This window comes from Antarctobacter heliothermus, assembly GCF_002237555.1.
GTDB classification, from domain to species: Bacteria; Pseudomonadota; Alphaproteobacteria; order Rhodobacterales; family Rhodobacteraceae; genus Antarctobacter; species Antarctobacter heliothermus_B.
The window spans coordinates 393,688-849,131 of record NZ_CP022540.1; the positions used below are offsets into that span (position 1 = coordinate 393,688).

The 455,444-nt window shown below is 61.6% G+C and carries 423 protein-coding genes, 3 tRNA genes and 3 pseudogenes (2 of these 429 only partly in view); 186 read left to right on the plus strand and 243 right to left on the minus strand.

What is annotated here, in order from left to right:
- On the plus strand, positions 1-109 hold the final stretch of the coding sequence (gene metG, locus ANTHELSMS3_RS01985) for a methionine--tRNA ligase (protein ID WP_094036870.1). The gene continues 1,604 nt to the left of window position 1, outside the view; only the last 109 of its 1,713 coding nucleotides appear in the window; the start codon falls outside the window, past its left edge; it ends in the stop codon at positions 107-109.
- A gap of 159 nt (positions 110-268) precedes the next feature.
- Entirely contained in the window at positions 269-1,180 is a 912-nt protein-coding gene (gene truB / locus ANTHELSMS3_RS01990) for a tRNA pseudouridine(55) synthase TruB (RefSeq protein ID WP_094033409.1), read from the plus strand.
- A 76-nt stretch (positions 1,181-1,256) separates the two neighbouring features.
- Here truB and ANTHELSMS3_RS01995 read toward each other — a convergent pair whose 3' ends face one another.
- Positions 1,257-2,078 (minus strand): alpha/beta fold hydrolase, encoded by an 822-nt coding sequence (locus ANTHELSMS3_RS01995; RefSeq protein ID WP_094033410.1) that lies wholly within the window; start codon positions 2,076-2,078, stop codon positions 1,257-1,259.
- Positions 2,078-2,755, minus strand: a complete 678-nt coding sequence (locus tag ANTHELSMS3_RS02000; protein WP_094033411.1) for a haloacid dehalogenase type II — start codon at positions 2,753-2,755, stop codon at positions 2,078-2,080. Before ANTHELSMS3_RS02000 ends, ANTHELSMS3_RS01995 begins: the two co-directional genes overlap by 1 nt.
- Before the next feature lie 190 nt (positions 2,756-2,945).
- Between ANTHELSMS3_RS02000 and ANTHELSMS3_RS02005 the strand changes: the two genes are divergently transcribed.
- The 10 genes from ANTHELSMS3_RS02005 to ANTHELSMS3_RS02050 all read left to right on the plus strand — a co-directional run bounded on the left by ANTHELSMS3_RS02005 (position 2,946) and on the right by ANTHELSMS3_RS02050 (position 12,976).
- Positions 2,946-3,374, plus strand: coding sequence for an FKBP-type peptidyl-prolyl cis-trans isomerase (locus tag ANTHELSMS3_RS02005; protein ID WP_094033412.1), 429 nt, complete (start codon positions 2,946-2,948; stop codon positions 3,372-3,374).
- Positions 3,375-3,532: 158 nt separating this feature from the next.
- On the plus strand, positions 3,533-4,570 hold the full coding sequence (locus ANTHELSMS3_RS02010) for a hypothetical protein (protein WP_094033413.1): 1,038 nt from the start codon (positions 3,533-3,535) through the stop codon (positions 4,568-4,570).
- Between the two features lie 70 nt (positions 4,571-4,640).
- Positions 4,641-5,429, plus strand: coding sequence for a 3-oxoadipate enol-lactonase (pcaD, locus tag ANTHELSMS3_RS02015; RefSeq protein WP_094033414.1), 789 nt, complete (start codon positions 4,641-4,643; stop codon positions 5,427-5,429).
- A gap of 4 nt (positions 5,430-5,433) precedes the next feature.
- Positions 5,434-6,144 (plus strand): alpha/beta fold hydrolase, encoded by a 711-nt coding sequence (locus ANTHELSMS3_RS02020; protein WP_094033415.1) that lies wholly within the window; start codon positions 5,434-5,436, stop codon positions 6,142-6,144.
- Positions 6,145-6,150: 6 nt separating this feature from the next.
- Positions 6,151-7,482: a lyase family protein gene (locus ANTHELSMS3_RS02025; protein WP_094033416.1), complete on the plus strand. Its 1,332-nt coding sequence runs from the start codon at positions 6,151-6,153 to the stop codon at positions 7,480-7,482.
- Positions 7,483-7,489: 7 nt separating this feature from the next.
- The gene (locus ANTHELSMS3_RS02030; protein WP_094033417.1) at positions 7,490-8,695 is read left to right on the plus strand and encodes a TCR/Tet family MFS transporter; all 1,206 of its coding nucleotides are present in this window, start codon (positions 7,490-7,492) and stop codon (positions 8,693-8,695) included.
- A 93-nt stretch (positions 8,696-8,788) separates the two neighbouring features.
- Positions 8,789-9,877 (plus strand): alcohol dehydrogenase catalytic domain-containing protein, encoded by a 1,089-nt coding sequence (locus ANTHELSMS3_RS02035; protein ID WP_094033418.1) that lies wholly within the window; start codon positions 8,789-8,791, stop codon positions 9,875-9,877.
- Between the two features lie 61 nt (positions 9,878-9,938).
- Positions 9,939-11,171 carry a mandelate racemase/muconate lactonizing enzyme family protein gene (locus tag ANTHELSMS3_RS02040; protein ID WP_094033419.1) on the plus strand — a complete coding sequence of 411 codons (1,233 nt, stop codon included), beginning with the start codon at positions 9,939-9,941 and terminating at the stop codon, positions 11,169-11,171.
- A 58-nt stretch (positions 11,172-11,229) separates the two neighbouring features.
- Positions 11,230-11,565, plus strand: a complete 336-nt coding sequence (locus tag ANTHELSMS3_RS02045) for an ArsR/SmtB family transcription factor (RefSeq protein WP_254694824.1) — start codon at positions 11,230-11,232, stop codon at positions 11,563-11,565.
- Positions 11,552-12,976, plus strand: coding sequence for an amidase (locus tag ANTHELSMS3_RS02050; RefSeq protein WP_094033420.1), 1,425 nt, complete (start codon positions 11,552-11,554; stop codon positions 12,974-12,976). The genes ANTHELSMS3_RS02045 and ANTHELSMS3_RS02050 overlap by 14 nt, the downstream gene beginning before the upstream one ends.
- A gap of 7 nt (positions 12,977-12,983) precedes the next feature.
- On the opposite strand, the gene ANTHELSMS3_RS02055 is transcribed toward ANTHELSMS3_RS02050, so the two are convergent.
- Positions 12,984-14,879 carry an acyl-CoA synthetase gene (locus ANTHELSMS3_RS02055; protein ID WP_094033421.1) on the minus strand — a complete coding sequence of 632 codons (1,896 nt, stop codon included), beginning with the start codon at positions 14,877-14,879 and terminating at the stop codon, positions 12,984-12,986.
- Between the two features lie 206 nt (positions 14,880-15,085).
- On the opposite strand from ANTHELSMS3_RS02055, the gene ANTHELSMS3_RS02060 reads away from it, so the two are divergent.
- From ANTHELSMS3_RS02060 to ANTHELSMS3_RS02070, 3 genes are all read left to right on the plus strand, one after another.
- The gene (locus tag ANTHELSMS3_RS02060) at positions 15,086-15,385 is read left to right on the plus strand and encodes a DUF1992 domain-containing protein (RefSeq protein WP_094036872.1); all 300 of its coding nucleotides are present in this window, start codon (positions 15,086-15,088) and stop codon (positions 15,383-15,385) included.
- A 79-nt stretch (positions 15,386-15,464) separates the two neighbouring features.
- Positions 15,465-16,658 carry a class I SAM-dependent methyltransferase gene (locus tag ANTHELSMS3_RS02065; protein ID WP_094033422.1) on the plus strand — a complete coding sequence of 398 codons (1,194 nt, stop codon included), beginning with the start codon at positions 15,465-15,467 and terminating at the stop codon, positions 16,656-16,658.
- Between the two features lie 3 nt (positions 16,659-16,661).
- Positions 16,662-17,318 (plus strand): SOS response-associated peptidase, encoded by a 657-nt coding sequence (locus ANTHELSMS3_RS02070; RefSeq protein WP_094033423.1) that lies wholly within the window; start codon positions 16,662-16,664, stop codon positions 17,316-17,318.
- A 249-nt stretch (positions 17,319-17,567) separates the two neighbouring features.
- Here ANTHELSMS3_RS02070 and ANTHELSMS3_RS02075 read toward each other — a convergent pair whose 3' ends face one another.
- The 3 genes from ANTHELSMS3_RS02075 to ANTHELSMS3_RS02085 all read right to left on the minus strand — a co-directional run bounded on the left by ANTHELSMS3_RS02075 (position 17,568) and on the right by ANTHELSMS3_RS02085 (position 21,742).
- Positions 17,568-19,781 (minus strand): hypothetical protein, encoded by a 2,214-nt coding sequence (locus ANTHELSMS3_RS02075; protein WP_094033424.1) that lies wholly within the window; start codon positions 19,779-19,781, stop codon positions 17,568-17,570.
- 98 nt (positions 19,782-19,879) lie between these two features.
- Positions 19,880-20,938, minus strand: a complete 1,059-nt coding sequence (locus ANTHELSMS3_RS02080) for a methylglyoxal synthase (RefSeq protein WP_094033425.1) — start codon at positions 20,936-20,938, stop codon at positions 19,880-19,882.
- Positions 20,939-20,941: 3 nt separating this feature from the next.
- A complete protein-coding gene (locus tag ANTHELSMS3_RS02085) occupies positions 20,942-21,742 on the minus strand; it encodes a PfkB family carbohydrate kinase (RefSeq protein WP_094033426.1) in 801 nt (266 codons plus the stop codon).
- 159 nt (positions 21,743-21,901) lie between these two features.
- Between ANTHELSMS3_RS02085 and ANTHELSMS3_RS02090 the strand changes: the two genes are divergently transcribed.
- Together ANTHELSMS3_RS02090 and ANTHELSMS3_RS02095 are read left to right on the plus strand one after the other, a co-directional pair.
- Positions 21,902-21,975 (plus strand) — tRNA-Gly (locus tag ANTHELSMS3_RS02090).
- A gap of 99 nt (positions 21,976-22,074) precedes the next feature.
- Positions 22,075-23,874: an ABC transporter transmembrane domain-containing protein gene (locus ANTHELSMS3_RS02095; RefSeq protein WP_094033427.1), complete on the plus strand. Its 1,800-nt coding sequence runs from the start codon at positions 22,075-22,077 to the stop codon at positions 23,872-23,874.
- 122 nt (positions 23,875-23,996) lie between these two features.
- On the opposite strand, the gene ANTHELSMS3_RS02100 is transcribed toward ANTHELSMS3_RS02095, so the two are convergent.
- Positions 23,997-25,550, minus strand: coding sequence for a bifunctional metallophosphatase/5'-nucleotidase (locus tag ANTHELSMS3_RS02100; protein ID WP_094033428.1), 1,554 nt, complete (start codon positions 25,548-25,550; stop codon positions 23,997-23,999).
- Between the two features lie 182 nt (positions 25,551-25,732).
- On the opposite strand from ANTHELSMS3_RS02100, the gene ANTHELSMS3_RS02105 reads away from it, so the two are divergent.
- Genes ANTHELSMS3_RS02105 through ANTHELSMS3_RS02115 form a run of 3 tightly spaced genes read left to right on the plus strand, consistent with a single transcriptional unit; the run spans position 25,733 to position 27,557 of the window.
- A complete protein-coding gene (locus tag ANTHELSMS3_RS02105; RefSeq protein WP_094033429.1) occupies positions 25,733-26,074 on the plus strand; it encodes a DUF952 domain-containing protein in 342 nt (113 codons plus the stop codon).
- Positions 26,071-26,502 carry a DUF1330 domain-containing protein gene (locus ANTHELSMS3_RS02110; RefSeq protein ID WP_094033430.1) on the plus strand — a complete coding sequence of 144 codons (432 nt, stop codon included), beginning with the start codon at positions 26,071-26,073 and terminating at the stop codon, positions 26,500-26,502. The genes ANTHELSMS3_RS02105 and ANTHELSMS3_RS02110 overlap by 4 nt, the downstream gene beginning before the upstream one ends.
- Positions 26,499-27,557, plus strand: a complete 1,059-nt coding sequence (locus ANTHELSMS3_RS02115) for a quinone-dependent dihydroorotate dehydrogenase (RefSeq protein ID WP_094033431.1) — start codon at positions 26,499-26,501, stop codon at positions 27,555-27,557. Before ANTHELSMS3_RS02110 ends, ANTHELSMS3_RS02115 begins: the two co-directional genes overlap by 4 nt.
- Before the next feature lie 25 nt (positions 27,558-27,582).
- Here ANTHELSMS3_RS02115 and ANTHELSMS3_RS02120 read toward each other — a convergent pair whose 3' ends face one another.
- From ANTHELSMS3_RS02120 to ihfB, 3 genes are all read right to left on the minus strand, one after another.
- Positions 27,583-28,245 (minus strand): phosphoribosylanthranilate isomerase, encoded by a 663-nt coding sequence (locus ANTHELSMS3_RS02120; RefSeq protein ID WP_094033432.1) that lies wholly within the window; start codon positions 28,243-28,245, stop codon positions 27,583-27,585.
- A 92-nt stretch (positions 28,246-28,337) separates the two neighbouring features.
- Complete coding sequence (locus ANTHELSMS3_RS02125) at positions 28,338-28,697, minus strand: LapA family protein (RefSeq protein WP_094033433.1); 360 nt, start codon at positions 28,695-28,697, stop codon at positions 28,338-28,340.
- A 3-nt stretch (positions 28,698-28,700) separates the two neighbouring features.
- Positions 28,701-28,982 carry an integration host factor subunit beta gene (gene ihfB / locus ANTHELSMS3_RS02130; RefSeq protein WP_094033434.1) on the minus strand — a complete coding sequence of 94 codons (282 nt, stop codon included), beginning with the start codon at positions 28,980-28,982 and terminating at the stop codon, positions 28,701-28,703.
- 555 nt (positions 28,983-29,537) lie between these two features.
- Between ihfB and ANTHELSMS3_RS02135 the strand changes: the two genes are divergently transcribed.
- Together ANTHELSMS3_RS02135 and ANTHELSMS3_RS02140 are read left to right on the plus strand one after the other, a co-directional pair.
- On the plus strand, positions 29,538-30,221 hold the full coding sequence (locus ANTHELSMS3_RS02135; RefSeq protein WP_094033435.1) for a hypothetical protein: 684 nt from the start codon (positions 29,538-29,540) through the stop codon (positions 30,219-30,221).
- A 113-nt stretch (positions 30,222-30,334) separates the two neighbouring features.
- Positions 30,335-30,526, plus strand: a complete 192-nt coding sequence (locus ANTHELSMS3_RS02140; protein ID WP_094033436.1) for a hypothetical protein — start codon at positions 30,335-30,337, stop codon at positions 30,524-30,526.
- Between the two features lie 223 nt (positions 30,527-30,749).
- Here the strand turns inward: ANTHELSMS3_RS02140 and ANTHELSMS3_RS02145 are convergent, their stop codons facing one another.
- Both ANTHELSMS3_RS02145 and rpsA read right to left on the minus strand, forming a co-directional pair.
- Positions 30,750-31,067 carry a hypothetical protein gene (locus ANTHELSMS3_RS02145; RefSeq protein WP_094033437.1) on the minus strand — a complete coding sequence of 106 codons (318 nt, stop codon included), beginning with the start codon at positions 31,065-31,067 and terminating at the stop codon, positions 30,750-30,752.
- A 98-nt stretch (positions 31,068-31,165) separates the two neighbouring features.
- Positions 31,166-32,842, minus strand: coding sequence for a 30S ribosomal protein S1 (rpsA, locus tag ANTHELSMS3_RS02150; RefSeq protein ID WP_094033438.1), 1,677 nt, complete (start codon positions 32,840-32,842; stop codon positions 31,166-31,168).
- 492 nt (positions 32,843-33,334) lie between these two features.
- On the opposite strand from rpsA, the gene ANTHELSMS3_RS02160 reads away from it, so the two are divergent.
- Positions 33,335-35,242 carry a calcium-binding protein gene (locus tag ANTHELSMS3_RS02160; protein ID WP_094033440.1) on the plus strand — a complete coding sequence of 636 codons (1,908 nt, stop codon included), beginning with the start codon at positions 33,335-33,337 and terminating at the stop codon, positions 35,240-35,242.
- A 75-nt stretch (positions 35,243-35,317) separates the two neighbouring features.
- Here the strand turns inward: ANTHELSMS3_RS02160 and ANTHELSMS3_RS02165 are convergent, their stop codons facing one another.
- Positions 35,318-35,602, minus strand: coding sequence for a hypothetical protein (locus ANTHELSMS3_RS02165; RefSeq protein WP_094033441.1), 285 nt, complete (start codon positions 35,600-35,602; stop codon positions 35,318-35,320).
- Between the two features lie 204 nt (positions 35,603-35,806).
- On the opposite strand from ANTHELSMS3_RS02165, the gene ANTHELSMS3_RS02170 reads away from it, so the two are divergent.
- A complete protein-coding gene (locus ANTHELSMS3_RS02170) occupies positions 35,807-36,025 on the plus strand; it encodes a hypothetical protein (protein WP_094033442.1) in 219 nt (72 codons plus the stop codon).
- A 123-nt stretch (positions 36,026-36,148) separates the two neighbouring features.
- Here ANTHELSMS3_RS02170 and ANTHELSMS3_RS02175 read toward each other — a convergent pair whose 3' ends face one another.
- On the minus strand, positions 36,149-37,315 hold the full coding sequence (locus tag ANTHELSMS3_RS02175) for an alpha-D-ribose 1-methylphosphonate 5-triphosphate diphosphatase (RefSeq protein ID WP_094033443.1): 1,167 nt from the start codon (positions 37,313-37,315) through the stop codon (positions 36,149-36,151).
- Positions 37,316-37,340: 25 nt separating this feature from the next.
- On the opposite strand from ANTHELSMS3_RS02175, the gene ANTHELSMS3_RS02180 reads away from it, so the two are divergent.
- Positions 37,341-38,027, plus strand: a complete 687-nt coding sequence (locus ANTHELSMS3_RS02180) for a DUF1045 domain-containing protein (protein WP_094033444.1) — start codon at positions 37,341-37,343, stop codon at positions 38,025-38,027.
- Here the strand turns inward: ANTHELSMS3_RS02180 and phnN are convergent.
- From phnN to phnG, 9 genes are read right to left on the minus strand one after another with little or no spacing between them, the layout of a single operon-like run.
- Complete coding sequence (gene phnN, locus ANTHELSMS3_RS02185) at positions 38,009-38,554, minus strand: phosphonate metabolism protein/1,5-bisphosphokinase (PRPP-forming) PhnN (RefSeq protein WP_094033445.1); 546 nt, start codon at positions 38,552-38,554, stop codon at positions 38,009-38,011. The two genes, ANTHELSMS3_RS02180 and phnN, sit on opposite strands and share 19 nt — an antisense overlap.
- Positions 38,551-39,234: a phosphonate C-P lyase system protein PhnL gene (gene phnL / locus ANTHELSMS3_RS02190; RefSeq protein WP_094036873.1), complete on the minus strand. Its 684-nt coding sequence runs from the start codon at positions 39,232-39,234 to the stop codon at positions 38,551-38,553. Before phnL ends, phnN begins: the two co-directional genes overlap by 4 nt.
- Before the next feature lie 5 nt (positions 39,235-39,239).
- On the minus strand, positions 39,240-40,190 hold the full coding sequence (locus ANTHELSMS3_RS02195; RefSeq protein ID WP_094033446.1) for a magnesium transporter CorA family protein: 951 nt from the start codon (positions 40,188-40,190) through the stop codon (positions 39,240-39,242).
- Positions 40,190-40,960, minus strand: a complete 771-nt coding sequence (gene phnK, locus ANTHELSMS3_RS02200) for a phosphonate C-P lyase system protein PhnK (RefSeq protein WP_094033447.1) — start codon at positions 40,958-40,960, stop codon at positions 40,190-40,192. Before phnK ends, ANTHELSMS3_RS02195 begins: the two co-directional genes overlap by 1 nt.
- Complete coding sequence (locus tag ANTHELSMS3_RS02205) at positions 40,957-41,823, minus strand: alpha-D-ribose 1-methylphosphonate 5-phosphate C-P-lyase PhnJ (RefSeq protein ID WP_094036874.1); 867 nt, start codon at positions 41,821-41,823, stop codon at positions 40,957-40,959. Before ANTHELSMS3_RS02205 ends, phnK begins: the two co-directional genes overlap by 4 nt.
- Positions 41,824-41,861: 38 nt before the next feature.
- Positions 41,862-42,020, minus strand: coding sequence for a hypothetical protein (locus ANTHELSMS3_RS25400; protein ID WP_157733382.1), 159 nt, complete (start codon positions 42,018-42,020; stop codon positions 41,862-41,864).
- Entirely contained in the window at positions 42,017-43,099 is a 1,083-nt protein-coding gene (locus ANTHELSMS3_RS02210) for a carbon-phosphorus lyase complex subunit PhnI (protein ID WP_094033448.1), read from the minus strand. Before ANTHELSMS3_RS02210 ends, ANTHELSMS3_RS25400 begins: the two co-directional genes overlap by 4 nt.
- Positions 43,100-43,102: 3 nt before the next feature.
- Entirely contained in the window at positions 43,103-43,669 is a 567-nt protein-coding gene (phnH, locus tag ANTHELSMS3_RS02215; RefSeq protein ID WP_094033449.1) for a phosphonate C-P lyase system protein PhnH, read from the minus strand.
- Positions 43,669-44,109, minus strand: coding sequence for a phosphonate C-P lyase system protein PhnG (phnG, locus tag ANTHELSMS3_RS02220; RefSeq protein WP_094033450.1), 441 nt, complete (start codon positions 44,107-44,109; stop codon positions 43,669-43,671). The genes phnH and phnG overlap by 1 nt, the downstream gene beginning before the upstream one ends.
- 102 nt (positions 44,110-44,211) lie before the next feature.
- Here phnG and phnF point away from each other — a divergent pair, with 102 nt between their 5' ends.
- On the plus strand, positions 44,212-44,919 hold the full coding sequence (gene phnF / locus ANTHELSMS3_RS02225) for a phosphonate metabolism transcriptional regulator PhnF (protein ID WP_094033451.1): 708 nt from the start codon (positions 44,212-44,214) through the stop codon (positions 44,917-44,919).
- Between the two features lie 100 nt (positions 44,920-45,019).
- Positions 45,020-46,201, plus strand: coding sequence for an alpha-D-ribose 1-methylphosphonate 5-triphosphate diphosphatase (locus ANTHELSMS3_RS02230; protein ID WP_094033452.1), 1,182 nt, complete (start codon positions 45,020-45,022; stop codon positions 46,199-46,201).
- A 314-nt stretch (positions 46,202-46,515) separates the two neighbouring features.
- Here ANTHELSMS3_RS02230 and phnE (ANTHELSMS3_RS02235) read toward each other — a convergent pair whose 3' ends face one another.
- The 4 genes from phnE (ANTHELSMS3_RS02235) to phnC (ANTHELSMS3_RS02250) form a co-directional block, all read right to left on the minus strand.
- The gene (gene phnE, locus ANTHELSMS3_RS02235; RefSeq protein ID WP_198319867.1) at positions 46,516-47,868 is read right to left on the minus strand and encodes a phosphonate ABC transporter, permease protein PhnE; all 1,353 of its coding nucleotides are present in this window, start codon (positions 47,866-47,868) and stop codon (positions 46,516-46,518) included.
- A 1-nt stretch (position 47,869) separates the two neighbouring features.
- On the minus strand, positions 47,870-48,745 hold the full coding sequence (gene phnE / locus ANTHELSMS3_RS02240) for a phosphonate ABC transporter, permease protein PhnE (protein WP_094033453.1): 876 nt from the start codon (positions 48,743-48,745) through the stop codon (positions 47,870-47,872).
- An 80-nt stretch (positions 48,746-48,825) separates the two neighbouring features.
- A complete protein-coding gene (phnD, locus tag ANTHELSMS3_RS02245; RefSeq protein WP_094033454.1) occupies positions 48,826-49,725 on the minus strand; it encodes a phosphonate ABC transporter substrate-binding protein in 900 nt (299 codons plus the stop codon).
- A gap of 67 nt (positions 49,726-49,792) precedes the next feature.
- Positions 49,793-50,599, minus strand: a complete 807-nt coding sequence (gene phnC / locus ANTHELSMS3_RS02250; protein ID WP_094033455.1) for a phosphonate ABC transporter ATP-binding protein — start codon at positions 50,597-50,599, stop codon at positions 49,793-49,795.
- A 247-nt stretch (positions 50,600-50,846) separates the two neighbouring features.
- On the opposite strand from phnC (ANTHELSMS3_RS02250), the gene ANTHELSMS3_RS02255 reads away from it, so the two are divergent.
- Positions 50,847-51,062 (plus strand): DUF1127 domain-containing protein, encoded by a 216-nt coding sequence (locus ANTHELSMS3_RS02255; RefSeq protein WP_094033456.1) that lies wholly within the window; start codon positions 50,847-50,849, stop codon positions 51,060-51,062.
- A gap of 662 nt (positions 51,063-51,724) precedes the next feature.
- Here ANTHELSMS3_RS02255 and rpsD read toward each other — a convergent pair.
- On the minus strand, positions 51,725-52,345 hold the full coding sequence (gene rpsD / locus ANTHELSMS3_RS02265) for a 30S ribosomal protein S4 (protein WP_094033458.1): 621 nt from the start codon (positions 52,343-52,345) through the stop codon (positions 51,725-51,727).
- Positions 52,346-52,553: 208 nt separating this feature from the next.
- On the opposite strand from rpsD, the gene ANTHELSMS3_RS02270 reads away from it, so the two are divergent.
- The 4 genes from ANTHELSMS3_RS02270 to gcvA all read left to right on the plus strand — a co-directional run bounded on the left by ANTHELSMS3_RS02270 (position 52,554) and on the right by gcvA (position 57,125).
- Entirely contained in the window at positions 52,554-53,411 is an 858-nt protein-coding gene (locus ANTHELSMS3_RS02270; protein ID WP_094036876.1) for an EAL domain-containing protein, read from the plus strand.
- Positions 53,412-53,619: 208 nt separating this feature from the next.
- Entirely contained in the window at positions 53,620-54,795 is a 1,176-nt protein-coding gene (locus ANTHELSMS3_RS02275; protein WP_094033459.1) for an acetyl-CoA C-acetyltransferase, read from the plus strand.
- Positions 54,796-54,979: 184 nt separating this feature from the next.
- Complete coding sequence (gene phbB / locus ANTHELSMS3_RS02280; protein ID WP_094033460.1) at positions 54,980-55,702, plus strand: acetoacetyl-CoA reductase; 723 nt, start codon at positions 54,980-54,982, stop codon at positions 55,700-55,702.
- A 481-nt stretch (positions 55,703-56,183) separates the two neighbouring features.
- Positions 56,184-57,125 (plus strand): transcriptional regulator GcvA, encoded by a 942-nt coding sequence (gene gcvA / locus ANTHELSMS3_RS02285; RefSeq protein WP_094033461.1) that lies wholly within the window; start codon positions 56,184-56,186, stop codon positions 57,123-57,125.
- A gap of 60 nt (positions 57,126-57,185) precedes the next feature.
- Here the strand turns inward: gcvA and ANTHELSMS3_RS02290 are convergent, their stop codons facing one another.
- The 3 genes from ANTHELSMS3_RS02290 to ANTHELSMS3_RS02300 all read right to left on the minus strand — a co-directional run bounded on the left by ANTHELSMS3_RS02290 (position 57,186) and on the right by ANTHELSMS3_RS02300 (position 58,455).
- Positions 57,186-57,362 carry a YdcH family protein gene (locus tag ANTHELSMS3_RS02290; protein WP_094033462.1) on the minus strand — a complete coding sequence of 59 codons (177 nt, stop codon included), beginning with the start codon at positions 57,360-57,362 and terminating at the stop codon, positions 57,186-57,188.
- A 105-nt stretch (positions 57,363-57,467) separates the two neighbouring features.
- Complete coding sequence (locus ANTHELSMS3_RS02295) at positions 57,468-58,250, minus strand: tRNA1(Val) (adenine(37)-N6)-methyltransferase (protein ID WP_254694825.1); 783 nt, start codon at positions 58,248-58,250, stop codon at positions 57,468-57,470.
- Complete coding sequence (locus ANTHELSMS3_RS02300) at positions 58,240-58,455, minus strand: putative signal transducing protein (RefSeq protein WP_094033464.1); 216 nt, start codon at positions 58,453-58,455, stop codon at positions 58,240-58,242. Before ANTHELSMS3_RS02300 ends, ANTHELSMS3_RS02295 begins: the two co-directional genes overlap by 11 nt.
- 54 nt (positions 58,456-58,509) lie before the next feature.
- Here ANTHELSMS3_RS02300 and ANTHELSMS3_RS02305 point away from each other — a divergent pair, with 54 nt between their 5' ends.
- Positions 58,510-59,511 (plus strand): polyprenyl synthetase family protein, encoded by a 1,002-nt coding sequence (locus ANTHELSMS3_RS02305; RefSeq protein ID WP_094033465.1) that lies wholly within the window; start codon positions 58,510-58,512, stop codon positions 59,509-59,511.
- A gap of 146 nt (positions 59,512-59,657) precedes the next feature.
- Here the strand turns inward: ANTHELSMS3_RS02305 and ANTHELSMS3_RS02310 are convergent, their stop codons facing one another.
- The 4 genes from ANTHELSMS3_RS02310 to ANTHELSMS3_RS02325 form a co-directional block, all read right to left on the minus strand.
- Positions 59,658-60,485 carry a 4-(cytidine 5'-diphospho)-2-C-methyl-D-erythritol kinase gene (locus tag ANTHELSMS3_RS02310; protein WP_094033466.1) on the minus strand — a complete coding sequence of 276 codons (828 nt, stop codon included), beginning with the start codon at positions 60,483-60,485 and terminating at the stop codon, positions 59,658-59,660.
- Positions 60,466-62,190, minus strand: coding sequence for a tetratricopeptide repeat protein (locus tag ANTHELSMS3_RS02315; RefSeq protein ID WP_094036877.1), 1,725 nt, complete (start codon positions 62,188-62,190; stop codon positions 60,466-60,468). The genes ANTHELSMS3_RS02310 and ANTHELSMS3_RS02315 overlap by 20 nt, the downstream gene beginning before the upstream one ends.
- A 140-nt stretch (positions 62,191-62,330) precedes the next feature.
- Positions 62,331-63,980: an electron transfer flavoprotein-ubiquinone oxidoreductase gene (locus ANTHELSMS3_RS02320; protein WP_094033467.1), complete on the minus strand. Its 1,650-nt coding sequence runs from the start codon at positions 63,978-63,980 to the stop codon at positions 62,331-62,333.
- Positions 63,981-64,157: 177 nt separating this feature from the next.
- The gene (locus ANTHELSMS3_RS02325; protein ID WP_094033468.1) at positions 64,158-65,195 is read right to left on the minus strand and encodes a WD40 repeat domain-containing protein; all 1,038 of its coding nucleotides are present in this window, start codon (positions 65,193-65,195) and stop codon (positions 64,158-64,160) included.
- Between the two features lie 175 nt (positions 65,196-65,370).
- Here ANTHELSMS3_RS02325 and greA point away from each other — a divergent pair, with 175 nt between their 5' ends.
- Together greA and ANTHELSMS3_RS02335 are read left to right on the plus strand one after the other, a co-directional pair.
- Positions 65,371-65,841, plus strand: coding sequence for a transcription elongation factor GreA (gene greA / locus ANTHELSMS3_RS02330; protein WP_094033469.1), 471 nt, complete (start codon positions 65,371-65,373; stop codon positions 65,839-65,841).
- Between the two features lie 10 nt (positions 65,842-65,851).
- Positions 65,852-66,856 carry a hypothetical protein gene (locus ANTHELSMS3_RS02335; protein WP_094033470.1) on the plus strand — a complete coding sequence of 335 codons (1,005 nt, stop codon included), beginning with the start codon at positions 65,852-65,854 and terminating at the stop codon, positions 66,854-66,856.
- 207 nt (positions 66,857-67,063) lie between these two features.
- On the opposite strand, the gene ANTHELSMS3_RS02340 is transcribed toward ANTHELSMS3_RS02335, so the two are convergent.
- Genes ANTHELSMS3_RS02340 through ANTHELSMS3_RS02355 form a run of 4 tightly spaced genes read right to left on the minus strand, consistent with a single transcriptional unit; the run spans position 67,064 to position 71,191 of the window.
- Positions 67,064-69,172: a molybdopterin-binding protein gene (locus ANTHELSMS3_RS02340; protein WP_094033471.1), complete on the minus strand. Its 2,109-nt coding sequence runs from the start codon at positions 69,170-69,172 to the stop codon at positions 67,064-67,066.
- Positions 69,169-69,675 (minus strand): molybdopterin-guanine dinucleotide biosynthesis protein B, encoded by a 507-nt coding sequence (mobB, locus tag ANTHELSMS3_RS02345; RefSeq protein ID WP_094033472.1) that lies wholly within the window; start codon positions 69,673-69,675, stop codon positions 69,169-69,171. The genes ANTHELSMS3_RS02340 and mobB overlap by 4 nt, the downstream gene beginning before the upstream one ends.
- Positions 69,672-70,301: a molybdenum cofactor guanylyltransferase MobA gene (gene mobA / locus ANTHELSMS3_RS02350; protein ID WP_094033473.1), complete on the minus strand. Its 630-nt coding sequence runs from the start codon at positions 70,299-70,301 to the stop codon at positions 69,672-69,674. The genes mobB and mobA overlap by 4 nt, the downstream gene beginning before the upstream one ends.
- Entirely contained in the window at positions 70,298-71,191 is an 894-nt protein-coding gene (locus ANTHELSMS3_RS02355) for a formate dehydrogenase accessory sulfurtransferase FdhD (RefSeq protein WP_094033474.1), read from the minus strand. The genes mobA and ANTHELSMS3_RS02355 overlap by 4 nt, the downstream gene beginning before the upstream one ends.
- Before the next feature lie 47 nt (positions 71,192-71,238).
- On the opposite strand from ANTHELSMS3_RS02355, the gene ANTHELSMS3_RS02360 reads away from it, so the two are divergent.
- Both ANTHELSMS3_RS02360 and ANTHELSMS3_RS02365 read left to right on the plus strand, forming a co-directional pair.
- Positions 71,239-71,964, plus strand: a complete 726-nt coding sequence (locus ANTHELSMS3_RS02360; protein ID WP_094033475.1) for an AzlC family ABC transporter permease — start codon at positions 71,239-71,241, stop codon at positions 71,962-71,964.
- A complete protein-coding gene (locus ANTHELSMS3_RS02365) occupies positions 71,961-72,278 on the plus strand; it encodes an AzlD domain-containing protein (RefSeq protein ID WP_094033476.1) in 318 nt (105 codons plus the stop codon). Before ANTHELSMS3_RS02360 ends, ANTHELSMS3_RS02365 begins: the two co-directional genes overlap by 4 nt.
- 25 nt (positions 72,279-72,303) lie before the next feature.
- Here ANTHELSMS3_RS02365 and ANTHELSMS3_RS02370 read toward each other — a convergent pair whose 3' ends face one another.
- From ANTHELSMS3_RS02370 to ANTHELSMS3_RS02385, 4 genes are all read right to left on the minus strand, one after another.
- Complete coding sequence (locus ANTHELSMS3_RS02370; RefSeq protein WP_254694826.1) at positions 72,304-72,921, minus strand: hypothetical protein; 618 nt, start codon at positions 72,919-72,921, stop codon at positions 72,304-72,306.
- 36 nt (positions 72,922-72,957) lie between these two features.
- Positions 72,958-73,092 (minus strand): aa3-type cytochrome c oxidase subunit IV, encoded by a 135-nt coding sequence (locus ANTHELSMS3_RS02375; RefSeq protein ID WP_094033477.1) that lies wholly within the window; start codon positions 73,090-73,092, stop codon positions 72,958-72,960.
- 158 nt (positions 73,093-73,250) lie between these two features.
- A complete protein-coding gene (locus ANTHELSMS3_RS02380) occupies positions 73,251-74,291 on the minus strand; it encodes an MBL fold metallo-hydrolase (protein ID WP_094033478.1) in 1,041 nt (346 codons plus the stop codon).
- On the minus strand, positions 74,291-75,991 hold the full coding sequence (locus tag ANTHELSMS3_RS02385) for an acyl-CoA dehydrogenase (RefSeq protein ID WP_094036879.1): 1,701 nt from the start codon (positions 75,989-75,991) through the stop codon (positions 74,291-74,293). Before ANTHELSMS3_RS02385 ends, ANTHELSMS3_RS02380 begins: the two co-directional genes overlap by 1 nt.
- 124 nt (positions 75,992-76,115) lie before the next feature.
- Between ANTHELSMS3_RS02385 and ANTHELSMS3_RS02390 the strand changes: the two genes are divergently transcribed.
- Positions 76,116-77,057 (plus strand): L-threonylcarbamoyladenylate synthase, encoded by a 942-nt coding sequence (locus ANTHELSMS3_RS02390; protein ID WP_094033479.1) that lies wholly within the window; start codon positions 76,116-76,118, stop codon positions 77,055-77,057.
- Positions 77,058-77,073: 16 nt separating this feature from the next.
- Here ANTHELSMS3_RS02390 and ANTHELSMS3_RS02395 read toward each other — a convergent pair whose 3' ends face one another.
- On the minus strand, positions 77,074-77,655 hold the full coding sequence (locus ANTHELSMS3_RS02395; RefSeq protein ID WP_094033480.1) for a YqgE/AlgH family protein: 582 nt from the start codon (positions 77,653-77,655) through the stop codon (positions 77,074-77,076).
- A gap of 141 nt (positions 77,656-77,796) precedes the next feature.
- On the opposite strand from ANTHELSMS3_RS02395, the gene ANTHELSMS3_RS02400 reads away from it, so the two are divergent.
- Entirely contained in the window at positions 77,797-78,606 is an 810-nt protein-coding gene (locus tag ANTHELSMS3_RS02400; RefSeq protein ID WP_094033481.1) for a protein-disulfide reductase DsbD domain-containing protein, read from the plus strand.
- A 114-nt stretch (positions 78,607-78,720) separates the two neighbouring features.
- On the opposite strand, the gene ANTHELSMS3_RS02405 is transcribed toward ANTHELSMS3_RS02400, so the two are convergent.
- The 5 genes from ANTHELSMS3_RS02405 to ANTHELSMS3_RS02425 all read right to left on the minus strand — a co-directional run bounded on the left by ANTHELSMS3_RS02405 (position 78,721) and on the right by ANTHELSMS3_RS02425 (position 85,996).
- The gene (locus ANTHELSMS3_RS02405; RefSeq protein WP_094033482.1) at positions 78,721-82,440 is read right to left on the minus strand and encodes an efflux RND transporter permease subunit; all 3,720 of its coding nucleotides are present in this window, start codon (positions 82,438-82,440) and stop codon (positions 78,721-78,723) included.
- A gap of 3 nt (positions 82,441-82,443) precedes the next feature.
- On the minus strand, positions 82,444-83,895 hold the full coding sequence (locus ANTHELSMS3_RS02410; protein WP_094033483.1) for an efflux RND transporter periplasmic adaptor subunit: 1,452 nt from the start codon (positions 83,893-83,895) through the stop codon (positions 82,444-82,446).
- 82 nt (positions 83,896-83,977) lie between these two features.
- The gene (gene moaB, locus ANTHELSMS3_RS02415) at positions 83,978-84,520 is read right to left on the minus strand and encodes a molybdenum cofactor biosynthesis protein B (protein WP_094033484.1); all 543 of its coding nucleotides are present in this window, start codon (positions 84,518-84,520) and stop codon (positions 83,978-83,980) included.
- Between the two features lie 88 nt (positions 84,521-84,608).
- On the minus strand, positions 84,609-85,217 hold the full coding sequence (locus ANTHELSMS3_RS02420; RefSeq protein ID WP_094033485.1) for a LysE family translocator: 609 nt from the start codon (positions 85,215-85,217) through the stop codon (positions 84,609-84,611).
- A complete protein-coding gene (locus ANTHELSMS3_RS02425) occupies positions 85,214-85,996 on the minus strand; it encodes a uracil-DNA glycosylase (RefSeq protein WP_094036880.1) in 783 nt (260 codons plus the stop codon). Before ANTHELSMS3_RS02425 ends, ANTHELSMS3_RS02420 begins: the two co-directional genes overlap by 4 nt.
- A gap of 167 nt (positions 85,997-86,163) precedes the next feature.
- On the opposite strand from ANTHELSMS3_RS02425, the gene ANTHELSMS3_RS02430 reads away from it, so the two are divergent.
- The 6 genes from ANTHELSMS3_RS02430 to plsY are packed head-to-tail and all read left to right on the plus strand — an operon-like array spanning position 86,164 to position 90,482.
- Positions 86,164-87,114, plus strand: coding sequence for an aspartate carbamoyltransferase catalytic subunit (locus tag ANTHELSMS3_RS02430; protein ID WP_094033486.1), 951 nt, complete (start codon positions 86,164-86,166; stop codon positions 87,112-87,114).
- Positions 87,111-87,653: an aspartate carbamoyltransferase catalytic subunit gene (locus ANTHELSMS3_RS02435; RefSeq protein WP_094033487.1), complete on the plus strand. Its 543-nt coding sequence runs from the start codon at positions 87,111-87,113 to the stop codon at positions 87,651-87,653. The genes ANTHELSMS3_RS02430 and ANTHELSMS3_RS02435 overlap by 4 nt, the downstream gene beginning before the upstream one ends.
- Positions 87,654-87,668: 15 nt before the next feature.
- Entirely contained in the window at positions 87,669-88,214 is a 546-nt protein-coding gene (locus ANTHELSMS3_RS02440; protein WP_094033488.1) for a hypothetical protein, read from the plus strand.
- A complete protein-coding gene (locus ANTHELSMS3_RS02445; RefSeq protein ID WP_094033489.1) occupies positions 88,211-88,597 on the plus strand; it encodes a hypothetical protein in 387 nt (128 codons plus the stop codon). The genes ANTHELSMS3_RS02440 and ANTHELSMS3_RS02445 overlap by 4 nt, the downstream gene beginning before the upstream one ends.
- Entirely contained in the window at positions 88,594-89,895 is a 1,302-nt protein-coding gene (gene pyrC, locus ANTHELSMS3_RS02450) for a dihydroorotase (protein ID WP_094033490.1), read from the plus strand. Before ANTHELSMS3_RS02445 ends, pyrC begins: the two co-directional genes overlap by 4 nt.
- 5 nt (positions 89,896-89,900) lie before the next feature.
- Positions 89,901-90,482: a glycerol-3-phosphate 1-O-acyltransferase PlsY gene (gene plsY / locus ANTHELSMS3_RS02455; protein WP_254694827.1), complete on the plus strand. Its 582-nt coding sequence runs from the start codon at positions 89,901-89,903 to the stop codon at positions 90,480-90,482.
- An 87-nt stretch (positions 90,483-90,569) separates the two neighbouring features.
- Here plsY and ANTHELSMS3_RS02460 read toward each other — a convergent pair whose 3' ends face one another.
- Both ANTHELSMS3_RS02460 and ANTHELSMS3_RS02465 read right to left on the minus strand, forming a co-directional pair.
- Complete coding sequence (locus ANTHELSMS3_RS02460; RefSeq protein WP_094033492.1) at positions 90,570-91,382, minus strand: alpha/beta fold hydrolase; 813 nt, start codon at positions 91,380-91,382, stop codon at positions 90,570-90,572.
- Positions 91,382-91,981 (minus strand): 2-hydroxychromene-2-carboxylate isomerase, encoded by a 600-nt coding sequence (locus ANTHELSMS3_RS02465; protein WP_094036881.1) that lies wholly within the window; start codon positions 91,979-91,981, stop codon positions 91,382-91,384. Before ANTHELSMS3_RS02465 ends, ANTHELSMS3_RS02460 begins: the two co-directional genes overlap by 1 nt.
- A 97-nt stretch (positions 91,982-92,078) precedes the next feature.
- On the opposite strand from ANTHELSMS3_RS02465, the gene ANTHELSMS3_RS02470 reads away from it, so the two are divergent.
- On the plus strand, positions 92,079-93,086 hold the full coding sequence (locus ANTHELSMS3_RS02470) for a ribose-phosphate pyrophosphokinase (protein WP_094033493.1): 1,008 nt from the start codon (positions 92,079-92,081) through the stop codon (positions 93,084-93,086).
- 425 nt (positions 93,087-93,511) lie between these two features.
- Here the strand turns inward: ANTHELSMS3_RS02470 and ANTHELSMS3_RS02475 are convergent, their stop codons facing one another.
- The 9 genes from ANTHELSMS3_RS02475 to ANTHELSMS3_RS02515 all read right to left on the minus strand — a co-directional run bounded on the left by ANTHELSMS3_RS02475 (position 93,512) and on the right by ANTHELSMS3_RS02515 (position 102,053).
- Entirely contained in the window at positions 93,512-93,862 is a 351-nt protein-coding gene (locus ANTHELSMS3_RS02475; RefSeq protein WP_094036882.1) for an H-type lectin domain-containing protein, read from the minus strand.
- Positions 93,863-93,937: 75 nt separating this feature from the next.
- Entirely contained in the window at positions 93,938-94,588 is a 651-nt protein-coding gene (locus tag ANTHELSMS3_RS02480; RefSeq protein WP_094033494.1) for a MarC family protein, read from the minus strand.
- A 70-nt stretch (positions 94,589-94,658) separates the two neighbouring features.
- Entirely contained in the window at positions 94,659-95,876 is a 1,218-nt protein-coding gene (locus tag ANTHELSMS3_RS02485) for an MFS transporter (protein WP_094033495.1), read from the minus strand.
- Positions 95,877-95,974: 98 nt separating this feature from the next.
- On the minus strand, positions 95,975-96,406 hold the full coding sequence (locus tag ANTHELSMS3_RS02490) for a F0F1 ATP synthase subunit epsilon (protein ID WP_094036883.1): 432 nt from the start codon (positions 96,404-96,406) through the stop codon (positions 95,975-95,977).
- A gap of 91 nt (positions 96,407-96,497) precedes the next feature.
- Positions 96,498-97,922 carry a F0F1 ATP synthase subunit beta gene (gene atpD / locus ANTHELSMS3_RS02495; protein WP_094033496.1) on the minus strand — a complete coding sequence of 475 codons (1,425 nt, stop codon included), beginning with the start codon at positions 97,920-97,922 and terminating at the stop codon, positions 96,498-96,500.
- A 19-nt stretch (positions 97,923-97,941) separates the two neighbouring features.
- Positions 97,942-98,823, minus strand: coding sequence for a F0F1 ATP synthase subunit gamma (locus tag ANTHELSMS3_RS02500; RefSeq protein ID WP_094033497.1), 882 nt, complete (start codon positions 98,821-98,823; stop codon positions 97,942-97,944).
- Positions 98,824-98,835: 12 nt separating this feature from the next.
- Positions 98,836-100,377, minus strand: coding sequence for a F0F1 ATP synthase subunit alpha (atpA, locus tag ANTHELSMS3_RS02505; protein WP_094033498.1), 1,542 nt, complete (start codon positions 100,375-100,377; stop codon positions 98,836-98,838).
- Entirely contained in the window at positions 100,378-100,944 is a 567-nt protein-coding gene (locus ANTHELSMS3_RS02510; protein ID WP_094033499.1) for a F0F1 ATP synthase subunit delta, read from the minus strand.
- A 368-nt stretch (positions 100,945-101,312) separates the two neighbouring features.
- Complete coding sequence (locus ANTHELSMS3_RS02515; RefSeq protein WP_094033500.1) at positions 101,313-102,053, minus strand: class I SAM-dependent methyltransferase; 741 nt, start codon at positions 102,051-102,053, stop codon at positions 101,313-101,315.
- Between the two features lie 67 nt (positions 102,054-102,120).
- On the opposite strand from ANTHELSMS3_RS02515, the gene gloB reads away from it, so the two are divergent.
- The 3 genes from gloB (at position 102,121) to ANTHELSMS3_RS02530 (ending at position 106,337) form a co-directional block, all read left to right on the plus strand.
- Positions 102,121-102,882 (plus strand): hydroxyacylglutathione hydrolase, encoded by a 762-nt coding sequence (gene gloB, locus ANTHELSMS3_RS02520; RefSeq protein ID WP_094033501.1) that lies wholly within the window; start codon positions 102,121-102,123, stop codon positions 102,880-102,882.
- Positions 102,883-103,035: 153 nt separating this feature from the next.
- Positions 103,036-105,366: an ATP-dependent Clp protease ATP-binding subunit ClpA gene (clpA, locus tag ANTHELSMS3_RS02525; RefSeq protein WP_094033502.1), complete on the plus strand. Its 2,331-nt coding sequence runs from the start codon at positions 103,036-103,038 to the stop codon at positions 105,364-105,366.
- On the plus strand, positions 105,363-106,337 hold the full coding sequence (locus tag ANTHELSMS3_RS02530; protein WP_094033503.1) for a M23 family metallopeptidase: 975 nt from the start codon (positions 105,363-105,365) through the stop codon (positions 106,335-106,337). The genes clpA and ANTHELSMS3_RS02530 overlap by 4 nt, the downstream gene beginning before the upstream one ends.
- A gap of 5 nt (positions 106,338-106,342) precedes the next feature.
- Here ANTHELSMS3_RS02530 and ANTHELSMS3_RS26590 read toward each other — a convergent pair whose 3' ends face one another.
- The 4 genes and pseudogenes from ANTHELSMS3_RS26590 to ANTHELSMS3_RS02545 all read right to left on the minus strand — a co-directional run bounded on the left by ANTHELSMS3_RS26590 (position 106,343) and on the right by ANTHELSMS3_RS02545 (position 111,598).
- Positions 106,343-108,487 carry a peptidoglycan -binding protein gene (locus tag ANTHELSMS3_RS26590; RefSeq protein WP_439098670.1) on the minus strand — a complete coding sequence of 715 codons (2,145 nt, stop codon included), beginning with the start codon at positions 108,485-108,487 and terminating at the stop codon, positions 106,343-106,345.
- A gap of 279 nt (positions 108,488-108,766) precedes the next feature.
- A pseudogene (locus ANTHELSMS3_RS26595) lies at positions 108,767-109,678 on the minus strand (peptidoglycan -binding protein); the annotation flags it as partial.
- A 3-nt stretch (positions 109,679-109,681) separates the two neighbouring features.
- A complete protein-coding gene (locus ANTHELSMS3_RS02540; protein WP_094033505.1) occupies positions 109,682-110,854 on the minus strand; it encodes a biopolymer transporter ExbB in 1,173 nt (390 codons plus the stop codon).
- 114 nt (positions 110,855-110,968) lie between these two features.
- Positions 110,969-111,598 (minus strand): TetR/AcrR family transcriptional regulator, encoded by a 630-nt coding sequence (locus ANTHELSMS3_RS02545; protein ID WP_094033506.1) that lies wholly within the window; start codon positions 111,596-111,598, stop codon positions 110,969-110,971.
- Between the two features lie 129 nt (positions 111,599-111,727).
- Here ANTHELSMS3_RS02545 and ANTHELSMS3_RS02550 point away from each other — a divergent pair, with 129 nt between their 5' ends.
- Positions 111,728-112,684: a homocysteine S-methyltransferase family protein gene (locus tag ANTHELSMS3_RS02550; RefSeq protein ID WP_094036884.1), complete on the plus strand. Its 957-nt coding sequence runs from the start codon at positions 111,728-111,730 to the stop codon at positions 112,682-112,684.
- A gap of 97 nt (positions 112,685-112,781) precedes the next feature.
- Here the strand turns inward: ANTHELSMS3_RS02550 and ANTHELSMS3_RS02555 are convergent, their stop codons facing one another.
- On the minus strand, positions 112,782-113,315 hold the full coding sequence (locus ANTHELSMS3_RS02555) for a gamma-glutamylcyclotransferase (RefSeq protein ID WP_094033507.1): 534 nt from the start codon (positions 113,313-113,315) through the stop codon (positions 112,782-112,784).
- A gap of 67 nt (positions 113,316-113,382) precedes the next feature.
- On the opposite strand from ANTHELSMS3_RS02555, the gene ANTHELSMS3_RS02560 reads away from it, so the two are divergent.
- Both ANTHELSMS3_RS02560 and ANTHELSMS3_RS02565 read left to right on the plus strand, forming a co-directional pair.
- Positions 113,383-114,360 (plus strand): DUF2125 domain-containing protein, encoded by a 978-nt coding sequence (locus ANTHELSMS3_RS02560; RefSeq protein ID WP_094033508.1) that lies wholly within the window; start codon positions 113,383-113,385, stop codon positions 114,358-114,360.
- Between the two features lie 48 nt (positions 114,361-114,408).
- On the plus strand, positions 114,409-115,686 hold the full coding sequence (locus ANTHELSMS3_RS02565; RefSeq protein WP_094033509.1) for an acetylornithine deacetylase/succinyl-diaminopimelate desuccinylase family protein: 1,278 nt from the start codon (positions 114,409-114,411) through the stop codon (positions 115,684-115,686).
- Between the two features lie 59 nt (positions 115,687-115,745).
- Here ANTHELSMS3_RS02565 and panC read toward each other — a convergent pair whose 3' ends face one another.
- Together panC and panB are read right to left on the minus strand one after the other, a co-directional pair.
- Positions 115,746-116,588 carry a pantoate--beta-alanine ligase gene (panC, locus tag ANTHELSMS3_RS02570; RefSeq protein ID WP_094033510.1) on the minus strand — a complete coding sequence of 281 codons (843 nt, stop codon included), beginning with the start codon at positions 116,586-116,588 and terminating at the stop codon, positions 115,746-115,748.
- The gene (gene panB / locus ANTHELSMS3_RS02575) at positions 116,585-117,418 is read right to left on the minus strand and encodes a 3-methyl-2-oxobutanoate hydroxymethyltransferase (protein ID WP_094036885.1); all 834 of its coding nucleotides are present in this window, start codon (positions 117,416-117,418) and stop codon (positions 116,585-116,587) included. Before panB ends, panC begins: the two co-directional genes overlap by 4 nt.
- Positions 117,419-117,603: 185 nt before the next feature.
- Here panB and ANTHELSMS3_RS02580 point away from each other — a divergent pair, with 185 nt between their 5' ends.
- The 9 genes and pseudogenes from ANTHELSMS3_RS02580 to ANTHELSMS3_RS02615 all read left to right on the plus strand — a co-directional run bounded on the left by ANTHELSMS3_RS02580 (position 117,604) and on the right by ANTHELSMS3_RS02615 (position 126,546).
- Positions 117,604-119,073 carry an ABC transporter substrate-binding protein gene (locus ANTHELSMS3_RS02580; protein ID WP_094033511.1) on the plus strand — a complete coding sequence of 490 codons (1,470 nt, stop codon included), beginning with the start codon at positions 117,604-117,606 and terminating at the stop codon, positions 119,071-119,073.
- Positions 119,074-119,164: 91 nt separating this feature from the next.
- Complete coding sequence (locus ANTHELSMS3_RS02585; protein WP_094033512.1) at positions 119,165-120,727, plus strand: hypothetical protein; 1,563 nt, start codon at positions 119,165-119,167, stop codon at positions 120,725-120,727.
- Between the two features lie 133 nt (positions 120,728-120,860).
- Positions 120,861-121,205: pseudogene (locus ANTHELSMS3_RS26445) on the plus strand (alpha/beta fold hydrolase); the annotation flags it as partial.
- A 262-nt stretch (positions 121,206-121,467) separates the two neighbouring features.
- Complete coding sequence (locus ANTHELSMS3_RS26450; protein ID WP_368074443.1) at positions 121,468-121,611, plus strand: hypothetical protein; 144 nt, start codon at positions 121,468-121,470, stop codon at positions 121,609-121,611.
- A gap of 40 nt (positions 121,612-121,651) precedes the next feature.
- The gene (locus ANTHELSMS3_RS02595) at positions 121,652-122,593 is read left to right on the plus strand and encodes an ABC transporter permease (RefSeq protein WP_094033513.1); all 942 of its coding nucleotides are present in this window, start codon (positions 121,652-121,654) and stop codon (positions 122,591-122,593) included.
- Positions 122,590-123,405, plus strand: a complete 816-nt coding sequence (locus ANTHELSMS3_RS02600; RefSeq protein WP_094033514.1) for an ABC transporter permease — start codon at positions 122,590-122,592, stop codon at positions 123,403-123,405. Before ANTHELSMS3_RS02595 ends, ANTHELSMS3_RS02600 begins: the two co-directional genes overlap by 4 nt.
- A complete protein-coding gene (locus tag ANTHELSMS3_RS02605; RefSeq protein WP_094033515.1) occupies positions 123,402-124,991 on the plus strand; it encodes an ABC transporter ATP-binding protein in 1,590 nt (529 codons plus the stop codon). Before ANTHELSMS3_RS02600 ends, ANTHELSMS3_RS02605 begins: the two co-directional genes overlap by 4 nt.
- A 72-nt stretch (positions 124,992-125,063) precedes the next feature.
- The gene (locus ANTHELSMS3_RS02610) at positions 125,064-125,795 is read left to right on the plus strand and encodes an SDR family NAD(P)-dependent oxidoreductase (RefSeq protein ID WP_094033516.1); all 732 of its coding nucleotides are present in this window, start codon (positions 125,064-125,066) and stop codon (positions 125,793-125,795) included.
- A gap of 10 nt (positions 125,796-125,805) precedes the next feature.
- Positions 125,806-126,546 carry a glucose 1-dehydrogenase gene (locus tag ANTHELSMS3_RS02615; protein ID WP_094033517.1) on the plus strand — a complete coding sequence of 247 codons (741 nt, stop codon included), beginning with the start codon at positions 125,806-125,808 and terminating at the stop codon, positions 126,544-126,546.
- Between the two features lie 443 nt (positions 126,547-126,989).
- Here ANTHELSMS3_RS02615 and ANTHELSMS3_RS02620 read toward each other — a convergent pair whose 3' ends face one another.
- Together ANTHELSMS3_RS02620 and ANTHELSMS3_RS02625 are read right to left on the minus strand one after the other, a co-directional pair.
- Positions 126,990-128,240, minus strand: a complete 1,251-nt coding sequence (locus tag ANTHELSMS3_RS02620) for an IS256 family transposase (protein ID WP_094033518.1) — start codon at positions 128,238-128,240, stop codon at positions 126,990-126,992.
- Between the two features lie 64 nt (positions 128,241-128,304).
- Positions 128,305-130,191: a methyl-accepting chemotaxis protein gene (locus ANTHELSMS3_RS02625; RefSeq protein ID WP_198319869.1), complete on the minus strand. Its 1,887-nt coding sequence runs from the start codon at positions 130,189-130,191 to the stop codon at positions 128,305-128,307.
- A 225-nt stretch (positions 130,192-130,416) separates the two neighbouring features.
- Between ANTHELSMS3_RS02625 and ANTHELSMS3_RS02630 the strand changes: the two genes are divergently transcribed.
- Entirely contained in the window at positions 130,417-131,427 is a 1,011-nt protein-coding gene (locus ANTHELSMS3_RS02630; RefSeq protein WP_094033520.1) for a P1 family peptidase, read from the plus strand.
- Positions 131,428-131,455: 28 nt separating this feature from the next.
- Here ANTHELSMS3_RS02630 and ANTHELSMS3_RS02635 read toward each other — a convergent pair whose 3' ends face one another.
- Positions 131,456-132,250 carry an SseB family protein gene (locus ANTHELSMS3_RS02635; RefSeq protein WP_094033521.1) on the minus strand — a complete coding sequence of 265 codons (795 nt, stop codon included), beginning with the start codon at positions 132,248-132,250 and terminating at the stop codon, positions 131,456-131,458.
- Positions 132,247-132,828 (minus strand): uracil-DNA glycosylase family protein, encoded by a 582-nt coding sequence (locus tag ANTHELSMS3_RS02640; RefSeq protein ID WP_094036886.1) that lies wholly within the window; start codon positions 132,826-132,828, stop codon positions 132,247-132,249. Before ANTHELSMS3_RS02640 ends, ANTHELSMS3_RS02635 begins: the two co-directional genes overlap by 4 nt.
- 112 nt (positions 132,829-132,940) lie before the next feature.
- Here ANTHELSMS3_RS02640 and ANTHELSMS3_RS02645 point away from each other — a divergent pair, with 112 nt between their 5' ends.
- The 5 genes from ANTHELSMS3_RS02645 (at position 132,941) to ANTHELSMS3_RS02665 (ending at position 140,338) form a co-directional block, all read left to right on the plus strand.
- Positions 132,941-133,285, plus strand: coding sequence for an ArsR/SmtB family transcription factor (locus tag ANTHELSMS3_RS02645; protein ID WP_094033522.1), 345 nt, complete (start codon positions 132,941-132,943; stop codon positions 133,283-133,285).
- On the plus strand, positions 133,278-134,303 hold the full coding sequence (locus ANTHELSMS3_RS02650) for a permease (RefSeq protein WP_094036887.1): 1,026 nt from the start codon (positions 133,278-133,280) through the stop codon (positions 134,301-134,303). The genes ANTHELSMS3_RS02645 and ANTHELSMS3_RS02650 overlap by 8 nt, the downstream gene beginning before the upstream one ends.
- A gap of 167 nt (positions 134,304-134,470) precedes the next feature.
- Complete coding sequence (locus tag ANTHELSMS3_RS02655) at positions 134,471-135,130, plus strand: ABC transporter ATP-binding protein (RefSeq protein ID WP_089276261.1); 660 nt, start codon at positions 134,471-134,473, stop codon at positions 135,128-135,130.
- On the plus strand, positions 135,108-136,814 hold the full coding sequence (locus ANTHELSMS3_RS02660) for a capsule biosynthesis protein (RefSeq protein ID WP_094033523.1): 1,707 nt from the start codon (positions 135,108-135,110) through the stop codon (positions 136,812-136,814). Before ANTHELSMS3_RS02655 ends, ANTHELSMS3_RS02660 begins: the two co-directional genes overlap by 23 nt.
- Positions 136,815-137,221: 407 nt before the next feature.
- Positions 137,222-140,338, plus strand: coding sequence for a PAS domain S-box protein (locus tag ANTHELSMS3_RS02665; protein ID WP_198319870.1), 3,117 nt, complete (start codon positions 137,222-137,224; stop codon positions 140,336-140,338).
- A 113-nt stretch (positions 140,339-140,451) separates the two neighbouring features.
- Here ANTHELSMS3_RS02665 and ANTHELSMS3_RS02670 read toward each other — a convergent pair whose 3' ends face one another.
- The 3 genes from ANTHELSMS3_RS02670 to ANTHELSMS3_RS02680 form a co-directional block, all read right to left on the minus strand.
- Positions 140,452-142,530, minus strand: coding sequence for an ATP-binding protein (locus tag ANTHELSMS3_RS02670; protein WP_094033525.1), 2,079 nt, complete (start codon positions 142,528-142,530; stop codon positions 140,452-140,454).
- Between the two features lie 9 nt (positions 142,531-142,539).
- Positions 142,540-143,013 (minus strand): methanogen output domain 1-containing protein, encoded by a 474-nt coding sequence (locus tag ANTHELSMS3_RS02675; protein ID WP_198319871.1) that lies wholly within the window; start codon positions 143,011-143,013, stop codon positions 142,540-142,542.
- 341 nt (positions 143,014-143,354) lie between these two features.
- Positions 143,355-143,609 carry a hypothetical protein gene (locus ANTHELSMS3_RS02680; protein ID WP_094033526.1) on the minus strand — a complete coding sequence of 85 codons (255 nt, stop codon included), beginning with the start codon at positions 143,607-143,609 and terminating at the stop codon, positions 143,355-143,357.
- Between the two features lie 1,117 nt (positions 143,610-144,726).
- Between ANTHELSMS3_RS02680 and ANTHELSMS3_RS02685 the strand changes: the two genes are divergently transcribed.
- Positions 144,727-145,512, plus strand: coding sequence for an inositol monophosphatase family protein (locus ANTHELSMS3_RS02685; RefSeq protein ID WP_094033527.1), 786 nt, complete (start codon positions 144,727-144,729; stop codon positions 145,510-145,512).
- Positions 145,513-145,609: 97 nt separating this feature from the next.
- Here the strand turns inward: ANTHELSMS3_RS02685 and ANTHELSMS3_RS02690 are convergent, their stop codons facing one another.
- From ANTHELSMS3_RS02690 to ANTHELSMS3_RS02710, 5 genes are read right to left on the minus strand one after another with little or no spacing between them, the layout of a single operon-like run.
- The gene (locus ANTHELSMS3_RS02690) at positions 145,610-146,683 is read right to left on the minus strand and encodes an ABC transporter ATP-binding protein (protein WP_094033528.1); all 1,074 of its coding nucleotides are present in this window, start codon (positions 146,681-146,683) and stop codon (positions 145,610-145,612) included.
- The gene (locus tag ANTHELSMS3_RS02695; RefSeq protein ID WP_094033529.1) at positions 146,680-148,899 is read right to left on the minus strand and encodes an ABC transporter permease; all 2,220 of its coding nucleotides are present in this window, start codon (positions 148,897-148,899) and stop codon (positions 146,680-146,682) included. Before ANTHELSMS3_RS02695 ends, ANTHELSMS3_RS02690 begins: the two co-directional genes overlap by 4 nt.
- A 3-nt stretch (positions 148,900-148,902) precedes the next feature.
- On the minus strand, positions 148,903-149,928 hold the full coding sequence (locus ANTHELSMS3_RS02700; RefSeq protein ID WP_094033530.1) for an ABC transporter substrate-binding protein: 1,026 nt from the start codon (positions 149,926-149,928) through the stop codon (positions 148,903-148,905).
- A gap of 58 nt (positions 149,929-149,986) precedes the next feature.
- On the minus strand, positions 149,987-150,466 hold the full coding sequence (locus ANTHELSMS3_RS02705; RefSeq protein ID WP_254694828.1) for an NUDIX hydrolase: 480 nt from the start codon (positions 150,464-150,466) through the stop codon (positions 149,987-149,989).
- Positions 150,463-152,064, minus strand: a complete 1,602-nt coding sequence (locus ANTHELSMS3_RS02710; RefSeq protein WP_254694829.1) for a Na/Pi cotransporter family protein — start codon at positions 152,062-152,064, stop codon at positions 150,463-150,465. The genes ANTHELSMS3_RS02705 and ANTHELSMS3_RS02710 overlap by 4 nt, the downstream gene beginning before the upstream one ends.
- Before the next feature lie 231 nt (positions 152,065-152,295).
- Here ANTHELSMS3_RS02710 and ANTHELSMS3_RS02715 point away from each other — a divergent pair, with 231 nt between their 5' ends.
- The 6 genes from ANTHELSMS3_RS02715 to ANTHELSMS3_RS02740 all read left to right on the plus strand — a co-directional run bounded on the left by ANTHELSMS3_RS02715 (position 152,296) and on the right by ANTHELSMS3_RS02740 (position 157,526).
- Positions 152,296-153,111: a DeoR/GlpR family DNA-binding transcription regulator gene (locus ANTHELSMS3_RS02715; protein ID WP_094033532.1), complete on the plus strand. Its 816-nt coding sequence runs from the start codon at positions 152,296-152,298 to the stop codon at positions 153,109-153,111.
- Positions 153,112-153,163: 52 nt separating this feature from the next.
- Entirely contained in the window at positions 153,164-154,138 is a 975-nt protein-coding gene (phnD, locus tag ANTHELSMS3_RS02720; protein ID WP_094033533.1) for a phosphate/phosphite/phosphonate ABC transporter substrate-binding protein, read from the plus strand.
- A 64-nt stretch (positions 154,139-154,202) separates the two neighbouring features.
- Complete coding sequence (gene phnC, locus ANTHELSMS3_RS02725; RefSeq protein WP_094033534.1) at positions 154,203-154,997, plus strand: phosphonate ABC transporter ATP-binding protein; 795 nt, start codon at positions 154,203-154,205, stop codon at positions 154,995-154,997.
- Positions 154,994-155,809: a phosphonate ABC transporter, permease protein PhnE gene (gene phnE / locus ANTHELSMS3_RS02730; RefSeq protein WP_094033535.1), complete on the plus strand. Its 816-nt coding sequence runs from the start codon at positions 154,994-154,996 to the stop codon at positions 155,807-155,809. Before phnC (ANTHELSMS3_RS02725) ends, phnE (ANTHELSMS3_RS02730) begins: the two co-directional genes overlap by 4 nt.
- The gene (phnE, locus tag ANTHELSMS3_RS02735) at positions 155,809-156,624 is read left to right on the plus strand and encodes a phosphonate ABC transporter, permease protein PhnE (protein WP_094033536.1); all 816 of its coding nucleotides are present in this window, start codon (positions 155,809-155,811) and stop codon (positions 156,622-156,624) included. The genes phnE (ANTHELSMS3_RS02730) and phnE (ANTHELSMS3_RS02735) overlap by 1 nt, the downstream gene beginning before the upstream one ends.
- Positions 156,621-157,526, plus strand: coding sequence for an HAD-IIA family hydrolase (locus ANTHELSMS3_RS02740; protein WP_094033537.1), 906 nt, complete (start codon positions 156,621-156,623; stop codon positions 157,524-157,526). Before phnE (ANTHELSMS3_RS02735) ends, ANTHELSMS3_RS02740 begins: the two co-directional genes overlap by 4 nt.
- Positions 157,527-157,594: 68 nt before the next feature.
- Here the strand turns inward: ANTHELSMS3_RS02740 and ANTHELSMS3_RS02745 are convergent, their stop codons facing one another.
- From ANTHELSMS3_RS02745 to ANTHELSMS3_RS02755, 3 genes are all read right to left on the minus strand, one after another.
- Complete coding sequence (locus tag ANTHELSMS3_RS02745; protein ID WP_094033538.1) at positions 157,595-158,200, minus strand: ferric reductase-like transmembrane domain-containing protein; 606 nt, start codon at positions 158,198-158,200, stop codon at positions 157,595-157,597.
- Positions 158,201-158,205: 5 nt separating this feature from the next.
- Entirely contained in the window at positions 158,206-158,694 is a 489-nt protein-coding gene (locus ANTHELSMS3_RS02750) for a twin-arginine translocation pathway signal (RefSeq protein ID WP_094033539.1), read from the minus strand.
- Between the two features lie 247 nt (positions 158,695-158,941).
- Positions 158,942-160,669 carry a calcium-binding protein gene (locus tag ANTHELSMS3_RS02755; protein WP_198319872.1) on the minus strand — a complete coding sequence of 576 codons (1,728 nt, stop codon included), beginning with the start codon at positions 160,667-160,669 and terminating at the stop codon, positions 158,942-158,944.
- Positions 160,670-161,176: 507 nt separating this feature from the next.
- On the opposite strand from ANTHELSMS3_RS02755, the gene ANTHELSMS3_RS02760 reads away from it, so the two are divergent.
- The 7 genes from ANTHELSMS3_RS02760 to ANTHELSMS3_RS02790 are packed head-to-tail and all read left to right on the plus strand — an operon-like array spanning position 161,177 to position 170,374.
- A complete protein-coding gene (locus ANTHELSMS3_RS02760; protein ID WP_094033541.1) occupies positions 161,177-162,553 on the plus strand; it encodes a nucleotide sugar dehydrogenase in 1,377 nt (458 codons plus the stop codon).
- Between the two features lie 26 nt (positions 162,554-162,579).
- Positions 162,580-164,607, plus strand: coding sequence for a hypothetical protein (locus ANTHELSMS3_RS02765; protein WP_094033542.1), 2,028 nt, complete (start codon positions 162,580-162,582; stop codon positions 164,605-164,607).
- A 3-nt stretch (positions 164,608-164,610) separates the two neighbouring features.
- Positions 164,611-166,563 carry a glycosyltransferase gene (locus tag ANTHELSMS3_RS02770; RefSeq protein WP_094033543.1) on the plus strand — a complete coding sequence of 651 codons (1,953 nt, stop codon included), beginning with the start codon at positions 164,611-164,613 and terminating at the stop codon, positions 166,561-166,563.
- Positions 166,564-167,577 carry an SDR family NAD(P)-dependent oxidoreductase gene (locus tag ANTHELSMS3_RS02775; protein ID WP_094033544.1) on the plus strand — a complete coding sequence of 338 codons (1,014 nt, stop codon included), beginning with the start codon at positions 166,564-166,566 and terminating at the stop codon, positions 167,575-167,577.
- On the plus strand, positions 167,577-168,374 hold the full coding sequence (locus ANTHELSMS3_RS02780; RefSeq protein ID WP_094033545.1) for an ABC transporter permease: 798 nt from the start codon (positions 167,577-167,579) through the stop codon (positions 168,372-168,374). The genes ANTHELSMS3_RS02775 and ANTHELSMS3_RS02780 overlap by 1 nt, the downstream gene beginning before the upstream one ends.
- The gene (locus ANTHELSMS3_RS02785) at positions 168,371-169,045 is read left to right on the plus strand and encodes an ATP-binding cassette domain-containing protein (protein WP_094033546.1); all 675 of its coding nucleotides are present in this window, start codon (positions 168,371-168,373) and stop codon (positions 169,043-169,045) included. The genes ANTHELSMS3_RS02780 and ANTHELSMS3_RS02785 overlap by 4 nt, the downstream gene beginning before the upstream one ends.
- A gap of 9 nt (positions 169,046-169,054) precedes the next feature.
- A complete protein-coding gene (locus ANTHELSMS3_RS02790; RefSeq protein ID WP_094033547.1) occupies positions 169,055-170,374 on the plus strand; it encodes a hypothetical protein in 1,320 nt (439 codons plus the stop codon).
- A gap of 143 nt (positions 170,375-170,517) precedes the next feature.
- Here ANTHELSMS3_RS02790 and ANTHELSMS3_RS02795 read toward each other — a convergent pair whose 3' ends face one another.
- Positions 170,518-171,288, minus strand: coding sequence for a carbon-nitrogen hydrolase family protein (locus ANTHELSMS3_RS02795; RefSeq protein WP_094033548.1), 771 nt, complete (start codon positions 171,286-171,288; stop codon positions 170,518-170,520).
- 6 nt (positions 171,289-171,294) lie between these two features.
- Entirely contained in the window at positions 171,295-172,560 is a 1,266-nt protein-coding gene (locus tag ANTHELSMS3_RS02800; protein WP_094036890.1) for a flavin-containing monooxygenase, read from the minus strand.
- Positions 172,561-172,768: 208 nt separating this feature from the next.
- On the opposite strand from ANTHELSMS3_RS02800, the gene ANTHELSMS3_RS02805 reads away from it, so the two are divergent.
- The 11 genes from ANTHELSMS3_RS02805 to ANTHELSMS3_RS02855 all read left to right on the plus strand — a co-directional run bounded on the left by ANTHELSMS3_RS02805 (position 172,769) and on the right by ANTHELSMS3_RS02855 (position 184,772).
- A complete protein-coding gene (locus ANTHELSMS3_RS02805) occupies positions 172,769-173,932 on the plus strand; it encodes an aromatic ring-hydroxylating oxygenase subunit alpha (RefSeq protein ID WP_094033549.1) in 1,164 nt (387 codons plus the stop codon).
- Between the two features lies 1 nt (position 173,933).
- Complete coding sequence (locus ANTHELSMS3_RS02810; RefSeq protein ID WP_094033550.1) at positions 173,934-174,350, plus strand: RidA family protein; 417 nt, start codon at positions 173,934-173,936, stop codon at positions 174,348-174,350.
- 48 nt (positions 174,351-174,398) lie between these two features.
- A complete protein-coding gene (locus ANTHELSMS3_RS02815; protein WP_094033551.1) occupies positions 174,399-175,073 on the plus strand; it encodes a DUF1028 domain-containing protein in 675 nt (224 codons plus the stop codon).
- 69 nt (positions 175,074-175,142) lie between these two features.
- The gene (locus ANTHELSMS3_RS02820; protein WP_094033552.1) at positions 175,143-176,078 is read left to right on the plus strand and encodes a LysR family transcriptional regulator; all 936 of its coding nucleotides are present in this window, start codon (positions 175,143-175,145) and stop codon (positions 176,076-176,078) included.
- Positions 176,079-176,170: 92 nt separating this feature from the next.
- A complete protein-coding gene (locus ANTHELSMS3_RS02825) occupies positions 176,171-178,240 on the plus strand; it encodes an oxidoreductase (protein WP_094036891.1) in 2,070 nt (689 codons plus the stop codon).
- A complete protein-coding gene (locus tag ANTHELSMS3_RS02830) occupies positions 178,237-179,571 on the plus strand; it encodes a pyridoxal phosphate-dependent decarboxylase family protein (RefSeq protein WP_094033553.1) in 1,335 nt (444 codons plus the stop codon). The genes ANTHELSMS3_RS02825 and ANTHELSMS3_RS02830 overlap by 4 nt, the downstream gene beginning before the upstream one ends.
- Positions 179,568-180,698 (plus strand): acetylornithine deacetylase, encoded by a 1,131-nt coding sequence (gene argE, locus ANTHELSMS3_RS02835; protein ID WP_094033554.1) that lies wholly within the window; start codon positions 179,568-179,570, stop codon positions 180,696-180,698. Before ANTHELSMS3_RS02830 ends, argE begins: the two co-directional genes overlap by 4 nt.
- Before the next feature lie 199 nt (positions 180,699-180,897).
- Positions 180,898-181,989, plus strand: coding sequence for an ABC transporter ATP-binding protein (locus ANTHELSMS3_RS02840; protein WP_094036892.1), 1,092 nt, complete (start codon positions 180,898-180,900; stop codon positions 181,987-181,989).
- Complete coding sequence (locus tag ANTHELSMS3_RS02845; RefSeq protein ID WP_094033555.1) at positions 181,989-182,909, plus strand: ABC transporter permease; 921 nt, start codon at positions 181,989-181,991, stop codon at positions 182,907-182,909. The genes ANTHELSMS3_RS02840 and ANTHELSMS3_RS02845 overlap by 1 nt, the downstream gene beginning before the upstream one ends.
- Before the next feature lies 1 nt (position 182,910).
- Positions 182,911-183,720, plus strand: a complete 810-nt coding sequence (locus ANTHELSMS3_RS02850; RefSeq protein ID WP_094033556.1) for an ABC transporter permease — start codon at positions 182,911-182,913, stop codon at positions 183,718-183,720.
- Between the two features lie 20 nt (positions 183,721-183,740).
- Positions 183,741-184,772 (plus strand): extracellular solute-binding protein, encoded by a 1,032-nt coding sequence (locus ANTHELSMS3_RS02855; RefSeq protein ID WP_094033557.1) that lies wholly within the window; start codon positions 183,741-183,743, stop codon positions 184,770-184,772.
- A gap of 79 nt (positions 184,773-184,851) precedes the next feature.
- On the opposite strand, the gene cysG is transcribed toward ANTHELSMS3_RS02855, so the two are convergent.
- The 19 genes from cysG to ANTHELSMS3_RS02950 all read right to left on the minus strand — a co-directional run bounded on the left by cysG (position 184,852) and on the right by ANTHELSMS3_RS02950 (position 209,292).
- Entirely contained in the window at positions 184,852-186,240 is a 1,389-nt protein-coding gene (cysG, locus tag ANTHELSMS3_RS02860) for a siroheme synthase CysG (protein WP_094033558.1), read from the minus strand.
- A gap of 9 nt (positions 186,241-186,249) precedes the next feature.
- On the minus strand, positions 186,250-187,194 hold the full coding sequence (locus ANTHELSMS3_RS02865) for a glycosyl transferase family protein (protein ID WP_094033559.1): 945 nt from the start codon (positions 187,192-187,194) through the stop codon (positions 186,250-186,252).
- A complete protein-coding gene (locus ANTHELSMS3_RS02870; protein ID WP_094033560.1) occupies positions 187,191-189,821 on the minus strand; it encodes a nitrate reductase in 2,631 nt (876 codons plus the stop codon). Before ANTHELSMS3_RS02870 ends, ANTHELSMS3_RS02865 begins: the two co-directional genes overlap by 4 nt.
- Complete coding sequence (gene nirD / locus ANTHELSMS3_RS02875; RefSeq protein WP_094033561.1) at positions 189,821-190,153, minus strand: nitrite reductase small subunit NirD; 333 nt, start codon at positions 190,151-190,153, stop codon at positions 189,821-189,823. Before nirD ends, ANTHELSMS3_RS02870 begins: the two co-directional genes overlap by 1 nt.
- On the minus strand, positions 190,150-192,582 hold the full coding sequence (gene nirB, locus ANTHELSMS3_RS02880; RefSeq protein ID WP_094033562.1) for a nitrite reductase large subunit NirB: 2,433 nt from the start codon (positions 192,580-192,582) through the stop codon (positions 190,150-190,152). Before nirB ends, nirD begins: the two co-directional genes overlap by 4 nt.
- A gap of 13 nt (positions 192,583-192,595) precedes the next feature.
- Positions 192,596-193,537 carry a GAF domain-containing protein gene (locus tag ANTHELSMS3_RS02885; protein ID WP_254694830.1) on the minus strand — a complete coding sequence of 314 codons (942 nt, stop codon included), beginning with the start codon at positions 193,535-193,537 and terminating at the stop codon, positions 192,596-192,598.
- Positions 193,534-195,225, minus strand: a complete 1,692-nt coding sequence (locus ANTHELSMS3_RS02890; RefSeq protein WP_094033563.1) for an ABC transporter ATP-binding protein — start codon at positions 195,223-195,225, stop codon at positions 193,534-193,536. Before ANTHELSMS3_RS02890 ends, ANTHELSMS3_RS02885 begins: the two co-directional genes overlap by 4 nt.
- A gap of 5 nt (positions 195,226-195,230) precedes the next feature.
- Positions 195,231-196,313: an ABC transporter permease gene (locus tag ANTHELSMS3_RS02895; protein ID WP_094033564.1), complete on the minus strand. Its 1,083-nt coding sequence runs from the start codon at positions 196,311-196,313 to the stop codon at positions 195,231-195,233.
- A gap of 113 nt (positions 196,314-196,426) precedes the next feature.
- Positions 196,427-197,791 (minus strand): CmpA/NrtA family ABC transporter substrate-binding protein, encoded by a 1,365-nt coding sequence (locus tag ANTHELSMS3_RS02900; protein ID WP_094033565.1) that lies wholly within the window; start codon positions 197,789-197,791, stop codon positions 196,427-196,429.
- Between the two features lie 277 nt (positions 197,792-198,068).
- Entirely contained in the window at positions 198,069-199,241 is a 1,173-nt protein-coding gene (locus ANTHELSMS3_RS02905) for an ABC transporter substrate-binding protein (protein ID WP_094033566.1), read from the minus strand.
- The gene (locus ANTHELSMS3_RS02910; protein ID WP_094033567.1) at positions 199,238-199,822 is read right to left on the minus strand and encodes an ANTAR domain-containing response regulator; all 585 of its coding nucleotides are present in this window, start codon (positions 199,820-199,822) and stop codon (positions 199,238-199,240) included. The genes ANTHELSMS3_RS02905 and ANTHELSMS3_RS02910 overlap by 4 nt, the downstream gene beginning before the upstream one ends.
- Before the next feature lie 207 nt (positions 199,823-200,029).
- Positions 200,030-201,361, minus strand: a complete 1,332-nt coding sequence (locus ANTHELSMS3_RS02915) for a flagellin N-terminal helical domain-containing protein (RefSeq protein WP_094036894.1) — start codon at positions 201,359-201,361, stop codon at positions 200,030-200,032.
- A gap of 391 nt (positions 201,362-201,752) precedes the next feature.
- Positions 201,753-203,231 carry a mannitol dehydrogenase family protein gene (locus ANTHELSMS3_RS02920; RefSeq protein ID WP_198319873.1) on the minus strand — a complete coding sequence of 493 codons (1,479 nt, stop codon included), beginning with the start codon at positions 203,229-203,231 and terminating at the stop codon, positions 201,753-201,755.
- Positions 203,231-204,001 (minus strand): L-iditol 2-dehydrogenase, encoded by a 771-nt coding sequence (locus tag ANTHELSMS3_RS02925; protein WP_094033569.1) that lies wholly within the window; start codon positions 203,999-204,001, stop codon positions 203,231-203,233. Before ANTHELSMS3_RS02925 ends, ANTHELSMS3_RS02920 begins: the two co-directional genes overlap by 1 nt.
- On the minus strand, positions 203,998-205,002 hold the full coding sequence (locus ANTHELSMS3_RS02930; RefSeq protein WP_094033570.1) for an ABC transporter ATP-binding protein: 1,005 nt from the start codon (positions 205,000-205,002) through the stop codon (positions 203,998-204,000). The genes ANTHELSMS3_RS02925 and ANTHELSMS3_RS02930 overlap by 4 nt, the downstream gene beginning before the upstream one ends.
- Positions 205,003-205,015: 13 nt before the next feature.
- Positions 205,016-205,846 carry a carbohydrate ABC transporter permease gene (locus ANTHELSMS3_RS02935; protein WP_094033571.1) on the minus strand — a complete coding sequence of 277 codons (831 nt, stop codon included), beginning with the start codon at positions 205,844-205,846 and terminating at the stop codon, positions 205,016-205,018.
- Positions 205,847-205,856: 10 nt separating this feature from the next.
- A complete protein-coding gene (locus ANTHELSMS3_RS02940) occupies positions 205,857-206,723 on the minus strand; it encodes a carbohydrate ABC transporter permease (RefSeq protein ID WP_094033572.1) in 867 nt (288 codons plus the stop codon).
- Positions 206,724-206,844: 121 nt separating this feature from the next.
- Positions 206,845-208,146: an ABC transporter substrate-binding protein gene (locus ANTHELSMS3_RS02945; protein WP_094033573.1), complete on the minus strand. Its 1,302-nt coding sequence runs from the start codon at positions 208,144-208,146 to the stop codon at positions 206,845-206,847.
- 114 nt (positions 208,147-208,260) lie between these two features.
- A complete protein-coding gene (locus tag ANTHELSMS3_RS02950) occupies positions 208,261-209,292 on the minus strand; it encodes a LacI family DNA-binding transcriptional regulator (RefSeq protein ID WP_094033574.1) in 1,032 nt (343 codons plus the stop codon).
- Between the two features lie 296 nt (positions 209,293-209,588).
- Between ANTHELSMS3_RS02950 and ANTHELSMS3_RS02955 the strand changes: the two are divergent.
- Positions 209,589-210,613, plus strand: a pseudogene (locus ANTHELSMS3_RS02955) (IS110 family transposase).
- Positions 210,614-210,880: 267 nt separating this feature from the next.
- On the opposite strand, the gene ANTHELSMS3_RS02960 reads toward ANTHELSMS3_RS02955, so the two are convergent.
- Both ANTHELSMS3_RS02960 and ANTHELSMS3_RS02965 read right to left on the minus strand, forming a co-directional pair.
- Positions 210,881-211,969: a Gfo/Idh/MocA family protein gene (locus tag ANTHELSMS3_RS02960; RefSeq protein WP_094033575.1), complete on the minus strand. Its 1,089-nt coding sequence runs from the start codon at positions 211,967-211,969 to the stop codon at positions 210,881-210,883.
- Complete coding sequence (locus tag ANTHELSMS3_RS02965) at positions 211,966-212,628, minus strand: GntR family transcriptional regulator (RefSeq protein ID WP_094036895.1); 663 nt, start codon at positions 212,626-212,628, stop codon at positions 211,966-211,968. The genes ANTHELSMS3_RS02960 and ANTHELSMS3_RS02965 overlap by 4 nt, the downstream gene beginning before the upstream one ends.
- A gap of 181 nt (positions 212,629-212,809) precedes the next feature.
- Here ANTHELSMS3_RS02965 and ANTHELSMS3_RS02970 point away from each other — a divergent pair, with 181 nt between their 5' ends.
- The 7 genes from ANTHELSMS3_RS02970 (at position 212,810) to ANTHELSMS3_RS03000 (ending at position 219,659) form a co-directional block, all read left to right on the plus strand.
- Positions 212,810-213,964, plus strand: coding sequence for an LLM class flavin-dependent oxidoreductase (locus ANTHELSMS3_RS02970; protein WP_094033576.1), 1,155 nt, complete (start codon positions 212,810-212,812; stop codon positions 213,962-213,964).
- Entirely contained in the window at positions 213,964-214,848 is an 885-nt protein-coding gene (locus ANTHELSMS3_RS02975) for an aldo/keto reductase (RefSeq protein WP_094033577.1), read from the plus strand. The genes ANTHELSMS3_RS02970 and ANTHELSMS3_RS02975 overlap by 1 nt, the downstream gene beginning before the upstream one ends.
- A 2-nt stretch (positions 214,849-214,850) precedes the next feature.
- A complete protein-coding gene (locus ANTHELSMS3_RS02980; RefSeq protein WP_094036896.1) occupies positions 214,851-215,360 on the plus strand; it encodes a flavin reductase family protein in 510 nt (169 codons plus the stop codon).
- An 80-nt stretch (positions 215,361-215,440) separates the two neighbouring features.
- Positions 215,441-216,037: a TRAP transporter small permease gene (locus tag ANTHELSMS3_RS02985; protein WP_094033578.1), complete on the plus strand. Its 597-nt coding sequence runs from the start codon at positions 215,441-215,443 to the stop codon at positions 216,035-216,037.
- 1 nt (position 216,038) lies between these two features.
- Positions 216,039-217,607 (plus strand): TRAP transporter large permease, encoded by a 1,569-nt coding sequence (locus ANTHELSMS3_RS02990; protein WP_094033579.1) that lies wholly within the window; start codon positions 216,039-216,041, stop codon positions 217,605-217,607.
- A 32-nt stretch (positions 217,608-217,639) separates the two neighbouring features.
- Complete coding sequence (locus ANTHELSMS3_RS02995; protein ID WP_094033580.1) at positions 217,640-218,698, plus strand: TRAP transporter substrate-binding protein; 1,059 nt, start codon at positions 217,640-217,642, stop codon at positions 218,696-218,698.
- Between the two features lie 217 nt (positions 218,699-218,915).
- The gene (locus ANTHELSMS3_RS03000; protein WP_094033581.1) at positions 218,916-219,659 is read left to right on the plus strand and encodes a hypothetical protein; all 744 of its coding nucleotides are present in this window, start codon (positions 218,916-218,918) and stop codon (positions 219,657-219,659) included.
- A 219-nt stretch (positions 219,660-219,878) separates the two neighbouring features.
- On the opposite strand, the gene ANTHELSMS3_RS03005 is transcribed toward ANTHELSMS3_RS03000, so the two are convergent.
- Positions 219,879-220,373: a tetratricopeptide repeat protein gene (locus tag ANTHELSMS3_RS03005; protein ID WP_439098666.1), complete on the minus strand. Its 495-nt coding sequence runs from the start codon at positions 220,371-220,373 to the stop codon at positions 219,879-219,881.
- Between ANTHELSMS3_RS03005 and ANTHELSMS3_RS03010 the strand changes: the two genes are divergently transcribed.
- Positions 220,350-221,660, plus strand: a complete 1,311-nt coding sequence (locus tag ANTHELSMS3_RS03010) for a cytochrome-c peroxidase (protein ID WP_094033583.1) — start codon at positions 220,350-220,352, stop codon at positions 221,658-221,660. The two genes, ANTHELSMS3_RS03005 and ANTHELSMS3_RS03010, sit on opposite strands and share 24 nt — an antisense overlap.
- A 60-nt stretch (positions 221,661-221,720) precedes the next feature.
- Here the strand turns inward: ANTHELSMS3_RS03010 and fcl are convergent, their stop codons facing one another.
- From fcl to ANTHELSMS3_RS03035, 5 genes are all read right to left on the minus strand, one after another.
- Positions 221,721-222,692 carry a GDP-L-fucose synthase gene (gene fcl / locus ANTHELSMS3_RS03015; RefSeq protein ID WP_094033584.1) on the minus strand — a complete coding sequence of 324 codons (972 nt, stop codon included), beginning with the start codon at positions 222,690-222,692 and terminating at the stop codon, positions 221,721-221,723.
- A 43-nt stretch (positions 222,693-222,735) separates the two neighbouring features.
- Complete coding sequence (gmd, locus tag ANTHELSMS3_RS03020) at positions 222,736-223,857, minus strand: GDP-mannose 4,6-dehydratase (protein WP_094033585.1); 1,122 nt, start codon at positions 223,855-223,857, stop codon at positions 222,736-222,738.
- A gap of 472 nt (positions 223,858-224,329) precedes the next feature.
- Entirely contained in the window at positions 224,330-225,796 is a 1,467-nt protein-coding gene (locus ANTHELSMS3_RS03025; protein WP_254694831.1) for a polysaccharide biosynthesis/export family protein, read from the minus strand.
- Positions 225,797-226,027: 231 nt separating this feature from the next.
- Positions 226,028-226,927: a sugar transferase gene (locus ANTHELSMS3_RS03030; RefSeq protein ID WP_254694832.1), complete on the minus strand. Its 900-nt coding sequence runs from the start codon at positions 226,925-226,927 to the stop codon at positions 226,028-226,030.
- Between the two features lie 237 nt (positions 226,928-227,164).
- Positions 227,165-227,923, minus strand: coding sequence for a metallophosphoesterase family protein (locus ANTHELSMS3_RS03035; RefSeq protein WP_094033586.1), 759 nt, complete (start codon positions 227,921-227,923; stop codon positions 227,165-227,167).
- A gap of 179 nt (positions 227,924-228,102) precedes the next feature.
- Between ANTHELSMS3_RS03035 and ANTHELSMS3_RS03040 the strand changes: the two genes are divergently transcribed.
- From ANTHELSMS3_RS03040 to ANTHELSMS3_RS03050, 3 genes are all read left to right on the plus strand, one after another.
- Positions 228,103-229,134, plus strand: a complete 1,032-nt coding sequence (locus tag ANTHELSMS3_RS03040) for a calcium-binding protein (RefSeq protein ID WP_094033587.1) — start codon at positions 228,103-228,105, stop codon at positions 229,132-229,134.
- Positions 229,135-229,269: 135 nt separating this feature from the next.
- Positions 229,270-232,590, plus strand: coding sequence for a DUF4214 domain-containing protein (locus ANTHELSMS3_RS03045; protein WP_094033588.1), 3,321 nt, complete (start codon positions 229,270-229,272; stop codon positions 232,588-232,590).
- Between the two features lie 139 nt (positions 232,591-232,729).
- Positions 232,730-234,367, plus strand: coding sequence for an ABC transporter permease (locus tag ANTHELSMS3_RS03050; protein ID WP_094033589.1), 1,638 nt, complete (start codon positions 232,730-232,732; stop codon positions 234,365-234,367).
- Positions 234,368-234,553: 186 nt separating this feature from the next.
- On the opposite strand, the gene ANTHELSMS3_RS03055 is transcribed toward ANTHELSMS3_RS03050, so the two are convergent.
- From ANTHELSMS3_RS03055 to ANTHELSMS3_RS03065, 3 genes are all read right to left on the minus strand, one after another.
- On the minus strand, positions 234,554-235,579 hold the full coding sequence (locus tag ANTHELSMS3_RS03055) for a Fe(3+) ABC transporter substrate-binding protein (RefSeq protein ID WP_094033590.1): 1,026 nt from the start codon (positions 235,577-235,579) through the stop codon (positions 234,554-234,556).
- A gap of 140 nt (positions 235,580-235,719) precedes the next feature.
- Positions 235,720-237,765, minus strand: coding sequence for an FAD-dependent oxidoreductase (locus ANTHELSMS3_RS03060; RefSeq protein WP_094033591.1), 2,046 nt, complete (start codon positions 237,763-237,765; stop codon positions 235,720-235,722).
- 78 nt (positions 237,766-237,843) lie between these two features.
- On the minus strand, positions 237,844-241,275 hold the full coding sequence (locus ANTHELSMS3_RS03065) for an indolepyruvate ferredoxin oxidoreductase family protein (protein ID WP_094033592.1): 3,432 nt from the start codon (positions 241,273-241,275) through the stop codon (positions 237,844-237,846).
- A 188-nt stretch (positions 241,276-241,463) separates the two neighbouring features.
- Between ANTHELSMS3_RS03065 and ANTHELSMS3_RS03070 the strand changes: the two genes are divergently transcribed.
- On the plus strand, positions 241,464-241,865 hold the full coding sequence (locus ANTHELSMS3_RS03070) for an Lrp/AsnC family transcriptional regulator (RefSeq protein ID WP_254694833.1): 402 nt from the start codon (positions 241,464-241,466) through the stop codon (positions 241,863-241,865).
- Between the two features lie 176 nt (positions 241,866-242,041).
- Here the strand turns inward: ANTHELSMS3_RS03070 and ANTHELSMS3_RS03075 are convergent, their stop codons facing one another.
- The 7 genes from ANTHELSMS3_RS03075 to ANTHELSMS3_RS03105 all read right to left on the minus strand — a co-directional run bounded on the left by ANTHELSMS3_RS03075 (position 242,042) and on the right by ANTHELSMS3_RS03105 (position 251,751).
- Positions 242,042-244,672 (minus strand): cation-translocating P-type ATPase, encoded by a 2,631-nt coding sequence (locus ANTHELSMS3_RS03075; protein ID WP_094033594.1) that lies wholly within the window; start codon positions 244,670-244,672, stop codon positions 242,042-242,044.
- Positions 244,673-244,965: 293 nt separating this feature from the next.
- On the minus strand, positions 244,966-245,823 hold the full coding sequence (locus ANTHELSMS3_RS03080; protein ID WP_094033595.1) for a fumarylacetoacetate hydrolase family protein: 858 nt from the start codon (positions 245,821-245,823) through the stop codon (positions 244,966-244,968).
- Positions 245,824-245,893: 70 nt separating this feature from the next.
- Positions 245,894-246,841 (minus strand): ABC transporter substrate-binding protein, encoded by a 948-nt coding sequence (locus ANTHELSMS3_RS03085; protein WP_094033596.1) that lies wholly within the window; start codon positions 246,839-246,841, stop codon positions 245,894-245,896.
- 63 nt (positions 246,842-246,904) lie between these two features.
- Positions 246,905-247,912: an ABC transporter permease gene (locus ANTHELSMS3_RS03090; RefSeq protein WP_094033597.1), complete on the minus strand. Its 1,008-nt coding sequence runs from the start codon at positions 247,910-247,912 to the stop codon at positions 246,905-246,907.
- A complete protein-coding gene (locus tag ANTHELSMS3_RS03095; protein ID WP_094033598.1) occupies positions 247,909-249,435 on the minus strand; it encodes a sugar ABC transporter ATP-binding protein in 1,527 nt (508 codons plus the stop codon). Before ANTHELSMS3_RS03095 ends, ANTHELSMS3_RS03090 begins: the two co-directional genes overlap by 4 nt.
- A 31-nt stretch (positions 249,436-249,466) precedes the next feature.
- Entirely contained in the window at positions 249,467-250,213 is a 747-nt protein-coding gene (locus ANTHELSMS3_RS03100; protein ID WP_094036899.1) for an SDR family oxidoreductase, read from the minus strand.
- Between the two features lie 14 nt (positions 250,214-250,227).
- The gene (locus tag ANTHELSMS3_RS03105; protein WP_094033599.1) at positions 250,228-251,751 is read right to left on the minus strand and encodes a UxaA family hydrolase; all 1,524 of its coding nucleotides are present in this window, start codon (positions 251,749-251,751) and stop codon (positions 250,228-250,230) included.
- Between the two features lie 102 nt (positions 251,752-251,853).
- Here ANTHELSMS3_RS03105 and ANTHELSMS3_RS03110 point away from each other — a divergent pair, with 102 nt between their 5' ends.
- On the plus strand, positions 251,854-252,552 hold the full coding sequence (locus tag ANTHELSMS3_RS03110; RefSeq protein WP_094033600.1) for a GntR family transcriptional regulator: 699 nt from the start codon (positions 251,854-251,856) through the stop codon (positions 252,550-252,552).
- 11 nt (positions 252,553-252,563) lie between these two features.
- Entirely contained in the window at positions 252,564-253,613 is a 1,050-nt protein-coding gene (locus ANTHELSMS3_RS03115) for an aldo/keto reductase (RefSeq protein ID WP_094033601.1), read from the plus strand.
- A gap of 126 nt (positions 253,614-253,739) precedes the next feature.
- On the opposite strand, the gene ANTHELSMS3_RS03120 is transcribed toward ANTHELSMS3_RS03115, so the two are convergent.
- Positions 253,740-253,815, minus strand: a tRNA-Lys gene (locus ANTHELSMS3_RS03120).
- Positions 253,816-253,943: 128 nt separating this feature from the next.
- Here ANTHELSMS3_RS03120 and dapF point away from each other — a divergent pair.
- From dapF to ANTHELSMS3_RS03135, 3 genes are read left to right on the plus strand one after another with little or no spacing between them, the layout of a single operon-like run.
- Positions 253,944-254,774: a diaminopimelate epimerase gene (gene dapF / locus ANTHELSMS3_RS03125; RefSeq protein ID WP_094033602.1), complete on the plus strand. Its 831-nt coding sequence runs from the start codon at positions 253,944-253,946 to the stop codon at positions 254,772-254,774.
- A complete protein-coding gene (gene mtaB / locus ANTHELSMS3_RS03130) occupies positions 254,771-256,024 on the plus strand; it encodes a tRNA (N(6)-L-threonylcarbamoyladenosine(37)-C(2))-methylthiotransferase MtaB (RefSeq protein ID WP_094033603.1) in 1,254 nt (417 codons plus the stop codon). Before dapF ends, mtaB begins: the two co-directional genes overlap by 4 nt.
- A gap of 4 nt (positions 256,025-256,028) precedes the next feature.
- On the plus strand, positions 256,029-256,652 hold the full coding sequence (locus ANTHELSMS3_RS03135; protein WP_094033604.1) for an FMN-binding negative transcriptional regulator: 624 nt from the start codon (positions 256,029-256,031) through the stop codon (positions 256,650-256,652).
- Positions 256,653-256,754: 102 nt separating this feature from the next.
- On the opposite strand, the gene rplQ is transcribed toward ANTHELSMS3_RS03135, so the two are convergent.
- The 10 genes from rplQ to ANTHELSMS3_RS03185 form a co-directional block, all read right to left on the minus strand.
- A complete protein-coding gene (rplQ, locus tag ANTHELSMS3_RS03140; RefSeq protein ID WP_089279499.1) occupies positions 256,755-257,165 on the minus strand; it encodes a 50S ribosomal protein L17 in 411 nt (136 codons plus the stop codon).
- Positions 257,166-257,335: 170 nt separating this feature from the next.
- Positions 257,336-258,352, minus strand: coding sequence for a DNA-directed RNA polymerase subunit alpha (locus tag ANTHELSMS3_RS03145; protein ID WP_089279500.1), 1,017 nt, complete (start codon positions 258,350-258,352; stop codon positions 257,336-257,338).
- A gap of 119 nt (positions 258,353-258,471) precedes the next feature.
- On the minus strand, positions 258,472-258,867 hold the full coding sequence (gene rpsK, locus ANTHELSMS3_RS03150; RefSeq protein ID WP_089279501.1) for a 30S ribosomal protein S11: 396 nt from the start codon (positions 258,865-258,867) through the stop codon (positions 258,472-258,474).
- Positions 258,868-258,882: 15 nt separating this feature from the next.
- Positions 258,883-259,251: a 30S ribosomal protein S13 gene (rpsM, locus tag ANTHELSMS3_RS03155; protein ID WP_094033605.1), complete on the minus strand. Its 369-nt coding sequence runs from the start codon at positions 259,249-259,251 to the stop codon at positions 258,883-258,885.
- Positions 259,252-259,510: 259 nt separating this feature from the next.
- Positions 259,511-260,158 carry an adenylate kinase gene (locus ANTHELSMS3_RS03160; protein ID WP_094033606.1) on the minus strand — a complete coding sequence of 216 codons (648 nt, stop codon included), beginning with the start codon at positions 260,156-260,158 and terminating at the stop codon, positions 259,511-259,513.
- A complete protein-coding gene (gene secY, locus ANTHELSMS3_RS03165) occupies positions 260,155-261,522 on the minus strand; it encodes a preprotein translocase subunit SecY (protein ID WP_094033607.1) in 1,368 nt (455 codons plus the stop codon). The genes ANTHELSMS3_RS03160 and secY overlap by 4 nt, the downstream gene beginning before the upstream one ends.
- A 136-nt stretch (positions 261,523-261,658) precedes the next feature.
- Positions 261,659-262,129, minus strand: coding sequence for a 50S ribosomal protein L15 (gene rplO / locus ANTHELSMS3_RS03170; RefSeq protein ID WP_094033608.1), 471 nt, complete (start codon positions 262,127-262,129; stop codon positions 261,659-261,661).
- A gap of 121 nt (positions 262,130-262,250) precedes the next feature.
- Positions 262,251-262,703 (minus strand): hypothetical protein, encoded by a 453-nt coding sequence (locus tag ANTHELSMS3_RS03175; protein ID WP_094033609.1) that lies wholly within the window; start codon positions 262,701-262,703, stop codon positions 262,251-262,253.
- A 9-nt stretch (positions 262,704-262,712) separates the two neighbouring features.
- On the minus strand, positions 262,713-263,921 hold the full coding sequence (locus tag ANTHELSMS3_RS03180) for a cytochrome P450 (RefSeq protein ID WP_094033610.1): 1,209 nt from the start codon (positions 263,919-263,921) through the stop codon (positions 262,713-262,715).
- Positions 263,922-263,987: 66 nt separating this feature from the next.
- Positions 263,988-264,773: an MBL fold metallo-hydrolase gene (locus tag ANTHELSMS3_RS03185; protein WP_094033611.1), complete on the minus strand. Its 786-nt coding sequence runs from the start codon at positions 264,771-264,773 to the stop codon at positions 263,988-263,990.
- A 334-nt stretch (positions 264,774-265,107) separates the two neighbouring features.
- Between ANTHELSMS3_RS03185 and ANTHELSMS3_RS03190 the strand changes: the two genes are divergently transcribed.
- Positions 265,108-266,355: a DEAD/DEAH box helicase gene (locus tag ANTHELSMS3_RS03190; RefSeq protein WP_094036900.1), complete on the plus strand. Its 1,248-nt coding sequence runs from the start codon at positions 265,108-265,110 to the stop codon at positions 266,353-266,355.
- A gap of 122 nt (positions 266,356-266,477) precedes the next feature.
- On the opposite strand, the gene rpmD is transcribed toward ANTHELSMS3_RS03190, so the two are convergent.
- From rpmD to rpmC, 11 genes are all read right to left on the minus strand, one after another.
- Positions 266,478-266,666, minus strand: a complete 189-nt coding sequence (rpmD, locus tag ANTHELSMS3_RS03195) for a 50S ribosomal protein L30 (RefSeq protein ID WP_094033612.1) — start codon at positions 266,664-266,666, stop codon at positions 266,478-266,480.
- 3 nt (positions 266,667-266,669) lie between these two features.
- Positions 266,670-267,251: a 30S ribosomal protein S5 gene (gene rpsE / locus ANTHELSMS3_RS03200; RefSeq protein WP_094033613.1), complete on the minus strand. Its 582-nt coding sequence runs from the start codon at positions 267,249-267,251 to the stop codon at positions 266,670-266,672.
- A 181-nt stretch (positions 267,252-267,432) separates the two neighbouring features.
- Complete coding sequence (gene rplR / locus ANTHELSMS3_RS03205; RefSeq protein WP_094033614.1) at positions 267,433-267,792, minus strand: 50S ribosomal protein L18; 360 nt, start codon at positions 267,790-267,792, stop codon at positions 267,433-267,435.
- A gap of 11 nt (positions 267,793-267,803) precedes the next feature.
- Positions 267,804-268,337, minus strand: coding sequence for a 50S ribosomal protein L6 (rplF, locus tag ANTHELSMS3_RS03210; protein WP_094033615.1), 534 nt, complete (start codon positions 268,335-268,337; stop codon positions 267,804-267,806).
- Between the two features lie 12 nt (positions 268,338-268,349).
- The gene (gene rpsH, locus ANTHELSMS3_RS03215) at positions 268,350-268,742 is read right to left on the minus strand and encodes a 30S ribosomal protein S8 (protein ID WP_094033616.1); all 393 of its coding nucleotides are present in this window, start codon (positions 268,740-268,742) and stop codon (positions 268,350-268,352) included.
- 14 nt (positions 268,743-268,756) lie between these two features.
- On the minus strand, positions 268,757-269,062 hold the full coding sequence (gene rpsN / locus ANTHELSMS3_RS03220) for a 30S ribosomal protein S14 (RefSeq protein WP_089280193.1): 306 nt from the start codon (positions 269,060-269,062) through the stop codon (positions 268,757-268,759).
- A 12-nt stretch (positions 269,063-269,074) separates the two neighbouring features.
- Positions 269,075-269,656, minus strand: coding sequence for a 50S ribosomal protein L5 (rplE, locus tag ANTHELSMS3_RS03225; RefSeq protein WP_094033617.1), 582 nt, complete (start codon positions 269,654-269,656; stop codon positions 269,075-269,077).
- Positions 269,649-269,960 (minus strand): 50S ribosomal protein L24, encoded by a 312-nt coding sequence (gene rplX / locus ANTHELSMS3_RS03230; protein ID WP_094033618.1) that lies wholly within the window; start codon positions 269,958-269,960, stop codon positions 269,649-269,651. The genes rplE and rplX overlap by 8 nt, the downstream gene beginning before the upstream one ends.
- A 1-nt stretch (position 269,961) precedes the next feature.
- Positions 269,962-270,330, minus strand: coding sequence for a 50S ribosomal protein L14 (rplN, locus tag ANTHELSMS3_RS03235; RefSeq protein WP_089280190.1), 369 nt, complete (start codon positions 270,328-270,330; stop codon positions 269,962-269,964).
- Positions 270,331-270,425: 95 nt separating this feature from the next.
- Complete coding sequence (rpsQ, locus tag ANTHELSMS3_RS03240; RefSeq protein WP_094033619.1) at positions 270,426-270,734, minus strand: 30S ribosomal protein S17; 309 nt, start codon at positions 270,732-270,734, stop codon at positions 270,426-270,428.
- A gap of 3 nt (positions 270,735-270,737) precedes the next feature.
- Positions 270,738-270,950, minus strand: coding sequence for a 50S ribosomal protein L29 (gene rpmC, locus ANTHELSMS3_RS03245; protein WP_094033620.1), 213 nt, complete (start codon positions 270,948-270,950; stop codon positions 270,738-270,740).
- Positions 270,951-271,252: 302 nt separating this feature from the next.
- Here rpmC and ANTHELSMS3_RS03250 point away from each other — a divergent pair, with 302 nt between their 5' ends.
- Entirely contained in the window at positions 271,253-272,848 is a 1,596-nt protein-coding gene (locus ANTHELSMS3_RS03250) for a PAS domain-containing hybrid sensor histidine kinase/response regulator (RefSeq protein ID WP_094033621.1), read from the plus strand.
- 50 nt (positions 272,849-272,898) lie between these two features.
- On the opposite strand, the gene ANTHELSMS3_RS03255 is transcribed toward ANTHELSMS3_RS03250, so the two are convergent.
- On the minus strand, positions 272,899-273,516 hold the full coding sequence (locus ANTHELSMS3_RS03255; RefSeq protein ID WP_094033622.1) for a 2OG-Fe(II) oxygenase family protein: 618 nt from the start codon (positions 273,514-273,516) through the stop codon (positions 272,899-272,901).
- Between the two features lie 91 nt (positions 273,517-273,607).
- On the opposite strand from ANTHELSMS3_RS03255, the gene ANTHELSMS3_RS03260 reads away from it, so the two are divergent.
- Complete coding sequence (locus ANTHELSMS3_RS03260; RefSeq protein WP_094033623.1) at positions 273,608-274,348, plus strand: hypothetical protein; 741 nt, start codon at positions 273,608-273,610, stop codon at positions 274,346-274,348.
- Between the two features lie 156 nt (positions 274,349-274,504).
- A complete protein-coding gene (locus tag ANTHELSMS3_RS03265; RefSeq protein ID WP_094033624.1) occupies positions 274,505-274,975 on the plus strand; it encodes a hypothetical protein in 471 nt (156 codons plus the stop codon).
- An 86-nt stretch (positions 274,976-275,061) separates the two neighbouring features.
- On the opposite strand, the gene rplP is transcribed toward ANTHELSMS3_RS03265, so the two are convergent.
- The 14 genes from rplP to rpsL form a co-directional block, all read right to left on the minus strand.
- Complete coding sequence (gene rplP / locus ANTHELSMS3_RS03270) at positions 275,062-275,475, minus strand: 50S ribosomal protein L16 (protein ID WP_094033625.1); 414 nt, start codon at positions 275,473-275,475, stop codon at positions 275,062-275,064.
- A gap of 2 nt (positions 275,476-275,477) precedes the next feature.
- Complete coding sequence (gene rpsC / locus ANTHELSMS3_RS03275) at positions 275,478-276,212, minus strand: 30S ribosomal protein S3 (protein WP_094033626.1); 735 nt, start codon at positions 276,210-276,212, stop codon at positions 275,478-275,480.
- On the minus strand, positions 276,212-276,592 hold the full coding sequence (rplV, locus tag ANTHELSMS3_RS03280; RefSeq protein WP_089280181.1) for a 50S ribosomal protein L22: 381 nt from the start codon (positions 276,590-276,592) through the stop codon (positions 276,212-276,214). The genes rpsC and rplV overlap by 1 nt, the downstream gene beginning before the upstream one ends.
- Positions 276,593-276,595: 3 nt before the next feature.
- Positions 276,596-276,874: a 30S ribosomal protein S19 gene (gene rpsS / locus ANTHELSMS3_RS03285; protein WP_089280180.1), complete on the minus strand. Its 279-nt coding sequence runs from the start codon at positions 276,872-276,874 to the stop codon at positions 276,596-276,598.
- Positions 276,875-276,877: 3 nt separating this feature from the next.
- On the minus strand, positions 276,878-277,720 hold the full coding sequence (gene rplB / locus ANTHELSMS3_RS03290; protein ID WP_089280179.1) for a 50S ribosomal protein L2: 843 nt from the start codon (positions 277,718-277,720) through the stop codon (positions 276,878-276,880).
- A 294-nt stretch (positions 277,721-278,014) separates the two neighbouring features.
- The gene (locus tag ANTHELSMS3_RS03295) at positions 278,015-278,746 is read right to left on the minus strand and encodes a hypothetical protein (RefSeq protein ID WP_157733383.1); all 732 of its coding nucleotides are present in this window, start codon (positions 278,744-278,746) and stop codon (positions 278,015-278,017) included.
- 348 nt (positions 278,747-279,094) lie between these two features.
- Positions 279,095-279,391 (minus strand): 50S ribosomal protein L23, encoded by a 297-nt coding sequence (locus tag ANTHELSMS3_RS03300; RefSeq protein WP_089279941.1) that lies wholly within the window; start codon positions 279,389-279,391, stop codon positions 279,095-279,097.
- Positions 279,388-280,005, minus strand: coding sequence for a 50S ribosomal protein L4 (gene rplD / locus ANTHELSMS3_RS03305; RefSeq protein WP_094033628.1), 618 nt, complete (start codon positions 280,003-280,005; stop codon positions 279,388-279,390). Before rplD ends, ANTHELSMS3_RS03300 begins: the two co-directional genes overlap by 4 nt.
- Positions 280,002-280,844 (minus strand): 50S ribosomal protein L3, encoded by an 843-nt coding sequence (rplC, locus tag ANTHELSMS3_RS03310; protein ID WP_094033629.1) that lies wholly within the window; start codon positions 280,842-280,844, stop codon positions 280,002-280,004. The genes rplD and rplC overlap by 4 nt, the downstream gene beginning before the upstream one ends.
- A gap of 13 nt (positions 280,845-280,857) precedes the next feature.
- Positions 280,858-281,163, minus strand: a complete 306-nt coding sequence (gene rpsJ / locus ANTHELSMS3_RS03315) for a 30S ribosomal protein S10 (protein WP_089279938.1) — start codon at positions 281,161-281,163, stop codon at positions 280,858-280,860.
- A gap of 170 nt (positions 281,164-281,333) precedes the next feature.
- Positions 281,334-282,509, minus strand: coding sequence for an elongation factor Tu (gene tuf / locus ANTHELSMS3_RS03320; protein WP_094033630.1), 1,176 nt, complete (start codon positions 282,507-282,509; stop codon positions 281,334-281,336).
- 106 nt (positions 282,510-282,615) lie between these two features.
- Positions 282,616-284,733: an elongation factor G gene (gene fusA / locus ANTHELSMS3_RS03325; RefSeq protein ID WP_094033631.1), complete on the minus strand. Its 2,118-nt coding sequence runs from the start codon at positions 284,731-284,733 to the stop codon at positions 282,616-282,618.
- A gap of 26 nt (positions 284,734-284,759) precedes the next feature.
- A complete protein-coding gene (rpsG, locus tag ANTHELSMS3_RS03330; RefSeq protein WP_094033632.1) occupies positions 284,760-285,230 on the minus strand; it encodes a 30S ribosomal protein S7 in 471 nt (156 codons plus the stop codon).
- A 12-nt stretch (positions 285,231-285,242) separates the two neighbouring features.
- Positions 285,243-285,614 carry a 30S ribosomal protein S12 gene (gene rpsL / locus ANTHELSMS3_RS03335; protein ID WP_005862801.1) on the minus strand — a complete coding sequence of 124 codons (372 nt, stop codon included), beginning with the start codon at positions 285,612-285,614 and terminating at the stop codon, positions 285,243-285,245.
- Between the two features lie 366 nt (positions 285,615-285,980).
- Between rpsL and ANTHELSMS3_RS03340 the strand changes: the two genes are divergently transcribed.
- The gene (locus tag ANTHELSMS3_RS03340; protein WP_094036901.1) at positions 285,981-286,787 is read left to right on the plus strand and encodes a putative rhamnosyl transferase; all 807 of its coding nucleotides are present in this window, start codon (positions 285,981-285,983) and stop codon (positions 286,785-286,787) included.
- A 374-nt stretch (positions 286,788-287,161) separates the two neighbouring features.
- On the opposite strand, the gene rpoC is transcribed toward ANTHELSMS3_RS03340, so the two are convergent.
- The 11 genes from rpoC to secE form a co-directional block, all read right to left on the minus strand.
- The gene (rpoC, locus tag ANTHELSMS3_RS03345; protein WP_094033633.1) at positions 287,162-291,412 is read right to left on the minus strand and encodes a DNA-directed RNA polymerase subunit beta'; all 4,251 of its coding nucleotides are present in this window, start codon (positions 291,410-291,412) and stop codon (positions 287,162-287,164) included.
- A gap of 73 nt (positions 291,413-291,485) precedes the next feature.
- Positions 291,486-295,622, minus strand: a complete 4,137-nt coding sequence (gene rpoB / locus ANTHELSMS3_RS03350) for a DNA-directed RNA polymerase subunit beta (protein WP_094033634.1) — start codon at positions 295,620-295,622, stop codon at positions 291,486-291,488.
- A gap of 595 nt (positions 295,623-296,217) precedes the next feature.
- A complete protein-coding gene (gene rplL, locus ANTHELSMS3_RS03355; protein WP_094033635.1) occupies positions 296,218-296,598 on the minus strand; it encodes a 50S ribosomal protein L7/L12 in 381 nt (126 codons plus the stop codon).
- A 74-nt stretch (positions 296,599-296,672) separates the two neighbouring features.
- On the minus strand, positions 296,673-297,191 hold the full coding sequence (rplJ, locus tag ANTHELSMS3_RS03360) for a 50S ribosomal protein L10 (RefSeq protein WP_094033636.1): 519 nt from the start codon (positions 297,189-297,191) through the stop codon (positions 296,673-296,675).
- A gap of 307 nt (positions 297,192-297,498) precedes the next feature.
- Positions 297,499-298,338, minus strand: a complete 840-nt coding sequence (locus ANTHELSMS3_RS03365; RefSeq protein ID WP_094033637.1) for a lipoprotein N-acyltransferase Lnb domain-containing protein — start codon at positions 298,336-298,338, stop codon at positions 297,499-297,501.
- A gap of 28 nt (positions 298,339-298,366) precedes the next feature.
- Positions 298,367-300,190, minus strand: a complete 1,824-nt coding sequence (locus tag ANTHELSMS3_RS03370; protein ID WP_157733384.1) for an ATP-binding protein — start codon at positions 300,188-300,190, stop codon at positions 298,367-298,369.
- A 12-nt stretch (positions 300,191-300,202) separates the two neighbouring features.
- Positions 300,203-300,694: a hypothetical protein gene (locus tag ANTHELSMS3_RS03375; protein WP_157733385.1), complete on the minus strand. Its 492-nt coding sequence runs from the start codon at positions 300,692-300,694 to the stop codon at positions 300,203-300,205.
- Between the two features lie 136 nt (positions 300,695-300,830).
- Positions 300,831-301,529 (minus strand): 50S ribosomal protein L1, encoded by a 699-nt coding sequence (gene rplA / locus ANTHELSMS3_RS03380; RefSeq protein WP_094033640.1) that lies wholly within the window; start codon positions 301,527-301,529, stop codon positions 300,831-300,833.
- A gap of 4 nt (positions 301,530-301,533) precedes the next feature.
- Entirely contained in the window at positions 301,534-301,986 is a 453-nt protein-coding gene (gene rplK / locus ANTHELSMS3_RS03385; RefSeq protein ID WP_094033641.1) for a 50S ribosomal protein L11, read from the minus strand.
- Between the two features lie 250 nt (positions 301,987-302,236).
- The gene (gene nusG / locus ANTHELSMS3_RS03390; RefSeq protein WP_089280515.1) at positions 302,237-302,770 is read right to left on the minus strand and encodes a transcription termination/antitermination protein NusG; all 534 of its coding nucleotides are present in this window, start codon (positions 302,768-302,770) and stop codon (positions 302,237-302,239) included.
- A 152-nt stretch (positions 302,771-302,922) separates the two neighbouring features.
- The gene (gene secE, locus ANTHELSMS3_RS03395; RefSeq protein ID WP_089280516.1) at positions 302,923-303,126 is read right to left on the minus strand and encodes a preprotein translocase subunit SecE; all 204 of its coding nucleotides are present in this window, start codon (positions 303,124-303,126) and stop codon (positions 302,923-302,925) included.
- Positions 303,127-303,445: 319 nt separating this feature from the next.
- On the opposite strand from secE, the gene ANTHELSMS3_RS03400 reads away from it, so the two are divergent.
- The gene (locus ANTHELSMS3_RS03400) at positions 303,446-303,865 is read left to right on the plus strand and encodes a hypothetical protein (RefSeq protein WP_094033642.1); all 420 of its coding nucleotides are present in this window, start codon (positions 303,446-303,448) and stop codon (positions 303,863-303,865) included.
- Between the two features lie 116 nt (positions 303,866-303,981).
- Here ANTHELSMS3_RS03400 and ANTHELSMS3_RS03405 read toward each other — a convergent pair.
- A tRNA-Trp gene (locus ANTHELSMS3_RS03405) sits at positions 303,982-304,057 on the minus strand.
- A gap of 498 nt (positions 304,058-304,555) precedes the next feature.
- On the opposite strand from ANTHELSMS3_RS03405, the gene ANTHELSMS3_RS03410 reads away from it, so the two are divergent.
- The 4 genes from ANTHELSMS3_RS03410 (at position 304,556) to ANTHELSMS3_RS03425 (ending at position 305,756) form a co-directional block, all read left to right on the plus strand.
- Positions 304,556-304,777 carry a hypothetical protein gene (locus ANTHELSMS3_RS03410; RefSeq protein WP_094033644.1) on the plus strand — a complete coding sequence of 74 codons (222 nt, stop codon included), beginning with the start codon at positions 304,556-304,558 and terminating at the stop codon, positions 304,775-304,777.
- 104 nt (positions 304,778-304,881) lie between these two features.
- A complete protein-coding gene (locus ANTHELSMS3_RS03415) occupies positions 304,882-305,103 on the plus strand; it encodes a hypothetical protein (RefSeq protein ID WP_094033644.1) in 222 nt (73 codons plus the stop codon).
- A gap of 104 nt (positions 305,104-305,207) precedes the next feature.
- Positions 305,208-305,429, plus strand: coding sequence for a hypothetical protein (locus ANTHELSMS3_RS03420; protein WP_094033645.1), 222 nt, complete (start codon positions 305,208-305,210; stop codon positions 305,427-305,429).
- Between the two features lie 117 nt (positions 305,430-305,546).
- On the plus strand, positions 305,547-305,756 hold the full coding sequence (locus ANTHELSMS3_RS03425) for a hypothetical protein (protein WP_157733386.1): 210 nt from the start codon (positions 305,547-305,549) through the stop codon (positions 305,754-305,756).
- A 134-nt stretch (positions 305,757-305,890) separates the two neighbouring features.
- Here the strand turns inward: ANTHELSMS3_RS03425 and tuf (ANTHELSMS3_RS03430) are convergent, their stop codons facing one another.
- The 6 genes from tuf (ANTHELSMS3_RS03430) to ANTHELSMS3_RS03455 all read right to left on the minus strand — a co-directional run bounded on the left by tuf (ANTHELSMS3_RS03430) (position 305,891) and on the right by ANTHELSMS3_RS03455 (position 310,555).
- Positions 305,891-307,066, minus strand: a complete 1,176-nt coding sequence (gene tuf, locus ANTHELSMS3_RS03430; RefSeq protein ID WP_094033630.1) for an elongation factor Tu — start codon at positions 307,064-307,066, stop codon at positions 305,891-305,893.
- 123 nt (positions 307,067-307,189) lie between these two features.
- Positions 307,190-307,753, minus strand: coding sequence for a hypothetical protein (locus ANTHELSMS3_RS03435; RefSeq protein WP_157733387.1), 564 nt, complete (start codon positions 307,751-307,753; stop codon positions 307,190-307,192).
- A 318-nt stretch (positions 307,754-308,071) separates the two neighbouring features.
- Entirely contained in the window at positions 308,072-308,647 is a 576-nt protein-coding gene (locus ANTHELSMS3_RS03440) for a cob(I)yrinic acid a,c-diamide adenosyltransferase (protein ID WP_094033648.1), read from the minus strand.
- Between the two features lie 2 nt (positions 308,648-308,649).
- Positions 308,650-308,850, minus strand: coding sequence for a twin transmembrane helix small protein (locus ANTHELSMS3_RS03445; protein ID WP_094033649.1), 201 nt, complete (start codon positions 308,848-308,850; stop codon positions 308,650-308,652).
- A gap of 64 nt (positions 308,851-308,914) precedes the next feature.
- On the minus strand, positions 308,915-309,748 hold the full coding sequence (locus ANTHELSMS3_RS03450; RefSeq protein WP_094033650.1) for an SDR family NAD(P)-dependent oxidoreductase: 834 nt from the start codon (positions 309,746-309,748) through the stop codon (positions 308,915-308,917).
- 78 nt (positions 309,749-309,826) lie between these two features.
- On the minus strand, positions 309,827-310,555 hold the full coding sequence (locus ANTHELSMS3_RS03455) for an SH3 domain-containing protein (RefSeq protein ID WP_094033651.1): 729 nt from the start codon (positions 310,553-310,555) through the stop codon (positions 309,827-309,829).
- A 158-nt stretch (positions 310,556-310,713) separates the two neighbouring features.
- Here ANTHELSMS3_RS03455 and ANTHELSMS3_RS03460 point away from each other — a divergent pair, with 158 nt between their 5' ends.
- From ANTHELSMS3_RS03460 to ANTHELSMS3_RS03490, 7 genes are all read left to right on the plus strand, one after another.
- Positions 310,714-313,143 carry a DNA topoisomerase IV subunit A gene (locus ANTHELSMS3_RS03460; protein ID WP_094033652.1) on the plus strand — a complete coding sequence of 810 codons (2,430 nt, stop codon included), beginning with the start codon at positions 310,714-310,716 and terminating at the stop codon, positions 313,141-313,143.
- A gap of 237 nt (positions 313,144-313,380) precedes the next feature.
- Positions 313,381-314,631 (plus strand): DUF898 family protein, encoded by a 1,251-nt coding sequence (locus ANTHELSMS3_RS03465; protein ID WP_254694834.1) that lies wholly within the window; start codon positions 313,381-313,383, stop codon positions 314,629-314,631.
- Positions 314,632-314,654: 23 nt separating this feature from the next.
- On the plus strand, positions 314,655-315,752 hold the full coding sequence (locus ANTHELSMS3_RS03470; protein WP_094036903.1) for a M48 family metallopeptidase: 1,098 nt from the start codon (positions 314,655-314,657) through the stop codon (positions 315,750-315,752).
- A 129-nt stretch (positions 315,753-315,881) separates the two neighbouring features.
- The gene (locus ANTHELSMS3_RS03475) at positions 315,882-317,096 is read left to right on the plus strand and encodes a DUF898 family protein (protein ID WP_094033653.1); all 1,215 of its coding nucleotides are present in this window, start codon (positions 315,882-315,884) and stop codon (positions 317,094-317,096) included.
- Complete coding sequence (locus tag ANTHELSMS3_RS03480) at positions 317,096-318,214, plus strand: M48 family metallopeptidase (RefSeq protein WP_094033654.1); 1,119 nt, start codon at positions 317,096-317,098, stop codon at positions 318,212-318,214. Before ANTHELSMS3_RS03475 ends, ANTHELSMS3_RS03480 begins: the two co-directional genes overlap by 1 nt.
- A gap of 251 nt (positions 318,215-318,465) precedes the next feature.
- On the plus strand, positions 318,466-319,224 hold the full coding sequence (locus ANTHELSMS3_RS03485; protein WP_094033655.1) for an electron transfer flavoprotein subunit beta/FixA family protein: 759 nt from the start codon (positions 318,466-318,468) through the stop codon (positions 319,222-319,224).
- On the plus strand, positions 319,224-320,150 hold the full coding sequence (locus ANTHELSMS3_RS03490) for an electron transfer flavoprotein subunit alpha/FixB family protein (protein ID WP_094033656.1): 927 nt from the start codon (positions 319,224-319,226) through the stop codon (positions 320,148-320,150). The genes ANTHELSMS3_RS03485 and ANTHELSMS3_RS03490 overlap by 1 nt, the downstream gene beginning before the upstream one ends.
- A 72-nt stretch (positions 320,151-320,222) precedes the next feature.
- On the opposite strand, the gene ANTHELSMS3_RS03495 is transcribed toward ANTHELSMS3_RS03490, so the two are convergent.
- A complete protein-coding gene (locus ANTHELSMS3_RS03495) occupies positions 320,223-321,053 on the minus strand; it encodes a DUF6473 family protein (protein WP_198319874.1) in 831 nt (276 codons plus the stop codon).
- 147 nt (positions 321,054-321,200) lie between these two features.
- Here ANTHELSMS3_RS03495 and ANTHELSMS3_RS03500 point away from each other — a divergent pair, with 147 nt between their 5' ends.
- Positions 321,201-322,076, plus strand: coding sequence for a 3-hydroxybutyryl-CoA dehydrogenase (locus ANTHELSMS3_RS03500; RefSeq protein ID WP_094036905.1), 876 nt, complete (start codon positions 321,201-321,203; stop codon positions 322,074-322,076).
- 27 nt (positions 322,077-322,103) lie between these two features.
- Here ANTHELSMS3_RS03500 and ANTHELSMS3_RS03505 read toward each other — a convergent pair whose 3' ends face one another.
- The 7 genes from ANTHELSMS3_RS03505 to ANTHELSMS3_RS03535 are packed head-to-tail and all read right to left on the minus strand — an operon-like array spanning position 322,104 to position 327,518.
- The gene (locus ANTHELSMS3_RS03505; protein WP_094033657.1) at positions 322,104-322,982 is read right to left on the minus strand and encodes a lysophospholipid acyltransferase family protein; all 879 of its coding nucleotides are present in this window, start codon (positions 322,980-322,982) and stop codon (positions 322,104-322,106) included.
- A 45-nt stretch (positions 322,983-323,027) separates the two neighbouring features.
- The gene (locus tag ANTHELSMS3_RS03510) at positions 323,028-323,306 is read right to left on the minus strand and encodes an HPr family phosphocarrier protein (RefSeq protein ID WP_094033658.1); all 279 of its coding nucleotides are present in this window, start codon (positions 323,304-323,306) and stop codon (positions 323,028-323,030) included.
- Positions 323,307-323,341: 35 nt separating this feature from the next.
- Entirely contained in the window at positions 323,342-323,740 is a 399-nt protein-coding gene (locus tag ANTHELSMS3_RS03515) for a PTS sugar transporter subunit IIA (RefSeq protein WP_094033659.1), read from the minus strand.
- Positions 323,737-324,666, minus strand: a complete 930-nt coding sequence (rapZ, locus tag ANTHELSMS3_RS03520; protein WP_094033660.1) for an RNase adapter RapZ — start codon at positions 324,664-324,666, stop codon at positions 323,737-323,739. The genes ANTHELSMS3_RS03515 and rapZ overlap by 4 nt, the downstream gene beginning before the upstream one ends.
- Before the next feature lie 2 nt (positions 324,667-324,668).
- Positions 324,669-325,085, minus strand: coding sequence for an HPr kinase/phosphorylase (locus ANTHELSMS3_RS03525; RefSeq protein ID WP_094033661.1), 417 nt, complete (start codon positions 325,083-325,085; stop codon positions 324,669-324,671).
- A 9-nt stretch (positions 325,086-325,094) separates the two neighbouring features.
- On the minus strand, positions 325,095-326,813 hold the full coding sequence (locus ANTHELSMS3_RS03530; RefSeq protein WP_094033662.1) for a sensor histidine kinase: 1,719 nt from the start codon (positions 326,811-326,813) through the stop codon (positions 325,095-325,097).
- Between the two features lie 3 nt (positions 326,814-326,816).
- Positions 326,817-327,518: a response regulator transcription factor gene (locus ANTHELSMS3_RS03535; protein ID WP_094033663.1), complete on the minus strand. Its 702-nt coding sequence runs from the start codon at positions 327,516-327,518 to the stop codon at positions 326,817-326,819.
- A 338-nt stretch (positions 327,519-327,856) separates the two neighbouring features.
- On the opposite strand from ANTHELSMS3_RS03535, the gene ANTHELSMS3_RS03540 reads away from it, so the two are divergent.
- Positions 327,857-329,455 (plus strand): phosphoenolpyruvate carboxykinase, encoded by a 1,599-nt coding sequence (locus tag ANTHELSMS3_RS03540; RefSeq protein ID WP_094033664.1) that lies wholly within the window; start codon positions 327,857-327,859, stop codon positions 329,453-329,455.
- A 145-nt stretch (positions 329,456-329,600) separates the two neighbouring features.
- On the plus strand, positions 329,601-330,146 hold the full coding sequence (locus ANTHELSMS3_RS03545) for a DUF3859 domain-containing protein (RefSeq protein ID WP_157733388.1): 546 nt from the start codon (positions 329,601-329,603) through the stop codon (positions 330,144-330,146).
- A gap of 58 nt (positions 330,147-330,204) precedes the next feature.
- Here the strand turns inward: ANTHELSMS3_RS03545 and ANTHELSMS3_RS03550 are convergent, their stop codons facing one another.
- The 5 genes from ANTHELSMS3_RS03550 to pobA all read right to left on the minus strand — a co-directional run bounded on the left by ANTHELSMS3_RS03550 (position 330,205) and on the right by pobA (position 334,163).
- A complete protein-coding gene (locus tag ANTHELSMS3_RS03550) occupies positions 330,205-331,035 on the minus strand; it encodes a 3-keto-5-aminohexanoate cleavage protein (RefSeq protein ID WP_094033666.1) in 831 nt (276 codons plus the stop codon).
- 111 nt (positions 331,036-331,146) lie between these two features.
- Positions 331,147-331,767 carry a protocatechuate 3,4-dioxygenase subunit alpha gene (gene pcaG, locus ANTHELSMS3_RS03555; RefSeq protein WP_094033667.1) on the minus strand — a complete coding sequence of 207 codons (621 nt, stop codon included), beginning with the start codon at positions 331,765-331,767 and terminating at the stop codon, positions 331,147-331,149.
- A 3-nt stretch (positions 331,768-331,770) separates the two neighbouring features.
- Positions 331,771-332,499, minus strand: a complete 729-nt coding sequence (pcaH, locus tag ANTHELSMS3_RS03560; RefSeq protein ID WP_094033668.1) for a protocatechuate 3,4-dioxygenase subunit beta — start codon at positions 332,497-332,499, stop codon at positions 331,771-331,773.
- A gap of 12 nt (positions 332,500-332,511) precedes the next feature.
- A complete protein-coding gene (gene pcaC / locus ANTHELSMS3_RS03565; RefSeq protein ID WP_094033669.1) occupies positions 332,512-332,925 on the minus strand; it encodes a 4-carboxymuconolactone decarboxylase in 414 nt (137 codons plus the stop codon).
- Between the two features lie 68 nt (positions 332,926-332,993).
- Positions 332,994-334,163 (minus strand): 4-hydroxybenzoate 3-monooxygenase, encoded by a 1,170-nt coding sequence (pobA, locus tag ANTHELSMS3_RS03570; protein ID WP_094033670.1) that lies wholly within the window; start codon positions 334,161-334,163, stop codon positions 332,994-332,996.
- 51 nt (positions 334,164-334,214) lie between these two features.
- Between pobA and pcaQ the strand changes: the two genes are divergently transcribed.
- Positions 334,215-335,180 (plus strand): pca operon transcription factor PcaQ, encoded by a 966-nt coding sequence (gene pcaQ / locus ANTHELSMS3_RS03575; RefSeq protein ID WP_254694835.1) that lies wholly within the window; start codon positions 334,215-334,217, stop codon positions 335,178-335,180.
- A gap of 181 nt (positions 335,181-335,361) precedes the next feature.
- On the plus strand, positions 335,362-335,862 hold the full coding sequence (locus ANTHELSMS3_RS03580) for a YbjN domain-containing protein (protein WP_094033672.1): 501 nt from the start codon (positions 335,362-335,364) through the stop codon (positions 335,860-335,862).
- A 77-nt stretch (positions 335,863-335,939) separates the two neighbouring features.
- On the opposite strand, the gene ANTHELSMS3_RS03585 is transcribed toward ANTHELSMS3_RS03580, so the two are convergent.
- Positions 335,940-336,515: a TetR/AcrR family transcriptional regulator gene (locus tag ANTHELSMS3_RS03585; protein ID WP_094036906.1), complete on the minus strand. Its 576-nt coding sequence runs from the start codon at positions 336,513-336,515 to the stop codon at positions 335,940-335,942.
- Positions 336,516-336,653: 138 nt separating this feature from the next.
- Here ANTHELSMS3_RS03585 and ANTHELSMS3_RS03590 point away from each other — a divergent pair, with 138 nt between their 5' ends.
- From ANTHELSMS3_RS03590 to ANTHELSMS3_RS03605, 4 genes are all read left to right on the plus strand, one after another.
- A complete protein-coding gene (locus ANTHELSMS3_RS03590; RefSeq protein ID WP_094033673.1) occupies positions 336,654-337,865 on the plus strand; it encodes a multidrug effflux MFS transporter in 1,212 nt (403 codons plus the stop codon).
- Positions 337,866-337,989: 124 nt separating this feature from the next.
- Positions 337,990-339,387, plus strand: a complete 1,398-nt coding sequence (locus ANTHELSMS3_RS03595) for a tannase/feruloyl esterase family alpha/beta hydrolase (protein WP_094033674.1) — start codon at positions 337,990-337,992, stop codon at positions 339,385-339,387.
- A gap of 72 nt (positions 339,388-339,459) precedes the next feature.
- Positions 339,460-340,272 (plus strand): pyrroline-5-carboxylate reductase, encoded by an 813-nt coding sequence (gene proC / locus ANTHELSMS3_RS03600; protein WP_094033675.1) that lies wholly within the window; start codon positions 339,460-339,462, stop codon positions 340,270-340,272.
- Positions 340,265-340,603: a tRNA-binding protein gene (locus ANTHELSMS3_RS03605; RefSeq protein WP_094033676.1), complete on the plus strand. Its 339-nt coding sequence runs from the start codon at positions 340,265-340,267 to the stop codon at positions 340,601-340,603. Before proC ends, ANTHELSMS3_RS03605 begins: the two co-directional genes overlap by 8 nt.
- A gap of 60 nt (positions 340,604-340,663) precedes the next feature.
- Here ANTHELSMS3_RS03605 and ANTHELSMS3_RS03610 read toward each other — a convergent pair whose 3' ends face one another.
- A complete protein-coding gene (locus tag ANTHELSMS3_RS03610) occupies positions 340,664-340,912 on the minus strand; it encodes a hypothetical protein (RefSeq protein ID WP_094033677.1) in 249 nt (82 codons plus the stop codon).
- Between the two features lie 99 nt (positions 340,913-341,011).
- Here ANTHELSMS3_RS03610 and ANTHELSMS3_RS03615 point away from each other — a divergent pair, with 99 nt between their 5' ends.
- A complete protein-coding gene (locus ANTHELSMS3_RS03615) occupies positions 341,012-342,130 on the plus strand; it encodes a beta-ketoacyl-ACP synthase III (protein WP_094033678.1) in 1,119 nt (372 codons plus the stop codon).
- On the opposite strand, the gene ANTHELSMS3_RS03620 is transcribed toward ANTHELSMS3_RS03615, so the two are convergent.
- The gene (locus ANTHELSMS3_RS03620) at positions 342,094-343,416 is read right to left on the minus strand and encodes an MFS transporter (protein ID WP_094033679.1); all 1,323 of its coding nucleotides are present in this window, start codon (positions 343,414-343,416) and stop codon (positions 342,094-342,096) included. The genes ANTHELSMS3_RS03615 and ANTHELSMS3_RS03620 overlap by 37 nt on opposite strands.
- Before the next feature lie 54 nt (positions 343,417-343,470).
- Positions 343,471-344,100, minus strand: coding sequence for an MSMEG_1061 family FMN-dependent PPOX-type flavoprotein (locus tag ANTHELSMS3_RS03625; protein WP_094033680.1), 630 nt, complete (start codon positions 344,098-344,100; stop codon positions 343,471-343,473).
- Between the two features lie 146 nt (positions 344,101-344,246).
- On the opposite strand from ANTHELSMS3_RS03625, the gene ANTHELSMS3_RS03630 reads away from it, so the two are divergent.
- On the plus strand, positions 344,247-345,155 hold the full coding sequence (locus ANTHELSMS3_RS03630) for an MBL fold metallo-hydrolase (protein ID WP_094033681.1): 909 nt from the start codon (positions 344,247-344,249) through the stop codon (positions 345,153-345,155).
- 1 nt (position 345,156) lies between these two features.
- On the opposite strand, the gene ANTHELSMS3_RS03635 is transcribed toward ANTHELSMS3_RS03630, so the two are convergent.
- Entirely contained in the window at positions 345,157-345,744 is a 588-nt protein-coding gene (locus ANTHELSMS3_RS03635; protein ID WP_094036907.1) for a thymidine kinase, read from the minus strand.
- A gap of 207 nt (positions 345,745-345,951) precedes the next feature.
- Here ANTHELSMS3_RS03635 and ANTHELSMS3_RS03640 point away from each other — a divergent pair, with 207 nt between their 5' ends.
- The 3 genes from ANTHELSMS3_RS03640 (at position 345,952) to ANTHELSMS3_RS03650 (ending at position 348,379) form a co-directional block, all read left to right on the plus strand.
- Positions 345,952-346,413, plus strand: a complete 462-nt coding sequence (locus ANTHELSMS3_RS03640; RefSeq protein WP_094033682.1) for a hypothetical protein — start codon at positions 345,952-345,954, stop codon at positions 346,411-346,413.
- 67 nt (positions 346,414-346,480) lie between these two features.
- Positions 346,481-347,389 carry a hypothetical protein gene (locus ANTHELSMS3_RS03645; RefSeq protein ID WP_094033683.1) on the plus strand — a complete coding sequence of 303 codons (909 nt, stop codon included), beginning with the start codon at positions 346,481-346,483 and terminating at the stop codon, positions 347,387-347,389.
- A 96-nt stretch (positions 347,390-347,485) separates the two neighbouring features.
- Positions 347,486-348,379, plus strand: a complete 894-nt coding sequence (locus ANTHELSMS3_RS03650) for a capsular polysaccharide synthesis protein (RefSeq protein ID WP_094033684.1) — start codon at positions 347,486-347,488, stop codon at positions 348,377-348,379.
- 16 nt (positions 348,380-348,395) lie between these two features.
- Here ANTHELSMS3_RS03650 and rimO read toward each other — a convergent pair whose 3' ends face one another.
- Complete coding sequence (rimO, locus tag ANTHELSMS3_RS03655) at positions 348,396-349,757, minus strand: 30S ribosomal protein S12 methylthiotransferase RimO (protein ID WP_094033685.1); 1,362 nt, start codon at positions 349,755-349,757, stop codon at positions 348,396-348,398.
- Between the two features lie 45 nt (positions 349,758-349,802).
- Here rimO and ANTHELSMS3_RS03660 point away from each other — a divergent pair, with 45 nt between their 5' ends.
- Positions 349,803-350,027, plus strand: a complete 225-nt coding sequence (locus ANTHELSMS3_RS03660) for a hypothetical protein (RefSeq protein WP_157733389.1) — start codon at positions 349,803-349,805, stop codon at positions 350,025-350,027.
- A 75-nt stretch (positions 350,028-350,102) separates the two neighbouring features.
- Here the strand turns inward: ANTHELSMS3_RS03660 and ANTHELSMS3_RS03665 are convergent, their stop codons facing one another.
- Complete coding sequence (locus tag ANTHELSMS3_RS03665) at positions 350,103-350,696, minus strand: GcrA family cell cycle regulator (protein WP_094033687.1); 594 nt, start codon at positions 350,694-350,696, stop codon at positions 350,103-350,105.
- 117 nt (positions 350,697-350,813) lie between these two features.
- Between ANTHELSMS3_RS03665 and ANTHELSMS3_RS03670 the strand changes: the two genes are divergently transcribed.
- The 3 genes from ANTHELSMS3_RS03670 (at position 350,814) to ANTHELSMS3_RS03680 (ending at position 355,768) form a co-directional block, all read left to right on the plus strand.
- Positions 350,814-351,623, plus strand: a complete 810-nt coding sequence (locus ANTHELSMS3_RS03670; protein ID WP_094033688.1) for an ABC transporter permease — start codon at positions 350,814-350,816, stop codon at positions 351,621-351,623.
- 95 nt (positions 351,624-351,718) lie between these two features.
- The gene (locus ANTHELSMS3_RS03675) at positions 351,719-352,378 is read left to right on the plus strand and encodes an OmpA family protein (RefSeq protein ID WP_157733390.1); all 660 of its coding nucleotides are present in this window, start codon (positions 351,719-351,721) and stop codon (positions 352,376-352,378) included.
- A 12-nt stretch (positions 352,379-352,390) separates the two neighbouring features.
- Positions 352,391-355,768, plus strand: a complete 3,378-nt coding sequence (locus ANTHELSMS3_RS03680) for a caspase family protein (RefSeq protein WP_094033690.1) — start codon at positions 352,391-352,393, stop codon at positions 355,766-355,768.
- 9 nt (positions 355,769-355,777) lie between these two features.
- On the opposite strand, the gene ANTHELSMS3_RS03685 is transcribed toward ANTHELSMS3_RS03680, so the two are convergent.
- From ANTHELSMS3_RS03685 to ANTHELSMS3_RS03695, 3 genes are all read right to left on the minus strand, one after another.
- Positions 355,778-356,887 carry an isocitrate/isopropylmalate dehydrogenase family protein gene (locus ANTHELSMS3_RS03685; protein WP_094036908.1) on the minus strand — a complete coding sequence of 370 codons (1,110 nt, stop codon included), beginning with the start codon at positions 356,885-356,887 and terminating at the stop codon, positions 355,778-355,780.
- Positions 356,888-356,901: 14 nt separating this feature from the next.
- On the minus strand, positions 356,902-357,567 hold the full coding sequence (locus ANTHELSMS3_RS03690) for a GntR family transcriptional regulator (RefSeq protein WP_094033691.1): 666 nt from the start codon (positions 357,565-357,567) through the stop codon (positions 356,902-356,904).
- Between the two features lie 785 nt (positions 357,568-358,352).
- Positions 358,353-359,330 carry a LysR substrate-binding domain-containing protein gene (locus tag ANTHELSMS3_RS03695; RefSeq protein WP_094033692.1) on the minus strand — a complete coding sequence of 326 codons (978 nt, stop codon included), beginning with the start codon at positions 359,328-359,330 and terminating at the stop codon, positions 358,353-358,355.
- Positions 359,331-359,472: 142 nt separating this feature from the next.
- Here ANTHELSMS3_RS03695 and ANTHELSMS3_RS03700 point away from each other — a divergent pair, with 142 nt between their 5' ends.
- The 5 genes from ANTHELSMS3_RS03700 (at position 359,473) to ANTHELSMS3_RS03720 (ending at position 365,560) form a co-directional block, all read left to right on the plus strand.
- Entirely contained in the window at positions 359,473-360,753 is a 1,281-nt protein-coding gene (locus tag ANTHELSMS3_RS03700) for an ABC transporter substrate-binding protein (RefSeq protein ID WP_094033693.1), read from the plus strand.
- Between the two features lie 61 nt (positions 360,754-360,814).
- Positions 360,815-361,693, plus strand: coding sequence for a branched-chain amino acid ABC transporter permease (locus ANTHELSMS3_RS03705; protein ID WP_094033694.1), 879 nt, complete (start codon positions 360,815-360,817; stop codon positions 361,691-361,693).
- A 1-nt stretch (position 361,694) separates the two neighbouring features.
- Positions 361,695-364,220, plus strand: coding sequence for a branched-chain amino acid ABC transporter ATP-binding protein/permease (locus ANTHELSMS3_RS03710; protein ID WP_094033695.1), 2,526 nt, complete (start codon positions 361,695-361,697; stop codon positions 364,218-364,220).
- A 17-nt stretch (positions 364,221-364,237) separates the two neighbouring features.
- A complete protein-coding gene (locus ANTHELSMS3_RS03715) occupies positions 364,238-364,807 on the plus strand; it encodes an aldehyde dehydrogenase family protein (protein ID WP_198319875.1) in 570 nt (189 codons plus the stop codon).
- Positions 364,808-364,849: 42 nt separating this feature from the next.
- Positions 364,850-365,560 (plus strand): SDR family oxidoreductase, encoded by a 711-nt coding sequence (locus tag ANTHELSMS3_RS03720; protein WP_094033697.1) that lies wholly within the window; start codon positions 364,850-364,852, stop codon positions 365,558-365,560.
- A 44-nt stretch (positions 365,561-365,604) separates the two neighbouring features.
- Here ANTHELSMS3_RS03720 and ANTHELSMS3_RS03725 read toward each other — a convergent pair whose 3' ends face one another.
- From ANTHELSMS3_RS03725 to ANTHELSMS3_RS03790, 14 genes are all read right to left on the minus strand, one after another.
- A complete protein-coding gene (locus tag ANTHELSMS3_RS03725) occupies positions 365,605-366,996 on the minus strand; it encodes a hypothetical protein (RefSeq protein WP_094033698.1) in 1,392 nt (463 codons plus the stop codon).
- Positions 366,997-366,998: 2 nt separating this feature from the next.
- The gene (locus ANTHELSMS3_RS03730; protein ID WP_094033699.1) at positions 366,999-369,086 is read right to left on the minus strand and encodes a TRAP transporter permease; all 2,088 of its coding nucleotides are present in this window, start codon (positions 369,084-369,086) and stop codon (positions 366,999-367,001) included.
- 55 nt (positions 369,087-369,141) lie between these two features.
- On the minus strand, positions 369,142-370,152 hold the full coding sequence (locus ANTHELSMS3_RS03735; RefSeq protein ID WP_094033700.1) for a TAXI family TRAP transporter solute-binding subunit: 1,011 nt from the start codon (positions 370,150-370,152) through the stop codon (positions 369,142-369,144).
- Between the two features lie 28 nt (positions 370,153-370,180).
- Positions 370,181-371,083 (minus strand): sugar ABC transporter substrate-binding protein, encoded by a 903-nt coding sequence (locus ANTHELSMS3_RS03740; protein WP_094033701.1) that lies wholly within the window; start codon positions 371,081-371,083, stop codon positions 370,181-370,183.
- 481 nt (positions 371,084-371,564) lie between these two features.
- The gene (locus ANTHELSMS3_RS03745; RefSeq protein ID WP_094033702.1) at positions 371,565-372,356 is read right to left on the minus strand and encodes an ABC transporter permease; all 792 of its coding nucleotides are present in this window, start codon (positions 372,354-372,356) and stop codon (positions 371,565-371,567) included.
- Positions 372,353-373,072, minus strand: a complete 720-nt coding sequence (locus tag ANTHELSMS3_RS03750) for an ABC transporter ATP-binding protein (RefSeq protein ID WP_094033703.1) — start codon at positions 373,070-373,072, stop codon at positions 372,353-372,355. The genes ANTHELSMS3_RS03745 and ANTHELSMS3_RS03750 overlap by 4 nt, the downstream gene beginning before the upstream one ends.
- A 30-nt stretch (positions 373,073-373,102) precedes the next feature.
- Positions 373,103-373,717, minus strand: a complete 615-nt coding sequence (locus ANTHELSMS3_RS03755; RefSeq protein WP_254694836.1) for an ABC transporter ATP-binding protein — start codon at positions 373,715-373,717, stop codon at positions 373,103-373,105.
- Positions 373,714-374,466 carry an ABC transporter permease gene (locus tag ANTHELSMS3_RS03760; RefSeq protein ID WP_094033705.1) on the minus strand — a complete coding sequence of 251 codons (753 nt, stop codon included), beginning with the start codon at positions 374,464-374,466 and terminating at the stop codon, positions 373,714-373,716. The genes ANTHELSMS3_RS03755 and ANTHELSMS3_RS03760 overlap by 4 nt, the downstream gene beginning before the upstream one ends.
- A 13-nt stretch (positions 374,467-374,479) precedes the next feature.
- Positions 374,480-375,457: an ABC transporter substrate-binding protein gene (locus tag ANTHELSMS3_RS03765; RefSeq protein WP_094033706.1), complete on the minus strand. Its 978-nt coding sequence runs from the start codon at positions 375,455-375,457 to the stop codon at positions 374,480-374,482.
- Positions 375,458-375,558: 101 nt separating this feature from the next.
- Positions 375,559-375,813, minus strand: a complete 255-nt coding sequence (locus ANTHELSMS3_RS03770; RefSeq protein WP_094033707.1) for a PepSY domain-containing protein — start codon at positions 375,811-375,813, stop codon at positions 375,559-375,561.
- A gap of 19 nt (positions 375,814-375,832) precedes the next feature.
- Complete coding sequence (locus ANTHELSMS3_RS03775; RefSeq protein ID WP_094033708.1) at positions 375,833-376,270, minus strand: hypothetical protein; 438 nt, start codon at positions 376,268-376,270, stop codon at positions 375,833-375,835.
- 521 nt (positions 376,271-376,791) lie between these two features.
- Complete coding sequence (locus ANTHELSMS3_RS03780; RefSeq protein WP_094033709.1) at positions 376,792-377,559, minus strand: SDR family oxidoreductase; 768 nt, start codon at positions 377,557-377,559, stop codon at positions 376,792-376,794.
- 58 nt (positions 377,560-377,617) lie between these two features.
- Positions 377,618-378,736 carry a mandelate racemase/muconate lactonizing enzyme family protein gene (locus ANTHELSMS3_RS03785; protein ID WP_094033710.1) on the minus strand — a complete coding sequence of 373 codons (1,119 nt, stop codon included), beginning with the start codon at positions 378,734-378,736 and terminating at the stop codon, positions 377,618-377,620.
- Positions 378,737-379,020: 284 nt separating this feature from the next.
- Entirely contained in the window at positions 379,021-380,241 is a 1,221-nt protein-coding gene (locus ANTHELSMS3_RS03790) for an ROK family transcriptional regulator (protein ID WP_094033711.1), read from the minus strand.
- A gap of 213 nt (positions 380,242-380,454) precedes the next feature.
- Between ANTHELSMS3_RS03790 and ANTHELSMS3_RS03795 the strand changes: the two genes are divergently transcribed.
- The 14 genes from ANTHELSMS3_RS03795 to infB all read left to right on the plus strand — a co-directional run bounded on the left by ANTHELSMS3_RS03795 (position 380,455) and on the right by infB (position 402,277).
- The gene (locus ANTHELSMS3_RS03795) at positions 380,455-381,480 is read left to right on the plus strand and encodes a sugar ABC transporter substrate-binding protein (RefSeq protein WP_094033712.1); all 1,026 of its coding nucleotides are present in this window, start codon (positions 380,455-380,457) and stop codon (positions 381,478-381,480) included.
- A 133-nt stretch (positions 381,481-381,613) separates the two neighbouring features.
- Positions 381,614-382,684, plus strand: a complete 1,071-nt coding sequence (locus ANTHELSMS3_RS03800; protein ID WP_094033713.1) for an ABC transporter permease — start codon at positions 381,614-381,616, stop codon at positions 382,682-382,684.
- Positions 382,660-383,487, plus strand: coding sequence for an ATP-binding cassette domain-containing protein (locus ANTHELSMS3_RS03805; protein ID WP_094033714.1), 828 nt, complete (start codon positions 382,660-382,662; stop codon positions 383,485-383,487). Before ANTHELSMS3_RS03800 ends, ANTHELSMS3_RS03805 begins: the two co-directional genes overlap by 25 nt.
- Before the next feature lie 206 nt (positions 383,488-383,693).
- Positions 383,694-386,072 (plus strand): glycogen/starch/alpha-glucan phosphorylase, encoded by a 2,379-nt coding sequence (locus ANTHELSMS3_RS03810; RefSeq protein WP_094033715.1) that lies wholly within the window; start codon positions 383,694-383,696, stop codon positions 386,070-386,072.
- Complete coding sequence (gene glgB, locus ANTHELSMS3_RS03815) at positions 386,069-388,279, plus strand: 1,4-alpha-glucan branching protein GlgB (protein ID WP_094033716.1); 2,211 nt, start codon at positions 386,069-386,071, stop codon at positions 388,277-388,279. Before ANTHELSMS3_RS03810 ends, glgB begins: the two co-directional genes overlap by 4 nt.
- A 29-nt stretch (positions 388,280-388,308) precedes the next feature.
- The gene (glgC, locus tag ANTHELSMS3_RS03820; RefSeq protein ID WP_094033717.1) at positions 388,309-389,568 is read left to right on the plus strand and encodes a glucose-1-phosphate adenylyltransferase; all 1,260 of its coding nucleotides are present in this window, start codon (positions 388,309-388,311) and stop codon (positions 389,566-389,568) included.
- Position 389,569: 1 nt separating this feature from the next.
- Complete coding sequence (glgA, locus tag ANTHELSMS3_RS03825; RefSeq protein ID WP_094033718.1) at positions 389,570-391,006, plus strand: glycogen synthase GlgA; 1,437 nt, start codon at positions 389,570-389,572, stop codon at positions 391,004-391,006.
- A complete protein-coding gene (gene glgX / locus ANTHELSMS3_RS03830; protein ID WP_094033719.1) occupies positions 391,003-393,108 on the plus strand; it encodes a glycogen debranching protein GlgX in 2,106 nt (701 codons plus the stop codon). The genes glgA and glgX overlap by 4 nt, the downstream gene beginning before the upstream one ends.
- Positions 393,105-395,093, plus strand: a complete 1,989-nt coding sequence (gene malQ, locus ANTHELSMS3_RS03835; RefSeq protein ID WP_094033720.1) for a 4-alpha-glucanotransferase — start codon at positions 393,105-393,107, stop codon at positions 395,091-395,093. The genes glgX and malQ overlap by 4 nt, the downstream gene beginning before the upstream one ends.
- Entirely contained in the window at positions 395,090-396,727 is a 1,638-nt protein-coding gene (locus tag ANTHELSMS3_RS03840) for an alpha-D-glucose phosphate-specific phosphoglucomutase (protein WP_094033721.1), read from the plus strand. Before malQ ends, ANTHELSMS3_RS03840 begins: the two co-directional genes overlap by 4 nt.
- 195 nt (positions 396,728-396,922) lie before the next feature.
- Positions 396,923-397,501: a ribosome maturation factor RimP gene (rimP, locus tag ANTHELSMS3_RS03845; RefSeq protein ID WP_094033722.1), complete on the plus strand. Its 579-nt coding sequence runs from the start codon at positions 396,923-396,925 to the stop codon at positions 397,499-397,501.
- A 5-nt stretch (positions 397,502-397,506) separates the two neighbouring features.
- The gene (nusA, locus tag ANTHELSMS3_RS03850; protein WP_094033723.1) at positions 397,507-399,135 is read left to right on the plus strand and encodes a transcription termination factor NusA; all 1,629 of its coding nucleotides are present in this window, start codon (positions 397,507-397,509) and stop codon (positions 399,133-399,135) included.
- Between the two features lie 7 nt (positions 399,136-399,142).
- The gene (locus tag ANTHELSMS3_RS03855) at positions 399,143-399,775 is read left to right on the plus strand and encodes an RNA-binding protein (RefSeq protein ID WP_094033724.1); all 633 of its coding nucleotides are present in this window, start codon (positions 399,143-399,145) and stop codon (positions 399,773-399,775) included.
- A 9-nt stretch (positions 399,776-399,784) separates the two neighbouring features.
- Positions 399,785-402,277, plus strand: a complete 2,493-nt coding sequence (gene infB / locus ANTHELSMS3_RS03860) for a translation initiation factor IF-2 (protein WP_094033725.1) — start codon at positions 399,785-399,787, stop codon at positions 402,275-402,277.
- Positions 402,278-402,438: 161 nt separating this feature from the next.
- Here the strand turns inward: infB and ANTHELSMS3_RS26310 are convergent, their stop codons facing one another.
- The 4 genes from ANTHELSMS3_RS26310 to ANTHELSMS3_RS03880 all read right to left on the minus strand — a co-directional run bounded on the left by ANTHELSMS3_RS26310 (position 402,439) and on the right by ANTHELSMS3_RS03880 (position 405,282).
- On the minus strand, positions 402,439-402,561 hold the full coding sequence (locus ANTHELSMS3_RS26310; protein WP_094033726.1) for a hypothetical protein: 123 nt from the start codon (positions 402,559-402,561) through the stop codon (positions 402,439-402,441).
- Between the two features lie 177 nt (positions 402,562-402,738).
- Positions 402,739-403,137, minus strand: a complete 399-nt coding sequence (mutT, locus tag ANTHELSMS3_RS03870; RefSeq protein ID WP_094033727.1) for an 8-oxo-dGTP diphosphatase MutT — start codon at positions 403,135-403,137, stop codon at positions 402,739-402,741.
- Positions 403,138-403,199: 62 nt separating this feature from the next.
- Positions 403,200-404,417 carry a bifunctional glutamate N-acetyltransferase/amino-acid acetyltransferase ArgJ gene (argJ, locus tag ANTHELSMS3_RS03875; RefSeq protein WP_094033728.1) on the minus strand — a complete coding sequence of 406 codons (1,218 nt, stop codon included), beginning with the start codon at positions 404,415-404,417 and terminating at the stop codon, positions 403,200-403,202.
- A gap of 4 nt (positions 404,418-404,421) precedes the next feature.
- Positions 404,422-405,282: a peptidylprolyl isomerase gene (locus tag ANTHELSMS3_RS03880; protein ID WP_094033729.1), complete on the minus strand. Its 861-nt coding sequence runs from the start codon at positions 405,280-405,282 to the stop codon at positions 404,422-404,424.
- Between the two features lie 174 nt (positions 405,283-405,456).
- Here ANTHELSMS3_RS03880 and secA point away from each other — a divergent pair, with 174 nt between their 5' ends.
- From secA to ANTHELSMS3_RS03895, 3 genes are all read left to right on the plus strand, one after another.
- Positions 405,457-408,171: a preprotein translocase subunit SecA gene (secA, locus tag ANTHELSMS3_RS03885; protein ID WP_094033730.1), complete on the plus strand. Its 2,715-nt coding sequence runs from the start codon at positions 405,457-405,459 to the stop codon at positions 408,169-408,171.
- A 682-nt stretch (positions 408,172-408,853) separates the two neighbouring features.
- Positions 408,854-409,318 (plus strand): hypothetical protein, encoded by a 465-nt coding sequence (locus ANTHELSMS3_RS25920; protein ID WP_254694837.1) that lies wholly within the window; start codon positions 408,854-408,856, stop codon positions 409,316-409,318.
- 20 nt (positions 409,319-409,338) lie between these two features.
- On the plus strand, positions 409,339-410,898 hold the full coding sequence (locus tag ANTHELSMS3_RS03895; protein ID WP_094033731.1) for a phosphate ABC transporter substrate-binding/OmpA family protein: 1,560 nt from the start codon (positions 409,339-409,341) through the stop codon (positions 410,896-410,898).
- 10 nt (positions 410,899-410,908) lie between these two features.
- Here the strand turns inward: ANTHELSMS3_RS03895 and radC are convergent, their stop codons facing one another.
- From radC to dnaK, 3 genes are all read right to left on the minus strand, one after another.
- On the minus strand, positions 410,909-411,670 hold the full coding sequence (radC, locus tag ANTHELSMS3_RS03900; RefSeq protein ID WP_094036909.1) for a RadC family protein: 762 nt from the start codon (positions 411,668-411,670) through the stop codon (positions 410,909-410,911).
- A 74-nt stretch (positions 411,671-411,744) separates the two neighbouring features.
- Complete coding sequence (dnaJ, locus tag ANTHELSMS3_RS03905) at positions 411,745-412,896, minus strand: molecular chaperone DnaJ (RefSeq protein WP_094033732.1); 1,152 nt, start codon at positions 412,894-412,896, stop codon at positions 411,745-411,747.
- A gap of 80 nt (positions 412,897-412,976) precedes the next feature.
- Positions 412,977-414,899 carry a molecular chaperone DnaK gene (dnaK, locus tag ANTHELSMS3_RS03910; protein WP_094033733.1) on the minus strand — a complete coding sequence of 641 codons (1,923 nt, stop codon included), beginning with the start codon at positions 414,897-414,899 and terminating at the stop codon, positions 412,977-412,979.
- A 225-nt stretch (positions 414,900-415,124) separates the two neighbouring features.
- Between dnaK and ANTHELSMS3_RS03915 the strand changes: the two genes are divergently transcribed.
- Positions 415,125-415,727 (plus strand): alpha-ketoglutarate-dependent dioxygenase AlkB family protein, encoded by a 603-nt coding sequence (locus ANTHELSMS3_RS03915; protein ID WP_094033734.1) that lies wholly within the window; start codon positions 415,125-415,127, stop codon positions 415,725-415,727.
- A 47-nt stretch (positions 415,728-415,774) separates the two neighbouring features.
- Here the strand turns inward: ANTHELSMS3_RS03915 and ANTHELSMS3_RS03920 are convergent, their stop codons facing one another.
- From ANTHELSMS3_RS03920 to ANTHELSMS3_RS03930, 3 genes are read right to left on the minus strand one after another with little or no spacing between them, the layout of a single operon-like run.
- Positions 415,775-416,386, minus strand: coding sequence for an SH3 domain-containing protein (locus ANTHELSMS3_RS03920; protein ID WP_157733391.1), 612 nt, complete (start codon positions 416,384-416,386; stop codon positions 415,775-415,777).
- A 5-nt stretch (positions 416,387-416,391) separates the two neighbouring features.
- Positions 416,392-416,985 (minus strand): COG3650 family protein, encoded by a 594-nt coding sequence (locus ANTHELSMS3_RS03925; protein ID WP_094033736.1) that lies wholly within the window; start codon positions 416,983-416,985, stop codon positions 416,392-416,394.
- Positions 416,986-417,033: 48 nt separating this feature from the next.
- A complete protein-coding gene (locus tag ANTHELSMS3_RS03930; RefSeq protein ID WP_094036910.1) occupies positions 417,034-417,864 on the minus strand; it encodes an ABC transporter permease in 831 nt (276 codons plus the stop codon).
- Positions 417,865-417,990: 126 nt separating this feature from the next.
- On the opposite strand from ANTHELSMS3_RS03930, the gene cysQ reads away from it, so the two are divergent.
- The 8 genes from cysQ to ANTHELSMS3_RS03970 all read left to right on the plus strand — a co-directional run bounded on the left by cysQ (position 417,991) and on the right by ANTHELSMS3_RS03970 (position 427,406).
- Positions 417,991-418,788, plus strand: a complete 798-nt coding sequence (gene cysQ, locus ANTHELSMS3_RS03935; RefSeq protein WP_094033737.1) for a 3'(2'),5'-bisphosphate nucleotidase CysQ — start codon at positions 417,991-417,993, stop codon at positions 418,786-418,788.
- An 8-nt stretch (positions 418,789-418,796) separates the two neighbouring features.
- Entirely contained in the window at positions 418,797-420,020 is a 1,224-nt protein-coding gene (locus ANTHELSMS3_RS03940) for a glycosyltransferase family 2 protein (RefSeq protein ID WP_094033738.1), read from the plus strand.
- Between the two features lie 140 nt (positions 420,021-420,160).
- Positions 420,161-421,051, plus strand: coding sequence for a UTP--glucose-1-phosphate uridylyltransferase GalU (gene galU, locus ANTHELSMS3_RS03945; RefSeq protein WP_094036911.1), 891 nt, complete (start codon positions 420,161-420,163; stop codon positions 421,049-421,051).
- Between the two features lie 5 nt (positions 421,052-421,056).
- A complete protein-coding gene (galE, locus tag ANTHELSMS3_RS03950) occupies positions 421,057-422,040 on the plus strand; it encodes a UDP-glucose 4-epimerase GalE (RefSeq protein WP_094033739.1) in 984 nt (327 codons plus the stop codon).
- The gene (locus tag ANTHELSMS3_RS03955; protein ID WP_094033740.1) at positions 422,021-423,208 is read left to right on the plus strand and encodes a glycosyltransferase family 4 protein; all 1,188 of its coding nucleotides are present in this window, start codon (positions 422,021-422,023) and stop codon (positions 423,206-423,208) included. The genes galE and ANTHELSMS3_RS03955 overlap by 20 nt, the downstream gene beginning before the upstream one ends.
- 53 nt (positions 423,209-423,261) lie before the next feature.
- Positions 423,262-424,272 (plus strand): glycosyltransferase family 2 protein, encoded by a 1,011-nt coding sequence (locus tag ANTHELSMS3_RS03960; protein ID WP_094033741.1) that lies wholly within the window; start codon positions 423,262-423,264, stop codon positions 424,270-424,272.
- A complete protein-coding gene (locus ANTHELSMS3_RS03965) occupies positions 424,269-425,969 on the plus strand; it encodes a DUF5927 domain-containing protein (RefSeq protein ID WP_094033742.1) in 1,701 nt (566 codons plus the stop codon). The genes ANTHELSMS3_RS03960 and ANTHELSMS3_RS03965 overlap by 4 nt, the downstream gene beginning before the upstream one ends.
- A gap of 6 nt (positions 425,970-425,975) precedes the next feature.
- Positions 425,976-427,406, plus strand: coding sequence for a sulfotransferase family 2 domain-containing protein (locus ANTHELSMS3_RS03970; RefSeq protein ID WP_094033743.1), 1,431 nt, complete (start codon positions 425,976-425,978; stop codon positions 427,404-427,406).
- A gap of 106 nt (positions 427,407-427,512) precedes the next feature.
- On the opposite strand, the gene ANTHELSMS3_RS03975 is transcribed toward ANTHELSMS3_RS03970, so the two are convergent.
- The 8 genes from ANTHELSMS3_RS03975 to ANTHELSMS3_RS04010 form a co-directional block, all read right to left on the minus strand.
- Positions 427,513-428,130, minus strand: a complete 618-nt coding sequence (locus ANTHELSMS3_RS03975) for a peptide chain release factor-like protein (RefSeq protein WP_094033744.1) — start codon at positions 428,128-428,130, stop codon at positions 427,513-427,515.
- A complete protein-coding gene (locus tag ANTHELSMS3_RS03980) occupies positions 428,127-429,254 on the minus strand; it encodes an RNA ligase RtcB family protein (RefSeq protein ID WP_094033745.1) in 1,128 nt (375 codons plus the stop codon). Before ANTHELSMS3_RS03980 ends, ANTHELSMS3_RS03975 begins: the two co-directional genes overlap by 4 nt.
- Positions 429,255-429,510: 256 nt before the next feature.
- Positions 429,511-429,975: a PTS sugar transporter subunit IIA gene (locus ANTHELSMS3_RS03985; RefSeq protein WP_094033746.1), complete on the minus strand. Its 465-nt coding sequence runs from the start codon at positions 429,973-429,975 to the stop codon at positions 429,511-429,513.
- Positions 429,976-430,037: 62 nt separating this feature from the next.
- The gene (gene hpf / locus ANTHELSMS3_RS03990; RefSeq protein ID WP_094033747.1) at positions 430,038-430,601 is read right to left on the minus strand and encodes a ribosome hibernation-promoting factor, HPF/YfiA family; all 564 of its coding nucleotides are present in this window, start codon (positions 430,599-430,601) and stop codon (positions 430,038-430,040) included.
- Positions 430,602-430,868: 267 nt separating this feature from the next.
- The gene (lptB, locus tag ANTHELSMS3_RS03995; protein WP_094033748.1) at positions 430,869-431,630 is read right to left on the minus strand and encodes an LPS export ABC transporter ATP-binding protein; all 762 of its coding nucleotides are present in this window, start codon (positions 431,628-431,630) and stop codon (positions 430,869-430,871) included.
- Complete coding sequence (locus ANTHELSMS3_RS04000; RefSeq protein WP_094033749.1) at positions 431,627-432,121, minus strand: LptA/OstA family protein; 495 nt, start codon at positions 432,119-432,121, stop codon at positions 431,627-431,629. The genes lptB and ANTHELSMS3_RS04000 overlap by 4 nt, the downstream gene beginning before the upstream one ends.
- Positions 432,118-432,732: a hypothetical protein gene (locus ANTHELSMS3_RS04005; RefSeq protein ID WP_094033750.1), complete on the minus strand. Its 615-nt coding sequence runs from the start codon at positions 432,730-432,732 to the stop codon at positions 432,118-432,120. The genes ANTHELSMS3_RS04000 and ANTHELSMS3_RS04005 overlap by 4 nt, the downstream gene beginning before the upstream one ends.
- 13 nt (positions 432,733-432,745) lie before the next feature.
- Positions 432,746-433,360, minus strand: a complete 615-nt coding sequence (locus ANTHELSMS3_RS04010; protein WP_094036912.1) for a ribonuclease D — start codon at positions 433,358-433,360, stop codon at positions 432,746-432,748.
- Between the two features lie 982 nt (positions 433,361-434,342).
- On the opposite strand from ANTHELSMS3_RS04010, the gene ANTHELSMS3_RS04015 reads away from it, so the two are divergent.
- Complete coding sequence (locus ANTHELSMS3_RS04015; protein ID WP_094033751.1) at positions 434,343-435,032, plus strand: sugar transferase; 690 nt, start codon at positions 434,343-434,345, stop codon at positions 435,030-435,032.
- Between the two features lie 54 nt (positions 435,033-435,086).
- Here ANTHELSMS3_RS04015 and ANTHELSMS3_RS04020 read toward each other — a convergent pair whose 3' ends face one another.
- Positions 435,087-435,899, minus strand: a complete 813-nt coding sequence (locus tag ANTHELSMS3_RS04020) for an FAS1-like dehydratase domain-containing protein (protein ID WP_094033752.1) — start codon at positions 435,897-435,899, stop codon at positions 435,087-435,089.
- 37 nt (positions 435,900-435,936) lie between these two features.
- On the opposite strand from ANTHELSMS3_RS04020, the gene ANTHELSMS3_RS04025 reads away from it, so the two are divergent.
- The gene (locus tag ANTHELSMS3_RS04025; RefSeq protein ID WP_094033753.1) at positions 435,937-436,335 is read left to right on the plus strand and encodes a VOC family protein; all 399 of its coding nucleotides are present in this window, start codon (positions 435,937-435,939) and stop codon (positions 436,333-436,335) included.
- Between the two features lie 2 nt (positions 436,336-436,337).
- On the opposite strand, the gene ANTHELSMS3_RS04030 is transcribed toward ANTHELSMS3_RS04025, so the two are convergent.
- The 3 genes from ANTHELSMS3_RS04030 to ANTHELSMS3_RS04040 all read right to left on the minus strand — a co-directional run bounded on the left by ANTHELSMS3_RS04030 (position 436,338) and on the right by ANTHELSMS3_RS04040 (position 438,682).
- On the minus strand, positions 436,338-436,889 hold the full coding sequence (locus tag ANTHELSMS3_RS04030; RefSeq protein WP_094033754.1) for an NADPH-dependent FMN reductase: 552 nt from the start codon (positions 436,887-436,889) through the stop codon (positions 436,338-436,340).
- A 104-nt stretch (positions 436,890-436,993) separates the two neighbouring features.
- A complete protein-coding gene (locus ANTHELSMS3_RS04035; protein WP_094033755.1) occupies positions 436,994-437,662 on the minus strand; it encodes an OmpA family protein in 669 nt (222 codons plus the stop codon).
- Positions 437,663-437,839: 177 nt separating this feature from the next.
- Positions 437,840-438,682, minus strand: a complete 843-nt coding sequence (locus tag ANTHELSMS3_RS04040) for a methylated-DNA--[protein]-cysteine S-methyltransferase (RefSeq protein WP_094033756.1) — start codon at positions 438,680-438,682, stop codon at positions 437,840-437,842.
- Positions 438,683-438,875: 193 nt separating this feature from the next.
- Between ANTHELSMS3_RS04040 and nth the strand changes: the two genes are divergently transcribed.
- The 3 genes from nth to ANTHELSMS3_RS04055 all read left to right on the plus strand — a co-directional run bounded on the left by nth (position 438,876) and on the right by ANTHELSMS3_RS04055 (position 441,862).
- Positions 438,876-439,520: an endonuclease III gene (gene nth / locus ANTHELSMS3_RS04045; protein ID WP_094036913.1), complete on the plus strand. Its 645-nt coding sequence runs from the start codon at positions 438,876-438,878 to the stop codon at positions 439,518-439,520.
- Entirely contained in the window at positions 439,517-440,506 is a 990-nt protein-coding gene (locus ANTHELSMS3_RS04050) for an adenosine kinase (RefSeq protein ID WP_094033757.1), read from the plus strand. The genes nth and ANTHELSMS3_RS04050 overlap by 4 nt, the downstream gene beginning before the upstream one ends.
- Positions 440,507-440,674: 168 nt before the next feature.
- Positions 440,675-441,862, plus strand: a complete 1,188-nt coding sequence (locus ANTHELSMS3_RS04055) for a S8 family serine peptidase (protein WP_094033758.1) — start codon at positions 440,675-440,677, stop codon at positions 441,860-441,862.
- Positions 441,863-441,865: 3 nt separating this feature from the next.
- On the opposite strand, the gene polA is transcribed toward ANTHELSMS3_RS04055, so the two are convergent.
- The 4 genes from polA to ANTHELSMS3_RS04075 all read right to left on the minus strand — a co-directional run bounded on the left by polA (position 441,866) and on the right by ANTHELSMS3_RS04075 (position 446,894).
- Positions 441,866-444,673, minus strand: a complete 2,808-nt coding sequence (gene polA / locus ANTHELSMS3_RS04060; RefSeq protein WP_094033759.1) for a DNA polymerase I — start codon at positions 444,671-444,673, stop codon at positions 441,866-441,868.
- Between the two features lie 138 nt (positions 444,674-444,811).
- Positions 444,812-445,513: a PAQR family membrane homeostasis protein TrhA gene (trhA, locus tag ANTHELSMS3_RS04065; RefSeq protein ID WP_094033760.1), complete on the minus strand. Its 702-nt coding sequence runs from the start codon at positions 445,511-445,513 to the stop codon at positions 444,812-444,814.
- Positions 445,514-445,691: 178 nt separating this feature from the next.
- A complete protein-coding gene (locus tag ANTHELSMS3_RS04070; protein ID WP_094033761.1) occupies positions 445,692-446,603 on the minus strand; it encodes a pirin family protein in 912 nt (303 codons plus the stop codon).
- A gap of 111 nt (positions 446,604-446,714) precedes the next feature.
- Complete coding sequence (locus ANTHELSMS3_RS04075) at positions 446,715-446,894, minus strand: zinc-finger domain-containing protein (RefSeq protein ID WP_094033762.1); 180 nt, start codon at positions 446,892-446,894, stop codon at positions 446,715-446,717.
- A 67-nt stretch (positions 446,895-446,961) separates the two neighbouring features.
- On the opposite strand from ANTHELSMS3_RS04075, the gene ANTHELSMS3_RS04080 reads away from it, so the two are divergent.
- Complete coding sequence (locus ANTHELSMS3_RS04080) at positions 446,962-447,897, plus strand: ABC transporter ATP-binding protein (RefSeq protein WP_254694838.1); 936 nt, start codon at positions 446,962-446,964, stop codon at positions 447,895-447,897.
- Between the two features lie 169 nt (positions 447,898-448,066).
- On the opposite strand, the gene ANTHELSMS3_RS04085 is transcribed toward ANTHELSMS3_RS04080, so the two are convergent.
- Both ANTHELSMS3_RS04085 and ANTHELSMS3_RS04090 read right to left on the minus strand, forming a co-directional pair.
- Complete coding sequence (locus ANTHELSMS3_RS04085; protein ID WP_094033764.1) at positions 448,067-448,435, minus strand: histidine triad nucleotide-binding protein; 369 nt, start codon at positions 448,433-448,435, stop codon at positions 448,067-448,069.
- 118 nt (positions 448,436-448,553) lie between these two features.
- Positions 448,554-450,128, minus strand: a complete 1,575-nt coding sequence (locus ANTHELSMS3_RS04090) for a DUF5928 domain-containing protein (RefSeq protein WP_094036914.1) — start codon at positions 450,126-450,128, stop codon at positions 448,554-448,556.
- Between the two features lie 130 nt (positions 450,129-450,258).
- Here ANTHELSMS3_RS04090 and ANTHELSMS3_RS04095 point away from each other — a divergent pair, with 130 nt between their 5' ends.
- Entirely contained in the window at positions 450,259-451,074 is an 816-nt protein-coding gene (locus ANTHELSMS3_RS04095) for a sulfotransferase family protein (protein WP_094033765.1), read from the plus strand.
- A gap of 30 nt (positions 451,075-451,104) precedes the next feature.
- Here ANTHELSMS3_RS04095 and rpiB read toward each other — a convergent pair whose 3' ends face one another.
- Both rpiB and ANTHELSMS3_RS04105 read right to left on the minus strand, forming a co-directional pair.
- Positions 451,105-451,554, minus strand: a complete 450-nt coding sequence (gene rpiB, locus ANTHELSMS3_RS04100) for a ribose 5-phosphate isomerase B (RefSeq protein WP_094036915.1) — start codon at positions 451,552-451,554, stop codon at positions 451,105-451,107.
- A gap of 94 nt (positions 451,555-451,648) precedes the next feature.
- Entirely contained in the window at positions 451,649-452,227 is a 579-nt protein-coding gene (locus ANTHELSMS3_RS04105; RefSeq protein WP_094033766.1) for a DUF1285 domain-containing protein, read from the minus strand.
- A gap of 69 nt (positions 452,228-452,296) precedes the next feature.
- On the opposite strand from ANTHELSMS3_RS04105, the gene ANTHELSMS3_RS04110 reads away from it, so the two are divergent.
- The 3 genes in view from ANTHELSMS3_RS04110 to ANTHELSMS3_RS04120 are tightly spaced (each overlapping or abutting the next) and all read left to right on the plus strand, a layout consistent with a single transcriptional unit that may run on beyond the window.
- A complete protein-coding gene (locus tag ANTHELSMS3_RS04110) occupies positions 452,297-453,316 on the plus strand; it encodes an AAA family ATPase (protein WP_094033767.1) in 1,020 nt (339 codons plus the stop codon).
- Positions 453,313-454,191, plus strand: coding sequence for a DUF58 domain-containing protein (locus tag ANTHELSMS3_RS04115; protein WP_094033768.1), 879 nt, complete (start codon positions 453,313-453,315; stop codon positions 454,189-454,191). Before ANTHELSMS3_RS04110 ends, ANTHELSMS3_RS04115 begins: the two co-directional genes overlap by 4 nt.
- Positions 454,188-455,444, plus strand: partial view of a DUF4159 domain-containing protein gene (locus tag ANTHELSMS3_RS04120; RefSeq protein ID WP_094033769.1) — the start only. 1,506 nt of this gene lie beyond the right edge of the window; the window shows 1,257 of its 2,763 coding nt (coding positions 1-1,257); the start codon lies at positions 454,188-454,190; its stop codon lies beyond the right edge, outside the window. The genes ANTHELSMS3_RS04115 and ANTHELSMS3_RS04120 overlap by 4 nt, the downstream gene beginning before the upstream one ends.

The following is a 455,444-nucleotide window of genomic DNA, read 5'->3' on the forward strand; positions in this document are numbered from 1 at the left end:
CGCCCTGCCCGCTGGCCACGCCTTTGACGTGCCAGAGGTGACCTTCCGCAAGATCACCGACACAGAGCGCGAAGAGTGGCAGGAACGGTTTGCCGGCGTGCGGACCTGAACAGGGCGCACGCTGCTTTGGCAGCGCGCCCATACGCCCATGCCACGCTGACCGCCATGGCCTGCCACAGGGAGCTGGCTGATCCGCCTGCAGCCCGCGATTGACAGGCCCCCGCCCGCTTGATACCTCGCCGCCTTCCAATTCATGCAGGGGCATCACATGGCACGCAGGCGCAAGGGACGCGACATTTCGGGTTGGCTGGTTGTCGACAAACCCGCAGGCCTGACCTCGACCGCTGTGGTCAATAAGGTCCGCTGGGCGCTGGACGCGAAAAAGGCGGGCCATGCGGGCACGCTGGACCCCGAGGCAACCGGCGTTCTGGCCGTGGCGCTGGGAGAGGCGACCAAAACGGTTCCCTACATCACCGACGCACTCAAGGCGTACCGATTTACCGTGCGCTTCGGACAGGCCACCAACACCGACGACGCCGAGGGGGAGGTGATCGCCACATCCGACCTGCGCCCCAGTGATGAGGACATCAAGGAGGCGCTGCACGGTTTTGTCGGCGACATCATGCAGGTGCCGCCGCAATTCTCTGCCGTCAAAATCGACGGTGAACGCGCCTACAAACGCGCCCGCGATGGCGAGGAAATGGACATCGCCGCCCGCCCTCTGTGGGTCGAGGAACTGGTGCTGACCGACCGCCCCGACGCCGACACTGCCGAACTGGAAATGATCTGCGGCAAGGGCGGTTATGTCCGCTCTATCGCGCGCGATTTGGGCAAACTGCTGGGCTGTCACGGCCATGTGCTGCGGTTGCGCAGGGTCTGGTCCGGTCCGTTTGAGGCAAGCAATGGCCTGACGTTGGAGGCGATCGAACAGATGGCGCGCACGCCCGAACTGGACGAGCACATCCTCCCGCTGGAACTGGGTTTGGCCGACCTGCCGGAACTGCATTGCACCGCGCAGGGCGCTGCGCGACTGCGAAATGGCAACCCCGGCATGGTGATCCCCGGCAACGTCGAATACGGCGATGAGGCTTGGGCGTCTTTCGAAGGCCGCCCTCTGGCCGTGGGCCGCTACAAGGCGGGTGAATTGCACCCCTCAAGGGTCTTCAACCTAACCGACTAGGCGTCCTGCGGCCGGGGACGGTGGGCGGGGCGACTTGGCCCCGCAGGGGGCAAGAGCGCCGCTCCCGTCCCGCCGGCTACTTTAACATCCCCAGCCACTTGCGCAGCGCCTCCAGCGCCTCGGGCTCATCCAGAAACGGGATGTGTCCCCTGCCCTTGACCTCGACCGCGATCATGTCCGGGCGTCGCTTTTGCATCTCGGCAAAACAGGCAGGCGTCAGCAGGTCTGAATTCTCACCCCTGAGCGCACACAGAGGCAGCCCCGCCAAGGCATCGAAATACGGCCACAAATCCGGGGCGGGTTGCACATTGCCGCCCAGCACCGCCTCGCGCAGCTTGGCATCATAAGGCAGGTCCAGACCGTCCTCGCCCTGCACAAACAGCCGCTCGGCCTCTTCCAGCCAACGGCTTTCGGGCACGCCAACAAATCCGGTCATCACCTCCGCTCGCCGTTTGGCGGCCTCGGCCAGCGTCTTTTGCGGCGGTGTGCGTCCCAGATAGCCCTTGATAACCTCCAGTCCGGTCCCCGCAATCTCTGGCCCGATGTCGTTCAGCGCCACCCCCAGCAGCCGGTCCTTGACCGTCGCGGCCAGAACCATGGCGATCAGCCCGCCACGCGAGGTGCCCAGCACCGCCACCTTGTCCAGCCCCAGATAGTCCAGAAGCTCCATCGCGTCGCGCCCTTCGACAGGGATCTGATAAGTCTCATGCGGCCCACGGTCCGATTGCCCACGCCCCCGGTAATCCAACCGGATCAACCGCACGCCGGTCAGATGTGGCGCGACGAAATCAAAGTCACGACTGTCACGCGTCAGCCCCGCAAGGCACAGCAACGGCAGCCCCTCGCCTTCATCGCGATAAAACAGCGACAACCCGTCAGAGGTCGTGAAATGTGGCATCAGACAAGCTCCGGTATGGTGGTCAGATCGCTCAGGACATGGGCCGGCTGCGCCATAAGGCGATCCATCGGCAGGCCCATACGGTTCACCCAGACCGTGTCAAAGCCATAGGCCGCCGCCCCCGCCGCGTCCCAGCCGTTGGAGGACACAAACAGCACCTCATCCGGCGCACAGCCAAATTCCTGCCCGACCAGATCATAGACCGCGCGCGCGGGTTTGAAGATGCCAACCTGTTCGACGGACAACAACGCCTGCAGGAATTCGCCAATCCCGGCACTGTCGACCGCGCCCTCCAGCATGTCCTTGTTACCGTTCGACAGGATCGCCGCCGCAACGCCCTTGGCGCGCAGTTGCGCCAGCATCATCGGCACCTCGCGGTAGGCAGGCAGTTCCCAGTACAGCGCCAGTAGACGTTCGCGCAGTTCCAGATCGTCCAGCCCGGCGCGTTCCATCGCCCAGTCCAGACCGTCCTTGGTAACCTGCCAAAACGGGACATAGTCCCCCGTGACTGCCCGCAGCCAACTGTACTCCAGTTGCTTGGTGCGCCAGTCGGCAGCCAGTTGCGGCCAGACATCTGCCAGCGCCGCGCGCCCCGGTTCCTCGGACGCCACGCGCGCGGCCCCCGCCACATCAAACAGCGTGCCATAGGCATCGAAAACGCAAACCTTGATCGCCATGATCGCTCTCCTCTCGGGATTTTGCGGCACCCTGACACGGGTCGCGACCGCCGAAAACCCCGATCCGGGCGACCCCGCACAGACAACCGTTTGCAATACAGTCGCCGGAAGCATAGTTTATTGCCAATCTTGAGCACCCGGGACGCCCCCGGCCTCTCCCAATCACCCCCCCAAACATCGAGGTTCCCCCATGACGCAGGTCAAATCCGGCGACACCGTGCGCATTCACTACACCGGCACTCTGACAGACGGCACCAAGTTCGATTCCAGCGAAGGCCGTGACCCGCTGGAATTCACCGTTGGTGAGGGTCAGATCATCCCCGGCCTAGAAAAGGCGATCCCCGGCATGGTCGCCGGCGACAAGAAAACCGTCGCCGTTCCCGCGGACGAGGCATATGGGCCGACAAACCCCGACGCGCGTCAGGACGTCCCCCGCACGGAAATCCCCGCCGACATCCCGCTGGACCTTGGCACCCAGTTGCAGGTTCAGGCCCCCGACGGTCAGGTGCTGCCCGTGACCGTTGTCGCGGTGACCGAAGAGGTGGTGACGTTGGATGCCAATCACCCGCTGGCGGGCAAGGATCTGACATTCGACATCGAACTGGTCGAGATCGCCTGACTTTTCTCCATACTCTTGCATCTCCCGAATCGAGGGCAGATTGATGGGCCTGTTGTTGCAAATGACAGGCCCGTTTCATGTCTACGATTTACCGCCTCCTCACGTCTCTGACCCTCTTGGTTCTCGCTGGCCCGGCGCTTGCCGGAACGTGGAGCAAGATGACCCCGTCCGGATACGGCGACTGTTCCCTACTGTTCGAGGGCCCCATCGCCAAAGGGGACCTGACCCGCGCCATTGACGAGGGCCTACTGGACCACTACGCGCCCCGCATCTGCCTCAACAGTCCCGGCGGATCGCTGCCCGAGGTGCTGGCCTTTCTCGAAGCGTCGGACCGTTCCGAAAACGGTTTCTACTTTGGCACGCGCGTGCGCACGGACAACGAATGCCTGTCCTCTTGCGCGATCCTTTTCATGTTCGGCATGACCTTCGGCGCCAACAGCCCATACCCCAGCCGTCAATTGGAGCCCGGCGCAAGGTTGGGTTTTCACTCGCCCTTCATTCGGGACGACGCAGCCCCGGCAACGTCGGACGCAGAGGTCTTCTCTGTCGCGTTGCAGGTGGCCAAACTGTTGGCAGACCGTTCCTACAAGGCGACGTCAACAGTAGGACCGGCATTGCCGCAGGAACTTTTGGCGCTCGTGCTAGGCACGCCATCGGCAGAGATGCGCTATATCGACACCTTCGCCGAAGCGCGGCTGTTGGGCATCGAAATGACGGAAAACATCGAAGCCAACACCATTTTCGTCGACACACCGGAAAACATGGACCGGCTGGCTCGACAGATCTGCCAGTCGAGTCACACCCTGACATTTCGGCGATCGTTTGTGAAAGAGGGGTACAATTTTGACGACCTCATAACCCGCGCCTCGGACCCGACCACGGCAGACATCGTTTTTCCCGGGGACCACCAAGTCCATTACAGGGGCCGCGTTCCACCGCAGGCCAACCAACCCGAAAAGTACATCTCTGTCCTGACGGGTCCGGGCTATTTTCAACCTCACTGGAACAGCGCAGGGTCATCCATGTACTGCCGTGTCGAGCTCCAGATTAAACGCGGCGGCGGCGGCGTCCAAATCCCCTACTACACTGCTGACTTTAGTTTTCTCGGCCTTGTGGACCTGAATAGGGACCCCGGACAAACATCGACGTTTTTTGAAATGAGCATTGGCCTTCTGCCGCTCGACACGAAGTACTGACCTGCGGCAAAGCCCTTTCTCCTCACCCGGCGTTCGGGGTAGACCCCCCCAAACGGAGGGACAACACACCATGCACATGGCTCAATTCGGCGATCTGCGCCTGCACTATGACGTCACCGGCCCCGAAGACGGCATGCCCGTCGTCTTTGCCAACTCGCTGGGGACGGATTACCGGCTCTGGGACAAGATCCTGCCGATGCTGCCCGCAGACCTGCGCATCCTGCGCTTTGACAAACGCGGGCACGGGCTGTCGGATGTGCCGGACGGGCCCTACAGCATGGGCGCGCTGATCTCGGACACCGAAAAACTGATGGACCATACCGGCTTCAAGGACGCCATCTTTGTTGGCTTGTCCATTGGCGGGATGATCGCACAAGGGCTTGCGGCCAAGCGGCTGGATCTGGTCCGCGCGATGGTGCTGTCCAATACCGGGGCCAAGATCGGCACCCGCGACATGTGGGCCGACCGGGTCGCCGCGGTGAATGAGGGCGGGCTGGCCTCGGTCGTGGACCCGACGATGGATCGCTGGTTTTCCAAACCCTTCCATGCGGACCCTGAATTTCCGGCATGGCGCAACATGTTCCTGCGCACGCCTTCGATGGGCTGGACCGGCTGCGCGGCTGCCATTGCAGGCACCGATTTCATTTCCTCCACCAGTGGGTTGCGCCTGCCGACGCTGGCCATTGCCGGGTCAGAGGACGGGTCGACCCCGCCCGATCTGGTGTTTGAGACCGCCGATCTGATCCCCGGCGCGCAAAAGGAACTGATCCGGGGCGCGGGCCACCTGCCCTGCGTGGAAAAACCAGTGGAGTATGCCGCCATACTCTCTGCCTTCCTGAAGGCACAGGGCGCAGGTTAACGGCATGGCGCGTATCCTGCTGGTCCACGGCGCATCGCATGGGGCATGGTGCTGGCGCGCCATGCTGCCCGCGCTGACCTCCCTTGGCCACGATGTCCACGCCATCGACCTGCCGTCACACGGCGACGACCCGACTCCGGTCAACGACGTCACCTTACAGCGCTACGGGCAGGCCATCCTTGACGCGCTGGACCGGCAGACGGTGTTGGTGGGGCATTCCATGGCCGGTTTCGCGATCACCCAGGCGGCCGAGATGGACCCGACGCAAATCGCAGGTCTGGTCTATCTCTGCGCCTATGATCCCTGGCCGGATCTCAGCCTGACTCAGATGCGGCTGGAGGCCGACGAACAGCCGCTTTTGCCCGCCATCCGCATGGCAGAGGACCGGCGCAGCTTTACCTTCGATGCCGCCATGGCGCCCGATCTGTTTTATCAGGACTGTTCGCCGGAGGACGTCGCCTACGCGCTGGACCGCATCTGTCCGCAATCGGCTGCCGCATCTGCCACGCCTATCCCCCTGACGGACAACTCGCGCAATTTGCCCCGCAGCTATATCGTCTGCACCAAGGACGGTGCCATTCCTCCTGCCTTTCAGCGCGTGATGGCATCGCGGTTTGACCCGGCCCGCGTGGCCGAGTTGCCCAGCGGCCATTCGCCGTTCTTTTCCATGCCTGATGCGCTTGCCCGCACCATCGACACCTTAGTGAAAGTCTGATCGTCCATGCCCGCCACACCCTTTGACAGCGCCCACCTGACCCGCCTCTTTGCCACTGGCGACACCGCCCGCCTATTCTCGGACAGCGCCGAAATTCGCGCCATGATGCTGGTCGAGGCGGCATTGGCCAAGGCGCAGGCCGCTCAGGGCATGATCCCCGAAACCGCCGCCGCCGCAATCCAGCGCGCCAGCGTCGAATGCCAGATCGACCCGGCACAACTGGCCGAGGCGACGGGCCAGAACGGCGTTGTCACACCTGCCTTTGTCAGTGCCTTTCGCGCCGCGATGAATGCGCCAGAACACGCGCAGTTCCTGCATTGGGGCGCAACCTCGCAGGACGTTCAGGACACCGGGCTGATGTTGCGCCTGCGTCAGGCACTGGCCCAGCAGGAGGACCGCTTGCGCGCCACCCTGACCGCGCTGGCACGGCTGGCGACCGACCACGCGACAACCCCGATGGCCGCGCGCACCTATGGCCAGCACGCCACGCCAACCAGCTTTGGCGCGCAGGTCGCCGCATGGGGCTGGCCGTTGATTGAGGCGCTGAACGCCCTGCCCGCTTTGCGTGAAACTGCGCTTCGGGTTTCGCTGTCCGGCGCGGCGGGCACCGCGTCCGCGCTGGGGACGGACCCGGCGGGCCTGCGTGCCCACATGGCAGAGGCGCTGGGGCTGGGCGATCCGGGGCATAGCTGGCACAGCGACCGCACGCCGCTCCTATCCATCGCCTCATGGTTCACGCGCACAGCGCTGATCGCTGGCAAGATGGGGGAAGATTTGACCCTTGCCACCCAAAGCGGCATTTCCGAGGTACGGTTGGGCGGCTCTGGTGCGTCGTCAACCATGCCGCAGAAACAGAACCCGGTAGCCCCCTCCGCACTGGTGGCGCTGGCCCGCCATGCGCAGGGGTTGGACGCGACCCTGCAAGGCACCAGCCTGCACCGCCAGCAGCGCGACGGCGCGGCATGGTTCACCGAATGGCTTTGCCTGCCGCAACTGGTGCTGACCTCAGCCGCCGCGATGACCCATGCGCAGGAACTGGCAGAAACGCTGACCCCCGACGCCGACGCCATGGCGGCCACGCTGGACGCCACCGGCGGGCTGCTCATGGCAGAGGCGCTGTCCTTTGCGTTGGCGGACTCCATGCCCCGGCCAGAGGCGCAGGCCCTGTCAAAGAACCTGTGCAAAGAGGCCATCGCCAGCGGCCGCCCTCTGTCAGAGGTCGCCCGCGCGGCCCATCCCGATCTGCCGCAAACCCTGTTTGATCCGGCAACCCAGATGGGCACCGCCCCGGCAGAGGCGCAGGCATTTGCCAAGGCCGTCACCTCGCTGACGGCCTGAACAGGCGATGCGCCCGCGCGTTGTCTTTCTGCTGGCCACCGTGACACTGAACGCCATGGGCATCGGCCTGATCCTGCCGGTCGTCCCGGACCTGATTCAGGAAGTGACCGGCCAGCCCCTGTCAGAGGCGGCGCTGATCGGCGGCGTTCTCAGCACGATCTTTGCGGTGATGCAGTTCCTCTTTGCCCCCTTCATGGGCCGCCTGTCTGACGCCTATGGCAGGCGGCCCGTGCTGTTGGGCACCCTGGCGATCATGGTCTTGGACTATATCGTTCTGGCGCTGGCCAACACGCTCTGGATGCTGGTGCTGGCACGGATGATCGGCGGCATTGCCTCGTCCACGCAATCCACCGCCAGCGCCGCCATTGCCGACCTGTCAGAACCGGGCAAACGCGCACGCGGCTTTGGCCTGATCAGCGCAGCCTTTGGGCTGGGTTTTGTTCTTGGCCCGGTGCTGGGCGGCCTGCTGGCAGAGCTGGGCACACACGCGCCATTCTGGGCGGCAGGAGGGCTGTGCGGCGCGGGCGTTTTGCTTGGCCTTATGAGCTTTCCCGAAACGCATGCCGCCGCACATCGCCGCCCTGTCACTTGGCGCGGCGTCAACCCGTTTGGGGCCTTTCGCGCCCTGAACCGCCTGCCCGGTTTGACCCGCGCGCTGGTCGTCTATTTCCTGTACAACGTGGCCTTTGGCACCTATCCGGCGATCTGGTCGTTCTTTGCGCAGGCGCAATTCGCATGGTCGCCCGCCATGATCGGCCTATCACTGGGAGTCTTCGGCGTGTCCTTTGCCGTCGTGCAGGGCGGATTGATGGGCGTGCTCCTGCGCGTCTTCGGAGAACGCGGCACCGCAACGCTCGGCCTTGCCGTCTCGGCTATGGGCTTTGCCGCGCTGGGACTGGTGACCAATGGCATGCTGGTGCTTTTCTTCGCCCCGATTGCGGCCATTGGCGCGACCTACGCCCCCGCACAACAAGCCATTCTCAGTCAACGCCTTGGCCCCGACGAACAAGGAGCGTTGCAGGGCGTGCTGACCTCCACTGTGGCGGTTGCCATGATGGTGGCCCCCGCGCTGATGTCTCAGGTTTTTGCACTCTTCACCGCGCCTGAAAGGCAAAATCCCCTGCCCGGCGCGCCTTTTTTGGTCGCTATGACATTGGTCTTGGCGGCGCTGCTGCTCTTTGTCTGGCCGAGGCGCCTCCCTGCCGTAACGTAACGGTCCGCAAGCGACAGGCATCATGTCGGTTTCTGACGGGCGACGGCCCAAACCCATCCTCAGGGTCAGCCAAAACACGGGGAGTCTTCCACCATGCCACGCATTCGCGCTGCGGTCTGTACCGCCTTCGACGCGCCCCTCCAGATCGAAGAGCTTGACCTCCGCGCGCCCGGCGCCGGAGAGATCGAGGTCACGCTGGAGGCGGTCGCCATCTGCCATTCCGACATTTCTTATGCCGAAGGGGCTTGGGGCGGCGATCTGCCCGCCGTGTACGGCCATGAGGCGGCAGGCCATGTCACCGCTATCGGGGGCGGCGTCACCGACTTGAAAGAAGGGGACCGCGTTGTCGTCACCCTGATCCGCGCATGCGGCACCTGTCCCAATTGTGCGGGCGGCCAGCCCACCATCTGCATCGGCGACCGACGCAGCGACCCGGTGCTGATGCGCCCCGATGGCACGCCGGTGATCCCCGCCATGTTCTGCGGCGCCTTTGCAGAAAAGGTGGTCGTCGATCAAAGTCAGGTTGTCGTCATGCCGCAGGACATGCCGGCAGAGGCGGTCTGCCTGCTGGCCTGCGGCGTGATCACCGGCATCGGTGCCGTGATCAATGCGGGCAAGATGCGTCCGGGCGATGACGTGGTGGTGATCGGTGCCGGGGGCGTGGGCCTCAACGCCATTCAGGGGGCGCGAATTGGCGGCGCACGCCGGATCATCGCCGTCGACATGAGCGAGGAAAAGCTGGAAACCGCCCGCGCCTTTGGCGCAACCGACGGCGTGCTGGCCAGCGAAGCGGCCCCTTGGAAAACCGCCACCGACATCATGGGCCGTGGCGCGGATGTGGTGGCGGTGACCGTGGGCGCGATCCCCGCCTATGATCAGGCATTGCGCTACCTCGGTTGGGGCGGGCGCATGGTGATGATCGGTATGCCCCATTCCGGTGCCATGGCCAGCTATGAGCCGGTTGTGCAGGCGTTCATGGGGCAGCAGATGGTCGGGTCCAAGATGGGCGATGTCGTGATCCAGCGCGACATCCCGTGGATGGCCGACCTTTACCGTCAGGGTCGCCTGAAACTGGATGAACTGGTTTCAGGCCGCTGGGCACTGGAGCAGATCAATGAGGCGATTGCCGACACCAAGGGTGGCGGCGCGCGTCGCAATGTGATCGTGTTCGACAAATCGTAACTCGGATTTTCGCTGGAAATCCGTCTCTGCGTCCAACATCGCTCCCGCAGGAGGGCCCGCCTTGAAACTCCGCGATCTCGATATCATCGTCACCGCGCCCCCGGCCCCCGGCTGGGGCGGGCGTTACTGGATTCTTGTCAAACTGACGACTGAGAACGGCATCATCGGTTGGGGCGAATGTTATGCCTCGTCGATTGGGCCAGAGGCGATGCGCGCCGTAATTGAGGATGTCTTTGCCCGCTACTTTGAGGGCGAAAACCCCGAAAACATCGAACGCATGTTCCGCCGCACCTATTCCTCCGGCTTTACCCAACGCCCCGACCTGACGGTTATGGGGGCGTTTTCGGGACTGGAAATCGCCTGTTGGGACATTCTGGGCAAGGCACGCAATCGCCCTGTCTGGGCGCTGCTGGGCGGCATGATCAACGACCGCGTGCGCGCCTATACCTATCTGTATCCTTTGCCCAAACACGGCATGGACGATTTCTGGACCTCCCCCAAAATGGCCGCAGAATCCGCACTGGACTGCGTTGATCGCGGCTATACGGCGGTCAAGTTCGATCCCGCAGGCCCCTATACCATGCGCGGCGGCCATCAGCCGGGCATGCGCGACATTTCCATGTCGGTCGCCTTTTGCAAAGCGATCCGGGAGGCGGTGGGCGACCGGGCCGACCTGCTGTTCGGCACCCATGGTCAGTTCAACACCGCAGGTGCGATCCGTCTGGGGCAGGCGTTGGAACCCTACCTGCCGCTGTGGTTCGAGGAACCGATCCCACCCGACAATCCGTTGGAATTTGCCGAGGTGGCGCGCGCCGTCCGCATCCCCATCGCCACTGGCGAACGGCTGACCACCCGCGCCGAATTTGCCACCCTGTTGCGCACCGGCGGGGCCAGCATCCTGCAACCGGCATTGGGCCGCGCGGGCGGCATCTGGGAAATGCGCAAACTCGCCGCTATGGCCGAAAGTTTCAACGCGCAGATGGCCCCCCACCTGTATGCCGGTCCCATCGAATGGGCCGCGAATATCCAGCTTGCCGTCTCCATCCCCAACCTGTTGATCGCCGAATGTATCGAGACCCCGTTCCACGATGCGCTGATCAAGGGCACCATCAAGGTCGAGGACGGCTTTATCCCCGCGCCACAGGGCCCCGGTCTGGGCATAGAAGTTGATGAGGAACTGGCCCGCGCGCATCCCTTCACCGGCGATGGTTTGCACTTGCAGATGCAGGATGCGCCTTGTGATTATGCAAACGGCAACGCGTTTCAGGGCGGAGCGCCAGCAACCGAATCATGATCTCGCATTTCCGGAACGAGGCGTTTATATTGCTCTGAAAGAGCAAACCGCGAGTCCCATGGAAGATCTGACCAAACTGCCGCCTCCCCCGGAGGAAATGCAAGCCAATGCCCAGCACGCTGCCGCCTTTCTCAAGACGTTGGCGCATGAAGGCAGATTGATGATCCTGTGTCATCTGGGGTCAGGCGAAAAATCCGTGGGCGAACTCGAAGAATTGCTCAGCATCCGACAGGCGGCCGTCAGCCAGATGCTGGCGCGCTTGCGCGAGGAGGGGCTGGTGCAAACCCGGCGCGACGGCAAGACGATCTACTACAGTCTGGCAGACGACAACACCAACCGGGTGATCGGTCTATTGTACGACATATTCTGCGCCCAATCCGATGAGTCCTGCTGACCCCCCTTATTCCGGCCCTGACCTGTGTCGTCTGACCGCCTGCGCCGTGGTGGACCTGCTCAAGCGCGGCGAGGTCAGCCCGCGCGACCTGACAGAGGCTAGCCTGTCGCGCATTGCCGAGACCAGTCCTGCCATCAACGCCATGGTCACGCCCTGCCCTGATCGCGCACGGCGGGCCGCCGATGCGGCGAACCCGGCCAGCCTGCTGGCGGGTCTGCCCATCGGCATCAAGGATCTGACCCCGGTCGCCGGGATCCGCAGTACCTGTGGCACGCCCGCGCTTGCCGACCATGTGTCCAACACCTCGGACCCGATGGTCCTGCGGCTAGAGACCAATGGCGCGGTGATCGTTGGCAAGACAAACACGCCCGAAATGGGCGCAGGGGCCAATACCTTCAACCCGGTCTTTGGCATGACCCGAAACCCGTGGAACACCACAATGAACGCCGGTGGCTCATCCGGTGGCGCGGCGGCTGGGTTGGCCACAGGTGAGGTCTGGCTTAGCCAGGGGTCGGATGTGGGCGGATCGTTGCGTACTCCGGCCAGCTTTTGCGGCATTGTCGGGCTGCGCCCCTCCCCCGGAGTGGTCGCCAGCCCCGGCGGCGACGGCTTCAACCCGTTTGGTGTCGAGGGGCCAATGGCCCGCACGGTCGAGGATTGCGCCCTGATGCTGGACGCCATGGCGGGCTGGGATGCGGTGTCGCCGCTGTCATACCCGGCCCCGGCGCAAAGCTATCTGGCCACCTGCCGCGCCGACGCAGGCAAAATCCGCATCGCCTATGCCCCTGATCTTGGTGGGTTGACCCCGGTAGAGCCGGACATGGCCGCGCTGCTGTCGGACGCGCTGACCCGACTGCAGGCGCCAGATGTGACGGTGGTCGAGGCCGCGCCGGATACCACCGGCACCGACGCCGCCTTTCGCACGTTGCGCGGGCTGGGAATGTGGACCGGTTTCCGCGCCACGCCCAGCGCCGTGTCGGACCGTTACAAGGCCACGCTGCGCCAGAACATCGCCGAGGGCGGGGCGCTCACTGTCGACGACATCGCCGAGGCCCACCTGACCCGCGCACGCCTTTACGACACCATGCGCCAGTTCTTTGGCACCTTTGATGTGCTGGCCGGTCCGGTCACCGGCATCGGCCCGCTGCCGGTCGAGATTGAATATCCGCCCGAGGTCGCAGGCCACCCCAGCCGCGATTACATCGACTGGCTCCGCTTTGCCTTTCTTGCGACGCTGTGCGGACTTCCGGCGCTATCGCTGCCCGTGGGCCGCGACGCGCGCGGCCTGCCGGCGGGCCTGCAACTGATCGGCCCGCCAAGGGGTGAGGCGCGCCTGTTGCAGATCGCCCGGCGGCTGGAACAGGCGACGGGGTTCCCCCCGACGCCCATTGATCCGGTGGTGACACACTAGCAGAGCGTTAGGCGGCCGCCTTTACCTCTGCCCAATCCCAGGGCCGGACAAAATCGCCCAGCACCTTGCCGACTTCGTCCTGTGTTGCGCCGTTCGCCTGCACCTGTGCCACCAGACCCCGGCTCTTGTCGTCGACCACCGCCACGACGCGCGCAGCACAGCCCGCCTTTTCCAGTGCGTCGTTGTAGACGCGTGTGATGGCATGTTTGCGCAGATCCGGCTTGAACACCTTGCCGACCGCTGTCTTGGGCAGTTCCGGCAGGATGGTCATGTGTTTGGGATGTGCGGCGCGTTCATGCACATGAATGCGGGCGTGCTCCAGCAACTCTGCCTCTGTCACCTCGGCACCGGCCACCAGTTCGACGAAAGCACAGGGCAACTCGCCCGAGTGTGCATCGGGCTGGCCGATGGCCCCGGCAAAGGCAACCGCCGGATGCGCCAGCAGCGCCTCTTCGATTTCCGCCGGGTCGATGTTGTGACCACCACGGATGATCAGATCCTTGGCCCGCCCGGTGATCCAGATATAGCCATCTGCATCGATGCGTCCCAGATCACCGGTCCGCAGATGGGTGCCATAGTGGAACAGATCCGCATTCTTGGCCGCCTCGGTATAAGTCTTGCCCGCATAGACACCGGGGTTGGACACGCAGATCTCTCCGATCTCGTCGACACCACATTCCACCGGCTCCCCCTCGACCATCCGGATGATCCGGACGTCCGTATAGGGCAAGGCGATTCCGACAGAGCCGACTTTCTTTTCGCCATCGACCGGATTGACCGAGACAAGGCAGGTCGCCTCGGTCAGGCCATACCCTTCGCATACGGTGACACCGCAGGCCGCCTCAAACCGCTTGAACAGCTCTAACGGCATGGGCGAGGAACCGGAAAAAGCCGTCTTGATGGATGAGATGTCGGCGTCCACCTTGCGCTGCATCAGCGCCGATACCGCCGTGGGCACGGTGATGACAAAGGTCGTCTTCCAGCGTTCGCACAACTTCCAGAAATTGTCGAACACACCCTCACCCCGATAGCCCGCAGGGGTCGGGAAGACCACATGTGCACCCGAAAACACCATGGCCATCAGGATCACATGGCACGCAAAAACGTGGAACAGCGGCAAGGGGCACATGACGCTGTCGTCTTCGCTGAACAACAGCGTATCGCCCAGCCAGCCATTGTAGAGCATCCCGGAATATGTGTGCTGCGCAACCTTGGGCATGCCGGTCGTGCCGCCGGTGTGGAAATAGGCCGCCACACGGTCCGCCGTGCCATCCGCAAAGGCCAGCGTCTTGGGCTGCTTGGCCATTTCCTTGCGGAAATCCTTGATGTCGGCGTGATGGTTGCCCGGGTTCTTGGGCCGCACAAACGGCACGATCCAGCTTTTGGGCGGGGTCAGATAGCGGTTGAGATCGACCTCCAGCACCGTGTGCACGTGGGGCGCATTGCGCACCGCCTCGGCCATCTTCTGCGCGATGTCAGACTTGGGAAACGCCTTGAGCGTGACCACAACCTTGGCGTCCGTCTCGCGCAGGATCGACGCGATCTGTTCCGGCTCCAGCAGCGGGTTGATCGGGTTCACGATCCCCGCCACCATTCCGCCCAGCAGCACGGCGATGGTCTCATTGCAGTTGGGCAGCACATAGGCCACCACGTCGTTTTCCCCCACACCCAGACTGCGGAACAGGTTCGCCGCCTGTGCGGTCTGCGCCTGTACATCGGCCCATGTCAGGGTTTCAGCCTTGTCGGTCGGACCGGACAGCAGCTGATAGCTGACTGCAGGTCGGTCCGGAAACCGCATCGCCGTGCGCGTCAACTGCCCCCACAGCGTCGGCGGAATATCCCGCTCTGCCCAAGGGCCTTCGGCCACGATTGCATTGCGATCGTCCACTCCCGCATAGGTCATGGGCGTCTCTCCTCCCGTTTTTTCGTTGCCGCCAGTGTGTGAGCCTTTGCCATTTCACGCAAGTGCGCGCAACGCGGCGGCAATCATGTGGTGACGCAGCGTTTTGCCTGACATTAAGCCAGCAGCTTGCTGTTTACGGGCGCTCTGGCCGGGCTTTACGCGTCATGTCTTTCACAGAGATCGAATTTGTGGCAATGAAACGCCTTATGGACCACCCGTTGCTCGAACTCATCAACGCCCGCATCGAGGCGGCAGAACGCTCTGGCGCTTTCGACAATCTCAAGGGCGCGGGCCGCCCGCTGCCCGCCTGCGACGACCCGCAAAACGCGGTCATGACCCGCATCCTGAAAGAGAACGGCGCCGTCCCCGAAGAGGTCGCCCTCCTCCGCGAACTGGCCACCCTGCGCGAACGTCTGCGCGACACGCACGACCGCAGCGCCCGCGCGGCTCTGATCCGCGACATCGCGCTCGCTGATACCCGGCTGGAAATCGCCAAACGTCGCTGACAGCGCGCGCCACGATCAAGGCTTGTCCCCCGCCGTGCTTCTGGGGCAAACCGGGGCGCAGCATTAGGGAGACGCGCGCATGGTATCGGTCAAGGAACAGTACGAAAGCTATCCCTACCCGGAACGTGACCCGGCAGATGAGAAAAAGCGCCTGATCACCGGCTCTCCTTCACATCCGCTGGAAATCGACCACTACCTGTTTCAGGGTCAGCGCGATTGGTCGCAAACGCTGCGGGTTCTGGTCGCGGGCGGCGGCACCGGTGATGCACTGATCCAGATCGCCCAGATGATGACCAGCGCGGGCGCCCCCTATGAGATCACCTATCTGGACCTCTCCAAAGCCTCGCGCGCAGTTGCCGAGGCGCGGGCCAAGGCGCGCGGCCTGACGGGCATCACCTTCGTCACCGGCAGCCTGCTGGATGCGCCGGATCATGGCCCTTTTGACTATATCGACTGCTGCGGCGTGCTGCACCATCTCCCCGACCCGGACGCGGGCTTTGCCGCCCTGCGCGCCGCCGTCGCCCCCGGCGGCGGCATGGGCTTCATGGTCTACGCGCCCTACGGCCGCTCCGGCATCTACCAGCTACAAGAGGCTTTTGGCACGTTGTACGACGGAATGGCCCCACAGGTACGGCTGTCCAAGGCGAAAAAGCTCGTCGGCACCCTGCACAAGGGCCACCCCTTTGCCGCCAACGGCAATGTCACCGATCACAAACAAAGCGACGCGGGCTTTTATGACCTGCTGTTGCACGGACAGGACACGCCCTTTGACATCCCACGCCTGCTGGCCACGTTGGAGCGGACGGGCTGGAAACTGCAGTCGTTGCTGCCCCCCGGCCTCTATGATCTGGCGCGGATCACCGACCGGCCCAAGGATATGGACGACGCCACCGCCATGGCGCTGGCCGAAAAACTGCGCGGCACGATGAAAAAGCACCTCGGCTATCTTGTGCCCGCCGATGAGGACCGCCCGATCGCACGCGGATCAAAACAAAGCCTGATCCCGCGTTCGCCCACCAGCGATATGCGCAAACCGGCGCAGGCCGTGGCGCAGGGCCGCCCGCTGCCGATCACCCTGAAAGAGGCCGATGTGCAGATGCGTATCCCGCGCGACTGCGCGCCGCTGATGGCCGCCATCAACAACCGTCGCAGCCTTGCTGAAATCCGCGAGGTCACAAAGATGGACCCGCTGCGCTTTGCCGATCTCTGGGGCCGTCTGGAACGCGAACTGACGGCTTGGGGCCTGCTGCATTACTCCCGCTTCGGGCTCTGATCCATGTGCGGGCGGTTTGCGGTCACCCTGCCCCCCGACGCCATGGCGCAACTGTTCAAGGCGGTGCCCTCGAACGACCTGCCAGAGGTGCCCAACTACAACGTCTGCCCGACAACGCAGATCCACGCGGTGATGGCGGACGAAACCCGTCGCCTTGTCTCTATGCGCTGGGGGTTCCTGCCGCACTGGTACAAGACCCCCAACGGCGGCCCGCTGCTGATCAATGCCCGGGCAGAGACCATCGCCGAAAAACCCGCCTTCAAGGCCGCGTGCCGCGAACGGCGCTGCCTGATCCCCTGCACCGGCTTTTACGAATGGACCAAGGACAGCGAGGACAACCGCCTGCCCTGGTACATCCATGCGACCGATGACGCCCCACTGGTTTTTGCCGGGGCCTGGCAAGACTGGGAACGGGATGGACAGGCCTTCCGCACCTGCGCCATCGTCACCTGCGCTGCCAATGACACCCTGTCGGAAATCCATCACCGCATGCCGGTGATCCTGTCCCCCGACACCTGGGGCAAATGGCTGGGCGAAGACGGTCCCGGCGCGGCCACCTTGATGACCGCCGCGCCAGAAGACGCGCTCCGCTTTCACCGGGTCGACCCTGCGGTGAACTCGAATCGCGCCAAAGGCCCCGACCTGATCGCGCCAATTTAACCGCCAGTTCCCCCGTCCACGTCCGCCCGCGATGTGAAACCCCACCTGCACCGCCCCCGATCCGGCTTCTACTGTCCTGAAACACCCCGGGGTGAGGCCGTAGGCCGACGGGGTCATGCTGGATGCATGCCACTGGCATGACGCCCCTTCCACCTTTTGAACTTTGGCAACGTCAGGTCAAATACTCGAAAGCCCGGCCTATCTCAGCGTTTTACGGCGGGGCATGCATTGGACGGCAAAGCTGGGGGCCTAGCCCAACCCCGCCATGGCAAACAACGGCAGTACAGCCATCGCCCAGCTCAGACCCAGATCATCAAACCCCGCCCCCGGCGAGTTACTGTCTTCCTGCGCGTCTTCGTCCGGCAGTCTGTCATACAGACCTTCATCCGCCTCTGCCCATGCCTCCTGTCCCGGCGCAAATCCCAACAACCGCAAAAGCTCCTGCGCAGCCTCAGCGGGATCGGCAGCGGTTGTGGGCGCCGGCACCGGGGCCTCGCGCGGCAACAACTCATGTATCTCAGCCCACAAGTCCCCCGCAGGGCCATCTTCCGGCACAGGGCCGTTTGCGCCTTGCATCGGTCGCGCGCCCGCGGTCCCTGACGGCTCCGACTCGCCAAACGACATCAATTCCGCCCAGTCTTGCAGCGCCGCCCCCGGCCCGTTGTCCTGCACCTCTGTAATCCTATCGCCCGCCTCCAGATCAGGGTCGAAGAAATTTGACCTGACCTCGGTTTCCGCGTCATGGAGGCCGGTGTCCGGGGTCTGACCACTCTCGGTGAACCCCATTACCATGGCCCCATCCGGTGCGGCGATCACGGGCGGCTGTTCAGGTGCGGCGGCGGGCATGCCGGGCAGCGCATCAACCTCGGCGCTATCGGACAGATCGACCTCTGTCAGATCATCCGACACCGCCGCAGGGTCAAACTGTCCCGCCCCCGGCGCGGTGCTGTCAAACACCGGCGCAAACTCCGCCGTCGGGATCACGTCGATCAGCCGCAGTTGCAGGATCTCACCCTCGGCCAGCACCACGTCCACCATCCCGTCGTCATAAACCTCGTCCGGCTCCAACCGCTCCAGCACCGCGTCCGAGGAGGTATCGCCCGGCGCCTGCCCCGGAGCGACGCCCAGCACCACTGCCTCGACCCCGCCGACATCCGCCACCAGCGGGCGCAGATCGACACCGCTTTGGACCACGCCACCCCCCTGCGACGCGGTGATATACAGCAGCATGTCATCGCCATCGGCAAAGCCATGTACCTCGATCCCCGCGCCCTCATACTCTGTCTCGCGGGCATCCTTCGGCGCGAAATCCAGCATCGTCATGCCGGGCAGGTTTTCCGACATCAGGGCAAACATCTCACCGGGGGGCGTGTTGCCGGAATAGCTCATCCCTTCGCTCAGCGCCGACGGCGTGTTCTGGATCAGCGGCCAGACCTGCGCCGCATCTACGCCTTCGGCCATAAACGCCTCGACCTGTTCCAGCATCTCCTGCGCCTGAAACAGACCGTAATCCTGCGCCTCGTCCAGCGTGGATGAATTCGACCGCAGGTTCCATTCGGTCACATGGATCTCAAGATCCGGATTTTCCTCAAACCATGTGTCTTGAATTTGATCGAGGTGGAAATACCGCGTGTGCGGCGCATCGGGACCGCGCGAATAGACATGCGCGATGATGCCGTCCACGGCATCCAGTTCCGCCGCGTCGAACTGTTCGATCACTAGCAGGTTGTTGACCTCGGTCCAGTCGATCCGCGCGTTTGGCGACAGGTTCAGCCCGTAGGTGGCGTTCAGATCGGCGGCAATCTCGGCGTCGGTAAAGCCGTCATAGACCTCATCCAGCGAGGATTCGCCAAAGTTGGTGCCCATCTGTACCAGAATGTCGACCTCTGCCGCCTCGGGGTACAGCGGGGCCAGCGCCTGCAATTCGCTGTCGATGATGCGCGTCATCTCGGACGCGACGCGGCCATATTCGACCGCGTTCATCCGCCCCGATCCCCAGTATTCATTGCCAATCTCGAACCCCGCGACCGGCGCATCGCCGTAGTCCCCGGTGATCACCTCACGCACGAAACCGCGCAGTTCCGCCTCATCCACCGCTGCGAACCGGTCACCATTGTCGTCAAACCGCGTGGCAGAAATCTGTTCGCGCGTCGGCAGCACAATCGTCACCGCGCGGCCCGTACCCTCGGCGAAATCCATCGCGTCCGACAGCGGCATGAAATCCACCACCTCACCGGTCTCATTGTCAGTGGCGGTGACAGCATCCGGGTTCGACAGGTCAAAAAAGCTCTCTGTCAGCGACCCGCCGGGATAGCGCAGTGTGGTGACGCCCAGCGCCTCGACCGCCTCGGCATGGCTGCCGGGGCCGGTCATCGGCGCGCGCGGCGCAAGAAGGTTACCGCCGAACAGCCAAGCGGTGGCAGCCTCGCCAGCACTGGCAAGGGGTATGGATAGAATGGGCATGATCGCCTCTGCCTGAGGGAAACTCAGGGAGAGATTGGCGAAGAAATGGAAACGAAGCGTCTACACGAGCCGGACAATGCCTAAAACTGAAACGATCTCTAGCGCCCGCCCGCCAGCAGCGCCGCCGCCAGCATATCCGCCGCCGAGGTGCTCAGCGCCAGCGGCGTGTCGTGCAACATCGACAGCCGCATCAGCGCCTGCAAATCCACATCCCCGCCATGCGGCACCGTCGGGTCGGCGAAAAAGATCACCGCGTCCAGCTCGCCGGTCGCCACCAGCGCGCCCAATTGCTGATCGCCGCCCCGGTCGCCGCGTTGCAACCGGCGAATAGACAGTTCCGGGGCCAGTTCGGACAACATCCGCCCGGTGCTTCCGGTGCAGATCAAACGGTGCCCCGCCAGCGCCGCGCGGTGCCGCAGCACCCATGCGCGCAGCTGCGCCTTGCGCGTGTCATGTGCCACCAGCGCCAGCCGCCGGGGGGCCGTGGACACCGCCCGCGCCCGCGTTGTGATCGCCAGTATCGCGCGCACCTGCGCCGCGAACCCGCTGCCCTCTGCCGGAAAGACTCCAGACAGCGCCGCCGTGCCCACGGTGAACCCCGCCGCCCCCGCCTGCGCGCAGGCGGCAACCCGGTCTTCGCTGTCGATGCTGCCCGCCATGATCACCGGTTTGCCCACCGCGCCGCAGACCGCCTTCATCAGCGCGGGCACCGCGCCATCAAACCGGTAAGCCAACAGGTCCAGCCCGTGCACATGCTCAAAATCCGCCAACTCGCGGGCGGAGGCGGCGATATCCTCAACCGGCCCCTCAAGTACGCTGGGATGGCCAGTGATCTTCCCCGGAAACGGATAATACCGCACCGGATGGTGTCGGGTGACCTCTGTCACCTCACGCGCCCGCGTCCCGCCCAGCAGGCAATCCACGTCGATCTCGACCGCCGCGCGGGCCGAGGCCAGCTCACTGTCCGCGTCCAGATACGACCGGCCCCCGGAGCTGCGGATCGCCGCCGCCAGCCCCTTCAATTCGGACAATGGCAGGCCCACGTCCTTGAACCCGATGTGGCGCACGCCACCCTCCAACGCCTCTTCCAGACGCGCGCGGGCGTCGGGGATGGTGCGGTCATTGGCGGTCAGCATGAGGATAAAATCAAAGGCCATGGCTCAGATCTCCGGTGCGGTCAGGGGCATGGCGCGGGTCCATGTGGTGGCCGTTTCTGCGATGCGCAGGTGCGGCGCATACAGGCTGCTGTCGATCAGCGATGAGAGATGCCCCAGCGCCGCCGCCGGGGCCAAACCGCCAGCAATCAACGCCGAGAAAACGTCGCCCACCCCATGCGGCACACCGTTGCGCAGCGGCACTGGACAGACCTGCGCGCCCTCCGCAGTCACCCGCAGCACCCCGGTTGTGCCCGGTCCGAAGGGGGCAGAGGTGACCAGCACCTCTTGGGCAGGGTCCAACAGGGTTTCGGCGGCGGCGCGGGCCGCCTGCATATCGCCAGCGGGTGTGCCCGTCAGCCAGCCCAGTTCAAACAGGTTCGGCGTGAGGACGTCTGCCAGCGGCACCAATCGGTCCCGCAGCGCTTCTGCCGTCTCTTCGGCCAGATACAGCCCCTTGGGTGCATCACCCAACACCGGGTCAATCACGACCCGCGCCCCCACGGCACGCACCCTTTCCACCAGTTCGACGGCCAAGGCCACATGCTCGGGTGTCGGCAGATACCCCACCAGCAGCGCGTCCTGCTCCGCAAGCCAGCCGTTCGCCTCTACCGCGTCGATCATCGCGCCGATCCGTTCCGGCGGGATCGGCACGCCGGCAACCTGCGGCCAGCCCGGATGATTGGACAACATCACCGTCGGCAGTTGCGTGACCGTATGACCCAGCGCCTGCAATGCCGGGGCCCCGGCCGATGCGCCGACGTGACCATAGGCCACCCAACTGGACAGGATCAGGATGCGGGCCATGTGCCGTGCCTTTGACCCCAAGTCGACATCACACCGTTTTTCCCTGCAAAGACACCCGCATCCGAATTGATCATCCAGATTTCCTTCCGGCTTTCGCCATTGAACCCTCGACACGACCTTGACCCCGATTTGAGTCTATCATAGGACATAACCCGCTGAGCGGGCGTTGTGTAATGGTAAGACCTCAGCCTTCCAAGCTGATGATACGGGTTCGATTCCCGTCGCCCGCTCCATGATCCTTCCCTTTCCGCCCCTCCCCCGCGTCAAGACGGCGCTTGACCCTCTCGCCCCGCGTGGCAAAACGCGCTGTGCGTGACAAGGAAGGAGCCCCCATGGCCGCCAAGAGCATCCCCGCCACCGGCGAACAGGAGCGTGAGAAGTCACGCAGGCTGAAATCCCTGCGCGCACTCTGGCCCTTCTTGGCACCCTACCGGCTTTTGATGCTGGCCGCCCTTGCCGCATTGACTGCGACCGCCACGGTGTCGCTGATCCTGCCGCTGGCCGTGCGCCGGGTCGTGGACAATTTCAACACCGAAGACGGCGCGCTGCTGGACCAGTATTTCGGGGCCGCGCTGCTGATCGCGGCGCTTTTGGCCGTCGGCACGGCGCTGCGCTATGCGCTGGTGACACGGCTGGGCGAACGCGTTGTGGCCGACATCCGCAAGGCGGTCTTTGACAAGGTCATCGGCCTGTCGCCGTCGTTCTTTGAGAAGATCATGACCGGCGAGGTGCTCAGCCGGATCACCACCGACACCACGCTGATCCTGTCGGTCATCGGGTCGTCGATCTCTATCGCGCTGCGCAACGTGCTGCTGTTCCTTGGCGGCATTGTCCTGATGCTGTTCACCTCGGCCAAGCTGACCGGACTTGTACTGCTGATCGTGCCCGCCGTCGTGATCCCGATCCTTGTGCTGGGTCGTCGCGTCCGCAAGCTCAGCCGCGAGAATCAGGACTGGATCGCGGCCTCCTCGGGCAATGCCTCCGAGGCGCTGACCAGCGTGCAGACCGTGCAGGCCTACACCCATGAAACCCAGTCGCGCGGCACCTTCGCCGATGTGACAGAGAAAAGCTTTGACGCCGCGCGCAAGCGGATCTGGACCCGTGCGGTCATGACGATGATCGTTATCTTCCTTGTCTTCACCGGCATCGTGGGCGTGCTCTGGATCGGTGCATGGGACGTGCGCGCAGGCGGCATGAGCGCGGGCACCCTGATCCAGTTCGTGATCTATTCCGTCATGGTCGCCGGTGCCGTGGGCGCCCTGTCCGAGGTGTTCGGCGAGTTGCAACGCGCCGCAGGCGCGACCGAACGCCTGGTCGAACTGCTGCAGGCAGAGGATACGGTCAGTGACCCGGCCACGCCGGTGCCCGCCCCCACGCCTGTCCGGGGTGAGATCACCTTTGACCACGTCAGCTTCTCCTACCCCTCGCGGCCCGGGATCTCGGCCCTCGCAGAGGTCAACCTGACCATCGCGCCGGGCGAAACCGTGGCCCTCGTCGGCCCCTCGGGCGCGGGCAAAACCACCATCATCCAGTTGATCCAGCGGTTCTACGATCCCGCAGAGGGTCGTATCCTGCTGGACGGCGCGGCGCTGGACGCGATGGCGCGGCACGACTTCCGCCGCCACATGGCGCTGGTGCCGCAGGACCCGGTGATCTTTGCCGCCTCCGCGCGCGACAACATCCGCTTTGGCCGCCCCGATGCCTCGGACGCCGACGTTGAGGCCGCCGCCCGCGCCGCCGCCGCGCATGATTTCCTCACCGCCCTGCCGGACGGCTACGACAGCTATCTGGGCGAACGCGGCGTGATGCTGTCAGGTGGCCAGAAACAGCGCGTCGCCATCGCCCGCGCCATCCTGCGCGACGCCCCCGTCCTGCTGCTGGACGAAGCAACCAGCGCGCTGGACGCCGAAAGCGAACGCGCCGTGCAACAGGCCGTCGATACTCTGGCCGAAGGGCGCACAACGATCATCGTCGCCCACCGCCTTGCCACCGTGAAAAAGGCCGACCGCATCGTGGTCATGGAGGACGGCCGCATCGTCGCAACCGGCACCCATGACGCGCTGGTCGCCGAAGGCGGGCTATATGCACGCCTCGCCCGCCTCCAGTTCACCGAAGGTATGGCGGCAGAATAACGCCGTAGGGCGGGCTTCAGCCCGCCACCCCTCCCCACGCGCAACACAGCAAAAAGGGCCGCACCCGAAAGGGAGCGGCCCACTGTCTTTGCCGGGACGGGACACCCCGTCCACAAAGCCTGTTACTTCATGGTGATCCGGCCATCGGTGTAAGGCTGATACGCGCCGTCTTTGGCCAGATACTCTGCCGTCACATCCGCCAGATCGGGGCCAAAGTCATAGGCGTTGTCGGCATCCTTGAACATCGCATAGCCGTCGCCGCCGTTGCGCACATAGTTGTTCGACACAGCGCCATAGACCTTATCCATCTCGACCGGCGCGCCGCCCACCATGAGCTCGGAAATCCGGCTGCCCGGCTCGGCGCTGGCATCCACGGTGAATGTCATGCCCGCCACCTGCGGGAAACGGCCCGCGCCTTCCTCGATCTGGCTGACGCCGTTTTCCAGCGCCTCGACCAGCGTCGCGCCCGTGATCTGGAAGGTCGACAGCGTGTTCTGGAACGGCAGCACGGTCAGCACCTCGCCCATGGTCACCTCACCCGCGTCGATCGACGACCGCAAGCCGCCGCTGTTGGCAATGGCCACGTCGATGCCCTGATCCTTGACCCGGTCCAGCATGGCGTCAGCGACAAGGTTGCCCATCGAACATTCCATCGCGCGACAAACGTCGCGGTTGCCGTCGATGGCTTCGGCGGTTTCGGCCACCACTTTGTTGCGGATCTCTTCCAGCGGCACGGCGGCCTCAGCGATGCGCGCCTTGACGGCGTCATCCTCAGTCACCGATGCGTCGATCAGGATCGGCGCACCCTCGGCAGAGATCACCTCACCTGCGTCGTCAAAGGTCACATTCAACTCACCCAGGAACTTGCCATAGGCATAGGCCTGAACGATCTGAACGCCGTTCACAACCGTCGGATAAGCGCCCGCAGCCCCGTCCATGTCACCCAGCAGGGTGTTGGAGTGGCCGCCCACGATCACGTCAACGCCGGTGGTGTTCTCGGCCACGCGCTGATCGACGACATAGCCAGAGTGCGACAGAACGATGATCTTGTTCACGCCCATTTCTGTCAGCTTGTCGACCTCACCCTGCACCGCATCCGACGGATCGGTAAAGATGATGTTGTCGCCCGGGCTGGCCAGCTCATGGGTGTCCTGCGGTGTCAGACCAATCAGGCCCAGCTTTTCGCCGCCGCGCTCGATTACGGTGGATTTCATCAGCGCATCCGCCAGCAGCGGTTCCCCTGACACATCGGCGTTCGACATCAGGATCGGAAATTCCACCGCATCCATAAAGCCGCGCAATACTTCGGGGCCATCGTCGAATTCATGGTTGCCGACGGTCATGCCGTCATAGCCCATGAGGTTCATCATCTCGGCGGCCAGCATGCCCTTGTAATAGGTATAGAACAGCGTGCCCTGAAACTGGTCGCCGCCATCAACAAGGATGTAGTTGTTGGTGCGCGCCTTGGCGGCATTGATCGCAGTGATCATCCGCGCGGAACCGCCAAAGCATTCACCAGCGGTGTTGTCCTCTGCGCTGCATCCCGAATCATACTTGCTGATCGGCTCAAAGCGGGCGTGAAAATCGTTGGTGTGCAGGATCGTCAGCGAATAATCCGCCTGTGCGGCCCCGGCGATCAGCGCCAGCGTGGCAGCGCCCGTCATCATGCGAAACATGAGGTTTCCTCTCTGTCGGTTGTGTTTATGCCGATAGCAGACCCCGGCGCGTGCCAAGAGTCAAAGCCTGACTTTGCGTCTCGCTCACGGCTGTAACAGCGGGATGACCCCCGGCCCCCGCTTTGCCCAATCAGCAACCGCCGCGCTTGACCCCGGTCACGCGGCGCGGCATCACTCGGCCCATGGAAATCTACAAGATCCTCCGCGCCGACGAATGGTCGGCCCTGCGCAGCCAAAAGGAAACCAGCGGCGCGCCAATCGATGTATCCGACGGGTTCATCCACTTTTCCACCGCCGCGCAGGCGCGCGAAACCGCCGCCAAGCATTTCGCCGGGGCCGACGGACTGTACCTCGCCGCGCTGGACACCGACGCGCTGGGGGACACCCTGAAGTGGGAGGTGTCGCGCGGCGATGCGCTATTCCCGCACCTCTATGGCCCGCTGCGCCTGTCGGACATCCTGTGGTGCCAACCGCTGCCTTTGGGCGCGGACGGCACCCACACCTTTCCCATCGGGTTTTCATGACCGGCCACATCGACCCCACGCGCGCCCAGTTCGACGCCTTCAAGGCGCTCGACCGGGATGAACCCTGCGAAATGCTGAACCTCGTTCGCTTGCGCGACATCGCGCAGTACCCACAGGGGCACGAACAGGCCGGATCACCCCTCACCGGGGCTGAGGCCTATCGCCTGTATGGCCAACACAGCGGCCCGGTCCTTGCCCGCGTCGGGGGGGCGATTGTTTGGCGCGGCGAGTATCGCACCACACTCGCGGGGCCAGAGGGCGATCATTGGGACCACGTCTTTGTTGCCCGCTACCCCACCGCGCACGCCTTTCTGGCCATGGTCACGGACCCGGACTATCAGCGCGCCGTCGTCCACCGGCAGGCCGCCGTGCAGGATTCGCGCCTGATCCGCTGCGCCCCCGCCGCCACCGGCGAGGTTTTCGGATGACCCCACTGGAACGCCTTGGCCTGACGGTCATGCACCGTCTGGACCCGGAAACCGCCCATGGCCTCGCGCTCACGGCGCTGCGGGCCGGCGTGGCGCACAGCCCCGGCCTTGTCACCTCGGACCGGCTGCGCACCACGCTGGCGGGCCTGCCCCTGCCCAACCCTGTCGGCCTCGCCGCCGGGTTCGACAAGAACGCCACAGCGCTTCAGGGCCTGTCCCGCGCCGGGTTTGGCTTTGTCGAGGTCGGTGCCGCCACGCCCCGGCCACAACCGGGCAACCCGCGCCCGCGCCTGTTCCGCCTGACCGAGGACCGCGCCGCGATCAACCGCTTCGGCTTCAACAACGACGGGATGGAGGCCATCGGCACGCGGCTGACCACCCGCCCTCGTGATCTGATCCTTGGCCTGAACCTGGGGGCGAACAAGGACAGCGACGACCGTGCCGGGGATTTCGCCCGCGTGCTGGCGCACTGCGGCGCAAATGTCGATTTCGCCACCGTCAACGTCAGCTCCCCCAACACCGAAAAACTGCGTGACCTGCAAGGCAAGGCCGCACTCGCCGCGCTACTCGCGGGTGTCATGCAGGCGCGCGACACACTGGCCACACCCATCCCGGTCTTCCTGAAAATCGCGCCGGATCTGGATGATAGCGAATTGGCCGACGTGGCAGAGGTCGCCCTGTCCTCCGGCGTGGCAGGCATCATCGCCACCAACACCACCCTGTCCCGCGCCGGTCTGGCCTCGCGCCATGCGACAGAGGCGGGCGGGCTGTCTGGCGCACCGCTGTTTGACCGCTCGACCCGTGTGCTGGCCCGGCTGTCGCAACTGACCGATGGCGCGCTGCCCCTGATCGGCGTCGGCGGTATCGGCTCTGCCGAACAGGCCTATGAAAAAATCCGTGCCGGGGCGAGCACCGTGCAACTCTACACCGCACTGGTTTACAGCGGCCTCAGTCTGGTTGAGGACATCGCCAAGGGGTTGGATACGTTGCTGGCGCGCGACGGATTTGACTCGGTCGCACAGGCCGTGGGCAGTGGGCGCGGCGCATGGCTCTGATCCCCGCCTGACCGCGTGCCGCCCCTTACAGGCGCGGCACAGCCTCCGCGACCTTCGCCGCACTTACAAACCCACGGATCAGGGCCGCCTCCTTGACCCCCGGCGCGCGCTCCACGCCCGAGGACACATCCACCTGCGCCACACCTGTCATCGCCACGGCCCGCGCCACGTTCTGCGGTGTCAGCCCCCCTGCCAACATCCACGGCCGCGACCAGCGCCGCCCGGCAATCAACCGCCAGTCAAAGGCCAACCCATTGCCCCCCGGCAGATCGGCCCCCTTGGGCGGCTTGGCATCCACCAGAATCTGATCCGCAACCCGCTGATACACATCCAGCTTGTCCAGATCCGCCGCCTCGGCAACACCAACCGCCTTCATCACCGGCAACCCATAGCGCGCGCGCACCTCGGCCACCCGCTCCGGCGGCTCTGTCCCGTGCAATTGGATCATGTCCAACGGCACCTGCGCGATGATCTCGTCCAGCAAGGCGTCCGAGGGGTTCACCACCAACCCAACCTTGGCCAGCCCGACAGGTGCGCGCAACGCCAGATCACGCGCCGCAGCGACAGTGACATGGCGCGGACTCTTGGGGAAAAACACCAACCCGGCATAAGAGGCCCCTGCCTCGGCAACAGCATCCACATCCTCAGGCCGCGTCAGGCCACAGATCTTAACGCGCACGTCCGCCATGCAGGCCCCTGCTTCTTCTTTGTAAAAATACCCCGGGGTGAATGCGCCCTATGGCGCAGAGGGGCAGCGCCCCTCCTCTCCCGTCGACGGAATCAGCTGGCCTGATCCAAGATCGCCAGCACCTCGTCCTTGTCCTTGTCGCGCTCGGCCTGCGTCTTCTTCAACTGACGCTCCAGCTTGCGCACCTCGGTCTTCTTGGCAGAGGCTTCGGCGCGGTATTTGTACTCGCGCAGCCACTCATAGACCTCGCCCAGAACCCAGCCCAACACGAGAAATCCAAGCGCGACGGCAAACAGTGGCACCTCGACCGAGAACGCCAGCCTATCCATTTGCGGGATACGCGCCAGCCCTTCGGGCAGCGTGTTCAGCGTCACCCACTGCAGGTTCGCGACACAGACGACCGTCAGAACAATAAGCAGGATCGCGTAAAAGGCGTAAAGAGCGTAGCGCATGGATTACTTTCCGTTCAGGCGGTCCCGCAAGAGCTTGCCGGTCTTGAAAAACGGAACGTGCTTTTCATCGACCTCGACCGACTCCCCGGTGCGGGGGTTCCGCCCGACGCGCGCGTCCCGCTTCTTGACCGAAAAGGCCCCGAAGCCCCGCAGCTCGACCCGGTCGCCCCGAGCCATGGCGTTGGTGATCTCTTCGAAGATCGTGTTCACGATCCTCTCTACGTCACGCTGATACAGATGTGGATTCTCATCCGCAATCTTCTGGATCAATTCAGATCTGATCATACACCACATCCCCCGTGGACTCGGCATTTGCCTTGGTCTTTTCCGCAACTATACGCGCCGAAGATTGAAACGGAAACCGCCTAAGATCGAGAAAAAATCAGGATTCGCAGCAGTTTGCGCGTCGAATCCCGGGTACAGGCGGAAATCCCCGCTGTCTTGCCAGCCATGGCGCGGTTCAACACCACGGCATCGCGGCCTGCGATTCGCCCCGCGCGACCCGTCCTCCGGGGCAAATTCTGTCGCATTGTATCCGTTAGTGGTTGCTCAAGACATCGCTCGCATAGTCACCGCAACGATTGACCAACGGGACGTTCCCATGACGTGCCATCCGTTGCATGGACTGGAGAGATTTTGACACCCTTCCCTTTCTCGGGCGCATTTCGCCGGGCCCATTTGCGCGCCTTGCGCAAACCTGTCGCCTCCCTTGTCAGGACTGCCCTCTTGCTGACCAGCTGTGTTCTCGGTGCAGGCAGCGCACGGGCTGACGACCACATTCTTGCCATCGGTGCCTGTCCCGCCTAGGCCGGTGTCCCGCCTGCCGTCTGTGAGACCGCCGTGACAGAGGTGACAGCCGCTTTGTCAGCGCGCTACGCCGTTCCTGATACACAGGTCCACACACTCCTGAATGCGCAGGCCACGGTTACAGGCTTTGGGGATTTTCTGAATGCCCTGCCGCCCACCGCAGCCGATGACCGGGTGTTTCTCTATATCGTCATGCACAACGGCGGCGGTCATCAGGATCGCGCCGCCTCCGCCAAGGATGACATCCTGGTGTTCTGGTCCGATACCGATCCCAGCGTGATCGAATTTGCCGTGGCCGAAGGCAAATGGCTCCGCGCCAGTGATTTTGGGGAGGAAATCGGCCAACTCGGGATGGGCACGCTAATCGCATTTCTGGAAGCATGCCAATCTGGTGCACTGGGTCTTGAGATCCTGCATGAAGCGACCCCAAAAACCGCGCATGTCACCACCATTGCCTCCGCGCAGGCCGGCCAATACGCCAACCTGACGCTGGACTACAAACAGCCGCTGTTCAGCAGCCTGCTGGTCGCCGCACTAAACGGCCCAAAACAACCGCTGTCAGTTCTGCTGACCACTGTTTCGGGTCAGGTCACCGACACTTCGGGGCCGATCTGCGCGGCGCACAAAGTCAAACCATCGGCCCCGGGCGGCTTTACCCCCGACTGTCGACAAACCCCCGTCATCCGGGATCCGCAGGCTGTCTTATCCGGCCTTTGATCCCGCCCCAGATGTGGTCACGCACCCGCGCGGCCCATACCCGGCCATTCCGGCCTTTTTAGAGCGTCCGTCGCTCATCCCCCCTCAAGTGGAGAATGACTAAGAAATATGCAATGGCAGCCGCAATTCTCGCAGCATCGACCCTGTCCGATCACGCATTCCACATCAGCATCGGTTTTGCGGAAGAAGGCAAAAACGCCGTACTCTGCGTCATCAAGGACGTGACAGTTCTGGCCGAAAAAGCCGGTGATTGCGATGCCATCGGAGGCATGACCAGCCATGAGGTGACTCCGGTCGCCAAATAAGCGCGCCACCTTCGCAGCTCTGCAAGACCCCGTGTCACGGCGGGGTCTTGTCTCCTCCGCAGGCATAGCCTGCCCCGGTTTCAGCGCGCTTCGCGTCATGTACGGACAAAAACCGCACGAATTCCGGTCGCCTGAATGGCCCCAAACCGGAAATGGGTGCCGACGCGGGCACCAGACGGGCGCCGTCGCCCCTCAAAATCGTCTGAATTCCTGCCGGGTCGTGCTACTGGCAGACCGCGGCAAACTCGGTCCAGTCGCCAGCCGCTTTTTCCGCAGGCTTGAAATAGATCAGCCGCAGTCCACCCTCTGCACAGGTCTTGGCGGCCTGTTCCTTGACGTCCTGCGCCGTCCAGGCAGAGCCATAGCGCCCGCGCAGCTGCTTTTGCCCCTGAACCTCGACCCGACGCATGGTCATCCCGGTGCCGCCTGAGGGCCGGCTCTGCATGACCTCTGTCCCGTCATCAGGGAGCACAATCTGGTCTTGCGCGGCCCCCGGCCCCGCCAAGATCAGCCCAAAGATCAACAGCACTACATGCTTCATTCGGATCCCCTGTCCCAAACGCCCCCTCGGCGTCCATAGCACAAAAGCAAAAAGGCCCCGCAAATGCGAGGCCTTTTCGGTGTCTTCACGGAACGAGATTACTCGTCGCGCTTGAGCGCCGCGCCAAGGATGTCGCCCAGCGACGCACCCGAGTCGGAGGAACCGAACTGTTCCACGGCTTCTTTTTCTTCGGCGATCTCGCGTGCCTTGATCGACAGACCCAGACGGCGGGTCTTGGTGTCGATGTTGGTGACGCGCACGTCGACCTTGTCACCGGTCGAGAAACGCTCGGGGCGCTGCTCGGCACGATCACGCGACAGGTCAGAGCGGCGGATGAAGGATTTCATGCCTTCGTATTCCACCTCGATGCCACCATCTTCGATCGCGGTGACCTCGACGGTCACGATCGAACCGCGGCGCACGCCATCAGCCGCTTCGGCGAACTTGTCGCCGCCCAGCGCCTTGATCGAGAGCGAGATACGCTCTTTCTCGACGTCCACTTCGGAGACAACCGCCTGAACGATGTCGCCCTTGCGGTATTCCTGAATGGCTTCTTCGCCACGCTGGTCCCAGCTGAGGTCCGAAAGGTGGACCATGCCGTCGATCTCGCCTTCGAGGCCAATGAACAGACCGAATTCGGTGATGTTCTTGACTTCGCCTTCGACCTGCGTGTTCTCGGGGTGTGTTTCTGCAAACACTTCCCACGGGTTGCGCATGGTCTGCTTGAGACCCAGAGAAACGCGACGCTTGGCGCCGTCGATTTCCAGCACCATGACGTCCACTTCCTGCGAGGTGGAGACGATCTTGCCGGGGTGCACGTTCTTCTTGGTCCAGGACATCTCAGAGACGTGGACCAGACCTTCGACACCGGGCTCCAGCTCAACAAATGCGCCGTAATCGGTGATGTTGGTCACGCGGCCTTTGTGGACCGAGGCCAGCGGATACTTGACGCCAACCAGATCCCACGGATCTTCCTGCAGCTGCTTCATGCCGAGGCTGATACGGTGGGTTTCCTTGTTGATCTTGATGACCTGGACCTTGACGGTCTCGCCGATCGACAGGATCTCCGAGGGGTGGTTCACACGGCGCCATGCCATGTCGGTGACGTGCAGCAGGCCGTCAACGCCACCCAGATCGACGAATGCGCCGTACTCGGTGATGTTCTTGACCACGCCGTCAATCGAATCGCCCTCTTGCAGCTTGCCGATAACTTCGGCGCGCTGCTCGGCACGCGATTCTTCAAGGATCGCACGGCGCGAGACAACGATGTTGCCACGGCGACGGTCCATTTTCAGGATCTGGAACGGCTGCTTGAGACCCATCAGCGGGCCGGCGTCACGCACAGGGCGCACGTCAACCTGGCTACCGGGCAGGAACGCAACAGCGCCACCAAGGTCGACAGTAAAGCCGCCTTTGACCCGACCAAAGATCGCACCTTCGACGCGGGCGTCGTCGGCGTAAGCTTTTTCCAGACGATCCCAGGCTTCTTCGCGGCGCGCCATCTCGCGTGAGATGACAGCTTCGCCACGGGCGTTTTCGGCGGAGCGGAGGTAAACCTCGACTTCGGCACCAACCTGAACGTCGGGATTTTCGCCTGGTTCAGCGAATTCTTTCAGATCGACGCGGCCTTCCATCTTGTAACCGACGTCGATGATGGCTTGTCCCGCTTCAATCGCGATGACTTTGCCTTTGACAACCGAACCTTCGTCCGGGGTGTCCATTTCGAGGCTTTCATTAAGGAGGGCCTCGAATTCCTCCATCGATGCGCTAGGCATATGTACTTACGGTCCTTTACAACAGTTTTCTGGCCACGCGGTTGTCTCCGCCGGTCTTGGATGATGTCCGCACTTGCGGCGAAACGGGTTGGTCAATGGGCATGCCGCAAAACAAAGAGGGCCGGATAGTGTCCGACCCTGCTCGATCTCTTTGCCGCGGCGATTTTGCCTTGTCGACGCGCGCGGTATAGAGCAGCCCGCGCGCAGGATCAAGTGCGACGTGCACCGCCGCCGCCTCATGCAGGTCTCCGCCATAGTTCGGACTTAGTTCTCGCAGGCGCACAGAACATGTTTACGGGTGAGGTTCGAATTGTTAACGATCCGCCACACGAAAACATGACTAATGTGCGGCTTAGCTTGCCCGAACTTTTTTTTGTTGCCGGTTTTCAATTAACGGAGACAGCCCAAAGCCACCCGCATTAATCCTTCGGGCGGAACACACTCAACTCCGTCCGATCCAACATTGACCCAAACTTTGTAGAAAGCGAAATCATGGCCGCCATCAACCAAACCAGCACGACCGCCACCGTCAACATCGTTTCGGGGGACGAGTTGTTCGTCAATTCGGACGTCGACGTTGTCACCTCATCCGGCCCAGCGGTCAGCGCGACCGGCGCGGGCACAGCTGACCTTTTTAACTTTGGCACACTCTTTGCTCTCACGAGTGAAGCGATCGATTGGGGTGTGCCGTTCGGCAACATCTACAACGCCGGAATGATCGGCAGCAGCAGCATCTCAAAGCGCGCGATCGATCTGAACAAGGATTATCTCACCGGCCTGCTAACGATCACCAATACCTCTACCGGCCTGATCGCTGGCGAAATCCACGTGCGTGAGAGTGGCGTAACGGCCTCCAGCCCGGGGATCGGCCAAGTGCGGGTCATCAACGACGGTGAGATCAGTGTCCCCGGAAACACTTCTTCCATCAGTACGGTTTACGGCGTCAATCTGGTAGGTGCGTTCAGTGCCTATGTGATCAACACGGGCCTCATCACAGCGGACGAGGGCATTTTTGTCGATACCAGAGGGGATGACGACAACATTCCGATCATCCGGAACAGTGGCATCATCAATGCCAAAATTTTTGACGGAATAGACTACGACAACGGCAGCACAACGACAGCGGGCCTGATTGAGAACAGCGGCACTGTTTCGTCGGTAGAGGACAACGCAATCGAGACCACGGGTTTTGTCGTTGTGCGCAATACCGAAACGGGCCTGATTCAGGGCGAAGTAGACATGACGGCGTTTTACGACGGCATCAACCGGCTATGGAACGCGGGCGTGATCCTTGGCGACGTCTATACCGGCAACAGTGACAATGCAGTCACCAACACTGGCGTGATCGAGGGCGACCTCAACCTCGAATCGGGCGCTGACTTCTACAACGGCCTGCACGGCGGAATAGTGACCGGGCTGCTCGACGCTGGCTACGGCGATGACACGCTCTATGTGGAACAGGACGACCTGCGGATCAACGGTGGCGCCGACATCGATGTGGTCTTTGCCCGCTCTGACGTGCTGGACGTGATCAACGTTGAGGAGATTCGCCTGCTTGGGACGGGTGATTTCACCGTGCTGGCCTCAGACGGCGCAGAGGCAATCTATGGCAACGGTGGCGACAACCTGCTGCAGGGCGAAGGCGGCAACGACACGATTACCGGCGGCGCGGGCGACGATGAAATTCAAGGCGGCGCTGGAGAGGATCAAATCACCGGCGACACCGGCAACGACATTATCAATGCGGGCGCGGACAATGACACTGTGTCTGGCGGCGCGGGGTCGGACACCATTCTGGGTGCCGCTGGTGAGGACCAGTTGAATGGCGGTGCTGGCAATGATTCACTGGATGGCGGCGATAACAACGACACGCTCAGCGGGTTTTCCGGTGACGATACCCTGCTGGGCGGTGGCGGCTCGGACCTGCTGGTGGGGCATGACGGCAACGACAGCCTTGACGGGGGGATCGCGTCGGATGTTCTGGACGGCGGCCTTGGCAATGACATCCTCCAAGGCGGTGACGGGTCGGACGTTCTGCGCGGACGCAGCGGCAATGACAGCCTTGACGGCGGCACCGGGCTGGACTTTCTCACCGGCGGGCCGGGGGCCGACAGTTTCATCTTCGATGAGATCACCGATGCGGGCGTTGGCGCCAACCGCGATCAGATCATCGACTTTGAACAGGGCGTTGACGTCATTGATCTCGCCAGCCTGATCGACGGCCAATTGGATTTTGTCGGCGCTGGTCCCTTTACCGCCGCAAATCAGGTTCGGGTGTTCGAAACCGGCACTGGCACAACCATCGTGCAGATCAACCTTGATGCCAACCTTGCCACGAATGAGGGTGAAATCCGGGTCGCGGATGTGGTTGGCCTGACGGCGGACGACTTCGCGCTCTAGGTCTTCGCCCCTACTCTCGGATCAAAGGTGTAGGCCGGGCTTCAGCCCGGCCCTCGCCTGCCATCAGCCCGCCTGTCAGCCCGCCGCAAACACCTCGCCGGACATTGCGGCGGTCATCTTCATCGGCATTTCTTCTGCCGCTTGCGCCCGGATTTCGACGATCTTTGCCTGCGCCGCTTCTGCCGTCGCGGCATCCGCGTATTCCGTCACCACCATGAAACTGCGGTCCGCAACGCGGACCATCGACACGCGCTGTGCCCCGACCGATTTGATCAGCGGCACATATTTATCGCGCGCGATGTCCTCCATCTCGTCGGTCCAATCGTCTGTTTCCCAATGTGAAATTGCAAAGTGGGCCATGGAAAATGTCTCCCTTTCACTCCCGCACCGGGACGGCACGGTGGTGCCATACTGCGCCTTTTTGCCCGAATCAGGAAGCAAGGCCGCCCGCCGTGCCCGATGGACCGCTCCGCCGGGCGCGGCGGGGACGGGCCTTCACATTGGCGGCGCAGGCCCTATCTTAATCGTATTAACATTGAAACATCGCCGCAACCGGAGACCGCAATGAACTATGTGCTCGCTCTCTTTCTGCCGCCGCTGTCGATCCTGCTGACCGGGCGGCCCATCCTGTCGATCATCGTCTTTCTGATCTGGATTCCCGCGATTGTCTTTTCCGGCGGGCTGACGCATCCGATGTTCATCGCGCTGGCGTGGATCTTGATCTATCAATCAGGAGAAGAGAGCCGAACCCGCCGGTTAGAGCGCAACGGCCGGAGCCATTGAGCGCCCGCTTTGCCGCTTGCGCATCCCCCTGCCAAGGGACCAAGACGTTAACCAAAGGTAAAACCGTCTCTGTAACCCATTGATATTTATAAGGGGCAAGGCTGTCCACGCGTGGACACCCCTTTAGGCCACCTGTCTGCCTTGGCTCCAGACGCCCCTCAGCAGGGGCACATGGCCCGACACCCGAAAGCGCATCAGATCGGCGCGCTTGCCCATGGCCAGCACCCCCCGATCATCCAGCCCCACCGCGTTGGCGGGGGCCTTGGTGACGGTCGCGATGCCCCGTGGCAGATCCCCCCAGATTTCCCCCAGTTTCACCGCCGCCAACAGCAGCGCCGCCGGAACATAATCGGATGAGACAATATCCAGCAGATCCAGCCGCGCCAGTTCCTCTGCCGCCACGTTGCCCGAATGCGAGCCACCCCGGATCAGGTTGGGCGCGCCCATCATCACCGCGATGCCATGATCCCGGCAGGCCTGCGCCGCCTCGGCCGTGGTCGGAAACTCGGCCAGCCGAATGCCATAGCCGGCTGAGGTCTCGACCTGCTCGTGCGTGGTATCGTCATGGCTGGCCAGCACCGCACCAAAGCGCGCGGCCGCTGCCACGGTCGCCGCCTCATGCGCCGCCCCGAACCGCTCGCGCAGAGCCTTCAGCTCGGCGATATGCTCGATGAACTCGGCCTCCGACATGCCCAGCTTCCCCTTTTTGTAGGCCGCAAGCTTCGAGATATCGCGGAACTGCCTCTGCCCCGGTGTGTGATCCATCAGGCTGACCAGCCCGACCCGATCCTCGCGCCCGAACTCCGAAAACTCCTCAGCCAGCGTTTCAGAGCAGACCTCGGCCCGCAGGTGCAGGAAATGGCTGATCTTGAGCATGTCGGCGGCGCGCAGGTCCAGCATCTCGCGCGACAGAGATCGGGCGTATTTGACGTAACGCCCGCGCCCGGTCGGAATGGACCCGATCCGCATGGCATCAAACACCGTGGTGATCCCGGTCGACGCCAGTTCCGCATCATGCGCCACGATGGCCGCCGCATGGGGCCAATCGACCCCCGGACGCGGCTGGATGTGACGCTCCAGATTGTCGGTGTGCAGTTCGATCATCCCCGGCGCAAGAAAATCACCGCCGCAATCCTGCGCCCCGGACGGCACCTCTGCCCCCTCACCCATCCCGGCAATGACGCCGTTTTCAACACGCACCCAACCGCGCGCAACCCGCTTGGGCAGCACCAGTGTCGCATTGGCAAACGTGGCCGCCTCTGTCACGTCCGCGTCACGCACATCGGGCATAGGCCCGGAGAGAGTGGAGGTCGTCATGCATTTCTCCCGATACGCTGTCTATGTGACCCTTCCAAAGGGTCCGTTGTCCGAATTCGGTGCTCAATGGTTGGGTTGGAACGCGGCAACCGGCGAACGCCCCGATGCCCCAATGATCCATGGCCTGCCGATGCCGGTTCATGACATCACGGCCACGCCGCGCAAATACGGTCTGCACGGCACGATCAAGCCACCTTTCCGTCTTGCCGAAGGGCAAAGTTTTGACGCTTTGCACGATGAGTTTGCGGCCTTCTGCGCCGCCCACAGTCCGGTGACGCTGGAGGGGCTGGCTCTGACACGCTTGGGCAGCTTTCTTGCGCTGACCCCGGTGGGCGATACCAACGATCTGGCGACGCTTGCCGCCCGTGCGGTCGAGACGCTGGACCCGTACCGCGCCCCGCTGACAGAGACCGAGATGGACAAGCGCCGAAAATCCGGCCTCAGTGAGCGGCAGGACGCCCTGCTGACCCAATGGGGGTATCCCTATGTCATGGACCAGTTCCGCTTTCACATCACGCTGAGCGGCCGGCTGAACAAAACCGACGCAGAACAGGTCCGCGCAGCACTGTTGCCCCATATCGACCAGCGCCTGCCGCGTCCCTTTACGGTGGATGCGCTGACGCTGTGCGGTGAGGATCAAACCGGCTATTTTCATGAGCTTCACCGCTACGCCCTCTGCGGTTGAAGGCGGGTCAGGATCTCATCCACGGTCTGGTCCAGCGGACCAGCATTGTCGACATGGATCACCGGCAGCCCCTTGGGTAGAGGCGATGCAGCACGACGCAGCCGATCCGCGATCTGGTCGGCGGTCTCCCGACCGCGACCGGCCAGCCGCTGGGCCAGCACCTCAACCGGCGCGGTGAGCGACAAGACGGCAAAGCGGTCAAACCGTGCCTGCGCTGCCCCCAGAACCGATCGCGACAGGTTGACCAGCACGTCGCGGCCCTGCGCGATGTCGTCTTTGACAGTGGACGGGATTCCATACCTCAATCCATGCGCACGCCAAGACAGGGCAAAACCTCCCGCGTTTTCGATCCGGTCAAACTCTGCTTCGGTGACGCTTGTGTGGTCCTCTCCGCCTGCCTCATCTGGACGAGTGATCATCCGGCGGACAACCGCAAAGCGCGCATCCCGGGCCGCCAGCGCCGCCATGACACTGTCCTTGCCGACACCCGACGGGCCAACCACCGCAATGAAACGCCCCCGCGTCAAGCCGCCAGACCATGCGTAAAGCGGGTCACGTCGATCTCGCGGTCGCAAACCCGGTCGCGCGCCTCTTGATCATGAAAGATGCCAACAATCGCAGCACCGCGCGCCTTGGCCTCATCAATCAGGCCAAGCACGGTTTCTCGGTTGGTCGCATCCAATGAGGCGGTCGGCTCGTCCAGCAGCAGGGCCGGATAGGTATGGGCAAATCCGCGCGCGATGTTCACGCGTTGCTGTTCCCCCCCTGAAAACGTCGTGGGTGACAGGCCCCACAACCGTTCCGGAATGCGCAACCGAGTGAGCAATTCACGCGCCCGTTCCGCGGCGGCGTCGCGATCCACCCCGACCGACAGCAGCGGCTCGGCCACCACCTCTAGTGTCGGCACGCGGGGCACCACGCGCAGAAACTGGCTGACGTAACCCAATACCTCGCGGCGCAGGCGAATGATCTCACGCGGTTCGGCCAGTGCCACATCCACGTCCCCCACCATGATGCTGCCCGAGGCGGCAAGGTAGTTGCCGTAGATCATCCGCATCAGGGTCGATTTCCCTGCGCCAGAGGCACCGGTCAGGGCCACACATTCGCCCCGGTCTACTGTCAATGCGGCGCCGTCCATCACCCGGATCACTGCCGCGCCCTGATTGTGCAGCGTAAAGGTCTTGGACAGATCACGGATGTCGATCATGGCGTTCATAGCCAATCCTTCCATTTGAAGAAGAGAAACGTGCCCAGCGCCGACCCGGCCATCAGTCCGGTGGCAATCAGGTAGCCATATTTCATGCCCAGACCCGGCAGAATCTCAAAGTTCATGCCATAGACAGAGGCCACCAACGTGGGCGGCAGGAACAGGACCGCGACCACCGACAGCGTGCGGTTGGCATCGCTTTGTTCAAGGTTGACCATGCCCAGCACCACATCGGTCACATGCGCCACGCGTCCTGTCAGAAAATCCGTGTGGACCACCAGCGAACGAATGTCGCGGGTATGCGCCTTGAGCACCTGACCCAGGCTTTGCCCCGGTTTTTTAGGCATGTTCAGCGCAAAAGTCGTCAAGGCGCGTTCAAGGGTGAGCAGTGAGAGCCGGTAGCTGGCCAGTTCCTCACCGCGCCGCCCGACAGACCGCAGCATATCCTTGAGCCGATCCATCGGATCATCGCCGTCAAACAGCTCTCGTGCGGCGGTGTCCAGTGCGCGGCCCGCCCCCTCCAGCAGGTCGGCAATGCGCGCGACGATTTCTTCTACCAAGCCAAGGAACAGGTGCATCGGGCCACCGCAGCCCGCTGCCGTCAGCCCGGCATGGTCTGGGAACGTCTCAAAGCTGCGAGGAGCGTGATAGCGCACGGTAACCATGCGGGTCGGCGTCAACAGAAAGGCGACAGGGCCAAAGCTGCGCCGCTTTTCCGTGTCCAGACCGGGTAGCATGACGGTCAGCACCTCTGTATCGCCCTCGCGGTACAGCCGATTGGACACCTCGATCTCTTCCATGTCCTCCAGCGTTGGTACCGGAATACCCAGCGCCTCGACTGCCGCAACCTGCTCTGGCGAGGGGCGGTGCAGGTCGATCCATTGCGCCTGCTCTGGCGCCTCATCCGGGCCAAGCGTGTGTAGGCGATTTCCGTCGGTGCGATAAGCGTACATCATCAGACTTGCAGTACTGAAGAAACAAGCAGTTGGGTGTAGGCGTGCTGTGGATCGTCCAGCACCTGATCGGTCAGACCCGCCTCAACCACATGGCCGTCTTTCATCACCATCAGCCGGTCGGCCAGCAAACGCACAACGGCCAGATCATGGGTGACGATGATTGCGCTCAGCCCCATTTCCCTCACCAACCCGCGCAGCAGGTCCAGCAAACGCGCCTGCACGCTGACGTCCAGTCCGCCGGTGGGTTCATCCATAAACACAAGGCGTGGCCCGGTCACAAGGTTGCGGGCGATTTGCAGGCGCTGCTGCATCCCGCCGGAAAAAGCGGTGGGCCGGTCGTCGATGCGTGAGGCGTCGATCTCAACCCGGCCCAGCCAGTCCTCTGCCGCGACGCGAATGTCGCCATAGTGGCGCGCGCCCACAGCCATCAGACGTTCGCCGACGTTGCCACCCGCACTGACGTTCATGCGCAACCCGTCACGGGCGTGCTGGTGGACAAAGGCCCAATCGGTGCGGCCCAACATGCGCCTTTCGGGTTCCGACATGGTTACCGTATCTCGCGGACCCTCGACCCGGGTGTCAAACAACACGCGGCCCGCGTCCGGTTCCAGATGGCCAGCCATGCAGTTCAGCAGCGTGGACTTTCCGGATCCGGATTCCCCCACGATCCCCATGACCTCACCAGGCCACAGATCGAAATTCACATCCGCACAGCCGATGCGAGCCCCGTAGCGTTTTGTCAGTTTTTCAACCTTGAGAAGCGGTGTCATGCGGCGTCCTCCTGCGCGGCTTTGGCGCCAACATGCCCCGCAGCGCGGCGTGCTCGACAATAGTCAGTGTCCGAACAGACAAACATGCGCCCACCTGCATCATCCACGATCACCTCATCCAGATAGCTGTCCTCTGCCGCGCAGAGATCACAGGCGGCCTCTGCCTTTGTCGCCTCAAAGGGAAAGTCCTGAAAATCAAGACTGACAACCTTTGTGTAGGGCGGCAGCGCGTAAATGCGTTGTTCTCGGCCCGCGCCAAACAACTGGATGGCGGCATTGTCCGACATCTTGGGGTTGTCGAATTTGGGGATCGGTGACGGGTCCATCACATAGCGCCCCTCAACTTTGACCGGATAGGCATAGGCGGTCGCAATCTGGCCGTGCCGCGCGATATCCTCATACAGCTTAACGTGCATGAGACCGTAATCCTCCAGCGCGTGCATCTTGCGCGTCTCGATCTCTGACGGTTCCAGAAAACGCAGCGGTTCCGGAATCGGCACCTGATAGACAAGGATCTGATCCTCGGTCAGGGGTTCTTCGGGGATGCGGTGGCGGGTTTGGATAACGCTTGCCTTGGCCGTTTCCTCTGTCGTTGCGATCCCTGCAGTGCGCTCAAAGAACTTGCGGATCGACACGGCATTGGTCGTGTCGTCCGCGCCCTGATCGATCACCTTCAAGGTGTCTTCTGGCATCAGTGTCGCGGCACTGACCTGCACGCCACCGGTTCCCCAGCCATAGGGCATCGGCATTTCTCGGCTTGCAAACGGCACCTGATACCCGGGCACAGCCAACCCCTTGAGGATGGCACGGCGGATCATCCGCTTGGTCTGTTCGTCCAGATAGGCAAAATTATAATTGTTCAAAACACGGCCACTTTCCGAAGTTTGAATGGCGTTTTGTTTCATATTCTCGCCCTTTTTGCCCTGTAGTCCTTCGGCATCGCAGCCTCAAAAGGACCAAACCGATGTACACAATCACCACTGCCCTGCTTGTCGTTTTCAGCCTTGCCTTGATCGCCAAGGTCATCCACGCGCGCAAAACCAAAGACTAACGGGGTCATTCCGCCGCCTCCTGCACACCGGATGCGTCACGCCGCAATTTACGCACCAGTTCCAGTTCTGACTGGAAGTCGACGTAATGCGGCAGCTTGATGTGTTCCAGAAAGCCGGTCGCCTGAATGTTGTCCGAATGGTACAGGACAAACTCCTCGTCCTGTGCAGGGGCGCCGACATTGTCCTCACCCAGTTCGCGCCAGCGCAATGTGCGATCCACCAAGGCCATTGAGATGGCCTTGCGTTCGGTTTGGCCGAACACCAACCCGTAGCCGCGCGTAAACTGTGGCGGTTCCGTCTTGGAGCCTTGGAATTGGTTGACTGTCTCACATTCGGTGACCTCTAACTCACCGATGTCGATGGCAAAGCCCAGTTCCGGAATCTCCATTTCCACATCCACCGTGCCGATGCGCAACTCGCCGACAAAGGCGTGATTGCGGGCGTAGCCGCGCTGGGTGGAATAGGCCATGCCAAGGACAAAGCCCTCATCGCCTCGCGCCAGCGCCTGCAGGCGAAGCGCCCGTGACCCGGGCAACTCCATCGGCGCGCGGGTCAAGTCTGGTGGAGTCTCGTCATTGGTCGGCTCCTGCTGGATCAGTCCCTCATGATTCAGGAAATCGGTGATATGCGGCGTCGGCTCTTGGCGGGGTGCAGCGGTCGGCGCAGGTGGCACTTCGCCATCAGCGGCCAGTTTGAAATCCAGCAAGCGGTGCGTGTAGTCAAAAGTCGGCCCCAGCACTTGGCCCCCCGGCGCGTCCTTGAACGTGGCCGAGATTCGCCGGATACAGGCCATATCCGCAGTCTCAATGGGGCGCGTGCCACCAAATCGCGGCAAGGTGGTCCGATAGGCCCGGATGAGAAACACCGCTTCAATCAGGTCACCGCGCGCCTGCTTGATCGCCAGCGCAGCAAGGTCGGGATCATACAGGGACCCCTCTGTCATCACCCGGTTGACCGCGAGTTTCAGTTGTTCCCGGATCTGGTCCACGGACAGTTCGGCCACCGAGGTATCCCCGCGCCGCTCTTCCGCGAGCCATGCGTGGGCATTGTCGATGGCGCGTTCGCCGCCCTTGACCGCAACATACATCGCTCAGACCTCCACTTTGGTGCTGCGCGGCAGGGCGGCAAGCCGATCCCCGGCGCAGAAATAGGCGTCCCAACCCAGTGGGAACCGTGCTGCATTTGCCGCAAACGCCTGTGTCTTTGGCAGGGACAGCGCGGCACTGTCGCGAATCCCCGGCCCGGTCAGGCGCGCGCCTGACTCCGACAACTCCGGCAGTTCGACAATCAGCGTGGCGGACCGATCCGGGTATTGCGCTGTCCCAAACCGGAACCGACTGACGGGTTGCAGCGCCTCCCACTCCCCCACCGCAAAATCGCAGTCTTCGGCCGACACCAGCGGCGCTCCGGTGTGAAAGGTGATCCAGTCGCGCAGAGGTGCGCAGTCATAGTCGCCCGCCAGATAGATCCCTGTGTCCGGGTCGCAGAGCGTCAGGATCAGAACCCCGGCAGCGGTCAATAGCGGCGCGGGCGGCGCGGCGCCCGCAACGGTATGTAGCGTTCCGGGACGGGCCATTGCGGTCATGGCGGCCCGAAAGGCACGAGCGGAATCGACCGGCACATCGGCGAACCCACCTTTGAGCAAAGCTGCGTCCATCAATCCTCTCCCCGAACGAGTGTGAAGAATTCAACCTTTGTCGCCGCTGCCTTGGCGGCGCGGCCTTCTGCCCGTGCGGCGGCCTGTGCGCGAAGTGGGACAAGCACCTCTGTCTGGACCTGCGTTGCCGCATCCGTCTGCATCAGCGCATCGATCAGGGCAGCGCGTTCTGCGTGCGGCTTGTCGCGCCCTTGAACATATCCATGGCCAACTGTGCCATCGTCCAGCTGCAGCGAACAGCGTGTCACCGTCATCTCACCCAGATTGAAGGGCGCACCGGTGCCGCCCATCCGTCCGCGCACCATGGCCGCGCCGATTTCCGGAGCACGCAACCATGTAAAGCGCGGCACCTGCCGGTCCTGCCAAAGCGCCTCTAGCGCGGCGGGCCGGGATTTGGCCAGCAGGCTCATCCAGTCTTTGCGGGCGGGTTCATCGGTCATCTAGACACCTTGCAGAGTTGTCGCAGTAAATATACAACTAGACAAATCCATACCGACCGTTTGTCAATCAGGCAAGACCGTCCCAGATGAAAGTTTTTTGACATGTCTCGTCCCGCGCTGTGGACCGCCATTTCTGACAGCCTGACAAGTGACATCGCTGCGGGCCGCTATCGCCCAGGAGACAAACTGCCGACAGAGGCAGAGTTGTCGGCGCGGTTCGGGGTGAACCGCCACACTGTACGCCGTGCGCTTCAGGCCATGGCCGACCGCGGCCTTGTCCATTCGCGGCGCGGCGCGGGCGCGTTTGTGGCCGCGAAGCCGACGGATTATGCCCTTGGGCGGCGTGTCAGGTTCAACCAGAACCTGCGGGCGTCCGGGCGGGTGCCGGGCCGCCAGATCCTGATGTCGGAAACCCGACTGGCCGATCCCGGAGAGGCGCGCGCGCTGCGACTATCGCCCGGCGACCCGGTTCATGTCTACCAGTCGCTGGCCACCGCCGATGGCGAGCCTGTAGCGCTTGGGACCGGGGTTTTTCCGGCCGCACGCTTGCCAAATCTGCCAGAGGCCCTGCACGCCTATGCCACCGTGACTGAGGCGCTTGCCGCATGCGGGGTGGCCGACTATACCCGCGCCTCGACCCGTGTGACTGCACATCTGGCCACCGCGACGCAGGCCACGCGCCTCAAACTGGCAGCTGGCGCGCCTTTGCTGCGCACAACAAGCGTGAACATCGACCCGGATGGCGTTCCCATAGAATACGGCAAGACATGGTTTGCCGGGGACCGTGTGACCCTGACGCTGGAGTCGTGATCCCCGTCCCGATGTTTTCATGGAACAGCACACATGCCGTCATTGCGATGATACATTGCAAGGGTAGGACGTCAGGGCAATTTTCGTCCGGAGCAGTTCCATGCCCATCGCTCCCTCTTCATTACGCCTGACTGGCGCTACTGTCCTGCGAGACGGTGCCATGCAGGCGCGGTCCGTCGCCATTCAGGACGGTCGCATTTCCAAAGGCCCCCTCCCCGAGGTGGATCTGAGAGGGTACTATATCCTTCCCGGCATCATCGACCTGCATGGCGATGCCTTTGAGCGACACCTGACTCCCCGGCCCTCTGCCGCCTTTTCGCTGGCGACAGCCCTGCGAGCGACCGACCGCGATGCCGCGTCAAATGGTGTGACAACCGCCTGGATGGCGCACAGCTGGAGCTGGGAGGGCGGACCGCGCGGCCCCACCCATGCCGAGGCCTTTCTGGACGCTGTCGATGCCTACGCCGCAGAGGCATTGACCGACCTACGGGTCCAGATCCGCTGTGAAACGCATACTGTGCATACCGCAGACCGGCTGTTGGCCGCAGTACTCCGTCACGGGATCGACTATGTCGTTTTCAACAACCACCTGGATGAGGCGGCGCACCTTGCCGAGAGCGACATGTCGCGGCTGGCAATGTGGGCACAGCATGCCGGACATTCAGTCGAGGAACATCTGGCCAGAGTCCATGCCGCGCGCGACCAAAAACCGGACGTGCCGCGCTATCTGTGCCGCTTGGCCGAAGCCTTTGACACGCTGGGCGTCACCTATGGCAGTCACGATGACCGCGACGGCGAAACGCGCGAGTATTATTCGCAGATCGGGGCCAAGGTTTGTGAATTTCCGACCCGGCGGCCTGCTGCGGCGTTGGCGCGTGCGGTCGGTGATCCGATCGTGATGGGCGCTCCGAACGTTGTGCGCGGCGGCTCGCAGTCGGGCAATATCGCAGCGCGCGATCTGATCCAAGCACAGCTGTGCGATGCTTTGGTGTCGGATTATTATTACCCGGCGTTGTCGCAGGCCGCCTTTCGGTTGGTCGATGACGGGCTGGTGGATCTGCCCCGTGCTTGGGCGATGATTTCATCCGCACCGGCGGAAATCCTGCGAATGCCCGACCGTGGCACGATCGATTATGGACGCCGCGCGGATCTGGTGGTGATCAACGCCCAGACCCGCGTGGTCGAGGCGACCATCTGCGGCGGCAGGATTACCCATCTGACAGGCGAGGCGGCCTTCCGTTTTCTGGGGGCCGGACACCCCCGTCGACTGGCTGCCGAATGATACGCAGGTTTTTCTGACCGTTTCACGGAACTGTCACGACGCGCCGGTATGGGAACACCTGTGAGTGTAACCGCGCCCCGCACGCCTTTTTTCTCCGGTGTCGGGATGTATAAAGCGTTGGTTGCTAAAATTTTCATGACCAAACCGGGCGGCCCGAAACGGCCGCCCTTTTTTGTTAAACCGACTGATGCCGGAACAGTAATCCGAAACGGCCAACCGCTGTGCCAGAACCGATTGCACCCGCTCGCCCGGCATCGGGGCGAACGGGGGCGAACCCATCAAAAACTCACGCGAAACGCCTCGACCCGCGGCACTCAATGCCCGTTGGTTTTGCCCCTGATCAGGCGGCGACGCAGGACACCAGAGGCCCAGTCCATGAAGATCACCATCAAAACGATGAGCATGATATAATAGCTCACCTCTTCCCAGTCTTTCTGGGTGATGATCGCCTGCGTCAGCAGCAGACCGATGCCGCCGCCGGTGATCGCACCGATCACGGTGGCTGAGCGGGTGTTGGATTCGAGATAGTAAAGCACTTGGCTGAGCAGGACCGGCGTGATCTGCGGGATCACACCAAAACGGTAGCGCTGCAACGGTTTCGCCCCGGTCGAACGCACGCCTTCGATCTGCTTGTCGTCGACGTTTTCCAACGCTTCGGAAAACATCTTACCAAAAGAACCGGTGTCGGTCAGCATGATCGCCAAAGCCCCCGTCAACGGACCGGGTCCGAACGCGCGGCTCAGAATGATCGTCCAGATCAGCCCGTCCACACCACGGACAAAGTCGAACACACGGCGCACCGCAAACCGAACGCTCATCAACCGTGTAAAGTTGCGCGCCGCCAAAAAGGCCAGTGGCAGCGCAATAAGGGCGGCGCCCATCGTGCCCAGGAACGCCATCAGGATGGTCTCAAAGATCGCCCAGACCACATCCTTGTGCCGCCACATCGGATTGTTCCAGAAATCATGAACCATCGCGGCAAAGTTGCTTTTTTCGCCAACAATCCGGTCGCCAGACATCGCAAGGCCGACAAGTTCAGAAAACGATTTTCCGTAGAAAGGACTGTCCAGGGTGAACCAGAACAGCTCCCACCCAAAGGAATAGCGGAACACCTCTGTCCGGGCGCGGGTGACCGCCGCGCGACCGCCTTCGCCGGTGATGTTGACCCGTGTGCTGCTGGCTCCGATCCAGTCCGGCACATTGCCGTCCGGCGTATCAAGGATAATCTCCCGACCCTCGATCCGCACCGTCACCGTCCCGTAGTCAGGCCGGGTATAGCGCAGGGTAGAGCCCTCGATCTCGGCAAATTCGCCGGCCTTAAGCTCGACCCGTACTGCATCCTCTCCAATCGGCGTGACGAACTCGGGCCGCATGTCAGCGGGATACCGGCCCTTGGCCTCACCCTCGATGGCAAAAACCAAACCGCCGTTGCGGTTGTCATGCGTGATATGCGTTTTATGACTGTAGCTGTCCGCCACAAGGATCGCTGCGTTGTCCATCCGCGCGCGGTCGACAAGACCGGGAATATCAAAGGCAAAGAACAGGTAGACAAAATAGGCCAGGATCACCAACGGCGCAGCAAAGCCGATCAGCCGTTTTCGTCCGATCAGGCGGTCAGCTTGTGCCTTGAGAGTGTCTATCGGCAAGAATTCCACGGTCGCAGTCATGTCACGCTCCAGTCACGAGCTTGTTGCGGAAATGGCTCGACAGTTGGTCGAAGAAGACGATGGTCAAGAAGAGCAGGATAAAGATGGCAGCCACCTCATCATATCGGCCCTGCCCCCAGCTGAATGCGTTCTTGAGGTCATAACCAATACCCCCAGACCCGACGAAGCCAAGGATCGCCGAGGCGCGGATATTGATCTCAAACCGCAGCAAGGCATAGCTGAGCCAATTTGGCGCGACCTGCGGGATGACCCCCAACAGCATCCGTTGGGACCAAGATGCGCCGGTCGATTCCAAACCCTCCAGCGGCTTCTGGCTGGCGTTTTCATTCACTTCGGAAAACAATTTGCCCAACGCACCGGTCGTGTGAAAGGCGATGGCGATCATGGCGGGAACAGGTCCGCCCCCCAAGACGAAGATCAGCACCAGCGCGATGACGATCTCAGGGATGGCGCGCATGATGTCCATCAGGCGGCGGAACACCCCGATCAAGGCCGGAAAGCGTGCCAATCCACGGGTGGACAGCAAAGACAACGCAACCGCCAGCAAACCGCCCACCAACGTCGAGGCGGCGGCGATGTTGATCGTCTCGATCAGCGACGGAAAGAACTTGACCATCAAGGCCGGGATCAGCGCGACCTTCTCACTGGCCTCGGAAATCACTTCGCCGGGGAACTGAAAGACGTTCAGGATACCGTTCCAGAACCCCCCCGCATTGCGGCTGTCGGCAAGCATGAAGCCCGACGTCATCAGCGCAATGAAGATAATCAGCATAATGCCGCCATACATCCGCTTGGTGCGGGCCATGGCCATATAGGCCTGCTGTATTTCGGCGGAGCGTTGCCCCCCGATCGAGTGGCCAAGCGTGACGTCGGTCATTGTGGTGTTCTCGGTCTATCTGGATCGGAAAGAGGACGGGCCGGCCCCAAAAGGACCGGCCCGAGGTTCAAGCCAATGGCTTACATTTTGGACTTACGCGCCTCGATGATCGAGATGTAGTCGTCATGCGAGATCGGCTGGAAGCCCAGTGCTTCGCCCGCCATGAAGTTATAGGCGCAGTCGGGATCCATGTAGGGAAGCGACGCCGTCAGGGTGGTGATGTCGATCTTGACGCGCTCCGGCAGCGATGTGCGCAGCACGATCGGGCCTTCGGGGATCGGCTTTGACTTCCAGATTTGGACCAGCTCGTTCATGTCGACCAGACCGGCGTCGGAGGCCTTGCGCAGCGCGCCAGAGTTATAGCCATCTTCCCATGCGCCCATACCGTCGGCCCATGTCACACCGGCGTCAACGTCGCCGTTTGCGACTGCAACGATGGTCTGCTCATGACCGCCAACGAATTTGACCTCGCCAAAATAGTCGCCGGATTCCATTGTGGCGCCTGTGGCCGCGGGGATCTCGATGGACGGGATCAGATAGCCCGAAGTCGAGTTCGGATCGCCAAAGGCAAAGACCTTGCCCTTCATGTCGTCCAACGAGGTGACACCGCTGTCTTTGCGGGCAAAACCGATCGAGTGGTAGCCGTAGGAGCCGTCTACATTGGTTTTGACCATGATCGGCTCAACTGCCTCGGGGTCGGTCAGGTATGCCTTGGCGTAGGCCGATGCACCCAACCATGCCATGTCGATGGTGCCGCCCAGCAGGCCCTGGATCACGCCATCATAGTCGGCGGGGGTGAACAGCTTGACCGGAACGCCCAGCAGCTCTTCGGCTTTGGCACGGTAGCATTCATTCGACGTCATGCGGTCTTGGGCGTTTTCGCCGCCAAGGATGCCGATGCGGAATTCAGTGAACTCCTGAGCCAGGACCGGGGTGGCCAGTGTGGTGGTTGCTGCAAGCGCGATAAGGAGCTTTTTCATCGTCTTCCTCTCTGGTTGATGGCCCCTGCCAACAATTGGCAAGGGTGATGAAAACTTGTGGAAACACTCAGGCCGGGAGCGCCTCGCGCCCGGCTTCGAGAGCGGCGATATCGGTCGATGTCGTGGCCTCGGAAAATTCGGCACCAGCGCCATAGATGTCGCGGGCAACGCCGGTCGTCAGCTGCTCGGGCGTCCCGTCAAAGACCACGCGGCCCTTGCGCATGCCGATCACACGGTCGCAGTAGCGACGCGCGGTATCCAGCGTGTGCAGGTTGGCGATCACCATGCGGCCGTCTTCGTCGTGGATACGGCGCAGCGCGTCCATGACGATCTGTGCGTTCATTGGATCAAGAGAGGCGATGGGCTCATCTGCAAGAATGATCTTGGGGTCCTGCATCAGGGCGCGCGCGATGGCGACGCGCTGTTGCTGGCCACCCGATAGCGCCTCGGCCCGTTTGGGCGCGTTTTCGGCGATACCCAACCGATCAAGGATGTCGATCGCGCGGTGGATGTCCTCTGTTGGGTAGAGATTGAACAGCGTCGCAAGGGTCGACCGCCTGTTCAGGGTGCCATGCAGCACGTTCGACACGACATCCATCCGCGGGACAAGGTTGAACTGCTGAAAGATCATCGCGCATTCGGACTGCCATTGGCGCTTGGCCTTGCCAGTCAAATGCGTGACCTCGCGGTCCTGATACCAGATCGCCCCCTCTGAGGCGTCGGCAAGCCGGTTGATCATGCGCAACAGAGTCGACTTGCCCGCGCCTGAGGCACCGATGACCCCGATCATCGCGGAGCCTTCAATCGTGATGCTGACGTTCTCCACGGCAGCGTTTGCGCCAAAGCGCTTGGTCAGCTTGTCGATGCGTAGCACGCAAATCCCCCATATCACTGAGGCCGCGTCCTAAGCGCCGGGCTTGTCTGTTCCGTGACGGTTGCGCAAAGCTTTTGTAACACAGCTAGCGCGCGCGGCCCTTTACACCATCTGTCTGGGTTTTTGCTGGCCAGCCATGCAGAGGCTGGAACGCGGCTATGCAGCTCTGGCACTGGCGCTGCACCGCAGCAAAGCCTAACTTGATGGCAAGGGGAGGACCTCCATCCACTTACTCAGGAGTCCCGAAATGGCTGACACACTCACATCCGTCGCACCGCGCGGCAATATCTTCGCCGGTTTCTTCAGATCGATTTTCAACACATTGGTTATGATCGCTGAGTCGGACCACCGCATGAAAGCGGTCGAGAAACTGACCGCAATGTCCGATGCGGAGTTGGCCGAACGCGGCCTCAAACGCGCCGACATCGTGCGCCATGTCTTCCGCGATAGCCTTTACGTCTGACGTTGAGATCTCCCATGCGGCCGGCCTGCCGTCCGCCCGAATTAAGACAGCCGCGCTCGACCCCGAGCGCGGCGTCGTTGTTCTGGGGAGGTGGCGTTCATCTGCGCGCGGCGCATCATCATCATCTCATGAACAACCGCCATGCCACTGGCCACCATGTCGGCCCGTCCACTGCATGAACCTGTCAGGCATCGACCAAGACCGCCGCATCGCAGGATGAAGGCACCATGCGAATGTCGTTTGGCAAAAGACTCACACGGCGCTCGATATTTTTGACTCTTGCGATGCATTGACGCCAATTCCGCACTCTTGTTGGGAGTAGCATGCAGACCAGACATGATCGCCATGCCGCAGACGGCGCCGTCCATGCCCTAGCGCATCGCCGTTCCGTGACCCTGTCCAGCCAACTGAGACAAGGCAGGAAAGGCGAGACTGACTATCGGAATTAAGAAAAAACGATGCCAATTTGAAAGTTTTGGCATATCTCGCGCCCGTGCGTCGGCGCCCTATGTCGCCTTGGGTCAGGGATTTGCGAGAGCCCCCCGAAATACACAGCGTTTTCTGCATGTTAAAAAGCTAAGCGAACAGCCCAACAAAAAGGCCGCCCAACGGGGCGGCCTTTCGAAACACTGGACGTCGCGCGGGGTTTGCCCCGCCCGAGATCAGTTCTGTGCGTAGAATTCGATAACCAGATTCGGTTCCATCAGAACAGCGTAAGGCACATCGCCCAGCTGCGGGGTCCGCACGAATGTTGCGGTCATCTTCGAATGATCGGCTTCGATGTAGTCGGGCACATCACGCTCGGTCAGTTGCGTGGCCTCGATCAGCGCGGCGATCTGGCGCGACTTTTCGCGCACTTCGATCACATCGCCTTCTTTGACGCGGTACGACGGGATGTTCACCCGCTTGCCGTTGACCAGCACATGGCCGTGGTTCACGAACTGGCGCGCCGCAAACACGGTGGCCACGAACTTGGCACGGTAAACAACGGCGTCAAGCCGACGCTCAAGAAGACCAATCAGGTTCTCACCAGTGTCGCCCTTCATACGCTCGGCTTCGGCGAAGATGCGGCGGAACTGCTTTTCGGTCAGGTCGCCGTAGTGCCCCTTGAGCTTTTGCTTCGCGCGCAGCTGAAGGCCAAAGTCGGAAATCTTTTGCTTGCGGCGCTGGCCGTGCTGGCCGGGGCCGTATTCGCGGCGGTTCACCGGGGACTTCGGGCGGCCCCAGATGTTTTCGCCCATGCGGCGGTCGATCTTGTACTTGGCAGTCGTGCGTTTGGTCACGGCTGATCTCCTTCGTTTATGTTGTCGAAGGGCGTTGTCCTCTCCCCGGAACGGGCCGGAGTGACAGGCATTCCCTTGCGGGGGCCACCAACACCAATGAAGGCGCGCTTATACAGCCGCGACCTGCCGTGTCAAGCGGGCCGATACGGACCCGAACAATTTGAACCAAAGAGGAACATTAACCGTTGCTTCACGCCTTGGGATGCAAATGGGGCAGGACCACGGCACGGAGGCGGAAGTGGCGAAATCTTTAGCATTCGATAGCGGAGCGCGCAACGCGCTGGAACACGCGGTCAAGGCGCGCGACGCCTCGACAATAGACATGGTCCGACGTTCCATTCAGCACCGGCAGGTCCTGTTGGCCTACCAACCCGTGTTGCAAGCCCGCGCGCGGGACAAGGTTGCGTTCTATGAGGGGCTGATTCGCGTTCTGGACGAAACCGGACGGGTCATCCCGGCGGCAGACTTCATCGATTCCGTTGAGGAAACTGAATACGGGCGCATGCTCGACTGTATCGCACTGGAAAAGGGGTTGGCGGAACTGGCCCGGACGCCGGGTTTGCGGTTATCGATCAATATGTCGGCCCGGTCCATCGGGTACAAGAAGTGGATGCGCACGCTCACTCGCGGTTTGGAAAAGGAGCCGACCGTGGCGGAGCGGTTGATTCTAGAAATCACCGAAAGCTCGGCGATGCTGGTGCCGGAATTGGTCGTTAGCTTTATGGACAACCTCCAGAGCCGTGGAATCGCCTTTGCCATCGACGATTTCGGCGCGGGCTATACAGCCTTGCGCCATTTCAAGGAATTCCGGTTCGACATCCTCAAGATCGACGGTCAATTCTGCTCTGGTGTTGCGGATGACCCCGACAATCAGGTTCTGGTCGGTGCCATGATCAAGATCGCTGAACAATTCGACATGTTCACCGTCGCCGAAAAGATCGAATCTGCCGCCGATGCGGACTGCCTTGCGGCACTTGGCGCGGATTGCCTGCAGGGATACCTCTTTGCCGCGCCCAGCGTCCGCCCCCCTTGGCGCAAACAAGAGTCTGACCGCCGCGTCGGATAGGTTATCTGGCCACCCCCGCCCATTGACCGCGCCGCACATCCCACGCCGGACACATAGCCGCGTTGCACCTGCGCCTGAGACACCCTGTCCAGTTCTTATGACGCAACGTTTCCGCTATTCCCCATGCGGACAAGCGAGGAAGAGAAGGGCCCGCACCCGGCGGACCCGCGTCTTGCCCTGATGCACCCGCTTGCCTGGAGGACAACACATGACCAATGTCGTTATCGCAAGCGCAGCCCGAACACCCGTGGGCTCGTTTCTTGGGTCGTTTGCGAACATTCCCGCCCATGATCTCGGTGCCACCATGCTGCAAGCACTGGTTGAGCGCGCCGGAATCGACAAAGCGGACGTTTCGGAAACCATTCTTGGCCAGGTGCTGACCGCCGGCCAGGGTCAGAACCCGGCTCGTCAGGCGCACATCAACGCTGGTCTGCCAGAGGCATCCGCCGCTTGGGGCATCAATCAGGTGTGCGGCTCGGGCCTGCGCGCTGTGGCTCTTGCCGCCCAGCATATCCAGCTTGGTGACGCCTCGATCGTAGCCGCCGGTGGACAGGAAAACATGTCGATGTCCACGCACTGCGCCAATCTGCGTCAGGGCCAAAAGATGGGCGACATGCAGTACATCGACACGATGATCCGTGACGGTCTCTGGGATGCCTTCAACGGCTACCACATGGGCCAGACCGCCGAAAACGTCGCCCAGCAATGGCAGATCAGCCGCGACATGCAGGACGAATTTGCTGTCGGTTCGCAGAACAAGGCCGAAGCGGCGCAAAAGGCGGGCAAGTTCGACGATGAAATCGTCGCCTACACCGTCAAGACGCGCAAGGGCGACATCGTGGTGAACAAGGATGAATACATCCGTCACGGCGCCACCATGGAAGCAATGCAGAAACTGCGCCCCGCCTTTACCAAAGACGGCTCCGTCACTGCCGCCAACGCGTCGGGCCTGAACGACGGCGCCGCTGGTGCATTGCTGATGTCCGCCGATGAGGCCGAAAAGCGCGGGATTGAGCCGCTGGCACGCATTGCGTCCTATGCCACCGCTGGTCTGGACCCGAAAATCATGGGTGTCGGCCCGATCTACGCCTCGCGCCGGGCGCTGGAAAAAGCTGGCTGGACGGTGGACGATCTGGATCTGGTCGAGGCGAACGAAGCCTTTGCCGCGCAGGCCTGCGCCGTGAACAAGGACATGGGCTGGGATCCGGCCATCGTGAACGTGAACGGTGGCGCCATTGCCATCGGCCACCCGATCGGTGCCTCGGGCGCGCGCGTCCTCAACACCCTGCTGTTCGAGATGAAGCGCCGTGGCGCCAAGAAGGGCCTAGCCACGCTGTGCATCGGCGGCGGCATGGGTGTCGCTCTCTGCGTCGAGCGTCCGTAACGACTCTGCAAGCGCAGAAAAGGGGCGCCGTTTGGCGCCCCTTTTTTTTGAGAAGATTTGCGAGATCGCCCGACAAAATCAGTGGTCGCAACATCCGGTCAAGATTTTGAGCAATATTGTTGCTCAACCAATTTTGAGCGGGTAACAAAGTTACCAAGACCTGACAATTAACTGGAGGACCCCCATGGCACGTGTAGCACTCGTCACCGGCGGCAGCCGAGGCATCGGCGAAGCCATCTCAAAAAAACTCAAGGCCGAAGGCTATGAGGTCGCCGCGACCTATGCCGGCAACGATGAAAAGGCCGCGGCCTTCACCGAGGCCACCGGCATCAAGACCTATAAATGGAACGTCGCCGACTATGACGCGTCCAAGGCTGGCATCGCTCAGGTTGAGGCTGATCTTGGCCCGATCGACGTGGTTGTTGCCAACGCCGGCATCACCCGCGACGCTCCGTTCCACAAGATGACCCCGGAACAGTGGAAAGAAGTCATCGACACCAACCTGACCGGCGTCTTCAACACCGTTCACCCGGTCTGGCCCGGCATGCGTGAGCGCAAGTTCGGCCGCATCATCGTGATCTCGTCGATCAACGGCCAGAAAGGCCAGTTCGCTCAGGTGAACTATGCCGCCACCAAGGCGGGCGACCTTGGCATCGTCAAGTCGCTGGCCCAGGAAGGCGCGCGCGCCGGGATCACCGCAAACGCGATCTGCCCGGGCTATATCGCCACTGAGATGGTCATGGCTATCCCTGAAAAGGTGCGCGATTCCATCGTTGCTGGCATTCCGGCAGGGCGTCTGGGCGAACCTTCGGAAATAGCGCGCTGCGTGGCATTCCTTGCCTCCGACGACGCGGGCTTTATCAATGGTTCGACCATTTCGGCCAACGGGGCGCAGTTCTTCGTTTAAGACTGCCCCTGTCGAACTGTAAATGACCGTGAAAGGAACGCATGGCCCTGACGGACTGCGTTCCTTTCTATTTCGGCGGTACTGCCGTAGGTCCGCCTTAGATCTGCCTAACCACGCTCGCCCCGGACATGTTTCGCACTCACCGCGTTCCATGAACCTGCCCCCCACGAAACAAAAAAAACGTCCCCGGAACCTGACGGTACGGAGACGTTTCTTTACGCGGTCAGACCGGCGGGTCAGGGAGTGACGGCCTGCGGTCAACGACGCCGCGCGAAAACAGCATTCCAGAGCCCTGCAACCAGTGCCCCACGCGCGGCATGAGCCGCACGAATGGCGTCGTGATGACGGCTGTCTGTGGCGGATTCAAACATGGCGGGCTTCCTTGGGTAAGCGCTACTTGATGATCACCAAGATAGCTGCACCAATGGCGCACAACAAACGAGACTTCCCAACCTATCGGTTAAGGTATACTTGTCTGAGAATGCCGGATCGCCTGCCCCCGTTGACCGCCCTTCGCGCCTTTGAGGCCGCAGCGCGCCATCTGTCCTTTGCCAAAGCCGCGTCAGAGCTGAACGTGACCCCGGCGGCCCTGTCGTTTCAGATCAAGAATCTTGAAGACCACCTTGGCACGCCGCTCTTTCACCGCCTGAACCGCGCCGTGGATCTGACAGAGTCCGGACGTATCCTTGCCCCCGGCACCACACAGGGTTTTGAACAACTCGCAGCGGCTTGGCGGGCGACCCGGCGATTGCAGGACACGCGACTGTTGACCGTGACGGCAGGGCCAGCCTTTACCGCCAAATGCCTTGCCCCGCGCTTGTACGGGTTTGCCCGTGCACACCCAGAGATCGAATTGCGATTTGTGGCCGGGCTGCGGATGATGGATTTTGACCGCGACGAAGTCGACGTTGCGATTCGATATGGCTATGGCACCGATGAGGGGCTGGTCAGCACGCATCTGGTGGATGAGGGCATCACGCCAATGATGCGGCCCGACCTCGTGGCGCGGTATCCGACCCCGCACAGCCTTCTGGACGCGCCGCTGCTGCACGATGCCTCACTGGATTTTCTGGACCCACCCGCAGGCTGGGTGGAGTGGTTTCGCACCGTTGGGATCGACCACGCGCCCACGCCAACGGCCCGCTTTTCACAGGCCGACCACGCGCTGGATGCCAGCCTTGCTGGTATCGGTGTCGTATTGGCACGCACCTCGCTGGCGCAGCAATACCTTGCTTCGGGACAATTGATTGCACCATTCGACATCGCCCTGACCACGGCGGCGCACTTCCGTTTTCTTTGCGCCAAAGGCACAGAGACGCGTCCGCAGATCGCAGCGTTCCGCGAGTGGTTGTTTTCTGAGGTCAGGGGATTGCCCACGGGCCTGGAGGGCAAGACGCTGATCTCGGTCGAGAACCTGCCCTGATCCCGTATCTACGGAACGTCATGCGTTCCACAGCGCCAGGGCAGGTCCCGAAATGCGTGGTTACATCACCGCTTCGGGTGCAAGCCGAGTGATTTCTTCCTTGAGCCTCAGCTTTTGTTTTTTCAGGTCCGCGATGTGCAGGTCATCAGTTCCCGGGGCGCGTTGTGCTTTTTCGACGGCCTCCGAAAGGGCAACATGCTTCTTCTTCAGTTCCTGCAAGTGCGAACTCAAGCTCATGGGATCCTCCTTTTGAACGGTTGGATCTTCAGTGCATCACAGATTTTCGTTCAAGTCACGCTGCGAGCGCAGCATGAATTCACAAAAGTGTAACGGAGATTGGTGTCAGGCCCGTCCTGCCGGAAATTCCAGCGCCGCACCGCGCATCATGACTTGCGCAAAGCGGTCGGTATATTGGCTGCCCGGCTCTTCGTGGTGCGAGCCGCGGTGAATCACCAGGCCCGCGTGAAACCGAAAGGCCGCGCGCCCATCTTTACGACCCCGGACAAGGATCAGGCGCGGTGGACGGCCCTCACGAGGCAATAAAGGCAACAATTCCAAGGCCCCAAGGCGGCCCGACATGGCAGACAGCAGATCCGGCAGACGTTCGGCGCGCTGAATAAATGTGGCGTAGCCACGCGGCTTCAGCCGTTTGGCGGCGCAGGACACCCAATCCGCAAGCGGCGTGGCCCCTGCCAGCGCGATCTCACGATCGCTGCCGTCGGCAACAATACGCTTGCCTGCCTCAAAGTAGGGAGGATTGGCAAAAACGTGGTCAAAGCTTTGCACTTTCATGTCCGGCGGCGGGCTGGCCAGGTTGCCGGTCCAGATCGTGCCCTCCAATCCGTTGCGCGCAAGGTTCCGCCGGGCCAGATCGGCATAGCCCGGCTGCAATTCCAGTCCGGACAATCGCAGGCCGGGCACACGCACACCCAGACAACATAGACCCGGCGCAGCCCCGCAGCCCAGTTCCAGCACGCTTTGCCCCGGCAGCGCCGATACGGCGGCGGCAAGCAGAACTGGATCGGTTCCGGCGCGGTAACCTTCCAACGGCTGCAGCAGGCGCACTTGCCCCCCCAGCATCGCGTCCTCTGTCAACGCGTCGGGGAGGAAGGTTTCAGCCCTCAAACTGCACCCCGGCCTCTCGCAAAACACGACGGGCCTGATCAATCTGGTCGGCGCGCACCATCAGGCGGCGCGGCAGAATGCCTATGGACCCTTCGAGGACGCTCATGTTTACGTCCAATTCAAAGCTGTCTATACCCTCCCCGTTCAGGAGGGTTGTGACCAGCGGGATCAACGTGATGTCGTTTGTGCGCAAAAGCTCTTCCATGAGGGCGATGTAAGGACAAGGCACCGCATTTGTCGAGCCTTGCACGGGAGTTTGATGAGCTTGGACGAAGGCACGCAAAAGCCGCATGAACGTCTCGCCGCGCTGTTGGCCGGCGATCTTGATCTTGTGAATGCGCTGATCCGCCAAAGGATGGCATCAGAGCACGCACCGCGCATTCCAGAAGTGACCGCGCATCTGGTCGAGGCGGGCGGCAAACGGTTGCGCCCGCTGTTGACCTTGGCGACGGCACGGATGTGCGGCTACGAGGGACCGTATCATATCCATTTGGCCGCAACGGTGGAGTTCATTCACACCGCGACGCTGCTGCATGACGATGTGGTGGACGAAAGCAAGAAGCGGCGCGGGCGGCCCACGGCGAACCTGCTGTGGGACAATAAGTCCAGCGTATTGGTGGGCGACTACCTGTTCGCGCGGTCGTTCCAGTTGATGACAGAGACGGGCAACCTGCGGGTTCTGGGCATTCTTAGCGACGCAGCGGCGACCATCGCTGAGGGGGAGGTGCTGCAGCTGACCGCCGCTCAGGATCTGACCACGACAGAGGCGATCTATCTTCAGGTGGTGCGGGGCAAGACGGCGGCGCTGTTTTCGGCCGCGACCGAGGTGGGCGGCGTGATTGCGGGCCAGCCCGAGGAAGAGGTGCAGGCGCTGTTTGATTACGGCGACGCGCTGGGGATTGCCTTTCAGATTGTGGACGACCTGCTGGATTATTGGGGGTCAGACGCGACGGGCAAAAATGTGGGCGATGATTTCCGCGAGCGAAAGCTGACGCTGCCTCTGATCAAGGCCTTTGCTGCCGCCTCAGACGACGAAGAGCGCGCCTTTTGGAAGCGGGTCATCGAGAAGGGCGACCAGCGCGAGGGCGACCTTGAGCATGCCATTGCCTTGCTCAATCAGCATGGCGCGTTGGAGGCGACGCGGCAGGAGGCATTGGCTTGGGCGGGCAAGGCGAAGGCGGCAATGGAAAGCCTGCCGCAATCAGAGCTGCGCGACCTTTTGATCGATCTCAATGACTATGTGGTGAGCCGTGTGAGTTGACCGAAAAAATGGGCTGTCCACGCGTGGACAGCCCTGCGGTCAATCAAAATCAATGACTTACAGAGACGATTTTACCTTTGGTTAGGAAATGACTGGTCTGTCCGTACAGTGGTAAGCCGGGCTTAAGCCCGGCCTACGGTGCCAATTTACGTCAGTATGGTCGCAGCCACCCACCACTGCGGGAAGGCGGCTTGAAGGTCGCGGGCCATTGCCTCTGTCGGCGTGTCGGAGTCGAACAACGCAAAGCAGGTGGCACCAGAGCCGGACATGCGCGCAAGCCGAACCCCGTCCAGAGAAGACAATGCGCCCAACACCTGCGAAATCTCAGGACACAGACCTTCGGCCGGGGGCTGCAGATCGTTGCGCTGATCCGCCAACCACCCAAACACAGCATCCGCTTGCCTGCTGTCCGGCAGAGGCATCATCGGCGCGTTGTCGCGCCGGGCAAGCGCCTTGAATACCGCAGGGGTCGCGACCTCGACCCGTGGATTGACCAGCACGGCCCGTAGCGGCGGCAGGTCCAGCGGCGTCACGATCTCTCCGATGCTCTGCATCCGGGCGGCGTGGGCCACCATGCAGACCGGCACATCCGCACCCAGTGAAAGCGGATCGCCTCCAAACGGACGGCCAAACAACTGCTCCATCGCGCGCAGCACCGCCGCCGCATCGGAGGAGCCGCCCCCGATCCCCGCCGCTGCGGGCAGGTGTTTGTCCAAGGTGATCGCCACCGGCTGACCAAATGCCTCTGCCGCGCGCCAGCACAGGTTGCGCGCATCCGTTGGCACCCCGGCGGCCATCGGGCCGGTGACGGTCAGCGACATGTGATCTGCGCGGGCCACCGTCACCCGGTCGCCCACGTCGGCGAACATCACCAGACTGTCGAGCAAGTGATAGCCATCAGCCCGCCGTCCGGTGACATGCAGGGTCAGATTGATCTTGGCCGGGGCGAAAACCTCACTCGCTGCCGAGGTCATCCGCTACCTGCAAGGGCGGTGCGCCTTCTTCGGCCAGAACCACGTCCAGCCCGACCTCCAGCTTACGTTTGATCCGCACCGGGTCGGCCTCTTCGGCGGCGTCCTCCCAGTCGACGAAGGACAGCGCGCGCTTCCACATGAATTCGGCCTCACGTTCGCGCCCGACGGCCCAATAGACATCGCCAAGGTGATCATTGACGATCGGGTCGATGGGCATCAGTTCGGCGGCGTGTTCCATGTGCGGCACCGCCTCTTCGTAGCGGCCAAGGCGGTAGAGCACCCAGCCAAGGCTGTCGACGATGTACCCGGCGTTTGGCCGCGCCTTGACGGCGCGTTCGATCATCGCCAGCGCCTCATCCAGCTTGACCTGCTTTTCCACCAGCGAATAGCCAAGATAGTTCAGCACCTGCGGCTGGTCCGGGTTCAGGTCCAGTGCTTTGCGGAAATCCGCCTCTGCGGCCTCCCACAGACCTTCGCGTTCGTTGGAAATGGCACGGGCGTAGAACACGAACCATTGCCGATCGGTGATTTCACCGACCTTGGAGAGCGCGGTTGTATATGCCTCTATCGCATCGGCAAACCGTTCTTCCTGTCGCAGGAAATCGCCCAGCGTGGTGTAAACGACAGACATGTTGCCATGGGTTTCTGTCAGCCCTTCGAGGACGGCAATCGCCTCTTCCATACGCTCGTCCGAGCGCAGCGCCTCTGCCCGGCCCAGTTCTGCCGCGTGAAAGGCCGGATGATCGGTCGGCACGCGTGCATAGGTTTCGACGGCCAGTTCGTACTGACCAACCTGCGTCAGCACCTCTGCCGACAGTAGAATGGCGTCGATGTGGTCCGCGCGCAGGTATTCGGCCAGACGGGCATAGAGCAGCGTCAGATCCTGATTGTCCTCAGCCGCCAGCGCCCCGGCGAGGGTATAGAACACCTCTGCAATGCCATCGCGCGGCGACGTGACATGCGTGAACGGCACGGTTTCATTGCCTTGTAGACGGGTGCGCAGGTTTTCCAGCCCCGGATCAAGATCATTGCCAAAGGCCGTGGTCAGCAGGTCGATTGCATCGCCGTTGCGGTCAAGCTGGCTGAGGATTTCAGCGCGGGCCATGATACCGCGACGGGTGGCCCCCATACCGGCCCCCAGCTTGCTGGACAGCAGGTCATCGGCGGTTTGGTAGTCACCGACAGAGGCGAGCGCGAACGCCTTGTGGTAGGCGGCAAAGGGGCCAAGGCCCTGAATGCCCGCCACCTCATCAAAGGTGGCAAGGGCGGTGGTCATGTCGCCCTGCCCCAGTTGTGCCCATGCCTTTATCAGACCGTCGGCCAGCGGACCCAGCCCGCGCTTTTCGTCAATGGCCGTGAGGACGGGGGCGAACGCCTCGCCTCGGGCGTCCCGTGCCACAATCGCCATCTGGGCGATCTGACTGGCAAAGCCCTCTTGCGCAAGTCGGTCGGCGTAGGTCGATGCCCGGTCCACCTCACCCAGTGAGATATTGGACAGGACCGCACGTTCCAGCAGTTCGGGGCGGCCCGGATCGCGGGCCAGCGCCTTGCCATAGAAATGGGCGGCGGACTCGTAATCGCCCAGAAAGCTGGCCTGACGCGCGGCGAGGTAGTCGCCCGCAAAGCCGTTGGCCGATACCAGGGTCGGCAGGGTAAACGCCGCTGCCAGCAGGCCTGCGCGCACCGTCTGTGTCCAAGCTGTCAAAGTGCCGATCTCCTCAATCGCGATTTGCGAAGAGCGTAGAACGCATGAACAGGCATGGCAATCACGACAAGCGCGCAGATGCCGACAGGGCATCACCTCATTGTGAAGGTGCCCGACGCTTGGGCGCCGGGCGGATGCGTTCACATGTTGGGATAATTCGGCCCGTCGCCGCCCTGCGGAACCGTCCAGTTGATGTTCTGGCTGGGATCTTTGATGTCGCAGGTCTTGCAGTGGACGCAGTTCTGAAAGTTGATGACGAACTTTGGCCCGTTGTCATCCTCGACCACCTCGTAGACGCCCGCCGGGCAATAGCGCTGCGCCGGTTCGTTGTATTTCGGCAGGTTGATCGCGGTCGGCACATGCGGATCTTTCAGCTGCAGATGCGCGGGCTGGCTTTCCTCATGGTTGGTAAAGCTGAACGCGACGTTGGTCAGCCGGTCAAAGCTGAGCTTGCCGTCGGGCTTGGGGTAGTCGATCGGCTCAAACTTTTGCGCGATGCCGGTGGCCTCGGCGTCGGTCTTGCCATGTTTGACGGTGCCGAACAGCGACAGACCCAGCAGCGAGTTGGTCCACATGTCCATGCCGCCCAAGGCAAGGCTGGCGGTGAGACCGTATTTCGACCACAGCGGTTTGACGTTGCGGACCTTGTGCAGATCCTTGCCGACGGCGCCCTCGCGCACCTCTGCCTCATAATCGGGCAGTTCGTCCGAGGCGCGGCCGTCCTTGATTGCGGCAAAGGCGGCCTCTGCCGCGGCCTTGCCGGACAGCATGGCGTTGTGGTTGCCCTTGATGCGCGGGACGTTGACCATGCCCACCGAACAGCCCAGCAGGGCGACGCCGGGGGCGACCATCTTGGGCATCGACTGATAGCCGCCCTCGCTGATGGCGCGGGCACCGTAGGCGACGCGTTTTCCGCCCTTGAGCAGCTCTGCCACCATCGGGTGATGTTTGAACCGCTGGAATTCCATGTAGGGGTACAGATGCGGGTTCTGATAGTTCAGGTGGACGACAAAGCCGACGTAAACCTGATTGTTCTCAAGGTGATAGATGAACGACCCACCACCCGCGTTGCCGCCAAGGGGCCAGCCCATGGTGTGGGTGACGCTGCCCTCTTTGTGCTTGGCCGGGTCGATTTCCCAGATCTCTTTCATGCCAAGGCCGAATTTCTGCGGCTCCTTGTCTTTCGAGAGGTCGTATTTCGCGATGACTTCCTTGGACAGCGACCCGCGCACGCCCTCGGCGAGGAAGACATATTTGCCCAGCAGTTCCATGCCCGGCTCATAGGAGGGTCCGGGGGTGCCGTCGGGGTTCTTGCCGAACTCACCGGCAACAACGCCGCGCACTTCGCCATTGTCGCCGTAGACCATTTCGGAACAGGCCATGCCGGGGAAGATCTCGACCCCCAGCGCCTCGGCGTGTTCGGCCATCCAGCGGCAGACGTTGCCCATGGAGACGATGTAGTTGCCGTGGTTGTTCATCAGTGGCGGCATCGGCCAGTTGGGGATCCGCAACTGACCCGCCTCGCCCAGCATATAGAAATTGTCCTCTGTCACCGGGGTATTAAGCGGCGCGCCGAGATCTTTCCAGTCGGGGATCAGCGCGTCCAGACCGCAAGGGTCCAGCACCGCGCCGGACAGGATATGCGCCCCGACCTCAGAACCTTTTTCCAGCAAAACAACGTTCAGGTCAGCATCAAGCTGTTTCAGCCGGATCGCGGCGGACAGCCCGGCCGGGCCACCACCCACGATGACGACGTCGTATTCCATGGATTCGCGCTGCGCGTCGGACATTCCGGCTCCTCCCACAGGGGCAAAGAAATAAAGTTTCGCGACTGAGTAGCGCGGCAGTGCAGCACGGGTCAATCACGACACGGCGTCGCGGGGGCGGATTCCGACCTGTCCGACGCGGGAAAAGGCGCTCTGCCCCCCCGCAAATGGCGCGAGGGCCCCACCCCGCGCCTTGTTCTCTTAAAACACCGGCATGATCTCTATCTTGCCGCGCGTCGGGCCAACCCTGAGCAGCCGATACGCGTTGGTCCCGAAATAAAGCGTGCCGTCAGCTGCTTCGGTCATAGCGGTGATCCATTCCGCCGGACCACCCCGCAGGCGATCCCCTTTCAGCACCCCTTCGGCACCTTCGCCGCTGACCGGCATGAACCGCAATTCGACACTTTTGGCGAGGATGTAGTTTTCACCCTTCGCGTCGATCCCGGCGTGATTGAAATAGTCCTCTCCGAGATCGATCAACGCGCCGGTGCCATCCGGGCCCAGCAACATCGAATCCACATTGGTCCGCAAAATCATCATCTTGCCATCGCTCACCCGCACGGCCTTGGGGTAGGAAACACGATACGGTGTCTCGGCCATCTCGAAACTGCCCGAGACAAAATCAACCGTGACCACGTTGCTGACATAGCCATCTGTCATTTGCTTGAAATCGGCTTTTTGCAGCTTGGTCAGATCCTCAGGCTCATCCTGTTTCTGCTCGGCGTCGGTCTTGGTATAGCCGGTCAGGATCAGGGCCTTGCCCGCCCCCGGTTCCAAGGCGATCAGATTCGCCTTGATCTTGCCCATGGCAACGCGCGCCAGCTGTTCGCCCGTGGAAGCCTGCAACAATCGCACCGAATCGTCCTTGAAATGCTGATCCAGCGCGGCAATCACCCGAGTCTGGGCGTCATAGGCCATGTCATCGACGTCCGACACGGACCACGCCTCGGCCATGCCATCGACCTTGTAGGCGGTCACAACATCCGCATCGTCGCGGAAAAACACCAACTCTCCGATGGCGCCATGCACGATCTGGCGCACCAGATGAGGCACATACTGGCGCCCGGTCACCTCCATCGAGTCGGCGGAAATTGTATAGACTGTCCGGTTAGATCCGCCGACAAGCACGGTCTTGCCGTCAGGCGATACACTGATTGTCTCGATGGACTGGGATTGGGCGGCACCGGCGGACAACCCGGCCAGCGCAAGCGCCGCTGCAAATGAAAAAATGGAACGCATGTCAAAATCCTGCTGTTATACAAGTGTTCGACAGAGTACCCGCAGTCCTTCATATGTCAAAGTCGTGGGCTGTCGGTAAATTCCCGCTGGTCTGACGTTCAGCTTGGCTTTACATCGACAAGCCACGCGACGACACTTCCTCAACTCTCGCTGACAAGGCAAAGACGATCCGAATATGGACAAGTTCCCGATGACCCGCGCGGGATACACCGCGCTTGAGACCGAATTGAAACAGCTCAAGTCCGTTGAGCGTCCCGCCATCATTCAGGCGATCGCAGAGGCGCGCGAACTGGGCGACCTGAAAGAGAACGCCGAATACCATTCGGCGCGCGAAAAGCAGGGATTCATCGAAGGGCGCATCAAGGAACTTGAAGGCGCTATCAGTCTGGCCGAGGTGATCGACCCCACGAAACTGTCGGGCACGATCAAGTTCGGCGCCACCGTGACACTGGTCGATGAGGATACGGATGAGGAAAAGACCTGGCAGATCGTCGGCCAACATGAAGCCAGCGTCGAAAAGGGTCTGCTGAACATCAAATCCCCCATCGCACGCGCGCTGATCGGCAAGGACGAAGGCGACAGCGTCGAGGTGAACACCCCCGGCGGCTCCAAGTCGTATGAAATCCTGAGCATCGCCTACAAGTAAGGCTTTCCCAATGAGCGACCCCAAGGACGCCCGCCCGACGCTGCCCGGCCTTTACGCGTGCAGCGAGGCCGAAGGGGTCACAGGCATCGAAATCGCCGCCATGGTGGTCAGCGTGGTCTGGGTGTGCCTGTCGGGTTGGTATTTCCTCAGCGTCCCGACGGCCCAAAGCGGCGCGCTGCGGTTCCTGCTGGGTGTCATGGTGATCGTGATGCCGGTGGCGATGATCTGGGTGGCGGCGCTGGCGATCCGCGCAGCGAGGGTGATGCGCACCGAAAGCGCGCGGCTGCAGGCGGCCATCGACGCGATCCGGCAGGCCTATGTGGCTCAGGCCCAAAGCGGCAAAGGCCAGCCGCCACACCCTGCCCTGTTGAAACGACTGGACGACATCGCGGGCGCGCAGAAAAACCTTGAGGGTACGCTGGCCATGCTGGGCGGCATCCGGCAGGCGGGGGGCGCACAGGGGGCCCTGCCCGCGCCCGACATGCCGGATGGCGACCACCAGCCGACCCTGTCGCTGGGCACACCCGCCGAGGCACTGCAACCGCCATTGTCCAACGGCGACTATATTCGCGCGCTCCATTTCCCTGAAACGGCAGAGGACGAAGACGGGTTTGCCGCGCTGCGCCGCGCGCTCAAGGATCGCGGCACCGCCAAGCTGATCCAGGCGGCACAGGACGTCCTGACCCTGATGAGCCAGGACGGCATCTATATGGACGATCTGCGCCCCGACATGGCCCGACCCGAGGTTTGGCGCGCCTTTGCCAAAGGCGAACGCGGGCGGTCGATCGCCTCACTGGGCGGGATCCGGGACCGGTCCTCGCTGGCTCTGGCGGCGGGCCGGATGCGCGAAGATCCGATTTTCCGCGATGCGGCGCACCACTTTCTGCGCCGCTTCGACACCAGCTTTGCCGGGTTCGAACCCAATGCGACAGACGAGGATATCTCTGCGTTTGCGATGACACGCACCTCCCGCGCGTTTATGCTTCTGGGGCGTGTGGCTGGCACGTTCGACTGATCGCCGCGGCACCTGGCCTTGCCCGAGGTTGGGGGCGCTGCCCCCGCCGCGCAAGAGCGCGACTTCCCCCGGGATATTTTCGGACAGAAGAAGCCTCGGGCGCGCTGGTGTTTCTTCTGTCCCGAAATATCCCAGGGGTGAGGCCGCAGGCCGAGGCGGTCATGCTGCAAGCATGCCTCCGGCACGACGCCCCCTCTTCGCGGGTCATCAGATGCCGAAACTGCCGAAGGGGATATAGCGCACAGGTGTGCAGGGAGTGATTTCTGCCGCCCCGTCGGGTAATTCGACCAGTCCCTCTGCCCAGCTGAGGCCAGAAATACGGCCCGATCCTTCGGATTTGAACACCTCGGCGCGGCCTTCGCGGATGCGCGCACGCAGGTATTCACGGCGGCCCGGTTTCTTGCTTTTGGCAAAGGCGGCAGGAACGTCAAAGCCTGTGGGCTCGGACCAATCGGCCCCGGCCAGCAGGCGCAGGGCGGGGCGGGCAAAGACCAGCGCGCAGACAAAGGCCGCGACCGGATTACCGGGAAGGCCGAACACCGGCTTGCCCTGCCACATGCCCAGCGCCAGCGGGCGGCCCGGTTTCAGCGCGATGCGCCAGGCGTTCAGCGCGCCGCTTTCGCGCAGAAGGGCCGAAACGTGATCCTCATCCCCTGCCGAGGCCCCACCGGAGGTCAGGATCGCGTCGGCATCGGCGCTGTCCAGTCGCGCGCGCAGGGTCGCGCGGTTGTCGGGGACGTGGCCCAGATCGACCGGGACATGGCCGAACCGCGCGATCAGGCTGAGCAGCATGGGCCGGTTGGCGTCAAAGATCTGTCCCGGGGCGGCGGGGCTGCCTGCGGGCACGACCTCATCCCCGGTGGACAGCACGCCGACGCGCAAGGGTGCGTGCACTGGCAGGTCTGACAGGCCGGTGGCGGCGGCCAGCGCGAGGTCGGCGGGCGTCAGGACGCGGCCCCGGGGCAGGATCGGCGCGCCTTGGGTCACGTCTTCGCCCGCGCGGCGGGTGTTGGCGCCGGGTTTGACCGGGCCGCGAAAGGCCACTTGTCCCGCGTCTGTGGCGCAGTCCTCATCCAGCACAACCGTATCGACGCCCTGCGGCAGTGTGGCGCCCGTCAGCATGCGGATGGCATAGCCGGGGGGAACCTCGCCGGGATAGGCAAGACCAGCGGCGGCGCGGCCGGCGACCAGCGGCAATGCAATTTCATCCTGACCCGCAATGGTTTCGGCGGCAAAGCCATAGCCGTCCACAGCCGTATTGGCCAGTGGCGGGTTGGCGCGCCGCGCGCTCAGGTCTTCGGCCAGCACGCGGCCCGAGGCCTGCATCAGAGGCACGGTTTCGCGCGCCACGACCGGGTGCAGGCGGTCGCGGAGCAGGGCCAGCGCCTCATCCACCGGGGTCCAGTTGACCCCCGGCGGCAGGGCAAAACAATCGTTGTTCAGGGGCGGTGGTTTCAGAGATATGGCGCCCTCATGTTGCAGCAATTCCTGTTCAAAGCCGTGGCCGAGTATCCAGCCCTCTTCCGGGGCGTCGACCTGTAACATGGCGGTCAGACGGTCGGGCGCAAGCCCGCCCAGCGCACGCGCGACCAGCCGCACCTGCACGGCGTCGCGAATATCATCGGGGCCAGTCGCCGCCCTGACGGCGTCATTGATCAGCGACGGCCAGATTTCGACAAAGGCGATGGGGCGGTCCAGCGGTTCAAACGGCCAGACAGCCACCTGGTCCGCGAAGCGTTGCCGCAATCGTTCCAGCACCGGCAGGCCCATCAGCACCTGCGATCCGACCGCGCCCGCGCCCGACAGTTGCCAGCAGGTAAAGGCCCCCTTGGCGCGGGTTTCGATCTTTCGGCGGGCAGGGAACGGATTGCGATAGCCCGCCTTGGTGCGCGGCAGGCCCGCGATGTCGCGCCGCAAGCCGTTGCCCCAGAACGGCCCCCGCCCCTGTGTCAGGTGCTGGTTGATCCCGGCGGCCACGTCAAAGCGGTTATTCTCCCGAGGCGCATCCGTGATCCGCGCGGCCAGCCAGCCCCAGACCGCAAAGGGATCAACGTGGCCGGTCAATGCAGCGGCGAAGCCCGTCGGGTAGCCAAAGGGAAAGTCGAACCCGATGCACAGGCGTTCCCCCGCCGTCAGCGCCGCCTCGATCCGGGACGTCAGCGTCTGTTCTGCGACGGTGCGGTTGCGCTGGTAGAGCGGGGCGGCGTCGCCGTGAGGGCCGCTGTCCCCGATCCAGATGGCGTCTTTACGCGGGCGAGCCCCGGAGTCATTGCCACCCGACCAATCGACCATGAGAAAGCGGTCAAAGTGGCTCATTCCGCGGCCTTTGCCAGACCGACCTCCGACAGGATGAAATCGGCGATGGCGACGGTGTCGTTCAGATCGAACACCGGGCGATCCAGATCCAGCGGCACGTCAGAGGCCACGGCGCGAATGGTCGGATCATCCGGCGCAATCAGCGTATTGCCGGTCTCGGCCCTATGCGCCTCGACCTTGGGGTGGCGGTCGCGTTTGTAGCCCTCCACCAGCACCAGATCGACCGGGGCCAGCCGTGCCAGTAGCGAGTCCAGCGTCGGTTCCTCTGCGCCGCGCAGTTCGACCATATGTGCCACGCGGTTGCGCGAGGCCAGAACCACCTCGGACGCGCCCGCCTGCCGGTGACGATAGCTGTCCTTGCCGGGGTGATCGACGTCAAAGCTGTGATGCGCGTGTTTGACGGTGCTGACGGTCAGGCCGCGGCTGGTGATCTCTGTCACCAGTCGCTCCATCAGGCCGGTTTTGCCTGCGTTTTTCCAGCCCGTCACGCCGTAGAGCCTCATATCAGCGCCTCCGCCTGTGCCAGATCCTCTGGCGTGTTCACGTTGAAGAATGGATCAAACGGAGTCGCAGAAAAGAGCGCCTCACGTCCGCCATGTTGTTCGGTCCAGAGCACGACCTTTTTCAGGCCGCTCTGTAGCGCGGCGCGCAGGTCGTTGCGCAGGGCCACCGGCCAAAGGCCAAAGGTGGGATGGCGGATCAGGCCAGAGCGGGATTTGCTGCGGGTCTGGGTGTCGCCCTTGGTGGCGGCCAGCACCAGCGGGTGTTCCTGCCCCTCGGACGCCAGCAACAGCCGGGGCCCCAGATCGCAGGGGAAAAAGGGCGTGTCGGCGGCGACGCTGACCACGGTGTCGGCCCCCTGCTCTGCCGCCCAGTCCAGACCGGCCAGCACACCGGCCAGCGGGCCGGGATAGTCGGCGATGGAATCGGGGACTACCGGAAGGCCATAGTCCGCAAAGCGCGCCGCATCGCCATTGGCATTCAGCGCGACCGCAGCCACCTGCGGCGACAGGCGGTCGATCACGCGTGTCAGCAGCGTCTGACCGCCCAGCGACAACAGTGCCTTGTCCCCACCGCCCATACGCGAGGCCAGACCGCCCGCGAGGATCACTCCGACAGGCTGTTTCATTCGGTGGCCGCGCTTTTGCGGCGGTGTTTGCGGTCTTCCTCGACCACGCTGTCAGGGTCGATGTCGCGCACAAGGCGGTCCGCGCCGGACAGGCAGGTGAACCGCTTGCCGCGCATCCGCCCGATGCAGGTCAGGCCGACCTGTTGCGCAATCTCGACGCCCCAAGCGGTAAAGCCAGAGCGCGACGCCAGCACCGGGATGCCCATCAGCGCGGTCTTGATCACCATCTCCGAGGTCAGCCGCCCGGTGGTGTAGAGGATTTTGTCGTGTGCGGGCACGCCCTCGCGGAACATCCAGCCGGCGATCTTGTCGACCGCGTTATGCCGCCCGACATCCTCCATGTAGACCAGCGGGCGGTCGCCCTGACACAGGACGGTGCCGTGAATGGCCCCGGCCTCTAGGTACAGCGAGGGGGTTCGGTTGATCTTGTGCGCCAGCGCGTACAGCCATGAGGTGCGCACCTCTGTCGCGGGCAGGCTGACCTGTTCCAGCCCCTCCATCATGTCGCCAAAAACGGTGCCCACCGCGCAGCCCGAGGTGCGCGTCTTCTTCTGCATCTTTTCCTCGTAGGTGGTCTGCGAGGCGGTGCGGACCACGACAGTTTCAAGCTCTTCGTCGTAATCGACGCCGGTGATCTGTTCGCCGTCCGCCAGCATGCCCTGATTGCGCAGGAAACCGATCGCCAGATATTCGGGGTAATCGCCGATGGTCATGGCGGTGACGATTTCCTGACGGTTGAGGAAGATCGTCAGGGGACGTTCCTCAACAACCCGCACCTCGACCGTGGCCCCGGTGTGGTCGGTGCCGGTGACCGCGCGGGTCAGGCGCGGTGCGGCCGGATCGGGGGCAATCAGATAGTCGGCGGCGGGGGGTGTTTCTGGCGATTGCATCTGGTGCCTCCCTTGGGTAGGGCGATTGGGCAATTGAGGGTGTAGTCATGGACGGTCAGCAAGTGATGTCAAGCTATTGGCGGGGCGTGCGGAATGGGCTGCCTTTCCTGTTTGTCGTCGGGCCGTTCGCCATGCTGTTCGGCGTGATCGCCACCGAGGCCGGGCTGAACCTGTTCGAGACGCTGATGTTTTCGATTGTGGTGATTGCGGGCGCGGCGCAGTTCACCGCTGTGCAGCTGATGTCAGAAAACGCGCCGACGGTGGTGGTGCTGATTTCGGCGCTGGCGGTCAACCTGCGGATGGCGATGTATTCCGCCTCGATCACACCGCATCTGGGTCCGCTGCCGCTGTGGAAACGCGGGATCGTGGCCTATTTCCTTGTCGATCAGACCTATGCCGCCTCTGTGATCGACTTTGAACAGCGGCCCAACCAGACAGTGGGGCAGAAGTTCGCCTTTTTCATGGGGGTGGTCTCGCCGATCTGCCCGCCTTGGTATCTGTTCACGCTGTTCGGGGCCTGGGTGGGCGAATCCGTGCCGTCGGAGATGGGGCTGGATTTTGTGCTGCCCATTGCCTTTATCGCGCTGTTTGCCCCGGCCCTGCGCACCGGGGCGCATCGGGCGGCGGCGGTGGTGGCCGCTGTGACGGCACTGCTGTTTGCCTTTTTGCCCTACAATCTGGGGCTGATCGTCGGCGCGCTGGCGGGTATGATGACCGGGGCCGAGGTCGAACGCCGCGCCGGGATGCAAGCAGACCGGAGGCCGGGCGCATGAGTGACCTGTGGATTGTCATCATCGGGATGGGGTTGGGCTCTTTCGCGCTGCGGTTCCTGTTTCTGGGGCTGGTGGGCGACCGCGCCATGCCGGACTGGCTGTTACGGCACCTGCGCTATACCGCCGTCGCGGTCATGCCCGCGCTGGTCGCGCCGCTGGTGGTCTGGCCAAGCGCAACGGGAGGGCAGATAGACCCACTGCGCCTGACGGCGGCGGCAGCGGCGCTGGTCGTGGGATATGTCTGGAAAAGCCTGTACGGTGCCGTCGGCGCAGGCGCCGCGGTGATGATCGCGGGCGCCTGGCTATCATTCTGAAATCAGATCAGCTCTGCTGCTGACGCTATTGCTGGGCTTCAAGCGCGGCGATGGCCGCCCGCTTGTCGTCGCTGTCGTCCTCACGCAGCTCGCTTTCGGTGACGCCGGGCAAGCGCGCGAACCTATCCGCCAGCTTGTTCGGCAGCCAGATGCCGCGCACCGATTCAAACCCCGGCAGCTTGCCGATGATGTCGGAGACCGCGTTGGAACACAGCGCCGGACCAACCGGCCCCTTGCTTTCGGCGATCTGAAGCGCGCGTTCGGCCACCGCGCCGTCCACAGGACGGCTAAGGATACGCATCCGGTAAGTCGACCGGGCATGCGCGCTTTCGAAAAAGCGGCGCGCCTGCGGTGTGATGCCGTACAGGACGTCGCCGATTTCCGGGACGCCGGTAAACCGCGCCGTGCCGGCGGGATCAAAGATCACCCGCTGCGACGGTGCATTGATCAGCATGGCGGAATGCGCACCAGATCCGGTGCGGTTGTTGATCATCGTGTACAACACGATCTCAGGCGGACCCGGATGGCGATAGGCGGCGCGCGCCGCTTCTTCCGGAGTGGAATTGCGCCCCGAGGCATTGCCGCACCCGGCGACAACAGCCGTTGCCCCCAGCGCCATCATCGCCGTACGTCTGTTCATCATGTCATACCATCCCACCCGTTCGGGCGTTTCGTGAGATCAGGAGTTGAAGATCGCCATGAAAATCACGAGGACCAGAATCACGATCACAGAACGGATCGTGAAATTGATGAAGCCCTCAAATGTCTTTTCCTGCGTTTCGATGTCCATGCTACCGTGCTTGTGCTCAGCCATGATGTGTTCCTGCGGCCTGTTCTATGTTTGCGTTCCGCAACGGGTTAGCGCAATTCGACGCGGCTGTCACGCACCGGGGGGAGGCAAGGATGTCGCGGCCTGAACGGGTGTGACCCCACCCGCCCAAAGAATGCGCATCCGCATCGCAGCGCGCCGTGTCAGATCGCCTGAAACAGCCAAGCCCCATCGTCTCGACGGCTACGCGTGGCGCGGCCCGCGTGCCACAGGTGCAAGCAGTGGGCCATCGACTCGACCAGGGCCAGACCGTATTCGCCACCACCGATGCGGCGTTTGAACAGCGGCGGAAAACAGTCCCCCGCTGTTTGGGGCGTGGCCAGATGTGTGTGCAGCCGGTTCAGCGCGCCATGGTGATTCTCAATCAATTGCGCCATGCGCGGGGTCAGCCCGGTAAAGGGCAGCTTGTGCCCGCCCATGACCAGATGTCCGGGGCGTGCCAGCGCACCCAACCGCTCACAGCTTTCTAGCCAGCCTGCCACCGGGTCTGCCTCTGGCTCTGTCGCGTAGACACCAAGGTTGGAACTGATCGAGGGCAGGATCTGATCGCCCGCCAACACCAGATCATCGTCGCGCGACCATAGGGTTGCATGTTCGGGCGCGTGGCCGTTGCCGATGTGCACGTCCCATGTCCGGCCCCCAACGCGCAGCGTGTCGCCCTGTTTGATCCGGGTGAACCCCAGCGGCATCGGCGCCACGCAATCGGCAAAGTTGAAGGGGCGTTCGGCCATGCGTTCGGCCAGAATGTCCGGGTCCATCCCCGCACCGCGCCAATAGTCCAGCGTTTCCGGCGTGGGGCGGTCCTGTGCGTCCAGTTGCAACATCCGCGCAAACAGCCATGCCGTGCGCGTTGTCACCAGTTCTGCGCCATGCACGGTTTGAAACCAGCCCGCCAGCCCGATGTGATCGGGATGGTGATGGGTGACAATGACCCGGCGCACCGGCTTGCCGCCCAGCGGCCCGGCCATCAAATCGCCCCAGATGCCCCGCGATGTGTCAGAGGCAAATCCAGTATCAACAATGGTCCAGCCGTCGCCATCGTCCAGCGCGTAGACGTTCACATGGTCCAGCTTCATCGGCAGCGGCAGGCGCATCCACAACACGCCCTCGGCCAGTTCAAGGGCCTGTCCCGGTTCGGGCGGGGTGTCCCACGGATAGCGAATTGTCTGTGCTGCGCCGTCCATCACGCCACCAGATCCTCGGTGCTGAGATTGGCCAATGCACTAACCTCAGAGCGCGCCTCTGCCAATAGCCCGGCATGTTCCGGCAACATCCGCAGGATGTAGAAGGCCGCCAGCCGCGCATCGGCGCTGTCCGGGGCTGCCATCGCGGCGCGCAGGTGGAAATGTCCGCCCAGCACGCGGGCAAAGCCGCGCAGATAGGGCAACGCGCCGCCGAAACGGTCGGGCATCTCACGCGCCAGCAACGCCTCTGTCGTCTCGCGCAGCGATTCGGCCGCTTGCCAGACCGGTTCGGCCAGATCCGGAAGGTTGGCGCGCGCCGCCTCTGCCCCGGCCTCGATTTCGTCCAGCAGGGCAAAGGCGGCCTCACCGCCATCCATCATCTTGCGCCCGACAAGGTCCATCGCCTGAATGCCGTTGGTGCCCTCGTAGATCGCCGTTACCCGGACATCGCGCAGGTACTGCGCCGCGCCGGTTTCCTCGATAAAGCCCATACCGCCGTGGACCTGAATGCCCATGTCGGCGACCTTGATTCCCGTCTCTGTGCCAAACGCCTTGGTGATGGGGGTCAGCAGCGCGGCGCGCGCTTTCCATTCCGCATCGCCGGTCGCATTGCCGGTGTCGATGGCCACCGCCAATGACAAGGCAATGGCGCGGGCGGCAAAGGTTTCCGCCCGCATGGTGGCCAGCATCCGGCGCACATCTGCGTGGCCGATGATGGTGCCGTCGGGGGTGCGGCCCTGCTTGCGCTCTTGCGCATAGGCCAGCGCGTGTTGCAACGCGCCTTCAGCCACGCTGACGCCCTGAACGCCCACGCCAAGGCGGGCGTTGTTCATCATGGTGAACATGGCGCGCATGCCGTCGTGAGGTTCGCCCACCAGCCAGCCCTTGGCACCGTCATACTGCATCACGCAGGTCGGAGATCCGTGCAGGCCCATCTTGTGTTCCAGACTGACCACATGCAGGTCATTGGCCACGCCGGGCTTCCCGTTTTCGTCCGGGATCAGTTTCGGCACAAGGAACAGGCTGATGCCCTTGGTGCCCGGCACACCGTCCGGCAAGCGCGCCAGCACCAGATGGCAGACGTTTTCGGTAAAGTCGTTATCGCCCCATGAGATATAGATCTTTTGCCCGGTGATCGCGTAGGTGCCATCGCCATTTGGCACCGCCTTGGACGACAGCGCCCCCACGTCGGACCCGGCCTGCGGTTCGGTCAGGTTCATGGTGCCGGCCCATTCGCCAGAGATCAGCTTGGGCAGATAGAGGTTGCGCAAGTCGTCACTGGCGTGATGTTCCAGCGCGTCGATCTGACCCTGGGTCATCAGCGGGTTCAACTGCAACGACAGGCAGGCCGCACCGACCATGTCGTTGACGCAGGTCGTCACCGTCAGCGGCAGACCCATGCCGCCAAATTCCTCTGGCGCAGATGTGGCGATCCAGCCACCCTCGGCCATCGCCTTGTATCCTTCGGCAAACCCCTTGGAGGTGCGCACAACGCCGTTTTCCAGCCGCGCCGGGTCAAGGTCGCCGGATCGCTGCAAGGGGGCCAGCACCTCTTCGCACAGTTTGCCAGCCTCACCCAAAATGGCGGCGACCATGTCCGGTGTCGCCTCGGAAAAACGCTCTGTCCCAGCGACACGGTCGTAACCGACAACGTCACGCAAAAGCCGCATATAGGCATCGATTGGCGCACGATAGGGCATGGGGGTCTCCTCTGTCTTGGCAAGCTGGCGTGGCTCTTGTAGCACGCCCGCAGCCATGTGGCAGAGGGTAGACGCCCCCGCCCCCGCCGCAACCAGAACGCCGCGTCACGAGAGGACCGCCGCGATGCCCGCCCTTCGCCTGAGCGCCAGCACGCAGGATCTGACCCACGCCGCCGGTCTGTTGACCGACGGCGGGCTTGTCGCCTTCCCCACAGAGACGGTGTACGGACTGGGCGCCGATGCCCGGCAAGACCGCGCCGTAGCACGCATCTTTGCCGCCAAAGGCCGGCCTGAATTCAACCCCTTGATCGTACATTGCGCGGAACTCGATCAGGTCAAGGCGCTGGTGCATTGGTCAGAGGCCGCGCAGTCGCTGGCCGATGCCTTTTGGCCCGGCCCGCTGACGCTGGTCCTGCCGCTGCGCCCAGAGGCGGGCATCTCGCGGCTGGTGACGGCGGGGCTGGACAGTCTGGCGGTACGGATGCCAGCCGCGCCGGTGGCGCAACACCTGCTGCGCATCTTTGGCGGTCCAGTGGCAGCCCCCTCTGCCAACCGTTCGGGCCAGATCAGCCCAACCCGCGCGGCCCATGTGATGGCCGATCTGGGCGACCGGATAGAGGCGGTGGTCGATGGAGGCCCCTGCGCGGTGGGCCTAGAATCCACGATCCTTGGCCTGACCGGCACCCCGCCCACACTGTTGCGCCCCGGCGGGGTCACCGCAGAGGCGCTGTGCGATGCATTAAACACGCGTATCGCGCTGCGGCGCGAAACCGACGGGATCAACGCGCCCGGCCAGACCCGATCACACTATGCACCAAGGGCCGGTGTCCGGCTGAATGCGGTCGAATTCGAACCGGGAGAGGCGCGGCTGGGCTTCGGCGCGGTCGATTGCGACCTGAACCTGTCGCCCGCCGAGGATTTGACAGAGGCTGCCGCCAATCTGTTCGAGTTTCTGCACCGGCTGGATGCGACAGGCGCGCCGGTCATCGCCATTTCGCCCATCCCGCATCTAGGGCTGGGCGTTGCGATCAACGACCGGCTCAGCCGCGCGGCCGCTGAACGTTAAGACCCGTATCCGGGTATCAGGCCCGACCGCCCTCAGAACTCAACGCCAATGCCGCGACGCCCAGAGTGGCCAGCGCCGCCTCCCATTTTTCCGCATCCCGGTGGTCAAAGATCAACGCGGGGCTGGCGTCACAGACCAGCCAGCCGTTTTGGGCAATCTCGCTTTCCAGCTGCCCCGCCGCCCAGCCCGCATAGCCCAGCATCATCATCCACTTGCCGGGGCCATCGCCCTTGGCAAGATCCTCAAGGATGTCCAGCGTCGCGGTCATGTGGATGTCATCGCGCACCTCCAGCGTGGTCACGATCGACTGATAGTCCGGGGTGTGCAGGACAAATCCGCGCCCCATCTCGACCGGGCCGCCGAAATGCACCGTGCGATGCGACAGATCATGGGCCGATTCGATGTCAAGTTGCGCCAGCAGCGTCGGCATATCGACGTCCTTGCTGGCCTTGTTGACGATCAGCCCCATCGCGCCTTCGTCCGAGTGGTCGCAGATGAACACAACGCTGTGTTCGAACCGCGGATCCCCCATGCCCGGCATGGCAATCAGCAGATGCCCGGTCAGGTTGGTGGATTCGGTTGCCTGTGCGACGGCCATGGGCCTCCCCTTCTTGCGAACAGGGGTAGCATGACGATGCGCGCCGGGACTGACAAGTGCGTCACATCTGCGTCAGCCCCACGCTGTGTTCGCTTGAACGTGACTTTTCTTTTCAGCGCAAACCCGGCACATGCTTAGGTCATGAAACGTATTGCCCTGACGATCCTGCTGGCCTTGATGCCCGCCCTTGCCGCCACACTGGCCGCTGCGCAGTCCTATGACGACGTGGTCGAGGCGCAGATTTTGCCCGGCTGGCGGTTGCCCAACGGCGACCATATGGCCGCGCTGCACCTCAAGCTGGCTCCGGGATGGAAGACCTATTGGCGCTCACCCGGCGATGCCGGCATCCCGCCGCAGTTCGACTGGGGCGGAGCGCAGAACATGGCCGCCATCGGCGTCTACTGGCCCGCGCCAGTGGTGTTCTGGCAGTCGGGGATGCGGTCGGTCGGCTACAAGGACAGCGTGATCCTGCCTTTGAAGATACGGGTGAAGACCCCCGGACGCGATGCGCGGCTGGGTGGGGTCATCGACATCGGCATCTGCAAGGACGTCTGCCTGCCGCACCGTATCCGCGTTTCGGCGGAGCTGTCCGCCGGACAGACCAAACCCGACCCGGCCATTGCCGCTGCCATGGCCGACGTGCCCTTTGGCGCCAGCGATGCAGGGGTCACGCATGTGGCGTGCCGGATCACGCCGCGCGCCGACGGTATGGGCCTGCGCGTCGCTATCGACATGCCGCCTGGCACCGGGCGTGAGGAAACCGTGATCGAGGCCGCTGATCCCAACCTGTGGATCGCCGACCCGGAGACCGGATGGCAAGGCGGACAACTGATCGCTGAAACGCGCGTCACGCATATGTCAGGCGGGGCCTTTGCGCTGGACCGCTCTGGCCTGCGGATCACCGTTCTGGGTGGCAGGATGCCCGTCGATATTCGCGGTTGCGCTGGCTGACCCCAAACAGGCTGACCCAACGGTCAAACCGGCAGATCTGCCGCTTGCGGGCGCAGTGCCCGCCCCGGACCTGATCCGGGGCCTTTGCCAATTGCCAATGCGTCGGCGGGCCGTTTAGCCCACCCTCCCTTCGGATCGGCCCATCAGACGGCGGGCGACAACACCCAGACCGCTGATCAGGTACAGCGCCAGTGGCACCGCCACCGCGCCCATCAGGAACAGGCCCAGCGCCGCCACCGTCGGGGACACACCCTGCGGCATCCAAGCTGCCAGCGCGGGCAACACAGCGCCGGTCCACGCGGTATAGCCCAGCGTCGCGGCCAGCCAGACCAGCATCAGCACTGCCCCGACCATCAGCACCCCGCGCACCGCCGCATCCCGGAACTGCATCCCGCGCTTCAGCGCCGCCACTTGCCGTCCGATGTCATGCTGGATCGCCACCAGCGCAGGCACGATCATCAGCACCAGCACCACGCCAAACCCCAACCCGTAGACCAGCGTGATCACCGTCGGTTTCAGGAACTGCGCCTGTGACGAGGATTCGTACAGCAGCGGCGCAAGGCCCAGCACCGTCGTCGCCGTTGTCAGGAACACCGCCCGCAAACGATCCGCCGCGCCGTCGATAATCGAGGGGATCAGCCCCCGTTCCTTGGCGTATTCGTCGATCTGCGTCACCAGCACGATCGAATCGTTGATGATAATGCCGGTCATTCCCAGCAGGCCGACCACGGTGAACATGCTCATCGGGATGTCCCAGATCGCGTGGCCATAGATGGTCCCGACAAGGCCAAAGGGCACAATCGCCATGACCACAAAGGGCCGCGTCCAGCTGGCAAAGACCCAAGCCAGCACAAGGTAGATCCCCAGCAGCACCATGATCAGGCCGTTGCGGGCATCGGTCAGAAACTCGTTTTCCTGTTCGGCCAACCCGGCAAGACGGTATTCCACCTGCCGATTTGCAGCGATCTCCGGCAGGATTTCCTCTTGCAACGCCTTGACCACCGCCTCGGCGCGGGCGGCATCGTCCTCGGAAATATCCCCGGTGACGGACACCAACCGCAGCCCGTTTTCGCGCCGCACGGTCGAAAACCCGGTCCGGCGATCGACGCGGACGATATCTGCCAGCGGCACATAGGCCCCGGCGGCGGTGCGCAACTGCATCCGCTCCATGAAATCGGCGGTCAGTTCGTCCTCTGGCAGTTCGACGCGGATCTCGGCAGAGCGCGGCCCATCGGGATAGGTCGCGGCCTCGATCCCGCCAAGACGGTTGCGCAGCGTGCGCCCCAGCCCGTCGATGTCAAAGCCCAGCACAAGCCCCTGCGGTGTCAGTTCAAGGATCAGCTCATCCTTGTCATAGGACAGGTTGTCCTCAACCGCCGTGACCTCGGGAAAGCGCAGGACGGCCTCTTTGAGATCCTCGGCGGCGGCCTTCAGCGTCTCTGACCCGGCACCGTAGAATTGCACGTCCAGCGAATCGCCGCCCGGCCCGCCACGCCAGCCCCGGAAAGAGATGGTTTCGGCCAGCGGGTGACGGGTCACGCGGTCCTGCAGCTCTCCCACAAAGGCAAACGACGAATAAGGCCGCAGGTCGGCGTCGATCAGTTCGATGGAAATTGCGCCCAGTTGATCCGGGTCCTTGGTATCGGCCCCCGGCAGCGACCGCCCCGAGTTACCGCCAATTTCGGCCAGCACATAATCCAGCGGGTTGGTGCCATAGCGTTCCTCATACTCGCGGCCCAGTTCCTCTGTCGCTTCTTGGAACAGTCGCATCTGTTCCAGCGTATCCGCCCGCGTGGCGGTGGGGGACATGGCAAAGTTGCCGGTGACGGACCCCTGCTCTGGCGAGTTGAAAAAGCGCCATGTAACGTCGCCGTTGACAAAGGCGGTGATCTGCGTCGCCAGCGCCAGTGTCAGCAGCGCAAAGACCGCGTAGCGCGCTGCAATCACGCCGCGCATAAAGGGGCGGAACAGCGTCTCTCGCACCCAGCGAAAGCCGCGATTGACAAGGGTCGAGGCCATGTCGATGCCGTTGTCCGAAAGGGTGCGCAGCGCGGCCGCGCGCGCTGCCGTCGGCATCAGCGCCAACCGGACCGCGATGACGGTTACGAACAGCACGGCAAGCCCACCAAGGACCAGCGGCAGATCGGCCCAAAGGGCTGCGCGCAGGTCTATCGCGCTTTGGCTCAGCCCGATCAGCGCCTTTGGCGCGTCGGCAAACATGCTCCAAAGCGCCACCAACACGCCGGGCAGCGCCAGTGCCGCCAACACCAATAGCGCCACCGCCAGCACACAGACCAGCGTCACGCCCAGCACGCCCAGTCCGGCGCGCCACAGCTTTGTCCCCGTTTGGGGACGCGATTTCAGCGCGTGGGCCATGTGGTTGGGCAGGATCAGGAAGCATTCGACCAGCGAGGCGATCAGCACCACAATCACCGTAAACGGTATATCAGAGATCAAATCGCCAAACCGCCCGCTGATGGCCGTCAAGCCAAAGAAGGCAATGACCGTGGTGATAGTCGCCGAAAACACCGGCAGAGCCATGCGTTGGGCCGCGCCCTCTGCCGCCTCAAACGGGCTGTTGCCGTGGCGTGACAGGTGGTCGGCGTGTTCACCCACAACAATGGCGTCATCCACCACGATGCCCAGCGTGATGATCAACGCAAAAAGAGAGATCATGTTGATCGTCAGCCCGGCCACATACATCAGTGCAATGGCCGACAGCAGCGCGGTGGGGATACCCGCCGCCACCCAGAACGCCGTGCGGGTGTTGAGAAACAGGAACAGCAGCGCCACAACCAGCGCCAAACCGGTCACCGCGTTGTCGATCAGGATATTCAGACGGCCGGTGATCGCCTCTGACCGGGTGCGGATCAGGTCGATCTTGACACCTTCGGGCAGCGCGGCGGTCAATTCGGCGGCCACCTTTTCAACGGTGGCCTGAATGCCGATGGCATCCCCCCCGGCAGAGCGGTCGACCCGGATCGAAATGGCCGGGTTCTCACCTACGAAATAACTGCGCTGACGGTCGATCCCTTCGACCCGGATAAGGGCCACGTCGCCGACGGTCAGGTTGGTGCCGCCGGGGTTGGACCGCAGTACAATCGCCGCAATGGCATCGGCAGAGCGTTTTTCGATCCCGGTGCGCACGCGCGCGCCCGCACCTGCGACGTCGCCCGCCGGATCGGCCTGCACCTCGGCGGCGATGGCGTCGGAAATCTCGCTCATGGTGATGTCATGGGCGATCAGGTTCTGAACCGGCACCTCAATCACCGTCTGCGGCGCGGCAAGACCGCGAATCGTGGTCTGGGTCACACCCTCGGCGAACAAGCGCACGATCAACTCATCGGCAAAGCGCGCCAGCTGGTCGACACCGACTGGCCCGGTGATCACCAGATCCGTCACCCGGTCGCGCCAGCCGCCCCGGCGCACGTTGGGATCGTCGGCGTCCTCTGGCAACGTGTTGATTGCGTCCACCGCCTGTTGGACGTCATCGGCGGCCCGGGCAATGTCCCAACCCGGTTCAAATTCCAGCTCGATCGAGGCGCGGCCTTCGCGTGACAGCGCGGTCGAGGCAATCACCCCGTCCACCGACAGCAACGTCGGTTCCAGGACCTGCACAATGGCGGCATCCACATCCTCTGCCCCGGCCCCGTCCCAAGTTACAGTGACGTCGATCTCCTCAATGATCACATCGGGAAAGAACTGCGCCCGCATGTTGGGAACGGCAAAAGCCCCGGCGGCCAGCATCATGACCAGCAGAAGGTTGGCAACCGTGGGATGTCGAACGAAGTAGCCGAACAGGCCTCCTGCAGCAGTGGGAAGTGCGCGCGCCATACCTTAGCCCCCCATACGGGATTCAAGGCGCTCGACCATTTCCGCCGGCACCTGTTTCTGCGACAACTGCGCCAGCAGGCGGGTCTTGGCCGCCTCCGGCATCCGGGTGTTTTCCTCGATAAAGGCGACCAGTTTGGCGCGCCGTTCGTCCGTCAGCTCGACCATGTCCGGCACCTCGGGCACCGCGTTCTGTCGTAGCGGTTTGACCTTGATGCCAGCACCCAGCAGCGGCGTGCGTTGGGCCACAACCTCACGGCCCGCGATGCCGCGCCCGCGGACCAGCACGTCATCGCCCTGCCGCCGCAACACCTGGACCTGCACTGTTTCCAGCCTGTCGTCGTCGCCCACAGCCAACACTTCTTGGGCGGCATTGACCGCCGTAGCAGGCAGGCGCGCGACATCGTCCAATGGCGCCTCCTTGATGCTCACGGCCACAAAATCACCCGGCTTGAAACCGCGCGGGGCCTCTAGTGTGGCAAACAACTGGCGGCCGGTCTGGCCCTCACCCACGGCGGCACCTTCGCGGGAAATCACGCCCTGCGCCGAAATGTTGGTGCCAAAGAAATCCAGCGTCACCGTCACCGGCGCGCCGCGCAAGCGGCCCGCTTCGTCCAGAAGACGCGCGTATTGCTGGGTCGAGACGCGGAACGCGACCTCCAGTGCCTGCGGGTCGACCAGTTGCGCCAATTGCTCATTCGTTGACACCAGCCGCCCGGCGACCACCGTCACATTCGACAAGGTTCCGGCAAACTCGCCGCGGATCTCTGTGTCGTTCAGCCGGCGCTCTGCCTCGTCACGGGCGATCTCGCCCCGGCGCAGCCGTGTTGCGGCCTGATCAATGCGCGCCTCTGCGGTGGCCACTGCCTGCCGCCGGGTCAGCACCGACTGCCGTTCGCTGGACAGCGACAGTTCTGCCGATTCCACCGCCGCTGCCGTACCGACATTACGTTCCAGCAAGTCGCGCTGACGTCGCAGCGCGGTCTCACGCAGCACCACTTGATCCTCTGCCGCGACCAGTTCGTCGCGCGCGATGATCAGCGCGCGCTCGGCCTCGCGGACCTCGGCCCGGGCATCCAGCAAATCGCTTTCGGCGCGATCCAGCTCAGACTGTGCATTGGCAGGGTCGATCCGCGCCAACACCTGCCCCGCTGTCACCTGCCCCCCCTCGACAAAGGCGGGGTCCAGTTCCACCACTGTCCCGGCCGCCGCGGCCCGAATTTCAAGCGTTCGGCGGCTTTGCACCTCACCGAAAGATGTCAGGACCGGCACCGCCGTTTCCAGCCGCATGGACACAACATTGACGGAGAATACGCGTTCGCGCGCCTGCGGGACGACGGCCTCTCTGGCCATCTGAGCCACGACGGCGTCACGCACCATGATCCCGGCAAAAGCCAGCAGACCCAGGGTTATCGACAACAAGAACAGCCCGGTCAGGCTCTTTCGCAGAAAACGCATTTTTACAACTCCGCGGACCACACCGCGAAAATAGCGGCACAGGGGGTCTTTCCAACCCTATCGGATTATACGCAAGTGGCGATCACTTCCGTCGCTGATGTTCGTCGAGTCTGGGAAAAATCTCGACAAAGTTACAAGGCAGGTGGCGATAGTCCAGTTGCCAGCGCAAAATTTCATCCCAAGCATCCTTGCAGGCCCCGGTCGAGCCGGGCAAGGCAAACAGATAGGTTCCGCCCGCAACGCCGCCCGTGGCGCGGCTCTGCACCGCAGATGTGCCAATTTTCTGATAGGAAACCATGGTGAACACCGTGCCAAAGGCATCGATCTCCTTTTCGTAGACATCCCTGTGCGCCTCAACCGTCACGTCGCGGCCCGTCAACCCGGTGCCGCCGGTCGAGATCACCACGTCCACTTGATCGTTGACAATCCAGGCGCGCAACTGGTCGGCGATCCCTTTCCGCTCGTCCTTCACGATTGCGCGATCTGCCAGAATATGACCCGCTTCAGTCAACCGCTGCACCAAAGTGTCGCCGGACCGGTCCTCGGACAGGCCCCGCGTGTCCGACACCGTCAGGACGGCAATACGAACTGGAATGAATTCTCTCGATTCGTCGATGCGGGGCATAGGATCTCTCCAAAACTACGGACCTTGCGCACCTTCGGCAGCGCAGCGACCGTGTCAAGCAGCCCATCCTAGGTGGACGGACCGCCGCTCAGATCGCCAGCCGCACCGCCAGCCCGCCAAACAGCGTGGCACAGGCATAGCGAAGCGCGCGTTCCGTCGTCGTGCCGCCGTGCAGATGCCGCCGCATCTGACCGGCAAATTGCCCGACCAACCCGTTCACCACCAGCCCGCCGGTCGACATGAGCAACCCGTATATCAGAAACTGCGGCAGGACCGGCAATGTGGGGTCAATGAACTGTGGCACAAAGGCCAGCACGAAAAGGATGAACTTGGGATTGGTAATGTTGACCACAAACCCCTGCTTTGCAGCCTTGGCAGGCACCATCATGGGGGCGTCGCTGCCCGCGATGGGGGTTCGCAACGTCTTCCACGCGATCCATGCCAGATAGGCCGCCCCGCCCCACCGGATCACATCAAAGGCTCCCGGCAATGCAGCGACCAGCGCGCCCAGCCCAAGCCCAGCCAGCAGGACATGCACCATGCCGCCCAGCGCAACACCGGCAGAGGCGGCCCAGCCACAACGCGCGCCCCCCCGCAACCCTTGCGCCAGACAAAACATCATGTCCGGGCCGGGTGTGACGTTCAGCGCCAGACCGACAGGTATGAACGCCAGCAACAGGATGGGATCGACGATCATGTCAACGTCCTCAATTTCGCCTGCAACGCCAGCAGGTCGGCCCAGGCCTCACGTTTGGCCCCCGGCGTGCGCAACAGATAGGCAGGATGCAACATCGGCAACGCGGGACGCCCTGCCGCCTCTTGCCACTGGCCGCGCAACCGGGTGATGCCGCGCCGCCCCAACAAGGCCTGCGCCGAAGTGTTGCCCATGATCACCAGCACATCCGGATTGACCAAAGCGATATGCCGCTGGAGGAACGGGATCAGCATGGCAATCTCATCCGGTTTGGGATCGCGGTTCTGCGGCGGTCGCCACGGCAGAACATTGGTGATGTAGACCGAGTCGACCCGGCTCAGGCCCACCGCTGCCAGCATCCGGTCCAGCAACTGCCCCGCCTGCCCGACAAACGGCTTGCCCTGCAAATCCTCGTCGCGGCCCGGCGCCTCGCCCACCAGCATGACCCGCGCGCCCGGCGCGCCATCGGCAAACACCAAATTCCGCGCGCCTTTCTTCAACTGGCAATGCTCAAACCCGGCCAGCGCCGCACGCAACCCGTCCAGATCCTGCGCCCCGGCCGCCAAGGCCTGCGCCTCGGCCACAGGATCGACCTCTTCGACCTTTGGCACAGGCCCGGCCTGCGCCACGCCGGACGATTGCGCCCGCGCCGCATGCTGCGCGCGCAGCTCTGCCTCGGCAGCAAACCGATCCACAGGCGCGTCGCAAATCGCCGCGTCCACACCCATTTCCATCTGCCATTCCAGCAGCGCCTTGGCGGCGTGCCAGTCCATTTGATCCATCTGATCCATGGAACCCACCCTAACGCCCGCCAGAGAGGAAGAAAATCGCCCCCGCTTCTTCTCTGTCAAAATACCCATCTTGCGACCGCGCCGCGCAACCCACCGCCAGAGGCTTGCCCCGACCGAGCCCCAAACATAAGAAGGGCAAACGCCGCCGAGGGGACCTGATGCGCTTCGACCACCGTCACCTGTTGGGGATCGAACCCCTGCGCCCGGATGAGATCACCACGATTCTCGATCTGTCCGACCAATACGTCGATTTTAACCGCCGCCGCGACAAACACGCCAAAGCGCTGGCCGGTCTGACGCAGATCAACATGTTCTTCGAAAACTCCACCCGGACGCAGGCCAGTTTTGAACTGGCGGGCAAGCGGCTGGGCGCGGACGTCATGAATATGTCGATGCAAGCGTCGTCCATCAAAAAGGGCGAAACGCTGATCGACACGGCGATGACCCTGAACGCCATGCACCCCGACCTGCTGGTGGTGCGCCACCCGCATTCCGGAGCAGTCGATCTACTGGCGCAAAAGGTGAACTGCGCGGTGCTGAACGCGGGCGACGGTCGGCACGAACATCCCACACAGGCGCTGCTGGACGCGCTGACCATCCGTCGCGCCAAGGGACGGCTGCACCGGCTGTCGATCGCCATCTGCGGCGACATCGCGCACAGCCGCGTGGCGCGGTCGAACCTGCTGCTGCTGCATAAGATGGAAAACCGCATCCGTCTGATTGGCCCATCCACCCTGATGCCTGCGGGCATCGACGCCTTCGGGGTCGAGGTGTTTGACGACATGCGCGAGGGGCTGAAAGACGTGGATGTGGTGATGATGCTGCGCCTGCAAAAGGAACGCATGGACGGTGGCTTTATCCCCTCCGAACGTGAGTATTATCACCGCTACGGGCTGGACGCCGACAAGCTGTCCTTTGCCAAGGAGGACGCCATTGTCATGCACCCCGGCCCGATGAATCGTGGAGTGGAAATCGACGGCACGCTGGCGGATGACATCAACCGCTCTGTCATTCAGGATCAGGTCGAAATGGGCGTGGCCGTGCGCATGGCCGCGATGGATCTGTTGGCCCGGAACCTGCGCGCCCGTCCGACAGAGGTCGTGGCATGACTCAGGTTGAGATCAACGGATCGGACACCGGCACGGTGCGTGTCCTGCATCTGGACCTGCCCCCCGAGGCGGTCGAACGGTTCACCCAGATGGCGGGCACCGGCGAATGGCCGCTCAAATACGCGTTGGGAGCGAAACGCCTGCGCGAGGCCTTCGTGGACGTTGTGTCGATCCGCGATCTGGGCGAGATGCCACTGTCGCGCTATCTGGCAGAGGCTTATGACGTGCAGGCCCGCGCGCTGGGCGATGACCGGGCGCGCCTTGACGCCTTGACGGGGCATGTCCTTGTCCTGCCGTCGCAGGCCTTTGACGCCACCTCGCAGACCCTGACGATTTCCCCGCCGCTCAAACTGATCCGCAGCTATGCTGAGACGCGCGCCGCGGCCCGCGGCCCCAAGGTCACATCGAAATCCGCGCGCGGGCAGGGATCGGGCGGCGCACCCGGCCCCACCTCACGCGGCAATTCCGGCCTGCTCAAGCTGATCCTTGCCGCGATCGCGCTGGTTCTGGCGCTGGTACTCTGGCTGGCGCTGGTATGAGCGGGGTGGCCTGACATGACCCTGCCCGACGCACCCGCACAGACGCCGTCTGGCTGGGTCGGTATCCTTGACCCCGGAGAGACGATCCGCTGGCAAGGGCGGCCCGACAGTGGCATCCACCTGCGCGGCGGTGACTATGCGTTGATGGCGTTCGGGCTGTTCTTTGGCGGCTTTGCCCTAGTCTGGATGGCACTCGTGTGGGGCGCGGGCGGATCATTCTGGATGTTCGGCCTGCTGCATTTTGCCGTTGGCGTGGCTATTGTCCTGTGGCCCGCGCTGGGGCGTCCCTATCTGCGCCGACACACATGGTACACGCTGACCGACCAGCGCGCCTTTATCGCGGCCAACGTGCCGATACGAGGCAAGACGCTCAAGAGTTATCCGATTTCCAAGGACAGCCCACTGACGCTGGAAACCGGTGCGTTTGGGTCGGTGTTCTTTGCCACCGAACGGCAGCGGACCAAGAACGGTTACCGCAACGTGCGCGTCGGCTTTGAGCATATTGCCAACGCGCGTGAGGTCTTTAGCCTGTTCCGCGACATTCAGCGGGGCGATGCATGAGCTTTCCGCCTGACAAGACAACCTATGTCCGCACCCATTGGATCATGGCTGCTCTGGCCATGGCCGTGGGCATGGCGATCCTCTGGGCGCTGGGCAATCCGCATGTCTGGACCGGGGCCATCGGCGGTCTGGCCGCCGTCGCCCTGCGCGGCTGGTATCTGATGGATGAGGAAATGGGCCATCTCTGGCAGATATCGGACGATATGCTCGAAGGCCCGCAGGGTCGCCGCGTGGCGCTGGCGGACATCGACAAACTGCGCACCATCGGAGCCGCCGTTCAGGTCATCACCCGGAGCGGCGACAAACACCTGATCAAGTTTCAGGCGGACCCGCAGGCCACCAAGGCCCGCATCGACGCCGCCCGCCTACGAGGCCAAGAATGACCGTTACCCTGATCCACAACGCCCGCCTGATCGACCCCGAGGCTGATACAATCACACCCGGCGCAGTCCTGATCGAGGCCGGAAAGATTACCGAAATATTAACGCAAGACGTTGATATTGAAGAGATGTTTCGCGCGCGAAACATCTCGCCGGATCGCGTCGACGCGGGCAATGCCTTTTTGGCGCCCGGCATCGTGGACATCGGCGTCAAGGTCGGCGAGCCGGGAGAGCGTCACAAGGAAAGCTATGGCAGCGCCGGTCAGGCCGCCGCAGCGGGAGGTGTGACCACCATGGTCACACGACCAGACACCCTGCCCTGCATCGACACGCCGGAGTCGCTGGAGTTCATCCGCCGCCGCGCAATGGAAGAGGCTCCGGTCAATGTTTTGCCCATGGCCGCCCTGACCAAGGGAAGGGAGGGCCGCGAGATGACAGAGATCGGCTTTCTCATGGATGCGGGGGCGGTGGCCTTTACCGATTGCACCCATGTGGTAACCGACACCAAGGTTCTTAGCCGCGCCATGACCTATGCGCGCAGCCTTGGCGCGCTGATCATCGGCCACCCGCAGGACCCCGGCCTGTCCAAGGGGGCGTCCGTAACCAGCGGAAAGTTTGCAACACTACGAGGCCTGCCCGCCGTGACCGCGATGGCGGAACGCATGGGGCTGGACCGCGACATTGCCCTGATCGAGATGACCGGCGTGCGCTATCACGCGGACAAGATCACCACCGCGCGCGCCCTGCCCGCGCTGGAACGCGCCAAGGCCAACGGGTTTGACGTGACCGCCGGCACCTCGATGCATCACCTGACGCTGAACGAAATGGACGTGGCTGACTATCGCACCTTCTTCAAGGTGACGCCGCCGCTACGGTCCGAGGAAGACAGACAAGCGATTGTCGAGGCTGTCCGCAGCGGGCTGATTGACATCATCGGCAGCTATCACTCGCCGCAGGACGAAGAGAGCAAGCGCCTGCCATTTGAGGAGGCCGCAAGCGGCGCTGTCGGGTTGGAAACCATGTTGCCAGTGCTGCTGCGGCTGTATCACGGCGGTGAGCTGGACCTGACCACACTGTTCCGTGCCCTGTCGTATAACCCGGCGCGGCGGCTGGGTCTGGACTGTGGGCGGATCGCCAAGGGCGCGCCTGCGGATCTGGTGCTGTTCGACGCGGACAAGCCGATTGTGCTGGACCGGTTCAAGCTGCGCTCAAAATCCAAGAACACACCGTTTGACGGCGCGCGGCTGCAAGGGCGGGTACTGGGCACATGGGTCGGCGGACGCCGGGTATTCGAGGGATGAGCGGTATGATGATCCTCTGGGCGGTTCTGGGCTATCTGCTGGGGTCGGTGCCTTTCGGCGTGCTGATCTCACGCGCTATGGGGCTGGGCGATCTGCGCAAGATCGGCTCTGGTAACATCGGTGCCACCAACGTGCTGCGCACCGGCAACAAGCCCGCCGCGCTGGCGACGCTGCTGCTGGACGGCGGCAAGGGCGCGGCGGCGGTGCTGCTGGCGCGCGCCTTTGGGGCCGATGATCTGGCGGTGCAGGCGGCTGGGGTCGCAGCCTTTTTCGGTCACTGCTTTCCGGTTTGGCTGGGCTTCAAGGGGGGCAAAGGCGTTGCGACGTTCCTTGGCCTGATGCTGGCGCTGGCATGGCCTGTGGGCCTGCTGTGCTGTGCAAGCTGGCTGGCGGGGGCGTTTCTGTCACGGGTGTCATCGGTAGGCGCGCTGGTCGCCTCTGCCTCGGCGCCGGTCTGGCTGCTGTTGACCGGGCGGGTTGAGCTGATCGTCAGCGCGCTATTGCTGGCAGCGCTGGTCTGGTGGCGGCATTCGGCCAATATCGCGCGGCTGCGAGCCGGGACAGAGCCGAAGATCGGCAAGAAGTAAGGGTCCCGGTTCTGATCGAGAAAAGGGGGCGCTGTCCCCGACTTCCTTTGGTCGCCCCCTGAGTTATGAAAAAGAACAGGGGTATTTTTACAAAGAAGAAGCGCAAGAGGCGGCGCACGCACCGCGCAGGGTCTCTGTCACCGCGTCCGGATGGCTGAGCAGGACCATGTGGCCCGCGCCTGCGACGGTTTTTTCGCGTGCTTGCGGCAGGCGGTCCATCAGGCCCCGGTGGACCTCGGCGATGATCGGCACAGTGTCCGAGCCGCGCAGCAGGGTGACCGGGCAGGTAATCCGCTCCAACCCGTCTTGTTCCAGCATCCCGGCGCGGTCCTGCCAGAGCGCTGGTTCGGTGGCGCAAACAAAAGGCATCTGCCGCGCCATGCCCTGTTGCACCCGTTCCGGGAAACTGTCCCAAGGCACGCCGCCGCCCCAGAGCCGATTGAACAGGCGCGCGCCCTGCAGCAGGTTGCCAGCGTCGCATTCCCGGTACAGGTCTTTTTCGGCGGCCTTGTGGTCCCGTTTTAAAGCGCTGTCGGGCGCGGCTGCAAAGAACACCGGCTCTATCAGCGTCAGCGATGCGATCCGATCGGGAGCCTCCAGCGCGAGGCGCAGGGCGAGGGTTGCGCCAAAGCTGTGACCGGCAAGGTGGATACCATCGGTCAAATGCGGGCGCAGGGCGTCGCAGGCGGCGTCATGCACATCCTCGCCGTCGGGGAACGGCGGGCTTTTGCCATGCCCCGGCAGGTCGGGCGCGCGCAGGGTGGTGCGGTCGGCCAGCGCCTCGGCCACCTCTCGCCACATCCCGCCCTGCCCCAGCCCGCAGTGCAGGGCCAGCACCTGTGCCGGCCCCTGCCCCCATGTGCGCCAGTTCAGATCAGAACCGGCGCTGGCGTCTCGCATTAGAGACGTCCGTCCAGGTGGGCGTCCAGATCGTCAAGCCTGTCATTGCCCCAAAACACCTGCCCGCTGTCGACAACGTAGAACGGCGCGCCGAACACGCCCTTTTCCACCGCTTCTTCGAGGTTGGCGGGATAAATCTCGGCCCCGGTCAGCAGGCCAGTGTCAGCCAGCGCGGGGTCAAAACCCGCACCTTCGAGGCAGGCCTTGATCACAGCATCCTCGGCGATGTCCTTTTGCTCGGCCCAGACGGCCGCCAGCAGGCTGTGGCACAGTTTGCCAAGATCACCGCCACCAGCCTTTTGGGCCGCGATCACCGCATAGGACGACGGTGCCGCATTGGTCGGGAAATGGGCGGGCTTTTCGTGATAGGGCAGGCCCGTCTTGCTGGACGCGCGCGCCAGTTCCTGAAGCCGGTAATCCTGCCGGTTCTGGTGTCGTTGCCCCGGAGGCGTCCCGCCGGTGCGCCCGAACAGCGCGATGATGTCGATCGGCTTGTAGGCGATGGTTGCGCCATGTTTCGCGGCGATTTCTTCGAGTCGTAAACCCGCGAAATAGGTGAAGGGGGAAATCGTGGAAAGGAAATAGTCGATATGGGCCATGTCGTCGCCTCCTGGGTCCTGCGCTGGCGCCGACGTTAGGCGCATGCTAACCGGACCGCAACGTCACGAATCCGTCACCTTCCGAAGGCCATGCCCCATGCCCACCGTCATCGAACCCAAGATCATTTCTGGCAACGCCAACAAACCGTTGGCCGAGGCCGTCGCCCGCCGCATGTCGCTGTATCGCGGGATGAGCGTCAAACTGGTCGACGCCCGCGTCGAACAGTTCAACGATCAGGAAATCTTTGTCGAGGTTTTCGAGAATGTCCGCGGCGAGGACATGTTCATCATGCAATCGACGTCGAACCCTGCCAACGACAACCTGATGGAACTGCTGATCATGGCCGACGCGCTGCGCCGGTCGTCAGCGGCGCGCATCACCGCCGTGATCCCATATTTCGGTTATGCCCGGCAGGATCGCCGCACCAAGGCGCGCACGCCGATCACCGCCAAGCTGGTGGCCAACATGATCGCCGAGGCGGGTATTGAACGGGTGCTGACCATGGATCTGCACGCCGCGCAAATTCAGGGCTTCTTCGATATTCCGGTGGACAACCTCTATGCCTCGCCGATCTTTGCGCTGGATATCAAGAACCAGTTTGAGGATCTGAGCGACGTCATGGTGATCTCGCCCGACGTGGGCGGTGTGGCGCGGGCACGCGAACTGGCCAAAAGGATCGAGGCCCCGCTGTCGATCGTCGACAAGCGCCGCGAAAAGCCCGGTGAAGTGGCCGAGATGACGGTGATCGGCAGCGTCGAGGGCAAACGCTGTATCATCGTGGACGACATGTGCGACACCGCCGGAACCCTGTGTAAGGCGGCAGAGGTGCTGATGGAGCACGGTGCGACCGAAGTTCACGCCTATATCAGCCACGGCGTCATGTCCGGCCCTGCGGTCGAGCGGATCACAAACTCGGTGATGAAATCTCTGGTTCTGACGGATTCGATCCAGCCATCCGCCTCAGTCGCAGCCGCGCCGAACATTCGCATCCTGCCGACCGCACCGATGTTTGCACAGGCGATCCTGAACATCTGGAATGGCACCAGCGTGTCGTCGCTGTTTGAAACCGAAACCTTGGGGCCGATCTACGAGGGCATTCTCTGAGAGCCTGACCGGCGACTTTAGCGCAGGTAAACGCGGATCTCGGAGCGCCCTGGCAACACATGCAGTCAGGCGCATCCGCTATCTGAAAGCGCCAGCGCCGAAGGCCGCGCCGCCCATCCGGGCGATTTGATGATTGAACGTCTGATGATGTCAGGCGGCGGGCTGGTGGGTCGGACCAACTGTGTGTCGGGGTCAGAGATCCTTTTCTCCGGGCGCTGGGGCCGGGCAGATTTCTGCGGCCAAAATCGATGCGCTGATGGACCGTCCTGATGGCGGACCAGCTGTTGCAGGGCAAATGTTAGATCTAGCGCCTCTGCGCTGTCGCTTTGTTGGAGGTTGAGCTGATCGCGCGGGACGGCAAGTTGGCCGTCGTATAAGTTCCTGATCCTTGAGCCTGTGTCATCAAACCTACCGCCGCAAGACGCTCAATATAGATCCCAGTCGTCCTCACTGGAGACTTCGCCAAGCGCCATCCAGCTTAGTCGGACGCGAGCAATTCGGGTGTCCGCCCATGTGCGAAAGACCAGATCAAACGCCTCTGTTCCGATGTTTTCGGCAACCAGTTCCGCGCGGACGTTGGCCCGCTGGTCTACATCCCACAGCGACAGTCCGACATGCACGCAAGGCGGCGTGCGGAAGGCCTCGGAAAAACGGACGCGTTTGCGGCGCTCACGACTGCCCTCTCCGGTCCACATGTCGCCGCCCGTGGCGAATTCCGAAAAGACTTCATCGTCGCCCTGGTCCACGCCAATTCGGCTGCCGGTCAGTTTCTTCATGCCATGCCCTTTGTCCGCGCCCATTGGATAATTGGGCAATCGGGCAAAAATGTGAAGGACGAAAGGCAGTTACAGTCAGAGCTGGCTTGTAGGCGCATCGACGGTCAGGACACCCACGGCGTCCAACCCGACAAGGATGGCATCCACCGCCACCGTGGCAAGGATAATCCCCATCACGCGGGAAATGACCGAGGCCCCCGAGTTGCCCAGCACCTTTTTCAGGTACGTCCCTAACAGCAATAGAACCAGAGTCAGCACAAGGATAACCGTCAACAGACCCGCCGTCACAAGCTGGTCAGGGATCGAATTCTTGTTATTGTCGGTCAGCACCACGATGGCCAGCATTGCGCCAGGAGAGGCGATAGAGGGCATCGCCAACGGAAACACCGCCCCCGACAGGTCACCGCGCCCGGCCTCTTCGATTTCACGTTGGGGTTTGGACTCGCCAAAGATCATGGTCATCGCAAAGATGAACAGCACGATCCCCCCGGCAATCTGAAATGAGCCAAAGCGCAGGCCCAGCCCTTCGAGCAGGAGTTGCCCGGCCACCAGAAACGCGATCAGCACGATCCACGCGACAAAAACGGCTCGCAGGGCAAACCGCCAATGCAGCGCCGCCGGGACCGCAGCCGTCGCGAAATAGAACACCGGCAAAGTACCGATTGGATCAATCACGACCAGCAACGTGATGAAATCACGCAGCAGGGAGCTGAAGTCAAAGACCATATGGGCATGCTTTCACGATAGAGGGACCGAAAAGTTATTGTCAGACGGCGACAGCCGCCACAAGGCAAGGCTATGCGCCGACACGGGAACGTGCGCGCATTGGCCAGAAAACTGCCGCACTGACTAGTAACAACGCAGTTGTCACAAGGAATGGGGCCCCCGGTAGATAAAGTGCGGCGTCTGGCGCCGCAAAAGTGCGGAACAGCGGGGTGATGATCAGCGGCGCCACGATGGCGGCGATGGCGGCCAGACTGGCAATGACCCCCTGCAACAGGCCCTGCCGGTCCTCATCCACCAGATTCGACGCCATGCCGATTGCGTTCGGCGGAGCCATGTCCGACAGACACGCAAACGGGAGAAAGGCCCAGACCAGCCACGCGGCCGAAATGACGCCATAGGCTGCCGAGGCAATGATGCCCGCTGCCACGGCAATCATTAATGTCCGCCATTCGCCTATCCGAGGGATCAGGACACGCATCAACCCGCCCTGAGTGATGGCGACACCCACACCGTAGCCCGCCAGTGAAAAACCTATCAGGCCCGCAGACCAGCCAAACGACTCTCTGGTCCAAAACGCCCAGAGCACCGGGTAGACCATGTTGGCGAACTCGAACAGGAACAGCCCGATCAGCGGCAGCATCAGACCCGGCAGGCGGGCGGCCTTGATGATCGCGGCAAAGGGATTGAGGTCGCGCCGGTCGAAGGGGCGACGCTTGGCGGGTGGCAGACTTTCAGGCAGGACCAACTGCCCGAAGGCAAAGTTCAACGCCGCCAACCCAGCAGCGGCCCAGAACGGCGCGGTGACATGCACCCCCGCCAGCAAGCCCCCCAATGCCGGGCCAAAGATGAACCCGACGCCGAAGGTGGCACCGATCAGCCCAAAGTTCGCGGCGCGGTCCTTTGGGTCCGAAATGTCAGCCAGATAGGCGGTCGCGGTGATGTATGTAGCCCCGGCAATGCCCGCCACCAGACGCCCGATCAGCAAGATCCAGAACCCTGTCGCCAGCGCCATGATGACATAGTCCACAGCAAGCGCTGCAAGGGTGAACAACAACACAGGCTTGCGCCCCAGTGCGTCCGAAATACCGCCCACTGCGGGCGAAAACAGAAACTGCGCCCCGGCGTAGGCGGACATCAGCACCCCGCCCCAGAACGCGCCGGTGGCCGTGTCCCCAGCGCCCACACGTTCCATCAGATCCGGCATGATCGGAAAGATCAGGCCAATCCCAATGGCGTCAATAAAGATGGTCGCAAGGATGAACCAAAGCGCGCCGCGCGGTGCCGACATGAAAGACGTCCGATAAATGTTCGCTGCGCATGACGCAGGCCCAAAATGAAAAGGCCCCGCCGTGGCGGAGCCTTTTCAATGATAGATTGTTCAGGGCCTCAGAGCGAGGGGGATTTCGGATCCAGCCCAATGTGCGATCCAACTGCCACCATATCCTGAAGCAGCTTGACCGCATCGTCCACCAGACCGGGATCTTCGGCGGTGTCTTTGGTCACTTGGTAGACGCGGTGCGCCTCATCAACCAGTGCCTCATAGGTGGCCTGATCGACATCCGCACGCGGCAGCGCCTTTTCCGCCAGCACCGACAGGCTTTCGCCGATCTCGGCGAAACCGCCGGTCACGACAAACTCCTCGACGCCCTTCTGGGTCTCGACCGTCAGGACGCCCGGACGCAGCGTGGTAATCAGCGGCGCATGGTTGGGCATGGCGGTAAGATCGCCATCCGCGCCGGGAATGCGCACCGAAGTCACCTCGGCCGACATCAGACGGCGCTCGGGCGAGACCAGGTCGAATTGCATCGTTTCTGCCATGTTCATCTCCTGTACCGGGTGGCGGGGTCACCCCCGCCTGCCCCCCGGCGTTTGATCGTTCGCGCAAGGCGGGGTTACCCCCGCCGCACGCTCAGGCAGCCTCGGCGGCCAGCTTCTCGGCTTTGGCGATCACCTCGTCAATGCCGCCAACCATGTAGAAGGCTGCTTCGGGCAGGTGGTCGTATTCACCCGCCACAACCGCCTTGAACGACGACACGGTGTCCGCAAGCGGCACCTGAATACCGTCCGAGCCGGTAAAGACCTTTGCCACGTCGAACGGCTGCGACAGGAAGCGCTGGATCTTACGGGCACGGGCCACGGTCAATTTGTCCTCTTCGGACAGTTCGTCCATCCCGAGGATGGCGATGATGTCCTGAAGCGACTTGTAGCGCTGCAGAATACCCTGCACGTCACGCGCAACCTGATAGTGCTCTTCGCCGACGATCTGCGGATCCATCAGGCGCGAGTTGGAGTCGAGCGGGTCCACGGCGGGGTAGATGCCGAGTTCCGAGATCGCACGGTTGAGAACCGTGGTCGCATCCAAGTGCGCAAAGGTGGTTGCAGGTGCGGGGTCGGTAAGGTCGTCCGCGGGAACGTAGACGGCCTGGATCGAGGTAATCGAGCCCGACTTTGTCGAGGTGATGCGTTCCTGCATGGCGCCCATGTCGGTCGCCAGCGTCGGCTGGTAGCCCACCGCCGAAGGAATACGACCGAGCAGAGCCGAAACCTCGGAGCCCGCCTGCGTAAAGCGGAAGATGTTGTCCACGAAGAACAGAACGTCGGTCCCGGACTGGTCGCGGAACTGCTCGGCCAGTGTCAGGCCGGTCAGGGCAACACGGGCACGCGCGCCCGGAGGCTCGTTCATCTGGCCGTAGACCAGAGCAACCTGCGATTCTTCAAGGTTGTCGGGCTTGATGACGTTGGATTCGATCATCTCGTGGTAAAGGTCGTTGCCTTCACGGGTCCGTTCGCCAACACCGGCGAACACGGAGTAACCCGAGTGCACCTTTGCGATGTTGTTGATCAGTTCCATGATGAGAACGGTCTTGCCCACGCCGGCGCCGCCGAACAGGCCGATCTTGCCGCCCTTGGCGTATGGTGCCAGCAGGTCGATGACCTTGATGCCGGTTTCCAGAACCTCGGATTCGGTCGATTGCTCGATGAATTCCGGGGCGGGCTGGTGGATAGCGCGGAACTCGGTCGCGTTGAGCGGCGCACCTTCGTCAACCGGCTCACCGATGACGTTCAGGATGCGGCCCAGCGTTGCGTTGCCGACCGGCACCGTGATCGGACCACCGGTGTCCTCGACGCGCTGACCGCGCACGAGACCCTCGGTTGCGTCCATCGCGATGGTGCGGACGGTGTTTTCGCCGAGGTGCTGCGCCACTTCCAACACCAGCTTCTTGCCGTTGTTGTCAGTGTTCAGCGCGTTCAGAATTGCCGGCAGGTCGTCGTCGAACTGAACGTCGACCACGGCGCCAATCACCTGCGTGATCTTGCCTTGTGCGTTTGCCATGTTTCGTCTCCGGTCTTCTTTAGAGCGCCTCGGCGCCCGAAATGATTTCGATCAGTTCGTTGGTGATGACAGCCTGACGCGAGCGGTTGTACTCGATGGTCAGTTGGTCGATCATATCACCCGCGTTCCGTGTGGCGTTGTCCATCGCCGACATGCGCGCGCCCTGTTCGGAGGCGGCATTCTCGAGCAAGGCCGAGAAGATCTGCGTCGCGACACCGCGCGGCAACAGGTCGGTGAGGATTGCCTCTTCGTCAGGTTCGTAGTCGTAGAGCGTGCTTTCGCCCGCATCGTCCGACCCTTCGCTTTCGTAGGCGGCGGGGATGATCTGCTGTGCTGTCGGCACCTGGGCGATGACGGACTGGAACGAGGCGTAAAAGATTGTCGCCACGTCAAATTCGCCCGCGTCAAAGCGGCCTAGGACGTCGCGCGCGATGTCCTGAGCATTGTTGTAGCCAAGGCGTTTGACCTCCCCGAGGTCAACGTGACCCACAAAGTACTTCGAGTACTCGCGCTTGAGCTGCTCACGACCCTTCTTGCCGACAGTCAAAATCTTGACGGTCTTGCCTTCGGCCAAAAGCTTTTCGGCGCGGGTCTTTGCCAGCTTCACGATATTCGTGTTGAAACCGCCGCAGAGGCCGCGTTCCGAGGTCATGACCACCAGAAGCTGCACATCGTCCTTGCCGGTCCCCGCCAAAAGGCGGGGAGCTGCATCACTGTCACCGACCGACGCGGCCAACGACGCCATCACACCATTGAAGCGTTCCGCGTAAGGGCGGGCCGCTTCGGCCGCTTCCTGTGCCCGCCGCAGTTTTGCGGCAGCCACCATCTGCATGGCCTTGGTGATCTTGCGGGTCGATTTGACCGACGCGATCCTGTTCTTGAGATCCTTCAGGTTGGGCATCAGAGAGTCCCCTTACGAGAAGTCGGCGGCAAATTCGTCAAGCACCGCCTTCATCTTTTCAACCGGCTCACCCTTCTTGAACTTGGGATCTTCGGTCTCGATCCAGTCCAAGAAGTCAGCCTTCTTGCCGCGCAGGAACGCCAGCAGACCGGTTTCGAAGCGACCCACCTGCGACACCGGAACCTTGTCCAGGTAACCGTTGGTGCCCGCGAAAATGATGCAGACGATTTCTGCGTTGGTCAGCGGCGAATACTGCGGCTGCTTCATCAGCTCTGTCAGACGGGCACCACGGGCCAGCAGCTGCTGGGTGGCGGCGTCAAGGTCAGAACCGAACTGGGCAAAGGCCGCCATTTCGCGGTACTGCGCCAGCGACAGTTTCACCGGACCGGCAACCGACGACATGGCGTCGGTCTGGGCGGACGAACCAACGCGCGACACCGACAGACCGGTGTTCACGGCAGGGCGGATACCCTGATAGAACAGTTCGGTTTCGAGGAAGATCTGGCCGTCGGTGATCGAGATCACGTTGGTCGGAATAAACGCCGAAACGTCACCACCCTGGGTTTCGATGATCGGCAGAGCGGTCAGCGACCCTGCACCGTTGTCTTCATTCAGCTTGGCCGAACGTTCCAGCAGGCGCGAGTGGAGGTAGAAAACGTCGCCGGGGTACGCTTCGCGGCCGGGCGGGCGGCGCAGCAGCAGCGACATCTGGCGGTAGGACACGGCCTGCTTGGACAGGTCATCGTAGATGATCAGCGCGTGCTTGCCGTTGTCGCGGAAGAACTCGGCCATTGCGGTTGCGGCGTAGGGCGCCAGGAACTGCATCGGCGCCGGGTCGGACGCGGTAGCGGCCACGACGATCGAATAATCAATCGCGCCTGTTTCTTCGAGCTTTTTCACCAGCTGGGCAACGGTCGAACGCTTCTGACCGATGGCCACATAGATGCAGTACAGCTTTTTGCTGTCATCATCGCCGGCGGCGTCGTTGTAGGTCTTTTGGTTCAGGATCGCATCCAGAGCAACGGCGGTTTTACCGGTCTGACGGTCACCAATGATCAGCTCGCGCTGGCCACGGCCAATCGGGATCATCGCGTCAACGGCTTTGAGGCCGGTTGCCATCGGTTCGTGAACCGATTTACGCGGGATGATGCCCGGTGCCTTTTGGTCGGCGATGCGACGCTCGGTTGCCTCAATCGGGCCCTTGCCGTCCAGCGGGTTGCCCAGACCGTCCACAACGCGACCCAGCAGACCGTTGCCCGCAGGCACGTCCACGATCGAGTTGGTGCGCTTGACGGTGTCACCTTCTTTGATGTCACGGTCAGAGCCGAAGATCACGATACCGACGTTGTCGGTTTCGAGGTTCAGCGCCATGCCCATGATGCCACCCGGGAACTCGACCATTTCGCCGGCCTGGATGTTGTCGAGGCCGTGGACACGGGCGATACCGTCACCAACCGAGAGCACGCGACCGATCTCGGCAACTTCGGCATCTTGGCCGAAGTTCTTGATCTGGTCCTTCAGGATCGCAGAAATCTCTGCAGCTTGGATACCCATTTATCCGACCTCTTTCATTGCATTCTGGAGGGAGTTGAGCTTCGAGCGGATCGAAGTGTCGATCATCTTCGAGCCCACCTTGACGACAAGACCGCCGATGAGGCTTTCATCGACGGTCGCATTGATTTTAACGTCCTTGCCGACATTGGCGCTGAGAGTCTTCGCCAACTGGGCGGTCTGAGCGTCTGTCAGCGCGGTGGCCGAGGTCACCTCGGCGGTCACTTCACCCTTTTCTGTCGCGATCATCTCGCGCAGGCGGGTTACCATCTGCGGCACCACAAACAGACGACGCTTGGACGCCATCAGGCGCAGCGCGTTGTTCAAGGCGGGCATCAGGCCCATCTTGTCCGCAATCGAACCGATCGCCGCGCCCTGGGCGTCACGCGAATACACGGGGTTCACCAGAAGGTCCCGCAGGTCGGCGCTGTCGTTGAGAGCGGCAGAAAGATCATCCAGATTGGCTTCGAGAGTGGGAAGCTCACCGGCCTCCTTCACAATCCCGAAGACGGCGGTGGCATAGCGCTCTGCGATGCCGGAGGAAATCGATGCTGAGTCAGACACGTCCACCCTTCCGTTAGTATGCCGACACAACGCGCGCCCCGTCCCGGGGCGGCGTCTGGCGGCGTTTCCATACCTTGACCTACGTCAAAGCAATCAAATCGACGCGGATGTAGCAGAGCCACCCCCACCTCGCAACATACTTAGAAAAGATAAACTCTTGCGCTAAACCTAATGTTTTCAAAGCGTTGACGAAAATCACCCGCTTGGTGCGACCTTTCGTGCCCTGTCAACATGCCCAGAAGACACGATTTTTGCTGCGAATGCACGATTCCCGAGCAGAATCCGACTCTCTGACACACAATCGACAGATGCGGCCGGGGACGGTGGGCGAGGCGATGTTGCCGCAGGCAACGAGCGCCGATCCGGCAGCCCAATCACACCGGTTTCGCCTTTCCGGCGGGGGCCAGCACCTCGAGCGGGTTCAGCACCTTTGCCGCCTTTCCCACTTTGCGTCGCGAAGGCGGGTGCCGCTTGGACGCCTCGACCAGCATCACGCCGCCAGCCGTCACCGGCACCGCCCGGCCGACCTTTTCCCAGATCGGCCCTGTCTTCATCCAGAATCGCCGCGTCGACGGAGGTTGATACAGAACCGAGACATGCGCCTCGGGGACAAAGTCATGCCGCTTGAGCTGCGTTTCTAACTGGCCCAGCGAATAGGGCCGCCCATAACCGAATGGTGTGTGATCCGCCCGCGCCCAGATGCCCGAACGGTTGGGCAGGATGAACAACGCCCTGCCACCCGGACCCAGCACGCGATACGCCTCGTCCAGCAGGTCAGAAGGCCGCTCGGAGGTTTCCAGCCCGTGCATCAGGATCAGCCGGTCGACATGGCCGGTTTCCAGCGGCCAGAGTGTCTCTTCGCTCAGAACAGACACATTCGCCATGCCCGCTGGCCAGGGCATGACGCCCTGTGGCGACGGCATCAGCGCCAGAACGCGCCGCGAGTCCTTGAGATAGGGCCGCAAAAGCGGCACGGCAAAGCCATAGCCAACCACGGTCTGCCCCTTGGCCTCGGGCCAGAACCTGCACACCTGAGCGCGCAGGATCTTTTGCGCAGCACGCCCAAGCGCACTGCGATAGTAGAAATCCCGCAACACCTGCACATCCAGATGCATTGAACCCCCCCGCGCGATGCGCCACTCTGGTCGCCGACCATCCTGACAAAGCCGCGAAGGAAAGACCATGCCCCTCGACATCGTGACCGTACCCTGCCTGTCGGACAATTATGCCTATCTCGTCCACGGCCCCGACGGCACCGCGCTGATCGACGCCCCCGAAGCGGGTCCGATCATCGACGCGTTGGAGGCGCGCGGCTGGACTTTGGGGGTGATCATGCTGACACATCACCACCACGACCATGTGGGTGGCGTGGCTGAGTTGCGCGAAAAGTATGGCTGTATGGTCATGGGCCCCAAAGCAGAGGCAGCCAAACTGCCGAAACTGGACATGGCGCTGGACCCCGGATTTTCCGGCGGCACCGGCGAGGGGCTCTGCGAGGTGATCTCCGTGCCGGGTCACACGCTGGGTCATGTCGCCTACCACTATCCGCAGGCAAAGGCCGTGTTCACCGCCGACAGCTTGATGGCGCTGGGATGTGGCCGCATCTTCGAAGGCACACCGGAAATGATGTGGGAAAGTCTGGAAAAACTGGCCTCTTTGCCACCGGAAACCGTGGTATACTCGGGCCATGAATACACATCGTCCAACGCCGCCTTTGCCCTGACTATTGAACCGCAGAACGAAGCACTTATCTCTCGTGCAGCCGAGATCGACGCCGCCCGCGCGATGGGGCGGCCGACCGCGCAGGTCCCGCTTTCAGTAGAACTTGATACGAACCCGTTTCTCCGCGCGCCCTTGGATAGCGTCAAAAAGGCCGTCGGACTGCCCGGCGGAACTGACGCCGAAGTCTTTGCCGAGGTGCGCAAACGCAAGGACAATTTCTGATCACGCTCGCGGCAGGTTTCGGTCCCTTGTCCAAAAGTGATGCAGGAATCCTGAGAAAAAACTTGAAGGTTGGCCGCAATCGACCAAACTTTAACACTATGAGGCAATGCTGGTCCGAACCAACGGATCCGCGCAGACAAGAGGAGCACGCCCGTGCCTTCATTCTCGAACACCCTTGAGCAGGCAATTCACTCGGCTCTGGCGCTCGCGAACTCGCGCAGCCACGAATTCGCCACGCTCGAACACCTACTTCTTGCGCTGGTCGATGAGCCCGATGCCTCTCGCGTAATGAAAGCCTGTTCTGTCGATACGGAGGAGTTGCGCACCACGCTCGTCGAATTTATCGACGACGATCTGTCCAACCTCGTCACCGATATCGAGGGATCAGAGGCGGTGCCGACAGCCGCGTTCCAGCGCGTGATTCAGCGCGCCGCGATCCATGTGCAATCCTCCGGTCGCACAGAGGTGACAGGCGCCAACGTGCTGGTCGCCATCTTTGCCGAACGCGAATCCAACGCCGCCTACTTCCTGCAAGAGCAGGACATGACGCGCTATGACGCAGTGAACTTTATCGCGCACGGCGTTGCCAAGAACCCCGCCTACGGAGAGGCGCGCCCGGTTCAAGGTGCGACCGACGGCGAAGAAGAGGCCGTGCAGGCCGAATCGACCGCCGCAGGGGCCGACAAGGAATCGGCACTGGGCAAGTATTGCGTGGATCTGAACGCCAAGGCGCAGGCGGGAGACGTTGACCCGCTGATTGGCCGCGATTCCGAGGTAGAGCGTTGCATTCAGGTATTGTGCCGCCGCCGTAAGAACAACCCGCTGCTGGTGGGCGACCCCGGCGTGGGCAAAACGGCCATCGCCGAGGGGCTGGCGCGCAAGATCATCTCTGGCGAAGTGCCCGAGGTTCTGGCCAATGCCACTATCTACTCGCTCGACATGGGTGCCTTGCTCGCGGGTACGCGCTATCGCGGCGACTTTGAGGAACGGCTAAAGGCCGTGGTGACGGAGCTTGAAGAGCATCCCGATGGTGTGCTGTTCATCGACGAAATCCACACCGTGATCGGTGCCGGTGCCACCTCTGGCGGCGCGATGGATGCGTCCAACCTGCTAAAGCCCGCACTTCAGGGCGGCAAGCTACGCACGATGGGCTCGACCACTTACAAGGAGTTCCGCCAGCATTTCGAAAAGGACCGCGCGCTCAGCCGCCGGTTCCAGAAAATCGACGTGAACGAACCCTCGGTCGAGGATACCGTGAAGATCCTCAAGGGGCTGAAACCCTATTTTGAGGATCACCACAGCGTCAAATACACCGCCGACGCGATCAAAACCGCCGTGGAGCTGTCGGCGCGCTACATCAATGACCGCAAGCTGCCAGATAAGGCCATCGACGTCATTGATGAGGCCGGTGCCGCACAGCATCTGGTCGCCGCCTCCAAACGTCGCAAATCCATCGGCACGAAAGAGATTGAGGACGTGGTCGCCAAGATCGCCCGCATCCCTCCGAAGAACGTGTCCAAGGACGATGCAGAGGTGCTCAAGGATCTCGAAAAATCGCTCAAGCGGGTGGTGTTCGGCCAGGATGCGGCCATCACGGCGCTGTCTTCGGCGATCAAACTGGCCCGCGCGGGCCTGCGCGAACCGGAAAAGCCCATTGGCAACTATCTGTTTGCGGGCCCCACAGGCGTCGGCAAGACCGAAGTCGCCAAGCAGTTGGCGGACCAGTTGGGTGTGGAACTGCTGCGGTTTGATATGTCCGAGTACATGGAGAAACACGCGGTCAGCCGCCTGATCGGTGCCCCTCCGGGCTATGTCGGATTTGATCAAGGCGGCCAGTTGACCGACGGCGTCGATCAACACCCGCACTGTGTGCTGTTGCTGGATGAGATCGAAAAGGCGCATCCGGATGTGTTCAACATCCTGTTGCAGGTCATGGATCACGGCACGCTGACCGATCACAACGGCCGGGCAGTGGATTTCCGCAATGTGATCCTGATCATGACCTCGAACGCAGGCGCGCAGGAAATGTCGAAGGCCGCCATCGGCTTTGGCCGTGATCGTCGCGAGGGCGAGGATACCGCCGCGATCGAACGGACATTCACGCCGGAATTCCGCAACCGTTTGGACGCGGTGATCAGCTTCCGTCCGTTGCCTAAGGACACTATCCTGCAGGTTGTCGAAAAGTTCGTTCTGCAGCTTGAGGCGCAGTTGATGGATCGCAATGTGACCATCGAACTGACCAAACCCGCCGCCGAATGGCTGGCCGACAAAGGGTATGACGACAAGATGGGTGCGCGCCCACTGGGCCGTGTGATCCAAGAATACATCAAAAAGCCGCTGGCCGAAGAATTGCTCTTTGGTCAACTGGCCAAAGGTGGTGTCGTCAAGGTTTCGGTCCGCGATGGTGAGTTGTTCCTTGACCTGAGCGGCCCCGACAAGCCGCGTCTGGGATCGAAAAAACCGCCACTTCTGACGGCGGAATGACCCGGCCGCGTGCCGCATTTGCGACCGCGATGGCCTTGATTTCCTCCGCTCCGATCGCCGGGGCGGAGGAGTTTCGTCTTGTGGTGCCGCTGGACTGTACTCTGGGTGAGACCTGTTTCATTGAAGATTACGTTGACAACGACCCGGCCGAGGGCCGTCAACGTGATTTTTCCTGCGGGATCAACTCTCGCGATGCGCACAAGGGCACGGATTTCGCTCTGCTGGATTATGACGCGGTCAAGACTGGCGTATCGGTTCTGGCCGCAGCCCCTGGGATCATCAAACGCACCCGGGATGAGATGCCCGATGATCGGATGATGCGCGGCGTGACGGCGCAAAATGCCTGTGGCAACGCGGTGCTGATCGATCACGAGGGCGGCTGGCAAACCCTGTACTGCCATTTACGGCTGGGGTCTGTCTCTGTCGCTCCCGGCGATTTGGTGCAGTCCGGCGATCCACTGGGATTGGTGGGTCTGTCGGGCCAGACAAACCACCCGCATGTGCATATAACCGTGATGCGCGACGGCAAGGTTGTCGATCCTTTCCGCCCCCACGCCACGGGCACGTGCGGCGATCCGGTCCAAACACTCTGGACAGAGCCCCCCGCCTACACCCGGACCGGGCTGGTCACTGCCGGATTTTCCAACAGCGTGCCCACGCTCAAATCCGTGGCGGACGGAACTGCCCGCCGCGCGACCCTGACCCCCGATCAACCCATCGTTTTGTATGGCCATGCCGGGTATCCCCAACCGGGTGACGTGTTGACCCTGTCGGCCGACGGACCTGCGGGAACAAAGGTGTTTCGCGAAGAAATCACTCTGGACGCCGACCAAGTTAGCCAAATGCGCGCCTATGGACGCAAGGCATCGAAAGCAGGCTGGCCCACGGGGGAATATATAGGCCGGGCAAGGCTGACGCGTGACGGCATGGTCATCGCACATCGATTTGCCCATGTGACCGTGGAAGACTAGCGCAGTCAGCGCTCTGTCAGTTTCAATTCAATCCGCCGGTTGCGGGCCCAGGCCTCTGGCGTGTCCGCCGGATCTACAGGCTGGAATTCGCCAAACCCATTCGCCGCCAACCGCTGTGGCGGGATGCCATAATTGTCAATCATGTCGCGCACCACGGAAAGCGCGCGCGCTTGGCTGAGTTCCCAATTGTCGGAAAACTCACCGCCCGGCCTGATCTGGCGGTTATCGGTGTGGCCATCGACGCGGATCACCCAGTCGATGCCATTGGGAATCTCGTCAGCGATGTCCAGCAGGATGTCGGCGACTTCCTCTATCTCTCCACGTCCCGCAGCGGAAAGATCAGCCGATCCGACCTCGAACAGAACCTCTGATGAGAAGACAAAACGGTCACCTTCGATCCGAATGCCATCGCGGTCACCGATCACCGCGCGCAGCTTGCCAAAAAACTCTGACCGGTACGCTTCGAGGTCTTTCTTTTCTGCTTCCAACCGTTCCGCGCGCTCTTGTTCCAGCTTGCGCATGGCCTCTTCTGCAAGTCGGCGGCGACGTTCTTCGGCCGCCACCCGTGCGATGGCTGCGTTCAACTCGGAACCGAGGTTTTGCAAACGCACCTCCGACGCGGCATCCTTGGCTTTGGAATCATCCAGCAACGCCTGCAATTCCCGCAACTGACGGCGCAGCTCCGAGACGTTCTGGTTGAGTGCCTCAACCTGCAACTCCGCCCGAGTCGCGCGTTCTTCGGTCTGGCCCAGCTTTTCACGCGCCTGATTGAGCAGGATTTGCCGCTCTTCTGCCGCGTCCAGCCTTTCGTCCAGTTTGGCATCTGCCGCCTCTTGCGCCGCCAGAGCCGAGGCCAGCCGGTCGCGCGTTTCTTCAACCGATGCCTCTGCGGCAAGGCGAGCGGCCAACGCGGCGGCCAGTTTTTCCTCAAGCGATCGATTGTCGTCGGTCTGTTCCAGGGCGCGCGCTTCTGCCTCGGCCAACTGTTGGCGCAGGTCTGCAATCAGCCCATCACGTTGGGCGTCGCGGGCCCGTAGTGCTTGCAACTCGGCGGCAATTCGGTCGATTTGGCCTTTCAACAGGCCGATTTCGGCATCGCGTTCGGCACTGCGTCCATCCGCGTTGGACAACTTGCGTGTCAGTTCGGCGTTTTCCGAGTCCAGTGTGATGATCCGCGACATACCTTGCGCTGCCCTACGCTGGGCGGCTTCCAAACGGGTGCTCAATTGCGCCAGATCGCCGCGTAGCGTTTCCAGTTCTGCCGTCTCGGCGGTGCGATCCTCTGCCCGTGCCTCGGCCTGTGCCAATTCCTGTTGCAGGCGGGCCATCTGGGCATCGCGTTCGACTGCGCGAGCGCGGGCCGCATCCAGTTCGGCCGAAAGGCGCGCATTGGTAGCACCCAAAGCCATGACCGCCGACTCCTGCTGTGCCGCTGCACCACCCAACCGTGCCAACCGGGCAGACAAATCGGCGTTTTCGCTTTGCAGTCGATCAATGCGGTCACCGCGATCCTCGACCCGTTTCAAGGCCGCATCCAGCTGTGTCTCGATCTGGGCAATCTGGCCGCGCATCGTCTCGATCACATCGGTGCGCTCTGTTTCGCGTGTGCGGGCCTGAGCAAGCTGCCCGCTCAGCGCATCAACTTCATCACCCAAAGAGGCCACAACACCCTGCGCCTCTCCAATCTCATTTCGGGCAAGGGACAGCGCGACATCCAGCCGGTCACGTTCGGACCGCAGTTCGGTCAGGGCGGCAGCGCGGTCCTCTGCCCTGCCCTCTGCCGCCGATAGGTCTGACACCAGCGCCAGATTGCGGGCGCGCAGCGCCTCCAGTTCTGTCTTGAGCGCGTCAGCCTCAGCCAGACGGGCCAGCGCCTGCGCCAGTTGCGCAGACAGATCGGTCAACCGCGAGGCACGCGCCGTTGCCTCTGCCTGTGCATCTTTCAGGCCGCGTTCCGCCAGTGCGCGCGCGGCCTCTTCGCGGGCAAGCGCCTGTTCCACATCGCGTTGCGCGGCGCGTGACGTCGTCAGGTCATCGCGCAAGGCCGCCAAGCGGCTATCGGTCTGCGCGCCCTGCGCACGCGCATCGGCCAGCGTTTCTTCAAGTTCGGAAATCCGCGCCAGTGACACGTCGATCCGGTTTTGCAGCACGCGGGCTTCAGCCTCATCCTCGGCCAGGACTGTGGCCAGTTCCTGATTGATCCGCGCTTCCGCCTGACGCGCATCGGACAAGGACGCCTCTAGCTGGGTGATCCGCGCCGCTGCATCGTCGAGACGCGCCTTTAGCGCCTGTGCCGTCAGCGATGTTTCGTCCTGCAGATCGGCCAGTTGTGCCAACAGCCGCGTCTGGGCGCGACGGGCATCAGCCAATTGCGCCTCCAGCGCGTCGATGCGCGCCTGAAGGCCATCGCCCTGTTGACGGCCAGCCAATAGCGCCGCCGCCAGACGGGCGTTCAGATCCTTCTCTGCCTCACGCGATGCCGCCAGAAGCGTCAGGGTTTCTTCGGCCCGGGCACGTTCCTGTTCCAGCGCCATAGTCATCGCCGTCAGTTCGGCGTCCGCCTCTTCCAACCGTTTGCGCAGGGCCACAGCCGCCTCGGATTCGGCCAGCCGCGCGGCTTCTTCCTCGGTCAGGTCAGCCTCAAGCTCTGTCAGTTCGGCGGTCAGCGCGCCAATCCGTGCGTCTCGGTCCGCGTTGCGCGCGCGCAGGTCAGTGATCAGCGCCTCCAGCGCCTCACGCCGCGCGGCGGCCAGTTTGGCGGCCTCGGCCTGATCGTCGATCTCGCTCCGGGCGCTGGTCAGGGCGGCGGTCAGCGCATCGCGTTCTTCGGTCAGGTCATCTCGCGCCGCCAACAGAGCGTTACGCTCTTCGGCCAGCGCATCACGCGCGGCGGTTACATCGCGGACCTCTGCCTGCGCCGCATCCCGCTCTAGCAGCAGCGCAGCGACCCGATCCTCAAACGTCTCAATCTGTGCTGCGGCAGCCATCAGTTGATCCGCCTGCCGGTCCCGGGTGGCGGTCAGGCTGTTGATGATACTGTCCTGTTCCGCCAACCGCAGATCGCGGTCCGACAGGGTTGAACTCAGCTGGCCAACCTCATTCTCCAGCCGGGTGGATTTGGTCCGCTCAACTCCCAATGCCCGCGCCAAGGCGCTAATCTCTGAATTCAGTGTATCCAGTTCGGATTCCTGCCCGGTGATCGTCTCGTTCAGGACAAACTGCATGACCATGAAAATCGACAGGACAAAGGTCAGCACCAGCAAAAGGCCGGTCATCGCATCGACAAAACCCGGCCAGATTGAGGCCTGAAAGCGCGCGCCGGTGCGTCGCGACAGCGCCATGGATCACCCGTCCCCGCGCGGCCGAACGCTGCGCGTCACACCAAGAGACCGCGACAGGGTCGCCAGATCGGTCCGCAGTTCTGCCATGCTTTCCTGTCGGCCGGCACTGATTTCCTCAAGGATGCGCAGCATCTGCACGTCGATGGACCGCAGACGCATACGGCTTTCGGCATCCAGCCCCTCATCCGTTTCCTTTTCGCGGATCGCCTGCGCCAGAAGTTCCTGGCCTTCGGCAATGCGCGCCAGAGAGCTCGCCGACGGGGCGGTCGCCTCGATCCGTTCGGTCATACGTTCGACGCTATCCGCCAGTTGCGCCAGCCGGGCGTCCACCTCTGACCGGCCCTGTTCGGATTCGACAAACAGGTGTTGCAGGCGCTCCATCTGTTCGGCCATCTGGTCCAGCACCAGACCTGCAGCCCCCAGATCCGGCCCCTCACTGTCAGAGGAAAAGCCTAGCCGCGTGATCGAGGACAGCCATTCCTCAAGCTCGCGGTAAAACCGGTTCTGGCCGTGGCCTGCGAACAGTTCCAGCAGTCCAACAATCAGCGAACAGGCAAGCCCCAGCAGCGAACTGGCAAAGGCCACGCCCATGCCGCCCAACTGCCCCTCTAGCCCAGACATCAGACGGGCAAAGGAATCGGTCCCAGTTTCGCCCTCTTGCGGCGCAAGGCTCTGGATGGTTTCGACCAGCGCGGGCACCACTGTCGCCAGCCCGTAAAAGGTGCCCAGCAGGCCGAGGAAGATCAGCAGAGAGACGATGTAGCGCGTAATCTCACGCGCCTCGTCAATCCGCTGCGCCACGGAATCAAGGATCGACCGGGTCGAGTTGGTCGTGATCTGCATCCGCTTGTCGCGACGGCGCAACAGCGCGGCCAACGGGGCCAACAGGCGCGGTGGCACAGCGCGCCCCCCCTGATCGCCCCGCGTGGTGAACCGTTCGATCCAGCGAACCGAAACCATCAACTGCGCCACCTGCCAGAAGCAGGCCAGCACGCCGACGACAAAGACAAACAGGATGAACCCGTTCAGGTAGGGGTTGGATTGAAACACCGGCAAAACGCGCGGCAACGCCAAAAAGCCGCCGAACCCCGACAGGCCCAGCACCGCCAGCATGAGGATCACCTGACGGAACGGTTGTGTGAATTGTGGCTCGGCCTCGGGGTCGGGCTGATCCATTGGACACCTGACGCTTGTTCTCTTGCGCTACATCTAAGCGTTTAGCGCTGCAGAGCCAAGAAGTTATGAACAATTCCCGCAGGATCGGGGAAAAAACGGCGCTTTGCGCAACAGTTACCCTTCGTCCCGGAACACCGCGGCGACAAAGCGCGCATACAGGGCGATCTGCCGCGGCAGCACCTCTTTCTCGCGCACAGTCTTGGACAGGATGATCGCACCGTCCACCAGAACCACCAACATGTCCGCCATCGCCTCCAAATCGACCGAGTGCCGGGGAGGATGGATATTTGCGATTGCGGTCAGCCGGGCGTGAAAACGGGTCCGCCAATTCAGCAGGTTCTGCTGCGCCAGATCGTGAACCGTCTGCGTGAACAGGCGCTCCTGAAAACAAGTGGCGGCAATCAGGCACCCGGGATGGACATCCGGCAGCGCCGCCATCTGGTCCTGCAACAGCCGAAGAAAGACCAGAAACTGCGCCAGCGGTTCTGTCGTCTCCTTCGCCGCGCAGGCAAACAGATCGTCCAGCCAGACCTCCTCGGCAATCAGGTGACGCTCCAGAATGGCCTCGACCAGCGCGCTCTTGTCCTTGAAGTGGTAAAAGAAACCGCCCTTGGTGATGCCCACCTCGGCGATCAATTCCTCGATCGAGGTGGCGGCAAGACCCTTGTCCAGTATGGCCACTTCGGCAACGGTCAGCAGACGATCGCGGGTCGTCGCCGTGCTGCGTGGCTTGATAAAGGCCATGTCCGCTCCCTTTGTAGTCAGCTTACCGCAAGATGGCACGCAGATCACTGTACCGATGGTGCAGTGTACCATGAGTCCACTGGCACAGGCGTCATCCGGCCTACACAGTGGTCCAAAAGGATGCGCACCATGCCCCCGGTCTTTGCCCCACATCCCGACGGCCTGCCTTGGTTCACCGAAGGCGGCACGGAAACGGAACTGATGTTCCGCCATGGATTTGAGTTCGACCACTTCTGTGCCTTCACCCTGCTGGACAATCCCAAGGCCATGCAGGTGGCAAACGACATGTACCGCCGCCTGCTGGACCAGATCGCCATCGCAGGCGGATGCGCGTTACTGGGAGGGCTGGACTATCGCGCCAGTGCCGACTGGGGCGCTTTGGTGGGATATTCCGATGCCGCGCTTGAAGATATCCAGCTGCGAAACATCGCGTTCCTGCGTGAGCTCAGTGCACCTTACGCGGATCAGATCCCCGAAATTCGCATCGCGGGCATCCTCGGCCCACGCGGCGACGCCTACGCACTCAACCGGACACTCACGGAAGATGAGGCCGGAGCCTACCACACACAGCAGATCGCCATCTGTGCGCGCGCCGGAGTCGATCTGATCTGGGCCGCCACGATCAACAACGTGCCAGAGGCGGTGGGGATTTCACGCGCCGCAGCCCAAGCGGGAATCCCTGTCAACGTGTCCTTTACCCTAACCGCAGACCACCGCCTGCACGCAGGTCCCAGCCTCGCCGAAGCCGTGACCGCAACCGACGCCGCCTGCGGCTCCAATGCCCGCCCAGACAGTTTTGGCATCAACTGCTCGCACCCGCTGGAATTCGAGCCGGCACTGGAATCGGGCGATTGGCAAAGCCGCCTGCGCAGCTTCCGCCCCAATGCGGCGGCCATGAACAAAATCGCCCTGTGCAGCCTCAACCACCTCGAAGAGGGCGACCCCGAAGACCTCGGCCGACAGATGGGCGCACTTGCCCGCCGATTTCCGCAAGCTGACATTTGGGGCGGCTGCTGTGGCAGCTGGGACAAACACCTCGCCCAGATCGCCCCCGCAGTCATGGCCGCGCGCCGCCAACAGGTATAACCCGTGCCCCGGCTTCTTTTGTCCTAAAATATCCCGGGGTGAATTGGCCGTCAGGCCAAGAGGGGCAGCGCCCCTCCTCCCGGCTCGACCAATTGCCTCAGTCCTCGCCGGTCAGCGCCTTCACCTCACGCACCAGCCAATGCAGGTCCGGATCTGGCACGCCGATCTCATCCAGATGCGCAGCGGTGTTGAACAAGTATTCGGTGTTTGGACCGCGCCCGCCATGCGCCCGAGCAATGATCCGCGCCTGTTCTTCCAGCGGCAGGTGGCAATACTGCACATGATGCGGGTCAATTACATACGACACCGCCTCCACCTGCCGTCCGTCGGTCAGCGCCAGGTCCAGACGCTTTTCCAGATAGGCCGACGAGATCAGCTCTCGTTCGCGCAGGTATGCCAGCGTCTCATCTTCAGTGCCCGGCGCCGCGCGCAGCGCCAGCCCGTCACAACTGGCGCCGTCCTGTTCGTCCAGCGCCAGAACAAGGCCGGGCGTTTCCTCTGTCCCGCGATGATGGATCGAATACATGCAAAAACTGCGCGCATAGCCATGCAGCCGTCCCTGTACGCGTTCCGCCACCGGAAAGCCCGGGTTCCACAAAAGAGAGGCATATCCAAACACCCAAAGCGTCATCAAACTGGTCCTTCTCGTTGGTGGCCTGTAAACACGATCAAGTGCAGCAGGAAAAGGGGCAGAGCCCATGAATCGCTTGATCTTTGCGGTGGCGGCGGCGCTTCTGATTGGCTGGTCCGGGTTCTGGTTCATGTCCTCCTGGACCTTGAAACGCGACATCTCGGAATGGTTTGATGCGCGTCGGGCCGAAGGCTGGCAGGCAGACTATACGGACCTGACTGTGCGCGGCTTTCCCAGTCGGCTCGACGCCACGCTGACAGAGGTGCGGCTGAACGATCCGGTCCGAGGCGTGGGTTGGGAAGCCCCGTTTTTCCAGATCCTCGGGCTGACCTACCGGCCCGGGCATCTAATCCTTGTCTGGCCCGATACGCAGGGGCTGACCCTGCCCTCTGGCCCGGTTGCCATCGACAGTACGGGATTGCGCGCCTCAGTGGTCCACACCTCTGACGGGCGCATTTTGCGCAGCAACCTAGAGGCAGAGGTGCTCAATATCGACGGTGCACAGACGACTCTGGCCTTTGCCGGGCTGCGCGCTGCGTTGACCGACGTTGCGGGCGCGCCCAACCTCTACCGGGTTGGCCTGACGGCCGAGGCTTTGGCCGGCCCTGACGTCCCGATGATGCCCGGAACCGCCCGCGCGGATGCGCTGCAACTGCAGGCTGAGCTGACATTTGACGGTGCATGGACTGTCGATGCCCCTTCCGGCCCGCGCCCACAACCGCAACGGATCGACCTGCGACAAGCCGACTACCGATTTGAAGGGCTGGAATTAAACCTTGCCGGTCGCGTGGATGCCGACCCGCAGGGGCGTGCCACGGGCAAGATGACGGTGCGTGCCGTCAATTGGCGCGACATGCTGGACCGCGCGCGTGACGCTGGGCAATTGCCTAGTGGCCTGATCGACACTTTGGAAAATGCCCTTTCGCTGGCCGCCGGTTTCAATGGCAACGCCAACACGCTGGACCTATCGCTGGATTTCAACGAGGGCCGCGTGTCCTTTGGCATGATCCCATTGGGAAAGGCACCGAACCTGCGCATACCCTAAGCACGCGCCCCCCTTGCGCATCCGCGCCAACGGGCCGACAGTCTGCACATGACTGACACGCTTTTTGCGCGCATCGACGCCGCCCGCGACGATTTGATCGCGCTCACCCAGGACCTTGTCCGCGTGCCGACGCTGAACCCGCCGGGCGCGCTGTATCATGATATCTGCGCATATCTGGAGCGCAGGCTGGCCGCCTCAGGGTTTGATTGCCAAATGATCCGCGCGACAGGTGCGCCCGGCGACAGCGACCGTTATCCCCGTTGGAACGTCATCGCCCGCCGCGACGGCACCCGGTCCGGCGAATGTGTGCATTTCAACTCTCATATTGACGTGGTCGAAGTCGGGCGCGGCTGGACGTATGACCCGTTTGCAGCGGTTCTGGAGGGCGACCGGATCTATGGCCGCGGCACCTGCGATATGAAAGGCGGCTTGGCTGCATCGATCATCGCCGCCGAATGTTTCATCGCCGAACATCCGGACTATGCGGGCGCAATCGAGATTTCCGGAACCGCGGACGAGGAAACCGGCGGCTATGGCGGCGTCGCGCATCTGGCACATCTTGGCTATTTTTCACCCGACCGGGTGCAGCACGTCATCATCCCCGAACCGCTGAACAAGGACCGCATCTGCCTTGGCCATCGCGGCGCGTGGTGGGCCGAGATCGAGACCAAGGGAGAGATCGCCCATGGATCGATGCCTTTCCTTGGCGATTGCGCCGTGCGCCACATGGGGGCGGTGATGCGCGCCTTTGAGGATCGTTTATTCCCGTCGCTGACAACCCGCGAAACCGCAATGCCCGTTACGCCAGAGGCCGCGCGCCAATCCACGCTCAACATCAATTCGATCCACGGCGGAGAGGCGGAACTGGAGGATTTCACCGGCCTGCCCGCGCCCAATGTGCCGGACAGTTGCCGCATGGTGATTGACCGGCGGTTCCTTGTCGAAGAGGCCTATGACGAGGTCCGCGGAGAGGTGATCGCCATGCTGGACGACCTCAAGGCCAATCGCCCCCGGTTCGACTACACCATCCGCGACATCAACCGCATCGATCCCTCGATGACCTCGCAAGAGGCCCCGGTGGTCACAACGGTAGCGGCAGCGATCCAAGATGTGTTCGGCAGGGAGCCCGCCTATATCGCCTCCCCCGGCTCTTACGATCAGAAACACATCGACCGCATCGGGCGGCTAAAAAACTGCATCGCCTACGGGCCGGGCGTGCTGGAACTGGCGCATAAACCCGATGAATGGGTGGGCGTGACGGATATGCTCGACAGCGCCAAGGTCATGGCCCGCAGTCTGGAAACACTGCTGTTGCCAGAGGCGTGACGCCAATGGGACGGGGGGCGGGGCGTCTTTCGGCAAAGCCGAAACAGCGTCCGCCCCCGTCACACCCCTATATTGTCGATCAATCGCACCCCGGCCAACCACGCCGCCACCAACAGCCGCGCGGGCCGATCCGGTCGCTCTAACAGCGACAGATCCTCATTGGCCCGCAAGTCCAGATACTCGACCTTGGTGAACCCCGCCGCTGTTAACCGTTCCTCGGCCTTGGGGCGCAGGTCTGACGCCGCCTGCCCAGTGCGCAACCCCTCTGCCATGTCTTCCAGCGCCTCGTGCAGCGCCGCCGCCCGCCCCCGCGACCTATCCGACAACAACAGGTTCCGTGACGACATGGCCAGCCCGTCAATCTCTCGGATGGTCGGACAGCCGACAATCTCACAGGGGATGTTCAGATCTGCCACCAACCGCCGCACCACCTGCACCTGCTGCCAGTCCTTCTCGCCAAAGAAAGCTTGGTCCGCCGATGTCTGCAACAGCAGCTTGGTCACGACCGTGGCCACCCCGTCGAAATGTCCGGGCCGGTGCGCGCCGCACAGCACGTCCGTCAGACCCATGACAGACACACCCGTCGCGAACCCCTGCGGATACATCTCATCCCCATCGGGCACAAAGATCGCATCGACGGCAAAGCGCGCCAGTTTAGCCGCGTCGTCGTGTTCGGTGCGCGGATAGTTCTCGTAATCTTCGGGGCTGTTGAACTGCTTGGGGTTCACAAAGATCGTCACGATCACCCGGTCGCATCGCTCTTTCGCTGCCGCCACAAGGCTCAGGTGTCCGTCGTGCAGCGCGCCCATCGTGGGCACCGCCCCAACCGTCTCACCAGCGCGATGCCACGCGGTGGTCATCGCGCGCAACTCGGCGACCGAGCGTACGATAGGGGCGATCATGCCTTGGCGTCCGGCACAGCATCACCAAAGACGTGCTCCGGCCCCGGAAAGCGCCGTGCATGGACGTCTTCGGCATAGGCGGCAATCGCCGCCTCGCCATCTGCGCCCAAGGTGGCATAGCGTTTGACGAACTTGGCCTTGAAGGCCGTGAATAGCCCCAACATGTCGTCGACGACCAGAATTTGCCCGTCGCAGCCGGCGCTGGCGCCGATGCCAATCGTAGGGATCGACACCTCTGCCGTCACCGCATCTGCCAAGGTCGCCGGTACCTTTTCCAGCACCACGGCAAAGGCCCCAGCCTTGGCCACCGCCATAGCATCCGCCATCAGCGCCTCACCCGCATCCCCGCGCCCCTGCACCTTGTAGCCGCCCAGCGTGTTGATCGACTGCGGTGTCAGGCCAATGTGCGCCATAACCGGCACGCCGCGTTTCACCAAAAAGGCGATAGTCGACGCCATCTCGACCCCACCCTCCAGTTTGACCGCGCCGGCCCCTGTCTCGGCCATGAGCCGCGCTGCGTTGCGAAACGCCTGTTGCGGGCTTTCTTCATAAGACCCAAACGGCATGTCGATCACCATCATGGCAGACTGCAACCCGCGCGCTACCGCCTGTCCGTGCAGGATCATCATCTCCATCGTCACGCCCAGCGTCGACGGCAACCCGTGCAGCACCATCCCGACACTGTCCCCCACCAAGACAAAGTCGCAATGCGCGTCCATCATCTGCGCCATCGGCGTCGTATAGGCGGTCAGACTGACCAGCGGCGCGCCCCCTTTGCGGGCGCGGATATCATCCGGCATCGGCGCCCTTTTCTTTGCCGTCGCGCTCATGGTCTCATCCTCCCCCAAAATGCCGCCGCGCAAGGTCCGGAGGCTCCGCCACCACAGTGCGCAACAAAATTGCGCACCGCCCTACCATTTGCCGCGCCGCAGAACCAGAGCCCTTTTGCAGGCCGCGCTTGATCGCACGCCCCCAAAAGCGCAACACTCATTTCAAAGAAACAGGGAGTTCCGACATGATCCTTCGCCTGACCCTTGCTGCCGCGCTTTTCAGCGGCACGGCTGCATTCGCGCAGCAAACTGATCTGACCCTTGCCATTCAGCTAGAGCCGCCGCACCTGGACCCGACCTCGGCCGCCGCCGGGGCCATCGACAGCGTGCTGTATTCCAACGTCTTCGAGGGTCTGACCCGCTTTACAGAGACCGGCGCCGTTGTCCCCGGTCTTGCGCGCGAATGGGAGATTTCCGAGGACGGGCTGACCTATACCTTTCACCTCGCCGAAGGTGTCACCTTTCACGATGGCACGACCTTCGACGCCGAAGACGTGAAATTCAGCCTTGATCGCGCCCGTGCCGTTGACAGCACCAATGCGCAAAAGGCGCTGTATTCCGGCATTGTCGAGGTTGCCGTCATCGACCCGATGACCGTGCAACTGACGCTGGACGCCCCCGATGGCAACCTGCTGTTCAGCCTTGCATGGGGTGACGCGGTGATCGTGGCCCCCGAGAGTGTCGAGGGGATCAAGCAGACCCCCATCGGCACCGGTCCGTTCAAGTTCGACGAATGGCGGCAAGGCGACAGCATCACGCTGGTGCAAAACGCCGACTACTGGGGAGAGGCACCTTATCTGTCCAAGGCAACGTTCAAGTTCATTTCGGACCCCACGGCGGCCTTTGCCGCGATGATGGCGCAGGACGTCGATGCGTTTTCCGGCTTTCCCGCGCCGGAAAATCTGCCCCAGTTCGAGGCCGACCCACGCTTCACCGTTATCAAAGGGTCGTCCGAGGGCGAGACTATCCTTGCGATGAACAACAAACAGCCGCCCTTCGACAACCCGATGGTCAGAGAGGCCCTGTCCCACGCCATCGACCGGCAGGCGATCATCGACGGCGCGATGTTCGGCTTGGGCACGCCCATCGGCACTCATTTCGCACCGCACAACCCCGACTACGTCGATCTGACGGGCCTGTCGGTCCATGATCCTGACCGCGCGCGCATGCTGTTGGTGGATGCGGGCTATGCCGAAGGGTTCACCACCACCCTGAAACTGCCGCCGCCCTCCTACGCCCGCCGCGGGGGAGAGATCATCGCCTCACAACTGCGCAACGTCGGGATCGAGACGGAGATCACCAATCTGGAATGGGCGCAATGGCTGGAAGAAGTATTTCGCGGCAAGGATTTCGGCCTGACCATCGTCAGCCATACCGAACCTTTCGACATCGGCATCTACGCGCGGCCCGATTACTACTTTCAGTATGACAACCCAGAGTTTCAGGCCCTGATGAAGCTGCTGAACGCCACCACGGACCCCGCTGCGCGCAGCGACATGTTAGCCGAGGCGCAGACGATCATCGCACAGGATTACGTCAACGCGTACCTGTTCCAACTAGCCTTTCCCACCGTTGCGGATGCCCGGCTCCAAGGGCTGTGGCCGAACCAGCCGACGCAGGCGAATGACCTGACAAAGGTGCGTTGGGTAGAGTGAATGAGTGGCGCGCCGTGTCTGCGGACAGGGCGCGTACACTGAGGGCATGCTTAACGAAACTGACGGCCCCTAGTCATTTGAACGGAAATTCATGATGCCGTTTTTGCGCCTGTGCCTATTAATCCTGATTTTTCCTCACGCCGCACTGACCGCGACCATCACGCAAGAGAGGGGCCCTACGGGCGACAAGACTGTCTCCTTCATCGTCCCGGAACCCGATTTCACCGACACGCTTGTCCTTGGCTCCGACAAAGTAGGACGACGAAACGAAAACACGGTGGATTTTCGCCGCCAGAACGTGGACTTTGACCAGCGTGGCCTGACGCCAGATGGAGCAGGCGATGCTTTTTCCGAGGTGGGACACTTTGGGCATGGAACTTTTCTGAATGGCCGCGTCTACCGTTTGGACGGGATCATTCAGGCAGGAGACACCGACAAGCTCAGCCGGATGGCAGAGCCGCACCTGCGCACTCTTTGTCCAAGCGGAAAGAACTGTCCCTATTCCGCCGTTCTTTCACTCAACTCTGCCGGCGGCAGTTTTGCCGAGGCGATCCGGCTCGCGCGCTTCATCCGGAAATGGAGCCTTGTGACCGTGGTCGACAAGGGGGACCGATGCGAAAGCGCCTGTGCTTTGGCATTTCTTAGCGCCTACGACAGCTTCGCGGGTTACTCTGCCCCGCGTCGATTTGCGCATCTAGACGCACGAATTGGCATCCACCAGCCCGCCGTCGAATTTGATCCGTCCGATCCAAGAGTGAAAAGCGCGACGCCCGACGATCTCTTTCGTTTGGCCAATCTCGCCGTCGGCGAGGTGACCAGTCTCTTTTTACAAACCGGTGTCTCCATCGGTGCGCTGGACAGGATGTATGCCACCCCTCCGAACGACATGATGATCATGTCCCCGTTCCAATTGATCGACGAAAAGATTCGCGTGTTCGACGACCAGCCCAGCGTGTTTTCCGGTGGCCGGTCGGACCTGATTGCCCTATGCGCCAACCGCTTTGCAGCACGGCACTACACCCAGTCGGACGAGGTGATCAGCAACTTCATGATGCGAGAAAACGCTTTTCTGACATTCGATGCGGGGCGCAATTTTCTTTGCGCAGGAAACCGTTCCGAAACGGGTGAATGGGAGATCGAAACCTGCCTTGAATACGAAGGATGCGGATACATCGGCTTTGTGCGGTGGGCAACAGAGCAGGGCCGCCGCGGCGACCGGGATGAAGAATTCGGCAGATTGTCCCTTTGGCTGCTTGAAAGAGGTTTCTTGGGATTCCGAGAGTTTGCACATCAATCTATCTTGTTGCGCGTCCAGCGTGATCATAACTCGGGATGGACAGATGCGAGCAAGCCGATCCAAATCCCTGCCTCCGCCCTCCCCATGCCGCGCGAATTCTGTGGAGTACTAGACGAGGCGCACCCCGAACTTGTCCTGATGGTTCAACAGAAACTAGCCACCTACGGCTTTGACACTGGCGGTGCCGATGGCAGTCTTGGTCCCAAGAGTCGCAAAGCCGTTCAGGCTGCAAACGCCCAGGTCGCGCCGGACGATCCGCCGAACAATCGCATCACGAAAAACTTGCTGAAGGCACTGCGTATCGATCAACCCATCATCGACCGGTACACGCTTTGCCATGCGTCTTACAGAAATTGACTCGCACGATGCGCAATGACATCCCCGGTTTCACTGCAACCTACGCGACGTTGAACGGCATCGACATTGGGTTTGAAGTCGGCGGCGCTGGCCCTCCGGTACTGCTCTTGCACGGTTTCCGCAGACCCATGCCATGTGGGCCGAGGTCGCGCCGATCCTTGCGCAGGAATTCACCGTCGTCTGCCCCGACCTGCGCGGCTATGGCGAAAGCGGTAAACCATCGGGCGTGGCGCGCTACAGCTTTCGGGAAATGGCGCGCGATCAGGTGTTCCTGATGCGTCGGCTCAGGTTTGACAGCTTTCACCTTGCCGGACACAACCGGAGCGCACGAACCGCCCATCGTTTGACACTGGATACGCCTCAGGCCGTGCGCTCCTTGACCGTCATGGACATCATCCCCATTCACCGCTTGCTCAACGACCTCACCCACAAGGTCGCCAAGGCCTACTACCACTGGTTTTTCCTCGCCCAGCCCAGGCCGTTTTTGGAAACCATGATCGCCACCGACCCTGAAGCCTACTACAAAAGGTGCTTGCTGGCTTTCGGCAAGGCGACATTGGTAGATTTCAAACCAACACAACTGGCGGCGTACCGTTCCGCGTGGGCAGACCCTGACTGCCGCCGTGCCATGTGTGACGACTGCCGCGCCGCGATCGAGGTGGATTTCGACCTCGATCACGGCCGATCTTTGCCGCTGCGTCCCCTGCTCGGCGCTGGTCCTGTATGGGGCCGATGGTGCCATGGCGCAGGCCTACGACGTCCCCGCCACATGGGCGGACCAGATATCCGACATGACCGCCCGGGCCATCCCCGGCAGGCATTGCTTTGTCGAACAGTCGCCGCAAGACACCGCCGACGCCCTGTGCGCCTTCCTGATCGCGTGACCTCTGGACGCCTGCCCTGCCCGCTCCTACGGTGCGGTTCATGCTGGCCTATCTGACCCGACGCCTGACCTCGCTGATCCTCAGCCTCATCGCCGCCTCGGTGGTGATCTTCCTTGTGGTCGAGGTCGCGCCCGGCGATCCGGCCAGCTATATGCTGGGCATCAATGCCCAACCCGAAACCGTTGCCGCCCTGCGCGACGAACTGGGCCTCGATCAGCCAAAAATGCAACGCTACTTGTCATGGGTCGGCGGGATGGTAACCGGCGATTTTGGCATGTCTTACACCTATCGCACCCCGGTGGCAGAGATGATCGCCACCCGGCTGTGGATCTCTCTTCCCTTGGCGCTGTATGCGCTGACGCTGGCAATCCTGCTGGCCTTTCCGGCGGGGCTGATCGCCGCCGCAACGCGCGGGCGCGCGCCTGATTTCGGGGTCATGGCGTTTTCACAACTGGGCGTGGCGATCCCCAACTTCTGGTTTGCCATGCTGCTCGTGCTGGGCTTTGCGATCACATGGCGGATCTTTCCCTCCGGTGGCTTTCCCGGCTGGGACAACCCTTTGCAGGCGATCCGCGCCCTGACCCTTCCCGCCGTTGCCCTTGCCCTGCCACAGGCCGCCATCCTTGCCCGCGTGCTGCGGTCCTCCCTGATCGACACATTGGGAGAGGATTACATCCGCACCGCCCGCGCCAAAGGGCTGACCCGGCGACAGACCCTTTGGCGGCACGGAGTGCGTAATGCGCTGATCCCGGTGCTGACCATCATCGGGCTGCAATTCTCCTTTCTCATCGCGGGCGGTATCATCATCGAACAGGTTTTCTACCTTCCGGGCCTCGGCCGTCTGATTTTTCAATCCATCAGCCAGCGTGACCTGATCGTTGTGGAATCGACTGTCATGCTGCTGGTCTTTGCTGTGATCCTCGTGAACTTTCTCACCGACCTTGCCTATGCGCTGGCCGATCCAAGGTTGCGCAAGGGATGAGCCGCAACCTGATCCTTGGCGGCGCGCTGACGGCACTGTTTCTGGGCGCGGCGGCGCTGTCATTTCTTTGGACCCCGTATGGGGTCACGGCGCTGAACATTCCGGCCCGCCTGCAACCGCCAAATGGCGCACACCTGCTGGGCACCGATCATTTTGGACGAGACATCCTGTCGATGCTGATGGTTGGCGCGCGCACCTCAATTGCCGTGGCTCTGGTTGCGGTGGGCATCGGCATCACGATTGGCGTGCCGCTGGGTCTTGCCGCCGCCAGCCGTGCAGGCGGCTGGCTGGATGAGCTGATCTCACGCTCCGCCGACCTGGTCTTTGCCTTTCCCAGCCTTGTCATCGCCATCCTGATCACCGCCGTCTTTGGCCCCAGCGCGCTGAATGCGATTCTTGCTATCGGGATCTTCAACATCCCCGTGTTCGCCCGCCTTGCCCGTGGCGCGGCGCTATCGCTGTGGACGCGCGACTTTGTCCTCGCCGCGCGGGTCGCGGGCAAGAACCGCGCCCGCATCAGCGCCGAACACATCCTGCCCAACATCGGCAACCTGCTGATCGTGCAAAGCACCATCCAGTTCTCGCTCGGCATCCTCGCCGAGGCAGGGCTAAGTTACGTCGGCCTGGGCGCGCAGCCGCCCGTCCCCTCTTGGGGCCGGATGCTGGCAGATGCGCAGACCCTGGTATCACTAGCACCGCATGTGGCGCTGATCCCCGGCCTGACGATTGTCTTCATGGTGCTGGGGCTGAACTTGCTGGGCGACGGGCTGCGCGATCATTTCGACCCAAGGCTAAGGGTCTTGCGTACATGACCGCCCCCCTTCTGAGGATCGACGGCCTATCGGCCACCATCCACGGCAAACGCATTCTGGACAGGATCGGCCTGACCATCGCACCGGGTGAGATCGTCGCCCTGACCGGCGAATCCGGGTCCGGAAAATCCATGACCGCGCTGGCCACCATGGGGCTGTTACCGCAGGGCGCGCAGGCAACAGGCCAGATCACCTTGAACGGCACAGACCTGCTAACCCTGCCAGAACACAGGCTGTGCGCCGTGCGCGGCAATGACATCGGCATGGTCTTTCAGGAACCGATGACCGCGCTCAACCCGGTGCAGACCATCGGCGCGCAGGTGGCCGAAACCATCCTGCAGCACAGTCCCCGCACGCCGCGCACCGATGCGAGGGACAAGGCGCGCGAGGCACTGCTCCGCTGCGGTCTGGACCTGCCGCTGTCGCGCTATCCGCACGAACTGTCCGGCGGTCAGCGTCAGCGCGTGGTGATCGCCATGGCCATAGCCCTGCGCCCTCGCCTGCTGATTGCGGACGAACCTACAACGGCGCTGGACGTGACCACGCAGGCGCAGATCCTCGACCTGTTGCAGGATCTGCCCCGGACCGAAGGCATGGCCCTGATGATGATCACCCATGATCTGGCCGTGGTGGCCAACATGGCCCATCGCATCGCCCTCATGCAAAACGGGCACATTGTCGAAACCGGCCCCACCGCGCACGTTCTCAGTCACCGGGCACACCCCTATACCCGCGCGTTGTTCGAGGCCTCCAGCCACCAGCCTCACCTGCCGCCCCGCCCCGACACCGGCCCGTTGCTGAGCGCACAGGGTGTCACTTGCACCTACCCGCTGCCGCGCCCGCATCCTTTTGCCAAGCGGCCCAGCTTTACCGCCGTGCGCGATGTCAGCTTTGACATTGGGCGCGGCGAACGTGTCGGCCTGGTGGGGGAAAGTGGGTGCGGCAAGTCCACACTGACCCGCGCCCTGCTGGGGCTGACCCCCATCACCGGGGGAACGATCACGCTAGGGGGCGATGCGGTCTTTACCGATCACAGGCCCAACCTGGCGGTGCGCCGTCGCATTCAGGTTGTCTTTCAGGATCCTTACGGCAGCTTTAACCCCCGCCACCGCGTCTCGCGTCTGATCACCGAACCGTTTCATTTGTTGCCCAATCCGCCACAAGGCCCCGATCGGGACACCGCCGTGGCCGAGGCGCTGTCCGCCGTGGGCCTGTCTCCCGACGATGCGCACAAACACATCCATGCCTTTTCCGGCGGCCAACGCCAGCGTCTTGCCATCGCGCGAGCACTGATCATCCGGCCCGACCTGATTGTCTTTGACGAGGCGGTGTCGGCGCTGGATGTGCGCGTGCGGGCGCAGATTCTTGACCTGATGGCCGACCTTAGCGCCTCATACGGGTTGGCATATCTGTTCATCAGCCACGATCTGTCCGTAGTGCGCGGCATAACCGACCGGATCATGGTCATGCGGGCGGGACGCATCGTTGAGGAAGGCCCGACCGAGCAGGTCTTTGCCACCCCCCGACACGCCTACACCAGAACCCTGCTGGACGCCGCGCCGCATCTGCCCGGGTTCAGTGGCTGACACCTCGCGCTTTCAAACCGCTGGACCTTCCCGCTTTGGCACAGCAGGATGCCGCAAAAAAGGGAGGACACTATGCGTTTTGAAAACCGCTACGCGGTTGTCACCGGCGGCGCGTCGGGTATTGGCGCGGGAATTGCGCACCGCCTTGCCACCGAAGGCGCGCAGGTCACGGTCTGGGACATCAGCGAGGCAAACCTCGCCGCGATGGAGGGCCAGCCCAACATCCGCACCCGGCAGATTGACGTTACTGACCCCGAAGCCGTCACCCGCGCCATGGGCGAGGATCGGACCGCCATGGGCGGGTTGGACACGCTGGTCTGTTCGGCGGGCATCACCGGCCCCAACACTATCGTCATCGAATACCCCACTGACGCATGGCGACAGGTCTTTGATCTCAACGTCAACGGGTTGTTCTATTGCAACCGCGCGGCGGCGGCATTGATGCGGCCCGGCGGGTTTGGCCGCATCGTCAACATGGCCTCTATCGCGGGCAAAGAAGGCAACCCGAATGCCTCGGCCTATTCCGCCTCAAAGGCGGCGGTGATCGGCCTGACCAAATCGCTGGGCAAAGAGCTGGCTGACACGCGCATCACTGTCAACGCCATCGCCCCCGCCGCTGTGCATACTGCGATCTTTGACCAGATGAGCGAAGAGTTCATTGCCTACATGAAATCCAAGATCCCGATGGGTCGCTTTGGCAGTATCGATGAGATCACCGCCATGGCCTGCTGGCTGGCGTCCGAAGAGGCGAGTTTCTCCACCGGGGCGGTCTTTGACCAGTCCGGCGGGCGGGCGGTTTACTAGGGAGAGCAGCATGAGACTGCAAGGCAAACGCGCCATCGTGACCGGGGGCGGATCGGGCTTTGGCGAAGGGATCGCGACCCGCTTTGCCGCCGAGGGCGCGCAGGTGATCATCGCCGACATCAACATGGACAACGCCCGCAAAGTGGCGGGTGAGACCGGGGCGCATGCGCTGCACGCCGACGTTGCCGATCCGGCCAGCGTCACCAATCTGGTGGCAGAGGCGAACGATCTGATGGGCGGCATCGACATTCTTGTGAACAACGCGGGCATCACCCATCTGCCCGCCTTGATGGAGGATGTGAGCGAAGCGGACTTTGACCGGGTGTTCGCGGTCAATTGCAAATCGGTCTACCTGATGGCCCGCGCTTTAGTGCCTCAGTTGAAGGCGCAAGGGTCGGGGGCAATCCTGAACGTGGCCTCGACGGCGGGGGTGTCGCCCCGGCCCAAGCTGAACTGGTACAACGCCTCAAAGGGTTGGATGAACACGGCGACCAAGGCGATGGCGGTGGAGCTGGCCCCCTCGGGCATCCGGGTGAACGCGCTCAATCCCGTGGCCGGTGAGACGCCGCTTTTGGCGAGTTTTATGGGCGAGGACACGCCGGAGATGCGGGCGAAATTTCTGGCGACAATCCCGCTGGGGAGGTTCTCGACCCCGCGCGATCTGGCAAATGCCGCGCTGTTCCTGTGCTCGGACGAGGCGGATATGATCACAGGGACCTGTCTGGAGGTGGATGGGGGGCGGTGTATTTAGGCTGTCCACGCGTGGACAGCTTGGCGCCTATGGAAAATCAATAGGTTACAGAGACGAATTTACGAACCATTCATACTTGGCCCCTTGATCCGCTTGTTTGAAAGGACTGCCCCAGGGTCGCCTGATGCGCCCTTTTGAGCCGGTGGATTGAAGCTGTGTTTGAGAGCGTGCCCGGGGCTTTTCGGGCGCAATTCGTAGCGCGATCCCTGATGGCCAACTAGATGGATGACAGGTCAGAGTGGAACACCCGGACCTGTCTATCGCGCTCCTCGGGCGGATTGGCGGCGAGTGGCCGCTGAGGGCGCCAGAGTGGACGTCAGAAGTTTGCCCAAAGCTGCCCGCCTGCGTCCTCCGTTGCGCGCGGTGCCGCCGCACGCGCGTTGCCTGAGACCGCAGCCCTGTCCCAGTCGGAGGAGATATGCGCAGAAGTTGGTGACGCGTGATCAGGCGGCGTTTTGAAGTTGGCGGACGCCGTCGCGGAACTCAACCCCGCTGATGACCTCCGGGAGGCGATTCCGCCCGTCGAGTTTTCGCCATTTCGTCTGAGCAGACATCATCAGCCGGAAAGCCATGGCGAGCCCAGTCTTGCGGCTGAGGCAGCCCTTGGTGCGTTTCGTCCTGTGTCTGACGGTGGCGAACGTGCTCTCGATCGGATTTGACGTCCGGATGTGTTTCCAGTGTTCGGCCGGGTAGTCGTAGAAGGTCAGTAGTGCATCCCGATCCTTGACCAACTTGGCGACTGCCTTGTCCCATTTCACGCCGTAGGCATCGACGAAGAAGTCGAAGGCGGCCGACGCCGCGGCTCGGGTTTCGGCCTGCCAGATGTCGTGCAGGTGCGCCTTGGCCTTGGCTTGCACCGATTTCGGCAGCGCGTTGAGCACGTTCATGGTTTTGTGGAGCCAGCACCGCTGCTCCTGTGTCGAGGGGAAGACCTCGCGCAGTGCCGCCCAGAACCCCAGGGCGCCGTCGCCTATGGCGAGCTTGGGATCCTGCTTCAGTCCGCGGCGTTTGAGATCGAGCAGAACCTCGCGCCAACTCTGAGTGCTTTCGCGGAAGCCGTCGGTCATGGCCAGCAGCTCCTTGCGGCCGTATTCATCCGCACCCACGATCACCAAAACGCATTGTTTTTCCTCGGCCCTTCGCGGCTTGAAATAGACGCCGTCGGCCCAGATGTAGAGAAACCGCCGGGTGCCGAGGTCACGCTTTTCCCAGGCCTCGTACTCGGACCACCAGTCCGCTTTCAGCCGCGTGATCGTAGTGGCCGAGAGGCCCTTGGCGTGTGGCCCCAGCAGGGCGGCAAGCGCCTCACTGAAATCGCCGGTGGACACGCCCTTCAGGTAAAGCCAGGGCAGCAGCTCTTCGACCGACTTTGCCTTGCGCAGATACCGCGGCAGGATGCTGGGCGTGAACGCGATCTTGTCCGTGCCCGGCTTGCGGTCCCGCACACGCGGCACCGTCACGGCAACAGGCCCGACACCGGTCAAAATCTCACGCTCGGGCAGGTGCCCATGACGAACCAGTCTTGCGCGACCATCCTCAAGCTTGTGATCGGCAAAGGCGCCAAGCAGCGTGGACAGTTCCGCCTCAATCGCCTGCTCGATCAGCTTGCGCGCGCCGTCCCGGATGAGGTCGGTCAGCGGGTCCGGCGAAATCCCGGATGGATCAGATAGCTGGGTGATGGTATTCTCTTGCATGTGGCATATCCCTTTCTCGGTTGAGAATTGACGGCGCTTCGACACCGCCATGATATGTCGCCCCTCAGGGCATCACCAACTTTCGCGCATATCTCCAGTCGGAGTGCTTGGCCCCAGAGCCCGAGACCGTTGCGACCGGGGCCACCTCATCCACCGAAGCCCGGTTCGCGCGCGCACTGGAGGCGTCGCGTTTTAGGAAACTGGCGATCACAGAGACGACCTTTTCCGCCTGCTGGGTCAAGCGTTCACTGGTGCTATTGACCTCCATCACCACGGCGGCGTCTTGCTGGGTCACGCTGTCAAGTTCAGACACCCCAGTGTTGATTTCATGAATTCCGGTTGCCTGTTCCTGAGCCGAGGAAGCCATTTCAGAGATCAGCGCCGTCACATTTCCCGTGCCGTCCACGATGGCCGAGAAGGTGCTGTGCGTGTCGTGCATCAAACGCTCTCCCTCTTCGACGTGACCGGCGCTGGTGGTGACCAGAGCCTTGATCTCGCGCGCCGATTCAGAAGCGCGCTGCGCCAGAGAGCGGACCTCGGCGGCGACGACGGCAAAGCCTTTGCCCGCTTCGCCTGCGCGCGCCGCCTCTACCCCCGCGTTCAGCGCCAACAGGTTTGTCTGGAACGCGATGTCGTCGATCACGGAAATGATGTTGGTGATCTCCTCGGAGGATTTAGAGATGTTCGACATGGCCGACAGCGCGCGTTGCATGACCTCTGTCCCGGATTCCGCCCGATGGCGGTTGTCATCGGCCATCTCATTCGCTTTTTGCGCCCGCTCTGCCGAGGCATTCACCGCGCTTGAAATCTCCTCCAGCGCGGCGGCGCTTTGCTCCGGCGTGGCGGCCTGCCCTTCGGCCCGGCGCGACATGTCGGTTGAGGTTGATTTGAGATCATCCGCCCCTTCGAGAACAACAGCGATGCTGGTCTGCATCTGTTCGATCAGGGTTTCAAACGCCTTGGACAGACCGTTGAAGTTTGCGCACAGTTCAAAGGCATCATCGCCCAGCCCGGCCCATACGTTGTCTGCCACCTGCGTCCCGACCTGACCGTTTTTCAGTGCATCCATCGCATTGCGGAGCGCGTCGAACAGGGCGGCGCGTTTCTGGTGCATCTCCTCCTCGGCGAGGCGGTTTGTTTCGGCATCCTTAAGCTGAGCGCGAAACATCTCGACACTGCGGGCGACCGCCCCGACGCTGTCAGGCCGATTGGTGTGCGGGACAATGGTGTCATACCGTTTTTCCCGAATCGCCGTCACGGCGGCCCCCAGTTGACCCACAGGGGCCAGTATCCAGCGCAGCGCAAGGGCCAAGACACCGATGGCCCCGCCCAGAGACAAAAGCGCGATACCAAGGCCAGACCACAGCATCGCCGACACGGAGGCGTTCAGCGTATCCTTGGACACGCCAACATAGAGAATGCCCAGTGGCGTGCCTGTCGGCGTCTCAACCGGGACATAAATGGTGAGGTATCGTTTGCCGAGGATTGTCGCCTCTCCCCGGAAGACATCGCCGCGTCGCATCGCGGTAAAGACCGGATTGCTTTGGCCCAGAACGGTGCCAACGGCGCGGTTTCCATCCGGTTTGACGATATTGGTGCTGCGGCGGACATAGTCCTTTTGCGTCTCATCCCAGACAAAGACCGTTGCGGTTTCGCCCGAGATTGTCCCGACCAGATCAATCAGGTCGTGGTTCTCAAAGGTTGCGATTTCCGGCGCGACCGCCCCGGCAATCTGGCCATCCGGGCCGGTAGAGATTGTCAAATTCTGCGACCTCGCCATTTCATTGGCGAGAACGTTGATCGACATACTTTGCTTTTCGGCGGCATTCTCCAGCAGCGCGTTTTTGGATTGATAAAACAGCGGCACAAACAATGCGGCGGTGAGCAGGCAAAACAGCAAAGCCACGCCCAGACCGATCTGAACGCCCAAACGATTGAAGACACGGGACATTGACAAGCTCCATTTTCTCCACAGACTCCCTACCCGGGGAAACCTTAACAAACCCCGTCTGTCGCCTTGGCGGACACGGAAAAAACCCCTGCAAATCCTATTGTTTGCGCTCTGTGCAGGTGCGTATGTTTTTGGGCGCTTGGCCATATGGGGATCTATTCGGTCGGGGTTGCGCCTGCGCCCGCGCGCGCGGATGGTACAACTTGAGTTACAAATGAGGCCCCGATGCGTCCCGGACCCAGAAACCTGATCACCGATGTTGCCGGGCTGCGTGTGGGCAACGCACAGGATGCGCGGATCAAGAGCGGTTGTACGGTGGTGACGGCGGATGCGCCCTTTGCCACGTCGGTGTCGGTGATGGGCGGCGCGCCCGGCACGCGAGAGACGGATTTGCTGGCCCCGGACAAATCGGTGCAGGCGGTGCATGCGCTGGTGTTGTCGGGCGGCAGTGCGTTCGGATTGGCCGCAGCGCAGGGGGTGATGGATGCCTTACACGCGCAGGGCGCGGGGTTTGAGATATTTTCGGCGCGGGTGCCGATTGTCCCGGCGGCGATCCTGTTCGATCTGTTGAACGGCGGCGACAAGGATTGGGGCAACAACCCCTACCCGGCCTTGGGGCGGCAGGCCTTGGCGGCGGCTGGGGCCACGTTTGATCTGGGCACGTTTGGCGCGGGTGCGGGGGCGCAGACGGCGCAGCACAAGGGGGGGCTCGGGTCCGCCAGTCTGGTGCTGGACGGCGGGATTACCGTGGGTGCGCTGGTCGCGGTGAACCCGATGGGCAGCGTGACAACGCCCTCCGGGCGGCAATTCTGGGCGGCGCCGTTTGAGGTGGATGATGAGTTTGGCGGCCTCGGCGTGGACCCGGCGCCGGGGTTGGTCCTGCCCCCCAGCCGCAAGGTGTCGGCGATGGCGGAACAAGGGAATACGACGATTGCCGTGGTGGCGACGGATGCGGCGCTGGACAAGGCGCAGTGTCACCGAGTGGCGGTGGCGGCGCATGACGGCATGGCGCGGGCGATCCTGCCGGCGCACAGCCCTATGGACGGCGATCTGGTCTTTGCCGCCGCGACGGGGGCAAGGGCGCTGGATGATCCGATGGGACAGGTGGCGATGATCGGCCACGCGGCCAGCGTTTGTCTCAGCCGCGCCATTGCCCGCGCGGTGTGGGAGGCGCGGGCAGAGCCGGGCGATACATTGCCGACGTTGCGGCAGGAATTGGGGTTGGTGGCGGGCTGAAGCCCGCCCTACCGTATGCGTTGGAGTTCTAGCGCAACTTTGGCGGCTTGTCCGGGTCAGACCCCGGCGCGATCTGTTCGTGTCTTACGGGTTCGGGCGGTTCCGGCAGGTCAAACCGGAGCGCCACACCGGCAAGGAGCGCCGTGGTGGCGTCACTGTCCGTCAGAAAGGTCACGTCCAGTGCGCCCGCCTCTAGCCCCGAGAACACCAGCGCCTCATTGATGGCCCCGGCAAGGGCGCGTTCGGCACCCGGCACCGTGCCGGTCAGGCCCAGCAGATGCCCGCGCGTGCCGTCATCGTAGATCACCTCGGCCAGATAGGCCTTGCGCGCTAGACCGGCGGCAGTGGCAAGGCGGGAGTCCAACGCCGTGACAAGCTGTTCGGGCACGCGGGGGGCGCGAAACTCTGACGGACGGGCCTGTGCCTCTTGCGGGCCAGTGCCGAGGGTTTCAACCAACCACGACAGCGCCTCTGGCGGCAGCAGGATCTGCGAGGGCGCGGTTTCAAGGTTCAGCGCAAGGCCGACCCCCTGCCCCGCGACCATGGTCGCCAGTGCGCGGCCTGACAGCGCCGCATAGGGAACGACACGCCCGGCGAAGGCGGACAGGCGGTCCTCACGATCGAAGGCCAGCAGGAACTGCGCATCGCCGAGGTCAAAGAGTTCCGGGGAAATCGCGTCACCCTCTGGTTCCTGTGTCAGCATCAGGAAGAGTTCCGTGCTGGCGAGGCGGTCGTAATAGCGCAGGCGGGCGGCGTCGTCCTCTGGGGTGGCCTCCATCGCCGCGTGGGCGCGGTCGAGTTCGGTCAGGGTCTCATCGTTCATGCCAGCACCTCTGCGACGCGGGTTCTGAGGACCGGCAACAGATCTGCCTCGAACCAGGGATTTCGTTTCAGCCATGCGGTATTGCGCCACGAGGGGTGCGGCAAGGGGATGGCATCGGGCGAAAAGTCGCGCCAGCGGGTGACGGTGTCGGTCACGCCGGTCTTGATGCCAAGGTGCCATTTCTGCGCGTAGCCGCCGATGAGCAATGTCAGGCGGACGTCGGGCAGCGCCGCCATGACCTGCGCGCGCCATGTCCGGGCGCAGATCGGTGGCGGTGGCAGGTCTGATCCCTTGCGGTAGCCGGGAAAACAAAAACCCATCGGCACGATGGCGACGCGGGTTTCATCATAAAACGTAGCGCTGTCGAGCCCCAGCCAATCGCGCAAACGGTCGCCTGAGGGATCGGTGAACGGCAGGCCAGACTGGTGCACCTTCAGTCCCGGAGCCTGTCCCGCGATCAGCAACCGCGCCGAGGGGGCCGCGCGCAGCACCGGGCGCGGCGCATGGGCGGTTTCCGTCGCGGCAAAGCGGTCGGCGCAGAGACGGCAGGCGCGGATGTCATGCAAAAGGTCGTCCATTGTGCGGACCTTACAGGCCGCAAGACAGGAGGTCACGTCGGCGCAACAGGTCATTTCGACATTTATCGAAATAACACTTGCGTGGCACAATCATTTCGACAATGTTAGAAATATGAAAATGATTGAGTCCCCCTCCCTCACCGTCGAAACCGCCGCGTCCAAGTTCGCGGCGCTTGGTTCTGAACAACGTCTGCAAGTGCTGCACTCTTTGGTGCGCGCAGGCCGTGACGGGCTAAGCATCGGCGCGCTGGGTGAACGGACCGGCATCACCGGCTCCACCCTCACCCACCACCTGAAAATTCTCTCTGCCGCAGGTCTTGTGACCCAAGCGCGGCAGGGACGGTCCATCATCTGCGCCGCTGCCGATTACACTGAGGTCGAGGCGCTGTCCGATTACCTGCTGCGCCAATGTTGCGCGGATGCCGACACCTGTCACAAGGATGCCGATCATGGCTGATACCACGACAACTGCAACACGCCGTTTGCCGCCGATTCCCAAGGTCTGGCTGGTCATTCTCGGCATTCTGGCGCTGGTCGCGCTGCTGGACTGGCAGCAGTTCCCCGATACGGTGCGGTTCACAATCGAAGCCCTGCTCGGCACCGCGCCCTTTATCCTGTTTGCGGTGCTGGCTGTCGCCTTCCTCAAGGCGACAGGGGCCGAAACGCTGATGGCCAGGGCGTTTGAGGGCCGCGAGGTGCGGATGATCTTTCTGGCTGCGGCCTTGGGCGGGCTGTCCCCATTCTGTTCGTGTGAGGTGATCCCGTTTATCGCCGCCCTGCTGGCGGTGGGCGCGCCTCTGGCGGCGGTCATGGCCTTTTGGCTGGCCTCTCCACTGATGGATCCGGCGATGTTCCTGATCACCGCGGGCACGCTGGGCTGGTCCTTTGCCGTGGCCAAGGCGCTTGCGGCGGTTGGTCTGGGCCTGCTGGGTGGCTTTGGCACCCGCGCGTTGGCCAATAGCCCGGTGTTCCGCGATCCGCTGCGGGAGAAGCCGCAGGTTGGTGGCTGCTGCGGCGTCAAGAAACCGTTTCAGGGCAAGCCGGTCTGGCGGTTCTGGCAGCACAGCGACCGGGTCGAGACGTTCCGCGATACCGGGCTGGAAAACGCGCTGTTCCTGCTGAAATGGCTGACGCTGGCCTATGTGCTGGAGGCGCTGATGATCCACTATGTGCCGGCAGAAATGATCGCGGGCCTGCTGGGCGGCACCGGCATCACGCCGATCCTGATGGGCGCACTGGTCGGGGCCCCCGCCTACCTGAACGGTTACGCTGCCGTGCCGCTGGTCGATGCGCTGCTGGCGCAGGGGATGGCACCCGGCGCGGCCATGAGCTTTGTCATCGCCGGTGGTGTCAGTTGTATCCCGGCCGCCATCGCGGTCTGGGCTCTGGTCAAGCCAAGGATCTTCTTTGCCTATCTTGGCTGGGCGCTGTTGGGGGCAATGATTGCCGGGCTGGCCTGGGGCGCGGTTGCCTGACACGTCAGTTCAAACGACACAGTTGGTTAACTGTTGAATGTTCGGGCCCCCACGCGGGGCCCGAATTGTTTTTGTTTCGCGCCAAGGCCATAATGTGAACAAATTGTCTACCTAGTTCGGCGATACACCAAGGTACGAGGGATCCGAGGCACAACCAGGGCACCCATATGTTAGAGTTCGACATGGTCAGTAAGTCCTTCTGGACAGGGACGCAGCGCAAGGTGATCCTTGACCGCGTGTCCTTTCGTGTCGAACTGGGGGAATCGCTGGGCATTCTTGCGCCAAACGGAACCGGAAAATCCACCGTTATCAAGATGATGGCCGGGCTGGAAAAACCCGATGAGGGGGAAATCCGACGCAACTGCCGGGTGTCCTTTCCGCTGGGGTTCATGGGCGGGGTCGTCTCCAAGATCTCGGCCAAGGAGAACGCCCGTTTCATTGCGCGGCTCTACGGGCTAGACCCGGATTACGTCGAATCCTTTTGCCGGTGGCTGTGCGATCTCAAGGAATATTTCGACCAACCGCTGGGCACCTATTCTTCGGGCATGCGCGCGCGGTTCACCTTTGCGCTGATGCTGGCACTGGATTTCGACATGTACCTGATCGATGAGGGGATGCCGAACTCTACCGATGCGGGATTCAACCAGCGGGCGGGCGACATCCTTGCCGACAGGCTGCGCACCACGACGATCATCATTGTCTCGCACCAACCCAAGGTGCTGGAAAAATTCGCCCGCAAGGCCGCTGTTCTGATGGATGGCAAGATGCATATGTTCGACTCATTGGAAGAAGCGAAACGGCTGTATGATTACGAAACCGAAAGCTAAGAAATTCCGCATTCGGCGTTCCCCGGCCGCTCCTGATTTCCCAAGGGAGGACCGCACGCCCGAACCGGACAGCACCGTGCCCGCAGCGTCCCCGGCGTCGCCGCCGCAGCAGGGCAGCCCCGCGCCGTCTGGCGCATCGCGTCCGCAGTTTTCCAAACCGTCCCCCGATCCCCAGGTCCGCAGTGGCGAAGTGGCCTCTCCGCGTCAGGTGGCCGGTGAGATCGATATCGACAGCATCCGCGCCGAAGGGCTGACCGGGCGACAGTTGCGCATGGCGCGGCGGGTGGCCAACAAACACGGGCTGAACCCGACATCGGATTTCGACGCGGTGCGTCTGTTGCGCCAGCGCGGGATCGACCCGTTCCAGCGCACCAACATGCTGGAACTGGTACAGGCAGAGGCCGGGTCAATTCCCGATCCGGCGGCGAAGGCCCGTCCCGCCGCCGCCGCCAAACCCGAAACCAAGGTGCAGTTGCCGCAGACGATCAAGGTGGAAAAGCAACAATTGCCGTCGACCGAAACGGTCAGCCCGGCAGAACGTCGCGCCGCCGAAATTCTGCAAATCCAGCGCGAACTAGCCGCCCGACGCCGCAAGAAGATGATGCTGCTGATGGTGCGGCTGATGGCCTTTATCGTGCTGCCAACTGTCCTTGCTGGTTATTATTTCTATGCCGTGGCCACGCCGATGTATTCGACTAAATCGGAATTCCTGATCCTCAAGGCAGAAAACTCTGGCGGGGCGATGGGGTCATTGTTTTCGGGCACGCAGTTTGCCACCAATCAGGACGCCATCGCGGTACAATCCTATCTGACCTCCAAGGACGCGATGCTGCGGCTGGACCGGGACGAAGGGTTCAAGGCGCATTTCTCGCAAGAGTTCATCGATCCGATCCAGCGTCTGGAACCCGAACCCACCAACGAAGAGGCCTATTCCCTGTACAAACGCCACATCGAGATCGGCTATGACCCGACCGAGGGCGTCGTCAAGATGGAGGTCATGGCCGCCAACCCGCAAACCGCCGAGGATTTCTCTCGTGCGCTGATCGGCTATGCCGAGGAACGGGTGGACAAACTGTCCTTCCGCAAGCGGTCCAACGCGGTCACCGACGCCGAACAGGGGCTTGTGGATGCCGAAAACGGCCGGCGTAAGGCGCAGGAGATCCTGGTCCGGATGCAGCAGGACGGCAACGTAATCGACCCCGAAGGCCGGATTGCGGCGCTGCGGTCGCAAATCAACACCTACGAATTACAATTGCAGGAAAAACAGCTGCAACTTCAGGCGCTTCTGGACAACAACCGTCCGAACCGCGCCAAGGTCGACGGCACAGAGGGCGACATCCGGCGGTTGGAGACGCTGCTGACACGGCTGAACCGGGAGATGACAACCGCGACCACTGGTGAGGATTCGCTGGCCGAGATTGCCGTGCAGATCAAGCTGGCAGAGGCGGATCTGGCCACGCGCGACCTGATGCTGCAAACCGCGCTGGAACGGCTGGAACAGGCGCGCCGTGATGCCGACAGCCAAGCACGCTATTTGACCACCTCGGTAGAGCCAGTGGCATCGGAAGACCCCAGCTATCCACGCAAGTTCGAAAATACGATTCTGGCGTTCCTGATCTTTGGCGGCGTTTATCTGATGATCTCGCTCACGGCGTCGATCCTGCGCGAACAGGTCTCAACCTGACCTGACACACGCCACGGACTGTCCGCTCCGCCGTGTGACGGGGCATACGGTGGCCCAGACAATCATCGGCGGTTCGAATACCGCGCGGATGTCTCTGAACCCTTGTGGAAATACGGGACGTGTCGGAGATTTGTACAAAAAATGGGCCGTCCCGCCCGAAAATCGTGGCAATTTCACAACATACAGGACACAACCCTAAGGCGTGTGCTGGCTTGTCCGGCGGGCACCTTCCGGAAAGTGTTTGCTGATGGTTGATCCGTCCCCTATTGGTCCGGAATCGCCGCGCCCGCCATTTCCGGACCCGGGCAGACACCGACTTGCGCGCAAGCGCGTGAAATGATCTTGGGTTGATAATGCGACTGCCTCAAAGGCCAAGACTAGACTGTCTCATTCCGGTCGGCGTCGCTATGGCCACCGTCGCCGCCTCTGTGTTTTTTCTGTCGGTTCAAAGAGGCATTCAAACCGAACGGCTTGTCTCGGAAACACGGGTTGTCGGATCAAGTTTTGCCGCGCGTCTGGAAACCCATGTGGCAACCCGCCTGAAAGCGGGCGAGTTTCTTGGTCTTCATTTTGTGAGGAACGGCGTTTTTGAGAATAATACGTTTCAGACACAAGCCACGCTATTGCATGAATTGTTTGGCGACTTTCAGGCGTTGAACTGGGTCGACGCACAGGGCGTGATCCGCATTGTGACACCCGAAGCAGGCAACACTCAGGCGCTTGACCTGAACCTGCACGACTTACCAATTCCGTCCGCGGCGCTGGCCCGCGCGGCAGAAACCGGCGAGATGCAGGTGACGCCGCCAATCGCACTGGCACAAGGTGGTCAAGGCTTTGTTGTCTATGTCCCCGTCGCCGAAAATGCGCAGCGCTCCGGTTTCCTCAATATCGTGTTCCGCACTGCGCCGTTGATGAAAACCGCGCTGGAAGAGGAGGCAGGGCGTTCCTACGCCTTTCGGGTTCTGGACGGCGAGGAGGTGTTCTTTTCCTCAGAACAAGACGCCGATTTTGACACCTTTGCGCATGAGAGCCGGATCACCGTCGGCAATCGGGAATGGCGTTTGCTGACCGCGCCCACACCGGCGCGCGTTCGCGACACCAGCAGCATGATTGACGAGGCCATCCTTGTGTTTGGCTGCCTTTTGGCGGCGTTGACCGGATTCCTGAGCCGTCTGGTCATTGACCGCCAACGTTCGCTACAACACAGCCGCACCCGTTTTGAGGACTATGCGTCTGCCAGTTCCGATTGGTTCTGGGAAATGGATGAAACCTTGCGGATCACCTGGTTCTCGACGGGGCTCGAGGATTTTCTCGGTGTATCGCGAGAACAGCTTATCGGACGCGCCAGAGGGGACTTTCGCGATACTGAGGCGGGCGACGATGACCACTGGGCAGCGCATTTTGACGATCTGGCGGCGCGACGTTCCTTTCGGGATTTCCTCTACCCGATCCGGATCGATGACCAAAGAAAGTGGCTGCGCCTGTCCGGAGCCCCCCGATTTGACGACAATGGCCGGTTCAAGGGCTATCGCGGCACAGCTACGGACACCACCGAACTTATCCGCTCCAAATCTGAAGTCGAACAGGCGAACGCGCGCTTGGCAGAGGCTGTCGAAGGGTTGGTAGAGGTGTTCAGTCTATGGGATGACGAGGACAGGCTTGTCTTTGGCAATCAGGCCTTTCGCGACCTCAACAAGACCATTCCGGAATACACCGTCCCCGGCACACGTTTCGAAAGCTATCTCCGCGCCGGGGTCGACGACGGTCATATGCCCGATCTGGAAGGCCACGAGGACGACTTTATGGCGCGTAGCCTTGTCCAACGTTATGACCCGAACGCCGGCCCCTTTGAGATCGAGCGGTCCGACGGCATCATTCTGCGGCTTCATGAACAAAAGCTGAAGGGAGGCGGCATCGCCACTGTCGGCCTAGACGTCACAACGCAGCGCCGGAACGAAGAAGCGCTGCGCAAGAGCCAGGAGCGGCTTGCCCTCGCCGTGCAGCAGTTGTCGATCTGGGATTGGGAACTGCGGACAGACAAATTGTACATGTCGCCGGGGTTCGCCACGCATTTGGGATATACCGCCGAGGAATTCGAAGAGATCAAGGCGGCCTCGATCACCAGCATCATCCATCCTGACGATGTTGAGCGCTACCGTGCCAAGTTGAAGGCGCATATCGAAGACCCCCGGTCGATCTTTTCAAACGAGCATCAGTTCCGAACCAAATCCGGAGCGTACAAGTGGTTTCTGGCCATCGGGCAGACCATCGTCGACGACACAGGCGCGGCCATTCGATCAACCGGCGTTCTGACCGACATTACCGAACGGGTCGAATTGGAAAGCCAGCTCCGCCAAGCGCAGAAGATGGAAGCCATCGGCAATCTGACCGGCGGCGTGGCGCATGATTTCAACAATTTGCTGGCGGTCATTCTTGGCAATCTCGAATTGATCAAAGAAGCCGAGGACGTCAGCAGCATTGCCCCCTTTGTCACTGCCGGGATTGAAGCAACCAATCGCGGCGCCGATCTTGTCAGGAGCATGCTGGGTTTTGCGCGTCGGTCACGTTTGCAGCCGATGGTTGTCGATCTGAATGCGCTGCTGCAAGAGACGGAGACCTGGTTTGGCAGGGCGCTTCCCGAGAATGTCGATGTTGACATTGCACTGGCGCCAGACCTCTGGCCCATCGAGACGGACCCGTCTCTGGCGCAAAACGCGGTTCTGAATCTGGTCTTGAACGCCCGAGACGCCATGCCGTCGGGCGGGAGCTTGATGGTTGAAACGGCCAACGTCACCTTGGGCGCAGACGATCTAGACGACGACGACGGCGAAAGTATCGCGCCGGGACGCTATGTGACTGTTGCAATCACCGACACAGGTGAGGGCATTCCGCACGACCGATTGAACGCTGTGTTTCAGCCGTTTTTCACAACCAAACCACCCGGGTCCGGGTCTGGATTGGGCCTATCCATGGTTCAGGGCTTTATGAAACAGTCGGGCGGCATGGTGCGCGTCAGTTCAGATCCCGGAGTCGCCACCACGTTCAAATTGTTCTTCCCGGCCGTGATCGCGCAAAGCAGTGCGCCCGCTGTCGAGGCGGACAAGACCCTGCCTAGATCCGCCCCGATGACACGGATTCTCCTTGTCGAAGATGAGGATGCGGTCCGGGGTGTTCTTGCGGAAACGCTGTCCAGAGCGGGCTACACGGTCCGCACGGCAAGATCGGGCGATGCTGCTCTTGCGGATTGGGAACAGGATCACGACTTTGACCTGCTGATCACCGACATTGTCATGCCGGGACAGCATCAAGGGACCGATCTTGCCCGCAAACTTCGTGAGAACCGCCCGGATTTTCCCGTCGTTTTCCTGTCCGGATATGCAAAAGAGACGGCGATTCCGGATAACGCTCTCAAGCCGAATGACGTTCGGCTAATGAAGCCCGTCAGCAGGCTGGATCTTTTCGCTGCCATCGAAACTGCGTTGGCTGAAAAAGCCAAGGGGCGCCCCCTCAGTCCGGTAAGCTGACTTGAGTGTGCACCCGCCCTGATTGACTGACTGGCGCCCTCACGACGCCTGTGTCGTCGCTTTGGATACCGGCTGATGGTGCCAAGGCCGCGATCAACCAAACCGGCCTGAAATCACTGTTTCGACAAGCTGCTAAGGCGGCGGGCAAGTTGATCGCGGGTGAACGGTTTGGAGATCAATTCGACATCCGGGTCCAGCTGGCCGTTGTGCACGATCGCGTTCTCTGTGTAGCCAGACATGAAAAGCACTTTGGTCCGGGGCGCGATCTTGCCCGCCAAATCCGCCAGCCGCGCCCCGTTCAAATTCCCCGGCAGGACGACATCGGTCAGCAAGATGTCATAGGTTTCCTGCCGCAAGAGCTCTGCCGCTGCATCGCCGGTCAACGCTGTATCGGCGGTGTAGCCAAGCGCCTTTAGCGTGCGTTCGGCGTACAACAGGATCGCCGGATCGTCCTCGACAAGAAGAACATGGCCCGCGCCCCTTGGTTGGCCGAGTGGCCGGGCATCTGCTGCGTTGGACGTGCGTTTGGGATCGGCGATGTGCCGCGGGAAATACATCTTGACCGTCGTCCCGTGGCCCTCTTCTGAGTAGATCTTGACGTGCCCGCCGGACTGTTTGACGAAGCCGAACACCATACTCAGGCCAAGCCCGCTGCCTTTGCCTACCCCTTTGGTCGTGAAGAAGGGCGTAAACGCCTCGCGGACCACGTCAGGTTTCATGCCGGTCCCGGCATCCGAAACCGCCACAAGCACATATTGCCCCGGCAGCACCTCTGTATGCTGGGCCGCATAGTCGGCATCCAGTCTGGTATTCGCCGTCTCGACCGTCAACTTGCCGCCGCGGGGCATTGCATCCCGCGCGTTGATAACAAGGTTGAGCACTGCGTTTTCGAATTGGCCCAGATCCAGCCGCGTCTCCCACAGCCCCCCTGCCCCGACCAGTTCAAGGTCCAGATGCTCGCCAATGGACCGGCGCAACAGAGGGTCCAGATTGCGCAGTACGGTGTTTAGGGAAACGCTCTTTGGCCGCAATGGTTGCTTGCGGGCAAACGACAGCAAGCGTGACGTCAGCGTTGCCCCCCGCAGCGCCGCATCCCGAACGGCGTTTGCCAACTCAACTTCCGTGGACTCGGTGCCGCACTGGTCAACATGATCCAGTATGAGTTCGGCGTTTCCGAGAATCGCAGCTAGAATATTATTGAAATCATGCGCAATCCCGCCGGTCAGTTCACCGATGGCCTGTAGCTTTTGGGAATGTCGAAGATCTGCCTCGACGTTTGCCCGGTTCATCAGGTTGGCAAGCGCTTCGGACAGGATTTCGGCTTCCAGCTTTGCCACCTCGGCTGGCCCGGCTTGTGGCGGGGACAGCAAGATCAAGCCCCCCTTTGGCGACCCGCCAAGAAACAGCGGCAGAGCGGTGATTTCAGTGAGTTCATAGTCCTCGCCAATGGCGCTTTGGACCGCTTGACGCAGGTCGTTCAACCGGCTGTCGCGGTGTTTGTCCCAGAGCTCTTCGAACCTGGAGTTCAGAGCGATCGGCGCCTCCGTGTCGATCAAACCCGACACATCACCAGTCGAGGCCATGATCCGAACGTGTCCCGCATCTTGCCCGATGACAAGCGCGCTGGTGCTGTCACTTGCGGCCACGACCGCGTCAAGCGCATGGTTCAGGTAGTGCGGATCGCTGACGTCCAATTCGGACATTTGGCGCACGGCAATCAGAGTGCGCTCCAGTTCGACCGCGTTTCTGGAAAGCTGATCCTCGACGGCTTTCCGATGCTCGACCTCCAGGTCAAGCGCACTGATCTTTTCGGCCAGCAATCTAAATCGCCGCGACAACTCTGTGTCGCCGGTCAGCTTGACAATCACCCGGGCAGCCCCGTCCCCGTTCGAGACACGATGCGCCTTGGCGATGATCGCCGCGTTGTCCGACCTGCGCTGCACCCGCGCGATCAGCGGGCTTGAAACCTCTTGCGCAGTAGAAAGGAACTCTTGCAGTCGGCCATCGTCTGGGTCGAAGACCTGAAAGATCGAGAACCCGTTTTCCGGGTTTTCCCGGGAATCGATGTCCAGCATGTCCAGCGCACGCGGGCTTGCAAAGCTGACGCTCTTGGACTTGGGATCGACGACGAGCAACGCCTCATCGGTCAGGGAGACAAATGCCCCGACGGAAAGTTTCAGATTTTCTGGCATCGGCGCCGCTCAACTCGCTGTTTCAAAGAACTCGGTCTCTTCGCGGTCCGGAATGTCATCGGCCTTTCGGAGTGCGATCACCACACGGCAGCGATTGTCACCGCGTGCCATTGCCTCGTCGATCCTGACGCGTGCGTAGCCGAGGTTTTCCGCAGCAATATGACCGAACACGTTTACCGTCATGCGACAGAGCGAGTATCTGCCGTTCACCTTGTCACCAAAGGGACAGGCCGAGTTGACCAACGTGATGTGGTCTGCGTCGATGGATTCTATGGAAAATCCACCGTCGATCCTTTCCTTGAGGTGGACCAGCGCCGACGCGACCTGCTGTGGGTCCAGCCGGTCGGTGCCAAGGGCCGTGCGGTAATCCTGATTGAGGGCGCGGCCGATCAAGAGGCCCACATGATTGACGTAGGCTGCGGCCTCACGCTCTCCCACCGTTTCTTCGAGAATGCCGGACAGTCCCCGAATGACTGTCCGCATAAATTCGTCCTTGTTTAACCCGGGTGGTGCATCGGATGTGTCAAATGCGGATGACATGGCTGGCTCCATCAGGGGTCTCAGAGTTGGCAGTCTATGGACGTCCACCGACACAAACATATTTTTTCAATATATCAAATAAAATCTGCCCAAAAAATTGACATGCTGTGCGACCCTCTCGTCAGGAGGGTCATTCGGCAGAAAACCTGACGCATCGCTCCAAAGATCAAGGTTTTGCAAGGCTGTAGACCGCGACGCCACTGCCATCCGCACCCGGGACCGGGCGCAGATGAGTCTTCTCCGGGCATGAGCCGCGTGCTCTGCCGACGGCTGAGGAAAAGCCGTTATCTCCGCAACAAGGCCGACAGTTGGTCACATGCCTTGATTGCATTGTCGTATTGTCCGGACTTCACGAAGGCCGACACTCTGTCGAAGGCCGCACTGGTGCAGATCGGGTCAAGACAAAGGTCCGCGTCGCTCTCCCGGCTCGCGGTCAGGGTGTAGGATGCGTCACGTTCCGTGGCAAAGGATTTGGTATTGCGACCACTGATGCGGCCGAAATCATAAAACATCCCGCCACTGTCGATCGCCCAGCGCATAGAAAGCAGGGTCAGAAAGGACCGGAGATCCCCCGCCCCGGCGTCTGGTGCCGTCACGCAGGCAAGTTGCAGCAGGGGCCCAACAACGCCTCGAATCCTGCAGGCGTATCTATCAGGGTCACCTTCATGTCCACGCGAAACGATCCACCTGTCGAAGACTAAAAATGTGAACTACGCAGCCCGAGAGAGCACCTGATCAAAGACGCACGCGGCGTCCTCGAATTCACACCCGATCGGGACAGTCAACGCCTGGCGGGCGCCAAAGTATGCACCGACACGGCACAAGTGACCGGCAGGTTCGGGATGCCCCCCTGCATCGTCGTATTTTCGCACACACATCTTGGACAACTACCCATTTTTATTGGGGCTAGCCTTAGAATTCACTTGCCGGCATGCATCTCGGAGTAAAGCCGCGATCCGAGGATGCCCGTACCGAAAAAATCTTTTTCGGGTAAGCTTAAACATCTCCACCAACACAAGCTCTACATCTGGCGGATCCACAGGTGCCCGGCGTTGTGTGGACCGGTGCTGTTTCAGAACGCGGCAAGCGTATCCTTTCGAGACATTCAACGTAGCATGAACATGATCAATACAAACACGGCGATGAGCGGCGCATAGACGTTTCCCCTTGCAGCTTCGGCCAAGAAAAGCTGCTCCAGCCTCTGTTCAGTCCCGCCTATCTGGCCGATCGCATCCAGACGCGCCGTGCCTTGCCCCGTCAGAACCTCAACCTCTGTAACGTCGGGCCAATCTCTTCTGGCTTTGGTCGCTCAGTCGCTATGTGTTTCCACCGTTTTAATAAACATCGCGGGGGCCCATATCGGTAGGGAGGACCGCTTCCGACAATTGTCAGCCGAATGGCAACAAAGCACACGATGCCTTGGTCCAGGTTATGCAATTGGCATGCCGCTGCGAATCTGGCGCGATCCTCGGAAGCGTCCGCTATTTCAGACTAGGTTTGCTCCTGCCCGGATGGCTGGGCGCGGTGGTTGGCTGAGCACGAAAGGCACCGCATGTGTTGCCCACAGCGATCCGCCCTGACATGATCGATCTGGTCCTGATTTCCGGTTTCAAAAACTGGCAGAACACCGAATTGCAGCGTTAAGGGGCAAGAGCGATGGAACACGCTAAGAAAGATCTGGCGGTGGAAATTTGTCGGGCTGCGGGCCGCGCGGCCCTTACCTATTTCAAAGATCGCTCCACCCTGATTGTGGACAAAAAGGGCGATCAGGACTGGGTCAGCGAGGCGGATCGGAATGTCGAAACCCTGATCCGGGAACATCTGAATGCCGCCTGCCCCGACGATGGCATCGTTGGCGAGGAACAGGCCAGACAAACCGGGACAAGCGGGTTTGTCTGGGTCATTGATCCCATCGACGGCACCACAAATTTCGTCAACGGTCTTCCGGCGTGGACGATCGTGCTTGCGGGTGTGTTTCAGGGGCAAACAGTGGTCGGCGTGATCCACGATCCGATCCATGATGAGACGTTTGTCGCCGTTCGCGGCGGCGGGGCGACACTCAACGGCCTTCCGATCCGGGTGGCGGATGGCGTTCCACTGTCAAGCGGCACTGTCGCGGTCGGCTACTCCAATCGTGTTGCGCCAGAAAACGTCCTGCCTATTGTCTCTGCGTTGGTGTCAGAGGGGGCCATGTTCCACCGCAACGCCTCTGGTGCTCTGTCCTTGGCCTATGTCGCCGCTGGACGGCTGTTGGGGTATTTGGAAGAACATATGAACGCTTGGGATTGCCTTGCCGGGCAGCTGTTGATTGCAGAGGCAGGCGGCAGAATAGAAGAGCAGGATGCGGATGCGATGATTGCCGACGGGGGGCGCGTCGTCGTCGGGACGCTTGACGTGTTTGACGCCTTGCAGGCCATGGCGAATGAGGCCTGGTTGACATGATCCTGTCGACTGAGCCCCGACCCGATCCCGCCCCATAGGGCGTTTCAAGGGCGCTCCTTTGCCCCCGGCGCAGCAAACCGCTGGCGGCGACGGGGTATCAGCTTTCCGGCAACAGAACCGGCCCCTTGCCCGCAAAGGACATGCGGACGGCGCGCCCCACAAGCAGCGGCTCATCGACCTCATCCTGAACGGCAAAAACCTGACCAAAGCCGCCCTCAAGGGTGTATTCCATCCGCTCGCCCACATAGGTCGCCTTGGCAATCGTTGCGGGAATACCCTCATCGTCGCCGATCCGCAGGCGTGAGGGACGGACCGCTAGGGTGGCAGGACCAGCAGACAAACCGCGCGACGGCAGTGTGTGGCGATAGCCCTCAATGTCGATGGTTGCCATGTCCCCCTCGACTGCAACAATCTGGCAGGCGATCAGGTTCGCCTCGCCGATGAAATCGGCGACAAAGCGGTCCTTGGGCGCTTCGTACAGATCCCGCGGTGTGCCGATCTGGGCAATGGCCGCGTTGCGCATCACGACAATCTGGTCAGAGACCGCCAGAGCCTCTTCCTGATCATGGGTGACGTAGACCACGGTCAGACCAAGATCCTTCTGGATGGCGCGAATATCCTCACGCACCTGACGGCGCAGCTTGGCATCAAGGTTGGACAGCGGCTCATCAAACAGCAGAACCTGCGGTTCCAGCACCAGCGCCCGCGCCACGGCGACGCGCTGTTGCTGACCGCCCGACAGCTCGCTTGGCAGCCGGTCGTCATACCCTTTGAGCCCAACCAGTTCGAGACCGTGCAGTGCGCGGCTGCGCGCCTCTGCCTTGTCGAAGCCGGAAAAGGTCAGCCCATATCTGACGTTTTCCAGCACGGTCATATGGGGAAACAGCGCATAGGACTGAAAGACCATCGACACGTCCCGATCTGTCGCGGGCAGTTTGGTCACGTCGCGATCCCCGATCAGGATGCGGCCCGTGGTCGCCATCTCAAGCCCCGCAATCATGCGCAGGGTTGTCGTCTTGCCGCAGCCCGACGGCCCTAGCAGCGTCACCAGTTGCCCGGCCTCGACGTGCAGGTCGATGTTGTCCACCGCGACGACATCCTTGCCGAACCGCTTGGACACGCCTTCGAACCGGACAGGTGCGGCTTTGCTGCTGATTTTCGCGTCGCTCATGTCGATTTCCCCGATCCGTGTTGGGTGCGTCGCCCGATCTGCACCCGGCCCACCACGATTTGCAGCAACCCGACGGCGGCCAGCATGACGAAGATCAGCGTGGTGGAATAGGCGATGGCAAGGCCGTAGTCGTTATTTTCGACGCGCCCGATAATATAGCTGGTGGCCATGTCGTATTCGGCCGACACAAGAAAGATCACCGCCGAAATGGCCGTCATTGCCCGCACAAAGCTATAGACCAGCGCCGCAAGGATCGCCGGACGCAGAAGTGGCAAGATCACACGGCGGAAAGTCTGCCAAGAATTCGCCCCCAGCGTCAGCGAGCTTTCGTCCAGAGACTTGTCCAACTGGCTCATCGAGGCGATGCCCGCACGCACGCCCACCGGCATGTTGCGGAAGATGAAGCTGATCACAAGGATGATGCCGGTGCCGGTGATCTCTATCGGCGGCACATTGAAGGCAAGGATATAGCTGACGCCGATCACCGTGCCGGGAATGGCAAAGGACAGCATCGTGCCGAACTCGAACGCGTTTTTGCCCGCGAATGTCTGGCGTGTCAGCAGGTAGGCCGTGATCAACCCCACCGCGGCGGTCAGTGGCGCGGCGATGGCGGCAATGGTGATCGTGGTCCAGAAACTGTCCCAAGCGGCCCCGGTCCAGCGAATGCCTTCGGCCTCGAACCTCACAGAAAAGGCGGTGACATAGTGCTTGAACGTCAGCGTGTTGTTGACGCCCCAGAGGTCGACGACGCTGCCGTAAATGATCATGATATAGACCAGCGCCGTGAACAGCGCCCAGCCCAGCGCGACAGCCATCACAGGGATCGCCAGCCCGCTTGGCATCAGGGGATGCACGCCTGCGTCACCCTTGCCCGAAACGGTTGTATAGCTCTTTTTGCCCAGCCAGGCGCGTTGCGCGTAAAACGCCGAGAGCGTGAAGAACAGCAGAACCATCGCCAGAACAGCGGCGCGTCCCTGATCGTATTGCGCGCCGACGATGGCAAAGAAAATCTCTGTCGACAGCACGTCGAAGTTGCCGCCCAGAACGAGCGGATTGCCGAAATCGGCCATGCTTTCGATGAAGCCTAGCAGAAACGCATTGGCGAGGCCCGGGCGCATCAGCGGCAAGGACACGGTGCGGAACACCTGCCATTTGTTGGCGCGCAGCGTTTGCGCGGCTTCTTCCATCGAGGGGCTGACGCCTTCGACGACGCCAATCAGCACGAGGAATGCGATAGGGGTAAACGCCAGTGTCTGCGCGATCAGCACGCCGGGCAGACCATATAGCCACCGTGTGGGTCGCACCCCCAATAGATCGGCAATATAGACGGTCACGGTGCCGGACAGACCGAACAGCAGGATCAGCGCCAAGCCGATGACAAAGGGCGGCGTGATGATCGGTAGAACTGTCAGCGCCCGCAGCGCGCGCTTGTAGCGAAACCCGGACCGGGTAACGACAAGGGCAAAGGCAAGGCCAAGGACCGTGGTGAGAAAGCCCACCGCAATGGCCAGAAAGAGTGAGTTCCAGGCAACCCCGCAACGTGCGCCCCACAGGCAGCCCAAACCCCAGAGCCGGTTGTCCATGAACTTGGCAAAGAAGACGGATACGGAATAGCTGCCCTCTTCGGTGACGAAGGCGGCAAACAGCATTTTGGCGATCGGAAAAAACACAAATGCAGTGACGATCACGATGATGCCGCCAATCGCGCTGACGACAAAGACATCGCCATTGATCGCGCCGCGTGCTGCGATGCCTTGGGTGAACAGAAACAAAAAGGCCGTGGCACAGATCATCGCGCCGTAGCCCATGCCAAACTGCCGGTCGCCCAGATCGCCGAACAGCGCGGTCAGCCACTCAAAGGTGAACCCGCGAATGCCGATGCCAAAGCCCTGGGCAATCAGCCAGCCAAAGCCAAGCGCCCCGGTCAGGATCAGAATACGCGCAAACAGCGGATCAGATTTCAACCGGCCCAGCACCAGCAACGGCAAGGCCAGCGGGATCACCAAAGGCGCCAGCCACAGCTTTTCACCCTGTGCGACCAGAAACGCGGCCGGGGCGAAATCCTCATCGAAGGGATAGCCATTCAGCAGCCACTCAAACGACCAAAAACCGTCCTCGACCACGTACCAGGGCAGGATGCAGAACCCGACCCACCCGGCGATGATCCAGAAGATCAGTACCGGATGGGTGGTCCGCTCACTTGCGGCAACCTGCATGGGTTACTGCGGCAGAACCGAGACGTCTTCGTCCCATTTCTGGAGCAGGCGCTTGCGCTCATCCGACGACCCGTATTTCACAAAGTCGTAGTCAATCAGCTTGATGCTGGCCATGTCGGGCGCCTTGTCCGAGGTCTTGGCCCCCTTGTTGGACGGCACCTGAAAGGCGTTGACCTCAAGCGCGAGGTTCTGCGCGTCGACTGACAGCGCCCAGTCATAGAACTGTTTGGCCTCGTCCATGTTGCGCGCGCCTTTGACGATCGACATGGAGCCGATTTCATAGCCGGTGCCCTCACACGGGGCGACAACCTTGATCGGGAAACCGGCGACGGCCTGCGCCACAGCATCATGCATGAAGACGATGCCGATTGTGCTTTCGCCACGTCCCGCCGCCTTGATCGGGGCAGAGCCGGATTTGGTGTACTGGTTTATGTTGGCATGAAGGCCCTTCATGAACTCAAAGCCCTCATCCTCGCCAAAGATCTGAATGATCGAGGCAAGCGTGGTGTAGGCCGTACCGGACGAGTTGGGGTTCGCCATCTGGACATGCTGCTTGTACTCGGGCTTTAGCAGATCCTTCCAGCAGGACGGTTCCGGCAGATTGTTCGCGGCCAGCAGATCGGTGTTGTAGCCATAGCCCAGCGCGCCAGAGTAGATGCCGATGGTCCTGTTTCCCGCGCTTTCGGCCTGACTGATGGCCCAGTCATGCAACTGGTCGCGCATGGGTGACAAGTACTCTTCGGTGAGGCCCTCTTCGGCGGCCTGCAAATGCGGATCGCCGGTGCCGCCCCACCAGACATCGCCCTTGGGGTTCACCGCTTCGGCGCGGATCTGGGCAAAGGTCTCACCCGAGGATTTGCGAGTCATGTTGACGTCAATGCCGGTTGCGTCCTCAAAACCGCGGGCCATGACTTGGCACCATTCTTCCTGCGCGCTGCAATAGAACGTCAGCTTGTCCGCGTAGGACGCCGAAACGGACGCCGAAAGCGCAATCAGCGATCCGGCCAATGTAAGTGTGGTTTTCTTCATGTCTTTCCTCCCAGAAATGAACTCTTGCCGGTTTGCCCGGCTTATAGTCTGCACGTCCTCACGATGCTTTCAGAAGCGCCTTCATGCCCGGTTGTCCTGTCGGCTGCTTGGCCAATTCCGTCAGCAAGGCGGTCAGTTCCGTCTCCTCCACCAGCCTGGCCGCCTTTTTCGGAGAAAACCAGTGCCGCTTGCGTTCTTTGCGCTCTTTCCAGCGCCGTTTTAGATGTTCGACCATCATCGGATAAACTGTCACGCGGCAGAGCAGGCTTCTGCCGTCGTCCAACAGCTTGGCATAGTGATAGGCGCCAATAGCGGTGTTTGAGATGAAGCCGACCGCCCCTGCCTCTTCCAATGCCTCGATCTCGGCGGCGCGCCACGGCTTTTTGCCGTCCATCAGCCAGCCTTTTGGCATCACCCAGCGGCCCGTGTCGCGCGAGGTGACCATCAGCACGCGCAGCCTGCCTTTCTTGTCGCGGTGGACAGGCAGGGCGGCGATCTGCTGGGCGGGGTTGCCCGCGTCCGTCATGTCTGGTCTCATGTCTGGCCTCCCGCGTACCGTGGATGTGCAAGACGACTGCCAAGCAGATCACCCGTCTTTTCCGCAATCGGATAGGCCAGATAGCAAAGTGCCGCGTTGATCTGTTTGAGCAGGCGCAGGGTTTCCTGATGGATGTTGGTCGTCTCGACGCTTGCCGCGCGGCGCTTTCTGAGCCGGTTCAGGTGCCGGGCTTGCAAACGCTGTTCTTCGCGGCGGACTCGGTCCTTTTCCGCGACCAGCTGGCGCGCCGCTTCGGCATCGCCGGTTGTCAGCACGCTCAACGCAAGTTGCGTGTTGGTGACGACCTGATCATGGAACTGTTCGATATCCGACAGTCCCTGATCGGAAAAGGAAATCGCCTCGTCGTGCATCTTTTTGGCAAGCGCCAGAAGGTTGACGGCAATCTTGTCTGCCGCTTCTTCCAGATTGTTTGCCATCGCCACCAACTCGACAGAGCTTTGCGACTGCGCCCCGACATCGTTCTTTTCGCGCAGTTTCGAAAGATAGATCTTGGTCTCAAAGTGCATCCGGTCGACAGCATTTTCGCGCTTTTCGATCACTTGTGCGACCTGTGGATCCCATTCCCGAAAAAGCCCCATGACCGGGATCAACATGGCCTGAACGGTTTCAGCCATGCGCAGCAATTCGCGTTGCCCGCACGCCAACGCATAGTCGGTGTTTTCCAGGGCATTCGGATCCAGCGCGCTGACGGTTGTATCGGTTTCAACCTTGGAAACCGGGACAAAGGCGCCAGACAGCCGGATCAACACTCGCAACCCAAGAAGGCCAACACAGACCAGCGTTGCGTTCAACAGAATGTGCAGCATCACAACCTGCTGCCCGGCGTCCGGCCCAAGCAGAGACAGGTCGATCACCTCGAACACAATCAGGCTCAGTGCAGCAAGGGTGATGCCCCCTCTGGCCAACAGGTTTCCGACAACCACCTGACGCGCCGGTCGGGGGGCCGACGACAACAAGACCATAGGCACCACTGCCCCGCCAAGGTTTGCGCCGATGACCAGTGCTGCGGCGACCGAAGGCGCAATCAGGCCGGATGCGGCAAAGGTCGCAAACGTCAGGATCGCTGCAAGGCTGGAATGCATGATCCAGGCAAGGACCGCACCGATCAGGAACGCGCTGAGCAGATCATTCACAAAATAGGCAGCGATCTCCTGCACGATTTCGTTTTCGCCAATCGGGGCGGTGGCCGTGCGGATCATTTGAAGAGAAACCAGAACCAGCGCAAAACCGATCACGATCCGCCCGATCTGCTTGGCCTTGCGGGACCGGGCATTGAAAAATGTCACGATGCCGATCAGCAGCAGGAATGGAATAACCACCTCGACCGGCGACATAAGCACTCTGGCCATTGCGGCCGATCCCAGATCCGCACCCAGCAACAGCGCCAGCGCCGAAGGTGGGGTCAACATTCCCGACGCGACAAAGCCCCCCCCGATCAGGGCGACGGCTGTCGAGCTTTGCAGCAGCATGGCCGCGATGCCACCACCTGCGGCAGCGGTAACCGGACGTTGGGACAGAGTTTTGAGGTGCCGCCGCAACTCTGCCATGAACGCACGTTCGACGCCGGTCCGGATCAATCGGACCGACCACAACAAGAGGGCCACTGCCGCAGCCAAGTTTACTGAGAGAAGGATCAAAGGTGTTGCACCAAAGTCAGCTTTCTTTCCTTTCCGCCAAAGGAACAAACCGGTGTCCGCTGGCGTGTATTCGAAAACATCCGCCCAGAATGCCACTTATGCAACAAAAATTATTGCAATAACGCCCGAAAGGCCACAATCCTGATCCTGGAACACGAGTCGGTAGGGCGCATGTCGGACACCTCGGCCTCTGAGGTCAAAAAGAAGGGAAGCGCGGACCGGATCAAAAAGTCCGAACGTCGGCGGCAAATCCTGCTGGAGCTCAAGCTGCGCCCGCATGTGCGTATCAGCGAGTTGGCCGACCGTTTTCAGGTCTCGACCGAAACCGTGCGGCGGGATTTTGGAACGCTTGCCGACGACGGGCTGATCAGCCGCGCGCATGGCGGCGCATCTGCCCCGTCACAGGGGCACTATCCCGGACTGGATGAGCGTGCCAACGCCCTGATCGAGGAACGCGCCCGTATCGGCATGAAGGCCGCGGAACTGGTTCAGAGCGGGGAAACCCTGATGATCGATTCAGGGTCTACAACGATCCAGATGGCGCGATCGCTGGCCTATCTGGGCACGTCGTGTACGGTGATCACCAATTCGATCCCGGTTGCCATGACGCTGGGACATGGTGCAGCCGAAGTCCTGTTGTGCCCGGGCGAATACATGGCTGCTGAATCCGCGCTGGTCGGAACCGAAACACTGGAATTTCTGCGACGATTTCATGTTGATCATTGCATGATCGGTGCGTCAGGGTTGTCCGAGGAGGGGCCATCCGAAACCGTGCGTGGATTCGCAGCCGTCAAGCGCGTGATGCTGCGTCAAGGCGCAAGACGCCATTTGCTGATCGACGAACAGAAATTCGGCCGAAAGGGTCTCGCCTTGGTTGGATCGCTTGACGCGTTGGACACCATCATCACCGACAACAAGCCCAAGGGGGATTTGCTGTCAGCGTTGGATCTGGCCGACGTTCACATTTCGGTCGCAGACCATGACTAAGAAGACAAAAATAAGAGCGGCCCCAACGGTCGCATGTCAGGAAGGGAAAAAAATGTCACTTAACATCAATCACCTGCTGGGCGCATCTGCCATTGCGCTGATGACGATGGGCACAACCGCATCTGCTCAGGATTGTCCGCGCGGCGATCTGGACGAACGCTATTGCGACGTGGACGGCGACCTGATCGCCGACATTCCGACCGATGCAGCGGACCAGATCGACCCGGACACACTGATTTTTGCCTATACCCCGGTTGAAGATCCTGCCGTCTACAAAACCGCATGGGCGGATTTCCTGGAACATCTAGAGGCCGAAACCGGCAAGGACGTCATGTTCTTCCCGGTTCAGAACAACGCTGCCCAGATCGAAGCGATGCGTTCGGGCCGTCTGCATATCGCGGGCTTCAACACGGGCTCCAACCCGCTGGCCGTCAACTGCGCCGGTTTCCGTCCGTTCACCATCATGGCAGCGCCGGACGGCAGCTTTGGCTACGAGATGGAAATCATCACCTATCCCGATTCAGGTATCGAAAAGGTCGAGGACCTCAAGGGCAAGCAGTTGGCGTTTACTGCGCCCACGTCCAACTCCGGATTCAAGGCCCCTTCGGCAATCCTCAAGGCGGACTACGGTCTGGAGCCTGAAACAGACTTTGAACCGGTTTTCTCGGGCAAGCACGACAACTCTGTTCTGGGCGTTGCCAACAAGGACTATCAGGCCGCAGCAGTCGCCAATTCGGTCATGGGCCGGATGATCGAGCGGGACGTTGTCAGCGCCGACCAGATCAAATCGATCTACAAGTCGCAGACGTTCCCGACGACCGGCTATGGCGTGGTGTACAACCTCAAGCCCGAGCTTCAGGAGAAGATCAAGAACGCGTTCTTCAACTTTGAATGGGAAGGCTCCAGCCTGAAGGAAGAGTTCGAAAAGAACGGCGAAGGCCAGTTCCTTGAGATGAACTATCAGGAGTTCTGGGACGTTATCCGCAAGATCGACGCGGCAAACAACGTGTCCTACGCCTGCCAGTAAACCAAACCTTGATATGGCAGGTCCCTGACGGGGCCTGTCATGTACCCCTACAAAGGGTCGATGAATGCTGCGCCTTCAAAAGCTGACGAAAACATACAAAACAGGTGATCAGGCGCTGAAGGCGATTGATCTAGAGGTGCCGGCGGGCCAGGTTTTGGCGCTGATCGGCCCATCGGGTGCCGGCAAGTCGACGATGATCCGCTGCATCAACCGGTTGGTGGAACCCACCAGCGGCGAGGTGATGCTGGAAGACACCGATCTTGCCAAGCTGGGCACTTTGGCGTTGCGCAAGGCGCGCCGGTCCATGGGCATGATCTTTCAGGAATATGCGCTGGTCGAACGCCTGACAGTGATGGAAAACGTGCTGTCGGGCCGTCTTGGCTATGTCGGCTTTTGGCGCAGTTTCCTGCGCCGTTTCCCGCAGTCGGATGTCGATGAGGCGTTTCGCCTGCTCGACCGGGTGGGGCTGTTGCATATGGCCGACAAGCGCGCCGATGAATTGTCAGGTGGCCAACGCCAGCGCGTCGGCATCTGCCGCGCCCTGATCCAGAACCCCAAGCTGCTGCTGGTGGATGAACCCACCGCCTCGCTTGACCCCAAGACAAGCCGCCAGATCATGCGGCTGATCACCGAACTTTGTCAGGAACGGGGGTTGGCCGCGATCATCAACATCCATGACGTGGCGCTGGCGCAGATGTTCGTGCCGCGCATCGTCGGCCTGCGGTTCGGGGAAATCGTCTTTGACGGCCCGCCGACCGGTTTGACCAGCGACAAACTGACAGAAATCTACGGCGAGGAAGACTGGGAAGCGACCATCGAAAAGGTCGAGGACGAAGACGACATCGAGGCCGCGGAATGAGCCATCGAGAGTTGGACGACATGCTGGGCAAGGGCTGGCGCAAGCCGCCCTTTATTGCCAACACAAAGTTGCGGTGGGCGCTGCTGGCGGGTTTCGTCGCCTATCTGATCGCCGCTTTCCTGACCATTGAGGTGGATTGGGGCCGCGTCTATGCGGGTCTTGACCGGGGATGGCAGTTTGTCCTGTCCTTCACCCGGCCCGATTTTGTCTCTCGCGCCAGCGATATCTGGGAGGGGCTTTTGGAAAGCATCGTGATGACCGTCGCGGCCTCTGTGGTTGGCATCGCTATTTCCATTCCCATCGGCCTGGGCGCCGCCCGGAACATCGCGCCGATGCCGGTCTATCTGGTCTGTCGCGGCATTGTGGCCGTCAGCCGGGCCCTACAGGAAATCATCGTTGCGATCCTGCTTGTGGCCATCTTCGGCTTTGGTCCGCTGGCGGGGTTCCTGACGCTGTCCTTTGCCACCATCGGGTTCCTGTCCAAGCTGCTGGCTGAGGACATTGAATCCATGGACCGCGTACAGGCCGAGGCCATCAAGGCCAGCGGCGCGCGCTGGATGCAGTATATCAACTATGGCGTCCAACCACAGATCCTGCCGCGGCTTGTCGGCCTGTCCATGTACCGGATCGACATCAATTTCCGCGAAAGCGCGATCCTTGGCCTTGTTGGCGCAGGCGGCATCGGTGCGACACTGAACACCGCATTTGACCGATATGAATACGACACGGCCGCGGCGATCCTGATCCTGATCATCGTGATCGTCATGGGCATGGAATACCTGTCGGGCGTCATTCGGGCGAGGGTACAGTAATGCCGGTCATCGAACAGGACGGAACACAGATCTGGAAACGCCGCACCAGACGCGAAAGCCTGCTGCGCTGGTTTGGCTGGCTCTTGGGTGTCGCGGTCTTCATGATCTGTTGGCAGCGCATCTCTGACGCCACCACATGGTTTTTCGTTTGGGACGCGCCGCGCATCGCAAACGACATCTGGACCCGCGCAACGCCGCCCCGTTGGGAATATATCACCCAGCTTGGCCGCCCGATCTGGGACACGCTGAACATTGCCACACTGGGCACGATCATCGCACTGTTCCTGTCGGTTCCGGTCGCCTTTCTCGCGGCGCGCAACACAACCCCGTCGCGGGTGTTTGTCCGCCCCATCGCCCTGCTGATCATCGTCTCGACCCGGTCGATCAATTCGCTGATCTGGGCGCTATTGCTGATCGCCATAATCGGTCCCGGCGTGTTTGCCGGTGTCGTGGCTATCGCGATCCGATCCATCGGGTTCTGCGCAAAGCTGCTGTATGAGGCGATCGAAGAGATCGACCATGGACAGGTCGAGGCGATCACCGCCACGGGTGCGTCGCGCTGGCAGGTCATGGCCTATGGGATCGTGCCACAGATTATGCCCGCCTTTGCCGGTGTGGCGGTCTTTCGGTGGGACATCAACATCCGGGAATCGACGGTTCTGGGGCTGGTCGGCGCGGGCGGCATCGGGCTGCAACTGTCGTCGTCGCTGAACGTGCTCGCCTGGCCGCAGGTTAGCCTGATCCTACTTGTGATCCTTGCAGCCGTTGTCATCAGTGAATGGGTATCGGCCAAGGTCCGGGGCGCCATCATATGATCAGCCTGACCGCGGACGAGGCCTTTGCGGCTTATGAGGCGGTCAGGCATCGACTGCCTAAATCCGTGGCACGGGACACGCCGGCCCGGCGTGTCACAACCCTTGCCGAGATCACGGAGGACTTTGACGTCTTTTTGCTGGATGCCTTCGGCGTTCTGAACATCGGCGAGACGGCCATCCCCGGCACCGCGGGCCGCATCGCGGATCTGCGGGCGGCGGGCAAAACCGTCTCTGTTGTCTCGAACGCCGCCAGCCTGCCCGCACCGGAACTGTTGAAGAAATACCGCCAACTGGGATTTCAATTCGACCTGACCGACATTGTGACCAGCCGCATGGCGCTGGCCGTCGCAATATCCGAACATCATGACCTGCGGTGGGGCGTCATGGCCCCGGACGGGTCGCTCTTTGACGATCTTGGCGCAATGGACCTTGTCCTGCTGGGGGATGACCCGCGCACCTTCGATGAGGTTGAGGGCTTTGTGCTGATGGGCAGCGGTGCGTGGACCCCGCTTCGACAGTCGCTGCTTGAAAATGCGCTGCGGGCACAGCCACGGACAGTTCTGGTTGCAAACCCGGATATCGTCGCACCGCGCGAACACGGTTTTTCGCAGGAACCCGGCTTTTTCGCACATCAGTTGGCAGACCGCGTCGGGATCGATCCGGTATTCTTCGGCAAACCCTTTCCCAGCGTATTTGATCTGGCCCTTTCCCGTCTGGGCACGGTCGACAAGTCGCGGGTCATCATGGTTGGTGACAGTCTGCACACCGATATTCTGGGCGCACAGACCAGCGGCATCAGCTCTGCCTTGATCTCTGACTACGGATTCTTTGCCGGATTGGACGTCGAAAAGGCCATACGACGCGCTGACATCTATCCCGACTTCGTTGTGTCCCGGCCCTGACCGTTCAAAAGATGTGACGCATTTCGAGGGCAGGTGTCACACTTTGATGGTCGCCAAAGTCCCTGAATCTACCCTCGTTTGCGCAGCAGATGTTTCCAGGCCTTTAGATCAATGATCACCTTTCCTGTTGCCACAATAGCCAATACGCATAGCACCGTTTTCGAAACCGTGCCCATCGTTCCCTGAATCAGGATCGCATGCACCGCACTGGTCGCGACGACAATGCCGACAACGCTTGTGTGCGCAATGCGCCAGACCCGCACGCCCAACCGGCGACGGACCAGCGACAGGAACGCCGCCGCGAAAACGCCCCACATTGCGATCACTCCCCAAAGCGAAAAAGGCGTTGGCGATCTGAACAACAGGACGTCAATCACGTCAGGCGGGCTGGTGATCCACAGGCCCGCCACATGGACAATCACCGCAAGGACCAGTCCCGCGCCAACGATGCGGTGAACACGACGCCCCCGCCGGGCAGGCAGACCGGGAAGGTAGCCACCGGCGAGCAGCGGTTGGACCAGCAGCAACGCCATCGCAAACACCCCGGCGAACCCCGCTGCGATATAGACAGGCTCACGCCATGCCAACAGCGGACTGCGGGCAGCGACGGCAATCGGCACGGTCACGGCAAGCGTGAGCGCCAGCCAGATCAGCGTCGACGTTGCAGGCTTCACTGCCTTCAGACGGGTTTAAGGACGAAATCGGCGCTCAGGGATGTGTCCCCGGCGCGCCGCATCACCGGACGCAGAAAGACGGATTCAAAATCCTCTCCGTCATACGCAACGTGGCCATGCGGTTGACCAAAGGCCGGGATGATCTGCGGCATCTCAAGGCGGAAAACGCCGTTGGCATCGGTCAAGGTCGCACCATGGCTGTGCGGATCGCGCTCATGCCCCTCAGTCGTATGCGCCCAGATCTGGATACGCTGGCCTGCCAGAGGCGCACCATCCCCCGCGCGCCGTACCGTCCCTGACATCAAAAAGCCCCCGCCGCCAATACGCTCGACGATCGGCGCGCCGGGAAGATAGTTGTTGGCACCGGCACGCATCGAAGGGGTCGGCGCAATGCCCTGCGCCAGAGCGGGCGCCAAGAGGCCAGACGCCCCCGTGGCCACCAGCGATGCTGTGGCAGTCAGGACTGTGCGGCGGTTCAGCAAGGACAAGCTCATGTCGATTTCTCCTGCGAGGCAAGGATCATTCAGGTGACATGCAGGGCCGGACCGGTCGATCCAATAAGCCTGACCTCTGCACGCATGAGCTTAAGATAGTGGTTTCCGGCGGCGGGGCGAAGCAGCCCCACAGCTTCGTGAACGCGCCCCACGGCTGATCCCCGTGGTGCCGATCCTTATCAATTCGGTAATATAGCCGCTGACCCGCCCCGAGCAAACAAACCTTGTTCACCCGGGGCAAGCTGTATCAGACGATCAGGAAATCGTCGGCCCCGATGGTAGGCAAAGACGACAACTGGGCAAAGGCCACGGCTTCGGCATCGCCGCTGCCATCGCTGTCGTAGTAGACCTTACCGGTATCGGTCTCATAGATGATGCGCTGGTCTGCGGTGGTGGTAACGCCATCGACGTTCGCGACAAACATGCCAGCATCCAGCGCGCCGCTGGTCAGCCCGGTGAACACCGCGCTGTCCAGAACCATCACGTCCTCGCCAGCGACGAAATCAAGGATACGGTCCTCGTTTGCGGGATCAAGCGCCGAGTTGAAGACAAAGCTATCCGCATCGTCGCCACCGCGCAGGACGTCCTTGCCCTCGCCGCCGTTGATCGTGTCCATCCCGTCATATCCGTACAGAATGTTCCGGCCAGCGTCGCCGATCAGCATGTCATCGTGGTTCGAGGCGTAGACATGCTCGAAACCTGAAATCACATCGCCTTCGGCGTCACCGCCAGAGGCCTGTTGCTTGCCAAAGGCATCCGCGTTGAGGTCCACCGTAACGCCACCGGCAGAATCCGTGTATTGCAGGACGTCGGACCCGCTGCCGCCCTCCATGGTATCGGCACCTTCGCCGCCCCGGATCGTGTCATTGCTCGCCCCGCCGTCGATCACATCATCGCCGTCAAAGCCAAGGATGTAGTTCTTGCCCGCATCGCCGGTCAGGTCATCGCCGAAATCAGATCCTTGGATGTTCTCGAAACCGGACAGAACGTCGCCTTCGCCGTCGCCACCAGAGGCCGACTGAAAGCCGTCCAGACCAACCGTCAGGTTGACCGTGACGCCAGCCGCAGAGCCAAGGTATCTGACCCAGTCGTTCCCGTTGCCACCGTCCAGTGTATCGGCACCCATTCCGCCGCGCAGAACGTCGTCTCCATCCATGCCGTTGATGATGTCATCGCCGTCATAACCGAACAGAATGTTGCGCCCGGCGTTGCCGGTGATCACGTCAGCATGATCCGACGCATAGACATTCTCAAAGTTGGAGATGACGTCGCCCTCTGCATCGCCACCCGATGCCTGCTGGAATCCGGCGCTGTCCTCATTCAGGTCGACCGTGACGCCAGCGGTTGAGCCGACGTAATACAGGACGTCCTCATCCGCGCCGCCGTCCAGAGTATCCGCGCCCGCGCCGCCAGAGATGGTGTCATCGCCCGCGTCGCCGCTGATCACATCGTTGCCACCCTGACCGTCAAGGCTGTCGTCGCCAGCCAGCCCCAAAATCAGGTTCATTCCCCGATCACCGACAAGGGTATCGTCCTGTGGAGTTCCTATGACATTGTCGATCACGTCCGCGATATCGACATTCATCGACCCAAGGTCGATCAGGTCACCATCGACAGCGGCGCGCAGCGAAATCACCGCCACATCATCTCCAAAGACGTCCTGAGCACCCGTGTATGTCACCACGTCGCCGTCGCTCAGGTAATCCGTGATGTCATCGCGTGTACCTGTCAGGTATAGCGTGCCGGACCCGCCGCCAGTCACCGTGACATCCTGCGTTGCAGTGGCATCAAGCGTCCCGTCCCCGACCTTGAACTCCAGCGTCATGATTTCGGACTTCTTGGCGATGCTGTTGAACTTGATGTCCGAGATATCGACGTTCCCGGCGGAATCTTCGTCAAACAACAAGTCTGTTGGCAGCTTCTTGGATATGGATTTCTTCGTCTTGTCCGTCGTTTCCTGCTGAAAGATCTGCAACCATTGGCCGCCAGGGCTTGCCTGTTGGCAGTCAGCCCAGTCGAAACCGAGGCCGAAGTTCAAATTGGCATGGTTGCCTGACAAACAATTGGCAAAGTAAGAGAACGAAAACATGACGTGCCTTTCCTGATTGTGGACCCACGGGTGGCCGGCGATGGTCGGACAGGGGCGGGAGCTGGTGCAGAAAGAGCACACAAACCCCGATCTGACCGGCCGGATCAAGCGGCGTGTCCGAACGTCGGATTCCTTATTAAGCTTTCATTAACCTTGAGATTGTGTTTGGCTTATGGAGCGATTTGGGAATATGTGGGGCTGTTGCGTGGCCCTGCCCCTAGACGTTGAGGTGTCCAGCCGGCCATCCGCGGCCCAAACACCGTCAAATCCCGCACACTGTCCCATCACCGGAAACATTTCCGCATTGATGCCCTCAATGTTTCTACGGTGGCCCCAATTTTCGCCACATTTGCCGTTCATCTTCATTAACAGAACGTTAAGGGATGAAGCCTCATGGTCTCCACAACACTTCAGAACGCACGCATTGACCGGCGCGCACGGGTTACACGGATCGAACCGGCGATCCATCTTGTGGCGGACAATGCCCCGTCAAAGGCCGCTTTCGAAAACATCGCCATCATCGGGCTGGGCTATGTCGGCCTGCCGCTGGCGGTGCGATTGGCTGGAAAGTTCGAACGGGTTCAGGGTCTTGATATCTCCACGCGCCGCGTGGATGAGATCAGACGCGGCTTTGACGCATCCAACGAAGTCGATGAAGTCCTGCTGCGCCACTGCGGCCTGCGTGCAAGCACGCACGGTGCAGAGATCGCCGACGCGTCCTTTTACATCGTCACCGTCCCGACACCGATCAACGACGCCCGCCAACCCGATCTGACGCCGCTGATTTCCGCATGCGAGACCGTCGGTCAGCACCTGAAAAAAGGCGATGTGGTGGTCTTTGAATCGACCGTCTATCCCGGTGCCACCGAAGAAATCTGCGCCCCGATCCTCGAAGATCTGTCCGGCCTCAAGATGGGAGACGGTTTTGGCCTGGCCTACAGCCCCGAGCGGATCAATCCCGGCGACAAGGTCAACACCGTCACGAATGTGGTCAAGGTCATCTCTGGCGATTCAGAGGCAACGCTGAACCGGGTCCGCGCCGTCTATGAGACCGTGATTGACGCGGGCCTGCACGCCGCGCCGACCATCAAGGTCGCCGAGGCGTCAAAGGTTCTTGAGAACACCCAGCGCGACATCAACATCGCGTTGATGAACGAAATGTCGATGATCTGTGACAAGATCGGCGTCAACACCCATGACGTGATCGAGGCCGCCGCAACCAAGTGGAACTTTGTCCGCATGACCCCCGGCCTTGTGGGCGGGCACTGCATCGGGGTCGATCCCTACTATCTGGCGACACTGGCGGAAAAAGTCGGCCACACGCCACAGCTGATCATGGCCGGGCGGCGCACAAATGAGGCGATGGTGCGCCACACGGCGGATGCGGCGCTGCGCTTTTTGCTCAAACAGGGTGGGGCAATCGCGGGCAAACGTGTTGCCATCTGCGGCGTCACCTTCAAGGAAGACGTGCCCGACATGCGCAACTCCAAGGCGCTGGACCTGATCACGATGCTGCGCGGCTACGGGATCGAAATGCTGGTGCATGATCCGCACTGCGATCAGGACGAAGCCGAGGCTTATGGCCTGACGCTGTGTGACACCGAAGAGTTGGCCAATCTGGACCTGATGATCCTGACCACCGCGCACCGCGAATACCTCAATGACCGGACATTCCTGAGTCGCATCCGCGACGGCGGGGTTCTGATGGATGTCAAAGGCGTTCACCGGAAATCGGACAGATCCGACACCTTGACCTACTGGTCGCTGTAATTGGGCAAACGCGGGGGCGCGAAAAGATGTTCACTGTCACACCGATCGGCTCATGCCGGATTGCGACGCCGCTGCGTCTGGGCCACTCGACGCGCGGTATCCGCCTGAACCTGAACCGCAGCTACGGCTATTGCCATTCACCCGCCGAGGCGGTGCAACTGGCGCGTTTCCTGAGGGGTGAGGTGACGATTGCCGCAGATGTCTGGCCCTTGGTGTCGCGGTCACATCGTCTTGAAACGCTGTCGTCCGAAACGCATGTTCCCTCCGATCTCTATGTGATCGAACTAGCCTCTGCCAAGGAACTGACCATCGACGGCGTGTCGGTCCAGTTGAACTATCTGAAATCGACTTACCCCGATTTCTTTGCCGATCCTGACCGGATGCAAGGATTTTGGGACGCGGCGCAGGCCGGCGATCGGGCCAGAACCACAGCCTTTCTAGACACGGCATGGTCTGCCACCGACGCGCAACGCGCGGACTCTGCCGTGTTGTCCCGGATCACGCTGAATTACGTCACGCCCGACAGTTTGGCACAGGACATCCAGACACTGGGACGTCTGTTGCCGGACGTCATGTTTGTCTCTCACGTCAATGCGCGCAAGCCGGACGGCCAAACCATCAAATCCCGCGCCAGCTTTATCTCATTGGTCAGCGACGGCGTCCGCGACGCCGGGTTCGACCTGTATGACCCGACGCAGTTGATGGCCGAATTCGGCCAACCTGCGGCGATAGAGGATGACAGCACCAGTCTTGCCCATTTCACCACGTCCTTCAGCACTGCGGTCATGGATGACTGGATGGCTCGGTTCATTGCCCCCCGGACGGATGCGGCGGTTGCAAGCGGTACAGCCCCCGCCGAGACGCTGCGCGCCCAGATCGACGCGGCATGCGCGGCGGGACACTACGCCGATGCGACAAGCCGGCTGTCGGCCCTCTCCAGCAAGACCGAAGACCACCGCCCCCTTGGGAAAAAGGTACACCGCGCCCAAAAAGCCGCGCAGGCCCGGTTCCACAAGGAACTGTCGGCCACGGCAGAGACTGCGGCCAGCACATTGGACATCGCGGCCATGGTCCAAGAGGCGGGTCGGCTGGGCCTGTTCGAGACTGCCCTGATATTGGCGACGGATGCGGAGGATCGTTTCGTTTCTCTGCCTTGCCACGTCCTGACCGATGTGGCTGTGCGGGCTGCGGCCGGAGGCGATACCCTCAGTGCCGTGCGTTTCGCGATCGCTGCCTGCCACCAGCATGGTACTGCAGACCGCGCCGCGCAGGTACTGGCCGATCTTGTGGTCACGCATCGGACGGACCTTTCAGGAGTGCTGGAGCCAAAGGCGCTGGCGAAGGTCCAGTCGTATCTTTCCGTGGCAGACATCGAAACGGCACTAACGCATACAGACGCCCCGATAAGAACGCTGATCTCTAGCCGCCTGACCGCGGTAGAGCTGACCCGGATCGCAACCAGCCTTGCCGAGAAACGAGGCGTCGACGCGGCGGCTCGTGTCCTGGCCCATTGGCGCGACCTGCACGACATGCCCCGCTTTCGCGACAAGGGGTTGGTCGCCCTGCTTGATGACTGGACCGAAAAGGCGACAAGACTTCCGCGCCCACTGGACCGCATCTGTGCCCTGACCGCCATACAACAGGCCGATCCGCGCCACAACGCCACCCGTGAAGCGCTGCGCACGGCCAGGATTGACTTGGTGTCCCGATTTCGCGCGGCGGGCAAGGCGCGCGACTGGACGGCACTGTCCGCCTTGGCCACAGAGGTTCAGGCCATTGCGATCCCGCTGCCGGAATACGATCTTTGGCGCGCAAGAGTACAATTCGACGAGGGCGATTTCGCCCGCGCCATCGACTATGGCAGCGTCGCGGCGGACAAGATGCCCGACAGGATCAATGTCTGGGTGCTATTGATGCGCGCTGCGGTCAAGGCCGGGGACACTCCCCTTGCGGCAAAGGCCGCAGACCGGGTCATCGCGCTGTCGGATGAGACAACCTACAAACTGCGCACGCAGGCCGAAGCCGTGCAACGCAAACTGCACGCCGAGGTGTAAGAGATGGTGTCGCTTGCGGAACAGATCACCCTGACCAGTAGCGGCTTGCCGCTGCCCGATGGTGTGTCGCAAGAGATTTTCGACCTGTCGAGAAACATAAAGCGGTCAGAAATGGCGGCGGACATCCTCAAACGGCTGGAGCCGGTTCTGAGAGACTACCGCACGGACAGAAACATCGCTGTGGCCTGTGGTCTCTTGTTGGAAAAGACTGGCACAGAGCGCGACATGCGGTCCCTTTGGGATCAACTTCAGGGCCGCTACCCGGAGGATGGGCTGGCCCTGCGGATGCTGATGCGGTGGTATCGCCGGGACGGGCGGGTTGCGGATGGCGTCGACCATATCGCGCGTCTCTACCCGGATTGCTGGCGCACCCTGTCACAGGCACGGATTGCCCTGCCCGGTCTTGCCGAACTCAAGGCGTGGGATGAGCTTGATCAGCTTTGGGCCACCCTGTCCGTCCTGCACCCGCAGGATCGGTCCCTGCGGATGGACTATATCAAGGCACTTTTGGAACAGTCGCGATATATCGATGCTGCAGCGGTTGCCAAAGGCGTATATGCCCGCGAACGTATGGGCAGAGCATCTCAAGAAATGCTCGCCACAGTTGAGCACAAAGCAGGCATGATGGCCAAATACAACCTGTCGCACTCTGCGACGGTGATCAATGAGATCTTTGCGCGGTCGCCGTCGCCGCGCCAAATGGCGTGTGCGCCGAAAATCGTCTTCTTCAGCGGACAATTGGGCACTGGCGGGGCCGAGCGTCAGATGACGCGCATTGCCTGCGCCTTCAAGGAACGCAGCACCAAAGCCAACAGCCCATCTCCCGAAGTTTGGGTCAAACACACCAACCCGGCCACGGGGGCCGATTTCTATCGCCCGATGATGGCCGAGGCCGGCGTGCCGGTCCGGGTCTTGGCCGAGGAACGGCAGATCCAGACCGCCGAGTTGGGTGGCATATCCGCCGAACTGGCAGAGTTGATCGACCTGCTGGCCCCTGACGTGCATCGGCACACCTGCCAATTGCTCGGCCATTTCCGCGCACATCAGACTGATGTCGCCTATCTGTGGCAGGACGGCGGGATCGTGCAGTCGGCTATTGCCGCTGTTTTGGCTGGCGTACCGCGCATCGTCACATCATTCCGAGGGCTGCCGCCCAACCTGCGCCCGACCTTTTACCGCGATGAACTGCCGGTGCTCTATAGCGCGCTTGCGCGAATGCCGCATGTCACGCTGACCGCCAACAGCCAAAGGGCGGCCGCCGCCTATGAGGACTGGCTGGACCTTGCGCCCGGAACGGTTCAGGTGATCCCGAATGCCGTCAATGTCATGACGTCAGACGGCGACGCGACCGACACGGCGCTCTGGTCCGACATCCTCAGCCAAACAGAAACTTGCATCAAAACCGTGCTGGGCGTGTTCCGGTTCGATAGCAACAAGCGCCCTCTCCAGTGGGTCGAGACCGCCGCCCGCTATCTGGCCCGGCACGATGACACCCGCTTTGTGATGCTGGGAGACGGGGCGCTGCTGCCAGAGACGCGCGCGTTGATCGACGAACTGGGCCTGTCGCACCGCATCTTTGCGGTGGGCATCCGCAGCAACGTCGGCTTTTACATGCACCGGGCGGATCTGCTGATGCACCTTGCCCAGATGGAAGGCCTGCCCAACGTCCTGATCGAAAGCCAACTTGTCGGGACACCCGTTCTTGCGACCCCAGCCGGCGGCACCGACGAAGTGGTGGAACACGGCCTCACTGGCATCATCCTGTCAGACGCGGACGCCATCCCCGAACAGGAACTGGACACGGCACTGGCCACCCTTTTGGCGGATCCAGAGCAGCTGGCACGTTTGGGTGCCACCGCGATGGCCCATTCCGTTGATCGCTTTTCGGTCGAAACGATCCTGAACAGGACAACCGACCTTTTCAATACAATCGAGACAATCGAGCAGGCATACTGAATGGCAACCATCTTCGTCACTGGAACCGCAGGGTTCATCGGCTTTCATCTTGCAAAACACCTTTTGGATGAAGGCTTTGACGTTGTCGGCTATGATGGTTTGACGGACTACTATGACGTTGAGCTAAAAAAGACCCGCCACGCGATCCTAGAGGAAAACCCCAAGTTCCGCGCACAGATCGGTATGCTGGAAGACAACGACCTGCTGGCCAAGACCGTGGCTGAGGCGCGGCCAGATGTGATCGTGCATCTCGCCGCACAGGCGGGCGTGCGCTACAGCCTAGAAAACCCGCGGGCCTATATCGACTCCAACCTGACCGGCACCTTCAACCTGATGGAGGCGGCGCGAGAGGCCAAGGTGGATCACCTTCTGATGGCGTCAACCTCTTCGGTCTATGGCGGCAACACGCAAATGCCGTTTGAGGAGACGCAAAAGACCGATCTGCCCCTGACGCTGTATGCCGCGACCAAAAAGGCGAATGAGTCGATGGCGCATTCCTATGCGCATCTGTGGCACATCCCCACGACGATGTTCCGGTTCTTTACCGTCTACGGCACCTATGGCCGCCCCGATCTGGCGCTGTTCAAATTCGTCCGCGCCGCGCTCGCCGGTGAGGCGATCGACGTCTACAATCACGGCAAGATGGCGCGCGACTTTACCTATGTCGACGATTTGGTTCACGCCATCCGCCTGCTGATCGACACACCTCCGCCGCAGGTGGACGACCGCGCCACGCCCATTCCCGGCGACAGCCTCAGCCTCGTGGCCCCCTTCCGCACCATGAACATCGGCAATGGCGCGTCCGTTCCGCTGATGGAGTTCATAACAGAGCTGGAAAAGACGCTGGGCATGGAGATCCCCAAGAACTTGATGGACATGCAGATGGGCGATGTTCCGGCCACATGGGCCAACACTGATCTGCTGGAGGCTTTGACGGGGTTCCGCCCCAACACGCCGGTGGCCGAAGGCATCCGCAACTTCGTCAACTGGTATCGGGACTACTATCAAGTGTAATGACAGTCGCCGCGCCGCATATCACGCCTCCGGGCACCTTTGGCAGGATCATGGTCCTGCTGAACCGCGAACGGAAAACCCGTTTCGCGGGCGGCACCTTTGGTTATCTCTGGGCCTACATCACGCCCGCCGTCTGGATCGCCCTGATTGTCGGGCTGTTTGTCTATCTGGAACGCACGCCGCCCATCGACGCGGGACTAGCGATCTTTGTGGCCACCGGCATCCTGCCTTATGTCGCCTTTCGCCAAACCGTCACGGCCCTTAGCCGGGTGCTGAGCGCGCATCGCTACATGCGCTATTTCGCGACCGTGTCGACGGATGACATCCTGTGGTCTTCGATGCTGCTCGAAGGGCTTAACCTGATCGTTTCGGCGCTGCTGATCTTCGGCACCGTGACCATTCTCTTTGGCACGCCCCTGCCCCACGCCCTGCCGTCGGTGCTGTATGCGCTGGCGATCACATGGCTGTTGGGCTGTGGGGTCGGTCGCTTTGTGGCCATCGGCGCGCAGATCAGCGATACTTTTGCGCGGTCCGTGCCTTTGGTCCTGCGCCCGTTCTTTTGGCTGTCGGGGATCTTTTACACCGCTGCCGAACTGCCCGGCCCGGTGCGCGACATCCTGTGGTACAGCCCGTTCCTGCATGTGACCGAAATCCTGCGAGAGGGCTATTTCCTTGGCTTCACCTCTCATTTCGCCAACGCGTGGTATCCTATCGTTGTCGCAGCCGGGTTCTTTCTGATCTCTCTGCCGCTGGAACGCTTTGCCAACACCCGGCGCATCATGCGGGGGCGGCTATGATTGCGCTTGATCAGGTCAGCATCCTGAAGCCCGGCTTCTTTCGGCGTGATCCGATTGTGACAAAGGCCACCGCCACCTTTCACCGGGGCGAACGGGTGGGCATCCTTGCCTCGCCGGGCACCGGCAAATCCTCACTTGCCCGGCTGCTGTCGGGGATCGACCAGCCGGACCGGGGATCGGTACAGCGTGAGGGGCGCGTCAGTTGGCCCATCGGGTTCGCCGGGTTCCTGCATCCCGCGCTCAGCGTGCGCGACAACCTCCATATCTTTGAACGTCTGGTCGGCATGCCGACCGACGCCACCGTCGAGTTTTGCGACGCGTTTTGCGGCATCCCCGGTGTGGCCGGCAAGATGATGCAGGATCTGACCCCGACCCAACGCGCGATCGTTGCCTATGCCTGCGCGGTTTCTGTCCCCGGTCCGGCCATGTGGATCGCCGATGAGGTGATCACGGTGGGTGAGCCGTTCCAGCGCAAGAGATGCGACGCGGTTCTGACACAGCGCCTATCCGAGGGCGGGTTGGTCTTTCTGTCGCGGAATGTGCGGCAGCTCAAACAGTACTGTGATCGGTTCTATGTGTTGATCAACAAACGCCTTGTGCCCTGCGATGATCTGAACGTGGCGCAAGACGCGCTGGACCTGCAGAAGTCCAACCAATCCGAGCTTATTTGAGGGTGTGACATGTCGAACCCGGCAGCAAAAGACGACGCAGGAATAGCCGCTTGGAAAGACAAGCGCGCGGCCATCGCGGCAGCGGATGCGGCGGCACGTCAGCAACCGCCCCCCATTGCCAAAACGCCGACAGCCCCCGCCGCGGTAGAAGAGCCGAAATCGCCTGCGATGGTGTTTCTGCAATCCGTTCCTGCGGATGATGCCCCAAAGCTCCCAGAAGCCGCACAGCCACAGCGCCGTTTGAAAGACCCGCAAAACTGGCTGTTGTTCGGATCCATCGTCATTCTGCCCGTTCTGTTGGTCGCGGCCTATCTGATGTTTGTGGCCACGCCTTTGTATGAGGCGCGCTCTGTCATTGCGATCACCAAGACCGGCAATTCAGGGTCCGGCGTACAGGCGGGCCTGCTGGGGGGGCTGGAGAAACCCAGCAACCTGCAAGAGGTGTTCCGCGCGGACACCTATATCAACAGTCAGGCACTGATGGACTCACTAGAAGAAGAAATCGGCCTCGTTACGGAATTGAGCGGCGAGGCCATCGACCCGATCCGCCGCCTGCGCACGATCCCGGTCCTGTCCGTTAGCAAGCGGATGCAGTTCGATCGTTTCGTCGAATCTTCGGTCGATGTGCAAAGCGGCCTGCTGACGCTGTTTGTGCGGGCCGACAGCCATGAACAGGCCATTCTGGTGTCCGAGGCCGTCCTGCGGAACGCAGAGTCGCAGGTATCTCGGTTGGGTCAGATGCTGTTCGACAAACGCCAATCCCACGCCGCCGACATGCGCAATGTGGCCGAAACGCAAGTTCAGGATGCGCAAACGGCCCTCGTCGCTTTGCAGATGAAATATCAAGACGTCGACCCCAAGAACCGGGTGGAGAATATATATGCCCGTATCAAGGAACTTGAGGATGAGGCTTACCGGATCGACAATGACATCCAGAAGGCGCAGATCGCCGGGGTCGGCGACAACCGCCAGACCGAAAAGCTGATCGCACTGGCGGCGCATATCTCGGCGCAGATTGACAAGGAGCGCGCGCAACTGGTGTCCCCGGATGGCATCTCACCGACGCCGCTGAACAACATGCTGATGGAATACGAACGCGCGGCTTTGAACCTGGAACTGGCCCGCGAGGCGGTCCGATCGGCGATTGCCACACAGGCCGAGGCAAACAGAGAAGCGGCGCTGAACCGCAGCATCTTTCAGGTGGTGGTGCCGCCCAGTACGGCGCAGGCCGCGCTGTACCCGCGCATCCCGGCGACGCTGGCGTTTACCCTGATCGTCTGTCTGGCGTTGTTTGGCGCGGTTGTCACTTTGCGCAGCGGGCGGTCCTGACGGTCTGGATCTCGACCCAGACTCGACGGCTATACAGGTCGAGTCGCAACTGGCTCCGGATACAGACCGGACGGGAGTATCTGGTCACCCGCTCGCGCCAAACTTCCAACTAAAGGTTTGGCCTGCCCAAAACGGACAACACGTCACGGCAAATCGCGCTTGTCCTGTCGCTGGGTGCTCAGCGCGCCCGCCTCAATCGCCGATACCGCCGCAAGGTCGACAATCAACAGCGCCTCTCCGCCCCCTGCCTTGGCAAGGATATTGCCATCCGGTCCGGCAATTACAGACCGCCCGCCAAAGGCAAGGCCCGCCTCTGCGCCGTGATAGTTGGCATAGGCCACCGTCACCGCCATTTCCATCGCGCGCGCAGGGACCAACAGGTCAGAGACGTTCTCAAACCCGGCTGGGTTGGCCGTCGGGACAAGGATCACCTCGGCCCCTTGGTCCGCCAGCGCCCGGACGTGATGGGCGAATTCGACATCATAGCAGATCAGCAAAGCAGCGCGACGTCCGCCAAGATCGAACAGGCAATAGGAATCCCCCGTCTGAAAGACTGACTGTTCCATCGGGCCAAACAACTGCACCTTGCGGTAGTGAGCCAGCTTGTGACCCGAGCGGTCAAAGCAACTCGCGGCATTGTAAACCGCCCCGCCTTCACGCTCTGCCCAGCCAATGACCAACCCGCAATCCGCCGCACGGCAGAGGTCTGACAGACGCATTTCCCACGCGCCGCCCTGTGCTTGCGCGCGGGCAGAATGCAGGTCGGGGCGGTTGTAACCGGGCAGAAACAATTCTGGAAACACGACAGATTCGGCCCCCATCGCAGCGGCCGCGGCAAGACACCGCTCGATCCGGGCAAAGGCCCCCGCCTCATCGCCGTCCGTGGGCGCACCCTGATAAATTGCCAGCTTCATCCCGCGTCACGCATCCTCTGTCACCCGTCGGGCCGTGCCCTCATAGGCCGCATAGCTGCGCTGAATCGCGATCTGGTCGGCAATGAACTTGGCATCATGCCAAACGCCCCAGATAAAAGACGACCCACGCCGCGATTGCCAAGGTAGACCGACAAAATACAACCCATGCTCCTGCGCCACACCGCGTTGATGGATTGGCGCGCCCCGGGCGTCAAACGTATCCGCCTTGATCCAGCTGAAGTCGAACGCATAACCCGTCGCCCATAGGATCGTGCCTACCCCGGCCGCTGCCAGATCCAGTTCCAGAATGGGGTTTGCCACACAGTCCGGATCGTCGGGAATCTCCCTAGCCTCAGGTTCTTCGGGCAGGTCCAATCCGTGCCGCGCTATATAGGCGTCCGCCTCATCCAGCACCGACAAATAGTTGGCATCGCCTTTATCGAGGTTCTCTTTCAGGTCCGGGGCAAAGGTGATCTTGCCCGCGTCGTACCCTGCCGTCATGCCCAACAGGGTCATGCCGCGGTTGGCCAGTTTACGGAAATCGACCGTTTTTCCGCCCTCGGCGCCGCTGACCGCGATGGTCACATGTTCCGTCCCCGGCCCCGGCGAATCCGCGTTCCACTTGCCCAGAACGCCCAACCACCAGACATTGTCTCGCCCACGATAACGACGCGGCGGGCGGTCGTGCGGACCCATCGACAGGTACACCGTGCGCCCCGCGTTCATCAGTTCCTCGGCGATTTGCACACCGGATGACCCACCACCCACGACCAGAACAGCGCCCTCCGGCAATTGATCAGGATTGCGGTAGGCGTTGGAATGCATCTGCAACGGCGCGGCATCCTGCGGCACAACGGGCGGGATCGCCGGACGCTGGAACGGGCCAGTTGCGGCCACCACATGCCGCGCCTCAATCAGTCCGTCAGAGGTTGTCACACGGAAACCCGCGCGCCCCTCCAGTGGCACAACCTCACGCACCTCGACGCCCGTGCGGACCGGGGCGCCGATCTGTTCCGCATAGGCGACAAAGTAATCCGCCACGCTTTCCTTGTCGGGAAAGGCATCGACGTCGCAGGAAAACTCGCGATTCGGAAAACGGTCGTGCCACGCCGGACCATTGGCCACCAGCGAATCCCAGCGCCCCGTGCGCCAGCGTTCAGCGATCCGATCCCGCTCCAGCACGATATGTGGAATGCCCTGTTGGCTCAGGTGTTCGCTCATCGCGATGCCGGCCTGTCCGCCACCAACCACCACCGTATCCGTGCATTCCATGCCTTTGGCCCCTTGTTCCATTGTTGCCACGAAACCTAGGCGCGGGCGGCAATGCATCGAAACTAGGCAATCATGAAGCCTTGCTTTCGGGAAGGCTAATCCCGCTTAGGGCGACACTAACCACCGATAAGACACAGCATTCCTTTTCAATTGCCCATGAGTGCCGCATCTTTGGCGTACCCGTCCTTTCCGCTAGGGAGCCTATCCAATGGCCAAAGACCAGATCGACCCTGTCGAAGCCCTGCGTCAGAACACCTCTGTCCCGTTTGAGCGCGCCCGCGCCATGCCCGTCGATGTCTACACGACGCAGGCCTTTGTTGACGAAGAATTGGCACATGTCTTCCGCAAGGATTGGTACTGCATCGGGCGGGCCGACGCGCTGAAAAACCCCGGCGATTACGTCACCTGCGAACTGGCCGGTCAGCCCATCGTGGTCCTTCGCGATCGCGAAGGCACACTGCGTGCGCTCAGCAACGTCTGCCTGCACCGCATGTCGACGCTGTTGCAGGGGCGTGGCAACACGCGGTCTATTGTCTGCCCTTACCACGCCTGGACCTACAATCTGGATGGCAAGCTACGCGGCGCGCCCGCAATGACCCTGAACGAGGGGTTCTGCAAAGACGCCTACGCCCTGCCCCCCGTGCGGTGTGAGGAATGGCTGGGCTGGGTCTTTGTCTCGCTCGACGCTGACGCCGCGCCGGTGGCCGAAAAACTGGCCGAGGTCGAGGCAATGGTCGCTGGCTACGACATGACCAACTACACAGAGGCGTTCTACGAAGAACACGTCTGGGACACCAACTGGAAGGTGCTGGCCGAAAACTTTATGGAAAGCTATCACCTGCCGGTCTGCCACGCGGGCACAATCGGCGGGCTATCGCGGCTGGAGGACATGATCTGCCCACCGGGGCGCGACGCCTTCAACTATCACACGATCCTCAAGGACGATAAACTGCGCATCGCCATGGCGCATCCGTCGAATGACCGACTGAAGGGCGATGAACGGCGCACGACATTCCTGCTGGCGATCTACCCCAGCCTGATGATCACGCTGACGCCGGGATATTTCTGGTATCTGTCGCTGCATCCCAAGGGACCGGGGCAGGTCCACATCCGCTTTGGTGGCGGTATGTCGGACGATTACGCCGATGATCCGGATGCGCAGGACAACTTTACCGCGCTCAAGATCCTTCTGGATGACGTCAATGTCGAGGACCGCGGCTGTACCGAAAAGGTCTATCGCGGCCTGTGTTCCGCCCTCGCCGAACCGGGGCACCTCAGCCATCTCGAACGCCCCAACTATGATTTTGCGCAATACCTCATGTCCCGGATCGACGCCTCCAAGCGCGCCGATCAAGACGCCGCTGGAGATTAACATGGCCCACACCCGCATCCGCACCTTCAACACCAGCGATACCTATCCCGAACAGAATCTGGACAACGATCTGTGTCAGGCGGTCGTGACGCGGGGCGGCAGCACGGTCTGGATGCGTGGGCAATGCCCGCAGGATCTGGACACCGCCAAAAACCTCGACAGTCACGACCCCGTCGAGCAAACCCACAAGGTGATGCAAAACATCCGCCAGCTGATCGAAGAGGCGGGCGGCACGATGGAGCATCTGGTCAAGGTGGTGGTCTACATCACCGACGTGCGTCACCGCGAGGCGGTATACCGGACGATGGGCGAATACATCAAAGGCGTACACCCGGTGTCCACCGGTTTGGTCGTGCAGGCGCTTGCCCGCCCCGAGTGGCTGGTCGAGATCGACGCCACAGCCGTCATCCCGGATTGAGAGCAAAGATTTGGGTATTTTCACAGAGAAGAAACACGAGGACGCGCCATGACCTTTTCGCTTGTCGCGCGCTGCGCGGACACCGGCATGTTTGGGCTGGCGATTTCATCCTCTTCCCCTGCAGTGGCGGCGCGGTGCGCCTATGCGCGGGCGGGAGTTGGGGCCGTGGCCTCACAGAATGTCACCGACCCAACGCTGGGCCCGCTGGCGCTGGACCTGATGCAGGGCGGGATGAACGCGGCAGAGGCGGTGGCCGAGGTACAGCGTCGCGGCAAATTCATCGAATACCGGCAGGTGCTGGCGGTCGACACGCAGGGACAAACGGCAATCCATTCGGGGCCGAACTCCTTGGGGATCTGGACCCAAGCGCAGGGGCGCGATGTGGCCTCTGGCGGCAACATGCTGGCCAATGACGGCGTGCCCGCGGCCATCGTGGCGGCGTTCGAGGGCGCGCAGGGCCATCTGGGCGACCGTCTGATTGCCGCAATGCGCGCCGGGCTGGCGGCGGGTGGCGAGGCCGGGCCGGTGCATTCGGCGGGAATGTTGATGGTGGACAAGGTCAGCTGGCCGGTCGCCGACCTGCGCATTGACTGGACCGAGGAGTGCCCGATCGAGGCCGTTGCCACCGCGTGGGATATCTACAAGCCGCAACTGGATGCCTATATTCAGCGCGCCCTAGACCCGCGCGAAGCGCCATCCTACGGCGTTCCGGGCGACGAATAGCCCCTGCCCCTTGCGCGCCCCGAGTATCAGGGACAAAGCTTGAGCGACCCAATCGTTCAAGGAAACAGAATGCTGAGGTACACCCTCCGGCAATTGGAGTATTTCGTTGCCGTCGGCGAGGCGGGCAGCATTGCCCGCGCGTCCGAGCGGATCAATGTCTCATCGCCGTCGATCTCTGCCGCGATCACCCAATTGGAGCAGGAATTCGGCCTGCCGCTGTTTGTGCGCCAGCATGCACAGGGGTTGTCGCTGACCCAAGGCGGGCGGCAGATGATGGAACAGGCGCGGCTGGTCCTGCGCGAAGCCTCGGCCCTGACCGATATCGCCGGGGATATTGCCGGCAAGGTGCGCGGGCCGCTGGCCATCGGCTGCCTGCTGACGTTTGCGCAACTGGTGCTGCCCGGTCTCCGGCGCGGGTTTGAGGCGCAATTCCCGGAGGTGCGCCTGCGGCAGGCCGAACTCAACCAGGTGGAATTGTTCAGCGCGCTGCGCCGGTCCGAAGTCGATCTGGCCTTGACCTACGATCTGGACCTGCCCGCCGATCTGCAATTCACCAGCCTCGTGCGCCTGCCGCCCATTGCCCTGATGGGCACCGGGCATCCTTTGGCGGACCGCGACGCGGTCACCATCGAGGAATTGAAAGATCATCCGATGGTCCTGTTGGACCTGCCGCTCAGCGCCGATTACTTTTTGTCCTTCTTCGACAAGGCGGGCGGCAAGCCCGTCATCGCCGAACGCACCCGCGACATGGCGGTGATGCGCAGCCTTGTTGCCAATGACTTTGGCTATTCCATCGCCAATGTGCGACCCCTGAGTGACATTTCCCCGGATGGCAACCCGGTGCGCTGTGTGCCGATCACCGGTAACGTGCGGTCCCTGCGCATGGGGTTCCTGACCGCGCAGGACGCTGACCGGTCCAACGCGGTGCGCGCCTTCATCGAATATGGCATCGAACTGGTCCGCAGCGGACGGCTTTCCCGCATTGGCGGTGAACCGATGGTCTGACCTTAGCGCCTGCCTAAGCCATGCTTTCGCAGGGCAATCTTTCGGGGCAGGCCCGCATGGCTATCCTGCCCCCAAACATCATGGAGCAGACCTTGCGCGATCCCCGTTACGACATCCTGTTCGAGCCGCTAACCATCGGCCCCGTCACTGCAAAAAACCGTTTTTACCAGGTGCCGCACTGCAACGGTGGCGGCTATCGCGATCCGTCGGCGGCGGCGGCCATGCGCGGGGTCAAGTCGCAGGGCGGCTGGGGTGTGGTGTTCACCGAGCAGTGTGAAATGCACCACACCTCTGAAATCACGCCATTTATCGAGCTGCGCCTGTGGGAGGATAAAGACATCCCCATGCTGGCCAAGATGGCGGACAATATGAAGGAACATGGCGCGCTGGCGGGCATTCAGTTGGCCTATTCCGGCATCAACGGGCCGAACCTGTACACCAAGGAGGTGCCGCGTGCGGTGTCCCCCGGACCCATCCGCACCTTTACCAACGACCCGATGCAGGCCCGCGCCTTGTCAAAGGATGAGATCAAGGACTTGCGCCGCTGGTTCGTGAATGCGGCGAAGCGGGCCAAGACCGGCGGGTTTGACCTGATCTGTCTTTATGGCGCACATGGATTTGGCATCTTCCAGCATTTCCTGTCGCGCGCGACCAACATGCGTGACGATGAATACGGCGGGTCGTTGGAAAACCGCTCACGCTTTGCCCGCGAGGTGATCGCCGACATGCGCGATGCGGTGGGTGATACGATGGGGATCACCCTGCGTGTGTCCTTGGATGAGACCATCGGCGATCTTGGCTTTTCCAACACCGAGGTGCGCGAATTTGTGGAGATGAACAAGGATCTGCCGGACCTTTGGGATCTGGCGCATGGAACGTGGGAGGATTGTTCCGGCCCGTCGCGCTTCAAGGAGGAAGGCGCGCAAGAGGCGCTGGTGCGCGGCATCCGCGAGTTGTCGGACAAGCCGGTGGTCGGTGTCGGGCGATTTACCTCTCCGGACGTGATGGCCAAGATGATCCGCAGCGGCACGCTGGACGCCATCGGCTGTGCGCGGCCCTCGATTGCCGATCCATTCTTGCCGAAAAAGATCGAAGAGGGCCGGATCGAGGACATCCGCGAATGCATCGGATGCAACATCTGCATCACCGGCGATATGACCATGTCGATCAGCCGTTGTACCCAGAACCCCACCTTCATGGAGGAATGGCGCAAGGGTTGGCACCCGGAACGGATGAACGCAAAGGGCGACAGCCAGTCGGTGCTGGTGGTCGGTGCCGGTCCTGCGGGGCTGGAGGCGACGCGCGCCTTGGCTGAACGCGGCTATGACGTCGCGCTGGCAGAAGCGGGTACAGCGGTCGGCGGGCGCGTTGCGCGCGAACGTCTGTTGCCAGGCCTGTCCGCGTGGGGGCGCGTTGCGGACTACCGCGAGTACCAAATCCGCCAGAAACCCAACGTGCAGACCTATTTCGACAGCGCGCTGGACGCCGACAGCATCCTTGAGTTCGGGTTTGAGAACATCTGTATCGCCACAGGCGCAAAGTGGCGGCGCGACGGGGTCGGCCGTCAGCATGTGGTGCCCTTCCCGATGGATGCAGCCACCCCGATCTACACACCCGACGACATCATGGACGGGCAACGCCCCTCTGGCCATGTGGTGATCTATGACGACGATCACTATTACATGGGCGGCGTTCTGGCCGAACTGTTGCGGCGGGAGGGATGTGAGGTGACCATCGTCACGCCCTCTGCCTATCTTTCTGACTGGACGGTGAACACGCTGGAACAGCACACGATCCACCGGCGGCTGGCCGAAATGGGGGTTGAGATTGTGTTGAACCGGGGCGTCACCGCGATCGGCAAGGGGCATGTCGTGACCAACTGCACCTACACGGATCGCCTGACGGAAATTGGCTGTGACGCGGTTGTCGTGGCCACCTCCAAGCTGGAAAGCAACGCGCTTTATACCGACCTTTTGGCGCGGCAGGGTGATTGGGCCGACGCGGGCATCAAATCGGTCAAAATCATCGGCGACGCCGAGGCCCCCGGGCCCATCGCCTGGGCCACCTACGCAGGCCACCGCTATGCGCGTGAGTTGGACGGCGAAGACATCGGCGATGCGCTGCCCTTCCGCCGCGAAATCACAGAGTTGGCGGCAGAATGAAAGACCCGTTTCCCTTTGACCCCGCCGCGACGGATCAGATCCTTGAGTGGACCGCCCGTCGCATCGCCGACGGGCCAGACCCGAAACATGGCGCGCAGGCCTTTGCTGCGCTAGAGCCGATCCTCGGCGGGTCGATCACCGCAGACGGCATTGGGGGTGACGCTGCCTTTGACCTGTTCACCAATACCATCGTGCCCTCGACCCGGCCTTTCGGACATCCCACCAGCCTGTCCTTTGTCGCATCCGCCCCTAGCCGCGCGGCGCTGAGTTTCGACGCGGCCCTTGGCGCGGCTGGCATTTTTGCGGGCAATTGGGACGGCGGCGCGGGCGCGATCCATGCGGAAAATCAGGCGCTGCGCTGGATTGCCGATCTTGCCAGCTGGGGGGACAGCGCGGGCGGCGTGTTTGTGGCGGGCGGAACGCTGGGCAACCTGTCGGCCCTGCACGCGGCACGCGAATGGCATCGCCGCATCCACGGACGCCGCGACCGCCGCGCCATCCTCTGTTCGTCCGAGGCGCACAGTTCCATCGCCGCCGTCGCGCGGATCATGGATGTCGAGGTGATCCTTGTGCCTGCGGATGCCTTGGGGCGCATGTCCGGGGAGGCAGCAAAGGCCCACTTGGACGACCACGTCTTTGCCATCGTCGCCAACGGCGGCGCGACAAACTGCGGCGCGGTCGATGACATCGCCGGTCTGGCGGATTTGGCAGCGGCGCATGGACTGTGGTTACATGTCGACGGGGCCTATGGTGGCGCGGCGCTGGCCGATCCGGTCATACGGCCCGCGTTCGAAGGCATAGAGAAGGCCGACAGCCTGATCGTCGACCCGCACAAGTGGCTGTTTGCGCCCTATGACAGCTGCGCGCTGATCTATCGCGATGCAGGTCACGGTGCGGCGGCGCATGGGCAGCAGGCGGTCTATCTGGACACCGTGGACAAGACCCACTGGAACCCCTCCGACTACGCCCTGCACCTGACGCGGCGGGCGCGCGGCCTGCCGTTGTGGTACGCACTAGCCACACATGGCACCCGCGCCTACACGCAAGCTATCGCCGCCACGCGTGAGGTGGCAGAGGAGATTGCACAGGGGATCGCGGCCATAGAAGGGTTGGACCTGCTGCTTGGCCCACAACTGACGGTGATCCTGTTCCGTCCCAAGGACATGTCCGAGGACGCCATGATAGCATGGGCCGAGGGGCATCGCCGATCCGGTGCGCTGCTGTGTTTGCCGACACGTTGGCGCGGCGAGATGGTGTTCCGCCTGTGTATCGTGAACCCGCAGACCGACCCTGATGCCGTGTTGGAAACGCTGAAAACGCTGATGCCATGACGTCAAGCCTTGAGATTCTCGACCGACTTGTCGGATTCGACACGGTCAGCGCCCGGTCGAACCTGCCGCTGATCGCCTATGTCGAGGACTTCCTGAAATCACGCGGCTTTGCCGTCACCCGGGTGCCTGACCCCGAGCAGGACAAGGCCGGGCTGTTCGCAAGCATCGGACCGACGGGCGCAGGAATCCTGTTGTCGGCCCACACCGATGTGGTCCCGGTCGAGGGCCAGACCTGGACCCGCGACCCGTTCCGCCTGACCATCGAAGGCGACCGCCTGTACGGACGCGGTACAACCGACATGAAGGGGTTTCTGGCCGCAATGCTGGCCTGCGCCGACAAGGCAGCGCGGCGGGAGTTGCGCGAACCACTGAAACTGGCGATCTCATACGATGAGGAAATCGGCTGTGTCGGCATCGCCAAGATGATCGACGCTTTGCCCTCCGCCATCGGCCTGCCCCGCGCCTGTATTGTGGGAGAGCCGACCTCGATGCAGGTCGCCGTGGGTCACAAGGGCAAAAGCGCGATCCGCGCCATCTGCCACGGCGAGGCCGGGCATTCCGCGCTTGCGCCACGTTTCACCAACGCGCTGCACCTTGCCGCGGATCTGGTGGCCGGGTTGCGGGCGCTGCAAGACGATCTGGCAACGCATGGCGCACAGGACGACAGCTATGCGATCCCCTACAGCACTGTGCATGTGGGCAAACTGTCAGGCGGCACCGCGCTGAACATCGTCCCCGACCGGGCCGAGCTGTTGTTTGAGTTCCGCCACCTTGCCGCCGACGCCCCAGACAGCCTGATGGCGCGCATCCGCGCCCTTGCCGACGACATCGCCACCACCCACGGCGCGGCGATTACGCTGGAGCAGGTCACCGCCTACCCCGGTCTGGACACCCCCGCCGACGCTGAGGTCACGCGCCTTGTCCAGCGCCTTGCCCGCAACCAGACGCTGACCAAGGTCGCCTTTGGGACAGAGGCCGGTTTCTTTGACGCCCTTGGCATCCCCACCGTTGTCTGCGGGCCCGGCGACATGGAGGCGCAGGGCCACAAACCGGACGAATACCTGCTGCATTCGCAGCTGGACGCCTGCGACTCGATGCTCGACTCGGTGCTCGACCATCTCGGCTGACCTTGCGAGGAATTCAATGTCGCTCAAAAATCATGCGTCTGCGGCATCTTTTTGTGCAACCATACGGGCGGCGGCAGGAAAACCCGTTTTTCGGCGCGTCTTAGGCTAAGGCTAATGACCGCTGAGGCAGTCGTTGCTTCTGACCTTCGGACGGCCTTTCTATGCTCCTGCCAGCAATCGGACCAAAGGCGGGGCGCGCGTGGCAACAGAAACATCCAATGCGATCGACGTGCAAAACGCGGTCAAACGGTACGGCGATTTCACCGCTCTCAAACGCGTGTCGTTATCGATCCGGGACAATGAGTTCTTTACCCTGCTTGGCCCCTCTGGATGTGGCAAGACCACGCTCTTGCGGATGATCGCCGGGTTTGAGGACGTGACCGAGGGCGCGATCCACCTGTTCGGCGACGACATCGTAACCCTGCCGCCGCACAAGCGCCCGATCAACACGGTGTTCCAGAACTACGCCCTGTTTCCGCATATGACCGTGCTGGACAACGTCGGTTTCGGCCTTGAAATGCTGGGCAGTACCAAGTCAGAGGCCCGCGCCCGCGCGGGCGAGGTGCTGGAAATGGTGCAACTGTCGCAATTCGCGGCGCGCAAGCCATCGCAACTGTCGGGCGGTCAGCAACAACGTGTGGCCCTTGCCCGCGCGCTGGCACCGCGCCCCAAGGTGCTGCTGCTGGACGAACCGCTGAGCGCGCTGGACCTCAAGCTGCGCAAGGCGATGCAGATTGAGCTGAAGCACCTGCAACGCGACACCGGCATCACCTTTATCTTTGTCACCCATGATCAGGAAGAGGCGCTGACCATGTCCGACCGGATCGCCGTCATGTCCGCCGGTGAGGTGCAGCAACTGGGCGACGCGCGTGAGATCTATGACCGTCCCCGAAACATGTTTGTCGCGGATTTCATCGGCGAGACTAACCTGCTGGAGGTCACGGTCGATACCGTGACCGATGGTCAGGCTGCCTGCCATCTGGGCGGCGGTAACCGTCTGACCTGCGACGCGGTCGAGGGCATCGGGCAGGGCGCAAAGGTCCACATGTCGCTGCGCCCCGAACGGCTGACCCTGTCCGCTGACCCCACACAGGGCGACAGCCTGAAGGGCCGCGTGCGCGAGAACATCTTTTCCGGCACCGACATCTCGACCATTCTGGACCTTGCTGACGGACCGGAATTTCGTGTCCGCGCGCCCAATTCCAGCCGGGGCGACAGGCGCACCTTTGATCCAGGCACAGAGGTCTTCGTCAACATGGAGCAGGGGGCCGCGCGCCTCCTGATAGACTGATGGCAGGCGGTGCCGCCACGGGCGGATCATCGACCAGTGATACCTATGCCCCGGCACGCGGCTGGCTGTTGCTGCCCGCATGGGTGAGCTTGGGCATTCTCGTCCTCGCCCCGGTCACGATGATGCTGATCTATTCCTTCCTGACCAAGGAATTTCGCGGCGGCGTGATCTGGGAGTTCAGCCTTGCCGCCTACGACCAGTTCTTCTTCGATCGCGGCCTGTTCGGGGATGACCCGCCACGGATCGAATGGACCTATATCCAGATCTTCTGGCGTTCTATCTGGCAGGCCGGGGCGGCGACGATCCTCAGCCTCGTGATCGGCTTTCCCACCGCCTATTTCATCGCCACGCGGCCCGCCGCCCAGCGCACGTTCTGGCTGTTCCTCGTCACCATCCCCTATTGGGTCAACCTTTTGATCCGCACCGTGTCGATGAAATTCCTGCTGCGCGACCAAGGGCCCTTGAATGAGGCGCTGCTGGGCATCGGCATCATCAGCGAGCCGCTGTCCATCGTGAACACCAACGTTGCCGTGCAACTGGGGCTGTTCTATTCCTACCTGCCATTCATGGTGCTGCCGATCTACGCCGCCGTGGAACGCTATAACTTTACCCTCTCCGAGGCGGCCTCGGACCTTTACGCCCCCCGCTGGACGGTGCTGCGACGCATCCTGCTGCCGTCGGTGAAACCGGGGATCGTGGCGGGCTGTATCCTTGTGTTTGTGCCCTCCATGGGATCGTTCCTTGCCCCCGACCTGCTGGGCGGGGCCAAGAATTTCATGATCGGGTCGCTGATTGAGGAACAGTTCAAGGGCAACGCCGGCAACTGGCCCTTTGGCGCAGCGGCGTCGATGATCCTGTTGACGCTGGTGCTGATCATCCTGCTCGTCCTCGCCCGGCAACAAAGCAAGGCGGAGGGCTGACATGGCTGCGCGCAAATACGACCTCCGCGTCTACCCCGGCTTTCGCGCCATTACGATCCTTTGCCTTGTGATCCTCTATGCGCCACTGGTGGTGGTGACGGTCTACAGCTTTAATTCCTCGCCCTCGATCACGAATTGGGAAGGCGTCAGCCTGCGCTGGTACGCGGATGTCTTTACCGGCCCGGAAAGCGGCAAGTTCAAGCTGGCGGCGCGAAACAGTTTCATCATCGCAATCATCGCGGCTAGCGTCGCCACCGCCATCGCCACACTGTCCGCCACGGCCATCCTGCGGGCAGGCAAATACAAACTTCGCATGGTGTCGTTTGGCCTGATCTCACTGCCGCTGATGGTGCCGGAGATCGTGACCGCCGTGGCGACGCTGATCTTTTTCAACGCCATCGGCTTTGACCGGGGGCTGCTGACGATCCTCTTGGCGCATATCGCCTTTTGCATCCCCTTTGCCTATCTGCCCATCGCGGCCCGGATGCAGGGGATCGAGGCGACCTATGAACAGGCCGCGATGGATCTGTATGCCACCCGCAGGCAGGCATTCACCCGCATTCTGCTGCCGCTGATGGCGCCGGGGATTGTGTCAGGTTTCATACTGGCCTTTATCGTGTCGCTGGATGATTTCATCATCACCAATTTCGTCAAAGGCGCGGGGATCGAGACCCTGCCCACAGCGATCTTTGGCGCGGTCAAACAGGGCATCAAGCCCAACATCATGGCCATTTCCACCATGCTCTTGGGCGTGTCGGTGGTGATGGTCACCCTGTCATGGCTGATCAGCCGCAAAGACAAGACAAAATGATCCAACAGAGGGGAACGACAATGAAAAAACTGATGACGACAACCGTGGCGGCGCTGGCGCTGACCGCTGGCATGGCGGCAGCCGAGGGCAAACTGGTGGTCTATCACTGGTTCGAATACATCCCGCAGGAGGTGCTGGACAAGTTCGCAGAGGAACATGACGTCGAGGTGGTCATGGACACCTATGACAGCAATGAGGCGCTGCTTGCCTCGCTCAAGGCTGGGGCCATCGGCACCTATGACGTGGCCGTTCCGGGCGACTACATGGTACAGATCATGGCCGGTGAGGCCCTGCTGGACACCATCAAGGACGGCGAACTGGCCAACAAGGGCAACATCCTGCCGCAATGGGCCGACCCGTCCTTTGATCCGGGCCGCGCGCATTCGATCCCGTACCAGTGGGGATCAACCTCATTCGCCGTGAACCGCGACGTTTATGACGGCGACATCAACACCACCGACATCCTGTTCAACCCGCCCGCCGAACTGTCGGGCAAGATCAACATGCTGGACAGTCAGGGTGAGGTCATGGCCATGGCCGCGCTGCACATGGGCATCCCGCAGTGTTCGACCGACCGCGATCAACTCAAGGCGCTGAACGCCATGCTGCAAGAGGCCAAGACGCACTGGGCCTCGTTCAACTCGGACACCGCGAAAGAGGTGCTGGTGTCGGGCGACGCTGCCGTCGGCCAGATCTATGACGGCTTCGCCGCCAAGGCGCGTGAGGAAGGGGCCAACACCGAATACGCCTTTCCGACGCAGGGCTATATCGTCTGGATGGACAATGTCGTGCTGCTCAAGGACGCGCCGAACCGTGACAACGCGCTGAAATTCATGGATTTCCTGCTGGAGCCGGAAAACATAGCCGCCGTCACCAACTATGCGCGTTATGTGTCGGGCGTGGACGGGGTAACGCCGTTCCTTGATCCCGCTCTGGCAACGCAGCCCGAGTCCAACCCGCCTGCAACTGCCGGGGAAGGCGTGTTCATTCAGGTCTGCGATCAGGCCACGCAAGAGGTCTATGACCAGATCTGGACCAACCTGAAAAAGTGATCACTTGTACCTATGAAACGACTGGAGGAGCGCAATGCGCTTCTCCTTGCGTTTGACGGCAACGCCACCTGTCCTAGGTTCAGGCGACACGCGCCTCATCTGACATGGCCCCAAGCGTCCGCGCGGGCCATGTCACCATGATAACCGCGCAGCCCTGACAGTCCGCCGCGCGCAACGTCTGTTCCAGCGCGTCAAGCGGGCAGTCCAGCAACTGTTGGGTGGGTTTGGAGACGTCGACGCCCAAACGAATGCGCGTTTTCGGCGACAGGCCCCGCGCCAGCAGATCATCGCGAATCCGCCCCGCTTGCCCCACCGACATGTAAAACACCGATGTCGTCCCCGGTGAGGCGAGGCGTGTGCTATCGGGCAATGCCGCGCCCGCCTGCGCCATTCCCGTCGTCAAGATCAGCGTATCGGATACTCCGCGTTCGGTCAGCGTCTCCCCCATAGCGGCGGCCGCAGCAGAGGCAGCTGTGATGCCCGGTACAACGTCCACGTCAATGCCCGCCGCCCGGATTGCGGTCAGCTCCTCACCCACGCGGCCAAAGACACCCGGATCGCCGGATTTCAGCCGCACCACACGGCGACCCCTGCGCGCCTCGGCCACGATCACCGCGTTGATGCGGTCCTGCGGCCATGCATGCGCGCCAACCACCTTGCCCACGTAGACCCGCTCGGCATCGCGGCGCGCCAGTTCCAGCACGTCGGCATCGACCAACCGGTCGTAAAAGATCACGTCGGCCTCTTGCATGCGCTCGACCGCCCGCAGGGTCAGCAGGTCTCGCGCACCCGGCCCCGCCCCGACAAGCGAGACGTGCCCTTTGGTCTTGGTCTGCGGCGCACCACCCGCCGCGATGGCTGCCTTGATTTCTTGAGCCGCCTCGCGTTCGTTGCCGCGAGTCCATGTGCCGCGCGGCCCGCCCTTGAACACCCAGGCCCAGAAAGGGCGGCGCTGGTCGCGCGGCACACGCGCCTCAACCACCGGGCGCAAGCGCCCCGCCAAAGCCGCCAGCCCACCAAGGTTCGGCGGCAGGCTTTCCTCCAGCCGCGTCTTGATTTCGCGTGTCAGCACAGGCGCGGTGCCCTCACTGCCGATGGCGATCACAACCGGGTCGCGGTCCACCAGCGCCGGGGTGGTCAGGTCGCACAGGTCGGGTCGGTCCACCACATTCACCGGGCAGCGCACCGCCTGCGCCAACCCGTGCACCGCCGCGTCCAGACCCGGACAGCCGGTTGCGATGAACCCCATCGCCGCGCCATCGAACACCTCAGCGGTCAGGCGCGGGACATGACGCGCCCGCCCCTCTGCCACCAGCGCCTGCAATTCCGCGTCCAGATCGGGCGACACCAAAACGATCTCTGCATCGGTCTTGAGGATCAGCCGGGTTTTCTGCGCCGCCTGCTCGCCCCCGCCCACGATCACGACGCGGCGGCCCGAAGTACGAATGAACATCGGAAAGCTTTTCATGGCTGTCTCCTAGGCCGATTGCAGGACGGAACGGGCGCGCCAGAGCGCGGTCAGGTCGGGCGCGGCGCCCAATGTGTCAAAGGCCAGCGCGGCCGTGCCCAGCACGATCTGGCGGGCAAACTCGGGGCCATTGTCGTCTTGCCATAGCGCGGTCAGCGCCTCAGTCGGCAGGTCCAGATCGGACAGCCGCCGATGATCCTGCACGCGGGCCGGATAGCTGCCCTGCCACGGCACGCCGTCCCGCAGGCCAAAGCCCGCGATCTCCATGCCGGGATGCCGTTCAAACTCACCGCCGCCGCCTTTGATGACGCTCAGGTTGCGCCAGTCCAATAGCTGTGCCGCATCCGCCTGCAACAGGCGGTAAGACGGGTGAAAGACCCCCTGCACGCTGGCGCTGGCGCGGCCCGGATTCAGCATCCGGCAAACCGTGTTCACGCAGGACCGCAGGCCCAGAGTGCGCCGCAGATCCAGCAGGCGGAACAGCGCGGGATGCGCGGCCTCCAGCGGCAAATAGGCGATACCCTGTCCGTCCAAAGCGCGGGTCGCAGCCTCGGGCGTTGCTACCACCGGGATGCCCAGCGCCGTCAGCCCCTGCCGGATGGCCGGGTCCGGCCCGTTCCAGCCGTGCAACAGCACGCGCGCGCCGCTGCCCGCGACCAGCTTTGCCGCCAACAGGAACCACGGCAGGCCGCGCGTGCGACCCGCCGCATAGCAAGGCCAGTCCAGATCGGCCTGCAGCCAGTCCGCCAAGGGGGCCTGTGCGGCACGGGCGAACCCGGCGATTTCCTCCGCCGTCTCGCCCTTCATCCGCAACAACATCAGCAGCGCGCCAACCGCCTCTGGCGCGGCCCCTGCCAGCATCTGCGCCATGGCGTCGGCGGCCTCATCCTCGGTCAGCGACCGCGACCGGCCTGGCCCGCGCCCAAGCGTGCGGACATGGTCCGACAGGCTCATTCCGCCGCTTCCTTGGCCTGAACCATGGTCAACAGGTCCGCTAGTTCCGGGCGGCAAGAACCGCAGTTTGTGCCCGCTTGCAGCGCGGCACCGATGGCTGCGACCGACATCAGGCCTTGATCCTCGATCCCGGCAAGGATGGTGTTCACCCCCACCCCGAAGCAGGAACACAGGATCGGTCCCGGGTCCGGCACATCCGCAGGCGACCGCCCCGACAACAGGCTCTGGTCAGGGGCATCCGGCAAGGTGGCAAGGTAGTCGCGCATCACCGCAACAGGTGTCGGCGACACGAACAACGCCGCAACCAGCCGACCGTTTTCGCGGAACGCCAACCGTGCAACACCCTGCCCCGGCCCATGCACAGAGGTCAGGTCTGCCTCTGGCAGATCGAATAGGCGACGCGCTGCGACCTCCCAATTGACTGGCGTGTCCAACCCCGCCAGTTCCGCGCGGCACCCTGCACTGGTCGTGCTGAGTGCCCAATAATCGACGTGCGGTGCCATCGGACGGGCCGACACAGCGAACCCGTACCACGCCGCTTGCAGGCGGGTCACACGCACGACGCTGGCCTTGCTTTCGGGCTGACCGGACACAGGATCGGTCACCGCCGCCACCAGCGCATCAATCCGGGCCGAGGGCGCGGTTTCTCCGGTCCAGTGCATCGGTGCAAAAACCTGTCCGGGCTGAACGGCATCGGTGATCCGCGCCCGCAAGATGGCCTTGCCCTGCGGGCTGTCTAACGTCACCAGATCGGCGGGACCGATCCCAAGGGCGCGCGCATCCTGCGGATGAATCTCGACAAACGGCTCTGCCAGATGGGCGGACAGACGTGGCGACAGGGCTGTGCGGGTCATCGTGTGCCACTGGTCACGGGTGCGTCCGGTGTTCAGCACAAATGGATAGCGCGGCGCGGTCCGGGCTGCCGGGGCGCGCCATGAAACGGGCAGAATACGCGCCTTGCCATCGGCATGATAAAAGCCACCCTCCGCGAAAAAGCGCCCGCCCTGACGGGACGCCGACACCGGCCATCGGGTGGGGGCCAGCGCGGCATAGCCCTCTGCGCCAAGGTCTTGCAGGCCGGAAATGTCGAAATCCCGCCCGAACCGTCCGGCAATACCCGACAGCGCGGCGTATTCGCGAAAAATCTCAACCGGCGACTGATAGTCGAACGCCTCTCGCCACCCCATGCGGCAACCGACCTCTGCCAAGATCTCCCAGTCAGGTCGCGTCGCACCGGGTGCAGGCAGGATCGCGCGCTGGCGGCTGATGGTGCGGTCGGAATTGGTGACGGTGCCGTCCTTCTCCGCCCACGCACTGGTGGGCAGCAACACATCCGCCAATCGTGCGGTGTCCGTGGCGGCGGTGATGTCGCTGACGACCGTAAAGGGGCAGGCCGCGATGGCGTCGCGCACCGCATCGGCATCGGGCATCGACACGGCGGGGTTGGTGTGGATGATCCACAGCGCCTTGATCCGCCCATTGCCCACGGCGCGAAACATGTCCACCGCCTTGAGGCCCGGACGGTCCGGCACAAAGGGGGCCGCCCAGAAATCGCGCACGGCTGCGCGGTGATCGGCGTTTTCCAGATCCAGATGACAGGCCAGCATATTCGACAGCCCGCCCACCTCGCGCCCCCCCATGGCGTTGGGCTGGCCGGTAACCGATAGCGGGCCAGAGCCCGGCTTTCCAACGCGGCCGGTGGCAAGGTGACAGTTCAGAATCGCGTTGACCTTGTCGCTGCCACTGCTGGACTGGTTCACGCCTTGGCTGAAGATGGTGACAACCTTTTCGGTGCCGATCCAGAGGCGGCAGAACTCGGCGATCTGTGCGGCATCCAGGCCGGTGACAGCATCGTCATCCAACGCTGCCTGTTCCAGCGCGGCCTCCAGACCCTGCGTGTGTGTCAGATAGCTGTGATCCAGTGCGCCAGCCCTGTCGATCTCGACCAGCAGCCGGTTGAACAGCGCCACATCCGATCCCGGTTGCAACGCCAGATGCATGTCGGCCCCGTCACAACTTGCCGTTCGGCGCGGGTCGATCACCACAATCTTGGTGCCGCGCTTTTTCCGTTCCGCCAGTACACGCTGATACAGTACCGGATGGCACCATGCGAGGTTCGACCCCACCAGCACCACAAGATCCGCCTCTTCGAGATCCTCATAGGTGCCGGGAACCGTGTCCGTGCCAAAGGCGCGCTTGTGTCCCGCCACGGTCGAGGCCATGCAAAGCCGCGAGTTGGTGTCGATATTGGCCGAGCCGATGAACCCTTTCATCAGCTTGTTGGCGACGTAGTAGTCCTCGGTCAGCAACTGGCCAGAGACGTAGAAGGCCACGCTGTCGGGGCCGTGCCGGGCGATGGTCTCTGAGAACCGCTCTGCCACCGTGTCCAGCGCCGTATCCCAATCGACCTCCTGCCCGCCGATCTGCGGAGCCAGCAGCCGCTGCCCCAACCCCACCGTTTCGCCCAGCGCCGAGCCTTTGGAACACAGCCGCCCGCGGTTTGCCGGGTGGTCGGGATCGCCGCGCACGTCCAGCCCGCCCGCACCGTCCGGCGTCAGCAGAACACCACAGCCCACACCGCAATAGGGGCAGGTCGAGCGGACGGCCTCACACCCGGCCCCGTCCATCACGCGACGCTCCGCTGGCGCAGCACAGAGCCGTCGATCTGGATGCGCCCGGCGTCGACGCGCACCGGATAGGTGGCGATGCGCCCCTCATCCGCGCCCTGCGCCTGACCGGTGTTCAGATCAAAGACCCAGTTGTGTAGCGGGCATGTCACCGATTGCCCGTGCACGATCCCGTCGGACAGCGGCCCCCCCTTGTGCGGGCAGGTGTCGGAGACGGCAAAGACCTCATCCGCAGCCGTCCGAAAGACGGCAATACAGCCGACGTTGGTTTTCAACACGCGTGCGCCGCGCAGCGGCACCTCATCAATCGCGCCAATGTCGATCCAGCTCATTCCGCCGCCTCCAGTGTCAGATCGGCGAGCGGCTGATAGCGCTCTGCCTGTTGTGCGTGCTCTGCCCACGGGTCCTTGCGGTAGATCTGCTGCGACAGCTCAAACGCCGCGATCAGACGCTTGCGTTCCTGAAGGTCGTCAACGACGCGCTCTTTGACCCAGTCCAGACCGACCTTGGCGACCCATTTATACGCCCGGTCCAGATACTTGGCGTTCTCGCGATAGAGCTGGACAAAGGCTACGGTCAGATCGATGGCCTCTTGTTCCGTCGCGGCGACGGCCAGCCCTTCGGTTTCCTTCAGGTCCATGCCCGCCGCACCCGCGACGCTGACCTGATAACCGCTGTCGACGCAGATGATTCCCACGTCTTTGCACGTCGCCTCGGCGCAGTTGCGCGGACAGCCAGAGACCGCCAGCTTTACCTTGTGCGGCGTCCATGACCCCCACAGCAGCTTTTCCAGCTTGATCCCCAAACCGGTGGAATCCTGCGTGCCAAAGCGGCAGTGATCGGTGCCGACACAGGTTTTGACCGTGCGCAACCCCTTGGAATAGGCGTGCCCGCTGACCATCCCGGCCTTGTTCAGATCATCCCAGATGAACGGCAAATCCGCCCCTTTGACGCCCAGCAGGTCGATCCGCTGGCCACCCGTCACCTTGACGGTCGGGACGTTGTATTTGTCCGCCGCATCGGCAATGGCGCGTAACTCATCCGCGGTGGTGATCCCGCCCCACATGCGCGGCACCACGCTGAAGGTGCCGTCCTTCTGGATGTTGGCGTGCTTGCGCTCATTGACGAACCGCGACTGCGGATCATCAAGGTATTCCACCGGCCAATCCGCCAGCAGGTAGAAATTCACCGCCGGGCGGCAGACATGGCAGCCGTTGCGCGTCTTCCAGCCCAGTTCCTGCCAAACCGCCTCCTGCGATTTCAGTTCCTGCGATTTGATCAACAGGCGCACGTCCTCATGCGTCAGGTCGCAACAGGTGCAGATCGGCTGCGCTGTCGGCATCTGGAAACTGTCGCCCAGCGTGACCTGCAACACCTGCTCGACCAGCCCGGTGCATGTCCCGCAAGAGGCGCTCGCCTTTGTCGTGGCCTTGATCGCGCCAAGATCGGTGGCGCCCCCGGCGATCGCCTCGACGATCTGTCCTTTGCAAATGCCGTTGCAACCGCAGATTTCCGCCTCAGGCGGCAAGGCTGCAACGGCTGAGAGAGGGTCCGTTTGGCCACCTCCCTGATAGGCGGGTCCAAAGATCAGCGTCTCGCGCATCTCTTCGATGTCGGTGCCGTCCTTGATCAGCCCGAAGAACCAATTGCCATCGGCGGTATCGCCGTACATCACCGCACCGATCAGGCGGTCGTCCTCCAGCACCAGCCGCTTGTAGATGCCGCGCGCCGGGTCGCGGAACACGATGTCTTCGCGCCCCTCGCCCTCGGCAAAGTCACCGGCGCTGAACAGGTCACAACCGGTGACTTTCAGCTTGGTTGCGATGTCCTTGACGACAAAGGCCGCCGGATCACCCATCAGCGTCTGCGCCAGCACCTTGGCCTGATCGTACAGCGGCGCGACCAAACCAAAGAGATGCCCGTTGAAGTCGACGCATTCGCCAACCGCGAAAATATCCGGATCCGACGTCATCATCTGCGCATCGATCTCGATGCCGCGCGCCACGCTTAGGCCCGCATCCGTTGCCAGCCGGATCTCCGGACGGATGCCCACGGCCATGACCACCAGATCGGCGGGCAAAGTCTCGCCGCTTTCCAGCAGCACCGCCTCGGCGCGGTCCTCTCCCAAAATCGCCTTGGTCGAGGCCTGGGTCTTGATGGTGATGCTGCGCTTTTCCAGATCGCGGCGCAACAGATAGCCTGCGGATTCGTCCAGTTGGCGCTCCATCAGGTGGCCGTTCAGATGCAAGACAGTGACATCCATCCCGCGCAGGGACAGTCCGGCGGCCGCCTCTAGCCCCAACAGGCCACCACCGATGACAACGGCGCTGCCGCCCTTGCCTGCCGCCTCGACCATCGCGTTGGTATCGTCCAGATCGCGGTAAGTGATCACCCCCGGCAGATCCTTGCCCGACACCGGAATGATGAACGGCGCGGACCCGGTGGCAATCACCAGCTTGTCATAGGGCACCTCGCCCCCGGCGCCATGTACCGTTTTTGTGTCGCGATTGATGGCAGTCACCGCCTCGCCAAACCGACAGGTCACACCGCGCGCGGCGTACCAATCGGCGTCATGGGTGATGATTTCCTCATAGGTCTTTTCGCCCGACAGGACGGGGGACAGCATGATGCGGTTATAGTTTCCACGCGGTTCGGCATTGAACAGGGTGATGTCCCATTTGTCCGGCTCTGCGTCGGTCAGATGCTCCAGCACCCGGCCAGAGGCCATTCCGGCCCCGATGACGACAAGTTTCTGTTTCATGTCATGTGACCTCTCAAATGTACCAGGCGACGATATGCGCCAGCTCACCGCCCTTGTGGATCGGCACGGCAACCATGGTGCTGTAGCCCGCGCTCAGCCCGGCCTGACCGTATTGCACCACCGGCAACCCGGTGCCGATCACCCGCCCGATGGCCCCCTGAAAACCGGTCACGCGGCGTTCGTTGCCCGCGTTGTCAGGATCGCCCAAGGTGCCCTCTCGTGCGCAGATGCCATCCACCAGCAGCGCGGCATTGTCCCCGGCTCGGGCCTTGCGTGCGTCCCACAGCTCAAACCGGCGGGCGATGGGGGTGCCGCGTGCCGACAGCAGCGTCATGACATAGGTCTTGTCATGCGGCACCGGCACCGGCAGCCCCAGACCCGTGGTCAGACCCGCCTCACCCGCGCTCTCCGCGCGAATGAACCGATAGCCAGAGCCAAGATCGCGCATCAGCATCGGATGACCCGACACCCAGACACCCCCGGGCAAGCCCTGCCCCTTGGGGAAACTGGTGTGCTGGCTGACCCATTCGAAATGCTTGGCTGCGCCGTAATAACCGTCATCCAGCAACAGCAACCCGTCCTCTTCGTGCCAGACCTCGATCGCACCGGTGCGGGCGTCATCATCGCCGCACAACACCACAAGAACCGCCTTCAACTCATCTTCGTCAAAGATCGGCATCGCCACCGCACTGGTCAGGCCCGCCTCTGCCGCGGCCTCTGTCCGCTTGAAGTATGAGCCGTCAAAGCCCTTGAGCACCACGGGGCGTTCTTCGGCCCACGCCTTGCCCGGCAGGCCCTCGCCCTTGGCAAATTCCGTCCCGCGAGAAGTCTCCGCAAAGGCTGTCAGATCGCCATAGCTGCCCTCGACCAGCTTCAGCACGCCGCCCTCTGGCACCCAGACCTCTGTGACCTGAATGAATGTGCGGGTGGGGGTGTCGATAACCACGTCCATCATGCGGCCTCCTTGTTGTCTGCTTTGGCCGCGGCGGTGGCCGTCTTGGGTTTTGCGCCGTGTTCGTATTCTTCGAGAAAGCCCAGAACCTGCTCGCGGTAGTGGTAGTAATCGGGGTGTTCGAGCAGCGCCTTGCGGGTGCGCGGGCGCGGCAGATCGACGTTGACGATCTTGCCAATCGTGGCCTGCGGACCGTTGGTCATCATGACCACGCGGTCGGCCAGCAGGATCGCCTCATCGACGTCATGGGTCACGCAGACGGCGGTGACCTTGGTCCGCGACCAGACCTCCATCAGAACCTCTTGCAGTTCCCAACGGGTCAGGCTGTCCAGCATCCCGAACGGTTCATCCAGCAGCAGCAGCTTGGGCGACAGGGCAAAGGCCCGCGCGATGCCGACGCGCTGTTTCATGCCGTTCGACAGGTCGACAGCGGGCTTGTCCATCGAGTCCGCCAGACCCACGCGTTCCAGATAGTAGTCCACCACGTCCTGCCGCTCGGACCGGCTGGCGCGGGGATAGACCTTGTCGACGCCGATGGCGCAGTTTTCGCGCGCCGTCAGCCATGGGAACAACGAAGGCGACTGGAACACCACCGCGCGTTCGGGATCGGCCCCTTCAACGTGGCGACCGTCCAGCTTGATCGCGCCCTTGGAGATCGCGTTCAGACCGGCGGCCATGGTCAGCACCGTCGACTTGCCACAGCCCGAATGTCCGATCAGCGAGATGAACTCTCCCCGGTCCATCTTGAGGTTGAAATCCTCGACCACCGTCAGCGGGCCCTTGGGCGTCGCATAGACCTTGTGCAACTGGCTGAAGTCGAGAAAGCGTTCCTCGATCATCCCCTCTTGCGCGTCTTTGATAACCTTCGGGACGCCGTGGATGGGCGTCACGTCGGGCAGCACCTTGCTGCCTTCGGCGCGCGCCTTGATGCCCACATCCATCAGGTAGGTGGTGACAGCGGCGCGCAACGCCTTGAACCGGTCGTCATGGTTCATCGCCGTGCGGTCACGCGGGCGCTCGATCCCTACCTTGAACTCTTCACCCAAGGTCCCATCCGGATTCAACGCGATGATGCGGTCCGCCAGCAGGATCGCCTCATCCACGTCGTTGGTGATCAGCACGCAGGTCTTCTTGTCCGCCTCCCAGATATGCTCAATCTCTTCGGCAAGGTTGCCGCGGGTGAGCGCGTCCAGTGCCGACAACGGCTCATCCAGCAGCAGCACCTCGGGCGACATCGCCAGTGCCCGCGCCACGTTCACCCGTTGGCGCATCCCGCCCGACAGTTCCGCCGGACGGCGCGTGGCGGCATGGGACAGGCCAACCATCTGCACATATTGCGCGACCTTGGCGGCTTTATCCGCCGATCGCATCTTCGGGAACACCGTGTCGACCGCCAGCCGCACATTCCCCTCAACCGTCAGCCAGGGCATCAGCGAATAGTTCTGAAAGATCACCCCGCGCTCACGCCCCGGTCCGGTGATCGGCTCACCGCGAAAGGTGACGCTGCCCTTGGTGGGCTGTTCCAGCCCGGCCATCAGGTTGATCAGCGTGGTCTTTCCGGTGCCGGAAAAGCCCAGCAGCACCAGAAACTCCCCCTCTTCGACGCTCAGGTCGATGTTCTTGAGCACGTGGCTGGCATGGGTGCCGGTGCCAAAGCTTTTTGAGACGTTCTTGAATTCGATCACAGCCATGTCGCTCACCGATTGTTCGAGAAGGTGAAAAAGGACTGCAACGCGAACATCACGCGATCCAGTAGGAAGCCGATGATGCCGATGGTCAGGACGGCGACCATGATCTTGGCCAGCGACTGGCTGGAGCCGTTCTGGAACTCATCCCAAACGAACTTGCCCAGACCGGGGTTCTGCGCCAGCATTTCAGCGGCAATCAGCACCATCCAGCCCACACCCAGCGACAGCCGCAGCCCGGTAAAGATCAGCGGCAATGCCGAGGGCAGCACCAGCTTGGTGATCTTGGTATAGGTGTTCATCTTGAGCACCTTCGAGACGTTCACCAGATCCTTGTCGATGCTCGCCACTCCCAGCGCCGTGTTGATCAGCGTCGGCCAGAGCGAACACAGCGTCACCGTGATGGCCGAGATCAGGAACGACTTGGCGAACAGCCCGTCATTGCTGGTGTACATGGCAGACACGATCATCGTGACAATCGGCAACCACGCCAGCGGCGAAACCGGTTTGAAGATCTGCACCAGCGGGTTAATCGCAGCATTAGCCGTGGCCGACAGACCCGCCATGATGCCCAGCGGCACCGCGATGATTGTGGCCAGCAAGAAGCCGAAGAAGACCGTTTTGATAGAGGTCCAGATCTGCTGATAATAGCTGGGCGCGCCAGTGTAGGCGATGGATTTGACCTTGTCCGGTTCACCGGCATCGATGAACTTCTGGTTGCGCTTTTCAACCATGGTCTCGAACTTGGCCTGCTTGGCAGCCTTGGCGAGCGCGTCGTCATGCAGGTTCAGCGCCTCTTCCCAGACCTGCGCCGGTCCGGGCACCGCGCCCAGCGACGTCTGCACCTTGGGGGCCAGCGTGCCCCAGAGCATCAGAAAGACCATGATGGCGATCAGCGGCACCGCCAGCAGGCGCCAGATCTCTTTCATTTGGGCGGCGGGATTGTCCCCCGCGGCCACCCGCAGGATCGGCGTGATCCAGTTCAGACCAAAGGCCTGCAACCATTTGTCAGCCGTGTTGATACGGGTGAAAAGTCGGGCGCGGCGGGCCTCTTTGGCCTCAGCTGCGGTGAATTCGGGATCTACGGTCGTCATGTCTTGCGGTCCTCGATCTGAGGGGGGAGGCCCCGGGTCTACGCCCGGGGCGCGATGTACTTGATGGAACGCGCCCCGGACCTGTGATCCGGGGCCTCAGGGATTGGCCGGGATCAGCCTTTGACCTCGGCGCCGACAACGGTCTGCGCGCCCTTCAGGCCGATCGGCAGGCTTTCGAGGTACGCGTTGGGAGCGCGGCCGTCATATTCGATGCCGTCGATGATATCGGCCGCCGGGGTCGGCGCCTTGTAGCCATCGCTGTCCCAGGGGAAGTCGGCCTCATTCGCCAGACCTTCGTCGACCAGCATCCGGGCCGCTTCCAGATAAATATCCGGGCGGTAGACCGACTTGGCGACCTCATCGAACCAGTCATCCGACTTAGGCTCTGCGATCTGGCCCCAGCGGCGCATCTGCGTCAGGTACCAGACCGCGTCCGAGTAGAAGGGATAGGTGGCGTTGTAGCGGAAGAAGACGTTGAAGTCGGGCACCTCGCGCTTGTCGCCCTTTTCGTATTCGAATGTGCCGGTCATCGAGTTGGCGATCACGTCATAGTCCGCACCAACGTATTCCGCGCGGCTCAGGATCTCGACCGCCTCGGGGCGGTTGGCGTTGTCGTTCTCGTCCAGCCAGATGGCCGCGCGGATCAACGCCTTGGTCACTGCGATGGCGGTGTTGGGGTTGGCCTCGGCGAATTCCGCGGAGATGCCAAACACCTTTTCCGGGTTGTTCTTCCACAGTTCATAGTCGGTGATCACCGGCACGCCGATACCCTTGAAAACCGCCTGCTGGTTCCACGGCTCACCCACGCAATAGCCGTGGATTGTACCCGCCTCCAACGTGGCGGGCATCTGCGGCGGCGGCGTCACGGACAACAGCACATCGGCGTTGATCTGGCCGGTGATATTGTCGGGCGAATAGAATCCCGGGTGCAACCCGCCAGCCGCCAGCCAGTAGCGCAGTTCATAATTGTGGGTAGACACCGGGAAAACCATGCCCATGTTGAACGGCTTGCCTTCGGATTTGAACTGTTCGACCACCGGGGCCAGCGCAGTTGCCGAAATCGGGTGCACCGGCTTGCCGTCTTCCTGCGGGATATTCGGCTTCATCATTTCCCAGACCTCATTCGACACGGTGATGCCGTTGCCGTTCAGGTCCATCGAAAAGGGGGTGATGATATGTGCCTCTGTGCCGAACCCGATGGTCGCCGCCAGCGGTTGACCGGCCAGCATATGCGCACCGTCCAGCTGCCCGCCGATGACGCCGTCCAGCAGCACCTTCCAGTTGGCCTGCGCCTCAAGCGTGACAAACAGGCCCTCGTCCAGAAAATAGCCATTCTCGTAGGCCACGGCGAGCGGTGCCATATCGGTCAGTTTGATAAACCCAAAGGTCAGCTCATCTTTTTCAAGCTCAAGCATCTGGGCAAAAGCAGGGCTGACTAGAGCGGTGGTCGCCGCGAGGGAGAGGAGGAAAGACTTCATTCGGTCGGTTCCTTAACTTGGGGGCGCCCGGGTCCGTCGCGAAACACCGGGCAAAACAAAAAGCCGCAAACACGCCCTGTCTATGAGGACAGAGAGTGAGCGGCGTTGCTCGGGATAATCCCATTCGGTGGGAGGTATGTCGCGCGGTGCACGTCGTTGTGCTCCGGTGAACTCAGGATTTGCGAAAGCCCCGTTTCGATCAAGTCCTTTTGCTGCGGTGCCGCGAAAATTCAGATTTTCCGGGCCAACCTACGCCGCAGCGCCGCATTCTTAGGCATCAACTTGCCTCGGGATCAAAAATGCGCCCATCAAAGAACGCATCAGGCGGCAACAGGATCTGTCCTTTCTGAGAGGCAACCGCCGTCGTTTCCCGAATCGCGCCCTCTAGTTTCTCGGATGCGCCGGGCAAATCCGCACTCGTGTTGATTAGTTGCTGGCGGTAAATATCCGACCGAAAGACCTGCGCCGCCGTGGCACGCGCCTGCCCCTCATCCAGACCGAAACGGCGGGCAAGTCGGCTGGCAATCCACTTGGCTTGACTGCGCCAAGGAAAGTTGGCGACCCCGTCATGAAACCCGACAAAGCCCGGCACCTCTCTCTGCTCCGCATGGCCAGAGATCGTGAAGTGGCCGGTCAGCGCACGGTCGATCATCTCTGACGGCAGATCCAGATACGCCTTGTGGGCAAGGATCTCTGCCGCAGAGGTCCGGCTATCAGGGGAATCCAGCCATCTACCCGCCCGCCAGACCGCACGCATCAGCTTGCCCAGCAAATGCGGCTCCGTCTCTGCCCAGTCGGTGCGCACGGCCAGCACCTTTTCCGGTGCCAGCGACCAGATCGCCTTGCCCGGTAATAACAGCGCACCCGCCGCACTTTCCACCGCTTCTGACCCCCAAGGCTCTCCGACGCAAAAGGCATCGACGTCGCCCTCGGCCAAGGCCTGCGCCATCAGCGGCGGCGGCACGGTGCGCACCTCATAGCCGACGCGCGCCATATCCGATGCCTCAAGCCAATAGTGCAGCAGTTCCACATGCATCGAAAACGGAAACGGCACGCCAAAGACCAACGGGCGTTCAGCGGCGGCGGCGAGCGCGCGCGCCGCCGCCCCAGCATCGCGGAAATCAAAGGCAAAGCCCGCCTGCCGCAGGCGCTGTTCCAAAGCACGGCTGACGCCGATCACATTGCCATTCACCGAAAGAACAGACACCGCCGAAATCGGCTGCGTCACGCCGCCCAACCCCATGGCCATTGCCACCGGGACCGGCGACAGCAGATGCGCCGCGTCAACCCGCCCAAAAGCTAGCATATCGCGCACAGACGACCACGACGGAGCGGAAATGAGATCCAGCTCAATCCCCTCTTCGCGCGCAAAGCCCATCTCATGCGCCACAATCAACGGCGCGGCATCCACCAGCGGCACAAAGGCAATCGGCAGCGTCACTGTCTTCATGACAACAGCCCCGATGCAGTCACCAACGCCTCTGCCACCTCGGCCACCCGACGGCCCTGATCCATCGCGGCCTTGCGCAACATGGCATAGGCCTCTTCTTCTTCAATGCCGCGCGCCTTCATCAGCAGGCCCTTGGCGCGGTCGATAACTTTGCGTTCCTCCAAGGCGCGGCGCGTCTCGGCCAATTCGCGGCGCATCTTGCGCACCATCTGGAACCGCGCGATTGCCGCGTCCAATACCGGCTTCACTCGCTCGGGCTTCATCCCGTCGACCACATAGGCCGACAGTCCCGCCTCTACGGCCTCACGCGCAAGATTGCCCGCAGCACTGGAGACGAACATCGCCACTGGACGCTCCATCGGGCCAGAGGCCAGCGTGAGTTCCTCCAGCATGTCACGCGTTGGATTGTCGATGTCGATCAGCACCACATCCGGCGACAAGGCCGCAATCCGCCGCGCAAGGCTCGAGACATTGCCGATCACATGCACCTCATAGGGACCAGACGCCTGCAAGGCATCCACAATCGCGATAGCGCGTTCGCGGTCTTCTTCGACGACAACAATGGTGATCCGGTCACTCATGCTGGTTTGTCACAGCTTGCGGCCGGTCGGACAAGCCAGACCGCCTCAATGGACTGCGCCCGACCGACCATCTGCCCAATAATTGGGCAATATAGCAAGGATGACCGCAGCCACGCCAAGACGGCGCACAAACGAAAAGGGCGACGCCAACGCGCCGCCCCATTCAGTGCCAGTTGACCGGAGAAATCTCCGACCCAACGAGCCAGATCATCCTTGGAACAGCGACAACAGCGACTGCGGTGCCTGGTTGGCGATCGACAGCGCCTGAACACCCAACTGTTGCTGGACCTGCAGCGCCTGCAACCGGGCCGAGGCCTCTTCCATATCGGCATCAACCAACGCGCCAATGCCGGATTTCAACGCGTCGGTCAGCTGTGACACGAAATCGGACTGCGTCTCGATTCGGCCCTGTGCCGAGCCAAAGGCCGCCGCTGCGTCGATGGCGATATCGATCAGGTTCTCCACCTCGGTCAGCGCGGAATCGGCCCCGGCCTGTGTGGTCACGTCGATATTTGCCAGTTCCTCCAGCCGACCGCCGATTGTGGTGTCGGCCACGCCATAGCTGCGCACCTGCACAGAGAAGTTGTCGCCGGCGTTATTGGCGCCGGTGAAATCCAACTGGTTGGCATTTGTGCCGTTCACGGCCGCCTCGATGCCCAGACCCTCGGTGATATCCGAGTTGTCCGCGACATATTTGTTGAACGCGGCAGCAAGACCGCGGGCCACATCCGCCTCTGTGTCGCCATCGCGGGCGACATAGGTGATCTCCTGCCCGCCGGCGGTAGTGGTGGTGTTGAAGGTGGCAAGACCCGCCGCACCAGCGGAAATCTCGATCGAAAAACCGGTGCCTGCGGCCACGGTTGCGGTACCAGCGCCCGCCGTTTGGCCGATGACCGCAAGGGTGGTCGGCTGCGTTGCGTTCCCAGTCAGGGCAATCGCAGCGGCGTTGGCCGCACCCGACGCGGCGTCCGTGCCAATCGCGGTGGCCGAGGCAGACGCCACGTTGATCGACCCAGCGGAGGTGCCCAGATCCTGCTTGCTGACGGTGATGTCAGAGGCAGTCACCCCGGTGCCCGACCGATCCAGCGAGGCAAGGATATTGACCTGGCCGGTCCCGGCGGTCGTTTCGGTATTCGACAGCAGGTTGAGACCGTTGAACTGCGCCGCGCCCACCACAGCGGAAATCTGGTCGCGCAGGGCGTTGATGTCATCCTGGATCTTCGCCCGGTCGACGTTTTCTTCTTGCGCCGCGACGATCCGGGATTTGATCTCGGTCAGCAGCTCTGTCGTGGTTTCCGCCGCCTGACGCGCCACGGAAACGGTCGATTGGCCAAGATTGAGACTGTCTGAAATGCCTTTGAAGCCTTTGACATCGGCCTCCATAACTTTGGAAATTGCCCAGACGGCAGAGTTGTCTTTGGCGGTTGCGACACGTTTGCCGGTCGAAATTTGCGACTGGGTGTCGGACAAACTGGAGTTGATGGTTTTAAGGGTTTGCAGCGCCACCATGGCGCCGTTGTTCGTCAGGATGCTAGACATATTCTTGTCCTTGCTGTTCGTATGCGCGTTTCGCGCCGGTTTCATTTGCCGCGTGCGGCTTTGCTGACGTCGTTCTGACGGATGCGGGCCTTGGTTCCGGCCCGCGCCACCGCTTTAGGTGCGCCGCCAACCTCACCGTTCCAAATGAACAGAAGCCTAAAACCCGCATCATGCTTGCATAGAATTTGTCTGAAACCTGACATGTCACCCCGCCGTCCCTGACCTGACGGTCAAAAGCCACGGCCCGAAACGACAAACCCCCGGCAGGGATCTGCCGGGGGTTTTCAACATGGCCATGAAAAAAACTCATGTAACCCTTTGACTTTATTTAGGCGCCCACAGTGTCACGCCCCAAAAACTGGATGTCGGCACAGCGCAGGCGCTGCGCGCCTCAGTCCAGATAGGCGCGGAGCGCCGCCTCTGCCCCATCGCGCCAAATTCTCTGGAGTGACTCAGCAAAGGCCCCGGCGAATCCCGCATGATCGGCCAGTTCACCATAGATCTGGCGCTGATTCAGCCAAACTTGCGGCGTCTCTTTGGCCGCAAGCGCCGCAGCGTTCAGATCGCTCCAGAACGGGTCGTTAGGGGCAATGTCCGACCCATCCTCACGGGTGCCCGCACACATGCGGGCCCAGAGCGCCTCAACCAGCGCGAGCCCTTCATACGGGGTTCCCGCCGCCAGCGCCTCGCGCAGGGTCGGCAACAAAAACCCGGTGTGCCGCGACGATCCGTCAAAGGCAACGCGCCGCGTCGTGTCCACGATTAGCGGGTTGGAAAACCGTTTGTGGATCAGATCAACATAATCGGCAGGCGCCATTCCCGGCACCGCATGGACATGCGGCACGATCTCTTCGCTGGCCAACTTGTGGAACAGGCGCCCAATCAGCGGATGCGCCATGCAGCCTGCGATGGACTCAACCCCAAGGATCTCACCCGCATTGGAAATGACCTGATGGCCGCCGTTCAGGATGCGGATCTTCATGGTTTCATAGGCGTGGACATCGTTGGAAAAGGTCGCCCCCGCTTTGTCCCAATCCGGCCGCCCGGCGCAAAACGCATCCTCGATCACCCACTGGCGAAAGTTCTCGTGCGTGACCGGCACCGCGTCGTCGATGCCCAGCCTCTGGACCAGCGCCAGTTCGTTCGGTCCGGTGGCGGGCACGATGCAGTCGACCATAGCGTTCGGGAAGGTGCAGTTGGCGTCGATCCAATCGGCCAACGCCGGGTCCGACATCCGCGCCAGCGACACAACCGTCTGGCGCAGGATCGCGCCATTGCCTTGCAGGTTGTCGCAGCTTTGCCCCGTGAACGGCCCGGTGCCCGCGTCGCGGCGCAGCCGCAGCGCCGCCACCATCGCCCCAAAGGCGGTGCGTGGCGTCGCCGGGTTGGCGGCGTCGTGCACAATATCCGGGTGTTGCGCGTCAAAGCCCTTGGTCACCGGGTCGATGTAATAGCCACCCTCTGTCACGGTCAGCGCCACGATCCGGATCGCCGGATCGGTCATGCGGTCGATCAGCGGCCCGTTGCCCTCGACGATCGGTACATAATCGATCATCGAGCCGACCACCTCGGCGGAACTGCCCGCCGGGTCCAGTTCGATCAACGTGGTCAGATAGTCCTGCGCCGCCATCTTGAGACGCTGCACCTCATCAAAGGGGCGCACACCTGCGCCGACAATGGCCCAGTCCAGCGCCAGCCCCTGCTGCATCAATCGGTGCAGATACCATGCCTGATGCCCGCGATGGAAGTTCCCCAGACCGATATGCACGATCCCCGGCGTCAGCGCGGTGCGGTCATAGGTCGGTCCCTCGACACCTTCGGGAAGATCCCGCAGCGTCGCGTTCGACAGTTTCACAAGTGTCCCGGTCATCAGCTCATCCAGTTCCCGCCATCGACGTTCAGGCATTGCGCCGTGATATAGCGGGCGTCGTCTGAGGCCAGGAACACACACGGATCGGCAACCTCGTCCGGTGTCCCCATGTGCCCCAGCGGCACCGCCTCGCCCACTTCGCGTTTTTTCTGGCCTCTGGGCTTGTTCTCATACTCGGCGAACAGCCCGTCCACGACCTCCCACATTGGCGTATCGATCACACCCGGTGCGATGGCATTCACCCGGATGTTGTCGCCCGCCAGTTCCAAGGCAAGGCTCTGCGTGACCGAAATCACGGCCGCCTTGGAGGCGCAGTAGATCGAAATATTCGGCTCGCCGCGGCGTCCGGCCTGCGACGAAAAGTTGATGATTGCACCGCCGCCGCGCGCCTTCATTCCCGGCACAACCGCCTGGATCGCAAACAGCGTGCCACCGACATTCACGTCGAACTGGCGGTGGAAATCGTCGGGCGTCACTCGGTCGATAGAGGCCATGTTGAAGACCCCCGCGTTGTTCACAAGGATATCGATGCCGCCCCAGGCCGCCTCGATCGCGCCGACACCCGCCGCGATCGAAAGAGGGTCTGTCACGTCCATGGCAACCACCATGCCCGCCTCTCCCAGCGCTGCCGCGCAATCCTCGGCTTCGCTGGCAAGCAGGTCCGCCACGGCGACTTTTGCGCCTTCGCGCACATAAGCCTGACAGATCGCGCGACCTATGCCGCGCGCTCCACCCGTGACCAGCGCAACCTTGCCAGCCAGCCGGGTCATGCCACCCGCAGACCTTCTGCGTCAAAGCGGTGCAGATGGGCCATGTTCGGCGTCAGATAGACTGTATCGCCGTGCGTCACCGGGATCTCACCGCCAACCCGTACCGTCATCGGATCACACCCCGGAACACCGTGGACGTGGATAAAGGTGTCCGACCCCAGATGTTCGGCCACGCCAACGGTGCCCTTCCACAGGCCCTCGGTGGTCGAGACGTCGACATGCTCGGGGCGGATGCCGATGGACTGCGCGTTGTGCTTGGCCGCCTCGGCCCCCTCGATGAGGTTCATCTTGGGCGAGCCGATGAAACCGGCGACAAACTTGTTGCGAGGCGCGCGGTACAGGTCCAGCGGGCTGCCGACCTGCTCGATCACGCCGGCCTGCAACACCACGATCTTGTCAGCCATTGTCATGGCCTCGACCTGATCGTGGGTCACATAGACCATGGTGGTCGCCAGCTTCTTGTGCAGTTCGCTGATTTCCATCCGCATGCCGACACGCAGCGCGGCATCCAGGTTCGACAGCGGTTCGTCGAACAGGAACGCCTCTGGCTCCCGCACGATGGCGCGGCCAATGGCGACCCGCTGACGCTGACCACCGGACAACTGGCCCGGGCGACGGTCCAGATAGTCGGTCAGGTTCAGCGCCTTGGCAGCCGAGGCAATCCGCTTGTCCTGCTCGGCCTGATCCATGCCTGCCATCCGCATAGGAAAGGCGATGTTCTTGCGCACCGTCATATGCGGGTAAAGCGCATAGGACTGGAACACCATCGCCAGCTTGCGCTTTGCGGGGGGCAGCGATGTGGCGTCCTGACCGTCGATCTCGATCGTGCCGGCGGTCATGTCCTCCAGCCCGGCGATCAGCCGCAACAGGGTGGACTTACCGCAGCCCGACGGGCCGACGAACACCACAAATTCGCCATCGTTGATTTCAAGATCCAGCGGCGGGATAACCGTCACGTCGCCAAAGGATTTCTTGACCTGCTTGAGTTGAATACGTCCCATGGGTCTCCCCCCCTTATTTCACTGCGCCGAAGGTCAAGCCCCGGACAAGTTGCTTTTGGCTGAACCAGCCCATGATCAGGATTGGCGCGATGGCCATGACAGAGGCCGCCGACAGTTTTGCGTAGAACAGACCCTCTGGGCTGGAATAGCTGGCGATAAAGGCCGTCAGCGGTGCCGCCTTGGCTGCCGTCAGGTTGAGCGTCCAGAACGCCTCGTTCCAGGCAAGGATGACGTTTAGCAACAGGGTCGAGGCGATGCCCGGCACTGCCATTGGCGTCAACACATACAGGATCTCTGACTTGAGTGTGGCACCGTCCATCCGTGCCGCCTCTAGGATCTCACCCGGGATTTCCTTGAAGTAGGTGTAGAGCATCCAGACAATGATCGGCAGGTTGATCAGCATCAGGACGATGACCAGACCAATCTGTGTGTCCAGCCAGCCCAGTTTGATGAACAGCAGGTAGATCGGGTACAAAACGCCAACCGCAGGCAGCATCTTGGTCGAGAGCATCCAGAGCAGGATGTCCTTGGTCCGGGCCGAGGGCACAAAGGCCATGGACCAGGCGGCAGGAACCGCAATGATCACCCCCAGAATGGTCGACCCGCCCGCGATGACGACCGAGTTCCACAAGAACCGCATGTAGTCAGAACGTTCCTGAACAACCGCGTAGTTTTCCAGCGTCCAGTCGAAGAAAAGAAAGACCGGTGGATCGCTGATCGCCTGAGCTTCGGTCTTGAAGCTGGTCAGGATCGTCCAGAGGATCGGGAAGAAGATCAGCAGACCAAAACCCCATGCGACGGCGGTATTGAGTGCTTTGCGTTGTGAAGTGACAGCGCGTGCCATGATGTCCCCCTCAAGTGTCCAGGTTCTTGCCGACGATACGCATCAGGAAGAGCGCAACGATATTGGCGAGAATGATTGCGTAAACACCACCGGCAGATCCCAATCCGATGTTCTGGCTTTCCAGCACACGCTGGAAGATCAGATACGTCAGTGTCTTGGTTCCGAATGCACCGCCCGTGGTGACAAAGATCTCTGCAAAAATGGACAGCAGGAAAATCGTCTGGATCAGGACCACAATGGTGATGGCGCGTCCCAGGTGGGGCAGGATGATGTGGTAAAAGCGTGATACCGGCTTGGCGCCGTCGATTTCAGCGGCTTCCAGCTGTGAGCTGTCAAGCGACTGGATCGCGGTCAGCAGGATCAGCGTTGCAAAGGGCAGCCATTGCCAGCTGACGATCATGATGATCGATTCCAGCGACGCCTGGCTGAGCCATGACACCGGCTCTGCCCCGAAGAATTTCCACAGATGCGCGAACAGACCGTTCGTCGGGTCCATAAACATGTTCTTCCAGACCAGCGCGGACACGGTCGGCATCACGAAGAAGGGCGCAATAACAAGGATCCGGACGACCCCCTGTCCCCACATCGGCTGATCCAGCAGCAAGGCCAGCAGGACGCCGAACACAACCGTGATGATCAGAACACCACCGACGATAATCAGGGTGGTCATAACGCTGGGCCAAAACGAGCTCGACGTCACGAAACGTACATAGTTGTCGAAACCGGCCCATCCCAGATCACCACCGCGCAGCGGCAGGTAATTTCGGAATGAGAACCACAGGGTCATGCTCAGCGGGACGAGCATCCAGACCAGAAGTAGAAATACCGCGGGGGCCATCATCAGACGGGCTGCGGATCGCGAGTGCTGGGTCGCCATGGCGCGCCTCCTCCCTCGGCGACCAAGGGCCGCCATTATCCATTCATGTCATCGGGTGAGTTGGGGGGTAGTTTTGTGTCCGGAGGGCGGTTGCCCCCGCCCTCCGGACTGGGAGGATGCCTCAGTAACCTGCGGCTTCCATTGCGTCGACTGTCAAAGCTTGCGCTTTTTCAAGAGCTTCGTCGATTGTCTGCTGACCGGCATAGACCGCCGAGAATTCCTGGCTCACGTCTGTCGCGATACCGGCAAATTCGGGGATGGCGACGAACTGAACACCAACATAGGGAACCGGCTGGACCGTCGGGTTGTTCGGGTCAGCAGCCAAGATCGAGTCCAGGGTCTTTTGAGCAAAGGGAACCTTCTGGTACTCGGGGTTCTCATACAGCGAGGTCCGCGCGCCGGGAGGAACGTTGGCCCAACCTTCTTTGGCGGCAACCAGCTCGATGTAGTCTTTCGAAGTGGCCCATTCGATGAACTGCTTGGCAGCGTCAGCTTTCTGAGTGCCGGCAGGGATCGCCAGCGCCCAAGCCCAAAGCCAGTTGGCGCGCTTTTCAACACCCTCGTGGTTTGGAGCCAGAGCAAAGCCAACCTTGTCAGCAACGGTCGACTCGTCGTTGGTCACAAAGGATGCCGCAACGGTTGCGTCGATCCACATGCCACACTTGCCTTGTTGGAACAGCGACAGGTTTTCGTTGAAACCGTTGGTCGCGTATCCCGCGGGGCCCGCGTCATTCATCAGGTTGACGAAGAAAGTAAGAGCCTCTTTCCACTCAGGCTGATCGAACTGCGGTGTCCAGTTCTCATCGAACCAGCGCGCGCCGAACGAGTTTGCTGTAACCGTGATGATGGCACCGCCCTCACCCCAGCCAGCTTTGCCGCGCAGGCAGATGCCGTTGATGCCAGCGTCGCGATCAGTCATCGCCAGTGCCGCTTCGCGAACGAACTCCCATGTCGGCGCGTCAGGCATTTCCAGGCCAGCGGCTTCCATCAGGTCGGTGCGATACATGATCATCGAGCTTTCGCCGTAGAACGGTGCCGCATAAAGCGTTCCGTCGTGGCTCAGGCCGTTGCGCATGGCGGGCAGGATGTCGTCGACGTCATATTCTTCCGACAGATCATCCATTGGGACCAACCAACCGTTGGCACCCCAAATCGGCGTCTCGTACATGCCGATTGTCATAAGATCGAACGAGCCACCCTTGGTGGTGACGTCAGTGGTCACACGCTGGCGAAGAACGTTTTCTTCCAGCGTGACCCAGTTCACTTCATGACCGGTTTTTTCGGTGAAGTCGGCCGTGAGGCCCTGCATGCGGATCATGTCGCCGTTGTTCACGGTTGCAATGGTCAGCACTTCGGCAGTCAGTGCGGTGGCAGACACCGACACCAGTGCGGAAGCCGCAAAAAATGCGCCTTTCAAAGTCATCCAGATTCCTCCCTTGGAACTCTCAGTTAACGCCACCATCTTGGGTGACCTTAGGTCTCAAGTCAAACAAAAACTTTACGGGAGTAAACTTTTAACTTGCCGCGATGCAGCATATTAGGCGGACAGACGCATCACCAACTTGCCTTCGAGATAGATTTCATCACGCTTTTCAGCACGCTGGCCGCTTTCGATAAGACTGAACAGGCGTTCGACGCTGCGCTCCGCGATAATATCGTAGCCTTGCGAAACCGTGGTCAGCGGCGGGCATGTATAGCGAGAAAACGGGTGATCATCATGCCCGGCGACCCGCAAGGCGCAGCCCGGGCCCAACCCGACTCGCAGCCCCCTTTGATAGGCCGCCGCCAACATTCCGATCGCAATTCGGTCGTTGCTGCACAGAATCGTGTCTGTCGGCAGGTCGCCCCCATCGATCAACTTGATCCCGCCCTCCAGACCGATCCTTTCAAAGTCCCACCCATTGCCATCCACCTGCAACAGATGCACCGGATGCCCCATACGCTCCATCACGTCGCAATAGGCCTTGCGGCGGCGGTAGGCGTTGGGGTTTGTGGGGTCTCGCATTTCAAGAAAAGCAGGCGGCTGGCCAGACCGGCACAGGTAGTCACAGATCAGCGCCGTAGCCTGATCATTATCATGACCAACAAATGCCTCCCCCAAACCACTGATATTACTATCAAATAGGACAGACGGCACCGCCCGGCAGAAGCTTTCGACGGCAGCCTTGTCCGAACGCCGCCCCAGCGGTGCCAGCAGCGCCCCGGCGGGCTTGATCGCCCGCAGGCTTTCAAGGTTGTCGTTCTCCTGCGCGGCCGTGCCATGAGAGCTAAGCAGGATCGGACGATAACCAGAGCCGATGACCAGCATTTCCAAATTCCGCGCGATCTCGGCAAAGAACGGATCGGCCAGGTAGGGCACGACGATACCGATGTTCTTGGTCAGCTTGCGGTTTTGGTTGATGGCAAAGATGTTTGGCCGATAGTCATATTGCTCCAGCGCACCCTCGATCCGCGTGCGGGTGGATTTGCGCACGCTCTCGGGATCGTTGAAATACTTCGACAGGGTCGGCCGTGAAATGCCGACGACCTCTGCGAATTCCTCCATGTTCCGGATCTTGCGATCGTCCATAGCCCCTCCCAATCAGGCATCTCGCAGGCCACGGTGGCATGCTCAGGCTGCCAATCCGGAGCGCCTTGAAATTCTTGACGCGCGTATAGTTTTTAGAATGTCGCCATGATGCACATCCGTCAAGGTAAACCTTTCCGCGCGTCAAAACACATCGCCAGAGGGTCTACCACGCCGATCAGGGGTCGCAACGCCTTTGTCGCCCTGTAAAAAGCAGATGGGGTGGATGGCTCCCGCTCCCGGCGTCGCAATGCGCCATACTGCAGGTGTCAGAATCTGCGATCGAGAGGAGCCACCCCATGCAAGTTACCACCGTCGGCCTCGACCTGGCCAAGAACATCTTTCATGTCCACGGAGTTACCGAGACAGGAGACGTTGCTTTCAACCGCCCCTTGAGACGGGCGCAGGTTCTGGCGTTTTTCCAGCGCCTGTCACCTTGCCTCGTCGGCATCGAGGCCTGCGCTTCGAGCCATCATTGGGCGCGGGAGCTTTCGAAACTCGGCCACACCGTCAGGCTGATGCCGCCAATGTACGTCAAACCCTACGTGAAGCGCGGCAAGTCCGATGCGGTCGACGCCGAAGCAATCTGCGAAGCAGTGACACGGCCCAGGCCCACGATGCGGTTCGTCGAGATCAAGTCCAAGGAACAGCAGGCGCTACTGTCCCTGCACCGCGCGCGTGACTTCGTCGTGCGTCAGAGGACGCAGCTGATCAACATGGTCCGGAGCCTTGCAGCGGAGTTCGGGATCACCATCGCTCGGGGCGTCGCGCGCGCCATTGAGTTCGCCAAGTCCATCATCGACGGCAAGCAGCCGGGACCGCCCGATCTGGCCCAGGACGTTCTGCGCGTCCTCAGCCGACAGCTGATTGATCTTCACAACCGCCTTGGCTGGTTCGAAACCATGTTGCGCATTCAGGCGCGCCTCAGCCGACAGGCTCAACTCCTGCAGACTATTCCTGGTGTCGGCCCGGTCACCGCCTCTGCCGTGGCTGCGACGATCGGGTCCGGCCGACAGTTCAGGAGTGGCCGCGAATTTTCTGCGTGGTTAGGGCTGACCCCTCGCAACCACTCCAGCGGCGGCAAAGAACGATTGGGAAAGATCACCAAGATGGGTGACCGATACCTGCGCCAGCTCATTGTAGTTGGCATGACGTCGCGCGTCCGACAAGTCGCGCCCATCCCGAGCGTGCCGATCCTTGGCTGACGAAGCTGCTGCAGAGAAAGCCCGCAAGACTGGCGACCGTCGCCATGGCGAACAAAACAGCAAGGATCATGTGGGCAATCCTCACGAGGGATGAGCCCTACAAGCCGCACGCCGTATGAGACGGCGCGCGCCCACGAGATAGCAAGACCAACGATGTGATGGTGTGCCATTCAGCCGCAACGATCAGGACGCTCCGACGAATGTCCCGGGCGCCATTGCCCGCAAAGCAGATAGGAACCTGATCTGCGGATCCCATCAGGGCCAGCGGCAATGACCGCGTCAACAGGCCGGACACAAGACCGCTTCTGAACAGGTACACGAGATCATTTACGACTTGCTATGCGGGAGCCATCCACACAGGATATTTGGCACCGCCCAAATAAGGGTCAGATCGCAACCGCCCGCCCGGTTGCCGCGCTTTCCTGCGCCGCCAGCCCGATGCGCACCGCCGCAATCCCGTCCGCCAATGTGACCTCAGGGCGACCCTCACCGCGCACCACGGCGTTAAACCGCTCGTGCTGGTAGTAGGTCGATCCGTTGTGATCGCCCGCCGCCAGCAGGGTCGGGTCGACTGGCACTTCGATCAGGCGCGGCCCTTTGGGCACCCGTGGCGAGACGATCACCTGCGGCACCGGCGCGTCGCCCAGATGCACGGGCCAGAACCGCCCCGGCCCCGGCACCCGCGCCTCGATCTTGCCTGCCGGGCCCATGGCGCTAATCTCTTCTTGATAGCGCGATCCTTCGGCGAACATACACAGCTCCAGCATCGCCCGCGCGCCACCTGCGAAATCTAGGATCACATAACCGTTGTCCCAGATGTCCGGCGCGCGACCGTCATAGGTTTCGTCCTTGTGGTTTACCGCCTGCCCCGCGCTGGCCATGACGCGCACCGGCTCATCCCGCAGGATCAGCCGCATCAGGTCAAAGAAGTGACAGCATTTCTCGACCAGCGTGCCGCCGCTGCGACTATTGAACCGGTTCCACGCGCCAACCTTGGGCAGAAACGGAAAGCGATGCTCACGGATCGACAGCATGGCAATGCCGCCCGTCGCCTCCTGCGCCTCATCGCGCAAAAGCGCAATGGGCGGCATATAACGGTATTCCATCGCCACCCAGACCGGCGCGCCATAGCTGGCCGCAAAGTCGCGCAAGAACACCTCATCCTCGGGCGCGGTGAACAGCGGCTTTTCGCACAGGATCGGCAACGTGCGTGTCGCCGCGATCTGGCGCAGTTGCGGCACATGGCAGTCGTTCGGGCTGACAATGACCAGCGCATCCAGATCCTGCACCGCCAGCAGCGCCTCCAGCGTGTCGCAGACCTGCGCCCCGCCGGCCAGTTTCGCAGCACTGACCGCCAGATCGCGCACCGGGTCCTGCACAGCCACCACCTGGCCATGCGGCAACAGGTTGATATTCTGGATGTGCTCACAGCCCATCATACCGCAGCCGATGACACCGTAACGTACCATGCTCATGCCTTGCCGATCCTGTTGATGTAGATAACCGTCCCCGGATCGAACCAGGTCCGCGAAAACTCGACGACGGCACCCGCGCTGTTGCGCGCGGTGCGTTCGACATAGCCCGCGATACTGCCCGCCTCGGGCGGAAAGCGCGCGTCGCGCCACTCTGGCACCGGCCCGATGGATACCTGATCCTCTGCCGACAGGATGACCAAACCCAGACGCTCACGGTAAAAGAGATACAGCGACTCCGACACGTCCTCTGCCGCGACCTCTGCGGCCTGCGCACCGTCCAGCCAGATCTCTTCCATCGCCGCCGGGACGCCCCCCAGAAACCTCAGTCGGCGAAACCGCCAACCCATCTTTGAGGGTCCGAATGCGGGCGCATCCGCCGGCTTCGGCAGACGGTCGACGCCTAGAAACTCTGCCGTGGGCAACCCGCCCCCGGCCTTCAGCTCCAACCGCAGCATCGAATAGATAGAGGCCACCCCGTCCCGCGCCCGGACATAATTTCCAGACCCTTGCACCCGGTCCAGCAGACCCTCGGCCGCCAGCGTCTCCAGCGCTTTGCGCAGGGTGCCGACCGCAATGCCCAACTGCTCTGCCATCTCGCGCTCAGGCGGCAGCCGTGCGCCATCCGCCAGCCGTCCGGCGGCAATGTCACGGATCAGCATTTCGCTGATCTGGGCGTGCTTGGGCAACGCCGCCGAGGTCCGTCCCCGCGTCAAACCTGTCTCCTTCACCGGGCGCCCAATATTCAGGCAAACCCAATTAATACACTATTGATGCATTAATTCGCGAATGCTACGCAAGAAGAAATCGACGCCGAATCCGGCGCAGCCTGGGAGGCCCCGCATGACCGTCGTCCCCGTCACTTCCGCCGATCTGGACGCGTCCGAGATCAGCTGGTTCTCGGCGCTGTGCTCTGACGATTACCGTTTTCTCGGCGTCCCCGACGGCGCGCTGCGCTCTTCGTTCGAACATTGCCGCGACATCGTGCTGGAGGCCGAAAAACAGGGGTTCCGCAACATCCTTGCGCCCTCATCGTATCAGGTCGGGCAGGACACCCTGTCATTCGTCGCGGGCATGGCACCGCTGACCAGCACCATCAACATGCTCGGCGCGATCCGCTGCGGTGAGATGCATCCGATCATGCTGGCCCGCACCGTCGCCACGCTGGATCACATGCTCAAGGGGCGGCTGACGCTGAACGTCATCTCCTCCGACTTCCCCGGCGAAAAGGAAGACAGCAGCTACCGCTACCAACGCTCGCGCGAGGTGGTGCAGATCCTCAAACAGGCGTGGACACAGGATGAGATCAACTTTGAGGGTGAGATCTACAACTTCAAAGGCCTGACCACAGACCCGGCCAAACCCTATCACACCGGCGGCCCCCTGCTGTACTTTGGCGGCTACTCTCCCGCAGCGCTGGACCTGTGCGGCGAACATTGCGACGTCTACCTGATGTGGCCGGAACCCAAGGAGAACCTTGCCCAGCGCATGACAGACGTGAACGCGGTGGCCGAGCGCTATGGCCGTACGCTGGACTATGGCCTGCGCGTCCACATGATCGTCCGCGACACAGAGGCAGAGGCCCGCGAATACGCCGACAGCCTCGTGTCCAAACTCGACGACGAATACGGCACCCTGATCCGCGACCGGGCCCATGACAGCGGTTCATTGGGCGTCTCGCACCAGTCCCGCGCCCGCGAACTGGCGGATAAATTCGGCTACGTCGAACCCAACCTCTGGACCGGCGTGGGCCGGGCGCGGTCGGGCTGTGGCGCGGCGCTGGTCGGCTCTGCCGATCAGGTGCTGTCCAAGATCGAAGACTACCGCAAGATGGGCATTCGCGCCTTTATCTTCTCGGGCTACCCGCACATTGATGAATGCAAACACTTCGGAAAACTGGTTATGCCAGAGCTGAAAACCTGTTCGCTGCCGCATGAATACGGCCGCGTCCCGAACCAAACACCGGCAACGCCGCTTGGCGTGGGAGAGCGTAAATAATGCAACGCGTAGACCTGCAAGAGGGGCTAAGTTTTAGCCGCATCGTTTATGGCATGTGGCGTCTGGGCGACGATGCCGACACTTCCCCGGCCCACGTCCGCGCCAAGATCGACGCCTGCCTTGCGCAGGGCATCACCACACTGGATCAGGCCGACATCTACGGCGGATATGAGGCCGAAGAGGTGCTGGGAGCCGCTATGACGCCGGACCTGCGCAAAGAGGTCGAGATTGTCACCAAATGTGACATCGTCGCCCCTGTGGGCCGCTATGCCGACGCGCCGGTGAAATACTATGATACCAGCCGCGCGCACATCATGGCCTCGGTCGAACACTCTCTGCGCCTGATGAAAATCGAACAGATCGACCTGCTGCTGATCCACCGCCCCGACCCCATGATGGACCACCGCGAAACCGGGACCGCGCTGGATGAGGTCGTGGCCTCTGGCAAGGTCCGCGCCGTGGGGGTGTCCAACTTCAAGCTGCACGATTGGACGCTGCTGCAATCGGCGATGAAAACGCCGCTGGTCACAAACCAGATCGAACTCAGCCTGAGCGCGGTTGAGGCGTTCACCAACGGCGATCTGGCCTTTTTGCAGGAACGCGACATTGTTCCAATGGCATGGTCGCCACTGGGCGGCGGCGCACTGATGAGCTCGAACACCGCGCTGACCATGGTCATGGACCGGATCGCCGCCAATCAGGGTGTCGACCGCGCCGCTGTCGCCGTCGCGTGGCTGTTGGCGCATCCGGCGGGCATCCTGCCGGTCATGGGCACCAACACGATTGAACGGATCAAGGGGTTTTCACGGGCATTTGACGTCGACATGACGCGCCAGCTCTGGTTTGAGCTCTATACGGCAGCACTGGGGAAAGAGGTTCCCTGATGATGGACGGAAACCGGAGCCACGCGATGCAGGAATTCGACCCCAGCGAAGACTCCCATGCCTTTCGCGCCGCTTTAGGCAGTTTTGCCACTGGCGTGACCGTGGTGACCACCTCGGGCCCCAATGGCCCCATCGGCATCACCGCATCCAGCTTTGCCAGTGTGTCGCTGGACCCGCCACTGGTGCTGTGGTCGCCGCAGAAATCCTCGCGCCGCTTTCCCACCTTCCGGGACGCGCAGCATTACGCGATCCACGTCCTTGATGGGCACCAAAAGGACATCTGCAACGGGTTCACCCGCGACGCCCATGCCTTTGACGGGGCCGATTGGGACACAGACGCCAATGGCGTGCCGCAACTTGCTGATTGCCTTGCCCGGTTCGACTGTCGCCAAGAGGCGGTCCATGACGCGGGCGACCATGTGATAATTGTGGGTCGCGTGCTTGGCGCGGCCTTCCGGCCCGGTCTGCCCCTGTTGTTTCAGGGCGGTCGGTTCGTCAGCCTCAAGGGCTGACACCACTTAGGGACCGGGGCACCAAGATCCCGGCCAGAACGACAAGGGGCGCATCACGCCCCGTTTATGGGAGGAGCGCCATGCCGGTGCTGCTGATACTGCTTTGGCCGCTGGAGCGGCTGAACACGGGTATTCTGTCCGTGGGCCGGGTGATTGCAATGCTTGCGCTGGCGATCATGGTCTGCCTGATCCTTGGCCAGATCTTTTGGCGCTACGCGCTAAATGACGCGCCCAACTGGACAGAGGAAGGCGCGCGGTTCGGGATGCTCTGGCTGGTTGGCCTGATGGCCCCGCTGGCCTACCGGCAAGGGGGCTTTGTCGCCATCGACATGCTGGAACGCGCCCTTCCCCGGCTGTTGGCCGCGCTGCTAACGCTGGTCCTGCTGGCCATCTCCCTTTGGGTGCTGATCATCGCCTGGGACAAGGGTCTGAACAACCACGTCGACAGCCTGTCGGGCCGTGGTTGTTCGTCGTCCCTGCGCTGGCCCTTCGGGATCGAGATTGGCAAATGTAAGGCCAAGTTCGCCAACCAGTACCAGTACGCGGCGCTTTGGGTCGGGGTGAACCTGCTGATCCTCGTCAACGTCGAGTTGATCCTGCGCCAGTTCATCACCTTACTGGGCGGAGGCGACCGCCTGACCCGTCTCAGCACAGACGACATGGCGGGGGCCGACTGACATGCTGATCTGGTTCCTGCCCGTCTTCCTGATTCTCATCATGATCGGCCTGCCGGTGGTCTTTGCCCTGCTCGCCGCGCCCTTTGGCCTGCTGGTCATGGACGACCAATCGCGCCAACTCTCCGTCCTCTACCGCAACCTTTACAACGGCATGGACAGCTTTCCGCTGATGGCGCTGCCCTTCTTCATGCTGGCCGGTGAGGTCATGAACCGCGGCGGCATCACCATCCGCCTTGTGGAGTTTTCACAGGCCATCATGGGCCACCTGCGCGGCGGCCTCGCCCACGTCAACATCCTGTCCTCGATCCTCTTCGCGGGCCTGTCGGGCAGCGCGGTGGCGGATACCTCGGCGCTGGGGTCGACCCTGATCCCGGCGATGGAGAAAAACGGATATACCCGCCGCTTTGCCGCCGCCATCACCGCCGCCTCTTCCGTCATCGGCCCGATCATCCCGCCCTCGGGCATCATGATCATCTACGCCTATGTCATGGGCGAATCCGTCGCCGCCCTGTTCCTTGCGGGCATCGTGCCGGGCATCCTCGTGGGTGTCGGCCTGATGGTCATGGTCCGCCTCATGGCCGACCGCTATGACCTGCCCAAGGCCGAACGCATCGTTCACCGCAACCAAACCATGAGCGTAGCCGAATACTGGGTCAGCTTCGTCCTTGTGCGCATCAACGTCGGTGGGTTGCTGATGGCGGTCTACGCTGGTCTCGCCGTCCCGCTCGGCCTCGCCAGCCTCGATGAGAACGGCGACAAACTGCACTCGCTGAACCGCTGGATCGTCTTCGCGCTGATGCTGGTGATCGCCCACGCGCTGATGATGTACTGGCGCCGCAACGTCGACCACGACTTCCGCATCATCTGCAAAAAGGCTGTCGCGCCGCTGCAAACCCCCATCATCATCCTCGGCGGCATCCTCATCGGCGTCATGACCCCGACAGAGGCCAGCGCCGTCGCCGTCGCCTATGCGCTGATCATCAGCTTCCTCGTCCTGCGTTCGATGACCCTGCGCGATCTGGGTCAGGTGCTGTCGCGCTCTGCCCTGTCCACCTCTGCCGTCCTGCTGCTGGTCGGCGCGGCGGTGGCGTTCAAGACCGTGGTATCGCTGTCGCACGCGCCGCAAATCCTGACCGACATCATCCTTGGCCTGTCGGAAAACCCGCTGATCCTGCTGTTCCTCATCAACATCCTGCTGTTCATCGTCGGCATGTTCCTCGACGCAGGCCCCGCCATCATCATCCTCGGCCCCATCCTTGGCCCGATCTTCGTCGAACTGGGCGTCCACCCCGTCCACTTCGCCATCATCATGAGCGTCAACCTCACCGTCGGGCTGGCCACGCCACCCATGGGGCTGGTGCTGTTCGTGGCCTCAACGGTCAGCCGCGAAAAGGTCGAAACCATCGCACGGGCGATCCTGCCCTTCCTCGCCGTAGAAATCTTCGTGATCTTCCTGATCACCTACGTCCCCCAGATCTCGATGACCGTCCCCTATCTGGCCGACTTCATCAAATGCCCACCGGACACCGGTTTCATGGCCTGCATCAGCCCCGAACCGCTATCCAAGTAACCAGAAACGACAGCACCTAACGGGAGGTACTCATGCTGAAACATCTCTTTGCCGCGGCGACGCTCGCGGCCACAACCCTGACCGGGGGCGCGGCCCTTGCGCAGGATCCGATCAAACTGGTCGCCACCGCCAACTCGAACGAGGCGGATGAGGATTACGCCGGTCTCATCGTCTTCAAGGACTACGTCGAGGCGGCCTCCAACGGCGCCATCGAGGTCGAGATCTACATGGGCACCCAGCTGTGTTCCACCGGCGCGGAATGTATCGAGGGCGTGGCCGAAGGCTCCATCGACATCTACATCTCCACCTCCGGTGGCGCTGCGGGCATCTTCCCCTATGTGCAGGTGCTCGACCTGCCTTACCTGATGGCCAATGACCGCGTCGCCGAACACGTCCTGTCCGGCGATTTTGTCCGCACCATGCGCGACATGGCACTGGCAGACAGCGACGACACCGTGCGCCTGATGACCATCGGCAACACCGGCGGCTGGCGCAACTTTGCCAACACCAAGCGCCGCATCACCTCGCCCGCCGACATGGAAGGGCTGAAAATCCGCACCGTGGTCGCCGACCTGCCGCAGGAGCTGGTCAAGGCCCTTGGTGCTGCCCCCACCCCGATCCCGTGGCCCGAACTGTTCACCTCGTTCCAGACCGGCGTGGTTGATGGCTCCAAGAACGGCATCACCGACATCATGGGCATGAAATTCCCCGATGCGGGCCTGCAATACGTCACGCTGGACGGCCACGCCTACATGGGCGCGCTGTGGTGGATGAGCAACGAAAAGTTCATGGGGCTCGACCCGGCGATGAAACGCGTCGTGGTTGATGGCTTCTACGCGCTGCAACAGGCCACCTTTGCCGCGCCCAAGCGTGGCGCGATTCAGGCCTATGCCGATTTCGTCGAAGGCGGCGGTGACATCTACGTCCCCTCGCCCGACGAAAAGGCAGCCTTTGCCGAGGCCGCCAAGCCGGTGCAGGACTGGTTCCGCGACAACGTCGACGGCGGCGGCAAGATCCTCGACGCCCTGATCGAGGCCGTCGACGCAGCCGAGGCCGACATCAACGCAGCCTACGACGCCGACCTGAACTGATCGCGGCAACAGTTACGACCGAAAGGCCGGGGGCGTGATGCCTCCGGCCTTTTGCGTTTTGGGGCGCCGAGTTCTGCTCGCCCGGCTCATGTTGTAAAAGGCGGCTTTGAGCCCTTGTTGACCGATGCTGCGCGGCGCACAAAGGTCTGCTATGATGAAAAAATCGACAAACTGTCTTTCTTCGTGGTTGGCAGTAGAAATTTCTAAGGGGCCGAGGATGCACGAACCGAAGGGTCGTCTGACCGACATATTCAGCCTTCCCACCGATGGTTCTGGGCAACCTCAGTCGGTTCTTATGCTTGATCAACTTACCCACGTTCCCGAGATTGGGGATGTGCTTCAGGTGGCAGATCGTAACTTGTCGATTGCACAAGTTGATAGACAGCGGATGCGAAGCTGCCTGACAGGCTGGCCGCTGATTGGCCTTGGCAGTATCGCCGTATTGGTCAACGAGCCAACGGAGGAATTGAAACCCTTAGCAAGGCATCCAAACCGTCTTTGGGTAACTTGGAAACCAAAAGCAGATTTGCCATGGCATTTCAAGACTGACGACCTCCCCAAGTTCATCCGACTGAATGAAGACTGGAACGCTCATCCGAATGATGTGGGTCTCAGGCTTGAAGAGCGCGGAGATGAATTGATTGCCCGCATGAAACCAAATCCTTACGCCTATCGCCAATATGAGAACATCCCCGAAATCGCTGTCAGCTTCGTAAACTGCTCCAAATATCGCGTTACGTCAGTCAACGATGAACGCTGGTATTCGGGCCAGTGCCGTTTCAGCGGGCTTGCACCAAAATGGGGTGAGTTCTACGAAATTTCAGGCAACACTCAAGACAACATGAACTCTACGCCTTGGATTAAGATGGAAGGCGTTGGGGCAAAGCATTTTCATTTCTATTTGAAAGATGAAACCCTCGAAATCAAAGCACAAGATTGGGTGTTGAAATCCGAAAGCTGACCTTCGGAAGGCGATCTCCTACGGCAGCAAAGTCCCGCTCAGCGGACGTTCCACAGGGCCCTACAATCACTCCTTCCTTGAAGGATGCGCATTGAAACCCCGGCCACCCCCTGCTTCTGCCGAAAGCCTTAAAGGTGAACAATTCGTAAATTCGCCTCTGTAACCTCTTGATTTTACACACCCCCAAACCTGTCCACGCGTGGACACCCCCATTTCCCCTCACCGAAACGGATACATCCAGACCCGATAATCCTCGACCAGAACCTCCGCCCTTTTCCGCTCCTCCCGGCCCATCCTCGGGGTCAATTCCTCCAAGGAATCAGGGGCGTCCACATCCCCCCCGATGGCCGAGAGAGCATACCAAAGATAGGCCCGCACAAGGTCCGGCGCGGGCATCCCAAGCCCCAATTCATAATACCACCCCAGCCCCGACTGCGCCCCCGGATGCCCCTTCATAGAGGCCCTCAGATACCACTCGAACGCCCGCTCCGGATCCTTCTCCACGCCCAGCCCCAAGGCATACATCACCCCGATCAATTCCTCCGCGTCCGCATTGCCCGACCGCGCCAGCACCCGGAACTGATCCATTGCGGCGGGAAACTCCCCCGCTTCCATCAAATCCCGCGCCTCCTCCAGATCGGCGGCAAAAACAGGACTTGAGAGCGCGAGCAACCCTGCCAGAATGATCCCATGCGCCTGTCTCATGCCCTGCATCTGATCTGCCTCCTCATCCTCACCGGCCCGGCACAGGCCGACCCCATCACGATGGATGATTTCCTGCCCACCGACCCGGCGCAAGCCCGTCTGGGCCAGCTTTTGTTCTACGACCCGATCCTCAGCGGCAATCGCAACATTTCCTGCGGCACCTGCCACCACCACAGCCTCGCCAGCGGCGACGGGCTCAGCCTTGGCATCGGCGAAGGCGGGCGCGGATTGGGAAAGGATCGAACACCCGGAACAGGCCCCGACCAGATCCGCAAGCGCATCCCCCGCAACGCCCCCGCGCTGTGGAACCTTGGCCACAAATCCATCCGCGTTCTCTTTCACGACGGACGTCTGGAAATCTCAGATCAATACGGTAACGGCTTTGACAGCCCTGCCGAAGAGTGGCTGCCGCAGGGCCTGAACAGTATCCTCGCCGCGCAAGCGCTATTCCCCCTCACCGCCCAGTTCGAGATGGCGGGCAACGTGGGCGAAAACGACGTGACCGGCGCGGTCCATGACCGGATCGACCTCGGCTGGCCGGTGCTGGCCAAACGCGTGCGCACGATCCCCGAATATGGCGCGCTGTTTGTCGAGGCCTTCGCGCACATCGACACCCCGGCCGAGGTGACGATTGTCGAGATCGGCAACGCACTGGGGGCCTTCATGGCGTCGGAATGGATCAGCATCGACAGCCCCTATGACGCGTGGCAACGCCACGGCGCGCCCCTGCCCCCGGCGGCAGAACGCGGACGGCAGCTGTTCTTTGGCAAGGCGGCGTGCAGCACCTGCCACGCCGGGCCGCTTTTCACAGACCAAGAATTTCACGCGCTGGGCTTGCCTGCCTTCGGGCCGGGCCGGACGCGGATTTTTGACCCCATGCCACGCGACGTGGGCCGCATGGGCGAAACTGACAGGATCGAAGACGCCTATCGTTTCCGGACTCCGTCGTTGCGCAACGTCGCCCTGACCGCCCCCTATGGGCACAACGGCGCCTTTGCCACGCTTGAGGTGATGATCCGCCATCACCTGAACCCCGCCGTTAGCCAAGCCTCATGGCAAGAGGCCGACGCCGGTTTGCCAGCGGTGCCTTGGCTGGCGGTCTCGGATTTCGCGATCCGTCAAGACCGGCTGGAAATGGCGCGACAAGCACGCAGGCTGGATATCGGGCCACTGCCCGTGTCCGGCACAGAGCTCTCTGACCTTGTGGCCTTCATGCGCGCACTGACCGGCAAAAACGTCACCACGCGCCCACTCGGTCGACCGGACCGGGTGCCTTCGGGTCTGCCGGTCGACTAAAGAAAAACGCGCCCTGACCGAGTCAGAGCGCGTGCAAAGATCCGCATTCAGGCTGCCGGATCAGCGACGAAAACTGTCCTGATTTTCAAGGAACCACTGATACGTCTCGCGCACCCCGTTTTCGAGATCGATGGACGCCTTCCATCCCATGTCCGCAAGGCGGCTAACGTCCATCAGCTTGCGCATGGTGCCGTCGGGTTTGGTCCGGTCCAGTTCAATCTTGCCTTTGTAGCCGGTCACTTCGGCCACCATCTGCGCCAGTTCCAGAATGGAGACATCGACACCAGAGCCGACGTTGATGTGGCTCAGCTGCGGCTGCGTGTTGGAATCATAGGTCGCCTTGTCCAGATCCATCACAAACAGCGAAGCGGCGGCCATATCGTCAACATGCAGGAACTCGCGACGCGGCTTGCCACTGCCCCAGATCACCACCTCATCCTTGCTCTCTTGCGCCGCTTCGTGGAACCGACGGATCAAGGCAGGCAGGACGTGGCTGTTTTCCGGGTGAAAGTTGTCGCCCGGTCCGTAAAGGTTTGTCGGCATGACCGAGCGATAGTCTACACCGTACTGACGATTGTAGCTTTCGCAGATCTTGATGCCAGCGATCTTGGCCACGGCATAGGGCTCATTCGTGGGTTCCAGCGGGCCAGTCAGCAAGGCGGCCTCTCGCATCGGCTGCGGCACTGCCTTGGGATAGATACAGGACGACCCCAGTTGCAACAGCCGTTCCACCCCCGCCTCCCAGGCGGCATGGATCACATTACATTGAACCATCAGGTTGTCGTAAATGAACTCTGCCGGGTAGCTGTTGTTGGCAAGAATGCCACCCACCTTGGCCGCCGCAAGGATCACGATGTCCGGCTTTTCGGTCATCATGAAGTCCCGGACCGCAACCTGATTGGTCAGTTCCAGCTTAGCGTGGGTGCGCGTGACAAGGGTGATATCCTCTCCCGCCGCCTGTCGCTGTTGAAGCTGGCGGGTGATTGCGCCCCCCACCATACCGCGGTGGCCTGCTACATAGATCTTGGGCATAATATGCCTCCTGACGTCGAATGGCGGCCGCGCAGGACTGGCCTTAGCCGTTTTCCAGCGCGACGGGAATGTCGTAACCGTGTTCTTTCAACAGGGCATGGCGGCGGGCTGCCTTGAGATCCGATGCGACCATCTCTGCGCACATTTCCTGCGCCGTGATCTCGGGCACCCAGCCCAGCACTTCCTTGGCCTTGGCAGGATCGCCCAGCAGGGTTTCCACCTCGGCGGGACGGAAATAACGCGGATCAATGCGCAGGATCACGTCGCCGGGTTTCAACGCGGGTGCGCTGTCGCCGGTTACAGACACAACGGTGGCGATCTCGTTCACGCCCTCGCCTGAGAATTCCAGTTCGATCCCCAGTTCCTTGGCGGTCCATTGGATGAATTCGCGCACGGAATACTGAACGCCGGTGGCGATCACAAAATCCTCGGCCACATCCTGTTGCAGCATCATCCACTGCATGCGGACATAGTCCTTGGCGTGGCCCCAGTCGCGCAGCGCGTCGATGTTGCCCATGAACAGGCAGTCCTGCAAACCAAGCGCGATATTGGACATGCCACGGGTGATCTTGCGGGTAACAAATGTCTCCCCTCGGCGCGGGCTTTCGTGGTTAAAGAGGATGCCGTTGCAGGCGTACATGCCATAGGCCTCACGGTAGTTCACCGTGATCCAATAGGCGTACATCTTGGCCACCGCATAAGGGCTGCGCGGGTGGAACGGTGTCTTTTCGGTTTGCGGGATTTCCTGCACCAGACCGTAGAGTTCCGAGGTCGACGCCTGATAAAAACGCGTGGTCTTTTCCATACCCAGAAAGCGGATCGATTCCAGCAGGCGCAGCGTACCGGTGGCATCCACGTCGGCGGTGTATTCAGGGGCCTCAAACGACACGGCAACATGGCTTTGCGCGCCGAGGTTATAGACCTCATCGGGGCGCACTTCGGACAGGATGCGGGTCAGGTTGGAGGTGTCTGTCAGGTCGCCGTAATGCAGCGTAAAGTTCTTACCGCTGGTGTGCGGGTCGTGGTAAATGTGATCAACGCGTTCGGTATTGAACAATGAGGCGCGGCGCTTGATCCCGTGGACCTCATAGCCTTTCTCGAGAAGCAGTTCCGCCAAATAGGAACCGTCTTGACCCGTCACACCGGTGATAAGAGCTTTTTTCATCAATCAACCATTCTTTTCTGTACCGGCCACCGAAAGGACCGGGGTACGCATCGGCTGTCGAATAGCCCAGTTTCGGGCTGAGGCGCAACTTGAAACCGGGTAACGCCGCAGCGCAGCATGCCCATAGTTGTCGTGCCGCGCCGACCGCCCGGAAAACGGTCAAATTATGTCGGCACGACGCGTCGTTCACTCGGCGCTGCAAAAAAACTGAAGGTGTTCGGTTTTCCGTGGGCTTGCCAAAATTTCCCTCAGAACACTGCCCGTCGGGCCGTCACGTCTTGTCGGTACGCACCGCTACCTTGACGAGGCTCTGACAGTGATGGGGATCGGAGGAACACGGTTGGTTTCGAGTGTTTCGGACAAGGTGGCCAAATGCATGACCTTTGGCCGCGCATGACGGTCGTCGCCCTGATCTGCAAGGTAGCCGGTTTTCGGCGCGCCCCGGTCGGGGCGCGCCGAAAATCACTCGTCATTACAAAGCGCTTGTCGCCGAGTTCAATAGCGTCGGGAAGGTCTGCTGCAAGGCACGTCCCCACTTGGTGATCGGCTGTTCCTCAATAAAGATGACGTCGTTGGGGCGCATCTCGAACTTGGTAGCCAAGATCATATTCGCGGCGTTGCCGGCATTCAGATGGTAGGCCACAATCTCGCCGATCTTGGCGGGATCATTGCTCCCACGCAGTACATAGATCTCGGTCGGATCACCGGTGGTGTTGTCGAACCCACCTTCATTGTAAAGCACGTCGGCCAGCGTCGCCTGTTGCCCGTAGGGAAGTGCAAAACGGTTCTGCTTCGCCACCTCCCCGCTGAGATAAACATAGTCGCGTTTCTCCGCGCCCAATTGCTCACGCGCGTTAAACAGAGCGCGCCGTTCGTCAAGCGCACTACGGCGAATGTTGATCTCCGAGCTCAGCGTTTGCAAAGCAGTGCTTCGCGCCGATGACCGAAGAGAGATCACGTCAATCTTGGTCTTGTAGAACTCGAATGCGCGATCCAGATCATAGGTCGTGTCGACATAAACCGCATCGCCAGCAATCAGCAGTTTGTCGCTCAACTGCGGCTGCGCACGGAACGTTTCAACTGGAATCTGATACAGCGTGCCATCGCGATAGATGCGGATCGATGCGAATTCTTCATCCCGCGTCACCAGACCGCCGGCAGCGATCAGCGCCTCGCCAAGTGTCAGGTTGTTCGGTGTGATCGGAACCAGCGTGGCCGATTTGACCGCGCCCCCGACGGCGACCTTTTTCGATCGGAATTCGGCGACCTCAAGACTAAAGGACGGATCGATCTGGTTGGACACCAGCGCCTGGAACAACCTGTCCTCTGCTTCCTGAAGCGTCAACCCGGACAGTTGAACGGCACCGATCTCAGGGATGGCGATAGAGCCATCGTCGCGCACCGTGTATCCTTGCCGCTGATTTTGCGCAGCCAGCAATCCGGACAGTTGCTCGATGGTCGAAGCCGAAGACCGCGTTGCCAGCAGAACTACGTCGCCTACGCCGATCCGGTACGGTTGCGGGTTTATGTCCGGCAGCGGACGATATTCCATCTGGCGGCGCGTTTCGTCCGGCAAGTAGGGCGCTGCGGGCAACGCACCGGCACCCGTCACGCTGCCTTGTGATCCCGCGTACGCATAGAAGACATCCGGCAAAGCCCGCGGCGTGTAGGGCGAGGCATTGGCGTAGGCAACTGACCTGGCCGTCATGCCGACAACCGACACCGGCAATTCGCCATTCCGCTCCGAAACTTTCGGGCTGTTGTAGCTGATTCCGCAGCTTGACAGGGCCACAGCCCCACCCAGCGCGAGCACAAGGCAACGTGTCCATGCGCCCAAATTTTTGTAACCCTTCAAGCCTGTACGCAAGGCATCCCCCTTTATCGAGTCTTTCGCGCAACCGAGCACATTGGCAAAATGGACCCATGCGTCAGACAGCAATCACCTTGACCGCATTCAATGCTTAGCGATGTACAGCGCCCCCAAAGAAAATGCGACAGGGGCCATGCTCAGGTCATCTCTCACTGGCCGAAAGCGGCAATTCTGCAACAAAATCAATAAACCACAACCCCCCGTGGAAAAAATCATTAGCGCACCTCCCTTTTCCGGGAAATGCGCCTTGTTCGGGTTGCAGTTTCTAAACGTCGGCTGCGCCTGTGGACGGCAGGCGGATCAGGCCCCGCCGCGACGCGCTACCACGCTGAGCGTCCGCCAGAAAACCCAAGCCTCCAACGCAAAGCTCATGTTCGAGATATAGTAGAGATCCGCTTGCACCTTGCGGCGGGTGGCGTCCATGCCTTCGACATAGCCCAGTTCGGTCTGCGCCAGACCACTAATACCCGGACGCACGGCATGCCGTTCGCGATAGCCGGGAATCTTCTCAAGGTATTCGACAGCGTGGTATTCGACAGCGTGGTCGAAGTAGTCAGGGCGCGGGCCGATCAGGCTCATCTTGCCAAACAGTACGTTGATGATCTGTGGCAGCTCGTCGATGCGCGACTTGCGCAAGAACCCACCCAGCGGCGTGATCCGGTCCGTTTCCAGTGGGCTATCAGCGCCCCGGCTGATTTTGGGCACCGCACGCATCGTGCGGAACTTGATTGCACGGAACGATCGACAGTTGCGCCCCATGCGCCGCTGAACAAAAAACAAGGACCCCTTGTTGTAAAAAGGATTCAACAAAAGAAGTGCTAGCGCGAAAATGATTAGAAACGGCAAAAGCAGAACACTCATCACAATATCAAAACCGCGTTTGCTAATCCGAAGCGCTATTGAGTATTCCGCACTTTTATTTCGACGCGACGGACCCGCAGAAATCACTGCGTCATCCAGAAGCCTTAAGTCAAACATGTTGCCCCCAAGGGTAAAAAAATCTGCAACATCGCTGCGCCTGCACACGATCGTAGCTATGCCTTGATGTACGTCAGTCAACGACGCCAAGTCAATTAACAAAAAATTAAGTACAAAGGTCGCACCAAACAGCGGTGCAAATTTGCACAATTTTTCCGTACTCAGAAAATTCTCCAGCTTTCGCAGAGTGTTGACATGGTCGGTGACGATGATTTTTGGCACACCGCACACGCGGTCTGATCCCACCTCAGATCAACCCAGAGATGCGAAATCACGAAGCCTGTTGCGTTGTGCAACTGCAGAAAAATCAGGTGTTTTGGCCGCCTTCAGGACTACTCTGAGGGGGCTCGCACGACGGTTTCGAACCGTCGATCGGAATGCCGCGCCAAACCGCTGCGCTGCGGCGAGATGCCTGATATTAATGCACCTGGGGTATATCAGTCGCTCGCCGGATCACGACTAAGCCTGAATGAATGAGACCTTATCCTGTTCAACCAATGCGGCAGTCAGCATACCCGTGGCATAGGCCCCGGTATCTATGGGAATGCGTCCCTGAACGACGCGCGGTTGTTCTGTGATGGTGTGGCCGTGCACGACCCACAGCCCATCTGCGCGGGGCTTTTGGTGGAACTCGGGATGACCCCAGAGCAGGTTTCCCGTTTCCTGCTCGTCGATCGGCAGATCCGGGTCTGCCCCGGCATGGACCACAACCACATTGCCCGACTGCCATGACAGTGGCAATTCGCGCAGCCACTTGATGATGTCCTCGCCGATGGCGGCGGCAAGGCGGTCACGCATTTCGAACCACTGCGACGCGGACCCGTTTCCCAAGACGGGCTGCACACGGTAACTGGCCAAGGTCTGCAACCCGCCATGGCGCAGCCAGCGCGGTCCACGGCCTTGGGGGTCGTCCAGAACATCCAGCAACATCTGTTCGTGATTGCCCATAAGGCAGTGCATCAAATCCCCGGCGGCCTGACTCAACACGAACAGTCGGCGCAGCACACGACGGCTTTCTTCACCCCGATCGACATAGTCGCCCACCATAACCAGCAGCGCCTCCGGGTGGCGCAAGCCGTCCAACCGGTGCAACATCTGTTCCAGCAGGCGATCGCATCCGTGCACATCCCCCACGGCGAAAAAGGGAACGTCCGGCTGGATCGGAGAATAAGCCCCCTTGGGACGTTCGGATGACCGGTTTTTGCTACGCAGAATCATAAGACACATTTAAGGCCTACATCCGCCCGAACAAGGCAGGAAGCGTTTCGTGGTGAAGTTCCCGGAACGCTCGGCTTGGATTTATCCGGCATTAACCTGTTGGAACGAAGGTATTTGCCTTGTGACGTCAAGACCGCGACACTACGCGCGATGCGTTGCAAGTTGCATGAGGCAAAGCCATGTTCTTCCTGACCGGCCTTCTTGGCATGATGGCGATTGGATCCTTCGCGTTCCTCGGCCTTGGGTCCGAAGATGACGACCGCGAATCCGCAGATGACTTTGACCCGATGGAGGATGCAGAGGGCACGGACGACCCGGACTATGATCTGTTTCAACCGCACAGGGAAACCGCGTCCGTAGATGAACTGCCAGACGTCTCTGTCGACAAGCAACCGGCCAACGACGACCCTGCGCCGACAAATGCAGAAGATATCTCTGCGAACAGCGATTTGTATGAAGAAGCCCTTTACGGCACGGACGTGGACGACCTCATTTTCGGCGGCGATGCAGACGAGTTGCTGCGGGGATTTGACGGTAGCGATACGCTCGACGGCGGCGATGGGGATGACACGCTCGAAGGACAGAACGGCCCGGACGACCTATATGGTGGCGAAGGTGCGGACACTCTATCAGGCGGGACAGGCCACGATACGATGAACGGTGGCGCGGGGGACGATCTCTTGCGGGGCGGCACGGGCGACGACGCGTTGCACGGGCGCTCTGGGGACGACACGCTGCTGGGAGATCGCGGTCAGGACACAATGTTTGGCGGTGATGGCAACGACTTGATTTCCGGTGTCCGTCTTAACGGCGACGGCGTAGACATTGATCAGCGCGACTATCTCAATGGCGGGGACGGCGACGACACCATTGTTGCCGGTGACGACGACATCGTCTCTCTTGGCGCTGGTGCCGACGTCCTTGTTCTGGGCGAATGGATGGCCGAAACGGGTGCAGAGATCCTCGACTACGATGACGAAGAGGACCAGTTGATGGTGGTCTTCAACGATGCATTGCATGGCGACGCACATGATCTGGACATGCGTCCCAACGCCACCAACCCCGCGTTGACAGAAATCCTGCTGGGGGACGAAGTGTTGGCCACCTTACCAACCGAAGACGCGCCCGATCTCAGCAATGTCGTCCTCATCGCCGAAAGCTCATTGATTGATCTCGGCCTCGAAGAGGCCGCAATCCGCCATGCCGGTTAACCGCTGCGGCACCGCGCGCGTCTAAGAACTAAAAACAAACTAAAATAGCAACTTAAGTCCGGCTTTTTGCCACAGATCGGTCGCTGACATGTCGCGGCCCACATCGATTCTGCCCCCAGTAATGAGGGGTAAGACATGGCATCCTACAATGTGTCGCTTGCGTCGGCGACCGCGACCGGAACTTTTGTTCAAGAGTCTCACTTTGGAACCAACGCACTACACGACGTCAACATCAGCACTACGGGCGACATGCTGCCCCATGATGGGTTTATCGCCGCTGTTGACGCGCTTGATCTGACGAACTTGCGCTATCCTGGTGGCCACGCTGAAAACACGCTGGACGTCACCCGCCTGGAGAACGGACAACTCCGCGCCGAGGTGCGTGCCTTTATGGATTGGGTCGTCGCCAACAGCACCCCGGACAACATGATCCAGGTCACCGTTGTCTTGCCCACCAAGATCGACATCCCCGCCGCCCAGATGGAGGCGTTCGTCTACCTGTTGCTTGAGCAATACGGTGATCACATCACCGGTCTAGAGATCGGCAACGAATACTCGATCGGTACGCGGGTCGAGGGCTTTGACCGTAGCACCCACCCCGAAGACATCCCCGACAGCGACTTTGTTTCATCGATGACAGAGTCCGAATACGGCATCGCCGCCAATCGGGTGATCAACGCGGCACAGGACGCTATCGACCGGCTGGCCCAGGATCGGCCCGGTCTGGGCCATGACCCGGCGATCCTGATTCAGTTGGGCGACTCAAACGGTGCGGGCAGCGCCTACAAAGGCAATGGCAGCTGGGATGAGGCGAACGAGGCAATTCTGGAATGGTTGGACCAGCGCGCCATAGACGCAATCGACGGGGCCGTGGCGCATTACTACTACAACCAGTCACACGTCGAAACGCAGGCGTTCGAGGGCACCTATCAGGAGGTGCGCAGCCTGGATCAGCGTATCGACAATTTCAACGAACACCTTGGACGCGAAGTCCCGCTCTACATTACAGAATGGAACGTGCTGAACACCAACATGAACCAGCAAGGTATGGCCGCCGCCTCGACCCTGCTGGAAATGTTCGAAGTCATGGTGCAGCTTGAGACCGCTGACGCCTTTATCTGGCCGCTGCAACACCGCATATCCAATACCATCGCCGGGAACCGCAGCGAAGATGGCGTAGATCTCTCCGCCGGGGGCGGCGCCTTCAAACTGATGGCTGACAATCTTCGGCCTGAAACCAGCGTCGAAACCGGCCATGTCGAACAGTTTGAAAGCATCGACACCGAGTGGACCGGCAGCAATGGCGAGGTCGAGACCAACTATTACGCCAGTCCCTATCACGACGTGATTTACGTCTCGCTGCGCGATCTGGACCCCGGCACCGTCAATTTTGACCTGCGGCCCTTTCTGGATGAGGCCGTTTCCGTGAATGTCACCCGCATGACCATGGATCCCGCATCGTCCGACGGTTTTAGCGATCTGGCGGACGAAAACGGGCTCAACCGGCTTGGCCGTCGCTACATCGATGCCGAAGAATATGCTGCGCTTTCGCAGTTGGCCTTTTTCGACGAGACCGACAAGAACCACATTCAGACCACCGGCAACGGCCAGTACCGGACCTATCTGCCCACGGTCACGGGCATTGTCACGCTGACCGGCAATCCCGACTCAATCGAAGACTACTACTTTGCAACCGAAACAGACGTGGACCCGCTGTTTGTTTCGGTGAACGGCGATTTCCTCAACAGCGGCACCGTCGCGCTGAACATGATGCCGTATGATGTGGCGCAGATCGTCATCGAAAAGAAATGGATTCAGGAAGGTGGCTCTGGCGATGAGACTTTCACCGGCGGCATCGGCATGGACGTGGTTCTTGGACGCCACGGCAACGACACGATCTCGACCGGCGAAGGTGACGATACGCTCAAGGGGGGATACGGCAATGACCTGCTGAACGCGGGGTCGGGAAACGACTCCATCCATGCCGGGGAGGGCAACGACACCATCTTTGCCGGGGCAGGCGACGATCTGATAGAGGCTGGCCGCGGTACAAAGATCATTGATGGCGGCGCGGGGAAAGACACGCTCTGGCTGGACGGCAATATCAACGCCTACACCGCCTCTCTTGTGAACGGTCAATTGCGGCTGATCGGCGACGGAACGGACGCCCGCATTTCCGGTGTCGAAACCCTTGTCTTCGCGGACCAGCGCGTGTCCGTTACCGATTACCTGAACGGCCTCGAAGGCGGCACGGTGGACCAACCAAAGGGCCAGTATGGCACCGCTCACGACGACTTGTTGAACGGGTCGTCCGACAATGAGATCCTCAGCGGCGATGCCGGTCATGACATTCTGGTGGGTAACAGCGGTCACGACACCTTGATGGCGGGCGAAGGGACCGATCTGTTGATCGCCGAAGAACGCGGCCTGTATGGCACTGACGCCTCTGAACAGGTTTATCGGATCTACAAGGCAGTCTTTGGACGCGAACCGGACGTGAACGGGCACCAGTACTGGGTGACACAGCTTGCCTCGTCCGCCAAAACACACGCGGAAATCGCCAAAGGGTTCATGGGGTCGCCAGAGTTCCAGAACACCTACGGCACGACGACCGACGTGGAATTTGTCACGCTTCTTTACCAGAACGTGCTTGGCCGCGCGCCCGATCCCGGCGGCCTGAACGCTTGGTTGTCGAACTTATCGGACGGTATGACGCGCCAGATGGTGGTGCGTCATTTCGCCGAAAGTCCGGAAAACAAATCCTCGACCTATGAAAGCCAGGTCGATTTTGACGCAAGGTGGGACGCAACTACATGGACCGATGACGTCTTTCGCATGTTTCAGACTGTCTTTGATCGCGTCCCCGACGCGGACGAATTTCAGGACTGGACGCTCAGCCTGTCGAACGGGGTATCGCTAGAGGCTGCGGTCAGCACGCTGATGGCGTCGGCGGAGTTTCAGGCCAGCTATGGGGCCACGACAAATGCGGAATTCGTGGCCCATCTGCACCAAAATGCGCCCGGCAACGACCCCGGCGGGATGGCGGCGTGGACGACGGCGCTGGACCAAGGGCTCGACCGGGCAGACGTGATCATCGCCTTGATGAATTCAACCGAGTCCGTCTTGGCCACCGAGTCAGACCTCAAAGCCTATGTGCAAGCCCTCGGGCCTGACGATGTGCTGGAGGCTGGCAGCGGCAACGACATCCTGTCCGGCGGCATGGGTTGCGACAGTTTCGTCTTTGACCCCACCGATGACGGCACCCACACCGTGACCGACCTAGAACCCTGGGACATCATCGACATTTCTGAATTCGGCTACGCCGACGTGGATACCGCCCTTGCCCATATGATCCAACAGGACGACGATGTCGTCTTTCAGGATCAGGGCGTGACAGTGGTGTTCTCCGGCGTCGATCTGGATGACATCACCGACGACATGATCGCATTGCTGTGACAGTCCTTCATTCCGCCCGACCCGTTCGGGTGGGATGCTTGACTCTCCTCCCGTTCCCCGCCAACCCCGATAAAAATGCTCAGGCTGTGCGGGGGCCTCCCGCTTTCCGGCCAAAACGGGTGTGCCATGGAGGCGGGACATGCAAAAACAGCATCGAACTTTGGGTGAGCGACTTACCGTCGGCGTCGCTGTCCTGATCGCCGCTTTCTGCGCCCTGCCCCACATGGGTGTGATGCTGGCGGCGCTGTCCGCCGAAAGCGATACTCTGGCGCATCTGGCGGATACGGTACTGGGCCGCTACACCGGCACCACCCTGATCCTGCTGGCGCTGGTCAGCCTTGGTACCTTTTTGATCGGAACCGGCGCGGCCTGGCTGGTGGTCATGACCGAATTCACCGGGCGGCGGGTCCTAGAGGTGGCGCTGGTGCTGCCGCTGGCCTTTCCCGCCTATGTCGTCGCCTACGCCTACACGCATCTTCTGGACCATCCCGGCATCGTTCAGGCGACACTGCGCGACGTCACCGGATGGGGACCGCGCGATTACTGGTTCCCAGAAATCCGGTCGACCGGCGGGGCGGCGGCAATGCTGATGCTGGTGCTGTACCCCTATGTGTACCTGTTGGCTCGCGCCGCCTTTGTCAGCCAAAGCGCGACCACGATTTTTGCCGCCCGTTCTCTGGGGCGTACGCCTCTGGGCGCGTTTCTGTCCGTCACCCTGCCGATGGCGCGCCCCGCCATTGCGGCCGGTGTCCTGCTCACAGCAATGGAAACCATCGCGGACTATGGGACAGTGTCCTATTTCGGCGTCCAGACCTTTGCCACCGGCATCTACACCAGTTGGTTTTCACTGGCCGACCGGGCGGGCGCGGCGCAACTGGCGCTTGGCTTGCTGGCCTTTGCCCTGCTGCTGGCCGTGCTAGAGCGCAGCAGCCGGGGACAGGCGCGCTATCACGCCGGTCGCCGGTCCGAGCCGATCCCCCGCGCCCGCCTGACCGGCGGGTCAAACGCTGCGGCGCTGGCAGCCTGTAGCCTGCCCGTGCTGCTGGGCGCACTGATTCCAGCCACCGCGCTGCTGACTATGGCACTGGGGTCGGAACAAGACCTGCTCAGCCGCCGCTACATCCGCTTTATCGAAAACTCGCTTACGCTCGCCACGGTTGCGGCGCTGGTGACTGTGACAGCGGCAATCATCCTTGGCAGCGTCAGCCGCATTCTGCCCGGCCGCCTGTCGGCCACGGCGCTGTATGCGGGCCGGTTGGGTTATGCCGTTCCCGGCGGGGTGATCGCCGTCGGCCTGATGGTGCCATTTGCGGCCTTCGACAATTCGCTGGACAGTTGGATGCGCGAGACCTTTGACATCTCCACCGGCCTGCTATTCACCGGGTCGATCTGGGTGCTGGTCGGGGCCTATATGATCCGCTTTCTGGCCGCCGCCATCGGTGCGTACGAGGGCGGCATCTCTGCCGTCAGCCCCAATATGGACGCCGCTGCGCGGGTGCTGGGCCAGAACGCAATGGGCACGGTGCGCCGGGTTCACATGCCCCTGCTCAGACCGAGCCTGCTGACCGCCGCGCTGATTGTCTTTGTCGATGTGATGAAGGAACTGCCTGCCACGTTGATCATGCGTCCGTTCAACTATGACACACTGGCGGTGCAAGCACACCGGCTGGCCGCCGATGAACGGCTGGAGGGCGCCGCCGTGCCCAGCCTTGTGATTGCGCTTCTGGGCCTGTTGCCTGTGGTGCTATTGATCCACCGGATGCGCAAGGACACATGACGCCGACATGAGGTCCGGGGCCAACCCGGGACGGGCGTTTTCCATTGAGAACCCTGACCTCTGGAACCAAAACCGCCCGCATCCCGGTTCTGGTTCGAGCCTTCCTGCCTCCCCCCCATACGGCACACAAAAAAGGCGCGGGGATGTCTCCCCGCGCCTCGCCGTCTAGGTAATCTGAATGCTGGATTACTTCCAACCGACCTCGTTAAAGATCTTCTGTGCGGTCGGGATATTCTTGGCCACGGCGCTCAGGTCCACATCGTCAGGTTTGAAGAACCCCAAAGCCGCCACCGACGGGCTAAGGCCCACACCGGGAACCGCAGGGTATTCGTCATTGCCGGCCGAGAAGTACTTTTGCGCCTGATCGCTTGTCAGGTACTCAAGGAACTTGATCGCGTTGTCACGGTTGGGCGAATTAACGGCCACGCCACCCCCAGACAGGTTCATATGCGCACCGGTGCCGTCTTGGTTCGGAAAGACCCAACCGATCTGGTCCAGTCCTTCGGTCAAACCGCTGACATCTGTGCGGATTGCGCGGGCAAAATAGTAGGTGTTCGACAGCGCGACACCGCATTCGCCCGACACCAGTCCACGCAGCTGATCGGTATCGCCGCCCTGCGGGTCACGCGCAAAGTTTGCCACCACGCCAGCCGCCCAGTCACGCGCACCGTCTTCGCCCAGATGCTCGACCAACGACGCCAGCAGCGTCTGCATGTAGGAGTTGGTGCCCGACCGGATACAGACCTGCCCTTTGTACATCGGGTCTGCCAGATCCTGATAGGTCGCGGGCGGGGTCGTCACCTCTTCCTTGTTGTAAAAGATGATGCGCGCGCGCTGTGAGAAGCCAAACCATTCGTTCTCGGCATCCTGCAAATAGCCTGGCACCCGCGCTTCCAACACATCACTGTCGACCGGCTGCAGCACTCCGGCATCCTTTGCGCGCTCAAGACGCGAGGTATCGACGGTCAGCAGAACGTCCGCAGGCGAATTGAGCCCCTCTGCCTCCATCCGTGCGATCAGCTCATCCGCATTGCCTTCGATGCGGTTGATGGTGATGCCGGTCGCGTCTTCGAAATCGGAGTAAAGCCGCTCATCCGTATCGTAGTGGCGCGAGGAATAAATGTTGACCTCGCCCTCTGCCACGGCCGCCACAGGGGTCAGGCCCGCCGTCGCGATCAGGGTCAGCGCGGAAAGTCCGGACGTCAATTTCATGCTGTGCTCCTCTTGGATCTAATTCCTTATGCTTTTAGTCAATTACAGAAACCACCGCACAGCGCAAGCCTTTGTCGATTGTTTTAGTCGGAATACCGTGTCACAGATTTCCACCCCGTCCGACGCGGACCGGGGCGCGCTCAGACGCCTGCGGCCTCGCTGGCGCGAGCACTTAGCGTCCAGCTATTCGGGCTTTCCTCGGCCAATCGTGCCATCACTGCTGCGACCCTGTCCCAGCCCAATTCGTCCGCAGCCTGCATCGGACCACCGCGCCAACGTGGAAAGGCATAACCGTGGATCTGCACCATATCGACGGCGGCATCTGTCTCGGCGATGCCTTCCTCAACGATCCGCGCACCCTCATTGGCAAGAACCGACAGGATGCGCGCCATGATCTCTTCGCGGGCCAGGCTGCGGCGCACGATACCTTGCGCTTTGGAATAGCCGGTGATCACCGCCTCAACCTCTGCCGAAGGTCGAGGTTTGCGGTCGCCTTCGACGTAGTCATACCACCCCTTGCCGCTGCGCTGACCCAGCCGGTCCAATTCGCAGACCTGATCGGAAATCGTGACGTAGCGCTGCGCCGGATCGCGCGACCCCGCCTGCCGCTTGCGGTTGGCCCATGCAATCTGCAAACCGGTCAAATCCTGCAATTCAAACGGTCCCATGGGGAATCCGATTTCACGCGCGGCGGCATCCACCTCTTGCGGCAGCGCCCCGTCAGCCAGCATGTATTCCGCCGCCCGACGGTATTCCGCCAGCATCCGATTGCCGATGAACCCGTCGCAGATTCCCGCCAGTACCGACACCTTGCGCAGACGCTTTCCAAAGGCAAAGCCGGTGGCCAGAACCTCTGTTGAGGTCTCGGGCAGCGGCACAATCTCCAGCAGTTTCATCACATGCGCTGGAGAGAAAAAGTGTAGGCCGACGCAGCGCGACAGGTTCGGGATTCCCTCGAAAATCTCGCGCGGGTCAATGTAAGAGGTGTTGGTGCCAAGGATCGTGTCCGACGCCACAACCTCGGCCAATTGCCGAAATACCGCGCGCTTGACCTCCAGATCCTCAAACACCGCCTCGACCGCCAGATCGACATCCGCCGCATCGGCGTAATCCGCCGTCACGATGAACCGCGCTTTTTGCTCTACCGCCTTGTCTGCGCTCAGCTTGCCGCGTGCAACCGCGCCGTCGATCAACCCGGCCACTCGGTCGGCGGCGCTGGACGCCGCCTGCGCATCGCGTTCGACCAACACCACCTTCAGCCCGCCGCCCAGACTGGCCGTGGCAATCCCCGCGCCCATCAACCCACCGCCGACAACCGCGATTTTCTGCAGGTCACGCGGCGCGGCCCCCTCTGCCGCCTTGGGCCGCGCGACCTCACGCTCGGCAAAAAAGGCATGGCGCAAGGCACGGCTTTCGGCGCTTTGGCGCAGGTCCAGATGCAAAGCACGCTCTTTTGGCTGCCCCTCTGCAAATGGCAGATATGCCCACTGAAGCGCGTCGATGTTCAATAGCCCGGACGCCTGCCCGCGCGCGCGTTTGGCTACGGCGGCGCGTTTGGCCTCCAGCACCTCAGCGGCAATTGGCGTGGCGTCCCGCTGTGATACCGCAACAGGTCGCGGGGGCAGATCCGCCACAAACCCACGCGCCGCCATTGCCAGATCGCCGTCGGTGACCAGATCCAGACCGCCCAGCGCCTGCACCGCTTCCGCATCCAGCATCGCGCCAGAGGCCGCCATATCAATCGCCGCTTCCATTCCGATCAGACGCGGCGCGCGCTGTGTGCCACCGGCGCCGGGGATCAGACCCACGTTGACCTCTGGCAGACCAAACCGCGTGTCTTTTGCTGCGATCCGCCAAGCACAGCCCATGGCGATCTCAAATCCGCCGCCCAGCACGTTGCCCTGCATCACCGCCACAAACGGCGTTTCGCTGTCCTCGATCATCTGCACCACGTCCGGCAGATGTGGCTCTACCGGGGGCGCATCGAATTCGGACATATCCCCGCCAGCTACAAAGGTGCGCCCAGCGCAGGTCAGGATCGCAACCCGCGCCCCCTGCACCTTAATCACTGCACGCGCCAATCCGGCGCGCACAGCGGTACTGGTGGCGTTGACCGGCGGATTGTCGATGGTGACCCAGGCCAGATCGCCTTCGCGGGTCACAGAAACGGGGCTATCGGTGGTCATGATGCGGACTCCTCTCCTCGCCCCTCCTCGGGCGCTTTGAAACGCAGATAACCCAAACGACCGGTCGGCTAAAGGATTTCAACCGACATAGTCTACGATTGCCGCATCGATCCTTGCGCGGGTTTTGTCGACGGCCTCTGCCTTGACCGGGCCAAAGCCGCGTATTTCCATGACCATCCCGGCAATCCGCGCCGCCTCATCCCGGTTATCTGCGGTCAAGCCCGCCACAAGACGGTCCAGCAAGGCGCGATATTCGGTGATCAAGGCACGTTCCATCCGGCGTTCTTCGGTCCAGCCAAAGACATCCAGCGCGGTGCCGCGCAGCCGCTTCATCCGCGCCAACTGGCGGAACGCCACCTGTACCCAAGGGCCGAACACCCGCTTCAAAGGCCGCCCGCGCGCATCGGTGCCTTTGGACAGCATCGGCGGCGCAAGATGGTGTTTGACCGTGAACTCCCCCTCAAACCGATCCTTCAACCCCTCAATGAACCCGGTCTGGGTGTGCAGCCTCGCGACCTCATATTCATCCTTGTAAGACATCAGCTTGAACAAGCCCTTGGCCGCCGCCTCCGTCAATGCACCGGGTGCGCCCGCCACCTGCGTCTCGGCGGCAATCACAGGCGTCAGCGCATCCCGGTAGGTCTGCGCCCAGGCACTGCTTTGGTAATCCACCAGAAACGCCGCCCGCCGGTCGATCATCTGCTCCAGCGTCTGAACCGGCTGCGCCTGCGTGCCTGCGATTTTCTCAACCGCCTGCGGGTCATTGACGGCAACCCGGCCCCAGTGAAACGCCTGCTTGTTCACATCCGGTTTGACGCCGTTCAGCTCTATCGCGCGCATCAGCGCTGCCTCTGACAACGGCACCAACCCCGCCTGCCACGCAGCGCCCAGCATCAACACATTGGCAAAGACTGTGTCGCCCAACAGCGCCTCTGATAGCGCATTGGCGTCCAACCCATACAGCGCTGATCCGTCCACAGCGGCCCCGATCCGCGCCAGCCTCTCACCGGCTTTCAGGTCGGCATCGCGGTTGCGTGTGAAATCTCCCGTCGGCATCAGCGCCGTGTTCACCACGCCACGGGTGTGGCCTGCACGGTACGTCATTGATGCCTTGGGCGAGGAACTGACAACCAGATCACAGCCGATCAGCGCATCCGCGGACGACGGTTCAATCCGCGCTTGATTGACCTTTTGCGGGGTCGCCGACATGCGCAGATAGCTAAGAACTGGGCCAAATTTCTGCGCAAAGCCCATAAAGTCCAGCACGCTGGCGCCTTTGCCCTCAAGATTGGCCGCCATGGCAATCAATTGGCCCACGGTCACGACCCCCGTGCCGCCTACCCCGGTCACCAAAATGTCCCAAGGCGCATCCAGCGTGGGCATCACTGGCGCGGGCAAACCGGCCTGCAACTCTGCCAATTGAGACGCAGACACACCGCGCCCCTTCTTCAGCGTGCCACCCTCAACGGTGACAAAGCTGGGGCAGAACCCGTTCACACAGGTAAAGTCCTTGTTGCAGGAGTTCAGATTGATCTGCCGTTTGCGGCCAAACTCCGTCTCCAGCGGTTCGACACTCAGGCAGTTCGATTCCACCCCGCAATCGCCGCAACCCTCGCAGACCAACGGGTTGATGACGGCGAATTTCTTGGGGTCTTCCATCTTGCCGCGCTTGCGCAGGCGACGCTTTTCCGTGGCGCAAGTCTGCTGATAGATCAGCACTGTTGTTCCAGGGATTTCACGCAATTCGCGCTGAACGCGGTCCATCTCGCGCCGGTGTTCAATCGCCACACCCGAGGGCAGATCCGCCGCGCGGAATTGCTCGGGCTGGTCTGAAACGACAACCACGCGCTTGGCTCCCTCGGCCAGCACCGAATGGGCAATCGCCTCGACCGAAATCGGCCCGTCCACCGTCTGCCCTCCGGTCATGGCAACCGCGTCGTTGAACAGGATCTTGTAGGTGATGTTGGTGCCGGCAGCGATGGCCTGCCGGATCGCCAGCGACCCCGAATGGTAATACGTCCCCTCACCAAGATTCTGAAAGATATGCTTATTTCCGTTGAACTTGGATCGTGCGACCCAGTTCACGCCCTCCCCGCCCATCTGGATCAGCGAGGTGGTGTTGCGGTCCATCCAGCTGGCCATAAAGTGACAGCCAATGCCCGCGAGGGCACCACTGCCCTCGGGAACCTTGGTCGAGCTATTGTGCGGACACCCCGAGCAGAAATACGGAGTCCGCGCCGCCCCCGGCACCTCAATCAGGTTCGGAGGCGGCACGATCCCCTTGGCACGTTCCGTGAGTGATGTGCCAAGGTTCAAGTCCAGTCGTGCGGCGATGATCCGCGCCAGCATCACCGCGCCCAGCTCATGCGTCCATGGGATCAGCCGCGCGCCATGTTCATCGCGCTTGCCAACCATGCGATCCGGCTTTTGACCGGGGAAGTCGTAGAAATATTCCTTCAGCTGGCTTTCGATGATGCCGCGCTTTTCCTCGATCACCAGCAGTTCCTGCTTGCCGGCAGCAAAAGCCAGCGCGCCCACATCTTCCAGCGGCCAGACCATGCCGACCTTGTAGATGTCGATACCCAGTTCCCGCGCAGCGGCCTCATCCAGCCCCAACAGGCGCAGCGCCTCCAGCGTATCCAGGTGCGCCTTGCCGGTGGTCACAATGCCGAACCGGGCGTCATGACCCCATTCCGCCCGGTCGATCGGGTTGGCGCGGGCAAAGGCCAGAACGGCGTTCTTTTTTGCCTCCATCCGCTCTTCGATCTGCGGCCCGGGCAGGTCGGGCCAACGGTAATGCAACCCCGTCTTCGGCGGCGTGAAATCCGGCGTCACAAACGTCCGATCCTTGGGCAATTCAAACGACATGCCGGACTCAACCGTCTCGGAAATCGCCTTGAACCCGACCCACATGCCGGAAAACCGCGACAACGCATAACCCCATTCCCCAAACGGCAGAAACTCCGCCACATTGGCCGGGTTCAGCGTCGGCATAAAAAAGTTCATGAAGGCCACGTCAGACTGATGCGGCATCGACGACGACACACAGCCGTGATCGTCCCCCGCCACCACCAGCACACCGCCCGTGGGCGACGAACCATAGGCATTGCCGTGCTTAAGCGCATCCGCCGCCCGGTCCACCCCCGGCCCCTTGCCGTACCACAAGCCGAAGACGCCCTCACAGGTTTTGTCCGGGTCAGTTTCCACCTGCTGGGTGCCGATCATCTGGGTGGCGCCGAACTCCTCATTGACCGCGGCCAGAAAGGTGATCCCGGCCCCCTCGACCACGGCACGATTGCGCCCAACTTCCAGGTCGATGCCGCCCACCGGCGATCCCCGATAGCCAGAAACATATCCCCGCGTGTCCAGTCCACGCGCCCGGTCGCGCCGCGCCTGATCCAGCGCGATGCGCACGATCGCCTGTGTCCCGGTCATGAAGACGCGTCCCTGCACACGGGTATAGCGATCTTCCAATGTGTAATCGGTCAGTATCGGGGTCAGATCAGTCATGGCGCACTCCCTGAATTAGATGCAGGAGTTTTACTCATTTTCCTGAGACGCGCTTTTCATTCTTGCACGCCGCATACATATCCCGCACCATTTCATTCACTTGCCTGTGAAAGATGACTGACTTGGTTCAAATCTCTGACCTAGACCGCCGAATCCTTGCCGTATTGCAAAAAGATGCCTCCGGCAGCATGCAGGATCTCGCCGACGCGGTGAACAGCTCGTCAGCCACCTGCTGGCGCCGCCTCAGGAACCTTGAGGAAAACGGCGTCATCGGCCCGCCGGTGCGCCACGTAACCCCCAGCGCGGTCGGCCTTGGCATGGATGCCTTTGTTCAGGTCCGCATGAAATCACAGGATTCGCGCGCCCGGGCCGAATTTCAGCGCGCAACAGAAACAGTCCCCGCCATCACCGAGGTCTATTCGATCTCCGGTGAATGGGACTATTTGCTTCACCTCGTGGTCCGAGATATCGCCGATCTGGAATCGATCCTGATGCGCCACGTCCTGGAACACTCCAATGTCGCGGGCACCGCGACCATGTTTGTCCTGCGCCGGATCAAACAAGGCACAGAGCTTCCCCTCCCCCCGTGACTTCGGCCTCTTCTGTCCGAAAATATCCCGGGGGAGGAGCTGCAGGCGACGGGGGCAGCGCCCCATCCCCGCGCCCAAGGCCATAGGCCGCCGGGCAAGTCACCCTGTGCGCGCATCGCGCGCTCCGCATGGCGCTGACCCCCAGGTGTCACGCTCTTCTGCCGCCACGTTGCGCTTCACCGCCAGAAAACTGTCCGGCATGCCATAGACAGGATCGTTTCCCTCTGGGAAGGCCCCTGCGCCCGCGCCCCACGGGCCGCTTTCAACAGTTCCGGGACCACCAGCAGCGGCAAGGTCAGCAGCGCCAGAAGACCCATCTGCGCCATCGACAGCGGCACGGTGTGCAACAGGCTTTGCAGCGGCGGCCAGTAGATCGCAGCCATCTGCACCCCGATCATGGCGGCAAAGGCAATCAGCAGAGGGCGGTTGGAAAAGAACCCGATCCGAAACAGCGGCAGTCGGAACGACCGAAAGGCAAAGACGCTGACCTTTTCGAACAGCACCATACCAGTAAAGACCATGGTGCGCGCAAGATCCACGCCTTCGTGCAAATGGCTATAGAACAGCCACAGGCTAACGCTTCCGGTATACAGGCCAAAACAGATGATCATCATCAGGCCCGTCGCATCAAGGATCGGGTGGTCCTTGGGCACCGGCGGCTGGGCCATCACGTCGGGCGCTGCCTTTTCCATGCCCAGCGCCACCGCCGTCACCCCGTCGGTGACAAGGTTCATCCACAAAATCTGCGTCGCAAGAAAGATCAGCGGCCCGCCGAGGAAGAGATTAATGACAATAGCCACCACCTCCCCCGCATTCGACGAAAGCAGATAGCGCACGAACCGCTGGATATTGGCGAACTGGCGGCGGCCTTCCTCGACCGCACCGACGATGGTGGCAAAGTTGTCGTCCAGCAGCACCAGATCGCTGGCATCCTTGGCCACATCAGTGCCGCGCTGGCCCATGGCGATGCCGATGTCCGCCTGCCGCAGCGCAGGCGCGTCGTTCACCCCGTCACCGGTCATGGCAACCAGATTGCCGCGCCTTTGCAGCGCGTCGACAAGGCGCATCTTGTGGGCGGGCGTGGTACGGGCGAAATGCGTGTTGCCGTCCAGCTTTATCTCAAGATCCTCGTCGGACAGGGTGTCCAGATCTGCGCCCGTCAGCACCGTATCGACCTCCAGCCCGATCTCGCGCGCAATGGCCCCAGCCGTCGGGGCCGCGTCCCCGGTGATCATCATCACGCGAATGCCAGCGCTGCGGCACAGGCCCACCGCCTGACGCACCTCTGGCCGTGGCGGGTCAATCATCCCAACGAAGCCCAGAAAAATCAGCCCGGCCTCCTCTGCCTGCGGGTCAGTGACCGCACGTTTCGCGAACCCCAACAGGCGACGTCCGTTCGATGCCATGTCCGCCGCCACCTGCTCAATCTCGGCGCGGACGTCCGACGACAGCGCACGCGGCACGCCATCCGCTCCCTGCACCCGGTCGCAGACATCCAGCACCGTTTCCGGCGCGCCTTTGACCATCTGCACAAGGCCCTCATCGCGCTGCATGACCACGCTCATCCGTTTACGGTCTGCGTCAAAGGGGATTTCGGCCACCCGGTCCGCTGTATCGGGCAGGGGCGCCCCCCCCTTGAACGCCAGCGTGACCAGCGCGCCCTCTGTCGGGTCGCCGACCATGCGCCACATGTCATCGACCCGCGACAGTTCGGCGTGGTTGCACGACAGGCCCACGTCGATCAGCTCTGCCAGCCGCGCATCGTCTGCCGCGCGCACTCGTTTTCCATGGGTCGCAATATGTCCGGCGGGATCATAGCCTGTGCCCGACACCTCATAGTCCTGCGATGGCGTCCAGACCCGCGTCACCGTCATGGCGTTCTCTGTCAGCGTGCCAGTCTTGTCGGTACAGATCACCGTGGCCGCGCCCAAGGTCTCGACCGCCTGCAACCTGCGCACCAGAGAACGACGCTGCAGCATCGCCGAGGCCCCCAGCGCCAGTGTGATCGTCACCACTGCAGGCAGACCTTCGGGTACCATGGCCACGGCCAGTGCGATCGAGGTCAGGAACATTTCCTGCCACGGACGACCCACCATCAGGCCCGCCGCCAGCACCATCCCAGCAAGACCAATTGCGATCACGCCCAGCAGCCGCGCCAGACGGCCAAGCTGTTCTTGCAGGTGGGTTTCGCCCTCGTCGATGGATGCGGTCAGCTCGGCAATATTGCCGAACTCGGTGTTTGACCCGGTCGCCTGCACCACCCCTTCGGCGCGGCCCGCCACCACGTTTGATCCCATGAACAGGCGTGTGGTCCCGTCGCCCAGCGCCTTGTCGACCGGCACCGACTCTCCGGTAAGGATGCTTTCATCGACTTTCAGCCGCATACCCGTTGTCAGGGTCATGTCGGCGGGCACCTTGTCGCCCCCTTCCAGAATCACCAGATCGCCCGGCACGATCTGACGGGTGTCGATCATCGCCTGCGCGCCATCGCGGACAACCCGCGCCTCGCTCGCCAGCATGCTCCGAAGCGCGGACAGCGCCGTCTCTGTCCGCCACTCCTGAACAAAGCCCAGAATGCCATTCAGCACCACGACCAGCATGATGGCGATCGCATCGACCGTCTCGCCCAACACGGCGGCAATGGCGGCTGCGGCGATCAGCATCAGGATCAGCAGGCTGGTGAATTGGCGAAAAAGGATGGTCCAGCGCGAGGTCGGTTTCTGTTCGGCCAACTGGTTGGGGCCGACCTCTTGCAGGCGGCGCGCCGCCTCTTGGGTGGTCAGTCCATAGCGCGTGTCGCCCGTCATGCCGTCTGCTCCTGTCACGCCTGCTCAGCCCGCCCGCGAGGGACGCTGTCCACCCGCATCCTAGACATAGCTATCGGCAACTTGTTTGACGTGCGTCAAACATCGACAAACGCATGGCAGCTATGCCTGTGCTGACCGCGCCCACGTTGGACGGCCCATGCCACCCGGGGTCGCACCCGCGTCAGGCCAAAGTCGGCCCAGAAATGAAATGATCCCGAAAAACCAGCCGGTTTTTCGGGATCAACAGGATCTGATTGCCTCGGATCGGTCGCGCAGGGCCTTCCGGTGTGGGCCTAGTTTGCCGTTTTGACAACCTGTGTCTGAACGCCAAGTCCTTCGATACTCAGCCGCATGGTTTCTCCACCCTTCAGATAAACCGGCGGCTTACATCCCATTCCGACCCCCGGAGGCGTGCCGGTCGAAATGATGTCACCCGGTTGCAGGCTCATGAACTGCGAGCAGTAGGAAATCAGGTGCGGCACTTTGTAGACCATCGTCGCGGTCGAACCGTTTTGATACCGCGTGCCATCCACTTCCAGCCACATCCCCAGCGCGTCATAGTCGCCGACCTCATCGGGAGTCACCAGCCAGGGACCCGTCGGGCCAAAAGTATCGCAGCCCTTGCCTTTGTCCCAAGTGCCTGCGCGTTCGATCTGATACTCGCGTTCAGAGACGTCGTTGATCACGCAGAACCCGGCAACGTGATCCATCGCATCCGCTTCGTCGATATAGGCACCGCCCTTGCCGATCACGACGCCAAGTTCGACCTCCCAGTCGGTCTTTTCAGAGCCGCGCGGAACGATGACATCGTCATCCGGGCCAATGATCGCCGACGTCCATTTGTTGAAAATGACCGGCTCGGGCGGAACGTCCAACCCGCTTTCGGCGGCATGATCGGCGTAGTTCAGGCCGATGCACACAAACTTTCCGGTTTGGCCGACGCAGGGGCCAAGCCGCAGATCATCCTGCGGAGTGCCTTCGACAATCGGCAGGGCGTCCATGTTCAGTGCCTTCAGGCGGGCGATGGACTCGGGCAGCAACGCCTCTCCGGCAATATCCCGGACATGCTCGGACAGGTCGCGCACGCGGCCTGACGCATCAAGGCAACCGGGTTTTTCCTGCCCTTTGGGGCCGTGACGCAGTAATTTCATGTGAACCTCGGATATCAGAGAAATAGTTGTGTCGCAGCCCACGCGAAGATGGGCTGCGACGGCAGTGCGATCAATCGTAAAGGACAGCCTGGATTTCAGCGTCGTCGATGTTGGACTGGTCGTAGTAGTAAAAGCCGGTGTCGATGATAGCGGGCAGGGTTTCGCCATTCATCGCGGCCACGGCGGCCTTGACGGTCTCATAGCCGATGCCGACAGGGTTCTGGGTGATCGCACCAGCCATCAGGCCGTCACGGATCGCATCGGTCTGCGCCTTGCCAGAGTCGTAGCCGATGATGGTCACGCCTTCGCTGCCCATTTCACGCACGGCGTTGACGATCCCGATGGCAGAGCCTTCGTTGGTGCCGAACATGCCACCCAGATCAGGGTTGGCCGTCAGAATGGCCTTGGCGACCTCGGTCGAGGTCAACTGGTCGCCTGCGCCATACTGCACGCTGACAACCTCGATGTCGGGGTATTCGCTTGCGATCCGGTTCAGGAAACCATCGCGGCGGTCGATGCCGGTGCGGCTGGTCTGGTCGTGGGCCACGACGGCAACCTTGCCGGAACCGCCCAGAAATTCGGCCATCTTGTCGGCGGCCAGTGCTGCTGCTGCGACGTTGTCCGTGGTTGCGGTCGCCACCGGGATATCGCTGTCGACACCACTGTCAAAGGCAATAACCGGAATGCCCGCATCAGCGGCCTGACGGAGCAGCGGAATTGCGGCTTGGCTGTCCAGCGCGGCAAATCCGATGGCCGAAGGCTTGTTGGCCAAGGCGGCCGCCAGCATGTCGATCTGGCGATCAACCATGGTTTCATTGTCGGGGCCTTCAAAGGTGATGCGGACACCGAATTCTTCGGCGGCCTGATCTGCACCGGCTTTCACGGCTTGCCAGAACTGGTGCTGAAAGCCTTTTGAGACCAGCGGGATGTAAATTTCATCCTGAGCATAAGCGGCAGGAGCCGATGCCAGAGCGATGGAAAGGCCAAGTGCGCCCATAAGAGTACGACGTGACAACATTTAGAGTTCCTCCTCAGTTGGTTGATGGCCCGGTGTCTCCTCTCCGGGCCAATGGGATTTTCGTTACTTCACTTTGTTGCGGCGCATCATGTCGGCGTAGACCGCCAGAATGATGATTGCGCCGGTCACAACCGTTTGCCATTCCTGAGCCACGGACAGCACGCGCAGTCCGTTGGTCAGTACGGCCATGATCAGGGCCCCGATGAGCGACCCCAGAATGGACCCGCGTCCGCCAGACAGCGACGTGCCACCGATCACAACCGCTGCAATCGCTTCGAGTTCATAGCCAAGCCCCAGAGCCGGCTGGGCAGAATTCAGACGCGACGCAATCAGCAGCCCCGCGATGCCGACAATGGCCCCGGCAAGCGCATAGATTGCAATCTTCCAGCGGTCGGTATTGACGCCGGAAAGGCGGACGGATTCCTCGTTTGACCCAAGGGCGAAACAATAGCGGCCCAACACCGTGCGGTTCAGGATATAGGCGGTCACAGCGGCGACGATGAACAGGATCAGCACGCCGTTGGGGATCGGGATCGCGGGAATGATCTCGCCAATCAGCGAACCGCGCGAAATCTCACTGAAACCGGGAGTGTCGTTGAAATAGATTGGACGGGTGCCCGAGATCACAAGGCTGAGCCCCTTGAGGATCAGCATCATGCCCAGCGTCGCGATAAACGGCGGGATTGCCATCTTGGCGACAAACGTGCCGGAACAGGCACCACACGCGGCCCCCGTCAGCACAGCCGCCATCACCCCCAGCGGCAAAGGCATCCCTGCGTAGGTCAGGACCACGCCAGTGATAACCGCGCAAAAGGTCATCATGGTCCCAACGGACAGGTCGATCCCGCCGGTGATGATGACCAGTGTCACCGCAATCGCCAGAACACCGTTCACCGATGTCGCCTGCAGGATCGCAATCATGTTCGACGTTTGCATGAAGTTCGGCGAGGCGATCGAAAAGCCGATCAGCAGCACGATCAGACTGGCAAAGGCCAGAACCCGCTGGTGCGTGCCTGCGGCAACGATCCGCGACAGCGCCGATCGGGGGGCTTCGGGTGTTGTGGTCGTCATAGGTGATCCTCCGCACCCACCAACGCCGTGTCGCGTTGTGTGGCCAATTCCATGATTTGTTCCTGAGTGGTGCCTTCGCCGCCGGGCAGGATGCCTGTCAGGCGTCCCTCGCACATCACCGCGATGCGGTGCGACAGGCGCATGACCTCGGGCAATTCCGACGAAATCACGATGATCGCGCGTCCCTGTGCCGCGAGGTCTTCGAGCAAGGCATAGATTTCCGACTTGGCACCGATGTCGATGCCACGGGTCGGCTCATCAAAGATCAGCACATCGCAGTCGCGCAACAGCCATTTGGCGATAACGACCTTTTGCTGGTTACCGCCCGACAACAGACGCACGTCCTGCATGTCCGACGGGGTGCGCACCCCCAACTGATCGATGTACTTGATCGCCGTGGTTTTCATCGCGCCTTCGTCAAGCACACCAAAGCGGTTGGTGAACTGGCCCAGATTGGCCATCGCCACATTGGCACGCACGGTCATGTCTACGGCAAGGCCAAAGTGTTTGCGGTCTTCGGACAGATAGCCGATCCCGGCCTCGACGGCTGCGTGGGGTGTGCGGATATTGACCGGCTGGCCATGAACAATGATCTCACCGGCGTCACGGGGATCAGCGCCAAAGATGATGCGCGCGACCTCTGTCCTCCCGGCCCCCATCAACCCGGCAAAGCCAAGGATCTCTCCCTTGCGGACATCAAAGCTGACATCGCGCACCTCTTTGCCGCGCGACAGGTTGCGGACCTCCAAGGCCACCGGGCTTTGCGATGTGTCCGGAATGACCGGCGCGCTTTGCGTCACTTCGCGGCCCACCATCAGCTGGATGATCTTTGACAGCGGCGTCTCGGCTGCGTCCACCGTGTCGATATATGCCCCATCGCGCAGGATGGTGACCCGGTCCGCGATCCGCTTGATCTCATCCATACGGTGACTGATGTAGACGATACCGACGCCATCGGCCTTGAGCTTGCGGATCACCTTGAAAAGTTCGGTAATCTCGGCGTCATTCAGCGCCGCCGTCGGCTCATCCATGATCAGGACGCGCGGGTTGTAGGACAGTGCCTTGGCGATCTCGATCAACTGCTGACGGGCAATGGTCTGGGTACTGACCGGGGTGCGCGGGTCCATCGCCAGATTGAGCGAGGCAAAAATCTCGGCGGTCTTCTTGTTCAGGGCGGGTTCATCCAACCGGCCAAAGCTGCGGCGCGGTTCACGCCCGATCAGCACGTTTTGCGCCGCCGTCAGATCATTCATCAGGCTGAGTTCCTGGTGAATGATCCCGATCCCCAGATCCTGCGCCGCGCGCGGACCATCCGGGGTCACCGGTTTGCCGTCGACAAACATCTCTCCGCTGTCACGCGGATAGATACCGGACATGATTTTCATCAGGGTCGATTTGCCTGCACCGTTCTCGCCCATCAGGGCGTGAACCTCCCCCGGACGCAGATTGAACTGGACGGCCTTGAGCGCGTGAACACCGGGAAAGCGTTTCTCGATCCCCGTCATTTCCACCAGGTATGTCATGTGGCAGGCCCTCCCAAACCATGCATCGCCATCAGATCGTGACACCACCGTCGACGAGAACGGTTTGCCCTGTCACGAATCTGCTGCCGTCCGACAACAAGTGCACAATTGTGGGCGTCATGTCGTCAACCGTGGCCAACCGGCCCATCGGTTGGCGTGCGATGAAATCTTTTTCCGCCTGAACGGGGTCCGGGGCCGACGCAATCCGCCCCTGCAGCGACGGCGTATCAACCGTCCCGGGACACAGCGCGTTGCACCGCAAATTCTGCGCCACGAAATCCGCGGCGATTGCCTTGGTCAGCCCGATGACCGCCGCCTTGGTCGCGCCATAGGCCGTCCGATTGACAAAACCCTTTTCGGATGAGGCCATGGACGCCATGTTCAGGATTGCGGCGCTGCCTTGGCTGTCCGCGCGACGCAACAGGCCCGGCACAAAGGCCCGGCACATGCGCACCATCGATGTCACGTTCAGGTTGACCGCAAAGTCCCAGTCGTCATCCGTCAGGTCCAGCACCGTGCCGTGGTGCACAACGCCCGCGCAATTGAACATCCCGTCCAGATCGGGGAGGTCTGCGGCCAGCGCTGCGATTTGATCCGCCTTTGTCACGTCCAGCACGCGGGTTTCGATCCCCGCGACACCGGCCAGATTATCCAACAGATCGCCGTTCACGTCCGTCGCAATCACGGATGCCCCGGCTGCCGCACAGGCCCGTGCGCTCGCAGCCCCCATGCCCTGTCCTGCGGCTGTTATCAGAATGGTCTTGTTTGTCAGCGTCATACCCGTCCCCATGGTCACATCACCGCCCCGATTTGCCACGGCACGAACTCTACCCCGCCAAAGCCGAGGTCCTCACTTTTTGTCTGTTCACCGGATGCGATCCGAATGAACATCTCGAAAATCTCGGCACCCTTGTCGTGCAAGCTGACACCTTCGCTGATGATGTCACCGCAGTTCACATCCATGTCGTCCGCCATGCGGGCGTACATCTCAGAGTTGGTGGCAATCTTGATGCAGGGTGTCGGCATGTAGCCCGAGACTGATCCCCGCCCCGTCGTGAAGACGATCAGGTTGGCGCCAGAGGCAATCTGTCCGGTGACAGAGCACGGATCGAACCCGGGGCTGTCCATGAAGACAAACCCACGTTTGTCGATCTTTTCCGCAAAGAGATAGACATCCGTCAGTAGCGCGCTGCCGCTTTTGGCGACGGCACCCAGCGATTTTTCGAGAATGGTGGTTAACCCGCCACGCTTGTTGCCGGGGCTGGGGTTGTTGTCCATCTCCCCCTTGTTGCGGGCGGTGTAATCCTCCCACCACCGGACGCGGTCGATCAGCTTTTCGCCCACCTCGACGGATGACGCGCGACGGGTCAACAGGTGTTCCGCGCCATAGATTTCTGACGTCTCGGACAGGATCGTGGTGCCGCCATGCTGCACCAACATGTCCGAGGCGACGCCAAGGGCGGGATTGGCGGTGATGCCGGAATAGCCGTCCGATCCGCCACACTGCATCCCCACCATCAGGTGCGAAATCGGTGCAGGCTGCCGCGTGGCGGCATTGGCCAGTTCGGCAATGCCGCGCAGTTCTGTCAGCCCCTTTTCGATTGTCTTGCGGGTGCCGCCTTCGTGCTGGATGGTCATGTAGCGCAGCGCGCCATCTGCGCGGATGGGGCGCCCCCCCACTAGCGCGGACACCTGCATCACTTCACAGCCAAGTCCGATCAGCAGAATGCCGCCAAAATTGGGGTGCTGGGCATAGCCGGCAAGCGTACGGAACAAGGTGTCATAGCCTTCGTTCTCGCCGGACATGCCGCAGCCTGTTCCGTGGGTGATGGGGACAATACCATCAATGTTAGGGAAATCATCCAGCAGGCCGGATTTCTCCGCCGCTTCGGCGATGAACTTTGCCACCGACCCCGAACAGTTCACCGAAGTCAGAATGCCCAGATAGTTGCGCGTTCCAACGCGGCCATCGGCCCGGTGATAGCCGTCAAAGGTCCGCGCATCGGTTGCCGCGTTCAACTCTGTTGCTTCGCTGGCATGCGCGTAGTCCTGTGCGTGTTCGCCCATGCCAAGATTATGCACGTGAACGTGCTCTCCCGCCGCGATGTCGGCGGTCGCCTGCCCGATGATCTGTCCGTAGCGCAGCACATTCCGGCCCGCCGCGATCGGCGCGATGGCCACTTTGTGTCCGCGTGCAACCGATTGCACCAGCGTCAGGCTGTCCTGCCCAACCACATCGCCCGCAGCCAGATCATCCAGCGCAATGGCGACATTGTCCTGTGGGCTTAGCGTCAGCAAACGGGGCAGTTGGGTCATTTAGCGCACTCCTCTGGATGACAATCGGCCTGTCCAGTAGGGTGATGACTACCTTGAGTTTGCGCCATGTGTCAACTAACATGTCAGTTGAAGGGACTCACAATGTCAAAATCCGACCCCGCGCTTGATATAACCCATCTCGAAGGTCCGCTTGGGCAGAGGGTCTATACCGCTTTGCGCCGCAGCATCTTGGATATGACGCTGGAGCCCGGGGCCATCCTGCGCAAGGGGGCACTGTGTGAACAACTGGGCGTATCGCGGTCCCCTGTCGCCGAAGCGTTGGGACGGTTGTCGTCAGACGGGTTGGTCGACATCATTCCACAGTCCGCGACCCGCGTTTCACAGTTCTCCATGGCCGAATTGCTGGAAGAGGATTTCCTGCGTGAAGCTGTCGAAACCGCAGCTGTCGCACGCGTCGCCGAAGATCACACTCCCGACCAACTGCTGCGATTGTCACGCAACCTGCGCCTACAGGGACTACTGGTCGAAGACGCCGATTTTCAGGGCTTTTTCGAGGCCGATCTGGAATTTCACGAAATGATCCTAGGCTTTACCGGGTTTCCCAAGGTCACGCTGGTGGCCGAGGAAATGACCCTGCAACTACGCCGTGCGCGCAAACTTATCCTGCCTGAACCCGGCCGCCCTGCCGAAGCGGTGGCGGAACATCAAATCATTCTCGCCGCGATAGAAGCAAAGGACAGCAGGGCCGCCCGAACGGCCATGTCCCGCCACCTTCGCCAACTGATCAAGCGGATCAAACCGCTGGAACGCCAACACCCGGACTATTTCCGCGCAACCTGAAAAGAGGCACGATGAAACTGGCCAGAACAAACGTGCTGAACCACCGCACGGCCTCCCCCGTGACACTGACGCAGCTTGGGTTTGGGGGCGCCCCACTGGGCAATCTCTACCGCAAGATCGAAGACAGCGCCGCGCAGGCCACGCTAGATGCCGCCTGGAACGCAGGCATCCGCTATTTCGACACAGCGCCGCAGTACGGGCTGGGCCGCTCGGAAATGCGATTCTCCGAGGCGCTGAACCGATTCGATCCCGACGCGATGACCCTGTCGACCAAGGTGGGCCGCGTCCTGCACGACTGCGCCCCCGAAGAGGTCACGCCCGAGGCCTTTGTCGACGTTCCTCAGAAACGGATCGCATTCGATTTTACCTATGACGGGATCATGCGCAGCTTTGAGGACAGCAAAGCCCGCCTTGGGACCGACAAGATCGACATATTGTTTCTGCACGACATAGACGCCGGGGCGCATGGCCAAGCCTTTGAAGACAACAATCTGCGCCAGCTCTTCACGCTGGGTGGCTACCAAGCGTTGTCCCAATTGCGCGAAGCCGGCCAGATCGCGGCCATCGGTGCCGGGGTCAACACCTGGCAGATTTGCGAACGCCTGCTGGAAGAGGCCGATTTCGACGGGTTCCTGTTGGCGGGTCGGTATACATTGCTGGAACAAGAGCCGCTTGAGCGGTTCTTGCCGCTTTGCATTGAACGGGACGTGGGAATCATTCTGGGCGGTCCCTACAACTCTGGCATCCTTGCCACGGGCGCGGTCGACGGTGCGCGGTATGACTATGCGCCCGCGCCAGAGGACATTCTGCAACGGGTGCGCAAGCTGAGCGCGGTTTGCGACGCCCATGATACCCCGCTGATCGCGGTGGCCCTGCAATTCCCGCTGGGCCACGACGCTGTGAAAACGGTCATTCCCGGCGCATCTACGCCCGACGAAGTCCGCCAGAACGTCGCCATTTTCGACCACACCGTCCCCGCAGCGCTATGGTCGGATCTGAAGTCCGAAGGCCTGATCCGCGCAGATGCGCCCACTCCACAGGACATTGACGCTAGGGTGTGACGGGTGCCGCCTGATCTACGGAACAGGCGCAACGGTACGGGGAATGCTACCCCGGTCCCATGCGATCCAAACGATCTACCAAAACGTCAAAAGACCCGGCCATTTAAGGCCGGGTCTTTGATACAGTGGTGAGCCGTGATGGGTTCGAACCATCGACCTACTGATTAAAAGTCAGTTGCTCTACCAGCTGAGCTAACGGCCCACTGTGGCGGCCTAACTATGAATATGCCCGGTCCGGGTCAACCCAAAAAATCGGGAATCACACCGCGAATTTCATCGCCACGCCCCGGACACTGGAAAGCACGCGGTTTCAGGCGTATATGCCCGCTCATGGAACAGACACCTTCCCCCCTGCCCTTCATGAAAATGCACGGGCTTGGCAATGATTTCGTCGTGATTGATTCGCGAGAACGTGAGGCGATTCTCACGGCCAGCCGCATTGCGGCCATCGCCGACCGGCACCGGGGCGTCGGATTTGATCAGCTTGCCGTCATTTCGCTGCGCGCGGGTCTCCCGCATCTGACCTTCTACAATGCCGACGGCTCCACGTCAGCGGCCTGTGGCAACGCCACCCGCTGCATTGCGCGGCATCTGATGGACGCCAGCGGCGACAGCCGGCTGAGCCTGACCACAGATCATGGCACGCTGAGTGCGGTCGACGCCGGGGGGGGCCTGACCTCTGTCAACATGGGGCCACCACAACTGGAGTGGGCCGACATCCCGCTGGCCGAGGAAATGGACACTTTGGAATTGCCGATTGAGGGCAGCCCCACCGCCACCGGCATGGGAAACCCGCATTGCACCTTCTTTGTCGAGAACGCAGAGACTGTGGCGCTGGATCAGTTTGGACCGCGCTACGAACACCATCCGCTGTACCCGCAGCGCACCAATGTTCAGGTCGCCAGCCTGATTGGTCCCGATCACCTGCGGATGCGCGTATGGGAACGGGGCGTTGGTGTTACATTGGCCTCCGGCTCATCTTCCTGCGCCACCGCCGTGGCTGCCGCCCGACGTGGGTTGACAGGGCGCAAGGTACAAATCGACCTTGATGGCGGCACGCTACATGTGGACTGGCGCGACGATGGCGTTTGGATGACCGGCCCAACCGCCCACGTCTTTGACGGGCAATTCACACCCCAATGGCTGGATGCGAACCCATGAGTGCCCCAAAATTCACAACGCTCGGCTGCCGTCTCAACGCCTATGAGACGCAGGCCATGAAGGATCTCGCAGAGGCCGCTGGCGTTGAAAATGCCGTTGTCGTGAACACCTGCGCCGTCACCGCAGAGGCCGTGCGCAAAGCCCGGCAGGAAATCCGCCGCTTGCGCCGCGAAAACCCCGACGCCCGGGTGATCGTCACCGGCTGCGCTGCGCAGATCGACCCCGACAGTTTTGCCGCAATGGAAGAGGTCGACGCCGTCATCGGCAATACCGAAAAGATGGCCGCTGACACTTGGAAAGGCATGGTAGCCGATTTTATCGGTGAAACAGAGGCGGTGCAGGTCAATGACATCATGTCCGTGACCGAAACCGCTGGCCACCTGATCGACGGCTTTGGCACCCGCAGTCGCGCCTATGTGCAGGTCCAGAATGGCTGTGATCACCGCTGCACCTTTTGCATCATCCCCTACGGTCGCGGCAACTCACGCTCCGTCGCGGCCGGAGTTGTGGTGGATCAGATCAAGCGCCTGCGCGATCAGGGCTACAACGAGGTAGTCCTGACCGGTGTCGATCTGACCTCATGGGGGGCCGATCTGCCCGGAGAACCACGACTTGGCGATCTGGTCATGCGCATTCTCAAGCTGACCGATATCCCGCGCCTGCGCATCTCTTCGATCGATTCGATCGAAGCGGATGACAACCTGATGCAGGCGATCGCGACAGAACCTCGACTGATGCCGCATCTGCACCTGTCGCTGCAACATGGCGACGACCTGATCCTGAAACGCATGAAACGCCGCCACCTGCGCGACGACGCGATCCGGTTTTGCGAAGAGGCGCGCAAACTGCGCCCAAACATGACCTTTGGGGCGGACATCATTGCCGGGTTCCCGACAGAGACGGATGCCCATTTCGAGAACTCGATGAAGTTGGTGCAGGACTGCGACCTAACGTGGTTGCACGTCTTCCCCTATTCCTCGCGTCCCGGCACGCCTGCTGCCCGCATTCCGAACAAGGTGAACGGCACCGTGATCAAAGAGCGCGCGGCGCGCCTGCGCGCCGCTGGTGACGGCCGGGTACTGGCCCATCTGGCCGCGCAGGTCGGCCGGGATCACGCCATCCTGATGGAAGCCCCCGACATGGGCCGCACCGAACAGTTTACCGAGGTCCGATTTGCCACGCCTCAACCCGTCGGGCAGATTGTGCGCGCCACAATCACCGGGGTCGACGGCACCCAACTGACGGCCTGAGCAGATGCACCCCAACCAGACCTTTCGCCGGACCGATAAGGGGGTGGCCCTTTCCTTTGCGCGCGACCGCACCTTTGGAACCCTAGCCGTTTCAACACAGGGCGCGCCGCTGATCTCCCATGTGCCCTTTCTACTGGCCGAGGATGGCACAACCGCAGATCTGCATCTGGTGCGGTCGAACCCCATCGCGCGCGTTTGCGGCAATGCCACGCCTGTCACACTCGCCGTCACCGGGCCGGATGCCTACATCTCTCCGGACTGGTACGGGATCGACGATCAGGTGCCGACTTGGAACTACGTCGCCGTCCACCTTGTCGGCATGCTACGGCCCCTGCCCGTTGACGATCTCCCAGACCTGCTCGCCCGCCAGTCCGCCGCCTACGAGGCGCGTTTGCCGGGCAAAGCCCCCTGGACCATGGACAAGATGAGCGCAGAGACCATGGCCAAATTCCTGCGGATGATCCTGCCCTTCCGGCTTGAGATTGCAGAGGTGCAGAGCACCTACAAGCTGGGTCAGAACAAGGATGACACTGCGCGCCAAGCCGCCGCTGATATGGTCGAAACCGGGCTTGGGAGTGAGCTTGGACACCTCGCTCGGCTTATGCGACATCCGCCCGACGCGGAGTGACAGCGCCTTAATGCCCGCGCTCTTCTAAGAAACAAACGCCACAAACAAAAAAAGGCCCCGCTGTCTACCAGCAGGGCCTTCGCATTCAATGTGCCAAAGCGCTTATTCAGCGGCTTCCGCAACGCGTGCCTTGTCGGCAGCCCCCTTGGCGTCGACATCGCGGTCGACCAGTTCGATGATCGCCATCGGCGCCATGTCACCATAGCGGAAACCGGCCTTCAGAACGCGGCAGTAACCGCCCGAACGCTCGGCATAACGCGGGCCGAGGATCTCGAACAGCTTGGCGACGTCCTTGTCTTCTTTCAACTGAGCTGCGGCCTGACGGCGCGCGTGCAGGTCGCCGCGCTTGCCCAAAGTAATCAGCTTGTCGATGACGCGCTTGAGTTCCTTGGCTTTCGGCAGCGTGGTTTTGATCTGCTCATGTTCGATGAGCGAGCCGGCCATGTTCGCCCACAGCGCCTTACGGTGCTCATGGGTGCGGTTGAGGCGGCGGTATCCTTTTGCGTGACGCATTGTCTAACTCCAAATGTGCCCTCTACGGGCGTTTTTGCTTTGTCTGGCCGCCGATGCGTGTCAGCGGCTCTCCTTGGGGCACAAGGCCCGGGTTGGCGATGTGCCGGGCTGAAGCCCGGCCTACCGCATCTTGTTGGGGATGTAAGCCGGGCTTCAGCCCGGCATCCCGATTAGAACGAGTCTTCCAGCTTCTTGGCCAGATCTTCGATGTTGTCCGGCGGCCAATCCTCGACGTCCATGCCAAGGTGAAGACCCATGCCCGACAGCACTTCCTTGATCTCGTTCAAGGACTTGCGGCCAAAGTTCGGCGTGCGCAGCATCTCTGCTTCGGTCTTCTGGATCAGATCGCCAATATAAACGATATTGTCGTTCTTCAGGCAGTTCGCAGACCGGACCGACAGTTCCAACTCGTCCACTTTCTTGAGCAGAAGCGGATTGAACTCCAGACCATCGTCTTCGTCCTGACGGTTGGCCGACTCAGGCTCTTCGAAGTTGACGAAGATCGACAGCTGATCCTGCAGGATACGCGCGGCAAAGGCCACGGCGTCCTCAGGTGTGATCGAGCCATCGGTTTCGATCTTCATGGTCAGCTTGTCATAGTCCAGCACCTGACCCTCACGGGTCGGCTGCACGTCATAGGCGACCTTTTTGACCGGCGAATAGATCGCGTCGATCGGGATCAGGCCGATGGGTGCATCCTCGGGCTTGTTCTTGTCGGCGGCGACATAGCCTTTGCCGGTGTTCACGGTGAACTCCATGTACACTTCGGCACCTTCATCGACGTGGCAGATGACATGCTCGCGGTTGAGCACCTCTATGCCGTTGGTCTCTGCGATGTCACCGGCGGTCACGACGCCCGGACCCTTGCCGGTCACGGACAGGCGCTTGGGCCCTTCGACTTCCATGCGTAGTGACACACCCTTGAGGTTCAGGATGATGTCGGTGACGTCCTCGCGGACACCCGCAACGCTGGAGAATTCGTGCAGCACGTTATCGATCTGCACGCTTGTGATGGCCGCGCCCTGAAGGCTCGACAGCAGCACACGGCGCAGGGCGTTGCCCAGCGTCAAGCCAAAGCCACGCTCAAGCGGCTCAGCCACGACCGTCGCCTGACGCGACGGATCGGCGCCCGGTTTGATCTCGAGCTGCGTCGGCTTGATCAGTTCTGCCCAGTTCTTGTGGATCATGCAGTTCCCTCCATACCTGTCAGCGCCCCATGTCCGGTAGGTGCTGACGCCCGAGGTTTCAAAACGACGGCACGAGGCCGGGCATTATGCCCGGCCCCGCGAAATTCAAATCCCAAGGATCAGACCCGGCGGCGCTTCGGCGGACGGCAGCCATTGTGCGCAATCGGCGTCACGTCGCGGATCGAGGTGATGTTAAAACCCACGGCGGCCAAAGCGCGCAGAGCCGATTCACGGCCCGAACCGGGGCCCTGAACTTCGACTTCGAGGGTCTTCACACCATGTTCCTGCGCCTTCTTGCCCGCGTCTTCGGCGGCCAACTGTGCAGCGTAAGGTGTCGATTTCCGCGAGCCTTTGAACCCCATGGTGCCAGCCGACGACCATGCGATCGCATTGCCCTGCACGTCCGAGATCAGGATCTTGGTGTTGTTGAAGGTCGAGTTCACATGCGCAACGCCAGCTGCGATGTTCTTGGAGACCTTTTTCTTGCCGCCTGCGCGGCGCGTATCACGTGCCATATCCGTGTGTCTCCCTTACTTCTTCTTGCCGGCAATGGCCTTCGCGGGGCCTTTGCGCGTGCGAGCGTTGGTGTGCGTACGCTGACCGCGCACGGGGAGGTTGCGGCGATGGCGCAGACCGCGATAACAGCCAAGGTCCATCAGGCGCTTAACGTTCATCTGCACTTCGCGGCGCAGGTCGCCTTCGACGGTCAGGTTCGCGTCGATGAACTCACGCACGGCCAACACTTCGGCGTCCGACAGCTCGTTTACACGGCGGGACACGTCGATGTTGGTGGCGGTGCAGATTTCCTTGGCAGCGGCGGGGCCGATACCGTGGATGTATGTCAACGCGATCGGGACGCGCTTGTGGGTCGGGATGTTGACGCCGGCAATACGTGCCAAGTCTGTATTCCTTTCGTTGCGAGCCCGTAGCTCCAGGCCCTTTTTTCACAACGGAAGCCCGGGCCTGTTGGCAACCGGGCGTCTGTCATTACTCAGGTGATTGACCCGAACCATAATAGTTCGATTCGGGCATGGTCTCCCTTGCGGGATGGGGCTAACTATTGGCCGGAGCGCAGAAGGTCAACCCCCTGTCAAGCACATTTTGCGAACAGCGTTCCGAACCTCGCCAGACGACAAGCGCAGGCGAGGTCAGATCCGTTCAGCCGTCCAGCTGTGCGGCGATGGCGGACTGGATTTCCGCAATCTCGCCCATACCGTCGGTTTCGGTGTGCATGCCCTTGGCATAGTAGTAGCCAACCAGCGGAGACGTCTGCTTGTAATAGGCCATCAGACGGGTGCGCAGGCTGTCTTCGTTGTCGTCGGCGCGGCGCTTGAACTCGGCCTTTTCACCGCAAGAGGTGCAAACACCATCCGCCGGGATCGGTTTGGTGTTGTCGTTGTAGACCTCACCACAATTGGCGCAGGTTGAACGCGCCGTGATCCGCGCCACCAGCGCCTCATCGTCGACGCGCAGTTCGATTACCTTGTCCAGCGTCTGGCCCATTTCGGCCAACAATTCACCCAAGGCATCCGCCTGGGCCAACGTGCGCGGGAAGCCGTCAAAGATAAAACCGGGCGCCTTTACCGTTTGCAGCTTTTCACGGATCAGACCGATCACGATCTCATCGGTCACCAACTCACCGCGGGCCATCACGTCGGCGACGATCTTTCCCATTTCGGTGCCGCTGTCTTTGGCTTCGCGCAGCATGTCCCCGGTGGACAATTGCACCAAGCCGCGAGTCTCCTCAAGAATACGCGCTTGCGTGCCCTTCCCCGCTCCCGGCGGTCCCAATAGAATGATGTTCATCGACGCGCTGGCGCTCCCCGTTTCTTGCGGCTCTTACCCTTACCGCGCAATTGCGATTTCTGAATAAGACCTTCGTACTGATGTGCCAAGAGGTGGCTCTGGACTTGCTGGATGGTGTCCATGGTCACGCTCACCACGATCAGAACCGAGGTTCCGCCAAAGTAGAACGGGATCGCGTATTGAGTGCGCAGGATTTCCGGCAGCAAACACACCGCCGTCAAATAAGCCGAACCCAGAACAAGAACGCGGTTTACCACATATTCCATGTATTCCGCGGTCTTCTTGCCCGGACGGATACCGGGAACAAAGCCGTTCTGGTTCTTCAGGTTGTCTGCAACATCATCGGGCTTAAACGACACGTTGAACGTGTAGAAATAGGCGAAAAAGACGATCATGGCGCCGAAGAACAGCAGGTATAGCGGCTGTCCGGGGCCAAAGTAGGCAAGGATCGTCGACATGATCGGGCTGGTGTCGGACCCGCCCGAAAAGGTCGAGATCGTGACCGGCAGCAGCAGCAGAGATGAGGCAAAGATCGCAGGGATCACGCCCGCCGGGTTGACCTTGATCGGCAGGTGGCTGGACTGTGCCTCTGTCATCTTCATGCCGACCTGACGGCGCGGATACTGGATGGTTACCTTTCGCAAGGCCCTTTCCATGAAGACCACAAAGGTGATCACCCCCACCACCATCAGCATGACGCCGATGATCAGCGCCGGGCTGATCGCGCCGGACACACCAGACGAGAAGAACTGCGCCAGTGCTGCAGGAACCTCGGCGATGATGCCGACGAAGATGATCAAAGAGATACCGTTGCCGATGCCGCGCGCGGTGATCTGTTCACCCAGCCACATCAGGAACATCGTGCCGCCGACCAGCGTGATCATGCAGGATGCACGGAAGTACCAGCCCGGATCGGTCACAAGGTCGCCCGCCTCTAGGCTGACGGCCAGACCGTAGGACTGAATCACCGCCAGCGCCACTGTGCCGAACCGGGTGTACTGGTTGATCTTTTTGCGGCCCTGTTCGCCCTCTTTCTTGAGCTGCTCCAGCGCCGGCACCATGGCCGTCAGAAGCTGCACCATGATCGAGGCCGAAATGTAGGGCATAATGCCCAAGGCAAAGATCCCCATGCGTCCCAGCGCGCCGCCGGTGAACATTGACACCATGCCGGCCACGCCCTGCCCCGCCTGATCCACAAACTCGCGCAGCGCCGCACCATCGATCCCCGGCACCGGAATATAGGTGCCAAGGCGATAGACGATCAAAAGAGCGAGGGTGAAGAAGATGCGATTGCGCAGGTCGGTTGCTTTGCCAAGCGCCGCCCAGCTTGTGTTGGCGGCCATTTGCTCTGCTGCGGATACCATGCGGATCTCTCTTTTCGCTAAAACGCCGCCCGGACGGTCTTCCGTCGGGCGGCGTGCGTTGGAAAACTGAGCGACATGTAAGGGGCTGAGCCGTCACTCACAAGTCACGATTGCGCCGCAGGTGCGGCGCTATGCGTTATTCCGTGGCTGCCGCTGCGGCGACGGTCAGCGAACCGCCCTTGCCTGCAACTGCTTCAATCGCCGATTTGGACGCGCCGGTGACTGCGATGGTCAGGGCTCCGGTGATGTCGCCTTTGGCCAGAACGCGAATCCCGTCCAGCTTGCGGCGCACCAGACCGGACTCGACCAGCGTGTCTTCGGTGATGGTTGCGGCGTCCAGCTTGCCTGCGTCGACAAACTTCTGGATCAGGCCCAGGTTGACGACAGCATATGCCTTGCGGTTCGGCTTGTTAAAGCCACGCTTGGGCAGACGTTGGTACAGCGGCATCTGGCCGCCCTCGTAGCCATTGATGGCCACACCCGAACGCGATTTCTGACCCTTGATACCACGACCACCGGTTTTACCCTTGCCCGAACCGGCACCACGGCCGATGCGTTTCTTGGTCTTGGTTGCGCCGGGATTGTCCCGGAGTTCATTCAATTTCATGTCGCTTCTCCATTGCCGGATGTGACCCTCGAAGCGGAATGGGTCAACCACGGCTTATCTTGATACTGTGAATCGGGTCCATAGGACCACCGGGGGCGTATAGCGCCAGCACGCAACCGTTTCAAGTGTCGATACGCCCGTGCCGAAAGGCATTGTATCCGCCCTCGGCCAGCATGGTGCGGACACTGGGAAACGACAGCCCCAGTTCGGACAGCGCACCTGCTTCGGTGCGGTGCACCGACACCTCCAGCAACCCGCTATAGTCCGCAAGCGATTGGTACATCCGTGCCAGACCAAAGGCCACGTCGCTAGGGGCCAGAATGACCGTCCGGATCGGCGGGGTGTCTTTCGGAATCGCCCGTCCGACCCCCATCAGGATGGTATTGACCTGCTCAAAGTTCAATTCCATCGCTGTCGCATCCGACATGTCGATCAGTTCCGTCCGTCCCAGCCGGTAGTCCGGGTCGTCCATATAAACCTGATAGATGTCAGCGAACTGAGCCGCCCGCATCGGCCCGAAATAGCGCGCATACAGCAGGTCGAGATCGGGAGAGATGCAATAGGAGATGGGCATGTGCTGTCCTCAGCCTAACCGGATCGGCAGCGTCGCATAACCCCGGAACCGCGCCAGCGGCACCCGCGTGCGTTGCCCGTTCGAGGTCATGTTTGGAAATCGCTGCACAAACCGGCCCAAGGCAATCCGTCCCTCCACACGCGCCAAACTTGCACCAAGGCAGACGTGGATGCCACTGATAAAGGCAATGTGACGGTTGGGCTTGCGGGTGATGTCGACACGGTCCGGGTCAGGAAACACTTTTGGGTCGCGATTGGCCCCGGCGATGGAGGTGTGAATGTAGGTGCCCTTTGGCAGCACGCCGTCCGACAGCGCGATGTCCTCCCCCGCCAGACGGTTGCCGATCTGCAGGGGCGACTCCACCCGCAGGAACTCTTCGACCGCGGGAGCGATCAGCGTCGGGTCGTCCAGCAACAGACGGTGCTGGTCGGGGCTATCCAGCAACAGCCCAATAGAGTTGCCGACAAAGCTGGTCGTCGTCTCGTGGCCCGCGTTCAGCAGAAAGATGCAGTTCTGGATCAATTCCTCTTGCGTCAGACGTCGCCCGTCGTGCTCGCCAAAAATCAGCGCCTCCAACACTTCTCCCTCATGCGCGCCGTCCGGATTGCGGCGCCTGTGGTCGATCAGATCGCCTAGGATCTCGCCAAATTCTGTGACTGCGGTGTTCCCCGCTGCGAGTCGATCAGCCGGCACAACCGGGTCCAGCGCGCCCAAGATCGCCAGCGAATACCCCCGCAGACGCGCGCGATACTCCGGCGGGATGCCCAGCATGAAACTGATGATCTCGGTCGGCAATTCCTTGGCAAAATCTTCGATCAGGTCCAACTCTCCCAGATCCTCGACCCGGTCCAGAAGTCGGTCGACGATCCCGCCGATCAGCGGCTCGAACTCGGCCAGCTTTCGGGGTGTGAACGCGCCGGAAATCAGCTTGCGCACCACCGTGTGATAGGGCGGATCGTTAAAGATCAGAGAGGTCGTGTGATGGGTGTGCAGTGGACAGCGTCCGAACTTTTCACCAAAGGCCTCTGTCTTGTCCGACAGCATATCGAGGCTCTGATAGACCTTCGTACAATCGTCATGCCGCGTCAGGTAAACAGATCCATCCGCATTGCGGTGGATCGGGCTTTCAGACCGCAGACGGTGCAACACCGGATGCGGGTTCTCGATGAAATCAGGTCCGATCGTGTTGAGATCGAACCCCGCAATGTCCAACGCCATAAAAAGCCTCCCGCAGTCAGACTGCGGGAGGCAAAGGGTTTCTGCAAGAGATAGGTTGCCCCTGCGTCAGCCAAGTTCGCCGGGTTTGTACCAATCGCCCATCTTCACCGTGGACGCGTCGCCAACCATCTCTGCAAAGGCGGCCGGGTCCTGCGTGCCTCCGTCGCCCCCGCGATAGTGGTAAGGATAGACATAGGTCGGCTTGAACTCCCGCACTGCGTCGGCGGCGGCTTCGGCGGTCATGGTGAACGGCAGGTTCATGCAGACAAAGGCAACGTCGATGTCTTCCAGCGCGCGCATCTCCGGCAAGTCCTCGGTATCGCCCGAGATATAGACGCGGAAATCGTCCATCGACAGGACATACCCGTTGTCACGACCTTCGGGGTGATATTTTTCGCGGCCCTCGGTTGTGTTGTGTGCGGGGATGGCATCCACCTGCAGGCCGGTCAGGCTCGCGGTGTCACCGTTGGACAGGACGCTGGTGTTCACCTTCAGCTCATCCGACAGCATGTCGAACACCGCCGGGTTGGTGATCATCTGGGTGTTCTCTCCCTTGATCGCCGCCAGAACGTCGGCGTTGTAGTGGTCGCCGTGCTCATGCGTGATCAGGATCAGATCAGCGGCCGGGAAATCGGCATAATCCTCTGCCGCGCCGACTGGATCGACATACAGCGTGCCAACCGGCGTCTCCATCACGATCGACGCATGATGGACCGGATGCACCAATACAGTTCCCTGCGAGGTCTTGAATTCATTGGGCAGATGCCCGCCAGCGCGGCCGGCGAACGGCAGGATCGTGATGCCGCCAGCGACAGCAGCGGTGGACAAAAAGGTACGTCGGTTGAGTGTCATGGCATGTGCTCCGTGTTTACACCTCTATAACGTAGTCTTGGCGCGAGGTGTGGCAACCTGTCCGGAACACTCTTTGACCTTGACAGATCAATGCGCAACGCCCACTTAGACGTCATCGCCTTGCCCGTCGCGTGAACGGGCCGGTGGGACGTGGTCCCCGGCGAAACATTCCCAAAACGATCGGGTCCCCCTCACGCGCGGGCCTCACCCCTGACGGCTCTGGTGGCATTCGGCCCCTTGCGCGTCAGTGAGAGCCACGGCGTGTCTTAGTCCTTGTTGGACGAGACCCCATTCTGTGCCGCATTTGAAAGGCGGCGCGACAAAGGACATTGATTTGACATTCGACGAACTGGGCCTCCCGGCCCGCCTGAGCGCCAACCTTGACGCTCTGGGCTTGAAAGAGCCGACCCCGATTCAACTGCGCGCTATCCCCGAGGCCCTGAATGGCCGCGACGTCATGGGCCTTGCCCAGACCGGCACTGGCAAGACCGCCGCTTTTGGCCTGCCGCTGGTGTCGCAGCTGATGCGCTTGCAGGGCAAACCCGACGCCAAACAAGTCCGCGGTCTTGTGCTCGCACCGACGCGGGAACTGGCCAAACAGATCCACGACAACCTGCGCGACTACGCAGACGGCACCTCGGTGCGGGTCAACCTTGTGGTTGGCGGCGCGTCGCTAAATGCGCAGGCCCAGCGTCTGGCGCGTGGCACCGGCCTGCTGATTGCCACCCCCGGACGCCTGATTGACCTTCTGGACCGCGGCGCGGTCAAGCTGGACCAGACACAGTTCCTTGTGCTGGACGAAGCGGACCAGATGCTGGACCTCGGCTTTATCCACGCCCTGCGCCGGATCGCGGCCCTGCTGCCGAAAGAGCGCCAAACCATGCTGTTCTCGGCTACGATGCCTAAGCAGATGGCCGAACTGTCGACCGCCTTTCTGACGAACCCCGTGCGGATCGAAACCGCACCTCCGGGCAAACCTGCCGACAAGATCGAGCAATCGGTGTTCTTCGTCGAACAGGCCGGCAAGGGTCGCCTGCTCAGCCAGCACCTCGGCGCGCACCGTGACGAGGCGGCGGTTGTGTTCTCGCGCACCAAACACGGCGCCGAACGCCTGATGAAGGCACTGGTCGCCGAAGGCTTTGCCGCGATCTCTGTCCATGGCAACAAGAGCCAAGGCCAGCGTGAGCGCGCCATGCGAGCATTCCGCAGCGGTGAGGCGATGATCCTTGTAGCCACGGATGTGGCCGCCCGTGGTCTCGACATCCCCGATGTGCGCCACGTCTATAACTTTGACCTGCCCAACGTGGCGGAAAACTATGTCCACCGCATCGGTCGCACCGCGCGCGCCGGACGTGACGGTTCCGCTGTGGCCTATTGCGCGCCCGCCGAAATGGGCGAGTTCAAAGCCATCCAAAAAGTTCTGGGGCGCGATATTGAGGTTGCCGGCGGCACCCCTTGGGAGGGCGGCGCTGCCTCCAAACCCAAGGGCCGCGGCGGTCGCAGGCCGCAGGGCAACAGCGGCAAACCGGGTGGCGGTCAGCCGTCGCGCGGTCGCGCACCGCGTCGTCGTCGCGCGGCCTGACACACGGCGGGCGCGGTTCGCCGCGCCCAGCCAGCCCCTCCGGCACATTATCTCGCATGAAAAAAGCCCCGCAGTTTCCTGCGGGGCTTTTTCTATGTCAGGTGCCGAAGTGGCGCGAACTATCAGTCGCGCTCTTCGACGATCTCGACCAGATGCGGGATCTTGCGGATCATGCCACGAACAGAGGGCGTATCCTCCAGTTCACGGGTCCGGTGCATCTTGTTCAGGCCCAGGCCCACAAGCGTCTGACGCTGGATGGCGGGGCGGCGGATGGGCGAACCCACCTGTTTGACAACAATGGTCTTTGCCATGGATCAGGCCTCCTCAGTCTCAGCGGCAGGAGCCGGAGCTTCTTCGCGCTTGGGCAGAATGTCAGCGACTTTCTTGCCACGGCGCTGTGCCACATTGCGCGGCGACTGCTGGTTGCGCAGACCGTCGAGCGTGGCGTGGATCATTGCGTAGGGGTTTTGCGACCCGGTCGATTTGGCGACCACGTCCTGAACACCCAGCATCTCGAACACGGCGCGCATCGGACCACCGGCGATGATACCAGTACCTTGCGGAGCTGTGCGCATCGTCACGTTACCAGCGCCAGCGCGGCCCTTGATGTCGTGGTGCAGAGTGCGGCCTTCTTTGAGCGGCACGCGGATCATTTTGCGCTTGGCTTGCTCGGTCGCCTTGCGGATGGCCTCGGGGACCTCCTTGGCCTTACCTTTGCCAAAGCCGACGCGGCCCTTTTGGTCGCCAACGACGACAAGTGCGGCAAAGCCAAAGCGCTTACCACCTTTGACGGTCTTGGACACACGGTTGATCGCGACCAGACGATCCGCAAATTCGGGCGTCTGCTCTTCGCGGCGGCCGCGGCCACCGCCACGGTTGTTATCACGTTCTGCCATTAGGCATTCCTTTTCTCGTGGTGCCCAAGAGCACCGAATGGTTCAATCGCAGTGAGCGGGATGCGGCCCCTCGATCATCGAGACGTTTCCGTCTGCAAAGCACGGCGGGTTGAAAACCCGCCCTACACCTCGCCGCAAGCGACGAGAAAAACGGGAGGCCGGGCATCAGCCCGGCCCGCCATCAAATCTTCAGGCCTGCTTCGCGCGCGGCGTCGGCAACGGCCTTCACCTTGCCGTGGAAGAGGAACCCCCCACGATCGAAATAGGCTTCTTCGATCCCGGCTGCCTTGGCGCGTTCGGCGATTGCCGTACCCACCTTGGCCGCTGCTTCGACGTTGTTCTTGCCGACAACGCCCAGCGACGGCTCCAGCGTCGAGGCGGCGGCGAGGGTTGTGCCCTGCACGTCGTCGATCAGCTGGACCGAGATGTTCTTGTTCGACCGATGAACCGACAGGCGGACCCGTCCAGCGTTCACCTTGCGAAGTTTGTTCCGGACGCGCAGTCGGCGCTTCTGGAACAGTACACGTTTGCTGTTTGCCATGTTCCGCGTCCTTACTTCTTCTTGCCTTCTTTGCGGAAGATGAATTCGCCCTTATAGCGAATACCCTTCCCCTTATACGGCTCCGGCCGGCGCCAGTCGCGAATGTTCGCGGCGACCTGGCCAACCTGCTGCCCGTCGTGACCTTCGACGATGATCTCGGTCGGTTTGGGGCAGGTAACGGTGATGCCGTCAGGGATCTCGAAGTCCACGTCGTGCGACAGGCCCAGGTTCAGTTTCAGGGTCTTACCCTGCAGCTGTGCCCGGTAACCCACACCGTGAATTTCCAGTTCCTTCTTGAAGGTGGTCTGAACGCCGTGCACGAGGTTCGCCACGACAGTCCGCGACATCCCCCACTGCTGACGCGCGCGCTTGGACTTGCCGCGAGGCTCGACCTTGATTGCGCTGTCGTCGACGATGAGCGTGACGTCATCGGTGGCCGTAAAGCTCTGGGTGCCTTTCGGCCCCTTCACTTCGATGGTCTGGCCCGAGACGCTGGCCGAAACGCCCGAGGGCAGGTCAACCGGCTTTTTGCCAATACGAGACATGTGTAGGCCTCCTTAGAATACGGTGCAAAGCACTTCGCCGCCAACATTGGCTGCGCGTGCATTCGCGTCCGACATCACACCCTTGGAGGTGGAGACAATCGACACACCCAGACCCTGACGGACCTGCGGGATGTCATCGACACTCATGTACACGCGACGACCGGGCTTGGAGACCCGTTTGACTTCGCGAATGACAGGGGTGCCATCGAAATATTTGAGGCTGATTTCCAGCGTCGGGTGACCGTTCACGTCGGTGCCGGACTCGTAGCCACGGATGTAACCTTCATCCGCAAGAACATCGAGAACCCAGGCACGCAGTTTGGACGCGGGGGTCGAGACGGTGGACTTGCCGCGCATCTGCGAGTTGCGGATACGGGTGAGCATATCGCCGATAGGATCGTTCATCTATATACCCTCCCTTACCAGCTCGATTTCACGACGCCGGGCAGCTTGCCGTTCGAACCGAGTTCGCGCAGGGCGATACGGCTGATACGAAGCTTGCGGTAGTAGGCGTGCGGACGACCCGTCAGCTGGCAGCGGTTGTGCAGCCGTGTGGGCGAGGAATTGCGCGGCAGTTTGGCCAGCTTGAGCCGGGCCTTGAAACGCTCTTCCATCGACTTGGATTCGTCGGTTGCGATTTCTTTCAGTTCAGCGCGCTTGGCGGCATACCGGGCCACCAGGCGCTCGCGCTTTTTCTCGCGCTCGATCATGGATTTTTTCGCCATGTCTTGCTCCTCTTACGCCTTGGTGAACGGCATGTTGAAATGGGTCAGCAAGGCTTTCGCCTGTGCATCGGCACTGTGCTCGCCATAGGGAATGGCGTTGGTCGTGATGACCACATCCATGCCCCAGACTTCGTCGACTTTATCAAAGTCGATTTCCGGGAATACGATGTGTTCTTTCAGACCGGTGGCAAAGTTGCCGCGTCCGTCAAACGACGCTTTCACACCGCGAAAGTCACGGATGCGCGGCATCGCGATGGTCACCAGACGGTCCAGAAATTCGTACATGCGCACGTCACGAAGGGTCACCTTCGCGCCGATGATCATGCCTTCACGCAGGCGAAACGCCGCGTTGGACTGTTTGGCGACTGTGCCGACGGCCTGCTGGCCAGCGATCTTCGACAGTTCCTCGACGGCGTTCTTAGCCTTCTTGGAATCGCGAACGGCCTCTGTGCCGCAGCCGATGTTCAGAACGATTTTCTGCAACGACGGGATCTGCATGTCGTTGGTGTAACCGAACTCTTCTTTCATCGCCGCCTTGATGGTGTCCTTGTACTGGACCTTCAGGCGCGGGGCGTAGTTATCCATATCAAGCATCGATCACATCCCCCGTGGTCTTGGCAAAGCGGACCTTCTTGTCACCTTCCATACGAAAGCCGACGCGGGTCGCCTTGCCGTTGGCGTCGACGAACGCAAGGTTGCTCAGGTCCAGCGGCAGGGCCTTGGGCACGCGGCCGCCTTGGCTGTTCTGGGTCTGGCGGGTATGGCGGATGGCGGTGTTGACGCCATCAACCACGGCCTTGCCGGCTTTGGGGTCGACAGAGACGATCTCGCCGGTCTTGCCCTTGTCCTTGCCAGTCAGCACGATGACAGTGTCACCCTTTTTGAGCTTAGCAGCCATCTTACAGCACCTCCGGGGCGAGCGAGATGATCTTCATAAAGTTCTTGGCGCGCAGTTCACGCACAACCGGCCCGAAGATACGGGTGCCGACCGGCTCGCCATTGTTGCCGAGGATCACGGCGGCGTTGCGGTCGAAACGGATGGTTGTGCCGTCTTCACGGCGAACTTCCTTGGCGGTGCGCACGACGACGGCCTTGCGGACGTCACCCTTTTTCACGCGACCACGCGGAATGGCCTCTTTCACCGACACCACGATGATGTCGCCGACAGAGGCATAGCGGCGGTGTGAACCGCCCAGAACCTTGATGCACTGAACTTTCCGAGCCCCGGAATTGTCAGCAACATCCAGATTGGTCTGCATCTGGATCATAAGTTATCTCCCGACGTCCCGAACCGCTCTGCAGAGAACATTGGCCCGGGGGTTTCGAATGTCACCGGGGCCGCGTGAACGGCCCCGGGTCGCCCCTAGTGGGCTGCTTCGGCTTCTGCCTTCAGATTGGCGGCGGCGACTTCGGCGCGCTGCTTCTCATGCTCGGCAATCATTTCTTCGGTCATGATTTCCCAGCGCTTGGTCTTGGACTTGGGTGCGCATTCGCGGATCATGACACTATCGCCAACGTTGAACTGCTCGTGCTCGTCGTGGGCGCGGTACTTTTTGGACTTCTTGATCGTCTTTTGCAGAACCGGGTGCTTAAAGCGACGCACGATCTGGACGGTCACAGTCTGCTTGTTGGCGGTCGACGTGACGGTGCCGGTAAGGATACGCTTGGGCATCTGTTAAGCCTCCGCTGTCGACGCCGCAGCAGCGGCTTTTTCGTTGAGAATGGTCATGATCCGGGCAACGTCGCGCCGAACCTGACGAATACGCGAAGTGTTTTCCATTTGGCCGGTGGCCGACTGGAAACGGAGGTTGAAGGCCTCCTTCTTCAATTGGACAAGCGTGTCCCGGAGTTCGTCCGGGGTCTTGTCACGGAGTTCGTGGGCGTTCATGCGCCTCTCCTTTTCTACAACATCACCGGAGAGCCCCTGCCTGCCTTGGCCGCAAGGTCACCCTGTATCCGGTGGAGTCCGTGGATGAGCGGTTGCCTTAGTCTCGAATCTGCACAGGTGCAAGCCTTTTCTCCATACACCGCCCTGTCCCGCCGAATTGCAGCGTTTCCATCGCGCAAATCGCCTGTCACAAGGTATCTGCGCGCTGGTCGCCACCCGATCCACGCCAAACGATTCTGTACGGTTGATGTGGTCATTGGCGGCCCAATATACTGTTCGCGTGCTTCAACAGGGAACCGACCATGGCCAATCAGCTACCGTCTGAGGACGATGCGCTCTACAGTCGGATCGGCGCTGGCACGCACTCCCATGAACTCATGCTGGAACAGGCGGCCCGCATCGCGCAGCTGGGCTATTTCGTCTTCAATGTCGAGCAGTCCATTGTCGAGGTCTGCTCCGTTCGGCACGCCGCCATATTCGGTCAGACGCCGGATGAATTCATCGACTCCGTCTCGGGTCTGAAGGGGCCGATGGAGATGATTCACCCAGAGGACCGCAACCTCCTGCGCGAGGCCTATCAGCGGTTGATCAAGGGCGAAACCATCGAGATGGAGTACCGCTTTTACCGGATCGACCGGAGCATGGGCTACATCCGTGAAACCGTCGCCCCCGACTACGACTCTTCAGGTAAGGTTGTGCGCGGACTGGGCAGCAGCCTGGACGTCTCTGACACCCGTCGCGCCGAAGAACGCAAGGCCCAGGCCAACCGACTGGCGGCACTGGGGGAACTGACCGCCGGTGTCGCTCATGACGTCAACAACATCCTTGCCGTGGTCATGGGCAATGCCGAACTGCTGCAGGACGTGCAGCATGACACCGGACCCAATCAGTTGTTGTCCGAAATCATCTCGGCGGCACGACGCGGCGGCACGCTCACCCAAAGCCTGCTGAACTTTGCGCAACGGGCCACAATTCGCCCCGTCCTGCTTGGCCTTGCCAAGGAGACGGCGCAGGCGGTGGCGATGTTCGAACGCACCTCGCTTAAAAAGCCCGTCATCCAGATGGAGGCCAGCACCGACGCCTTGCCGATATACGCCGACCGGGACAACCTCCAGTCGGTGATCCTCAACATCCTGATCAATGCGCGCGACGCCATTCGCGACGGCGGGTCCATTCGCGTCACCTGCGACACACAAAGGCTTGGCGATCATGCCGACACCGGGCTGCCCGCGCCGGGAACCTATGCCTGTCTCACGATTGAGGATGACGGGGCAGGCATCTCGCCGCAGAACCTTGCCCGTGTCACCGAACCCTTTTTCACCACCAAATCGCGCTCTAACGGGTCGGGGCTTGGCCTGTCCATGGCCGCCGGGTTCATGCGCCAACTGGGCGGAGAGATCGTCATCACATCCCAGCCCGGCTCGGGAACCTGTGTGCGGCTGTTCTTTCCGCTTCACCAAAACGCCCCGGCGCAGGGGACCGCGGCGACGCAGGACAAACCGGCCACCTTTGACAAGCAGCATGTCCTGTTGCTGGAGGATGAGGACGGCATCCGTACAGTCCTGCAACACAATCTGACGCGGTGGGGCTTTACCGTGACCGCCACCAGCACCGGGCAAGAGGCGGTGGCGGCGGTCAAGTCGCACCGTTTCGACATCGCGCTTTTGGACAACTACTTTCCTGGTGACCTGAACGGCGTCGATATTGCCGCCTTGGTCAAGGCCCGAAATCCCGCGACGCCGGTGATCTTGCTGACCGGCATGGCGCACCTCGACAGCGACACAGACCGGGCGGTCATCGACCTCGTGCTGGCCAAACCGGTCTTAGCCCAGGAACTGCGGGCGCGGATCGCAGGATTGCTGGAAACGGCGCATCCGCCACGATCAGATCCCACCTGATCCGGTGGTCCCGCCGGGCAACCGCCCCGCCATTTGCGGCGGGACGCGGGTCATTCCCACTTGTAGTTAAAGCTCACAGAGATGCGGTTTTCTTCTGCCATGTTCATCGGCACCTCATGGCGCAGCCAGCTTTCCCACAGCAGCACATCACCCACCTCGGGCGCGATGTAGACAAAGGGGCGCAACTCTTCGTGGCAATCCTTGCGCCGGGTCGGGGCCGCCATCATCATGGCCAGCCGCGGGTCTTCCAGCTTTAGCGCCGACGCGCCTTCGGGCATCGCGACATAGGTCGTCCCCGAGATCACGGAATGCGGGTGGATGTGGCTCGAATGTGTGCCGCCTTCGGGCAGGATATTGATCCAGATATCTTCCAGCACCAACGCCTTGTCGCCCAGATCGAACTCCAGATCCTTGGCAAAGGCCGCAACGTGTTTGTCGAGCACCTTGACCAATTCCGCAAAGACCGGGAACCGCCAAGGCAGATCCGTCAAGGAGGCGTAAGAGGTATAGCCGGGATAGCCCTGCTCCTCACACCAGTCCTGCCCCGCCTCGTCGTCCTCGGCGATGGAATAGCACGACGCGTCCAATTCATCGGTGTCGACGGTGCCAAGCTCTGACAGCTTGGCGTGATACAGGCGGGTTGCGAATAGCGAGCGGATCTGGGTCATGGCCGCGCTTTAGCCCAAAGGCCGGGGCGGGGGAAATGGAATCTCAACCTCTGGGTGGCAGTGTCGCGGCCATTCCAGAGGGAGGAACAGAATGTTCCCGATCCACTGCCTGATCCTGCTGGCGCTGCTGGCCCTGCCCGGCCTGGCCGCTGCGCAATCGGCCTCGCTGTTTCCCCATGGCGACAGCGCCGCCCGTGCGCCCCTGATTCCGGCCCGCGCAACCGCCCTGTCCGGGCACGCCCGCGCGGCCAGCCTGTTTGTCGGCAAGGGTACAGAGGGGCTTTTTGCCCCCCTGCCCGACCGCAGCAGCCCGCCGCCCCCTGTTCGGGCCGCCACCGGCCCCCTATCGGGCAGCGGTTCCGCCGCCCAGTTGCGCAGCCTGATCGCAGAGGCGGAATCCGGCGCCGACAGCTATGATGCGGTGATCCACGGCGCGCGGGTCAAACCGCCCAGGCGCCCCACTGATTTGACCGTGCAACAGGTCTATGACTGGATCGACGCCACGCCGGGACAGCCCCACGCCATTGGACGTTATCAATTCATCCCCGACACTCTGCGGCGGTTGGTGGACAAGGTCGGGGTTCATCCCGGCGTGCGCTTTGACGCCAGACTTCAGGACCGGCTGGCGGATGAACTGCTGGCAGAGGCCGGGATGCTGGCCTTTCAGCGCGGTGAAATCACCCGGCGCAGCTTTATGTACCGACTGGCCAAGATCTGGGCCGGACTGCCACTGCCCTCTGGCGAGTCCTATTATGAGGGCTACGCCGGCAACAAGGCGACGATGACATGGGCCCGCTTTGACAGCGCGATGGCGCAGATCTTTCCGGGCTAGGGCAAGGTCCGCGTGTCGCACGTTCCGACGCCCCCCACTCACCCCGGATAACGATCCCGTCGATACCCGTTACCTGCAATTGAACCCGAAAGGATCATGCCCCTCTTAAGGGGGCATCAGTCGATGCTTGTCTGAACACCATCGAACGGAACCCTTATGACCACCACACAGACCAGCACCCTCAAACATCTGGCCATCGCCGGTATCACCGGAGAGCTTGCTTTCGAGGCCTATGCCTGGGCACTCTCCCCTGCCCTGTTCGGCCCCTCGCTCCAACCGGCAAACCTTGTCGTCGGGCTGACCAAAGCCGCGACAGGTCTGACCCTGCCCTATGGGGCCGCCTTTGCCATTCACGCTCTGATCGGGTCGCTGGGATTTGCCGCCATGGTTTGGCTGGTGCGCCGCGTCGGCGGGCTGGGCCATGTGGTCGCTGGCGCCCTTGCCGGGTTGACCCTGTGGTTTGTGGCACAAGGGCTGCTGGCCCCGCTGATGGGCCGCAGCTTTATGATGGGTTTTGGCGCCTATACCCAATCCTCGTTCATCGGCCACGTCGGCATGACCCTGATCATCGGGCTGGTCTGGAAGTGGCTGGACACGCGCCATCCCACCGCCGCGCATCCCGCCTGACGACGGTAGGACAACGAAAAACCCCCGGCGCATCGCTGCACCGGGGGTTTCTTTCTTTCAAACAGCGGGGTCACCCCCGCCGTCGCTTACCAGTCTTCGCGAACGACGACGCGGGTCTTGATCGGCAGCTTCATCGCGGCCAGACGCAGCGCCTCGCGGGCGACGTCCTCACCGACACCGTCGATCTCGAACATCACGCGGCCGGGCTTGACCTTGCAGGTCCAGCGATCGACCGAACCCTTACCTTTACCCATACGAACTTCGATGGGCTTGGCAGTCACGGGAGTGTCCGGGAAGATACGGATCCAAACGCGGCCCTGACGCTTCATGTGACGCGTCATGGCACGACGTGCGGCTTCGATCTGACGCGCGGTCACGCGCTCGGGCTCCAGGGCTTTCAGGCCATAGGTGCCGAAGTTCAGATCGGATCCGCCCTTGGCCAGACCTTTGATCCGGCCCTTCTGTACCTTGCGGAATTTAGTACGCTTTGGCTGAAGCATGGTTACCTCCGATCATCCCGGCGGCCGCCACCAGCACCGCGAGGGGCCGGACCGTCCTGGAGTTCCTGGTTCTTGCGCTCACGCGCCTGCGGATCATGTTCCATGATCTCGCCTTTGAAGATCCAGACCTTGATACCGATGATGCCGTAGGCGGTGGTCGCCTCAACGTTGGCATAATCGATGTCGGCGCGCAGCGTGTGCAGCGGCACGCGGCCTTCGCGGTACCATTCGGTCCGTGCGATTTCCGCGCCGCCCAGACGACCAGCAACGTTCACCCGGATACCCAGGGCGCCCATACGCATGGCGTTCTGAACCGCACGCTTCATCGCGCGGCGGAAGGACACACGACGCTCCAGCTGTTGAGCGATCGACTCGCCAACCAGCTGTGCGTCAAGCTCGGGCTTGCGAACCTCGACGATGTTGAGGTGCAGTTCCGAGTCGGTCATCGATGCCAGCTTCTTGCGAAGCACCTCGATGTCCGCGCCCTTCTTGCCGATGATCACGCCCGGACGTGCAGTGTGCACCGTGACGCGGCACTTCTTGTGCGGACGTTCGATGATCACACGGCTGATTCCGGCCTGCTTCGGCGGGTCACGATACTCTTTGAAGATGAAGTCGCGGATCTTCAGATCCTCGAGCAACAGATCCCCATAGTCTTTGGTGTCGGCGTACCAGCGGCTGTCCCAGGTGCGGTTGACCTGCAGACGCATACCGATCGGGTTTGTTTTATTACCCATTAGGCTTGCTCCTCAACCTGGCGCACCTTGATGGTGAGCTCCGAGAACGGCTTGTTGATCCGGCCGAAACGACCACGCGCCCGGGGGCGGCCCCGCTTCATGACCAGGTTCTTGCCCACATAGGCCTCGGCGACGACCAGTTCGTCGACGTCCAGACCGTGGTTGTTCTCGGCGTTGGCGATGGCCGATTGCAGGCATTTCTTCACGTCACCGGCGATCCGCTTTTTCGAGAAGGTCAGGTCCGTCAGGGCCTTGTCCACCTTCTTGCCACGGATCAATTGCGCGACGAGGTTCAGCTTTTGCGGCGAGGTACGCAGCATGCGCAGCTTTGCCATCGCTTCGTTGTCCGCCACGCGGCGGGGATTCTTATCCTTGCCCATGGCTTACTTCCTCTTCGCTTTTTTGTCGGCGGCGTGACCGTAATAGGTACGGGTCGGTGCGTATTCGCCAAACTTCTGACCAATCATGTCTTCCGACACGTTGACCGGGATGTGCTTGTGGCCGTTGTAGACACCAAACGTCAGACCCACGAATTGGGGCAGGATCGTCGAGCGGCGCGACCAGATCTTGATAACTTCGTTCTTGCCCGACTCGCGCGACTTCTCTGCCTTTTTCAAGACATAGGAATCGACGAACGGACCTTTCCAGACGGAACGCGACATATATTACCGCCCCTTCTTCTTGGCGTGACGCGAGCGGATGATCAGCTTCTGCGACGCCTTGTTGGTGTTGCGGGTGCGCTTGCCCTTGGTCGGCTTGCCCCACGGTGTCACCGGATGGCGACCCCCAGAGGTACGGCCTTCACCACCACCGTGCGGGTGGTCGATCGGGTTCATGACGACACCGCGAACGGAGGGGCGCTTGCCCATGTGGCGAACACGGCCGGCTTTGCCGAGGTTCTGGTTGCTGTTGTCGGGGTTCGACACGGCACCCACGGTTGCCAGACATTCCTGACGCACAAGGCGCAGTTCGCCCGACGACAGGCGGATCTGGGCATAGCCACCGTCACGGCCGACGAACTGGGCATAGGTGCCAGCGGCGCGTGCGATCTGACCGCCCTTGCCGGGCTTCAGCTCGATGTTGTGAACGATGGTACCGATCGGCATACCCGAGAACGGCATACAGTTGCCGGGCTTGATGTCTGCCTTCTTGGAAGAGACGATCTTGTCGCCAATGCCAAGGCGCTGGGGCGCAAGGATATAGGCCTGCTCGCCGTCGTCATACTGGACGAGTGCGATAAAGGCGGTACGGTTGGGGTCGTATTCGATGCGAACCACGATGCCGTTGACATCGAATTTGTTCCGCTTGAAGTCGACGATCCGGTAGAGGCGTTTCGCCCCGCCACCGCGGCGGCGTGCCGTGATACGTCCGGTGTTGTTCCGGCCGCCCTTTTTCGTCAGACCCTCGGTGAGGGCCTTGACGGGACGTCCTTTGTACAGCTCCGAACGGTCGATCAGCACCAGCCCGCGCTGGCCCGGCGTCGTAGGTTTGTACGACTTGAGTGCCATGCTTTCTGTCTTCCGTTAGCTAGCAGCCCCGTTGCCGGGGCTTATGTAGGGCGGGGTTTGGCCCGCCACTGGTAAGGCCCCTCGACAGATGTCCGCAGGTGCCCGGTGGTATAGGCCCCTCGACCGAAGTCCGCAGGTGCCCGAATCTGTGTCTCCGCAGACAATAGCAAAGCCCCGGACGAATCCGGGGCTGCTGCGGATGGTGTCTGTTAGGGGAGGATGGGGGTGGGGTCAAGTCTCGTCTGTCCGGCCTATTTCCATGCGCACCAGTTTCCAGAACACGCCTCACTAAAACTAAGTTGGCAAAGCCATCCTGATCTTGGACAGGGTTGCTGTACCAATTTCATTATAGGCACCAGTTGAAGTTCCGTAGAAGTCCCGCAAAAAGTTTCCGCGAGCGTTGGGATGGGGCAAATTCAAGGGATCGGAGTCCAATTTCACTGGCTTCAATCCCGCTTCTGCGGCGCGTCCGAAGGTACAGACTAGATCAGGCGCAAGAGCTTCCATTTCCAATGCAAATACGCGGCCCTCCATTCTCTGAGTCGCCTTTGTTTTCTTTTCGCTTCCCTGAGCGAAAAACAATTTCCACGCGTCCGTTAAGTAGACGCCATAGCCATCCGAACACAGCCCCTCGACGCACGGCCAGACCTTCCGGGCGATGCCCTTGTTCCTGCTTCGGCGGCTGGAAAAACCCCAAGGTGTTGCAATAGAGAACTCCAGCGCGTCCGCCTTCGGTACTCGCTTGGGATCTTGAAAGACCAAGGCAACAACGCGCTGGTTCCATTTGGGTGGTGTGAACAACAACGGAAGATCAAAGCCCCAGCACACCTCAGGAAGCGCGGAGGCCTGTTCAAATCGACAGACTGACTCGTCAATTCTTTCCCACCCATCCTCGGCGGATGGATCATCACAGGCTGAAATCGCGCCGAACTTCTGGCCTTGTTGAAATAGGTAGTCCAAGTCAAAAAGCTCATGGTGCGAGGCCTCTATCACATCGAACCAAAGCTGTTCAGAATTCAAACGCAAACTTGTACTCCTAAAAATCCTTAACACATGCAGCAAAGCTATTGCGGACAAGATGTGGCTGCAAGCCTCCTCAGGGGATCGGCATATTTTCAGCGCTTTGGGCCAATGTCAGATTGAAAAACCTCGCAGGCGTCGGAGCAAACTGGCCAAACCACTGGGGCGTGTGCTGCACCCCAAATCAGCCTTAAGTATGAACCGTTCGTAAAAACACCTCTGTAACCCATTGATCTGTAACACCCCGCACCCTGTCCACGCGTGGACAAGCGCAAAACCGAAAAGGCCCCCGCATCGCTGCGAGGGCCTCTCCTAATTTCCGTAGGCCGGGCTTAAGCCCGGCTTACCGCTCCATTACAGACCGGTATTCACGTCGATCGTGTTGCCCTCTTCGAGGGTCACATAGGCCTTCTTGACGTCCTTGCGGCGACCCATGGTGCCCCGGAAACGCTTTTGCTTGCCTTTGGTGATGGTGGTGTTGACCGCCTTCACCTTGACACCAAACAGCGCCTCAACGGCCTCTTTGATCTGCGGCTTGGCCGCGTCGATCGCCACTTCGAAAACCACTGCGCCATTCTCGGACGCCATTGTGGTTTTTTCGGTGATGATCGGCTTGCGGATCACGTCGTAGTGTTCTGCCTTCGCGCTCATTTCAACCGAGCCTCCAGTGCTTCGACACCCGCCTTGGTCAGCACGAGCGTGTCGCGCTTGAGGATGTCATAGACGTTTGCGCCCTGGCTGGGCAGCACATCGAGACCCTCGATGTTCGCCGCCGCACGGACGAAGTTTTCGCTCAGCTCCGCACCGTCGATGATCAGCGCGCGCTTCCAGCCCAGGTTTGCAACCTGCTTGGCCAGAGTGTTCGCCTTGCCATCGCAATCCGCCGCCTCGATCACCACCAGCGAACCGTCCTTGAACTTGGACGACAGCGCGTGCAGCAGACCCAGTTTACGGACCTTCTTGGGCAGTTCATGGGCGTGCGACCGCGGGGTCGGGCCCTTATAGATGCCACCCTTGCGGAAGATCGGCGCCTTGCGGGACCCGTGGCGTGCGCCGCCGGTGCCCTTCTGGCGATAGATCTTCTTGGTCGAGTACGACACTTCCGAGCGGGTCTTGACCTTGTGCGTACCGGCTTGCGCCTTGTTACGCTGCCAGCGGACGACGCGGTGGAGAATGTCGGCGCGCGGCTCCAGCCCGAACAGGGCCTCGTCCAGCTCGACTTCGCCAGCGGAGCCGCCGTCGAGTTTGATCACGTCGAGTTTCATTCCTCGCCTTCCTTCTTCTCGGCCTCGATCGAAGCTTCAGCCTCTTTCAAAGAAGCCTCCTGCTGGGCGGCCTCCTCGGCAAGGCGTGCCTCTTCGGCGGCCTTGGCTTCGGCTTCGGCCTGACGGGCGGCTTCTTCGGCGGCTTTCATGGCTTCCCGCTTGGCGCTCATCAGAGCGGCAGGCAGAATGACATTCTCGGGCGCGGGTTTCTTCACCGCGTCCTTGACGGTCACCCATGATCCTTTGGGGCCGGGAACGGCGCCTTTGATCATGATGATGCCACGGTCGCTGTCGGTACGAACCACTTGCAGGTTCTGCGTGGTGACACGCACGGACCCCATGTGACCGGCCATCTTCTTGCCCTTGAACACCTTGCCGGGGTTCTGACACTGACCGGTCGAACCATGCGAACGGTGGCTGACAGAAACACCGTGCGTGGCACGCAGACCGCCAAAGTTGTGGCGCTTCATACCGCCGGCAAAACCTTTACCGATGGTGATACCAGACACGTCCACGAACTGACCTTCGAAGTAATGGTCGGCGATGATTTCCTCGCCCACTTCGATCAGGTTCTCGGGCGCAACGCGGAATTCCACGACCTTGCGCTTGGGCTCAACCTTGGCAACGGCAAAGTGGCCGCGCATGGCTTGGCTCACGCGCTTTACTTTTGCGGTACCGGCGCCCAACTGGACGGCGGTGTAGCCGTGCTGGTCATTTGTGCGCTGCGCGACAACCTGAAGGTTGTCGAGCTGCAGCACGGTGACGGGAATCTGCTTGCCGTCGTCCATAAACAGACGCGTCATGCCGATTTTCTTTGCGATCACTCCAGAGCGCATCATATCCGAGCCCTCCTTAGACCTTGATCTCGACATCCACGCCAGCGGCGAGGTCGAGCTTCATCAGGGCATCCACAGTCTGCGGAGTCGGGTCAACAATGTCGAGCAGGCGCTTGTGCGTCCGGATCTCGAACTGGTCGCGCGACTTCTTGTTGACGTGCGGTCCACGCAGAACGGTGAACTTTTCAATCTTGTTCGGCAGCGGGATCGGGCCGCGGACCGTTGCACCGGTGCGCTTGGCGGTGTTGACGATTTCCTGCGTGCTTGCATCAAGTACGCGGTAATCGAACGCCTTCAGCCGGATACGGATATTCTGGCTCATTGGGTCAGCCTATCTTGGCGTTGGGGTTGAGAGGAGGAGAACAGACCACCTGCCCGCCTCGTCGAACCCGGAAAGTGTAGGGCGGGAAGACCCCGCCCTTCAGTCTGGGTGCCTGGGCACCCCGAAATTTACGCTGACGGTGTCACCCCAAGGGGCAACACCTCAGGCGATCAGTCGATGATTTTCGACACGACGCCGGAACCAACGGTGCGGCCGCCTTCACGGATGGCGAAACGCAGGCCGTCTTCCATGGCGATCGGGGCGATCAGCTCGACGTTGAACTTCAGGTTGTCGCCCGGCATCACCATTTCGGTGCCGTCGGGCAGTTCAACCGTACCGGTCACGTCGGTGGTCCGGAAGTAGAACTGCGGGCGGTAGTTCTTGAAGAACGGTGTGTGACGACCGCCTTCTTCCTTGGTCAGGATGTAGACCTCACACTCGAACTTGGTGTGCGGGTTCACCGACTTCGGCTTGCACAGAACCTGGCCGCGCTCAACGCCTTCGCGGTCGATGCCGCGCAGCAGGACGCCGACGTTGTCGCCAGCTTCACCGCGATCCAGCAGCTTGCGGAACATTTCGACACCGGTACAGGTGGTCGAGGACGTGTCACGGATACCAACGATTTCAATGGTATCGCCCACGTTGATCACGCCACGCTCGATCCGGCCGGTCACAACCGTACCACGACCCGAGATCGAGAACACGTCTTCGATCGGCATCAGGAACGGCATGTCGATCGCGCGCTCGGGCTGCGGGATGTACTCATCCACGGCCGCCATCAGTTCGCGGATCTTGTTCTCGCCGATTTCCGGATCGCGGCCTTCCATCGCCGCCAGCGCGGAGCCCGCGATGATCGGAATGTCGTCGCCCGGATAGTCGTATTCGGACAGCAGCTCGCGGACTTCCATTTCCACCAGCTCGAGCAGTTCCTCATCGTCGACCTGGTCGACTTTGTTCAGGAACACGACCATGGCGGGGATACCCACCTGGCGGCCCAGCAGGATGTGCTCACGCGTTTGCGGCATCGGGCCGTCGGCGGCGTTCACGACCAGGATCGCGCCGTCCATCTGCGCAGCACCGGTGATCATGTTCTTGACGTAGTCGGCGTGGCCGGGGCAGTCGACGTGCGCGTAGTGGCGGTTGTCGGTTTCATACTCGACGTGTGCGGTCGAGATGGTGATGCCGCGGGCTTTTTCTTCCGGTGCGCCGTCGATCTGGTCGTAGGCGCGGAAGTCACCGAAATACTTGGTGATCGCCGCTGTCAGCGTCGTCTTGCCGTGGTCAACGTGGCCAATCGTGCCGATGTTGCAGTGCGGCTTGCCGCGTTCAAACTTTTCCTTACCCATAGGTAGGCTCCTTCTTCGTTTCGGATGGTGGGGGGACACCCCACCCTACGGTGGTGGGTAGGGCGGATTTATCCGGCAGGTTTCCCCGCCGACACCGCCACCCGGCTTATGCGTATTTCGATTGGATCTCGTCCGAGATGTTCTGCGGAACCGGATCGTAGTGGTCGAACTGCATCGAGAAGTTCGCGCGGCCCGAAGACATGGAGCGCAGCGTGTTGATGTAGCCGAACATGTTGGCCAGCGGAACAAAGGCATCGATGGCAACGGCGTTACCACGAGGCTCTTGACCCGACACCTGACCGCGACGCGAGGTCAGGTCGCCGATGATACCACCAGTGTATTCTTCTGGTGTGATCACTTCGACCTTCATCATCGGCTCCAGCAGCTTGGCACCCGCTTTGCGCATACCTTCACGCATGCACATACGCGCAGCGATCTCGAACGCCAGAACGCTGGAGTCCACGTCGTGGAACTTACCGTCGATGAGCGAGACCTTGAAGTCGATGACGGGGAAGCCAGCCAAGGGGCCGCTGTCCATAACCGATTTCACGCCCTTTTCCACACCGGGGATGTATTCCTTGGGAATGGAACCGCCCACGATCTTGGATTCGAACGAATAGCCTTCGCCCGGCTCTGTCGGAGAGATGATCATCTTCACTTCGGCGAACTGACCCGAACCACCCGACTGTTTCTTGTGGGTGTAGGTATGTTCGACCTCGTGACCGATGGTCTCACGATAGGCCACCTGCGGCGCACCGATGTTGGCCTCGACCTTGAATTCCCGCTTGAGACGGTCAACCAGGATGTCCAGGTGAAGTTCGCCCATGCCCTTCATGATGGTCTGTCCGGATTCGATATCCGTTTCGACGCGGAAGGACGGGTCTTCGGCTGCCAGACGGGCCAGACCCGCCGACATTTTTTCCTGGTCGCCCTTGGTCTTGGGCTCGACCGCGATCTCGATGACCGGATCGGGGAAGGTCATGGTTTCCAGAACCACCGGCTCTTTGGCGTCACACAGGGTGTCACCAGTGGTGGTGTCTTTCAGACCCGCCAGCGCGATGATGTCGCCAGCAAACGCCTCTTCGATCTCTTCGCGGTTGTTGGAGTGCATCATCATCATACGACCGATGCGCTCTTTCTTACCCTTGGTCGAGTTCAGGATCGAATCGCCCTTGTTCATCTTGCCGGAATAGATCCGGGTGAACGTCAGCGAGCCGACAAAGGGGTCGTTCATGATCTTGAACGCCAGACCCGCGAACGGCATGTTGTCATCCGCGCGGCGCGGGATATTGCGCTCTTCGGTCTCATCGTCCGGCGAGAAGCCCATGTAGTCGACCACGTCCAGCGGGCTGGGCAGGTAGTCGATCACAGCGTTGAGCAGCGACTGAACGCCTTTGTTCTTGAAGGCAGAGCCACCCAGAACCGGAACGAAGTGCATCGCCAGCGTACCCTTGCGCAGCAGCTTGCGCAGCGTCGGGACGTCGGGCTCTTCACCTTCGAGATAGGCTTCCATCGCGTCGTCGTCTTCTTCGACGGCCGCCTCGATCATCTTGCCACGCCACTCGTCGGCCATGTCTTTCAGGCTGTCGCGGATCGGAGCTTTGATCCAGGACGCGCCCAGATCTTCACCCTGCCACAGCCACTCTTCCATGGTCACGAGGTCCAGCAGACCTTCAAGCTCGGTCTCTGCACCGATCGGAATACCGACGGGAACGGCGCGCGCGCCGGTGCGGTCTTCGATCATGTGAACGCAGTTGAAGAAGTCGGCGCCGATCTTGTCCATCTTGTTGACGAACACGATCCGCGGAACCTTGTAGCGGTCAGCCTGACGCCACACGGTTTCGGTCTGCGGCTCAACGCCTGCGTTGGCGTCCAGAACGGCCACGGCACCGTCGAGAACCGCCAGCGAACGCTCGACTTCGATGGTAAAGTCGACGTGTCCGGGGGTGTCGATGATGTTCAGGCGGTGCTTGGGGGTGTCAGCAGTTGCGCCATCTTCCGTGCGTTCCCAGAATGTGGTCGTCGCAGCCGAAGTGATGGTGATCCCGCGTTCCTGTTCCTGCTCCATCCAGTCCATGGTCGCAGCACCGTCGTGCACTTCGCCGATGTTGTGCGACTTGCCGGTGTAGAACAGAATCCGCTCGGAGCAGGTGGTCTTGCCTGCGTCGATGTGCGCCATGATACCGAAGTTCCGGTACCGTTCGAGAGGGTAGTCGCGTGCCATGGGGGCTTGTCCTCAGAAGAAGTGGTTTACCAGCGGTAGTGGCTGAATGCCTTGTTGGCGTCAGCCATCTTGTGGGTGTCTTCGCGCTTTTTGACGGCGGAGCCACGCGACTGCACGGCATCGATCAGTTCGCCGGCAAGACGCTCTTCCATGGTGTTCTCGTTACGAGCACGCGAGGCATTGATCAGCCAGCGGATCGCAAGGGCCTCACGGCGCTCGGGGCGCACTTCGACCGGAACCTGGTAGGTGGCACCACCAACGCGGCGCGAGCGAACCTCGACCGACGGCTTGATGTTTTCCAGCGCCTCGTGGAAGATTTCCACCGGGGCGCGCTTGACCTTCGTTTCGACGCGGTCAAGCGCATTGTATACGATGCGTTCGGCGGCGGATTTCTTGCCGTCGTACATCAGGTTGTTCATGAACTTTGTCAGAACCCGGTCACCATACTTGGCGTCGGGCAGGACTTCGCGCTTCTCTGCGGCGTGACGACGAGACATATTGTAATCCTCTTACTTCGGACGCTTGGCGCCGTATTTCGAACGACGCTGCTTGCGGTCCTTGACGCCCTGGGTGTCGAGAACACCGCGCAGGATGTGGTAACGCACGCCGGGAAGGTCTTTTACACGACCACCACGGATCAGAACGACCGAGTGCTCCTGCAGGTTGTGGCTCTCACCCGGAATATAGCTGATCACCTCGTAGCCATTGGTCAGACGCACCTTGGCAACCTTACGCATGGCCGAGTTCGGCTTTTTAGGCGTGGTGGTGTACACACGGGTGCAGACACCGCGCTTTTGCGGGCACTGCTCGAGGTGCTGTGACTTCGAGCGTTTGACTTTGGGCTGCCGCGGTTTGCGGATCAGCTGTTGGATCGTGGGCATTCCGGATATTTCCCCGTGCTTCTCACATTTGTGCTGCACGGGCCGTCCCGTGCGGAGTTTCAGTTCGTGGCGCCCTGCTCAAAGCGGGGCTCCGATGTAGCGCGCCACCGGCCTACAGAGTAGGCAAAGACGCAAAAAACCGCTGCGTTCCCCTGTTCACGGGAACGACGCGGTGGGTGTCCAGAGGATCGGGGCAGTTAACCCGGATCGTGACCGCTTGGTTATGTAAGGTCGTCGAGGGAATTTCCACGACGGATTAGCGGGCGTATAGGGGGAGTCGCGGACCTTGTCAACAGGTCAGCAGGGTTGCCCGGCAAGGGTGGCAATGTCATGCAGGGACAACGGCTTCGCACAAAGGACACAGGCATGCAAGTCATCGGTTTCTGCCGATTTTCCTACCCTGCCGAGGGCGGATTTCAGGTCGAGCATAGCAGCCTGACGGACCGCATTGCATACCTGTATGATCCTGTCCGGATCGAAGAGCGGTTTCGGCATTTTGAATGCCTCTGCCTGCCGGGTCTCAAGGCTCAGACCGATCCGGATTTCCTGTTTGTTATCCTCGTCGGAGAGGCGATGCCGACGCGTTGGCTGGAACGTCTGGCAGAGCTGACAGACGACTTCCCGCAGGCCGTTATCGTGTCCCGCCCGCCGGGGCCACATCGCAAGGTCTGTCAGGATGTCATCAACGCGGTGCGCGACATGGATCAGCCCTGCCTTCAGTTTCGGCATGACGACGATGATGCCGTTGCGATTGATTTTGTCGCCCATCTGCGTCAGGCCGCGCAGGACTGTGCGGCGTTGCTGGCAAAACACCGGTTGGTGGGGTTTGACTGGAACCGGGGGTATGTGGGCCGCCCCGATGCGAAGGGGCTTTGCGCACAGGTTCAGGTCACGCCGTATTGGGGCGTCGCGCAGGGCATGGCGGTCCGGCCCGGTGTCCGTCAGACCATCATGAATTTTGGCCACAACAAGCTGAACCAGAACATGCCCACCGTGACCTTTACGCAGCCGGTCATGTATTTGCGCGGTCACAATGACCACAACGACTCGCGGCAAAAGAAACATGTCAAACCGATGCCCCTTCCCCGGCTGGACACTGCCGGGGAAACAGAGCTGAAGGCGCGACTGGCGATAGACGCCGACCACATCCGTCGGGTGTTTGGAGGCGGCTGATCCTGCCGCCCTGCCCCGACGCTCACTTGGGGATGGCGCGCATATGCATAGGCGTCTGTTTATGCCCAAACGCGGCCCACCCAACGGTGTCTTGCACTGGGAAGTAGACGACCCCGCCTGCCCGCTCCGGCCTCCCACCGCGCCGCCCTCAGCGCCTGAACGGCGCTGTCCGGAGGCCCGGGACCGTCCCACGCAAAAGGTGGTCTTGCCCTGATCCCGCGACGGGCAATTCTCAACAGAAAGTAAATTCGTCTCTGTAACCCATTGATTTCAAACAGGCGCAAGGCTGTCCACATGTGGACACTCCCCTACAGACACGAAAAAGCCCGCCCCGATGAGGGGCGGGCTTTCTCAATTTCAAACCGACAGGTCGCTTATTCGCGGCTCTCCGGCGTGTCGACGATCAGAGTGTCAAACTCGTCCCCACCGACAACATCTTCTTCCAGCTTGACCGGAGCGGCCAGCGCAGCGGCCGCCTCGGCCTCTTCGCGGCGTGCTTCGATCACGACGTTGTCGCGATCCTGTGCGATCTTGCGCACCTTCTGCGTCGCGCCACCGGTGCCCGCCGGGATCAGACGGCCCACAATCACGTTCTCTTTGAGACCGATCAGCGTGTCCTTCTTGCCCTGTACCGAAGCCTCAGTCAGCACCCGAGTCGTCTCCTGGAAGGAGGCGGCAGAGATGAACGACCGCGTCTGCAACGACGCCTTGGTGATGCCCAGCAGGATCGGTTCGCCCTTGGCAGGACGGCCACCCTTTTTCTCGGCCTTGGCGTTGGCCTCGTCAAACTCCATCTTGTCGACGTGCTCGCCCTTCAGCAGCGTGGTATCGCCAGAGTCCTGGATCTCCCACTTCTGCAGCATCTGACGAACGATGACCTCGACGTGCTTGTCGTTGATCTTCACGCCCTGCAGTCGATAAACGTCCTGCACTTCGTCGATCATGTAGTTGGCCAGCGCCTCGATCCCCATGATCGCAAGAATATCGTGGGGGGCCGGGTTACCGTCCATGATGTAATCACCCTTCTGGATGAAATCACCTTCGGCGACCGGGATGTGCTTGCCCTTGGGGATCATGTATTCCTTGGGCTCAAGGCTGTCGTCCGCCGGCTCGATGCTGATCCGGCGCTTGTTTTTGTAGTCTTTGCCGAACCGCACATAACCGTCGATTTCCGCGATGATGGCGTGGTCCTTGGGGCGACGTGCCTCAAAGAGTTCGGCCACACGCGGCAGACCACCGGTGATGTCCTTGGTCTTGGCACCCTCACGCGGGATACGCGCCACAACGTCGCCGGCCTTGACCTCTTGGCCGTCTTCACAGGACAGGATCGCATCCACCGACATGGTGTATTTGATCGGGTTGCCCTGATCGTTGCGCAGCGGTTCACCATCGGCATCCATCAGGATGATTTCCGGCTTGAGCTCATTGCCTTTGGGTGCGGCACGCCAGTCGATCACGATCTTCTGGGTCATGCCCGTGGCATCATCGGTTTCCTCACGCACGGCAAGACCGTTCACAAGGTCCACATGTTTGGCGATACCATCCTTCTCGGCGATGATCGGCAGGGTGTAAGGGTCCCATTCGTACAGCTTGTCGCCACGATTAACCTGATCGCCCTCTTTAACGAACAGTTTGGAGCCGTAGCCCATCTTGTGGGATGCGATCTCTTCGTCCTGATCGCTCATGATGAGGATCTGCATGTTCCGGTTCATCACGATCAATTCGCCTGCGGCGTTGGTGATCGTGCCCGGGTTCGCGAAGACGACTTTACCGTTCTGGCTGGCCTCAAGGAAGGACCGCGACGAACCCTGTGCAACGCCACCCATGTGGAATGTCCGCATGGTCAGCTGTGTACCCGGTTCACCGATCGACTGCGCCGCGATGATGCCGACGGCCTCGCCGGTGTTCACCTTGGTGCCGCGGGCAAGGTCACGCCCGTAGCAGGTGGCGCAAACGCCCTCTTCGGCCTCACAGGTCAGCGGCGAGCGAATACGCGCCGTCTGCATGCCCGAGTCCTCGACCAGATCGGCAGTGCGTTCGTCGATCAGCTCGCCTTCGCGCACCAGAAGCTCGCCGGTCTCGGGGTGGAGCAGATCATCGGCCGCAACACGACCCAGAATGCGCTCGCCCAATGTGGCGACCACTTCACCGTCATTGATCGCCGCCTCAGCGGTGATCGCGCGATCAGTGCCGCAATCATTCATGCGAATGATGCAGTCCTGCGCGACGTCCACCAGACGACGGGTCAGATAGCCCGAGTTCGCCGTCTTCAGAGCGGTGTCCGACAGACCCTTACGGGCGCCGTGAGTCGAGTTGAAGTACTCAAGAACGGTCAGACCTTCCTTGAAGTTCGAGATGATCGGCGTTTCGATGATGTCGCCGTTCGGCTTGGCCATCAGGCCGCGCATGGCACCCAGCTGCTTCATCTGGGTGACCGAGCCACGGGCCTTGGAGTGGGCCATCATGTAGACCGAGTTCGGCTCCATTTCGGCACCATTCTCGTCCTCACGACGGGCGGAGATGGTGTTCATCATCGCCTCGGTGACCTTGTCGTTACACTTCGACCAGGCATCGACGACTTTGTTGTACTTTTCGCCCTGAGTGATCAGGCCGTCCATGTACTGCTGTTCAAAGTCCTTCACCTGATCGCGCGTCTCATCGACCAGTTCCCACTTGTTATCGGGAATGACCATGTCGTCTTTGCCGAACGAAATGCCCGCCTTGAACGCTTCGACAAACCCAAGACGCATGATCTGGTCGCAGAAGATGACCGACTCTTTCTGACCGCAATAGCGGTAGACCGTGTCGATGACGGTCTGCACGTCGCCCTTACGCAGCAGGCGGTTGACCAGTTCAAACGGCGCCTTTGCATTCAACGGCAAAAGCTGACCAAGCCGCACGCGGCCGGGTGTCGATTCACACAGCTGCCAGACTTCGCTGCCTTCCTCGTCGATTTGCTTGACGCGGCATTTGATCTTGGCATGCAGGTGCACTTCGCCCGCGTTGAGCGCGTGCTCAACCTCTTCGGGCGAGGAAAAGACCATGCCTTCACCTTTCATGCCGTCCCGCGCGATGGTCACATAGTACAGACCAAGGATCATATCCTGCGAGGGAACAATGATCGGTGCGCCGTTGGCAGGCGACAGAACGTTGTTCGTCGACATCATCAGGACACGCGCTTCCAACTGGGCCTCAAGGCTCAGCGGGACGTGCACGGCCATTTGGTCGCCGTCAAAGTCAGCGTTGAAAGCCGAGCAGACCAGCGGGTGCAGCTGGATCGCCTTGCCTTCGATCAGGATCGGCTCAAACGCCTGAATGCCCAGACGGTGCAGCGTGGGCGCGCGGTTTAGCAGGACCGGGTGCTCACGGATGACCTCATCCAGGATGTCCCAGACTTCGGGGCGCTCTTTCTCGACCAGCTTTTTCGCCTGCTTCACGGTGCTGGAAAGGCCCTTGGCCTCCAGCCGCGAATAGATGAACGGCTTGAACAGTTCGAGCGCCATCTTCTTGGGCAGACCGCACTGGTGCAGCTTCAGTTCCGGGCCGGTCACAATGACCGAACGACCGGAGAAGTCGACGCGCTTACCCAAAAGGTTCTGACGGAAGCGGCCCTGTTTGCCCTTCAGCATGTCGGACAGCGATTTCAGCGGACGCTTGTTGGCACCCGTGATGACGCGCCCGCGCCGACCGTTGTCGAACAGGGCGTCAACGGATTCCTGCAGCATCCGCTTTTCGTTGCGGACGATGATGTCAGGCGCGCGCAGTTCGATCAGCCGCTTGAGGCGGTTGTTCCGGTTGATCACGCGGCGATACAGGTCGTTCAGGTCAGAGGTCGCAAAGCGGCCACCATCCAACGGCACCAGCGGGCGCAGTTCGGGCGGGATGACCGGGATCACGGTCATGATCATCCACTCGGGCCGGTTGCCGGACTCGAGGAAGGATTCCACAACCTTCAGACGCTTGATGATCTTCTTGGGCTTCAGCTCACCGGTCGCTTCCTTGAGGTCCGCGCGCAGGTTTTCTGCTTCGGCTTCAAGGTCGATGGCAGCCAGCATCTCACGGATCGCTTCGGCACCGATATTGGCCGAAAACGCGTCCGCGCCGAACTGGTCCTGCGCGTCGTTGAACTCTTCTTCGTTCATCATCTGGCCGTAGGCGAGGTCGGTCAGACCCGGCTCGATGACAACGTAGTTTTCAAAGTACAGAACGCGTTCCAGATCGCGCAGCGTCATGTCCAGCATCAGACCGATGCGCGACGGCAGCGACTTGAGGAACCAGATGTGGGCGCAGGGCGCGGCCAGTTCGATGTGGCCCATGCGTTCGCGACGGACCTTTTGAAGCGTAACTTCGACGCCGCATTTCTCGCAGACGACGCCGCGATATTTCATGCGCTTGTATTTGCCGCAGAGGCATTCGTAATCTTTGATCGGGCCAAAGATACGCGCGCAGAACAGGCCGTCACGCTCGGGCTTGAACGTGCGGTAGTTGATGGTTTCCGGCTTCTTGATCTCACCGAAGGACCACGAAAGGATCCGTTCGGGGGAGGCCAGCGAGACCTTGATCTCGTCGAAGGTTTTAACCGGAGCAACGGGGTTGAACGGGTTGTTGGTCAGTTCCTGGTTCATGTAGTCCTCACAAATTCAGAGGGAAGCGGGGAAGGCGGGGCGGCGAACCGCCCCTGAGCAAGGCGCGGCGGCTTTACTCGTCCTCCTCCGCATCCAGGAGTTCCATGTTGAGGCCCAGACCCCGGACCTCTTTGACGAGAACGTTGAACGATTCCGGCACGCCGGCCTCGAAGTTGTCTTCGCCTTTGACGATCGACTCGTAGACCTTGGTCCGGCCCGCCACGTCGTCCGATTTCACCGTCAGCATTTCCTGCAGGGTGTAGGCGGCGCCGTAAGCTTCCAGTGCCCAGACCTCCATCTCCCCGAAACGCTGACCGCCGAACTGCGCCTTACCACCCAGCGGCTGCTGCGTGACAAGCGAGTAGGGTCCGGTCGAACGGGCGTGGATCTTGTCGTCGACAAGGTGGTGCAGCTTGAGCAGGTATTTGACACCCACCGTCACCTGACGAGAGAACTGCTCACCCGTGCGACCATCAAACAGGTCGGACTGGCCGCTGTCGTCAAAGCCGGCACGCACAAGCGCGTCGTTCACATCTGCCTCTTTGGCACCGTCGAAGACCGGCGTTGCGATCGGAACACCGGTGATCACATTGCCAGCGGCCTCAAGCAGATCGCCTTCGCCCATCGGCGCCAGACCTTCGTCATAGACCTCATCGCCGTAGGCAATACGCATCGCTTCGCGCACCGGGGTAAGGTCGCCGGAGCGACGATATTCCTGCAACGCCTCATCGACTTTAATGCCCAGCATACGCGCGGCCCAACCCATGTGGGTTTCAAGGATCTGACCGACGTTCATCCGTGACGGAACACCCAGCGGGTTGAGGCAGAAGTCGACCGGCGTACCATCGCGAAGGAACGGCATGTCCTCCATCGGCACCACGCGGCTGACCACACCTTTGTTCCCGTGACGACCGGCCATCTTGTCACCCGGCTGCAGCTTGCGCTTCACCGCGATGAACACCTTGACCATCTTCATAACGCCCGGGGGCAGATCGTCGCCACGGCGAACCTTTTCGACCTTGTCCTCGAACCGCGCATCAAGCGCGCGCTTCTGGATCTCGTACTGCTCGTGCAGGGCTTCGACGTGTTTGGCGTCTTCTTCCTCCGCAAGGGCAAGCTGCCACCACTGACCACGGGTCAGAGTGCTCAGCAGGTCCTCAGTGACTTCCGAATTCGACTTGACGCCTTTCGGACCCTTCACTGCGGTCTTGCCAAGGATCATGCCATTCAGACGCGCATAGATGTTGCGGTCGAGGATCGCGAGTTCGTCGTCCCGGTCACGCGCCAGCGCCTCGATCTCTTCCCGCTCGATCTGCAGGGCACGTTCGTCTTTTTCGACGCCATGACGGTTGAAGACACGCACTTCGACGACAGTACCGTAATCGCCCGGCTTGACCCGCAGCGAGGTGTCGCGCACGTCAGATGCTTTTTCGCCAAAGATGGCGCGCAGCAGCTTTTCTTCCGGTGTCATCGGGCTTTCGCCCTTGGGCGTGATCTTGCCCACCAGAATATCGCCCGGTTCCACGTCTGCACCGATGTAGACGATGCCCGCTTCGTCGAGATTGCGCAGGGCTTCTTCGCCGACGTTCGGGATGTCGCGCGTGATCTCTTCTGGCCCGAGTTTGGTGTCGCGCGCTGCCACTTCGAATTCTTCGATGTGGACAGAGGTGAACACGTCATCCTTGGCGATCCGTTCAGAGATCAGGATACTGTCTTCGTAGTTGTAGCCGTTCCAAGGCATGAACGCGACGATCACGTTTTTACCCAGCGCCAGTTCACCGATATCGGTCGACGGACCGTCAGCAATAACCTCGCCCTTGAGAACGGTGTCGCCCACCTTCACCAGAGGTTTCTGGTTGATACAGGTGTTCTGGTTCGATCGCTGGAACTTGCGCATCCGGTAGATGTCAACGCCCGCGTCACCCAGTTCCAGGTCTTCGGTTGCCCGGATCACGATCCGCTGCGCGTCGACTTGGTCGATGATGCCCGCCCGCTTGGCCATAACAGCCGCGCCGGAGTCGCGTGCAACAACCTCTTCAATGCCGGTACCAATCAGCGGCGCTTCGGCCCGCAGGGTCGGAACGGCCTGACGTTGCATGTTCGAGCCCATCAAGGCGCGGTTGGCGTCGTCGTTTTCAAGGAACGGGATCAGCGAGGCCGCGACAGACACCAGCTGTTTCGGCGACACGTCGATCAGATCAACATTGTCGGACGGCGACAGGGTGTAGTCACCCGATTTCCGTGTCGACACCAGATCATTCTCGAACCGGCCATTTTCGTCCAGCTTCGCGTTGGCCTGCGCCACCGTGTGACGCATTTCCTCGGTCGCGGACATATAGTGCACTTCGTCCGTGACCACGCGATCCTTGACCACACGATAAGGCGTTTCGATAAAGCCGTATTTGTTCACGCGGGCAAACGTGGCCAGCGAGTTGATCAGACCGATGTTCGGACCTTCCGGCGTTTCAATCGGGCACATCCGGCCATAGTGGGTCGGGTGAACGTCGCGCACCTCAAAGCCTGCGCGTTCCCGCGTCAGACCACCCGGCCCAAGTGCCGAAAGACGACGCTTGTGCGTCACTTCGGACAGCGGGTTGGTTTGGTCCATGAACTGCGACAGCTGGCTGGAGCCAAAGAACTCGCGCACCGCGGCAGCAGCCGGTTTGGCGTTGATTAGATCCTGCGGCATCACCGTGTCGATTTCGACAGAGGACATCCGCTCTTTGATCGCACGCTCCATCCGCAGCAGACCGACGCGGTACTGGTTTTCCATCAACTCGCCGACGGACCGCACACGACGGTTGCCAAGGTGGTCGATGTCGTCGATGTCGCCTTTGCCGTCGCGCAGTTCGACCAGCGCCTTGATGCATTTGACGATGTCTTCGCGGTCCAGCGTGCGCTGGGTGTCCGGCTTTTCAAGGGCCAACCGCATGTTCATCTTCACCCGACCAACAGCGGACAGGTCGTACCGCTCGCCATCAAAGAACAGCGTGTCGAACAAGGCCGAGGCGGCCTCGACGGTGGGCGGCTCACCCGGGCGCATGACCCGGTAGATGTCCATCAGCGCGGTGTCGCGGCCAAGGTTTTTATCGGCCGCCATAGTGTTGCGCATGTAGGGACCGACATTGATGTTGTCGATGTCCAGAACCGGGATCTCGGTCACGCCTGCATCCAGCAGCTCTTTCAGCGTGCCGCCGGTGACTTCGCCGTCCTTGTCAACGGTCCATGTCAACTCATCCCCGGCCTCGACATAAATCGCACCGGTTTCTTCGTTGATCATGTCCTTGGAGACGTATTTGCCGACGATATGCTCGAACGGCACCAGCAGGTTCTTCACCTTGCCTTCGTCGATCAGTTTCTTGACCGCGCGCGGGGTGACTTTCTTGCTCGCTTCGCCGATCACTTCGCCGCTGTCCGCGTCGACCAGATCAAAGGTCGGGCGGGTGCCACGCACACGCTCGGGGAAGAACTTGGTCGCCCAGCCTTCGCCCCGGCGATACTCGAAATTCACGGTGTTATAGTAAGCGTCCATGATCGCTTCCTGATCCAGCCCGAGGGCGTAGAGCAGGGTCGTCACAGGCAGCTTGCGGCGGCGGTCGATGCGCGCAAAAACGATGTCCTTGGCGTCAAATTCGAAATCGAGCCACGATCCGCGATAGGGAATGATCCGGCAGGCGAACAGCAGCTTGCCGGAGGAATGCGTCTTGCCCTTGTCATGATCAAAGAACACGCCGGGACTTCGGTGCATCTGGGAGACGATGACCCGCTCCGTGCCGTTCACGACAAAGGTGCCGTTGGGCGTCATCAGGGGCATGTCGCCCATGAACACGTCCTGCTCCTTGATGTCCTTGACGGACTTCGCGCCGGTGTCCTCATCGATATCGAACACGATAAGGCGCAGTGTGACCTTCAGCGGGGCGCTGTAGGTCATGTCGCGCTGCATGCACTCTTCGACGTCGTACTTGGGCTTTTCCAGTTCGTAGTTCACGAACTCCAGGACTGCCGTTTCATTGAAATCCTTGATCGGGAAGACCGACTGGAACACGCCCTTGATGCCTTCGCCGTCCAGCGGCTGAGGCTGATCGCCGGACTTCAGGAACAGCTCGTAGCTGGACTTCTGAACCTCGATGAGGTTCGGCATTTCAAGAACTTCGCGGATTTTGCCGTAATAACGACGGAGGCGTTTCTGACCGAGGAAGCTTTGCGCCATGAGTGGAGCCACCCTTTCAATGTTCTCTGTCCGCACGTCCATACCGTCGGGGGCCACGGTATCGCGTGCGTCAGTGATGACAGACAATCGGATCCATTCTCGGCGCGCGTCCCACCACGCGCCTCTCGATCCAGTGTGCCCTGCCTTGGAAAACCCCTCAGACCCGAGGGGCTTGCCAAGACCGGTACTATCGGCTTTCCGTTATGTCAGATCATGTCGCCCGGTCGGCGTAAGCGCGGCGCTTTTCCGTGTTTTCCGGGGGAGCCGTGCGAGATGGGAACGATGCGCTGACATTTCAATGCTGCGTGTCGACACCTCGTCAAACCAAAAGCGAAAGCGGACTCGAATCGCTCGACCCCGCAGGAGACTTCCGAATATTCGGTTAAGCACGCGAACGCAAGACCCACGCCGGGGTTTCGCGTTATCCACACCCTGCGAGAATGACAAAAGTTGATCCGATCGTCAAGCTGGGATGCATTTGGCCCACCGCACAGGGGGCGAACTGCGTAGTTGTGGCCACGCGTGCCAAATGCAAAACGCCCCCGGAGATCCCGGAGGCGTTGCAATGAGGCTGGGAGGCAGCGCCTCCCGGCGATCACTTGACTTCGACTTCGGCACCAGCCGCTTCGAGCTTTTTCTTGATTTCCTCGGCTTCGTCCTTGGAAACGCCTTCTTTGACAGCCTTGCCGCCGGCTTCGACCAGCTCTTTGGCTTCTTTCAGGCCCAGGCCGGTGATGCCGCGGACTTCTTTGATGACGTTGATCTTCTTGTCGCCAGCGGCTTTGAGGATCACGTCAAACTCGGTCTTTTCTTCCTCGGCTGCGCCACCGGCGTCGCCGGCCGGGCCCGCCATCATGACGGCGCCACCGGCTGCCGGCTCGATGCCGTACTCGTCTTTGAGGATGGTTTTCAGTTCTTGTGCTTCGAGCAGGGTCAGACCGACGATTTGCTCTGCAAGTGCTTTAAGATCAGCCATTTTGAGACTCTTTCCGTTTAGATGTGTTTTCCAACGTCAGGGAGATATCCCTACGAGGGTCGTTTCGGTGTGCCTTACGCCGCTTCCGCTTTCTCTTCGATGGTCGAGAGAATGGAGGCGATGTTCGAAGCAGGTGCGCCAATTGCGCCGGCGATGTTCGAAGCAGGTGCGCCGATGCAGCCAACGATCGAAGCAATAAGCTCATCACGCGACGGCATTTTCGACACGGCCTCGACACCGGCCCGATCCAGAGCCGTTCCACCCATGTTCCCGCCAAGGATTTCGAACTTCTTGTTCTCCTTGGCGTAGTCTTCGACGACCTTGGCCGCAGCCACTGGATCTTCGGAGAAGGCGAGAACGGTCATGCCGCCCAGCAGGTCACCGATGCTTTCGCATGGCGTGCCCTGAAGGGCGATCTTGGCGAGCCTGTTCTTGGCGACGCGGACCGAAGTTTCGGCAGCGCTTGCGCGCCCCCGCAGGTCCGTCATCTCGGCAACCGTGAGACCTTCGTAGCGGGCAACCACCACGACGCCAGAGCTTTCGAAGATCTGGCCGAGTTCCTCGACCACCTTTTCTTTCTGAGCTCTATCCACAGTTTCACTCCAGTTGTTGGAGGGCGGACCCTCCGGCTCATTTTGCCCGGGGGATGGCCCCGGACGGAATGTCCGATTTGGGTCGACGCATCACGGAGGGGCCTGGGCCGATCCGATGGGAACGGGGTTGCCGTTCCGCGAAGATGTCTCTTCCCGCCTCAGGCAGGAATTACAGGCATCTAGCCAACCCACCGTCTCGGACGAATACATGTCCCGCACGACGAATCGCACGTTTCACGCAGGCCTCTCACTTATCACTCTTGCGAGGGATGCCAAGGGGGCATGCCGCCGGAGCGGAGAAAATCTTTCATATGCCACCGCGCGCCGCACGCAGCGCGCGGGAAAAGTCCGCTGGATCCATGATCCGGTAAAGCTCGCGTATCAAAGGTGAGATATGCGCCATCTGGTGTGCTGCCTCAAAACTGTCGGCTTGCGCCAGAAACCCTTCGTCGTACAGGAATTCATCCGAATAGCCCGGCAGAAACCAAGCAATATCAAACGGCACGGCCCCGGCATCCAGCTTATTGACAGTTCGGGCCAGCACGTTTGTACAGTTCGAAAACAACGTATTGTACCAGCGCGGCGTCTCGGCGATTTCGGCAGTCTCCTCCAGCATCGCCGTCATAACCGCTTTCTGCTGGGCCAGCGGGATCGCCAGAGGGTAGAGATACAGTTGATCGCCGGCGTAGAATTCGCTGTTGCCGTACATGTCGCGCTCTGTTGTCCAGACAAACATGTACTCAAAGATCGGCAACATTGCTGCCTTGGCGGCGCTGTAGGCCTCCCCCTTTTCCCGGCGCGCCTCGATTGAGGCGACGTAGGCTGTGCCATCGGCAAATGAAAAAGCCAGCATCGTATGGGCGATGGCATCCACCGCGCCAAAGGGTTCAAGCAAAAAATAGGCTTGTTCCAACGTGTCGGGATCAATGTCCCGCGTGATCCATTCCTGCCGCGCGATTGTGCCATCCATTCCGTAGTTCCAATTGCGGATGTCTTCGACACGGAAACGGCCATCCCGCTCTGTCACCTGCGGCAGGCGGCTGTAGTCGTCGCGCCAATCGCGATCATGCGAGGCCGTCGTCAACTGCCAGTTCAGGTAAAGCCCGCCAATCAAAAGCAGGGGCAACAATAGCAAGAAGCGTTTCATAAGGACGCTCTAGCCTATCGCCGTGCCATCAGGAAGACGCACTTCGCACGGCGGTGTCGGGCGCATCAATGTCCGGCGGACCGGTCCAATGGCGGAATTGCCGCCCAAGCAGCGACAGCAAATCGCGTTTCGACACCGGCTTGCTCAACACCTCGTCCATGCCTGCCGCACGATAGCTTGAAACCTGATGACTCAGGACATTGGCTGTCACCCCGACGATGAACGCAGGTGTCGCCCCCTCTGCCGCCTCTCTGTCGCGAATGATCCTGGTGGCCGCGACGCCGCCCATTACCGGCATCTGAACATCCATAAGAATAACCTCGCAAGAGGTGTCACGGAGCGTGTCCACCGCCTCCTGGCCTGTATCCGCAAACAACGTCTGCGCCTGCGTCTTGGCCAGGAAGCGCGACAGGATCAGCCTGTTGGTGGCATTGTCGTCCGCCACTAGGATCCGCATCCCATCCAGATCCGGCACAGCGGCCGGTTCGGCACGGACCTGACTGGCCTCATCGGTGCTGGCCGCGCGCAACGGCAAATCGCAAAAGAATGTCGCGCCATGGCCCGGCCTGCTCACGACCATAAGGTCACCGCCCATAGCCTGACAAAGTTGACGAGAAATCGTCAGCCCCAGCCCGCTGCCGCCGTGCTGACGGGTGATGCTCGAATCCGCCTGCATGAACGGCTCAAAGATGCGCGACTGCGCTGCCCTATCAATTCCAAGGCCGCTGTCCAACACCGCGATCACCAGGCGACGGCCCTCAAGATCGGGCCGCACCCGCACCTTTACGCCCCCCTCGCGGGTGAACTTCACCGCATTTGCAATCAGATTGTGCAGCACCTGCCGAATGCGAATTTCGTCCCCCATCAGAACGGGCGGCAGATTATCCTGAATATCCAGCGTCAGATAGAGACCCTTCTCGCGTGCCCGCGCACTGTATAAAGCGCAGGCGGCAGTGACGAGATCTTTCAGAACAAAAGCGCGTTCATCAACGCCAAGCTGTCCGGCCTCGATGCGTGACAGGTCGAGCACATCGTTGATTGTTCCTAACAGCACCGCGCCCGATTGCTCGATCACTCGTAGGCAGCTTGTCTGATCCTCTGTCATGGTGGTTTCAGACAATTCCGATGCCATTCCCAGAATCCCGTTCAGGGGCGTTCGGATTTCGTGGCTGACATTGGCAAGAAACCGGGTCTTAGCGGCATTCGCGTCCGCTGCCTCACGCCGCAACACCGCCTCCCTTCTTTGACCACGATTGGCAAAGTATACCTCGGCCAGGACGTAGGTCAGCAGGATCGCAATCAGCGAAAAGGCCCCCCACTGGATTCGCATTTGGGCGATTCTTTCGGACGTGGTGCTAGCGAACCGCTCTACCGGGTCACGAACGCCGAAGGTGATTGACCAAACCCGGCGAGACTCCAGGGCGAGCCCGGACAACGCCTCCACGAATTTTTCGAGTTGGATGCGGTCCGGTGGGCCTGCCCCGTTGATCACCAGATCGTTGGCCTCCAGCAACACTGCATACTCTGTCAAGACCGTGTCAAACACAGCCCCGAGCCGGGCAGCATCCCGACCAGCGACATCGACCCTGCTCCACAGGATATCGAACCGAAGCCTGACGTCAGCGAGGTCTGTCCGCCCAGCCCAATGGGCTTCGATTGAGGAAACTGTCCGCTGGCTTTCGAAGTGCAGCTCGCTCATCGACCAAAGGCCGGCGGTCACCAAATGCACCGTATTTGCGCGGTTTTTGACATGCGCCTGCTCGAAGACAAACAGGAGCACGGCCAGCGCCACCGCGACGCAAAGCGCCGTCAGTGCCCGTAGCGCGCGCGCGTTGTCCTGTAGCCACCGCACCACAGCCCCGCCTTAACGCTGCACCTGGATCCGGTCCAATTGCCAGATCATACGCGAGCCCAATTCATCATCGATCACGTCGGCACTGTCAGAGGGGTAGATGACCCAGATCGGGCCCTTTTCGCGCATTCGCATCGCCCGTCCATTGTGATCGAGCGCAAGCAAAACGTCATACGCGTCTGCGTCCGACACCGGAATGCCGATCGAGAAGTCATTCAACGCCGTCGCCATGAGCGTGCCGCTGTCGACGTCAATCGTCTCCAGCAACGATGCCAGAGTCGGACCTGCAAACTTTTGCGGCCCGTCGGTGAACGGTGTGTATGTCTCGATTTCCCGCCAATCGAGCGCTTCGAGCATTGCACGATCGAACACGGCGACAGCCCCCATGTTGGCCGCGCCTATTTCGCCGCTTACAGTCAGGATCGGAGGGCCGTTCGGAACTTCCAGGGCAACAGATGGCAAGCTGGCCATGGCGGAAAAAAGGCAAATCAGCAAAGCACGCAAACAGGGCATCGGGGGCCTCCATCCGATTGACAAAAGATCTCCCTACGGTCCTACGGCACGGCTGTTAATGAGATGTTTGCAGAAACGAAAAAGGCGGACCATTGGCCCGCCTTTGTCACATATTGTGTCTGTTGGCTCAGTTGCCAGTGGCGCTCACGACATCGATCGTCACGCCCGGCCCCATGGTCGAGCTGAGCGCGATCTTCTTCATGTAGGTGCCTTTGGCGCCTGCAGGCTTGGCCGCGCTCACCGCACCGACAAAGGCGCGGATGTTCTCGACCAGCTTGGCTTCGTCGAACGAAACCTTGCCGACACCGGCATGGACCACGCCAGCTTTCTCTGCCTTGAACTGAACCTGACCACCCTTGGCGTCCGTAACGGCCTGTGCCACGTCCATGGTCACCGTCCCGACCTTGGGGTTCGGCATCAGGTTGCGCGGACCCAGGATCTTACCCAGACGGCCCACGATCGGCATCATGTCCGGCGTCGCGATGCAACGGTCGAAATCAATGGTGCCGCCTTGGATGGCTTCCATCAGATCCTCGGCGCCGACGATGTCGGCCCCGGCTGCCTGCGCTTCGTCCGCCTTGGGGCCACGGGCGAAAACCGCCACGCGGGTGGTCTTGCCGGTGCCGTTGGGCAGGCCGACCACGCCACGGACCATCTGGTCCGCGTGGCGTGGGTCAACACCCAGGTTCATAGCGATTTCAATGGTCTCATCGAACTTGGTCTTCGAGTTCGACTTGATGAGGCTGACCGCCTCCTCGACCGTCAGGCCTTCTTTGCCAGCGAAGGCTTCGCGGGCCGACTTGGCGCGTTTTCCGAGCTTTGCCATGATTTTACCCTTTCACCTCGATACCCATCGACCGGGCAGAGCCCAGGATGATCTGCATCGCCGCTTCGACATCATTGGCCGAGAGGTCTTTCATCTTGGCCTGAGCGATCTCGCGCACTTGCGCCACGGTCACCGTTGCCACGGTTTCACGGCCGGGGGTCACGGCGCCCTTGGGGCGGTTCCGCTTGCCGACGGGCTTCAGACCAGCGGCCTTTTTCAGGTAATAAGACGCGGGCGGCGTCTTGATGTTCATGGTAAAGGATTTGTCTTGGTAATAGACAATCTCTGTCGGGCAAGGTGCGCCCGGCTCCATGTCCTGCGTCTTGGCGTTGAACGCCTTGCAGAATTCCATGATGTTAATGCCGCGCTGACCCAGGGCGGGGCCCACGGGCGGCGAGGGGTTGGCTTTGCCTGCAGGGATCTGCAGTTTCATCTTGCCGGCGAGCTTCTTTGCCATCGGCTATCTCCTGTTCCATCACCCCGTTGACGCGTCGCGGGGGCAGAGTTGTGGCGTGGTCAGGTCCGATGCGCGCGCGCACCTCGCCTCCCACAATCAAACGGACCGCGACTCGCGCGATCCGATGAAGGTTCGGCTGTTAGACCAGTTGCGGAAAAAGATCAACCGCTCACGGCCAGCCGATATGAAAAGAGCGCGCAGCTTACGCCACACGCTCCCGAATTCCATCTCACACCAAGCTGCGGTCGCGTCAGATCTCTTTTGTGACCTGCGTGAACTCCAACTCAACCGGGGTTTCGCGGCCAAAGATCGATACCGACACGCGCAGGCGCGAGTTGTCCTCATCGACCCCTTCGACCATGCCGTCAAAGCCTTCGAACGGACCGTCGGTGACCTTGACCTTTTCGCCGATCTCAAAGTGGATCAGCGTGCGCGGTGCATCCTCGTTTTCCTGAACCCGGCCAAGGATTGCCTCGACCTCGGCGTCGCGCATCGGCATCGGACGCCCCTGCGGACCCAGAAAGCCGGTGACTCGGTTGATCGAGTTCACGAGGTGATAACCCCGGTCCGACATTTCCATGTGAACCAGAACGTAACCCGGCATGAAACGACGCTCTGTCGTCACCTTCTTGCCGCGGCGCACCTCGATCACTTCTTCGGTCGGCACCAGAACTTCGTCGATCTGGTCCTCGAGGCTTTGCTCCTCGACCGCTGTCCGGATCTGTTCGGCAATCTTCTTCTCAAAGTTCGAGAGAACGCTTACCGAATACCACCGCTTTGCCATGTCTTACCTTCGATCTTTCAGGCCGCTACGGGCCTGCCCAAAACGAAAATCGGCGCGCGAGATCGCGCGCCAACTGTGTCGGTGGTCCTTATCGGCCCTCGTTCCGCATTGCAAGCGCTTCTGCGGCGGAAACCGGACAGGACCGCGCCGTGTCAGCCGTTGCCGATGGCCGCCAGCAAGGCCTGCAGGCCAGAGCGGATACCCAAATCGACAAGGGCAAAGAAGATCGCCGTCAGCGTGGCCATGATGAACACCATGATGGTGGTCAGAAAAACCTCTCGCCGTGTCGGCCAGACGATCTTGGCCACTTCGGCCCGGACCTGCTGGATGAACTGAAGCGGATTGGTGGTTGCCATGCTGCGTATTCCCGTGCGTATCGACGTTTGTGCGGAAATACGCGCAGACGCCTGCAAATACAAGTCCCGCACCCCGCCCCCGTCCATGACGCCGGATTCTCACCAAAACGCGACCGAATTACCAAAAGCGTGATGGAACCGGTCACGCCCCCTACGGGTTACGCGCCCGCGCTTCCTTTATCTACGTATATCTACGTAAGCCACTGGCACAAAATATTTTTTTTCTTTGGAACGACTAGTGCCTCGCCTCGTTGTCTACCCAGAGCCGCCGGGGAACAGAGCCCCGGCACAAAGAAACCAGAAGCAAAGGAGCCATCTCATGACTCGCTTTCTTACCGCTACCGCAATCGCCGCCCTGTTGGGCACTGGTGCACTGGCACAAACCCAGTTGGAGACCAGCACGATCGAAAGCTTCCTGCCCCGCGTCAAGGTTGAAACCCTGACCGACCAGCAGATTCAAGGACTGATGGTCATCGCTCAAGGCGGAGACTCGGAATCGGAGAAGGGCCTTAAGATGCGCGGCCTGGTGACTGAAGCCAACCTTGAAGCGATCGACACGGTCGAGATCGAGGTCCAAACTGAACTGACCGAAGCCGAGCGCGCGGAAATCGGCCGCTATGCCCCTGAGTTGGACATTGCAATGCTGAGCGACATCGACATTCAGCGTCTGCAGAATGCGATCGACAACGGCGACAACACGGAAATCGAAACTGTGGTGCGCGACCTGATGGCCAACTGACAACTTCGCTGCACATCCTGCACAAAGGGCTGCCTTCGGGCGGCCCTTTTTTCGTGGCCGGCCTTTCGGTCCGCATCGTGTTGTCCGCACTGCGGGCTTTAGGTGTGTCTGGATGTTGGCAGGGGCAGAAGGGTTCGAACCCTCGACCTACGGTTTTGGAGACCGTCGCTCTACCAGCTGAGCTATACCCCTAAGGCCGTGTCGTGGGGTACGCCAACACGAAGGCGAAATCAAGAGGTCAAAACGAGGGTTTTTGCCAAGTGTTCCTCGGGCCGGTCGCGCCAAAACCTCATCGGTTTGCGCACGCTCATTCACGGATTTCCGCACGCCACCTCACGGCGCCGGGCTCGCACTGAAACAAACCGGCGGTTTGCGCTCCAGAAGCCTTGGTGCAATTCCTTGTGATCCGAAAAAACTGCGCCGTTAAATCACGGAATCTGCGAGCTCGAAGACCCGTCTGTAACGCGCCAGCGGCAGTCTGTATTGGGCCGAACCACTGATGTGCAACGGCGCACACAGACATGTCCACTGCCCTGAATTTCAATGACAAATCGGCGTTACTCAGTGCGATCATCCTGTGATTTTCCTTTTCCCAGAACGACCCCAGTTTGTCTGGTGTCGGACGAACAGCCCGGCACGAACAAGCCGGGGCGCCGTCGTCCCCAGAAACCAGACCAAAAGGACTTCATCATGAAAACCCTCATCGCTTCCGCCCTGATCGCAACCGCAGCTTTCACCGGCACCGCTTATGCAACCACATCGCCCTCCGTCGACCGCGATGCCCAGTACATCGTCCCCGGCGCTGACTTCTCGAATCTCTCGACCGCCGATGTGCACTTCATCAACAACATCGTTCACGGCAATGGCAGCAACGGTGAGAAGCGCGCCCAGATCAAATCGATCCTGCAGTAATGCGGGCTTCCTGAGCGTCGCGAATTCACTCCCTGATCCGCGACGCTCACTTTTCCCTTCGCGGCAATGACCGCCATCCAATCAGATCAATAAAGGACTTCATCATGAAAACCCTCATCGCTTCCGCCCTGATCGCAACCGCAGCTTTCACCGGCACCGCTTATGCGACCACGTCGCCCTCCGTTGATCGCGATGCCCAATACATCGTCCCCGGCGCTGACTTCTCGAATCTCTCGACCGCCGATGTGCACTTCATCAACAACATCGTTCACGGCAATGGCAGCAACGGTGAGAAGCGCGCCCAGATCAAATCGATCCTGCAGTAATGCGGGCTTCCTGAGCGTCGCGAATTCACTCCCTGATCCGCGACGCTCACTTTTCCCTTCGCGGCAATGACCGCCATCCAATCAGATCAATAAAGGACTTCATCATGAAAACCCTCATCGCTTCCGCCCTGATCGCAACCGCAGCTTTCACCGGCACCGCCTATGCAACCACATCGCCCTCCGTCGACCGCGATGCCCAGTACATCGTCCCCGGCGCTGACTTCTCGAATCTCTCGACCGCCGATGTGCAGTTCATCAACAACATCGTTCACGGCAATGGCAGCAACGGCGAGAAGCGCGCCCAGATCAAATCGATCCTGCAGTAATGCGGACAACGGCTCTGTCGACGCCCTTCCATGTAGCGCGCGGCAGAGCCATGCCCCATATCGTCCCGTTGCGGCAGACCATGCGTCGGGCGCTTCGGCAAAACCAAGGAAATGGACATGAAAACCCTGTTTTCATCAGCTCTGTTCGGAACTGTCGCGCTGTCTGGCGCGGTGCAGGCATCGCTGCCTGAAAACCCACTGCCTGTCGCGGTCTACTCCCTGCCCGGCTCGGATTTTTCGACCCTCGGGCGCAGCCACGTTACGACACGGATCAGTGTCACAGCCAGCCAGTACGCCACGATCATGACGGCCCCGGCCAGAGACTAAGGATCGCTCCTGCGCCCTGTCGGCGCTGGACAACAACGAAAAAGCCGCCCTCACGGGCGGCTTTTCCAATTTCGATTCGGCTTCTCGGGCTGTCGGCCCTGGGATACCCGTGGCCGACAAAACCGCAGTAACCGTCAGTCGATGATTTTCGACACGACGCCGGAGCCAACGGTGCGGCCGCCTTCGCGGATGGCGAAGCGCAGGCCGTCTTCCATCGCGATCGGGGCGATCAGCTCGACGTTGAACTTCAGGTTGTCGCCCGGCATCACCATTTCGGTGCCGTCGGGCAGTTCAACCGTACCGGTCACGTCGGTGGTCCGGAAGTAGAACTGCGGGCGGTAGTTCTTGAAGAACGGTGTGTGACGACCGCCTTCTTCCTTGGTCAGGATGTAGACCTCACACTCGAACTTGGTGTGCGGGTTCACCGACTTCGGCTTGCACAGAACCTGGCCGCGCTCAACGCCTTCGCGGTCGATGCCGCGCAGCAGGACGCCGACGTTGTCGCCAGCTTCACCGCGATCCAGCAGCTTGCGGAACATTTCGACACCGGTACAGGTGGTCGAGGACGTGTCACGGATACCAACGATTTCAATGGTATCGCCCACGTTGATCACGCCACGCTCGATCCGGCCGGTCACAACCGTACCACGACCCGAGATCGAGAACACGTCTTCGATCGGCATCAGGAACGGCATGTCGATCGCGCGCTCGGGCTGCGGGATGTACTCATCCACGGCCGCCATCAGTTCGCGGATCTTGTTCTCGCCGATTTCCGGATCGCGGCCTTCCATCGCCGCCAGCGCGGAGCCCGCGATGATCGGAATGTCGTCGCCCGGATAGTCGTATTCGGACAGCAGCTCGCGGACTTCCATTTCCACCAGCTCGAGCAGTTCCTCATCGTCGACCTGGTCGACTTTGTTCAGGAACACGACCATGGCGGGGATACCCACCTGGCGGCCCAGCAGGATGTGCTCACGCGTTTGCGGCATCGGGCCGTCGGCGGCGTTCACGACCAGGATCGCGCCGTCCATCTGCGCAGCACCGGTGATCATGTTCTTGACGTAGTCGGCGTGGCCGGGGCAGTCGACGTGCGCGTAGTGGCGGTTGTCGGTTTCATACTCGACGTGTGCGGTCGAGATGGTGATGCCGCGGGCTTTTTCTTCCGGTGCGCCGTCGATCTGGTCGTAGGCGCGGAAGTCACCGAAATACTTGGTGATCGCCGCTGTCAGCGTCGTCTTGCCGTGGTCAACGTGGCCAATCGTGCCGATGTTGCAGTGCGGCTTGCCGCGTTCAAACTTTTCCTTACCCATCTTTCAGACGCCTCACTGTTGGGGGGCCCGACGTGCCCCGGGAATTTCATCGCGCGCCGTTTATTGACTCGGGCGGAGAAAATCAAGCGACACTTGGGTGTGCCGCTCTCCGTTCGTCAGCCCTCAGCAGCCGCCAGAGATCTTTGGCGCGTTGGCGGCGGGTTTGTAGTCCTCGGTAAACCAATCGTCGCTGGCCATCATTTCACGCAGCCATTTTTCGATGTCCTTCGCGGCGCTTTCGGCCAGTCGCTGCATCTGTTCCTCACGGGTCAGTTCCAGCCGCGTCTCAAACACCTGAATCACCATGACGTCATGAACCTTAGGGTTCATCTTGATGCAGTTCGCGTCATCGAAAATCGTCACGATGACGTGCAGGGCCGATTTGCCCGGAACGATCGGGGGCGGCAGGGAATATGCCATCACCTTGACCCCCAGATGATAATAAGTGTCCCCTTCGAAACGGCGGAACCGGGCTTCCAGCGCGCCATCCACGGCCTCGATCCACTCTTCGGGGGTGGCATCCCGCGACACCAGCAACTTGTTAGGCGCGGGCTCCTCTGCGACGACCGTAGCGTAGGCGAGCTGGAAATTCCCCAAAGGCTCGGTCGGCCCGTTCAGGTCCTGCGTGGCATCCGTGCAGGCAACCAAACCCAGTGTCAGAAGCAATACGGCAGCGATCCGGATCATAAACATCCCTCCTTGGCGGCACCCCGACAGGCACCAATCGCCTGCGTGCATTCACCCGCCGAATTTGTCGACCCCCGTCCGCCGCCTATGTTCGCAACAGCGACCAAGGAGCCACATTTGGCTGTGGCTCTGGCGAATGGCCACATCCGCAAGCCGGTGGACATCACGGCAGAATCTCGCCCCAGCCGTCCGCCCTCTGGCGGTGCAGACCCGGGGATCACGTTTTCGTCAGTCCACAGCATTGACCGGTACGCGCCGCCTGCAGGCAGAGGCTCCGCCGGTCCAATCGCCGCGCCTTCCATTGGAAAATCCATAGCGCTACGCGCGGTTCGCTCCTGGAACCCACAGCACATCAGCGCGGCCGTCGTCGTTGGCAATTCGCGCCGCCACAAAGAACCAATCCGACAAGCGGTTGAGATACTTCACCGCATCACCGTTCACCGTCTCAATCGTTGCCAATTCGACCGTGAACCGTTCAGCACGGCGTGCGACTGTCCGGCAATGGTGCAAATGGGCCGCCAGCGCTGACCCGCCAGGCAGGATAAAGCTGCGCAGCGGCTCCAGCGCGCCGTTCATAACGTCGATTTCCGATTCCAGACGGGACACCTGTGCCGCCGCCATGCGCAGCGGTGGATAGTCGCGCTCGGCGTCCTTTTCCATGTCGGGCGTACACAAATCAGCCCCCAGATCGAACAGATCGTTCTGAATCCGACTCAGTTGCGCATCCATCTCACCCTCGGCCTGTAGCCGCGCCAGACCGACGACCGAGTTCAACTCATCCACAGTGCCATAAGACGTCACCCGCGTAGAGAATTTTGCCACCCGCGACCCATTGCCCAGCGCCGTTTCACCGCCATCCCCGGTTCTGGTGTAGATCTTGTTCAGAACGACCATGGTCAGCTCCCTCTTATCCAGACAAACAGCAGGATCAGCACGACAGCGATGAATTGCGCCGCAATCCGCCAGCGCATCGCCTTGTTGGCATATTTCTTGTTGAACGCACCGCCCTTGGCAAAACTGCCGATGCCAAAGAGCAGCACCGCCAGAACCGCCAGCATGGCAACGGCGACAACGATAAAGAGCGGATCATTGGCCATAACGCCTCCTGAGACTTTCCGAGTGACATAGCGGAGCGCCGGGAAAAAGCGAGGGGACGGAAAGTCACCCCTTCGCCACCATCCAGTCCAGAACCCGCGTCGGCAACAGACGCCGCGCCGCCTCCATCAGCCATGTGGCACGGGTGACAAAATAGCGCGGGCGCGGGCGCGGGCTTTCCAGTGCGTGGATCAGCTTGGCCGTCACGGCAGAAGGCGGCATTTCGAAGGTATCGGGTTTGCCGCGATCCTCATACAGACGCTGCAACAGACTGTCTTTGTATTGCGCAGCGCGGGGGCTGGCCTTCCAGTCAATCCAGCGCTCGAAATGCGGGATCGAGTTCTGGCGGATCTTTGACGTGATCGGCCCGGTATTAAAAAGGACGACATGGATCGGCGTGTCGCGCATTTCGATCCGCAGGGTACTGGTCAGACCCTCGGTCGCAAACTTGGCGGCATTGTAGGCGGACCGCCAAGGGGCCACGACGATGCCCAGAACGGAGCCGTTGTTGATAATCCGCCCGTGACCCTGCGCCCGCATCACCGGGATCACACGGCGGGTCAGATCATGCCAGCCAAAGACGTTCACCTCGAATATCTCGCGCAGGGCCTCGGCGGGCAGATCCTCTGCCGCGCCGGGCATCGCATAGGCCCCATTGTTGAACAGCGCATCCAGCGTGCCGCCGGTCGCCGCCAGCACCTCTGCCAGCGCCGCGTCAATGCTGGCTGCATCGCTGTAGTCCAGTCGCGGACTGTCAAAGCCTTCGGCCCGCAACCGCGCGCAGTCCGCCTCTTGGCGGCAGGAGGCGAACACCCGCCATCCCCGCGCCTTCAGCCCATGCGCCGCGTCATAGCCAATTCCCGAAGAGCAGCCCGTGATAAGGATGGATTTTTGTGTCATGCGCGCCCTCTACGGCGCAGGTGGCGAAAAGGAAAGAGGCGCGGTCCCAACGATAACACGCCCCCTTACAATCCCCCGTCAGTTGGGAATGTTCAGGAAATCGTCCGACATCCAGCCTTCGGTTTCGGCATCGACAAGCCGCAGCTTGACCCAGCCGTCTCCGGTGTCATCCAGCACCTCGACCTCGATGCCTTCATCAAGTTTGGCAACGATGCCGTAGGACGTCGCCGGTCCGTCGCGCAGGTTCACGCGGCTGGCTGAGACAACCCGCAGGTCTCGCTCTTCTGGCACGAACTCAGGGGCAAGCGCGCCACCCATCTTTGTTCCCAGCGGAAGCGAGGTGCCCAGTCCGGCAATCCGCTGCATCGGTGCATCCGGATCAAACGGATCTTCGTCTATCGGGATCGCCCCGGCCAAGGCCAGCGCAATTTCGTCTACAGGCTGGGCGGCGGGCTGAACTACGGAGTCGGCAAAGAGGGCCGCCGGGGTGACCTCTGTCATCAGGGTTGGCGCGGCACCCGCCGCAGGGCCCACAGGCGGCACTGTCGCCTTCACCGACTTGGACGGCAGCGGCTCACGGACACTCAACGACGTGATGCGCGGCGCGGGACCGGGGGTGTTTTTCGTGGCCGGGATCGGCTGCAACCCCGCAAGCGACGGCCGGTCGGGCACGGCAGACGGGGCGGTGGTATCGACGTCGGCGAGGATCGATACACCGTTGTCGCCCGGAACGAAATCGCGGCCACCCGACAGCGCGTACCATGCCCAGCCCAGTACTGCGAACGTCACCACCATGATCCGGACCATGTTCACTCCCACCACCTGCCAATCCTCTGTCGCATTCGCCCCCCCCCCGGAGCGCAGCCCCGTGTTTAAGCGATTCCCCGATTTCCTCTAAGGGAAAAACCCGGATTATTCCCCGGCCCCACTTGCTGCGGCGACGTGGCGGGAATATCACCACATCTATGGATGATGACGCCGACACCCCCAACATGCCCGAACGCAATCTGGCAGAGCCGCTACGCCGCGCGATTGGCGAGCGTTATCTGACCTATGCACTCAGCACCATCATGCATCGGGCATTGCCGGACGCACGCGACGGGCTGAAGCCGGTTCATCGACGTATCCTATATGCAATGCGCAGGCTGCGACTTAGTTCCACAGGCGGCTTTCTGAAATCCGCCAAGATCAGCGGCGACACCATGGGGGATTTCCACCCGCATGGCGACACGGCGATCTATGACGCCATGGCGCGCCTCGCGCAGGACTTCACCATCCGCTACCCGCTGGTCGATGGCCAAGGCAATTTTGGCAACATCGACGGCGATAACCCGGCGGCCAGTCGTTATACCGAAGCACGCATGACGATCATGTCAGAGGCGCTGATCGAGGGGCTCGACGAGAACTCCGTCGATTTCCGTCCCAACTATGACGGCCGCCTGATGGAACCGTCGGTGCTGCCAGCCTCGTACCCGAACCTGCTGGCCAACGGGTCCAGCGGGATCGCGGTGGGCATGGCCACCAATATCCCGCCGCATAACATCAGTGAACTGATCGACGCTTGCCTGCATCTGATCCGCTCACCGAACGCAGTGGACGACACGCTGATGCAATACGTCCCGGGGCCGGATTTCCCGACCGGCGGCGTGATTGTCGAACCGGCGGAGAACATCGCAGAGGCCTATCGCACCGGGCGCGGCAGCATCCGCCTGCGCGCGAAATGGAACGTCGAGGATCTGGGACGCGGCACATGGCAGGTTGTCGTGACCGAGATCCCTTATCAGGTGCAAAAGTCCAAGCTGGTCGAACGCATTGCTGAGTTGATCCAGACCAAAAAGGTGCCGATCCTCGCCGATGTGCGGGACGAAAGCGCCGAAGACGTGCGCATGGTGCTGGAGCCACGGTCAAAAAACGTCGATCCCGACGTGTTGATGAACATGCTGTTCAAGAACTCGGACCTCGAAATCCGCTTTTCGCTGAACATGAACGTGCTGATCGACGGCGTCACGCCCAAGGTCTGCTCGCTCAAAGAGGTGCTGCGCGCCTTCCTCGATTTCCGGCGCGACGTGCTGATCCGCCGGTCGCGTCACCGGATGGCCAAGATCGATAACCGGCTTGAGGTGCTCGAAGGCCTGATTGTCGCCTTTCTGAACCTTGACCGCGTGATCGACATCATCCGCTATGACGACGACCCCAAAGTCGCCTTGATGTACGAGGATTGGTCGCGCCCACATCAGGCCACGCTGACCCGCGCCACGGACGAAAGCGATTATGTCTCACCGCTGATCGGTGTGGACGTCGCCGCGCTGGAACTGCGCGAGGATCCAGAGGCCATCGCGCGGGGCGTGCTGGCCGATGACGGCACCGACGCCAAGGTGCCCGCGCGCTTTGTCGGCCGGTCCGAGGGTCTGTCCGATGTACAGGCCGAGGCGATCCTCAATATGCGCCTGCGGTCGTTGCGCCGCCTTGAGGAACTGGAACTGGTCAAGGAACGCGACGCCCTGATGGAAGAGCGCGCTGGCCTTGAGGATCTGCTGGACAGCGAAGACCTGCAATGGAAGCGCGTCACGGACGAGCTGAAAGAGGTCAAAAAGAAGTTCGGCAAAGGTCTGGATCGCGGCGCCCGCCTGACCGCCCTTGCCGAGGCCGGAGAGGCCGAGGAAGTTCCGCTGGAGGCGATGATTGATCGCGAGCCGATCACGGTCGTCTGTTCGCAGATGGGCTGGATTCGCGCCATGACCGGGCATATCGCGCTGGACCGCGAGTTGAAGTTCAAGGACGGCGACGGCCCGCGCTTTATCTTTCACGCCGAAACCACCGACCGCCTGCTGGTCTTTGCGTCCACGGGCCGGTTCTACACCGTGTCGGCGGCGGCTCTGCCGGGCGGGCGTGGCATGGGTGAACCGCTTCGCCTGATGGTGGATCTGCCGAACGAGGCAGAGATCATCGACATCTTTATCCATAAACCGGGTCGCAAGCTGTTGGTGGCCTCCTCAGCGGGCGACGGATTTATTGCGCCCGAGGATGAAATCATCGCCCAGACGCGGACTGGCAAGCAGGTGCTGAACGTGCGCGCCCCGGCGCGGGCTTTGGTATGCAAACCGGTGACCGCGGATCACGTCGCCGTTGTAGGCGAGAACCGCAAACTTTTGGTTTTCCCGCTCGAGGAGCTGCCCGAAATGGGACGCGGCAAGGGTGTCCGCCTGCAAAAGTACAAGGACGGCGGATTGTCGGACGCGCGCACCTTCCTTTTGGAGGCCGGCCTGTCGTGGCAGGATCCGGCTGGGCGCACGCGCACCGTCGATGCCGCCGAGCTTGCGGAATGGATCGGAAAACGCGCCGGAACGGGCCGCATGGCACCGCGCGGTTTCCCGAGAGACAACAAGTTCAACTGAGCGTTTTGCGCGCGAAACATAACGCGTTATCAACAAGCTAAACTCATCTCTGGATGAAAATCCGTCAGAGATGAGGTCCCGGATCAAGTCCGGGACGGGGTGCGCTTGCCCCCTGTCGACCCCGCCCGCCCCGGACCTGATCCGGGGTCTGGGCGATGTACTCACAACACCGCAGTTGCACCCCAGCCGGGAAATCGCCACTCTGCCCGCAAGAGCGGCGGCAGGACGGAGACCGTTTTGGAAGGGCAGGACATATCTCCGGGCACACTGGCGCAGGCCGGTGGCGTCGCGCATGACATGCACGACACGCCGATGCCCACGCTATTCGCGGGCCGTCGCTGGCCGATCTTCAAGCTGACGCTGGGCACCGGCGTCCTGACGGTTTTGACCCTTGGCTTTTATCGGTTCTGGCAAAAGACCCGCATCCGGCGCTGGTACTGGTCCGCCATCCGCCCGGGTGATCATCCCTTGGAATATGTCGGCGATCCGTTCGAGAAACTGCTGGGGTTTCTTATCGCGGTGGTCATTCTGGCCTTCTACATCGGCATCGTGAACCTTGGCCTGATGTTTGCCAGCTTCGCGGTTTTTCAGGGCAATACTGCCGCCTATGTGCTCAGCTTTATTGGCGTGATCCCGATTTGGTTTTATGCCCGGTACCGCGCCCGGCGGTATGTGCTGGCACGCACCCGGTGGATGGGGCTGCGCTTTGGCCTTGCCCCTGGCGCGTGGGGTTATGCCCTGCGGGCGCTCTGGCACTGGCTGCTGACCCTGATCACGCTGGGACTGCTATGGCCGCGCATGACCTTCAAACTGGAAAAATACCGGACGGATCGCACATGGTTCGGCGATCACAAGATGGAACAGGGCGGGTCGTGGTTCATGCTGTTCTGGTGCATCAAATGGCATCTCATGGCGCTTGGCCTGTTGCTGGTGTCGACCGTGGTGCTGGGCGCGGGTCTCGTGGCGCTGGCCATCCTCGGATATGTCATGGCGGGCGTTTTGTTGGTCTTTGGCGCGGTGTACTACCGTGTAGAGACGCGCAAGCGCATGGCAGCGGCCAAGCGTCTTGGACCGCTGCGCCTGCACCTGACGCTGAACCCGCTACGGGTGTTTTGGATCTTGATCTCGGGCTATGCTCTTGCGCTGTTGGTCTCTTCCATTCCGACCGCCTTTCTGGTTGTGCTGTTCCTACGCCTGCAATCGGCGGACACCCTGACAGAGGTCGGGATGGAGGATTTGTCGCTGCTCTTTGCCGGTGCCGACCGCTGGCTGTTGGTCGGCCTGACCGCGATGAGCTATTTCGCCATTTTCCTGATCTGGTCGGCACTGACACAGGCCTGGATCACGTTGCCGATCACCCGTCTTTACGCGCGCGGTTTGCGTATCGACGGCGCAGAGATGCTACCGGCGATCCAACAACGCCCGCGCGATGAGCACGTCGAGGCCGAAGGCTTTGCCGAGGCGTTAGATGTGGGGGCCTCGCTATGAACAGGGGGGCGCACAGTGGCGCAATGCCACCGCCGCTTGAAACCAGCGGTGACTTCTATGACGGCGAAACCGCCGCCGCGCGCCCAGTCACCTTGCGCATCGACACCGACCGCCGCGTATTGACCGGGGACGGCATCGACTGGCCGGTGGACGACATCCGCGAGGTCATGGATCAGGCCGGCGGCGATCTGATCGTCTTGCGGCTGAAGGGCGATCCCGTCGCCCGTCTGATCCTGCGCCACGGCGACATTCGCCCACGCCTGCCCAATCGCACCCGGTCCGCACCGCTTGTCCGCCGTGGACGGTTGGTCGGTTGGGCGCTGGCAGCGGTTGCCTCCGTGGCGCTGATCCTGTTTGTTCTGATCCCCTTGATGGCTGACCAGCTGGCTGAATACATTCCACCCAGCGGCGAAAAGGCATTGGGAGAGGTCACACTGACCCAGATCCGTGAGGCGCTGGACGACACCGACCTGAACCCTGTCACCTTTTGCACCGCGCCCAATGGCGAACAAGCCCTGCGCAAGATCCAGGCCCGTCTGATCGCGCATGTGCCAACGCCGGTCGATCTGTCGGTACACGTCCTCGACCATGAGATGGTCAACGCCTTTGCCTTGCCCGGAGGCCAGATTGTCTTTTTCCGCGGCCTGATCGACGAGGCCGAAACCCCCGAGGAATTGGCGGCGGTCTTTGCCCATGAAATCGGCCATGTGGTCAGCCGCGACCCCACCCGGCATGCCCTGCGCTCTGCCGGGTCGATTGGGGTGCTGGGCCTGATCTTTGGTGATTTCGCAGGCGGCGCGGTTGTCCTGCTACTGGCCGAACAGTTGATCGAGGCGCAGTATAGTCAAGGCGCAGAGGCTGCGGCGGATGTCTTTGCCCATGATCTGATGATCCGCGCGGGCCTGTCGCCCGCCGCGCTGGCCGTCATGTTCGAACGGTTTCGCGCGCTGGGGGGAGACGCCGATGGGTTTATCGGCCATTTCCTGTCGCATCCCGGACTGGGCAACCGCATCGACGCCGCCCGCAACGCCGTGCCCGCCGGTTTCCAGCCCCGCCCGCTGCTCACCGCTGACGAGTGGCGCGCCTTGCAAGACATATGTTCCGGCGAAACACCCTATTGACGCCAATTCGCTTCAACCCACCAAGGGCAGGCATTCCCGACTTTACGCTTGGTCGCCCGCCCCTCATCGTGGTGGCAGTATCCGCGCACGCACAGTTTGCGCCCCACCCGCGACCGAGAGATTGTCACTATGAGTACTCCTCAAGATTCCATGGACATCCGTTACACGGGCGAAAAAGGCCCGCTGTTCAACCTTGCCTTCAAGACCGGTCTGTTGACTGTTGTCACGCTGGGCATCTACCGTTTCTGGCAAAAGACCCGCATTCGAAAATACATCTGGTCCTCGGTCAACGCGGGTGGCGACACGTTCGAATATACCGGAACCGGGATCGAAAAACTGCTTGGCTTCCTGATCGCCGTGGTCTTTCTGGCGATCTACATCGGCATCATCCAGATGGTCCTGTTTTACGCGGGCCTGAGTGTCATGGTTGATCCCCAACGCGCGTCACCACAGGAAATGATCGCCCAAACCATTGCACTCTATATCACCTTCTTCGCGGTGCTGCCGTTTATCCTGTATGCCGCCTATCGTGCACGGCGCTACAAGATGGCGCGCACCCGCTGGAGGGGCATCCGGTTCGGCATGGAAAAAGGCGCTTGGGGGTTTGTCTGGCGCGCGTTGGGATACGGCTTTCTGGCGGTGATCACGCTGGGCATCCTGACACCACTGCAAACCTTCAAGCTGGAGAAATATCAAGCGGACCGCAGCTATTACGGCTCTGCGCGCTTTACCCAGACCGGCAAATGGACCGATCTGTACAGTGCCATGAAACACCTGCTGATTGGCATTGGTATCCTTGTGGTTAGCGGATCTCTTGCCGTCGGCGCGGCCATATCAGAAAGCATCGGTCTGGCGGCATTTGGCGGGTTTGGCGTTTTTGTCGGTTACATCTGGGTCATCATCGGTAGCATCCACTACGGCGTGCAGTCCTTTGCCTACCTGACTGCGAACAAGGTGCTGGGCGACGACATCCGCTTTACCGCCGCGCCGCGCACCGGCTTTGTCATCAAGACCTACATCGTCGGCGGCCTGCTGGTGGGCCTTTTGGCCTCAGTCGCCTTCGGGATCGTCGCCACGATTGCCGCCGCCTTTATCCCGCTGCTGCAAAACGGGGGCGGCATCATCGCCTTTAGCATCGTCATGGCGGTTGGATATGTGGTGGCCTTGGTGCTGACGCAGGCACTTAGCCTGATCCTGATCACCCAGCCGATCTTGGCGCACTACATCGAAAAGCTGGAGATCGTGAACGCCGATAGCCTGAACCGCATCGCCCAGCGTGAGGCCGAAACCGGCGTTGACGCCGAAGGCTTTGCCGACGCGCTGGATATAGGTGGCGCGATCTGATGCAAAAGACAGAGGCGCATTTCTTTGATGGCCTCACGGCGGGGCGGCATGAGGTTCATGTCGCCCTGTCCGACGACAGGCAGGCCATGATCATCACCGGCGACTCGCTGGAGGCGCCGCTGCGCTGGTCCCTGATGGACCTGCGCGCGCTCAGCGACACCTCTCACAAGGGTCGCCTGACGCTCACCCGCCATGCCGATACCGCCGATGAGGCCCCGCGCGACCCTGCCCGCCTGGTCCTGCACGACCCCGATCTGATCGCATGGATGCACCGCACCCGGCCCGGCCTGTTCCGCCGGGATCTGCACAAGGGCACTTGGCGCAAGGTATTCCTGTATAGCGGCGGCGCGGTTGTCGCCGCCTGTCTGATGCTGTTTGTGATCCTGCCCGCCATGGCCAACACGCTGGCCCTGATCATTCCGGTCGAACGTGAAATCGCCTTTGGCAAGGTTGTCACCTCACAGATGGAGCGAATCCTTGGCCACGCCGACAAGAAATCGCTGCGCTGCGAGGATCCGGCCGGACGGGCCGCTCTGGACACCATGCTCGCGCGACTGACTGAAAACCAAGAGATGGATTATCAGATTTCGGCACAGGTCTTTGATCATGGTATGATCAACGCCTTTGCCGCTCCCGGCGGGCAGGTGGTGATCCTGCGCGGGCTGCTGGACAAGGCGCAAGGCCCGGATGAGGTGGCCGGCGTACTGGCGCATGAAATCGGCCATGTCGAATCGCGTGACGCCACACGCCACGCCCTGCGCACCGCCGGGTCTGCTGGACTGCTCAGCATGCTCATCGGCGATTTCACCGGCGGCGCCGCCATCGCGTTGGTGGGTGAGCACCTTATGACCGCCGCCTATACCCGCGACGCAGAGGCCGCCGCCGACCTGTTCGCGCTGGACATGTTGAAGGCCGCGAATGTGAACGCAACAGGGTTTGCCCGCTTCTTTGATGAATTGGACGGCTTACAGGGTTTTGAAATCCCGGCCTATCTGTCGAGCCACCCTGTCACCGCAGAACGCGCCGAACAGGCGCGCGGTTTTGCGCAATCCCAATCCGGCACGCGCCCGATCCTGAGCGATGTGGAATGGCAAGCGCTGCGCAACATCTGTCAGTGAAGCATGACGTCTTTGTCTCAGCAGGTCGCAGCCTCTTGGGGCAAGCGTCCAAGGCCCGCCGCCACCTGATAGCGCAATCGGCGAAATCGAATTGGGCGAAATGCCGAAAAACGTTCCGTCATGGCGACGCGGATTGACAATAACGCGACGATTTTTCGCTGTTTCCACCTGTCCGGGCGGGCTACACCACCGTGCAAGGAAGTTTCGCGGGCCCTCCCGCGGGCATGACAAACCTGAGGAGAGACACGCAGATGAAGGTCCTGGTACCGGTCAAGCGCGTGATCGACTACAACGTGAAAGTTCGCGTGAAAGCGGACGGATCGGGTGTCGATCTGGCAAACGTGAAAATGTCGATGAACCCGTTCGACGAAATCGCCGTCGAAGAGGCCATTCGCCTCAAGGAGGCCGGCAAGGCCGATGAGGTCATCGCGGTCTCTATCGGGGTCAAGCAGAGCCAGGAAACCCTGCGCACCGCGCTGGCCATGGGCGCCGACCGCGCCATCCTCGTGGTCGCCGCCGATGACGTGCACACCGACATCGAACCGCTGGCCGTCGCCAAGATCCTTGCCGCCATCGTCAAGGAAGAAGAGCCGGGTCTCGTCCTGTGCGGCAAGCAGGCCATCGACAACGATCTGGGCGCCACCGGGCAGATGCTGTCAGCTCTGCTGGGCTGGTCGCAGGCGATGTACGCCAACAACGTGGATATCGACGGTGATCATGCCGTGGTCACCCGTGAGGTCGACGGCGGCCTGCAGACCATCAAGGTCAAGATGCCGACCATCATCTCGACCGACCTGCGTCTGAACGAGCCGCGCTACGCCTCGTTGCCCAACATCATGAAGGCCAAGAAAAAGCCGATGGATGAAAAGACCGCCGCCGACTACGGCGTCGATGTCACGCCGCGTCTGGAAATCGTCAAGACCGGTGAACCGGCGGCGCGTGCCGCTGGCGAAATCGTTGGCTCTGTCGATGAACTGGTGGCAAAGCTCAAGGAAAAGGGGATCATCTGATGGCTGTTCTGCTGATTGCCGAAATTACCGATGGCGCGCTGGCCATGGATGCCACCGCCAAGACCGTCGCCGCCGCCAAGGCGCTGGGGGATGTGACCGTGCTGGCCGCGGGTGCATCTGCCAAGGACGCCGCCGCTGAGGCCGCCACGATCGAGGGCGTGTCCAAGGTGCTGCTGGCCGAGGATGACCTGTATGGTCACCGTCTGGCAGAGCCGGTTTCCGCTCTGATCGCCTCTCTCGCAGGCGACTACAGCCACATCGTGGCCCCAGCGACCACCGACGCCAAGAACATCCTGCCGCGCGTGGCCGCGCTGTTGGACGTGATGGTGCTGACCGACGTGACCGCCGTCATCGACGCCGACACGTTTGAGCGTCCGATCTATGCCGGCAACGCCATTCAGACGGTGAAATCGAAGGACGCGAAAAAGGTTATCACCTTCCGCACCGCGACCTTTGACGCAGCTGCCGCGGGGGGCTCTGCCCCGGTCGAGGACATCGCCACCGGCGAGAACCCCGATTTGTCCGCATGGGTCGAAGACAAGGTCGCCGCCAGCGACCGTCCCGAACTGACCTCGGCCGGTATCGTCGTGTCCGGCGGACGCGGTGTTGGCAGCCAGGACGATTTCGCCCTGATCGAAAAGCTGGCTGACAAGCTGGGTGCCGCCGTTGGCGCGTCGCGTGCGGCTGTCGATTCGGGATTTGCCCCGAACGACTGGCAGGTTGGTCAGACCGGCAAGGTTGTCGCGCCGGATCTTTACGTCGCCGTCGGCATCTCGGGCGCGATTCAGCACCTCGCCGGTATGAAGGACAGCAAAGTCATCGTCGCGATCAACAAGGACGAAGAGGCCCCGATCTTTCAGGTGGCCGACTACGGTCTTGTCGCCGACCTGTTCCAGGCCGTCCCGGAACTGACTGAAAAACTGTGATCTGACAGGGGCGCTGCCCCGCTATAGGAAACTGTCAAAGGCCCGCCTCACCGGCGGGCCTTTGCTATTAAGTTAGCGGTCAGTCATCCGGGCCAGCACATCGGCCAGGGCCGCGCTGACCTCTTGATGCGCAAGCGGCCCCATCAGCTCCTCTGCCGCGCAAGCCTCAAAGTCGCTGAAAACCATACCGCGCGTCCCTTCGATGCGCGCCGCGTCCGAGGCCACAACTTCGATCACGTGGCTCACCCTTGGGCGCAAGGTTTCGATCATGTCACGGTTCACGAACAAGGGATCGCCTTCCAAAGTTTCCGGGGTTTCGACCGGAACAGGATGGTCGGCGAACCACAGAAGGACGATGTCGCCCCGCAATTGCGTCAGCAGGTGCTTCATCCGCGCAGTCCATGCCGTGCGCAGTTCCGTCAAGACTTCGGCATAACGATCACTGGACGCCTCTGCGAGCCGCCCCAGCATGTGCCGTACAAAGTGAAATTCCGTGAAATCTATCTCTGGATACAGCGTCATCAGCCGATCAGAGGCGCGCAGAAAACGGTCGTTTCGGCGCGGATGAACCGAATAGAACCGGTTTGACAGGTTTTGCGCCCCCATGATCTGAACAACCTTGGCCTCCGCCCCGGAAATCAAATCCATCACCGACGGATCATTCAGATAGATATCCACACCTGCGTTAACCACACCGAAATTCGCGCAGGCTAATTTGATTCGAGTTTCCAGCAACTCCGGAAACGGTTGTTCGACAAAACGGCCATACGTCTCGGTTCCGCCGAGGAATGCCACATATGAGCCATCCAATTGTCGGCGCGGACCGCGAAACAGAACGCGCGAATTGCCATAACGGCACGGATAATATTCCAGGGACCCGTGGCCCCCGCCATGTACAGACATAATGCCCACCTCATTTATCTCACCCAACAGTGAGAATCGCGCAAAGCTCTTGCCATTTCCCTAAAGTGACAATGAGAGGAGAATCCGCTGCTCTTGCAGCCCTGCCCAAGGCGGGTCATGGTGGCGCTGGAAAAAAAGGGGCGGTCCATGGAAATCAAATCGGTTGGTATCGTTGGCGCAGGACAGATGGGAAACGGAATCGCCCATGTGATGGCGCAGGCGGGCTATGAGGTGCGTCTGAACGACATCAGCCAAGAGTCACTGGACAAAGCCGTTGCCACGATCCGACTGAACCTTGATCGGCAGGTCAGCCGCGAAAAGATCACGGCCGAAGAACGCGATTCGACGCTCGGCCGTATTCGCACCACCATGGACCTGCCGGAGATCGCCCAGACCGATTTGGTGATTGAGGCGGCGACAGAACGCGAAGAGGTCAAGGACAAGATCTTTGCCGCGCTGGTGCCGGAACTGAAGCCTGAAACCATCCTGACCTCGAACACATCTTCGATTTCCATCACCCGGCTGGCGTCCCGCACGGATCGGCCCGAAAAATTCATGGGATTCCATTTCATGAACCCGGTGCCGGTGATGAAATTGGTCGAACTGATCCGCGGCATCGCCACCGACAAGGAAACCTATGACGCCTGCCTGAAAGTGGTTCAAAGTCTGGACAAGACCGCCGCCTCGGCTGAGGATTTCCCGGCCTTCATCGTCAACCGCGTGCTGATCCCGATGATCAATGAGGCCTGCTATACGCTGTATGAGGGCGTCGGCAACGTGCAGTCCATCGACATGGCGCTAAAGCTGGGGGCCAATCATCCGATGGGGCCGCTGGAACTGGCCGATTTCATCGGCTTGGACACCTGCCTGGCAATCATGAATGTCCTGCATGACGGGCTGGCCGACACCAAATACCGCCCCTGCCCACTGCTGACAAAATACGTCGAGGCGGGTTGGCTGGGCCGCAAGACCAAGCGCGGATTTTACGATTATCGTGGAGAGGTTCCGGTCCCGACACGTTGATCGGCGACGGAACCGCCGACCGGGGCGTCAGCTTTCGCACAGTTCCAGTGTCTTTTGACGCAGCCAGGCCACGAACTCGCGTTGGCCGCCCTCAAACGCCTTGATCGTCTCGGGTGAGATCGGCTCACCAACAACGGGCTTTTGCGGGCGACGGCAGGCGTGCACCACCTCGTGGATCAACAATCCTTGCCGGATTGTCGCCGAGACGCGGTTGGCAATCTGATAGACGCGGCTGTTCTGACCCGGGAAATAGATCGGCACGACGGTTGCGCCCGACCGTTGCACCATCTTGGCGGTAAACGGGTTCCACCCCGCCTCGACCGCCGTGCCCCACCAGCTTTCGGATGAGGCCACGACACCGGAGGGAAACAGCACAATCACGCCACCGTCCTTAAGGTGATCCATCGCATGCGCGCGCATCTCAAGGCTTTGTTCGCGGGCGTCTTCCTCATGCGGGAAGGGCACCGGGATCATGAACGGCTCGATCTCCTTGACGCCGGTCAACAGAGACCGGGTCAGAATTCGGTAATCCGTGCGCACCCGCCCAATCAATTCGGCCAGGATCATCCCGTCGACCAGCCCGTGCGGATGGTTGGCCACGACAATCACCGGGCCTTTGGAGGGAATGCGGGCAATCTGCTCTGCAGGCGTCTGGATGTCGATACCCATGATGCCCAGCGCCTGGCTCCAGAACGCCTGTCCCTCAACCGGGCCCATCCGTTCGAACCGGCGCACCATACGCAACATCGGGATTTTTCCGGTCAGCCATTCAAGCGTACGGATAGTGTTCGCCTTCCACGGATTCGTGAAGGTGTTGGCGTAGCTGACCTGGCGCTTGTCGTAAGGCGCGGGGTTCTTTGCCACGCCTCTACGCCTGAGGGATGTCGCTTGGGTGCTTTCGACCATGCGCCTGCTTCAGTCCCGTTCTATGCGTCAATCCCGGTGCCGGGACTAACAGTCCTCTCCGAAACGGTCCGCCACCAAGGCTTCGACCGCGTCGGCCAGTGCCTCGGCGTCCGGACCCGAGGTTTGGACTTCAATAGTGCTTCCTTTCGCGGCTGCCAACATCAAAAGCCCCATGATGCTATCTCCGCTGGCGGACATCCCGTCGCGGGCCACCTCTGCCGTTGCGTCAAAGCCTTCCACAACCTCGACCAGTTTGGCCGAGGCACGGGCATGCAGCCCCTTCTCGTTTACGATCTTCAACGCGCGGTTGACGGATGTGGACATGAGGACCGGGCTTTCTCGTGGCGGATCAATACTGTTCAGGAGGGATCAGCCGGAATGTTCTGGCTGTCAATATACTTCCGCCCTGCTTCCAGGGCGTTGCGTACCGCTTCTGGCACCTTGAGATGACGGCTTTTGGTGAGCTTGATCAGCATGGGCAGATTCGCGCCATACAGGATACGACGGTTGTCAGGGCGGCAGGCCGCCAATGACAAGTTCGACGGCGATCCACCGAACATGTCCGTCACGATCACCACGCCACCACCGCTGTCAACCGCGTCGGCGGCTGCCCTGATCTCGTCCTGCTTGGCATCCCGGTCAGCATCCGCCTCAATCGAGATGGCCACAATAGCGGGTTGTTCGCCGACAACATGCTCCACCGCCGCGAGATACTCGCGTGCCAGACCACCATGTGCGACGATTACGATGCCGATCACCTGGTTTTCACTCCACTCACGCCAGTCTCGCGCTCGGCAACAGACGCGGCACCCCGACGTTCCAGTTCACGGTGCCTAATTGACACCCGCCAGCCTTCCTGTGCAAGAGCCGCCGCCACGTTTTCCGTAACGGCAACGGACCGATGTTTGCCGCCTGTACAGCCAAAGCCGATGGCAAAATGCGCCTTGCCTTCGGCTACGCAGGCCGGAAGCATGAGCAGGATCAGCCCCGTCGCGCGGTCCAGAAACTCATCGTAGCGAGGGTCGGCGCCGACAAACCCGGCCACTTCCGGGTCTAGCCCGGTAAAGTCGCGCAGGTCTTTTTCCCAATGGGGGTTGCGGAGAAAGCGGCAGTCGATGACCACATCCAGCCCCTGCGGCAACCCGCGTTTGTAGGAAAAACTCTGGACCGAAACGGCCATGCCCTGACCGGTGACCTCACCAAACCAGCCTTCCATTTCGGCACGCAGATCGTGCACCGTCAGTTCAGACGTATCGATCAGGATGTCAGCGCGTACACTGACATCTGTCAGCAGCGCTTTCTCCCGGAAGACACCGGCTTGCGGTGTGTCATCGGGGGCCATCGGGTGGCGGCGGCGGGTTTCAGAATAGCGCCGCACCAACACCTCATTCGAACAGTCGAGGTACAGCAGATCCACCGTCACGCCCAAGTGTTCCGCCAACGTGTCGCGCAGTTGCAGCAACCCTTCGGCGCTGAAATCGCGGTTGCGCACGTCGATGCCCAGCGCCAGAGGACGCGCGAGCGGGCTGTCCCCCTCAACAAGGCGGGGTATCAGGCTGAGCGGGATATTATCGATGCTTTCGAACCCAAGATCCTCAAGCACGTTGATCGCGCTTGATCGCCCGGCGCCCGAAGGGCCGGTGACAAACACGATGCGGGCGCTGGCCGGTTCCATTTGATCCATTTCTAGTCTCGCCTTCCGGCTGTTAGATAATGAATAAGTCCTGCTGCGAAATACTCAGACGCGGAATTGTGAAGCAATGGCACTTCGACGCCCAGCATGCGGGTGGTGCGGTTAGGTGGCAGGCGATGCGTTTCCGCCACATCCAGATCAAGCACGGCGGCCAGCGGAACGTCGTCGACACAGTCGGCGTGCAAGAGACCGATTCGACGCGCTTCGATCAAACCTCGCAAGGCGAACGGCACGGACAAGTGCAGCAAATCCTGCGTCCGGGTGACGATGGTCCGGTCGTCGGCGATCAGGGTCGCGCCGCGCACCATCATTTCCAGCGCAAGCCCGGATTTGCCGCGTCCCGAGGCACCGCGTATCAACAGGCCCCGGCCCGCCACCGAAACAGAGGTGGCATGCACGATCTCACGCATGGGTGGCGGTCAGACCGGCAGGCCGACGACGAACCGCGCGCCCAGCGGTTCAGACGTGACATCCGCCTCTGTCGGGCGGATGTTTTCGGCCCAGATAACGCCGCCATGCGCCTCGATGATCTGTTTCGAAATCGCCAGCCCAAGGCCGGAGTTGTTTCCAAAATCCTGCTGTGGCCGCGACGTGTAAAAGCGCTTGAAGATCTTTTGCAGCGCATCCTCGGGGATGCCGGGGCCGGTATCCTCAACCACCACCAGAACCCGGTTGTCGCGGCGACGTGCCCAGACGCGGATGGCATCGCCGTCCTCGCAAAAGCTGATCGCATTGGTGATCAGGTTGACAAACACCTGCGCCACGCGCGGTTCCAGCCCGGTGATCGTGACCGGCTTTTTGGGCAGGTCGGAAATGAACTCGATCCCCTTCTGGCGCGCATCCTGACCAAGAAACTCTGTCAGGTTGCCCAGCATTTCCAGAAGATTGAACTCTTGCTCCTCTTCTTTGACCAATTCGCTGTCCAGCCGCGACGCGTTGGAAATGTCGCTGACCAGACGATCCAGCCTGCGGACATCGTGTTCGATCACGTCCAACAGCTTTGTCCGATGCTCTTCTTTCTTAACCATGCGCAGGCTGCCCACGGCGGACCGCAGGCTGGCCAGTGGGTTCTTGATTTCATGCGCCACATCGGCGGCAAACTGTTCGTTCGCGTCGATCCGGTCATACAGCGCGCCAACCATCCCGCGCAGCGCGCCGGACAGGCGACCGATCTCATCGGGGCGCGCAGTCAGATCGGGGATGCGGATGCGACCGGGGGTGCGTGCCTTGCGGTTGCGATCACGGCCAATTTCGGCGGCATCGGCCAGATCGGAAATCGGGTTGGCGATGGTCGAGGCCAGCACAAGGCTAAGCCCGATGGACACCAACGTGGCGATGACAAACATCTGCAATACGCGCTCACGTTCGGCACTGACAGCGGCATCAATTTCGGCCGCAGGAGAGACCAGCGCAATGGTGCCAATCAGCTGATCGCCCTGCTGGATCGGGCTGAAGGCGAAAAAGAGCGTTTGTCCGTCGCCACCACCAGACTCCACGCGGGTCTGCCCCGGATCACCCGCCTCTATCGCGCGGCGCAGGCGGTCCTCCAGATCCAGATCGGGGGTGTCTTCGAAATAGGTGAACAGCCCCGCAACGCTGTCCCATACTGTGTTTAGGAAATCCGATATCAGGGTCGGCTTTTCCTCTTCGGCGGGCGGAATGATCGGGGGCATCACCCCTTGCGTCTCACCGACAAGAAAGCTGGCGCTATCGAAAACCATCAGCTTGACGCCATCGCGCAGATCGATCCCGTCGACCGTGCGTGCTACGTCCAGCCCGTCGCCGGTGCCCAAACTGACCGGCGCGCCAAGCGGCAGTTGCGCCTCAAACACATCGGCGACCAATTCAACTTCGGCCTGCAAGGCATTCACCCGCTGGACGGCCAACGTGTCGCGGGAGGAATTCAGCCACAAAATACCCGCCACCAACACGTTCAACGCAATCAAGTTGAACGTGATGATCTTGCGCGTCAGCGGGGAACGATTGAGCGTGAACAGGCCCCGCCGCGCGCGGTTATCACGCAGCTCTTTTTCGACGATGTTATCCGGGGCGACCCAATCGTCACCCAGCACGACATCCGCATCGCGGCGCGCGCCCTTTCGATCATCCTGCATGGGGAGCTGTTCGGCCAGGGCCATCCCCTACTCTTCGTTGTAGCGGTATCCGATACCGTAAAGCGTTTCGATCGCCGAAAACTCTGTGTCGACCGTGCGCATCTTCTTGCGCAACCGCTTGATGTGGCTGTCGATGGTGCGATCGTCGACATAGACCTGATCGTCATAGGCCACATCCATCAACTGATCACGCGATTTGACGAAACCGGGGCGCTGCGCGAGCGCCTGCAACAGCAGAAATTCGGTCACTGTCAGTGAGACATCCATGCCTCTCCACGTCACCGCGTGCCGCAGCGGATCCATGTTCAGGCTGCCGCGGGTCATCAGCTTGGTCTCTTCGGTGTCGCCGACCACATCGCCGGCAACCGCCTCTTGGCGGCGCAGCAGCGCGCGGATGCGTTCCACCAGCAGACGTTGCGAAAACGGCTTTTTCACATAGTCGTCGGCCCCCATGCGCAGTCCCAGCACCTCATCAATCTCATCGTCTTTGGAGGTGAGAAAGATCACCGGCATCTTGGATTTCTGCCGCACGCGTTGTAGCAGGTCCATGCCGTCCATGCGCGGCATCTTGATGTCGAACACGGCCATGTCCGGCATCTTTTTGTTGAAGGCGTCAAGCGCCGACTGACCGTCGTGATAGGTTTCCACCTCAAACCCTTCTGCCTCAAGGGTCATTGATACGGACGTCAGGATATTCCTGTCATCGTCCACAAGGGCGATTTTAGACATTGCACTGTCCTTGTTACTGCTCTGGTTGCCTGTTTTTTGTCATACTATTGGCGAAATTCCGCTTTACAGCAATGCCAATCTGCGAATCAGGCACCCAACCACACCTCATCGGACGCGAATAAGGCAAAGGAATGGCTAAAAAGCCTCACCCGTTTCCGTCGCATTGTGACGGTCCGGGCCAAGCCTCGGCGTGGTATCGCTAAACTCAGGCTTGGTAGCGCAAACTGCGCTCTTGCGTCCTGTTCATGTCGAAAAGCGACGTGTTAAGAGGGCGTGCACGGGCGTCTAACAGCACCGTACAGCAACTTTCGAAAAGCGCTGCGACAGGAGCAAGGCAAATGACATTTGGACGGGTGAACCCAGAGTTCCGGCTAGAAGACCAGGGGATCGAAGGGCTCGGCAATGTCTATTATAACCTCATGGAGCCCGCGCTTATCGAAGCGGCGCTCAAACGAGGTGAAGGCACGCTGGGCAAAGGCGGGTCCTTTCTCGTAACCACAGGCAAATACACGGGCCGGTCGCCCAAGGATAAATTTGTCGTCCGCACCCCCTTGGTCGAGGATTCGATCTGGTGGGAAAACAACCAGCCGATGGCGGCCGACGCCTTTGACCGGCTGTATGCCGACATGCTGACGCACATGATCGACAAAGACTACTATGTGCAGGACCTTGTCGGCGGTGCCGATCCGGCCAATGCCATCGATGTCCGCGTGGTCACGGAACTGGCGTGGCACAGTCTGTTTGTCCGCCACTTGCTGCGCCGCCCCGACCATGAGGATGTGGACAGCTTCGTCGCTGATTTCACGATCATCAACTGCCCGACTTTCAAGGCAGACCCGGAAAAGCATGGCTGCAACTCAGAGACAGTGATCGCGCTGAACTTTGACAAAAAGCTGATCCTGATCGGAAACACCGAATATGCCGGTGAAAACAAGAAGTCGGTCTTTACGCTGCTGAATTACATCCTGCCCGGCAAGGGCATCATGGCGATGCACTGCTCGGCCAACCATGCGCCAGGCAATCCCATTGATACGGCGGTTTTCTTTGGCCTTTCGGGCACCGGAAAAACCACCCTGTCCGCCGACCCGGAGCGCGTTTTGATCGGCGACGACGAGCATGGCTGGTCGGATCGCGGCACCTTCAACTTCGAAGGCGGCTGCTATGCCAAGACGATCAACCTGTCGCCCGAGGCAGAGCCGGAAATCTACGCCACCACAGAGATGTTCGGCACCGTGATCGAGAACATGGTCTTTGATCCTGAAACCTTTGATCTGGATTTCGAGGATGACAGCCTGACCGCCAACATGCGCTGCGCCTATCCTCTGCACTATATCTCGAACGCGTCCAAGTCGGCCCTTGGCGGGCACCCCAAGAACATCATCATGCTGACCTGTGATGCGTTCGGTGTTCTGCCCCCCATCGCACGGCTGACTCCGGCGCAGGCGATGTATCACTTTCTGTCCGGCTTCACCTCCAAGGTGGCAGGCACTGAACGTGGCGTGACAGAGCCAGAGCCGACCTTCAGCACCTGTTTCGGCGCGCCCTTCATGCCGCGTCGTCCAGAATCCTACGGCAACCTCTTGCGTGACAAGATCGCCAAGCACGGCGCAACCTGCTGGCTGGTGAACACCGGCTGGACCGGCGGCGCCTATGGGACCGGCTCGCGGATGCCGATCAAGGCCACACGCTCTTTGTTGACCGCCGCTCTGGAAGGCAAACTGGCCAGCATTGAGTTCCGCAAAGACCCCAACTTTGGCTTCGAGGTGCCGGTCGCGGTCGAAGGCGTGCCGGAACTGCTGCTGAACCCGCGCAAGACTTGGGAAGACAAGGCCGCCTATGACGCGCAGGCCCAGAAACTGGTCCAGATGTTTGCCGACAACTTTGAGCAATACGCGCCCTACATCGACGAAGACGTAAAGGCCGTTGCCATCGGCTGATCCCCGCTCAGGGATTGGCAAAAGCCCTCCGCTTAGGCGGGGGGCTTTTTCATTTCAAGGGGCAAGGCGGGTAGGCAAAACCCGCCTCTGCGCCTAACTTGTCGACATGTTAGCTTCACGGTCCACCCCGACGGGAGATGCCGCCATGTCCACCAAACCGCTTGCCGCCGTATTCGCCGCCCTGATCGCGGGCCAGCCCGCCCTGGCAGAGGTCGGCGCCTTTGTTTCCCCCCCCGTGACGCTTGAGGGTTTTGGCGTCATCTGTGAGGTCCAGCTACAAGGCACGCGGCCTGCGCCCGACACGCTGTCGGGTCTGTTGAACCTTGTTGATCAGGACCGGCCCATTGATGTCGAGACATTGCAGGTGCCCGCAGAGCTGGGTCTCAGCTTTGGCATACGTTCCAGCCTGACGGCCGGATCTGCGGTGCCTGAGGTGACGGTTGTCGTCACCCATCCGCCCATGGGCCCCAACGGTGTGACCGTTGAACGCTGGCCCACACCAATGAATTTCGGTGAGACCTCGCTGAACCTGTTCACATTCGAGCATGAATATGAACTGGCCGAAGGGGCCTGGATGTTCCAGTTGGAGCAGGATGGCAAGGTGCTACTGCAGCAGCCATTCCAAGTGACGGCCCCCGGCACAGTCCCTGCGGTGCAACAGGCGTGTTTCGCAGCAGAAATCATGTCCTGACCACCGCCTGCAGGTGCAGGCGGGGACCACCCCCGCCTACATCAGAACTGTACCGCTTTCAGGCCGCGCGCAGGCCCAGTGTCTCGCGCGCCTGCTGCCATGTCGCAACGGGGCGTTCATATTTCTCACACAACGCCACCGCACGTTCGACCAAGGCTGCGTTCGACGGCGCAAGGCTGTTCTTGTCCCAGCGCACGTTGTCCTCCAGCCCGGTCCGCGTATGGCCGCCCCCCGCGATGGACCACTCGTTGACTTCGACCTGATGCCGCCCGATGCCCGCCGCGCACCATTCCGCATCTGGTGTCAGGCGCTTGACCGTCTTGATGTAGTAATCAAACACCTCCCGGTCGCAGGGCATGGCGTTCTTCACGCCCATGACGAACTGCACATACAGCTTGCCGGGAATGCGCCCGTCGCGGCTCATCTCTGCGGCCTTGAAGATGTGGCTAAGATCAAATGCCTCAATCTCAGGCTTGACCTCATAGGTGCGCATCTCGGACGCCAGCCAATCCACCAGATCAGGCGCGTTTTCATAAACCCGCGTCGGAAAATTGTTCGATCCGACCGACAACGATGCCATGTCGGGCCGCAACGACAGCATCCCGCCTCGGTCGCGCCCCGCCCCTGACCGCCCGCCGGTGGACAGTTGGATGATCATGCCGGGGCAGTGTTTTTTCAGCCCCTCGACCAGCCGCGCAAAGCGGTCCGGGTCCGACGTCGGCGTCTCATCGTCATTCCGGACATGCGCGTGGCAAATGCTGGCCCCCGCCTCAAACGCCGCCTGGGTCGATTCGACCTGTTCTTCGATGGTGACGGGCACCGCCGGGTTGTCTTTTTTGCGTGGGACGGACCCGGTGATGGCAACACAGATGATACAGGGTTTGGTCATGGCGGGCGTGTTTCCTAAATAGCGGCATTGATGTGGTGCCGCCCTGTTTACTGATTGAAGGTGGGCAGAAACAACCGCGAAGGCGCAAACCCTCGCGGAATTTCCGATCTGTCAGATGTCGAAAAAGACGGTTTCGTCCTCACCCTGAATGCGGATCTCAATTCGGTAGACTGGTGTGCCGTCCCGTTCTGACCGCTTGGCGATCAGCGTGGCGCGGCGACGTTCCCATTCGATCAGGTTCAGCACCGGGTCGGTTGCGTTGGCCTCGGCCTCATCTTCGAAATAGATGCGCGTGTTCAGACCAAGGTTGATGCCCCGCGCCACGATCCACAGATTGATATGCGGTGCCTGAGTTCCGACATTGCGGCCCGGCGTCTTGCCCGGCTTGACCGTATCGAACCCCCATTCGCCGGTGGCGAAATCGGTGATCACCCGGCCCCAGCCGCGAAACCCCTCTTCGACGTCGCCGCCGCCCTCTGGGTGGGCATAAACGCCCTGCGCATTGGCCTGCCACGCCTCCAGCAGCACATCCTTGATCGGGGACCCGGTGCCGTCGATCACAAGACCCTCGACCCGGATACGCTCGCCCGCCGCGTTCGGACCGGCGATATCCCAGCCCAGCTCTTGTTCGTAGATGTCAAACCCTGCTGCGCCGGGGGCCAGACCGATGTGTACATAGGGGCCTGCCGTCTGCGACGGCGTTTCCTTAAGGTAATCGAGTTTCTGGACCATGGATCAGTTTCCTTCCAGACGGTTTTCGAACAGCGTCGAGCGGCGACCGCGCAGCACGATATCGAACTTGTAGGCAATGGAATCCAACGGCACCGTCGCGTTCATGTCCAGCAGCGCGACAAGGCTGTCGATGGCGTCCTGATTGGGGATCGTCTTGACGATCGGGCACTTGGCAATCAGCGGATCACCCTCGAAATAGACCTGACTGATCAGCCGCTGGGCAAAGCCAGAGCCAAAGACCGAGACATGGATATGCGCCGGACGCCAGCTGTTGACCCAGTTGCGCCACGGATAGGCGCCCGGCTTGACCGTACGAAAATAGTAATAGCCATCCGCGTCGGTGATCGTCCGCCCGCAGCCGCCAAAGTTGGGGTCGATGGGCGCAAGATAGGTGTCTTTCTTGTGGCGATACCGCCCGCCAGCATTGGCCTGCCAGATTTCCACCAGCGTGTTTGGCACCGGGCGCGCGTTCTCATCCAGAACCCGGCCGTGCAGGATGATCCGCTCGCCAATCGCACTTTCACCCGGCTGGGCGTAGTTGTGCAGCAGGTCGCGATCCATCGGGTCAATGTCGCTGTGACCAAAGACCGGCCCGGTGATCTCACTGACCGAGTTCTGCAGGCTGATCGGCGAATACTGCGGCGAACGGGCGACGCTGGTCTTGTAGTCCTTGGTGTAGGCGGGCGGGTGCCTCTCGCGGTCCCGCTGGTAGAATTCCCCTTGGCTGGGCATGTCGGTCTCTCCTCACTTGTCCCCGGACGGCGCAGTGTCCTGCGTGGTGTCCTGGGCCTCCATCTCGGCATAGGTTTGCTTGGCTAGCTTCAGCGCATGGTTCGCGCGCGGCACGCCAGCATAAATCGCAACGTGTTGAAACGCCTCCAGCACATCCTGCTTGCTCGCCCCGGTGCGGGCGGTGGCGCGAATGTGCATCGGGATCTCATCGAAGTTGCCCAGCGCCGCCAGCAACGCCAGCGTCAGCATAGACCGATCCCGGTCGCTTATTTTGTCCGACGCCCAGACAGTGCCCCACGCGCCTTCGGTGATCATGGTCTGAAACGGCAAGTCGAACGGTGTCTTGGCCGCCTCGGCGCGGTCCACATGGGCATCGCCTAGGATGCGTCGGCGCACCTGCATTCCGGTGTCATATCGGTTGGTCATGGTTGTCTCCGGTCTGGGCTGGGCTGGGCTGGGCTGGGCTTGGACTAGGGGATGTCGCCCCGCCCCATTCAGTAGGGCAGCCCGATGTAATTCTGAGCCATCACCGATTGCGCATCCCGATTGGAGCGCAGGAACTCGATGTCAGCAAGTTGGATCTTGAGGTCAAAGGCGTTCTGATCCGGGAACCTGTGCAGCAGCGTTGTCATCCACCAACTGAACCGCTCTGCCTTCCAGATCCGCGCCAGCGCCTTTTCGGAATAACTGTCGATGCCAGCGCTGTCGCCGGACTGATAGAACTGCACCAGCCCGTTATACAGGTAATGGATGTCGCTGGCCGCTGTGTTCAGCCCCTTGGCCCCGGTGGGCGGCACGATATGCGCCGCATCCCCGCACAGGAACAGCCGCCCCCAGCGCATCGGCTCGGTCACAAACGACCGTAGTGGCGCGATGCTCTTTTCGATGGTCGGGCCGGTGATCAGGTTTTCCGCCGCCTCTGTCGGGATACGGCGCTTTAGCTCTTCCCAAAAGGCATCGTCGGTCCAGTCGTCCGGGTTGTCGGACAGCGAACACTGGATGTAATAGCGGCTAAGGTTCTCGTTGCGCATCGAACACAGGGCAAAGCCGCGCTCGGAACTGGCATAGATCAGTTCCTCGTGCACCGGCGGGGTTTCCGACAGCACCCCCAGCCAGCCAAAGGGATACAGCTTTTCGTATTCCCTGCGGACGGTCAGCGGGATGGTCTGGCGGCTGACGCCGTGGAACCCGTCGCACCCAGCCACGAAATCGCAGTCAATCCGCGCCGCCACGCCATCCACCTCATAGGTCACATATGGCGCATCGCTGTCGGCATCATTGATCTGCACGTTCTCGACATTGAAGACGATCTTGCCGTCCGCCTTTTCACGCGCCTCATACAGGTCGCGCGTGACCTCGGTCTGGCCGTAGACGACCACATGTCTGCCGGTCAACTCTTTGAAATTTATCCCGAACTGTTCATCACCATAGGAGATGATGGTGCCATCATGGACGAAACACTCCCGGTCCATCCGCTCCCCCGCGCCGGCCTCACGCATTAGGTCGACCATCCCGGTTTCCAGAATACCCGCGCGGATACGGCCAAGGACATAGTCTTTGGTCTTGCGCTCAAGGACGACGCTGTCGATGCCCTTGGTGTGCAGCAACTGGCTCAGCAACAGACCCGACGGACCACCGCCGATGATGCAGACTTGCGTACGCATGATGCCCTCCCCTTTGAACCAAGACTAGAATGAACCACAGGGGCATGTAAAATGACATCTGCGCCCGAACACTTACTAGAAAAGGAAACTGTCATGCTGGATCGCCGGATCAAACTGCGCCATCTGGAGGCAGTCACCGCCATCGCGCGCCAAGGCAGCCTAAAGGGCGCGTGCGCCGAGTTGCACCTGACACAACCCGCCCTGTCCAAAACCCTCAAAGAGTTGGAACAGACGCTGGGTGCCGCCCTTATGACACGGGATCGCGGCGGGGTGCGCCTGACACCAGAGGGCGAGGTGTTTCTTGAATTCGCCGGGCAAAGCCTTGCGGCGCTGCGGCGCGGGGTGTCCGGCGTCGCGGAACTGCGCGAGGGCGGGGCAGAGGTGCTGCGTGTCGGGGCCTTGCCCAGCGTGGCGGTGCGGCTGATGCCTCGGGTGGTGACGCGGTTCCGCGCGCTGTCCCCTACCACCCGACTGGTGCTGCGCGATGGCACCCACGGGGCCCTGACCCGCGAGTTGCAGTCCGGCACGCTGGATCTGGTGTTGGGCCGCATGGGCGCGCCAGAGACCATGGCGGGCATTTCCTTTACCCAGCTTTATCAGGAAGGGGTCGTCTGCGTGGGTCGTGTTGATCACCCACTGGTCGCGCACCCCGGCCTTGCCCCGCAGGACTTGCTGGACTGGCCGATTTTGTACCCGCCAGAAGGGGCCGCCATCCGACCATTGGTGGACCGCTGGTGTGTCGCGCAGGGGCTTGGCCCGTTCCCCGACCGGATCGACTGTGTGTCGGGTGCGTTCGGGCGGCGCTTTCTGCGGGCGTCGGACGCGCTGTGGTTCATTTCCGAAGGTGTTGTTGCCCCCGAAATTGAGGACCGCGCCCTGACGGCTCTGCCGCTGGACCTTGATCTGACCGCCGGTCCGGTCGGGCTGATGACCCGGCCAGAGACCGCAGCCTCACGCAGCAGACAACTGTTTGAACGCGCCCTACGACACGAAGCACAGTCTTTACCCAGATCGTGATGCCGAATCGGTTTCATCCACAACTTAATGCGTCTGTCACCAATTTATCGCTTTACACACCCCCGCTCGCACAGGCACCATATCTTGTAAGGGCGCGGGGAATGCCCGCAGACCCTAGAGCAGGCAGCAAGCGGTGGGGGCGACTCAGCCACCCAGACGCGACAACCAGAGAGGTGTCCACATGGCCCTGTCCGAGCAGTACATCACCGAAGATTTGCACCCGATCGACCTTGTCGAGCATATTGCAGAGTTCAACGACTGGGACTTTGACCGTATCGCCGAGGATCAGATTGCCATGGCGGTCGAAGGCCAGTGGCGCACTTACTCGATCACCCTCGCCTGGTCCGCGTATGACGAAACCTTGCGCATGATCTGCACCTTCGAGATGGAGCCGCCAGAGGCGCGGCTTCCGGCGCTTTATGAAGGGTTGAACCGGGTCAACGACCAATGCTGGGCCGGTGCATTCAGCTATTGGGCCGAGCAAAAGCTGATGGTCTACAAATACGGTCTGGTTCTGACCGGCGGCAATATCGCCAGCGCCGAACAGATCGATACGATGATCACGGCGGCTGTGATGAGCTCGGAACGCTATTACCCGGCGTTTCAGCTGATGGTCTGGACCGACAAGACCCCCAAGGAGTCGCTGCAAATCGCCATCGCAGAGGCATATGGACGGGCGTAAGCAGGCCAGTTCGATCCACCGTTGATCGTCAAGGGGCAGCGCGCAGGCGGTGCCCCTTTTGCATGGGCCCGCCGCACCTACCGCGCGAACACTTCCTCGGTGATGCTTTTCGCAAGCGCGGGCGTCACCGGTTGCCCATTCAGCAGCCGATACCAAAAAGCGCCGTGAATAAACGCCGATAGCATTTCGGCATCCCGTTCCGCCCCCAACTCCCCCCGCTGCTGCGCCCGCTGCAAAAGCGCGGTCACGATCTTTTCGCGCGGCAGGACAAAGCGTTCACGAAACACTGTGCGAAAACCCTCATCCTCTTGCGCCGCAGCGATCAGCGCCCGCAACGGGTCGCCGTCCAAGGTCAGATGCGAAAACACATCCACAAGAAATGCCTCTAGCTGCTCTGCGCAATGCTCCCCCGCCTCTGCGGAGGGCTCCGAGGCATAGCGCCCGGTCTCTTCGAACACCGCGTCCAGTACCAGCTCTGCCTTGCTGGTCCACTTGTTATACAGCGTTTGCCGCGCCACACCCGCCTTGGTCGCGATGGCGGCAATCGACATTTTGGCATAGCCCTTTTCGCGGATCAGCTGCAATGCCGCGGCCTTGACCGCCTGTCCAGCCGCCACATCCGGTGGTCGCCCGCTTGTCCTTTTTTCAACCATGCACAGCCCCTGTTCGGCGCCGCACACATACGGCCCGTTGATTAATAGACCAAAGTCTACAAATTACGTCAGAACTCAGATTAACGTCCTTCTCGCTTGGGCGAAACGGACTCACTTTGCCAAGACAGGTCGCCACTCATGAATCCCCCCGTTCTTACCCCGAAACGCGCTGTCGCGCTGACAGCCGTCCTTGGGTTGCTGTCCATCTTCCCTCCCCTTGCAACAGATATGTATCTGGCCGCCATGGGCACTCTTGCGGACGCGATGAACGCCAGCCACGCGTCAACCGAACTGTCGCTGTCGCTGTTTTTTCTTGGTCTCTGCTTTGGGCAGCTTTTGATCGGACCATTGATCGACGGCTATGGGCGCAAAGGCCCCTTGCTGGCGGGCACCGCACTCTTCGCGGCAACGTCAATCGCCCTGCCGCTGGTCAATGACATCGCCATTTTCAACGGACTGCGCTTTGTTCAGGCCATCGGGGCCAGCGCCGGGATGGTGGTGGGCCGCACCATCGTCAATGACCTGTACCAAGGCCAGCGCGCCGCAAAGGTCATGACCGTGCTGGTGATGCTGTTGACGATCGGGCCGATCGTATCCCCCACACTGGGCAGCCTGCTGCTAGCGACGTTTGGCTGGCAATCCATCTTTGTGACAATGGCCAGCGTCAGCCTTGTGGCCTTGGTCCTGTCGCAACTGATAATCCCCGAAACACTGCCCGCCGACAAACGCACCAACACCCCATTCCGCAACGGTCGCAAATCGGCCGCCACGCTGCTGACCCGCTGGTCCTTTGTGATCCCAGCGGTGATGACCGGATTGATTCAGGGCGGTATGTTCGCCTTTATCACCGGCTCATCCGGTGTCTTCCAAGGAGTCTTTGGCCTAAGCGCGCTGTCCTATGGGTTGGTTTTCGCGCTGATCGCGGCGGCGCTAATCCTGTTCGGTCAACTCAACTCAATCCTGCTCAACCGGTTCACACCCAAGCAGATCCTGTCACGCGGTTTGCCCATCTATGTTCTGGCGACCTTGGGCGGGCTGATGATGTCGGGCACCTCCTCTATCGTTCTGTTTGTCATCCCGCTGTGGATTTCGGTCGGGATGGTTGGATTGCTGTCGGCGAATGTCATGTCCATCGCAATGGCCGAGACGCGCGACAACGCCGGGATGGGGTCCGCGCTGCTGGGTGCAATTCAGTTCGCCATCGCCTTTACCGTGTCGACCTGTGTCGCTCTGGGCGGCACCGATACGCCGCTCGCCATGAGCCTGGGGTTGCTGTTGCCTGCCTGCGCCGCGCTGCTGCTCTCGCTGGCGGCCAGCCGCAATGACCAACGCGCGCCGGTTGACGCCTGAATCACGCGCCACATCGGCAGACGCGGAGAAAATGCCTATTAATCAGGCACTCCGCGTTTTTCCTTGAGTTGTGTTCGACGGGCGGCAATTCTGCCAATACACGAACATTTCAGGGAGAGAGACCATGCTTACCCGCCTTTCGGCGCTGGTGATTTTACTGACCGGCGCCAGCCCGCTTTTTGCCCAACAAGACCCAGCCGCCTGCACCGCCTTGCGCGACACCGTGTTCGCCGCCGGGCATGTCACCACCGCCCGCGTCGTCGAGGCCGAAGGCCTGCCCACCTACTGCGAGGTCCGCGCCACCGCCCTGCCAGCCATCAACATAGAGGTGCGCCTGCCGATGGAGGGCTGGAACGGCAAATTCTATCAGGCGGGCTGCGGCGGGTTTTGCGGCATTCTTGGCCGCGCCGATGCCAGTGGCGGATGGGTCAACGCCATGCGCCCGGGTCTGGAACGCGGCTATGCCACGGCGACCTCTGACAGCGGCCACCACGCGCTCAGCGTCGTGGACGCTGGCTGGGCGCACAACAACCCGCACGCGGAACGCGATTGGGGCTGGCGCTCGATTGGCGAGACAAACCGCGTCGCCCAGATCATGATCGACGCCTTCTATGGCAGCGCCTCGGATCAGGCGATCTTTCAGGGCTGCTCCACCGGCGGGCGCATGGCCCATGTCGCCGCCCAGCGCTATCCCGACATGTTCGACGGCATCATCTCGGGCGCGCCTGCGATGGATTACCCCGGTCTGGTCGCGACCAAAATGGCGTGGCTGGTGCAGGCCAACACCGCCGACGACGGCAGCCAGATCCTTGGCCCGGAAGAGGCAAAGCTGATCGGCGACGCGGTGCTGGAACAGTGCGATGCGGTCGACGGGGCCACGGACGGCGCCATCGCCGACCCGCGTGCCTGCGACGTGACCTACAGCGACCTTGGTCTGAGCAATCAGCAGATGGACACGCTGATGAAATGGCGCGAAGGGCCGCGCAACGCCGCTGGCGAGCAACTGTATCCCGGTGGCATCCCTGAAGGGTCAGAACCCTTCTGGTGGCTTTGGTTGACTGGCAACGGCACGGGCGGCGGAAAGCTGATCCCGGCCTTCGTCAACGGCTTTGGCCGCTACATGGCCTTCCCGGTCGATCCCGGCCCGGAATGGACGCCGATGGACTTCGACTTTGAAAATGACCCCGCGCGGTTGGCCACCATGTCAGCGGTCTACAACGGCGACAGCCCGGACCTGAGCGCATTCCGCGCCGCGGGTGGCAAGATGATCGTCTGGCACGGCTGGGCCGACGCCATCGTCACGCCTTACAAGACCGTCGATTGGTACGAAAAGGCCGCCGCAGAGGCGGGGGGAGAGGACGTCCTGAAAGAAAACGTCGCGCTCTTCATGGTCCCCGGCGTCGATCATTGCGGCATCCTGCCCGGCCCCGACGGCATCAACGCCGACAGCCTTGACCCGATGACGCCTCTTGAGGCTTGGCTGAACGAGGGCACGGCCCCTGCGTCGATCATGGCCCAATGATCTTGGTCCACTGATCTTGTCCCCCTTCCCCGGCGCGCCTAGTGTCCGCCGGGGAAACGAAAGGGGATCACGATGCAGGACACGGACTTGGCACAACGCGGACTGGCTCTGCTGGGCTGCGGCAAGATGGGATCGGCAATGCTGGCCGGATGGCTGGCGCGCGGACTGCCCGCAACTTCGGTCCGGGTGCAGGACCCCTACCCCACTGACTGGCTGACCGCGCAGGGTGTCCACATCAACGAGGGTTTCGGCGACAGCCCGGCCGTTGTCCTGATCGCCGTCAAACCGCAGGTCATGGCAGAGGCGCTGCCCGCGCTTCAGGCCCTGCCCAAGGGTGACACGCTGTTCATATCGGTCGCCGCAGGCATCCCGATGGCCACCTATGAGGCGCATCTGGGCAACGTTCCCATCGTCCGCGCCATGCCCAACACCCCCGCCGCCGTCGGCAAGGGCATCACCGCCATCGTCGGCAACGCGCAGACAACAGAGGCCCATCTGGCACAGGCCGAGGAACTGTTGTCCGCCGTGGGCGAGGTTGTCCGACTGGACTCTGAGGGCCAGATGGATGCCGTCACCGGTGTCAGCGGCTCTGGCCCGGCCTATGTCTTTCACATGATCGAATGTCTGGCCGCCGCGGGTGAGGCAGAGGGGCTGGCCCCCGACCTTGCCATGGCGCTGGCCCGCGCGACCGTCGCAGGTGCAGGCGCATTGGCACAGGAGACAGGCGAAGACCCCGCACAACTGCGCCGCAACGTGACCTCGCCCAATGGCACCACGCAGGCGGGGCTAGAGGTGCTGATGGACGCTGACACCGGCCTTCCGCCGCTGATCCGCGCCACCGTCGGCGCCGCCGCCAACAGATCCAAGGAACTGGCCAATGGCTGACATCAGTTTTGACGATTTCCTGAAGGTCGACATCCGCCTTGGGACGGTCATCCGCGCCGAACCCTTTCCAGAGGCGCGAAAACCGGCGATCAAGCTCTGGATCGATTTCGGACCCGAAATTGGCGAAAAGAAAAGCTCGGCCCAGATCACCGTGCACTACGACCCCGAAACGCTGGTCGGAAAACAGGTCATGGCGGTCGTCAACTTTCCGCCCCGCCAGATCGGCCCGATGAAGTCAGAGGTGCTGGTGCTGGGCGTGTCCGACGACAAGGACGCCATTGTGTTGATCGGCCCGGATCAGGCCGCGCCAAACGGCACGCGGATGCACTGACGCGCCCCCCAACGATCCGTGCCGCGCCATCCGCAGCGCGGCACTGACGCAAGGGTCGCCTTACACCTCTGGCGCCTTGGGGTCCGGCACCAGCGGCGGATGCACATGCGGCGGGTTGAACAGCTTGTCCTGCCGCTTGATCCGACGCGAAATCAGCCGCCCAAACGGCCGCGCCGCAATCAACCCGATGCCGATCGCCAAGGCGATTGCTGTCCAGCTGTACCAGTCCAGTGCAAGGAAAGTGACCAGCAGCACACCCGACACCACACTGAAGACAAGCATGCTGATATACCAAGAAAGACGGTCCATTTTGTGTACCTCCTTTCGTTAGGGAACGCAGGGCACGGGCACAGGTTCCCTTGACCTCGCGGCCCGCTTGGGGTTCCGTCCCTAGCAGGAGGACACGCCATGACCATGCCAGCGATTACCGGCCACGGGGTCTTTACCCCCGAATTGAGCATATCGAACGATGAGCTGATCGCGGCGTTCAATGCCTATGCCGACCGCTGGAATGCCGAAAATGCCGACGCGATTGCGGCCGGCAAGGCAAAGGCCATGACCCACTCCAACGCCGATTTCATCTTTTCCGCCTCCGGCATCGAAAGCCGTTATGTGCTGGACAAAGACGGCGTGCTGGACCCGGCGCGCATGTTCCCGCATTTGGACGCCCGCCCGGATGAGGCCCCCGGCCACATGGCGGAAATGGCAGTCGATGCCTGCACCAAAGCGCTGGACATGGCCGGGCGCGCCGGGGACGAGATCGATCTGGTGATCTGCGCCGCCTCCAACCACGAACGCGCCTACCCTGCCGTCGCCATCGAGATTCAGCAACTGCTGGGCGCGGGCGGCTTTGCCTTTGACATGAACGTCGCCTGTTCGTCGGCCACCTTTGGCATTCAGGCCGCCGCCGACATGATCCGCGCGGGCAGCGTCAAACGCGCGCTGGTCGTCTGCCCCGAGATCTGCTCGGCCCACCTGGAATGGCGCGACCGCGACTGCCACTTTATCTTTGGCGATGTCTGCACCGCCGTCGTGGTGGAAGCGGCGTCAGAGGCCAAGGGCGATCACTGGCTGATCCACTCCACCCGCTGCGCCACGCAGTTTTCCAACAACATCCGCAACAATGACGGCTTCCTGCGCCGCACCCACGACCAGATGGAAGACCGCCGGGACATGCAGTTCATGCAGAACGGGCGCAAGGTCTTCAAAGAGGTGCTGCCGATGGTGTCGGCGCATATCCTTGACCACCTCGACGCCACCGGCTGGCAGGCGGATAACCTGAAACGGCTCTGGCTGCATCAGGCGAACAAGACCATGAACGATTTCATCGGCAAAAAGGTGCTGGGCCGGGTACCGGAAGAGGGCGAACAGCCCAACATCCTGCAGGACTATGCCAACACGTCCTCCGCCGGGTCGATCATCGCTTTTTCAAAACACTCAGGCGACATGCCCAAGGGCGCAAAGGGCGTGATCTGTTCCTTTGGCGCAGGCTATTCGGTGGGATCGGTCTTGGTCGAGCGGGCCTGAGCGGCCTCTTCCGCCGCGTCCTCAGCGTCCATCGCCTCTTCCAGTTCCTCAGCCTCTTCTTCACCGTCGGACAACGCCACCGTCTCGGGCGTGGACCCGCGCGCCGGCATCGTGATCTTAAAGCTGCCCTTCTCATTTTCGGGCACGGCGGCGCGCTGCATGATCCGCCAAAGCGTGTAGATGATCATGACCACATGGGCCGCAATGGTGGTCATGAACAACCCCTGCGACCCGGCCAAGGACATCATCAACCCAGCCACCAGCGGCCCGGCAATGGACCCGATACCAAACACCATCAGCAACCCGCCCGACACCTGAATAGAGGTGCCCTCGGGCGCGTGGTCATTCGCATGGGCCACGATGATCGGATACAACGCATAGATCGCAGCCCCAAAGGCGGCGACCAGTATCAGGTTTGTCATCCGGTCTTGGGGCGCAAGAATGATGAACCCCAGATCCGCCACCAAGGCCAGCGCCGCCGCCCCCACCAGCACCTTGCGTCGGTCCATCCGGTCGCTGAGAAAGCCGATCGGCACCTGTGACGCCGCCCCGGCCAGAATCGGGATAGAGGCGAACAGCGCAATCGTCGTCAACGGCAGCCCGACGCCACCCGCATAGACCGCCGCCAGCGTGCCGAATGACGCGTTGGAAATCCCCACCAGAAAGACCGCCACCACCGCCACCGGAGAGTTGCGCCACAGCAGCGGCAGGTTCAGGTTCACCGAGGTCAGCGGCGCGGGCGTGTGGGAGGTCGACAGCGCCGTCGGCACCAACGCCAGAATGTAGACAATCGCCCCCACCGCAAAGAACATGAACCCGGCGACGCTGCCCAATGCGATCACCATTTGCCCCGCCGTCATCGCGGCAAGGTTCACCATGGTGTAAATGCCAAAGATCGTGCCGCGCGTCTGCGGGCTGGCTCGGTCCGACAGCCAGCTTTCCACGATCATGGCCGCCCCGGCAAAGCAGAACCCCGACACCGCGCGCACCGGAATCCAGAACTCGGCCGAGACCAGCAGCGCCTGCAACAGGATCGACACGGCGGCAAAGGCGCACATCACGCCAAAGGCACGGATATGGCCCACCGACCCCACAATGCGCGGCACAAAATAACAGCCCGCCACATAGCCCACCGCCCAACCGGTGCCCAACAGGCCCAGTGACGTGGCACCAAACCCCTCTTGCGCGCCGCGCAGAGGCAGGATCAGCCCGTGAATACCACCCGCAAACAGCAACAGGGCGGAACCAAACAAAAGGGCGCTGACGGGCAAAAGCTGTCGGATCATGGGGGGCACCGTAATGGATCAGGGCCAGGCTGCAAGGACCGGGATGGTCCGCGTTCAATACAGCCGGGTCGCCGCGTCCCTATCGTGGATCGCCTGCACCTCGTCCAGTGTCTGTTCGGTGTCCACAGCCGCTTTTACCCATTCCGACATCAGGGGCACATCGCCTGTATCCGGCCAAAGATCGGGCGCCCATAGCCGTGACCGCACCGAGGACATTGAACAGTGCATAAAGGCCTGCTCTACCGTGACCACCAACACCAGATCCGGCGACCTGCCGTTGACCGCATGGCGCGCGCACAGATCCGCATCCGCCGCGATCCGCCCGGTGCCAGACACGCGCAGCGTCTCCTTGTTGCCGGGAATGAGAAAAATCAGCCCGAGACCGGGATTGACCAACAGGTTTTCAAAGCTGTCCAGCCGGTGATTGCCCAGCCGGTCAGGGATGATCAGCGTCTGGTCGTCGACCACCTCGACAAATCCCGGCGCATCGCCCTTGGGCGAAATGTCATGCCGCCCGTCCGCCCCCACGGTCGAGACCAGCACATAAGGACACCGCGCGATAAAGGCGCGCCCCACAGCATTGATATGATCCAGATCCTTGCGGCTGGCGTTGCCCGTTCCGCGTGGCAGGATCTCTCGCAGCCGCTCGCGGGTCGTGACTTCGTTCTTCAGGGCCAGTGCCATTGCGGATCTCCCGTTGCGCGCGGTCAGGCTACCCCAATCGCGCCATATCTCAAAACCCAGCCCGGACGATGCGCCGCATCCGCCTGCCTTTTCAAATCCAGTGACCGCGCTCTAACCTCACGACATCCAACCGCCGGAGAAGCCCGATGTTCAGATGTGTCGCCCTGTTCCTGCTCTGGCCGCTGACGCTATCCGCCCAGACGCTGATCCCGCAACAGGTGGCCCCCGGCATCTGGGCGATCGAAGGGCCCGCCACCCAGCGCGACCCCGAAAACCTTGGCAACAATGCCACCTTCGGGCTGATCGACACGGCAGAGGGTGCCGTTCTGGTCGACCCCGGGGGCAGTTGGAACGGCGCCAAGGCGCTGCACGCCGTGGTGCAAACCCTGACCGACAGCCCGGTGGCCTATGTGATCAACACCGGCGGGCAGGATCACCGATGGCTGGGCAACGGCTATTGGCAGGCACAGGGGGCAAGCGTCATAACCTCCGCCGCCGCCCATGCGGACCATCTGAACCGGGCGTCCCTGCAAATGACCGCCCTGAACACGCTGATCGGCGCTGATGCGCTGGCCGGAACGGCCCCCACCAGCCCCGACATCATCTTTGCCGACAAACATACCCTGACCCTTGGCGACACGCGGATCGAAATCATGCTGGTCGGTCCCGCCCATACGCCCGGTGACAGCCTTGTCTGGCTGCCCGACAGCCGCACGCTGTTCACTGGCGACGTGGTTTATGTGGGTCGCGTTCTGGGCGTGATGGCGTTTTCCGACAGCGCTCATTGGCTGGATGCCTTCGCCCGGATAGAGGCGCTGTCCCCCACCCATCTCATCCCCGGCCACGGCCCCGCCACCGATCTGGCAACCGCGCAAAAAGACACCCGCGACTACCTGACCAACCTGCGCGACAAGATGCGCAACCACATCGACGACGGTGGCGACATCATAGACGCGGTCGAGGTGGATCAGTCCGCCTTTTCCTATCTGGATCAGTTCGACGCCCTCGCCCGGCGCAATGCGCAGACCGTTTATGAGCAGATGGAGTGGGAATAGGCTATTCGGCGCGGTCGCCTGTGACCTCTCGCCAGTGCCTGCGGCACAGGCTGACGTAGGTTTCATTGCCACCGATCTGCACCTGTTCCCCGTCAGTCAGCACCGCACCATCCGCGCCCTGACGAATCACCATTGTCGCCTTGCGCCCGCAGTGGCAGATCGTGCGCACCTCACGCATTTCATCCGCCAACGCCAACAGCGCCGCCGAGCCGGGGAACAACTCTCCGCGAAAATCGACCCGCAGCCCGTAGGCCATGACCGGCACCCCCAGATCATCGACCACCCGCGCCAATTGCCAGACCTGATCGCGGGTCAGGAACTGCGCCTCGTCGATAAAGATGCAGGCCACCGGACCGGCGTCCAGCCGCGCCGCGATGCGGGCATAAAGATCCGTCTGCGGATCAAAGATCTCTGCCGGGCGCGACAACCCGATCCGGGAGCCGATCATGCCGTCCCCGGCACGGCTGTCGATTGCCGCCGTCAACAGGTAGGTGTCCATGCCGCGTTCATTGTAGTTGTGCGCTGCCTGCAACAGCAGCGTCGATTTGCCCGCGTTCATGGTCGAGTATTGAAAGTGCAGCTTGGCCATGGCCCGGTGATGCCCGAGGGGCCGAAATTTGGCAAGATCCGCAAAAGACGCGTCCCCACAGGCACAGCGGCACTTTTCCGTTTGAATGCGGCTCGATGCGCCTTGACCCTTGCCAGATTTGCGCATGACATTGCAGAAGCGGGAAATTAGTGTGAATAGCCTTGGGGTGATCCCCGGAACGGATCTCCGGGGAAAAGGGGTCGTCATATGTCTGTTGTTGGACGGTATCTGAAGAAACACATCGAGGCACTCGTCAAAGACGTGGGCATCGAGGCCGCCTGTGAACTCACCGGCAAGTCCAAAGCAACGCTTGGCCGCTATTATTCGGACTACCCCGAACATGCCGACAGGTTCATGCCCGTCGATGCGGTGGCCGCCCTCGAAGAGGCGGCGTCCTATCCGCATGTCACGGCCGCCTTGGCAGAGCTGAAGGGCATCCAGTTGCAATTCGACGACAGCCGCCGCAATTCCAAACCGTCGGGCAATGTCAATTCGGACGTCATCGCTCTGGCGCAGCGCTTTGCCATCCTGATGGGCGAATACAACCAGTCGATCGAGGACGGCGTGATTTCCGCAAATGAGGCCAAGCGCCTGCTCAAGGAAACCGTGGCCATCCAAAAGGTCCTGATCGACATGAAGCTGAACCTTGAGGACGAAACCGCGCACTAAGGCCCCGCCCTGCGCGCCGGGCAGCGTGACACCTCCCCGTCGATCCCGCCCGTCCGCGAGGCCCCCCATGTCAGATCGCCCATACACCACCCTTTCTGCCCGCAAGATCCTTGATCAGATGGCAGCCGCCCCTGACGACGCGCGCAATGCCCTGGCCGAACGTCTGCTCTATCACACCCACGAACGCCCGCTGAACCGCGCCGAACAGCAACTGCTGTTCCTTGGCATGGTCCGTGAGATCGACCTCCCCCTCAACAACCGCCTCAACGCCCGCGCCGCAGCGGCGCACAAGTCGCTGGAACTGGTCGATGCTGACGCCGTGCTGGGCCTGCTGCCCACGCTAGAGTCATCACTCGATGACAGCACCGCCCTGCCCTGGCGCGGCTCTATCCGGCACAACCGCATCCACGTCGGGTTTTCCCTGTCCTATGTGCTGCTGCTGTCCTGCCTCTTCGCCGATCAAACCCGGTTTGACCGCGCCGCGACGCAGATCCTGTCCTTTGCCAGCACCCTGCCGACAGAGGAACTGGGCAGCGGATTTTTCCGCACCTCCGCCAACCTGACCAAATGTCTCGGCCTGATCGCGCTCCGCCAGGCCCGCGCCGGGCAGATCGAACAAACCGCCCGAACCGGCGAGGTGATCCGCGCGGCCCTGCAACTCGCGGTCGAGACCAGAGAGCTGCGCGAATCGTTTTTTCCCCTGTCCCGCAACCTGCCGCGCAAGCGGCTGGACCAAAGCGGCCCGTTGCACGGCGTGAAACGCAGCAACGAGTTCAAGGAAAACATGCGCGCCCACCGCATCCTTGCCTGTGTTCAGGATCTCGGCGACCCGGACACCAGCGCGGCAGACCGGGCCCGAACGGATGCCAAGGCCCTCTCGCTATGCGTCTCGCGCGCCTACCCCGGCGAGTGCGATGCGCAGATCGCGCGCTTCGATGCGCTGTTTCCCCCGCTGTCCGATGACAAGGCGCGATAACCACCGCATCTTTTGCGCCTGCTGCGCCGGGGGCGTGTCTTTCGCCGCACTCTGGTATAGATACGCGGATCAGAACCCATCAGCAGTGGCGGCACGATGACGACAGACCTTCCGCGCAATATCTTTGGCTACTGGCATCAGGGTCGCGATCAGGCTCCCGATGACATCAAGCAGTGCTGGGACCTTTGGGCGCGCATGAACCCCGATTGGGATCTGCGCATCCTCGAATGGGCCGACGTCGCTGACCAGATGAAGGCGAGCGGCGTCACCTATGACACCATGTCCTTCAACGGGATCGCAAATATCGTGCGACTGTCCTGCCTGTCGGCAGAGGGCGGCGTTTGGGTCGATGCCTATACGGTGCCGCTGAAACCTCTGAATGACTGGCTGCTGCCGCTTATGGGGTCCGGTTTCTTCGCCTATCACGACCCGTATCGCCTGCGCATGTCGGAAAACTGGTTCATTGCCGCGCAGCCGGGGTACCCCTTGGTCAGCACATGGCATGACTACATGGTGCGCTACTGGCAAACCGCCCGCCGCCCGATGCGCTCTAAGCACGAGATGGACAACACAACCAAAGGCGCGTTGGCACGCCTCAGCGGCCGGGTGATGGACGCGGTGCAGGGACCAACATCGGCGCGGGGCCGCAAACGCATCTGGCTGCCCAAGAACCCCAACTGGGCCGTCTCCCTCGACGGCGGCGGGCGCTACCCGATCTATCCCTATTTCGCGCTGGCCATGCTGTTCGACCTGATGCTGGCCGATGACCCCAAATTGTTTGAGGCGTGGCGCCAATACCCCAAGATCACGTCATATGACACGCTGCTGCTGCGCCATTGGAAAAAGCGCTACAATGAACTGACGCCGCTCGACATTCGCCAGATGGCTGCGGGCAAGGTGATGCAAAAGCTCAGCCTGCCCACCAAATTGCCCGCGCCCCTGATGCAAACGCTTGTCGATATGGCCGAAGAGGCGATGCCGCGCGGTTAAACGCGCCGCCGCCTGTTCAGACCAACCGCCCCCACAGGTCATATTCGCCGGACTCGTCCACCTCGACGGTCACAATCTGACCGGCCTGCAAATGCCCCGCGCCTTCGTCGATGAACAGATTGCCGTCGATCTCGGGGGCGTCGGCCTTGGTGCGGCAGGTAGCCACGCCGTCCTCATCCACATCATCGACGATCACATCCATGATCTGGCCCAGCTTCGCTTCCAGCTTGGCCTCGGAAATCGCCTGTGCTTTTTCCATGAACCGCGCCCAGCGTTCTGCCTTGACCTCTTCCGGCACATGATCCGGCAGCGCATTGGCCCGTGCGCCGGCGACGTTTTCATATTGAAAACAGCCGACACGATCCAACTGCGCCTCATCCATCCAGTCCAGCAGGGTCTGGAACTCCGCCTCGGTCTCACCGGGGTAGCCGACGATGAACGTCGACCGCAGGGTGATGTCAGGGCAAATCGCGCGCCACGCGGCGATCTCGTCCAGCGTCCGGGACGCCGCCGCAGGCCGCGCCATCCGGCGCAGCGTGTCCGGGTGCGCGTGCTGGAACGGAATATCCAGATAGGGCAGCACCTTGCCATCCGCCATCAGCGGGATCAGCTCACGCACGTAAGGATACGGATAGACATAATGCATGCGCACCCATGCGCCCAACTCGCCCAGATCGCGCGCCAGATCCAGCAGCGGAAACTTGGTCTCGCGGTCTTTCCAGTCGGTGCCATAGGCCGAGGTGTCCTGACTGATGACCAGCAGTTCCTGCACCCCCGCCTCGACCAGCTTTTCCGCCTCGCGCAGCACCGCGCGATGCGGGCGGCTGGACAGCTTGCCGCGCATGTCGGGGATCACGCAGAACTTGCAGGCGTGATTGCAGCCCTCGGAAATCTTGAGATAGCTGAAATGGCGCGGGGTCAGGCTAACACCGCTGGCGGGCAGCAGGTCGATAAACGGGTCCGGGTCCGGCGGCACGGCGGCATGGACCGCGTCCAACACCTGTTCGTACTGGTGCGGCCCGGTGACGGCCAGCACCTTGGGATGCGCGCCGGTGATGTATTCAGGCTCTGCCCCCAGACAGCCGGTGACGATCACCCGGCCGTTTTCGTTCAGCGCCTCGCCAATCGCGTCAAGGCTTTCGGCCTTGGCGCTGTCAAGAAATCCGCAGGTGTTGACGATCACCGCGTCGGCCCCACCATAGTCGGAGGAGATGCCATAGCCCTCGGCCCGCAGGCGGGTCAGGATGCGTTCGCTGTCGACCAGGGCCTTGGGACAGCCAAGGCTGACCATGCCGATGGTCGGCTGACCGGGACGGGCGGACTCTGTCACGCGGGCGCGGGCAAGGTCGGGGCGAAGATCTGGGGGATTCTGTGACATGGCGCCTCATAGCGCGGCAACGGCGGCTGGGGAAGATAGCAGGTGATGGACTGGCGAATGATCGAACAGCACGAAAGCGCCGATGGCGCGGCACGGGTCGCGCTGCAGACCGATGGCAGCGGGCATTATCGCTATGTCTTGTCGACAATCGCAGACGACGCAGGCTGGACGATCACAGAGAAATCCCACCTCTATGGCTGGCGCGGCCCCTGCCTGAACGACGCAAAACGCGCCCTACAATTGCAGGGCGCGTCAGGGGTCGAGTCTTAACGGCAGGTAAAACCGTCTCCGTCACCCATTGATTTTACACAGGCGTGCGGCTGTCCACGCGTGGACAGCCCAATTTCACCGGCGACGATCGCGCCGCGCGCTCATCGGCTGGAACGCGACGCCCACATGGGCCTCACAATAGGGTTTCCCCTGCTGGACGGGCAGACCACAGAACCAGAAATCATCGGTCGCGGGGTCACCAACGGGCCATTTGCAGGTCCGCTCGGTCAGTTCCATCAGCGTCAGCCTCTTGGCCTTTTTCTCGATCTCGCTGACCTTGGCCAGCGCCTCGGGGCTGATCTCATTGGTCGAGGGCTGCGGCGGCAGCGGCTGACCGGCCGGAATGATCGCCTTGCGCGCCGCGCTGATCGCCGGGGTCGTTGCCACGGCGGTGGGCTGCGGCTTGGCCTCCGGGGCCGGATCGGGCTTGTTCGCCGCGGCCGGCTTTGGCGGAGCCTTGGCCTTGGGCTGCGGCTTTGGCTCGGCCGGTTTTGCCTCGGCCTGCGCGGCAGGCGCAGCTCCGGCGCGGTTCGACAGGCCCAGACGGTGCACCTTGCCAATCACCGCGTTGCGCGTCACCCCACCCAGTTCCTTGGCGATCTGGCTGGCCGACTGGCCCTCGGACCACATTTTCTTGAGCAGTTCTACGCGTTCATCGGTCCACGACATCAGGTTACCTCAGCGAAAAAAGCGGCCACGAAGGGGCCGCCTGATGTTTTCTTGGTTGGCCCTATTCTAATCATCGATGCACGAGTTACAAGACGGCGAACAGAACTTGGAGAAACCATGCCCCAGACTTTGAGCTACGAGCCGGGAACTCGCCGATTTGGCCGCGTCAACTGGCTGGGCTTTGCAACCCTGTGCAAGCGTGAGATCCTGCGGTTCACCAACGTCTGGACCCAGACCTTGCTGGCCCCGTTGGTTACGGCCGGGCTATTCCTGATGATCTTTACCATCGCCATCGGCCCGCAGCGCGGCGACGTGATGGGCGTTGCCTTTACGACATTCATTGCGCCGGGCATCCTGATGATGACGGTGATCCAGAACGCCTTTGCCAATACGTCCAGTTCATTGATGATCTCCAAGGTGCAGGGCAATATCGTCGACACCCTGATGCCACCGCTATCAGCGGCGGAGGTCGTGCTGGGCTTTGTTGTGGGCGGCACCGCGCGCGGGACATGCGTCGCCCTCGCCCTCTTGGCGATGTTCTGGGGGGTGCTGGGCATTGTTCCGGCAGCCCCGCTGGTGACGCTGGCCTTTGTGATCCTGGGCTCTGCTTTCATGGCGGCACTGGGACTGATCGCGGCGATCTATTCACAGAAGTTCGACCAGATGGCAGCGATCACCAATTTCATCATCACGCCGCTCGCGTTCCTGTCGGGCACGTTCTACTCGGTCGAGGCACTGCCACGCGGGCTGTATCAGGTCACACATGCCAACCCGGTGTTTTACCTGATCGACGGCGCGCGCTGGGGCGTGATCGGCGTGTCGGATACCCACCCGGCCACAGGCTTTGCGGTTGCGCTTGGGGCGACCATGGCTGCAATTCTTGCGGCATGGTGGCTGTTTCGCAGGGGGACACGGCTCAAATCCTGACAGGTATACCGGACTTGCACGAATCGTTTCGGCGAGGACACTCTAACCTCATTTGTGCCCACATTGGCCAGAACCGCGTCCCGGAGGTATCCATTTTGCAGCCAAGATTCCTGTCCCAAATTTTGGGGGTTCTGATTTGCCTGACCGGTCCGCTGGCGGCCCAATCCGTCGAGCTTAAAGGGTTCCATCTAGAGCCTGACCCGAATGAGCGCGCCAAGGCGCTAAGTGATTGTCTGGCTGGGGTGGCCGACCGCTGTGGCCCACGCGTCCAACTGACCGCGCGCGGTATTGATCCTGCGTCGGTGCAGGGACTGGTCGACGGCGCCCCACCGGCGCAGGTCAATGGACTGAAACCCCGGCTGCTGGTCAAGGACCGGACCGAGGACACGACCGTTGGCAAAGCCACGCCCCTTGTCAGCATCGACATCGAGATCTTTTTCGATTCCAACAGCGCCATGCCCAGCGCCGCGTCAGCTCCGGATATGCAGGCGCTGGCCACGGCGATCACCGATCAACGCTTTGCCACCAAACGGTTTGTGATTCTGGGGCACACGGACGGACGCGGGTCGGATGCCTATAACCTAGACCTGTCGGAACGCCGCGCCGACAGCGTGCGTGCCCGCCTGCAAAGCCTGTCAGGTCTTGCCGCTGACCGGTTCATCTCTGCGGGTCGTGGTGAGCAGGAACTCAAAGACCCGACAAACCCGGATAGCCCCGAGAACCGCCGGGTTCAGATCATTCTTCTGGACAGCTGAAGAGGCCCCGCCATGACCCGATCCATTCTTGCCCGGCTGGCGCTGAGACTTGCCGCGCTGACGCTGGCACCTGTCTCGGGCTTTGCCGAAACCTTTGACCTGCGGTCTGACCTCACATGTGAGGCGCGTGATGCGGTCACTGACCGGCTGGCGGCGGATACGCGTGTTACGATTAGCGGGGATGCCGTGAACGTTGGAGGGCAGTTCTCGCTCGACTGGGAGAGACCCGGCTTTCCAGAGCGCGAACCCATCTTTCTGATGGTCTCCTTTGACGGGCCGGTGCGGCTGTCCGGAGACGGCATGTACGCGTTGCTGCCAGACGCCCGCGCGCCGTTCGGCATTTCCTGGGACAAGGCTCAGACCCGCGCCGTGATCCCCTTTTTCGGTCGCGGCATGCCCAAGAACGGCTCTATCGAGGTGGAGCCGTTGCTGTCCGGCCCATTGACCCTGCGATGGTCCGTGGTCGGCCACAGCGGCTGCGCCGAGCGAATCGGCCCGGATGGACAAGGCAACCATGTGATCAACGTGACCACAGCAGCCCGGCCAGAAATTGTCGTCAAGGATCCGGTGTCAGAGGACGTGCCGGACCAAGTGTTGGTGAACCGCGACGGATCCCGCCACCTGCACCTGTTCAACGGACGTTTTCGACTGACAGATGCCGCAACCGGGGCGGAAATTCTGGAGCTTGTGGGAAAGCCGCATTTCTCGCCCGGCGGGCGCTACGTTGTTCTGCCCGGCGCGGATGCGGCCGGAATATTTGACGCGGTGGACGGCGCCCGCGTTGTGCCTGCAAACGATGGTTTCATCTGGAACGCCGACTGGAGCGCGCTGATCTGGTCTCATGAAGACAGCTTTGTGTTGCAGGTGCTGTCGGGAAACGGTCTGTCGCAGCTCCACAACTTTGCCGCTGGCCGAACCGTCCGGGTGACCGACAACGGCTGCCGGGTCTGCGGGGCGAACCAACACACCTACAAGCTGGACCTTGAAAACAACGTATTCATCAGCGAAGCCTACAACGAATTGAACGCCCACCGACTAAGCGAGGGTGGACTGGTCTCACAGTTTCGGCCTGAAATCACAAGCGGTGTTCGGGTCGGCGATGCGAACCGGCGCAATGCACTGCGCGACATCGACCGGCAACAGGCCGTGGCAGGTGTGGCGTTGGGCAACGGGCTGGTCTTTTCGGATCAGATCGCGGTGTCTGTGCCGTTTTCCACTGGCTTTTCCCGGTCAGACAACCTCAAGAACAACGACGCGGTCGCCGACAGCCTTAACCCATACCACCGTCCGAACCGGCAAGTGACGCAGGTCGCGAAAGGTGGGGCCGACCCAGTGAACGGAACCGCCAGTGGCGCGCTTGCGTGGCGCTCTATCGGGGCAGACATCTCAGGCCCGACATCCACGCACGTCACAAAACGCCTTCGGGAATTTGGCCTGCCTGTTGTTGCAGGCGTTCCGGTTGAACGAACAGACGTTGCGGCCATGCTTCCGCAGTTCGACAGCAGCCAACACTCAACCAATGCTGCCCGCAAGCAGGCCTTTGACGCGCATGACGTCAAGGTCACATCGGCCTATGCCGCCCAGTGGCAAGCGATCAGCGCAGCAACCGGGGTTGATGTCCAACGGTTTGAACGACGCCAATACGCCAGTTCATGTAGTGTCCAAGGTGAGGGCAAACTGCTGGGCGAGTTCGAAACTCTGTGGAGTTGGACGTCTGAAGGTGAGACGCATCGGCTGACTACCCTGCGGTGCGTCGAGGGCTCCGCCGCGTTCAACTATCCAACAACCTATCTGTTTTCCAGCGGACTGGAGGGCGGCGTGTCCAGCCGCGAAACCAATTGGGGCACGATCTCCAGCCTGGATCTGGGCAACCCGGGGACGAACATCGGCAATCTTTGCACCAGTTCGATTGATGCCTGCGGGTTCGAGGTTCAGGTTTTTGACGACACCCTGATCCTGTTCTCCCGTCCCGCCAGCGCCTATGCCGTCATCGACCTGACCATCGGGCAAGTGGTGAGCAAACAGTTTGATCTGCCGCGCGGTGATCTGTTCGACAACGTGCTAATGACCGAGGACGGCCGCCACCTTGTCACGCTCCAGAGGGACGGCAGTTTCTTCGTCAATCGGCTGTCGAATGCGCAGCCGGTGCTTTCCGGGCTGTATGCGGATGATGAGGTCATCGTATGGTCTGACGATGGCCGCTATGACGCCACCTCAGAGGGCGCTTATTTTGTCTCCTACACCTTTCCGGGCCACTTCGGTGAGTACACGGCGCAGCAGTTCGAGAATTACCTGAAGGTGCCGGGGCTGGTGCAGCAGGTCCGCTTGGGGGTGTACAAGCCGTCGACCGTTCAGATCACGCCACCGCCCATCTTGCGCGCCTCGGTCGAGGTGACGGATACGCAAGCGGTGCTAAAGGCCGAGGCACAGGCACCTGTGGCGCTCCGGGCTTTGACGGTGTTTCAAGACGGGTTGCGTACCCAGGATTTTGCCGCAGACGGCCCTGTCTCTGATTGGCAGGAAACCATCGACCTTTTACCGGGGACGCGCTGGCTCAGCCTCGTGGCGACGGATGTGAACGGCGTCGCCAGCGCGCCTTACAGCGTCGAGATCCCTCAACCCGCCGCCGCGCGTCGCCTACATGTTTTTGCCATCGGCGTGGACGACTATGGTGATGCGTCACTGAACCTGACGGCGGCCGTGGGCGATGCGCGCTTGTTTGCCTCGGCGCTGGCGGATCGCGCCGATGACGGGGTGCGGATCGCGTCGCAAACCGTGCTTTTGGATGCAGAGGCGACCCCGGACCGCATCCTGTCGGAACTGGAAACGCTGGTGCAAACCGCCCACCCCGGAGACACCGTGGCCCTATATTTCGCCGGTCATGGGCTGTCTGTTGACGGGCGGTATTACCTTGCCGCCGCCGGTGTCGATGTGGACAACATCAGCGGGACAGCCTTGCCTTTTGACGCGCTCTCTGCCCGGTTGCGTGACGCTGATCTACGCATCGCCCTGTTTATTGACGCCTGTCACAGCGGGCTGGCGGGAGACGGGCTGTTTTCGACCAACGATCAGGTGGTCGGCGGCGCGCTGGACCAGATCCCCTCGGGGCTGGTGGTCTTTGCCGCCGCCAAGGGGCGTGAGTTTTCGCTTGAAGACCCGGAGACCGCGCAAGGCTTTTTTGCGCAGGCCTTGGCGGAGGTGCTGCACGATCCGGCGCGCGATCTGAACGGCAATGGCGCGGTCGAATTGAGCGAATTGTTCCGGGGCACCAAACAACTGGTCTCCGACCGCGTCCAACAGGCACAACAAGGCGCGGCCCCGGCCGATCTGCTCACGCAGACGCCGTGGATGGCGCGCAACCTGATGGTCGGGGATTTCGCCCTGTTCTGAGGTCCGTCGCTAGGCAGAAATGCGGGCCGTCACCCGTGACAGGATTTCGGTCGTGACGGCCCGCGTTCCCATGTCGCCGCCAAATTCCATCGGGCGCAGGGCATTGGCCTCAAACCCGGCCTGCACCGCGTCATCGATCAACTGCGCGGCCTCATCGAACCGCGCGTTCCCCGTCTTTTCTGCCAGGTATTCCAGCATCAAAGCCGCCGACAGGATCGCCGCCAACGGATTTGCCTTGTCCTGCCCCATGATGTCCGGCGCGCTGCCGTGGGCCGGTTGAAACAATCCCGTTTCATCCCCGATCTCGGCGCAGGACGCCATGCCCATACCGCCGACCAGACCACCCGCCAGATCGGACAGAATATCTCCAAACATGTTTTCCATGACCATCACGTCATAGTCCCACGGATTGCGGATCAGGTTCAGCGCCTGCGCATCAACATAGGCATGATCTGCCTGCACGCTCGGGAATTCGGGTGCAATTTCGTCGAAAATCTTGCGGAAAAACGCCATGGAAGCAAAGACATTGGCCTTGTCAACACAGGTCAATCGCCCGCCTTTGCCACGCTCTTTGCGCTTTTCGGCAAGGCGAAACCCGAACCTATGCAGCTTTTCGGTGGTCGCGCGGGTGATCCGCAGCGTGTCGCGTACCTCTGTATCACCGATGATCTGGCTGCGGTTGTGGACGGCGGCGGAATAGAACAACCCTTCGGTGGACTCGCGCAGGATGACCATGTCGATGTTTGCCGCCCGCGGATCGGCCAACCGTTGTGGCGCATTGGGATAAGCCTTCACCGGGCGCACACCCGCGTACAGGCCATAACGGTCCCGGAGCCTCAAATGCGGGCTGATTTCTGTTCCGTCGGCGTGGCGAATGGCGGGCAGTCCGATGGCCCCCAGAAAGATGGCATCCGCCTCCCCGACCCGCACTTCGCCGCCCGGTTCGATGTCCTGCCCGGTTTCGGCGTAGTATCCCGCCCCGGCTAGGGTTTCGTCGAACCGCAAGACGCAACCACCAACACGGGATGTCGCGGCCTGCGCCACCTCCATCGCCGCGTTCGCGACGTCTTTGCCGATGCCGTCACCCTTGATCACCGCGATTCTGCATGTGTTCGTCATTCCAAGCACCACCATTAGAGTTGAGAGAGTTTATCAAGAATGTCCAAAAGCTCGCGTGCGGCGCGTGCCCGGTGCGACCTCAGGGCTTTTCGGGCTTGTTTCGCGTCGCCCGCCAGTATCGCGTCCAGAATAGCTTGATGCTCTTCCGTCGAGCGTTTGGGAATATTTCGCAGGTGCAAGGTCGCAATGCGGGCACGGTGCGCCTGATCCGAAAGTGTCTCGACAACTCTTTTCAAGCGACGGTTGCCGTGTATCTCCAGAAAGACTGTATGAAACCTGTCGTCTGCGCCTGCCCAAGCATCCAGATCTTCCATGTCGACAGCGCGCTGCATGGCGTCGATGGCGTCTTGCAGTGGCTGCAATTCATGTGCGGCGGGCCTCTTGCGCGCCATTGCAACCGCCACGTCTGCTTCCAGAGCCGTCAGAATTTCATAGATCTCGCCCATGTCGTCCGCCCGCAGTGGCAGAATGCGGACCCCCCGACGCGGGATCAACTCCACCAGCCCGTCGGCCTCCAGTCGGATCAGCGCCTCGCGCAGAGTGGTCCGACTGACGTCAAGCCGTCCTGCAAGCTCCGGCTCAGGAATTTGTGCGCCGGGATGAAGACGGTTGGACCGGATCTCTTCCTTGAGTGTCCGATAGATGTCTTCTGCGCGAGAGGTTTTTGTCGGATTGCTCATTGAGGGGTCTATCCAATCGACTGCGCCCAGCCTTATCGGGTCGCCAATCTTTGATAGATATTAATGTCGGCATTATCAAGATCGGATTGCGTGGCCATTAAATACTTCAAACTTTTAATCACTTAAAGAAGCAAGTACTGGCTGCGCAAAGTCTAGAGAAAGCCCTGTATTAAGACGGGTGGATTGCCGAACTGATCAGCCTATGCTGCTTGATAGACGTCAGTGTCGCAGAGCCAATTTCGCTACCGCAAACCCACCAAGGTCGTAAGGAACCACCCCGAACCACCGACTAAAGACCGTCGCAACCGCTATTGCGCCGTTTGGGAGCGGGGCCACAGGGGTGCTATACCGATCAGCTATACCCCGAATTTTGCAAGCCTCACCCAGCCATGAAAGACGAGGTCCGCGTCACGAAAACGCAGGTTTTACAGGACGGAAACTGTCCGGGGACCGGCTGCATCCAGAACACGCCGTAGGGACGACAAGTCTGCTCAACACCCTGAGGCCAAGCGCCCGACAGATCCTGACAGAGCTATTGATGGCGGAGGATCAAGGACGCTGTCACCGAACCGGCACCTATAGGACTGAAAGCCAGCCGCATGCGTCCGGTCGGGGGGGTGACGCAAGGCCAGGCTATGACCTTTGCCCGGCTGGCCGCCCCCACACGAATTTTGGCAAGTACGAACCTCAGAGAGCCACAACGGCCTTTGTCACCGGATTATGGCGCTGGCCATCGGGGTATTTCGACGTAGGTTACCGACGAATAGCCTAAGGACCGCCCCCAATCAGGCGATCTCGCGAGAGCTGGCCGGGGGCCGGTCACCGGGCTCGGGCCTTGGAAAAAAGCCGGTCCATTCTGACGACGCAACGAGATCCTCGACGACGATGCGCAATTCATGCGCGACCACGCTGGCAGCAGAGCTAAGCGCGTTGGGCGGCAAGGAATACAGGTAGTTCGACCGATGGAATGAGGCATCCGAGACCCGCAGACAGCGGAAGGATCGCCCGCGTTGCCCCTCTTGCATGATCGCGCCCATCGGCTTGATCGTGCCGCCGATCTTGTCATGCACCGCGTTCATCACCAGTGACAATGAATCGATTTCGGCCACAACATTCGGGAACAGCGCCCTGCTTTCGAACTCTGCCTCAATGCGCTTGCGCAACCCGTGATCCGAGGTCGGCAGGACCAACGGCACCTTTGCCATTTCGCTCATCGTCACGCTGTCGCGACCGGACAAAAGGTCACTTTCACCCGGCAAAATCAGGAACAACTCTTCGACCATCAATGGTTCGACCGACAGATCGCTGGGCAGATCGCGCGAAAACAGGACAGCCAAATCCAGCCGGTTTTGGCGGATCAAATGCGCGACATGGCCGCTCATGGCTTCGACCACGTTCAGGGAAATGCCAGGATACTTCTCTCGCACGCGTTTTACCAACGGCAAGCCCACGGCCGCAACGGTTGTCGCAGGCAACCCGACCGAGGCAACGCCGGTAATCTCGCCATTGTCGGACCGAGCGATGGTCATCGCCTGCTCGAACTGCCGCAGGATCAGCCGGGCATGGTGATACAGTGCACGGCCCGTCTCATTCGGGGTGACGCCGCGAGAGGACCGGACCAGCAGTTGCTTGCCCACCTGATCTTCAAGCTTGGCAACCTGCTGGCTGAGCGCGGGCTGCGCCACATGCAGGCTTTGGGACGCCTTGGACAGGCTGCCCATCTCGACGATGCGGACGAAGTAGCGAAGCTGACGAATATCCATGGTGAAAAATCTACCTGCGCGCCGAGGTATAATGCAAGCTTATACGCCGTTCCGAATTCGGTATTATTTGTCGCCCTGCGCAATTGTTACGATGGTCCCTGTGCGAGGCCGAAAAGGCCCGCCACGACAGGGAGGAAAGACCATGACTTTTCGCAAGCGGACCGTTTCCGGCGGCACCGGAACGCTCTTCACCCGCAGATCCGCTCTCAAGATTGCCACAGGCACAGCAGCGGCTTCGCTACTGGGTGCCCCGGCGCTTGTGCGGGCGCAATCCGGGCCAATCAAGATCGGCCACCTGACCCCGATGACCGGCTTTCTTGGCACGTTGGGCGGCTGGGCCGTCGATGGCGCCAGTCTCGCGGTCGAGGAAATCAATGCAGCGGGCGGAGTCGCGGGCCGCATGATCGACCTGATGAGCGAGGATTCCATCAATCCCGAAAACGGCGCGACCAAAGCGCAGCGGATGCTGGAACAGGACGGCGCGGATTTCATCCTTGGCGAGATCAGCTCGGCCACCTCGCTGGCCATCTCCGAGGTTGCGGCGCGCAACGAAAAACTGTTCATCGCCGTTGGTCCGCGGTCTGACGTACTGCGCGGCGAACGCTGCTCACCCTACATGTTCTGTACCGACATTCCCAACACCGTGATGGTCAATTCCGTGGGCACCTCGCTCAAGCAGCAAGAGAACATCGCGGGCAAAAAGTTCTTTACGCTGACCGCCGACTACGTCTTCGGTCACGACCTGCTGACAGCGGCCAAGGCGTTCTTTGACCGCAACGACTCTGAATTAATCGGGGATGAGCTGATCGCGACAGATGTCACCGATTTCAGCCCCTTCATCCTCAAGATCCGGCAGGCCAACCCGGACTATGTCTGTCTCAACCTTGCGGGCAATCAGGTGACCAACTTCGTCAAGCAATACGCAGAGTTCGGCCTGCCCTACCCGATGATCGGCTTTAACCTGAACACCGCAGACGCTTGGGCCGCCGGCACCGGCAACCTGTCGGGCACCTGGCCCACCGTCTGGCTGCACACGCTGGACACACCGGAAAGCAAGGCCTTTGTCGAACGCTTTCAGACGAAGTACGGCAAGATCCCGGAAAACCATGCGTGGATCTCCTACATCGCGATCCAGATCATGGCCAAGGCGATGCAGGAAACCGGCGGCGCTGCGACACCGGAACTGATTGAGTACCTCGAAAGCGGGTCCGAGTTCGACATCATGAAGAACCGCCCGGCCTATTTCCGCGCCGAGGACCACCAGCTTGTGCAAGAGGCCTATGCCTTCAGCGTCAAGGAAGAAGGCACCTATGATGATGTGCACGACATGCTGTCGTTGAGCGACCCTGTGCCTGCCGCCGATCAGCCGCTGACCACAATCTACCCATCGGTCGAAAACGGCGCCTGCAAGCTGCCGGCATAATTCGACACCGCCGCCGCGCCCGACACAGGGGGCGCGGCGCAAAAAGGGACACAGAAACTTCATGCAGATCGTCTTTCTGCTCGAGCAGGTCGTGAACGGCCTGGTGCTCGGCGGGTATTACCTCCTTATCGCTCTTGGCCTGTCGCTTATCTTCAGCGTGGGCGGCATCGTGAACCTGTCACATGGCGCGTTCTACGCCCTTGGGGCCTATGTCTTTGTCACTATTTCGGGCGTGACCGGGTTTACACTTGGGGTGGTGGTTTCGCCCGTTCTGGTGGCCCTGCTGGGCATCCTGTTCGAACGGTTCATCCTGCGCCGCTTTTACCGCGAGGACCCGATCCTCAGCCTGCTGGTGACCTTCGGGTTGGCGTTGGTGGCGGAACAGGGGATCCGGATGCTCTGGGGCTCGGCCCCGCTGCCTGCCAATCTACCGTCTGAAATCCGTGGGTCAGTCATCCTTGGTCCGTTCCTCTTTTCGAAATACCGGCTTTTGATGCTGGCGGTGATCGCAGCGGTGCTGGCGGCGATCTGGCTGCTGCTCAACAAGACCTCGTTCGGCCGTGTGGTGCGCGCGGGAATCCAGGATCCCGACATGGTTGCGGCGCTTGGCATCCGGTTGCAGCCCTACATGACGGCCGTGGTGATGCTGGGTGTGGGCCTTGCGGCCTTGGGCGGCGCGATGTTCGCCCCGATCACCACCGTGCATCCAGCCATGGGCGCGGAAATCCTGACCATCGCGTTTGTCGTCGTCATCATTGGCGGGCTGGGCAGTTTCTGGGGCGTGGTCTGCGCAGCGATGCTGGTGGGCGTCGTGCGCGGCGTCACCGTGTTCTTTCTGCCCGCCGCCTCTGAGGCGTCGATGTATGTGCTGATGTTCCTCATCCTGCTGCTGCGCCCGCGCGGCCTGCTGGGCGAGTCAATCCAAAAGTTTGAGTCCTGAGATGCACGACAAAACCGCTACTCTTATCGGCTCGGCGCTGGTCCTGCTTGCCCTGCCCTTTGTCGTTCCTCTGTTGGGGCTGACCAGCTCCACCGCAACGCAGATCGTGGTGCTGGCCATCTCTGCGCTGGGTCTGAACATGATGATGGGATACACTGGACTGGTGTCCTTTGGTCATGCCGCGTGGTTCGGGCTTGCCGCCTATGCCGCCGCGCTGGCGCAAAAACACCTGTTCCATGGCCAGATACTGCTGCCGATGCTGACCGGGCTGGTCTTTGTCGCGTTGCTGTCGCTGGTCGTCGGTGCGCTGCTGCTGCGCCGCCGTGGCGTATATTTTGCGCTGATGACACTGGCACTGTCAGCTCTGACATTCTCCATCGCCTTTCGCTGGACGGCCGTCACCGGGGGCGAGGACGGGTTGGGCGGCTTTGACCGGTCGACCCTGCTGCCTTTGGACCTGTCCGACAACCTGACCTACTACTATTTCACCGCTGCGATCGGACTGGTTGTCCTGTTCGGCCTGATCCGCGTCGTGCATTCGCCCTTTGGCCATGTCCTGAAAGCGATCCGCGAGAACCAGGAGCGGGCCGAATTTCAGGGCTACGCAGTCAACCGCTACAAACTGGGGGTTTTCGTGCTGTCGTCGACCGTGACGGGACTCGGCGGCATCCTGTCGGGCTTTCAACACTATATCGTCACCGCCGAGAGTACCTCGATCGAATTCTCGGGAGAGTTGCTGGCTATGGTCGTGATTGGTGGAATGCGCGGCCACATCCTTGGACCCGCCGTCGGGGTGCTGTTTTTCACCCTCTTCCGCGAGGTGCTGTCGGGCTGGACCTCTGATTGGCTGTTCTGGTTCGGGATCGTCTTTGTCGGCTTCGTCATGTACCTGCCCGGCGGCATCGTCGGCATCGTGCAAAAGATCCGTCACACGCTAAGCCCACCGCCCGACACCGCGGCGGCCATGTCCAATCGCAAAATCTACGAGGGGCTTGACCTGCCCGCCTCGCTGCGGCCAGCACCGTTCAAAAAGGCCGAAGTTCTGAGTGCAACTAGCGTGTCGAAGAATTTCGGCGGCATCCGGGCCGTCCGCGAAGCCGGGCTAAGCGTGGCACCGGGACAGATTCATGCGCTGATCGGGCCGAATGGGGCGGGCAAAACCACCTTGTTCAACTTGATCTCCGGCAAGTATGCGCCAACCGGCGGGCAAATCACCTTGGATGGCCACTCTATCGCTGGACTGCCGCCGCACCGGATCAGCCAGGCGGGTTTGGCGCGCAGTTTCCAGATCACCTCGCTTTTCGAGGGCCTGACCATTCGCGAGAACCTGCGGTTGTCCTTTCAGGCCCAGCACGCCGGGCGCTACAATATGTGGAGGGATGTGGACAGCTACACCGACATTGACGCAGAAACCGCAGAGTTGATCCGGTTTCTCGGACTGGAGGGGATTGAGGACACGCTGGGCGCCGATCTGTCGTATGGCGGACAGCGGCTTGTGGATCTGGGCATCGCGCTGGCCACCAAGCCGCAGATGCTGCTGCTGGACGAACCGCTGGCTGGGCTGGCCGCCGCCGAACGAGAGCGGGTTTCGCGACTGATCACCACGATGGCGCAATACATCCCCGTGCTGATCGTGGAACATGACATCGACCGCATTCTGGGCCTGTCGGACGTGGTCACGGTAATGAACGACGGCGCTGTTCTCGTCTCCGGCACGCCGGACGAAATCCGCAACGACACGCGCGTTCAAGAAGTCTACACCGGCACCGGCACCCCCGCCGTGACCGGAGCCCGCGCGGCGAACGAGGCACAAGGCACCCCGGTGCTACAGGTCGAGAATCTGCACAGTTACTACGGCAAAAGCCACATCCTGAACGGAGCGGCACTGGAGGTCCGCCAAGGCGAGATCGTGGCCCTGCTGGGCCGCAACGGCGCGGGCAAATCAACCTTCCTCAAATCCGTTTCGGGACTGGTGCGCCCGCGCGACGGCACGGTGAAATTCGCGGGCACCGACATTGCCGGCATGTCCGCGCCCGACGTCGCCCGCGCCGGTGTGGGATATGTGCCGCAGGGACGCGGGCTGTTTTCGGGGATGACGGTGCGTGACAACCTTGCGCTGGGTCGTCTGGCCCGGCCACGCGGCGAAGGCGGGGCCTACTGGACCGAAGAGCGGATCTTTGACTACTTTCCCCGCCTCAAGGAACGTATCACCAGCCATGCGGATTTCCTGTCGGGCGGCGAACAGCAGATGCTGGCCATCGCACGGGCACTGTCGGCGGATGTAAAGCTGCTGTTGCTGGATGAACCGTTCGAGGGCCTTGCGCCCGCCGTCGTTGAGGATCTGTTCCGCGTGCTCGACCAACTGCGCACGGTCGTCCCCATCATCATCGTCGAGCACAATTTAGACTTGGTGCTGGCGCTGTCCGACCGGGTCTACGCGATGGAACAGGGGGCCGTGTTCCACGAAGGACCTGCCTCAGACCTGTTGGACGACCTCGACTACCGCAAGAAAATTCTCTGGCTGTGATGTGCGAAGGACCTGACATGAGCGATGACGCAACTCCGCCTGCCAGGGATGCCAATCATCGGACGTTGAGCCTGCTGATAGACGAGGTCGCAGTTCCAGGCACAGGCAAACGGCTGGATGTATTGGACAAGTACAGCCGGTCGCCGGTCGCCCGCGAACGAGAAACAGACACGGCGCAAGTCGACCCGATGATCTCGGTCGCCGATGCGGCGTTCCGGGCGGGTCGAACATCCTCGCGTGAACGCGGCGCGAGCCTCGACTGGGCGGCGCAGATCCCTACGACGTGCGACGACGTCTTTGGCCCGGTGCTCTGCCCCATCCCCTTCGACACATTGGACGAAGCCATCGACATCGTGAACGCCGCCCCAAACGGGTTGGCCACGGGGGTGTTCACCAACCGGTTAAACGATGCTTTCCGCGCCGCGCGGCATCTGGAGGTGGGGGGCGTGCATATCAATGAAACCTCTTTCTCACCCGTGGACCTGATGCCCTATGGCGGCACCAAGAACAGCGGGTTCGGGCGCGCAGGCCCGCGATACGCGGGCGAAGAAATGACCGAACAACGGATCGTCAAGATCAACACCTAAGACGGCGGGCTGCAGGGCGCGCCCCAAGGAAAGGACACCAGCATGACACGCAAGACAGCACTAATATTCGGCGGCTCGCGAGGGATCGGGGCGGCCATCGTCCAGGCGCTCGCACGGGACGGATTCGATGTGGCGCTGACCTACACCAGCGCCAAACCGGCACAGCCAGACGCGCCCGATGGCGCGACCATCACGATGCACGAGGCCGATATCCGCGATCCCACACAGGTTGCGGCGGTGTTCGACGCGCTTGGCAAGGCCCCGGACTGTGTCGTCGCCAACGCCGGGATCAACGTGCCGCCGGGTCCGCTTGCAGAGTTTCCGGACGACCGGTTCCGCGCTCTGGTCGAGGTCAATATCGTCGGCGCTTTCAACGTGCTGCGCGCGGCGGCGGCCCGGGTGTCCGATGGCGGCACTATCATCGGTCTGACCACGTCGATGGTCCGCGTCGCCGTTCCCGGCGGCGGACCCTATACGGCCAGCAAGGCTGCGGTGGAGTCCCTTCTGCGGTCGATGTCCAAGGAATTGGCCGGGCGCGGAGTCCGGGTGAACGGCGTGGCCCCCGGCCCCGTGGACACCGATCTGTTCCGCTCTGGCAAGGACGAGGCCGCCGTTCAACGCTCTGGCGGGATGAGCCCGTTCAACCGCGTCGGCCAGCCAGCCGAGGTGGCCGAGGTCGTCAGCTTTTTGGCCTCTGAACGCGCGTCCTGGGTGCACGGCCAGATCGTTCAGCCCAATGGCGGCATGGTCTGAGCCCAGCCCCCGCCCCGGTGTGACCAACACGCCGGGGCGGGTCCTTAACGCGCCATGGTGATGACCGCCGCCACCCAAAAGCTGCTGAGAAAATAGAACAGCCCGTTCCAGCGCCACGCGATGGTAAAGGACGATACGGCCGAAAGTTGCGACATGATCAGTGTCGTGCCCGAAAGCGGTGAGACCGACGTCCCCATCCCCCACAGCGCCATCATGGTGGCCGCCAGCAGAGGCTGGGGAATCCCCAGCGTGTCGGGGGCGAAAGCCGAGGTAAAAACCACCAGCGACACGATCGGATGAATGCCGATGGCGCAGATGGCCAAGAAAATCCACAGGATGATCAGGGTGTCGAAAAAGAACACCCCAGTCGGCCCGCCCTGCCAAAAGCCCAATACATCTCCGGCCATGCCGGGCAGTACCTCGGACATGGCGACCCCAAAGATGTTCGCCGCCACAAACAACGTGGTTTCTGTGCGCATCCCCTGATAGCCCGAAATCACCTGGACTGCGGCGTTGCCGACACGCGCGCCGTTCCGGAGGCCATGAACCAGCAACATCCAGCCAGTCGCATACAGCGGGCCGACGATGGCGATGGCCGTGGTCAGTGCCATGCCGACGCCCTCAATCAGGCCCATGGTCAGGGCGAACAGCACCAATATCGCCAGCAACAGACGCCCCACCGGACGCAACAGGCCAAGCTGCGCCAGCGGCGGCGCAGCCGACGACCGCACCGGAGGGTTTCGCCGGGTCAGGTTGTCGAACACCACCGACCAGATCAGGAACCCCGCCGCCATCACCAGGCCGTAGGGCAGGGCGTCGGTCCATCCGATGGCGGGCAAAGCCGTCAGCACCGCCGCTGTGCCTACAAGGAATGGCGACCAGCTTGCCGCCGTGCTGAACCCCCACAAGATTGCGCAGCGCAGGCGTCTGGCGGTATCGGCGCCGGTCACTTTGCCGTCGAGCATGGGCGCCAGCAATCCGATCCCGGCAAGGTTGAACCCCGCCCCCATCACATGCGCCGACAGCGCTAGCGACAAAAAGCGGTGGCCTTCGCGCATTTCGCCCATGCCGTCGCGCAACGCCTGGATCGACGGGCTCTGCTCGGCCGCCTTGCGCAGCCAGCCGACAGCGGCAAAGACCAGCAGGAATGGCAAGGTGCGCACCAACCCGTCGCCGTAGACATGCAGCACGTCCCCCATCCGCAGGGCCGAAACCGTCGCGATGGCGACAAGCACCAGCGCGGCGATCTGCTGCACACGCGGGATGCGGTAGAATTCGATCAGCACGAACAGCCCCAGCGTCGTGGCCCCCAGGACAAGGGCCGGGCGCACGTCGAACAACGCGCCCAGCGTCGCCAGAACGGCCGTGATGGTGAACAGCGCCGAAGACAGCCCGATCCGCCCGGCGGGAATGTGTTGTGTGGTGTCCGAACTCAAACTCAGGCCTGCCTCGCCTCGACCGCCGCGCCGATCGCCGCGCGTCTTTGGCGCCAGTCATAGCCCGCCCAGACCAGATAGACCACGCCAACCGCCGCGTGAACCACCACGCCCACCGGCCAGAGCAGCGCCACGCCAAAACTTGCGGCAACGCCCCGTCCGATCAGCCCGATCCGGCGCTCCAAGATCCCGCTCATGGCCGCGGACAGCGCATGCAGCCCCAGCATCGCCGGTAGGAAAACGGCGAACATCTGCACCCAGTCGCCGCTGAGCAGGGGCGTAAAGGCAAAGAGCAGCGGAATGATGTACAGCCCCTTGCACAGCCGGAAGGCGGCAAAGCCGGTGGCCATGGGCGGACTTTTGGCAATGGCCGCTGCAACGAAAGCCGGCAGACAGACCGGCGGTGTCACGTTGCTGTCCTGTGAGACCCAGAAGATGATCATATGCGCCGCCAGCAGTGAGGCGGTCATCAGTTCGCGGTCCAGCAACTCGGGCCGCAGCGCGGCGCGCAATTCCAGCGGCATGGTCGCCAGCAGGGCATGGGCCTCGGCCTCGGTCAGACCGGCGGCCAGACGCTCTCCGATGCCCGGATCGACTAGGCTCAGCATCATCGACACCGTCTCTGGAACCGCGCCGCTGGTCAGCACCTCAATCATATTAGTGGTGGTAATCAGGTCGGCCAGAGACGGAGCCGAAATCGTGGCCAGCACAATATAGGCAGCCGTCACCGGCAGCCCCATGCCCAAGACCAGCGACACAAGCGTGATCAGACCCAGCATCACGATCAACGACCCGCCAGACCAGTCGATGATCATCAGCGAAAAGGTCGGCCCAAAGCCGGTGGTTCCCAGCACGCCCACCAAAAGGCCGATGCTGATCAACAAGATCGCGGTCGGGGTCGCATTCTTGACTCCGTCGATCACCGCCTCGACCACATCGCGCGGCTTCATCGGGCGCGGCGTCAGCCAGGAAAAGGCGATACTGGCAAGTATGGCACCAGAGGCGGCGTAGGTCGCGGTGTAGCCCACGACCAGCAACACAATCAGGATCACCACCGGCGCGAGAGTGAAACCACCTTCGCGCAGCACCTGCCTCACCGGGCGGGCATCTTCATCTTCGAACTCGGTCAAGCCGTTTTTCAGAGCTTGCATCCGGATCAGATAAATCACCGACAGAAAGTAGAGTATCGCGGGCAACACCGCGATGGCGGCAATCGTCAGGTAGGAAATCTGCGTATAGCTTGCCATCACAAAGGCCCCGGCCCCCATGATCGGCGGCAAGAGCGGTCCGCCGGTCGAGGCGGCAGTTTCGACCGCCGCGGCAAAGGTGCCCTTATAGCCCGAGCGTTTCATCAACGGGATGGTCACGACGCCGGTGGTGACGATATTGGCCACCGCCGCGCCCGAAATCGAGCCCATCATCGCAGAGCCCAGAACCGCAACGATCCCGGCCCCGCCAATGGCCCGGCGCGCAATGGCACGCGAGAGGTCGATGATGAAATCGGATGCGCCCGACTTCACCAGAAAGCTGCCGAACAGCACAAACATAAAGACGTAGGTCATCGAAATTTGTGCGATGTCGCCGAACAGACCCAGATTGACGAAATAGGCGCGCGCGATCAGCTCTTCGACGGCGATGCCGGGAAAGCGGAAAACGCCCTGGATGTGCTGACCCCAGAACGCCGCGTAGCTCAACGCCACGACGATCAGAATAGGGATCATAATTCCCATGCAGCGGCGCAGGAATTCCAGCGCCAGCAGGATCGAACCAAGCGCCACATACCAGTCGAGCCCGGCCATGCGACCGCCCCGCTCCCAGTAGGCGTCTTCGCCGCCAATGAAATAGATCCCGCAGAACAGCGCGGTCAGCCCCAGCATGATGTCGATGCCCAAGGCGACCGGCCCCCGTACCAGCACCGATTTCCGCGCCGGGACGGTCAGGGCGCAGATAAGACCGAACAGACCGAAGTGCAGTGCGGCAAAGCGCAGCTCAGAAATCAGCCCGATCGAGTTGTAGTAGAGGTGGATCACCGCCGTCACCAACGCGGCGGTGGCCGTGAACCAGCGTAGCCATGCGGGAGGGACGCGCATTGCGTCCCTCCCCACGGGCGACTCGGAAAGCGAGGTGTCGGTCACGGCTGATCCTTCAAACCGGCTTCAGATGATCTGGCACCGTGATGCCGATCTCTTCGTAATACCGGATCGCCCCGGGATGCAGCGGAACGGTGATACCCTTGAGCGCATTTTCGGGAGACAGGTCATTCAGCGACCCATGCACGCTGCGCAGGAAGGGCAGGTTTTCATACATGGTCTTGACCACCTCATAGACCACGTCCTCGGGCGTGTCGGCCGTCGTCACCAATAGATTGGGCTGCGCCACTGTCTGCAGGTCCGCATCTTGTCCGGGATAGGTGCCTGCCGGGATCGTATAGGGCCCCCAGACGGTGCCGTCGGTGACTTTGGCAAGCTGTTCTTCGGTAAAGCCTAACAGAACGGCCTTGTCGCCCAAACTGGACAGCGCAAGCGTGGCCGAAGAGTTGGGAATGCCGGAAGTCAGGTTGATACCGTCGAGATTGCCGTTGATCAGCGCCTCGGCCCGCTGGCGGAACCCCATATAGCTTTCGTCAAAAAAGCCCTCGCCCTGTGGTGCGCCCAGCTTTTGGATGAACAGGCGGTATTCCAGCAACCCGCCCGAATTCTTGGTCCCCAGAACGACCTTGGATCCCTGCATGTCGAGAATGTCGCTGATCGTCCCGGTGGGCGCGTTCTCTTTGTAGGTGATGAACTGGTTGGTGTTGAACATCAACGCGGTGACGGCGCGGAGGGTCTCCTTGGGTTTGCCCTCAAAATCATTGGTACCATGATAGCCGAAATCGACCATGAGCGACTGGATGACGCCAAAGTCCGCACGCCCGTCCGACAAGATGTTGACGTTGTCAAAAGACCCCTGCGAGGTCAGCGCTGACAGGTTGATCTTGCCCTCGGGCCGGGTTCCCAGCTTCAGCTTGACCAGCGTGGCGATGCCCACCCCCACCGGATAGAACGACCCGCCCGTTCCGGCGGTCGAGATCAGGAAATCGCGCGTGTCCTGCGCCTGAATCGGGCTGGCCAGTGCCAGCCCCATAACGGCGGCCGCGATGGTTTTTATAAACGACATGTCTTCCTCCCCTTAATTTGCAAATCCGTTACCGCCCGACGATGTCCTCCCAGACAGGCAATGGACGGTCTTCGTATCCCCGCTCCCACGGGGCGCAGTTGCGTACGGTCACGATCTCGACCGGAAGCATGATATTCTCGGGCACGTCGCGACCATCCAACAGCCGCAGCGTGGCCATAGTGGCGGTGCAGGCGATCTTCATCGCGTCAAAGGCCGAGGTAGCCAGAAGAGAACCGTTATGCAGCGACTCAATGGCCTGCGGCATGGCGTTCACGCTAACGACCGGAATCGACAAGCCAGCCTGTCTCAATTCGTCAATGACGCCGAGCGCCATGAAATCATTGGCCACCAGCATTCCGTCCAGATCGCGCGTTTTGTCCAGCATCGCCTTCGTGGCCATGGCTGCCTGGTCGCGCTGATAATAGCCGACCCCACGCGCCGCCAACGTGATGCCCGGAGCGCCGTCAATGGCGGCCATGAACCCCTCGGTGCGGGGGGCGCTGGTCTCTGACGCAGGATTGCCTTCGATGATGCCGACACGTCCCCGCCCGTTCAGCGCAGAAAAGAGATGCACCGCGATACCCTCCGCCAGTGCGCGATTGTCAGAGGTGACAAAGCAGTCCGGCGCGATCGCGGCCGACCGACTGACAAAAGAGATGATCGGCAGGCCCACCGCCCGCGCCAGTTCGAGTTCAGGATCCAATCGCGCCGGATCGGCCGGTGCGATCATGATCGCATCGGGGGACTCTTTCAGGGCGGCCCGCAAAAGCGCGGCCTGTTCTTCCGGATCATCCGGCGTCTGCGGCCAGAGGGACGTCACCCTGCAGCCCGCCTGCTCCGCTATGCGGCGCACCCCGATCCGCGCCCCCTGATAGGCAGGGTTGGTTCCGTTCTTGGTGATGCAGACGATATGTCGTGGCTTCTTGGTCATGCGCCTCCGGCGTGTTGATCCTGCGTTGTATGCCGTCGGACACTACGTCAGGGCGACGGAGGGCATGAAACACGAAATACCGATGGCGCTATAAGCCAAAGGCATATAGCTCAAATTCCGTTGATTTTCTCGAACCTGGTCAGAGGGTTAATTACCTCTCCCTTCGCCACCACCGGAGAGAACGATCGGTCATATCATGGCCATCCCGCTACCGGGGCAGAACCACGCCGAACCGGGTTGCAATTTAAGGTTGCGCCAAGTGCAGTTGCCATCCGATTGGTCTGCATTGCATATGAGTCACTGACGGTCCGCGCGTTTGCGCCGGTTCGAACCGAACCGCAACCCGGACAAGAGACGGCGATTGCGTGGCGTAGCGTGTTGGCGCGTCCAGCCCCCGCAATCAAATTGGACGCCAGTGCATCCCAGTCCAATGGTCAAACGCTAGCAAGGCAGGTCGTCAGATTTGCTGAACGGGACGTTCTCAGACCTTGCGCTTCATCAAGCCGCGCGCCGGATCGTAACCCCAGTGGGCAAGCAACCCAAAGACGACGGTCGACCCGACGACCCACAGAAGCGCCCCCAAATTGAATTGCAGGTACAACAGAAAGCGGATCAGTTCGACCACATGGGTAAACGGGTTTAGCGCGCAGATACCATACAAAAGCTCTGAACTTTCGGCCATTTTCCACAGCGGGTAGAGCGCCGAAGACAGAAAGAACATCGGGAAAATGACAAAGTTCATCACGCCCGCAAAATTCTCCAGCTGGCGGACAAGGCTGGACAACACAAGGCCTAGCGCCCCCAGCATGAGACCGCCCAGAAACAGGCCCGGCAGCACGGCAACATAGCCCCAAAGCGGCATGGTGATGTCAAACAGCGCCGCGATTGCGAGAAAAGCATAGACCTGCAGAACGGAAATCGCGCTGGCCCCCAGCAGGCGGCAGAACAGCAGCCACCAGCGCGGCAGCGGGCTGGTCAACAGCAGTCGCATTGAACCCATTTCGCGGTCATAGACCAGTGACAGAGAGCTTTGCATACCGTTGAACAGCAGGATCATCGCGCACAGGCCGGGAACGATATAGGTCTCATAGGTGATATAGGTCTGATAGGGCGGGATGATCGACAGGCCCAGCGCCGCACGGAACCCGGCAGCAAAGATCAGCAGCCAAACCAGCGGGCGTACCAACGCCGACAGAAACCTTTCGCGCTGATGGATAAAGCGCAGGAATTCGCGCCCGACAATCGCGCGCAGGGCGATCAGCCACCCGCTCATACGGTGGTCCCCGTCTGGTTCAGGAACCAGTCCGACAGGCTTTGATCGCCGCGCACTCCACCCGCTTGACCGCTCGTCAGGATTTGCCCCTTGTGCAGTACAAGCAGATCGTCGGTGTCGCGCACCTCATCGGTCAGATGGGTCGTCCACAGCACGCACATCCCCTGCGCGGCCAGATCATGCACATGGGCGACGATCCCCGCGCGAGAGGACGCATCCAGCCCGACGGTGGGTTCATCCAGCAGCAGCACCTGTGGGTCATGCAGCAATGACCGGGCCAGTTCGGTGCGCCGTCTGTGGCCGCCGTTCAGCGCGCGGACCTTTTCATGTGCGCGTTCCGCCATATCCAGCCGCGCCAGCACGGTGTCGATCCGCGCATTCAACCCCTTGCGCGGCAGCCGGTGCAGCGCGGCGAAATAGGCAAGGTTCTGGCGCACGCTCAGATCCATATCCAGCGTCGGCTGTTGAAAAACCACGCCCAGCTTGGCCAGCGCCCGACCGGGCGCTTGGCGCATGTCATGCCCGGCAATGCGGATCGTGCCAGAGGGGGAGACCAACAGCCGGGTCAGCAGCGACACCAGCGTCGATTTGCCCGCGCCGTTGGGGCCAAGCAAAGCGCAAAAGCGGCCCTTCTGCAGATCGAAGGACACGCCATCCAGAGCCTGATTGGGACCATAGGCAAAGCTGAGATCCTGAACAAAAAGACCCTCTGTCATGGCTGACCTGCGGCTAGAAAAAGATCGTCGCTAAACACCATGTTCAGCGCCCTCCTCTTGCAACGTCGCGGGTTTGCCCGACAGGACCAGCGTGCGGTCGGCCAGCCGATCCGCCTCTGCCCGCGCGTGGGTCACAAAAAGGGTGGCGGGCTTTGCCTCGATGATCAAAGCCTCTGTGAGGGTCAGCATCTGCTCCGCCATCTCCGGGTCCAGCGACACGAACGGCTCGTCCATCACTAGAAATTCCGGCGATCCGGCAAAGGCTCGCGCCAGCGACAACCGACGTTGTTGCCCAAGGGACAACTGGCCGGGAAAGGCATCGTCGCGGCCCGACAGACCGACCCGCGCCAGCGCGGCGCGCGCGGCGTTCGCCCCCAGCGTCGGGCGCGCGATCAGCAGATTGTCGAGCGCGCTGCGCCAGGGCAGCAAGGTCGGTTCCTGAAAGACAATCGCCATATTGTCGGGGCGCGTCACGGTGCCCTCAAACCTTGTGTCGATCCCGACCATGATCCGCAAGATAGTGGATTTCCCAATGCCGGAAGGCCCCAACAACGCAACGGTTTCCCCCGGCCGAATGTCAAACCGCACCGGCCCCAGTACCTGCTGATCGCCAAAGTATTTTGAGGTGATGTCAGCCCGGATCACACGGTTCTCCACCGCCGGATGCGGCGTTCCCAAGGTTGCAGGACCAGCCATTCCACCGCCAACATCACAGCTATGAAGGACAGCGCATAGACCAGCACCATAGCCACATCAAACAGCTGAAAGTACAGGTGAATTTGGAAACCAACGCCGTTGGAACGGCCAAGAAATTCGACCACCAGAACGATTTTCCAGATCACCGCCACGCCGGACCGCGCTGCGGCGGTGATGAAGGGCGCCAATTGCGGCAGTGTGACGTGGCGCATCCGGGCCAGCCAGGACATCCGGTAGACCCGCGCTATCGCGTCCAGATCAGGATCAAGGGCGCGCGCGCCTTCGCGGATCACGGTGGCGACGTTGGGGATCTTGTTCAGCGTCACCGCCAGAATCGCGGCGGTCTCATTCAGGCCGATCCACAGGTAACACAGCACGATCAGGACCAGCGCGGGCAGGTTCAGAAAGATCACCAGCCACGGGTCCAGCCAGCGGTTCAGCGCCTCTGACCGCCCCATGGCAAGGCCCAGCGCGATGCCGATGGTCATTGCCAGTGCAAAGGCCCAGATCACCCGCAACAGCGTGGCGCCAAGGTGAAAGGGCAATTCGCCGGACCCGATTTCGCGCGCGGCGGGGGGGATAAGCGACCACGGCTGTGGCAGGACCGTCGGGTCCGCCGTCAGCGTGGCGCAAAGGATCCACAGCAGAAGCAGCCCGATGATCGACAGGATTGGCGTGGCCGCGTGCATGTCTTTCATCGGGCGATCTGCTTTAGTTCAGGTCGGCGAACAGACCGTCGGGCACGGTGGTGGCCTTACCGACCAGATCGGCGCCGCCAAGGTCATTCATCAGCGCCAGCATCTTGTTCGCGCCGTCGATGTCAACCGGACCGCGCGCAGGCGTACCTGCCAACCAGTCGGATTTGAGCTGGTCGAACTGGGCGTCGGTCTTGGCGTTCATGATCGGGCGGATTGCCTCCCATGCGGCGTCGTCGCTGGCCAGCAGATCCTTGGCGTCACGGCTGGCGTCATACAGCGCCTGCGCCAGACCGGGGTTCGCTGCCAGAAAGCTTTCCTTCATGTAGTAGCCCAGCAGCGGGGTGTCGGTGTTCAGCCCCAGCGCCTTGCCTGCCGTCTCGACCGAGATCACCTCTTCCATGCCGGCGGCTTTCATTTTGGCAAGGAAGTGCCAGAAGTTGATGGCCCCCTGCAGGTCGCCGCTGAGGCCCGATTTGAAGATCAGCGGCGGCGCGCCAAAGACCTGCTCTGTCTCGGCCTTCAGGTCCATGCCGTATTCCTGCTGCGCGTAGGCGCGCAGGATCAGCCATGATTTGTCCAGCGGACCACCGGCAATACCGATCTTGCCGCCTGCCAGATCCTTGAGCGAGGTGACGCCGCTGCCTTTTGGCGCGACCAACCCGCCAACCGCCTTGGAGTAGGGAACAAAGACATAGTCCTTGCCAGCAGCGCGCTGCCGCGCCACCCAGATCCAGTCGGCAACGGCCACATCCGCCTCTCCACCCTCGACAGCGACACGGGTTGCGCCATTGTCAGCATACGGCGCGATTTCGAGGTCAAAGCCATGCGCCTCGTCAAATCCCTGCTCGACGATGGTGGATAGTTCCCAATTCACGGTGCCGATTTTCAGCACGGCGGCGCGGATAACAGGCAGATCCTGAGAAAAGGCGGGAGCAGCAAGAAACATCGCCAAAACTGCGCAAGCGCCCCGGCGTGTGATGGATCGGATCATGTGATGTCTCCCGGTTGGCTTCTCGGACCTTGCGGTCGGTTTGGTACATTGTGGGCATTGTTGCACCGCTGACCATTGGCCTTTGGTCGCGGCTGCGGTGGCTATTCGGCGCGACGGCTGACCTCATTCAGGTCTGCGTCCAGTTCGATGTCGAACTGATGGCCGCCCTCGCAGATGACATCGTCCAGATCATATCCGCCATCCTCCATCTCGATATCGTGAGGGTCCATCTGGCACTTCATATCGGCCAGAACGGCGGTGATCTTGTCTACGGTATCCTGAGGGATCGCGTCGCCATCCGCAAAGGACGGAGCGGCAATGAACACTGCAAAGGTCAAGGCTAGGGTACGGGTCATATCTGAAGGCTCCGGTGGGTTACTGAATGCTGATGCGGATCTGCTGGGTTTCGCCGGTCGATCCGGGAATGCGCAGGATGTGAGTGCCGGGTTTGATGGCGACAAACGACAACTCCGCCACGCCTTCCGCGTCAAATTCGATCGAGTCTATGGCCATCGGGCGAATTTCGATCTGGTTGATGACAATCTCATTCATCCAGATCGCGCGAAAAAACTCTGACCCCGTGATGGCCAGTTCAGCGGATCCGTCGGAGGTGATGATCATCTTGTAGTAAGCCCCGGATTGCAGGGTCACGTCCTCGCCCAGCGGCTGACCAGAGGAGAGTGTCAGTTGGATCGGCTCTCCCCGGTTGCAAGAAGCCAGCAGCCCGGCAAAGCCGAGATCATCACACAAAGGCGCCGCAATGACAGGGGTGGCAAGGCCGCATGAAAGGGCGGCAGCAGTCAGAAACTTCATCAGGTTCTCCTATACTTGAGGGTCATGGCCATGCTGCGAGTTGGCTGGCCGACTTGTGCCGTTCTGATCGCCTTTTCTCGGGCGACATCGGGAAAAATGTTGGATTGCGGACATGTGGGGAAAAGCGTGGCGCGTCGGGGCGACAACCGGGTTCATCCACGCCGCGGAGCGACATTACCGCCAAAAGCGGAGCGATCATCCGTTGCATTACCCCCTCCCTTCCCCGCCTCGTCGTCTCGGGTGTGTCGATGTCATCCCAATCAAACCGGGGGCTTTTCGCAACCGGTACTTTTGGCCCGGTTGCGTGGATGACGGACAATGCCAGCGCAGTGAATTGGCGGCGATTGCCAGCAGTTTCAGGCCCGCAATGACCTTGCCGCGCGCCTGTTGATTCGCGCGTTGGGCGCACCGCTGTCTTTCGGACCGGTTTGGCAATTCAACGTCTGGACGTTGCAGACCGTAGACGACCCTGCCTTGAAAGGAGGTTGAGGACAGGGGTCATGCTCTTCAAATGCCAGTAGTCAGCGCCCCATCCAGCCGCCGTCCACCACCAGGATCTCACCGTTCACATAGTCCGACGCGGCAGAGGCCAGAAAGACCGCCGGTCCGGCAAAGTCCTGCGGCGTGCCCCAACGCCCCTGCGGAATCCGCGCAAGGATCGCCTCGGACCGGTCCGGATCGTCCTGCAGGGCCTGGGTGTTGTCGGTGGCGATATAGCCCGGCGCAATGGCATTCACGTTTACGCCTTTGCCCGCCCATTCATTGGCCAGCGCCTTGGTCAGCTGCCCAATCCCGCCTTTGGAGGCGGCGTAGCCCGGCACGGTGATCCCGCCCTGAAAACTCAGCAGCGAGGCGGTGAAGATGATCTTGCCCCTGCCCCGTTCAACCATCCCGCGCCCGATTTCACGGCTGAGGACAAACTGCGCCGAGAGGTTCACCTCAATCACCTCATCCCACCACTCGTCGGGATGCTCTGCCGCTGGCTTGCGCTTGATGGTGCCGGCGTTGTTGATCAGGATATCGGGCTTGATCCCATCCGCCTCGACCTGCGCAGCAAACCCCGTTACCGCCGCGCGGTCGGAAAAATCGCACTGGTATGGGGTGAACTTGCGCCCCAGCGCCGTCACCGCCTGTTCCACCTCGGACCCCGGCCGCATGGACGCACTGACACCCACAATGTCCGCGCCCGCCTGCGCCAAGGCTTTTGCCATGCTGCGGCCAATCCCGCGCTTGCAGCCTGTAACCAAAGCGGTCTTGCCGGTCAGGTCAAAGGATTTCAGGACAGTCATTCGCATTCTCCGATCTTGATCAGGGTCTTTCGGGCTGTCCGGCAGGCGTCAATTCTGATCATCCGTGCATGTCGTCATGCGCAGCCTGCAATCTTGCCCAGTCAAAGACCACCCCCGTCCCCGGGCTGTCCGGGGCGACCGCAAGGTGATCCTCGACCACCAGCGGGCGGGTCGTGTAGGTGTCGATGGGAAAGGAATGCACCTCGATCCAGCCGCCTTGCCCCTGACCGGACACAAGGCTGACGTGCAACTCCTGCATCCCGTGGCTGCAGACCGGAATGCCGTGGGCACGGCCCAATGCCGCCACCTGTAGCCAGCCGGTGATGCCGCCGCAGTTGGACGCATCCGGTTGCAGAAAGCTCAGACGTGCCTCCGCCACCGCGTATTCAAATTCATGAATCGTGTGCAGGTTTTCTCCCATCGCCAGCGGCATGCCGGTGGCGTCGGCGATCTGGCCATAGCCCTTGTAGTTGTCGGGGATGATCGGTTCCTCGAACCATGTGATATCATAGGGCGCAAAGGCCCGCGCCGCCGCGATCGCCTGATCCACTTCCATCGAATAATTGGCATCGACCATGAACGTCACATCCGGGCCGATCAGGTCACGCACCGCCTTGATGCGGACGACATCCTCGGCCAGCGTCGGCTGCCCGATCTTGATCTTCACACCGTTGAAACCACGGTCCAGATAGCCCCGAATGCTGTCCAGCAGCTTTGGCAATGGAAAGTTCAGGTCGATCCCGCCCGCATAGGCGCGGCATCGGTCCCCTGCCCCGCCCGCCATCTGCCACAGCGGCTGGTCCATGCGTTTGCCGCGCAGATCCCACAGCGCGATATCCACCGCCGAGATCGCAAATGACGCGATGCCCCCGCGCGCGACGTAATGCACATGCCATTGCATCGCGTCATACAGCGCCTCGACATCTTGCGCCGACCGACCGATCAGAAACGGCGCAAGGTCATGTTCGATCATCGCGGCAATCGCGCGCCCGCCCTTGCCGCCGGTATAGGTATACCCGGTCCCTTCGCTGCCGTCTTCCAGTGTGACCGTGGCGGTGATCAACTCGAAATGGGTATGGTCGCCGTGTTTGGCATCACTCAGCACCTCGGCCAGCGGCACATCGAACAGGCGGACGGTAACGCGCGCAATGCGATTGGCGGAATTTGAGTTCGTCATGTCAATGGCTCCGGTGAACTGACCGCACCAATATCAGGCAGTGACTGCATTCGACAGTCGGCAAGTCACATCGCCCCCGGCAGAAACGCTTTCAGCATCCTCCGAACTGCACAACGGATCACCCCGGCACCAACTGGAACCCCTACAAGCGTGTCCGCGTCGTCCCCTCCCTATTGCCCGTTCTTGGCACGGCGCACAGGCCCGCAAGGGTCAGATTAGGTACAGCGCGCGCCTCACGCGCGGAAGGCGCAGCCTAAGACGAAACCCGTTCGACATGTATTGCGTCAGCCCTTGAGGAACGCATTGCGGTCGATCAGGAACTTGTCGGACAATGGCAAGCTAGCCGCACCAAGCGCGCGCGCATCCCGCCCGATGCTGCCTTCGCGCAGGTCCGGCACTTCGATGCCCGGCACCCTGATCTCGTTCAGGCGACGCGTGGTTCGGGCGACCAATGTCGCGCGCACAGTGTCCGGCAACCATCCGTCGATCACCACGCTTTCAAAGTCGATCAGGCAGGATGCGGATAAGATCGCATAGGCAATCCCGTCAGCGGCATGGGTCATCCACGCATCCAGAACGCCGTCGGGCAAAACCCATTGGGCCGGGTTGTCCCAGATCATCCCGCTGTCACCGCCTGCATCGGTCACCAACTGTTCGAGCGAATATATGGACGCCACATCGACCAACTGGCTGACTTTGTCCCCCTTGATGCCAATTGGAATCGACGCCACGGCCGCCGCGTTGCCGCTGTGTCCGGTGAACACCGTATTGTCGATGACCAACCCACCGCCGACAAAGAAACCGACGAAGAAGTAAAGGAAATCTCGGGATTTGCTTTGATCGCCAAAGACCAGTTCGGCACCGCATGCCGCAGAGCCGTCATTGCGCAGGTAGACCGGAAAATCCCAGACTGCGGCAAGTTCGTCCGCGATCTTGCGGTCGCGCCAGGCCTCCATCTCCGCGGTGGGCAGGCCAAGCGGCTTGGCCCAGTCCCACAACCTGAACGGAATGGAGATGCCCAATCCAGCGACACGGGCGCGATGCTCTGGCGAAAGCTGGTCAAGCAAATGAGTTATCGCACCGTTTGCAAATTCGATCACGCCGTCGGGGGTAGGATAGCGATGGGCCAGGTGAACACGGTCTTCGACGCGGCCGTGGAAATCGGTCAATACCAAGTCCAGCGACCGACGCCCCACCTTGAGTCCCAGAAAGAACGCGCCATCGCGCGCCAAACTCATTGGAACCGACGGCTGGCCGACTTTTCCGCGCACCGGATTGCCCTTTTTCAGCAAGCCTTCTTTTTCAAGCGCGCGCATGATGACCGAAACGGTTTGTGCGGACAGTCCGGTCAGGCGGGCGATTTCGGCCTTGGGCAGCGGTCCGAATTGCCGGATCAACGACAGGACCAACCGTTCATTATGGGCCCGAACGCCGCTCTGGTTAGAGCCGCGCACTCTGTCTGACGGCAGGGTCACCGGATCGCCGTCTAGCCGGTTGCTGTCCATGTTGTTCCTTCCGGAGGCATTGAGTGACGCGCGTCCTGTCTGGTCAGGTTTCCTCTTTCGGCGTCAACTGTCAATAATAAATAACGCGAAGTGATTTATATTGACACAAGCCGCCCGAATCGGCTTTCTGGATGATGGAGGGTCGGCGTTTATCCCGGCTCTTGGGTCCGCTTGAACTGCCGCGTCGGACCCCGCGGAATTTGGGAGGATAACATGAAAACGCTTCTGACTGGCACGGCCATTGCCCTGACCGCCGCCACCCTGGCAACCGGCGCAAGCGCCGCCAGCCATTCGATCAGCGCGTGCCTGATCACCAAAACAGACACCAACCCATTCTTCGTAAAGATGAAGGAAGGCGCGACTGCCAAGGCCGAGGAACTTGGCATCGAGCTGAAATCCTTTGCCGGAAAGATTGACGGCGATCACGAAACACAGGTTCAGGCCATCGAAACCTGCATCGCGGATGGGGCCAAGGGCATTCTGCTGACCGCCTCCGACACCTCATCGATCGTTCCGGCCGTACAACAGGCGCGAGACGCCGGCATCCTTGTCATCGCACTGGACACACCGCTGGAGCCGATCGGCTCTGCCGACGCGACCTTTGCCACCGACAACTTTCTGGCGGGCGAACTGATCGGAAAATGGGCCGCGGGCAAGCTGGGCGATGCTGCCGCCGACGCCAAGATCGGCATGCTGGATCTGGCCGTATCGCAGCCGTCCGTCGGCGTTCTGCGCGATCAGGGGTTCCTGACCGGGTTTGGGATTGACGTCATGGATGTCACCAAGTGGGGCGATGAAACCGATCCGCGCATCGTCGGCAACGACGTGACGCAGGGCAACGAAGAGGGCGGTCGCCGCGCGATGGAGAACCTGCTGGCGCAGGACCCAATGATCAACGTGGTCTACACCATCAACGAACCCGCAGCCGCCGGGGCCTATGAGGCGCTGAAATCCATCGGACGCGAGAACGATGTTCTGATCGTGTCGGTCGACGGTGGCTGCCCGGGCGTCATGAACGTGGCCGATGGCGTGATCGGCGCGACCTCTCAGCAGTATCCGCTGCTGATGGCGTCGCTGGGCATCGAGGCGATCAAGAAATGGGCTGACGAAGGCGTCAAACCAGAGCCGAGTGAAGGCAAGAACTTCTTCGACACCGGCGTGTCGCTGGTCACTGACCAGCCGGTCGATGGCGTCGACTCGATCTCTGTCCAGGAAGGTACGGAGCGTTGCTGGGGCTGATGCCGAACTTCTGAACAATCGCGAAGGGGCGGTAGCCGCCCCTTCGTCATGGACGCGTTGCCGCCTTGTCGCCTAGGCTGGCTCCAAACGCGCAACAGAACGCACCCACATACTTGATCTGGGAGGATCCCACATGACCGAGTCTGCCTCGAAGGGGTCGGACTACGAATCGTCGTTGTCCGCAGCCACCAATCAGGTCGCCGAGTTCGAAAAGCCCCAAGGTTTTGTTCACAAGGTGCAAAACGCCTTACACACGAATCCAGCCCTTGTTCCGCTCATCGTCCTTGTAATGTCCATCGTGGTCTTTGGCGTATTGCTGGGGTCCAAGTTCTTTTCGCCCTTCGCGCTGACCTTGATCCTGCAGCAAGTTCAGATCGTTGGCATCGTGGCAGCGGCGCAATCGCTGGTGATCCTGACCGCAGGCATCGACCTGTCTGTGGGTGCGATCATGGTCATGAGTTCGGTCGTGATGGGGCAGTTCACCTTTCGCTATGGCATCCCGCCGTTCATCTCGGTGATGTGCGGTCTGGCGGTTGGCACTGGCATCGGCGCGATCAACGGTTTGCTGGTCACCCGGATGAAACTGCCGCCCTTTATCGTGACGCTGGGCATGTGGCAGATCGTTCTGGCCGCCAACTTTCTGTATTCAGCAAACGAAACCATTCGCTCTCAGGACATCGAACAGAATGCCGCGATCCTGCAGTTCTTTGGTACAACCCTGCAATTGGGCAGCGCGCGCCTGACCTATGGTATCATCTTCATGCTGTTGCTTTTTGGCGTACTGACCTATGCGCTGACGCAAACGGCGTGGGGACGACACGTCTACGCGGTAGGCGATGACAAAGAAGCAGCCGAACTGTCGGGCATGGAGGCGAACAAGGTTCTTGTGTCCGTTTATGCACTGTCTGGCCTGATCTGTGCCTTTGCTGGCTGGGCCCTGATCGGGCGCATCGGGTCGGTCTCTCCGACCTCGGGGCAACTGGCCAACATCGAATCCATCACCGCCGTGGTGATCGGGGGCATCTCGCTGTTCGGTGGGCGTGGCTCTGTTTTGGGGTCGCTGTTCGGGGCGCTGATTGTCGGCGTGTTCACCTTGGGTCTGCGCCTGATGGGGGCGGATGCGCAATGGACCTACCTGCTGATTGGCGTACTGATCATCGCTGCGGTCTCTGTCGATCAATGGATCAGAAAGGTTTCGGGATAATGTCTGTGCAACCCATCGTTCAAGGCCGCGGGATCGTGAAGCGTTACGGCCACGTCACCGCCATCGACCATTCGGATTTTGACCTTTACCCGGGTGAGGTGCTGGCCGTGATCGGAGACAACGGCGCCGGCAAATCCTCGATCGTCAAGGCGATCTGCGGCGCGGTTCAGGCCGACGAAGGCGAGATCAAGATCGAGGGCAAGCCGGTGCATTTCACCTCACCGCTGCAAGCCCGTGAAATGGGGATCGAGATCGTCTATCAGCAGCTTGCCCTGTCGCCATCGCTATCCATTGCCGACAACATGTTTGCGGGGCGTGAGCTACGCAAACCCGGATTTATGGGCACGGTCTTTCGCCAACTCGACAAGAAGGCGATGGAAAAGTTCGCCCGGGACAAACTGACCGAACTGGGCCTGATGACTGTCCAATCAATCAATCAAGCGGTCGAAACGCTATCGGGCGGCCAGCGTCAGGGCGTGGCAGTGGCGCGGGCTGCAGCCTTTGCCCGCAAGTTCATCATCATGGATGAACCGACCGCAGCGCTTGGTGTCAAGGAAAGTCGCCGTGTGCTGGAACTGATTCAGGACGTGCGATCAAAGGGCATTCCGATCATTCTGATCAGCCATAACATGCCGCATGTCTTCGAGGTGGCGGACCGCGTCCACATCCACCGGCTGGGCAAACGGCACGCGGTGGTCGATCCGGCCAAGATCTCGATGTCGGATGCGGTTGCGATCATGACCGGCGCGATGGATCCACCGCCAATTGAAGAGCAACAGCTTACGCCCAAGGCCGCAGCATAGCGCTATATCGGCGGTCCGCCTTCGGACGGGCCGCCCTTGACTGGCACCACCTTGCAACAGCAAACGAGACGAAAACACTAATCACAAATCGGGTCTAGCCTTTGGCACACAACTACTGTTAGCGATAACAGGCGCACCACGGTCAGCGGGAGGACCGGTCGATGGCGCGCGTCACGCGGCCCGATAGACAGGACAGGACCGACCCTATGAAAGAAGAAATTCTCGCGCATCTGCGCTATTCGCTCGGCAAGGATGCTGAACACGCCGCGCTGTATGACTGGCGCATGGCCCTTTCGCTCAGCCTGCGCGACCGAATGGTAGACTCCTGGTATCAAAGCACCAAAGCCAGCTATACGGGCCACAAAAAGCGGGTCTACTATCTTTCGATGGAATTCCTCATCGGTCGCCTGATCGAGGACGTCGCTGCCAATATCGGCCTTACGGACGAAGCACGCGCCGCCGTGACAGAACTGGGTCAGGACTATGACATCCTGGTTCATGACGAACCCGACGCAGCCCTTGGCAACGGTGGCCTTGGGCGCCTTGCCGCCTGTTTCATGGACAGTCTGGCCACGCTGGGCATTCCGGCGATGGGCTATGGCATCCGCTATGAACATGGACTGTTCGAGCAGGACTTTGTCGAAGGCCAGCAGATCGAAAAACCGGAAACCTGGCTTGCACAGCGTCACGCCTGGGAATTCGAACGCCCGGAAGTCAGCTACAAGATCGGTTTTGGCGGTCATGTGCAGCATCACGAAGGCAAGGCCAAATGGCACCCGCATGAAACCGTACTGGCGACAGCGTTCGACACGCCGGTTGTCGGCTGGCAGGGCCGTTGGGGCAACACATTGCGCCTGTGGTCGGCGCGGCCGCAGAAGGAGTTCGACCTCGCCAGCTTTAACCGTGGCGATTATTTGGCTGCCAGCCGGTCAGAGGCGCTGGCGCGCACGATTTGCCGCGTCCTTTATCCGGACGACACCACCGAAAGCGGCAAGGAACTGCGGCTCAAGCAAGAGTATTTCTTTACCGCCGCCTCGATTCACGATCTTTTGCGCCGGTTCTTTATCGATCATGACGACATTCGCGCCCTGCCTGATGCCGCCGCGATCCAGCTGAACGACACGCATCCCGCGATCGCCGGGCCGGAACTGGTCCGTATCCTTGTCGATATCCACGGACTGGAGATGGCGGAGGCAATCGAACTGGCCCGCCGCTGCCTGGGCTATACCAACCACACGCTGCTGCCAGAGGCGCTGGAACGCTGGCCCGAATGGCTGCTGGGCCGTGTCCTGCCCCGGCATCTGGAAATCATCCGTTCGATTGAAGACTCCCAGCAGTCGCACCACCCCGACAGCCCACGCATCCTTGACCACGGCAACGTCAACATGGGTGAGCTTGCGTTTATCATGGCGCATAAGGTCAACGGCGTCTCGGCTCTGCATACCGATTTGGTCAAATCGACCGTCTTTGCCGATCTGCACCGCATCCACCCGAACCGCATCGTGAACCAGACTAACGGCATCACGCCGCGCCGCTGGCTGTATGAATGCAACCCCGCCCTGTCGAAACTCATCACGCGTGAGATCGGCGATGCCTGGCCCGCAGATCTGGACCAGCTCAGCCGGCTTCGGGACCGCAGTGGTGATCATGGCTTTTTGCAGGAGTTCATGGCGGCCAAGCGCGTTAACAAGGAACGCCTGTCGAACTGGGTTCAGGAACACTGCGGCATCGCCATCGACCCCGATGCCATGTTCGACGTGCAGATCAAGCGCATCCACGAATACAAACGCCAGTTGATGAACATCCTGGAAACCATCGCGTTCTGGAATGAGATTCACGCCAACCCGAACGGCAACTGGACTCCGCGCGTCAAAATCTTTGGGGGAAAGGCGGCACCGGGCTACCATGTCGCCAAGCAGATCATCCGCCTGATCAACGACGTTGCTGGCGTGCTCAACAACGACCCGGTGACCAAGGACCTGCTCAAGATCGTATACCCGCCCAACTACAACGTGACGATGGCCGAAATGCTGATCCCGGCGGCGGACCTCAGCGAACAGATCTCGACCGCAGGCAAAGAGGCATCCGGCACCGGCAACATGAAGTTCGCCCTGAACGGCGCGCTGACCATCGGCACACTGGACGGTGCCAACGTCGAAATCCGTGACCATGTGGGGCCTGAAAACTTCTTCCTGTTTGGCCTGACCGCCGCCGAAGTAACAGAGCGGCGCAGCCACCACGGCTATGCCCGCGCTGCCATCGAACAAAGTCCGCGTATGCAAAAGGTGCTCGCCCAGATCGCCGAGGGACGTTTCTCACCAGAGGAGCCCAGCCGCTACCACGATCTGGTCGGCAATCTGTGGGATCACGACCATTTCCTCGTGTCCTGCGATTTCGACACTTATTTCGATATGCAGCGCCGCGCCGACGAAGCCTTTACTCAAACGTCGTCATGGGCTGCAATGGCGTTGAACAACACTGCCGGTGTCGGCTGGTTCTCATCGGACCGTACGATTCGCGGTTACGCGCGCGATATCTGGAATGTCGGCAGCGCCATCGATGGCGAATTGGAGCAGAGCGCATGACAGCCCCCCTAGACCAATCAACCGCACGCCAGATCGTCGAAGGCCGCCACGGCGACCCTTTTTCGGTTCTTGGACAGCACACCTTGCCGGATGGCACACAATCGGTGCGCGTCTTTCGCCCGAACGTGGATCTGGTCGAGGTGCTGGCCAGTGGCAGCGATCTGGTCTTGGGGACACTTACTCCGGTAGACGGCGCTCCGGATCTGTATGAGGGCATCTTGTCGGGCGTTTCCGGGCGTTTCGACTATCGATTGCGGCTGTCCAACGCCGACGCGACCTGGGTAGAGGAAGACGCCTACGCCTATGGGCCAATCCTGGGCGAGATGGACGAATACCTGCTGGGCGAAGGCACGCACGGCCAGTTGTGGCGTGCGCTTGGGGCGCATCTTACCGCCTTGGGCAGTGCGCCGGGTGTGCATTTTGCGGTCTGGGCGCCCAATGCGTCACGCGTGTCTGTTGTCGGCAGTTTCAACGACTGGGACGGGCGACGCCATGCCATGCGCCGCCGCGGCGATACCGGCATCTGGGAAATCTTTGTCCCCGGTGTGAGCGAAGGCGCAGTCTACAAATACGAACTTCTGGACGCCAACGGACAGCTTTTGCCTCTCAAGGCCGATCCGGTTGGATTTGGGTCCGAGGTGCCGCCTCTCACCGCCTCTGTCGTGCGCGACCTGACCCAATTCGGCTGGCAGGACCACGCATGGATGGCGACCCGCTGGCAAAAACACCGTATCGATCAGCCGGTCTCGATCTATGAGGTCCATTTGGAAAGCTGGCGGCGCGTCCCCGAGGACGGCAACCGGTCGCTGAGCTACCGCGAAATGGCAGACCAACTGGTCCGTTACGCCGCCGACATGGGGTTTACCCACATCGAACTGACGCCAGTCTCTGAGCATCCCTTTGGCGGTTCGTGGGGCTATCAACCCGTTGGCCTATATGCGCCCACGTCGCGGTTTGGCTCGCCGGACGACTTCCGTGCGCTGGTCGAGGCAACCCATGAGGCCGGGCTGGGCCTGATCATCGACTGGGTGCCGGGCCATTTCCCGACCGACGCACATGGCCTTGCACAGTTTGACGGCACCGCCCTGTATGAGCACAGCGATCCGAAAGAAGGGTTTCACCCGGACTGGAACACGCTGGTCTACAACTATGGCCGTTCCGAAGTGTCCAACTTTCTGATCGCCAACGCCCGCTACTGGCTGGAAGAATTCCACATCGACGGGCTGCGCGTGGATGCGGTCGCCTCGATGTTGTACCGCGACTATTCCCGCAAAGAGGGCGAATGGGTGCCCAATGAACACGGCGGCCGCGAGAACCTTGAGGCGATTTCCTTCCTGCGGCGCATGAACGAACAGGTCTACGGCATGCATCCCGACGTGATGACGCTAGCCGAGGAAAGCACCGCCTTTCCCGGTGTCAGCGCGCCAACATCCCATGACGGGCTTGGTTTTGGGTTCAAGTGGAACATGGGCTGGATGAACGACACTCTGCGTTACATGTCCGAGGATCCGATCAACCGGAAATACCATCACGACAAGATGACCTTTGGTCTGCACTACGCCTTTACCGAAAACTTTGTGCTGCCGATCAGCCATGACGAAGTGGTACACGGCAAGGGATCGTTGTTGGGACGGATGCCGGGCGACGACTGGCAGCGCTTTGCCAACCTGCGCGCCTATTTTGGCTTCATGTTCGGCCATCCGGGCAAGAAGCTGTTGTTCATGGGCTGCGAATTTGCACAGCCCGAAGAGTGGAACCACAACCAGAGTCTGGACTGGCACCTGCTGGACGACGACCGGCACAAGGGCATGCAAAGCCTCGTGCGGGATCTGAACGGCCTTTATCGTGAGACGCCCGCGCTGCATCAGTTGGACAGCAAGGCCGAAGGCTTTCGCTGGATCGACGGCGGCAACGCGGCAGACTCGATCTTTGCCTGGGTCCGTTTGGGTGAGGATGGTGAGGCGCCGGTTCTGGTGGTGTCTAATTTCACACCTGTCACGCGCACGGACTACCGGATCGGCGTGCCAGCCGCAGGTCACTGGCAGGAGCGCCTGAACACCGACGCGCCGGTTTACGGCGGCAGCGGACAGGTCAACGGCGGCGGTGTCACCGCCGACCCGGAGGCCTCACACGGCTGCGACCATTCGATCAAGATAACCGTACCGCCTCTGGCGACGGTGTTCTTCAAACTGTCCGCAGTGGAATAAACAGACACCTGATCACGGGGGAGGATCACATGCACAACGACAGGTTCACGCTGGCCCAGCAAACGATGGCCTATGTCCTTGCGGGTGGGCGCGGGTCGCGCCTCAAGGAAATGACCGATATTCGGGCAAAGCCTGCGGTCTATTTCGGTGGCAAGACACGGATCATCGACTTTGCGCTGTCCAATGCGGTCAACTCCGGCATTCGCCGAATTGGCGTTGCGACCCAGTACAAGGCGCACAGTCTGATCCGCCACCTGCAACGCGGCTGGTCCTTTTTCCGGGCCGAACGCAACGAGGGGCTGGATATCCTACCCGCGTCACAGCAACTGGACGAAGAGAACTGGTACAAGGGCACCGCCGACGCGGTGACGCAAAACGTTTCGATCATTCGGGGATACGGTCCGAAATACATCCTGATCCTGGCAGGGGACCATATCTACAAGCAGGATTATTCGTTCATGATCGAACAGCATGTCAGTTCGGGTGCCAAGGTGACCGTGGGCTGTATCGAGGTGCCGCGCGAAGAGGCCAAGGGCTTTGGCGTTATGGCAGTAGACGAGACCGACAAGATCCTGGAGTTCGTCGAAAAACCGGCCGAACCGCCCACCATGCCCGGCGATCCGACCCGCTCTCTGGCATCAATGGGCATCTATGTCTTCGAGACCGAATTCCTGTGCGATCTGCTGGAAGCCGATGCAAGGAACCCCGACTCGTCCCATGATTTCGGCAAGGACATCATCCCCGGCCTAGTGGCCACAGGGGATGCTGTGGCGCATCCCTTTGGCCGCTCCTGCGTCATGTCCGGGCTGGAGAAAAAGCCCTACTGGCGCGATGTCGGCACACTGGACGCCTATTGGCAGGCCAACATCGACCTGACGGATTTTGAGCCGGAACTGGATATCTACGCCACCAACTGGCCGATCTGGACCTATTCCGAACTGACCGCCCCGGCCAAGTTCATCCACAACGAAGAGGGGCGGCGCGGGCTGGCCGTGTCCTCGATGGTGTCGGGTGGATGCATCATCTCGGGGTCATCACTGGAACGCTGCCTGATGTTCACCGGGGTCAAAACGCATTCTTATGCACAACTTGAGGGCGTCGTTGCCCTGCCCTACGCAGAGGTCGGCCGCCACGCCAGCATCAAGAACGCTATCATCGACCGGGGGGTCAAGATTCCCGAAGGTTTGATCGTCGGTGAAGATGCCGAACTGGACGCCAAGCGGTTCCGCCGAACAGAAAACGGCGTCTGCCTGATCACGAACGAGATGATACACAAGCTGGAGTTGTGACATGAAGGTGCTGATGGTCACCTCGGAATGCGCACCCTTCGTCAAGACGGGGGGCCTCGCCGATGTGGCGGGTGCTCTGCCAAGCGCACTGGCGGCGCTGGGGGTCGAGGTCAAGACCGTCTTGCCCGCTTACCCCGCCCTGTTCCCGCTGCTGGCACAGGGCAAGGAAGTGGCCAGCTTTGGTGATCTGCCCGGCGGCTCTGGTCGGCTGGTCGAGATCACAGCAGAGGGCGTAAATCTGTTGCTGCTGGACGCGCCCCAACTGTTTGATCGTCCCGGCGCCCCCTACACCGGCCCCGATGGCAAGGACTGGACGGACAATCACATCCGGTTCGCGGCTCTGGCGCAGGCCGCCGCGCGGATCAGCTTTGACGGGTTGTCCGGATGGGTGCCGGATGTTGTTCATGCCCATGACTGGCAGGCCGGGCTGACGCCGGTCTACCTGCGGCAGGACGGGCGCACGCCGCCCGCATCTATCATCACGATACACAACATCGCCTTTCAGGGCCGGTTCGGTCCACATGTCATGGGCGATCTGCAACTGAGCAGCGACTGGTTTCATCCCGACGGGCTGGAATACTATGGCGACGTGAGTTTTCTGAAGGCCGCGCTGGTCTATGCCGACCAAATCACGACCGTCAGCCCAACCTACGCGCGTGAGATCCTGACACCTAAATTCGGCATGGGTCTGGATGGCGTGCTCAACAAGCGTGCCAATGCACTGTCCGGCATCCTGAACGGTATAGATCTGGACGCCTGGAACCCGAAGACGGACCCCGCGTTGGCCGCGCCCTATGGCGTGAAAACGCTGACCGCCAAAGCCAAGAACCGGGCCGAGGTGGCAAAACGGCTGGACCTAGACCCGGACCACGATGGCCCGTTGTTCTGCGTCGTCAGCCGGTTGACCCTACAAAAGGGGCTGGATGCGCTGGCCGGTGCGCTGCCCGGACTGATTGAGGGCGGCGGACAACTGGCGCTGCTGGGATCGGGCGATCCGATACTGGAGCAGGCCTTTCAACAGGCCGCCAAACGGTTTCCGGGCCGGATCGGCGTTCACATCGGCTATGACGAGGCATTTTCGCATCTGATACAGGCAGGCGCGGATGCCATCCTGATCCCATCGCGGTTTGAACCCTGCGGTCTGACGCAACTGTATGGATTGCGCTATGGCACCCTGCCGGTGGTTGCGCGGACCGGCGGATTGGCCGATACGGTGATCGACGCCAACCACGCGGCTCTTGCCGCCGAGGTGGCAACCGGGTTTGTCTTTGACGACGTGTCTGTGGACGGAATCGGTGCGGTCCTTGACCGCGTGTTTGACGCCTACAGGAACCGCACGCTTTGGCAAAAAATGCAGACCGCAGCGATGCGGCAACCCGTGGGCTGGGAAAACTCGGCCCGCAAATATGTCCAGATGTACGAGACACTGATCGCATGAATTCGACGGCCCGCGGCCCCCACCGGATCTCCTCTGGCAGATCCACCCCTCTGGGCGCGGTCTTTGACGGCGAAGGCACGAATTTCGCGCTGTTTTCCGACCATGCCCATCAGGTGGACCTCTGCCTATTTTCGCCTGACGGCAAGACCGAGCTGCAACGCCTGCCCCTGCCCGAACGCAGCGGTGCGGTCTGGCATGGCTACGTCCCCGAACTGCGGCCCGGCGCGCTATATGGATACCGGGTTCATGGCCCCTTCGCGCCCGAGCGCGGCCATCGATTTAATCCCAACAAGCTATTGCTTGATCCCTACGCGCGGATCTTGCACGGCAACTTCACCACCAATCCCGAAACCTTTGGCTATGCCGTCGGCACCAGCGAAGGGGATCTGTCGTTCAGCACCTCCGACAGCGCGCCGCACGTCCCCAAGGCCGTTGTCTGGGATCCTGCCGATTTTCCGCCCGATGCCAAGGGATTGAAACGCGGCTGGGACGGCACACTGATCTACGAGGCCCACGTCAAAGGCAGCACGATCCGCCACCCCGATGTGCCCAAGGATCTGCGCGGCACCTATGAGGGGTTGGCCTCGCAGCCGATGCTGGATCATCTCACCCGTCTTGGCATCACCACGGTGGAGCTGTTGCCGGTGCAGGCGATCCGGTCTGAGAACGCGCTGACCGCGCGCGGGTTGGTAAATCACTGGGGCTACAACACTGCCGCCTTTTTTGCGCCTGAACCGCGCTACCTTGGCCCCGCAGGTGTCGCCGGGTTCCGCACGATGGTCGAGCGGTTCCACAACGCCGGGATCGAGGTGATCCTTGACGTGGTCTACAACCACTCCGCCGAGGGCGATCATCTGGGGCCAACCTTTGGTTTTCGCGGGCTCGACAATGCGTCCTACTACCGGCTGGTCGAGGGGCAACCGCGATTTTACGTCAACGACACCGGCACCGGCAACACGTTGAACGTACAGCACCCCTTTGTCCTGCGGATGGTACTGGACAGCCTGCGTTTCTGGGTGGAATGCATGGGCGCGGACGGCTTTCGGTTTGATCTTGCCACCACCATCGGACGGGAAAAACACGGGTTTGACCGGCATGGCGGTTTCATGGATGCACTGCGCCAAGATCCGGTGCTGAGTCAGGTCAAACTAATCGCAGAACCTTGGGATCTGGGCCCCGGTGGTTACCGCCTTGGGCAGTTTCCACCGGAATTTGCCGAATGGAACGACCGTTTTCGGGACACGCTGCGGCGGTTCTGGCGCGGCGATGGCCATGCGGCGCAGGATCTTGGCTCTGCCCTGTTGGGCACCGCCGACCTGTTTGACACCCGTGGGCGGCGCGCTTGGTCCTCTGTCAACTTTGCCGCCGCGCATGACGGGTTCACGCTGGCCGATGTCACGTCTTACGCGCTGCGGCACAACCACGCCAACGGCGAGGGCAACCGGGACGGGCACCACGCCAATCATTCCGACAATTTCGGGGTTGAGGGTGAAACCGATGACGCCGACATCCTTGCCGCCCGCCAACAGCGCCGCCGCAACATGCTGGCCACAGTACTGCTGTCGCAGGGCACACCGATGATCCTTGCCGGCGACGAAGGCGGCAACAGTCAGGGCGGCAACAACAATGCCTATTGCCAGGACAATGAGATCAGCTGGCTGGACTGGGACACGATGGATACGGACCAGATCGCGTTCACGGAGGCCCTGTCTCGCTTTCGCAAGGACCATGGAGCGCTGCGCCAGTCGCGGTTCCTGCATGGGGTAGAGCGTACGGACAGCCAGCCCGATGTCGAGTGGCGCGCCTTTGACGGCAGCGCGTTGAACTGGCGCGATCCGGGCCTGTCCAGCCTTTGCCTACTGCTGCGTGGGTGCGCCGAAAGCCCGGCGAGTTGCGCTGATGCCGAAGAAGTCTTGCTGGTCTTCAACCGTGAAGGCGCGCCTCAGACGCTGCAACTGCCGACGCCAGAAGCGGGCAATTGGCGGCGTGAGATCGACACCTCGACTGCGGCGCAGACGCCGATAGAGATCACCGAGGCGACCGTGACGGTCGCCGCGTTCAGTGTCGCGGGCTTTGTCCGCTTTCCGGAGAGCCAGACATGATCGCCCCCGACGACGCATTGCGCCAATTGGCGCGGGCCTACGGTGTCCACCTTGGGTTCCACGACCTTCAGGGGGCAGAGCATGGCGCATCACCCGACACGCTGCGAGCGCTTCTAGGCGGCATGGGAGTCGACGCCTCAACTGAGGCCGCTGTTATAGAGACGCTGGCCGAAAGTCAGGCGCACCGGGATGAGGCCCATGTCCCGGACGAGATCATCGCCACCGCAGGCACGCGCGTCTCCTTGCCGGTTTCGGCCCCCTGCGACTGGATGGTGTTGGACGAAAGCGGTGCCGAGGTGATGGCCGGGCGCGCCGGGAACAGCATCGACCTTGACCCATTGCCGGTCGGGTATTTCACCCTGCACGCCGCAACGCCGGACCGCCGGACCGAATCGCTGGTGCTGTCCGCGCCGCAACATGCGCCAACCGTGCCGGATGTGACCGGACGCGCCAAAGGTTGGGGAGTTTGCGGCACGCTGTACGGGCTGCGGTCGGGGCACAATGGCGGCCTTGGCAGCTACGCCGATCTGCCCGCCGCCCTGCGGGCCTTGGCCAAATGCGGAGCACAATTCTTTGGTCTGAATCCGATCCACGCCCTGGGCTGGGCCGCGGACGAAATGATCAGCCCCTATTCGCCGACGCACCGGGGTTTTTTCAGCACCGATCACATTGCGCCGCGAGCCGGCCTAGGCCCCACCCCCAAGGGCGATCTGGTCGATTACCCCACCTTTCGTCGCCGCCAGCGCGCCGCGCTGCGCGCAGAATACGCCCGGTTTGACGCCACACCCGCACCTGAGCGGAAGGCATTTCAGGTGTTTCGTGCCCAAGGCGGCCCGGTGCTGGACACCTTTGCGCAGTTTGAGGCGCTGAGCGCGACCCATGGTGAGGATTTCCGCAAGTGGCCCGAGGCCCTGCGCAAACCGGGCGCAGAGGCGGCGCGGGCGGCCTCGGCGGATGTGGGGTTCCACCAATGGCTGCAATGGCGGGCTGAAAGGCAGATCGACACCGCGCAGGCGGCTGCGCTGGACGCGGGGATGGATTTTGGCCTGTACCTTGATCTTGCCGTGGGCGCGCGTCCCGGCGGGGCCGAGGTGTGGATGCACCGCGATACCATCGCGCAAGGCGTTTCCATCGGAGCGCCACCGGATCATCTAAATCCCGAAGGCCAGTCCTGGAACCTGGCTGCCCATGCGCCCGCGCGGCTGCGCGCGGCGCAGTACAAACCGCTGCGCGCCATGCTGCGCAAGCTGATGGCCAAGGCGGGTATCCTGCGGGTGGATCACGCACTGGGCCTGCTGCGCAGTTTCTGGATTCCTGACGACGGCAGCCCCGGCGGCTATGTCTCACAGCCGTTTGACAGCCTGCTGGCCGTCATCGCAATCGAGGCGGCGCAGGCGCGCTGTGTTGTGGTGGGGGAGGATCTGGGCCTTGTGCCCGACGGCTTCCGTGAAAAGCTGAACGGCGCGGGCCTGCTCAGTTATGCAGTCTGGCAATATGAGACGCCCGGCGACGGGCAACTGTGCCCGCCGCGCGATCTGCGACCCTTTGCGCTGGCCTGTTTCGGCACCCATGACACGCCAACGATAAAGGGGTTCTGGTACGGGCAGGACATCGCATGGTGGCAACGCATGGGGTGGCTGTCGGGCGGAGAGACCAGCGCGCGGCACGACCTGCGCGCGCGGCAACGCCAAGGTTTGCGCGCCATGTGCGACCTGCCGCCACTCGCCACTCCAGAAACGATTGCCGCGTCTGTTCAGGCGAAACTGTGTACCGCGCCCTCGGCGTTGGTGGCGCTACAGCTCGACGACCTGCTGGGTGGACTGGAGGCACAGAACCTGCCTGGCACCGTTGACCAGCACCCAAACTGGCGCCGTCGGAATCCCGTCACTGTCGAACGGCTATCTGAGGCATTGCCCGCTGACCGTATCCGCGCTTTCATGCCCGCAGACCGCAGCGGGACCGATCAGAAAGGACCGACCCAATGACGCCTATCACGCGCGCCCTGACGCCCTTTGACGGGCAAAAGCCCGGCACCTCCGGTCTGCGCAAAAAGACCCGTGTTTTCATGCAAAAGGGTTATCTTGAGGCCTTTGTGCAGTCGATCTTCAACGCCATCGAGGGAGTTGCAGGAAAGACCTTTGTGGTTGGCGGCGACGGTCGGTTCTTTAATGCCGAGGCAATCCAGACCATCCTGCGTATGGCCGCAGCACAAGGCGCGGCACGTTGCATCGTCGGTCAGAACGGGCTGCTGTCCACGCCAGCCGCGTCGAACCTGATCCGACAGCGCAAGGCCAACGGTGGGCTGATCCTGTCAGCCAGCCACAATCCCGGTGGGATCGACGCGGATTTCGGGCTGAAATACAACATCTCGAACGGTGGACCGGCTCCCGAGGGCGTGACTGCAGCCATGTTCGAGCAGACCAAGACAGTGTCTGAGTATACTACGCTGGACAGCGCGGATCTGGACCTGTCCGCATTGGGCGAGGTGGCGCTGGGCGACATGACGGTCGAGATCGTGGACCCGGTGACGGACTATGCCGCGCTCATGAAGGAACTCTTTGACTTCAAGGCGATTTCAGACCTGATCGCAGGCGGCTTTACCCTGCGGTTCGACGCGATGCACGCGGTCACTGGCCCCTATGCCACCGCGATCCTCGAAGGAATGCTGGGCGCACCAAAAGGGACGGTAATGAACGGCACGCCGTCGGTGGATTTCGGCAAGGGGCACCCCGATCCGAACCCAATCTGGGCCAAACCGCTGGTCGATCTGGTCATGTCGGACGACGGCCCGGATTTTGCCGCCGCCTCAGACGGGGACGGCGACCGCAACATGATTCTGGGCAAAGGCGTCTATGTGACCCCATCTGACAGTCTGGCAGTGCTGGCGGCAAATGCGCATCTGGCCCCTGGCTACAAACGCGATCTGGCGGGCGTGGCACGGTCGATGCCGACCAGCCGCGCAGCGGACCGGGTGGCGGAAAAGCTGGGCATCGCCAGCTTTGAGACACCCACGGGGTGGAAGTTCTTTGGCAACCTGCTGGACGCTGGCAAGGCCACGCTGTGCGGGGAAGAAAGTGCCGGAACAGGCAGCGACCATGTTCGCGAGAAAGACGGGCTATGGGCGGTGCTCTTGTGGCTGAACATATTGGCGGAGCGCAAGGTTTCCGTAAAAGATATCCTGAATGACCATTGGCAGACCTACGGTCGCGACTATTATTCCCGGCATGATTATGAGGCCGTCGATGCCGCCGCCGCGGAGGCGATGATGGCGGATATGAACGCCCGTCTGGGCGATCTGCCCGGAACAGAGGTCGGCGATCCGCCCAAGACCATCGCCGCCGCCGACCAGTTTTCCTACACCGATCCGGTGGATGGGTCGGTCAGCAACAATCAGGGCCTGCGTCTGCTGTTTGCCGATGACAGCCGCGCGGTGATTCGCCTGTCCGGCACCGGCACAGAGGGCGCAACGGTCCGGGTTTATCTGGAACGCTATGAACCCGCGAACGGCGATCTGGAGGGCGAAACTCAGGCCGCTCTGAGTGATCTGGCCAAGGCTGTGAACGCGCTGACGGGTCTGTCCGAACGCACCGGGCGGGACGCGCCGGATGTGATGACCTGAAAAGCTGAAAACGGCATACACACCGTATGCAAGGAGACATGTGTAGCGGGTGCCGCGCGAATCTGCTTGCGTCCCCCACCCCGCTCGCCTATACGCCATTTAACAGCGGCGCGCTGGGGTCCAGCCTCAGCGCCCATCGTGCTTTCGACAACGGGCCGCTGGCCCGTTTTTTTGTGCCCGAAAGGCAAGAGACCAATGAACGAGCTGATCGCCAAGACCGGCATGGATCGCCGCCTGGCCGAGATCGTCCAACCGGTGATCGAGGACATGGGGTTCGACCTTGTGCGCATCCGTCTGATGGGCGGACAGGTGCCCACGTTGCAAATCATGGCTGAACGTCCCGAGGGCGGGATCGAAGTGGATGAATGCGCCGAAATCTCGACCGCCGTCAGCGCGGTTATGGATGTCGAGGATCCGATTCTGGATACTTACACGCTGGAGGTGTCCAGCCCCGGCATCGACCGCCCGCTGACCCGGCTGAAGGATTTCGACACCTACGAGGGTTATGAAGCCAAGTTGGAAACCAGCGAGATGATCGACGGGCGCAAACGCTTTCGCGGCGTGCTGGCCGGGATCGAGGGCAATGAGGTTCTGGTCAATCTGGACGAGGGCACCGTTGGGCTGGAATTTGACTGGCTGACAGACGCCAAGCTGGTGCTGACCGATGAACTGATTCGTGAGATGCTGAAGGCGCGCAAATCCGCCGCCGCGCTGGACGAAAAGAAATTCGATGAAATCGAGACCGAGGCCGATGCGTCTCGCGAGGAGGACTAAGACCAATGGCAATCACCTCTGCAAACCAGCTGGAACTCCTGCAAACCGCCGAGGCGGTGGCGCGCGAAAAGATGATCGACCCCGGTCTGGTTGTCGAAGCGATGGAAGAGAGCCTCGCCCGTGCGGCCAAGTCGCGCTACGGCGCGGAGATGGACATTCGTGTCAACATCGACCGCCGCACCGGCAAGGCAACCTTTACCCGCGTGCGCACCGTCGTCGAGGAAGAAGAGCTTGAAAACTATCAGGCCGAACTGACCGTCGAGCAGGCCAAACAGTACATGGCCGATCCGCAGATCGGTGACGTCTATTCCGAAGAGGTTCCGCCGGTGGAATTGGGCCGCATCGCGGCGCAGTCGGCCAAGCAGGTGATTCTGCAAAAGGTCCGCGAAGCAGAGCGTGACCGCCAGTTCGAGGAATTTCAGGACCGCGCCGGCACCATCATCAACGGTGTCGTCAAGCGCGAGGAATACGGCAACGTCATCGTCGACGTGGGCCGTGGCGAGGCGATCCTGCGCCGCAACGAAAAGATCGGCCGCGAATCGTATCGCCCCGGCGACCGCATCCGCTGCTACATCAAGGACGTGCGCCGCGAGGCCCGCGGTCCGCAGATTTTCCTGTCGCGCACCGACCCGCAGTTCATGGCCGAGCTGTTCAAGATGGAAGTGCCGGAAATCTACGACGGCATTATCGAGATCAAGGCCGTTGCCCGTGACCCCGGCTCGCGCGCCAAGATCGGTGTTGTCTCCTACGACAGCGGCATTGACCCGGTCGGCGCCTGCGTGGGTATGCGTGGCAGCCGTGTGCAGGCCGTGGTAAACGAACTTCAAGGCGAAAAGATCGACATCATCCCGTGGAACGAGGACATGCCGACCTTCCTTGTGAACGCGCTGCAACCGGCCGAAGTGTCCAAGGTGGTTCTGGACGAAGACGCAGAGCGGATCGAAGTGGTTGTCCCCGATGAGCAATTGTCGCTGGCCATTGGCCGTCGCGGTCAGAACGTGCGTCTGGCGTCGCAGCTGACCGGGCTGGACATCGACATCATGACCGAAGAGGAAGAGTCCAAGCGCCGTCAGGCCGAATTCGAATTGCGCACCAAGCTGTTCATGGACGCGCTGGACGTGGACGAATTCTTTGCCCAGTTGCTGGTTTCCGAAGGCTTTACCAACCTCGAAGAGGTCGCCTACGTCGAACAAGAAGAGCTGCTGGTGATCGACGGTGTCGACGAAGGCACTGCCGAAGAGCTGCAGACCCGCGCCCGCGAAAACCTCGAGGAACTGGCGCGCAAGGCGCTGGAACACGCGCGGGAACTGGGTGTGGACGACAGCCTTGTGAACTTTGAAGGCCTGACCCCGCAAATGCTGGAGGCGCTGGCCGAGGACGGCATCAAGACGCTTGAGGACTTCGCCACCTGCGCGGACTGGGAACTGGCCGGCGGCTGGACCACCGAGGGCGGCAAGCGCGTCAAGGACGACGGGTTGCTGGAGAAATTCGATGTCGATCTGGAAGAAGCGCAGACCATGGTCATGACCGCGCGCGTCCTGCTCGGCTGGGTTGACCCCACCGAGATGGAGCCGGAAGAGACCGACGAAGAGGGTGACGAAGACGTGACCGACGAAGACACGCAGGAGGCGTAACCCCAGCATGACCCGAGGCGGACAGGCCAAAGATCATTCCGATGGACCGGAGCGCAAGTGCATCGCCACGGGCGAGGTTCAGCCCAAGGACGGGCTGATCCGTTTCGTTTTGGGTCCCGATGATCGGATCGTGCCGGATCTGGCTGGTAAATTGCCGGGACGCGGCCTATATGTAGCGGCCAACCGCGCGGCGATTGAAAAAGCCGCCGCCAAGGGGCTGTTCAGCCGGGCTATGAAACAGCCCGTGAAAGCGCCGGATGGGTTGGCTGATCTGATCGAACAAATGCTGGTGAAACGGGTTGTGGACCTGATCTCTCTGGCGCGTAAATCGGGCGAGGCCGTCACTGGGTATGAGAAGGTCAAGTCTTGGCTACAGTCTGAAGAGGCCCGGGTTCTGATCCAGGCGGAAGACGGCTCTGGCCGTGGAAAGTCGAAACTGTCGACGCCATACGGTGGGAATTACATCGGGTGGCTGACGGCGGATGAACTGGGCATGGCCTTTGGCCGACAATCTGTGATACACGCCGCGCTTGGCTCTGGTGGTCTTGTGCCGCGTATTGTAGAGGAAGCCCAACGCTTGAAGGGTGTACGCGTCGTGTCAGACGCGGATCGCGGTGGCAGGGGCCACCGGAAAGGATGAAGAAACTTCATGAGCGATAACGACGGTAAAAAGACATTGGGTGTGCGTGGCGGGGCCCGTTCGGGCAGCGTGAAGCAGAGCTTCAGCCACGGACGCACAAAGAACGTCGTGGTGGAGACCAAGCGCAAGCGGGTCGTCGTGCCCAAACCCGGCGCCGGTAGCGGTGCGGGTGGCGGCAGGGCTGGTCAGGTTGGCGGGTCAGGCGGCAAACGCCCGGCGGGCATCTCTGATGCCGAGATGGAGCGCCGCCTTAAGGCGCTGCAAGCCGCGAAGGCACGCGAATCCGAAGAAACCGCCAAACGTGAGGCGGACGAAAAAGCCCGCGCTGAAGAGCGTGAGCGGATGCGCGCCGAAAAGGAACTCAAGGAGCGCGAAAAGCGCGAAGCTGAGGAAGCCGCCAAGGCCAAGGCCGAAAACGAAGAGCGCGAAAAACGCGAAGCCGAGGACGCTGCCAAGGCGGCGGCTGTGGCGGCTGCGGCCCCCGCGCCCAAAGCCGACGATTCGGCCCGTGCCAAGCCCACCAAAGGTGAGCCTCCGCGCCGCGCCCCCGAACGCGACGACCAGAACCGCAATCGCGGCCGAGGTCGGGACGACGGCGGCCGCCGCTCTGGCAAGCTGACGCTGAACCAGGCGTTGACTGGTGGCGAAGGTGGCCGGCAAAAATCCATGGCAGCAATGAAGCGTAAGCAGGAGCGCGCCCGGCAAAAGGCCATGGGCGGCGTCCAGCAGCGTGAAAAGATTGTCCGCGAAGTCAAACTGCCCGAGGCAATCACGGTGGCCGAGCTGGCCAACCGTATGGCCGAACGCGTGGGTGACGTTGTGAAATCCCTGATGAACGCAGGGATCATGGCGACGCAAAACCAGTCGATTGATGCGGATACCGCGGAACTGGTGATCGAGGAATTCGGCCACCGGGTGACGCGGGTCTCTGACGCCGACGTCGAGGATGTCATCAAAGAGGTCGAGGACAAGCCCGAAGACCTCATCGGCCGCCCGCCTGTGATCACGATCATGGGCCACGTCGACCACGGCAAGACATCGCTGTTGGACGCCATCCGGAACGCCAAGGTAACTGCGGGTGAGGCCGGTGGCATCACCCAGCATATCGGTGCCTATCAGGTGACGACCGACAACGGCGCGGTGCTGTCTTTCCTCGACACACCCGGCCACGCGGCCTTTACCTCGATGCGCTCTCGTGGGGCTCAGGTAACGGACATTGTTGTGCTGGTGGTTGCGGCGGATGACGCCGTGATGCCGCAGACGATTGAAGCGATCAACCACGCCAAGGCGGCCAAGGTGCCGATGATCGTAGCGATCAACAAGGTCGACAAGCCAAGCGCGAACCCCACCAAGGTTCGCACGGATCTGTTGCAGCACGAAGTCATCGTCGAAGAACTGTCCGGCGACGTACAGGATGTCGAAGTGTCCGCAGTCACCGGACAGGGCCTTGATGCCCTGCTGGAGGCGATCGCCCTTCAGGCCGAGATCCTTGAACTGACAGCCAACCCCGACCGCGCCGCCGAAGGTGCCGTGATCGAGGCGCAGCTGGACGTGGGCCGTGGCCCTGTGGCGACGGTTCTGGTGCAAAACGGCACGCTGAAACAGGGCGACATCTTTGTTGTCGGCGAGCAGTTCGGCAAGGTCCGCGCGCTGATCAACGACAAGGGCGACCGCGTCAAAGAGGCCGGTCCGTCGGTTCCGGTCGAGGTTCTCGGCCTGAACGGCACACCTGAGGCAGGCGACGTACTGAACGTTGTCTCGACAGAGGCGCAGGCGCGTGAAATCGCTGAATACCGCGCCAATCTGGCCAAGGAAAAGCGCGCAGCAGCAGGTGCCGCAACCACGCTGGACCAGCTGATGCAAAAGGCCAAGGAAGACGAAAACGTCTCCGAGCTGCCGATTGTCGTCAAGGCCGACGTGCAAGGCTCTGCCGAGGCCATCGTTCAGGCGATGGAAAAAATTGGCAACGACGAGGTTCGCGTGCGGGTTATCCACTACGGTGTGGGCGCCATCACGGAAACAGACGTTGGTCTAGCCGAAGCGTCAGGCTGTCCGGTCATTGGCTTTAACGTGCGGGCCAACGCGCCGGCACGCAACAGCGCCAACCAGAAAGGCGTAGAGATCCGTTACTATTCGGTGATCTACGATCTTGTGGACGATGTGAAAGCAGCGGCCTCTGGCCTGCTGTCGAACGAAATCCGCGAGAACTTTATCGGTTACGCCAAGATCAAAGAAGTCTTCAAGGTGTCGAACGTCGGCAAGGTTGCTGGCTGTCTTGTCACCGAGGGCATCGCTCGCCGGTCCGCTGGTGTGCGCCTGCTGCGCGACGACGTGGTGATCCACGAAGGCACGCTGAAGACGCTCAAACGCTTCAAGGACGAAGTGTCCGAGGTCCAGTCCGGTCAGGAATGCGGCATGGCCTTTGAGAACTACGATGATATTCGTCCCGACGACGTCATCGAGATCTTTGAGCGGCAAGAGATTGAACGCTCACTGTCCTGATCCTGTCAGGCGGTTACACAAAAGAAAACGGCCGGTGCATCGCACCGGCCGTTTTCTTTTGGGCTATTCAAATCGGGTGTTCGCACATTCCCATCCGTTTCCCAGCCAAGCAGGGTGGCAGCAGCACCAAACGCCTTGTCGTGCCGTTCTGATGGCAGCGTTCAGGCCGGTTTACCCACAAACACAATGTTACCCACCCGCACCGAAATACGCCCATCCGGAAAGGTGGATTCCAGCAAGCCCTGAACAGAAACACAGCTGCCAATCACGATTGTCTTGAGCATTCTATCCCCCCAATGCCTCATTTTGAGAGAGTTTAGGGACGGAATGGAAACAATGCCACGATTCCCCGACGAGAATTCGCTGAATCTTGGGACATGCGTAACGCAGATCCGAAGGTATTTTGAGCAGATCAGCCAATGCACCCACCAATGTCCGGAAAATCCGCCCGAGACGCTTGCCTACAACCAATCGCGCAGGATCGGAATCAGCGGAATATCAGCGGGCGGCATCGGGTAGTCGCGCAAGTCTTTCGCCCGCACCCATTTGAGCGCCTGACCCTCTTTTGACTGCACGATGCCGCCCCATTTCCGGCAGGCAAACAGCGGCATCAACAGGTGAAAATCGTCGTAGGCATGTGAGGCAAAGGTCAGCGGAGCAAGGCAACTGGACCATGTTTCGATCCCCAGTTCTTCGTGCAGTTCGCGAATCAGCGCGGCCTCGGGAGTTTCTCCCTGTTCGACCTTACCGCCGGGGAATTCCCACAAACCCGCCATGCTCTTGCCCTCAGGACGCTGCCCCAGCAAAACGCGGCCATCCGTGTCGATGAGGGCCACGGCGGAAACAAGAATGATCTTCATGTGTTTGCTCCGGACGCCGAGGGACGATTTTACGTCGAAAATCGCCCCTGCTTTGGCCCCTGTCAGGACCGGTAGTCGGCGTTGATCTGAATGTAACCGTGTGTCAGATCGCAGGTCCACACGGTGGCGTGGCCCTGTCCCAACCCGATGTCGACGATGATCTCTATCTCGGAACGTTTGAAATAGGCCGCGCCATCCGCTTCGCGATAGCTTTCCGCGACCCAGCCTTTTTCCGCAACCAGAAGCTCACCAAAGCTGATCGACAACGCGTCGCGATCGGCAGCCGCACCAGATTTGCCAACTGCCATGACGATTCGGCCCCAGTTGGGATCCTCGCCAGCCAGCGCTGTCTTGACCAAGGGTGAGTTGGCGATGGACAGCGCATGGGTGCGGGCGTCAGCCTCAGACGCGGCATGGTTGACGTGGACGGTGACAAACTTGGTCGCGCCTTCGCCATCGCGTACAACCTGATGCGCAAGATCCAGCATCACGCCATACAGCGCTTGGGTGAACTCAGCGTTCCACGCAACATCAACGCCGGAGGCCCCGGTGGCGGCCATCAGCAGCGTGTCCGATGTCGAGGTGTCGCTGTCGACCGTGATGTTGTTGAAGGTCTTGGCGTTCAATTCTGACACCATCGCCTGCAATTCAGCCCGCCCGATTTTGGCGTCGGTAAAGATGTAGACTAGCATCGTCGCCATATCCGGGGCGATCATGCCGGACCCTTTGGCAATCCCGGCGATCTTGACGGGTTTGCCGTCAACTTCGATCTGCGCCGTCGCGGCCTTGGGGAAAGTGTCCGTGGTCATGATGGCACGGGCCGCATCGGGCAGCGAGGCCCCGTCAAGTTTGCCGGTCAACTCTTCGAGTTTGGCGGTGATGCGGTCGTGCGGCAGGCGTTCGCCAATCACTCCGGTAGAGGAGGTAAAGACGCGGCTCGCTGGCAGGCCGGTCTGTTCTGCCACGGCCTCGCAGATGGCCTCGACAGAGCCTTCACCGGCGCGGCCGGTAAAGGCGTTGGAATTGCCAGAGTTGACGACAATGGCCGCCCCCTCGCTGCTGTCGGCGGCGATTTTAGCCTGACAATCCAGTACGTTGGCCGACCGCGTGGCGGAGCGGGTAAAGACCCCCGCCATCACGCTACCCGGGTCGAGCATGGCCAGCATCACGTCCGGGCGCCCTTTGTAGCGGACCCCCGCCTCGGCGATGGCAAAACGTGCGCCCCCGATAACCGGGAGCGCGGGAAATTCGGCGGGGGCAAGAGGGGACCGGGGGGGCATCTGGTCAGTCCGCCAACAGGCCGAGATTGTTGATGATCGACGTGTCGATCTCTGAGTAGTCAAGACGCGTCACTTCGCCACTCTCGGCCAGATCCTTGATGTAGGACTGCACTGCATCCTGCTTGATCTGCTGTTCAAGCTGCGCACGCACCTCTTCAAGCGGCGGCGCATCGACGGCGCGGGTCTCATTCAGTTTGATGACATGCCAGCCGAACCGAGTTTGGACCGGCGCAGACAATTCGCCCGGTTCCATCGTGGCAACCGCTTCTTCAAAGGCTGCAACCATGCGCCCTTTGCCGAACCAGCCCAACAGACCGCCATTGGGACCGGTTGGTCCGGTCGAGTTGGCACGGGCCAGTTCGGCGAAATCGGCGCCACCTTCGAGTTCTGCGACCAGTTCTTTGGCCTTTTCCTCGGTCTCGACCAGAATGTGAGAAGCGTTGTACTCAACGCCCTGCACCGCATCGGTATAGCCGGCCTTGTAGGCCTCGGCGATAGCCTCTTCGCTGACGGCACCGTCGGCGATGGCTTGCATCGCCTCTGCGGCCATCAGCTCACGCTTTTCGTTGTCCAGCGCCAGCGCGACCCGGTCCGTTTCTTTGGCCTTGTCGGACTGCGACAGGGCTTCATATTGGATCAGACGTTCCAGCAGGCCTTCCCACAGTTCTGCAGACGGCGCGTCCTGAAACCTTTCCGGCAAGGAGGCGCGGGCCATCAGCATATGGCCAAAGGTGATGTCCGTACCGTTGACCGTGGCGACCACGGTGTCGACGGTAATTTCGGCGGGCGTATCCTGGGCCTGCACCGGAAATGCGACGCACAGCGCAAGCGCTGCGGCGGAGAGTTTCATGAGGGTTTTCGACATCGGTAGTTCCTCTTGATCGGTGCCGCGTCCCTGGGCGGCGTTGACACTGTTCGGCCGTCCCCTTACATGCCCGAAAGGCTCTGCGAGGCCGGTCTTTTCGTTCCGTCATATGGCTCATGTGCGAGGCGGGCAAGCAGATGCCGCACTTGACGCGGGAAACAGGTACATCAGACCATGCTCGGAAAAATAGCGCGTAAGGTATTCGGCTCTCCGAATGACCGGAAGATCAAAGCGGTCCGCCCGCTGGTGGAAAAGATCAACGCGCTGGAGCCGGAGTTCGCAGCCCTGGACGACGCCGGTCTGATCGCCAAAACCCAAGAGTTCCGCGAGCGGATCGAAAAGGGCGAAAGCCTGGACAACCTGTTGCCAGAGGCCTTTGCCAACTGCCGCGAGGGCGCCAGACGCGCCTTGGGCCTGCGCGCCTTTGATGTGCAGCTTATGGGCGGGATCTTTCTGCATCAGGGCAATATCGCCGAGATGAAGACGGGTGAGGGCAAGACCCTTGTCGCGACCTTTCCGGCCTATCTCAACGCGCTCACCGGCAAGGGCGTCCATATCGTCACCGTAAACGACTACCTTGCCAAACGGGACGCCGAATGGATGAGCAACGTCTACGGCGCGCTTGGCCTGACGACCGGCGTGATCTATCCCCGCCAGCCCGACGACGAAAAGCAGCAGGCCTATGCCTGCGACATCACCTATGCCACCAACAATGAGCTGGGTTTCGACTATCTGCGCGACAACATGAAATCCGAGCTGAACCAGATTTTTCAGCGCGACCATTTCTTTGCCGTCGTCGATGAGGTCGATTCGATCCTGATTGACGAAGCGCGGACGCCGCTGATCATCTCTGGCCCATCACAGGACCGGTCGGAACTGTATGTCGCCGTCGACAAGCTGATCCCGGACCTGACCGACGAGCATTACACCGTCGACGAAAAGACCCGGAACGTCACCTTCACCGATGAGGGCAACGAGTTTCTGGAAGAGCAACTTCAGGGCCGCGGTCTGCTGGAAGAGGGGCAAAGCCTCTACGATCCCGAAAGCACGACCATCGTCCACCACGTCAATCAGGCGATCCGGGCGCACAAGCTGTTCACGCGGGACAAGGATTATATCGTCCGCGACAGCGAGGTTGTGCTGATCGACGAATTTACCGGGCGAATGATGTCCGGCCGCCGCTTGTCAGACGGTCTGCATCAGGCGATCGAGGCCAAAGAAGGCTGCGACATCCAGCCCGAGAACGTGACGCTGGCCAGCGTGACGTTCCAGAACTATTTCCGCCTGTACGACCGCCTGTCGGGCATGACCGGCACAGCCGCCACCGAGGCCGAGGAATTTGGCCAGATCTACGGTCTGGGTGTCGTCGAAGTGCCGACAAACGTGCCGATTTCGCGGATTGACGACGACGACGCCGTCTACCGCACCGGCACCGAGAAATACGCCGCCATCGTGGCAGAGATCCACAAGTCACACGAAAAGGGCCAGCCGGTTCTCGTCGGCACCACCTCGATCGAAAAGTCCGAAATGCTGAGCGCGATGCTCACGCAGGCCAATCTGAAACACAACGTCCTGAACGCGCGCCAGCACGAACAAGAGGCGCAGATCATCGCCGACGCGGGCAAGCTCGGCGCTGTGACCATCGCAACCAACATGGCTGGACGCGGCACCGACATCAAACTGGGCGGCAACGTGGAATTCAAAGTGATGGAGGCCATCACCGCCAATCCCGACCGCAACCCCGATGAAATCCGGTCCGAGATCGAAGAACAGCACAAGAGCGACGAACAGGCGGTCAAAGACGCGGGTGGCCTGTTTGTTTTGGCCACAGAACGGCACGAAAGCCGCCGCATCGACAACCAGCTGCGCGGTCGGTCCGGCCGTCAGGGCGACCCGGGGCGGTCGTCCTTCTTCCTCTCGCTTGAGGATGACCTGATGCGCATCTTCGGATCCGAGCGACTGGAAAAGGTGCTGTCCAGCCTTGGCATGAAAGAGGGCGAGGCGATTGTGCACCCTTGGGTGAACAAGTCGCTGGAGCGTGCGCAGGCCAAGGTCGAAGGCCGCAACTTTGACATCCGCAAGCAGTTGCTGAAATTCGACGATGTGATGAACGACCAGCGCAAGGTGATCTTTAGCCAGCGCCGCGAGATCATGGAATCCGCCGACGTCAGCGAGATCACCACCGACATGCGCCACGAGGTGATCGACGATCTGGTCGACACCTACGCCCCGCCCAAGGCCTACGCCGACCAATGGGACATGCCGGGGCTGTATGCCGCTGTGATGGAACAGCTGGATCTTGACCTGCCGATCATCGGCTGGGCCGAAGAGGACGGCGTCGATCAGGACGTGCTGCGCGAACGCATTGCCGAAGCCAGCGACAAGGCGATGGACGAAAAGACAGAGGCGTTTGGCGCCAAGACCATGCGCCAAATCGAAAAGCAGGTGCTGTTGCAGGCCATCGACGCCAAATGGCGCGACCACTTGCTGACTCTAGAACACTTGCGATCGGTTGTGGGCTTTCGAGGTTATGCCCAGCGTGATCCGCTGAACGAATACAAGAACGAATCTTTCCAGTTGTTCGAGAACATGCTCGACAGCCTGCGCGAGACGGTGACCGTTCAGCTCAGCAGGGTGCGCCCGATGTCCGAGGAAGAACAACAGGCGATGGTCGAGGAAATGCGCCGTCAGCAGGAAGAGATGCAGCGCAGCCTCCAACAGGCCGCCGCCACCCCCGCACCGGCGGGTGAAACGGTTGCTCCAGAGGGTCAGGCCGCCGAAGGGTTCGACGAAAATGACCCCGAAACCTGGGGCACGCCTGGGCGCAATGACGCCTGTCCCTGCGGTTCGGGCAAGAAGTTCAAACACTGCCACGGTCGGTTGAGCTGACCTGAGCGCGCGGTGCATGGCACGCAGAGAAACGCGACGCAGGCCAACTGGACTGCGTCGCGTTTTGCACGCCATCGCCCTGGATTGGCCCAAATGACTCCCTTGATGCGCCCCACGCACGCCATGTTTCCCATGCAGTTTCCGGAACAAGGTTTACGCAACAGGAGTCCGTCATGGCCCGGTTAGGCAGCTATATACTAGGAGGCGCAACACTGGCCTGCGCGCTGGGGACCGGCTATGTGATGCAGTATGGCCTTGGCCTGCCGCACTCCAGTACGCCGCCCGCGGAGGTCCAGCTTGAGATTTCGTCGATCACGCCGACTTCCTCGGCCGTGGTCGTCCCACTGGTCCCGGTGGACCAGCCCATGGCAGAGCCGTTGCCCGACGAACCAGTGGTGATCAAATCCGCCGTTGAAACCGATTTTCCCGTCGCGGACCTGCCTAAGGCCCCCGCTGAAACCGGCTTTGACTGTGGTATCGCCATGACCGCCGACCCTATCGCGGGCGCCATGGTCAATGTGACACTAACCGCCCCGTGCAATGCCAGCGACCGGGTCACCCTGCATCATCAGGGCATGATGTTTTCCGACGTCATGCAACCGACGGCACACTGTCAATCAGCATTCCCGCTCTTGCCGAACAGGCAATCTTTATCGCCTCCTTCGCCAGCGGAGACGGGGCCATGGCGACGGCGGAAGTATCCTCGCTGCCCTTTTACGACCGTGTGGCGGTGCAATGGAAAGGCGAAGCAGGGCTACAACTGCACGCCCGCGAGTTTTCGGCCGACTATTTCACCGAAGGCCATATCTGGGCCGCAAGCGCCGGCAATCTGACTGCCGCCGCCAAAGGCGAAGGTGGGTTCCTGACCCGTCTGGGCCAGATGGACACCCCCGATGCGTTGGTCGTCGAGGTCTACTCGTTCCCTTCGGGGACCGCACAGCGCAGCGGCGAGGTGCTGCTTTCGGTCGAGGCCGAGGTCACGCCCAAGAACTGCGATGCTGCAGTCGAGGCGCAAACACTGCAGATCCGTGGTGGCGGCGCCCTGCGCACCCACGACCTAACGCTAGAGATGCCGGGGTGCGACGCTGTCGGTGACTTTCTTGTGTTGAAAAACCTCGTCGAAGACCTGACTATCGCCGCTAGATAAAAGCGGGCGACGGGGACTTTATGTGGATTGGTCGTGCGGCGGTTTTCGCCGCACTTTTCTTTGCGGTTCAGGCCGGTGTCGCATTGGCACAGGACATCACGCTGAAGTCGCGGGATGGAACGATCTCGCTGAGCGGGACGCTTCTGGGCTTTGATGGCGAATTTTACCGGGTCGAAACGCGGTTTGGCGAACTGACGGTGGACGGATCCGGTGTGACCTGCACCGGCGTCGGCTGCCCTTCGTTGACCGGATATGTCGCGCGCGTGACCATCTCTGGGTCCGCCACACTGGGCCGCGTCCTGATGCCTGCCTTGATAGAGGGGTTTGCCCTGCGCAACGGGCTAGAGGCCCGACGCACAACCACCCCGGACGGAGACCTGGTCTATGCCCTGCAAGAGGCGGGTGGCGGGCCAACGGTGGGGGAGTTCACCTTTCGCATCAACAACACCGACAAGGGCTTTTCCGATCTGGCCGCCGACGATGCAGATATCGTCATGGCCCTGCGTGAGATCCGCGCCGAAGAGGTCACAGCGGCCAAGAACGCGGGGTTGGGCGACCTGACGCAAGCCAACCGCTCTCGCGTGCTGGCGTTGGATGCGATGGTGCCCATCGTGTCCTCACACAATCCGGTCGACACTCTGTCCATCGTTCAGCTGGCTGAGATTCTGTCGGGCCACATCGACAACTGGAAGGCGCTAGGCGGCCCGGATGCGCCGATCACCGTTCATCTGCGCGACGATGGATCAGGTATGGTACAGGGATTGCAGGATCGGCTGCTGCGCCCCGCACGGCAATCCCTGATCGACGGGGCCGCACGCCACGACAGCAACCCCGCTCTCATCCGCGCGGTGGCGCATGATCCGTTTGGCTTGGGCATGGCGAGTTACTCGGAGGTCGGCAATACAAAGTCTCTGGTTCTGACCGGCCCCTGCGGGTTCCGACTGCGCGCGGCGCGGCGCAGTATAAAGACAGAGGACTATCCGCTGACCGCGCCGATGTTCTTGTATGTTCCGGCGCGCCGCCTGCCCCGGCTGGCGCGCGAGTTTTTGGCCTATACCCACAGCCCACCCGCACAAATCGTGATCCGCCGCGCCGCGTTTGTCGATCAAACCCCCGAAGAGATCGCCATAGACCTACAGGGCGACAGGCTTGCCAACGCGGTGACCGTGGCCGAGGGCCCCGAGGGGTTGTCAACGCTGCAGGACATGGTCAGGGCGTTGGCCCCCATGCGCCGCCTGACGGTCACGTTTCGGTTCGAGGCGGGCTCTGCCCGGCTGGACGCGCAATCCCGGTCAAACGTGCTAGCACTAGCACGGGCGATGGAATCCGGTGTCTACGACGGCAGACGTCTGGTGTTTGTCGGCTTTTCCGACGGGGTCGGCCCGGCCTCGGCCAACCTCGACATAGCGGACCGGCGGGCGGTGGCGGTGCGCGAGGCGGTTTTGGCCGCTGCCGAAACCGCCGACTTGGAGCGGATCGACATTGCAGTCCAAGCATTTGGGGAAGCGCTGCCCATGGCCTGCGATGACAGCGCGTGGGGCCGTCAAGTCAACCGCCGGGTCGAGGTTTGGGTAAGATAGCGCCCGCGCGCTACAACAGCCCCTCCGACCGGAAACTCAGTTCTTGCGACTTTCCAATGACCAGATGGTCATGCAGGGTGATCCCCAGCGCATCCGCCGCCATCTGGATTTGAGCCGTCATATCGATATCCGCCTGACTGGGTGTAGGATCGCCGGATGGGTGGTTATGGACGAGGATGATCGCAGAGGCGTTCAGTTCCAGCGCGCGTTTGACCACCTCTCGCGGGTAGACCGGCACATGATCGACCGTGCCGCGCGCCTGCGGCTCATCCGCGATCAGCACATTCTTTCGATCCAGAAACAGAATACGAAACTGTTCGGTATCCCGGTGCGCCATGCTGGTCTGACAATAGTCCAGCAGCACATCCCAACTACTGAGCACCTGTTTGCCCAGTACCCGGCTGCGCGCCAGGCGGTGCGCTGCGGCCTCGACGATCTTGAGCTCTGTCAGAACGGCATCACCCAAGCCCTTGACCTCACGCAGCCGGTGCGGTGGCGCAGAGAGCACGCCATTGAAGTCGCCAAAAGTCTCTAACAAATGGCGCGCCAGCGGTTTGACATCACGGCGTGGGATGGCCCGGAACAGCACCAGTTCCAGCATTTCGTAGTCCGGCAGCGCGTCCGCCCCGCCGATCAGAAACCTTTCGCGCAGGCGGGCGCGATGGTCGCGGATATACGATGGCAGTTTTTCCGTACCCGTTACGGGGCGCGCCGCCTCATCAAGGTCGAAGAGGGCGGCTTGAGAGTCAGAAAAATGTGGGCCACGAGTCATTGTGACATCGTGGCCCGTCATGGTGAACAGCAGGTTAACAAGCGCCGCATATCGTGGAACGCGGCGCCCTCACGTCACCCCTTCATCGAATCCCAGAAGCTTTTGACCGACCGGAAAAAGCTGGAGCTTTCCGGATTGTTGTCTTCGGCCAGAGATTCAAACTCCCGCAACAGTTCTTTTTGCTTGGAAGTCAGGTTCACCGGCGTTTCCACCGCCAGTTCGATGAACATGTCCCCTGTCGCCCCGCCGCGCAGCGCGGGCATACCCTTGCTGCGCAAGCGCATCTGACGACCCGATTGACTGCCCGAGGGGATCTTGACCCTGCTGCGGCCGCCGTCAATCGTCGGCACCTCGATGTCACCACCCAGCGCTGCCACGGTCATCGAAACCGGCACGCGGCAGTGCAGTTCGGCGCCGTCGCGTTCAAAGATTCCGTGCGGCTCGACCTCGATGAAGATGTACAGATCCCCCGGAGGGCCTCCGCGCATTCCGGCCTCACCCTCACCGGCCAGCCGAATTCGGGTGCCCGTTTCGACCCCTGCCGGGATATTCACCGACAAAGCGCGCTCTTTTTGGACACGGCCAGCGCCGCTACAGACATTGCACGGGTTTTTGATGATCTGGCCCAGACCCGAACAAGTCGGACAGGTCCGCTCCACTGTAAAGAACCCCTGCGTGGCACGCACCTTACCCAGACCCGAACAAGTCGGACAGGTCGTCGGCTCTGCGCCCCCTTCGGCACCCGATCCGTTGCATTCATCACATTGCACCGAGGTCGGCACCTTGATGGTCTTTTGCAGCCCGTTATAGGCATCCTCAAGCGTCACACGCAGGTTGTACCGCAGGTCAGCCCCACGCGCCGCACGCTGACGGCCCCCCTGACGGCCCCCCATGAAGTCGCCGAACAGATCATCGAACACATCGGAAAAAGCGCTGGCGAAATCGCCGTTGCCGCCCATGCCACCGGGGCCGCCGGGACGCTGACCTCCGCCCATGCCGCCCTCGAACGCGGCATGACCAAACCGGTCATAGGCCGCCTTTTTCTCAGCGTCCTTCAGAACCTCGTGCGCCTCATTGGCTTCCTTGAACTGCGCTTCGGCGTCGGGCTTGTCAGCATTGCGATCGGGGTGCAGCTCTTTCGCCTTGGCGCGATAGGCTTTCTTGATCTCTTCCGCCGAGGCGCCGCGCTGGAGACCGAGCACCTCGTAATAATCACGTTTGGACATGGCTGTCCTCCTCATTGCGGAACGTCAAGGGCCGGCCCGGTGTCCGGACCGGCCCCAGATTGGTTCCGAGGGCGATGGCCTCAGGCCCGCTTGTTGTCGTCGAGATCCTCAAAGTCCGCATCGACGATGTCATCGTCTCCCGCCGGACCCGAAGACGCATCGGCGCCATGCGGTTCGTCGCTGCCTTCGTCGGCTTGCGCCTTGTAGATCGCTTCACCCAGCTTCATCGCGGATTCCGTCACGTTCTGGATACCGCTCTTGAGCTTGTCCGCCGTGATGTCGTCCTTTTCAAGGTCATCGCGCAGCGCGGCAAGCGCCAGTTCGATCACCTCGACAGTCGACGGGTCGACCTTGTCGCCATGCTCTTCGACCGATTTTTCGGTCGAATGGATCAGGCTTTCGGCCTGGTTCTTGGCTTCGACAAGCTCCTTGCGGGCCTTGTCGCCTTCGGCGTTCTCTTCCGCCTCTTTGACCATGCGATCGATGTCGTCTTCCGACAAACCGCCCGACGCCTGAATGGTGATCTGCTGTTCCTTGCCGGTCGCCTTATCCTTGGCGCCGACCGACACGATGCCGTTGGCGTCGATGTCAAAGGTCACTTCGATCTGCGGCATGCCGCGCGGCGACGGCGGGATGTCCTCAAGGTTGAACTGGCCCAACATCTTGTTGTCGGCAGCCATCTCACGCTCACCCTGGAAGACACGGATCGTCACGGCCGACTGGTTGTCTTCGGCGGTCGAAAAGACCTGAGACTTCTTGGTCGGGATCGTGGTGTTCCGGTCGATCAGGCGGGTGAACACGCCACCCAGCGTTTCGATGCCCAACGACAGCGGGGTCACGTCCAGCAGCACGACGTCTTTGACGTCACCCTGAAGAACACCGGCCTGAATGGCGGCACCCATGGCAACCACTTCGTCCGGGTTCACACCCTTGTGCGGCTCCTTGCCAAAGAATTTGGTCACTTCTTCCATGACCTTCGGCATCCGGGTCTGACCACCGACAAGGACAACCTCGTCGATCTCATCCTTGGAAATACCGGCATCCTTCAGCGCGGCCATGCAGGGCTTGATCGAGTTCTTGATCAGGTCGCCCACAAGGCTTTCCAGCTTGGCACGGGTCAGTTTCATGACCATGTGCAGCGGCTGACCGTTGGCACCCATCGAGATGAACGGCTGGTTGATTTCCGTCTGCGTGGCCGAGGACAGTTCGATCTTGGCCTTTTCTGCCGCCTCTTTCAGGCGCTGCAGGGCCATCTTGTCCTTGGTCAGATCGACCGAATGCTCTTTTTTGAACTCGGCCGCCAGATAGTTGACGATCCGCATGTCAAAGTCTTCGCCACCCAAGAAAGTGTCGCCGTTGGTCGATTTGACCTCAAACAGACCATCGTCGATTTCAAGGATGGTCACGTCGAATGTACCACCGCCAAGGTCGTAGACCGCGATGGTGCGGGCTTCTTTCTTGTCGAGGCCATACGCCAGCGCAGCCGCAGTCGGCTCGTTGATGATGCGCAGCACCTCAAGACCGGCGATCTTGCCGGCATCTTTGGTGGCCTGACGCTGGGCGTCGTTGAAATACGCCGGAACGGTGATAACCGCCTGCGTCACTTCCTCACCAAGATAGCTCTCGGCGGTTTCTTTCATCTTTTGCAGCGTGAAGGCCGAAACCTGCGACGGCGAATATTTCTCACCGCGGATTTCAACCCAAGCGTCACCGTTGCCGCCATCTACGATCTTATAAGGAACGATGTCCTTATCTTTGGTGACTTCGCCGTCGGTCACACGGCGCCCGATCAGACGCTTGACCGCAAAGACGGTATTTTCCGGGTTGGTCACGGCCTGACGTTTGGCCGGCTGACCCACTAGCCGCTCATCTTCGGTGAAGGCGACAATAGAGGGCGTGGTGCGTGCACCTTCTGCGTTTTCGATAACGCGCGCCTGGCTGCCGTCCATGATGGCAACGCAGGAGTTGGTTGTGCCGAGGTCGATCCCGATCACTTTTCCCATGTTTCGATCCCTTTCATTCTCAAGGCGATGTCACGAGGCGACGGACCCGTTACGGCATCCAGCCCCGTAGGATTGTCGCTGGGCACTCCGCAAAGGGCGTGCCCGGCGTTCGGAGGACATATAAGGAGGGGTCCGTGGGGCTGCAAGCGTCGTGATAGCGGCAATTCTGCGGTTTTCCGTCTGTGGTTGCTTGGCATCTACAGGGCAATCCTTGACAACAGGCTTATGAGCGAACCGATCCGGCAAAAGGGCTTTGTCATTCACCCCGGCTTTCTGGACCGCGCGGCGCAGGTAAAACTGGTGGCTCGGCTGCGCGAGGTGCTGGCCATCGCCCCCCTGTTCACCCCGCGCACGCGACGCGGACCAATGTCAGTACGGATGAGCGCAGCAGGCAAATATGGCTGGATCAGCGATACACGCGGCTATCGATATGACACGCAACACCCCGACGGCATGACATGGCCCGCCATACCAGACGAAGTGACGGCAATCTGGGAGGCGGTATCAGACTGCCCCCGCGCGCCGGAATGCTGTTTGGTAAACTGGTACGGGGAGGGCGCGCGCATGGGCTTGCACCGCGATGAAGATGAGGCCGACCTGACCTGCCCGGTGGTATCGGTGTCGCTGGGCGATGAGGGCCTTTTCCGCATGGGCAATGTCGAACGCGGTGGACGGACGAAATCAATCTGGCTGAAGTCCGGCGACGTGGTGGTAATGGGCGGCGCGGCGCGACTGGCACATCACGGCGTTGATCGCATCCGGTTCGGATCATCGACATTGCTGCCGAACAGCGGGCGGATCAATCTGACCCTGCGGGTGGTGACATGAATGGGCAAGCCGCTTTGACGCGGCTTGGACCCGGCCAGCCCCACGCGCTACTCTGACAACTCGCAACATCCTGACAGCACATAGCCGTCTGTCCCCGTCACAATCACCGTCGCGTCAAAGCCGAATTCATTGTCGGACATGCCGTTGTTGCAATAGGTCTTGGCCACCACCACCGACAGATTGCGTGCGCCGTATGCGCCCATTAGCACCCATTTTTCCAGTGGATTGTACGCCCGCCGCATCAGCCCGACGGAAAAGGTGTCACCGACCTCGTAATTGACCGGCGTCTTGATCGTGGCACTCTGTCCCGGGAGGATGTCTATGTTCCAGAACGGCTCTGTCCCTCCACAAGTCAGGCGCTGCACAGTGCTAATATCACCATCGGCCCGTGGCGCGAGAAACCGCAGCGCGGCCCAGCCCACGGCCTCGGGGACATTGACCATACCCCAGTTGCCTTCTGCCCGGATCACCTCGACCGCGCGGGCGTCGTATGCCAGTTCTCCGACAATCGGAAAACTGGCCCCCGGTCCCGCGCGCACGTTCAAAACATCGTTCGACGCCACGCCCACAACATCGTGCAGGCGCGGATAGTCGCTTTGCGCGGCGGCGGCGGTTCCAAGCAGCAGCAGACCGCACAACGCGCGCATCACACCGGCCATGCGCATCATTTCATGTCGAGCGAGCAGCACCCGGTGTAGACCTGCGTGTCATACCCGCCGATCACAACCGAGCCGGAAAAGCCAAAAACATAGTCCGACATGCCGTCTGTGCATTGCGTGTGGTTCAGCACAAGCGTCACGTTCTCTCCCAGTTTGCTGCCCAGCAGGGCGTGAGGGGCGTCGCGGCTGATCGCTGTCGACAACTCGCCGACCTTGAACGCCTTGTCGTCGTCATCGGGGCGGGTGAATGACAGGTTTTCGCCGACGACTGTCGCGCTCCAGAACGGTTCGGTTCCAAAACATTTGAACTGATACCCGGCGGGCAATTCGGTGCCGTCCTGCCGCTCCATTGAGTCCAGCGGAACCCAGCCTGACAGCCCCTCGACGTTCACGCGGCCCCAGCCATCATCCTCTTCGACGACCTCGATATGTTCGGCATCGAATCCCAGCGCGCCAATCACCGTGCCGTTTTCTGTCGGCCGTGTGCGCATGTTCAGCACATCGCCCTCTTCGACACCGGTGACATGATAAAGCGCCGGAAACTCCTGCGCCGAGGCCGCCCCGGCAAGACAAATCAATAATACTGCAAATTTATTCATTTCACTCTTCCCTAAATCCGCCGAAAAACCGCGGGGAGAGCGGGCGCGTCAGCGGCGCGCGCTCCACGAGGCCGAGGCGTGTTTGCGGGTGTAGAACTCACCCATAAGACCAATCATCACCAGAATGATACTCAGATAAAATGCATATTCCCAGTCAGAATTCCGGGGGTTGTAATCTACAAAAGCGTACCCGCGCGACTGGTCGATGGTATGGAACAGGGGATTCCAATCGAACATGGCCAGCATGGAACTGGGCAGTGTATTGGCAACGAACATCTTGCCCGAGGCGATCATGTTGGCCCGTTGGTACACGGTCGAGATAATGCTGACCGGAGTCGGAAACCACGGTTTGACCGCCAGAAAGACCAGCCCGATGGCGGCGCCGGAGAACCACGACAGGATGACCATGGCAAGGCACCCGATGGGGTCGTGAATGTCCTCCATCACAAAGGGGTTAAAGGCCACGTCGTAGACAAACAGGATCGCGAACAGCGACAGGATCTGGATATACAGGGTCGACACCATAGCAGAGATGATGGCAATGGCGGTGTTCATCGGCGCGTGCTGCATCATCGGGCTGGCGGGCCCCTCGGACGAGGACACTGCGCCCAGTGTCTTGGTATGGGTCATGAACAGGAAGACACCTGTCATGATGTAGACCATGAAATCGCCCCGAAGGGCGGCGCTGCGCATCCCGAGAATCTGGAACATGAAGTAGAACGCCAAGACGAAGATGATCGTCTGCAACATGTTCATAAAGATCGCCATGAAGGCGTTTCCATGCGTCTTGCGCACCGAACGGACCGAATTGTGATAAATCAGTTCGAGGATATAGACGAAGGATTCCAGCCGGGACCGGGGACGAGTAACCTGAAACATGCTGCCTGCTCCGAATGCGTGCCCGCGACAGGCCGCACACTTGCCGTTCTTGTTGACCCGCACCATAAGGCGCGCGAGCTTTCAAATCAATAAATTCGCGCAGGCCGCGCGTCTTGGAGCCATGAAATGAATTATTCCGAACTGACCACCGTGATGCGCCGTCTGGCTCTGGAGGCCGGAGAGAAGATCATGGAGATCTACAACTCCGACGATTTTGAGGTCATGGTCAAATCCGACGACAGCCCCGTCACCGTGGCCGATCAGGCCGCCGACGCGCTGATCTCGGACGGATTGCGCGCCGCTTTTCCGGACACCGCATTGGTGACAGAGGAACAGGCCGACAGCCATGATGTCACCGCCAAGACCTTTCTGATCGTCGATCCGCTGGACGGCACCAAGGAATTCATCAAACGGCGCGGCGATTTCACCGTGAATATCGCGCTGGTCGAGGACGGAGTGCCGACGCGAGGTGTGGTTTATGCTCCCGCCAAGGGCCGCATGTTCTATACCGACAGCGTCGGCAACTCGGTCGAAGAGGCGGGACCTTTCGATCTGGAAACGCGCGGGGAAACCAAGCCGATCAAGGTCACGGCGCCCAAAAACGACTCGCTGATGGTTGTGGCGTCAAAATCGCACCGTGATCAGGCCACCGACGACTATATCGCCAAATACGACGTCAAAGACATGACCAGCGCCGGGTCGTCGCTGAAATTCTGCCTTGTCGCCACGGGCGAGGCCGATCTCTACCCCCGGCTTGGCCGCACTATGGAATGGGATACGGCCGCCGGTCACGCTGTTCTGAACGGCGCGGGCGGGCGCGTGGTGCGCTTTGACGATCACACCGCGCTGGCCTACGGCAAGGAAGGCTTCGCCAACCCGTTCTTCATCGCCTACGCTCCGGGTGTGGATCTGAAAGAGGGCTGAGTCCCCATATGACCCTGCCGGTCAGCATCGTCATCGTCAGCCGGGGCCGACCGGCCGCGCTGATGCGCTGCCTGACCGGGGTCGGCCAACTGGACTACGCCCTGTTTGAAATCGTTGTCGTCGCCTGCCCCGCAGGCGCCGACGCCACGGCGGCCCGGCCTGACGCCAACCATATCAAGCTGATCCGTTTTGATGAACCCAACATCTCTGCCGCCCGCAATCTGGGAATTGCCGCCGCGTCCGGAGAGATTACGGCCTTTATCGACGACGACGCGGTGCCGGAACCGCTGTGGCTGCGGCACCTGACCGGCCCGTTCGACGATCCACAGGTGGCCTGCGCCGGGGGCTATGTGATCGGGCGGAATGGCATTTCTTTTCAGTGGACATCGCGCAGTGTCGACAAAACAGGCGACGCGCACCCGCTGGCCTTGACCGGCGATGCCCCCGCAAAACCCACCCCGCCGCAAGGACAGGCGATCAAGACCGAAGGCACCAATATGGCAGTGCGCCGCGATGTGCTGTCCGCGCTTGGCGGCTTTGACCCGGCGTTCCGCTTTTATCTTGATGAAACCGATCTGAACCTGCGCCTGACTGCAGCGGGCCATCGGACTGCGCTGGTGCCAATGGCGCAGGTCCATCACGGATACGCCGAAAGCGCCCGGCGCGCTCGCGACCGCAGCCCGCGCGACCTGACAGAGATCGGTGCGTCGCAGATGGTCTTTTTGCGCAAGCATTGTTCCGAAACCGACAGGGACGCAGCATGGCGCACCTTTGCGGACGGACAGCGCGCACGCCTGCTGCGCTTCATGCAGAGCGGCCAACTGGACCCGTCAGATGTGGCGCGCCTGATGCGTGGCTTGAGGCGCGGCGCACAGGACGGCACCAGCCGCAAGTTTGGGGCGACCCCGGCCCTGCCCCCCCCCGATCAGAGGTTTTTGCCCTATCCCGGACGTCCGGACGCCCCGCGTGTCTGCCTTGCCGGAAGACCGTGGCAGGCCGCGCGGCAGCGCGTCAAAGCGGCGCAGGCGGTCCGCGACGGCGCCATCGTCAGCCTGTTCTTGTTTTCGCCGACAGTCCGCCGCCACCGTGTCAGTTTTACCTCTGATGGGGTCTGGGAACAATCAGGCGGTCTTTTTGGGCAGAGTGATCGCGACAGTCCGGCAATCCGCTTGCAGCTCTTTTCTTCTCGCCTCTCATCAGAGATTATGCGAGTGCGGAAACAGCGCGGCTAGCGCGGATTTTGCGGATCGATAGCCCGACATGACGACATATTGGGAACATATTTTTACCTAAGTTTTTTGCCATTCCGTGCGATAAGGCCCCGCGATTGGCGGCCAAAGGGACCGGGCGGCAAAAACAGACGGAGACTGAAATGAAAAAGAAAGTCACCAAGGCGATCTTTCCTGTGGCGGGGCTAGGCACCCGTTTTCTTCCCGCCACCAAATCCGTTCCAAAGGAGATCATGACGCTGGTTGATCGCCCGCTGGTACAATACGCGATTGATGAGGCCCGCGCCGCCGGGATCGAGGAATTTATCTTTGTCACCTCGCGCGGCAAAGGCGCGCTAGAGGACTATTTCGACGTCGCCCCGCAGTTGGAAGAAGAACTGCGCCGCAAGGGCAAGGATCAACTTCTGGACATTCTGTTGTCCACCAACATGGACAGCGGTGAGATCGCCTATATCCGCCAGCACAAGGCGCTGGGTCTGGGCCACGCCATCTGGTGCGCGCGCCGTCTGATTGGCGATCAGCCCTTTGCCGTCATGCTGCCCGACGATGTGATCGCCGCCGAAAAACCCTGCCTTCAGCAGATGGTCGAGGCCTATGAACAGACCGGCGGCTGCATGGTCGCCGCGATGGAGGTTCCGCAAGATCGTGTCAGCGCCTATGGCGTTCTGGATATCTCCGAGGACATGGGTCAGATGGTCAAGGTCAAGGGAATGGTCGAAAAGCCGCCCGCCGATCAGGCACCATCAAACCTGGCCGTAATTGGCCGCTACATCCTGACACCAGACGTGTTCAAGCATCTGGAAAATCCGCAGACCGGCGCCGGGGGCGAAATCCAGTTGACCGACGCGATCGACAAGGAAATCAACGGAAGCGGTGTTTACGGCTACCGCTTCAACGGCCAACGGTTCGACTGTGGGTCCAAGGCCGGTTTCCTACAGGCCACCGTTGCCTTTGGTCTGGCGCGCAATGAATTGAAGGGCGATCTGGGGGCCTACCTGGACGAACTGGCGATTTCTCGCAAGGCGGCGGAATAAGCCAGATGGCGCACGTTCTGGTCACCGGCGGAGCAGGATATATCGGCAGCCACGCTTGCAAGGCGCTGCGGGCGGCGGGCTATACGCCTGTCACCTATGACAACCTGTCGACCGGCTGGCAGGACGCGGTCAAATTTGGCCCGTTCGAACAGGGCGCGCTGTCAGACCGTGCCCGTCTGGATGAGGTCTTTGCCAAATGGCAGCCGGTGGCGGTGATGCATTTCGCGGCCCTCAGTCAGGTTGGTGAGGCGATGGCCAAACCCGGCCTCTACTGGCGCAACAACGTCGAAGGCTCGCTGACCCTGATCGAGGCCGCCTGCGCCGCTGGATGTCTTGATTTCGTGTTCTCCTCCACCTGCGCCACCTATGGCGAGCATGACAACGTGGTGCTGGACGAAAACACGCCACAGGAGCCGTTGAACGCCTACGGCGCGTCCAAGCGCGCGGTTGAAAACATCCTGCGCGACTTCGGCGCGTCCCATGGCATGAAATCGGTGATCTTTCGCTATTTCAACGTGGCGGGCGCCGATCCCGAGGGCGAGGTGGGCGAATATCACCGCCCAGAAACACACCTGATCCCGGTCATGCTAGAGGCGGTTGACGGCAAACGCCCCGGCCTGACCGTACATGGCACTGATTACGACACGCCTGACGGCACCTGCATCCGTGACTATGTACATGTGATGGATCTGGTGGATGCGCATATTCTGGGTCTGCGATGGCTACAGGACGGCAAAGGCAGCCGGGTTTTCAACCTTGGCACCGGGCGCGGCTTTTCCGTGCGCGAGGTGATCGACGCGGCAGGTCATGTCACCAACATGGCCGTGCCCTGCACCGACGGTCCGCGCCGCGCTGGCGATGCGACAAAACTCGTCTCCGGCTCGACCCGCGCGGATGAAGAGTTGGGCTGGAGCCCGGCGCGCTCGACCATGCCGCAGATGATCGCCGATGCGTGGCGCTGGCACAAGAATGGTCACTACACAGCGTAACCGCCTGCTGGACCTGACCCGGCTGACCAGCCGGGCGGGCCGTCCCCTGACCGGGGTGGACCGTGTCGAATTTGCCTATCTGACCCACATGTTGCGACACGGCCCCCTCTGGGGGCTGGTGCGCACCTCACTGGGCTACGTCCTGCTGGACGCCGTTGGCTGCGCTGCCTTCCGGGACAAGGTGCTGTCAGGGGACTGGGGACCGGCGGACCGGCTGTCGCGGATCAAACGCGGGCTGGACCCGATGCGCGCGCACGCGGAATCCGATCTGCGCCGGATCTGCACCGCGCGATGCCTGCCGCTGCGCCTGTCGCCCATGTTGCGCCGACATTTGCCACCCGGCATCACCTATGTGAACACCGGCCACACCAATCTGACGGACCGCGTCCTGTCAGCTTTGCGCAGCATCGGCGCGCGCGTGTCGGTCTTTGTGCATGACACCATCCCGCTGGACGTGCCGCAATACCAGCGCCTTGGCACCGTAGAGAAATTCCGCCACTTCCTGACACGGGCCGCAGAAAGCGCCGATCTGATCATCTGCAACTCACACCAGACAGAGACCGACCTTGGCCGTCATCTGGCGGAGGACCGCGTGCCCCCGACGATCTCTGCCCCCCTTGGTCTGGACCTGACACAGCCAACCGTGGCCCCGCAGGGACCATGGACCACCCCCTATTTTGTCACACTCGGGACGATCGAACCACGCAAGAACCATGCCCTGTTGCTGGATCTCTGGGACGACATCCCCGACGCCCACCTGCTGATCTGCGGAAGTCGTGGCTGGGAAAACCACGCCGTCTTTGACCGCCTCGACACCCGGCCGCCCCGCGTTCATGAATTGCCCGGGCTGGATGACGGACAGGTTGCGGCGCTCTTGCAAAGGTCCGCTGGATTGCTCTTTCCCAGCTTTGCAGAGGGGTATGGCCTGCCCCCGGTCGAGGCCGCAGCCCTTGGCGCACCCGTTCTGGTGAACGATCTGCCCATTTATCGCGAGGTATTGGGCGACATTCCCGTTTACGCAAATGTTTCGGACCGTTATCTTTGGCGCAAAGAAATCAACCGGATGGCTGCGGATCACCCGTCAGATCAGACCCGCGCAGAGCAGGCGCAACGTTTTGCCCCCCCGACATGGGAGGCGCATTTCAAGGCGGTCTTAACCCTGACCTGATAGCCGACACCGGATAAAAGCGGCCCTAGGGGCGCAGGACAAGAGGCAAGGCTTTGGGCGCATGGCAGGCATACCGTCTGAGGTTGCAGCGGAAACGCTGGCTTATCCGCGCCTTTCGCAAACGGCGTGAATTGCGCCCGGTCGCCAATCGCACCGACCAAATCCGCCCCTCTGGCATCCTGCTGTTTTCGACCCAGCGCAATGAGGGCATCCGCCTGCCTTATTTCCTGCGATACTACCGTGAAATGGGTGTCAGCCACTTCTTCTTTGTCGACAATGACAGCACCGACGGGTCGCTCAACTACCTTGCTGAACAACCGGATGTCTCTGTCTGGACCACGCAAGCCAGCTATAAACGCGCGCGGTTTGGCGTCGACTGGCTCAACTGGTTGCAAAGGCAATACGCGCATGGCCACTGGGCGCTGACCGTCGACCCGGATGAGTTCTTTCTTTATCCATTCTGCGACACCCGCCCCCTTAGCGCACTGACCGACTGGCTGGATGCCTCTTCGATCAAATCGTTCTCGGCGATGCTGCTGGACATGTACCCCAAGGGGCGGATTGATCAGCAACCCTACCGGGCCGGACAGGATCCGCTGGAGATCGCCAGTTGGTTCGATGCGGGCAACTATTCGATCCAAAAGAACCCGCAATTCGGCAACCTGTGGATTCAGGGCGGCCCGCGTGCGCGCATGTTCTTTGCCGACAAGCCGAAACTGGCCCCGGCCCTGAACAAGATCCCGCTGGTGAAATGGGACCGCCGCTATGCCTATGTGTCCTCCACCCACAACCTGCTGCCGCGCGGGCTGAATCAGGTCTATGACGAATGGGGCGGCGAAAAGGCCAGCGGCCTGCTGCTGCACACCAAATTCCTGTCGACCTTTTCCGAAAAAGCCGCAGAGGAATTGGACCGTGGCCAGCACTACGGCGCCAGCCGCGAATACATCGCCTATGCCGAAGGAGTGCAAGACAATCCGGACCTGTGGTGCAAATGGTCAGAGAAATACATCAACTGGCGCCAGCTTGAGATTCTCGGCCTCATGTCAAAGGGCAACTGGGCATGAGCGTGGGTGTCATCCTGTTGGTCCACACCGCCTTTGACCGCGCCGAACAGGTCGCCCGGCACTGGTCGCAGGGCGGCTGTCCGGTGGTGATCCACGTCGACGCCAAGGTGCCCAAGGACCGTTTCCGGGCTTTCCAACAGGCGCTGGCCGATCTGCCCGCCGTGTTGTTTTCCAAACGCCATCGCTGTGAATGGGGCACTTGGGGACTGGTCGCCGCCAGTCAAGACGCGTCAGAGCTGATGCTGGACCGCTTTGCCGATGTGCGGCACGTCTACCTGTCGTCCGGCTCCTGTCTGCCGCTGCGTCCGGTGGATGAACTGCGCGCCTACCTTGCCGACCGCCCGCGCACCGATTTCATCGAAAGCGCGACAACCGCAGATGTTCCATGGACCGTCGGCGGGCTGGACCATGAACGCTTTACCCTGCAATTCCCGTTCTCATGGCGCAAACACCGCTATCTGTTCGACAAATTCGTGGACCTGCAACGCGCCACTGGCTACACGCGCCGCATCCCCGAGGGGTTGACGCCCCACATGGGCAGCCAATGGTGGTGCCTGACGCGCAAAACCCTGTCTGCCATCCTGAATGACCCCGAACGGCCGCGCCATGACCGCTATTTCCGCCGCGTCTGGATACCTGACGAAAGCTATTTCCAGACCCTTGCGCGGCTCTTTTCCACCCAGATAGAAAGCCGGTCGCTGACGCTGTCGAAATTCGACTTTCAGGGCAAACCGCACATCTTTTATGATGATCACCTGCAACTGTTGCGGCGTTCCGACTGTTTCGTCGCGCGCAAGATCTGGCCGCGCGCCAATCGCCTGTATGAGGCGTTCCTGACCAACCCGAACACCGCCCAGCAACGGCAAGAGCCAAATCCGGGCAAGATCGACCGCATTTTTGCCAAGGCAGTGGATCGCCGGACCCGTGGCCGCCCCGGCCTGTATATGCAAAGCCGGTTCCCGCGCATGGGCTGGGAAAACGGCGTCACAGCCGGCAAATACTCGGTGTTCCAAGGCTTCTCCGAGCTGTTTCTAGGGTTTGAGGGCTGGGTGGCCAAGTCCACCGGCGCGCAGGTGCATGGCCACCTCTATGCCCCCGACCGGGCCGAATTCGCAGGTGGCGAAACGGTTGTCGCCGGCGCTTTGTCCGACAATGCGCTGGCACGGGACGGCAACCCCAAGGCGTTTCTGACCAACCTGTTGTGGAACACGCGCGGTGAGCGGCAGTGTTTCCAATACGGGCCATCGGACAATCCCGACGTGCTTCGCCATATGGCACTGGACCCGAACGCGCAGATCAGCGTGATTTCGGGCGCGTGGGCGGTGCCGCTGTATCAGTCCAAATCCGACTTTGCCGAAATCCGGGCAGAGGCCGCGCGCCTGCAACGGATAGAGGCCAAGATGCTGGATGAGTTGCGCAAACCCGACGTCAAGGCACGCATCCGAACATGGACCATGGCCGATTTCATCGAGGCCCCAATGGAACCCTTGCAGACCCTGATTGACGAGATCGGGCAAAAGAACGCCCGCCGTCTGGCAGAGGCACCGCGCCTTGTGGATCTATCCGGTTTCGGCCAGTTCCTGCAAAACCTCAAGAACCAGGGGATGCACCCCTATCTGATGGGCGATTTCCCGGTGGACCCGATCCCCCGCAACCGCCCCGGCACCTCCCGAAAACCCTATCTCGTCAGGAAATGATCCCCCATGTCCCAGCGTTTCGACTGTTTCGTGATCTTCGCCGAGATGCGGACAGGCTCGAACTTTCTAGAGGCGAACCTGAACGCCTTTGACGGGCTGACCTGCCACGGTGAGGCGTTCAATCCACATTTCATCGGCTACCCGAATGCCGAGCATATCCTTGACGTGACGCTGGAAGAGCGGGACCGCACGCCCGCCACCCTGCTGGATCGTATCCGCACCGCCACGCCAGAGGGGCTGGGCGGGTTTCGCTACTTTCACGACCACGATCCGCGCGTTCTGGAGCCGCTGCTGACGGACCCGCGCACCGCCAAGATCGTGCTGACCCGGAACCCGGTCGACAGCTATGTCAGCTGGAAGATCGCGCAGGCCACCGGCCAGTGGAAACTGACCAACGTCAAGCGCCGCAAGGACGCGCAGGCGCATTTCGATGCCGAAGAGTTCGAGACGCATCTCGCCGAATTGCAGGCGTTTCAGGTGACATTGCTGCGCGCGTTGCAGACCACCGGGCAGACCGCTTTTTATGTCGCCTACGAGGATCTGCAGGACGTCGAGGTCATGAACGGGCTGGCGCAATGGCTGGGCATTGAGGCGCGACTGGACAGCTTGAACACCGCCCTGAAGCGGCAAAATCCGCAACCCGCGGCGAAAAAGGTCGACAACTACGTCGAGATGTCGGCCTCATTGGCGCGGCTGGATCGGTTCAACCTGTCCCGCACGCCGAATTTCGAACCGCGTCGCGGCCCCGTGGTGCCCACCTATATCGCCGCACGCGATACCCCGCTGTTGTATATGCCGATCCGGTCTGGCCCGGAACGCGCAGTTCGGCAATGGCTGGCGGCGCTGGACGGTGTGCGACTGGGCAAGCTGGCCGACAAGTTCACCCAAGGGTCGCTGCGCGGCTGGAAGCGCGACCGCCCCGGGCACCGCAGCTTTACCGTGATCCGCCATCCACTGGCGCGCGCGCATGATGCCTTTTGCTCCAAAATCCTGACCACCGAAAAGGGCAGCTTTCCCGGCATCCGCAAGGTTCTGCGCCGTGCGCATGGCTTTCCCATCCCCGAGGGGGAACCGGGGGCCGACTACGATGTGAACGCGCACCGCGAGGCATTCACCGCCTGGCTTTCGTGGGTCAGGGCCAACCTCAACGGCCAGACCGCGTTGCGCGTCGATGGACATTGGGCCACGCAGGCCCAGTGCCTTGAGGGGATGGCAGAGTTCACCTTGCCCGACATGATCGTCCGCGAGGATGAGATGGAGGCCTATCTGCCCGCGCTTGCCCTGCAGGTTGGTCATGAAAACCCGCCCGATCCGGTGGCCGTTGCCAACAGCGCCCCCTATTCGCTGGCAGAGATCTACGACAACCAGATTGAGACGCTGGCCCGTGATGCCTATCAGCGTGACTATGTCATGTTCGGTTTCGATGATTGGGCCTGAGACGGGTTGAGCACAAAAGCGGGGCACCTATCCAAGTGCGCCCCGCCTGCCTTTGGCCCCGTCCTCTCGGGTGTTTAAGCAGCGACGAGCCCCGAAGGCGCCCCTGTTACCGCTGCCCCCTTTCGACAAAACCCGGACCGTCAAACACCCGCACCGGATCACCGCGCTGGACCTGATGATGCAGCCAATGCGCCTGTCCGTCCCGTGTGGCCTTCGCCTCTGCCGCGTCGGCATCGGCCAAGGCCTGCAGGCGGGCAAGTGCCAGACGTCGGTTCTGATGCTGTGAGCGTTCGGCGCGGACGACAACGGCATACTCTCCCCAACGCGCGCGGATCGCGCTGGAGGTTTTGTTCTGGTGCTGCCCGCCCGGCCCTCCGGCGCGGATAGCCACCATCTCGACCGCGCGCGGGTCGATTGCGGCACCGCGCGCGGCATCAGGCAGGCGAAAGACCTGCACAAACCAAGTTTTGCGTTTGTGACGCGGGCGCAGCGCGCTGGGGCAACGCCACAACAACGACCCGGTCCAGCGCGCGGCCAAATCGTCGGCGCGCGCCCCGGACAGCACGGCCACCGCAGATACCGGCCCATTACGACCGCCACGGCAAACCAGATCCAGCGTGACGCCCATTTCCGCGGCCTCTTCTTTCATGCGCGTCAGCACATGGCCCGTGGCTTGCTGGCATTCGCCCGGTCCATTGCCGCTGGAGATCAACAGACAGGTCATCGGCGGCCCTCCCTGCTGGTCTTGAAGGTGATCAGCGGTGCAAACGCGGCCACCTCTTCTGCGAGGCCAAAGGTTTCAAGGTCGCGCAACACCGCGCCTGTGTCCTTGTAGGCGCTGCCCGCCTCTTCGATCAGCAGATCACGGTCAGTACAGATCACCCGCCCGCCAAAGCGTGTCTGGCGCATCGCCTCCAGTTCCGACTTTACCCGGGGAATCCGCCCGTGCATCGCCGCACGGTCATAGCGCCGCCCGGCCCCGTGTGAGACAGACCCCAATGCCTCTGGCGGGCCGTCCGGCACCGCCATGAGATAGCTGAGGCTGTCCCGCGATCCGGCCAGCGGGGCCAGCCCCCTGTCCGGCGCGGCCGCGCCTTTGCGGTGCAGCCAGCCATCAGCCCGCCGTTCAAGGTGGTTGTGCGGCGCATCACAGATCAGCCGCGCATCACAGCGCAGCGCCTCTGCCGCGCCTTCGGCGATCAACGCGCGGTTTGTCCGCGCCCAGACCTGCGCCGCATCGTGCAAGGCAACGTAGGTCTCTGCCGCGTCGCTGCCGGGCGCAAACCCGTCATTCCAGGTTTCCGCAATGCCACTGAATACCGCCGCCCCCTGCCCGCGCGATCCGCTGTGGACCAGCAGGCATAGGTCACCTGCCTGCAGCCCCAACCGGGATGCCACTGTCGGATCGGCCAGCGCATCGACCACCTGAACCTCGCAAAAGTGGTTGCCGCCGCCCAGCGTGCCCAGTCCATAGGGGCCGAACCGCGCCGCATCGGTCCCGGCAATCGCCGCGGCACCGGTTGCGGGGTCTGCGCCCGTCTCCAGCGCCTGCAACCGGCGCGCGGCCTTGTCCAGCTTTAGCTTGCGGCGCGGCAGGTCCAGCCGGAACAGCGCCATGCCACAGCCGATGTCCGGCCCGATCAGTTGTGGATAGATCCGGTCCGCCAGAAACGCGCCACCTACGGGGCCAAAGCGGCCCGGGTGCAGGTCCGGAAACGCGGCCACCGCCCGCATCCCGGCCCAATCCGCGACATCATGAAGTTGCTCGACCGCCCGGCCTTCGATCCAGGCACTGTCGGAATAGAATTCACAGACACGCGCAGGTGTCCGAATGGGAGAATTGCCCATAGGTCCGTCTTTCTCAAAACAGAGGTACGGCCAGACTTGGCCGCAAGACGGATCGTCAGATGGGCTGGAAACCTGCCCCGCAGGGCAAAACGGTCAGCGGCCCCGACGATCCAAGGAAATGGCGTCAATGTGCATAGCGGTCATGTGCGGCCCTCCTTTTATATCGGGTGTGACGGTTCGACGGGCGTATACCCCGCTGCCGCCTTTGCGCCAACGGGGGAATTCCGGACCATAGGGGCGCTGTGGCCCCTTTGCCTCAGGCGGCCTTTTCGGCCTCGGCTGCGGTCAGGATGGTATAGAGCGTCGCAGGCACCGGATTGGCCCGCAATTTGGCGCACAGCGCCGGGTTACGCAGGCTGCGCGACACCAGCGCCAACGCCTTGAGGTGCTCGACCCCGGCCTCTTCGGGGGCGAAGAGGCCAAAGATGATATCCACCGGCTGGCGATCGACAGAGTCAAAGTCGATCGGTTTCTCCAGCAGGATAAAGGCCCCCACCACGGAGTCGACTCCTTGAATCCGCGCATGCGGCAGGGCGACACCGTGGCCGACACCTGTCGGCCCCAGTGCCTCACGCTCCATCAGCGCCTCTAGGATATTCGGTGACCTCAGGCCATACGCGCTTTCGGCCAAGTCAGAGACATCATGCATCAGGCGCTTCTTGCTGGAGGTCGAAGTGATAACTTTCACAGCCGTCGGCTTGATGAGATCGACAAACTTCATGGGTCTTGCCTGTGTCTGAGGCGCAGTTGTCGCGCGGATCGGGCTCCGGTGGCGGTTGGACCTTATGGATCAATCCATCCGATGTTGCCATCGTCCCGCCGATACACGACGTTCACGCCGTCCTTTTTCTCGTTTCGAAACACAAGGACCGGCGCTCCCGCCAATTCCATCTGCATCACGGCCTCCCCAACCGACAACGACGGAATGCGCGTTTGCATCTCCGCCACGATTATCGGCTGTAGCGTCTCAGGTTCGTCATCGCCCGAATCCGCTTCGTTGGCGAGGATATACGAGGCTGCCCCAATATGTTCAACCGGGTCGGGGCGGTCCTTGTGATGATCCTTCAGCCGGCGTTTGTAACGGCGCAGCTGCTTGTCCATCTTTTCGGCGCAGGACTCAAACGCCGCATAAATCTCGGTCGCACTTCCCTTTGCGGCCGCGTTCAGCCCGCTCGACAGGTGAACGTTCGCTTCGCAGTGGTATTCATGAGCCGCCTTCGAAAAAACCACCGTCGCGTCGGTCGGGCGCTGACCGTACTTGTCCAGCACGCTGCCCAGTTCGGTTGTGACGTGCTCCTGAAGGGCGTCGCCAATGTCGATGTGTTTTCCCGTGATCTGATAGCGCATTATTTGTCCTTTTCTTATGCACCCGAACGCCGATTCGGGGAGCGGCCCCGCAGCGACGTCACAGGTTCAGGGAAGGCGCGATGTCGCGGAATGCGTGCAGCAAGCCTCGGAAACGAGGAACCAGCAAAGTCGCCATGCCGCGATACAAAGCACCATAGGTTTATTTGACTTGGAAACCCCCGGTGCTGTCAATGGAAACCGCTCCGCGAAGCGGCAACATCTGGCGACAAACTGTTCCCGGATGCCTTTGTCTACGGATGCATGGACTTAGCCAAAGCGAAAGTTCTCACCCAGATAAACGCGCCGGACGTTTTCGTTCTGCACAACTTCCTCTGGCGTGCCGGACATCAACACCTGCCCGTCGTGCAGGATATAGGCGCGGTCGACGATCTCCAGCGTTTCGCGGACGTTGTGATCGGTGATCAGCACGCCAATGCCCCGGGTCTTGAGATCGGCAACAAGGTGGCGAATATCGCCCACGCTGATCGGATCGACCCCGGCAAAAGGTTCGTCCAGCAGCAGATACCGGGGGTTGGCGGCCAGACAGCGCGCGATTTCGACCCGGCGACGCTCACCGCCCGACAGGGCCAGCGCGGGCGCGCGGCGCAGGTGTTCGATCGAAAATTCGCCCAGCAGTTCTTCCAGCCGTTCCCGGCGGCGGTGGACGCTCTTTTCGGCAATATCCAGCACCGCGCCGATGTTGTCCTCGACACTCAACCCGCGAAAGATCGACATTTCTTGTGGCAAATAGCCGATGCCCAGCCGCGCGCGCCGATACATCGGCAAAAAGGTCGCGTCCCGTCCGTCAATCAGGACTTGTCCGCCTTCCGGGTTCACCAGCCCCGCAATCGCATAAAACGACGTCGTTTTGCCCGAACCGTTTGGACCCAGCAGCGCGGCCACCTCACCGCGATCCACGCGCAAACTCACGTCGCGGATGACGACCCGCTTGCGATAGCTCTTGCGCAGATGAGAGACCCTCAGGCCGACGTCGCCTTCGGTTACGCTCAATTCGGGGGGCGCGGTCACGGCTGTTCCTCTGGCGCCTGCTGCAAAACGGTCCGCACGCGGCCGGTCAACTGTGCCGTGCCATCCTTGAGATCGACGACCATCCGCTCCGACGTCAGCGCGCTGGGCCCCTGCGTCAACAGGACGTTGCCGGACATGATGACCTGTCCGCCTTCGATGTCATAGTCGGCGCGCTGCGCCTCTGCCGCCTCTGATCCGCTGACCAGGGTCACACCGCCAGACGCCTCCATCCGTTTGATCCGCCCGGCCTGTTCGGAATAGACCACCAGAACGCGCGGCGCGGCCAACCGCATCTGGCCCTGCGCGATCAGCACATTTCCAGTATATAGCGCCGTTCCGTCCGACTGATTGACCCGCAGCGCGTCTGCCGTCACCTCGACCGGGGCGCTGGTATCCTGCTGCAATCCGCCAAAAGCCACTTCGGCCCCTTGCGCGGAAAGTCCCACAGGTGCGAGGGACAGAATGAGGGCGACAGACAGAAAACGGATCATTCGGCAACACTTTCTTGTTCTGGCGGTTGATATACCAGCTTTACGCCGCCGGAAAACATCAATTGCACGGCATCATCGTCTCCGGCGGGGGCGATCCGCAGGTGTCCGGCTTCAAAGCGGCCCACCGGCCCGTCCCCCTCTACCGGCCCGAGGCTCTCGGCCTCCACCCGGTCCAGACTGGACAACAGACCCTCGGTCCGCAGCACATATCCCTGCGAGCTTTCGATCCGCACCCCGCCCTGCATCAACGCCTGCCTGTCGGCATCGTTCAGATCGGCCGCAGCGGCATCCACCGTGATCTCGCTGCCATCCGCAAGGCGCATCCGCGCCTCAAGCTGATCGGCGCGGATGAGACCATCCTCATGCGGACGCACGGATTTGGCGGTCACGCTCAGCACGTCGCCGCGTGGGGTCGTGCCGGCATAATAGGGGGCACTGACCCGTTCGTCGGCGGTGCTTTCTTTCAGGGCCTCAACAAAAGGCACGTTTTGCAGTGGCTCGGACGGCCGCGACAGCAAGAAAAGCGTCGACAGCATGGCCAATGCGGCAAGCGGCAGCAGGATCTTAAGCCAGGCGATCACCCGCGAATACAATCCATTCCCCCGTCGCATCGCCTACCCCGGCTCAGGCGTGCGCAAAGATGTCGGTGTCCGGCCAGCCCTCTAGGTCAAGCATCGCCCGGGTCGGCAGAAAATCGAAACAGGACTGCGCAAGGTCGCGCCGCCCTTCACGCTCCAGCATGTCATTCAGCGCCGCGCGCAGGCGGTGTAGGTGCAACACGTCCGAGGCAGCATAGTCCTGTTGCGCTGCGGTCAGTTCGGCAGCGCCCCAGTCACTAGACTGTTGCTGTTTGGAAATATCGACGCCCAGCAGTTCCTGGGTCAGCGCCTTCAGCCCGTGCCGGTCAGTATAGGTGCGGATCAGGCGACTGGCGATCTTGGTGCAATAGACGGGCGCCGCCAGCGCGCCAAAGGCATGATACATTGCCGCGATGTCAAATCGGCCGAAATGAAACAGTTTGAGCACATCAGGATCAGTCAACAGCCGCGCAAGGTTTGGCGCCTCGGCCTGCCCTTTGGCGACCTGCACCAGATGCGCGTTGCCGTCGCCCCCTGACAGCTGCACCACACACAGCCGGTCACGGTGCGGGTTCAGTCCCATGGTCTCGCAGTCGATGGCCACCACCGGCCCCAGATCCAGATCGTCCGGCAAATCGCCCTGATACAGATAATTGGTCACGATCCGCCCCTTCTGCCGCATCCGTTTGCCGGCCCGACATATCCGCGCCCCCGCCTGCTTTCAACTCCGCCTCGCTGCCCGCCAGAGCCACAAATTGCGGGTTGATGGCAAAAGTGGGGCAAATCATGGGCACAATCGGGCGAATCAGAGACATCATTCCGACCCGATTCGGGCGCGATCGAGGTAGTCACCTCACGCTCTCTTCACTTTTGAAACATTTCGTGAGCATCGGCATTCCCCCTAGGATTGTCAAGCGGCTCTGACTTGACCCTGCGTTACCCACTTTTGCCGATCTAAGGCGATCCGCCACCAAATACCGTGTCAATCGGCCCAACGTTGGGATTGGCCCTAAACGGTATTGTTTCCCGCTCTCAATCCGGCATTTCGATGGGCGGCAATCCGCCGGTCAAGAGTACGGCGAAATTTAGGCGTTGTTATGCCGAAAAGTGGGGACTGTTTCAGCAGGAACGACAATTCTCGCGGTCTATTTGGTAAACTGTTTCACGAAAACCACTCGTCCCCCAGCCCGCTTCTCGTGTCCATACGCCATCAATTCGGGGGGCAAAACGGCGATTGATACACAACGCGAAGCATCGATTTCCAAAGGCCCCGTTGAGAGGACATCGCGCCGCGCAACCTGTGCGTGTCACGTGCCTTTCTCCTTTAGGTTGTGCCTCATTGAGCTCATTGACGCCCACACCCGAGGCAGGTCATAACAAATTTATCGAATGCGTTTGTCTTGTTTTTGCCGCATTTCGTAAAACACAACACTTGGGGGTTGGTGCTTCCGCTATGGGAGTATCTGGTTAAGTTTGCGGCGGTATCTGCGAAATTAGATCCGAAGACATTGTTAGGGGCTTCGGCCCATCTGCCAAATGGGGGACGCGCGATTTGCGTGCCATGGCGCAGCTATGTCCGAATTTCGTGACGCCTTTGCGCACTTTGCCAATCTCTCGTCAACGCATGACGTCAGGAGGTCATCGTGACAATTCATCTGCGCCAGCCGCTGCCATCGGCTCGGATCGAAAAGTTGATTTCAGAGGTTCTCGCTGCCCAACAAGGGCCTACACTGTACCGCGACCTGTTCAAACGGGCGCTGGACATTGCAATTGTGTTGATAGTGGCGCTGCCCGCTCTGCTGATTGTCGGCCTTTTCTCGCTGATCGTGGCGCGCGACGGACATTCGCCTTTTTATACCCAAAAGCGGCTTGGTCGAAACGGCCGCTGCTTTGATATCTGGAAGCTGCGCAGCATGGTGCCTGACGCGGACAGCCGGCTGAGCGACCATCTGGCCGCAAACCCGGCGGCCCGTGCGGAGTGGGACCGCTCTCAGAAACTGCGCAATGACCCCCGGATCACGCGTGTGGGCCGCCTGATCCGCAAGACGTCAATCGACGAGCTGCCGCAACTGTTCAACGTGCTCAAAGGCGACATGTCGCTGGTGGGCCCGCGCCCGATGATGCCCTGTCAGCAGGACATCTATCCCGGCTCCGCCTATTACGCCATGCGTCCGGGGATCACCGGCTATTGGCAAGTGTCGGTACGCAACGAAAGCTCATTCGCCCAGCGCGCCGGGTTCGACACCGCCTATCTGGAACAGCTGTCGCTGCTCAATGACTTGCGAGTGCTGTTCAAGACGGTGCGCGTGGTGCTGCGCGGCACTGGCTGCTAGGCCGCCGTCCCACACGCCCCGGCCCCCGCGCCGGGGCCTCGTGTCCAAACCCGCTCAGTGTTCGACGGTCGCAACCATACATTGCCGCCCATCCGGTCCACGGACCCACATGTCGTCGCCTGACCGGCACAGCGTCGCCAACTCATCATGCATCAAAGGCGCGGTGGCGCGGAAGGTGAACCCGCTCACCGGAGCCGCCTCTTCGGCCATCAGCAACAGCCCCTGCGCCAACAGCGGCCCATGCACCACCAGCCCGCCATAGCCTTCGACCGTGCGGGCATAGTCGATGTCATAGTGAATGCGGTGCCCGTTGAAGGTCAGCGCCGAATAGCGAAACAGCAGCGTTGGGGAAAACCCCATCACGCGTTCGCTGTCGTGGTCGTCGCGCGCCATGGGTGACGTGGGCGGCGTGGGCCCGCCCGCCTCCGGCCCCGCCTCCTCGCGGTACACCAGATCCTGCCGTTCGGTCACGCAAAGCTGCCCGCCCTGCCAGATCTCATGCGCCAGCGTGACAAAGCCCAGTGGCCCGCTGCGGCCCGTCTTGCGCGTCACATCCGCCACCCAAGAGCGTTTCTCAGCCATGTAGCCCGCCCGCAACGGGGCATGAAACTGCAACGCACCCCCGGCCCACATGCGCCGGGGCAGGCCAAGATCGGGGATCAGCCCCGTCCCCACGCGGGGATGCCCGTCCCGACCCAGCAGGCCGGGCGGTTGGGCTTCCCAAAAATAGATCTGGTGAAAGAATGGCGGCAGCGGGTCGCCCACGTCGATCGCCCGGCCCCTGTCCAGCGCAACAGCCAGCGCTTGCGCGCGCTCCGGGTCCATCACGTCGGTTTGACGCCGCTCCGCCTGCGCTGCATTCTGCATCGGCCTCTCCCTGTACCTTGCGCGAGTTATTCCAGCCATGCCGCCCGCCGTCCAGTCGCTCGACCACCTTGTGCTGACCGTTGCCGATCTGGCGGTGACACGGGCCTTTTATGAAAACGTGCTTGGGATGCAGGCACAGTCCTTTTCGCCGCCAGATGGCAGCACCCGATGGGCGCTGAACTTTGGGTCGCAAAAGATCAACCTGCATGTCGCCGGGCAAGAGTTCGACCCAAAGGCCAAGCATCCCGCCCCCGGCTCGGCCGATCTGTGTTTTCTCAGTGTAACGCCACTGTCCGACTGGATGGTGCATCTGACCGCGCTCGGCATCAGGATCGAAGACGGCCCCGTGGCCCGCACCGGCGCCACCGGGCCGATCCTGTCGATCTACCTCCGAGACCCGGATGGAACCCTGATCGAGATTTCAAACCCCGCCTAGGGTCAGCCCCGCATCCGCTCTGCCTCGGTGCGCAGTTCCTCCATCAAAGACAGCAACAGCGCACGTCCGCGCGCATCGGACAGCCGCCCGTCATCGTCAAACTGCGTGCGGCTTTGCGCCAGCATCATCTCCGGTCCGGTCAACAGACGCGGTCGAAACGGCGTCAGGCAAAGCCGCGCCATGTTTTGCGCCCGCTCTCCACCCGCACGCCCTGCCGCCGAAGACAATAGCGCAACCGGCTTGTCCTTCCACGGTGCCCCTTCGGTCCGCGAGATCCAGTCCAGCGCGTTTTTCAGCACACCCGAGATGCCCTTGTTGTATTCCGGCGTCACCACCAGCACCGCATCCGCGGCAGCGATCTGGTCTGCGGCCTGCTGCACAATGGCCGGGATGCCATCGGCGTTCTGGATGTCTTCGTCAAACAGCGGAAACCGCAGATCCAGCTCGGTGAACGCGCCGGGGGCAAACAGGCGCGCGGCCTCGAACATCAGCTTTCGGTTGCTTGACTCGGTGCGCAGCGAACCGCACAGGCCCACCAGTTTCATGTCACTCATCGGTTCTCTCCAGACTGCTACCCCCGGACCTACAATAAAAAAGCGCCGCGACAAGGCGCGGCGCTTTGCAGACTATACGCGATCGGGGCACAGCCCCTGTGCGCTTAGCCGTTCGGCAGGATCACGATCTCGACCCGACGGTTCTGGGCCTTGCCCTCGGCGGTCAGGTTCGACGCGATCGGTTGATCCTCACCGCGACCAATGACAGAGACACGGCCGCGCGGCACACCTTCGGACAGCAGCACATTGGCCACCGCCTGCGCGCGACGCTGCGACAGGTCAAGGTTATAGGCAGCATCGCCGTCGCTGTCGGTATGGCCGATCACCTGCGAGGTGGTGTTCGGATAGGCCAGCAGGGACTGACCCACATCGCGCAAGTCCGACACAAGGGTCGACCGCAGCTGTGCGCTGTCGGTGGCGAACAGGATGTCCTGCGGCATGGTGACAATCAGGCGGTCGCCGGTGTTGCGGATCGTCGCGCTGTCGCCCAGCTGCTGCCGCAGTTCGGCCTCTTGCTTGTCCAGCTGGTTGCCGATGGCGGCACCGGCGGCAGCACCAACCAGCGCCCCGGCCACGGTGGCACGGTTGCGTTCACCAACGTCGCTCCCGCCTGCAAGACGGCCGGCAACCGCACCACCCAAGGCACCGATCAATGCGCCCTGCTTGGCTTTCTTGTTGGGGTCGCTGTCGTCGATCATCGGGCCCGTGGTGCAGGCGCTAAGGCCAACAACGGCCACGACGGAGAGAAGAATGGGGGATTTCGCCCGGATCATAAGGAGCCTCTTTTTGATGTTTGCCCCAGTTGATTGGGGTCTTTCACTGCCGATATGCAATAACATCTGCGAAACGCCCAGCCTTGTCATGGGGAAAATCGGCAAAGCTCCGCGCATGACCTCACAACGGCTTGGCGGCAGCAGTGAAACTCCCCCTGCGAACAGCGCGTTACCCGCTCAGGCCTCCAACCGGACCGCTTCCCATGCCAGGATCGCGCGCTTGACCGGAAGTCCCCAGTGATACCCGCCCAGACCGCCCGATTTGCGCAGCGCCCGGTGGCAAGGGATCAGGTAGCTGATCGGGTTGCGACCCACCGCCGTGCCCACGGCGCGCACCGCCTTTGGATGCTCGATGGCCTGCGCGATCTCCGAGTAGGTGGTGACATGGCCAGAGGGGATCTGCATCAACGCCTCCCAGACCTTGATCTGAAACGGCGCGCCGATCATGAACAGCGGCACCGGTCCCTCTGCCTTGACGCCAAAGGCGCTCAACACCCAAGGCCGCAGGCGCATCGGGTCTTCGACGAAGTCAGCCTTGGGCCAGCGCCCCACGAGATCCTCCATCGCCGCCTCTTCGGTGGTTTCAGCGGAAAAGCCGATACCGCACAGCCCCTTGTCCGTGCCCATGACCAGCGCCGGGCCAAAGGGGCTTTCGAACCAGCCCCAATAGATCGTCAGCCCCGCGCCCGCGCGGGCAAAGTCACCCGGGCTCATCGCCTCCCACCGCAGGAACAGATCGTGGAGGCGACCGCCCCCTGACAGACCGGTGGCAAGGGCCGTTTCCAGCGTGGTAAAGCGGTCCGCCAACAGCGTCTTGGCGTGGCCCAGCGTCAGATACTGCTGATAGCGCTTGGGCGAGACACCCGCCCACTGCGAAAACAGCCGCTGGAAATGCGCGGTGCTCATGCCCATTTCGCGGGCGATCTGCTCCAGCGTGGCCTGCGGCCCCAGCCGATCGACAACCTCGATGGCGCGGCCCATGACCTGATAATGATAGCTGTCGGTTTTTTCCTCAGGCATGCTGGCCTCCTATGACCCTGTCATAACCTGAGCACAGCGCGCGGACGATCCGATTGTTGCGCATAGGCGCGCGCGCGGCAGGGGACGTCGTGCCAGACGCCTGCTTGCAACATGTCGCCAGGAGAATTTCAGCCAAGAAGAAGCCGGGGGCCGGGGCTTGCAGCAGGGGCGCGTTCTGGGCATAGGGATGCGCATGGCCAAGCAGCTTGACTATCACACGATCCGCACGATTTTCGATCGGTTTCACGCGTCAGAGCCGGAACCGAAGGGTGAGCTGAACCACACCAACGCCTATACGCTGGTCGTGGCGGTCGCCCTGTCTGCGCAGGCCACCGATGCGGGCGTCAACAAGGCCACCGAAAAGCTGTTCCAGATCGCCGATACGCCGGAAAAGATGCTCGCCCTCGGCGAAGAAGGTGTCATCGAACACATCAAGACCATCGGCCTGTTCCGCAACAAGGCCAAGAACGTCATCAAGATGGCGCAGATCCTTGTGGACGACTACGGCGGTGAGGTGCCTAACTCCCGCGCCGCGCTGGAAAGCCTGCCGGGCGTCGGACGCAAAACCGCCAACGTGGTGCTCAACATGTGGTGGCATTACCCGGCGCAGGCCGTCGACACCCACATCTTTCGCATCGGCAACCGCACCGGCATCTGTCCGGGCAAGGATGTCGTCGCTGTCGAACGCGCGATCGAGGACAACATCCCCGTCGATTACCAACAGCACGCCCATCACTGGATGATCCTGCACGGCCGCTATATCTGCGTCGCGCGCAAACCCAAGTGCAAGGCCTGCATCATCAACGATCTCTGCCCATTCGAGGAAAAGACAACATGAAGAAATTCCAGGTTGTCGGCATCGGCAACGCCGTCGTCGACGTGATCGCCCGCACCGAAGATGACTTTCTGGCAGACATGGGGATCGAGAAAGGCATCATGCAACTGATCGAGCGTGACCGCGCCGAACAGCTGTACGGTGCCATGGGCAACCGGGTGCAGACCCCCGGCGGATCGGTCGCCAACACCATCGCTGGTCTGGGCAACCTCAAGGCGCGCACCGCCTTTATCGGGCGCGTGGCGGATGACGATCTGGGCATCTTTTACGCCTCCGCCATGAGCAATGAGGGCATCGCCTTTGTGAATGATCCGGTGGCGGGCGGCGAACTGCCTAGCTCGCGCAGCATGATCTTTGTCTCGCCCGATGGCGAACGCTCGATGAACACCTACCTTGGCATCTCCGCCGAACTCGGCCCCGAAGACGTGTCCGAAGATGTCGCCGGTGAGGCGGAATACCTCTTTCTTGAGGGCTACCTGTTCGACAAGGACAAGGGCAAAGAGGCGTTCCTCAAGGCCGCGCGCGCCTGCAAGGCCGCTGGCGGCAAGCCCGGCATCGCCATCTCCGACCCGTTCTGCGTCGAACGTCACCGCGACGATTTCCTGACCCTGATCGAGAACGAGATGGATTTCGTCATCGGCAATGAGGACGAGATCCGCTCTCTTTATCAAAACGACGATCTGGAGGCCGATCTGCGCGCCGTGGGTGCAATCTGCCCGCTGGTGGTCTGCACGCGGTCTGGTGACGGCGTAACCATCCTGCACGAGGGCACGCGCATCGACGTCGGCGTCGAAAAGATCGTGCCAGTCGATGCCACCGGCGCGGGTGACCAGTTCGCTGCCGGTTTCCTCTACGGTCTCGCCACTGGCGCGGACATGGAAAAGGCCGCACGCATGGGCAGCGCCGCCGCGCGTGAGGTCATCAGCCACATGGGCCCCCGCCCAGAGGCAAACCTGCAGGACCTGTTCCGCGCAGAGGGCCTGCTCTGACCCGGATAGCAGCCTGATCTGACACCGCTTTTCACCGACCGCCGCGCGGGCGGTCGGTTTTTATTGTGACGTCATCGCGTTTTCACGCGGCATTCACGCTGTACCCGTTCCGCTGTTCCCATCCCGACGTTAACCTTTCAATGGGTGATGTCCGGTGTGGAGTGGCTCATGACGCGGTACATCCTTCTTCGCGACCCGACCGGGAACTGGCGGCGCTCGCCCGTGCCGCTGGCAGGGGGGATCGCGCCGCAGGACCCGGACGCCCCTGCCGCGCCGGTGGTCGAGACCGCCGATCTGTCGCCGCAAGAGGTGCGGGATACCATTGATGATCCCACCTTGCTGACGCTCCAGCCCGCGATGTGTACCCGTTTGATCGCGCCAGAGCCGATGGATGAACTGCGCTCTGCCGACGCCGTACCCGGCTGGGGTCTGCGCGCCATCGGCGCGGACTGGACACCGTCCAGCGGTGCGGGCGTGCGGGTTGCCCTGCTGGACACCGGCATTGACGCGCACCACCCGGTTTTTTCCGGGATCGACGTCACGGCACAGGACTTTGCCGGGACCGGTATTGCCGATGCCAATGGCCACGGCACCCACGTCGCGGCCACTGTGCTCGGCCGCGATCTGGGCGGCACGCGGGTCGGCGTCGCCCGCGGTGTCACCGACCTTTTGGTCGCCAAGGCGCTGGCCGACAATGGCCGTGGCCGGTCCGAGGATTTCTTTCAGGCGATGCTTTGGGCGCTCCGGTCCAAGGCCGACATCATCGGTTTTGCACTGGCTTTCGATGTGCCCGGCCAGATTGATGCACTGACTGAAGAGGGCTATCCCACCGCGCTGGCCACATTGGCCGCCGTCCACGCCTATCGCGGCAACCTGCGGATCTGCGAAGTATTGTTGCAGATGATCGCGGGCGATCAGGCCCCCTTGCTGCTGGGCGCGGTGGGCAACGACTGCCTGCGCACCATCACGCCAGAGTTTGAAACCGGCCCGTCGGCCCCGGCGGCGGCGGCGGGTGTGCTGGCAATTGGCGCTTGTGGTCCGGATGAGGCCGGGTTGTCACCCGCCCCCTTTTCCAACGTTGGCGCGGCGCTACTGGCCCCCGGTGCGGGAATCATCTCCGCCGGTCTGGGCGGCGGTCTGCGCACCCTCAACGGCACCTCCATGGCGCTGGCCCATGCGGTGGGGATTGCCGCGCTCTGGGTCGAGCAGATGCGCAAGGAGGACACGCCTGTGACCGCACAGACGCTGGCCGCCAAACTGATCGGCACGGCCACCCGCGCGCCCCTTGGCCCGCGCGCATCCAGTGTCGAGTGCGGACACGGCTTGGTGCAGGCCCCGAAAGGGGCGCTGGAGTAACGCCTAGTGCGCCTCGGCCCAGTTGGCGCCCTGACCCGCATCCACCACCAACGGCACGTCCAGCTTTAGCACCGGATCACAGGCGTTTTCCATGATCCCGCGCGCGACGCCGATCAGATCGTCCACCGCGCCTTCCTCGACCTCGAACAGCAGTTCGTCGTGGACCTGCAACAGCATCTTGGCGGGCAGCCCCTTGATGGCATCGGGCATCCGGATCATCGCGCGCCGGATGATATCCGCCGCCGTCCCCTGAATCGGCGCGTTGATCGCGGCCCGCTTGGCAAAGCCCGCACGCGGCCCCTTGGCGGCAATCTCGGGCGTGTGGATCTGCCGCCCGAACAGCGTCTCCACCCGCTTGTGCTCCTTGGCGAATTCCACCGTGGCATCCATATAGGCGCGGATACCGGGGAAACGCTCAAAGTACCGGTCGATGAACCCTTGCGCCTCGGCCCGCGGAATCCGCAAATTCCGCGCCAGACCAAAGCCGGAAATCCCGTAAATCACGCCAAAGTTGATCGCCTTGGCCTGCCGCCGGATATCCGGCGTCATCTCGTCCAGCGGCACGTTGAACATCTCGGACGCTGTCATCGCGTGGATGTCCTGCCCCTCGCGGAACGCCTGTTTCAGCGCGTCAATCTCGGCCATCTGCGCCAGAATCCGCAACTCGATCTGGCTGTAGTCCAGCGACACCAGCACATGCCCCTCGGGCGCGATAAACGCCGTTCGGATGCGCCGCCCCTCCTCAGATCGCACTGGGATGTTCTGCAAATTCGGATCGGTCGACGCCAGACGCCCGGTGTTGGCGCCGGTCTGGACATAGGACGTATGCACCCGCCCGGTGTCCGGGTTGATGTGCTCCTGCAAGGCATCCGTGTAGGTCGATTTCAGCTTGGACAATTGCCGCCAGTCCAGCACCCGGCGCGGCAGTTCATGTTCCGTCGCCAGATCCTCAAGGATATCCGCGCCGGTGGAATACTTGCCGTTCTTGCCGCGCTTGCCGCCCTCTAGGCTCATCTTGTCGAACAGGATTTCGCCCAATTGCGCGGGCGAGCCGACGTTGAACTTTTCCCCCGCCAGCTCGTGAATCTCTTCCTCCAGCTGCACCATCTTCTGAGCGAAAGCGTTGGACATGCTGTTCAGCACATCGCGATCCACCTTGATACCGGTCATTTCCATCTGCGCCAACACCGGCACCAGCGGGCGCTCCAGCCCCTCATACACCCGCGTCACGCGGGCGACATGCAGTTGCGGCTTGAACACCCGCGCCAGCCGCAGTGTCACATCCGCATCCTCGGCCGCATAGCGCGTCGCCTTGTCGATGGGCACCAGATCAAAGGTGATCTGGCTTTTGCCGCTGCCAATGATCTCTTTGATCGGGATCGGCGTGTGCGACAGATAGCGTTCTGCCAGCGCGTCCATCCCGTGATTGTGCAGGCCGGAATTCATCGCGTAGGACATCAGCATTGTGTCATCAATCGGCGCAATCTGAACCCCGTACCGCGCCATGACCTTGGCGTCGTACTTCATGTTCTGGCCGATTTTCATCACCGCCGGGTCTTCCAGCAGCGGCTTGAGCGCGGCAAGCGCCTGCTCCAGCGGAATCTGCCCCTCGGCCAGTTCATCCGACCCAAACAGCCCCTCACCGGATTCGGCCCGGTGGATCAGCGGGATGTAACAGGCGGAACCGGGATCAATACACAGCGAAATCCCCACCAGATCGCAGGTCATCTCATTCAGGCCCGTCGTTTCGGTGTCGAACGCCACGGTGCCGCGCTCATTGGCGCGGTCAATCCAGACCTGCAAAGCCGCCAGATCGCCAACCGTCTCATAGCGGTCGGGGTCGATGGCGGGCCAATCCGGGTCCTCAGACCGCGGATTTGCCCCCTCCGGCGTGGTGTCGGGCATCACCGGTGCCTCAACGCCCAGACCATCGGCAATCCGCTTGGTCAGGGTGCGGAACTCCATCTCTGACAGGAACCCCAGCAGGTTCTCCGGCACCGGGTCGCGCACCTCAAGGTCATCCAGCGTAAAGGGCAGGTCCATGCCCTCATCCAGTTGCACCAGCTTTTTCGACAGCTCGATCTGTTCGCGCTTTTCGATCAGGGTCTGGCGACGCTTGGGCTGCTTGATCTCTTCGGCCCGGTCCAAGAGTTCCTCAAGCGATCCGAATTCATTGATCAACAACGCCGCCGTCTTGATCCCGATGCCCGGCGCGCCCGGCACGTTATCGACCGAATCCCCGGCCAAGGCCTGCACATCCACCACCCGTTCCGGGCCGACGCCAAACTTTTCCATCACCCCTTCGCGGTCGATGCGCTTGTTCTTCATCGGGTCAAGCATTTCCACGCCGTCGCCGACAAGCTGCATCAGATCCTTGTCCGACGACAGGATCGTCACCCGACCACCCGCCTCACGCGCGCGGCAGGCCAGCGTGGCCATGATGTCGTCGGCCTCAAAGCCTTCGATCTCTTTGCAGGCGATGTTGAATGCCTCTGTCGCGCGGCGGGTCAGCGGGATCTGCGGGCGCAGATCCTCTGGCATCGCCTCACGGTTGGCCTTGTACAAATCGTACATGTCGTTGCGAAAGGTGTGGCTGCCCTTGTCAAAGATCACCGCCACATGGGTCGGCGCATCCGGGCCGGTGTTGCCCTCAACATAGCGGTGCAGCATGTTGCAAAAGCCCGAAACCGCCCCGATGGGCAGCCCGTCGGATTTGCGCGTCAGCGGCGGCAGCGCGTGGAAGGCGCGAAAGATATAGGCCGATCCGTCGATCAGATGCAGGTGGCATCCCTTGCCGAAAGTGCTGGCCATCTCCGGCCCCCCTCATGTCGCGATGTTTTCCCAGATGTGCCATGAACAGCGACGGGGTGCCAGCCGCCGAATGTGCCGCCCGCAAGGATACCCGGCCAAAGCCGGTGCAAAGCGGTTTGCAAGCGCGCTTGCCCCCGGTCAGTTCGCCGCCACCACGACGCCCGGCATGGCAGCGCACAAAAACACCGCCACGAAAAAGACGATAGAGGCGGCAACCACCATGGAATGCCAGATCGTGTTGTGAAACCGCAGCCGCGAGGCCAGCAAAAAGGGCGTCCCGGCGGAATACAGCACCCCGCCCACCACCATCAGCACGATCACCGACAATGGCAGCGCCCCCATCAGGTCGCGCCCCCCGATCACCACGGCCCATCCCGAGGCAAGGCACATGGCCACCGCCACCCCTGTCGGCAAACGCCGGTTGATCAAGGTGACCGCCGCAGCCCCCGCCGCCGCGCCCCAGATCGCCGTCAACAGGCCCCAACTGGTGCCGGTCAGCAGCGCAAAGGGTGTATAGGTGCCCGCGATTTTCAGATGAATGGCCGACATGTCGATCCGCCGGAACAGGTCCGACAGATGCGGCCGCCCGACGTGATTATACAGCAGGGAGGCGGTCAGCATCGCGATCAGCGTCACGCCGTAGATGGTCACGCCGACAACCCCGGCGGCATCCCCGCGCCAGACCGCCGTCATGGTGATCAGCACCGGCACCGCGCCCAGCGCCAGAACCAGCGCCGCCAGATGCACGATCTTATCACTGGTCAGTTCCGCCGGGCTATAGTCGCGCGGCGAGGCGGTGATCGGTGCGGATGCGGATGCTGTCTGACTTGGGCTGTTCATGTCATCACGGTATAGTAGCAGGCTGCCATTTCAACAGCCTGCCACCGAAGGGTAAGCAAGTCGTGACCACCTGTGCAGAAATGCCGCAACCGGGGCCACAAAAGTTAACGGTAGGTAAAGCCGTCTCTGTAACCCCTTGATTTTGCGAACGTGGACTGCTGTCCACGCGTGGACACCTCTAATGGGCGGGCTGAATAAAGGTGCCGTTGCGCAGGTCTTTCATCGCCTGTTGCAGCTCTTTTTGCGTGTTCATCACGATCGGCCCACGCCATGCCACAGGCTCTTGAATGGGCTTGCCGGCCACCAAAAGGAACCGCACGCCCTCAGCCCCTGCCGTCACCTTGACCTCATCCCCGTTGCCGAATTTCACCAGCGTCCGGTTGCCGGAAAGGTCACGGATGTTCACCTCCTGCCCGCCGAACTCTTTTTCAACACGCACCCCAACGGGGGCCGATGCCTCGGCAAAGCGACCCGCCCCGGCAAACACATAGGCAAAGGCATTGGCCCGCGTATCCACCGGCAAAACCTTGGTCACACCGGGGGCCACCGACACGTCCAGATACAAAGGATCGGCGGCGATACCATCCACCGGCCCCCGCTTGCCCCAGAACCCGCCGGTGATGATCTTCACCCGCGTGCCGTCGTCGTCGATGATCTCAGGGATATCCGCGCCCTGAATGTCCTGATAACGCGGGCCCGTCATCTTCAACGAAGACGGCAGGTTCGCCCACAGTTGAAAGCCATGCATCTGCCCGGCAGCGTTTCCGCGCGGCATCTCTTGATGCAGGATGCCTGATCCGGCCGTCATCCACTGAACGGACCCGGCCCCCAACACACCCTCATTGCCCAGAGAGTCGCCGTGGGTAACCTCACCTTCCAGCACATAGGTGATCGTCTCGATCCCACGATGCGGATGCCAGGGAAAACCGCGCGCATATTGGGCCGGATCGTCATTGCGGAAATCATCCAGCAACAGAAACGGATCGGTCTCAGCTGTATCGCCGAAACCAAAAACGCGGTGCAGATGCACACCTGCGCCCTCCATCGTGGGCTGCGCGTGGGACTGTGAAAGAACAGGTCGGAAGGTCATGGCAAACTCCTGTTAAAGCTTGCCCAAAGATAAAGTGGCAAAGCCCGCCACCCAAGATCCATCCCCGCACAGACATGGTGCGCGCCGTCACAGGATCGACAGGACGGCCCCTCAGACCTTGCCTTCGAATCCCGCCTGAACGTATTTCGCGTCACAATACGGGCATTCGACAAAGCCGGTCTCCAGCGGGATCTGCAACCAGACCCGCGGATGCCCAAGGGCCCCGTCGCCGCCGTCACAGGCGATGCGAAAGCTCTCGACAATCTTCGTCTCGGGCGCTTGGGTCGTCATCTGGTTCCCTTTCGAGATGCACTGGCCTATCTGCCTTATGAACAATGCCGCGAGGGGGAGCAAGACGTTGGACAACAGACAGGGCGACGCAGCCATCCGCATCGACGGACTGACCAAGACGTACGCAGGCGGCAAGCAGGCGCTGAAAGGCATCGACCTGACCGTGCCCGCGGGATCGGTCTTTGGCCTGCTCGGGCCAAACGGTGCCGGGAAATCCACGTTGATCAACATTCTCGCCGGGCTGGTGATCAAGACCAGTGGCAAGGTGGACATCTGGGGCTGGGATCAGGACCGCAACCCACGGCAAAGCCGCGCGTCCATCGGCGTCATGCCGCAGGAGCTGAACCTCGACCCGTTCTTTACCCCGCGCGACGCGCTGGAGGTGCAGGCCGGCCTGTATGGCGTGCCCAAGGCGCAGCGCCGCTCTGACGAGATCCTGGAAATGGTCGGCCTGACCGACAAGGCCGGGGCCTATGCCCGCACGCTGTCCGGCGGGATGCGGCGACGCCTGCTACTAGCCAAGGCGCTGGTACACAGCCCGCAGGTGCTGGTGCTGGACGAACCCACCGCCGGGGTTGACATCGAATTGCGCCAGATGTTGTGGCAGAACGTCCGCCGCCTGAACAAGGACCGCGGCATGACCATCATCCTGACCACCCACTACCTCGAAGAGGCCGAGGAAATGTGCGATGAAATCGCCATCATCAACCACGGCCAGAAAGTAGCGCAGGACAGCACCGTCAACCTGCTCGGTCGTCTTGACGCGCGCACCATGGTGATCAACCCTGAAACCGCACCTGACACCCTGCCAGACGCGCCGGGAATCGACGCCGAAGAACGCCCCGATGGCAGCCTCGCGCTGACCTATCGCTCAACCCGGACCAGCGCCCAGGATGTGCTTAATGCCGTACAGGCAGCAGACATCCGCATCCGCGACCTGCGCACAGAAGAACCCGATCTGGAGGATGTCTTTCTCGCGCTGACCCGCAGCACCGCCACCTGATCGCGAAACACCGAGCAATCCGATTTCTTCTTGGGTCAAATACCCAAGTATGCCGCCAACCTACGGCACACCCCACCTAAGTGGGGCGTCGCCTTTCCACACGCCCCGAACCCGTAGGCCGCAGGCCGAAGGGTAAGACACCCTGCGCGCCGCAAGGCGCTCTACCAGATCACGCCTTGTCCAGCATCCGGCCCAGTGGGCGGCCCGACAGGATATGCACATGCAAGTGCGGCACCTCCTGCACGCCGTTGACGCCGGCGTTGGCGATCAGACGGAAACCGTCCGCCTCCAACCCCTCCATCTTGCAGACCTCGCCCACGGTACGGGTAAAATCGAGGATCTCGGCGTCCGAGGCATCCTGTGCGAAATGGTCATAGCAGACATAAGGCCCCTTGGGGATCACCAGCACATGCACCGGCGCCTGCGGATAGATATCACGAAAGGCCAGCGTGTGCTCTGTCTCCAGCACCGTTTTGTTGGGGATATCCCCCGTCAGGATCTTCGCAAAAATGTTCTCGGGATCGTAGGTATAGGCCATGCTGCGCCTCTTCAGAGCGGAAAGGTGCCGCGCCCCGCGCGCCGGGGCGGGCTTCGCCCCGTGGCATAGCCGCTACAGCGCAAAACGCCACAGGATTCGTGCCCTCAGGCGCGGCATTTCAGTCCGCGAAAAGATGATCATGCGACACGATCTCTTCGGCGACGCTGGGCGGCACCGTCAGGAACGTTTCAATCGCCTGCGTATGGGCCACACGCGAATCCGTTTCACGCAAGCTGGAATGATTGTCGAACTTCGCATCCCGGATGCGATCGCTTTCGTGCAGCAGATCGTTACGAACCGTGGGCAACAACCGCGCCAGCGTGTCCGCTGGTGTCCGGTCCCCGGCAAGACCTGAGCGCATCGCATGACCAACAAGATACTCATCGGAAAAGTGGCACTCGATCTCCAACATCCGGGTCTGCGCCCGGTCGCGGGCGAAATCCTCCAGCAAGTCCAGACTGCCGGGATCCAGACAAATCACCAGCCGGTCGGTTTCATAGTAATCATACAGCATCCGCATCAACGCGCGGCGGTGGCGATGCCGTTTGCCCATGGTCGACTGAATGCCCCCCAGATCGGGTAGCGGACAACTGTCTTCGTTGAACAGGTATTCGATGCAGGGGATGTTGGTCATCTGCTGGATACGGTCGGTCAGCCGTTTGGCCACATGCCATTTCTTGCAAATCACGATCAACAGCTCGCGCTCGCGCCCCAATGAGCTTTCGGTTTCCCAGAAGCGGGGCGAAAACCGCCGCCCGGTCCGGCCCCGTTCTGTCAAGAAATTGAACAGCGACCGCCCCTCGTTCGAAATGCGGAATTGCGCCTTTTCAGCCGCATACAGCACGCCGAGGCGGCGGCGCAATTCAGAGGCGTCGGTGCTGATCTTGCGGGCGAACAGATAGTCCTGACTCAACAGCAGGTCGTAGTGATCGTTGTAGAAACTGACCGGCATCCCGTAGTCGGTGAACAACAGAAAGGTCAGCGTGCGGCTTTCGATCTCCTGCCCGGGCACCAAATGGCGCACCAGCGTCTGGAAAAACGTCTCATCCGGAATCCATGTCGACGCAAAGAAACGGACCACGTCTCGGCGTTTTTTGACGAATTCAAGAATCGCCTCAATGGTGCGCCGCCGCAGGCACCACCATTGGCTGCCGACCATAACCTCTATGTCCTCGGGGATTTTCCGGGTCAGCCCCAGCCGCCTCTGCGCCTCGAACATTGCGTAAAACCGGCGCTTCTGCGTGCGTTCGTTGAACCAGTGACGGTAGACCAGCCGCTCTTCGCGCCAGCCCGTCTTGATCCAGTCCGACTCGAAGTAGTCAAAGCTTTCGACATAGTCGCACTCGCGTCGATCCAAAAAGCTGTGGGCGTATTCCGCCGATTTGATCGCCATGCAATCGCCGGACAGCATGTAGAAATGGGTGGCGCGCGGAAAGGCGTCCACCGCCGCCTCGACCGCGTTCAGGGTCGCCCGCACAAGGCTCCATTCGCCCCAACCGCACTTAATCCGCTTGGCAAAGGCGACATTCGGGTTGTCCTTCAACGCGGCGCGGATACGGCCAAAGGACCCCGCCCCTGAGCGGGCATCGAAATGGATCGAAATATAGTCGCCCACAGCGGTCAGGCTCTGCGCCTGTTTGATGATGGCGTCAGGATCTTTGTGGCACAGCAGGATGAAGGCAACTTTTGCCATTTTGGTGATCAATCGCCCCAATTTAGCCCGATTGTTTATGTTGATAGTGATGAAGACCTGTTGAATAAACCTGCTTTGCCGGGAATTTTTCCCCGTCATACCGGCAGCGGGGACCAAAGGGGTAATAAATATGGGATTTCCGGGCACTTGGATGACCGAGAGCGAAAGCGTCGTGTACCGCGTCGTGCCGAAATGCGCCTGCTCGACGATCGGACAGATCCTGTATTATTCCGACCACGGCACTTTTTTTGACGGCGACATTCACGACGCGCAGAACGGCCTGCACAAATGGGCGCTGGAGGCCAGCCAACCCATCATCACAGCCAATGTCAAGACACGCTCAGCCTATGCGTTTACCTGCGTGCGCAACCCCTACACCCGCATCCTGTCCAGCTTTTTTGACAAGATCTGCGGCATCCAGCGCAACGGCAAACGCTATCGCGGCAACCTTGTGCCGCTGCTGATCCAGAAGTACGGGATCGAGGTGGGCGACGCCCCAGATTTCGAGTTTGACCAGATCCGCAGCTTTCGCCGGTTTCTGCTGTTCGCCCGCGACACCATCCGCTGGCGCCGCCCGATGGAGCCGGACATTCACTGGTCCGGCATGTCCGGCCATGTGGGCACCTTTATCGTCAACGGTGGCCTCTACAACAAGATCGTCTGGACAGAGACGTTTGACGAGGGAATGCAACAAGTGCTGGACAATATCCAAACGCGGCACCCAGTCGATCTATCGGCAATCCCCCGGTTCAACGAATCCGAAGGTCACGGACCGAAACGCGCACATCCGGTCGAAGATTATTTCGACGACATGTCGATGCACCTGATCAAGGAAATGTACGGCCGCGATTTCGATCTGTTCAAATACGACTTCGACAATCCGGGCAACAAGCTGCCCATCGGCGAGATCGATCTGGATGAGGTCCACGCCAAACTGGGCGACTGATCGCCGCCCTGCCCGTTGCGGCGCGGCAGCTCAGCCTTCCAGTGCCGTGATCATATCGACGCGGGTGCCGTGGCGTCCGCCTTCAAAGGCGGTTTCCAGAAAGGCGTCGACGATTTCCAGCGCCAGCCCCTCACCGACAACGCGCGCACCCAGCGACAGGATCTGCGCGTCATTGTGGGCACGGATCATGCGCGCCGAAAACGGGTCAGAGCAGACACCGCAGCGAACGCCAGCCACCTTGTTGGCGGCCATCATGATGCCCTGCCCAGTACCGCAAAGGATGATGCCCAGACTGCAATCGCCGGAGGCTACCCGACGCGCCGCCGCAGCGCCGTGTTCGGGGTAATGGGTGCTTTCGGGGGTGGTCGGCCCGATATCCACCGCCTCCCAGCCTTTGGCCTCGATGTGTTTTGCGATGGCCTGCCGCAGGTCAATGGCGGCATGGTCGCTGGACAGGACAATACGTTTTGTGTCGGTCATGGTGGCTTGGTTCCGATTTCCGGGCTGTCTGGGGTTTGCGGCAGCCTCTATCATGGCCTTGGCCCGCATGCCCAGCCAAAGTGACCCGGCGCCCTTAGCCCAAGTCTGCAGACGGAATGATAGGAAAAAACTGGCCACCGGACCACACTCCAAACCAGCCGTCATGGTGAACCCCCAGATCGACCAACCGGTAAAAACTCTTGCGATCTATCAGCGCCTCAAGGTTGGCTCGGACCAGCACATAGGGGGACGGCTCTCCCGTTTCGGGGTCGCGCTCTACCCGGATCGGATGCTCTGGCCCCGCCGCCGCCAGATCGCCAACGTGGGTCTCAAAAGTCAGGATCTGCGACTCACCTTCGCCCTCCGACTCAAAGTCCACCGCCACAAACGGTGCATCATCGACGGTAATTCCGACCTTTTCGACCGGAGTGACCAGAAAATAATCATCGCCATCTTTACGCAGGATCGATGAGAAAAGTCGCACCAGCCCGAATCTGCCGATTGGCGTGCCAAGGTAGAACCAGGTGCCATCCCGGGCGATCCGCATGTCCAGATCACCGCAAAAGGGCGGATTCCACTTGTGCACGGGCGGCAGTCCCCGGCCTTTCCCCGCCGCGCGCGCCGAGGCTGCAAGCCCCTCTGCCGATGGGGTCACGAGATTTTGTCCACTCATAGTTTTTGCCATTCTCCTCTCAGTAGATACATAGTTACCCAAAGAGATAGCATGAAGTGGAGAGTTATCATGTCCGATCACGCCGGTTCGACCGAGGATCTCGTCGCCGAGATCGAGGCGCTTGAAGACAAGCTGGCCCGCGCCAAGCAGTCGATCACCGCGCGGTTCATCGGCCAGGAACGGGTCGTCGACCTGACGCTTTCCGCGCTGCTGTGTGGCGGTCACGCCCTGCTGATCGGCCTGCCCGGCCTTGGCAAGACGCGGCTTGTGGAAACGCTGTCGAAGGTCATGGGGTTAAATGGCAACCGCGTGCAGTTCACACCTGACCTGATGCCCGCCGATATTCTGGGCTCTGAGGTGTTGGAAACCGGCACCGACGGCACTCGCGCGTTCAAATTTATCGAAGGCCCGATTTTCTGCCAGCTGTTGATGGCGGATGAGATCAACCGCGCCTCCCCCCGAACCCAGTCGGCGCTGTTGCAGGCGATGCAGGAAAAGCAGGTCACCGTCGCCGGGCAGACTCGCACGCTGGAAGCACCGTTTCATGTGCTGGCCACACAGAACCCGATCGAACAGGAAGGCACCTACCCGCTGCCCGAGGCGCAGCTTGACCGCTTTTTGGTGCAGATCGACGTGGCCTATCCCGACCGCGCGACAGAGCGCGATATCCTGCTGGCCACCACCGGCACCGAAGAGGCGCAGTCACATGGCGTCTTTACCGGGCCGGAACTGATCGCCGCTCAGCACCTGTTGCGGCGGATGCCGGTGGGCGATGCCGTGGTCGAGATGATCCTAGATCTGGTTCGCGCCTTTCGCCCCGATGATCCCTCTGCGCCTGAGCGGGTCAAGGACATCGTTGCTTGGGGTCCCGGTCCGCGCGCCGCGCAGGCGCTTATGCTGACCGTACGCGCCTGCGCGCTATTGCAAGGGCGGCTGGCCCCCTCTCCGGAGGACGTGTTGAACATGGCCAAACCCGTTCTGGTGCACCGCATGGCGCTGTCCTTCTCGGCCCGTGCGCGGGGTGAAGATTTGGGCGCGTTGATTGACGAGGTTGCCGCAGGTCTGCGCCCCGCTGAGGCCGCAGCGTGACAGCCACCGTCGCCCACCTGCGCACCCGCGCGCAAGAAGAGGCCGGGCGCTTTCCCGCGCTGCTGGCCCGTGCTGAACATCTGGCGGGCACCGTCCTTTTGGGCGAACACGGGCGACGGCGCTCTGGTCTGGGCGATGATTTCTGGCAATATCGCCCGTTGCAGGCGGGCGATAGCTATCGATCCATCGACTGGCGGCGCTCGGCCCGTGGGGATGAGCAATTTGTGCGGGAACGCGAATGGCAGATCGCACAAAGTGTGCAAATCTGGGTCGATCCCGGCGCCTCTATGCGCTTTTCCAGCCACAAGAACCTGCCGACCAAGGCAGATCGCGCGCGTCTGGTGGCGCTGGCAGCCAGCATCCTGCTGATCCGTGGCGGTGAACGCGTTGGCCTGACCGGTTGGCGACTGCCTCCCCGCCGCGGTGATTTGCAGACCCTGCGGCTGGCCGAGATGTTCGCCGAAGACGGCGAAGACGATTACGCCGCCCCTGAAGCGCGCGGTATGTTGCCCAACGCCAAGGCGCTGTTTGTCTCCGATTTCCTCAGCGATGTCGAACCCGTAGAGGCGGCGCTGACCAAGGCGGCAGACCGCGGTGTGCGCGGCGTGTTGTTACAGGTACTGGACCCTAGCGAAGAGGCGTTCCCCTTTGACGGGCGCACCATATTTGAAAGTGTAAACAAGACGATGCGCCACGAGACGCTCAAGGCCGGCGACCTGCGTGAAACCTATTTGCAACGGTTGGCAGAGCGCAAAGCGCGGCTGGACGCGATCTGTCGCGTAACCGGCTGGCAGCATTTCACCCATCACACGGACCAGACCGCGCAATCCGCCCTTCTTTGGGTGTATCGCGCTCTGGACGGGAGCCAAGGATGACCCTTTTCGGCCTGATCGGTTTCACGACCCCCTGGCTCTTGCTGGGGTTGCTTGCCCTGCCGATCCTCTGGATCATCCTGCGCGCCGTGCCACCCGCGCCAATCCGGCGGATGTTTCCCGGCGTGGTCCTACTGCTGGGCCTCAAGGATGAGGAACAGGTCACGGATCGCACGCCTTGGTGGCTGTTGCTGCTGCGGATGCTGGCGGTGGCGGCGGTGATTATCGGGCTGGCGGGGCCTGTGCTGAACCCCGACAACGATGGAGAGGTCGCAGGCGATGCGCCGCTGCTGGTTGTGATGGATGCCAGTTGGGCCTCTGCCGCCGATTGGCGCGGGCGAATGATCGCGCTGGACGGGCTGTTGGCCGAGGCCGGGCGCGACACGCGCCCCGTGGCGCTGATGCGATTGACGGACCCCGAACCGGTGCAATTCCTCAGCGCCGATGTTTTGCGCACGCGCCTGTCGGGCATTCAGCCAGAGCCGTGGCAGCCCGACGCCGAAAGCACGGAACGCGCCATCGGCTTTCTGCCCGACACGCGGTTCGACACCTACTGGATGTCCGACGCGCTTGACCGCGAAGGCCGCACACCGCTGTTGGCCGCCTTGGAAGCCAAAGGCCGGGTGACAGTGTTCGAGGCCCCCCGCACGCTCTATGCGCTGGAACCGGCGCAGGTGTCCGAGGGCAATCTGCTGATCACCGCGCGCCGCCTACGCGAAGGCGGCGCCACCGAACTGACCTTGGCTGGCCACGGCAAAGACCCGGCAGGCAACCCGTCGGTCCTGACCCGCAACACGCTGAGTTTTGAGGCTGGGATGCTGGAAACCACAACAGAGATTGCCCTGCCCGCCGAATTGCGCGCCCGCATCGAACGGTTTGAGATCGAAGGCACCCGCAGCGCCGGGGCCGTCACACTGCCCGACGACAGCCTGCGCCGCCGCGAGGTCGCCCTGATCGCGGGCAGTACGGACCGTGAGGGGCTAGAGCTTCTGTCGCCGCTGCACTACCTGCAAAAGGCTCTGGTTCCTACCGCCGACCTGCTGGACGGGGCCTTGCTGGACATCCTGCCCGCCAATCCGGACGTGATCATCCTTGCCGATGTGGCGACCCTGTCGGCGGCAGAGGAAGACGCCGTTCTGGAATGGCTCGACAAGGGCGGGATGCTCTTGCGGTTTGCCGGGCCGCGCCTTGCTGCGTCGGACATCAGCCGCGACCGCGAAGACCCGTTGATGCCGGTGCGCCTGCGCGCCGGGGGC

Bases quoted from the DNA above. Each gene is read 5' to 3' on its own strand.
- ANTHELSMS3_RS03795 (WP_094033712.1), top strand. From the start codon at position 380,455: ATGAAAACGCTTCTGACTGGCACGGCCATTGCCCTGACCGCCGCCACC.
- ANTHELSMS3_RS04110 (WP_094033767.1), top strand. From the start codon at position 452,297: ATGTCCGATCACGCCGGTTCGACCGAGGATCTCGTCGCCGAGATCGAG.
- phbB (WP_094033460.1), top strand. From the start codon at position 54,980: ATGGCACGTGTAGCACTCGTCACCGGCGGCAGCCGAGGCATCGGCGAA.
- ANTHELSMS3_RS04075 (WP_094033762.1), bottom strand. From the start codon at position 446,894: ATGACGACCCAAGCGCCCGAGACGAAGATTGTCGAGAGCTTTCGCATC.
- nusG (WP_089280515.1), bottom strand. From the start codon at position 302,770: ATGGCAAAGCGGTGGTATTCGGTAAGCGTTCTCTCGAACTTTGAGAAG.
- ANTHELSMS3_RS03265 (WP_094033624.1), top strand. From the start codon at position 274,505: ATGACCACCACACAGACCAGCACCCTCAAACATCTGGCCATCGCCGGT.
- ANTHELSMS3_RS03475 (WP_094033653.1), top strand. From the start codon at position 315,882: ATGAGTACTCCTCAAGATTCCATGGACATCCGTTACACGGGCGAAAAA.
- ANTHELSMS3_RS02850 (WP_094033556.1), top strand. From the start codon at position 182,911: ATGGCTGCGCGCAAATACGACCTCCGCGTCTACCCCGGCTTTCGCGCC.
- ANTHELSMS3_RS02675 (WP_198319871.1), bottom strand. From the start codon at position 143,013: ATGCGGACAGTCATTCGGGGACTGTCCGGCATTCTCGAAGAAACGGTG.
- ANTHELSMS3_RS02100 (WP_094033428.1), bottom strand. From the start codon at position 25,550: ATGTTTCGCATGATGACGGGCGCTGCCACGCTGGCGCTGATCGCCGGG.
- dnaJ (WP_094033732.1), bottom strand. From the start codon at position 412,896: ATGTCCAAACGTGATTATTACGAGGTGCTCGGTCTCCAGCGCGGCGCC.
- ANTHELSMS3_RS04040 (WP_094033756.1), bottom strand. From the start codon at position 438,682: ATGCCTGAGGAAAAAACCGACAGCTATCATTATCAGGTCATGGGCCGC.
- ANTHELSMS3_RS03400 (WP_094033642.1), top strand. From the start codon at position 303,446: ATGACTCGCTTTCTTACCGCTACCGCAATCGCCGCCCTGTTGGGCACT.
- rplE (WP_094033617.1), bottom strand. From the start codon at position 269,656: ATGCTTGATATGGATAACTACGCCCCGCGCCTGAAGGTCCAGTACAAG.
- ANTHELSMS3_RS03650 (WP_094033684.1), top strand. From the start codon at position 347,486: ATGACGACAGACCTTCCGCGCAATATCTTTGGCTACTGGCATCAGGGT.
- pcaG (WP_094033667.1), bottom strand. From the start codon at position 331,767: ATGGTCCAGAAACTCGATTACCTTAAGGAAACGCCGTCGCAGACGGCA.
- ANTHELSMS3_RS02065 (WP_094033422.1), top strand. From the start codon at position 15,465: ATGGTATCGGTCAAGGAACAGTACGAAAGCTATCCCTACCCGGAACGT.
- ANTHELSMS3_RS04095 (WP_094033765.1), top strand. From the start codon at position 450,259: ATGGGATTTCCGGGCACTTGGATGACCGAGAGCGAAAGCGTCGTGTAC.
- ANTHELSMS3_RS02865 (WP_094033559.1), bottom strand. From the start codon at position 187,194: ATGAGCCTGTCGGACCATGTCCGCACGCTTGGGCGCGGGCCAGGCCGG.
- atpD (WP_094033496.1), bottom strand. From the start codon at position 97,922: ATGGCAAACGCACAAGGCAAGATCACGCAGGTGATTGGCGCCGTGGTC.
- cysQ (WP_094033737.1), top strand. From the start codon at position 417,991: ATGAATTATTCCGAACTGACCACCGTGATGCGCCGTCTGGCTCTGGAG.
- rpsC (WP_094033626.1), bottom strand. From the start codon at position 276,212: ATGGGTAATAAAACAAACCCGATCGGTATGCGTCTGCAGGTCAACCGC.
- nusA (WP_094033723.1), top strand. From the start codon at position 397,507: ATGGCAATCACCTCTGCAAACCAGCTGGAACTCCTGCAAACCGCCGAG.
- ANTHELSMS3_RS02805 (WP_094033549.1), top strand. From the start codon at position 172,769: ATGGCCAAAGACCAGATCGACCCTGTCGAAGCCCTGCGTCAGAACACC.
- rplP (WP_094033625.1), bottom strand. From the start codon at position 275,475: ATGCTTCAGCCAAAGCGTACTAAATTCCGCAAGGTACAGAAGGGCCGG.
- ANTHELSMS3_RS02115 (WP_094033431.1), top strand. From the start codon at position 26,499: ATGACCCCACTGGAACGCCTTGGCCTGACGGTCATGCACCGTCTGGAC.
- ANTHELSMS3_RS03425 (WP_157733386.1), top strand. From the start codon at position 305,547: ATGAAAACCCTGTTTTCATCAGCTCTGTTCGGAACTGTCGCGCTGTCT.
- ANTHELSMS3_RS03640 (WP_094033682.1), top strand. From the start codon at position 345,952: ATGTCTGTTGTTGGACGGTATCTGAAGAAACACATCGAGGCACTCGTC.
- ANTHELSMS3_RS02160 (WP_094033440.1), top strand. From the start codon at position 33,335: ATGGCCGCCATCAACCAAACCAGCACGACCGCCACCGTCAACATCGTT.
- ANTHELSMS3_RS03700 (WP_094033693.1), top strand. From the start codon at position 359,473: ATGACTTTTCGCAAGCGGACCGTTTCCGGCGGCACCGGAACGCTCTTC.
- ANTHELSMS3_RS02400 (WP_094033481.1), top strand. From the start codon at position 77,797: ATGAAACGTATTGCCCTGACGATCCTGCTGGCCTTGATGCCCGCCCTT.
- ANTHELSMS3_RS02765 (WP_094033542.1), top strand. From the start codon at position 162,580: ATGTTCACTGTCACACCGATCGGCTCATGCCGGATTGCGACGCCGCTG.
- ANTHELSMS3_RS02325 (WP_094033468.1), bottom strand. From the start codon at position 65,195: ATGCGTTCCATTTTTTCATTTGCAGCGGCGCTTGCGCTGGCCGGGTTG.
- ANTHELSMS3_RS03630 (WP_094033681.1), top strand. From the start codon at position 344,247: ATGTTCAGATGTGTCGCCCTGTTCCTGCTCTGGCCGCTGACGCTATCC.
- phnG (WP_094033450.1), bottom strand. From the start codon at position 44,109: ATGACCGATGAACCCGCCCGCAAAGACTGGATGAGCCTGCTGGCCAAA.
- ANTHELSMS3_RS03930 (WP_094036910.1), bottom strand. From the start codon at position 417,864: ATGTTTCAGGTTACTCGTCCCCGGTCCCGGCTGGAATCCTTCGTCTAT.
- ANTHELSMS3_RS02695 (WP_094033529.1), bottom strand. From the start codon at position 148,899: ATGCAGGTTGCCGCAAGTGAGCGGACCACCCATCCGGTACTGATCTTC.
- ANTHELSMS3_RS04005 (WP_094033750.1), bottom strand. From the start codon at position 432,732: ATGCGACGGGGGAATGGATTGTATTCGCGGGTGATCGCCTGGCTTAAG.
- ANTHELSMS3_RS03680 (WP_094033690.1), top strand. From the start codon at position 352,391: ATGACCCGATCCATTCTTGCCCGGCTGGCGCTGAGACTTGCCGCGCTG.
- ANTHELSMS3_RS02475 (WP_094036882.1), bottom strand. From the start codon at position 93,862: ATGAAGAAACTGACCGGCAGCCGAATTGGCGTGGACCAGGGCGACGAT.
- phnE (WP_094033536.1), top strand. From the start codon at position 155,809: ATGCCGGTCATCGAACAGGACGGAACACAGATCTGGAAACGCCGCACC.
- ANTHELSMS3_RS03035 (WP_094033586.1), bottom strand. From the start codon at position 227,923: ATGATTCTGCGTAGCAAAAACCGGTCATCCGAACGTCCCAAGGGGGCT.
- polA (WP_094033759.1), bottom strand. From the start codon at position 444,673: ATGGCCAGCACTTTCGGCAAGGGATGCCACCTGCATCTGATCGACGGA.
- ANTHELSMS3_RS03615 (WP_094033678.1), top strand. From the start codon at position 341,012: ATGACCATGCCAGCGATTACCGGCCACGGGGTCTTTACCCCCGAATTG.
- ANTHELSMS3_RS04090 (WP_094036914.1), bottom strand. From the start codon at position 450,128: ATGGCAAAAGTTGCCTTCATCCTGCTGTGCCACAAAGATCCTGACGCC.
- ANTHELSMS3_RS02620 (WP_094033518.1), bottom strand. From the start codon at position 128,240: ATGCAAGAGAATACCATCACCCAGCTATCTGATCCATCCGGGATTTCG.
- rplF (WP_094033615.1), bottom strand. From the start codon at position 268,337: ATGTCTCGTATTGGCAAAAAGCCGGTTGACCTGCCCTCGGGCGTTTCG.
- ANTHELSMS3_RS03135 (WP_094033604.1), top strand. From the start codon at position 256,029: ATGCACCCCAACCAGACCTTTCGCCGGACCGATAAGGGGGTGGCCCTT.
- ANTHELSMS3_RS03775 (WP_094033708.1), bottom strand. From the start codon at position 376,270: ATGAAGTTTCTGACTGCTGCCGCCCTTTCATGCGGCCTTGCCACCCCT.
- proC (WP_094033675.1), top strand. From the start codon at position 339,460: ATGCAGGACACGGACTTGGCACAACGCGGACTGGCTCTGCTGGGCTGC.
- rpsE (WP_094033613.1), bottom strand. From the start codon at position 267,251: ATGGCAGAACGTGATAACAACCGTGGCGGTGGCCGCGGCCGCCGCGAA.
- ANTHELSMS3_RS03975 (WP_094033744.1), bottom strand. From the start codon at position 428,130: ATGACCTGTCTGTTGATCTCCAGCGGCAATGGACCGGGCGAATGCCAG.
- greA (WP_094033469.1), top strand. From the start codon at position 65,371: ATGGACAAGTTCCCGATGACCCGCGCGGGATACACCGCGCTTGAGACC.
- ANTHELSMS3_RS03915 (WP_094033734.1), top strand. From the start codon at position 415,125: ATGAGCGAACCGATCCGGCAAAAGGGCTTTGTCATTCACCCCGGCTTT.
- ANTHELSMS3_RS02630 (WP_094033520.1), top strand. From the start codon at position 130,417: ATGCGTCCCGGACCCAGAAACCTGATCACCGATGTTGCCGGGCTGCGT.
- ANTHELSMS3_RS03480 (WP_094033654.1), top strand. From the start codon at position 317,096: ATGCAAAAGACAGAGGCGCATTTCTTTGATGGCCTCACGGCGGGGCGG.
- ANTHELSMS3_RS02110 (WP_094033430.1), top strand. From the start codon at position 26,071: ATGACCGGCCACATCGACCCCACGCGCGCCCAGTTCGACGCCTTCAAG.
- hpf (WP_094033747.1), bottom strand. From the start codon at position 430,601: ATGCGCTATCAGATCACGGGAAAACACATCGACATTGGCGACGCCCTT.
- ANTHELSMS3_RS02515 (WP_094033500.1), bottom strand. From the start codon at position 102,053: ATGCATCTGGATGTGCAGGTGTTGCGGGATTTCTACTATCGCAGTGCG.
- secY (WP_094033607.1), bottom strand. From the start codon at position 261,522: ATGGTATCCGCAGCAGAGCAAATGGCCGCCAACACAAGCTGGGCGGCG.
- ANTHELSMS3_RS03985 (WP_094033746.1), bottom strand. From the start codon at position 429,975: ATGAAGTTTGTCGATCTCATCAAGCCGACGGCTGTGAAAGTTATCACT.
- ANTHELSMS3_RS02965 (WP_094036895.1), bottom strand. From the start codon at position 212,628: ATGCTGATCCGTGACATTGCCGCCGGACGGCTGGCGGATGGCGCACGG.
- ANTHELSMS3_RS02830 (WP_094033553.1), top strand. From the start codon at position 178,237: ATGAAAGACCCGTTTCCCTTTGACCCCGCCGCGACGGATCAGATCCTT.
- panB (WP_094036885.1), bottom strand. From the start codon at position 117,418: ATGAGCGCGACGGCAAAGAAAAGGGCGCCGATGCCGGATGATATCCGC.
- ANTHELSMS3_RS02460 (WP_094033492.1), bottom strand. From the start codon at position 91,382: ATGCGAGACGCCAGCGCCGGTTCTGATCTGAACTGGCGCACATGGGGG.
- ANTHELSMS3_RS03005 (WP_439098666.1), bottom strand. From the start codon at position 220,373: ATGCAGGGCATGAGACAGGCGCATGGGATCATTCTGGCAGGGTTGCTC.
- rpsQ (WP_094033619.1), bottom strand. From the start codon at position 270,734: ATGCCCAAGCGTATCCTTACCGGCACCGTCACGTCGACCGCCAACAAG.
- gloB (WP_094033501.1), top strand. From the start codon at position 102,121: ATGCCCCTCGACATCGTGACCGTACCCTGCCTGTCGGACAATTATGCC.
- ANTHELSMS3_RS03965 (WP_094033742.1), top strand. From the start codon at position 424,269: ATGAGCGTGGGTGTCATCCTGTTGGTCCACACCGCCTTTGACCGCGCC.
- fcl (WP_094033584.1), bottom strand. From the start codon at position 222,692: ATGCCCAAGATCTATGTAGCAGGCCACCGCGGTATGGTGGGGGGCGCA.
- radC (WP_094036909.1), bottom strand. From the start codon at position 411,670: ATGACTCGTGGCCCACATTTTTCTGACTCTCAAGCCGCCCTCTTCGAC.
- ANTHELSMS3_RS02075 (WP_094033424.1), bottom strand. From the start codon at position 19,781: ATGCCCATTCTATCCATACCCCTTGCCAGTGCTGGCGAGGCTGCCACC.
- ANTHELSMS3_RS02990 (WP_094033579.1), top strand. From the start codon at position 216,039: ATGCTGATCTGGTTCCTGCCCGTCTTCCTGATTCTCATCATGATCGGC.
- ANTHELSMS3_RS02930 (WP_094033570.1), bottom strand. From the start codon at position 205,002: ATGGGACGTATTCAACTCAAGCAGGTCAAGAAATCCTTTGGCGACGTG.
- rplB (WP_089280179.1), bottom strand. From the start codon at position 277,720: ATGGCACTCAAGTCGTACAAACCTACGACGCCGGGCCAGCGCGGGCTG.
- ANTHELSMS3_RS02440 (WP_094033488.1), top strand. From the start codon at position 87,669: ATGACCCTGCCCGACGCACCCGCACAGACGCCGTCTGGCTGGGTCGGT.
- ANTHELSMS3_RS02025 (WP_094033416.1), top strand. From the start codon at position 6,151: ATGCCCGCCACACCCTTTGACAGCGCCCACCTGACCCGCCTCTTTGCC.
- ANTHELSMS3_RS02470 (WP_094033493.1), top strand. From the start codon at position 92,079: ATGCCCACCGTCATCGAACCCAAGATCATTTCTGGCAACGCCAACAAA.
- glgA (WP_094033718.1), top strand. From the start codon at position 389,570: ATGAAGGTGCTGATGGTCACCTCGGAATGCGCACCCTTCGTCAAGACG.
- ANTHELSMS3_RS02425 (WP_094036880.1), bottom strand. From the start codon at position 85,996: ATGGATCAAATGGACTGGCACGCCGCCAAGGCGCTGCTGGAATGGCAG.
- ANTHELSMS3_RS02615 (WP_094033517.1), top strand. From the start codon at position 125,806: ATGAGACTGCAAGGCAAACGCGCCATCGTGACCGGGGGCGGATCGGGC.
- phnE (WP_094033453.1), bottom strand. From the start codon at position 48,745: ATGACCGACGTCACGCTTGGCCACTCGATCGGGGGGCAACGCTCCGCC.
- rplO (WP_094033608.1), bottom strand. From the start codon at position 262,129: ATGAAATTGAATGAACTCCGGGACAATCCCGGCGCAACCAAGACCAAG.
- ANTHELSMS3_RS02605 (WP_094033515.1), top strand. From the start codon at position 123,402: ATGACCGCCCCCCTTCTGAGGATCGACGGCCTATCGGCCACCATCCAC.
- rplC (WP_094033629.1), bottom strand. From the start codon at position 280,844: ATGATGCGCTCTGGAGTGATCGCAAAGAAAATCGGCATGACGCGTCTG.
- rplD (WP_094033628.1), bottom strand. From the start codon at position 280,005: ATGAAACTCGACGTGATCAAACTCGACGGCGGCTCCGCTGGCGAAGTC.
- ANTHELSMS3_RS02310 (WP_094033466.1), bottom strand. From the start codon at position 60,485: ATGACCTCGGCAGCGAGTGAGGTTTTCGCCCCGGCCAAGATCAATCTG.
- ANTHELSMS3_RS02920 (WP_198319873.1), bottom strand. From the start codon at position 203,231: ATGACCGGGACACTTGTGAAACTGTCGAACGCGACGCTGCGGGATCTT.
- ANTHELSMS3_RS02010 (WP_094033413.1), top strand. From the start codon at position 3,533: ATGACCCCGTCCGGATACGGCGACTGTTCCCTACTGTTCGAGGGCCCC.
- phnK (WP_094033447.1), bottom strand. From the start codon at position 40,960: ATGACACCGCTTCTCAAGGTTGAAAAACTGACAAAACGCTACGGGGCT.
- ANTHELSMS3_RS02665 (WP_198319870.1), top strand. From the start codon at position 137,222: ATGGCCACCGTCGCCGCCTCTGTGTTTTTTCTGTCGGTTCAAAGAGGC.
- ANTHELSMS3_RS03740 (WP_094033701.1), bottom strand. From the start codon at position 371,083: ATGACCAAGAAGCCACGACATATCGTCTGCATCACCAAGAACGGAACC.
- ANTHELSMS3_RS02890 (WP_094033563.1), bottom strand. From the start codon at position 195,225: ATGGCTGTGATCGAATTCAAGAACGTCTCAAAAAGCTTTGGCACCGGC.
- ANTHELSMS3_RS02645 (WP_094033522.1), top strand. From the start codon at position 132,941: ATGAAAATGATTGAGTCCCCCTCCCTCACCGTCGAAACCGCCGCGTCC.
- ANTHELSMS3_RS03185 (WP_094033611.1), bottom strand. From the start codon at position 264,773: ATGACACTCAACCGACGTACCTTTTTGTCCACCGCTGCTGTCGCTGGC.
- plsY (WP_254694827.1), top strand. From the start codon at position 89,901: ATGATGATCCTCTGGGCGGTTCTGGGCTATCTGCTGGGGTCGGTGCCT.
- ANTHELSMS3_RS02775 (WP_094033544.1), top strand. From the start codon at position 166,564: ATGGCAACCATCTTCGTCACTGGAACCGCAGGGTTCATCGGCTTTCAT.
- ANTHELSMS3_RS02945 (WP_094033573.1), bottom strand. From the start codon at position 208,146: ATGACTTTGAAAGGCGCATTTTTTGCGGCTTCCGCACTGGTGTCGGTG.
- ANTHELSMS3_RS03260 (WP_094033623.1), top strand. From the start codon at position 273,608: ATGTTCCCGATCCACTGCCTGATCCTGCTGGCGCTGCTGGCCCTGCCC.
- ANTHELSMS3_RS03800 (WP_094033713.1), top strand. From the start codon at position 381,614: ATGACCGAGTCTGCCTCGAAGGGGTCGGACTACGAATCGTCGTTGTCC.
- ANTHELSMS3_RS03250 (WP_094033621.1), top strand. From the start codon at position 271,253: ATGGCCAATCAGCTACCGTCTGAGGACGATGCGCTCTACAGTCGGATC.
- phnD (WP_094033533.1), top strand. From the start codon at position 153,164: ATGTCACTTAACATCAATCACCTGCTGGGCGCATCTGCCATTGCGCTG.
- phnE (WP_198319867.1), bottom strand. From the start codon at position 47,868: ATGACTGCGACCGTGGAATTCTTGCCGATAGACACTCTCAAGGCACAA.
- ANTHELSMS3_RS26450 (WP_368074443.1), top strand. From the start codon at position 121,468: ATGGCGCAGGCCTACGACGTCCCCGCCACATGGGCGGACCAGATATCC.
- rpsH (WP_094033616.1), bottom strand. From the start codon at position 268,742: ATGAACGATCCTATCGGCGATATGCTCACCCGTATCCGCAACTCGCAG.
- ANTHELSMS3_RS03685 (WP_094036908.1), bottom strand. From the start codon at position 356,887: ATGACGAACACATGCAGAATCGCGGTGATCAAGGGTGACGGCATCGGC.
- ANTHELSMS3_RS03065 (WP_094033592.1), bottom strand. From the start codon at position 241,275: ATGACTGATCTGACCCCGATACTGACCGATTACACATTGGAAGATCGC.
- ANTHELSMS3_RS03000 (WP_094033581.1), top strand. From the start codon at position 218,916: ATGCACGAACCGAAGGGTCGTCTGACCGACATATTCAGCCTTCCCACC.
- ANTHELSMS3_RS04055 (WP_094033758.1), top strand. From the start codon at position 440,675: ATGACGCGGTACATCCTTCTTCGCGACCCGACCGGGAACTGGCGGCGC.
- ANTHELSMS3_RS02530 (WP_094033503.1), top strand. From the start codon at position 105,363: ATGACCCGGCCGCGTGCCGCATTTGCGACCGCGATGGCCTTGATTTCC.
- ANTHELSMS3_RS02145 (WP_094033437.1), bottom strand. From the start codon at position 31,067: ATGAAGCATGTAGTGCTGTTGATCTTTGGGCTGATCTTGGCGGGGCCG.
- ANTHELSMS3_RS03485 (WP_094033655.1), top strand. From the start codon at position 318,466: ATGAAGGTCCTGGTACCGGTCAAGCGCGTGATCGACTACAACGTGAAA.
- ANTHELSMS3_RS02430 (WP_094033486.1), top strand. From the start codon at position 86,164: ATGCGCTTCGACCACCGTCACCTGTTGGGGATCGAACCCCTGCGCCCG.
- dapF (WP_094033602.1), top strand. From the start codon at position 253,944: ATGGAACAGACACCTTCCCCCCTGCCCTTCATGAAAATGCACGGGCTT.
- truB (WP_094033409.1), top strand. From the start codon at position 269: ATGGCACGCAGGCGCAAGGGACGCGACATTTCGGGTTGGCTGGTTGTC.
- rpiB (WP_094036915.1), bottom strand. From the start codon at position 451,554: ATGACCGACACAAAACGTATTGTCCTGTCCAGCGACCATGCCGCCATT.
- ANTHELSMS3_RS02560 (WP_094033508.1), top strand. From the start codon at position 113,383: ATGAATCGCTTGATCTTTGCGGTGGCGGCGGCGCTTCTGATTGGCTGG.
- rimP (WP_094033722.1), top strand. From the start codon at position 396,923: ATGAACGAGCTGATCGCCAAGACCGGCATGGATCGCCGCCTGGCCGAG.
- ANTHELSMS3_RS03435 (WP_157733387.1), bottom strand. From the start codon at position 307,753: ATGATCCGGATCGCTGCCGTATTGCTTCTGACACTGGGTTTGGTTGCC.
- ANTHELSMS3_RS03085 (WP_094033596.1), bottom strand. From the start codon at position 246,841: ATGTTGTCACGTCGTACTCTTATGGGCGCACTTGGCCTTTCCATCGCT.
- ANTHELSMS3_RS02845 (WP_094033555.1), top strand. From the start codon at position 181,989: ATGGCAGGCGGTGCCGCCACGGGCGGATCATCGACCAGTGATACCTAT.
- mutT (WP_094033727.1), bottom strand. From the start codon at position 403,137: ATGAAGATCATTCTTGTTTCCGCCGTGGCCCTCATCGACACGGATGGC.
- ANTHELSMS3_RS02080 (WP_094033425.1), bottom strand. From the start codon at position 20,938: ATGGCCTTTGATTTTATCCTCATGCTGACCGCCAATGACCGCACCATC.
- ANTHELSMS3_RS03720 (WP_094033697.1), top strand. From the start codon at position 364,850: ATGACACGCAAGACAGCACTAATATTCGGCGGCTCGCGAGGGATCGGG.
- ANTHELSMS3_RS26310 (WP_094033726.1), bottom strand. From the start codon at position 402,561: ATGCTCAAGACAATCGTGATTGGCAGCTGTGTTTCTGTTCAGGGCTTG.
- ANTHELSMS3_RS02390 (WP_094033479.1), top strand. From the start codon at position 76,116: ATGCCCGCCCTTCGCCTGAGCGCCAGCACGCAGGATCTGACCCACGCC.
- mtaB (WP_094033603.1), top strand. From the start codon at position 254,771: ATGAGTGCCCCAAAATTCACAACGCTCGGCTGCCGTCTCAACGCCTAT.
- mobB (WP_094033472.1), bottom strand. From the start codon at position 69,675: ATGAGGCTCTACGGCGTGACGGGCTGGAAAAACGCAGGCAAAACCGGC.
- ANTHELSMS3_RS03455 (WP_094033651.1), bottom strand. From the start codon at position 310,555: ATGGTCCGGATCATGGTGGTGACGTTCGCAGTACTGGGCTGGGCATGG.
- ANTHELSMS3_RS02715 (WP_094033532.1), top strand. From the start codon at position 152,296: ATGTCGGACACCTCGGCCTCTGAGGTCAAAAAGAAGGGAAGCGCGGAC.
- ANTHELSMS3_RS03010 (WP_094033583.1), top strand. From the start codon at position 220,350: ATGCGCCTGTCTCATGCCCTGCATCTGATCTGCCTCCTCATCCTCACC.
- ANTHELSMS3_RS02170 (WP_094033442.1), top strand. From the start codon at position 35,807: ATGAACTATGTGCTCGCTCTCTTTCTGCCGCCGCTGTCGATCCTGCTG.
- ANTHELSMS3_RS02445 (WP_094033489.1), top strand. From the start codon at position 88,211: ATGAGCTTTCCGCCTGACAAGACAACCTATGTCCGCACCCATTGGATC.
- ANTHELSMS3_RS02385 (WP_094036879.1), bottom strand. From the start codon at position 75,991: ATGCCCTATCGTGCGCCAATCGATGCCTATATGCGGCTTTTGCGTGAC.
- ANTHELSMS3_RS02300 (WP_094033464.1), bottom strand. From the start codon at position 58,455: ATGGAAGAGCTTTTGCGCACAAACGACATCACGTTGATCCCGCTGGTC.
- ANTHELSMS3_RS02555 (WP_094033507.1), bottom strand. From the start codon at position 113,315: ATGACGCTTTGGGTGTTTGGATATGCCTCTCTTTTGTGGAACCCGGGC.
- phnH (WP_094033449.1), bottom strand. From the start codon at position 43,669: ATGGACGCAGCTTTGCTCAAAGGTGGGTTCGCCGATGTGCCGGTCGAT.
- fusA (WP_094033631.1), bottom strand. From the start codon at position 284,733: ATGGCACGCGACTACCCTCTCGAACGGTACCGGAACTTCGGTATCATG.
- ANTHELSMS3_RS02380 (WP_094033478.1), bottom strand. From the start codon at position 74,291: ATGGACGGCGCAGCACAGACAATTCGCTATCCGTGGGACACCCCGCCC.
- ANTHELSMS3_RS02565 (WP_094033509.1), top strand. From the start codon at position 114,409: ATGACTGACACGCTTTTTGCGCGCATCGACGCCGCCCGCGACGATTTG.
- ANTHELSMS3_RS03760 (WP_094033705.1), bottom strand. From the start codon at position 374,466: ATGAAAGACATGCACGCGGCCACGCCAATCCTGTCGATCATCGGGCTG.
- ANTHELSMS3_RS01995 (WP_094033410.1), bottom strand. From the start codon at position 2,078: ATGCCACATTTCACGACCTCTGACGGGTTGTCGCTGTTTTATCGCGAT.
- ANTHELSMS3_RS02195 (WP_094033446.1), bottom strand. From the start codon at position 40,190: ATGATGTACGCTTATCGCACCGACGGAAATCGCCTACACACGCTTGGC.
- cysG (WP_094033558.1), bottom strand. From the start codon at position 186,240: ATGAAAAGCTTTCCGATGTTCATTCGTACTTCGGGCCGCCGCGTCGTG.
- ANTHELSMS3_RS02660 (WP_094033523.1), top strand. From the start codon at position 135,108: ATGATTACGAAACCGAAAGCTAAGAAATTCCGCATTCGGCGTTCCCCG.
- ANTHELSMS3_RS02815 (WP_094033551.1), top strand. From the start codon at position 174,399: ATGACCTTTTCGCTTGTCGCGCGCTGCGCGGACACCGGCATGTTTGGG.
- ANTHELSMS3_RS02500 (WP_094033497.1), bottom strand. From the start codon at position 98,823: ATGCCCAACCTGAAGGATCTCAAGAACAGGATCGCGTCGGTCAAATCG.
- ANTHELSMS3_RS02175 (WP_094033443.1), bottom strand. From the start codon at position 37,315: ATGCCCGATGTGCGTGACGCGGACGTGACAGAGGCGGCCACGTTTGCC.
- ANTHELSMS3_RS02895 (WP_094033564.1), bottom strand. From the start codon at position 196,313: ATGACGACCGTAGATCCCGAATTCACCGCAGCTGAGGCCAAAGAGGCC.
- phnC (WP_094033534.1), top strand. From the start codon at position 154,203: ATGCTGCGCCTTCAAAAGCTGACGAAAACATACAAAACAGGTGATCAG.
- rpmD (WP_094033612.1), bottom strand. From the start codon at position 266,666: ATGGCAAAGACCATTGTTGTCAAACAGGTGGGTTCGCCCATCCGCCGC.
- ANTHELSMS3_RS03715 (WP_198319875.1), top strand. From the start codon at position 364,238: ATGAGCGATGACGCAACTCCGCCTGCCAGGGATGCCAATCATCGGACG.
- ANTHELSMS3_RS04025 (WP_094033753.1), top strand. From the start codon at position 435,937: ATGCCGCCCGCCGTCCAGTCGCTCGACCACCTTGTGCTGACCGTTGCC.
- ANTHELSMS3_RS03980 (WP_094033745.1), bottom strand. From the start codon at position 429,254: ATGGGCAATTCTCCCATTCGGACACCTGCGCGTGTCTGTGAATTCTAT.
- ANTHELSMS3_RS03525 (WP_094033661.1), bottom strand. From the start codon at position 325,085: ATGCGTGAGATCGTGCATGCCACCTCTGTTTCGGTGGCGGGCCGGGGC.
- ANTHELSMS3_RS02270 (WP_094036876.1), top strand. From the start codon at position 52,554: ATGGGGCAGGACCACGGCACGGAGGCGGAAGTGGCGAAATCTTTAGCA.
- ANTHELSMS3_RS03095 (WP_094033598.1), bottom strand. From the start codon at position 249,435: ATGACATACCTGGTGGAAATGACGGGGATCGAGAAACGCTTTCCCGGT.
- ANTHELSMS3_RS03620 (WP_094033679.1), bottom strand. From the start codon at position 343,416: ATGATCCGACAGCTTTTGCCCGTCAGCGCCCTTTTGTTTGGTTCCGCC.
- gmd (WP_094033585.1), bottom strand. From the start codon at position 223,857: ATGAAAAAAGCTCTTATCACCGGTGTGACGGGTCAAGACGGTTCCTAT.
- gcvA (WP_094033461.1), top strand. From the start codon at position 56,184: ATGCCGGATCGCCTGCCCCCGTTGACCGCCCTTCGCGCCTTTGAGGCC.
- rimO (WP_094033685.1), bottom strand. From the start codon at position 349,757: ATGTCACAGAATCCCCCAGATCTTCGCCCCGACCTTGCCCGCGCCCGC.
- rplK (WP_094033641.1), bottom strand. From the start codon at position 301,986: ATGGCAAAGAAGCTCGCCGGCAAGATGAAACTGCAGATCCCTGCAGGC.
- ANTHELSMS3_RS04030 (WP_094033754.1), bottom strand. From the start codon at position 436,889: ATGAGTGACATGAAACTGGTGGGCCTGTGCGGTTCGCTGCGCACCGAG.
- ANTHELSMS3_RS02905 (WP_094033566.1), bottom strand. From the start codon at position 199,241: ATGAAGACAGTGACGCTGCCGATTGCCTTTGTGCCGCTGGTGGATGCC.
- ANTHELSMS3_RS03470 (WP_094036903.1), top strand. From the start codon at position 314,655: ATGCCACCGCCGCTTGAAACCAGCGGTGACTTCTATGACGGCGAAACC.
- ANTHELSMS3_RS02105 (WP_094033429.1), top strand. From the start codon at position 25,733: ATGGAAATCTACAAGATCCTCCGCGCCGACGAATGGTCGGCCCTGCGC.
- ANTHELSMS3_RS02625 (WP_198319869.1), bottom strand. From the start codon at position 130,191: ATGTCCCGTGTCTTCAATCGTTTGGGCGTTCAGATCGGTCTGGGCGTG.
- ANTHELSMS3_RS03580 (WP_094033672.1), top strand. From the start codon at position 335,362: ATGGCCCTGTCCGAGCAGTACATCACCGAAGATTTGCACCCGATCGAC.
- ANTHELSMS3_RS03670 (WP_094033688.1), top strand. From the start codon at position 350,814: ATGCCCCAGACTTTGAGCTACGAGCCGGGAACTCGCCGATTTGGCCGC.
- ANTHELSMS3_RS02750 (WP_094033539.1), bottom strand. From the start codon at position 158,694: ATGAGCTTGTCCTTGCTGAACCGCCGCACAGTCCTGACTGCCACAGCA.
- ANTHELSMS3_RS02490 (WP_094036883.1), bottom strand. From the start codon at position 96,406: ATGGCAGAAACGATGCAATTCGACCTGGTCTCGCCCGAGCGCCGTCTG.
- ANTHELSMS3_RS02795 (WP_094033548.1), bottom strand. From the start codon at position 171,288: ATGAAGCTGGCAATTTATCAGGGTGCGCCCACGGACGGCGATGAGGCG.
- ANTHELSMS3_RS02705 (WP_254694828.1), bottom strand. From the start codon at position 150,466: ATGAGACCAGACATGACGGACGCGGGCAACCCCGCCCAGCAGATCGCC.
- ANTHELSMS3_RS02480 (WP_094033494.1), bottom strand. From the start codon at position 94,588: ATGGTCTTTGACTTCAGCTCCCTGCTGCGTGATTTCATCACGTTGCTG.
- ANTHELSMS3_RS04000 (WP_094033749.1), bottom strand. From the start codon at position 432,121: ATGATCCGTTTTCTGTCTGTCGCCCTCATTCTGTCCCTCGCACCTGTG.
- ANTHELSMS3_RS02940 (WP_094033572.1), bottom strand. From the start codon at position 206,723: ATGGCGACCCAGCACTCGCGATCCGCAGCCCGTCTGATGATGGCCCCC.
- ANTHELSMS3_RS02580 (WP_094033511.1), top strand. From the start codon at position 117,604: ATGATCCTTCGCCTGACCCTTGCTGCCGCGCTTTTCAGCGGCACGGCT.
- ANTHELSMS3_RS03785 (WP_094033710.1), bottom strand. From the start codon at position 378,736: ATGACGAACTCAAATTCCGCCAATCGCATTGCGCGCGTTACCGTCCGC.
- ANTHELSMS3_RS03940 (WP_094033738.1), top strand. From the start codon at position 418,797: ATGACCCTGCCGGTCAGCATCGTCATCGTCAGCCGGGGCCGACCGGCC.
- ANTHELSMS3_RS03625 (WP_094033680.1), bottom strand. From the start codon at position 344,100: ATGGCACTGGCCCTGAAGAACGAAGTCACGACCCGCGAGCGGCTGCGA.
- ANTHELSMS3_RS02005 (WP_094033412.1), top strand. From the start codon at position 2,946: ATGACGCAGGTCAAATCCGGCGACACCGTGCGCATTCACTACACCGGC.
- ANTHELSMS3_RS03145 (WP_089279500.1), bottom strand. From the start codon at position 258,352: ATGATCCACAAGAACTGGGCAGAACTGATCAAGCCGACGCAGCTCGAG.
- ANTHELSMS3_RS03090 (WP_094033597.1), bottom strand. From the start codon at position 247,912: ATGACGACCACAACACCCGAAGCCCCCCGATCGGCGCTGTCGCGGATC.
- ANTHELSMS3_RS02095 (WP_094033427.1), top strand. From the start codon at position 22,075: ATGGCCGCCAAGAGCATCCCCGCCACCGGCGAACAGGAGCGTGAGAAG.
- ANTHELSMS3_RS02600 (WP_094033514.1), top strand. From the start codon at position 122,590: ATGAGCCGCAACCTGATCCTTGGCGGCGCGCTGACGGCACTGTTTCTG.
- ANTHELSMS3_RS02595 (WP_094033513.1), top strand. From the start codon at position 121,652: ATGCTGGCCTATCTGACCCGACGCCTGACCTCGCTGATCCTCAGCCTC.
- glgC (WP_094033717.1), top strand. From the start codon at position 388,309: ATGCACAACGACAGGTTCACGCTGGCCCAGCAAACGATGGCCTATGTC.
- ANTHELSMS3_RS02810 (WP_094033550.1), top strand. From the start codon at position 173,934: ATGGCCCACACCCGCATCCGCACCTTCAACACCAGCGATACCTATCCC.
- phnF (WP_094033451.1), top strand. From the start codon at position 44,212: ATGTCTCGTCCCGCGCTGTGGACCGCCATTTCTGACAGCCTGACAAGT.
- ANTHELSMS3_RS02395 (WP_094033480.1), bottom strand. From the start codon at position 77,655: ATGGCCGTCGCACAGGCAACCGAATCCACCAACCTGACCGGGCATCTG.
- ANTHELSMS3_RS03610 (WP_094033677.1), bottom strand. From the start codon at position 340,912: ATGGACCGTCTTTCTTGGTATATCAGCATGCTTGTCTTCAGTGTGGTG.
- ANTHELSMS3_RS03110 (WP_094033600.1), top strand. From the start codon at position 251,854: ATGTCAAAATCCGACCCCGCGCTTGATATAACCCATCTCGAAGGTCCG.
- ANTHELSMS3_RS02950 (WP_094033574.1), bottom strand. From the start codon at position 209,292: ATGGACGATCGCAAGATCCGGAACATGGAGGAATTCGCAGAGGTCGTC.
- ANTHELSMS3_RS02690 (WP_094033528.1), bottom strand. From the start codon at position 146,683: ATGAGCGACGCGAAAATCAGCAGCAAAGCCGCACCTGTCCGGTTCGAA.
- infB (WP_094033725.1), top strand. From the start codon at position 399,785: ATGAGCGATAACGACGGTAAAAAGACATTGGGTGTGCGTGGCGGGGCC.
- ANTHELSMS3_RS03500 (WP_094036905.1), top strand. From the start codon at position 321,201: ATGGAAATCAAATCGGTTGGTATCGTTGGCGCAGGACAGATGGGAAAC.
- ANTHELSMS3_RS02545 (WP_094033506.1), bottom strand. From the start codon at position 111,598: ATGGCCTTTATCAAGCCACGCAGCACGGCGACGACCCGCGATCGTCTG.
- ANTHELSMS3_RS02420 (WP_094033485.1), bottom strand. From the start codon at position 85,217: ATGATCGTCGATCCCATCCTGTTGCTGGCGTTCATACCTGTCGGTCTG.
- ANTHELSMS3_RS02320 (WP_094033467.1), bottom strand. From the start codon at position 63,980: ATGTCCGACGCGCAGCGCGAATCCATGGAATACGACGTCGTCATCGTG.
- ANTHELSMS3_RS03690 (WP_094033691.1), bottom strand. From the start codon at position 357,567: ATGAGCAATCCGACAAAAACCTCTCGCGCAGAAGACATCTATCGGACA.
- ANTHELSMS3_RS03840 (WP_094033721.1), top strand. From the start codon at position 395,090: ATGACGCCTATCACGCGCGCCCTGACGCCCTTTGACGGGCAAAAGCCC.
- mobA (WP_094033473.1), bottom strand. From the start codon at position 70,301: ATGAAACAGCCTGTCGGAGTGATCCTCGCGGGCGGTCTGGCCTCGCGT.
- ANTHELSMS3_RS03420 (WP_094033645.1), top strand. From the start codon at position 305,208: ATGAAAACCCTCATCGCTTCCGCCCTGATCGCAACCGCAGCTTTCACC.
- ANTHELSMS3_RS02780 (WP_094033545.1), top strand. From the start codon at position 167,577: ATGACAGTCGCCGCGCCGCATATCACGCCTCCGGGCACCTTTGGCAGG.
- ANTHELSMS3_RS02305 (WP_094033465.1), top strand. From the start codon at position 58,510: ATGAGCTTGGACGAAGGCACGCAAAAGCCGCATGAACGTCTCGCCGCG.
- ANTHELSMS3_RS03105 (WP_094033599.1), bottom strand. From the start codon at position 251,751: ATGACCCAACTGCCCCGTTTGCTGACGCTAAGCCCACAGGACAATGTC.
- ANTHELSMS3_RS03365 (WP_094033637.1), bottom strand. From the start codon at position 298,338: ATGAAACGCTTCTTGCTATTGTTGCCCCTGCTTTTGATTGGCGGGCTT.
- ANTHELSMS3_RS03735 (WP_094033700.1), bottom strand. From the start codon at position 370,152: ATGTCGTTTATAAAAACCATCGCGGCCGCCGTTATGGGGCTGGCACTG.
- ANTHELSMS3_RS03510 (WP_094033658.1), bottom strand. From the start codon at position 323,306: ATGTCCACATCCGTCAACCGCGCGTTGAAGATCGTAAACGAGAAGGGG.
- rpoC (WP_094033633.1), bottom strand. From the start codon at position 291,412: ATGAACCAGGAACTGACCAACAACCCGTTCAACCCCGTTGCTCCGGTT.
- ANTHELSMS3_RS03730 (WP_094033699.1), bottom strand. From the start codon at position 369,086: ATGCGCGTCCCTCCCGCATGGCTACGCTGGTTCACGGCCACCGCCGCG.
- ANTHELSMS3_RS03490 (WP_094033656.1), top strand. From the start codon at position 319,224: ATGGCTGTTCTGCTGATTGCCGAAATTACCGATGGCGCGCTGGCCATG.
- ANTHELSMS3_RS02540 (WP_094033505.1), bottom strand. From the start codon at position 110,854: ATGGATCAGCCCGACCCCGAGGCCGAGCCACAATTCACACAACCGTTC.
- rpsJ (WP_089279938.1), bottom strand. From the start codon at position 281,163: ATGAGCCAGAATATCCGTATCCGGCTGAAGGCGTTCGATTACCGCGTA.
- ANTHELSMS3_RS02915 (WP_094036894.1), bottom strand. From the start codon at position 201,361: ATGTCTAGCATCCTGACGAACAACGGCGCCATGGTGGCGCTGCAAACC.
- rplA (WP_094033640.1), bottom strand. From the start codon at position 301,529: ATGGCAAAGCTCGGAAAACGCGCCAAGTCGGCCCGCGAAGCCTTCGCT.
- ANTHELSMS3_RS03075 (WP_094033594.1), bottom strand. From the start codon at position 244,672: ATGACGGGCGACACGCGCTATGGACTGACCACCCAAGAGGCGGCGCGC.
- rpmC (WP_094033620.1), bottom strand. From the start codon at position 270,950: ATGAACGCCCACGAACTCCGTGACAAGACCCCGGACGAACTCCGGGAC.
- ANTHELSMS3_RS03535 (WP_094033663.1), bottom strand. From the start codon at position 327,518: ATGTCTAAAATCGCCCTTGTGGACGATGACAGGAATATCCTGACGTCC.
- pcaC (WP_094033669.1), bottom strand. From the start codon at position 332,925: ATGACCAACCGATATGACACCGGAATGCAGGTGCGCCGACGCATCCTA.
- pcaQ (WP_254694835.1), top strand. From the start codon at position 334,215: ATGACATCTGCGCCCGAACACTTACTAGAAAAGGAAACTGTCATGCTG.
- ANTHELSMS3_RS02885 (WP_254694830.1), bottom strand. From the start codon at position 193,537: ATGATGGACGTGGTTATCGACACCCCCACCCGCACATTCATTCAGGTC.
- ANTHELSMS3_RS02085 (WP_094033426.1), bottom strand. From the start codon at position 21,742: ATGGCCCGCATCCTGATCCTGTCCAGTTGGGTGGCCTATGGTCACGTC.
- rplQ (WP_089279499.1), bottom strand. From the start codon at position 257,165: ATGCGTCACGCAAAAGGATACCGCCGCCTCAACCGCACCCATGAGCAC.
- ANTHELSMS3_RS03045 (WP_094033588.1), top strand. From the start codon at position 229,270: ATGGCATCCTACAATGTGTCGCTTGCGTCGGCGACCGCGACCGGAACT.
- ANTHELSMS3_RS02050 (WP_094033420.1), top strand. From the start codon at position 11,552: ATGAGTCCTGCTGACCCCCCTTATTCCGGCCCTGACCTGTGTCGTCTG.
- ANTHELSMS3_RS03810 (WP_094033715.1), top strand. From the start codon at position 383,694: ATGAAAGAAGAAATTCTCGCGCATCTGCGCTATTCGCTCGGCAAGGAT.
- ANTHELSMS3_RS03055 (WP_094033590.1), bottom strand. From the start codon at position 235,579: ATGAAATTGACGTCCGGACTTTCCGCGCTGACCCTGATCGCGACGGCG.
- rpsK (WP_089279501.1), bottom strand. From the start codon at position 258,867: ATGGCACGTGATACGCGCCGCGCAGGCGGCAAGAAAAAGGTCTCCAAG.
- ANTHELSMS3_RS02405 (WP_094033482.1), bottom strand. From the start codon at position 82,440: ATGGCGCGCGCACTTCCCACTGCTGCAGGAGGCCTGTTCGGCTACTTC.
- ANTHELSMS3_RS03790 (WP_094033711.1), bottom strand. From the start codon at position 380,241: ATGGACAGCAACCGGCTAGACGGCGATCCGGTGACCCTGCCGTCAGAC.
- glgX (WP_094033719.1), top strand. From the start codon at position 391,003: ATGAATTCGACGGCCCGCGGCCCCCACCGGATCTCCTCTGGCAGATCC.
- ANTHELSMS3_RS02700 (WP_094033530.1), bottom strand. From the start codon at position 149,928: ATGAAGAAAACCACACTTACATTGGCCGGATCGCTGATTGCGCTTTCG.
- ANTHELSMS3_RS03175 (WP_094033609.1), bottom strand. From the start codon at position 262,703: ATGCCCATCTCCTATTGCATCTCTCCCGATCTCGACCTGCTGTATGCG.
- secA (WP_094033730.1), top strand. From the start codon at position 405,457: ATGCTCGGAAAAATAGCGCGTAAGGTATTCGGCTCTCCGAATGACCGG.
- rplR (WP_094033614.1), bottom strand. From the start codon at position 267,792: ATGGCAAACAGCAAACGTGTACTGTTCCAGAAGCGCCGACTGCGCGTC.
- panC (WP_094033510.1), bottom strand. From the start codon at position 116,588: ATGATCGCCCCTATCGTACGCTCGGTCGCCGAGTTGCGCGCGATGACC.
- rplN (WP_089280190.1), bottom strand. From the start codon at position 270,330: ATGATCCAGATGCAGACCAATCTGGATGTTGCTGACAATTCCGGGGCT.
- ANTHELSMS3_RS03920 (WP_157733391.1), bottom strand. From the start codon at position 416,386: ATGGCCGGTGTGATGCGCGCGTTGTGCGGTCTGCTGCTGCTTGGAACC.
- ANTHELSMS3_RS02925 (WP_094033569.1), bottom strand. From the start codon at position 204,001: ATGACCCGGCTGGCTGGCAAGGTTGCGCTGGTCACGGGTGGAGCGCGC.
- ANTHELSMS3_RS02035 (WP_094033418.1), top strand. From the start codon at position 8,789: ATGCCACGCATTCGCGCTGCGGTCTGTACCGCCTTCGACGCGCCCCTC.
- ANTHELSMS3_RS03340 (WP_094036901.1), top strand. From the start codon at position 285,981: ATGCAAGTCATCGGTTTCTGCCGATTTTCCTACCCTGCCGAGGGCGGA.
- ANTHELSMS3_RS02355 (WP_094033474.1), bottom strand. From the start codon at position 71,191: ATGCAATCGCCAGAAACACCCCCCGCCGCCGACTATCTGATTGCCCCC.
- rplL (WP_094033635.1), bottom strand. From the start codon at position 296,598: ATGGCTGATCTTAAAGCACTTGCAGAGCAAATCGTCGGTCTGACCCTG.
- ANTHELSMS3_RS03180 (WP_094033610.1), bottom strand. From the start codon at position 263,921: ATGGCGTTGGACATTGCGGGGTTCGATCTCAACACGATCGGACCTGAT.
- ANTHELSMS3_RS02910 (WP_094033567.1), bottom strand. From the start codon at position 199,822: ATGAGTGACCGGATCACCATTGTTGTCGTCGAAGAAGACCGCGAACGC.
- ANTHELSMS3_RS02410 (WP_094033483.1), bottom strand. From the start codon at position 83,895: ATGCGTTTTCTGCGAAAGAGCCTGACCGGGCTGTTCTTGTTGTCGATA.
- rplV (WP_089280181.1), bottom strand. From the start codon at position 276,592: ATGGGCAAGGATAAGAATCCCCGCCGCGTGGCGGACAACGAAGCGATG.
- ANTHELSMS3_RS02485 (WP_094033495.1), bottom strand. From the start codon at position 95,876: ATGTCGGCACCGCGCGGCGCGCTTTGGTTCATCCTTGCGACCATCTTT.
- ANTHELSMS3_RS02980 (WP_094036896.1), top strand. From the start codon at position 214,851: ATGGACGGAAACCGGAGCCACGCGATGCAGGAATTCGACCCCAGCGAA.
- ANTHELSMS3_RS03060 (WP_094033591.1), bottom strand. From the start codon at position 237,765: ATGACCACCGATAGCCCCGTTTCTGTGACCCGCGAAGGCGATCTGGCC.
- ANTHELSMS3_RS02230 (WP_094033452.1), top strand. From the start codon at position 45,020: ATGCCCATCGCTCCCTCTTCATTACGCCTGACTGGCGCTACTGTCCTG.
- ANTHELSMS3_RS03415 (WP_094033644.1), top strand. From the start codon at position 304,882: ATGAAAACCCTCATCGCTTCCGCCCTGATCGCAACCGCAGCTTTCACC.
- argE (WP_094033554.1), top strand. From the start codon at position 179,568: ATGACGTCAAGCCTTGAGATTCTCGACCGACTTGTCGGATTCGACACG.
- ANTHELSMS3_RS03460 (WP_094033652.1), top strand. From the start codon at position 310,714: ATGGATGATGACGCCGACACCCCCAACATGCCCGAACGCAATCTGGCA.
- ANTHELSMS3_RS02985 (WP_094033578.1), top strand. From the start codon at position 215,441: ATGCCGGTGCTGCTGATACTGCTTTGGCCGCTGGAGCGGCTGAACACG.
- ANTHELSMS3_RS02610 (WP_094033516.1), top strand. From the start codon at position 125,064: ATGCGTTTTGAAAACCGCTACGCGGTTGTCACCGGCGGCGCGTCGGGT.
- ANTHELSMS3_RS02790 (WP_094033547.1), top strand. From the start codon at position 169,055: ATGTCGAACCCGGCAGCAAAAGACGACGCAGGAATAGCCGCTTGGAAA.
- ANTHELSMS3_RS02000 (WP_094033411.1), bottom strand. From the start codon at position 2,755: ATGGCGATCAAGGTTTGCGTTTTCGATGCCTATGGCACGCTGTTTGAT.
- ANTHELSMS3_RS03545 (WP_157733388.1), top strand. From the start codon at position 329,601: ATGTCCACCAAACCGCTTGCCGCCGTATTCGCCGCCCTGATCGCGGGC.
- ANTHELSMS3_RS02255 (WP_094033456.1), top strand. From the start codon at position 50,847: ATGGCTGACACACTCACATCCGTCGCACCGCGCGGCAATATCTTCGCC.
- ANTHELSMS3_RS03070 (WP_254694833.1), top strand. From the start codon at position 241,464: ATGCAGGATCTCGCCGACGCGGTGAACAGCTCGTCAGCCACCTGCTGG.
- ANTHELSMS3_RS02585 (WP_094033512.1), top strand. From the start codon at position 119,165: ATGATGCCGTTTTTGCGCCTGTGCCTATTAATCCTGATTTTTCCTCAC.
- ANTHELSMS3_RS03635 (WP_094036907.1), bottom strand. From the start codon at position 345,744: ATGGCCAAGCTGCACTTTCAATACTCGACCATGAACGCGGGCAAATCG.
- ANTHELSMS3_RS03255 (WP_094033622.1), bottom strand. From the start codon at position 273,516: ATGACCCAGATCCGCTCGCTATTCGCAACCCGCCTGTATCACGCCAAG.
- ANTHELSMS3_RS03115 (WP_094033601.1), top strand. From the start codon at position 252,564: ATGAAACTGGCCAGAACAAACGTGCTGAACCACCGCACGGCCTCCCCC.
- ANTHELSMS3_RS02870 (WP_094033560.1), bottom strand. From the start codon at position 189,821: ATGGACGGGGCCGGGTGTGAGGCCGTCCGCTCGACCTGCCCCTATTGC.
- ANTHELSMS3_RS03160 (WP_094033606.1), bottom strand. From the start codon at position 260,158: ATGAACATCATTCTATTGGGACCGCCGGGAGCGGGGAAGGGCACGCAA.
- ANTHELSMS3_RS02970 (WP_094033576.1), top strand. From the start codon at position 212,810: ATGACCGTCGTCCCCGTCACTTCCGCCGATCTGGACGCGTCCGAGATC.
- ANTHELSMS3_RS03505 (WP_094033657.1), bottom strand. From the start codon at position 322,982: ATGGTCGAAAGCACCCAAGCGACATCCCTCAGGCGTAGAGGCGTGGCA.
- ANTHELSMS3_RS04105 (WP_094033766.1), bottom strand. From the start codon at position 452,227: ATGAGTGGACAAAATCTCGTGACCCCATCGGCAGAGGGGCTTGCAGCC.
- ANTHELSMS3_RS02140 (WP_094033436.1), top strand. From the start codon at position 30,335: ATGGCAGCCGCAATTCTCGCAGCATCGACCCTGTCCGATCACGCATTC.
- ANTHELSMS3_RS03710 (WP_094033695.1), top strand. From the start codon at position 361,695: ATGCACGACAAAACCGCTACTCTTATCGGCTCGGCGCTGGTCCTGCTT.
- ANTHELSMS3_RS02680 (WP_094033526.1), bottom strand. From the start codon at position 143,609: ATGCGCTGGGCGATCGACAGTGGCGGGATGTTTTATGATTTCGGCCGC.
- dnaK (WP_094033733.1), bottom strand. From the start codon at position 414,899: ATGGGAAAAGTGATCGGGATCGACCTCGGCACAACCAACTCCTGCGTT.
- ANTHELSMS3_RS02550 (WP_094036884.1), top strand. From the start codon at position 111,728: ATGCCCCCGGTCTTTGCCCCACATCCCGACGGCCTGCCTTGGTTCACC.
- ANTHELSMS3_RS02935 (WP_094033571.1), bottom strand. From the start codon at position 205,846: ATGGCACGCGCTGTCACTTCACAACGCAAAGCACTCAATACCGCCGTC.
- ANTHELSMS3_RS03895 (WP_094033731.1), top strand. From the start codon at position 409,339: ATGTGGATTGGTCGTGCGGCGGTTTTCGCCGCACTTTTCTTTGCGGTT.
- ANTHELSMS3_RS03585 (WP_094036906.1), bottom strand. From the start codon at position 336,515: ATGGTTGAAAAAAGGACAAGCGGGCGACCACCGGATGTGGCGGCTGGA.
- ANTHELSMS3_RS03080 (WP_094033595.1), bottom strand. From the start codon at position 245,823: ATGAAATTACTGCGTCACGGCCCCAAAGGGCAGGAAAAACCCGGTTGC.
- ANTHELSMS3_RS02640 (WP_094036886.1), bottom strand. From the start codon at position 132,828: ATGGACGACCTTTTGCATGACATCCGCGCCTGCCGTCTCTGCGCCGAC.
- ANTHELSMS3_RS02180 (WP_094033444.1), top strand. From the start codon at position 37,341: ATGCATTTCTCCCGATACGCTGTCTATGTGACCCTTCCAAAGGGTCCG.
- ANTHELSMS3_RS25920 (WP_254694837.1), top strand. From the start codon at position 408,854: ATGGCGACGGCGGAAGTATCCTCGCTGCCCTTTTACGACCGTGTGGCG.
- ANTHELSMS3_RS02020 (WP_094033415.1), top strand. From the start codon at position 5,434: ATGGCGCGTATCCTGCTGGTCCACGGCGCATCGCATGGGGCATGGTGC.
- ANTHELSMS3_RS03705 (WP_094033694.1), top strand. From the start codon at position 360,815: ATGCAGATCGTCTTTCTGCTCGAGCAGGTCGTGAACGGCCTGGTGCTC.
- rplX (WP_094033618.1), bottom strand. From the start codon at position 269,960: ATGGCTGCTAAGCTCAAAAAGGGTGACACTGTCATCGTGCTGACTGGC.
- ANTHELSMS3_RS02820 (WP_094033552.1), top strand. From the start codon at position 175,143: ATGCTGAGGTACACCCTCCGGCAATTGGAGTATTTCGTTGCCGTCGGC.
- ANTHELSMS3_RS03805 (WP_094033714.1), top strand. From the start codon at position 382,660: ATGGATCAGAAAGGTTTCGGGATAATGTCTGTGCAACCCATCGTTCAA.
- ANTHELSMS3_RS02055 (WP_094033421.1), bottom strand. From the start codon at position 14,879: ATGACCTATGCGGGAGTGGACGATCGCAATGCAATCGTGGCCGAAGGC.
- ANTHELSMS3_RS04035 (WP_094033755.1), bottom strand. From the start codon at position 437,662: ATGATCCGGGCGAAATCCCCCATTCTTCTCTCCGTCGTGGCCGTTGTT.
- tuf (WP_094033630.1), bottom strand. From the start codon at position 282,509: ATGGGTAAGGAAAAGTTTGAACGCGGCAAGCCGCACTGCAACATCGGC.
- ANTHELSMS3_RS03855 (WP_094033724.1), top strand. From the start codon at position 399,143: ATGACCCGAGGCGGACAGGCCAAAGATCATTCCGATGGACCGGAGCGC.
- ANTHELSMS3_RS02900 (WP_094033565.1), bottom strand. From the start codon at position 197,791: ATGAAGTCTTTCCTCCTCTCCCTCGCGGCGACCACCGCTCTAGTCAGC.
- pcaD (WP_094033414.1), top strand. From the start codon at position 4,641: ATGCACATGGCTCAATTCGGCGATCTGCGCCTGCACTATGACGTCACC.
- ANTHELSMS3_RS03590 (WP_094033673.1), top strand. From the start codon at position 336,654: ATGAATCCCCCCGTTCTTACCCCGAAACGCGCTGTCGCGCTGACAGCC.
- ANTHELSMS3_RS03530 (WP_094033662.1), bottom strand. From the start codon at position 326,813: ATGGCCCTGGCCGAACAGCTCCCCATGCAGGATGATCGAAAGGGCGCG.
- ANTHELSMS3_RS02060 (WP_094036872.1), top strand. From the start codon at position 15,086: ATGGACCACCCGTTGCTCGAACTCATCAACGCCCGCATCGAGGCGGCA.
- ANTHELSMS3_RS03410 (WP_094033644.1), top strand. From the start codon at position 304,556: ATGAAAACCCTCATCGCTTCCGCCCTGATCGCAACCGCAGCTTTCACC.
- ANTHELSMS3_RS03495 (WP_198319874.1), bottom strand. From the start codon at position 321,053: ATGTCTGTACATGGCGGGGGCCACGGGTCCCTGGAATATTATCCGTGC.
- nth (WP_094036913.1), top strand. From the start codon at position 438,876: ATGGCCAAGCAGCTTGACTATCACACGATCCGCACGATTTTCGATCGG.
- ANTHELSMS3_RS25400 (WP_157733382.1), bottom strand. From the start codon at position 42,020: ATGACCCCGTTAGTCTTTGGTTTTGCGCGCGTGGATGACCTTGGCGAT.
- phnL (WP_094036873.1), bottom strand. From the start codon at position 39,234: ATGATCGACATCCGTGATCTGTCCAAGACCTTTACGCTGCACAATCAG.
- ANTHELSMS3_RS03665 (WP_094033687.1), bottom strand. From the start codon at position 350,696: ATGTCGTGGACCGATGAACGCGTAGAACTGCTCAAGAAAATGTGGTCC.
- ANTHELSMS3_RS02370 (WP_254694826.1), bottom strand. From the start codon at position 72,921: ATGATGAACAGACGTACGGCGATGATGGCGCTGGGGGCAACGGCTGTT.
- moaB (WP_094033484.1), bottom strand. From the start codon at position 84,520: ATGCCCCGCATCGACGAATCGAGAGAATTCATTCCAGTTCGTATTGCC.
- ANTHELSMS3_RS02960 (WP_094033575.1), bottom strand. From the start codon at position 211,969: ATGAGCATGGTACGTTACGGTGTCATCGGCTGCGGTATGATGGGCTGT.
- ANTHELSMS3_RS03745 (WP_094033702.1), bottom strand. From the start codon at position 372,356: ATGAGCGGGTGGCTGATCGCCCTGCGCGCGATTGTCGGGCGCGAATTC.
- ANTHELSMS3_RS02995 (WP_094033580.1), top strand. From the start codon at position 217,640: ATGCTGAAACATCTCTTTGCCGCGGCGACGCTCGCGGCCACAACCCTG.
- rpsS (WP_089280180.1), bottom strand. From the start codon at position 276,874: ATGTCGCGTTCCGTCTGGAAAGGTCCGTTCGTCGATTCCTATGTCTTG.
- ANTHELSMS3_RS04020 (WP_094033752.1), bottom strand. From the start codon at position 435,899: ATGCAGAATGCAGCGCAGGCGGAGCGGCGTCAAACCGACGTGATGGAC.
- phnD (WP_094033454.1), bottom strand. From the start codon at position 49,725: ATGAAAAAGCTCCTTATCGCGCTTGCAGCAACCACCACACTGGCCACC.
- ANTHELSMS3_RS03595 (WP_094033674.1), top strand. From the start codon at position 337,990: ATGCTTACCCGCCTTTCGGCGCTGGTGATTTTACTGACCGGCGCCAGC.
- ANTHELSMS3_RS02120 (WP_094033432.1), bottom strand. From the start codon at position 28,245: ATGGCGGACGTGCGCGTTAAGATCTGTGGCCTGACGCGGCCTGAGGAT.
- ANTHELSMS3_RS03695 (WP_094033692.1), bottom strand. From the start codon at position 359,330: ATGGATATTCGTCAGCTTCGCTACTTCGTCCGCATCGTCGAGATGGGC.
- galU (WP_094036911.1), top strand. From the start codon at position 420,161: ATGAAAAAGAAAGTCACCAAGGCGATCTTTCCTGTGGCGGGGCTAGGC.
- nirD (WP_094033561.1), bottom strand. From the start codon at position 190,153: ATGAGCTGGATCGACATTGGCGCGATTGATGAGGTGCCGCTGCGCGGC.
- ANTHELSMS3_RS02685 (WP_094033527.1), top strand. From the start codon at position 144,727: ATGGAACACGCTAAGAAAGATCTGGCGGTGGAAATTTGTCGGGCTGCG.
- ANTHELSMS3_RS03780 (WP_094033709.1), bottom strand. From the start codon at position 377,559: ATGACTGTCCTGAAATCCTTTGACCTGACCGGCAAGACCGCTTTGGTT.
- ANTHELSMS3_RS02070 (WP_094033423.1), top strand. From the start codon at position 16,662: ATGTGCGGGCGGTTTGCGGTCACCCTGCCCCCCGACGCCATGGCGCAA.
- ANTHELSMS3_RS02030 (WP_094033417.1), top strand. From the start codon at position 7,490: ATGCGCCCGCGCGTTGTCTTTCTGCTGGCCACCGTGACACTGAACGCC.
- ANTHELSMS3_RS03300 (WP_089279941.1), bottom strand. From the start codon at position 279,391: ATGAGCGCGAAGGCAGAACACTACGACGTGATCCGCAAGCCGATCATC.
- ANTHELSMS3_RS02655 (WP_089276261.1), top strand. From the start codon at position 134,471: ATGTTAGAGTTCGACATGGTCAGTAAGTCCTTCTGGACAGGGACGCAG.
- ANTHELSMS3_RS02650 (WP_094036887.1), top strand. From the start codon at position 133,278: ATGGCTGATACCACGACAACTGCAACACGCCGTTTGCCGCCGATTCCC.
- ANTHELSMS3_RS02435 (WP_094033487.1), top strand. From the start codon at position 87,111: ATGACTCAGGTTGAGATCAACGGATCGGACACCGGCACGGTGCGTGTC.
- pobA (WP_094033670.1), bottom strand. From the start codon at position 334,163: ATGCGTACGCAAGTCTGCATCATCGGCGGTGGTCCGTCGGGTCTGTTG.
- rpsL (WP_005862801.1), bottom strand. From the start codon at position 285,614: ATGCCCACGATCCAACAGCTGATCCGCAAACCGCGGCAGCCCAAAGTC.
- ANTHELSMS3_RS04085 (WP_094033764.1), bottom strand. From the start codon at position 448,435: ATGGCCTATACCTACGATCCCGAGAACATTTTTGCGAAGATCCTGACG.
- ANTHELSMS3_RS02340 (WP_094033471.1), bottom strand. From the start codon at position 69,172: ATGAGCCACTTTGACCGCTTTCTCATGGTCGATTGGTCGGGTGGCAAT.
- ANTHELSMS3_RS02770 (WP_094033543.1), top strand. From the start codon at position 164,611: ATGGTGTCGCTTGCGGAACAGATCACCCTGACCAGTAGCGGCTTGCCG.
- rapZ (WP_094033660.1), bottom strand. From the start codon at position 324,666: ATGGATCAAATGGAACCGGCCAGCGCCCGCATCGTGTTTGTCACCGGC.
- rpsN (WP_089280193.1), bottom strand. From the start codon at position 269,062: ATGGCGAAAAAATCCATGATCGAGCGCGAGAAAAAGCGCGAGCGCCTG.
- ANTHELSMS3_RS02800 (WP_094036890.1), bottom strand. From the start codon at position 172,560: ATGGAATGCACGGATACGGTGGTGGTTGGTGGCGGACAGGCCGGCATC.
- argJ (WP_094033728.1), bottom strand. From the start codon at position 404,417: ATGCCCCCCCGGTCCCCTCTTGCCCCCGCCGAATTTCCCGCGCTCCCG.
- secE (WP_089280516.1), bottom strand. From the start codon at position 303,126: ATGGCAACCACCAATCCGCTTCAGTTCATCCAGCAGGTCCGGGCCGAA.
- pcaH (WP_094033668.1), bottom strand. From the start codon at position 332,499: ATGCCCAGCCAAGGGGAATTCTACCAGCGGGACCGCGAGAGGCACCCG.
- ANTHELSMS3_RS02740 (WP_094033537.1), top strand. From the start codon at position 156,621: ATGATCAGCCTGACCGCGGACGAGGCCTTTGCGGCTTATGAGGCGGTC.
- ANTHELSMS3_RS03440 (WP_094033648.1), bottom strand. From the start codon at position 308,647: ATGGTCGTTCTGAACAAGATCTACACCAGAACCGGGGATGGCGGTGAA.
- ANTHELSMS3_RS02165 (WP_094033441.1), bottom strand. From the start codon at position 35,602: ATGGCCCACTTTGCAATTTCACATTGGGAAACAGACGATTGGACCGAC.
- ANTHELSMS3_RS02125 (WP_094033433.1), bottom strand. From the start codon at position 28,697: ATGCGCTACGCTCTTTACGCCTTTTACGCGATCCTGCTTATTGTTCTG.
- rpoB (WP_094033634.1), bottom strand. From the start codon at position 295,622: ATGGCGCAAAGCTTCCTCGGTCAGAAACGCCTCCGTCGTTATTACGGC.
- ANTHELSMS3_RS03050 (WP_094033589.1), top strand. From the start codon at position 232,730: ATGCAAAAACAGCATCGAACTTTGGGTGAGCGACTTACCGTCGGCGTC.
- phnE (WP_094033535.1), top strand. From the start codon at position 154,994: ATGAGCCATCGAGAGTTGGACGACATGCTGGGCAAGGGCTGGCGCAAG.
- ANTHELSMS3_RS02375 (WP_094033477.1), bottom strand. From the start codon at position 73,092: ATGGCTGAGCACAAGCACGGTAGCATGGACATCGAAACGCAGGAAAAG.
- ANTHELSMS3_RS03445 (WP_094033649.1), bottom strand. From the start codon at position 308,850: ATGGCCAATGATCCGCTCTTTATCGTTGTCGCCGTTGCCATGCTGGCG.
- ANTHELSMS3_RS04070 (WP_094033761.1), bottom strand. From the start codon at position 446,603: ATGACCTTCCGACCTGTTCTTTCACAGTCCCACGCGCAGCCCACGATG.
- rpsG (WP_094033632.1), bottom strand. From the start codon at position 285,230: ATGTCTCGTCGTCACGCCGCAGAGAAGCGCGAAGTCCTGCCCGACGCC.
- rpsA (WP_094033438.1), bottom strand. From the start codon at position 32,842: ATGCCTAGCGCATCGATGGAGGAATTCGAGGCCCTCCTTAATGAAAGC.
- ANTHELSMS3_RS02635 (WP_094033521.1), bottom strand. From the start codon at position 132,250: ATGAACGATGAGACCCTGACCGAACTCGACCGCGCCCACGCGGCGATG.
- ANTHELSMS3_RS03955 (WP_094033740.1), top strand. From the start codon at position 422,021: ATGGTCACTACACAGCGTAACCGCCTGCTGGACCTGACCCGGCTGACC.
- glgB (WP_094033716.1), top strand. From the start codon at position 386,069: ATGACAGCCCCCCTAGACCAATCAACCGCACGCCAGATCGTCGAAGGC.
- ANTHELSMS3_RS02335 (WP_094033470.1), top strand. From the start codon at position 65,852: ATGAGCGACCCCAAGGACGCCCGCCCGACGCTGCCCGGCCTTTACGCG.
- malQ (WP_094033720.1), top strand. From the start codon at position 393,105: ATGATCGCCCCCGACGACGCATTGCGCCAATTGGCGCGGGCCTACGGT.
- ANTHELSMS3_RS03550 (WP_094033666.1), bottom strand. From the start codon at position 331,035: ATGACCAAACCCTGTATCATCTGTGTTGCCATCACCGGGTCCGTCCCA.
- ANTHELSMS3_RS03100 (WP_094036899.1), bottom strand. From the start codon at position 250,213: ATGACGCTGACAAACAAGACCATTCTGATAACAGCCGCAGGACAGGGC.
- ANTHELSMS3_RS03660 (WP_157733389.1), top strand. From the start codon at position 349,803: ATGGACTGGCGAATGATCGAACAGCACGAAAGCGCCGATGGCGCGGCA.
- ANTHELSMS3_RS03450 (WP_094033650.1), bottom strand. From the start codon at position 309,748: ATGACACAAAAATCCATCCTTATCACGGGCTGCTCTTCGGGAATTGGC.
- galE (WP_094033739.1), top strand. From the start codon at position 421,057: ATGGCGCACGTTCTGGTCACCGGCGGAGCAGGATATATCGGCAGCCAC.
- ANTHELSMS3_RS02785 (WP_094033546.1), top strand. From the start codon at position 168,371: ATGATTGCGCTTGATCAGGTCAGCATCCTGAAGCCCGGCTTCTTTCGG.
- pyrC (WP_094033490.1), top strand. From the start codon at position 88,594: ATGACCGTTACCCTGATCCACAACGCCCGCCTGATCGACCCCGAGGCT.
- ANTHELSMS3_RS02760 (WP_094033541.1), top strand. From the start codon at position 161,177: ATGGTCTCCACAACACTTCAGAACGCACGCATTGACCGGCGCGCACGG.
- ANTHELSMS3_RS02365 (WP_094033476.1), top strand. From the start codon at position 71,961: ATGAGTGACCTGTGGATTGTCATCATCGGGATGGGGTTGGGCTCTTTC.
- ANTHELSMS3_RS03645 (WP_094033683.1), top strand. From the start codon at position 346,481: ATGTCAGATCGCCCATACACCACCCTTTCTGCCCGCAAGATCCTTGAT.
- nirB (WP_094033562.1), bottom strand. From the start codon at position 192,582: ATGAAACAGAAACTTGTCGTCATCGGGGCCGGAATGGCCTCTGGCCGG.
- ANTHELSMS3_RS03970 (WP_094033743.1), top strand. From the start codon at position 425,976: ATGTCCCAGCGTTTCGACTGTTTCGTGATCTTCGCCGAGATGCGGACA.
- ANTHELSMS3_RS02045 (WP_254694824.1), top strand. From the start codon at position 11,230: ATGGAAGATCTGACCAAACTGCCGCCTCCCCCGGAGGAAATGCAAGCC.
- ihfB (WP_094033434.1), bottom strand. From the start codon at position 28,982: ATGATCAGATCTGAATTGATCCAGAAGATTGCGGATGAGAATCCACAT.
- ANTHELSMS3_RS02465 (WP_094036881.1), bottom strand. From the start codon at position 91,981: ATGGCCCATATCGACTATTTCCTTTCCACGATTTCCCCCTTCACCTAT.
- ANTHELSMS3_RS03770 (WP_094033707.1), bottom strand. From the start codon at position 375,813: ATGACCCGTACCCTAGCCTTGACCTTTGCAGTGTTCATTGCCGCTCCG.
- ANTHELSMS3_RS02210 (WP_094033448.1), bottom strand. From the start codon at position 43,099: ATGTATGTTGCGGTCAAGGGCGGCGAACGCGCCATCGACAATGCCCAC.
- ANTHELSMS3_RS03765 (WP_094033706.1), bottom strand. From the start codon at position 375,457: ATGATCCGATCCATCACACGCCGGGGCGCTTGCGCAGTTTTGGCGATG.
- ANTHELSMS3_RS02975 (WP_094033577.1), top strand. From the start codon at position 213,964: ATGCAACGCGTAGACCTGCAAGAGGGGCTAAGTTTTAGCCGCATCGTT.
- ANTHELSMS3_RS03880 (WP_094033729.1), bottom strand. From the start codon at position 405,282: ATGTCGAAAACCCTCATGAAACTCTCCGCCGCAGCGCTTGCGCTGTGC.
- atpA (WP_094033498.1), bottom strand. From the start codon at position 100,377: ATGGGTATCCAAGCTGCAGAGATTTCTGCGATCCTGAAGGACCAGATC.
- ANTHELSMS3_RS04050 (WP_094033757.1), top strand. From the start codon at position 439,517: ATGAAGAAATTCCAGGTTGTCGGCATCGGCAACGCCGTCGTCGACGTG.
- ANTHELSMS3_RS02855 (WP_094033557.1), top strand. From the start codon at position 183,741: ATGAAAAAACTGATGACGACAACCGTGGCGGCGCTGGCGCTGACCGCT.
- ANTHELSMS3_RS02360 (WP_094033475.1), top strand. From the start codon at position 71,239: ATGGACGGTCAGCAAGTGATGTCAAGCTATTGGCGGGGCGTGCGGAAT.
- ANTHELSMS3_RS03605 (WP_094033676.1), top strand. From the start codon at position 340,265: ATGGCTGACATCAGTTTTGACGATTTCCTGAAGGTCGACATCCGCCTT.
- ANTHELSMS3_RS02670 (WP_094033525.1), bottom strand. From the start codon at position 142,530: ATGCCAGAAAATCTGAAACTTTCCGTCGGGGCATTTGTCTCCCTGACC.
- ANTHELSMS3_RS03540 (WP_094033664.1), top strand. From the start codon at position 327,857: ATGACATTTGGACGGGTGAACCCAGAGTTCCGGCTAGAAGACCAGGGG.
- ANTHELSMS3_RS03925 (WP_094033736.1), bottom strand. From the start codon at position 416,985: ATGAATAAATTTGCAGTATTATTGATTTGTCTTGCCGGGGCGGCCTCG.
- ANTHELSMS3_RS02290 (WP_094033462.1), bottom strand. From the start codon at position 57,362: ATGAGCTTGAGTTCGCACTTGCAGGAACTGAAGAAGAAGCATGTTGCC.
- tuf (WP_094033630.1), bottom strand. From the start codon at position 307,066: ATGGGTAAGGAAAAGTTTGAACGCGGCAAGCCGCACTGCAACATCGGC.
- ANTHELSMS3_RS03040 (WP_094033587.1), top strand. From the start codon at position 228,103: ATGTTCTTCCTGACCGGCCTTCTTGGCATGATGGCGATTGGATCCTTC.
- trhA (WP_094033760.1), bottom strand. From the start codon at position 445,513: ATGAACAGCCCAAGTCAGACAGCATCCGCATCCGCACCGATCACCGCC.
- ANTHELSMS3_RS02275 (WP_094033459.1), top strand. From the start codon at position 53,620: ATGACCAATGTCGTTATCGCAAGCGCAGCCCGAACACCCGTGGGCTCG.
- ANTHELSMS3_RS03750 (WP_094033703.1), bottom strand. From the start codon at position 373,072: ATGACAGAGGGTCTTTTTGTTCAGGATCTCAGCTTTGCCTATGGTCCC.